Genomic DNA, 324760 nt, shown 5'->3' with positions numbered 1-324760 from the left:
TCTGTCCTGCAGGCAGCGTTACGGAAGCGTTGCGGTCTGACCAACTGCTGATGGATGCACCTGCAGGGAGCGTGCCGCTCCACAGGCCGGTACCCACGGTAGGGTTGGCGGCGGCGAGGGAGAACTGATCATCGTCACAATGTTCCTGGTTATTGCCTGCGTCAGCGGTAGAGGGATCTTCGTACACGTTCACGGTTACGGTAGCACATACGGTGTTACCGCAAGGGCCGCTGCTCACTGCTTTTACATAGTAAGTAGTGGTAACGGTGGGCGTAACGGATATAGAGGCCCCTCTGTCTACTTCAGTGCCATTGCAACCGCCGGTGTACCATACCCACTCAGCCCCGGTACCGAGGGTACCTGATACGGTGAGGGTAGCGGAGTTGCCTGCGCAGATGTCGATGCTGGGCACGGCAATGGTGGGGGGAGTAGATGGTTCGGCAATGGTCAGCTCAAACGTAGTTTCCGCATCACAAATACCGGTGGTACCCGCATTCTTCCTTACAACAGCACGGAAGGTATAAGTACCGGCAGGAGCAGATGCGCTGTAAGGTATAGAGAAGCTGGAGCCGCTCAGGGTAACGTTCATGACATCCGTGAAGCCCGGCAGCGGGTCTTCTGCTATCAGATCGTACCTGGCGGGTGTGCCGGAAGTGGTGAACGGTATGCTGAACGTGAGATTGGACGGGTCTATACAACGGCTGGCGTCTGATACGGCAATGGTAACAGGCGGCAGTACATTGAGCGTTACGTTCACATATTTTGGCGGACAGGTACCGGTGCCGGTAGGGCCGCTCACCGTCCACCGCACGGTGGCGGTAGTAATGCCATTGAGCAGGCTGATGGGCGCGGCAGGGTTGTTCACCTCTGCCGGGTCTATATACACGTTGGCATTGGCGGGCGTTACCGTCCACCTGCCTGTATGGCCGAGAGACGCGTCTGGCGTATTGGCGTCCATCACAAAGTCCGGGGAACACTGTGTGATGTTATTAGCTGCCACAGTAGCCACCGGGTTGGTATTGAGCCTGAACACCCTTTCCGCGGTGGTAGAGCAGGTGGTGCCGTCTGCCGTTACCGTCAGCCGTATTGTTACATCCGTATTCAGCGGCATGTTGGTCAATGTCGGCATATTGGGATTGGTACCGTTCGGCGTAATGGTAGCGCCGTGCGGATCGCCCACAATTTCCCAGGTAGCGGAGTAGCCGGTTTGCAGGGAAGCGGTGAGCGTAAAGTTCTTGGTTACGTCAGAACATTGTATGGGCGATGTAGTGGTAATAACGGCCGGGATGGTCCTGGCAGACGTTATATCAATATCATCAGTGATCACGCAGACGCCGTTGGTAACGGTTACCGCGTAATTCTGTGTAGCATTGCCTGTAGCCGGCGATGTAATGTCAATGGTCTGTGTGGTCTGGTTGCCGGGCGTCCAGCGGATGGAGTAGGCGGCGTTGTCTGCACCGGCATCGAGCGTAACGGGCGTGTTCACGCACACTCTCATATCCGGGCCAAGTTCTACTACCGGCCTTTCGTCTACAATAATTTCAGCGCTGGTAGTTCTGTAACAAATACGGGGAGTATGCGTGGTAGGCTCATTACCGTATTGTACTGAACCGGTTACCGTATAGGTACTAGTCACGCTGGGGCGTACGTAGATCTCGTTGGCCGGTTGCGGTGTACCTTCCGGCCATGGCGTTACTATGTCAGGCCCCGTGAAAACGAATGTTTCATACCCGTCTTGCGAAGGCGTTTTCAGGTAGTTGGCCGTCAGCTTCGTCATATCGCCCTGGCATATTCTGCCTGCCGCGGTAAGGCTGGGCATTTCCAGGATGCGCAGTGTTACGAAGTTGGACGGTGTATAACAGCTCCGCCCGCTGCCCTCGTTGCCGGCTTCAATTACCATTAGCCTGTAGAGGTATGTGTTCTTTTCCGGAAGTGTACCGGTAAGGATGCTCAGCGTAGGCGTGGTGGCACCGGTATAACCGGGATCTGATGGCGATATCAACTGCCAGTCGTTACCATCCTGTTTGTTGATCTCCCAGGAGTATACGGGGTTGGTGAAATAGTCAGCAGGTGTAATGACAGAAGTAAGGGTCAGCGCCGCACCGGGACAAACAAGGTTGTCTGTTACAAACTCGCCATCAATATAGGAGTGGATCCTGGGGCCGCAATATTTAAACTCGATGTCATCTATCGCAATGTCGTTACCGCAACCACCTGGGTTGTTATTCGCGATCTCCACCCACACTGATTCCTGGCCGCCGGCCAGTTCCACGGTACCGCCAAACTGTTGCCAGCCCGCCAGCCGCTGCTCTTCTGCAGAGAGATCGGGCCGGGAGAGGTCCATAGACACGTCGTTGGTGTTGAACTGTTTGATGATGGCATTGGTGACAGCGTTCCTGATAATGAAAGTAACCCCTGCATAGCGGTAGGGGTTGGCGTCAGTGTTTTGGCAGACATTGTCCAATACTTCTCTGGAGTTCAGGTTAATGAACCAGGCGGAGAAATTATACTTTGCTCCCGGGCAAAGGTCGGTTACCAATCTTTTATAGAATGTTTTTTTCTCGTAAGACGAGTTGGCGATCAGCATACCGCCGCGGCCGTTCCGCGTGTGGTCTTCCACATAGTCCCATTGTGTTTTACCGCCGTCCTGCGAGTTCCAGTGAATGCTGTACCAGTTGTCAGCCAGGTCCGGGCCTTCTTCATCAAACTCGTATTCAATAGTAGCTACCGCGGGGTCTACGCGCCTCCTTGCATTATCCCCGATAGGGAATTGACCGAAGGTTTCCTTAAAGTCCGAAGAAGGTGAGAAATCGCCCTGACAAACTTCCATGGTACAATCTTCCACTTCGATCTCTGCTGTTTCCTCATAGTAGGAGCTGCTATTTCTATACACACGGGCCCTGAGCGAATATACGCCCGTCTGCATGAGGTTAATGGTCATGGACTGCCCTTTGGAGCCTATATACCGGAACAGTGGTGCATTGGCCGCCGAAGGGGTATTATTGGATGTCTGGTTAACGATTGAACCATCAGGCAGCGTGATCTGCCAACGCACATGGTCTACGGTGCCTTTATCGGACCGGAAAGCGCGAACGCTGGCGTAGGCATCCAGGCACACTTTTCTGGGGTAGGTTATATATGCGCTTTGCGCATCCGCCGTTAGTGTGCCTGTTAATATAAATAATAGGAATAGGAGTAAAAATCTTCTCATTGTCGCAACAATTAGGTGAAACATTAGCCTTGTAAGGGAAAAATACAGGGCAGGTCACAGCCGGAAGGGCAGGAGGTGTCTGTTGATGTAAATTGTTTGGAACAATGAGGGGCGTTGGATGAATGGCCCCATTTCACAGGTGTAAAGAATCGATTTCATAGGCTTCGGTTATTCGGTACTTCAATAGGTATATGGATCAAATTTGAATTTATCTGAAATTAAAATTAATGATAATATAGGAATAACAAAAATAGGAATTTCCCGCAAGATGCTAAAAAAGCATGTTATTGCTGTTTATAAAGTATGAGGCGATTTGAGAGTCAAGCCTTTAATCAGGTGGAAAAAATGTTAACTTTTTTTTGGGCAGGGAGGAAATAAATGAATTTTTTTGCCTGGCGTGCGACTTTTATCAAATAATTAGCTACCTTTGCAGACCAAATTCGTAGTATAATGCCTAAAGTAAAGACTCATAGCCGTGCGAAGAAGACGTTTACGGTGACCGGCAGCGGGGCGATCAAACGCCCGAAGGCTTACAAAAGTCACTTGTTGACTAAAAAGTCCAACAAAAGAAAACGTTCACTGAGAGGGAGCACCCTGGTGGCTGATGCAAATCTGAACCTGGTGAAGCGTATGCTCGTACTTCGCTAATCTCATTTTATTCACTAAACAAGTTTTAAAAAGCATAACATGCCTCGTTCAGTAAACGCAGTTGCGTCCAGAGCCAGAAGGAAAAAGATCCTGAAACAAGCGAAAGGCTTCTACGGTAAACGTAAAAACGTCTATACCGTTGCCAAGAACGTTCTGGAGAAAGGCCTCACTTATAGCTATGTTGGTCGCAAACTGAAGAAAAGAGAATACCGTACTCTCTGGATTGCCCGTATCAACGCTGCAGCCAGGGCTGAAGGTCTGACTTACTCTCAGCTTATTCACAGATTGACAGAAAAACACATCGGCCTGAACAGGAAAGTACTGGCTGATCTGGCAATGAATGAGCCTGAAACTTTCAAAGGCCTCGTAGCCTCCGTGAAATAGGACTTTTACATTCAAGTATACAAGAGCCGGTAACTAGCGTTTCCGGCTTTTTTGTTTTATGCATCCCCCCGGCCGGCGGGGCAAGGGTACGCGGTATCACATCCTGAATACCCTGTAATGCGCTTCCCACCGCATTTCCGGTATCCCGTTCTTCGGAAAAATCCCCACCACGGCAGAACCGCTGCCGCTCATAGTGGCAAATACGGCCCCATGGCGGTACATCTTTTCCTTAATGCCCCCAATCACGGGGTAAGCGGCAAATACCGGCGTTTCAAAATCGTTCACCAGCTGTTCCTTCCAGGCGGTTACGTTGGCCCAGTCTACCTTTTCAAGCGGCAGAGCAGGGGCGCCGGGCGTCAGCTGCCCAAAGGCCCAGCCCGTATTAACGTGGATACAGGGGTGTACCAGTAAAAAAGACCATTGGCTCAGGTCCAGCGGCAGGGGCGTTATCAGCTCCCCGCGGCCACGGGCCATGCAGGGCGTATTCCTGATAAAAAAGGGGCAGTCGCTTCCCAACCGGGCCGCATAGGCTTCCAGTTGCGCTACAGACAGGCCCAGATTGTACCGGGTATTGAGAATGCGAAGGGTAAAAGCCCCGTCTGCCGAGCCGCCGCCCAACCCGGCCCCGATGGGAATGTTTTTGTGAAGGTGCATGTGTACCGCCGGCAGTTGGGGAAAGTTCTGCTTCAGGAGATCATAGGCTTGCCGGCAAAGGTTGTTGCCTTCATCTCCGGGAATTTCTATGCCGCTATGGGAAAAAATGGGCTCTTCGGCCGTTACGATCTCGAGGGCATCGTACAGGGGCAGGGGGTAGAAGACGGTTTCCAGGTCGTGAAAACCATCGGCCCGCTTTTGCAGCACGTGTAAACCCAGGTTGATCTTGCAATTGGGAAAAAGGACCACAGCGTTATTTACTTTTTCGGCTATTGATCTCGTCTCGGATGGCAATGGCCCTGATATAGTCTTCCTGCTCCAGCACCTCCTGCAGCAGGGTGTTCAGCTCGTCCAGGTTCAGGGCTTTGAGATCGTCTTCCGCACCTTTCTCATGTTCGGAAATGGCAGGGCTGCCGGCCGGTTTGGCTGCTTTCTTGCCCGCAGGGTCGTCCAGCAGAATGCCGGCGCTGTTGAGGATGTTCTCGTACGTATAAATGGGGCAGCCAAAGCGCACCGCCAGCGCCAGGGCGTCTGAGGTGCGGGAGTCTATCTCGATGGTATCATCATTATTGGAACAGATCAGCTTGGAATAAAAGATCCCCTCCTGTAAATTGCTGATTATAACTTCATGTAATTCAATATTGAATGCATTCATGAAGTTTTTCATTAAATCGTGCGTCAGGGGCCTGCTCGGCTGCATTTTTTCCAGCGCTACCGCAATGGCTTGTGCCTCAAACCCGCCAATTACTATCGGCAAACGTCTTAATCCGTTCACTTCTCCAAGCACCACGGCGTAAGAGTGGGTTTGTGTAATACTATGCGACAAAGCAACTATTTCCAATTCTATTTTTCTCATACTGTCATTACGCGTTAGCGCTCACGTTTATTTCGGAGTAAGACGTGAAGTTAGAAAAATAATCGATATCTAAAAAGCGCTGGCCGTAGACAATTGGCAGCCAATCCATTTTCAGGCGCCCTGAACGCCCGGCAGACCGGCGGCCCATCTTCCACGGCCAACGAGACATAATTAATTTCCTTTATATTTCTTGACGGCCTCGGTCAATTTGGGCACTATCTCAAACGCGTCGCCCACTATACCGTAGTCTGCCGCCTTGAAGAAGGGGGCCTCGGGGTCTTTATTGATCACCACTATCACCTTGCTGCCGTTAACCCCTGCCAGGTGCTGTATGGCGCCTGAAATACCAATAGCCACGTACAGGTTGGGCCGTACGGTAAAGCCCGTCTGCCCAACGTGCTCATGGTGCGGCCTCCAGCCGGAGTCAGCCACGGGCCGGCTGCAGGCGGTGGCGGCGCCCAGGGCATGGGCCAGGTCTTCTACCATCCCCCAATTTTCGGGCCCTTTCAGGCCTCTGCCGCCGCTTACTACTATTTCAGCCTCGGTCAGGGGCACTTCCCCGCTCACGGTTTCCGATTTCACCACTTTTACCCTGAAATCCGCGTCATTTACGGCGGGGCTGAAAGCCTCCACGGCCGCGGTGCCGCTGCCGGCTTCCAGGCTGAACGTGTTGGGCAGTACGGATATGATCTTCTTTTCGGAGGTAATATTCACATTGGCAAAGGCCTTGCCGGAAAACACGTTCTTCTTCACCACAAAACCGCTGGCCGTATCGGGCAGGGAAATGGCGCCGGCCACCAGGCCCGCTTTCAGCCGCGCCGAGAGCTGCGGCGCTATGGCGCGGCCGGAAAAGTTATGAGAAAAAACAACAATGCCGGCATTTTCTTTGGCTACCGCCTCGGCCAGCACCTTGGTGACCACCCCGGCTTCCGGTTCGTTCAGCCGGGCATCGGCCGCATGCAGCACCTTTGCGGCGCCATATTGGCCCAGCAAGGCCAGTTCTTCAGCGGCCACTTCACCCAGTACTACGGCCGTGGCGGCGGTACCGGTCTGCTGCGCTACTTTGGCGCCGTACTGCACGGCTTCCAGGGCTGATTTCTTGATCTTTCCTTCAAACTGATCGGCAAATATGATAACAGACATCTGATTAGGTTTAATAAGTAAAAAATAGCAACAACCGGCCTTGTCTAGATCACCTTGGCCTCTTCGTGCAGCAGTTTCACCAGCTCTTCCACGTTATCCGCGGGTATCATCTTTACGCCGGCCTTGGCGGGCGGCAGCTCAAAAGATACAATGGCGGTAAGGCTTTCGGCAGCCACAGGCTCAATTACTTTCAGCGGTTTTGTACGGGCGGCCATAATGCCGCGCATGTTGGGAATGCGGGCTTCCGCCATTCCTTTCTGGCAGGATACCACTACGGGCAGGCTCACTTCACACACTTCTTCACCGCCTTCTATTTCGCGGCGCAGCGTGGCGGTTTGCCCGCTAAGGTCAAATTTCGAAGCAATGGAAACATAGGGCAGGCCCGTCAGTTCGGCCACCATGCCGCCAATGCCGGAGCCGTTGTAGTCAATGGTTTCCTTGCCGGTGAAGATAATATCGTAACCCTCCTGTTTGGCATGGGCCGCAATCTGGGAGGCTATATAAAAACTGTCAGCACTGTCTGCGTTTACACGGAAGGCCTCGTCTCCGCCCAGCGCCAGCGCTTTGCGGATCACGGGCTCTGTGTCTGCGCCGCCTACCGTTATCAGGTGTACCGTTGCGCCCTGCGTTTCCTTCAATTCCAGCGCCCGTACCAATGCGTACCACTCGTCATACGGATTGATGATGAACTGCACGCCGGCCTCACTGAATTTCGTGTTGTTGTCTGTGAAAGCTATTTTTGCAGTCGTGTCGGGCGTTTTACTGATACATACTAATATCTTCATAACCGTAAACTGTTTTGTTTAAAAATGCAGTGTAGGCAAATATATGGGATTTAGGTATTCAGCCCGTCCGCTTTTAAAATTAGCATGTACATGGACAGAATAGCACAACTGAAAGCATTTTTGGAAGGCAGTCCGGGAGACAGCTTCCTGCAGCACGCACTGGCGCTGGAATACATCAAGCTCAAAGATGATGCCGCCGCCCGTGGCGTTTTTGAGGCCCTCCTGGAAAAAGAGCCCGGCTATGTTGGTTCCTACTACCACCTGGGCCGCCTGCTGGAGCGAACGGGGGAGCGCAATGCGGCCATTGCCGTGTACGAGAAGGGCATGAGCGTAGCCCGTGAAGCGCGTGATATGCATGCCTACAACGAACTGCAGGCGGCCTATGAAGATTTGACGGACGAATAATGCCCAACCGGATGACAGAACAGTTTACACATTACATAGCCACGGAGCGGCTTTTTGACCCCGCCACACCGCTGCTGCTGGCCGTAAGCGGCGGGCTGGATTCCGTAGTGCTCACGCACCTCTGCGTACAGGCAGGCCTGCGTGTGGAAGTGGCGCATTGCAACTTCGGGCTGCGCGGCGCGGAGTCTGACCGTGACGAAGCCTTTGTTCGGCAACTGGCAGCTGCCAGCGGTTTGCCTGTTCATGTGAAACACTTTGATACCACAGCTTATGCCGCCTCACGGCAATGCTCCATACAGGTGGCCGCGCGGGAACTGCGCTACGCCTGGCTGGAAGAGCTGCGGCAGCAGCGGGGAATGGCCTTTATTGCTACCGCCCATCACATGCAGGACAATGTGGAAACCTTCTGGATGAATATCTCCAAGGGCACCGGCATGGCGGGCATGCACGGCATACTGCCGCGGCAGGGCTGCCTGGTGAGGCCGCTGCTTTTTGCCACGCGGGAGGAGATTGCCGCGTATGCGGCGGCAAACGGGCTGCAACATGTGGAAGACAGCTCCAATGCAACGGACAAGTATACGCGAAACTATTTCCGCCACCAGGTATTGCCGAAACTGGAAGCTGTTTTTCCCGAAGTAGTGAAAAACACCGGCGCTACCATACTGCGTATGCGGGAGGCTGAAACCCTTTACCGGCAAGCCATTGAGGTACACCGTAAAAAACTGGTGGAGCAGCGGGGCGCGGAGCATTTCATACCTGTGCTCAAACTGCAGAAAGCCGTGCCGCTGGCCTCCATCTTGTATGAACTGCTGAAACCCTTTCATTTCAGCCCCTCACAGGTGCAGCAGGTGCAAGACATGCTCGGCAGCGGGCCGGGCAAATGGATAGCTTCTCCCACGCACCGCCTGGTGCGGGACAGGAGCTGGCTGATCATTACCCCGCTGGAAGCGGCCAGCTCGGCGCATTTTGTCATAGAAGAAGGGCAGGAGGTATTATTGCTGCCGGAAGAAGCGGAAATCAGGATGCAGGTATTGCCGGCGGAAAATACCGCGCTGCCCGCATCGGCAAACATAGCCAGCCTGGACAAAAGCCGGCTGGAATTTCCGCTGCTGCTGCGCAGATGGAAACAGGGGGATTATTTTTACCCGCTGGGCATGGAGAAAAAGAAAAAGCTCAGCCGCTTCTTTATTGATCAGAAACTCTCACTGCCGGAAAAGGAAAAAATATGGGTACTGGAATCCCGGCACCGCATTGTATGGGTGGCCGGCATGCGTATAGACAACCGTTTCAAAGTAACTCCTTCCACAAAAGAGATCTACCGGCTGCAGCTAAAAAGAGGGGCTCATTAATTTGGCGATGAATATCTTGAACAGCTCTGGTTTGAGCACAATGGGGAATACCAGGCCCAGCACGGCGCCCCAAAAGTGAACATCGTGACCGATATTGTCCATGCCGCGTTTGGACATGTACCAGGAGTAACCCAGGTACAGTACCGCAAAGATCACGGCCGGAATGGGGATCAGCCCAAAGGGATAAATGGTGTACCACGGCTCAAATATCACAATAGAGAACAATACGGCGGAAACGGCGCCGGAAGCGCCAATGGCCCGGTAGCCGAAGTTTTCCCGGTTCCTGAAATAAGTAGATACCTGCGGCAGCACCAGGCCCAGCACATACAGCAGCAGAAAATAAATTTTGCTGCCAAAAACAACGGCATAGATCTGCTCCATGGCCTGCCCGAAAAACCAGAGGGTGAGCATGTTGAAGATAAGATGCATATAGTCGTTATGCACAAAGCCTCCTGTCAGAAAGCGGTACCACTGGTTACGCTCGTGAATCATGTAAGGCCAGAAGCTCAGTTTGTCTATCTGGTCAGGCCTGCCAAAGGAAGTGATAGATATCAGCGCCGTAAAAATAATAATGATGAGCGTTATGGAAAGGGTCATAATTTTTCAGTTAAGCTGTAAAAATAATCATTGATGATGATATTTCTCGTTGTTGAGCACAGTATAAGCCCGGTAAAGCTGCTCGGTAACGATGAGGCGCACCAGCTGGTGGGGAAAAGTGAGGGCCGAAAGTGAAAGTTTGGTTTGCGCGCGCTCCAGCACGGCGGTATCAATGCCAAAAGCGCCGCCGATGAGTATGATAAGCTGGCGCGTACCGGCATTGGCGCGCTGTTGCAGGAAGTCTGACAGCTGCAGGGTGGTCATGGTTTTACCCCTTTCATCGAGGGCCAGTAAATAGTCTTGCGGCTGCAGCATATCCAGTATCATTTTCCCTTCCTGTTTTTTTAGTTCCGGAACAGAAAGGCTGCCCGCCTGTTTCACGGTAGGGATCAATTTGATATCGAAATCTGTGTAATGCTGTAATCTCTTCTGGAAAATTTTGATGCCTTCGTTAATGTAGGCATCGTTTTCCTTGCCAATGCTCCAAAGCTGTATTTTCACGGGTTTCAGCGTTTTAGATGTTACGCCAAAAGTAAATGGAAAAAGTAAAAGGGGAAGATTTTTTGAAAAAAGATTTGCAGAAATAAAAAATCTCCCTACATTTGCATCCCGTTCAACACAATACGAATGGCTCCGTAGCTCAACTGAATAGAGCATTTGACTACGGATCAAAAGGTTTCAGGTTTGAATCCTGACGGAGTCACAAAGAACGGCAAACCCGGTAAATGAAAGTTTACCGGGTTTTTTCTTTTGGTGATAACAGCAATTTCTTTAATCGTTCATCAAGCTGCTCCGGGGCACCGCCGGAATTTTTAATACTACCCGCAAAACAGCTATTCCGCCGGAATACCTAAATTTGACAAAGCGGCGCAGGGAATGACCGGCAGGGCAGTGACCGCTTTTAAAACCGTATGATGTATGACGAGGTACTACCTGTTGTGTTTGCTGTCTGTTCCATGCTTCTTTTCCTGCGGCACCACCAAAACCATTTCCAAAGTGCAGTTGCAGGCGCAAGCTGTAAGCTGCGCGCCCACTACGCCACGCAATTATGTATGGCAGACGCCTGATCTGCACCGGCCGCTTACGCCGGCCATGCTGGCGCGCTTCTCCAAAAAAAGCTGGCAGCTGGCCAGCTTGCTGGGTATTGAAGGTGAGCTGCTGCAGCTCATGCAACTGGAAGAAAAAGGGAAAGCGGCTTTCACCACGGAGGACCGGCTGCAATGGCTGGAGCTGAAGCAGCATGTGGCGGAGCGGGTAGACCTGGCCTCGCTGGAAATATCTGCCACGGCGGCGGAGCTGGATTGTGAAGAAGAGCGGGCAGACCAATACAAGGAGCTGCTGCGGGAAAAAGTGAGCAAGGCGGAGCGGAAGATCACGGTGGCGGCCATCATTACCGGTGCGGCCACGGGGTTGCTGGTAGGGGTAATGAACCTGTCTAACAACGGCAACGAAAACCTGTCTGAAGAAATAGCCATCACCGGTGGTATTGCAGAAGCCACACTGGGCATCCTGTCACTTAAAATAGACCGCAACATTGTGTTCAGTCATGGCAGGAACCATTTGCAAGACATCTGGTTCGGCGCGGATTCTACCAACAATTTTCCGCCGCTCATCTGGTATTACCTCAACCTGCCTTTTAACGCAGGCGCTCCTTCCTTGCGGGAATCACTGAAGGCGCAATGGCTGTCTATGGACCAGCTGTCTCTGAAAGACCGCGGCAGCCTGTATTTCGGGGAGGGCGGAAAATATTCGGCGGATGAGCTGGATGACCGTTCTGCCATGCTGGACCAGTTGGAGGCAAGGATATCTCTCATGAAAAAAGACCTGCAGCTGATCACCAAGGAGCTGATCGAGGGCAAGCCCGGCACGGCAGATTGAATATACAGGGGCTGACCAAATGGAATGGCCAGCCCCTGTTTGTTTGGTGTAAAACCGTTTACACGGCTTCTTCCATCAGGTAATGGTCCCTCACTTTCCGTACGCGTACATGCTCATCGTACTCGTATTTGTAGCGGGAAGTTTCATAGTCGCTCCAATCTATGTTGGCGCGCATGATGTTCTTTAACCCCGCCACGTACCGCAGCAGTTCCTGTTTCATCACCGGCCCTTCGTCCGGCAGGTTGCGGGTGAGGGCAATGAACTGCGCTACCTGCTCGTCGTGAATTTTGCAGGCTTTTTGAATGGCCGTTTCTATGGGTACATTCATTTCGTGGCCCAGCAGCACTACCAGGTTGTGATAGTCGCCATGCCCCTGTTCCTTGCTGAGCGAAAAGAGGTCGTTGGCCCAGCATACCGTGTTGCGGCACAGTTTGGTCAGCTCTACCACTACCGGGTGGCTGTAGAGGCGTGCCGGCAGCCTGATGTTGTCTGCCACGGCAATGGTATCTGTGGCAATGTTGGCCGCGCCGAGGTATTGCCGCCGTTCCATGTAGTCCCGCAGTGAGGGCCAGCGGCGGACCTTTACATTTTCATGCTGCCAGATGGCGGCGTTGAAAATGTCTTCAATGCTGGCAATGAACTGGCGCTGCCAGCCCTGGGTGCTCATGTTCTTCATACGGTGCCACAGCTCGGAAAGCGCCATGAGCACGGGGTTGCCCGACTCCTGGCCAAATTCCGGTTTCCGAAGGGTGTAAATGAACCCTTCAATAATGCTGCGTACGGAATGGTCTCGGCCCTCGGAGGCAGCTTCTTCTTCCTGGTGGTCAAGATAGTCGTCCAGCAGGAACAGGAGGGTGTTCAGGTCGGTAAAGGCGCAAAGGGCCTCATAATCCGCATTCGGGAACATTCTGGCTACCATCCATGCAAAGCCTTGCTGGCGATAATGTTTCAGGTGTTCGGGAGAGCGCACCAGGTTGAAGCGCATCAGCCAGTTGGCGGTGTGTTGGTCCGCGTTGGCTACATTGCAATTGATAAGGGAGGGAAACGGGCAATAGAGCCGCCCGGGAAGGATGACTTGTGGCATAACATGCATCTTTTAAAAGGTTTACTGTAATATGAGTGTCTATGAATATAAATATATTCAAGATACGTCATGCCTGATAAGATGCACTACCGTTATATTGAAATATCAGTTGCCAACGAGTGACAGGGCCCCGGAAATGATGGCCCTTACTTTGGGGAAATAGACGGGTTTGGTCAAAAAACCGGCGGCGCCCTGTTGCATGGCTGCTTCCTGGTCTTCTGCAAACGCGCTGCCGCTTACAAAGATCACCGGGATGTGCCGCAGCACAGGCTGGGCCTTGAAACGGGCCAGCAGCTCCATGCCGGGCTGATCGGGCAATTCCATGTCCAGCAGCACCAGTTCCGGTTTTTCCGATACGGCTAGTTGGTAGCCTTCTTCCCCGGTGGCAGCCGTAATAGGGCGGATGCCGATGGAAGAAAGGTATTTGCACAACAGTTCTGTGCTCATCCTGTCATCGTCGATCACTAATACGGAAACTCCTTCGGGTATGGGGAAATGGGCGGGCCCGGGCTCGTTGATGGCGGGCGCCGGGTCTTCCAGGTAGGGCAGCGTTACCCTGAACACGGTGCCGTTGCCGGGCTCGCTTTCCACTGCAATTTGCCCTTTCAGCATATTGGCCAGGTTTTGCGCAATATGCAGCCCCAGGCCGGTGCCATAGGCGTTAGACTGGCGGGTGGTGAAAAAGGGATCGAAAATATGTTTCACCTGCTCCTGATCCATGCCCATGCCCTGGTCCCGCACAGACAACATCCAGCCGCCCGCCGCGCCGGATATATGAACGGTCACTTTGCCGAGCGGAAAAGAGAACTTGATGGCATTGTTCAGCAGGTTATTCAGTATCTGCGTTACTTTCACCGGGTCAAAGTTGATCTGCTCCGGCACATCGTCATCTACCGTGGCCAGCACGTCTACCTGTTTGAACGCGGCGTGCTGGGCAAAAATTTCGGTGGCGTTGTGCAGCCATTCCCGGATGTTGATCTTTCTTACTACCAGCGCATGCACCTTGCCGCTTTCAATACTGGCCAGCTCCAGCACGTTGTTGATGATCTCCAGCGCCAGGTGGGAGGAGTGGTACAGGCTGCGGTGGTACCTGGGGAGGTCTGCCGGCACATACTCGCCGTTATGGAGAAACTGGCTCACGCTGTGAATGGCGTTGAGCGGCGCCCGCAGCTCGTGGGTGGTTTCCCGCACGTATACGCTTTTAGACGCGCTTACTTTCTCCAGGTCTTTATTGGAGCGCTGTACCTGTTGCAGCAGGCTGCGGCTGTTCCTTTCGTAGTAGAACAGCACAATGCCGTTCAGGAACAGGATGACAGCTATGGAGAGGCTGCGGAACAGTACCTGCAGGCTGGTATTGATGGGAATGGGCTCCACTACATGGTAGTGGGCGTTCAGTTCCAGCAGCACCATGGTAATGCAGCTGAAGAGGATACACAATATGCGGATGTTGCGCTCGCGGAAAAGCAGCAGTGGCGTACCTACCAGGAACACGGCCATGAGCTGCGCATCAACAATGCGGCCCAGCAATACCCCAAAGCAGATGGTGGCCATACATTGCGTGATATGGCTGAACAACCCGGCCATGAAGTATTGCCGGAGGTAGTTCAGCAGAATGACCGTGCCAAACAGGGCCGTTTCTACCAGTGCCGGGTACAGGATAAGCCGGCTGCCGGAGAGTACGAACAGGAAAATGCCTATGAAAAATGAGAGTGAGCCGGTAAGTACGCTGATCACATTGGTGGTGTGCACCCTTTTGTTGAGCTCTTTGTTCTGTGTATCTGCCCCGGCATGCAATAATTTGGCGAGTGCGGGAAATTTGTCAAGGGAAAGCATGGATATTCAGTTAGGGTGCATATCGATTAACCTACCTAATATACGGAATTTTCGTATACACGGTTCATACGGTTAGCGGCCGGTGGCGTTATAGGATTTAAGAAACTGCTGCGAAGGTAGTTAAATGATGTGGATTTTTAATATACATGCTGTTCAGGCGGTCAGCGTTTTCTTCCCGGTAAAAAATAAAGCAGCCCGCAACACGCCAGAAAGAGGAAAAAAGAGGCGATCAGTGCGGGAATGGCAACATCCTGGTTATGTTCCAGCGTATTGTTGAGGCCGCTGTACAGCAGCCAGATCTGCAGGGTGATCAATAGTATCTGCACTACAATGATGGCCAGTGTGAGCGTGCTGACCTTGTTGGGATGCGCCTGGTCCTGCGCTCTTCTGAAATTACTCATGGCAATTATTTTTAGCCGGCTGTTCAGGCCGGGCCGTTAACATATACCTGGCCGCTTTCCACCACTACTTCCAAAGCGGGCAATGGTCTTGGCGGCGGGCCTTGCACCACCTCGCCGGTGTTGGCGTCAAACCAGCCGTTGTGGCAAGGGCATTCTATTTTGCCGGTGCCGGCTTTATAGAATACGGCGCAGGAGAGGTGGGTGCATTTCTGTTCATATGCTTTGAACTGACCGTTTTCAAGGTGGATGAGGATGTAGGGCGTATTGCTGCCCGGGAGCAGGAACGAGCGGGTGCCGCCAGCGGGCAGCTCGCTCACGCCGCAAACCGGGAACCGGCCCGCCGGCTCGCTTTTCCCTTTCCAGAAAGACCGGATGGCCACGTACCCGCTGCCGGTGACCATGGCGGCGGATATGAGGCAGAGCATGCGTGAAAATTCCCGGCGGGTCACCAGACGGGCTTCTTCCTGCCGGTACGGGAAATCCCGTTGCCAGTCTGGCGGCTGCGGGTATTGTTTCGTTTCCATCTCTTTATTATTCATGTACATTCAATACGGTGGCGCCTTTCGGCATCATAATATTTACTTTGGTGTTCACCATTTCATGGCCGAAGCGGAAATGGTTCACCGGGTCGCTTTGCGGGCGCATGTGGCGCATCTCTTCACGGGTGCCATAATACAGCGCGCCGCTGGGGCATACGGTGGCGCACATCGGTTTTTTACCGGCGCTGGTGCGGTCGTAGCAAAGGTTGCACTTCATCATCAGGTCATACTTTTCCTGCTTGAACGGCACGCCGAAGGGGCAGGCCATTACGCAGTTGGAACAGCCGATGCAGCGGGCGGTATTGGCGGTGTGTACTACGCCAAATTCGTCCTTGCTGATGGCGTCTGCCGGACAAACACGCGCGCACACCGGGTCTTCGCAATGCATGCAGACCTGTACGGTGGTTTGAATGGTATGCGCACGGTCTACATAGTTGACGTGTATCATGGATTCCTGTCCGTTGGTCTCACATTCCGCACAGGCCACCACACAGGCCTGGCAGCCGATGCAGCGCTGCATGTCTATGAAAAATTCCATCTCTGACTTGAAATAATTGGCCGTTTCCATATGCTCGTTTTAAATGCTGTCAAATGCGGTTTCTGATCCGGGTTGTGATATTTGCCCGCTCGGCTCCAGCCTGCAGGCGCATACCTTGAACTCCGGTATTTTAGACACGGGGTCAAGCGTACCGGGTGTCAGCTGGTTGGCAGATTTTCTGCCGGGCCAGTGGTAGGGGATGAACACGGTATCTTTCCGGATGGTGTCTACAATATTGGCGGGAAATTCCGCTTCCCCGCGCCGTGTTACCACCTTCACCTTTTCCCGCTGGCGGATGCCGTAACGGGCGGCCAGTTCCGGGTGTATTTCCAGCAGCGGTTCGGGGAACTGGTCTACCAGCTTGCCGATGCGCCGCGTTTGCGTGCCGCTCAGGTATTGAGACACTACGCGGCCCGTGGTAAGCGTTACGGGGTAGTCCGCATCCGTTACCTCTCCCGGCGGGCGGTAGCTCACGGGGTTGAAATGCGCCTTGCCATCAGGCGTGGCAAACTTCCGGTCTTCCCAGAGCCGCGGTGTTCCCGGGTGGTCAAGCGTGGGACATGGCCAGAAAATGCCCATGTTCTGTTCTATTTTCTCGTAGGTAATGCCGTAATAGTCTGCCGTGCCGCCTTTGGACGCCACGCGCAATTCATTAAAGATATCTTCGCTGCTGTTGTAGCTGAACTTGTCTGCCGCGCCCAGCCGCGCGGCCAGCTCCAGTATAATAGATGTATCTGTGCGGGCGTTGGCGGGCGGTGTAACGGCTTGCCTGATGCGGGTTACACGGCCTTCCGCGGTGGTAACGGTGCCATCTTCCTCTTCATGAAGGGAACCGGCCAGCACCACATCTGCATACCGCGCCGTTTCATTCAGGAAAAAATCAATAGACACGAAGAACTCCAGTTTTTCCAGCGCTTCGCGCACGTAGTTGTTGTTGGGCAGCGATACCAGCGGGTTAAAACAGATAGACAACAGGCCTTTCACTTCGCCGCGGTGAATGGCTTCTATCAGTTCGTAGGCGGTATAGCCTTGGCCGGGCAGTTCTTTTTCATCAATGCCCCATACGCCGGCAATATACTGGCGGTGCTCGGGGTTGTTGATATCCCGGTTGCCAGGCAACTGGTCACATTTATGCCCGTGCTCGCGCCCGCCCTGGCCGTTGCCCTGGCCGGTGATGGTAGCGTAACCGCAATAAGGTTTGCCGATGCGGCCGGTAGCCAGTACGAGGTTGATGCAGCTGAGCACATTCTCTACGCCCTTGGAGTGATGCTCAATGCCGCGGGCGTGCAGCAAAAAGCTGGTTTTGGCCTTTCCCCACCATTCCGCCGCCTGCTGTATCTTTTCTTTGCTTACGCCGGTAACGGTTTCCGCCCATTCCAGCGTGTAGTCTTTCACGGCTGCAATGGTATTTTCAAAGCCGGAGGTATGCTCGTTAATGAAATCATGGTCCAGCAGGTCGTTATCCACCAGGTACTTCAGCATGGCGCCGTAGAGGGCGGAGTCTGTGCCGGGCCTTACGTCCAGGTGGAGGTCCGCGGTGCGGGCCAGGGGTATGAGGCGCGGGTCTGCCACTATCAGTTTGGCGCCATGGTCACGCGCCTGCCACAGCCAGTAGGTGAGCGTGGGGAAGGTTTCGCTGACGTTGGCGCCGCAGATGAAGATCACTTCCGCGCCTTTGAGATCTGAATAGTTGTTGGAACCACGGTCAAGCCCAAACGCTTTTTTATTGCCGGCGCCGGCGCTGACCATGCAGAGGCGGCCGTTATAGTCGAGGTTCTTTGTTTTTAATGCTACGCGGGCAAATTTGCCCATCAGGTAAGATTTTTCATTGGTGAGGGAAACGCCGGAAAGCACGGCAAACGCGTCTTTGCCGTATTGTCCCTGTATACGGTGCATGGCGTTAACGGTGGTGCTCATGGCGGCATCCCAGCTCACGGGCTCAAAACCTTTGCCTTCTACCCGCCGGAGCGGGGAGAGCAGCCTGTCCGGATGATTGTCCTGCAAATACCGCTGTACCCCTTTGGGGCAAAGGCGGCCTTCGTTAAAAGGAAATTCCATCCAGGGCTCAAAACCTACCACGCGGTTGTCTTTCACCAATAATTTGATACCGCATTGCATGCCGCAAAAGCAGCAGTGGGTGGGTACGGACTTGTCCGGCTCATCGCGGCCGGCATAGCCCTCCCTGGGCGTGTAATTGAGATGGGGCCCGAAGTCTGCCACCAGCTTCTCCGGGTCTACGGGTAGTTTTGCCATACGGTTTTCAATGCGTTCGTGATGTTAGCCGAAATAACGGCCGCTTTCCTGCCGGGCTTTCAGATGCGCCTGGGCAATAAGGGACCTTTTGCCTTCCGGGCTATAGTCCAGGTGCGATCTTTGGCCGTCTATATTAAAATCAATGCCTAATTCCTGTGTAAGTTCCTTGAGATCGTCTACATGTTGCTGCGGCGTGTATTCCTTGCCGGTATGAAGGCATTTGGCCATGCCTTTGCGCCGCCCTTCCGCCTGGTAGAGGTATACGCCTATTTGCGCGGGCCGCTGGATGATGTGGAAGAATTTCCCGAACGGTATCCACACCAGGAAGATGATAACGGTTACGGCGTGGGTAACGGCCATGAACTCGTAGGTGATACCTTTAAGGAACACATAGTCATACGTAAGGCCCAGCCCCGTTACGGAAATGGCGGCCAGCAGCACCAGGGGCAGCCAGTCCCCGCCAAAGCTCTGTGTGGCAATGAGGCCGCCGTTGGTGAAACGACGGTACATGAACAGCCCTACGCCAATGATCACGAGCCAGGAGCTGATGCTGAGCACGTTGAAGATCAGGAAGGCGATGAGGGAGCCCAGCCTGAACTCGAACAGCTTGAAGCCGAACACATGCGCCTCGTAGAGGTTGGTGCTTTCAGGATGTATGCTGGTAGCAGGGTTCATGGTAAAGTGGATCCAGCCCAGCGTGAGGGGGATGGTAACGGCAAAGGCCAGCATGCAGCCGGTGGCCATGAGGAAGTGGCCCCACCAGCGTTTGCCGCCGCGCGGGCGGATGAAGTACTGGAACCCGATGTTGCGTACGGATTTGCGGACAAACAACCATGCATACGGGAGAAAACGCCCGCTGAACAATATCTGCCACGTGCGTTTGAAATACAGCCAGGTAGGCGGGCGCTGCAGCCATACGGTGTAACGGTACACAATGCCGAACGTGGCGAACACCGTACCGAAGAGGTAGGCAATAAGGGCGGCGTCAAAATTCTGCAATTTACGGGAGCCGGCAAATACGAGCGCTATCAGCAACAGTGTGGCGGCGGTTGCCACCCAAAAGGCTTTTTTATTGAGGTGGTAACTGAACATTTTTATTCCTTTCGCGTTGACCTCTTAATCTAACACAGGTTCACTCAAATAGTTTATGTAATTTAAGAAATAAATTGCATGTATGGAGCAACAATATCCTACCGGTGCCGCCTACCGCGTGCTCTTTTTTAATACGCTGGCTTTTACCGTATGTTTCGCAGGCTGGGTGCTGAACGGCGTATTGGTCACTTTCTTAATGGACAATGGTATTGTAGACTGGACATTGGTGCAGGCCGGCTGGCTGCTGGGCATACCGGTGCTCACCGGTTCGGTGATGCGCCTGCCGCTGGGCCTGCTTACAGACAAGATAGGCGGGCGATGGGTATTTGGCGGATTGATGCTTTTCTGCGCCGTTCCGTTGTTCCTGCTCTCTACCACCACCAACTATTCCCTCTTCCTGGTATTAAGTTTTTTATTCGGCCTGCTCGGCGCCAGCTTTGCAGTAGGCGTGGGCTTTACGTCTGTCTGGTTTCCCCAGCAGTGGCAGGGGAGAGCGCTCGGTATTTTCGGAGTGGGCAACATCGGTTCCGCCATCACCACCATGGTAGCTCCTTCGCTGCTCATCAAACTGACCGGCAACGGCGCGGAACCTGACGGCTGGAAAACGCTGCCGCTGATCTACGCCGGTGCGCTGGTAGTAATGGCCATCCTGTTCATGCTTTTCACCAGCAACAAAAAACCGGAAGGGGCGGGCAAAACATTGAAGACCGCCCTGAAGCCGCTGAAGAGCCTGCGGGTATGGCGTTTCGGATTGTATTACTTCCTGGTGTTCGGCTGTTTTGTAACGTTTTCCCAATGGCTGGTATCTTACTTCCTCAACGTATACAACACCGGCCTGGTAATGGCTGGCATGCTGGCATCCTGTTTCAGTTTACCGGCAGGCTTGTTCCGCGCGGTGGGCGGCTGGCTGTCTGACAAGTTCGGGGCCCGCAAGGTGATGTACGGGGTGCTGGGCGCTTCGCTGGTGATCAGCTTCCTGCTGCTTGTTCCCCGCATGGAAATATTTTCTCCCGGCGCCGGTATTATGGCCACACAGGCCGGCACCGTTACCGCCGTAAACCCCAATGGCATTACCGTAGGTGATAAATTGTACCCGCTGCAGGCGCGTGCCGCTCACCCGGAAGACAGCAGCCGCAAGCAACTGGTGTTCCCTACCAAAGAAAGCTGGCAGGAAGCGGCCGTACACCCCGGAGACCAGGTGTCTAAAAAACAGATACTGGCCACAGGTGTTACGCGCATTTATTTCCAGGCCAACATTTGGGTGTTTGTAGGCCTCATCGTATTAATGGGTATGGCCTGGGGGATAGGCACCGCCGCGGTATTCAAACATATCCCTGAATACTTCCCGAAAGAAGTAGGCATTGTAGGCGGCATGGTGGGCATGATAGGCGGCCTTGGCGGCTTTGTAGGCCCCATCCTGTTCGGTTACCTGCTCAACCTTACCGGGCTGTGGACCAGCTCCTGGTTGTTCATCTGCCTGCTGTCCGCTACCTGCCTGGTGTGGATGCATGCCGTGATCACCCGCATGATGAAGAAAGGCGCGCCGCATCTGGCAGATAAATTCGAGTTGCCGCATCAGTAATTAAATATATTTTTGCAGCGTAAATAGCCGGCAAAATATGCTTTCCAAATCCGCTGAATACGCGCTTAGAGCCACCATATACATAGCTTTGAAAGGTACTGAAGAAAAGAAGCTGGGCATTGAAGAAATAGCCCGGGCCATTGATTCGCCCCGTTCTTTCACCGCCAAAGTGATGCAACTGCTGACAAAGAACAATCGTGTGGTCAGCTCCGTGCGTGGCCCTAACGGTGGCTTTTACCTGACGGACGCGGCGCGGAAACTGCCCGTGAGGGCGGTGCTGGAAGCAGTGGGAGAGTACGAGGTGTTCACCAAATGTGTACTGGGCCTGAAAGAGTGTTCGGAAAGCAGGCCCTGCCCCATGCATGAGCAGTACCGTTCCATCAGGGCGCAGCTGCGCCAGATGTTTGAGAAAACCACCATCCAGTACCTTGCGGAAGAATTTGACAGCGGCAGGCTGGTGATCGGCAACCGCCCGCCCAAGGCCCGTTAAAGGTCTTTTTTCCTGAATACTTTCACCCCCAGCAACAACGGAATCAATACCCAGCATACCAGGCTTGCGGCAGCATATATACTGCCCGCGGGCGTGCCGAGGAACTTCTTGAACAGCGCCCCGGAGTATCCCATCAATACCGCGGCGTCCAGTTGCAGCAACATCAGCACCCGCGCAAGGTCTACCGGGTTAAAGGTCATCAGCGCTATCAGCGCCTTGTCTACCGGGTAATCACTGAACGCATAGATCAGCATCATCAGCAGCCCGTCAAAAAGAAGGGTGAAAAACAGCGCTACTACAATGGCGGCGCCAATGCCTCTTGTTTTATCTTTTGTCAGCACAAATACCAGCAGGGCAATAGCACTAAAAATGCAACTGAGCACTACGCCGGTAAAAATGAGGATGAGCGAAGGCAATGCCGGGGCCAGTAATAGTAAAGGCAGGCCTACGCCGGCCACAAACGCCACCGAGAGGGAAAATGCCATGCCGGTGTAAACGGCCAGCAGCACGCGTGTTCTTTTTACGGGCTGGGAGAGCAGCAGCTCAATAAATTCCAGGGAATTGAAGAAGTAGATGGTGGCAAACAGCGTGGTAATGACCGGCACAAACAGCAGGGTGATGTTGAGCAGGCTGAGCAGCGCCTTGCCGCTGCCGCCTTCCAGGCTCAGGAGGCTGACGGACAACAGGGCCAGCACCAGTGTGTACACGGCCACAGACCGGTTTCTCAGCAGATCTATCAATACATATCGGGTAATGGTCAGCATGGCAGGAGTTTTGGCGCCTGCATAATAGCGGCAATGATCTTGTTCAGTTTATTTTCTCCGGTTACGGTCTCCAGGTATTCCACACTTTCATGAAACACCAGCCGCCCGTCTTGCAGGTAAATGACGTGGCTGGTGAGCCCGTCCAGGTCACTGAGCACGTGCGAGGTGATCAGCACCAGTTTGCCGCGTGCGCTTTCAGCGGCCATCTTTTCTTTCAGCAGCTCGCTTGATACGGGGTCCAGGCCAGCGGTAGGCTCATCCAGTATGTAGATATCCGGTTTGAAAAGAAAAGCCAGGCAGGCGCTTACCTTTTGGCGGGTACCGCCGGAAAGGGTGCGCATTTTTTTGTGCCGGATGGCGTGCAGGCCAAAACCGGTATAGAGCGTGTCATCATAGTCCGCCTGCTCTTTCCGCACGTCCTTGATCATGTGAATGACCTGTTCTATGCTCATGTTATCAGGGTAGCGGCCTATTTGCGGCATGTAACCGATACCGGCGCGGTACCGCACGTCTTTTCCAACCGGTTTGCCGTGAATGGTAATCTGTCCTTTCTCTGGTATGGTAAGCCCGAGAATGGATTTGATCAAGGTGGTCTTTCCAGAGCCGTTGGGCCCAAGGAGCGACACCACCTGGCCTTTCTCCAGCTGCAGGCTGATATTGTCCAGCGCCTTGAAGCGGCCGAACGTTTTGGTGAGTTTTTCTATTCCGATCATAAGTTCCATTTTCTGGTGCGGGGCATGTTGTCCCGCAACTGGTCCGGTATAATGGCCGGCACCATTTTTTCGGCCTGGTCCATGATGTTGGTCAGAAAGCTCCGGTACAGCAGCATGGTGGCCGGTATCCTTTCCGAGAGAACGGCGTAGACGCTTACCGGGTGGTACGGCACGTCGCCGTTGCCATCCCGGTCAAGGTCATAGCCGTCGTATTTATCCCAGTAATTGAAGGTGTAACTGTTCAGCATGAGGGTGCCGTTGGTGGCCACGTCAAAAGAATTGCCCAGGAAGTTGTTCATCCTGATCTTGTTATTGTCACAATTGGCCTGTACGCGCATGGCCCAGCCATTAGCCTGAAATTCGTTGCCGGCAATGTCTATGCGGCTGGTGCCGTCCATAAATATGCCGATGGTGTTCTTGTGGAACCTGTTCAGGATGATGCGGCTGTCTGTGATGTCTTTCAGCAGCATGCCGTACGCGGCATCGCCCCAGTTATGGTAGAAGTTGTTCTTGTACATCACCACGCCCCGGGTATACATCACGGCTACGCCGGCGCCGTTTGCGCGGAACGTATTGTGGCTGTAAACATCGTTGTGGGAGAACATGAAGTGCAGGCCGTACCGGATGTTGTTGGAGGACAGGTTATGATGCACCCCGGAAGCGGTAACAAACTCGAAGTAGATACCATCCCGGTGGCCGCTGATGGTGTTGTCCCGTATCTGCAGGTGGCTGCATTTCCAGGCATGTATGCCGTTGCCGGATTGCAGCTCGTCTCCGGCGGCGGCGCTGATCTGGTTGCCGGACACGGTGCAGTGCGTGCTGTTTTGCAGGTACACCGCATACGTGGTGTTGATGAACCGGCAGTTGCGCACCTGTGCCTGGCTGACCTGCTGGAGGCGTATGCCCGCCATGTCTGTAAGGCTGCTGCGGCCGGTGTGTTGCAGGGTAATGCCCGCTATCACCGTACCGTTTGCTGTTACGGTCAGCAACTGGTATTTGTTCTCACCATCCAGCACGGGGTAGTTGTCCCCGATGAGGGTGAGGGATTTGCGGATAACAATATCGTGCTGACGGTACAGCCCGGGAGCCAGTATTATGGTATCACCGGGTTGCGCCCTGTCCAGCACATCCTGCAGCGGTGCGGAAGGGCCGGTCCTGATCACGGTGGCACTGGCGGCGGTGGTGAACAGCAGGCAGCATGCAATGGTCCTGATCAGCATTATGGCAATGTTTCCCAGTTGAGTAATTCTAGTTGAAGACTGTCTTGCAGCGGCTTGGCCTTGTCTGGTCTGCTAAATGCGGCCAGGTTGCCGTTCATGGGGCTGCCGAAAGATTCGTGATGGAGGTACACGGCCGTGGCGGCATTGAGCGGAGCGGCCTTGCCCGCGGTGTAATCGTTCACGAACAACATGCTGCCCGGCAGCTCGGTGGTGAGGGCGCGCATGCAGCTGATGTCGTCAAACTTGTACACTTTCCCTTTGGGGGTAACTATCTCCGCGGCAAAACGTGCGTCCATGATCGTCATTTTACAATGCGCGCAGGCGTCTTTCCCATAATCTATCGGTTCATACGCGGGCGTGCAACCCGGCGCCAGGCAGGCGGCGGCCAGCAGCGCGGCCATTACATATTTCATCATATCATTTTTTTAGCGCGTTTCCATTCGTACACAGAAACAGCGGTGAGCAATACAACGGCCGCAATAAAAAACCACCCGCCGGCATCCGGCTGTGACAATGCTTCAAAATTGAGCATCTTCTTGTACCCGATCAGCGGCGGCTGGTAAGCCATGCCCGGTACTTTGATAGGCGCTGAAGGGTCGAGGTTGTGGCCGTAATCATACTCCCACTTCCAGAAGTCGTACATGGAAAGGGCGGCCATGGCGAGCAGCAGGGCCGTCCATATATAAAAGGCCCGGCGCCGGTTGCGCAGCAGCACCACCAGGCCCAGCACACAAAATATGCCGAGGGCGGCAGGCAGGTACACAAATTCCCGGAAGTCTTCCTTGTGGATGGTTTTCATGCCAATGTAGTGATTGAGGCCGTTGATGATGTCCACATCGCCCTTGATATCATTGATCCATATCTGCATGAAGATGCCTTCGGGGTATTGCGGCGCGGCCAGGTCTATGCGCCACATGGGCACAAACCAGAGCGTGGCAATACAACCGATGGCTATAAAAATGCTGACTTTGGCAACTATGCTTAACTTGTTCATGAGTTGTTTACAAGGGGCAGCGCTTTTGTTGCGCTGCCCGTTTTTAAAAATCATCTGGATGCTACTTCCTCAACAGGTGCTTCCGTACCTGTGCCCCATTTCAGGGGAACGTTGCTGCCCTTGGGGGATACCCTGAGGTAGCCCTGCATTTCCTGGTGAAGCGCCGAGCAGAAGTCTGTACAGTAGAAAGGATACACGCCGGGTTTAATTGGAGAGAACTTGAGCGTGGCCGTTTCGCCTGGCATAACCAGCAGTTCGGCGTTGGGAGCATGTTTGATGGCAAAGCCATGAGGAATGTCCCAGTCCTGTTCAAGGTTGGTTACATGGAAATATACTTCGTCACCCACCTGAACACCTTCAATGTTATCTGGCGTGAGGTGAGACCTGATGGCCGTCATGTACACATGCACCACATTGCCTTCCCGCACCACCTTGGTGGCTTTTTCACCGGCGGAGAGGTAGGGGTGCTTGTTTTTGGTGATGTCAAAGAACTTCACGCTTTTTGCCTGGATCTTTTCAGCCGGGATAGCCTGGGCGTAGTGCGGTTCGCCAATGGTGGGGAAGTCCAGCAGCAGCTGCATTTTTTCTCCCTCAATGGAATAAAGCTGCGCGCTTTGCGCCAGTTCAGGGCCGGTGGGCAGGTAACGATCTTTGGTGATCTTGTTATAAGCCACTACGTATTTGCCGTACGGTTTTTTGGTATCTCCCCCTGGTACCATCAGGTGACCAATGGAGTAGTAGGTGGGCACCCGGTCAAGCACCTGCAGGTCTTTCAGGCTCCACTTCACTATTTCAGAAGAAACGAAGAAGGAAGTATACGCGTTGCCGTTAGCATCAAATTCTGTATGCAGGGGGCCGAGGCCGGGTTTCTGCACTTCGCCGTGGAGCGCGGCCTCATATTTAATAACGGGTATGCCGTTGTATTCTCCTTCAAATGCCTTGTCTGCAATGGCTTTGGTAAATTTCTGGTAAGAGAACACCGGTATGAGGGCGGCCAGTTTCCCGCTGCCTACAATGTACTCGCCGGAAGGGTCTACGTCGCAGCCGTGGGGAGATTTAGGGCAGGGGATGAGGTAAACAAGGCCATCCAGCTCTTCGGGGTCAAGCGTCAGCACTTCTTTGACAACGGAAGAAGACGCGGAATGCGTTTCCTCATTGAAAGTATTGTGATAATACTCGGTGGCCATCTTTTTGGCCTTCCCGGCTTTGACATATTCTTCCGCTTTTTTCCAGTTAACGGCTACAATAAAGTCTTTGTCTTTTTGCGAAGCATTCACTTCCAGCAGGGTGCTGGCCTGTTCCGTGTTGTAGGTGGAGAAGAAGAACCAGCCGTGAGACGGGCCTTTGCCGGCGCGGCTCAGGTCAAGGTCCATACCCGGGAGAATGATCTGGAAGCTCACGTTCATCTGGCCGGTATTTTTATCTATGCCAATGAAAGACGCGGTGCTTTTGAAGTTCTTTTTGTAAGAAGCATTGTCCAGCGCAGACTCCTGGTTGCCTACCGGCACGGCAAAGCGGGTGCCCGCAATCACGTACTCAGTGTTTTCGGTGAGGAAGGGAGAAGAGTGGTTGCCGCCGCTGTTGGGCAGTTCAATGATCTCCATGGTCTTGAAGGTGGTCAGGTCAATGCGGGCTACCCGGGGCGTGTTGTTGGCATTGGCGAAGAGCCAGCGCCCGTCATGCTCGCCGTTTGTCTGGGAGAGGGCCAGGTGGTGCTGATCGTCCCAGGGTACAAACCCGAAAGAGGTTTGCAGCATTGGTTTGCTTTCTTCACTGAAGCCGTAACCGTTCTCGGGGTGAACGGAAAATACCGGTATCAGTTTCAGCAGGCGGCCGGAGGGCAGCCCGTATACAGATACCTGGCCATTAAAGCCGCCTGACACAAAATTGTACAGTTCATCGTATTTGCCCGGCGCTACATAGGTGCGCGCGGCCGCATCGCCGGTTACAGCAGAAGAAGTGGTTTTCATCTTGCAGCTTTGCATGGCAACGGCGCCCGCCAGGGTGAGTAATAAAAGTGATCGTTTCATATAACAGGATATTAGATTAGGAGATCAGTTCTTGCCGTCGTTCTTCCGCAGAAATTCCAGTACGGCCCTTGCGTCTTCGTCAGAGAGGTTCTGGTTAGGCATCCTCACCATACATGTTTCCAGCATGGCCTGGGCCTCCGCGTCTTTATCCAGCATCTCGTCCACATTGGTGATGAAGTTCATGATCCACTCCGGTGTTCTTCTGTCTGTAACGCCTTTCCAGCCCGGGCCTACCAGTTTTTCCCCGGTGAGGCGGTGGCACGAGGTGCATTTGAGGTCCGCTACGGCCTTGCCTTGCTGTACCATTCCTTCGTTGAGCGGGTGGGTCAGGGGCACATCGCGGAACTTGCCGATGCCTTTAGGGTCTGCCGCGGCAGGTTTGTCTTCTACCATGCTGTTATCCGCGGCGGGCGGCGCCGGCTGTGAGGCCGGCGGCTTTTGGCTGCCGCCGCAGGCGGTCAATATGAGGGCGGTTGTGAGTACAGGAAGCAGTTGTTTGAGAAGCATAAAAAAGGTTTGATAAAGTGATAGCGTATTTTTTGTAAAGATTGCCGTAAAGCAGGCAGTGAGCAATGATGGCCGTCACCGTCGGTGCTGATTGATGCTATCTGCGTTCAACACTGTAACTTTCTCCGGCGCCGCGCATGGATTCTTCCATGATCACCGCCTTCGGGAACAGGATGTTGTTTTCCAGGTGAATGTGCAGGTGCAGATCGTCCCGAAATTCTTTCAGCAGCCCGTAGGTAACCCGGTAGGTGTTGCAGGCGTCTTCCGGCGGTGTAAAATCATCGCTGAGCGCCGTCATTCTTGCAAAACGTTCGCCTTCCTGGTTATGCTCGTGCATCATGACCGCTATAGGGCTGATAACGCTGCCGAATACAGGGGGTTGGCATGCGGAGCCTTCGAGTTTGGCGGCGGCCATCTGGCGGATGTACGGGAACAGCATCAATTCTTCTTTCTTCATGTGCATGGTCAGTTCCGCCGCCGTTTCGGCAAACAGCTTGTTGATCTCGTACAGCTCGGGGTGCCTGGAACCGTGTACGCTGCATAGTTTATGCAGGAAGGGCTTGATGACCGGTATCTGCATGTCAACATAGGCATGGTGCGTTTGCCAGATGTGGCTGGCCAGCACGTCCAGTCCCCAGCTGTTGTAATCTACCATGGCGCCTGGCCCGGCTGTGCGTACGCCGGCCAGCTCCGCGGTAACCAGGGAAGGGGATATGTTCTTCTGGCGGCAGGCTTCGCCCACACTGATATTGCCTTTGCAGCAGAAGTCAATATTGAATTTTTTAAAGATGGCCGCTGTGTGGTAGTTATCTGCCACCAGTTGCCCGATGATGGCTTGTTCAAGATTCTCCATGATTGCTTGTTTTAAGAAATCCATATTAAGGATGTGTTTATCTTTAATTATGACGATCCAAAGCTAGTCTAAATTCGTTATTAAAGGATGCTATTGTCTTTAATAGGAGGGAAGGCTGACGGCGGCTACCGGTAAGGGGGCGGGAGCATGGCCGGGAAAACACAGGAGGGCCTTCGCTCTTGAAAAAAGCCATAATTTCCGTCATTCCGGCGGTTGACAAGAATCATGAAGGGAGGGTGCGGGGCTGGTACAATTGTCGTAAAATGAGGTACAAAATACCCGTCTGACCGCCGTGGAAAGGCATGGGAAGGAGCGGGGCTTTAAAAAAACAAGAAAAAGCCGTACCTTTGCACCATGAAAGTATCAACTATTTCACGTCCCGGTATGCAATTTACGCCGGAACATGAGTGGATGGATGTGAACGGGACGGTCGGGTTTGTGGGTATTTCTGCCTGGAAGCTCAAAGGCATAAAAGAAATTGATGATATAAAGTGGCGTCACCTCCGGGGGCAGATCAAAAAAGGCACTTTAATTGCGGAAATCCACGCGGGGAAAAAGATCATTCCCATACACGCACCTGTTAACTGCAACTACCTGGGGCAAAACCAGCAACTTAACGGCAACCTGAACCTCGTGCTTGAAAGCCCGCAGGACAGGGGTTGGTTGTTCTTCATCAGCCCTTCCAAGTTTTTCAACAATTCTCCGCTGCTCAGTCCTGAAGAATACAAGGAACTGGTGCGTACCCAAAAAAACTAGTGCGTGGAGAGAACACTGTCAAAACGGGGGTATTTCGCCAATGATGCGGCCTTTGACTGGCTGTACCCGCAAAAGGTCCGCGAGTTGTCCAAGCGCCATTGGACGCCTCTTTCCATAGCAGAACAGGCAGCAGCGTTCCTGGCAGACGGGCCGGGAAAAAAGATACTCGACGTAGGCAGCGGGGTGGGCAAATTCTGCCTGGCCGCAGGCCATTTCCAGCCGCAGGCCACCTTTTACGGCGTGGAGCAGCGTTACGGCCTGCACCAGCACGCACTGGCGGCCAAAGATGTAGCACAGGTGAACAACGTGGAGTTTATACACGAGAACTTCATCCATATCGATCTCTCTTCTTACGATAATTTTTACTTCTATAATTCCTTCTTCGAAAACCTGGACGATAATGACAGGATAGACGAGGAGGTTGCATATTCCACCAATTTTTACATTCAATATTGCCGGTATCTCTACCGGGCACTGGAACGTAAGCCTGCCGGCACGCGGCTGGTAACTTTCCATAGCCTGCAGGACGAGGTGCCGCCCGCTTTCCAGGTGGTGTATGTTTCTGACGACTTGCAGTTAAAAATGTGGATCAAAAGATAAAACCATGACAACAGATCAATTCGTGTTGCAAACCATTGAGCAGATCAAAATGGCCGACACCAATGAGCAGGTAAGGCCCATCATCACCAGCTTCCAACAATCCGCTACCACAGATAAAGTGAGCACCCTGCTCACCGCCATTGAAAACATATCCCCGCTGGAGTGCACCAGTGAGCAGTGGAGCCGCCTGCGTTATGCGCTGATGCTGCTCTACAAGCCGGGCGTACCGCAGGTAGCCTGAACTGCATTGCGGGTTATGCTTTCAGTAGGTATACAAAGGGGAGCGGCAGGCCTTCCTGGCCCTGCTGTACCGCTTCTCCTTTTCTGAAACCAAGTTTTTCAAAATGACCGGCCAGCGGGCTTTCCGCATATACCGCCAGCCACATGGCCGCATAGCGCCCGCCCAGTTCAACAAGTTTTTGCGGCAATTGCGGCTCTTTACTGAATGCCTGTAACATACCGTAATGCGTAATGCCTATGCTGCGTACATCCTGTATGGCAGCCGGTTTTTTCCCTTTGGTACCAAGGCAGGCAAAACCTACGGCTTCCTCGCCCGCATAGGTCATCAGCCACTGGTTTGAAAAGTTATTGATACTGTCTGTAAGCGCTTTTTCATGATAGCGGGCGGCAATGTACTGCTCCAGCACTTCCGGCCTCACTAGCCCCGCATATTGCTCCATGCTCACGGCGCGGCCCAGGCGGCAAAGGTCTGCAATGGTGTTCTCCGCGGCTACAACAAATTTTGTGACGAGCTTTTCCATGCCTGCAAAGATAGGCCCTGTAACGGCGGGCCGCTGATACAGTTGGCGCACAACTCAGCGGTACAGTTGCGCCGCCGCCTGTATGGCGGCCTTGCGGGCGGGCGTGTAAGGTTCTGCAAACACCAGGCGGAAGCAATGGCGGAAGGCGGCTGTAGTAGTAAAATTGTAGCCGGGCGTGAATTTTACATGATGGGTGGCGCAGTGGTCGTAGAAGCGCTGCATGTCTGTTCCGGCGGGCATTTGCACCCACATGCTGTAACCGCCGGCCGGCTTTGAGCACACGGTGCCTTCCGGGAAATGTGCGGCCAGCAGTTGCTGTGTGTAGGCCGCATTTTTGGCCAGTTTTGTTCTGAACGCCCGCACGTGCCGCTGGTAACTGCCGGTGGTCAGCAGCTTGTGTACCATGGCCTGGTAAACCGGGGAAACGGCGCTGCCGAGTGAAAACCGCACCTGCTCCGCTTCTTTGTAGTAGCGGCCGGGCGCCAGCCAGCCCAGTCTGATGCCGGGCGCCAGCGTTTTGGAGAAGGAAGAAAAGGTCAGCACAAGACCCTGGCGGTCAAAGGTCTTGAGATTGGAAGGGCGCTGCCCGGAAAAATGAAGATCTCCATACACATCGTTCTCGATCACCGGCACATCGTACTTTTCCGCAACAGCCAGCAGTTGCTGTTTGGCCGCGTCAGGCAGCAATTCTCCGGTGGGGTTATGGAAGTTGGGCGTTACGATCACCGCCTTTGCATGGAGTGTGCCGCAAGCCTTTTCCAACGCGCCTGGCGTAAAAGGCGTTGGTATTTCCAGCACCTGCAGGCGCATCACCTGTAACACTTCCAGCACGGAAAAAATGCAGGGGCTTTCTACGGCCACCACATCGCCCGGGCGGCAAACAGCGGCCAGCGCAATATAAAGGGCCTGCAGCGCGCCGTCTGTGATAACAAGCTCGGCTGCATGCACCATGGTATGGTGCTGCGCAAGATGCTGGCTGATGCTTTGGCGCAGGGGAGCGTTCCCCGTAGGCGCGCCGTACCGGAGCAGGGAAGCGCCTTCTTCCCGCACCACCTGCTGCATGGTGCGCAGCAGCAGTTTTTGCGGTATCAGCAGGTCTCCGGGCGCAGCTACGTTAAACTCGGCCAAAGAGCGGCGGCCCGCATGCCCGGAAGTGATGAGGGAAAGTTTATGAAGATAGGCCGCATCGCGCTGCACCAGGGGTGGCGGAACGCTGATCACCGGCTGTGTGGCGCTCACGTAATACCCTGACCTGGGAATACTTTCCACCATGCCGCTGATCACCAGGTACTCATACCCGCTTTGCACGGCGGCCGCGCTAAGCCCGTATTGCGCCATAATGTCCCGCACGGAAGGGAGCCGGTACCCGGGAGGGTATGCGCCGCTGTTGATCTTTTGTTCAATGGTTGCCGTAAAAGCATGATGGCGGGGCTGCTTCATGTATCAAATGTAGCGTAAATTCAATTGCGGCCTGCCTGCTTGCCGTGGCGGCGGTGATAGCTGTTAGTGCGCCGCCATGGCCATTTCTATTTCTTCCAGCGTTTTGTTGCCGGTTTCAGGCACATACCTTTTAAGTATCAGGAAATACACAAAACAGATGCCTGCAAACAGGAAGAACGTTTCATGCGGGCTGAGCGCGGCAATGAGCACCGGGAAACCGTACGCCAGCGCAAAGCAGGCGGCCCAGAGGGCGGCGGTTGCCACGGCCATGGCCATGCCTCTCACCTTGGTGGGGAATATTTCGGAAATGAGCACCCAGGTTACGGGGGCCAGGGTAGTGGCGTAGGTGGCAATAAAGGCCATTACGAAGCCGGTGAGCCAAACGCCGGAGAAGAAGTTGAAATAATAACAGAGACCTATTACCAGCAGCCAGCCGGCCATGAGCAAAGACCCGCCCTGCATCAGTTTTTTGCGGCCCCAGCGGTCTACCAGCCGCATGGCTACCAGGGTGAACACCAGGTTGGTGGCCCCGATGAGTATCTGCTGGAACAACTGGTCGTTCACGTCCATACCGGCTTTTTCAAAGATGATGGGGGCGTAGAAAAATACGGCGTTGGCGCCGGAGATCTGCTGAAACACGGCAATGACTATGCCGAGTATCACTACAAAACGTACGCCTTTTTTCCAGAGGTCGCGGAAGCTGCCTTTTTCCGTGTTCAGCGTTTTGTCTATCTGCTGTACTTCCTGTGCCGCTTCTTCCTGGCCTGATATGCGGGTAAGCACCGCCAGGCCTTCCTGCCGGCGGCCTTTGGAGAAGAGCCAGCGGGGGCTTTCCGGTACAAAGAACACGCAGATAAAGAAGAGGGTGGCGGGTATGGCGCCTGACGTGAACATCCAGCGCCAGTTGTCTTCCATACCGGCCAGCAGGTAGTTGCTGAGGTAGGCCAGCAAGATGCCTATTACAATGGTGAGCTGGTTGACAGACACCATGCGGCCCCTGATGGCGGCCGGGCTCACTTCCGCTATATATAAAGGAGAAAGGATAGAGGCCCCGCCTACGGCTACGCCCGCCAAAATGCGCCAGGCAATCAGGCTTTCGTAAGAGGAGGCCCAGCCCATCATGATGCTGGAGGCGGAGAAGATGAATGCCGCGGCGATCAATGGCGGTTTACGCCCGAAACGGTCTGTCAGCACACCGGTTACCAGGGAGCCGATGAAGCACCCTACATAGAGGGAACTGCCGGTCCAGCCCAGCTGCGCGCTGCTGAGATCGTAATACGGTTGTATAAATGGGATAGTGCCGGAAAACACGGCAATGTCGAATCCAAAAAGGAGGCCGCCAAACGCGGCTACAAGGCTGATAAGCAGGATGTGAAACTGTTTTTTCATAACTGGCTCCAAGATAAACCGAAGCGCATGTTGGCTGTTTGCAATATTGCCTGAAATAGATGGACTTTTTTACGATGGCCTGATCTCTTTCTTGTTGCGGTACTCTCTCGGAGAGAGGCCCATCAGTGAATGGAACAACCGTGAAAAATAGTACTGGTCCTCTATGCCTACCGCCTGGCCTATCTCGCTCACTCTCAGCGTGGTGAACTGTAATAACTGACAGGCTTTCTGCATTTTAAGATGATTGAAATACTCCATGGGGGAGAAGCCGGTCTTTTTCCTGAAAATGCTGGAGAAATGGGAGGTGGAAAGGTTTACCGCCGCCGCCACTTCCTGCAGGCTCAGGGAGTTGGAAATATTCTCCCGGAGAAACTCGATGGCGTCTTCCGCGGGGTCTGAACCGGCTTCCTGCTTGAGCAGGCTGAACTTGTCAGGGTACAGGAAGGAAGAAAGGAAATAATGCAGGCTGAGGCTGCAGAAGGAAAGGTTATCTATACTGTACCCGCTTTGCAGGTGGCGGTACATATTATGGAAAATACCCACCTGGTCTTCGTTGTACTTCACATAATTCTGCCCGCTCTGCATCCGTTCATGCAGCATGGTGGCCAGCTGGTTGCCCATAGGCCCCTTGAAGTGCAGCCAGTAAATAGACCATGGAGAATTTTCTGATGCCCAGTAACTATGGATGGCGCCGGAGGGTACCAGCAGGTAGTTGAAGGGGTTGATGGCATACTCTTCCCCGTTGATGGTACAGCCGCCGCTGCCGTCTACACAATAGATAAGAATATGCTGCTCGCTGCCCTGGCGCCGCTCCCGGTAATGGAACTTTGCACGGGGGTAATAGCCGATGTCCGTAATGAACAGGGAACGCAGCAGCGGATGCTCCAGGCAGCCGGCAATTACCTTGCGCGGCAGTACAATGGCCTCCTGTCCTTCAAAGCCTTCTTTTTTTTTCATTAGTGCACGTTTGTCTTTTCAGCGGACTAATGGAACTTCGTTTCATTAGTACACGTTTGTCTTTTCAATGGGCTAATGGAACGTTGTTTCATTAGTACACGTTTGTCTTTTCAAGGGACTAATGGAACGTTGTTTCATTAGTACACGTTTGTCTTTTCAATGGGCTAATGGAACTTCGTTTCATTAGTACACGTTTGTCTTTTCAAGGGACTAATGGAACGTTGTTTCATTAGTACATGTTTGTCTTTTGAATGGGCTAATGGAACTTCGTTTCATCAGTACACGTTTGTCTTTTCAATCAGCTAATGGAACGCCTTTTCATTAGCCACGCGTTGGGTGGTCAATGAAACCGTTCCCGGTTTCAGGCCCCTAAGTTCCATAAAATAATCCATCTTTTCCAATAGTTCCTCCATTGTATGCGCCTGTGGCTGGTAATAAATTTGAACATATAATCAAGCCCGAAATTTTATGGAGGTAAAAGCCTGGAAAGAAACAGTTATGTTGCCCACTTACGGTACCGGACAGCCGGAAAAGAACCCGATGTTCCTGGAGAAAAGAGTGTACCAGGGCAGCAGCGGAGTGGTATACCCCAATCCCGTTATTGAAAAGATACTGGACGTGAAGGAAGACCGCCCGTACAATGCCGTGTTCCTGGAAAATGAGTACCTGAAGATTATGCTCCTGCCGGAATTGGGAGGCAGGGTGCATATGGCCTGGGACAAAGTGAGGGAACGGCATTTTGTGTATTACAATCAGGTGATCAAGCCCGCGCTGGTGGGCCTCACTGGTCCCTGGATATCTGGTGGCATAGAGTTCAACTGGCCACAACATCACCGCCCCAGCACCTTCGAGGCGGTAGACTGTACGATCCGCGAGAACGCGGACGGCAGTAAAACGGCCCTGATGAACGAAGTGGAGCTGATGTTCCGCACCAAAGGCCTCGTAGCGTTTACGCTCTACCCCGGCAAGGCGTACCTGGAGATCAAAGGACACCTGTACAACCGCACGGCGCTGCCCCAGACCTTTTTGTGGTGGGCCAACCCCGCGGTGAAGGTGAATGATCACTACCAGTCTGTATTTCCGCCAGATGTGCATGCCGTATTTGATCATGGCAAACGTGACGTGTCTGATTTCCCCATTGCCACCGGCACTTATTATAAAGTAGATTATTCGCCGGGAACAGATATTTCCCGCTACAAGAACATACCCGTGCCCACGTCTTACATGGCCATGCACTCTGACTTCGACTTCATTGGCGGTTATGAGCACGATACCGGCGCGGGCGTACTGCACGTAGCCAATCACCACATTTCCCCCGGCAAAAAACAATGGACCTGGGGCAACGGTGACTTTGGCAAGGCCTGGGACCGTAACCTCACAGATGAAGACGGCCCTTACATAGAGATCATGACCGGGGTGTATACAGACAACCAGCCTGATTTCTCCTGGCTGCAACCCAACGAAGAGAAGCAGTTCACGCAATACTTCATGCCCTATGCCAACACCGGCCTGGTTAAAAACGCCACCAAAGAGGCCATGGTGAACCTGGAAGAAGACAAGGGCCAAACGGTGATCAAGGCATACGCCACGGCCCGCTACAACGCGGCGAAGATCATGCTGCGGTCTGGCGATCAAACGGTATTCGAGACCGTAACCGACCTGGCGCCCGAAACGCCGTTTGAAACGAGGGTGAACGTTACCGGCAAAGACCTGATGCTGGAAGTGCAGGAGGCGGGCGGCAAAACGCTGGTACGTTACAATACCGTACGGGAGCCCTCTACCTTTGAGGCCAAACCGGCCACGCCTGCGCCGGCGCCGCAGGAGGTGGAAAGCATTGAGCTGCTGTACCTGCATGGCCTGCATATTGAGCAGTACCGCCATGCCACCTATTCCGCCAAAGACTATTACGAAGAGGCGCTGCGCCGCGATGAGGGAGATGCCCGCTGCAATAATGCCATGGGTCTCTGGTACCTGCGCCGCGGTCAGTTTGCCAAAGCCGAACCGTATTTTAACCGCGCCATAGCGCGTGTAACGCTGCGCAACCCCAACCCGGCAGACGGGGAGGCATATTACCACCTGGGTAACTGCCTGATGCTGATGGACCGGCTGGAGGAGGCCATTGCCGCCCTGTATAAGGCCGCATGGAACGGCGCCTGGCAATCCGCCGCATTTTTTATGCTGGCGCGCATACACGCCCGGCAACACCGGTACGCTGAAGCGCTGGAGCTGGCTGAACAGTCGCTCCTGGGCAACTACCACGGCCACAGTGTGCGCCACCTGAAAACAGTGCTGCTGCGCCACCTGGGGCAAACCGCCGCCGCCGTGGAATTTGCAAAGCAGTCGGTAGCCATAGACCCGTTCAACTACGGCTGTCATTTTGAGCTGCAGTTGCTCACCAACACCACCGCGCCGCAACCCGCCCGTGTACACACCTATTTTGAGTACGCGCTGGACTATGCCGCCGCGGGTTGTTATACAGAAGCCGCCGCCCTGCTGCAGGTGCCAGACACTACGCACCCGCTGCGCAGTTACTATGCTGGCTGGTGTTACGCCCGGCTGGGAGACGGCGCCAATGCTGACGCCTGGTTCAAAAAAGCTGCGGCCGCCCCGGCAGACGGGTGTTTCCCGCACCGCCTGGAAGAGATCGGCATTTTGCAGGAAGCCCTGCGCCGCAACCCGGCCGACGCCAGGGCCTGGTACTACCTGGGTAACCTCTGGTACGATAAACGGCAATACAACGAGGCCATGGACGCCTGGGAGCGCTCCGCGGCCGCAGACGATACTTTCCCCACCGTATTCCGCAACCTGTCACTGGCATGGTTCAACAAACGGGACAATGCCGCCAAGGCGCTGGAATGCCTGCGCAAGGCCTTTGAGCTGGATGTAACGGACGCGCGCGTTTGCATGGAGCTGGACCAGCTGTACCGCATCTGCAACATTCCCCGTGAGGAAAGAGTGGCCCTGCTGGACAAATATCCGGCAGCGGTAGCCTCCCGCGATGACCTGTACCTGGAAAGGATTGCCCTGCACAACCAGCAAGCCGCCTTTGAGACCGCCCGCCGCATGCTGGCCGGCCGCAAGTTTCACCCCTGGGAAGGCGGTGAAGGCAAGGTGGTACGGCAGTTCATGACCTGCCATATAGGGCTGGCGCAAGACGCCCTGGTGAATGGGCGGTACAATGAGGCGTTAGACATCATGGAGCAATGCGCTGAATACCCGGAGAACCTCGGAGAAGGCAAGCTGTACGGCGCGCAGGAAAACGACCGCCATTACCTGCTGGGGCTGGCCCTGCAGGGCGCCGGGCGGCAAACGGAGGCGCAGCAAGCCTTCAGGCTGGCCACAGAAGGGATCAGCGAGCCCGTACAGGCTATCTTCTACAACGATCCCCAGCCTGACAAAATATTCTACCAGGGCCTGGCATGGCTGCAACTGGAAGAAGCAGACAAGGCCAACGCCATTTTTGAAAGGCTGATCAATTTCGGCAATGCCCACCTGGATGACCACATCAGGATTGACTATTTTGCCGTTTCACTGCCGGACCTGCTGGTGTTTGACCAGGAGCTTGACAAACGGAACCGCGTGCATTGCCTGTATCTGAAGGCCCTGGGGTACCTGGGGCTGGGGCAATACCCTGAAGCGAACCGCTTTTTCAATGAAGGCCTGGCGCTGGATGCCTATCACGAAGGCATCCTCTCTCACCAGCGAATGATACCGTTTATGAAACATCAGCAAAAAACAGTAACGCCATGAAGTTGAAACAAGTCACGCTATGTTTGTCTTTATTGTTAGCACTATACATTCCGGCGGCCGCGCAATTCCTGTCCCTGCAAGGGGAATGGGAATACCGGCCTGACCCGGAGAACAAAGGCCTGCAGGAAGCCTGGTACCGCCAGGCTTTCAGCGGCCGCCTGCAGCTGCCCGGCACACTGGACGATGCGGGCTACGGCAACCCCGTAGTACCGCCCACCGCCAAGGACACGCTGCTGCACCTTACCCGTAAACACCGCTACGTAGGCGCCGCCTGGTACCGGAAGGAAGTGACCATACCCGCCGGCTACAGCGAACTGCTGCTGGAGCGCGTGATCTGGCACACCACGGTATGGGTAGACGGTAAAATGATGGGCGCCGCCGAAAGCCTTTCCACCCCGCACCGCTTCACCGGCCTCAAACCCGGTAAGCATGTAATTGTGCTGCGTATAGACAACTCCCGGCGGTACGACATCAGCCACAAACTGATGGCCCACGCCTATACAGACGAAACACAGATTATCTGGAACGGCGCCATTGGCCGCATCGGCCTGCAAAAGCCGGCGCCGCAGGTACAGATCTACCCGGAGCCTTCCCAAAAACGGGTGCGCGTAACCGCTTCATCTTCCGCGGAACTGCGGTTGTTGCGTAACGGCCAACTGCTGGCCGCCAAAAAGGTGAGGGCAGGAGAGAGCTACCTGCCGCTGAACAGCGAACCGGCGTATTGGGACGAATTTAATCCCAACCTGTATACACTGGAAGTGAACGGTCAGCCGGTACAGTTCGGTATCAGGGATATCAGCCACAAGAACGGGCTGCTCTATGTTAACGGCCGCCGCGTGTTTTTACGCGGTACGCTTGACTGCAACATATCTCCGCTCACCGGCCATCCGCCCATGACCAAAGAAGAGTGGATCAGGGAGTTTTCCGTAGTGCGCAGCTATGGCCTCAACCATGTGCGTTTCCACTCCTGGTGCCCGCCGGAAGCGGCCTTCCAGGTGGCGGATTCTATGGGCGTTTACCTGCAGGTGGAGCTGCCCCTCTGGGTGCTCAATGTAGGAGAAGATACGGCCGCCCTGCGCTTTCTGAAAGATGAAGCGCAGCGCATCATGGCCAGCTACGGCAACCACCCCTCTTTCTGCCTCTGGTCTATGGGCAACGAGCTGCAGGGAGATTTCAAATGGCTGCAGCAGCTGACGGACGATCTGAAGAAACAGGATAACCGGCGGCTCTACGCCACCACCACTTTCACGTTCCAGAAAGGGTACGGCGGCTGGCCCCTGAAAGAAGACGACTTTTTTGTAACGCAATGGACCAACAAAGGATGGGTGCGCGGACAGGGCATTTTCAACACCAAAACGCCTGACTTCCTGAAAGATTATTCCGCTCCCATAGACAGTATGCCCGTTCCCGTCATATCGCATGAAATAGGCCAGTACTCCGTGTACCCGGATATGCGTGAGATTGACAAATACACCGGCGTGCTGGACCCGCTCAATATGAAGCTGGTACGCCAGCACCTGCAGCAGCGCAACCTGCTGCACCAGGCCGCGGATTTCACAAAAGCCAGCGGTAAACTGGCCGTGCTGCTCTATAAGGAAGAGATTGAAAGAGCGCTGAAAACGCCCGGTTTTAGCGGCTTCCAGCTGCTCGACCTGCATGATTTTCCCGGGCAGGGCACGGCGTTGGTAGGCCTGCTCAACGCTTTCTGGGAAAGCAAGGGGCTGGTAACGCCGGAGGCCTTCCGCGAGTTCTGCTCGCCCGTTGTGCCCCTGCTGCGTTTTGCAAAAGCTACTTACACCGCTGCGGAAACCTTTGAAGCAAAGGCGGAAGTGGCCAACTTCAGCGGTACTGCCTACAATGCCGGCCAGCTCCGCTGGGCCATCAGCGATGACAATGGCAAACAGCTGGCTACCGGCACCGGCAATATCAAGCACCCGCTGGGCTATGTAACCGCCGCTATGCGGCTGACCGTGCGGCTGTACCTGGAAGGCACGCCCTACACCAACCAGTGGAGCATCTGGGTATATCCCGCCAGGGTTGATCTGGCCGCACCGGGCATTGTGTTCACCCGCTCGGCAGACAGTGCGCTGGCCGCGCTCAACGCCGGCAAAACGGTATTGCTGAACCCTGATACGGCCGCCATAAAAGGCATTCCCGGCCGCTTCACTTCCGTATTCTGGAGCCCGGTGCATTTCCCTGACCAGCCCGGTACCATGGGCCTGCTGGCGGATACAACGCATCCCGCGCTGGCCGCGTTCCCCACGGAATTTCATACCAACTGGCAGTGGTGGGACCTCGTAACGCATTCCAAGGCACTGGTGTATGATGCCATGCCCACGTGGAAACCCGTGGTGCAGGTGATAGACAATTTTGTGAAGAACCGCCGGCTGGGCATGCTGTTTGAGGCTCGCGTGGGCAAAGGCCGCCTGGTACTGTGTACCGCGGATATCAGCGCACAGCTTGAAAAGAGAATTGTAGCCCGGCAGTTGCGTTACAGCCTGCAGCAATATATGCAGTCTGCCGCGTTCAACCCGGCCGCTACCATTACCGCCAATGATCTGACCGCCCTGTTGAAAGGGAATCGATAAAGATGACATTTTGATCAGTATATCCCGGGGAATACGTGGAACTATGATAACCCGGGATATTTTTTTTTTCTCATGCCGGATGTAAGTGACCTGGCCACGCAACAGATGTCACAAAACCCCCTCATTTTGACGAAAATCCCCACCGGGGATCTGCCCCGCCATGCAGACATTTGTAGGGTAAAACCTACTGCTATGGATATCATCAAACATACCTTTGAAGCAGACATCCCCACCGTATTTGTGCCGGCAGCCAGCTTCCCGGATGGCATCAAACCAGCCTTCAACGAGCTTTGCGGGAAGTTGAAAATGCAGGGCAGAACATTGTATGGTGTTACGGAACGGGTAAACGGGAAGTGGGTATACCGTGCTTGCGCCTCTGACCGGGGAGACACGCCAGACATGCCGCATTACAGCATTCCCGCCGGTACCTACCTGGCCTATGTGCTGCCGGACTGGGAACAACACCTGCCCATGATAGGCCAGTACTTTGAATGGCTGCTGGACCATAAAGACGCTAAAAAAGACACCATTGCGCTGGAATACTACAAAACCATGGACGAAGTATGGCTCATGGTGCAGCATAAATAGCGGGAAACAGTGAATCCGGGAGGGCGGGCATGCACGCCCCCTTTTGTGCTACTGTTCATACTCCAGCAATTCCACCCGGTTCCCGAACGGATCGCGGAAGAACAGCCTGGAGCGGCCGGTAATAACGGAGGAATAGGCTATTTCAATGCCTTTGCGGGTGAGATATGCCTTGGCGGCCTCCAGATCTGCCACCTCAAACGCCGGGTGCCGGCCTGATATTTTTGTATCGCCGTCTTCTTCCACCAGGTGCAGCTGCACATCCGCAATTCCGTACCAGATGGCGCCGCGGGGATGGTTGCCGGGTATTTCCACCAACTGCAGGGTGTTACCGTAAAATTGTCTTGCTTCTTCTTTTTTGCCTGTGGGGATCATGATGGCTACATGGTCCAGCCGCTTAAACCTGATCATTGCTTCAGTGCTGTTTAATTCACCCCGCAAATATCGGGAAAAAGGGCGTATCGAAAAGCTCGATACGCCCTAAGCGTCCATTTCAGCAACCCGTTGTTATAATGAATGCTATTTACAAGCAGCGGGGCGTTTACCAGGACGGCTTTTTATATGGCGGTAGTATTTTCTACTCCTGGGGAATGGCGCTTTCGTCCATAAACCCTATTTCCCACATATGCCCGTTGATGTCTGCAAAACTGCGCTGGTACATCCAGCCCATGTCTTGCGGCTCATTGTTCTTGGTGGCGCCGGCGGCCAGCGCTTTATCTACCAGCTCATCTACTTTCTGCCGGCTGTCTGCAGACAGGAAGGTGATCACTTCCGTGCTTTTGGTGGCATCTGCCACCGGTTTGGAAGTGAACGTCTGGAAATATTTTTCCACCAGCAGCATTACAAATATGTTTTCGTCTACGATCATGCAGGTAGCATTCTCGTCAGTGAACTGTGCGTTGAACGTAAAACCAAGCGCCGTAAAAAATTCCACTGTTTTTTTCAGATCTTTTACCGGGAGGTTTATAAAGATTTTTGTAGCCATGCTTTTTTGTTTTTGTTGATACAAATGTACCGGGCTTTCTTTATCCTGACGCTGTGTGATACCGACAAAACGGGGGCAAATTGCGACTTTTGTATTCCGCGCCGTGATCGATACCTTTATCTTACCAAAAACTGCTTGTATGAAGGGCCGCAAAACTTTCACATTCACCAGAACGCTGGTAAACGGGTTGTTTTTTATAGCTGCCGTGGCAACGGTGGCGGTATTTATGATGATGACATACAACAGGCTGATACGGCAGGAAGGCAAAACAGCTTTGCCGGCCGCCGTGCTGCATGTCAGCATGGGCAGTACCGAGCCTACGCCGCTTGACCTGGCCTATTACCTGCGGAACGATGTGGTGAGCGTGCAGCGGGTTGACCGGTTTGATGTATACGCCAGCGCGCATACGGCCCTTTCCTATTATTGTTACATGGTGAACGTGCTGCTGCTGGCCGCTTTCTTTTACGGTGCGGTAACGTTGCGCCGCATTTTCAATACGGCCTTTCCCGGCCGCAATGCGCAGCGCCTTGGCGTGATCGGCTGGTTGTTTATTGGTACAGACGTGCTGAAGCTGGCGGGTTACTACCTGTATACGGCCATTGCGCAGCATTACCCGGCACTGGCGGGTACGCAGCTGGAATCAGGCGGCGGCAAGGGCCTGCTGGCGGGAATGGTGATGCTGGCCGTTTCCGTGGCCTGGAAGCAGGGCCTGGAACAGCACAGTGCCCGGCCGGCCGCTTAAGATGCCTTCATGGCCGCCCGCAGCATTTCCACGCTCTTGCGCACTCCTGTTTCAGCGGCTTCTTTTCCTTCAAATTCAATAGCAATGTAACCGTTGTAATTAACCTTGCGCAGTATGTTGATGATGCGCTTGTAATCCAGGTCAAGCGTATACCATTCTCCGCCGCCGTAGTAGGTTTTGGCCTGTACAAAACTGGCGTGCGGCGCTACCTTTTCCAGCTTGCTGTACGGGTTTTCAAGAAAATTGCCGGTGTCCATCAATATGCCCAGCCAGGGAGAGTCAATGGCCTGGCGGATGCGCAGCAGCCCTTCCGGTGTGGAGGTAAGCCCCCAATGGTTTTCCAGCGCCAGCAGCACGCCGCATTCGGCGGCTTTGGGGAGGCATTGCGCTATGCTGTCTATGCACCATTTGAACGCATCGTCTTCCGTGTAGCCGGGTATGGGGCTTTCCACGCCCCGGTTGGCCATCAGCGCGTCAAAGGACTTAATGGTGCCCCAGCGGCCGGAATTGAGCCGGATGGCCGGAATGCCCATTTTATACGCCAGCTCTATGCAACGGATGGTGTGGTCTATGTCTTTCTGCCGCACGGCCGGGTCCGGGTCTACAAAATCCTGGTGAATGGAGAGCGATATCAGGCTGACCCCGTTGAGAAATGCATGCCGCTTCAGCTTTTGAAGGTAGGCATTGTCTTCCCCGTCCATCTGCCGGTGCAGTACGTCCACTCCTTCTACCTGCAGGCGGCTGGCCTCGTCTATCACTTTTTCAATGGGCACCTTGGGTGTTCTGAAATGCCAGTAGGAATAGGAGGAGAGGGCCAGCTTGAAATCTGCCGGTGGCGGCAGCTGCGCCGGCAGGGCCGCGGCGGGCAGTGCGGCGGGCAGGCCCAGCAATGCGGCGCTGCCAAGGGTGTGCTTCATAAAGGAACGACGGTTCAGGCTCATAGGCTTGCAATGTTTATTGTTACAGGAAAATACGGCTTTTTTTTATGATGGGGGGATATTTGCGCAAACATGTTTGTGTCTTGCCTGGCGGGGGTTTCATCGGGAATATAGTTGTATATTTACTTTGATCATACACCGCTTAGTGCATTGAAAGCTCCAACATCATACGCCGTTATCCTTGTCCTTGTTTTGCTGACCCTGCGGGCCGCGGCCATTCCCACCATACGCCTTACCGCCGCCGAGCCGTACCAGAAAATAGGGCAGCAGATCCGCTGGTTTGTAGACAGCGGCGCGCAGCTCAGCCTGGCGCAGGTGCAGCAGGCCGGTTACCAGTACCGCTTCCGGCAGGGCACGCAGGAAATAGGCGCCTTCGGCCTCAGCAACGGCGCGGTATGGGCACATGGCAGTTTCTCGTCTTCCGCGCCGGGCAAAGTATACCTGCTCATTGAATTTGCCAATGTAGACAGCATTACGCTATATTATTATGACGGCCCGGAGCTGAAGACCATTACCTCCGGCAGCCGCCTGCGCAACAAAAACAAGGTATGGAACCTTCCGGGTTTCAATTTTGAGCTGCCTGCGCTGGGAGACCGGCAGCAGGAGTTCTGGCTGCGCATGCGCACCGGCAACGCGGTCATACTGCCCGTTACCCTGGCCGCGGAAAAGGGCGTGCCCCGTGCGTTGTTCGGCATGTACGTGGTGGAGCTGGTGTATTTGGGTATTGTGATCGCCCTGTTCTTTTACAACCTTTCCCTGTTTGCCTGGATCAGGGACCGCAATTACGCCTTGTACCTGGGCTACCTTTTTTTCCTGGCATCGTTTGTTTTACTGTACCTGCGCGGGTTTCACGTGGTACTGGCGGAGCCGCTCTCCGCCTTTGTGAATATGTACGGGATGAGTTTTGTAGGCGTCAGCTACCTGTTTGCCATTCCGTTCTCCATTTCGTTCCTGCACGGCCGTAGTTACGCGCCCCGGATGTGCAGGGTGCTGCGGGCCTTCAACATAGTGGCCGTAGCGGCCATTGCCTTCAATATTGCCGGCATGCGGCATGTCACCATTATCCTGCAGGAGGTGGTCAGCATAGCAGTGCCCATCCTGTTTGTATGGCTGGCGGTTACCGCCTGGCGCAAGGGGTATGAACCGGCTTTGTATTTCCTGGTGGCCTGGTCGCTGCTGCTCTGCGCCATTGTTCTGTTCACCATTATCAACGCGGGGCTGCTGCCGCTCAAGAACTGGTACTTCCATATTTTACCGGTAGGCTCCGCCGTGGAAGTGATCTTGCTGTCACTGGCGCTGGGGCACCGTTATGCGGTGCTGAAAAAGGAAAAGATCGAGATGCATGAGGAGCAGATCAGGTTCGTGAATGAGCAGAACGCTTTGCTGGAGCGGAGGGTGGCGGAGCGCACGCAAGACCTGAAGGCCAGCAACCAGGTAAAAGACAAGCTGCTGGGCATTATTTCACATGACCTGCGCACGCCGCTGAACAACCTCTCGGGCCTGCTGGAGCTGTCTGAGCAAAAAGCGCTCTCCGCCGGAGAAATACAGCATTTTTCTCAAACCGTGCGGCACAACATCAAGTACATTGCCGGCACCATCCAGAACGTGCTGGACTGGTCTCTCACCCAGATGGAGCGTATTGAGACCAGGCCGCGGGATGTACCGCTTTCCCCGCTGGTGTACCAGGTGATAGATACCTACCGCTTTGCCGCGGACCAGAAGGCCATTTTATTCAGGAAGATAGTGCCGGAAGAAGTGGTGGTCATCGCAGACCATCACCAGCTGGAGCTGGTGATCCGCAACCTGGTAGACAATGCCATCAAATTCACGCTGCAGGGCGGTATCATTACCATTGGCTGCCGGCCGCAGGCAGAGCGGGTGGAAATATTTGTAGCGGACACCGGCCAGGGCATGACGGCGGAGCAGGCGCAGCGGCTGCTGCGTGGCAGCAGCCTGTATACCACAGCAGGTACGGATGAAGAAAGAGGTACCGGCCTGGGCCTGCAGTTATGCAAGGAGTTTGTGGCCAACAATGGCGGCGTGCTGCAGATCAAAAGCGAGCCGGGGAAGGGAACAGAATTTTATTTCAGCCTTCCCCGGCAGCAATAAGATATGTTCTTTATTGTTCAGACAGTTCCTTCACAATGGCCAGCGCTTTAGGGAACATGTCACCGAAGATGTCGCTATGCTCAGCTGTAACGTCCAGGTCTACTTTCAATGTTGTTTGCCCGTTTGCCGTGCTGAGCGTATAGTTTTCTTCCGCCCCGGCCCATGCCTTCACTTCCGGGCTTTCAGTATCTGTTTTACCGTTCATGATATAGCCCCGGTGCTGAAAGGAGAGATATTCCGGCTCCCGTTTAACAGCAATAACAGACAGCATGCCGTTGCCATCGGCGTCTATGAACTTTACGTCGCTGCCTTCCTGCCAGTCTGTTTCAACATCGCTGCCTTCATTGAAGGGCCTGGTCCATTTCGGGTAGCTGGTCTTGCCCCAGAGAATGTCCCATACTTTTTCTCGGGGCGCGTTGATGGTAGTGTTGAAATGTAACTTTTTCATGCGTTGCGGGTTTGTGTTCCTTACAAAGGTGATGATCTTTCCTGTTCCGCAGGCGGTGCAAATACGACAAAATAAGGGTGGATCGGGCCAGTTGCGGCGGATGTTGTAAATTTGTGCGAAACGGAATATTATGGCCACATTTTCGGAAACCATCAACAGCAATAAACCCGTGCTGGTTGATTTTTTTGCCACCTGGTGCGGCCCCTGCAAAATGATGGAGCCTATCCTCAAAAACCTGAAAGACCAGGTGGGGAACGATGCTACCATTATCAAGATAGATGTAGACAAGAACCCCGCAGCCGCGGCCGCCTACCAGGTACAGGGCGTGCCTACGCTCATACTGTTCAAGGAAGGTAAAATATTATGGCGCCAGGCCGGCGTGGTGCAGGCCAAACAACTGGAGCAACTGATCAAACAGCACATGTAACATGGATATTGAACTGGCAGCAATAACCCCGGCAGACGTACAGGCGTTGCGGCAACTGGCGCTGCAAACATTTTCAGATGCATTTTCAGGCGCCAACACTTCGGGCAACATGCAGGCTTACAGCAACGAAGCATTTTCTATAGCCCGGTTAACGGAAGAACTGCGCAACCCCGCCTCCCGGTTTTACTTTGTGAAGGCCGGCGGCAAGCCCGCAGGGTATCTCAAGGTGAACTTCGCGGCGGCGCAAACAGACCTGCAAGATCCGGCGGGGCTGGAAATTGAGCGCATCTATGTGCTGAAGGAATTTCACGGCCAGCAGGTAGGGCAGGCCCTGCTTGACAAGGCGCTGGAAATTGCGGCGGCGGCCGGCGCAGCATATGTCTGGCTGGGCGTATGGGAAAAGAACCTCCGCGCCATCCGTTTCTATGAGAAAAACGGTTTTGCTCCTTTCGGCACGCACCTGTTCAGGCTGGGAGAAGATGAGCAGACAGACGTGCTGATGAAGCGCGCGCTGCGGAATTTTTCTGACAGGTAACCTATGCGGGGTTTCCAATTAATTCACTATTTTACTACCATGAAAAACACGAACAGACGAAAATTCCTCCGCACCGCCGCCGCGCTGACAGGCGCCGGCACCCTGGCTTCGGCCATGCCCCTTTCCGCCGCTCAAAAGAAATACCCGGTAGCGCACCATGTCTTTTTCTGGCTGAAGAACCCTGACTCAAAAGAAGACCGGAACAAACTGATTGCCGGCGTTAAAAGCCTGGCCAAAATAGAAACGGTCAAAGACCTGCGGGTAGGCATTGTAGCCCGTACAGAACAAAGAGACGTGGTAGATAACAGCTGGGCCGTTTCCGAGCTGATCTTTTTTAATGACCTTGCAGGGGAGGAGACCTATCAGAGCCACCCCATTCACCAGGAATTTATCAAAAACTGCAGCCACCTCTGGAGCAAGGTAATTGTGTACGATGCCGTGGAAGTTTAACGATCTTGAAATACATATTTGGAATTAACAGAAAATGATGTAAATTTATCCTGTTATAACACGTTATCGACAGAACAGAAAGAAATCTACTTCGAGTACCACCTGACATCAATCGCTTCTTATCAATCATTTTATTCCTGCATCAAGCTCGCGGTGGCGGCCACGTAACCCGCTCCAATAGCTTATTGCGACGTATTTTTTGTACGGCTGTGCCGGTTGCGGGTAACTGTGGCCGCGGCAGCATACGATGATTGGTATGGCATGTTTAACCCGTGAATGTGCTCTGCCTGCATCTACATTCTATTTTTAAACTAAAACTGTTATGAAAGCCGTCTGCAGTACCAAAATCAACATCAGTAAGCGCAGTGTTCAATTGATTGTATAATTTTTTTCTCCGCCATTCTGATACAACAATGACATAACGGGCCCTGTGGCGTTTTTATTGAACTGTCCGCCAGGTATGGCGCCTGCGGTGCGGGGAGGGGTTTGCCCGGCATAAAAGGAACATCAACCAAATCGATATAAAAAACACACTTCCTTAATCCTTAAAACAATCCATGTTATGACAAGAATAGAAACTTAACAATAACGAAACCGGCAATACGGGAATATTGCCGGCTAAAAACTGGAGTTAGCTTCCAGTCTATTACAGTTCAAAATACTTGGTGAACCATAACTCTTCAAAAATATGAAAAAAAAGAGGAATATTGCTTTTTTATCGAAAGCGATAAGAGGTACCTTTTTACCAGCGTTTACGCTGATCTCCACACTATCTTTCACGTATGCCACTCCCGCCGCCGCCGCCCCGGCGCCGTATTTTCAACAAGAAACCACCGTTAAGGGCAAGGTGATCGGAGACGACGGCCTCCCTGTACCGGGCGCCGTGATCCAGATCAAGGGGCAAACAAGGGGCACGGTGACAAACGATGCCGGCGAGTTTACCCTCCGCGCCAAAACCGGCGAAACACTGGTGGTGAGCAACATCGGTTTTGCCACACAGGAACTGGCCGTAGAGGCCGGCAAAACCTATAACATCACCCTGGCCCCGTCTAACAGCACGCTGGACGAGGTGGTGGTAACAGGTTATTCCAGCCAGCGCGTGAAAGACCTTACCGGCTCTGTGGCCGTGGTAAACATCAACCAGTTGAAATCCCAACCGGTGGCCAGCCCCGTTGAAGCCCTGCAGGGCAAGGCCACGGGCGTACAGGTAATCAGCGATGGCGCCCCCGGCGCCACCCCGCAGATCAGGATCAGGGGTTTCAGTACCATCAACAACAACGACCCGCTGTTCGTAATTGACGGGGTGCCGTACGAAGGCAAGCTGAGCTGGCTCAGCCAGAACGATATAGAGAGCATGCAGGTGCTGAAAGACGCGTCTGCCGCATCTATTTACGGCGCCCGCGCCAACAACGGCGTAGTGATCATCACCACCAAAAAAGGGATCAAAGGGCCGCCCCGCATTTCGCTGGACATGTACTACGGCCAGCAGTCACCCCGCAGGGGAGACTTCCCGGAAATGATGACGCCCATGCAATACGCGGAATTTCTGTTCGAGGCCTTCCGCAACAATAACCAGACGCCGGGCACGCCGGAAACAACCGGCAGCAACTACGGCCCCGGGCCTAACCCGAGCCTGCCGGAATACCTGCTGGCGGGCGCCGCCACCGGCCATAATGTAACGCCGGCGGACACGGACCCGTCCAAATATAACTACAGCCGTGACGGCAGCACGTTCTACCAGATCACCAAAGCCAACCAGGCCGGTACCAAATGGTTTGATGAGATCACCCAGAACGCGCCCATGAAAAGCGTACAGCTGGGCGTTACCGGCGGCGGTGAAGATGCCACCTATGCTATAGGCGCCGGTTACCTGGGGCAAAAAGGTATTGTGCGCTATACGGGGTACGAACGTTTCAACGTAAGGGCCAATACTACCTTCTCCGCTTTCAACAACCACTTCCGCTTCGGGGAGAACATGCAATACAGCTACGAAGAGTTTGTGGGCGTTGGGGTAAACCCCAATATCTCTGGTGAGTACCAGGGAGAAGGCAGCGCCTTCGGTTTTGCTTACCGCATGCCCGCCATCATCCCGGTGTACGATGTGATGGGCAACTTTGCCGGCAGCCGCGGAGACAAGCTGGGCAACGCGCAAAACCCCATGGCGTTGCTCTACCGCGCAAAAGACAACATCAACAAACGGAACTTCTTCTTCGGCAACATCTTTGGCGAGGTAGACATCGTTAAAGGCCTGGTGGCCCGCACCTCCTACGGTATCCGTTACGAGAACTACAACGGCGTGAGCGTTGGTTATCCCAACCTGGAGTTCTCCGAAGGCGGCAATGCCAACAGCCTGAGCGAGTACCAGGGTTATAACACGGACTGGACGTGGACAAACACCCTCACCTACAAGCTGAACGTGCAGAACCGCCATGCCTTGACGGTACTGGCGGGCACAGAAGCCTTCAACGCCCGCAACCGCACGCTGAATGGCGGCAGGAACGAGTTCTTCCTGCTGGGCAATATGGACTACTACTACCTGTCCCGCGGTTCCGCCAACATCAGCAACAACAGCACCGGCGGCGTAGGCTCCCTGTTCTCCATCTTCGGCAGGGCGGATTACTCCTATAACGACCGTTACCTGTTAAGCCTCACGGTGCGCCGCGACGGTTCTTCCAACTTCGGTACGGAAAACAAATACGGTACCTTCCCCGCGGGCAGCGTTGCCTGGCGTTTGTCTGAAGAAGGTTTTGTGAAAGACGCGGGATGGGTCACTGACCTGAAGCTCCGCGCCGGTTACGGTATCACCGGTAACCAGCGCATCCCCGGCTTCCAGTACCTGCGCCGCTTTGAAAGCTCGCTTACCACGTCTGCCTACGCCATCAACGGCGGCAACGGCGTAATAACAGGGGTTTGGCAGAAAGATTATGACAACCCGGCCGTAAAATGGGAAGAGCTTCGCTCGCTGAACATAGGGCTGGACTTCACCTTCCTGGACGGCGCGCTGGACGGTACCTTTGACTGGTACAACCGTAAAACCGTAGACATGCTGTACCCCGTGCCGCTCCCGGCTACCGCGGTAGGGCAGGGCAACTCGCCCTTTGTGAACATTGGCGATATGCAGAACAAGGGCTTTGAAATAGCGCTCGGCTACCATTATGGCCAGCGCGGCAACAAACCCTTTCAGCTGGACGTAACCGCCAACTTCTCCCGCAACGTGAACGAGGTACTGTCTCTGGCGCCCACCGTGAAAGAGCAGCTGTACGGCACCTTCCGCAGCCTGCAAACCACCATCCTGCGCCCCGGCGCACCCTTCGGTTCGTTCTACGGGTATGAGGTGGCCGGCATCTACCAGGATGACGCAGACGTGGCCAACAGCCCCTCTTACAGCGGCGCGCGCCCCGGCAGCTTGAAGTACAGGGATATTTCCGGCCCCAATGGCAAGGCAGACGGTGTTATTGATCCGTTTGACCGTACCATTATCGGCAACCCGCATCCTGATTTCCTGTATTCACTGGCCATCAACGCCAAGTACCGGAACTTTGACATCATGATGTTCTTCAACGGTTCCCAGGGTAACGATCTGTATGAGGCCACCCGCTATTTTACAGACTTCTTCACCTTTGACGGCACCGCCAGCACCCGCATGCTCAACCGCTGGAGCCCTACCAACAAAGGGTCAGACATACCCTCTCCCAAGCGGCAGGCCTCTGACTTTGAATATGCTTCTTCCAGCTATTACGTGCAGGACGGCAGCTTTTTCCGTATGAAGAACCTGCAGATAGGTTACACCTTCCCCACGGAAGGATGGTTTGGCGGCCGCCTCCGCAGCCTGCGGGCCTATGTAGGTGCTACCAATCTTTTCACCATCACGAAGTATACCGGTCTTGACCCCGAGGTGAGCCAGACCAACAGCACCTTCTCCGCATTGGGTGTTGACTTTGGCATCTACCCCGTAGGCAGGCAGTATCTCTTTGGCATCAGTGCAGGTTTCTAACTTAAAAGCTCTAACAATGAAAAGAATTAACAGCATCATACTTTTATGCATCGCCGCATTTTTTGCGGCCTGCAACAGCGACTTCCTGGAAAAAACGCCGCAAGGGGAGCTGACCATTCCCCAACTGGAAACCGTAGATGGCGTGGAAGGCGCGCTCGTAGGCGCTTACGGCTTGCTGAACGGCAATGTGAACGGCACCTGGGGCAACTATTCTTCCGCGCCCAGCCAGTGGCTCTTCGGGGAAGTAGGGGCAGACAATGCCCATAAAGGCAGCGTGAACGGAGACCAGCCCAACATGAACCAGGTAGAGCTGTACGATGTGTCTGTCACCAACGACAACACTGAAATTATGTGGAACCGGTATTATGAAGGCATAGCCCGCTGCAACAATACCCTGCGGCTGCTGAAAGCCGTACAGGCCGGAGACGGCACCAAGTTCAGCGATGCCAGGGCCGTTGAAATTGAAGCAGAGGCCAGAATGCTGCGCGCGCACTATTATTTCTACCTGGTAAGAACGTTCAAGAACATTCCTTACGTAGATGAAACAATAGCCACCGCAGACGCCATCACCATTCCGAACACCGAACCGGTATGGCCCAAAATTGAGGACGACCTCAAGTTTGCCGTGCAGAGCCTCACGCCCGCCAAGCCCAAGAACGAAGTAGGCCGGGTGGACAAAATAGCCGCGCAAGCCTACCTCGGCAAGGTATACCTGTACCAGAAAAAGTACGGGGAAGCGCTGGTGTTGTTCAAGGATGTGATGACGGCCAAGGGCAACCTGGTAGACATGCCATTTGAGAACAACTTTGACGTAACCAAAGAGAACGGCCCGGAATCCATTTTTGAAGTGCAGCACAACATTAACCCCGATGGTAGCGGCGATAACGCCAACGTTGGAGACATGCTCGGCGGTTTCTACGGCAGCGCGCCAGTGAACTGCTGCGGTTTTTACCAGCCCACTTTTGACCTGGTGAACTCCTTCAGGGTAACAGCACAGGGGCTGCCCATGCTGGACAACAGCTACCGCACTAACCCGTACAAATCAGATTTTGGCCTCACCGGCAATGCCAAAACCAACTACCAGCTAGACAAGACCATTGCCTTTGACCCCCGGCTTGACTATACCGTGGGCAGAAGAGGCGTGCCTTACCGCGACTGGGGCATTATGGCCGGCGATGCCTGGATCAGGGACCCCGCCTATGCAGGGCCTTTCGTAGGCGTGAAACACATGGTGGAAGAAGCGCAGTTCTCCGGCCAGACCGTATCCGGCGGCCGCTACATTACCGGCCTCAACGTACACCTCATCCGCCTGGCAGACGTGTACCTGATGGCGGCGGAATGTGAAGTGGAAGCAGGAACGCTCGGAGAGGCCATGCGCCTGGTGAACGCCGTAAGGGCCCGCGCGGCCAAGCTGCCGGGCAAGGTGGTAGACGGCGGCCCCGCGGCAGCCTACAACGTGGGGCAGTACGCCGCTTTCCCCAGCCCGGAATACGCGCGTAACGCCATCCATTTTGAAAGGCGGCTGGAGCTGGCCATGGAAGGCCACCGCTTCTATGACCTGGTGCGCTGGGGCGTAGCCAAGCAGGTGCTGGAAAGCTACTCCGCGTTTGAAGGCAGCATACTTTCCGCGTTCAAAGACCTGGTGTTTGACGCCAAGGATGAGTACTTCCCCATTCCGCAGCAGCAAATAGACAGGAGCCAGGGCGCCCTTACACAGAATTAGAAAACCCGCATACTGATCTTACAACAAAAGCAGGAGCGTTTACCCGTGGTGGTAAACGCTCTTTGTTTTTTTGTCTGCACATTTTCCCCGCTCGTCTATTCTCTCCGCCCCGGGCAGGGTTTTAGGGCCATAACAGTTATCTTTACCCTATTGAATGGCCCATGAAACTGACCGTACAACCCAAATACATCAGCATAGCCCTGCACGCGCTCATATGGAGCGTTCTGCTGTTATTGCCTTACTTCGTTTCCGGCCCGGAAAATAATTTCAGGATAGGCATTATCCCCGGCGTGTTCTTTACCCTGGCGGGGCTGGTACACATGGGCGTTTTTTACGGCAACGCGTTCTTTCTCTATCCAAGGCTGTACAACCGGCGGTACTGGTGGCTTTACATACTGGCCAGCATAGCGCTGATAATGGCGGCATCGGGGCTGAAAGGGCTGATGGTGAAGGCCTGGTTTCCCGGCGTGCTGGAAAACCACATGGCCGGCCGCTTTGTATTCGGCTCTACCATGCCGTTCTATCTCATCAGCATCATATACCGCAGGATCATTGATAAAATGCGGCACGAGCGGGAGCTGCGGGAACGGCAGGCCACGCAGCTGCTGACGGAACTAAAGTTCCTCCGCTCCCAGATCAGCCCCCACTTCCTGTTCAACGTGCTCACCAACATGGTGTCCCTGGCCCGGAAAAAAAGCGACCAGTTGGAGCCGGCCCTCATTACCCTGGCAGATCTGATGCGCTACATGCTGTACGATACGCAGGGAAAAAAGGTGCCGCTGCAAAAAGAAATAGCGTACCTCAACAGCTACATTGCCCTGCAAAAGCTGCGCTTTGGCAGCGATGTGGACGTGGCCCTCCATATTGCGGCAGATACGGACAACCTGCTGATAGAGCCGATGCTGCTGATCCCTTTTGTGGAAAATGCCTTCAAGCACGGCACAGGCCAGCAGGGGCCTAATACCATGAACGTGGCGCTGGCGGTGAACAACGGGGTAATGACGTATGAGGTGAGCAATCCGTATACAGACGAGCCGGATGCCAGCAAAGATGACAGCTCGGGCATAGGGCTGGCCAATGTGCAAACAAGGCTGGAGCTGCTGTACAAGCACAAGTACACGCTTAACGTCAGGAAAGATAATAACCTGTTCCATATCACCTTAACTTTGAAACTGGCATGATACGCTGCATGGTAGTAGACGATGAACAACTGGTGCGGGAGCTGCTGGAAGACAATATCCGGCAGGTGCCTTTCCTGCGGCTGGTACGCAGCTGCAAAAACGCTATGGAAGCGGCCGCCGCACTACAGGAAGAACAGGTAGACCTCGTTTTCCTGGATATACAGATGCCGCGCCTCAGCGGGCTGCAATTTCTCCGCACGCTCAGCCATCCGCCGCTGGCCATACTGGTCACCGCCTATGAAAAATATGCGCTGGAAGGGTATGAGCTGCAGGTAGCGGATTACCTGCTGAAGCCGTTCAGCTTTGAACGTTTTCTGAAAGCCTGCCACCACGCCCGGGAACTGCTCCGCCAGCAAGCCGCGCCGGCCGCGGCCGGGGTGAAAGACTTTTTTGTGCATGTGGAATATACACAGGTAAAAATTGCGGCAGACGATGTGGAATATGTGGAAGGATTGAAAGACTATATCAAGATACACCTGGCCTCACAGCCCCGCCCCGTGCTCACCCGCATGACCATGAAGGCCATTGAAGAAAAACTTCCGGCCCCGGCCTTCATCCGTACACATAAATCTTACCTGGTGGCCGTTTCAAAGATCACCGCCGTAAAGCGGGAACTGGTATGCATCGGCAACCGGGAAATTCCCGTGGGGGATGCTTATAAAGAAAATGTGACCCGCATGCTGAATAGCTGAGCCTTCCGGCTGATGTCCCGAAACCTTTCGGCAGCGCTATGATGGAATGGCATTGGCCAACTGCCTAACTCCCGGCCCTATTTGCTGACATCCCGAAACCTTTTGTCGGCACACCTTCCCCGTACGTCTATTCCGCTCCGCGCGCCTTCTTCATTGCGGTAATTTTACAGCAGGTGAAAGAGATACGCCATTCTTGTCACCGTATTGTTCACTTAAAATCTTACGATCATGGCATTTGGAGCTATTATTCTCATACGGGTATTGTTTATTGCCTGTATGGTATTCATTATCGGGTATGTTTTCGGCGGCTTTGCAAAAAGGCCCGCCCTGACCGTTATCACCAAAGTAGCCGCTATTTTGATGATAGTGCTGTTCTTTGCCGCCAACGCGGTGGTGATGCGCGGCCGGTTCGCAGACAGGGGCCACTGGCGTCACCATGGCTGTGACAGTGTGCAGGTGGAAGAAAGGTACCCGCGGTAGGTTGGCGCCCGCAACTTCAACCGGCTGTAAATGGCCGCGCTGTTTTTACTGCTAGTGGCCGCCGCCGTTGAAAAGCGGTTCTGCTCCCGCCTGCCAAACAAAAGTACCGCAACCCTGCCTGCCGCTGGAAAAAATGGGGCGGGCTTCGGTAAAACCTGGGGCGGGCACCGAAGAAAGCTGGGGTGAATGGAACAGCAAGGCCGGAGAAATGTCTTTCCCCGGCCTTTAGTTTTACATAGGGTATGGGCAGGCATTACCCGCTAAACCCTTCGGTGATCCTTCGGTGATGCTTCGGTCAACCTTCGGTTAAACACCCTCAAACCCGTACTGCTACCGAACACCACCGAAGGATCACCGAAGGATTGTCAGTAGCCTGTCAGCAGGCCGCCGGAAATTTTAACCCGCTAATCCACTGATTTTACGTTGTTTCCGTAATTTCAAGGCATGGAACCGCTCAAGGAAATGTTCAATCACCGTTTTTATACGGGATTTGCCGAAGCATTCGGCCAGGCAGACAGGCATTTTAACGTGGAAGGCTTTATGAAAGATGTTACGCGGGGGTTGGACGGTTTGTCGCTCAACCAACGGCTGCACAATACATCGGTGGTGCTGCAAAAGCACCTTCCCGCAGATTTCCGGAAAGCCCTGAACATTTTGTACAAGGTGGCGGGCAAGGTGCAAACGGGATACACGGCGCTGGTGTTCCCGGGTTTTGTGGCCCTGTACGGAAAGGAGCATTTTGATGCGTCTATGGAGGCGCTGCAGTTTTTTACACCCTTTGGGTCATCAGAATTTGCCGTGCGGGAGTTCCTGAAAACGGATTTTGACCGGGCGCTTACAGTGATGAAGAGATGGGCGGCAGACAGCAATCACCATGTACGCCGCTTGGCCTCCGAAGGCAGCCGCCCCCGGCTGCCGTGGTCGTTCAAACTGGATGCCGTTATCCGGGACCCCGTGCTCACCAGGGACATCCTGGAACAACTGAAAACAGATACGGAGCTGTATGTACGAAAATCTGTGGCCAATCATCTTAACGATATTTCCAAAGATCACCCCGCCTACATGATCAGCCTGGTGAAAAGCTGGAACGCTTCCAACACCCACACCGCCTGGATCATCAAACACGCCAGCCGCTCCCTGATCAAACAGGGTCATCAGGATTCCCTGGCCGTGTTCAATTTTGAAAAACATGTAAAGGTGCGGCTGGAAAAGCTGCGCCTTCAGCCCTCGCGCATCAGCCTCGGTGAAGCGCTGCAGTTCTCTTTTGACATAGTGTCTGAAAAGAAAACGCCGCAGAAGCTGGTGGTTGATTATGCGCTGCATTACCGCAAGGCCGGCGGCGGCCTTTCCCGCAAGGTATTCAAGCTGAAAGAAGCGGAATTGCTCCCCGGCGCCACGCTGCATTTTTCCAAAAAACAGGTGCTCAGGGATTTCACCACCCGCAAACATTACCCCGGCCGCCATTTGCTGGAGATCATGGTGAACGGCAAAACAATGGGGGAGAAGGCTTTTGACCTGCGGATACCGTGATGGCGGTGAAAAAGTAGTGGCCTTAATGCCGGAACAGGTAACCGGCGCTGATACCGAAGGTATGATGCTTCCCGGTGAAATTGCCGGCTGGCGTAACGTCAGACAGCCCCAGGCTGTAATGCAGGCTGATTAGCCACCCGGCAGGCAGCTCGTACCCCGGCAGTTAACATTGGCGTAATACACGGATTTGCGTATTTTCAGGGAACTATATTACATACCGTTTATGAAACCATTGACCTTCCTTGCCGCTTTACTGCTGCCGCTTGCCGCCCTGGCGCAGACCACCACCATCCTGGTCACCAACAGCTCCGGCCGGTATAATGCCAGGATCACCGCCGTTCCTTGTGAAGGCAACGAATGCAAGGGCGAAGCCAAAGTGCAGTTGCTGGAAAAGGAGCGGAACAGGGCCGTGCAAACGTTCACTACGGAACACATGATCGTACGGCTGGACAGTAACCGTCAAAAAGGAGAGAAGCAGGCCGCACCCGCGGAAGGGCAGTACCCCCTCATTTTTGACGACTTCAATTTTGACGGCGAGGAAGACGTGGCCATCCGTAACGGCAACAACGGCAGCTACGGCGGCCTATCCTACGATGTATACGTTTACAACAAGGCCCGCAAAACTTTTACGCGGGACAAGTGGCTGACCACGCTGGCCTCCGAAAACCTCGGCATGTTTGAAACAGACCGGCGGCGCCGGCAGCTGACCGTTCGCCAGAAAGACGGCTGCTGCTGGCATGCCACTATTGTTTACGGCATGAACGCCAACCAGAAAATGGTGAAAGTGGAAGAGATAACGGAAGATGCCAGGGACGGGGGAGACATGGTAACCGTTACCACCAGCCGGCTGGAGAACGGGAAGATGAAAAAAACGGTAAAGCAATATAAGACCAGCGAATATTATAAGGAGAACCGGTAGGGCCGGGAGCATTCCTTTTTTTGATATGCTGTTGCTTTTCAGCCTGTACCTACGTGACCTTACCCCAACAATATTTTGTTTTTCTCCTCCAAAAATCTATAAATTTGTTTCACTACCCGGGGTCAACCACCGGGCTTTCTCTGGTACTGCCACGTTGTTCATATTCAGTTAATATTGGTTATAGATATTGCAGATTAGACCAATCAATCTATATGTTGGATCCGGTTACGAAAAACTTTATTGATCTGATTGCCGATAAAAAGGACAACGAGGCCTGCCAGCTGCTGTATGCGCACTATCATGCCACCCTGCTGGACTTTTCGGCGGCCTACCTCAAATCCCGCGAGCCTGCGGAAGAAATTGTGAATGACGTGCTGTACAAGGTATGGCTCATGAAAGAGAACATTGTGGAGATCAGCAACCTGCGGGCCTACCTCTTTACCGCGGTGAGAAATGCCAGCCTCAACCTGCTGGCCAGGCTGAAAAAGGAGCAGCACCTGCTCTCCGGCCTTCCCTTCAGTGATTGCTCCGGGGAAGACCCGGAAAGCCTGGTTATTTCCATGGAACTGTATGATTGCATCCGCAACGCCATTAATGCCCTGCCGCCGCGCTGCCGGCAGATCTATGAAATGGTACGGGTAGATGGTATGCGGAATAAGGACGTAGCGGAAAAACTGCAAATCTCCGTCAACACCATTGACGTACAGCTGGCCATTGCCCTGAAAAAACTGGTGCAGGCCGTGGGGGCCTTCAACCGGGAGAAAAAGATCTCCAACAAGATATAGCCCGGGCGGCCGTTTCCCCGTTAATTATTTTTTTATTGCCAGCTTAGTAGAATGCGCCTGTTCCATTGTCTTATCATAAACTGGTACATACTATGAGCTGTTTCCACCGGCATTCCCACAGGTTTAAAGTCTTATATTTTCATCCATGAAACATTCCAACAGGATCTGGTTCCTGATGGGCAAACAATTGTCCCATTCCATTACTCCCGCAGAAGACCAGGAGCTGAAAACGCTTTTGACGCAAGACCCCGAGCTGTGGTATTCCTACGAACTGATACAGGCCGTCAACAACCTTGACGATGTTACCAATGAATTTATAGACGAGATCAAGCTGCTGCTGGACAACCGCGCCCCGGAGCAGCTCAACGGGGCGCTGCTGCGACGGCTGGAAGGTACGCAGGAGCCGGAAGCGCCCCGCCCGCGCAAACACGTGCCGTTCCTGAAAATAGCGGCCGCCGCGGTGGGGATGGCGGTACTGGCCTGGGGCGGATTTGCCCTGCTGAAACCGGGCACGGGAAGCACTACCGCCGCCATCAACGAAATAACAGCGCCCAAAGGCTCTAAAACACAGATCACGCTGGCAGACGGTACGGAAATATGGCTCAACGCCGGCAGCCGGCTCACCTATCCGAAAAACTTCAGCCTGGAAAACAGGGTGGTAACGCTGACCGGCGAGGCCTACTTCAAGGTGGTGCATCACGACAAATATGCTTTTGTTGTACATACCCCCCAGGCAGACATCAGGGACCTGGGCACCACCTTCAATGTAAAAGCCTATGAGGGCGGCGCCACCACGGAGACCACCCTCATAGAGGGCGCGCTGGAAGTATTGCTCAAACGGGGCGGAGGGCGCAAGGTACTGCTCTCGCCCAATGAAAAGGTGGTAGTGTACCACAAGGCCCTGGCCGCTGGCGAACTACAGGAAGAAGCCATGGAAACGCAAAAGGTAGTGCCTTTCCAGGCCACGAACGATATTGTGGAAACCGCCTGGATAGACAATAAGCTCATTTTCCGCAACGAACGGTTTGACAACCTGGCGGCCATGATGGAGCGGCGGTACAATGCGTCTATCATGATTAAGAACGAAGACATCAGGGCCTGGCAGCTAACGGGCATATTCAAGAACGAAAGCCTGGAAGAAGCACTCAAAGTGCTGCAGGTAATTGCTCCATTCAAATTTACCATAGATCATGACACAGTGACCATTACCAGATAAAAAAGAAAGAGAGATGCGTCAACATCCCCCTTTCGCGTAATTACCGGATTTAATTTGGAAGATCGTTGTGAAGAGCGGCTTCCAAAAAACCAATAAAAGCTAAAAGTATGAAAAAAAATCTACTTAATGGATGGCTATGCCATGTCATTAACGTCAGGCAAATTGAAAGAACTATGCGACTTACGCTATTGGCTGTTTTTCTGTTTTGCATGCAATTGTCTGCAAAAGTGTATTCGCAGAAAGACATAAAGCTATCACTCAATGTGAAAGATGTCAAACTTTCAAGCGCCCTGGAAAAAATAGAGACCGCCACCGGCTGCCGCTTCTTCTACAACGCAAAAGAAATAGCCCCGTATAGAAACATCACCTTTTCCACCAACGGCCAGCAGAAGCTGGGAGACATCCTGAACAGCCTGCTAAGCCCCGCCAACCTCAATTACCAGGTACTGTCAGACAGCGTGATCGCCATTACGGCTTCCCGGCATGCGCAGTTCCTGATGGTGAAAGGCATTGTGAGAGACAGCAAGGGCACCGCCTTGCCCGGCGTGTCTATCAAAATAAAAGGCACCAGCATGGGCACGGTCACCAATGCCGATGGCCGCTTCGAAGTAGACGCTCCGGCAGATGCCACGCTGATCGTGTCTTATATCGGTTTCCAGACAAAAGAGGTACCGGTAAACGGCGCCACCGCGCTGGACATTACCCTGCCGGAGGAGCTGCAGGGCCTCAATGAAGTGATAGTAGTAGGGTACGGCACGCAGAAAAAGGCCTCTACCACAGCCGCCGTATCCACGCTGAAAGGAGACGTGATCACCAAAAATCCCGTAGCCAACATCAACAACAGCCTGGCCGGCCGCATATCCGGCGTGCTGGCCTTCCAGGGCAGCGGTGAGCCGGGCGCGGACGCGGCTACCCTGCGCGTAAGGGGGGTAGGCACCACCGGCTCCCGCAACGGCGCGCTCACCATTGTAGACGGCGTGCCCCGCAACTTTTCACAGATCAACCCGAACGAAATTGAAAGCATTACGGTACTGAAAGACGCGGCCGCCATTGCGCCCTACGGCCTGGCAGGCGCCAACGGCGTAGTGCTCATTACCACCAAAAGAGGCAAGGAAGGAAAAGTGGAAATGAGCTTTGATACCTGGTACGGCATGCAACGCCCCACCCAGTACCCCAAATACCTCAATGCCTACGGCTTTGCCTCCACCCTGAACGCGGCCAACAAAAACGCGGGGCTGGCGCCGGCCTATACGGATGAACAACTGGAGAAATACCGCACGCATGCCGACCCGGACCATTATCCTGACCACGACTGGCTGCGGGAAGTGATAGATTTCAACGCCCCCATGACCAGCCAGAACCTGACCTTTTCCGGCGGTTCTGAAAAGGTCCGTTTCTTCAGCTCGCTGGGCCATCTTTACCAGCAAGGCTCTGTGAAAGTGATCAATTACCGCCGTTACAACCTGGCCACCAACGTAGACGTGAACGCCACCAAAACTACCACCGTATCGCTCGATGTAAAGGGAAGCCTGGAAATAACCCAGAACCCCGGCTCGCAGAGCGGTACCGGCATCTATACTTCCGTTACCAAAAACCCGCCGCTGCTCAACCAGCAGCTGCGTTTCTCCAACGGCCTGCCGGGCAATACGCTGCTGCCTTCCATTTATGAAAGCGGTTACAACCGGGATAACAAGAACACGCTGTACACCCAGCTGTCCATTGAGCAGCAGATAGCGGCTATTCCCGGCCTGGCGCTGAAAGCTGTGGGCGCCTATGACAAGAACTATGCTACCGGCAAACAATGGCAGCTGCCGTACAACATCTACTCCCTGAACGCGGCAGATGAATTTGTACCTACCAGGTCCGGCGTGGCGGCCCCCAGCCTGAACCAGGGTTTTGAAGAAGCGGTGAACACCACGCTGCAAGGCTACCTTACCTATAAAAATACTTTTGGCAAACACAGCATCAACCTGCTGGGCGTAGCGGAGCTGCGGCAAGGCAACAACAACCAGTTTGGCGCCTCCCGGCTCAACTACCAGGTGAACCTGGATGAACTGTCACTGGGCAGCCCTTCCAAAAACGACCTGGACAACAGCGGCTCCTCCGGCTCCTACAAACAAATGGGGTTTGTATACCGCGTTGGGTATGACTATGCGCAGAAATACCTGGTGGAACTTTCCGGCCGGTACGACGGGCATTATTTCTTCGCCCCCGGCAAACGTTTTGCCTTCTTCCCGGCCTTTTCCCTCGGGTGGCGGCTGTCTGAAGAGCACTTTATCAAAGACAACTACAGCTGGATAGACAACCTGAAACTCCGCGCGTCTTACGGTATTTCCGGCAACCTGGCCGGTTCCGCCTTCCAGTACCTGAGCAGCTACGGCATCAACAGCAGCTACATCTTTGGCGGCACGCAGTTCACACAGGTGCAGGGCGCTTTTGAACGGAACGAGCCGAACCCCGGCATTACATGGGAAACGGCCAGGAAAACGGATATAGGCCTGGAAGGGATGCTCTTCGGCGGAAAGCTGGGCTTTGAGCTGGACTTCTTTAAAGAAAGACGCTCGGATATGCTGGTAAGCCCCAACGCCGTGGTACCGGTAGAATACGGCATCGGCATTTCGCAGGTGAACGCGGGGGTGATGGACAACAAAGGGTTTGATTTCTCGCTCAATACCTCGCATGTTTTCAACAACGGCATCAATTTCAGCGGCGGGCTTAACTTTTCCTACGCCAAAAACAAGCTGGTACAAACCTTTGAAAATGCGGCCACGCTCAACAATCCCAACCGCAGCCGCACCGGCCGCCCGCTGGATACCCAGTTCGGCCTCCAGGCCATCGGGCTTTTCCAGTCGCAGGAAGAGATCAACGCCGCGCCTAAACAGTTCGGCACCCTGCGCCCGGGAGATATCAGGTATGCAGACATCAACGGGGATAAAAAGATCACGGACGATGACCAGGTGGTGATCGGCCACCCGGCCTTTCCGCAGGTGATATTCGGCCTCACCCTCAACGCCGGCTGGCATGGGGTAGACCTGGGCATGCTCTGGCAGGGCGCTACGCAAAGCAGCTTCCAGCTCACCAATGAAGCGGCGCTGCCGTACTTCAACGGCGCCAAGATATTTGAAGAGCAGCTGGACTACTGGACGCCCGAGAACAGGAATGCCAAATACCCCGTCATCCTGCCGTCTCCCAGCACCAACAGCCAGCAGGTATCTTCTTTCTGGCAGCGGGACGGCTCGTACCTGCGCCTGAAGAACATAGAGCTGGGTTACACCCTGCCAAAGTCTTTGATGAACAGGCTCAAGATTTCATCCATCCGCATATACACGGCCGCGCAGAACCTGCTGACCTTCTCCGCGGAAAAATACCTGGACCCGGAAATAGGGGTGAGCAGCGCCAGTAAAAGGGCCCGTTACTATTTCCAGCAAAAGGTGTTCTCTTTCGGCCTGAACGCCAATTTCTAACAACCGTTAATTGCTATCAATAATGAAATACTTACACCTCATATACATCGTTGCGGGAGCATGTTTTATCACTGCCTGCGACAAAAATCTCAACATAGACCCAACAGACCAGTTGACAGACGCGGCCATCTGGAGCTCGCCGGCCAATGCCGGCCTGTTCCTGAATGATATTTACAACAACGTGAATCCCGGCCCGCAGTCTACCGTGTTTACCAACTACCCGTCTGAGATCAGCAATGACCCGTTAGACAATTTTTCGGATAACAGCATCAGCGGCCCGCTGTCCGGCATACCCTCTTACGAGAACTTTGCGCAAGGCTCTTACGGCCCCTCCGCGCCCATCTTCACGCCGCACTGGAAGAACATGTACGCCAACATCCGCAAGTGCAACCTGTTCATCAAGAACGTAACGCCCGCGGAGTTTGACGATGCCCAGAAAAAACCGTTGCTGGCCCAGGCCCGTTTCCTGCGCGCGTATTTCTATAAATCGCTGATGGATATTTACGGCGGCGTGCCCCTTATCACTATTCCTTTAAACCAGGCAGAGCAGGGCGATGATATTTTCTATGCCCGCAACACCTACGAGGAATGTGTGGCCTTTATCCAGAAAGAATGCGAAGAAGCAGCCGCTGACCTGCCTTTGAAAGTAAAGCCGCAGGAAGCCGGCAGGGCCACCAAAGGCGCGGCCTGGGCTTTGAAAGGAGAGCTGGAGCTGTATGCGGGAAAATGGCAGGACGCTGCCGCTACCAATCTGAAGATCATGACGGCTGACGCCGGGTACGATCTGTTCCCGGATTACGAAGCCCTGTTCCTCCCGGCCAATGAAAATAATGTGGAAGTGATCTTTGACGTGCAATATGCCGCCAACATCCGCGGCCACATCCGGGAAAAATACTGGAACCCCGTGCGGGTATCAGACGGTACCGGCTGGGGCGCCGTAAACCCCACGCAAGACCTGGTAGACGATTACGAGTTCCTGGACGGCAAAACCGAAGCGGAAGGCTCCGCCGCCTTTGACCCCGCCAATCCATACGCCAACCGGGACAAGCGCTTTGCCGCCTCCATCATCTACGACGGCGCCAAATGGAAGAACGGCACCATCTTCACCCGCCTGGGCGTGCCCAATAACAACAACGAACTGGATGCCTCCGGCGCAGGCGGCAAAGGCCGCACCGGCTACTTCATGAAAAAAATGCTGGACCCCGCCCAGGTACCCGGCATCAGCAGCGGCGCCAACGCCATTGTATGGCGCTATGCGGAAGTGCTGCTCAACTATGCCGAAGCGCAGAACGAAGCAGCGGGGCCGGATATTACCGTGTACAACGCCATGAACAAGATCAGGAAAAGAGCCGGTCTGCCGGACCTGCCCGCCGGTCTCGACCAGGCAGGCATGCGCGCCAGGATACGGCGGGAGCGCAGGGTAGAGCTGGCTTTTGAAGGCAAGCGCCTCTTTGACCTCTGGCGGTGGAGAACAGCAGAACAGGTATTCAGCAAACCGCTGCGCGCTATGAAGATCACATCCGTAGCAGGCCAGCTGGTATATGAAAAAGTAAATGCAGGCGGCGGCAAAATTGCGTTTGACCCGGCCAAAAATTACCTGATGCCCATTCCGCAAAGCGTAATAGCACAAAATGACAAGATCGTTCAAAACCCGAATTATTAACCCGCATATGAAACCACTATTTAAATAACCTCCAAAATTTAGTTATGAAAAACACTTTCATACTGCTTGCAATCAGCATTGCAATAGGGCAGGGTATTGCCTGCAAAAAAATGAGCGGCAAGCTCGAAAAAGGCGTACTGAGCGGAGAACGCTCCGCCGCGGGCGGCGCCGGCATTGCGTCTGTAGTGCCTTACAACTGGAACAACGTGGCCATTGGCGGTGGCGGCTATGTAACCGGCATTGCCATTCACCCCACCCAGGGCAACCGCATGTACGTGCGTACGGACGTGGGCGGCGCTTACAAATGGGATGGCACCAACCAGCGCTGGATACCCATGCTGGACGGTATTAGCACCATCCGCGTAGACGGCATGGCGCTGGATGCCAACGCGCCGGACAGGATCTACCTGGCCCTCAACGACGGTGTGTACCGCTCTAACGACAGGGGCGTTAACTGGAGCAAGGTATTCTCCACCACTTACGACGGTAACGGAGACCTGCGCTGGGCAGGAGAATGCCTGGCAGTAGACTCGCTCACCAGCACCGTGGTGTATGCCGGCACCCGTACAGACGGCCTGTACCGCAGCACCAACACCGGCAGCACGTGGACAAAGATCACCACCGTGCCCAACGGCGCCAAAGGCGTGCGCAGCGTGGCCATAGACCCCGCTACCAGCACCAGCGGCCGCTCTGCCACAGTGTACGCGGGCATTCCCGGCACCGGCGTTTACCGCAGTACCGATGGCGGTACTACCTTCTCCGCCATGAGCGGCGCGCCCGCCTCGCCCAACCGCATGGTAGTGGCAGGCGGCAAGCTCTACGTAGCGCACACTACCGGCGTTAGCGTATGGAACGGCAGCAGCTGGAGTGACATTACGCCCGCCGGCGGCGCCAACAAAAACTATTGCGGCCTGGCGGTAGAAGCCTATGATTACCAGAAAATAGCCGTATGCCAGCGTTATTCCACTTTCAACAACCCCTTGTACCGCTCTTCAGACGGCGGCGCTACCTGGCAGCAGATGAACACCACCGCGCTGCCCATCACCAAAACACTGGAAGCCCCCTGGTGGCCCAACAGCTGGTTCTCCAGCGCCACCTCCGCGCTGGCCTTTGACCCGCTGCACCATGGAGACCTGTACTATACAGACTGGTTCGGCGTATGGTTCACCTCCAATGCATGGGCCGCCGGCTCTGTAGCATGGACCACCCGCATCAAGGGAGATGAAGAAACCGTGGTGCTCACCCTGACCGCGCCGCCGGGCACCGTGTCTCTCTACTCCGGGCTGGCAGACGTGTTCGGCTTCCGGCATGATGATGTGACGGTGTACCCCGCCGCGCGGCTTTACAATATCAACGAAGGCTTCAGCATTGCCTATTGCGAAACCACGCCGGCCAACATTGCCATCCTGGGCGCCTCCGGCAACGACGGTACCGGCACCATACTGGCCACTTCCAGCAACAGCGGCACTTCCTGGACCACGCGCACCCTGCCCGCCGGCGTGAAGCTGGGCCGTATTGCCATTTCCGCCACCAACCCGGATAAGATGGTGTACATAGCCGGCGGCAGCAGCGGCGCGGTGTATTACAGCACCAACCGCGGCAACTCCTGGTCTGCCGCCACCGGTGCGCCTACCGGGGCGGTGAACGCCATCGATGTCTGGAGTAAAGACTTTTCGCTGGCGGCGGATGCTGTAAACGGGAATACGTTCTATATTTATAAGACCGGCTACCTCTACGCGTCAACAGACGGCGGTGCTACCTGGATACAAAAGAACGCTACGGCCATACCCAATAAAAACGCTTACCTGTTTGTAGCGGCAAGGCCCGGCGCCAATGGAGAAGTATGGGTCAGCCTGGACAACAACGGGCTTTACAAGACCACCAACGGCGGCACTACCTTTACCAAGGTAACCGCGCTCACCACCGCCACCGCGTTTGCATGGGGCGCGCCGGCCTCCGGCAGCACCACGCCCACGCTGTTTTGCTACGGCACCGTGTCTGGGCTGAAGGGCATGTACCGGTCTACAGACCTGGGCGCTACCTGGGACCAGATAGACAACGGCACGCAGAAATTCCCGGCCGGCGTGAAAGGGCTGGCGGGAGACAGGCAGGTATTCGGCCGCGTTTACGTAGGTACCGGCGGCCGTGGAGTCATGTATGGACAACCATAGATCATATCATGCGCATATTTATTCTTTTTGTATTGCTGGCCGTGGGCATACCCGGCAAACCGCAGCAGGCGCCAAAGCCTAACATCATACTTATACTGGCGGACGATATGGGCTACGGAGACCTGGGCTGCTACGGCCAGCAGCAAATACAAACGCCGCATATAGACGCCCTGGCGAAGAACGGGCTGCGCTTTACCGGGTACTACGCCGGCAGCACCGTTTGCGCGCCCTCGCGCGAAGCGCTGCTGACCGGCAGGCACACCGGCCATACCGCCATACGGGGCAACTTCCTGACTGACAGCCAGGAAGACCCCGCTATGCCGGGTAATAAAGTAACCATAGCGGAACTGCTGCAAAAAGCCGGTTACCGCACCGGGCTCATCGGCAAATGGGGATTGGGCGGCGAAGGTCATGGCCCCGATACGCAGGGCTTTGATTACAGCTACGGCTATCTTGACCAGATACAGGCCCACAACTATTTCCCGCCATTCCTCTACGAGAACGGCAAAAAGGTGATGCTGCCGCAAAACGGGAACGGCGCTACCGGCGCCTACAGCCATCACCTGTTCGTGGAAAAGACCATGCGGTTCCTGGAAGAAAGCACACCGCGGCAGCCCTTTTTCCTCTACCTGCCTTACACCATCCCGCACGGCAAACATGTGATCCCGGATAACTCGCAATACGCCGGGAAAGACTGGCCGGAGCAGTTCAGGAACTACGCCGCCATGATATCCCTGCTGGACGCGGACGTGGGCCGCATCCTGCAGCTGCTGCGGCAAAAAGGGCTGGATAAGAACACCCTGGTGCTGTTTACCAGCGATAATGGGGCCAACCCCGGCTTTGCTAAATTCTTTCACAGCAACGGCCACTTCCGCGGGCATAAGACCACGCTGTACGAAGGCGGTATACGGGCGCCGCTCATTGCATGGTGGCCCGGCGTGATAAAGCCCGGCCAAACCACGGGCCATATGGCCGCCGCGTGGGACCTGCTGCCCACGCTTTGCACGGTGGCGGGCATCGCAACGCCGGCCGGTACAGACGGCATTTCCCTGTACCCGTTGCTCGCCGGCAAAGGGCGGCAAGCCGTTCATGACCACCTGTACTGGGAGTTTTACGTGTACAATTATAACTGGAACAAGCCCGGCGCCACAACACCGCGTAACTGGCTGGATGCGCGGGCCATCCGCTACCGCAACTGGAAGGCCGTGATCAAAAACACGCCCGGCGGGCAGGAGGAAGCAATGGAGCTGTACAACCTGGACGCTGACGCCGGCGAAAAGAACAATGTAGCCGCGGCCCACCCCGCGGTAGTCAAAAAAATGCGCGCACTGCTTGCCACCGCATCCCGGGCGGACGCACCGTATTTTCCGTATAAACCTTAATTCATCAGTAATGAAAATCAAGATCCTTTTAGTCTTTTTGATATGCGCCATGGCCTGTGCTTTTAACCGGCCCGCCGCGCCACGCCTGCACACCATTCAAACCGGCAGCGCGCAGGCGCTGAAAGCCTTCCTGCAATACTCGCCAGACCGGCTTCCTTTTATCTGCGCGCACCGCGGCGGCCCGAGGAAGGGGTTTCCTGAGAACTGCATCGCCACGTTTGAGAACACGCTGGCGCATAACCCGGCCATGCTGGAAATAGACCCGCGATATACCAAAGACGGCCACATTGTGCTGATGCATGACGCTACGCTTGACCGTACCACCAACGGCCAGGGCAAGGTAGCAGACCACACGCTGGCAGCGCTGCGCAAGCTGCGGCTGAAAGATACGGAAGGCCATCTCACCGGTTACACCATTCCCACGCTGGATGAAGCGCTGGAATGGGCAAAGGGGAAAACGGTGCTGGTGATAGACGCCAAGGACGTGCCTGTTGAAGTGCGCGCCCAAAAGATACTGGAACACAACGCCCAGGCCAACGCCATTGTGATAGCCTACTCGCTGAACGATATCAAAAAATGTTACCAGCTCAGCCCGGACATTATGATGGAAGTGATGACGGGCAAAATGGAACAGGTAAAGCAGCTGGATGAAAGCGGCGTGCCCTGGGAAAACATCATCGGTTTTGTAAGCCACGAGCTGCCGCGCGATTCCGCTATTTTCCATGAAGTTCACCAGCGCGGCGCCATGTGCATTTTAGGCAGCTCGCGCAACTATGACCGGCAGTTCACCAGCGGCCAGATAGACGCCGCGGCGCTCGAAAAAGGGTACCTTAACCTGATTGGCCATGGCGCGGACGTGATAGAAGCAGACCTCGGCGTTGAAAGCGGCGCGGCGCTCAAGCCGCTGCAAACCGCGCCTTCTTCCAAGGCCCGCTTTTTCCGCTATTAACGGCGAAAAAAAATAGCTATCTTAAACTATGATGAAAAACAGCAAAAATACCATCAGCCGCCGGCAGTTTGTCAGCAATGCCGCGGCGCTTTCCGCGTTTTTGATACTGCCCCGGCATGTGCTGGGCGGCAGGGGATATACCGCTCCCAGCGACCAGGTGAGCCTGGGCTTTATTGGCGCCGGGCGGCAGGGGCTGTCCCTGCAAAAATCTTTTCTCCCGCAGGAGCAGGCTAAAATTGTGGCCGCCTGTGATGTATACGATTCCAAAACAGCCCACTTCTGCAAGCAGGTGGATGCTTACTACGCGGCCAGATCAGGGCAGAGCGCTTACAAAGCCTGTGCGCCCTTTCATCATTTTACGGAACTGCTGGACCGTAAAGATATAGATGCCGTGGTAATTGCCACGCCTGACCACTGGCATGCCGCCATGGTGGTACGCGCGGCGGCGGCGGGAAAGGACATTTACTGCGAGAAACCGCTTTCCCTCACCATAGCCGAAGGCCGCGCCATGGTGAATGCCGTTGCCAAACATAAACGCGTACTGCAAACCGGCAGCATGCAGCGCTCCCGGCCGGAGTTCAGGCAAACGGCGGAACTGGTGAGGAACGGGCTGATAGGCGATATCAAAAACATCAAAGTGAGCATAGGCGGCCCTCCGGTGCCTTACAACCTGCCGGAAGAAACCGTGCCCGCTGACCTGGACTGGCCGCTCTGGCTGGGGCCGAATGACTATGTGCACTACAACCATCAGCTCAACCCGGTGATAGGAGACAGCATCTGGGGCCGCTGGCGGGATTTCAAGGGCCTGGGTGGCGGAGACATTACAGACTGGGGCGCGCACATGTTCGATATAGTGCAGTGGGCGCTGGATATGGACCATAGCGGCCCGGTGGAGATCACCCCGCCCAATGGCAAAGACGTTCAGCACCTCACCATGCGCTACGCCAACGGGGTGGTCATGACGCACGAAGACTTCGGGAAAAAACACGCCATCCAGTTCAACGGCACGGCGGGCACTATTGAAGTGCAGCGGGGAAAGCTGGTAACACAACCGGAAAACCTCATAGCCCAGTTGAGCGGCAACCTCCCTAAACGTGTTTATCACAGCGATCATCATCACGCAGACTTCCTGCAGGCCGTTAAAAAACGCAGCAAGCCGGTAGCCGATGTGGAAACGGGCCACCGCAGCGCCACGGTGGGCAACCTGGCCAATATTGCTTTTGAACTGGGCACGCCCCTGCGCTGGGACCCTGAAAAAGAACGTTTCGAAAATAACAACGCCGCCAACGGGTTGCTGTCACGCAAAATGAAGGCGGACTGGGCGGTTTGACCAATGTTTTGCCCATTGCCCGGGAGGTGTTACAATAAACACCTCCCGGGCTTTTTTATGCTCCCGCCTGCCGGGTCTTTTGATAATATGTAGTCAACTACGTATCTTTGTACATATTTTTACAGACCATGACACAGGCATTCAACATTCAAACACTGAACAACACCTATTCCGCGCAGGTGGTTGAGCTGATATTACCCATCCAGCAGGTGGAGCATAATATTCCCGTAACGCTCGAGGACCAGCCGGACCTGCTGAACATAGAAGGTTTTTACCAGCAGGGCGGCGGCCAGTTCTGGGGCGCGTTTAAAGACAGGGAGCTGCTGGGCACCGTTGCGCTTATCAACATAGGCCACCACGCCGGCGCCATCCGTAAAATGTTCGTTAAAAAAGAATACCGGGGCAAGGAACTGGCGGTGGCGCAGCGGCTGCTGGAAACCCTGCTGGACTATTGCCGCCGGCAGGGGATCACAGACATTTACCTGGGTACGGTAGAAGTATTGAAAGCCGCCCAGCGTTTTTATGAAAGGAACGGTTTTACCCGGGTAGCCAAAACGGAACTGCCGCCGTATTTCCCGCTGGTACATGTAGACACCTTGTTTTTTCACCTTCACCTGGCAGCATCATGAATATTATTGACGAGGCCGGTATACTGGCCATTTCCACAAGGCTGCAGCGCCTCAGCGACCAGTTGCGGAAAGACGGCCTGTTGATCTACCAGGCCTGCGGCATAGACTTTGAGCCCAAATGGTTCCCGGTGATCTGGGCCCTTACCGCCAAACCCTTGCTGAGCGTGGTAGAAATTGCGGAAGAGATCGGGTATACCCATCCCTCCACCATCAGTTTGCTGAAAGAGCTGGAAAAGATCAGGCTGGTACGTTCCAGGAAAGACAAGGCAGACGAAAGGAAACGGCTGATAGCGCTCACGCCCAAAGGCCGCGAGCTGGTGGAGAAAATGAGGCCGGTATGGCATGTGATGGCCCGCTCGCTGGCGGAACTGACCGATACGCCGAACAACCTGCTGCGCGCTGTAGAAGAAGTAGAAGCAAAATTGAAAGAACGGTCTTTTTTGGAATGTGCTAAAAAGATTTGGAAGACCGGAAAGGATGATGTAAGTTTGTAACTGAAATTTAGTTGCTATGTCAAATGCCCGTATGGAGATTGTTATCAAAAAGAAGACAAACTCAAATTCATATGAGCAGACAGGAAAAATTGTTAACCCGGATGTTGTCGTTCCCCCGGGATTTTACTTGGGACGAGCTGGTAAGGTTGCTGATGATGTATGGATATGTGGAGCTTCGCAATGGAAAAACGGGCGGTTCAAGGCGGAAGTTTGCAGACATGTACAGGAATGTAATTGTGTTGCATAAGCCTCACCCGGAAAACACCATTAAGGAGTATATACTCAAACAGGTAATTGTACACCTAACAGAAAAAGGCCATTTAAAATATGAATGACGTGTTACAATACAAAGATTATCGGGCTTCCGTTCATTACAGCGCAGAAGATGACGTGTTTTTTGGCAAGGTGCTGGGCATAGATGACCTGGTGAGTTTTGAGGGGTCTTCCGTCAGGGAGCTGAAAAAGTCTTTCCGCGAAGCTGTGGAAGATTATATAGAGACCTGCCGGCAGCTTGGCAAGGAGCCGGGCAAAACCTACAAGGGCTCTTTCAATGTACGTATTCCCACAGACCTGCACAAGGAGGCCGCCCTGTTTGCGGCGGTCAACAACATCTCTTTAAATGACTTTGTAAAAAAAGCCATTGACTTTGCGCTTTCCCATAAAAATGAAATGAACAGGGAACTGCAGGCCCATGCCTGAGAGGAGCGGCAGCACTACTTCATGCTGCCGCTGAATATGTTGTTTTAAATGCCCAGGAACTTGAAGGGCTGCGCAGTTACAAATGATTTAACGGCGTTGCCCGCGTACACCTCACCTTTAGTCAATCCCAGCTTTTTTACAGGCGCCCCGGCGGTAAAATTAACGTCTTTTAGATCTACCCAGAATATGTTGGGCATGAGCGTGGTCTCAAAATAATATACCAGGTTTTTATGGTCAGACACAGACCGCCAGAGCGTAGATGAAATATTAGGCTGGTCGGGGGTTGAGATACCTAAGGGTACGGAACAGTTACGGATCACACTGAAAGCGCAGGCTACTGCCACATGCGTGTTGTCTGTTTTTGGAATAGCGCTGGCATAGAAAGATGCTCTTGCAAACCTGTCTGCCGCCCGGTTGGTGCCCGGCAACATTACGGTGCCGCCTATTTCCTTCCAGTATTCATTCAATGCCAGCTGCTTGTCAAATACGGGTGAATTGGTCATTACATTGTAGGATGGGTCATGATGTATCACCAGTTTACCGTCAATGTATTCAAAAATGGCGTTATCACCTGTTGGGTCGGAAATAGACAAATGCAGGGTGGCATCCCTGTCCTGCCCGGGCACCTTGTCTGTCACGATCACGAATTTCTCCTGCTGAAGGGCGTCTACAGCCTCTTTTACAGTAGCAAAATTGTCCAGCACATATTGCACCCATGCTGAAATGGAGAGCCCCGGCTTTTGGTGGTCCCATGCCGGGTATTTGGATTCCGCCAGCCATAGGAGGTTGGCCACAAGGCCTTTTTCATTCATCCCGTCCGTACTGGAAATTTCATACGCGGACGCCACTACGCTGCCGTACTTCGATGTCCATTTGATGGATTGCGGGCCGGTTTCCCCTGTCCGCGCCATGCCTCTCGGAAATAACCAGAGGTTGGTCTTGAGGTCTTCCTTCCAGTCCATAGAACGGGCGGTGATATAGAGGTTGTTCAGACCTTTGTAGACCACCCTGGTACAGGCCGTGGTTGTCTGCGCAGGGAACAGGAACAAAGCAATGGCAGCCGCCAGCACAGTCTTGAGCAATAGGTTCATAGCAGTTAAATTTACTGTATAACACGACCGCGCCGGAAGTGTTCAGCAAAAAAGGGCCGCTGCGTGTGTTTTGGCCCGCAACGGCCCGTTCCTTATAACTGCAATGCTGCTGTAACGCCCGTTTCCTGCAGAAAACCGGCATCGTGAGAGACGATCACCAGCGCCCCCCGGTAAGTGGCAAAAACTTTCCCCAGCATTTCGATATTGCCCAGGTCCAGGTTGTTGGTGGGCTCATCCAGGAAGATAATATCCGGCGCTTTATGCTGCAGCACCATGCAGCAGAGGGCCAGGCGCAGCATTTCCCCGCCGCTGAGCACGGCGCAGGGTTTCTCCCAGTCTGCCGGCCCAAACAGGAAACCCGCCAGCAGCGTGTGTACCATGGCGGCTTCGAGCCTGGCTTCATTAAAGCTGTCTGCCTGTTGCAGCACGGTCTTTTTCCGGTCAATGAGGCTGTAATCCTGGTCCAGCAGCAGCGCCCTGCAGCTTGCGGCCGCAACGCTGCCCTGGCCGGGCGCTACCCGGCGCTGCAATATGTTCAGCAGGGTGGTTTTGCCGCTGCCGTTATTGCCCGAAATTGCCAGCCTGCTGCCGCTGCGGATGGTGAGCGTAACAGGCGCCGGCCATAACCACTGCCCGTTGTCAAAAGCATGATTGACCCCGGTGGCCTGTATCAATACTTTGCTGGCGGGCAGGGCGGAAGCGCCGAAATACCCCTTCATGATACGCTGTACCTGCGCCATGGCGGCCACTTCTTCCAGGTCTGCCCGCAGTTCGCTTACTTTATCCGCATGTACGTGTTTGAGCTTTGCCGTACTGGCTTCCGCTGCATTCCGGCGGCCGTTCAGAAAACCTTTCGGTTCGCTGGAGCCGGCGTACCGCTTGCGTGCCTGCGCATCCGCATGCTGTTTTCTTTCCAGCGCCTGCTGCTGCTTCTGGCGGGCCTCTTTAAGCGTTTTTTCATGATGCGCCAGCTGGTGTTCCATGGCGGCCGTTTCCGCATCTTTCTGCGCCGCGTACAGGTCATAGTTACCGCCGTACACTTTGATGCCGCCGGCATTCAGCTCCCAGATGGGATTGCAAAGGCGGAGCAGCTGGCGGTCGTGGCTGGTGAGCAGCAAGGTGCAGCCGGTAGTTTCCATCCACTCATAAAGCTGGGCGCGGGCGGGTTTGTCCAGGTGATTGGTAGGCTCATCCAGCAGCACAATGGCGGGCTTGAAAATATCAATGCCGGAGAGGAACAGCCTTGTTTTCATGCCGCCGCTCAGCTGGTGCAGCGGCTGCTCCAGGGCAATGCCCCGCAGGCCCCACCTGGCAAAGGCTTCTTCACAACGGGCGGAGATGTCCCAGTTGTGTTCCAGCAGGTCATAATACCGCTGGTCTACCGCGCCGCCTTCCACGGCGCGGAGGGCTTCCAGCAGGGGCGCAATACCCAGCGCCGCTGCTACAGTAAGCTGATTGAAGTGGCCATAGTGTTGCGGGATGTAATAGAGGTTGCCGGGCACCTGCAGCTGACCGGTGTAATTTTTTTCCAGTCCTGCAATGATCTTCAGCAGGGTGGTTTTGCCGGCGCCGTTGTTGCCGGCAATGGCGGCTTTATCTCCTTTCCGGAGACTGAAACTAATATTGCGGAAAAGCGGTTCCCGGTTGGGCGTATGATAACTGATATGTTGCGCGTTGATAAGCATGTAGTGATGTTGTGGAGTGAGGAACAGGCTTCCACGGGCGGGAAGCAATACAGTAGGCAGCCCGTTGGCAGGATGTAATTTTCATGACAAGATGTTTTGTACGGTAAATAAAATGATGAATGAAGATGATGAAGCCGGAGCGGCTTGCAGATGCACCTGTGAGATGCGGTGTATGGGTGGATTATAACTTCATGATGGCGCAAAGGTACAAAAAAACCGGTTGTTTGCAAACAACCGGTCTATAGTACGTAAAATTGTTCGGTCTGTGCCGGCTCATGTTCCGGCTCGGGCAGGGGCACATCGTCCAGCATCTGCAGCAGGTCATGCTCTATGCGGCGGGCAATGGCGGTCATAGGCGTATCAGTAGGTTTATTTTCAAAAGGGTCTTGCAGGTTCACGGCCATTTTCTCTATCAGGAGGAAGGAAGCGGATATGGCGGCAACCAGCGGCACCTCCATCATGCCCAGCGAGTCAATGAGCGCAAAGGGCAGCAGCATTATAAAGAAGATAACGGCAAAGTGGGTGTAGAGGCTGTAGGTAGCCGGAAACACCGTGTTCTTGATACGTTCGCATTTACCCATGGCGTCGCAGAGGCGGGTGAGCGTTTTATCGATCTCCACCTGCTGGTAGGCATTGAACCATTCGTGACGCAGGGCGTATTTGAGGTCCCGGCTGTGCATTTGCAGAATGCCGGCGGGCAACCAGCAATTGCTGGAGCTGGAGCTGGCGCTGGCCAACATTGTGAGCAATGCCGTGAAATATTCCAGCAACCAGCCGGTATCCATGGCGCTGGCCGCTACAGACACCCGCAATATCATTATCGTGAAAGACCGTGGCATCGGCATCCCGCCGGAAGATCTCCCGTATATCTTTTCTCCATTTTTCAGGGCGTCCAATACAGAGCGCTTTGAAGGGTATGGCATTGGCCTGCCACTGACCAATAACATCATCCGTATGCACAAGGGAGAAATATCGGTGAGCAGCCGTATGAATGAAGGCACAGAAATAAAAGTGGTGCTGCCTTCCTCGGCGAGAGAGCAGGGAAGGCGATGATGGGTAGCCGGGAACGCGCCTGTTTATCCCTGTATGCAAAAGGGCTGGCCGATCACGGCCAACCCTTTATGTTATTGTCAGGCTACTCCCAGGAGTCATTATATGCGTTGTTGGCAATAACAGACAGTTCGCGCCGTGTACCGTCCCACGAGTTCACCGAGAGGGCCAGTTCCACTTTGTTGGGATACTTTACCACCAGGGTTTGCAGGCCGCGTTCTCCCCAATAGAGCAAGCCGCCTTTGCCGTAAGAAGGGCCGGCTATGGTCATCCAGGAATCATCAGGGTCCCAGCCCAGCAATTCATCGTCCATTAATTTCTTTTGAGCATTGCTCAGCATTTTTTCCGTGTATACCAGGTACGCCATTACCCGGGCCATTTCCATGGTGGAGAGGTGGATGCCGCCACCGGCGCAGTCTTCCGTCCAGTCGCCAAAATCAACATAACTCAGTTTGGCACCTTCGTTAAATGCCTGGGCCGTAACGGGGCCGGGTTTACAAAGCACTTCGTTGAGGCCGATGGGCGTAAATACATTTTCCTGCATGTATTTGATGTATTGTTTGGCCATGAACAATTCAAAAGCAGCCGTATTGCCCGGTACCAGAGACGCTTCAATTTGCAGGGCGGCCGTTCTGTTGATGAGGTAAGGGATGATGACGCGGAACAATGCGTAGTTCATATTGGCATAGGCATAGCCTTTGGAAGGCTTGGCCAGCGGTTCTTTTACGATCTCCTTCATCACCACGTACTCATGAGAGCCGGAAGTGATGCCTGACTTGTGGGTTAGCAACTGCCGGAAGGTGATGGCTTTCACTGCATCTGTGGCATTAAAATAGACCGGCAGGTATTTGCCGATGCTGCTGTCTAGGTGTACGTTCTGCTTCTGCAACAATTGCAGTACGGCAATGGCCGTGAGCGGCTTGGTGACACTGGCAATGTTGATCTCCAGGTCAGGCCGCATGGGGCTTACCCGGTCTCCCTTGATGTAGCCGTAACCGTAGTAGCAGGTGTCTGCTACCTGCCCGTTCTGGTTGATCACAAAAGAGAATCCCCGGGGCAGGGTGGGTTTGACTTTCATGATGCCGTCTTTCAGGAGCGCTTTGAACTTGGCTACATTGAACACCCTGGTGGGCATGGGCGCCTTGTCCTTGACGCAGGAAGAAGCCGTTACAGCTACGGCCAGGGCTAACAGCCAACTTTTGAATAACGTTTTCATTTGAAGTTCTTTTTGGGGTGAAAAAATTGATGCGGCAAAGTTGCAATGAGAAGGGCTGTGTTGAATGCGGAGATTAACGGATGGGAAGTTTGGGTTTACAGATGGCGGTTGTAAAATAACAAGCCCCGGGGTACTTACCCGGGGCTGCCAATTACCTGTTGCAACAGCTGTTTACCAGTACATCCTGGGCATGGGCGGTGCAGCAGCAAAGCAGCGCTACAAACAAGGTTATCATTTTCATAAGTCACATTTTTGATCTGTTGATATAACAGACGGGAAGCCGTCAATGTTACAGCACTGTCAGGGAACAGCTATTGGTGGCCGTACAGGAAAGGTGTTCATTTGCCATGTTGCGCTACCGCTTTGGGGAACTTGTCTGCGATCAGGTTCAGGTCAATACCATGTTCCAGGTAAGCCTTCAGGCCATCCAGCACAGTGGTGAAGCCTCCGGTGGAGTCCCTGATGATACCCAGCAGTTCGTCTCCCGTTTGTTTGAAATCATATTCCCGGATGACCACATACGTACTGCCGTCTTGCAGGGACTGAAAATTGAAATCCACAGCGGTAACCGGGTCACTCCAGTTGATGGCAATTTTCACATCCGGTATGATCTCTTTTACCACCACCTTGGTGGATACATTGTACATTTCCCATTCCCAGGTAACGGTTTTGCCTGCTTCCAGCTTGCCGCTGCTTTTGGTGAACCAGAAGTGGCAGGTAACAGCAGGGTCAATGAACGCCTCAAAGACCCTTGCGGCGGGTTTCCTGATGAGCATCTGCGCTTCTACGTAAGCATTGTTGTTTTCCATGATATTCCGGTGTTGAGGAGGTGGTAATGGAACCGTCTGGTTGCAAAAATAAAGGGAAGCGACTTGCCGGGCAAGTTTTTTAGCGGAAAGGGCTGCCTTCCATTCCTCCAACTTTGCAATAGCAGCCGTATACACTATCTTTACGGCCTCAAAAGTTGCACATGCGCTCACTATACCTACTTATTGCTGTTTTAAGCGTGTCTTTAACCGCCGTTGCCCAGTCACGGCCCGCCGTCCGTACACAAAAGGCCAGCGCGGCTGCCAAACCCGTCAATGAATACGCCGCCACAGACGCAAAGGCACTGCAGGTGCCGGAGGAGGCAACGGCCACCACGGCCGGTATTGCCGCCTATATCAACGCCAGCTTTACCCGCCCGGCAGATAAAGTGAGGGCCGCCTTCATTTGGACGGCCTCCAGTCTTCAGTACGATCTTGATAATATGTTCGCCCTCAACTTTCATGAAAAAAGAGAGGAAAAGATTGCCCGCTCGCTGAAAACCAGGAAGGGCATCTGTGAAAACTATGCGGCCATTTTTAACGACATCTGCAATAAAGCCGGCATCAAGGCATTCATAGTGGAAGGCTATACCAAACAGAACGGGTTTACAGACTATATTCCCCACGCATGGTGCGCCGCTTATGTGGATACTGCCTGGTTCCTGTTTGATCCCACCTGGGGCTCCGGTTATGTAACCAACGGGAAGTTTGTTAAAAAGATCAATAACGAATATTTCCTGGTGGCGCCCCGGCAGCTCATCAAATCCCATATGCCGTTTGACTACCTGTGGCAGCTGCTGTATTACCCGGTTACTACCGGAGAATTTTACGAAGGCAAAACACAGGAGCATACATCCAGGGCGTTCTTTAATTATACAGACTCTATTGCAGCATTTGAAAAACAAGACGAGGTGGATTATTACGCGGCAGCGGCGTCCAGGATGGAAAGGAACGGTGTCAGGAACTCGCTGACGTTTGACAGGCTTCAACAAATGCGCAGGGCTATTGATATAGAAATGCAGGACCGCGTGGTGCATCTTTATAACACCGCACTGGCTAACTACAACAACAGCGTCAATTCCTTCAATACGTTCATAGACTACCGCAATAAACAATTCAAACCTGAAAAGACCGACCCCCAAATTCAGGCTATGCTGGATGAGTCCGCCAGTGAATTGAAAAGCGCCACCCGCAAACTGGCCCAGATCAAAAACCCGGATGCCAATACCGCATCGCTCATTACCGGCTTCAACAAACAGATGGGCGACCTCACCGCACGCATTGATGAGCAGCAGGAATGGCTGAAAAAGTACTTTTCCAAAGGGAAGGCCGGCCGCAGGTCTATGTTTACGAAATACTCCTGGTTCGGTATCCCGCTGAACTAGGTGAGTGGCGAAGTTGTCGTATCTGCCCCTGTCTTTGTCTGATTTCGCCCCCTCATGGGGTACAATATTCTTTTACTTTTACCGTAAAATGAATCTACTATGAGCAGAAAGATCATACTGTCCGTACACGTTTCGTTAGACGGGTTTGTTGGCGGCCCAAAGGGCGAAATGGACTGGATAAAGATAGACGATGAGATGTTCAACTTTGTAGGCACTTTTACTGACGCCGCGGATGGCGTTATTTATGGCAGAAAGACCTACGAAATGATGCAGGCCTATTGGCCCACGGCAGACCAGCAGCCCAACGCCACCAAACACGACCTGCAGCACTCGGAATGGTACCGGCGGGTTGACAAGCTGGTGATCTCCCGCACCATGCAAAACGAGCAGCGGGAAAAAACACAGTTCGCAGGGGATCATATCCCGGAAAAGGTCAGGGCGTTCAAGCAGCAACCGGGCAAGAACATACTGATCTTCGGCAGCCCTTCCGCTGCTCACTTGCTGATGGAACACGGGCTGATAGATGAATACTGGCTATTTTATTATCCGGTGGCCATTGGCGGCGGTATTCCGCTGTTCAGGCAGGATGGAACGCGGCAGCAATTGCAATTGCTGGAATGTAAAAAGTTCCCTACCGGGATGGTGGGGATGCATTATCACGCCCCCACGCCCGCCGGCGCCCTCAGTTTGTAGCCCGCCATCAGCAGCACGCCCAGTATCAGCAGGCTGAACACAAAATAACCTGCGGCCAGCGACTGTTGGCCGGAAATGGTGATGAACCCCAGCACCGCCGAGCTGCCTACGGAAGTAACCAGGTAGGAGCCGCCGCTGGTAATGCCGCTGGCCACCCCTGCGTTTTGAGGGAAACGGGTGAGGCAATACGTCAGGAACACGTTGTACACAAAGCCCCCGATGCCATGTACCAATACTACAAACACCATCATCACCTGCAGGCTGCCGGAGAAAGTACCCGTGGTGAACATCAATATAACTATTGCGGCTTGTATAATACCGGCCGTTATCAGCTTTCCGTACAGCGATCCGGTTTTTATTGACTTGCCCAATATGCCGCCTACAAACAACGCCAGGCCTGAGAAGAGTGCGCAGTACCCGGTGGTAACGGCGGAGAGGTGAAAGGTATGCTCCACAATGAACGGGGCGGCCATGGAAAACACCATTACCATAGAATAGCTGGCGCCCAACACCAGTACGCCGGCACTGAAATCGGGCGTGGAAATGAGGCGGCGATATACCTTCAGTACAGCAGGCAGCTGAAAAGGCTGCGCCGTGTTGAGAGATTCCCCGCTGAACGTCCATTCCAACAGGAACATAACCAGCCCGTAGATGCCAAGCAGGTAGAAGCTGGCCGTCCAGCCAAAGCTGTTTTGCAGGAAACCGCCTACAAAAGGCGCTACAATGGGAGCCGTGGCCCAGATGATGGAGAGCATGCTGGTGTAGTGCTTTCGTTGTTCTCCGGTGTATACATCTACCAGCAAGGCGCGCTTGCCTACTATGATGAACGCCGTACAGATGCCCTGTATAACGCGCATCAGGTATACAACGTGAATATCCTTTGTTGCAATAATTACAAAGTTGCTGGCTGTAAAGATGAACAACGCCATCAGGTTCAGCCGGTAGCGGCCAAAGCTGTCTATGATGCTGCCTACAAAGAACTGGGATATGCCGTAGCTTACCAGGAACAGTACCATGGTTTGCTGAATGCCGGCTTCCGTAGTGTTGAACGCTGCCGCCATATCCGGGAAAGAGGGCAGGTATACGTCTGTGGCCAGGCCGGATAAGGGTACCAGTATAAAAGAAAGAATGGTGCTGATCCGCCTGTTGTGTTCATTAATTCGTCTCATGGCTCTTATGATCGGTTACAGGCGCAAAATTATTTCAACCCGCTACGGCAAAAAATAAGCGATTCAAACTATTTGTTATACAAATCAAAGATTTTAGAGCAGGGCCTGCCGGTAGGATTTCGGGCTTTTGCCGGTTTGTTTTTTGAAGAAGGCATTGAAGTATTGCGGGTAGTCGAAGCCCAGGCCGGCGCCTATTTCCGCAATGGTCCATTCTGTATTTTTCAGCAGGGCCATGGCTTCAGCGGTCCTTTTGCCGGCAATCAGCTCGCTGGTGGTTTTGCCGGTGGCCACTTTGATGGTATGGTTGAGGTGGTTAACGTGGGTGTTGAGGTGGCCGGCAAAGTCTGCCGGTGTTTTCATACGGATGGGGTTGCGGGGAGAGTCTATAGGGAACTGCGCGTCCAGCGCGTCCAGGAAGCGGTTTACGAGCAGGCCCTGCCGTTCCGCTTTGGCGGAGGGATGGGTGGCAAGGTGGATTTTCATGGCGGTGAAGATGATCAGCTTCAGGAGGCTTTGTATCACTTCATCCTTATATTCAAAACGGCCGGTGTACTCGTCTGCCATGAGCCGGAAGTATTGATGGAACAGATCGTATTCCTCGTCACTGAGCGTGACCAGGGGATAGATCTCGTTCTCGAACAGCCGCCCGAGCTTTTTCAGTTCCCGTTTCAGCTCAGCGCTTACGTACAGCTCGTTGAAAAGGCAAACATACCCTTCCTGGTCACGGGAAATATTGCGCCAGCCGAACTTGATAACAGGGTTGGAAAAGAACAGGGTAGGGCGGGTTACGGCTACTTCTCCTTTTTCCGTATACAGCACCGCCTGCCCACGGCTGAGGCAGATCTTGTAGTAGTCCCGGCGGCCAAAGGGTATGGTGAGCATGCAGTTCTTGCGCAGGAGAACGTTGAAATGACGGGTATGGCCGGCGGCACGCTGCAGTTCTTCCGGCACCTGCCGGCGGGTGATCTCGTAATATTGCTGTAAGGTTTCCGGAGTGTCCATACAGGGGCAAAGTTAAGAAATTCAAAGAAATGTTGCACAGGGCAGGAGGAAGATCAAAACGCGGAGAATTGCCCATCATATAAAAAGATCCAACTTTTGGAGCCATTTTTGCGTTGCTCTGCTCGTATCAAATCCTTCATTATGAAAAATAGCCGTATCCTGGCCGCTGCAGGTTTGCTGACACTGGCAGCCTGCAGCAAAAATAACCCCAAGCCTGACATCATCTGGAGCATCCCGCTCAGCACCAAGCTGGAAAACCCCACACCCGCCGGTCGTACGGAAACGGGGCTCCTGACCATGCAACTCTACAACAAGACATTAAAATATTCTTTCAGGGTGGAAAACCTGGCCGCTGATGACCAGCTGACCATGGCGCATTTTCACACAGGAGACCCGGTTACCAACGGCCCCATCATCCTGCCTTTCCCTGCTTTCAGCGGCACTTCCGCTTCCGGCGAGATCACCCTGCGCCAGTCGCTCGCGGACAGCCTGAAAAGCACCCAGAACGATATCTATTTCAACGTACATTCCACCCAGTTCCCGGCCGGCCTGGTGAGGGGTACGGTGAACAGTGACATCATTATGGCGGCGGATGTGGAAATGAACGGGCTGTATGAAGTGCCGCCGGTGGTCACGCTGGCTACCGGCAGGGCGCTGGTGCGCCTCACCATAGACCGCAAGCTGTATTCCCGGGTAACGGTTGAAGGGCTGCCGGACGGTGAAACGCTGACCGCGGCGCATATACACCATGGCAATGCGGGCGCCAACGGGGCCGTGCTGGTGGGGCTTTGCGCCAACGCGGCAGATTTCGGCATCTCAAAAATGATACCAGTAGACGAGGCTACGGCCAGCGCGCTGAGAACAGAATCGTTATACACCAATGTACATACCAATGCCCACCCGGATGGGGTTATCAGGGGGCAGGTCCGTTAAACGTATTTTACAACAGACGGCAAAAGGCCTGCACCCGGTGCGGGCCTTTTGCATATAAGCAGCGCTAACGTTGCCGGTTATTTGCTGCGTAAAATATTTCTGCCTACTTTTGTGCTAACCATGAGAATGACACCAACACTTTAAGCACCCTCCATCAATGCCGTTCCGGCAGGGCGTCTGTTTCAGGCGCCTGTATGCTATTTCCCCGATCCGATTTTTTATTACCGTACAAACCGGTTGCTGCCTCAGCATCTGGCTGGTACCCAATACACAAACATCATGGCAGATATTTTTTCAGCGCAACAAACAACACAATTTATAGAAGAAGGTTTCCTCCGCATAGACAGCGCATTCCCAGCCGAGCTGGCGGAAGAGGCCCGGAACATGCTCTGGGGCAACATGCCCGAAGACCCGCATAACCCGGCTACCTGGACGCGCCCGGTAGTGCGGCTGGGCATGTTCACAGCAGGGCCGTTTGTGAAAGCGGCCAACACCCCTTTGCTTCACCAGGCTTTTGACGAACTGGCAGGGCCGGGGAAATGGCTGCCCTGCATGGCCATGGGCACTTTCCCGGTCCGTTTCCCTTCTCCGGAAGATCCCGGGGATGCCGGCTGGCATGTAGACGCCAGCTTTCCGGGTCAGCACCCCGATAACTTTGTGGACTGGCGTGTGAACGTGCGCTCAAAAAACAGGGCATTGCTGATGCTTTTCCTGTTTTCGGACGTAGGGGAGCAGGATGCCCCCACCCGTATCCGCAAGGGCTCCCATCTTGATGTGGCTAAATTGCTGCAACCGGCGGGAGAGCAGGGGCTTTCCTTTATGGAAATAGCCTCCCGGCTGGATGCGCTGCCTGCAAGGGAAGAAGTGCTGGCCACCGGCAAAGCGGGTACCGTGTATCTTTGCCACCCGTTCATTGCGCATGCGGCGCAGCCTCATAGAGGCAAAGAGCCGAGGTTTCTGGCTCAACCGCCGCTGCTGCTAAAAAAAGAGCTGGATATCGAGAAGCCGGCAACACCGGTGGAAATGGCTATCCATTTGGGATTGACAAGATGATGATCAGCGCAGGTGTCTGATAGCGCGGCGTGGGAGCCATGGCTGCCATGCCGCGCCAGTCACCAACCATGGTACGGCGTAAAAATATTATCCCTAACTTGAGGGTCTGAACTGAACAACCATTGTATGAAAATAGCCACCTATAATGTTAACGGCATCAACAGCCGCCTGCCGGTGCTGCTCCGCTGGCTGGAAGAGTGCGCGCCGGATGTAGTATGCCTGCAGGAGCTGAAAGCCCCGCAGGAAAAGTTTCCCGAGCTGGCCATCCGCGCCGCGGGTTATGATGTGAACTGGCATGGCCAGAAAAGCTGGAATGGCGTAGCTATTCTCTCCAGGGTAGGCGAGATACAGGAACTGCGCCGCGCATTGCCCGGTGACGCGGACGATGTGAACAGCCGCTACATAGAAACCGTGGTAGGCGGCGTACTCATTGGCTGCCTGTACCTGCCCAATGGCAACCCGGCGCCCGGCCCCAAATTCGATTACAAGCTCAGCTGGTTCAAACGCCTGCAGGCACATGCCAAAGAGCTGCTGGCGCAGGAATTGCCGGTAGTGCTAACGGGAGACTTCAACGTGATGCCTACCGAAAAAGACGTCTACAAGCCTGAACGTTGGGTAGACGATGCGCTCTTCCGCCCTGAAACACGCGCCGCCTTCCAGGAACTGATGATGCAGGGCTGGACGGATGCGGTACGCCATCTTCATCCCGATGAGACCATTTACACCTTCTGGGACTATTTCCGTAATGCCTTTGGCCGCAATGCCGGCCTCCGCATAGATCACTTCCTGCTCAGCCCCCAGCTGGTACCGCGGCTGCAAAAAGCGGCGGTAGATACGTATGTGCGCGGCTGGGAAAAGTCGAGCGATCATGCGCCGGTATGGATCGAATTGCAATAACAGGCAGGTACCATGAAAGCAAAAAACAGCGGACAAGCGTCCTTATTGCTCAGAAACCTCGTGTTTACCATTTTGCAGCCCGGCGTAGTGGCCGGGTTGATACCTTACCTGATTATGCGCGGCCGTGCCATACCGGTTGCGCCCTGGCTTCACTACACCGGCATTGCCGTGTTTGCCGCCGGCGTAATAATCGTACTCGCCTGCATTGTGCAGTTTGCCTTGCAGGGCGCCGGTACCCTGTCTCCAGCAGACCCTACGCAAAAGCTGGTAGTAGCCGGGTTGTACCGGTATTCCCGCAATCCCATGTATATTGGCGTGATGCTGACGTTGCTGGGAGAAGCCCTGGCCTGGGGGAACGTGTACCTATGGCTGTATGCCGCTGTGATCTTCCTTTGCTTTTACCTGTTTGTACGGTACCGTGAGGAACCCCGGCTGCACAGGGATTTTGGCAAGGAATATGATGACTACCGGAAGAGAGTGAGGCGGTGGTTGTGAAATACGTTAACAGCAATACTTCAGTATAAGCAGGCAAATTTTTCCGCCGTTAATCGCCCGCCCTGATGGACAAGGCATGATGAAACACGTTCAGCGGGTCCCAATTGCGTTTTACCTGTTGCAGCCGGGCGTAATTCTCCTTATAGTATAGCGTATGCCATGGCACGCCTGACTGGTTCCACGCCGGATCTGCGAGGTCTGTATCAGGGTGGTTGATCATACAGCCGTCTGCCTGTTCATTGGGTACAGGCACGCCGCCGGGTCTGACACAAAGCCTTCCAGGCAATGCCCGCCGCTGCGCACTACCAACCGCCGCCCGCTGCTCACAGCGTCCTGCACGGCTTCCACTACTTCCGGTGTAGAAACGGGCAAGCAGATGTATTCGGGCTTTCCCGAAAAGCGCTTGTTGAACCTTTTGCCCACAAGATCGGGATGGCGTGGGGCCTGTTCAATATCCCAACCAGTAATTCACCATCGCCTTTTGCTAAAAAAGTATAACCACACCTGGCGCTTTCGTAATATCTTGAACGGAAATCCATCAGTATGCAACGCCACCACGTCATGTTACTCTTTATCGTATTGTTTGCCGCAAACAAGCTCCATGCCCAGCAAAACAAGCCCCGCAACATACTTGTGCTCCTTACAGACGACCAGCGGTTCAATACCATCCGTTCCCTCGGCAACCCGGACGTTCATACCCCGAATATGGACAAACTGGTACAAAGCGGCACCACTTTTACACAGGCCCACATTATGGGGTCTCTGGGAGGGGCGGTATGCGCGCCCAGCAGGGCCATGCTGATGACCTCCCGCACCGTGTTCAAGGTACACCGGGATGGTGGCGTGATCCCGCCTTCAGAGAAAACGTTCCCCGAAGTGTTCCGCGGGCATGGGTATATGACCTTTTCCACCGGGAAGTGGCATAGCGACAAGGCTTCCTTCAACCGTTCCTTTTCTGCGGGAGACAATATCTTCTTCGGCGGCATGCATACCGAAATGGCCGGGGGCCACTGGAAACCCCAGCTGCATCACTACGATACTGCCGGCCTGTATAAGAATGTTTTTACGGGAGAGAGTTTTTCATCTGTTTGTTATGCAGACGCGGCTATCCGCTTCCTGCAGCAAACCCCGCAGCAGCCTTTCCTGATGTATGTGGCCTTTACGGCCCCGCATGACCCGCGTACGCCGCCCGCGGAATACATGTCGCTTTACGATACCGCCCGCATTTCGCTGCCGCCTAACTATCTTCCTGTGCATCCGTTTGACAATGGCGAGCTGAAGGTACGTGACGAACAGTTGCTGCCCACGCCGCGTACGCCTGGCAGCGTAAAGCAGGAGATTGCAAAGTATTACGCTATGATCAGTGAAGTAGATCATGAAATAGGCAGGGTGCTGGATGCATTGCGCCAGAGCGGCCAGTATGAGAATACCATTATTGTACTGGCGGGAGACAATGGCCTGGCCGTTGGCCAGCATGGCCTGCTGGGCAAGCAGAACCTTTATGATCATTCCATGCGCGTGCCGCTGGTGTTCAGCGGGCCGGGCATCCCCGCCAACCGCCGGTCAGCCGCTTATTGTTACCTCAATGATGTTTTCCCCACCTTGTGTGAAATGACCGGCCTTGCCGCACCGCCCACCGTTGCCGGCCGCTCGCTGCAAAGCGCGTTCCGGCAGCGGCGTTTTAAAGGGCGTGAGCAGCTTTTCCTTACTTATTCCAACCTGCAGCGGGCATTGGTGAAAGACAGCATGAAGCTCGTGCTGTATAACGTCAATGGCCAACACCCTGTGCAGTTATTCGACCTGGCCAAAGATCCCTTTGAAAAGGAGAACCTGGCAAACAGGAAAGAATATCAGCCCAAAGTGCTGGCCATGCGTAATTTACTCTACGCAGAGATGCGCGCTTATGGCGACTTTTGTGATCCGGCGAAAAAAGATTGGGGTTATCCCGGTAAACTAAAATGGGAAGATGCCTTGCGCATCAATCCATAATCTTACCTGCTGCAGTCGGCGCTCCATGAACGGCCGTCTCTGGAAAAAACTATTACCAGGAGCCGCAACAACAATATCAGCGCGGACTGTAGCGGAACGTCAGCGGCGCGGATGATGGAGCTTTTTGCCATTTGAAGGAGGGATACCTGGTGATGCGGGTGATGAAAGGGAAATATCATATGTCCTACATAATTGAATACTACAACTTCGGCTTCAAAAAAGAACTACGGTAATTATGTTTATCTTTAAAAGGTCACCATAAGGCCTTCCCGCGCATGAAAAAAATGTTACTGCCCATCCTGCTTGGCGGTGTGCTATCCGCCACCGCCGCAGACACTACCATCACCATTACGAAACGTTACCTCAACCTGCCGGTGTCCCAACAACAGCAGCGTGCTTACATGGAGTACCAGGCAAACGGCGGGGAGGTGCGGCGTTTTCTCATCAGGCTAAGTCCTGACCCTGAATACTGGGTGTTTTCAGACATGAGCGCCTACCAGGGTAAAAAGGTAAAGATCACGTACGAAGGGGATGGCGCGGGCCTGCGGCATATCTATCAGGACGACCGCATTGCCGGCCAGGATTCGCTCTACCATGAGCAGCGCCGGCCGCAATACCATTTCTCCACCCGCCGCGGCTGGATCAATGACCCGAACGGCCTGGTGTTTCATGAAGGGGAGTATCATCTTTTCTACCAGCACAATCCCTTTGAGCGGGAATGGGAAAACATGTCCTGGGGCCATGCCGTCAGCAAAGACCTCATTCACTGGGAAGAGCTGCCGGTAGCGTTGCATCCAGACAAGACCGGCACCATGTTTTCCGGCTCCGCCGTGATCGATCATAACAATACCTCCGGTTTCGGCAAGCCGGGGCAGCCCGTCATGGTAGCGCTGTATACGGCAGACAGCCCGGAGAAACAGGTGCAGTGCGTAGCTTACAGTCTTGACAAAGGCCGCACCTGGGCCAAGTACGGCAACAACCCGGTAATAGACTCCAAAGCCAAATGGAACAGCAAGGATACGCGTGACCCGCGGGTGTTCTGGTACCAGCCCGGCCAGCACTGGGTAATGGTACTGAACGAGCGGGACGGGCATTCTATCTATACCTCCGCCAACCTGAAAGAATGGACGTTCCAGAGCCACGTTACCGGCTTCTGGGAATGCCCTGACCTGTTTGAGCTGCCGGTGGAAGGCATGCCCGGGCAGAAAAAATGGGTGATGTACGGCGCGTCCAACACCTATATGCTGGGATCTTTTGACGGCAGAACCTTCACGCCGGAAAGCGGCAAGTATTATTTTTCCGCCGGCTCCATTTACGCCGCGCAAACCTTCAACAACATACCCGCGTCAGACGGCCGCAGGATACAGATAGGATGGGGGCGCATCCCGCAACGCGGCATGCCGTTCAATAACATGATGCTGCTCCCCACCGTGCTGACCCTGCGCAACACCAAAGACGGCATACGGCTCTTCAGCGTGCCGGTAAAGGAAGCGGAGCAACTGTTCGCCCCCGCCGGTAAATGGACGGCATTGACCGCCGGTGCCGCCAACCGCCACCTGGCCGCCTTTAATGATGCGGACCGGCTGCGTATCAGGGCCACCATCCGCCTGTCTCACGCTACAGACGCCGCCCTGAGCCTGTTTGGCCAGCGCCTGGTAGCGTACGATCTCAATTTCAACATGCTGAACGGCATGTTCTATTCACCGCAAAACCCTGCCAGTATGGAGCTGACCGCGGATATTTACATAGACCGTTCTTCTGTGGAAGTATTCTTTGACGGCGGCGCCTTCTCCACCTCCATGGAGCGGCGGGCGGAGCCCGGCAACCGGGACGGTTTCAGGTTCAGCGGCAACAACATCACCGTTACTTCACTGGAAGTGTTCCGGGTAAAGTCCATATGGCCCGGTGTCAAATAAAGCAGGTGAAATTTTCAGAACTATCTGTTATTTTAGTACTTATTTACATGGCAGGAGCCGGGCAACGGAACCGGCCCGTATATACATTCACGTTATGAAACCAAAAGCTACCCTTTTTATGCGCCTGATGCTGGTGCCGTTTTTTCTGTTGCTGTCTGCCGGCCTCATGGCCTATGACCACCCTGGCGGCATGCACCCTAAAGCGCAGATAGATTTTGTAAAGGAACAGGTACGGCAGCAACGGGAGCCTTATTACGGGGCTTATCTTCAGTTGCTGCACAAGGCGGATTCCATTTTGCAGGTGCAGCACCACGCACTGGCAGATTTCAGCGTTCCCGGTTATTACGTCAAACCCAAAGAGCACCGTGCCAATTCACAGGCCATTCAGCAAGACGGCTTCAGCGCCTATGCCTGCGCGCTGGCCTGGCAGCTCAGCGGGAAATCAGCGTATGCCAAAAAGGCCCTGTACTTCCTGAACGCATGGGCGTCTATCAACAAAAAATATTCCGACTTCGACGGGCCGCTGGTGATGAGTTATTCCGGCACGTCCATGATGATGGCGGCGGAGCTGATACGGCCCTACAAAAAGTGGAAGAAGGCAGACCGGCAGCTGTTTTCCGTATGGGTGGAAAATGTGTACCGCAAGGCCGCCAACTCCATCCGCAACCGCAAGAACAACTGGGCGGACTGGGGCCGCATGGGCTCGTTGCTGGCCGCTTATTACCTGGATGATGCGGCAGATGTTGCGGAGAACGCAAGGCTGATCAGATCAGACCTGTTCCACAAAATAGCGGCAGACGGCAGCATGCCCGAAGAGACCCGCCGGGAAAAGAACGGCATCTGGTATACCTATTTTTCCCTGGCGCCTATCACCGCTTCCTGCTGGATCGTATATAACGCAACAGGAGAAGACCTTTTTACGTATACCAGGGAGCAGCGCTCCATCAAACATGCGCTGGATTACCTGCTGTATTACAACCAGCATCCCAACGAATGGAAATGGTTCAAAGACCCGAATACCGGCAAGCCCGGCGCCATCGGTTTTTGGCCGGCCAACCTTTTTGTGGCCATGTACGGCATTTATGGAGATGACGCATATAAGGCCTACACCCGCCCGCATGAACCTATCATCTACGAGCAGCATCATTTTGCGTGGACGTTCCCAACGCTGATGCCCGTCTCGCTGAAGGGGTACCGCTAAAAAGCGGCGCGCGCTCCTGTCCGCATGCGAACGGAATTTGTCCGATATCGGACAGTTTTGGCAGGGCCTCCCTGCTGAAACCCTTGTCCCGACTGCCTAAGGCAAATGGCAAGATGCTTGTGGCAAGCAGGTATATCTTTTCCTTATGGTCAGCAACTATATCAAGATAGCTTTCCGCAACCTCTGGAAGCACAAAATATTTTCCGCTATCAACATCGCGGGGCTCGCTGCGGGGCTTACAGCCTGCTTTTTTATTCTTTCCTACGTACATTTCGAGCTGAGTTATGATGATTTTCATAGCAAGGCGGACCGCATTGTACGGCTGTCTGACGATGTGATCACGCCCACGGAGACCATCGCCAACGGTATTTCTGTTTTCCCGGCAGGCCCCGCCATTGCGCAGGAATTTCCGGAGGTGGAAACATTTGCCCGTACTGCGGTTACGGAGCTGATCCTGACGCATGAGGATAAAAAATTCATAGTGCCCAACTGCTTGCTGGCAGATTCCGCTTTTTTCAGCATGTTCGATTTCAGGCTGCTGCAGGGCAACGCCGCGTCCGTGCTGGCGCGGCCTTACACCGCCGTGCTGTCTGTGGCAACGGCCCGGAAACTGTTCGGCCATGCAGACCCCATGGGCAAAGCGTTCAAGGTGCCGCTGGAAGATACCACCGCGCTGGTAACGGTAACCGGGGTGATGGATGCATTTCCTGAAAACTCGCAGCTGAAGGCGGACGTGGTGGTTTCCATGTCTACCATGAGCGCCCTGTATGCCAATAGTATGACCAACTGGACCAATCACTCGCCATATACCTACCTGCTGCTGAAGCCCGGCACAGACTATAAAACGCTCGAAGCCAAATTCCCTGCTTTCCTGGAAAGACGCATCGGCGAAATGATGGATAAGTACCAGATGCATTATACGTACCGCCTGATGCCGCTGAAAGACGTTTATCTCAACTGGGGCTACCGCGCCTATGCCGGCATTACCGGCAACAAGGGCAACGTTCGCATTTTTACCGTGGTGGCCCTGATGATCCTGCTTATTGCCTGTTTCAATTTCATCAACCTTTCTACGGCCCGCGCCGCAGAACGTGCCCGGGAGGTAGGTGTGCGCAAGGTAGCGGGCGCCGGGCAGCGCCAGCTGGTGATGCAGTACCTTGGCGAGTCTGTGATGTTGTGCCTGTTTGCGTTTGTATTGTCTGTAGTGTTGTGCATGCTGTTGTCCCCGCTCTTCAACCAGTTGGCGGGCAAAACCATTTTTCACCGGTCGCTGCTGGGAAATATGGCGTTGCTGTACCTGTTCCTGGGCGCGGTAGTTACCGGCTTGCTGGCGGGCACTTACCCGGCATGGGTATTGTCTTCCTTCCGGCCGGTGAAGGTGCTGAAAGGCCGGTTCACAACGGGGAAAAGCGGCGTTTCCATGCGCAAGGGGCTGGTAGTGGCGCAGTTCACCATTTCGCTGGCGCTTATTATTGCCACCATTGTGGTCTATAAACAGATGCGTTTCATGCAGCAGCAAGACCTGGGCTTTCAGCCAGACCAGACCATTGTGGTTACAACAGGTGTAATACCGGGCGCGGAATCTTTCCGGCATGCCGTTAGGGAGCTGCCGGGCGTGCTGTCTGCCACCCGCTCCTCCAGCGCGCCGGGGCGTGACCATACCAGCGCCTATTCGGAAATGGAGAACGTGCATGGAGATTTCCAGCAATCCAATATAGACCTCTATTTTGTAGACTTCGATTTCATTCCGCAATACCAGTTGAAGCTGGCGGCCGGCAGGGCTTTCTCCACGGCGTTTTCCACAGATTCCACGCAGGCCATGATGCTGAACGAGGCCGCCGTAAAAATGCTCGGGTATGCCTCTCCGGAAGCGGCCATCGGCAGGCGGTTCAAGCAGTGGGGGAGAGAAGGCAAAGTGATAGGGGTGCTGAAAGATTTCCATTACCATTCCCTGCAGCAGCAGATACAACCGCTTACCATGCGCATAGAGCCGGGCAGTTGGGCGCTGCTATCTGTAAAAGTGGAAGCGGCCAGGTTTGCTGAAACGCTGGCCGCCGTTGAACAAACCTGGAACCGGCAGATTGCCGGCCGGCCGTTTGACTACCGCCTGCTGGATGAAGGCTTTAACCGCCAGTACCAGCAAGATGAACGTTTTGGCAGCCTCTTCTTCTATTTTTCCATACTGGCCATCTTTATTTCCTGCCTCGGTTTGCTGGGCCTGGTAGCGTACAGCACGCTCCGCCGCGCTAAAGAGATCGGCATCCGCAAAGTGCTCGGCGCGTCCGCTTCCAGCGTGATGCTGCTGCTTTCCCGGGAGTTTATTGTACTGATCGGCATTGCGGCGGTAATTGCCATTCCGCTGGTGTGGTACGGTATGCAGCAGTGGCTGAACGGGTACGCTTACCGTACCAGTCTTTCCTGGTGGGTATTTGCGCTGGCGGGCGTCTTTACACTGGTGGTGGCGCTGGCTACCGTGAGCTTCCATTCACTGAAAGCGGCATTTACCAATCCCGTGAGGTCATTGCAGACTGAGTAGCGGCCTATGCGTGTTTCAGTTTCTCTTCTTCCAGGTCTATCTGATGCAGGAACTTCCTGACAATCTCTTCGTCGATCCGCTGCTCTAGCCGGTTCTTGCGGAGCAGTAACTGGCGCTGGTTGTCCAGAAGGTTTTTATAGATGGATTTGATGTTTGCGGGAACATGTACAGTTTCATCAGATTCCAGCTGGTTGCGCCACTGGTTAGCCAGCTTTTGCAGTACAAAACTATGTTCCAGTTCCGCGGCATGATGCTGTTTTAAATAACCCAACGATTCCCTGGCCAGCTCTTCCCGGATCAGGTTTTCTGTTTCCTCTTCCGGCAGGTGGTCGTTATAATCAGGCAGTTGCACTTTCCTGATCAGCGCCGGCAGGGTCAGCCCCTGCAACACCAGTGTGACCAGTATCACAATGAAGGTGATGTACAGCACCAGGTCACGGTGGGGGAAAGGCGTGCCATTTTCCAACGCCACGGGAATAGACAAGGCCGCTGCCAGGGAAACCACGCCCCGCATGCCCGTCCACCCCATTACCAGCGGCGCTTTGGTGCCGGGGTTGCGATCTGCCACCGTAATGAAATAGCTGGCAATTTTTGTGACGATGAGGGCGCCGAAGGCCGCTATCATTCTGCCCAGTATCAGCACCGCCGTTATCAGCAGGCCGTATGCCGTGGCTTCATAAAAACCGATGCCTTCATCTTTCAGGCCAGCGGTGATCTCCGGCAGGTCCAGCCCTATCAGCATAAATACCAGCCCGTTCAGCAAAAACACAAAACTCTGCCATACGTTCTCGCCTTTCAGCCGGGAAGAGCTGCTCAGGAACACATGCCGGTGGTAAGATAAAAACAGCCCGCCGCTCACTACCGCCAGCACGCCGGAGGCATGCACCTCTTCTGCCGCTATGTACATGGCGTAGGGCGTTACGAGGCTGAAAATGATGTCCATGTTCACGTCTGTTGGCAGCCACTTGTGCGCTTTCAGGAAAATGAGGCCTATCAGCAGGCCGATGCCTACGCCGCCTATCACCATCCACACAAAGCTCAGCGCCGCCTCATACCAGATGAACTGCCCGGTGCCCACCGCTATCATGGCAAAGCGGAAAATGATGAGCGAAGATGCATCGTTCAGCAGGCTTTCCCCTTCCAATATGGATGCCATTCTTTTCGGCACCTTTACAAATTTCAGGATGGCCGCGGCGCTCACCGCATCAGGCGGGGACACAATACCGCCCAGCACAAAACCCAGCGCCAGGGAAAAGCCGGGGATGAACGAGTTGGCTACCAGCGCTACGGATACCGCCGTCAGGAACACTACTATAAACGCAAAGCTGCCAATGATCCTCCGCCAATGCCATAGCTCTTTCCAGGAATTGGCCCAGGCCGCTTCATACAGCAGGGGCGGGAGAAAGATGATGAAAATAAGTTCCGGGTCTATTTTCAGCGGCGGAGTGCCGGGTATGAGGCATACGCCCAGGCCGGCCAGCACCAGCAATACAGGGTAGGCTACCTTGATCTTGTTGGCCAGCATGATCAGCAATACAATGAGTACGATCAGCGCCAGGTAAAAAGGAAAGTGCTCCAGCATGGTAAACGTGGTGGTTTTGTGTTACAGTACAATATTGTTCCGCGGTGTGATGGGCTCAGGCAGCGAGGGCTCGTCCAACATATCCCGCATATCTATTTCTATGGTGCGGCTGATCTGTGTGATGGGTATGTCATTGGCGCTGCCTTCAAACGGGTTCACCGCGCTTTCGCCCACCGTGTCCAGCACATGGAAGGCCCAGGCGGCAATGGCGGAAAAGGGGATGTTGAACCAGACGGTGTAGCCTTGCAGAAAGGTGCCGTCTCCCAGCCTGCTGTATTCCCTCAGCAGCCCGAAGGGCAACAAGATGATAAAGATAAAAAGGAGGTAGGTGGTGATAGAAGCAAAGTTGCGCGGGTAGGGGAAATTCTTGATGCGCTCCGCTTTGCCCTGGCCATCTGTAAAGGCGGCGATGCCGCGCTGCAGCGCCGTCCACTGGAAGTCGTTGATCTCACCATCCCGCCGCAGGGCGGCCAGCGTTTCAGACTGCAGGGCTACCAGTTGCGTGGCCCTGTTCTTTTTGGAGAGAATATACCGCCACTCTTCTTCCGGTAAGTATTCTTTCAGCTCATCGTCCAGCTTGCCGTTCCATTCCGGAACGGTGTAATGGCCCACCCGGAAATCCTGGTTGCTGTGCCGCTGCATGTTTTCCCAGGAGCGCGGTTCCCTTAGCTGGAAGCGGAGCGCGGTGAGCCAGGCAAAGTGGCGGTAAAACATTCTTTTGACCGTTTCCGCGTGTTTACCGCCCAATGTATCCCGCAAGGTGTAGGCAAAGCTCCGGCTGTCATTGATAATACCGCCGTATATCTGGCGCGCCTCCCATATTCTGCCATAGCTGGCGTTGTTCTTGAAACCTACTATAAAGGCCAGCGCGGTACCCAGTATGGCAACGGGCTGCCAGGGCAGGGCCACAAAAGAAAGCCCGCAGGCATATAGCACTGTGGGCACGGTAGCGATCAGCAATAACCAAAGTGTATCCCGCAATGTCCATCTGAAAAACTCATAAGGGGTGTATCTTCTTCCGGTGTGCATATGGCTGACAGGTTATGCAACAAATCTACTAAATAACAGTAATTCAATGATATGCCCCCGGAGAAAAGAGAAAGCGGCCTGTTTTACCAGGCCCTCTGCAATTATCTCGTTACGCGCATTTCCGGGGTAACATGAAACATTTTACGGATTTGCGGAGTTATATGTTAAAAGGCCTTACATGAAAATAGTGCGCTACCTGCTACCCGTATTGCTGCTGGGCTGCCAAAGCGGAAAAGACAAGAACGCGGCCGATGTCATTTATGCCGGCGGTCCCGTCCTGACCATGGAGAACGCTGCTCCAACGGTAGAGGCCGTGGCTGTCAAAGACGGCATTATAATTTTTGCGGGCAACAGGGCAGCGGCGGAAGAATACCTGGGAGATTCCACCATCCAGTACGATCTGAAAGGCCATACTTTATTGCCGGGCTTTATAGACGCCCACGGCCACATTACCTCAAGGGCGGGCATGATGCAGGCCGTAGACCTTGCACCCGGGCCATACGGCGCGGTAAATTCCATTGCAGACCTGCAGCAGGTACTAAAGACTTATATCGCTGAACATAAGATAGGGGCCCATCAGCCCGTTATCGGCAACGGGTATGACGATGCTATTATGACCGGTCACCGCCACCCCACACGGGCGGAGCTGGATGCCGTGAGCACCGTGCATCCCATCATCGTGATCCATGCATCGGGCCATGCCAGCGTGGCCAACTCGGCCATGCTGCAGCTGCTGGGTATCAGTGAAACAACAGCAGACCCGGCGGGTGGCCACCTGGGCCGGGATAAAAAGACCGGCAAGCTCAACGGGAAACTGGAAGAGAACGCTAGTTTCAGCGCGCTGATCGCCCTGACGGAGAAAATGTCCCATACGCCCGCGCAAGCGCTGGAAGACCTGCTGAAAGCGCAGGACGAATGGCTGCGCTACGGGCAAACCACCATTTGCGACGGGAGAACGATGGGCGCCAGTGTTGACCTTCTCAGGGAAGCCGCAAACAAGCAATTGCTGAAGGCAGACGTTGTTTATTTCCCGGATTATGAATATTTCAAGGCCAAACTGGACAGTTTCCGGCCGCAATACATGCAATACCATCATCACCTGAAACTGGGCGGTTTCAAGTTTTCTGACGATGGTTCCCCGCAGGGGAAAACCGCCTGGCTTACCCAACCCTACCTTGTTCCGCCTGAAGGGCAGGGGCCTGGCTATAAAGGCTTCCCCATTTTTACTGATTCCACGCTGTATGCCGATCTTAAGACCCTGTTTCAAAACAAGATCACGGCACAACTGCATGTCAACGGCGATGCGGCCATAGATCAGGCCCTCCGTGTTATACAGCGGTTGAAGAACGAAGGGATTTATGACACCGCGCTGCGGGCAACGCTGATCCATGTCCAGAACAGCCGGCCAGACCATATACCGGCCATCAAGGCGGCCGGCGTGATCCCCTCTTATTTTTCCACGCATGTGTATTTGTGGGGAGACTGGCATTATTCCAGCGTTTTTGGGCCGGAAAGGGCCGCTTTTATCAGTCCTGCCCATTCCGCTTTAAAAGCCGGTATCACCTTCACCATTCATCACGATGCCCCCGTTACCCCGCCAGACCTGATTACCGCCGTATATGCCGCGGTTAACAGGAAAACAAGATCTGGCAGGATACTGGGCCCGGATGAGTGGATAACGCCACTGGACGCGCTGAAGGCCATCACCATTCACGCGGCCTGGCAGTATCACGAAGAAGACAGGAAAGGCTCTATCAAAGCCGGGAAACTGGCGGACCTGGTGATACTCGATGACAACCCGCTCACCGTTGCACCGGAGAAAATAAAGGATATCAAAGTGGTGGAAACCATCAAGGAAGGACAGGTAGTGTACAGATCAGATAAATAGATTTTACCTATTCTGTTATTGAATTAATAGATTATGATTATATCGTTAAAGTGCTACTTTTACCCAACTGCACACATGCAAGGTGCAAGCAAGTATCTATTCAATACCATAAACTTATAAACAATGGGAGAATCAAACGACATCAGTAAATGCCCGTTCCACAATGGGAGCTTGAAGCACAACGTTGGCGGCGGCGGTACCCGCAACCTGGACTGGTGGCCCAACCATCTGAAGGTAAACATCCTTCGCCAGCACTCGTCCAAATCCAACCCCATGGAGGAAGGTTTCAACTACGCCGAGGCTTTTAAAAAGCTCGATCTGGAAGCTGTGAAAAAAGACCTCCATGTGTTGATGACGGACTCGCAGAGCTGGTGGCCGGCAGACTTCGGCCACTACGGCCCCTTGTTCATTCGTATGGCGTGGCATAGTGCGGGCACCTACCGCGTATTTGACGGCCGCGGCGGCGCCGGTTCAGGCCAGCAGCGTTTTGCGCCGTTGAACAGCTGGCCGGACAATGTGAGCCTTGACAAGGCTCGCCGCCTGCTCTGGCCTATCAAACAGAAATATGGCCGCAACCTTTCCTGGGCAGACCTGCTGATCCTCACCGGCAACATAGCGCTGGAATCTATGGGCTTCAAGACCTTCGGTTTTGCCGGCGGGCGTGAAGATGCCTGGGAGCCTGATGAAGATGTATACTGGGGCTCGGAAACCACCTGGCTGGGCGGAGATATTCGTTATGCCGGCGGCTCTCCCGGCGTTCCGAAGGAGCATGGCGTAGTGTCTTCAGATGACAATGCGGACGGCCACATCCACGCACGCAACCTGGAAAAACCACTGGCCGCCGTGCAGATGGGGCTGATCTACGTAAACCCCGAAGGGCCAGATGGCAACCCTGACCCCATTGCCGCCGCTAAAGACATCCGCGATACCTTTGGCCGCATGGCCATGAACGATGAAGAGACCGTGGCCCTCATTGCCGGCGGTCACAGCTTCGGAAAGACCCACGGCGCCGCCCCGGCTACCCACGTAGGCAAAGAGCCTGAAGCGGCAGACCTGGCGCAGCAGGGCCTGGGCTGGGCCAACAGCTACGGCTCCGGCAAAGGCGCAGACACCATTACCAGCGGCCTGGAAGTGATATGGACAAAAACACCCACCCAATGGAGCAATAACTTTTTCGAGAACCTGTTCGGCTTTGAATGGGAGCTGACTAAAAGCCCGGCGGGCGCGCATCAGTGGGTAGCCAAAAATGCGGACGATATTATTCCCGATGCATTTGACGGCGCCAAAAAGCACCGCCCTACCATGCTGACCACAGACCTCTCTTTAAGGTTCGATCCCATCTACGAAAAAATATCCCGGCGCTTCCTCGAAAACCCGGATGCCTTTGCCGATGCTTTTGCACGCGCATGGTTTAAACTCACTCACCGCGATATGGGTCCCCGCGCCCGCTACCTTGGCGCCGATGCGCCGGAGGAAGTGTTGCTCTGGCAAGACCCCGTTCCCGATGTTGATCACAAGCTGGTAGACGATCAGGATGTGGCCGCCCTGAAGGCCAAAGTGCTGGCCACCGGCCTCAGCGTGTCAGAACTGGTTACCACTGCATGGGCTTCCGCATCTACCTTCCGCGGGTCAGACAAGCGCGGTGGCGCCAACGGCGCCCGCATCCGCCTGGCGCCGCAGAAGTTCTGGGTAGCAAACAACCCGCCGCAGCTGCAAAAAGTATTGAGCGCGCTGGAAGGTGTTCAAAAAGAGTTCAACGCCGCGCAAAAAGGCGGTAAAAAAATATCGCTGGCAGACCTCATTGTTCTGGCTGGTTGCGCCGGTGTGGAAAAGGCCGCTAAAGACGCGGGCCACGCCGTTACCGTTCCCTTCACGCCCGGCCGTACAGATGCTTCTCAGGAAGAAACCGATGTGGAATCAATCGGTTACCTGGAACCGTTCGCTGACGGCTTCCGCAACTACCGCAAATCAAAGCTGCCGGTGCCCACCGAAGCACTGCTGATAGATAAAGCGCATCTGCTCACGCTGACAGCGCCGGAGTTAACGGTGCTGATAGGCGGCCTGCGCGTGCTGAACACCAACTATGACGGTTCCAAACACGGCGTTTTCACCAGCAAGCCTGGTCAGCTCACCAACGATTTCTTTGTGAACCTGCTGGACATGCGCACCGCCTGGAAGGCAGCGGGTGAAGACAGGGAGCTGTATGAAGGCAGCGACCGTGACACCGGCGCCGTAAAATGGACGGCTACCCGCGCAGACCTGGTGTTCGGCTCCAACGCTGAACTGAGAGCGGTAGCCGAAGTATACGGCGCCGCGGACGCACAGGAGAAATTTGTGAAAGATTTTGTGGCGGCCTGGGATAAGGTGATGAACCTGGATAGGTTTGATCTGAAGTGAGGATAATACCTGATAATAAAAGCAAAGCCTCCGGTAAACGGGGGCTTTGCTTTTTCCCTCCCGCACAAATAATTTCCCGATCCGACACTCCCCGCATTCCGCAAATAGTAACTTTGCGGAAATTTTCAATAATAGATGTTAAATAAATTTATAATCCTTAGCTGCGCCTGTGCTTTGCTCGTGATCACCGCCGCCGCACAGCAAATCACCGTCAAAGGCGTGGTACGTTCGGCGCAGGGGCCGCTCCGGTATAGTGTTGTACAGATCAAAGGCTCGTCTGACGCCGCATATACAGATAAAGAAGGGCGCTACTCCCTGGAAACGGCGCGCCAGGGTACGGCGGAGATCGTGGTATCCCTGCTGGGCTATGCGCCTCAGACCAGGACCATTGAACTGGGGCGGGAAAATCTGACGGCAGACTGGCTGCTGGAGCCCGCCTCCCGCGAGCTGGACGAAGTGATCGTATCCGCCAGCCGCAAGCCGGAAACGCTGTCTAACGTGCCGTCTTCCGTAACCGTTATTACCCGCAAGGCGCTGGAAGATAACATGGCCGTTACCACAGATCTTACCCAGATACTGGCCAACGAGGTGCCGGGGCTGGCGCCGTCTGCCCAAACCAACAGCAACGTGGGGCAGTCTCTCCGCGGGCGTTCCGTGCTGGTGATGATTGACGGCATTCCCCAGTCTACCCCCTTACGCAATGGCGAAGTAGACATGCGCTCTATAGACCCTTCCGTGCTGGAACGGGTAGACGTGGTGAAAGGCGCTACCGCCATTTACGGGAACGGCGCGGCCGGTGGGTTGATCAACTACATCACGCTTTCCCCGAAAGAAGATGCCCCCATAGCCGGGCGTACCACCGTGAACCTTACCGGCTCGCTTGCCGGGCTGAAAAACAGCACCGGCGGCCGCCTCGGCCAGCAGCTGCATGGCAGGCTCGGGAAATTCGACTATGTAGTGAGCGGCATGTACGAGCGCACGGGCGAGTGGAAAGATGCCAAAGGCCAGCTGGTGGGCACCAACTACAGCCTTGGGGAAACGGACAGTTACAACGCCTTTGCCAAAGTGGGCTACACGCCCAACAGCCGCCATCGCATCCAGCTGATGTACAACTATTATAACAGCCGCCAGTATTCCAATTATACGCTCGTGAACGGCAACTTCCTCACCGGCCAGCCCGCTACGGGCGTGCTGGGGAAACAAGACGGCCAGCCCACAGGCATTAACGGCAACCATAACGTGCAGCTTTCCTGGCAGGCAGACAGCCTGATAGGCGGTACTTCCCTGCATGCGGATGCCTATTACGCCTCCCGCGACGATGTGTTTTACGTATCGCTGGGCCGCTTTGAAGGGGGAGACGGGCAATCTCACACCCTGGCACAGAAAAAAGGGTTCCGCTTCATGTTCAGCTCGCCCCTGGGTGGGCATGGCAGTTTGTCTTACGGCGCGGACCTCATCCACGACGTTACCTCGCAACCGCTGGTAGACGGGCGTGTATGGGTGCCGGAAATGAAAATGTTCAACATAGCGCCTTTCGCGGAAACGCAATGGGCCTTCTTCAACCACCTGGTGGTGAAAGGCGGCCTGCGCATCGAAAAAGTGAAGATAGGGGTGAATGACTATACAACGCTCCGGATCACCAACGCAAGCGGTGGTACCGTTACGCCCAGCTTTGCCGTTGCCGGCGGCGACCTGGAATACACGGCCACACTCTTCAATGCAGGTGTGCGCTTTAATAAATATCCCGCTTTTCAGCCGTATGCCAGCTTTTCGCAAGGCTTCTCCGTAGCAGACGTAGGCCTGGCCCTTCGTGACGCAAAGGTGGACAATATCAGCAAGATCAATACAGAGGCCGTACTGGTGAATAATTACGAACTGGGCTTTGTCAGCAAAGCGAATAAAGTACGCTTCGAGCTGACGGGTTTTGTGAGCACCTCCGCGCTGGGAGCTGAAATGGTGTATGACGCCGCTACAGACCTGTTCAACGTGAGCCGCACACCTGAAAGGACCTATGGCTTTGAGGCCACGGCGCAATACAGCCCGGTGGCCAACCTGGACCTCCATGCATTTTTCAGTTATGTGGAAGGCAAGTCAGATACCGGCCGTACCGGTGATTACAATATGTACCTCAACGGCCGCCGGATAGCAACCCCAAAAACCGGCGGCAGCGTTCATTACAGGCCGTTGAACACGCTGGAACTGCAACTGCAATACACCGGCGTGCTGGAGCGGGACCGGTTCAGCAAGCTGCCCAGCGGATTGTACAAAGGCAACGAAGGTATTGTAAAGGCATACCACCTCTTCAACCTGAACGCCAGCTACCGCGTAACGCGCAGCACCATGCTCACTCTGGGCATTGAGAACCTCTTCAATGCAGATTATTTCCCGGCGCGTTCGCAATGGTTCATGATCCCCGGGTTTTATTCAAAGGGGAGGGGCGCCGCGTTTAATATCGGGATGACGGTGAAATATTAATTTATACGAAGTACAGGATTCAAAAAAGCCGCATCAACGATGAGATTGACGCGGCTTTTTTCATGTAGCCATCAAAATATTTATTTGGTCAGTATGCCGTTATACAACATGCCATCTCCCGCGGGCATGTTCAACTGCAGCAGGTGGTTGATCAGCGGCGCAATGTCTGTCAGCCCCATTTGCGGTATAACGCCGCCTCTGCGGATGCCGCGGCCAAACGCCACAAAACCCGTGCGTGCCGCCCTTTGACGCACGTATAAAATTGCCCGTAGCGGCAGGGCTGAAGGTAAAGCCTTGTTGTGCGGCCAGGCCGAAAGCAGCGGTGGCGTACGGTATTCAACAGGGCATTGCTGCTATGTAAAATATGAATTTTGGGTTAAGATTTGACCTAACGTCATGGCCGTTGCTGCCGCGCGGCAGCAGTATAGGCATGCTCTTTTGCCTTGTGTGCAATTATCCCCCGGGGAACAGCATTACCAGCGCTTCCAGTATCTTCCCTTTCATTTCTTCCCGCGTGTTCTGCTTCTGAATAAAATGAAATATGTTCAGAAATTCGGCGTAGGCAATGTCCCGCCGGAGGTTGGCGGTAGACATCATGACAATGGGTATCTTCAGGGAGGGGAAATTATCGTGCAGGGCCAGCGCAAACTGGAAACTATCCATAACGGGCATATTTACGTCGGAGAATATTATTTCCGGCGTTTTTTCCTGCAGTAGCAGGAGGCCTTCCGCGCCATGCCTGGCTATAGCAACATCAATCGGTGTATCCGGGCTTATTTCTTTAATAATATCAAGAAACAGGTCCTGATCGTCTGGGTCATCTTCCAGCAACAAAATAGACGAATAGGTAATCACATTACATTAAATGTAATGTACAAGATACTACAAACTAGGAAATAATCAAGGGGAGGGGAGATTAAAACTTTTCGGATATTTGGCCTGCCGGAGAACACCGGCGGTAAAAAATGCACCTGGAAGCCGTTACATATGAGGTTGCGCCGCCCTGCAAAGCGCTGGAGGGTTTTGTCAGCCATTTCTGGTGCAGCCGGTGGCATGCGGGCGTGCAGCAGCACTTCAGCTACCATGCAACGGCCTGCACCACTACGGAGCTGGCTTTTGCCTTTGCTCCCGGCTGGAACAGGCATAGACCCAACACCGTATTCTCTTCGGTACAAGGCCATACAGAAAACCATAGCCGCATAGATACCGGCGGCTTTTCAGACATGTTCGGCGTGTCATTGCATTCTTATGCCGTTCCTTTCTTTTTCAACATCCCGGCATCCCGCCTGACCAACCAGTTGATAGACCTTGACGAACTGATCCCAGGCGGTGCGGCTATCCTGGCTGACAGTTTGGCCCGGGGGCGTACCTTTCCCGACCGGGTGGAGATCATGACGCAATACCTGAAAGCAAAATGGCAACAGGTAGCGCAGGCAGACCCCGCCATCATGCACGCCATCCGCAGAATGAGGGGCATGAAAGGATCGGTCAGCATCCGCGATCTGGCTGGTGAGTGCTCCTTATCCCAAAAACAGTTCGAAAGAAGGTTCAGGGCGTTTTCCAGCTTTACCCCCAAACTGTACGCAAGGATACTCCGCTTTGAATCTTCCCTGGGGTCTTATAAAAAACTGGATAGTTTAACAGACGTGGCGCACCACCTCGGTTATTACGACCAGGCCCATTTTATCAACGATTTCAAAAAGTTTTCCGGTTTCAGCCCTCGCAAGTATATGGCGGTAATGCCCTATTGAAAATGTCTGTTTTTTACAATTCCGGGAAAATGGCGGCAGCTACCTTTGTAGGCTATGGCAACAACACAAAACAACACGGGCGCCCGGGAAAAGGTGATCCCCATTATGCCGTGCCCGGATATCAGGGTACAGGTAGCATTTTACAGGGAGCTGGGTTTTGAGGTACTGGGCGTATATACCTCTCCCAATCCTTACGCCGCGCTGCAACGGGGAAACATTGAGCTGCATTTCTACGGCAGCCGCAAAGCGGCGCCTCATGAAAACCCCACCATGTGTTTCCTGATGGTGCAGGATGTTGATGAAGTGAACCGGGTATTCACCGCCGCGTTGAAACAGCACTACGGCAAAATACCGCGCACCGGTTTCCCGAAGATCACGAAGGTGCGCAACCTGGTTGGAGACCGCCGGTTTACGCTGACAGATCCGGGCGGTAATACGTTGTTCATAGGAGAGAAATCTACCGAAGCAGACCGTTTTTTCCGCACGCTGAAAGCGCCCGCACATGCAAAGGCCTTTGCGGTGCTGTATGATGTTGTATACTCCAAAGAAGACCCACTGCTGGCGGAAAGCATGCTGCCCAAGTATACCGCCATGGGAGAGAGCCTTACGGGACTGGACAAAGCAAAATACCTGCTGCTGCTGGCAGACCTGCAGAAATACCTGGGCCGCAAGGTAGAGGACGCGGCCCTGCGGCAGCTCCTCCAACAATACGGGGAAGATACGCCGGACTGGCGGCAGGTGCGCAGCAAGCATCTTGCCATATTGGAAGAAGACGAGTAGGCTACAACACCAGCGGGTTCAGCTCAGATGCGGCCGGCCCGCCCACTGGCAGGTCCATCAGCCAGGTGGCATGGTCATTCCGCTGCCATTTGTGTTTGGGCGCGGTGATCTTTGCGTTGTCTGCCATATAGATCACCGTCATCACCTCCCGCATCCGGGACGAGTGATTGCCCGGCGCGCTGTGAATGGTATAGCCGTAATGCCAGGTGGCGTCTCCGGCATTCATGGTGGAAGCGCGGGTAACGGGAAATTGCCGTTCGCTGACGTATTGATTGAACGCACCCTCAGATTCGTCAGATATTTCATAATCAAACACCACCCCGTTTTTGTGAGACCCGGAGGCAAATGTGAGCATGCCCATGTCTACATCAATATCTACCAATGGCATCCACATGGTAATGGTGTTATGCGTATCAATAGGCCAGTAATACTGGTCCTGGTGCCAGGGAGTAGGGCCGCCGCCGGGTTCCTTGAAGAGGGCCTGGTCATGATAGATGCGCACGTTCTGCACCCCCATCAGGTCTGCGGCCATTTTTGCAAAGCGCCTGGCCAGCACAAATTTCTTCACTTGTTCATCTACCCGCCACAAGTTCATGATCTGAAGAAAGGCCTTGCCGTAGGTATCCCGGTCTTCCATTTTCCGTTTTTCTGTATTGTACCGGTTGGCGGCGTCACCGATCACGTTGCGGTATGCGGCGGCTTCGCCGGGGTCCAGCACATTGCTGATTAGAATATGCCCGTCTTTCCGGAAGGCTTCCGCCTGCGCGGGCGTGATAACCCCTTCATTGTTGAGATCGGGCAGGGTGGAGGTGGCTGTATGCATAAGTGGCAAGTTTTGGTAGCACGAAATAAGACATCCCCGGGCGGGTAAACAATGCTGAAATTGGTCATTTATTGGGGAATATTATCCATTTATGCCGGATATACCTATTTTGCAATAAAAAAGGCCATGCTGAAAGCATCTTACGAAGTGCTGCAGCCCGCGGGCAACCACTCCTTCCTGGTCAGAACGTTCGGGAAAACAGGCTTTGCCGCGCCATATCATTTTCATCCGGAATATGAACTGACCTGGATCGTGCAGGGAAGCGGCAAACGCTATGCAGGCAGCAACATGGCAGATTTTTCGGCCGGAGACCTGGTGCTGCTGGGCCCGCATGTACCGCATTGCTGGAAGCTGCAGCCGGGCTTAAAGAACGGGCCTGCCGCGCGTTCCATCGTGATCCAGTTCACGCCAGACTTCCTGGGAGGCGATTTTTTCTCCAAAGCCGAGCTGGCCAATATCCGCCAACTGTTTCAGCGGAGCGGCAGCGGCATCCAGTTCCTCAACAACACGCAAAAGCAGGTGCAGGCGCAGGTTAGAGAGCTGGCAGCGGAAAAGAACAACTTCAAAAAACTGGTGCGCCTGCTGGAAATATTGCAACAACTGGCGGTTTCGAAAGAATATCTACTGCTTGACCAGCAGCGGCTGATAGCGGAGCTTTCACCCGCCAATCAAACCCGGATCAGCCCCATCTTCGCTTACCTGGTAGAAAATTTCCGCAAAGAGGTATCACTCAACCAGGCCGCCGCCATTGCCGGCATGACGCCGAACGCGTTCTGTAAATACTTCAAGCGCATCACCCGCAAAACCTTTATGGAAACGGTCATTGAATACCGGATCAACTATGCCGCCCAGCAGCTTATACAGTCAGACAAAAGCATTTCGGATATTTGCTACGACAGCGGGTTTGGGGATGTGTCTCATTTTTACAAGATGTTCAAGACGCGGATGGAGATAAGCCCGTTGCATTACCGGCAGGAGTTTGGGGCGTTGTAAGAGCGGCCCAAATCCCCCCGTCAATTGTCGCGTTCAGCCCCGTATAAATATGTTTCCGGAGTTTACCTTTGGTTTGTATGATAGCTACGTACCTGCCACCGGCTCCCCGCATTGCGGAATACGTTCAGGAAGTACTCGTTATAGAGCACTTCCGGGTAACCACACCTTTTGTACTGCCGCTCTTCGCCAATGGCATGCCCACCTTGCTGTTCCAGACGGCCAGGGGAAAAATCGGGAACGCTACCAACAACCTCACGCTGTTCGGGCAAACGGTATTCCCCGATACGCTCACCATTACGGAAAATTTTACCCTGATCGCCTATTTCTTCAAACCTTACGCGTTGAATGCATTGTTCGGCGTTTCCGCCCAGGAGCTGACAGACAGCCCCATTGACCTGAACCTGTTACCCCCGTCCATAAGGGCGGGCCTCCAGGAGCAGTTGCTCAACGCGGCCGGCGCCGGAGAAATGATGGCGCTGCTGGATAACTACATCTTCAGCCTTACTACCAGGATCAACACAGACATGCGCATGATACAATATGCCGTGGAGCAGATTGCCGGTGCGCCCGCTCAAAAGAACCTGGCAACAGTGCAGCAGGAGCTTTATATGACCGGACGTACCTTTCAGCGGTTCTTCGAGAAGAACATCGGCATTATCCCCACCCGGTTCAGGCGCATCAGCCAGTTCAACGCCGCTTTCCGGCAGTTGAACAAACGCCGGTTCAAAAGCCTCACAGATATTGCTTTCAGCCACGGCTACGCAGACCAGAGCCACTTTATCCGCGCTTTCAGGGAATTTACCGCCCTCACGCCCGGGGAATACCTGGCTTACGGATCTTCTGCCGGAACGTGATTTTGTCACTTTTGTTCTATTCCGCCGCTCCGGCCCGGTATAACTTTGTGCTATAAAAACAAAAAAAAGCAACATGAAAAACAACATCTATCCCTGCCTCTGGTTTGACGGTCAGGCCCAGGCAGCAGCAAAATTCTACTGCGGTATTTTCAAGAACTCAAAGATCAGGGCAGACAACCAGATGGTAGTAGAATTTGAACTGGACGGCAAAAAGTTCATCGGGCTTAACGGCGGTCCGCATTTCAAGTTCAACGAAGCCGTTTCATTTGTAATAGACTGCGAAACCCAGGAGGAAATAGACTACTACTGGGAAAAATTGACGGCAGACGGCGGCATAGAAAGCAACTGCGGCTGGCTGAAGGATAAATTCGGCGTATCCTGGCAGGTAGTGCCTACCGTTTTACCCAAACTGCTCGGCAACCCGGAAAGGTCGCAACAGGTCATGGAGGTCTTTATGAAAATGAAGAAGTTCGATATCAAGGCGCTGGAGAATGCGTAAAAGCCATCACTGATGTGGAGAAACCTTCAGGTCTTATGATTTGAAGGCTTTCTACATTTCCTTTTCCTCCACCATCTCATAAAAAGACAGCGGGTTCCCAAAGGGATCTGAAAAATCAAAATACCGGATAACGCCGGGTACCAGCGTAATCTCCTCCACGTTACTGCCTATGGTTGTGGCCAGGTGGTGGCTGGCCGCTATATTCCCTGATTCGAAACGGACCATAACGGGTTTGGCGCTGGTGCCGTTATGCGGGAAAAGCTGCAACCATCCTCCGGGTATAACCTCAAACTCCCATACATCCGGCGCCGGGTTCAGCTCCATAACACCAGGGAACAGTTGCCGGTACCATGCAACAGCTTTGTCCAGGTCTGTTACCGGTAACCCTATGCACATGCTTTTGATCCCGGCGGTAGGTTTGTTGTTGTTCATCACTTTAAGTTTTATCACCCAAAATTAGCCGGCTTCCCTGCCGGGGAATAGGAAAAAAACGACATTTTCATGCTACGTCCAATGAGGTACCGTATAGAGCCATTCTTTGGGAGACAGTCCGGAAAATTCCCTGAAGTCCGCAATGAAGTGAGACTGGTCAAAATAGCCGTAGTGATGGGCCATTTGCGAGAGGGTAAGCGGGCTGCCCGCGGCCTCTTCCGTTAAGGCGTAGAAGCGGGCAATCCGGGCAAACTTTTTGGGGGTGAACCCGGCATGTTCCTTGAAATTCCGTTCAAATTGCCGGAGAGAGGAGTGGCATTGCAGTGCCAGTTGAGGGATATTTACACGCCCCTTCTTTTTTAGAATAAAGTTCACCGCCTTCCTGATCTCCGGCCGTTTGAACGGCTGCAGGCGTTTTTCCAGGAAGGCGGTGATGATAGCCACCCGTTCAGTATTGTCTGCCGCGCAGAGCATCCGCTCTGTAAGGCCGTTCTCCTGTTTCCCTAACAGCACAGAAAGCTCCGGCCGCTGGTCTGTGAAGCCAATGGCGGGAATGCCGAACAATGTGCTCAATGCCTGTGGATAGAGGTATACGCCAAACATCCCGAATGGCTTGCTGACAATAAACTGCCGGAAGTGTTTTGTTTGTGCATGAAGCCCGGTCTCAAAAATACTGCTTAGCCGGCTGTTGGCAGACAGCTCACTGAAAGCGCCCTGATAATGAAAAACCAGTTCCGGGCACACATTGGCCAATGTTCTGTGAAAATAGGGAGCAGCCGTTGAGCCGGCGCCTTCAAAAACCCAGAAGAACCCCACATAGTCCGTTAAATGTGCCGGTGGTGGTATGGTGTAATATTTCATGAGACCTCAACTCGAATTTACTGAAGTTTAGCCACTTCGGCACGCAGTACAACGTTAGTTGCCCCCCGCATATTGCGGGTTGCGCTGCCGGGGAATGGGGGCCTTAGCGGCCTGTTGCCATTGTTCCAGCATACCTTTCAGCTTTGCCAGCATTTGCGGTTGCGAAGCGGCCAGGTTATGCTGTTCGCCGGGGTCTGTTTGCAGGTTGTACAGCTCAAGGTCATTGTCCTCAAAGTACTGCAGCAGCTTCCAGTGGCCATACCGTACGCAACTGCCCGGCCGGGTGCGGAACAATGGGTCGCGGGCTTCATCTTCCTGCCGGTTGTACGCCTCCAGGTAAACGGGGAAGTGCCAGAACAGGGGCCTTGCGGCCATGGTTCCACCCTGGAGCACCGGCAGAATGCTTTGCCCGTCCAGCTCCGGGGCGTTGGTGTTGATGGAAAGCAGGTTGAGCAGGGTGGGGAAAAAGTCCATATTCGTGACCGGCACCGCTGAAGTGCCCGGTTGGATATGCCCCGGCCAGCGAAAGACCAGCGGTACCCTGATACCGCCTTCGTAATAGGAGCCTTTGCCCGCCCGCAGCGGAGATTGGTGAGAGGTAGCCCTGATGCCGCCATTATCTGATGTAAAGATCACCAGCGTGTTGCTGTCCAGGCCCAGTGCTTGCAGCTTCGTTAACAGGCGCCCGATGTTCATGTCCATGTTCTCTACCATGGCGGCATACACGGGATTGGCCTGTCCCGGTACTTTGGGCTTGCGCTCATATTTTTCTACCAGCGCAGCAGGGGCCTGCAAAGGCGTGTGTACAGCGTAATAGGGAAGATAGAGAAAGAAAGCCTTTTTCCTGTTCTCCTCCAGGAAGCTGACCGCTTCACTGGTAAGCCGGTCTGTCAGGTATTCACCCGGCGCGCCGTCTGTGAGGGTAGGAATTTTGTAAGGCGAAAAGTAAGACGGCGGATGCCCCTGGTGCGTACCGCCCCTGTTATAGTCAAAGCCGTGGAGCAGCGGGTTGCTGCTCAGGTGCCATTTGCCGATGATGGCGGTATGGTAGCCGGCCTGTTGCAGCATGGCGGGCAGGGTGGGAAAGCGGTGGTCCAGCACAGTTGTATTGGGCGTGGGAATGATCTTTCTCGTTTTGGCGTTGCCGCGGTCAGATTTGCCAACGGTATAGATGCCGTGGCGCGGCGTGTTAAGCCCCGTCAACATGCAGGCCCTGCTGGGGGCGCAGTTAGCGGCCGCGGCATAGCCGTTGGTGAATACCAGGCTTTGTTTGGCCAGCTTATCCAGTTGAGGGGTTTCATAGAAGTGGCTGCCCATAAAACCCAGGTCTCTCCAGCCCAGGTCATCCGCCACTATCAGGATGATGTTGGGGCGCTGCGCCGCGGCCGTGCCGGCAAGAAGGGTAAGGGCGGCCAGCAGGAGCATGCGCCCAGAGCGGAAGGCAGCCCGTAGTACAGCACGGCTGAAAAGGAGAACGGTTTGCATCCCTGTAAGATAGAATAATTTGCGGGGCGGCAATGGTGTTTCTGCTGCATTTATCGCCATTTTTTTATAAATTTCACAAATCGAATAAGCCGGTATCATGCGTACGAGTAAAGATGACAGGGTAGTGCCCGTTATAGGCCTTCATGGGTACAGGGAGGGCCAGGAGGCCGGGCGGGAGGAGTTGTTGTTCAACTACCTGCACGGAGAAAAGCATATAGACGAGCCTCATCAGCACGATTTTTTTATCATCATCCTGTTTGACCGGGCGCGGGGCGTACATACCATAGATTCTACAGACTACCGCATCGGCAACCGGCAGGTACATGTATTGTTTCCCGGTCAGGTACATACATGGCACATTGAGAGCGGCTCCGCAGGTTATCAGCTGATGATAGAAAAAGCATTCCTGGAACAGTTTGCGCCCTTCTTCCGTTTTTCGTTCACCAACTACCAGAACCACCCGGTCATCCAGCTGACAGACAGCGCTTTCAGGCTGTTGCATTATGAATTTAATGCCATCAGGGATGAGCTGAAAGCAGACAATTCCCTCCGGCACCTGATCAGCGCACGCGCGGCCGTTATTGCGGCCATTGTGAGCAGGGAAGCGGAAAGCAACTTCACCGAGTTTAAAGTATACCAGTCAAATCCCAGGCTGGCAAAGTTCAATATGCTCATAGACGAGTTTTTCAGGGAGCAGAAGTTTGTTGCCTTCTATGCTGAAAAGCTGCACATCTCCGCCAATTACCTCAATATCCTCTGCAAGAAAAACCTGAAGGTATCCGCCACGCAGTGCATACAGCAGCGCGTATGCACAGAGGCCAAAAGATTGCTCCAGGGTACCAGCCTTTCCATTAAGGAAATCGCTTTCGAACTGGGCTTTGCCGACCAGGCATATTTTTCCAACTTCTTCAGGGGCCAAACAGGGCTGACCCCTACCGGTTTCCGGGAAAAGTGATAAATTTTACAAAGAATCGCAGTAATCGCCCACGGGCCGCAACCGCCGGGCGGCGTACCTTTGTATGATCGTATCAAAAGCAATAACATGGTATCGCGTAAAGACTTTATCAGGAACTCCGCATTAGGTTTTGCCGGGCTGGCATTTGTTCCCGGAACGTTGAAGGAGGTTAATGGGACTACAAGCGAAAGCGCGCAAACAAGCGGCAGCTATATACTGAAAAACGTTCGGCTGGAAACTGGTTTTGCGTATGAAAATGATGAGGTTATTGCTACCCATACCGCGCTTTTTGCTGTTGAAATAGAAAACGGGGTAATCAAAAAGATCAGCCCCAACCAGCCCGGTGCAAAGAACGCGGTGGATGCCGGGGGCATGTTAATGCTTCCTGCGTTCAGGGACATGCACATCCACCTGGACAAAACCTTTTACGGCGGCCCCTGGCAGGCCGTGAGGAGGAGAACGGGCGGTGTAAAAGGGATGATTGCGCTGGAGCAGAAGATCTTGCCGGACATGCTGAAGAACTCCACCTATAAAGCGGAGCAGTTAATTGAATTGCTGCAATCAAAGGGAACATCCTTTGCACGCAGCCACGTGAACATTGAGCCTACCTCCCGGCTGGATTCCCTTAAAAACCTGCAAAAGGCGCTGGAGAACAAAAAGAAGGTGTTCGGCGCTGAACTGGTAGCCTTCCCGCAACACGGCGTGTTTTATACAGATACCGCCCTTTACCTGAAAGAAGCCGCTCAGGCGGGCATAGACTTCATTGGCGGAGTAGACCCCTATACAATAGACGGGGCTATAGAAAAAACGATGGACTTCACCATACAGCTGGCCCTGGACCATGGCAAAGGCATCGACATTCACCTGCATGAATCTGGCGAATCCGGGCTCAAAACTGTAGAATACCTCATTAACAAGGTAAATGAAAACCCCGCCCTGAAAGGGAAAACATACCTGAGCCACTGTTTTGTGCTGGGCAGGCTGGACAGGCCACAACAGGAAGCAATTGCGGAAAAGCTCGGCGCCGCGCAAATAGGCATCGTTTCCACCATCCCCTTCGGCGGACTGATCATGCCTATTCCCACACTGCTGAAACACAACGTAACGGTCATGACGGGGAATGACAGCATCATTGACCACTGGAATACGTTCGGCTCCGGAAGCGTTTTGCAGAAAGCGAACCTGGCCGCGCAACTGTACGGGAATACCACGGAATTTGGCCTGTCAAGAACTTTAAAGCTGGCAACAGCAGGCTTGCTGCCGCTGGATGACAAGGGTGTGCAACAATGGCCGAAGGCTGGTGACCAGGCCGATATGGTTTTTGTTGATGCCAGCTGTTCTGCTGAAGCCGTTTCACGGATATCGCCCGTTACATCGCTGATATACAAAGGCAATATCGTTTTTTAACCATCCAGCTCACTACATATCATGGAAACTGCTTACCATATCCTTGCCGGAAATAGCTATACTTTAAAGAATGTAAGGCTGGAAACGGCTTTTGTTTTTGACGAGGACGGTGTAACCGCCACCCGAACCGGCCTGTTCTGCATAACCGTCAGCAACGGGAAAATAACCAGGGTATTCCCGAATGATGCACCACTCCCGCACGCCATTGATGCCAAAGGTTACCTGATGCTGCCGGCGTTCAAAGACATGCACGTTCACCTGGACAAAACCCTGTACGGCCTGCCCTGGCAGGCGCTCTCCCCCAGGCGGAGAACAGTGCGGGATATGATCGCCTACGAGCAGGAGATCATCCCCACCTTGCTGAAAACATCTACCGCAAGAGCGGAGCAGCTCATCAGCCTTTTACAAAGCTATGGCACCTCCTTTGCCAGAACACATTTTAACGTAGATACCACCTCCGGCCTCCGCTCGCTCGAAAACCTGCAAAAAGCGCTTGACAACAAGCAAGACAGTTTCAAAGCGGAGCTGGTAGCTTTTCCGCAGCACGGGCTTTATTATACAGATTCAGCCCCGCTGATGAAAGAAGCCGCGCAGCTGGAGAACGTGGATTTCATTGGCGGGCTGGACCCTTTCAGCATAGATAACGGCATTCAGAAAGCCATTGATCTTACGGTACAGCTGGCCATAGATCATAACAAAGGCATAGACATCCACCTGCACGACGGGGGGAAGGAAGGCCTGCGCACCATAACGTACCTGGCGGAACAGGTGCTTCAAAACCCGCAGCTAAAGGGGCGTACCTTTGTCAGCCATGCGTTTGTGCTGGCGCAACTTCAGTCAAAAGAAACGGAAGCCGTTGCAGAAAAGCTGGCGGCGGCCGGCATGGGGATCGTGTCTGCCATCCCGTTCCGCGGGGCGGCCATGCCCATTCCAGCCTTGCTGAAACATGGGGTGGAAGTATTGATGGGCAATGACAACGTGCAGGATTACTGGAGCACGTTCGGTACCGGTAACATGTTGCAGAAAGCCCACCTGATGGCGGAGCTGTATGGCTGGGTAACAGAATTTGAGCTTTCCAGAACATTGCGTTTTGCTACCCGTAATATACTGCCCCTGAATAATGAAGGCCATATGCAATGGCCCAAAGCCGGAGACAAGGCCGCCCTGGTGCTGGTCAATGCCAGTTGCTCGGCGGAGGCTGTTTCCAGGATGTCTGCTACCGTGGCTTTTGCGCATGATGAAGGGAGCCTGTATTGGAAAAGCTGAAGATCTTTTTCGCCATGCTGCCGGCGGCAATCACCGCCACAGCCTATACCAGGTCAAAAGCAATGGCAAAACGAAGCAATTCCGCAAAGGATTTGCATTCTATCTTCCGGAAGATGTTCTTTCTATGTGTGGATACCGTATGTGCGGAAATAAACAGTTGCCCGGCCATCTCGTTGGTAGATTTACCGTTGGCCAGCAGGGTGATGATCTCTTTTTCCCGGCTGGTCAATGCGGCAAACCGCCGGTAATTTGCCCGGATGTACGTATCCTGGTCAAGCGTTCTGTTGACCCGGGCAATCAGCGCGTCCATGCCAATAACGGGAGAGGAAAGTAAAATGATCTTGTTTTCCGGCCCTGCAGCGGCCTTTACCTGCACTACCTTGCAAACGGTATAGAACCAGCTGTAGTCAGTCTCGCCATATAACCTGACCCGCTGAAAGAAATTATACTGTTTATCAAAGTCTCCCAGTTCCAGGTAATTGTTCATTCCCTGGAATATGGCAAAAGATTCCTCTTTCACAAAATACTTTTCATAGTACGCCTCGCCAAGCTCATTCACTTCATTTGCGGAAGAGCCCAGGTGCTCGCAGCCCCAATTGTTCATATAGCTGCATCCAACGGGCTGCAGGCCGTCCAGGTCATGCAGCATCAACGCGGCCGGCACAATATCCCCGATATCCGGAACACTGAAATCACCAGACCGAAGCCCTTTTGATATACCGTATAATTCTTTGTCTAAAGGTCTCATCATTTTCATAGCCAGGGAATATTGCAACTAAAATAGCCAATAAATACAGTTATCGCAATAACTGCAGCCATAAATACCTAGGGTAGGGTATTTACCTCGGTATCTGCCTGTTCTACCTTTGCCGGCAGCAACTTAATCCAGATGGGAACATGAAAATAATAACAAAGACCATTGCAGGCATTTTCGGGATCATGTGCCTCCTGGCGGGTATGCCCACACAGGCCCAGCCCCGCAAGTTCACTGAATTGTACAATTGCGGCAGCTATAAGAGCTTTTCCCTCCGGCTGGTCAATTTCAATGAAAAAGGCGAAAAGCATTTCATTGCCAATGATGACGATATGGAGATCAGCTTTATGCATAACGGAGAAAAAGTCACTATCCCGGGCAAAGGAGAATCCAGGGCGTTCAATGGAAAGGCAAACACTGTTTTTGATAACTGCGTCATCTACCTGGATGGCTTTCCCGTGGAGAACTACAACCGGTATATTACTTTTTACAATGAATATAACGGTAAACTTTCGCAGCTGGAAAAAAGCCATGACTTTAGCCAGGGCATGTATGGCATGCCAAATACCCGTGACCCCGAAAACCTGGCCAAAGGAGTTCAGATAGCCAAAAGGCTGCTGGTGCAGTTCGGGGAAATTGAGAAGGAGATACAAAGCCAGTTGAACAGGAAAAACGTATCAGGCAACTTTGATCACTGGAACTACCTGGAAAAATTAAAGGCCAGGTGTGCAAGTGATATCAAAACGTGCCAGCGTGTTATCAATGATAATGAGACCGCTATCAATAACTCCAAAAGAGAAACCGGGGAAAACAGGAAGCAGGAAGCGGCCTCAGCCGCGCCGGTGACGCAAAACAATATCAATATTACAGGCAATGGCGCCAGTAGCCCGGGCCGGGAGGAAGGAGACCGCCTTCAACCGGCTTCACAGTTTTCAGGAGGGCTGAACGATGTAAAAGAAGGAGAATATTTCAGGGACGATAAAGGCAACTACTATCAAAAAGTGAGGGATGGCGCCCGGCAGGTAGATAAAGTAACGTATGACAGGCAGGCGGCTAACAAAATTTATGCAAACATGCAACGCCAGGAAGCATTGCGGCAGCAGCGCGATGCGGAGTTCAAGCAAAAATGGGAGCAGGTCAGCACCAGCTTTTATGCCATGTCTGCCGCTCGGCACAATATGCGGGATGCTGCTGATCTGGACGGACATTTTGAAACCGTGGAAGAGCTGAACGCTGTTTTTGCGCAGAAAATGCGTGAAGTATCAAGCCTGGCAAGCGAGATGCAGCAGTCGTCTGCGCAGGCTGCCCGGGCTTACTCCCAAGCTATTGGCACAAGCGCTTCAGGGTACGATTATTCAGGTATGACAAGCGCCATTGGCGGCCTGGCCTCGGCCATTGCGTCCTCCAAAGCGGAAAAAGATGCCCGGGCGGAACTACAGCGGCAGCGCGCGGCCCAGGAAGCGGCTATCAAAGACCGGCAGCTAAAGGCGCTAGTTACCATCCGGCGGGAAGTAAACAAAATATTTGCCGATGGCGGTATGCCGCTTAGCTCACACAAGGTAACAGCGCCTGTATTATACCTGTTTGCCTACAGCAGCAATAAGGCAGACTGGAACAAAAACCAGCAGGTGGCCCTGAGCGTAAGCAATGTAATTCCCGTATACCGCTACAGTGATGGTACTTACCCTTATACCTCCACCGTAAAGCGGACCTTTGAGCAGGCTGGCCTCCGCAACCCCGTCATTATCGGCTACTTTACCGGCAGGCCCGAAGCGGAGCAATACCGTAATTCTTTATTGGGAGTAGCCCCCGGCGCCAGGTTTGTTTTGAAAGACATCACCATAACGGTAAAGGAACCGGCCGCCAACGCCAATGCGGCCGTGTCGCCGGGGCCGGATTTCTGGGGAACGAACAACACCGGCAGTCAAACGGGAACCGACTTTTGGGCCGTTCCGGCAAAAGAGAACAACATTAACGGAACAAAGACGGAACCGGATTTCTGGAATAAAAAATAGCACACATATCTCAAATTGCATGAAACAACTCTTACACCTCACTGTTTTTTTATGCATGGCAATGGTTGCACATGCACAGAACGCTATGGAAGCCAAAATGGCCTACCAGATGGCGGAAGAAAAATTTGATGCCAAACAGTATGGCGAAGCGCTCGGTTTTCTGAAAAAGGCGGAAACCGCTTTTGGCGGCGTGAACCCGCCAATGGCCTATTTAAGGGTAATGATAACAGACCAGGTTGCTGCTATCAGTGAAAAGGGAACAATAGGCAAGGAATCCCTGGGAGAGCAGCAAGAGGCCCTTGCAAACCTGGCTGCCGCACTGGCCGCTTTTGAAAATACCCAAGGAAAAGACGGACTCGGCGAGGCAAAGCTGATGGAAGTATACCGGCTCAAGGTAGACCTGGATAAAAGAAAAGAAGCCTATGATGCACGGGTAGCCTATTTAGTGAACCGGAACAGGCAGTTCCTGGATATGGTGAAACGCCTTGCCGCCGGGTTTCCAAAAACCGGTACTACTTTAGGCAGTTTTCTGGAACATCCCATAGCGTATAACGTACCGCTTTTCTATGCCAAAAAAGCCGTGACCGAAAAAATGACCAATAAGTTCATTAAAGACGCCGGTTTTGACCTGGACAAGAGCAGCACGTATTTTTTCAGGTATATGAAGAAAGACAAACTGAGCATTTTTGATGTTAAGACCAAGGGAAAAGGCGTAGACAAAGTTGCAAGCTATGGCGTTGCACAGGTAAAAAGCGATGGTTATAAAAAGACGGCCAGACATACGTTGAACCCCGGGCAAATTGCGGAGTTGCTACATATCTCCGGCGAATTGTGGACGGCGATAACGTCCGGCAACGAACCGCTGGTTGGATCAGATGATAAATGGTACGACATTAATTTCAGGAGCGATGAAAAGACACCGGACGGAGAATATAAACGCCTCTCAATGTCCATCAATAAAAAAATGCTCAACTACACCTACGGGAAAACCACGTATGAACTGATATGGGTGATTGTACGGGAGAACACACTGTAACATCTCAAAACAATTCGTACATGGAAAATTCAAGCCTCCATGCCGTACAAAACAGCGGTTTCACAGACAAGATAGACGTAGTTTGTCCACGCTGTGAAAGGAAAGCGCTGGTAATTGGAGCGGGCCTTCACGAGCCTGTGACCAGGCAGGAAGAGAAGGTCCGCTTTTCCTGTGCGCAGTGCAGGTACGCCATCAGATATGCCAATACCCCTAAGCTGAAGGTATATGTCAATAGCCGGGGCAAGCCGAAATATAGCCGCACGTTGCATCTCAATACCTCCATTGATCCCTTTTTCGGCTTTACACTATGGTACCGCATCCAGACCAACGAGGGATTGTTATGGGCCTACAACCTGGAGCATCTTGCCGTGATAGAAGCCTGTATTGCAGATGATCTGCACGGGCGGAACCGTGCATACCTGCTGCGGTTGATTGACAGGCTCAGGAAAAGGGAGGATATGGTTTGAGGTTTCATGCCGTTCCGGTTCATATTGCAAATAACCGGCAGTTCTCATCGGTATCCGGGGAGCAACACCCGCTCATACACGCGTCTACGCCGGACTGCAGCAATTCCTTCAGGTTCTCCAGCTCCTGTATCCTGGCATTGATGGTCTGTATTTTCCCGCTGGCGGCCTCACTGACCCTGTTGCACGTTGCCAGGTTCTCCTCCATGAGCGCTATGATCCCCGCGCTTTCGTTCAGCGTAAACCCATAACTTTTTATTTTCCTGAGCAGCAGCAATTGCCGGAGTATGTCTTCAGAATATTCCTTGTAATTATTTTCCCGTCTTTCCCGGCGCCCAACCCTGATCAGGCCCTGTTTTTCATAAAACCGGATCGTATCGCGGGAAAAACCGCTTCTTTTTGACAGTTCACCAATAAGCATATCCACTGTATTATTTACACAAATATACACCATGGACTATGCTCCACGGTTTATCTTTGTGCGTAAAAATATTTTATGCCTGTTTTGAAATCCATACTGATATTTATCCTGGCTGGCCTTTGTGAAATTGGCGGCGGATACCTGGTCTGGCAATGGCTGAAAGAAGGGAAGCCGCTCTGGATAGGTTTGACGGGATGTTTCATCCTGGTTTTTTACGCCGTTGTGGCCACCTGGCAACCGGCCGGGTTTGGGCGGGTATACGCTGCCTACGGCGGTATTTTCATCATTCTGGCGGTGTTGTGGGGCTGGAAGGTTGACAAGGTGAAGCCCGATATGTATGAGATCATTGGGTCGGTCATTTGCCTCATCGGTGCTTACATTATTTTCTTTGCCCCCAGAAAATAACCGGCCACTGTTGATTATACTCCAGGGGTTATCTTTGCTGTATGAAAACAACAAGGGAATTGAGCTGCAAATTGACAAGCCCCGCATTGCGGGAGCGGAAGGCTACTGTGCTGGCCTCCCTCAAAAAGAAAATACTATCCCGGCAGGAGCTGGATAGCGGTTACCGGTACAACTTCCAGGGGCACGATGAGGTGCTGGACGAACTGGTGTCGTTCATCAAGTCGGAAAGGCAGTGCTGTGATTTTTTTGAGTTCCGGCTGGCGGTTGCGGGGGATGGGAGCGAGGCCTCTCTGGAGATTACAGGGCCGGATGGTGCGAAGGCGTTTATTGAGACGGAATTGGGATTGTAGGTAGTATAACCGTTCCTATTCGTATTTTTATTGTTTATATGAAAACGTACTTACTGATATTTTTCATCACGATCACGTGTACACTTGGCTTTGGATGTGAGGATAAAACATTCGATGTTGACAGCCTGATATTGTACAATACCATTTCTGAAGATAGGGATATTGATAGTTATGATCTAGAGGATATGGGAAAGTATCATAAACAGGCTTACAATGACCAAAAGGTACTGGCCCTGATTAAGTCAGCAAAACCTTCTAATGATATTTTTCTGTGGAAGGGACATATAATTGGCGCATTTGCCTATAAGCATAAAGACACCGTTTTAATAAAGATCAGCAGGTACGGTGGGTTCTTTAGCATTGGCAGCAAAGTTTACAAGTTTGGTGAAAAGGAGAGAAGGGGAGAGTGGGCCGTGTTGATCAATGATTTTGTGGACAAGCACACACGAGAGACCTCCCAATAGTCTTTTCCGGACTTGCCCCTGGTTTAAAGTAGCAGTCTGTCAACCCTTGCAAGTTCTCCATTCTTCCTTACCTTTGCGGTATGTTTTACCGGCGAAAAGTAATATTGGCACTCTTGCAAGGCTTTGGTGGAAGTCTTGGCAAAACTCATTTGCAAAAGCTGCTATTATTGTTCGCCCAAAAACAGGATAAGCCAGATTATCATTTTGTGCCTTACAAGTACGGCTGCTACTCCTTTCAGGCTGCCGCAGATATATTCACCATGCAAAAATACGGACAGGTGCAAGTCTCCAATAAAGGTGTAGAAAAAACTGATCCGGTTGATTATATGAACTTGCTAAGGGAAGGGGACCGCGCTATCCTGAAGCAGCTGTATTTGCTTCATGGAAACAAGAAGTATAAAGACCTCATACGCTATACTTATACTTACTATCCATATTTTGCAATTAATAGTGAGATCGCTGACAGATACCTGAATACGGCCGAATTGAAAAAAGTTACTGCATGCAAACCGGTTACTTCCGCAACAGCCCTTTATACAATAGGCTATGAAGGAATTTCACTTGAACAGTATTTGAACCGCCTCATCGAAAATGATGTGCAGGTACTGGTGGATGTCAGGAACAACCCAATGAGTATGAAGTATGGCTTTACGAAAAGCCAGCTACTGAACGCATGCACCAGCGTGGGAATACAATATATCCATTTCCCGGAAGTAGGTGTTGTCTCTGAACAAAGGCAAGCGTTAACCTGCCAGGCTGACTACGATAGATTGTTTGAAAAATACCGAAAAGAAACGTTATCTTGCACTACTTCCACGCAAGAAAAAATCCTCCAGTTAGTTAAAGACAAAAAGCGCGTTGCCCTCACCTGCTTTGAAGCTAATGTGTGCCAATGCCATCGCAAGCACCTGGCTGAAGCTATCGTTCAACTACCAGAATGGAGTTACGAGTTAATCCATCTTTAAATGCCAATACTGAAAGTATTACTTACTGTTACAACTTACCCTTTACCATCCAGAAGTTATGACGAGTTGGTTTGTACCGCAGGAGTGCTGGAAAATGGAAACTGGATTAGAATTTACCCAATTCCTTTAAGTTTTTTGATTGACCTGAAACAATCAGGGTAAAGTCCGTAATGTCAAATACACCTGGGTAGAGCTGGAACTAATTAAAAGACCTGACGATTTCAGACCGGAGAGCTATTCTCCCCGTCACTACGATTTCCGGGATATTATTATTCATGAACCCCGGCTAAATACTGATGGCAACTGGTTGAAACGAAAGGAGTATTGTCTGAAGAACGTATATACGAATTTCGACAGATTAATAGAAGATTCCCAAAAGCCCCTGAACGTATCGCTTGCTACATTCAAGCCTACAGCTATAACAGCGTTTGAATGGGAAGAATGTGAGCGGGAATGGAAGGATGAATGGGTGGAAATACGGAAGCAGACCGACCTGTTTGCCGCAGGGAGTATTGATCCTCAAAAACTCATACCGAAAGTACCGTTTAAGTTCTTTTACAAGTTTACCGATGAAACCGGTAAACAACGCCGGTTGATGATTGAAGATTGGGAAATTGGGCAGCTATACTGGAATTGCCTCAAAGAGGCCACAAAACTTGCGGCGCATGATGAAAAGGCGGCCGAAATAACAGCATTGAAAAAAGTTAAGGAAAAATACTATGATGATTTTTTAAAGAGTAAAGATATATACCTGTTTGTTGGAACTACAAAAGAATGGCATATGAGGAGAGCATCAAACCCGTTTGTAATTATTGGGGTGTTCTACCCAATGAAAGAAACGCAGGGGTTGCTCTTCTAACCCGCATGCCGCACCACCACCACCACGTTCCCCTTCTTATGCTGCCGCTCCACATACGCATGCGCCTCCACAATCTCGCTGAGCGCATAACGCCGGTCAATAACAGCCTTTATATACCCCGCTTCTATCAGCCCTTTCAGGAAGGTTAGATATTCAGCCTGCAGCTTCACCGTTCCCCTGGCAACGGAAACGTACGTTCCCCCGGGCGCCAGGGCCCTTTTGGAGGCGGGTGCCGGTTTCTTCCCCACCGCATCGAAAACAACATCATATTTATCACCTTGCCGGGCAAAATCTTCTTTGGTATAGTCTATTACTTTATCAGCCCCCAATGATTGTACCAGGTTTATATTGGCGGTGCTGCAAACCGCAGTAACGGTTGCCCCGAAATATTTTGCGATCTGCACGGCAAAAGTACCCACACTGCCGGAGGCGCCATAGATCAGTACCTTTTGCCCGGGCTGGATATGCGCCTTGTCACGGAGGAAATACAGGGCGGTAATACCGCCAACCGGTACTGCTGCCGCCTCTTCGTAGCTCATGTTGGCCGGTTTTAAGGCCAGCGCCGCCTTTTCCCGCATGCATGTATACTCGCTGTAGCCGCCAAAGGCAAAGCCGGGCGTGGCAAATACCTGGTCTCCTTTGCTGAATAATTGCACGGCTTTACCGGTTTCTTCCACTTCCCCGGCCAGTTCAAAACCCAGCACCCTGACCCTGGAGGGTTTTAAAAGGCCATTGAAGAACCGCGCCAGGAAAGGGTCCGCTTTCCGCATGCGCCAGTCTCCCGCAGTAACGGTAGTGGCGTAGACTTTTATCAGTACTTCATCATCTTTGGGAACGGGCTTTTCTATTTCTTTCAGTTGCAATACACCAGGCGGGCCATATTTTTGGTATACAACGGCTTTCATGTTCGGGAATGATTTGATAAAAGTAAAATAAGGCGAATCATCAAGCATTAAACTTTTTTGTTCTTTAAAAAGGTGTTAACTTTTAACAGGGTGCATAATACCTTCCGTTTAATTGGACCACCATGAAAATCAAAGCCTACGGCGTTAAAAAGAAAGGCGGGAACCCTGCGCCTTTCTACTATGACAGGGAGCTGGGAAGGCATGAGGTGCTTGTCAGGATCACCCATTGCAGTATTACCCGGGGTGATATCCAGCTGATGAATGATGATTGGGGAGATACTGCCTTCCCTATGGTACCGGGTCATGAAATAATCGGGATCATAGTAGATACCGGCCCAATGGCCATTGGTATGAATGCCGGCGACCGCGTGGGCATCGGTTACCAGCAGGCGGCCTGTTTTGAATGCGAGTTTTGCCGGGCGGGGAACGAGCAGTTTTGTCCGCATCAGCGGGTGATATCTGTACACTGTTACGGCGGTTTGGCGGAACATATTATCACAGACTACCGGTTCGTATTTAAACTCCCCAAAAGCCTTGATTCCGCCAGGGCCGCGCCGCTGATGTCTTCCGGGTTAACGGTGTATTCAGCTATCAGGAGGGCAAAGTTGAAGGGCCATGCTGTTACAGGCGTGCTGGGCGCGGGAGGACTTGGGCTGCTGGCCATGCGGTTCCTGGAGAGAATGGGGCACCGGGTGTCTGCATTTTCACATTCCCCGGAGAAGAAGGAAATAATTGAAGGGGCCGGGGCTGAATACGTGGACAGCGCCAATTTATCCGGCCGGGACAGGCAATTTGATTTTATCCTTTCTACGGTCAACGCAGGTTTTGACATAGACGCCTACCTGAAGCTATTAAAGCCCCGGGGAAAACTTTGCCTGGTGGCATCTCCCTTGCTGCGGCAACCCGTTAGCCTTGGCCTCTTGTATGATTATGCACAGCGCACTATTTACGGAAATTATGTGGGCAGCCGCAAAAACATGAAAGACATGCTGGCTTTTGCGGCAAAGCATCATATTGAAAGCATGGTGGAGGTGATGCCGTTCGCTGAAATGAACAGGGCCATTGAAATGCTCAGGAACGGGAATACGCCGGTGAGGCTGGTATTGGAAAGTTAAAAATAAATCTATCGGGTTTGCCACAGAAAAGAAAGCAACAGCAGGAAAAAGTGGTCCACTGCTACAACCAGGTAGCGGAAAGTTATGCGGCGGCGCGGCATGACGAGCTTGCCGGGAAGCCGTTCGAACGGCTGTTGCTGGCGGCATTCGCAGTGGCCAGGCAGCACAGTGGCCCCATGGCCGACTTCGGCTGCGGGCCTGGACAAACAACCGGGTTCTTGTACCATCATGGCATACAGAACATTACAGGCATAGATATTTCTCCGGCCATGGTGGAAGCGGCCGGAAAGCTCCACCCGCAGATCACATTTGAGACCGGCAACCTGCTGGACCTCTCCTGGCCGGCACATTCTTTTGGCAGTGCGCTGGCGTTCTATGCCATTGTGCATTTCACCCGGGAAGAGATCAAAAAGGCTTTCAGTGAAGTACGCCGTGTGCTGAAAGACGGTGGACAGTTCCTGTTCTCTTTTCATGTAGGGGACGATACCGTGCACTATGACAAAGCGCACAATAAAGACGTGGATGTTAACCTGTATTACTTTCAGCCGGAAATGCTCATCCAGTTGCTTCACAGCACCGGATTCCGGGTAATTGACGCCCTGGAGCGGTATCCTTATAAAGACGAATATCAAAGCAAACGGGGGTATATCTGGGCAGAGACGGCGTGAAGCCTAAAACAAAATGCAAGATGAATAAAGTACTACTGGCCGGTTCAACAGGATACTTGGGAGGGTTCATACTTAAAGAACTGGTGAATAGAGGTTTTGATGTGAAAACAATTGTAAGAAGTGTAAATAAACTGCCGCCATCATTAATTGGGAATAATAAGTTGGAAATTGTCCACGGCGAACTGACCGACCCGAAATCAATTGAAAACTGTTGCCGGAACATAGATGTGGTCATATCCACTGTTGGCATAACAAAACAGAAAGACGGACTGACTTATATGGATGTTGACTACCAGGCAAACCTCAATTTGCTGGATGAGGCAAAACGGAACGGCGTAAAGAAATTCATGTACGTTTCCGTTTTAGACGGAGACAAATTAACACATCTTAAAATATGCGAAGCCAAAGAAAGGTTTGTTTTCGCTTTAAAAAACTCGGGACTGGATTATTGTGTCATTCGTCCAAGCGGCTATTTCTCAGATATGGGCGAATTTTACGAGATGGCACAAAAGGGCCGTGTTTATTTATTCGGGGATGGAAATTATAAAATGAATCCCATTCATGGAGAAGACCTGGCCATCATTTGCGTAGACGCTATGCAAACAAAGGACAAGGAAATTCCTGTTGGCGGGCCGCAGACTTTAACGTACAACCAGATTGCAGAAATGGCCTTTGCCGTGTCTGGAAGGCCACCAAAAATTACACATATCCCACTTTTCATTACGAAAGCGGTTTTGTTGCTGTTAAGAACATTTACCAGCGTCAAATTCTATGGCCCTATTGAATTTTTTATGACCGTTTTAACAATGGACCTGGTTGCAGATGAGCGCGGAACGTGTACCTTGAAAGCATATTTTGAAGAACTGAAGACGGCGTAAGCGTAAAATATCCTGAATTTCAATTTAAAAAACATCAAAAACATGAACAGGCAAAAATCGGGACTTGCAGAATTGACAAAAGAAAGTGCCCTGGCATTCGGGAAAAGGTTTGAAGAACTTTTTAATGAAGGAAAGTATAGGGAAATGGCGGCTTATTACACGGAAGACGCTGACCTTATTGGTATAAAATTACCCGTCTATAAGGGCGCTGAAGGCATTGAAGGTTTCTGGAAAAAAACCTGTGAAGCCGGCAGGAAAATAAGATTAAAGAGAACTATAGATGTTCTGGACGTTAAAACTGAAAATAACCTTGGTTATATCAGCGGGGTTGTTAGGGTAGAAATAAAGATCCTGTTCTTAAAAATTGAAAAAGTGTTCCGCTATGTAACAATATGGAAAAAGAACATTGAATTGTGGCAGTTGGCGATTGATATTTCAACGCAGGTTAAAACAACCAGGCGCCATTAAACCATCGTAACCGGCAAAGCCGGCCGGTTTTAATGCCGGCGCCTTTCATGTTTGGGCGTGACGGGGCTGAAACAAGCCCGGCCTGAAACAATAGGAGACTACTGTCAACCCAATGCAAACAAGCAAAAAGATAATTTTAGCAAACTCGTCTCCTACAATAAGGTGTGAGCAGAGCGCACCTAAAAACAAGATCATGGTACCCGCATATGCCCATTCCTTCACCAGTTTTAATCCGGGCAGCCCTATGCCTATTGCTGCCATAATTTTGCATGTTCCCAACATTAACGGCAGGTAGGAGGGGTAGCCGAGATGTGATAGCACGGCCGTTGCAAACCCTTTGTTAAGCCAATTAAAATCCCAGGTGGCCCCATATAGCAACTCAAATAGTAGCAGGCCGGTGGAAACCCAGTAGGTGATCTTTCTCGCCCTGGTTGGCGTTTCGCTTTGATTGTTGCTGTTCATGTTTGTAGGTTTAATGGTTATTTATTCAATTCGATTTACCCAAATGGGTAATATAAATAGAAAAAAAATTACCTCCTCAGGGACATTTTAATAAAGGATTTGATCGCTTCCCTTCGCTCGTGCATGAGCAACTGAAATTCCTTATTGTCAAGCCCTATGATCACCTGTATCATAGGCCTTCCTATAAAAGGGAAAATAGTCATGGACACCATGTTCATAAAAAGATGCCTGGAGTTGATCGGGCGAATGTTGCCGGCGGCAATTTCTTTATTGACCGAGGCGTCAAAACTGGTAAAGATCGAGCTGGCGCTGCCATGAATATGCCTGGCTATGAACCGGTCCGCATCCTTATTCAGCTCGTTGATCACAAACCGCGGCAGGGCAGAGTTTTTAAGCAAAATGTTCATATACCCATCCACCACCAGGTCCATCTTTTCTTCCAGGGACAGCTCCATGGCCAGGATGGAATGAATATTGGCCACCATGCGCTTCAGCGCCATGCTGAAAATAGCGTCAAACAGGGCGTCTTTGGTTTTGAAGTAATAATGCAGCAGGCCTTTATTGATACCCGCTTTGTCAGCGATCTCCTGCATTCTGGCCCCGTCATATCCTTTCTCATGGAAGACATTTTCAGCGGCGGAAAGGATCTTTTCTTCGGTGTTAGTGTTGTTTTCTGCGTTCATCTAAAACAAATGTAAACTATTTACCCAAACGGGTAATTTTTAAATTTATATTTATCTTTACTGAAAAGTATGCCCACCAAGCACCTCCACAGGCTCCTGGCCTTCCATGCAATTGTTACCCTGGCGGCCGGGCTGGTGTTGATAATGGCCCCTGCCGCCATTCCGGGAACGGTTGATATCCAATTACAGCCGGGCCAGTTCCTCCTCTGTTACTTTCTGGCAGCAGCGGAGTTTGCCCTGGCCTACCTGTCCTTCTATAGCAGAAAGTTGACTGATCCTGTCATGTTACGCCTGGTTGCGGTTACGATGATCATCTTTCATGGGGTAACATTGCTGCTGGAGCTGTATGCGCTGGGAGACGGCCTGAGCCCCAGGATCATGGCCAATATAGTTGCCCGGGCAGTTATTATTGGGTTGTTCTTCTATTATGGGATGGTCAAATTGCCAAAATCTGCTGTGAATAAGCCGGAGCAGGGTATTTAAAGAGATGCGCGGCTGTTGACTCCTGGTGACACCTCTTATGATTGAAATAAAAAACATATATGTTGCCTTCCCTGGAAGCCGGTAACAAGCCGATAAGAAGGCGACTAGAAGCCGACTAGAACGGCTTTTAAGCCGACAAGAAGGCAATTAGCGGGCCGGCGGCGCCCGATGTCTTATACTGAAAAAACTTTACAGGGGTTAGGTGTTAGTTACAGGTTTCGCTTGACAGCATTGTCGTTAAACACGTTTTTCGCTTTACAGGTAACTGGATTACCACGAATATCGCTTTACGATGGTGGCCTGCCAGTTCTTTTTTCAGTACTTCATGCAGGGCGCCCAAGCCCGCACCGGGCTGCGTCTGGCGGATACGGAGCACGTTTTCAACAATGAAGTGATCGGTTACCTGCTGATTATCCTGCCGCCAGATCTGGTCATAGTAGGCTTGCCGGGTTTTTCCAAACAGTCCACAAAGCTTTTCTACGCTTCGGGAACAATCATACTCCCTCATTTGTCGGACGGTTTGGTGCCAAGCTTTTTTACCAGGTCAACTCCCAGCTCCTTCCCGGCATTGGCGATCAACAATTCCAGCGCCTGTATCTTTAATCGGGCGTCTTCCAGTTCTTTATCTTTCTGCCTGAGTTGCGACAGCTCTGCTGCACTCAGCAACGGTGGCGGTGCCTCTGATGGCAATGGAGGGGAACTAAGCCCGACTGTCCCATGATGCTTTTTGTACCACCGTACAATCGACTCTACCACGGCATTACCGGTGATGCCATACTTGGCCGCGATCTCTGATTGGCTCAGTGCCGAACTTAAATAGTCCTGCGCGATCGCTATGCGCTCCGAATCTGAATACTGGCTTTTTCTTCCTTGCGGCTTCTTCATATACGAAATTTAATTTAAACGTTATTAAATCCCTAATCTGTAAAGCCTTTTCTGAAATAAGACAAACAACGGAATGCCCTTCAGGCTTCCTTTTTTAATAATTGTGTATCTACAAAATGCCTGCAATACTCCCGGATGATCTCCCGTACCTCACGGAACTGCTGCATGATCTCCTCCTCAGTACCGGTTGCCTTTGCCGGGTCGGGGAAATTTTCGTGGAGCTTTTCAGCGCGGGACGGGAATACCGGGCACTGTTCCCTGGCGTTGTCGCAAACGGTGATTACATAGTCAAAGTCAATGCCGGCATATTCCGTTACATGGTTGGACGTGTGGCCGGAAATATCGATCCCAGCCTCTGCCATGGTGGCAATGGCGCGGGGATTTACGCCGTGCGTTTCAACACCCGCGCTGTAGATCCCGGCAACGCCGCCCGCAAAGTGGCGCAGGAAGCCTTCTGCGATCTGGCTGCGGCAGCTGTTGCCGGTACATAAAACAAGAATTTTCTTCATTTGGATGGTGTTGTTTGGTTATGCAACAGGGTGGTATCATGTTGAGTTCCGTACCAGCGCTTGCGCAGCCAGAAGGCCACGTTCACCAGGGCAATCAGTGCGGGCACTTCTACCAGCGGGCCTATCACGCCCGCAAAAGCCTGGCCGCTGTTGATGCCGAATACGCCGATAGCCACGGCAATAGCCAGCTCAAAGTTATTGCCTGCCGCGGTGAACGCAATGGAGGTGTTTTTCGAGTAATCTGCGCCAAGGGCCTTCCCCGCCAGGAAGCTGACCAGGAACATGATCACGAAATAGATGGCCAGCGGGATGGCAATGCGTACCACGTCTATCGGGATCTGTACGATCAATTCGCCTTTCAGGCTGAACATCACCACAATGGTGAACAGCAGCGCGATCAGGGTCATTGGCGAGATCGCCGGGATGAACTTCTCCCGGAACCACGCTTCGCCCTTCCAACGGGTCAGCACGTAACGGCTTACAATACCGGCGGTGAAGGGGATGCCGAGGTAGATGGCCACGCTTTCAGCGATCTGGCCAATGGTCACGTTCACTTCCAGCCCTTCCATACCGAACACCGGCGGCAATACGGTGATGAAAAACCAGGCATACACGCTGTACAGCAGCACCTGGAACAGGCTGTTCAAAGCCACCAGCCCGGCGGCGTACTCACGGTTGCCTTCGGCCAGCTCGTTCCACACCATCACCATGGCAATGCAGCGGGCAAGGCCTATCAGGATCAGGCCGGTCATGTACTCCGGGTAGCCATGCAGGAAAAGTACGGCAAGGCCGAACATGAGCACAGGGCCGATCACCCAGTTAAGCAGCAGGGACGCGCCAAGGACCTTGGTGTTACGGAACACTTCGCCCATTTTGCCGTAGTTTACTTTGGCCAGCGGCGGGTACATCATCAGGATCAGGCCAATGGCCAGCGGAATGTTGGTGGCGCCTGCTGAAAAGGAGTTGATGACCTCCGCGCTGGAGGGCACAAAATAGCCCAGGCCTACGCCGGCCAGCATGGCCAGGAAGATCCAGCCTGTCAGGTATTTGTCGAGAAATCCCAGGCGTTTCCGCCGGGCGGGATTACATGGCTGCATATGCTGTTGCGTGTTAAATATTAATGACTCCCTTACTGGCAACATTCCGGCCCGCAGCATGCGGCGGCGGGAGCGGGCTTTTCAGCGTAAACGGTAATGCTCAGTATGCCGGCCTGTGCGGACTGGAAGGTTTCTATCTCCGCGGGGGTGAGGTACTGGCTGAGAATGTCTCCGGGAATGACGATGGCCTTTTCCTTCTGGATGGTGATGTGCTGGAAGCCATTTGCGGCAATCAGCGCCAGGTATTCGTCCTTCTGGCTGGCGCCTGCTACGCAGCCCGCATACATTTCGGCGGCTTCCCGCAGGCTGGGGGGGAGGGCGCCGGTAAGCACCACGTCTGAAATGCTGAAATGTCCGCCGGGCTTCAGTACGCGGAAGATCTCGGCAAAAACGCCGTTCTTATTGGGCACCAGGTTCAGTACGCAGTTGCTCACGATCACGTCTGCCACGTTGTTGCTGACGGGCATTTGCTCAATGTCGCCCTGGCGGAACTCCACGTTGTGAAAGCCGCGGGCTTCCGCGTTACGACGTGCCTTTTCTATCATGGCGCCGGTGAAGTCGATGCCGATCACCTTGCCGGCGTCTCCCGTTTCAGCACGGGCAATAAAGGCATCGTTGCCGGCGCCGGAGCCGAGGTCTATTACTACGTTGCCCGGCTGGATGTTGGCAAACTGCGTGGGCAGGCCGCAGCCCAGGCCAAGGTCGGCATCGGCATTGTAGCCAGCCAGTTGGGTGTAATCTTCGCTCATGATGTTGTAGACATCGGTAGAGCAGCAGCTGGCGCCGCAGCAGGAAGCGGCGTTGGTATCTTTATCCTGCAGGGCAATATTCCCGTATTTCTCACGTACGAGGTCTTTCAGTTCCTGATCTGTAGGCATTGCTGGTAGTTGTTCGTATAATTGCAATATTGCGATACATGAGGGCAAAAAAAATCAGCAGCAGTTACCCTCAGACACGCTGCTGCCAAAGAATTTGTCAAAAAACTGGCGGTATTGTTTCCAGTTTTTGGGGTTGATGCAGTAGCAGATGGAGGTACCCTCTACGGTGCCCTGTATCAGCCCAACGGCTTTCAGTTCTTTGAGATGCTGGGAGATCGTAGCCTGCGCAAGCCCCAGCTCTTCCACCAGGTCCCCGCAGATGCAGGTGTTGATCTTCACGAGATGCTGCAATATGGCAATGCGGGCGGGGTGCGCCAGCGCCTTGGCCATGTTGGCGATGTCGTTCTGTTGCCGGGTGAATAAATCGGTTTTGGTAGCTCCCATAATTGCAATATTACGATGAACGGTTAAATCGGCCAAAAGAATTTATATAGTCTTTCTTAACTTCCCGAAATTAGCGGGTAAGTTATACTGTTAAACAGGGAAGAAAATGAAAAACACTGAATTGCTGCACTACCTTTCGAAATTCCCGGCCATCAGCCCGGAAGAAAGGGAAACCATTGCCGGGCTGATCCCTGTACATACCTTCCGGAAAGGCAGCATCCTGCTCAGGGCGGGAGAAGTATGCACCGCCTGCTATTTTATCCTGAAAGGGTGCATAAGGGAATACATGCTGGTAGACGATGAAGAAAAAACAACGGCATTCTTTACAGAAGAACAGGCTGTGGTGGTTTTCAGCAGTTACAATGATCAGGTGCCTTCTGACCGTTTTTTATCCTGCGTGGAAGATTCTACCGTTATGGTGGGGGAGTTCAGCCGGGAGCAGGCCATGTACCAACAGTTCCCCGCGCTGGAGGCCATCACGCGCAAGATCGTAGAACAGGATTATGACAAGACCCGGGAGAGCTTTGCGGCGTTCATTACTTCTTCACCGGAAGAACGGTACCTGCACCTGCTGAAAACCCGGCCGGAACTGGCGCAGCGTGTGCCGCAGCATCAGCTGGCAAGCTACCTGGGCATTACACCTGAATCTCTGAGCCGCATCAGGAAGAGAATAGCTACAAAACGGTACGCCCCCTGACCAATAGCCAGATACCCAATCCTATTTCCGCGGCCGCCATCGGCACGCTCAGCAAGGTCTCCACGGTTTTTATACTGGCTGCATACTTGGGGAAAAGCAGCTCCGCAGTATGTACCCCCAGGTAGCTCAAGCCCGCTATGGCCAGTAAAACACTCCATATAACAGGGATATAACCTGATCTGAAAGCCAGGTAGGCGAGCAGCAAAAGGTGCAGCCCGAAAAGGAGCAGCGCGGCAGACCATGCGGTTTGAAACTGCCGGATAAATAGCATAACCTGCGCTTCGGTGTTTTGCGCAGCGGCGCTGTCCAGCAGCAGGGGGATAGCGTTCAGGTTCAGTATGGCACTGCCCAGCATAACGGCATATACCAGCCTGGCCCAGGCCATTAGCAGGGAAAGAGGCCTGTTAACCTGTTCCAGTAAATAATAAAGCGCCCAGGCCGCCAGCACATCACATGCCAGTACCATCATCCAGGCCAGTATACTGCTGCGAAACAGCAGGCTGGATGCCTTTATGTGCTGAACGGTAGCTGCCGCGTCACCTGGTACCACCAGGCTGTTGAACACAAAGCCATAGGCATAACCCGCCAGCGCCGCCATGGCCAGTATAACTGATCCGGCAACCACAGCCGCCTTTTGCCGGGGCATGGCCCCGCTAGATATCATCATATTCATACAGGGTACAAAGCTACCCTATGCCGCATGTTATTTCCGTTGACTTTGGTTAAGAAATGAAGCGCGCCGCACCGTTGGCGGGAACCGTCATCCGGCATATATCATTATAAAAAGTTGCCGTATCTTTGGCTTTGTAAACCACACCGCATTATGAAAACGATCACCTTCCTCAAAACCTTGCTGCTCTTCCTGGTCATCTCTTCCGCCGTACATGCGCAGGTTACAACGGCAGACATGCTCCAAAACTGGGAAAGGGCCAAAGCGTATACCAAAGCCTACCTGGACGCCATGCCGGAATCCGGCTATAGCTTGAAGCCCACACCGGAGATGCGGTCATTTGCGGAACAAATGCTGCACCTGACAGACGCCAACATCGGTTTCGGCGCTGCCGCAACAAATGCAAAACCAAACACGGAAGGGTCTTTGGAAAAGTCTGCGGACAAAACGAAAGCCGCCGTTACCAAACAGGTGCTCGACGGGTACGACTTTGTTATCAATAACCTCAAGAAAATGACGGACAACCAGCTCCAGGAAAAAATAAAGCTCTTCGGCCGTTTTGAGCTGTCGCGGCAGCAGGCCCTGGAAAAAGCGTTTGAGCATCAAACGCACCATCGTGGCCAAACAACCGTATACCTCCGCCTGGCCAAGGTGACGCCGCCCGCTGAACAGTTATTTTAAGGCACAGGCAGCCTATACCAAAAGAAGTTTGCCCCGGCTTACAACATGCATTGCCGGGGCCTGAACCACGTTTGTGCATCGTTTATTATTGAATTAATCATTATCATGTTATCATCTAAAATGAAGCTGGCCAGCGCCATCTTGTTGTTTCTCTGGCCGGTGGCTGTTTGTGCCCAGTCCGGCGCCCCCGTTTTGCAGGCAGGCACTGCCACTATAAGCGGGCAGGTAACTATCCCGGTATCTATTAAGAAAGACAGTACATGGTTATTTTTGAGAATACCCCAGCCATTTACCGGCGCATTCAAGACATATAAAACACTGCTCGATTTTGCCGGGCAGTTTGAACTGACGGTAGATACAGAAACAGATGTGAGCAGATGTGTTGTAAGCACGGATATAGATATCACCAACATGGTGACCGTGCTGTTAAAAAACGGGCAGAACAATAAAATATCCCTCAATTATAACAATGACGGCGCTATTGACAGGGCAGAGGTGAGCGATACTTACGGGTTTACGGAAGAAGAACTGCTCCATAGCCCGGTCAAATTCACCGAATTGACCATTTACAGGACCGGTAAACCTTTGGTGCCCTTGTATAACAAGCCGTTCAGTGTTTATATAGATCACATCAATGATATCCTGCGGAGGAAACGGATCATTCTGGCTAAACCGCCCGTTTTATCTGAAAAAATGAACAGGATCATCTTTTCAGACTATTTTCTGGCAGTATACTATATGTACGCATTACGCTATCACGATGAAATGGTACTCAACTACAGGCAGACGAATGACAGCAAGATGCCGGATAGTTCGGAGATAAGGAAACCTGTCCGGAAAGACTATACGTTCCTTAAAGACCTTCACCTGAATGACCCCGTATATCTGTACAGCTTTTCTTACCCGCTCTTTACACAGGAGCTGCTGCAAGATAATGTGTTGAACATTCCCCGTATTAAAGATACGCCCATCCCTGAATGGACAAACAGTGTAAAGGGCATTTTGAGAGATCTGACCGGATTGGACAAAGGCCTGTTCTATGATATGCTGGTCAGCAACGCATATGCCATGCAATTTGAAATTGAGCTGAAACCATTAACAGCAAGGCAGGTTGAGAATATTAAGACCCATTACAAGGGAGGCGATATGGAGAAGATCTTGCTGCGGAAGAACCAGGAAATAGTGCAGCAGGCCGCAGCAAAAGGAGCGGTGGTGATCAACAATACGCCCAATGTATCTCCTGAAGAATTAATGAGCGCCATTGTTTCCAGGTATAAAGGGAAAACCGTTGTTGTTGACTTTTGGGCAACATGGTGCGCACCCTGCCTTGAGGCCTTTAAAGAATCCAGGGACTTGAAAAAACACCTGGTTGATAAAGACGCTGTATTTGTTTACATCAGCAGCCCGTCATCACCCCGGCAGCTATGGGAAAAACTGATACAGGGCATCGGGGGAGAACAGTATTACCTGACTACCAAGCAGTGGAGGTATCTGCAGGACAGTTTCAGTTTCAGCGGCATACCCAGCTACCTGGTATTTGACAAACAAGGCGTACTGAAAGGGCAATTCACCGGATACCCCGGCAACGAGGAAATGCAAAAGCGGATAGAAGCGGCATTGTGAGGCTGCGCTATATTTTATTTTTTGTATTTGAATTTCGACATCAGCAACCTATATTTGCAACATTATTGCATTTTTAAGGGCTGATGAGAGATAAAAGACAAATATGGTGCAGAAATATCCTGGCAGGGTTGTTCTTTCTCTTGCTAGCTGCTCCTGCTATCTTAAAGCACCTCCATCATCACGATCACGAGATCCATTATGCAGATAAAGAAGGGTGCGGGATAACGGCCGTATGCCCCGTTTGTGAAGCGCCCTACGTTCACGTCTCTTTGGCATTGCCTGTTCCCGTTGGCGAATCAATTGTACCCCACTTCTTTGAAATAATTTTACGGCATTCCCGCACGGTCTCCTGGCCGGAGCGGGTCTTTCTTTCCTATAGTCCCGGGAGAGCGCCGCCCTTTACTGTTTAACCCGTTCCCCATTATCCGCGGTATTTCATTCCGCGTGTCATTTTCCTTTTTTCTAAAAAAGTGGATATTGAAAAATATTTACACGGGCTTCGTTTGGAAGCTGGTCAGCTGGCATGCCCTTGCTGTATCAGTTTGCATATGCGCGGCATTGCCTTCAAAAGCTCAACGATCTTATATTATCAGCGGGTGCGTCAGGAGTGAAACAACCAAAGCTCCATTGGCGGGTGTGCGGATAGATGTTCTTCCCATAGAACAGTTTACGGTTTCCGGCGTTGACGGGTCTTTTATAATAAAAGATGTTCCGGCAGGAAAGTATAGACTTGGCATTACCGCGCCGGGCTATGCGCCGGTATTGATGGATGTTACCGTTCCCGGCCCTTTCCGGGGGGATATTACCCTCAGCGCGCGCATTATGGGACTTAAGGAAATATCTGTTACCGCGCGGCCAAGGATATTAGGATCATCGTCCATCATTGATAAATCCGCCATCATTCATACCCAACCAGTAAGCCTGGCTGATGTGTTACAACTTATACCGGGGCAGCTTGCAACAAACCCCGGTCTTGGCGCTGCCCAGCAAACCATGTTGCGGCAGGCATCCGCTACCACAGACGCATCCAGGGCCAGCGCGCTCGGCACGCAAGTGGTAATGGACGGCGTGCCTGTTTCAAACAACGCCAACCTGCAAAACGATGTAACCATACTTAATTCGGCTCCCGGGGCGTTGCCGCCGTTCTCGTCCGTTGCCGGGAGAGGGAATGACCTGCGGCAAATACCTGCCGACAATATTGAGCGCATTGAGGTTATCCGGGGTATTCCCGGAGCACGGTTCGGAGATCTTACGTCCGGGCTGATACTCGTGCAATCGAGAATAGGTGTGATGCCACCGGAGCTGCGCACCAGGGTGAACCCTGACCTGGTACAGCTGGCATTCCTGTGGGGCGTTCAGGGGAAGAACAAAAACAGCACGTTCAACCTGGGCGGCGACCTGGCGCGGTCCCGCGCGGATGTACGGGACCGGCTCAACCAGTATAGCCGTTTCCAGGGGCAGCTGTCATGGCAGCAAGCATGGGGAAAGGCAAAACGGTTTTCCACCACCAACATCCTGTCAGCGTACAAAACGCTGGACAAGCTGAAACAATCGCCCGACGACACCCGCTATCAGAACACCAATTACGCTGATGACTATGGTGTGAAGGTCAGCGCCGAAGGTAAATGGGAGGCAAGCCGCCCCTGGTTGGCCCATCTCCAATACACGGCGGCATTGACCGCCAGCCGGCAATCAGCTTTTTATCAAACGCTGATAACCCGCGATGTTTTCCCGTTTTCCAACGCTACCACAGATACAACACAGCAAGGGTTCTTCGGGAAGAGCGAATATCTCAACCAAACCACGGTAGATGGCCGCCCGGTTAACGGGTACGCCCGGCTGGAGGCCTCCGCGGTAAAAAGTACGGCCGGGCTCCTGCACCGGCTGTTGGCAGGTGCGGAATGGCGGATGGACGTAAACTTTGGTGAGGGGAGACAGTTTGACCCGCTGTACCCGCCCAGGCAGAACTATAGCATGGGAGACCGCCCCCGGAGTTATGCCGCCGTTCCGGCATTGCACCAGGTTGCCTATTACGTGGAAGACAGGATGTCCGCATCCCTGGGAGACCGCAAGCTGATGGGGCAGCTGGGCGTACGCCTGGATAATGTGGCGCCTGAGGGCGTTTTCCGCAGCAGGTATAAAACCATTGTGGCGCCAAGAATAAACCTGGCCGCCGAGATGGTGCGCAATGTGTGGTTGCGCGGCGGGTACGGGATAGCGGCAAAAGCTCCTCCGCTCAGCTATCTCTACCCGGGCAACCGTTATTTCGACCTGGTGAACTTTAACTATTTCGCGGAAAACCCCGCGGAACGCCTGGCGGTCATTACCACACGGGAGATCCGGCTGGACGGGCTGCAGCTGGACCCGTATACTGCCGAAAAGTGGGAACTGGGATTAGACCTGGAACAGCCATTCTTCTCTGCCAACGTTTCATTCTTTAACGAAACAACCCGGAATGCCATTGCCACCAACCGCGAGCTGAAAGCCTTTGCGTACGACAAGTTCATGGCTGTTGAAAAACCCGCTGGTGCTCCGCCGGTGCTTGGCTACGAAAGAACGGACACCTTCTTCGCCCCTTATGATGTGCCGGTAAATAACAGGAAGATCATGAACCGCGGCGTTGAATATGCCATTGACATTCCGGAGGTCCGTCATATCCGTACATCGTTTAACATTACGGGCGCCTACATCCGCACAGAAACCTATGACAACGGCCCGTTCATAGATGCGGCAAAGGCTTACCAGGGCACTACCGTGCCGGAACTGATCGGTATCTACCGCTCATCCGGGCGGATCGTGTCTTCCCGGATGAATACGAGCGTGCGGTTCATTCACCGGTTCCCGCGGCTGAACATGATCTTCTCCGCTTTATGGCAAACGGTGTGGGTCAGCAGGAACAGCCCGGTGCGGCTCAGCATATACCCGGAAGCCGTATTGAACAGGAGGGGAGAAGTGATCCTCTTATCGCCCGAACAGGCAAAACTGCCGGCATATGCATCATTGATAAGGGTGCAGTCAGACCTCCAGGCAACCGCCTATCCGCCTTTACACCTCTTCAATCTGCGGCTCACCAAAGAATGGAAAAACGGGGCGGGTTTTTCTTTTTACGCCAACAATTTCCTGAACTACCGCCCCCTGCATTACGATGCAAACCTGGATGGGCTGATCAGGCGCAATGAACCGCTTTTTTTCGGGGCCGAGTTCAATTTCAGACTAGCGAAAAAACAAACCAATAAATAATCATCAAAAAATATGAAAAAGATTACCACTCTCGTTCTGTTGACAGGCATGCTGTTTTCAGCCTGCAAAAATAACCGTTCAGGCGATCTCAGAACGGCCGGCGTTACCGTAAAAGTGAATTACCCCGCCACGTACAGCCAGCAAAGCGCTTCACAGGCAAGCGTTACCATCACCAGCATTGCCGACGGGTCAACAAAAACCGCTGCTGCAGGCAATGACGGGCAGGCCGTTTTTTCCGGCGTACTGCCCGGCAGCTATCATCTCAGTGCTACCCGCAACCTGACGGCACAGGAGGCCCTGACGCTTACGGGCGTAGGCCAGGAGCTGACGCTGAACGCGGCATCCAATAATGTAACGGTAAGCGGTACGGAAGACGTAACGTTCACGCTGGAGCTGCAAGGTACCGTGGCCGGGAGCCTGCTGATAAAAGAAGTATACTATACCGGCAGTAAAACGGTTGCCGGCGGTACCTACTTCAGCGATCAGTTCGTGGAGATCTATAACAATTCAACGGACACGCTGTACCTGGACAGCCTCTGTATTGGCGATGCCTACGGCAACTCCGGCCTCATCAACCCCAACTCGCTGCCCACACCGTTTAATACAGACAACCAGCATGTATACCTCAGTAACGTATGGCGCATCCCCGGCACCGGAAAAGACCGGAAACTGGCGCCGGGCCGGAGCATTATCATTGCACAGGATGGCGTTAATCATAAAGATGCGTTGTTGAACCCCGCCAGCCCCGTTGATCTTTCAAAGGCTGATTGGGAAGCATACAATGAACGGCCAGACGGGAGGGATGCAGACGCTCCCGCGGTACCCAACCTTGAGCGGGTTTATTTCACAGGAGGCTTTGACTGGTTGCTGACGGTATTCGGGCCTGGCGTGGTGATCTTCCGGGCCAACTTTGAATCCCTGGAAAAAGTGGCCATCCCCGGCAGCACCCTTGACCCCAGGATAAAGGTGCCTAATTCAGCCGTGATCGATGCCTTTGAAGGGCTTAAAGATGCCGGCAGTGTTGCCTACAAACGTATCCCAACAGCCCTGGATGCCGGTTTTGTGTATGCTGATGATACTTACAACATGCAGAGCTTCCGCCGCAAGACCGCTACTACTATCAATGGCCGGAAAGTATTGCAGGATACGAACAACAGCAGCACGGATTTCGAAAAACTGGCCGCACCCACGCCGAAAGTATTCCAGTAATGCAAAAGTTGAGTTTGTTCCTGACCGTTCTTGCAAGCCTGTGCTGTACATCCGCTGTACACGCACAGGCCTCCGGCCGGGACACATTGAACGCTTACGAAGATGGCCGCCTTCCGGAGATGCCCCAACTTACCCGGAACCCCGCTTCCTTATGGCAGTCTGACCGGCCCAATTACACCCGGGTGGCCGGCGGGTGGGAATATGCAGGCGGAGACCTGCGCAGGCCAATGGCCGGCGCGGCCTCCAATACCTTCGGTGTAGCAGCCGCCGGGTATGCAAAGGCTGGTGGCTGGACGTACCAGGGGGCCGTGGCCTACAACAAGCAGCTGGAGCAGGATGTTGCATGGAGCGGTGTGTACAACCCATATGAAGGCAACCCGTTCTTATGGACAGACAGCAGCAGCGGTGAATGGGAGCGGGACCACCTCAGGGTTTCGGCCACCGTTAACACCCCCGCATTCGCGCGCCGCTGGCATGCAGGCCTGAACATTGCCTACCACGTTGGCTCCGGCGCGCGTAAGAGCGATCCCAAACCGTTCTACCGTTACAGGAATATTTCACTCGCGCCCGGCCTCACCTGGCAGGCCGGGAAACATACAGGCATTGGCGCGTATGGAAAAGTACGGTCTGTGCAGGAAGATAATGAGCTGGGATTTTATAACACCGGTACCGGCAACGTGCTCCTGTACAGGCTGCGTGGTTATGGCACCTATACACGCGCGCCATTTGTAAATGCAGAAAGACAGCGCCGCGGCCTGTTATATGAAGCAGGCGGGTACTATAGCTACAAAAAAGACCAGCTCTCCATGCTGATCAGCATCTACGGGGCGGTCAATGAGGAAACGGTGTACGAGGGCGTGATCAAGCGGCAGGCATTTGGTTATTACCACGAAAACAGGTTGGGCGGAGCGGTTTCATTTTTCGCCGGAGGCATAGACAGGGGGCACTTTGCGGCCATTTCTTTCGATGCCGTAAGTGGCCATGCCGATGATGTAGTGTACAATGCCCGAACGGCCTATTCCACACGGCGGCAGCTATCGGCAAAAGCCGGGTACTGGAAGGGAAGCACCCAATTGGAACTGTGCCCGTTCCTGCAGTATGACGAATTTACAGACGTGGCGGCTACCACCGGTTTTAATACTGCCAGCGCCGGCGGGCTGCTGGTACTCAACTGGAGAAAACGGCTCTCCCCTCAAACCTGCCTGCAATTAAAACCGGCTGCAGGGTACCGGCATGTGTTGCATGATAACTGGCAGCAAGGCGCCAACAATGTTATAGTAAGGGAATTGATATTTCCCGACTACCGGTATTTTACCAGTTCCCGTATCATAGCATCCGTTACCTGTGCTTACATCCTCCATCTGTCCCCCCACATCGCGCACGGGATCGAAGCATACGCAGGAGGGGAGCTGGGGCCGGATGCAGCCAACAAAACGATCCGTTTACAATATTCAATCCTTTTTTAATGAAATATCTACTCTTTTCCCTGGCGTTGATAATGGCGGCATCTTGCCAGGTAACACGGCCGCTGGCAACACTGCAGGCTGATGACCGCAGCCTGGCAGACAGCATGCTGGCTTATGCGTTAGACCATGAGGCCATCTACACATTGCTGGATACGATCAAACCGGTCAGCAGCGTAAAATTCCTCCGGCTCCCCGTGGCAAAACCGGCGGCCGTAAAGGATGGGGACCAGGCAGTGACCCCGGCAGACAGCCTGCCCGCGCTGGCCAGCAAGTATGCAAAGATCTGCGCCGCACTCAGCAAGGGAGACCACCAGTTTGTGATGACGCCCTTTGCCCGTGCTGAGGGGCATGTACGGTATATGGAGATATATGTTGTGCGCAAAAGCAGGTTTGCCTCCCTGATGGCGCAGCACGCCGCTTTCTTCGGCCAATGGGGCTTTACGCCAGAGAGCGACCCTGCCGTAGTGCTGCCCGTGATCGAATACGAAAGCCGGCACGACCGGAACCGCGGGTACGGGCTGCTGTTCGGCTATCCGCTATACGCGGTAGACTTCTTTGTGGCCGCCAACCGGCAAACTGAGCGGGATACCACCATCAAGCTGGTACCCAGGGATTTCTTTGCCATACCGGTATATGCGGGTAATAAAGGATATTTTACCTATGCCATGCCTAAAGGGCATACTCCCTCCGAAACCGACTCCAGTATTTACCGCCGCGCCGTCAACACCCTTGAGCAATATAAAGTACAAAGGCAGCGGTATGTTACACCCGGCGGATTGAAGGCGCTGGACCTGTGGAATAACTGGAAAAACAGGCCATAAGCGTGACAAAATTCAGGCATGCGCCATATGTTGTGCTGGTGGCCATAGGTTTGATCTGGGGCAGTACGTGGATGGTGGCAAGGGAGGCATTGGAGCGTATGCCGGTGATATTGCTCATGGGCACCAGGTATTTGTTTGCCGGTGCGTTGCTGACAGGGTGCTATCTATGCAAAGGCCGGCCCGTACCGTCTGCCGGCACCATGTGGCGGCTGCTGCCCGGCTCGTTGCTGATGTTTACGCTCAACGGCTGCCTGAGTTACTGGAGCATTCTTTTTATCCCTTCTCATATGGCGGCCATCATCGGCAGCCTTGCCCCGCTGTTTATATTCCTTCCCGGTATAACCACGGGGAAAACAGACTTCAGGCTGCCAGCAGCCATGCTGTTATGCGTGGCAGGGGTGGTGCTGCTGGTTGCCCAGCATTCCGGGCAAATACAGATGGCCCATCTCTGGGGATATCTATTGTCTCTCGCAGCTGTTTTGTGCTGGAGCGCCGGCGTACTATTGATGCGCCGCATCAGGCTGAACGTAGATGTTTACTACGGACTGGGCTGGCAGATGTTATTCAGCGGCATGTTGTTGTTTATGGCTGCATGGGCGGCAGGGGAGATGAGGCAATTCCCGGAAGTTGATCTGCCCTTGCTGGGCGCGCTGGTATACCTGGTAGTGCCGGGATCGGTTTTCGCATTTTGGGCGGTAGGGTACGTGTATGACCATCTGCCGGTGGGCGTTGCGTCTTCCTATGAGTATATCAGCATACTGGTAGCATCCGCGCTGGGATATCTGTGCCTTGAAGAGAAGATCACCGCATACACAATTATAGGCGCGTTGATCACGCTGACCGGCATCCGGCTGATCCGGAAGTACAGTGGTGGCTAACATCGTATTATTCCGCCTGTTGCTCTTTCAGCAATTCATTGCCCGCCTGCCTGTTCTTCAGCAGCCGGATGTAGTTCAGCGCAAGGCGGTTGTTATATTCCTCATAGGCTTTCTGTGACCATTTGATGGCCAGGTCCAGCTCCCCGTTAATTTCGCAGATGATAGCCATATTATAGCAGGCCCTGCCGGCCACGGTGCTGTTAGGGTTGTTGGTCTCTTTCTTCCATAGCTCGGCCGCGCCGTCCCAATTGCCGGTTTGCGCTTTACGCCGGGCCGTTCTGAAATTGTCTGTGCCTTTCACGTAATAATCCCTGGTAACCCTTGTGCGGTAGGGGATGATCCGCATGGCGTAGCGGCGCCCCGCCTGCGTGCTCACTTCCTTTACCGCCTCTTTGCGGTTCATCAGTGCGCCGGCGGCGGCAGCCGGGTTGATGCCCCTGCCGGAAAAGGTAAGGTCCCGGGCCAGGGGAAATTCATCCAGGATGTTCCTGCCGGCGGGATCATAAATGCGCCATCCCGTTTTTACAGTGGTCAGCATGCTGGCGCGGTGTTCTATACCCGGTACATTGCCCAGCGGTGTTTTCAGGGTAACGGGTGCAGTGGCATAGCTGACCTTTGAATCGGTATCAAAAAGCTCCAGGGAGAAGAGGGCGTCTACATGATGTTCCCGGCATATTTTGTCTACGGTTTCCCAGGAGAGCGGTGCAGAGAAAAGCCCGGGGGCATTGATGGTCAGGTCCAGCTCGCCCAGCGCTTTTACATCGCTGAACCGGTTGTTCTTCAGCAGTTCGTCCGTAAGCCCCCGCACGCTGCTTTCCGCCCCTTCCTTGTCAAGCTGCACCCCTTCCAGGCTGAATAGCTTGTCAACGGCGTCTACCACCTTGTGCTGCCGGGTAACAGTAGTCCTGTTCACCACACCGGGACTTTTAACATAGGCCGGTATAGTTACGGGCGCCGGTTTCAATACATTGATGTGGACCAGCTCGGTAGATTTGCAGGACATGCAGGTAACAGCTGCCAGGGCAATGAAAAGCAGGTTTTTCAGGACTGTTTTTACAGGCATAGGATAGTGATTGTGCTCGTCCTAAAGTTATATATAATAAAATTAATATGCAACTAATGCTGGCGTAAACCTACTTCCCGATCCTGCTCCTCATTTCCTCATTCGCGGCATTTTTGTTTTTATTCAGCTTCAGCTGGTTGTTGCCGAAGGCGTACCGGAGACTCAGGGAAACCGTGCGCGTGTAATACCGCTCTTCCTGGTAATGATAAGCATACGCGGGGTTGGGGTGGTACCGCATGAGCGACTTTCCATTGGTATTGAAAATATCCGCCAGGTACAGCGTGGCGCTGAAGTTGCTGATAGTTTTCCGAATACCCGCGTCCGCGGAAAATAGGGCGTTCTCCCTTTGGCACGCCATATTTTTGAAGGCACTGTAATATTTGAAAAGCGCAAATGCCAGCCAGTTCCCTTTCCCGGAGATATGCAGGGTATTGTTCCACACCAGGTTGTAGTGGAGGTTGGCAAGGCGCCCGGTATGCCGGCTGATGTACCGGGTGTAGTTCACGTTGGCCGAGAGGCTGGCGTTCCAGATCTTTTTAACAAGGTACTGCTGGCTGAAGAACGAAAAGTAGGTATTGTTCGCATTGCCGTAATTGAGATAGGTTTTCTTCAGCAGTGTTGTATTGTTTTCTATGAGCGGGATGATGAACTGGCTGAACTGGTTCTTGTGAATGGTGTGCCCGGCGGAAAAGTAGTATTTGTTTTGCAAGGCATACATGATTTCCGAGTTATACGTGTTAACGGGTTGCAGAAAGGGATTGTTTTCCTGGATGTAATCCTGGTTCAGGTACGTTCTCCCGGGAAAGAGCTGCCTGATATTGGGGCGGCTTATTTTTTTGGAGAGCGAGATGGAAATATTGCTTTGCTTGCTGATAACATAAGACAGGGAAAGATGGGGGAACAGCCCCAGGTAGTTGGTGTCTGACCGGATGCCGTCTTTAGCGCTTTCGGAGGAATAGTTGATCTGTTCCGCCCGCAGGCCCAAAACACCATTGATCTTCTCCAGGAACGATCCCGAAAAGCTGGCGTACGCCGCAACATACGTTTCCCGGTATTTATAATTGTTGGTGAGTTGCTGGTTGAGCAGGAATTTGGAGGAGCCGTAATCCCAGTTGTAGTATGCCAGGTGATGGGCGAGCCGCGTATTGCTGAATTGTACGCCTGCATTGATCTTGCTTTTGTTCTTGAGTTGTACGCTGTAATCCGCCCGCTGGGAAAGGTTGAAGAATTGCTGGGGCAGATCGTTCCTGTAACGGGCAATTTCTCCGGCGTTCATGGCGGTAAAGCGGCCATCGGTCTTATTGCCCTGGTAGAATTGGTTGTAGTCTATGTTGAGGGTAAACGTGCGTTTGCCCATTGAATCAAATGCGTGTTGATAGTAGACGTTCCCGAAATTATAGGTATAGCGGTCTTTCCCGGCTACCGGAGAAAAATAAAGAGACCCGGGCGATGCGGTTTTGCTGGTGCTGCTGCTTTTCCCGTTCACGGTGGAGTAAAACCCGTTGAAACTTAGCAGGTCGTTCTTCCCGATGTCGTAATCGAGGCCCAGTCCACCGCCGGCCACCCTGTACCGGCGATGCGATGCCGAGGAGATGTGTTCCTGCCCGGCGCTTTTAACGATCCTGCTCTCTTTGGTGCTGTAGTTGAAACTGTTATTGAGGAAGGGAGACACGCGGATGCCGGTTTTTCCTTTCCTGTAATTGACCGCGCCATTCAGCATAGTGGTATTGAACCTGGACTGGTCGCTGCCGGCCACCAGGTTGCCTGACCAGCCTTCATTGAACATTTTCGAAAAGTTGATATTGATCACCCCGCCAGCGGCGTTTGCGGGGTATTCGCTGCCGGGGTTGGTGATGATCTCGATACTTCTGATGTTGGCAGCGGGGGTAGAACGGAGCATAGCCATGATCATTTCCCCGGGAAGGCTGGATTTCCGGTTGTTGATGTAGACCACCGTTCCCGGTTTATTGATGATGGAAAAGAGGGCGGTCTTTTCATCGTACTGCACCAGCGGCGCAAATTTCAGTACTTCCAGGGCAGTGGCGCCCGCAGACAGCGCTTTGCCCGGCGTAAAAACGAAACGGTCTGCCAGTTTTTGAACAATGGGGGTTACGGAGGCCACGGTCACTTCCTGTAAAAGCGTTTCCGTTATCTTGATCGTTAGCGTATACAGGCTGTCCGGGCGGGTAACGGCTACCGTGTCTGACCGGTGGTGCAGGTAGGAAGCGAAAATAAAGTATTGGGAATTACCTGCTATGGGCATGTTGAACCGGCCCAGGCTGTCAGACAATACGGTTTGGGCAATGGCTTTTTCCTTGCCGTTAACCAGGTATACCGATGCATGGGGGATAGGGGAGCCGTTCGCGTTTTTAACGTTTCCTGGCGCCGTACGTTGCGGGAATAGGAAGAGCGGCGTTAGCAGTAATGCTAACACGGTCATAGCGTGTTTCATCATGTAAATGGATTGGGTTATTTCATGCCGATGGCCTGTTTTACCTTTTCTTTGCTGTTGCGGGAAATGGGTATCTCATGGCCTTCTTCCATCAGCAGCCGGTCACCATCCACCCGTATCCAGCTTTTGATAAAGGCGGTGTTTACCAGGTAAGACTGATGGCACCTGATGAAGCCATGCGTGTTCAACAGCTCCTCATACTCAAAAATGGGTTTCGAGGACATGATTTTCTGGTTGTTTTGCAGGTAAATAATGGTGTAATTATTATCCGATTTGCAAAACAGGATCGTTTCCGGGCTAATGAACAGCGTTTCCTTATTGCCCGGAACGGCAATCTTCACCTGGTTTTTGTTGCTGATGGCATACACCAGGTTTTGCAGGCGTTCATTTTGTTTTTCCTTCTCAATATTGGCAATGGCCCTGTTTACGGCATTCACCAGTTCGGTGGTATTGATGGGCTTTAACAGGTAATCAATGGCCGAGAATTTGATGGCCTGAATGGCATATTGATCAAATGCGGTAACGAAGATTACTTCAAAATCTGGTGCTTCAATGCTTTTAAGCAGCTCAAAACCCCCCTTGTCCGGCATCTGGATGTCCAGGAACAAAATGGCAGGGTTGGTTTCCATAATGACCTGCAAGCCCTGGTCTACGCTGGTGGCGGTGCCTGCTACGGCAATTTTGGGGCAATACTTCCGGAGCATCGTTGCCAGATTCTCAATATTGCTGATCTCATCATCTATTATAACTGCCTGAAACATTTATAACCAGTTTTTGAATGATAAAATAATGGTGGTCCCTTCGTTTGTGCTGTTCAGTTGCAGCCCTATCAGTTCTTCTCCATATTCCCGGTTTTGCAGGCTGATCCTTTTCCTGGAGAGGCTCAGGCCGTACCCTTCCTGCAAGGTGGCGGCGTTGAACCCGGGGCCGTTGTCGGCTATTTTCACCAGCATGTCATTTTCGTGTTGCTGTATGCCTATTTTCAATACGCCCTGCCCGTTCATTTTGGAAAAGCCGTGCTTGATGGCATTTTCAACGAAGGGCTGCAGCAGGAAGGGCGGTATAACGGCGGCGAAAACATCCAGCTCCGCATCCACCGCAAGATCATAGGTAAAGTTATAGCGCAGTTGTTCCAGGCTGATGTAAAGTTGCAGGTTTTCCAGTTCTTTGGTAAGGGGGATATGCTCCGTCTTGCTTTCTTTGAGCGTTTCCCGCAGCAGCGCTCCAAAAGAAGACAGGTACGTGCTGGCGGCGTCTATTGCCCCTTTATTGACAAGCCCCTGGATGGAGCTGAGGGCGTTGAACGTAAAATGCGGGTTTAAAAGCGCGTGGATATTTTGCAGGGCTTCCATAGACTGTTCGGCTTTTTTATTTGCCAGCACCGACTCCCTTTTTTGTTTACGGTATTTGGCCAGGAAGTACCAGCAGGCGGCCGTTACGGCCAGAAAGAACAGGATGGCGGCGTAAAAGCCGGTTGTTCTGTACCAGGCGGCGGCCAGGGAGAACCGCAGCGTGCTGACGCTCTCCGGCTGCCGGGTAAACCGGGTGAGGAGCCGGTAGTTGCCGGGAGCGAGGTTTTGCAGCAGGATGTAGCTATTGGCCTGCTCATTGGCCGCCCATTTCCTTATTTCGGTATTTTCCTTGTACAAGGCGTATTCCAGTGCTTCCTTCCTGTAGATCTTTGCCTGTATCTGCACCAATACATTGTTTTCGTTATGGGCCAGCTGCAGCCTGGCGGCATCCCCGGCCAGGCGGCTGGTGTACTGGCGGTGCCACCCCATGTCCTGCCGGGCATCCGAAAAATGATCTTCATGCTTCACCAGGTTGGCAAAGGCCCGGGCATTGTCTGCCGTACTGAGCAACTGTATTTCCGGGGCGTTCCGCTTAAAGTAGATCACCCTGGAGGAAATGATATGCCCGGCCCTGTTCCTGAGGTGCGCTACCAGGTATTGCCCTATGCCGGCGCGGTAACTCCCGCTGAAACCGCTGCCTGCCTCCATGCTGCCGATAGATGCTTCGGTGAAGCGGTCTACCTGTCCCCAGGGGGTAATGACCGATCTGTTATTCAGTAAAACGGTAAATTCATAATCCCGTGCATTTTTTTTATTCACGTTCGGCAGCAGAAAGTAGACGCCGGCGGTGTCATAAACAAAAAAGAGCGGGGTCCGGGCATCGAGCGCGGTGTCAATACCTAGTTTGTTACCGGCATTCCAGTGGACAATGCCCACCACATTCCTGTCAAAATTGTGATAATTGCCGTTGTAGGGGATGGCAATGCCCATTGCAGGTTTCCCTTGCGTATTTTCAATGGAAGTGGAATAGTTAGACCAGTCAAGCTGCGAGTAAGCCCTGGTTGATATAATGAGTGCCGATATAAGTAGTAGCTTTTTCATGCTGTAAAAATACTTCCGTTGAATCCGGGTGAAAGGAGGCATTGTGTGAGGGGTATGAAATACTGTGAATCCTGCGGCTATGGCCGGAATTTGGCAGCAATTGCAGGGAAAATGACAGCCGTGTCTTAATATTGATTTTCATCCGATCCTACTTTTTGCTTCACAGGAATCAATATACATCAAACTTGCAATAGAATTTTAGCGGCAAAAACCGATTAAAAAGACTACCTTTGCCCAGATCAACAACAGGCTTCTGCCCAGCTTCTTCTGAATTAGTCGGAATTGTTTCTTCTCTTCCTCAGTCTATGCTCTTCCTGCGGCAGTATAGCCTTGGTCATCGTTTATTGATATTTATTACTGCAATTTTGCGCATCACTAAAACAACAAAATATGGCGGAATCTTTTTCAAAAAAGGAAAAGAGAAATAAAAAAGCAAAGTTAAAAGAGGAAAAGGCCCAGAAAATGAGGGACCGGAAGCTGAATAACGACAAGGGAAAAAGTCTTGAAGACATGCTGGCCTTTGTTGATGAAAATGGGAACCTTACCCCCGTACCGCCCAAAAGCGCCAATGAAGGCGCGGGTTTACATGAGCTGGCCACGGTAGCAAGAAACAGGGCCACTCCTCACGCTCCTCCGGCAGAACCTGCCAGAACCGGTGTTATCTCCTTCTTTAATACTTCCAAAGGCTTCGGATTCATCGCGGACGATAATGCAAAGGAAAGTGTATTCTTCCATGCCAACCAGTTATTGGGGCCTGTGAAGGAAAAGGATAAAGTCTCTTTTGAGCGGGAAAGAACATCACGCGGGTACAACGCGCGTAATGTGAAACCTGTTGAGTAGCGCCTATCAGGCATCAAAAAATTCAAAAGCCACGTAGATCATGCCATCTGCGTGGCTTTTTATATACGCGATTTGCGTAAATTGGGATATTGTTTGCCATTGCAGCCGCAAATGGAAGCAGCTGTCAATGGATATGTTTTTATACCTTAAACCTGACTAACCATGAAGTTGAAACTAGTTGTATCGGTTTTGCTTTTAACCGCATGTTTTGTTGTATATGGCCAGGAGAAGCCAGCTGAAAAAGGCTTGATCAAGATATCCGTTATGTACCCGTATGCCGAAGGCAAAACCTTCAATATGGAATACTATGAAACCAGGCACATGCCTATGGTAGCGGGCTTTCTAGGCTCCAACCTGGTGAAATATACCATTGAAAAAGGGCTTTCCAGCGGTATCCCTAACCAGCCCTTGCCCTATATGGCCATCGGTACCTTTTATGTAAAAAGCCTGAGCGATTACCAGGCGGCCATTGCGCCGAACAGGGAGGCTATCCGGGCTGATTTTGCAAACTATACCAATGCGGCCCCTGTTATTCTGGTGAGCGAAGTGGTGAAGTGATTCGATAACTTCCATCCCTTCATACCGGTATAATTCCCATTTGCGTAAATCAATTTCCCGATCCGCATACCAGCTTCCTGTGCAATGAGGCAATTTTGCAGCGAAATTTTTCAACCAAAATTCGCCTCTCATGCAATTGAAGTTCCTATTCCTCAGCATCAGCATATTCCTGCTAACCGCTTTTGCCGCCCTTGGGCAGCAAAAACGCGGCGTGGTCAAGAATGAAGCCGGCCAGCCTGTGCCGCACGCTTCCATTTCTATTAATAACCAAACCGTGGTTTCCGGCGAAAATGGCGAATACACCCTTTCCACACTACCGCCGGGTACCTACCGGGTAAGGGTTTCATCCGTTGGTTACCGTACGCTGGATATGACCGTTACCATTGGCGCGGAAAATACGGAGTTACCCGCCCTTACGCTGCAGCCGGCCGTTGGCGAGCTGCAAACCGTGGAAATTACCGGCCGGCGTGATGAAGGCTATAAGGCCAACTATTCCTTTGCCGCCACCAAAGTGGCCATCCCGGTAACGGAAATTCCCAGCACGGTATCTACCATCACCCAACAACTCATCCGTGACAGGCAGGCCGTACGTTTTGAAGATGTGGCCCGCAATACCAACGTACGCGTTACCAACAACGGCCGCTCGGTGGTCATCCGCGGCTTTGTGAGCACCAACCGCCTGATAAACGGCCTGCGCACCCTTACGGATAACTACCGTTTTTCCGCCATATCTCCCGTAGTGGAAAGCTATGAAGTGATCAAAGGCCCTTCTTCCTCCATGTTCGGCAATATGAGCCCGGGCGGCGTTATCAATATAGTTACCAAAAAGCCGCTGGCGCAAAAAAAGCAGTCCATGTCTTTCAGCCTGGGCAGCTTCAACACCGTGCGGGCAGATATGGATTTTACCGGGAAAGTGAACGAAGAAGGCACGGTGCTTTACCGTTTAAATGCCTTTGGCCAGCTGAGCGATACCTGGTATGAGAACATGAAAGACAACGCCGTGACCATTGCGCCTTCGTTTTCCTTCCTGCCCAGGGAAGGCACCCGCATCAATGTAGACCTGAACCATATGCGCCTGACCACGCTGGAAAACGATGGTTTGTTTCCCTTCAAAGGCAAAACCATTGATCAGACCCCCATCAACCTTACGGTGTTCCAGCCGGGCGACCGGAACATAACCACCACTACTTCCATCAACTTGTCGCTCAGCCAGCGTATTACGAAGAATATCAACTTCAACGTATCCTACCTGAAAGATTTCCTCACCTGGGACGATAGAAGGCATGCCGCAGAAATTTACCTGGGCGATGCCGCCTGGAGCAGTGGAGACAGCGCCGTTAGCGTGTACTATTGGGAATGGGAATCCAGGATGGATGCGGATAACATTACCGGCTACCTGACCGCCGATTTCAACACCGGCAAAATCGGCCACAAAGCGCTCATCGGGTACGACTATAACGTATCGCTGTTCAACTGGGGCACATACCGGTACAATGGATCGCCCATTGGCAGTGTAAACGTGTACGACCGTACCAAAAGCTCCAACCTGGATGGCGCTGTGTACGACCTTGCTACTATCAATTACTCCCTTACCAACCAGACCAGGGATTTTGCGCACGGCATCTACTTCCAGGACCAGGTGAGCATTGCCAAACGGCTAAAAGTACTGCTGGGATTGCGTTACGAAGATTACACCTTCCGCCTTGCCTACAAAACGCCCACAGAAAACAAGGTGGCGCAGGAGGCCTGGCTGCCTAAAATAGGGGTTACTTACAACCTGCCTTCCAACACGCACGTATATGCCTCTTACATTACAGGCTTTCAGCCGGTGGCTTCCGGCCAGTTGCTGTATGGCAGCGTAGAAGGCGGTGGTGAGCTGAAGCCCGAATACAGCAACCAGTTCGAAGTTGGCGCCAAACAGGAGTTATTCAACAGCAACCTGCTGGTAACGGCAGCGTTGTATCAGATCAAAAAGATAAACGTAACGCAATTAACAAACCCTACCGTAACCGATCCCAATGACCGTATTTACCGCCAGCTGGGAGAAGTGACCTCCAAGGGTGTTGAACTGGAGTTCAACGGGCAGATCGGCCGGTCGTTTTCCGTAAACGGCGCGTACAACTATAACGACGCGCGCATTTCCAAAGACCTCAATCCCGCAAAGGTGCATGAAAGACTGGGGCTTTCGCCCTATCACCAGGGCAACCTCTGGGCCAAGTATGAAATTGCCGGTGGTAAAGCTGACGGGCTCGGCTTTGGCGCCGGGGTGAACCTTTCATCTGAAACCCCCATGCTGCAGGCGCCCAATGTTACAACACCGGGCTATGCGGTGGCCGATGCGGCTGTTTTTTACAAGATCAACCGCGTATCGATCAACCTGAACGTAAATAATATTTTCAACAAGCGGTACTACACCGGCGCCGTTCGGGAGCGTGAAAGGTATTACACCGGTGCGCCCCGCAACGTAATGTTGCGCGTAGGGTACGCGTTGTAAACTTTATTATCAGGCATCTTATGGCATTGGCCCGCATTTGCAAAGTGCGGGTCAACTGCATTTACAGTATAAACCAGGTAAGTTGAAAATCAAGAAAATAGTTGGGAAATTACACCTGTGGCTGGGGCTGGCATCCGGCCTGGTTGTCTTCATTGTGAGCCTTACGGGCTGTTTAATTGTTTTTGAGGAGGAGATCTGCACGTTGTTCCAGGTGGGCGTATTTCAGAAAGTGGAAGTACAGGCAGCGCCGTATGAGCAACCCTCAACAATTTTCAGCGTGGCAGACAGCGTGCTGGCCGGCAAGAAAATAGCCCGTACCTACTATACGGCGTATATGCACAAACCCGCGGTAACGGCCCTATGGGCGCTGGATTCAACCCGGCAGTACCATGCCGTGCTGCAAAACCCGTATACAGCGGCGGTAGTAGAAACATACCCTTACAAGGTTTCCTTTTTCGCTATCATGACCCATATCCATACCTCACTGGCCATGGGTAAAACGGGCACTTATATTGTGGGGTCTGCCACACTTATTTTTGTGGTATTGATGATAACCGGCATTATACTCTGGAAACCGGCCAGCAAAAAGGGGTACAAGCAGCGGTTCACCATCAAATGGAATGCCAGCGGCAAACGGCTGAATTATGACCTCCATAATGTTTTAGGGTTTTACATGGCATGGGTGGCTATATTCATTGCCATCACGGGGTTGATATGGTCGTTTGAATGGGTGAACAGCGCAGCGAAGTGGGTGGCAAATGGCGGTTCTTCCGGGGCTGCTGCCCCAAGACAATATTTTTCCGATACCTCCGCCGTGCGGCCGTTCAACTACCGGCTTGCTGACAGCATTTACGCGGTACATGCATCAGACATTGAAAAGATAGATGCCATAAGGGTGTACAAACCATCGTCCTATAAGGACGTATTGCGATTCACCATCGAAACCAGGGAAGGCTCCACCTACGCGCGCGCCGATGAATATTTATATGACCAGTACAGCGGGAAACTGATCTCCTACCAGCCTTTTGCCGATCTAAGCAACGGGGATAAGCTGCAGCGCATGAACTATTACATCCATATGGGGTCTATAGGCGGCCTGACCGGCAAGATGCTGGCATTTTTCGCAAGTTTGATCGCCACCTCTTTGCCCGTAACAGGTTTCCTGGTCTGGCGGGGGCGGAGGAGGAGGAAAAAGCAGGTTGTTCTGCCGGGGGTATTGAACCGGCCTTCCAACTTGCCGCAGGGTTAGCCGGCATTTTATTGCTGGCCCGGCAACATCCCTATCCTCACTTATTGGTTGAAGGCCGGTCTGAATTTAAACCCTATCTTTGTTTGCTACACCACTCAATTGGCTTATGAAACGAACCGCATGCTTCTTTCTGGCTTTTTTTGCCTGCCAGTATTCTTTTTCTCAATCTGCCAAAGATTCCGCGAGTGTAACAAAAAAAGCAGCCGCATTATTTGCTCAATGGCACCGTTCAGATGGACCTGGACTTTCAGTAGCTGTTTTAAAGAAGGAACAGGTTTTATTCAAAAGGAGTTATGGGATGGCAAACCTTGAGTACGGCGTTCCCATGAAGAGCAATACGGTGATGAATGTTGCCTCCCTGTCAAAGCAGTTTACCGCTTTTTCTATTGCCTTGTTGGCCAGTAACGGTACTATTTCTCTTTCGGACGATGTGCATACATACATCCCTGAGCTTCCAGACTACGGGCATAAAATTTCTATCCTACACCTCGTTACGCATACAGCAGGGCTGAAAGACCAATACGATCTGCTCTACCTGGCCGGATGGGGCCCGGATGATGTGATTACCAACCAGGACGCGCTCCGGTTGATCCTCCAGCAAAAAACCTTGAATTTCACTCCCGGTAAACAATTTTTGTACTGCAATTCCGGGTATTCATTATTGGCGCTTATCGTAGAACGGGCTACGGGGCAGTCTTTTCCGCAGTGGACAAAACAACATATTTTTCTTCCGCTTGGAATGAACAACACCTTTTTCCTGGAGGATTACCAGCAGATCATTCCCGGTCTCGCTGAATCCTACAATATAACTGAGACCGGCTATAAGAAAAGTATTATTCATTCCACTACCAGGGGTGCAAACGGTTTGCATACAACGGTGGATGACCTGATAAAATGGGTATCCAATTATTCCAGGAAAATTGCAGGTAATGACAGCGTAATCCGCATGGTGGAAAACTTGCCAGGCAATGCCGGCCAGGGGCCGGAACTGAAGTATGGGTTCGGACAGGCCATCACCAGCTACCGCGGGCAAAAACTGATCTGGCATGATGGCTATGACGCCGGCTACCGCTCATACATCGGCCGGTTTCCAGACCAGGAACTGTCTATCATCATTTCAGGGAACATGGAATTGCTGGACCCTAAGAACATAGCCATGCAACTGGCTGATATTTACCTGGAAAGCTCCTTTAGTAAGGGTACGTCTCCCTCCACGGCCCCACAAACGAAAAACATTGCACCTGAAACAGTTGAGAAAGCAATAGAGGGCTATTACAGGTTTTCAAAAGACAGCCTGCTCTACATCTACGTAGTTGACCATAACATCTATGGCAAATTTGCCAATGAATCCGGGCGGTTTGACATTTATAGGGTATCAGGCAACAAGTTTGCCGGCAAGGATAAACCGTTTCAATTCGCCTATCAAAAAGCGCGGCAGGGCAGGGCGGATACAATGTTGTTTACTGTTGGGAGCAAAACCTGTCCGCTCGCCAAATTGCCGGATGTTGACCTGAGCGCCTACCGGGAGTATACTGGAAATTACTATTGTGAAGAGTTATCCGTCGGCTATAAAATTCAGTTAAATGACGATAAAATAGTGGTTGTGCAGCCCCGGAACAGGGTTGTTACGATAAAACCCATAGACACAGACCACTTTGGGGGAGAACACTGGTGGCTGCGCGACCTTATTTTCCAGAGAGACGCCAACAAGTCGGTTGCCGGTTTTGAGATCAATAACGGGCGTGCCAAGCATATACGGTTTAAGAAGTTATGATCTCAGGGGGCTACGGTGCAACACTGCCACTTTGTTAAATTTTGCTGAAGACACTTAAATTTATCTAATATTTGAAAGGAACACTCCATGGAAACGACATCAAAGAGTCAAAAAGCACACGATGCTATAGTCTTGTGCATCAAGGCATTGAACAGCGAGGCGCATGTGCAGGATATTGACAAAAAGGTACTGGAAACCGTACACGAACTGATGAAGCTGCCTTATGAAGGCCGGGGTTTAGGTATTGGAGCCTTTGGCTACAAAGACTATCGAAGCAATTGGGAAGATTTCAGCAAGCGCATCGGCACAAGTATTACAGATCCGCTGTCATGGTTAAACGTCATGTTGCTACTTTATGACTTGTCCAACTTTGACGAGCAAGAGATGCTGGAATCCGCCCAAAGGATCACCGGCGATGATATAATTTTCAATCACATTCTGAAACACATTATTACAAACTGCGTCAAGCTTGACAATATCAAGGCCGCGGAACAATTCATTCCCCATTTCCGGAAAACCAGAATTTTCAAGGAAGAGGACAATTTTGACCGCGGTTATCTCATTATCCTGAAATATTATGCCCTGCAGGGCGACCCTGATAACTTTTTCGGGTATTTTAAACAAAGCAGGCCCGCCATCAATAAATCGGAGGTGAACGAAGCAAAAGAAATACTGGTTGAACGTTATACCATTAAAAATGGCATAGAGGCCGCCTTATCTTTATGCGCCCATAAAAACCTGGGTGAAAAATATTGTTTCAATGCACTGCAGGCTATTGCGGATAGTGGCGGCTACACGGAGCTTAAAGGCATATTTGACAAGTTTCCGGGGTTAAAACAGCCGGAAACGGAAACAGAATTAAGGATATTGACACAAGCCTGGTCAAAAGCCAAACAGCAGCATGTGCCGGTTGATGATGATTACGACTCGTTATTTGAACGTATCAAAAATATAGACAAGAAATTACGTTGGGGAGATTTCAGGCTGCAAGACGGGCTGTTCCTTGATCTTGGCATGGCAAGCAACGATAATCCGGTCCGCGTGAAACAATGTAAAAAGGCCATAAAAAATGCCAGCTTGAAAAAAGAGTTAGCGTAATAACCGGCTGCATGTTGCAAAATTTCAAACTCGAACAAACCAAAATATTGGCATGAAACTCTCTTCAAAGGCAGCAACCATTCTGGATCAGATCAATACCAAAACTAACCTTGGAGACCTGAGGAAAATTGCTAAAGATATCAAAACGGATCACGGCCTGGCCATGGAATTATGGTCAACCGGCAAGTTCCTCCCCAGGCTATTGGCGATCTTGATGATGGATCATAAGCAAGTTTCGCAAGACCTGGTTAATACGCTTGACAAGGATATGCATACCCATCCGTTTGACGAGCGGAATCAGTTAATGGACTGGTTCATGGCCAACCAGCTCACGAAAAACAAAAAAGCAGTTGCACTGATTGAATCATGGGAAAATAGTAGTTCCGCTCTGCAAAGACGGGTATACTGGTATTACCAGGCCCGTTTAAGGTGGACAGGACAAACACCGCCCGCCAATACACCGGAATTATTAGCAAAGATAGAGGCTCATATTGCCAAAGAAGAACCGGAAGTTCAATGGGCCATGAATTTCACGGCGGGCTGGATTGGCGTTTATGAAAAGCAGTACCGAAACCGGTGTGTTGCGCTTGGAGAGAAAACAGGCCTTTATAAAGGTGACAAAGTGTCAAAGGGGTGTACGCCTGATTATTTGCCGGAGTTTATTACCATTGAGAGTAACAAACGAAATTTATAATGTCGAGGTACCAGCAACATGAAAATCCTAAATAATATAGAAAATCTTTCCGAAAAATAACTTCAATGACTACAATTGAAAAGCAGATAACAGAGACCTGGTTCATCAATCACCGAACTAATTTAATGCTCATCAATTCCCTGACAGAAGACGCATTAAATTATACTACTTCAAAGCGTGGCGGTGGAACTATCGGACACCAGCTTGCCCACATTTACAATGTAAGATTTTGGAAACTGGAGAAATATGATAAATCATTGATTGCCGACCTTACAACAATTACGGAAAAGGACCCCAAAACAATTTCAATGCTTAAAGACTGCCATCAAGTTTCAGCAGAACTTATTGGTAAAATTTTAGAGGACGGCGTTAAAAAGAATGGAGAAATAAAAGGTTTTAAACGGGGTGTTGTTCCCTTGCTTGGTTATTTTATTTCCCACGAAGGACATCATAGGGGCAATATTTTATTGACATTAAAAAATTGCGGTTTTAAAATACCCAACGAACTTAAATATGGGATTTGGGAATGGAATAAAATATAAAAGCACTCGCCGCTAATATGAGGTTTGCGATAGTGGGGTTCCGTGCTCTCCTTAAGAGCCTGAAGCCAATAAGAAAGTAGTTTGTACAGGAACTACTGGGCGGACTGCCGGTTTGTGAAAGGCCAAGGAAGGACAGTCCCGATTTCTGTCTTTCAAAACGCCATTTTTCGATAACTTCCATCCTTGCGGGCTTTCCTCTTCGTCAATATCTAATCCCAACCTAGTTGCTCTTGGAAAATTGCTAACGCCCATCGTCCGCCTGTTAGAATCTATTGAATGCCCCTCACCGCCCGGCGCTGCCAAATCCCTTACATTCAATAAAAAACATGTTATGGCAACGCAAGCAAGTTTGTTAAAATTTACCGGGAAGGTGGGGAACCTCATCGGTTACCGGGTGGGCAAGAAGTATTACCTGCGCAGCGCGCCGGAGGAAGTAAGGCAAAGTCCGCACAGCAAGGTGAGCAGCCGTCATTTCGGGAAGGCCAGCCGCCTGGGCGCTACCATGCGCCACGCTCTGCACGGGCTGCTGCACGTAAAGTCGGAAAATAAGATGATCAACAGGCTGAACAGCAGCCTGCTGGGCGTATTGCGGCAAGATGACCTGCACCGGCAGAAACGTTTTATACCGCGGTACTTCCGTGGCCTGGAGCGTTTCTGTTTTACTACGCATGCAGACCTTGGAAAGGTATTGGCTGTGCAGGCCGCTGCTGTGCGCAATGCGGACGGTAGCATTGAAGTATCCGTTCCCGCTATCCGGAAGCATCTGGCTAACCCCAGAGCCACGCATGTGGGCTTCAGGGCGGTGGCTGTATGTTTGGAGCGGGGTTTCGCTACGGCCAAAGCTGCGGCGTCAGAGATGGTGATGCTGAAGGCGGATGAGCCTTCTGCGGCGTTTTCGCTGACGGTACCGGCTGACCGGAACACGGTGACCTGCGTGATATTGGAGGTGACCTGCTGGCAGGTGGAGCATGGCCGCCGGTATTTGATGGGCAACCAGAAGTTTATGGCGGCGCAGATCATTGCCGTGCTGCAGCCGGAGGCTGCGGTGGAGGTACGGGAAGAGCAGGTTCCTTACAACTCTCAGCGGCAACCGCGCATGGAGCTGCCAGTAATGTCAGGATTGGTGATTCACCATCCGCAACGGGAATAGCGATTGTTTTGCATCTCTTTTTTTCGCCCTTTACCGTCTTCATAGCCCCGCTGAACGCCCCTCTATGCCCTCACCTCACTTTTTCGCCCTTAAAACGCCCTGAAAGCACTGTTCCAAGCAGTTTTTTGTCTTACCCGTGATATGTTGAACGTATCCAGGCACCCATTTTTTGCTGGTGTTAGCCCAGAACGGCATCCCCAGATCATCGCTGCACCAAATGCAGGGCATTTCCGCATCAAGTCCACCTACCGTTCGCTTTCCCTTCGCTTACCCTTCGCTATTCCCTTTATGTTGACTCGGTGATGCAATTGTCTAGTATAGGTACGATAGGCCTCAAGTATAGGTCTGCCTACTTTTGATCGTATTGGCTGTATCGAAATAGTTGTCTCAAAAGTAAATCCTGTTCAGGACAGTCATTTCTGTTCCATTTCCCATACCAGTGTGGTCCGGTAATGACCAGCCGGCCACTTTAACCATCGGCTTCCAGTTCGGGGGTACTTTTTAGCGAGATAGTTTCTTTGTCATTCTCAAAAAAAACTTAAATTCGGCCTACTTCCGATTCAGCTATATCACCCATTACTCACAAACAAATTTGCATTCCGTGAATCCCCAGAAACAAGATTTTGATATGCTATTTTCCGGCTTGGAGCGCCTTGGGCAGCAGTTGTCGGATGACGTTATGAAAGAGATCAAATCCGCTGCGCAGCTATGCACATTCAAGAAAGGCAACCCTGTGCTGGCATATGACGATGCCCCTGAGAAAGTGTATTATATCACACAAGGCATGGTAGTCATAAAGTATAGGGTGGATGAAAGGGAATCAGTACGCCATTTCATGCTGGAGGGCGATATATTTGTCTCCGGCAGACAACTATTCCGCCTGCTTAAAAAAGCGCACAACATTATAGCGCTGGAAAATACACGCTGCCTGACTATGGACAGAGCCATGCTGATAGAGATGAGCGGCCTTCACCCGTCACTGGAAACAGTGCGCAGGCTCTATATGGAACGTTACTGTGTACACTATGACGATAAACAATATATCGTCACTATGTCTCCCAAAAAACGCCGTGAGTATATGTTAGCCCAGTATCCGCAGATATTTCACCGGGCGGATGATCATCACCTGGCATTATATCTCGAGATGAAGGAAAATACTTTGAAGCTGATCAGGGAAGAGATGCTTCGAAAAACGCAGTAGCGGGGCTCAAACAAAGCTGTATTCACGTGTGTTGACCCTGGTGGAAGTTTGGTTGGCAATGCGGTAGACCTCTTTCACGAGGTTTTGTAGCAGCTCCACATGGAACATCATGCCGGCTCTTTCTTCCTTGCTCCATACATCCGCGTGAGAACTGCCCATGGCGGCGAGCAAAAGTTCCCAGGAGCGTAGGTTTGCTTCATCGGGGGATGCGTAGGAGGAGAGGAGTTCCTGCACCGCGGGGGTGTTTAAAAAATCGTTAGTTTTAGGGTTAGCATTAAACATATGGTTGGTGTTTTTGAGTACTGTATGAAGGTACTAAATTATTTAGTATTATGAATTGATCGGTTAACTTTTTTTATCCATTTTTTGATAGCATGATGAAAAGTAATGAAGACTTCCTGAAAGAGCTTGGCGAGCGGGTGAAGCTGGCAAGGAAAAAGAAGGGTATCACTATTGCGGAGCTTGAAAACCTTACTGGTATTCGCGGTACGGTGATCTCTAAAATTGAGAACGGGAAGAAGAATATCTGGATTACTACGTTGGTGCGGCTGGCGGAGGGGTTGGAGGTGAAGGTGGGGAAGTTGGTGGGATAGAGATATTTTTACTTCAAATGCGCGGCGATATTTTTAGTTTGGTCATTAATACAATAGCATAAAATGCTATTGTTTACGGTGTTGACAAGATATGATTTCGCCGAGAGGGAATGACTAGTGTGACATACCCGCATAGTTAGCCACGCAAAATCTTATTGCATCCTCATATATTATAGTTTATTACGTATATTTGAGGGAACTGCCATCTGATCCACACCTCACTAATATTAGAGATTAAAATTTGCTAACACTGATATTTTTTAGAAAATTTGATTACTCAATTTTTTTTGCCATGACTCCTCAAGAATACAAACGTAAAATTGACGAATATAATAGAAAGGCAAAACAGCATAATGACCAAGTCAGAAGAAATGTTGATCGGTATAATCGTGACGTAAAAAGACACAATGACCAAGTTAATAGAAATATTGACCAATATAATCGTGATGTTAAAAAGGCTTATGAGGACGAGAAAAGAAGAATTCAGAATTACAATAGCCGAGTACAGCAGTTTAATAACACTCAACGGCAGAACTTAGCAAAGGCAATTCAGAAATTTAATCAATCAGGGCTCATTACAACACATACGACAACATATGTTTATCGAACTTCTGTTCAAAATTTAGAAAACCGATATGTAGAATTAGATAATTATAATAATTCACAGAATGTTGAAAATTCACATTTATTAGTTGATTATCCAATTCAGGAAACTAATAACAGTGTTCAACTCTACAACTCTCTTTCAGGAACAGACCAAGGCGATTATTTGGAACCTCAAACTTTACAGCTTACTGAAGTTGAACAAAAATTATATAATCTATCGACCGAGCTTGGCAAAAGATGGGAAGGTGCTATTTATTCCTTAAATCCTAAAAACCCAGACGCAGCTAGACACTTTTGTACAAGCGTAAGAGAGGTATTTATTCAACTTTTAAATATAAAAGCCCCCGACGAAAAAGTGCTACAATCGTTTCCGAATTGTACAATGCATGAAGGAAGACCTTCAAGAAGAGAAAAAATAAAATATATATTATCGGCTCAATCAATAGCTAGCCAGCCGATGGTTGCATTTGTTGATGCGGACATTGACGACATCTTAACTTTATTTAGAACCTTAAATGATGGAACCCACGGGAGTGCGGGAACTTTTACAGTTCAACAATTACTAAAGCTTAAAAAGAGAGCGGAGGATTCAATTTTGTTCATAACGGCTCTAAATGTGAATTGACAAAAGAAGGCAGCTAGCAAGAGGTTTGCCGCAAGGTTTGCTGACGGATAACAATCAGCTTGCGAACGAGCGAAAGTGGTAGAAAATTTATTACATTGTAGCCCAAACATTGGCGATACAATATCTGCGGTAGGAATAGGGCGAACAGTTAATATTGTATGGAAAATGTGGCAGGCCGTTCGGCTTCAGTTTCGGCCGACAAATAATACCGATCTATAGAATAAACAATAACCTTTTTGTGTCTTTAGTCAGCAGCGGTTACAGGTGTACGGAACAAAGGATATCGCCACCTCGCCAATGCTTCAACCTTAGTCGAAATTGTAACTAACTACAATGAGAATAGCATATTACGGACTTTCCTCGCCTATTTTTTATGATTATAAGATCCAAGTTGACAAAACCCATAATGATACATCGGACTCACCAAATCCTATTTTAGATAGCGGCTTCGGAACAATTCTACTCTTTGACGAAATCTGGTTTTTTTGTAGAAGCCTTTGCCCGCAGAACATGCGAAATCTTCCTTACGTTAAATTTCTTGACGATTTTCTTGATGATTCTTTTGACCTAACAAAACTCGATGCAATCAATATTGACAGAATCTGGAATGAGTTAGGGGGAGAAATTGGCACCGAGACACGAGAATTTAACTTGCACGAAAATTTCAGAATTTACCGAGATGTTGTTTCAAGAGTTGGAATTCACTGGGAAGCAGCGCCCGACAATCACACGCATTCTCTCCAAGTGGGGGGAAAGCACTACTCCGGAAATTCAATGATCCCCCACAATATTTTATTTGATTTAGCCACAGTAGAAATTTTGAAAACGCAATACAAAAGAAAAGACATAGAACTAATAACCAATTCATTCACTCAAACATATCTTGACAGTCCAAGCTCGATATTATCTCAGTCTAGGCTAACTGAGTTACTCGTTATTGAAAATATTCCTGGCTATTTGACTAATTTTGGGCCATATCATGGGTGCGTGGAGCAAGTTCGAGAAAATAGTTACCTCAAGAGTTATAGGGAGTGGGTGTCTGGTTTAAAGCTAAATCATGACCCAAAGGAATTACGTGATACGAAAAATGAGGTTGAAAATGTTTTAGCAGAAGCCCAAAAAAGATATTTTCTAAAATATCTTGATCCTAAATCAACTTTCAAGAGTATAACGAAGACAATAATCGGTGCCGCAGCAGATGTGATTATACCATACATCTCTACAGTAAAAGGAGTTATCGATGACTTGAAAGAAAGAAAACAGAGAAAGAAAATTATGTGGCAGGGGTTTATAATGACAGCGAGAGACCAAGTAAAGTAACTTCTGCCAGGGAGTACCATGAATACCAGCTCTACCTGGCCTTGGAAGACATAGATTACAGCAAGACCAAAGCGAGAAGCCTTCAGACCAACGGAATTTTCGAGCGGTTTAACCGGACTGTTCAGGATGAGTTTTATGCCATTGCCTTCCGGAAGAAAATCTACTATACCCTGGAAGATATGCAGCAAGACCTTGACGTCTGGCTTTATGACTATAACCATAACCGGACACACAGATAAATACTGCTTCCGCAGAACGCCTTTCCAGACTTTTGAGGAAACCTTATTTTGGGCAAAGGAAAATCAACTGGAAAATATACCGCTGGCTACTCAATATTTCGACCCGACTGTTAGATCAAATCGGAACACTATCACAACCTAACTAAATCAACCCCATTTCCCTCGCCTTCTCAATCAGATTTATCGTTTTATTCACATTGAATTTAGCCAGCAGGTTTTTCCGATGGGTCTCAACCGTCCGGGAGGATATGAACAGGTTTTCGGCAATCTGCTGCGTACTTAATCCATCTTTTAGACAGCGCAGTATGTCTTTTTCCCGGCGGGTTACAAGAGGCTGCTCCCCCCGCAGAGTATCACCGAGTACAGAGGCAACCAATTGCTGCATTTCCCGGCTGTAATACGTGCCGCCGCTGTAAACCAGGTTGATGGCCCGCTCAATCTCATCTACCGAAGCGTTTTTTAGCAGGTAACCAGAAGCTCCGTTGCTGACCATTCTAACCAGGGTGCTCCGGTCGTCCCGTGAGCTGATGGCCAATACTTTTATTAACGGGAACTGTCTCTTGATGGCGGCGCAGACATCTGATCCGTCCCCATCCGGCAGGTTCACATCCAGCAACACAATATCCGCATCCTGCTTTTCCAATTGAGCAAATAGTTCCGAGATGTTCTGCGCGGCACCTACAATTGCCATGTTGTCTATATTGGCAATCATCTTCTGCAATCCTTCGTTGATCAACGGATGGTCGTCACAGACCATTATTTTTATGGCTTCCATGGCTATAACATGATTTCAATATTAACAACGGTGCCTTTACCTTCGGTGGAGTCGATCTGTATGCTGCCGTTCAGCATTTTTATACGGCTCCGGATATTATACAGGCCAATTCCTTCTTTTTTTATTGCCGGGTCAAAGCCAACGCCATCGTCCTCGATGGTCAGTAGCAACAGCCGGTCTTCCTGGATGCAGTTGATCAGAATATTACTGGCCTTTGCATGTTTTACGGCGTTTGTTATCAGCTCCTGCAGCACCCTAAAAATAACCAGCTCCTTTTCTTCAATGTTTAGCCCGTGCAGCCCTTTAAAGTAAAAATGGAAATTGACACCCGATGCCTGGAGCGAGTGACAAAAGTCCCTCAGGTTATTCTCCAGTCCATTGTGCTTGAGGTGTTCCGGCACCAGCCGGTGCGTGGTGTGGCGAAATTCCCTGATGGCGTCATCCAGCAACCCTACGGTGCCGTTGATCCCGGATATATCCTGCCGCTTTATGGCATTTTCCAGGTTGAGCTTGATGCCTGCAAAAGTGCCCCCCAGGCCGTCATGCAGCTCCCTTGCCAGCCGCTTGCGTTCCTGTTCCTCCCCGTAGATCAGGGCGCTCTTTACCTCCACCTCTCTTTCGGAAGCCATGAGCTGTAACTGCTGGCGGACCTGCTTCTTCCGGTTGCGGAGCGTGACGATGAATATCCCCCCGGTTAACAAGGCGGCCACTACCGCAAGGGCAATGATGAACAGTTTTCTCCGGTTGGCATTCTCCAGTTTCAGTATCTTGTTTTCTTGCTCTGCGTTTCCATACCTGGCGGTGATCTCGGCAATCTTCGCTTTTTCCTGCACCGTCCGGATGCTATCAGACAATACCTGCCAGCTTTTCAGGGAATGGTAGGCGGACACAAAATCTCCCAGGCGGGCCTCCACCTCCGCCCGGAGCTTTAGGGTATTGGCCCGGTTGACGCGTGAAAAATCATCGCTGCTCTGCGCAAGAAGGGTGTTTAGAACCGTCCTGCTTTCTTTGTATTTTCCAAGCTGCAGCAGGGAATTTGCCTTTTCATAGTTGAGCTTTATAACGGAAATAGTGGTGGTGGGGCTCTTTGCAGCATAGGCCAACCCCTGGTTGAACTGTTCCACGGCAGCGCTGTGGTTATTTTTCATTCTATAATACTTGCCAAGGTTAAGGTAGTAATCAGCATGGTAGGCCGGATCGCCAACCTGGCCAAGGTGCTGCTTTCCAAGGTCCAGGTAGTGATACACTTCATTGGGGGATTTATCCAGGTAGATCAGGCAGCCGGCACTGGAGATATAGGCATCGGCAAGGATCATAGACCTTTTGACGGATGGCTGAACAGGTTCAGCGGCTTGAATACCCTGGCTGAAATAGGTGAGGGCGGCCTGGTAGTCTTCCTTGTTGCTATATACGGTTCCGATGGCATTGTATGCGGATGCCACGCTGCTCATATCCTCTATTTTCCTTGCAAGGGGGATCACTTTATTAAGCAGGATTTCCGTGTATTCATCCTGTTTGCCGTCTATCTGCAGAAAGATGCCATAGTTGTGCCAGGCCCTGGCGGTGGTCTGTAATGCCCTGTACGTATCATAGGGGCCAAGGAGCGTGATGGAGCGCTGATAAAGACTTTTGGTGCGCGCACTGTCTGCCGTCCATATAATTTGTCCCTCAAAAAACGGGTCAAACGCCCGTAGATATCTGTTTCCGCCGGTCAGTTCCCTGGCTTCCCTGAGGGTGGCATATGCCAATGCCGTGTCCAGCTCTGATTGCAGGTTGACTATGTCATACAGGAGGAACACCTTGTTTTCGACGTTCCGTTCTTTTTCCGCCAGTTGCCGCAGACTGTCTATAGCAGGTGTCTGCGCCATCACCGGCAGGTAAAAAGTCAGGCACACAGCCAACAGTAACCCCCTAAGATCCATCCGAATTAATTTTCTTCAAAATTTGCAAATATTTTCAGTTATGGAACCCCTGGATATAAATATACCGTTTTCACGGTATGAAATATACCGTTTTCGCTGTATGGTCTTGCGTACCACTCCGCGATAACTTTGCTGAAAATGTATTTCAATGATGAGAAAGCAAAATGTAAAAAGAGTATTCCCTTTGGCGCTCACTGCGCTCCTTATGGTTGCGGGTCTTATGGGATGCAGCAAGAAAAATGATCCAGGCCCCGGATCTGGCAATGGATTCAAAATTACGGATATCCAGATTTCGAATATCGTTGCGGAACAGGAGCGTGCCGGTAGCCAGGTGCATGTAGCATACGACGTGAAAAATGTTTCGGGGAAAGATATGGTTGATTATAGTCCTTTTGACATCCTCTGGACTGTCAAGACAACAGACGGTACACTCTATCAGCAAGAACGGAGTATTTCCGCATTAAAGAAAGATGCCGTTAGCCCAGACGACGTATGGATCGGCGTTTCTGCGGGTAAGGTGGCGGACTTGTCAACCTTGAAATATGAGGTGCTTTTGGATGAATAGTTTTTTTTAAATGCAGTATAGATAAGCCTTTCAGAAGAAGAAGGTTACACTAAACCGGCAATTTTTAGTGGACCCTTAAATGTTACCATTCACCTGGGTTTTGATAGGATCAACTTTATATCCAGAAAACAGAAAAGCCGCGCCAATCATGCGATTTGCGCGGCTTTATGCTGTCTGTTCGTTCACCGATCCAGTCAGCGATCAAAATAATATCCTGCAATCACATCTGCAATTTCTCCAGGAGCGCAGCCACTTAGGTTAGTCAACAGGATGACAGTAAGATCATCTTCGGGATAGACTACTATCGCGGCCCGCCCGCCACCTACAGCGGCTACAGCTGGATGTACTTTCCGCTCCATCACTGACCATCCTAACGCATAACCGGTAGACGTTCCCCCGAACCCTTCTGTTTTCCCATTATTTAGCTGTACCGGTGTCCATAGGGTACGGAGACTTTCAGGCTGCTTTAACAGGCGGCCACTCTTCAGGGCCTTTATCCAGGTGGCCAGCTCTTGTGCCGTACTAAAGGCACCTGCATCGGTACGCATCATACGGGGGAAATCTTCATGGAGTTGACGCAGTTGGTCCCCTTTGACGTATTCACCTCTCACGGGATCGTGGAAATAATAGGAGTAGCTGGGCGCCTTATTATCCACTACTTCATCCGAGTTAGCAAAAAATGTCTGCCGTATATCCGCAACCAAAAACTGCTCTTGCCGCACCCATGCCTCGTAAGGCATGAGGCTATACTTTTCGAGTATTTTCTGAATCAATAAGTAATTGGTGGCATTGTAGTTGAACGTTTCCCCTGGTTTAGCCAGGAGTGGCAAGCGCTGTACCAGCCGCCATGCGCTATCTTCACCATGTCCGCCGACTAACCCATCTGTGCGGTCATCTTCCACATCGGGTAAGCCCGACACATGCCCCATTAACTGCCTTAGCGTTATGCCTTGCCAGCTTGGGGGAAGGTTGTTGAGATGGCGCCCTACCGGATCATCAAGGTGAACCTTATCAGCTTCTGCCAGCTGCAACAATCCTACTCCGGCAAATATTTTCGCGGCGGAATTAACAGAAAAAATGGTACTGTCGCTAACGGGAATATGAAAGGCCACATCGGCCAACCCTTTGGATGTGAAGAAAATCACACGATCCCCCTTCATCACTGTAAGTTGCAAACCAGGAATCTGCCGGTCCCTCATTTGTGTTGCTAAGTAACGGTCAGTCTTTTCATTGGGCGTTTGGGCAAAACAGGCTACGCATAACAATATTTGAACAATGCATATAGTAAGCGTTTTTTTCATATTCTAAAAATAGTGAATTTTGGATTTTTATTGTCTGACGAGAGGCAATCTAATTTTTTTGCTCGAATTGACAAATATTAACTGATTATTTGTTAAATTTGTATATGTCTACACCGGTTTCAAATAATAGAAGAGTGATCGTAGTGTATTGGAAAAATCAAGCCGAATGTCCGTTTGAGGTCTTTTCAAACCTGAAAAACTTCTGCCTGAGCTATCCGGAATACAACTACAATACGCTCAATAATTACTTAAGCAAGGGGAAAGTTCCCTTTGAAAACAAGGATGTGCGGGTGGAACGGAAGAATGTATTTAGTCAACCGAAACAAGCTGTCTCTTTGGCCCATACTGGCCGTATGATTGTGCCGGTTGTCCGGAAAGTTGCACTGAAAGATGCAAATGATACTTCCCGCGATTGGGAATATTGGCTGAATCAATCCCCTTCCAAAAGGCTGGAAGCTTTAACCTTCATCATCGCCCAATCCCTGGGGAAAAATGCGCGTTTGGATAAAACAGCAGTAAGCCGTAAAATATTGAAATCATGATACTGGCGAAAGATTTTGAAGATTTCGTGAAATTACTTAATGAGCACAAGGTAGATTACATGGTGGTAGGAGGTTATGCCCTTGCTTTTCATGGCAAACCCCGCCATACAGGAGATCTGGATATCTGGATCAATGTTTCTCCGGCAAACGCCGAACGAATGCTCAAGGTAATTGCCGATTTTGGCATGGCTTCTCTTGGTTTCGAAAAGGCGGATTTCTTGAAGGAAGGGTTCATTAATCAAATTGGGCAGCCTCCGCTGCGGATTGACATCCTGAATAGCATCGATGGTGTTGAGTTTTCAGAAGCGAAGAAAAACCGGCAGCAAATTACACTCGATGACGGCCTGGAATTGTCATTCATAGGGTTACAAGATCTGCTCAAAAACAAACAGGCTGCTGGCCGGAATCAGGATCTTGCCGACATTAAAGAGATCAAAAAGATTCTGCCCAAAAAACAACCTGGCAAAGGTAGCCGCCCGAAGCGATAAAGTTAATTACAATCACAATTCAATACAAGGCGCTCTAAAATTTAGTGTAACCTTTTTTGCTACCTTTTACCTTGATATAACATCGATTACAATCACACCCCCAAAAACACAAAAGCCGCATAAACACTACGTTTTATGCGGCTTTAATTTTATTTGCTTTCGCTGCTGTGATCCCGCTGGGACTCGAACCCAGGGCCCATACATTAAAAGTGTATTGCTCTACCAACTGAGCTACGGAATCAATCACCCGTTCGTTTTGGGATTGCAAAGATAGGAATTATACATTTCATTCCAAATAAATTTAAAAAATATTGACATCCAGCACAAACACCACCCCAAAATCGTACACAAAAAACCGCCCTTACAGTAAAATTTGCTCAGAGAATTAAATAGCTTTACCCCCGGCATATAACTTTGCAGAAATCCAAAATCGCCTATGCAGCACCCTGAAGACGATGGCTTGATGAAACCCACCGCGCAGGTATTCCATGAATACTATTCCGCGCTGGTAGGCTATGCCTGCAAGTTTGTGGACCTCCACACCGCGGAAGACCTGGTGCAGGACGTGTTCATCCAGGCCCACGGCAAGCTGCCCATCAACCCCCGCGGCTACCTCTTCCGTAGCGTGCATAATAAATGTATGGACTATTTCAAACACCAGCAGGTACACCGCCGCTTTGTGCAGGATGCTCTGCTCACCCAGCAGGAGCTGGCGTACTTCCACCCGGAAACCGGCCATAAAAGCCTGCTGGAAGCGTCAGACGAGCGCAGCGTATGGGAAGCCATTGAGCAGTTGCCCCCCAAATGCCGGGAGATCATCAGGCTCCGGTACCTGGAAGGCCTCAAAACGGCCGAAATATCCGATGCCATGGGCATTTCTTCCCGCACCGTGGAAACGCAATTATATAAGGCTATCAAACAGCTCCGCAGCATGTTCGGGAAGATCAACCTGCTTTTTTTAAATTTTTTCTGATTTCACGTACGTAGTTTTAATTCCTTCATCGTCTATACTCTTGAAATGGCACTTTTACCCGACAATAGCGAAATAGATTACAACCTCCTGGTGAGCGTACTGAGCGGCACGGCCAGCCCTGAAGAAGTGGCTCTCGTGACCGCCTGGGCAAAACAGTCCACCGCCAACAGGGAGCTGTATTTCAGGGTAAAAGATCTCCTTGACCTGGAAAGGGCGGGGGAGCGCCAGCTGGATGTGGAAGCACGCTGGCAGGAAGTGGCCGCCCAGTTGCCCCGCCGCCGCGCCAATTGGCTGAAGTACGCGGCCATGGTGGCGGTATTGCTGCTGGCGGGCGGCACGGCCTTCTACTTCGGCACCCGCGGCCAGGAGCAGGAAGTACACATAGCGGTGGGCGGCAGCTCCACCGTGCAACTCAAAGTGCTGCCGGATGGTACAAAGGTGTGGCTGAAAGGTGGAAGCTCCCTGCGGTACAAGCCCTCCTTCGGGAAAACAGACCGGGAAATACACATCACCGGAACGGCTTACCTGGACGTGGAAAAAAGCGCCCTGCCGTTTGTGGCGCATACGGGGCAGATAGACGTAACGGTGCTGGGCACGGCGTTCACGCTGCATGAAAGCGCGGTGATCGTTACCCAGGGCAAGGTGAGAACACAGGCAGGGGAGCGGGCCATAACGGTGCGGCCCAATGAAAGGGCGCGGCTCATGCCGGGCGGCGTGCTGGAAAAAGACCAGGTGAACGCGCAGCTGTTCGGCGCCTGGAGAGACGGGGATTACAAATTTGACAATACCACATTAGCTGAAATAAAAGACGTGCTGACAAGCAATTACGGGTACCAAGTAGAGATACACCGGCCCGAGGCTTTTGAAGGCGCCACAATTAGCGGGCGTATTGCCATGGAAAACGAACAAACAGTGAAGGAAGTGCTGGCGGCCATGCTGCAGGCACATATTGAAAAAACCGGGAATAAATTCATCATTCAACCAAAGTAAGAACACAGCACCAGAATCCGAGTAATTCCATTTTACATTTTCATCTGACCTAACCAAAATTTACGTTATGAAATTTGGACGTCTACGGCTATGCCTGAGCGTAGCCACTGCCTTGCTATGCCTGCAGGCAATCTCCACCGTTGTGCTCGCCCAGCGGCCTTTTGCGAGCGCAAGCCCCCTGGCGCAGCAGAGAAGCAGTGGAGAAACACGCACCATTCCCCTCAAAGACGCACTGGAAACAATTTTCCAGAAGTACAAGCTCCGCGTGGCGCACAACGAAAAGTTCACAAAAGATGTGCGCGTACCGGAACAGCTGACCAAAGAGCCGGCTGCCCGCATCATTCCTGCTATGCAGCAGGCATTGAAGCCCTACCACCTGATGCTCAACCGCATTGCTGACTCCCAGTTCATTATTACCCCGGCAGAAGAAACCCCGGCTACAAACGTACCGGCAAAACAGGCGGCCAAAATACGGGTGTCCGGCACGGTGAAAGACGAGCTGGGTGGTATTATCATCGGCGTAACGGTACGCGTGGCGGGCACTACCCAGGGCACGGTAACCAACCAGGAGGGGTACTACTCCATGGAGGTGGAGCCTACAGATACCCTGGAGTTCTCTTTTGTAGGCTACGAAACGCAGAAGCTCAGCGTGCGCAACCGCATGGACCTGCACGTGGTGCTGGAAGCTAAGGAAGGCGGCCTCAATGAAGTGGTGGTGGTGGGCTTTGGCGCGCAGAAAAAGGTGAGCCTGGTAGGCGCCCAGTCTACCGTACGCCCGCAGGAGCTGAAGCTGCCCGCCCGCAGCCTCATGAATGCGCTGGGCGGCAGGCTGGCGGGTATTGTGTCTGTTCAGCGGAGCGGGGAGCCGGGGTACGATGGGGCGGATATTTACATCCGCGGCATTTCCACTTTCAGTTCCAGCCCGCAGGGGCCGCTGGTGATCGTAGATGGCGTGCCGGACCGTTCCATTACAGATATAGACCCGGAAGATATCGAGACCTTCACCATCCTGAAAGATGCCTCTGCCACGGCGGTGTACGGTACCCGCGGCGCCAACGGCGTTATCATCGTGAACACCAAAACAGGCCGCGCGGGCAAACCGCAGATCAATGCGGAGGTGAGCCAGGCCATGACGCGCTTTACCCAGCTGCCTGACTATGTAGACGCGCCCACCTTCATGCGCCTCTATAATGAAGGGCTGGAAGCGCGCGGCAGAACGCCTATTTATGCGGAAGACCAGGTACAGAAACACATCACGGGAGAAGATCCTGACCTGTACCCCAATGTAGACTGGTTCAAACAGATATTCAACGAATGGGGGCTGAACCGCAAGGCAGGCCTCAATGTACGCGGCGGCTCCGAGTTTGCCACCTATTACATCAGCGCCAACTATTATTCTGAAACGGGCATGATGAAGCGTGACAAGCAGCAGTCTTACAACAACAACATCAAGCTGGACCGTTTTACCTTTGCCACCAACGTAGATGCCAGCATGACCAAAACCACCAAGCTGGAGCTGGGCGTGAACGGCTATATCATCAACAGCAACTACCCGGGCATTGGCACGGGAGACCTCTTTAACCTGGCCTCCAAGGTGCCGCCCCACATCATACCGCCGCAGTACTCCAACGGCATGTGGCCCAAGATCCCCAGCGGCGGTTTCTACAGCCCCTACCGCGATCTTACGCAGCGCGGCTATGCCACGGAGTACCGCAACAACATCCGCACCAACCTGCGGGTACGCCAGAACCTGGACTTTCTGCTGAAAGGCCTCTCGCTCACCTCCATGTTCGCGTTCGACTCCTATAACTGGAATAACCTCAACCGTAAACGCAACGTGCAAACCTACATTGCGGAAGGCCGGGACGCGGACGGTGAGCTGATCATGCGGCTGGTGGAGGCGGGCTCGGACGTGCTGGGCTACGAAGGTTCCCGCGGCGGCAACCGCCGGTTCTATACGGAAACGGCGCTGAACTACGCCAACAGCTTTGGCAAGCATGATGTGTCCGGCCTGCTGCTCTTCAACCAGTCTGACTACATCAACGGCGATGCGGGAGACCTGGTGGAGTCTATTCCCTTCCGCATACGCGGGCTGAGCGGCAGGGTCACTTACGGGTACGATAACCGGTATTTCACCGAGCTGAACTTCGGTTACAACGGCTCCGAGAACTTCACGCCTAAAAAACGTTACGGTTTTTTCCCGTCTTTCGGCGTGGGCTGGGTAGTGTCTAACGAAAGGTTCTTTGAGCCCATGAAAGAGGCCATCCCGCACCTGAAATTCAGGTACACCTACGGCATCTCCGGCAACAGCAACACCAATTCCCGCTTCCTGTTCATGACGCGCATCAACAGCGGCACGGGCGGCTACCAGTTTGGCGTACCGGGCAGCACGCAAAACTACGGCTCAGGGTATGAAGAAGGGCAGGTAGGTTCTGATGTAAGCTGGGAAACGGCGGAACGGCAAAACCTCGGCTTCGAGATCAAGCTGTTCAAAAACCGCCTTTCTCTCATTGCGGACCTGTTCAAAGAGTACCGCACGGGCATTCTGCTGCGCCAAACAGACATTCCGTACGCCTCCGGCTTCACCACCGGCAACATTCCATACGGCAACGTGGGCATTACCCGCAACAAGGGCATAGACCTTACGCTGGAATATAACCATGCCTTTAATGAAGATTATTATGTAGGCTTCCGCGGCAACTTCACGTTCAACAAGAACGAGAACGTGGCAGACGGCTTGCCGCCGTGGCAATACCCCTGGCTGAACCGCACGGGCCACCCCATCAGCCAGCGTTTTGGCTACGTGGCCACGGGCCTCTTCCTGGACTCCGCGGAGATTACCCGCTCTCCCCGCCAGGCGGGTGATGTACGGCCGGGTGATATCAAATACAAAGACCTGAACGAAGACGGCATCATCAACAGTTTTGACCAGCAGGCCATTGGCTACGGCGCCATACCGAGGATCATTTACGGCCTCAACCTGAGCGCGGGCATCGGGCGGTTTGACCTGTTCATGTTCTGGCAGGGCGCGGCCATGGTAGACTTTATGTATTCCAGCGGCCACAGCACCAATCCTTTTTACGAAGGCCCCACCATCGGCAACCTGTACACCAACGCCACAGACCGGTGGACCCCGGAAAACCCCAACCCGAACGCCTTTTATCCAAGATTGTCTACCCGCTCTGACGTGACCACCAACTACTACACCAGCACCTGGTGGATGAAACGGGCGGATTACATCCGCCTGAAAGAGATACAGGCCGGTTACAACTTCGGCATGAGAAGCCTGCGCCGCTACGGGGTGAAGAACATGCGCTTCTACGTGCAGGCCACCAACCTGCTCACCTTTTCTCCCTGGAAGATATGGGACCCCGAGCTGGGAGACGGGCGCGGCACGGTGTACCCGCAGCTATCTGTGTTTAATGCAGGCTTACGTGTAAACTTCCAATAAAACTGACACATCATGATGAACGCTCTATATAAAAAGATCATACCCCTGGCGCTGCTCGTATCGCTGCTGGCGCCATCTTGCCGGAAAGGCTTCCTGGATACGGTGCCGGACAACATTACCACGTTGAAAGACATCTTTACCAACAAGGCCATGACGGAACAATGGCTGGCACGGTGCTACTCTATCATGCCCAGTATGTGGGACCAGCCCTATAACAACGTCTGGAGTGGCCAGTCTGACGAGGTGGATTACGCCTGGGTGCAGCCTGGCATCAACTCCGGCGCCATTACGCCAGATAATGCCAGCCCCAACAACTGGAACCCTTATTACCAGACTATCCGCCAGTGCGCCATTTTCATCCGGGATGCGGGGCAGAACAAGGAGATCCAGGAGCAGCCCAACGGGCAGCAGCTCCTGAAACAGTACATTGCGGAAGCCCGCTTCCTGCGCGCGTACTATTACTGGCTGATGATGAAGCAGTACGGCCCGGTGGTGCTGATGGGAGAGGAACCGAAAGCGCCTGACGCGGACTTCCAGATACCGCGCAGCTCCTGGGACGAGTGTGTGGATTACGTGCTGTCTGAAATGGACAAGGCCTTCCCGGACGTGCCGGTGGTGCATGTGAACGCCGGCAGCGGGGAGATAGACAAAACGCAGATAGGGCGCATCACCCAGCCGGTGATTGCCGCGGTAAGGTCTCAGGTGCTGCTTTTCCATGCCAGTCCCTTGTTCAACGGCAACACAGAGCTGGCCAATTTCAAGAACCTGGACGGCAAGCAGCTCTTTAACCAGACTTACGACAAGGAACGGTGGAAACGCGCCGCGGACGCCGCGCTGGCCGTGATCAACCTGAACCGGTACGAACTGTTCAGGGAAACCAATGCAGACCCCTTCCAGGCGGCCTTTCTCTCTTACCGCAACCTCTTCTTTGACGGCTATACGAAAGAAGCCATCTGGATACGCTCCGCCAGCGCGGACGGTCATTGGGAACGCCATGTAAGCCCCCGCGCCTCCAACGGCAACGCCTGGAACGGTGTGGCCGTTACGCAGGAAATGGTAGACGCCTTCCGCATGGCAGATGGCAAAGCCATTACAGACCCCGCCGGCGGCTATTCCGAAACAGGTTTCACCAACACCGCCACCAACTTTTATGTAGCCGGTACCTACAACATGTACGTGGGCCGCGAGCCGCGTTTTTATGTGAACGTTACTTTCAACGGGGCTACCATACCGGTGGTACCGGACGCCCAATACTCCCGCGTGGAGTTTTTCTTTACCGGCAACAGCGGCAAGAACGGCGCCCCGAGAGACTGGCCCAGCACGGGTTACACGGCGCGCAAGAACGTTCACCCCACCACAGATTTCCGGAACAACAAATATGTAGCGCGCCCCACCATGATGATACGCCTGGCGGAGATCTACCTCAACTACGCGGAAGCGTTGAACGAGTATGAACCCGGCCATGCGGACGTGCTGAAATATCTTAACGAAGTGAGGGACCGCGCAGGCCTGCCTTCGCTCACCGGCGGCAGCCAGGAGGAACTGCGGAAGGAGATACGCCTGGAAAGGCAGCTGGAACTGATGTTTGAAGGGCACCGCTACTGGGACGTTAGGCGCTGGAAAATACCCGGCCTGCCGGAGTCCCACCAGGGCGGCCAGTTTCACGGTATGAACATAGAGAAAGGTACTTCCTTGTCTGATCCTGAATTTCACAAACGCACCGTAGTGTTTACACGCGCGGCATGGCACCCCAGGTTCTACTTCTATCCGGTACCCCAAAGCGAGATAGACAGGAACAAGGTGCTGGTACAGTTTCCCGGTTACTAGCTGCTTTGTTGCTGAAGTAGATGAACGGGCGTATCCCCCTTGCGGGTGCGCCCGTTTTTTTAACGGCCTTTTCTTTTTACGTTGAATGCCACTATTTCGCTGATGAGCTGGGCGCGGCCTTCTTCAGGCCGGCTGAGGAAAACATGGTGCGTAGCCTCGGGCAGCACCACAAATTTTTTCTTGGGGGCGTTTACAAGGTGTTCTTCCAGCGCTTTCATATCTTCCGGGCGGCTCCAGGTGTCCCGCTCGGCGCGAATGCAGAGAATGGGCACGCGGATGTCCCTGGCGTGCCAGAGGCCTTTGCCCTGGGCGGTGTAGAAGGCTTCCACGCGGTAACCGCCGGGTACTTCCAGCAGGCTGTCTGGATAAAAACCTACCGCGGTTTCCGCGTAAGCCTTGGCAATGGTGGGGTCGTAAAAGCTGTCTTTTTTCCAGGAGGCCAGCAAAGACGCTTTGGTGGCCCTGCGCATGGAAGAAATGGTGGTGTAGTCGAACTGCGTGGTGTCCATCCAGCTGCGGTACATATTGGTGTACATCCAGGGGGCGTTTACGCCGTAGAGGGAGTTGAGCAGAATGAGGGAGGAGATCTTGTCAGGGTACATGCAGGCGTAATAGCCGATCCATTGCGCGCCGGTAGACCAGCCGAAGAGGCATACCTGCTTTTTGCCGCTGCGCTCTATGATGTAATCCACAACGGCGTCTATGTCATGAGACACTTCCCTGGAGCTGCCGGCAATGATCCAGCGGCGGGTGGTGTCATAATCCGGCCGGGTGCTTTTTTCCCAGCCGCGGGCATCCATGATGTATACGTCCATGCCTTCCTGCGCCAGGTCTTGCGCCAGGGAGCCGCCGGGCACGGGCAGGTCAAAAGAGGCCAGTCCGCCAGGGCCGCCGCCGTGTACCAGTAAAATGGGCGGCTTGCGGCTCCGCTTGCGCGCTTTCACCTCCCGTACAAAGATGCGCACACCAGGGTCGCTGGCTATCATGGCATCTTGCCGGGTTACGCTCTTCTGCGCGGCAGCGGGTCGGGAAAAAAACAATATGGGAAGCAGTAAAAAGGTTTTCCACATAAGTGATTTGACTGGTGGCCCCAAAAATAATGCAAAATGTGCAACCAGCCATGGAAACAACCATAAGAACAGGCGAAAAAAATACAATGAATAGCTAAAAAGCAGGCAATGCCATCGCCCTTAAACCGTAATTTGTGCAAACGGTTGCATAAAGCGCCGGGCATGTAAAATTCCATGAAATAAAAGCGCTTTCCGCGAAAGCCGCACAAAAACTGACAAATGAAAAAGATCTCCGCATTGCTGGCTTGCCTGCTGCTGGTACAGTGCCTCCAGGCGCAAAATTCCGCTAACGATCAAAGAATGAAATGGTGGCGCGAGGCGCGCTTCGGTATGTTCATACACTGGGGCGTGTACGCCGTGCCCGCCGGCATGTACAAAGGGTACCCCATGGCCAGGGGCGGCGGGGAATGGATCATGAACCGCAGCAAGATACCCGTGGCGGAATACCAGGGCTACGCCAGGCAATTCAACCCCGTAAAATACAACGCGGAGCAATGGGTGCTGATGGCCAAAAATGCGGGCATGAAATATATTGTGATCACCGCCAAGCACCACGACGGTTTTGCGCTCTTCAACTCCAAAGCCAGCCAATGGGACATTGCAGACGCCACACCTTATGGCAAAGACCTGTTGAAACCGCTGGCGGAAGCCTGTAAGAAACACGGCATCAAGCTGGGTTTTTATTACTCCCAGGCGCAAGACTGGAACAACCCCGGCGGCTCCGCGGCCCGCAAAGACATGCGGGAAGGCTGGCCCAACCCTGATTCCGCAAAGGTAGACGCCTACACCAAAGCTCACCACGGCCATTGGGACCCCGCGCAGGAAACGCAGACCTTTGACCAGTATATCAACAACGTGGCCGTACCGCAGGTAAAAGAGCTGCTTACCAATTACGGCGAAGTAGCGGTACTCTGGTGGGATACGCCTACCAATATGACAGATGATGCGGCTAAAAAACTGCAGGCGCAGCTGGCCCTGCAGCCCAATATCATCACGAACGACCGGTTGAAACGCCCCAACTTTCCCGGGGACTACAAAACGCCGGAGCAGAAGATACCCAACCTCAGCGAGCTGGATGGCCGGGACTGGGAAACCTGCATGACCATGAACGGCACCTGGGGTTTCAAAAGCTACGATCATAAATGGAAATCTGTGGAAACCATGGTGCGCAACCTGGTAGATATTGCCTCCAAAGGCGGCAATTACCTGCTGAACGTAGGGCCTACGGCGGAAGGGGAATTTCCGGCAGAAAGCATCAAAAGCCTGCAAGGCATAGGGGAGTGGATGAAGGTAAACGGCGAAGCTGTTTACAGCACAAAGAAAAGCCCGCTGGAGCCGCAACCCTGGGGCCGCATTACCTGCAAAAACAATACGCTGTACCTGTCCGTGTTTGAATGGCCGGCCAATGGCAAGCTGGAAGTAGCCGGGTTGAAGAACAAGGTAAAACGCGCCACGCTGCTGGGCAGCAAACAGGGGGTGAAGGCAAACGCGGCGGGCAATAATACGAGCTTCAGCCTGCCGGCGGCCGCGCCCAACGCTATTGCATCCGTTATTAAAGTGGAACTGGAAGGGAGCCTGTAGCCCCTTCCTGCCTAGTTAACCGCTGCGGCAGGGTCTTGCTGGAACATTTTGGAAAGAATGGCATACAGCTCCGGGTGATGCTCCTGCATGCGCCCGGGGTTTTCAAAAAAATACTCAGACACCACGGCCAGGAACTCGCTTTCGTTCATAGCGGCATAGGGGTTGATATCTGACTGGCCGGTCTCTATCCTTTTGATCTCTTCATGCATTACCTGCAGCCAGGGCATGCTATAGCGGTGCTGCAGCAGGCTTTGGGGCATACCGTCTACCGTGCCGTCCGTTTTGTCTACCAGGTGAACAAATTCATGGATGGCGGTATTGCTCTTGTCTGTATATTCGGAAAAGCCGTGGCGGAGGGCGTTTTTGCTCAGCAGCATCTGCCCGTTGAGCGGGCCGCTGCCCACCATGCCCAGTATGGAACGGCGGTCTCCCTCAAACTGGTACTTTTCATCGAAAGTATCAGGGTAGAGGATCACGTTGGTGAGGTTGCGGTACTTCCAGCCGGGGAACGCAAAAATGGGGATCACCGCGCTGGCGGCTATCAGCACCCTGTCCAGCTCCTCCACGGAGGTGCCCACGCCTTCTACTGTTACATGCCCCATAAACTCCGTTACTTCGGCCGCGAATCTTTTTTTCTCCGCACTATCCAGCTGGCGGTAATATTTTACGTGCTGCTCCAGCAGCGCTGTTACGCCGGGGTCGGCCTTCACGCGCGGTTTACGCCAGAACCACCAAAACAGGAAAAGAACGATTGCTATTGGTATCAATACTGCTGTCATCAGCTCAAATATCGTATTCCGCCGGCAACCCGGCAACATTTTTGCCGGATATTGGTTATATTCAGCAACACTAACTATAGATTCATGCAGCGTTGGGTCCGTATTTCTCTCATTTCAGCGGGTGGCCTTCTGGCACTGGTTATTGTTTTATGGCTCATTCTGGCGCTGGTAGTGCGCAGCCGCAAACAAGCCATTCTTTCCCAGATCACCGAACAGCTTAGCAGCCGCATAGATGGAGACCTGGTGATACGTGACATGGAGCCTTCACTGCTGCGGGGTTTCCCCAATATTTCCGTTACGCTCAAAGACGTGTCTCTCAAAGACAGCCTGTATAGCCGCCACGGCCACACGCTGCTGGACGTAAAGGAGCTGTTCGTGAAAGTGAACACTTTTGCCCTGCTGCGCAGGGAGGTAGACATCCGGCAGATCATCCTGGAAAACGGTACCATCTACTTCTATACAGACAGCACCGGCTATTCCAACACCTACCTGTTCGGCGGCAAAAAGAAAAAGCAGCCCGCCAAAACCAAGGAGCCTACCATACAAGACATCCGCCTGCGCAACATTGTGTTCACCTTCGAGAACCACCAGAAGTTCAAGCTCTACCAGCTGGACATCAAAAATCTCCGCGCGGAAATGGATTACAAGGCAGACGGGTGGGTTTGCCATGTGAGAAAAGAGATACTCATCCGCAGCCTGGCCTTTAATACCACCAAAGGCAGCTATGCCAAAGACAAAACGCTGACGGCAGATATTGACCTGAACTGGACCGCCGCCAATAAAACGCTCACCATCCCGGAGCAGGCGTTCCGGTTTGACGGGCAGCCGGTGAAGATAGGCGCGCAGTTCAATTTCAGCGTCAAACCCGCGCATTTTAACCTGCGTGTTGCCGCCGAAAATATCGGCTTCCGCATGGCCGCTTCCATGGTAACGCCCAATATTTCTTCCAAGCTGGACAGTCTTGATTTCGGGCAACCCCTCAACGTATATGCGGACGTGCGCGGCCACATGCAGTTCAGGGATACGCCCTATGTGAACGTGACCTGGAACACGGCCAACAATACCATGACGGGCAAGAACATCACGCTGGAGCGGGTGGGCTTCAAAGGCGCTTTCCTGAACGAAGTGGAGCCCAACAAGGGGCACAACAATGCCAACTCACGCCTGAGCATATACGATTTTACGGCGGAGTATGACAGCATACCCGTTACCGCGGATACCATCCGCGTGCTGAACCTGCAAAAGCCGCTGCTCACGGGGCGCTTCCGGTCACAGTTCCCGCTGCAGCGCCTCACACACCCTATAGGAGCGCATCTTTTCAACTTCACCAAAGGGGAGGGGCTGGTAGATATTGAATACGCCGGCGGCTGGGACCCGAAAGACACAGTGGCCGGCTACCTGCGCGGCACCATACAGGTGAAGAACGGCGCCTTTGTGTACGTTCCCCGCAACCAGGCGGTGCAGGAATGTGAGGCCACGCTCAACTTTGAGGGGCAAGACCTTTACTTCCGCGGGGTGCGCCTGCGCAGCGGCAGCAGCACCATGGAGCTGGAAGGCAGCGTGAAGAACATGCTGAACTTCTACTTTGCCGCGCCGGAAAAGATACAGATGCAATGGACGCTCAACAGCCCGCTGGTAAACCTGAACGAGTTCCAGTCTTTCTTCATCAAACGGCACCGCAAGGCGGCAGCCGCCCCCGCCCGCAAAAACAACCGCCACCGCCACGCCCGCGTCATGAAACAGCTGGATGTGGTGCTGGAAGAATGCAGCGTGAACATGCGGCTGAACATCGGCAAAGTGCGCTACCGCCAGTTCCAGGCGGCGGATGTACGGGCGGGGCTTGAACTGTCCAAGGAACAGCTGCGCGTGTTTGAAGTGGCCCTGCAAACCGCCGGCGGCTCCATGGTGGTGAACGGCAACATTAACCACGGCACCAACGGGAACGACAAGTTCAGCCTGGACGCGCGCATCAGGCAGGTGCAGGTAGACCAGCTCTTCCGCCAGTTCGAGAACTTCGGGCAAAACGGCATTGAGGCCAAGAACCTGAAAGGCGTGTTTTCCGCCACCGCCAACATCAGGGGCGGCATGCAGGAAGATGCCACGGTAAAGCCCCATTCCATGTTCGGCACGGTGACCTTTGACCTCAACAAGGGTGCCCTGGTACATTACGAGCCGCTGGAAAACCTGGGCAAGTTCATTTTCCGGAAACGGGACATGTCTAACGTCACCTTTGAACGCATCAGCAACCAGCTGGACATACGCGGCAACCGGATCATCATACACCCCATGCTGATTGCCTCCAGCGTGCTCAACATACAGGTGGAGGGCGTGTACGGCATGCCAAAAGGCACAGACATTAAACTGCAGGTGCCCCTGCGCAACCCCAAAAAGGACGAGCTGATCTCCGACGCGGAAGAACTGCGCAAACGCCGCAAAAGCGGTATTGTGCTCAACCTGCGCGCCGTAGACGGGGAAGACGGGAAGGTGAAACTGAAACTGGGCAAAGGGAAAGATGATACCGCAAATGAGTAAATAAATCCCCACTTGATATTGGATATCCCTTATCTGCCGCGGATTTGCAGGCAGGAACCTTTTTTGCTGCACCGCTCCCGGTCCAGCGGCGTTCATCAGTTAGGTCAAGCCCGCAACAGGGAGGCTACAAAGTGGCCTCCCTGTTTTTTTGTTCTTGCAGGATTGTGTAATTTTATACACACGGCTGTTTTGGTAACGGCCTGTTTTTCACCCCATAATGTTTTAGCAGGATTTTCGCTGTATAACACGCAAAACCTTTTGTATGGACCAGGAACATGAATTGGACAAGCCGCATGCAGGCTTTTTGTATGACTCCACTACTGTGATCAACGTATCCAGAACCGGCCGCATTATTTCAGCCGCCGCGGGCGCCGCATTGGTATACGCCGGCCTGCACGATGTGGGCAAAAAGCCGCTGGCCAGCCTGGGCCGCCTGCTGGCAGGAGGCTACCTGCTGTACCGCGGTATCTCCGGCAACTGCCCCCTGCAGGCCATTGTGGAAGACAAGCTGCATACCCGCCACGCCCGCGCCGTTAACATCCGCACCTCCATGGTGGTGAACGCCCCCATTGCTGATGTGTACGCCTACTGGCGGCAGCTGGATAACCTCCCGTCTTTTATGGGCCACCTGCATGATGTGGAAATACTGGACGATAAACATTCTCACTGGATGGTGAAGCTGATAGGGGACCTGGCCCTGGAATGGGACGCGGAAATTGTGGACGAAAGGGAGAACGACTTTTTTGGCTGGCGCTCCCTCAACGGGTCTACCGTGTCTAACGCCGGTAAAGTGCGCTTCAGGGAAACCCCGGAGGGCGGTACCGAAGTATTTGTGACCATTTCCTACCGGCCGCCGGCCGGTTATGCCGGGGCAGGACTGGTACGGCTGTTGAACCCCGCATTTGCCAAACTGGTACGGGACGATGTGAAGAACTTCAAACAACATATGGAGGCCTTGTATTAACTAACATACTATAATACCTGGAAGAAAAACCCCGGAACCGTTTCCGGGGTTTTTCTTTTCACAACCAACATCCTGTATGCTATGGCCTGAAAGTTTGAAACGTATCTGGTTTCGGAAGGTTGGACGTATCCCTGTTCTTTTTGTCTTTTTTCTTCTTTTTCTTGGTAGTATCCTGCGGAACGGTATCCTGTGCATTCCAGCTGATACCATCCGCTGTGGTAGCTGCTATGGCCGGCTGGCCGGAGAAGCCGCGGCTTCCCATCACTACTACAATAAACATGGCAATAATACCAATGGGTGCGAGTTTTCCTTTCATGATCAAAATTTTTATGTTGACAATTGCATGAGACGCTGACCGGAAAATTATTTCGTGTAAAAAAGGCCAAAAACCTTACCACTATTAACAGCAGGGAATTTTTAATGTAACAGCAGGAGCCGTGTGTATTTTTTTGCCCAACAGCCGTTCCCGGCAGTAATTGTTTTCCACGCAATGCGTCCGGCGCCTGGGTAATGAGCCGGTGCCGGGCCTCGCCCCCGCACCGCGCAAATACCTTGCGTACCAATCCGTATATTTGCTGCATGTACGCCATTGTAGACATTGAAACAACGGGAGGGCACGCCAGTGCCGGCTGCATCACGGAAATTGCCATTTTTGTGCACGACGGGCAGGAGATAGTGGAGCATTTTGAGACCCTGGTAAACCCGGGGCGGCCCATTCCGCGCTATATACAGGCGCTCACAGGCATTACGGACGATATGGTGGCCGATGCGCCGCCTTTTGAAGAGGTGGCGGCCCGGGTGTTTGAACTGCTGCAGGGCCAGATCTTTATTGCCCACAACGTTAATTTCGATTATTCTTTCCTCCGGCACCACCTGGACGGCTGCGGGTATACCCTGCAGGCCAAAAAGCTCTGCACGGTGCGCCTGAGCCGCAAAGTGTTTCCCGGTTTCCCTTCTTACAGCCTGGGCAACCTCTGCCGGCAGTTGAACATCAACATACAGCAGCGCCACCGCGCCAGCGGGGACGCACTGGCCACCGTACAGCTGTTTGAACGGCTGATGGCGGCAGACAGCCAGGGCGCCATTGCGCAGGCCCTGCACGGCCGCTCCCGGGAAAAATGGCTGCCGTTGCACCTCCCGCAGGAGCAGGTGGCGGAATTGCCTTCCTGCCCGGGCGTATATTATTTCCACAATGTGAAAGGCAAGGTGGTATACGTAGGCAAGGCGAGAGACATCAAAAAAAGGGTTACCAGCCACTTCACCGGCAACAGCGCCGGCCGCCAGCGGCAGGAGTTCATCCGCAACATTCACCGTATTACCTACGAGAAAACAGGCACGGAGCTGATGGCTTTCATACTGGAATCTATAGAGATACGCCGCCTCTGGCCGCAATACAACAATGCGCAGAAACGCATAGAGTTCAGGTACGGCATTTACATGTTTGAAGACCAGCAGGGTTACCTGCGCCTGGCCATTGAAAAACGCCGGAAATACACCCACCCCGTATTTACCTTCAACCTGCTGGCAGACGGCCACCAGCTGATGCGCGAGCTGATCCGGGAGTTCAGGCTGTGCCCCAAGCTCTGCTTCCTGCAAACAGACCAGGATGCCTGCACCGGCATAGCCGAAAAAACCTGCAAAGGCGCCTGCGAAAAGAAAGAAAAGCCCGTGCGGTACAATAAACGGGTGCTGACCGCCCTGGAAAGCCTGCAGGCCCGCCAGCCTTCTTTTGCCATCCTCGACGCGGGCCGCATGGCCACGGAGCAGAGCTGCATACTCATGGAAAAAGGGAAGTTCTATGGCATGGGTTACGTACCGAGAGACGTTGCCGTGTCTGACGGCGCCATGCTGAAAAACTGGCTGATCCAATACCCCGAGAACGAATTTATCCGCAATCTTCTACGGCAGTATACCGCTTCCAAAACGGCCAGGCTGGTCAGCTTCCAGTAAGCCGGAACGCAAAAGGCCAGCAGGGAAGTCCCCGCCGGCCCGTTGCGTCGATTTTTTCTATGCCCTACGGTACTACCGTAATGTCCAGTTGTTTCAGCACCTGCTTGTTGTCATGAATGTTTGAATTGGCAGCAAGGAAGGTGGCTTTATACGTGCCCGGCTGCGCATACGTATGAGTATACTCTTCCAGCCGCGAGTTGGCATAGCCTTTTACGGCAATGCTGCGGTCTGGCCCCATGTCTACACTGCCGGCCTGTACCGCCTGTGAAATACACCAGTCTTCCGTATACGCCGTTGTATTCTGGGCATTGGCCCGCATGGTAATGGTGCTGGCGGTAATGGAGGAGCGGGTCTCTTCCTTGGGCCCTTCATACACCAGCAGCCATCCGGCGCTCACATGGTCTGCCAGCACCTGCGTGCCGATGGAAGTGTTGCTCTTCAGCGAAAAGTTCTGCACCCGCCATGTTTTACCCACGCCCAGGGTGGCTACGGGCTGGTTCATCACGTATTTGAACGCAATGAAAATCGGCTGGCCGTCTACCACAATATCGTTCAGGCTCACGGAGCCTGAATTGGTGTAAGTGGTAGAGTTGGCAATGGTGAAGCGGTCTGTGATGTCTACCCAGGTGGCGGCCTTCACGTCCCCAATGTTATACTTGGCGTTGAAGTCCGTAGAGGCCCATACAGAGAACTGGTTGGCCTGGGTGCCGTATTGCGTGTTGGTGTTGAAAGACATGAACACCTCACCGGCTTCTACCACGCGGCCGTCTTTAAAAGCATAATCGTTCCCCACTTCCCCGGAATAGAAAGAGATGAGGCCCGGGTCTCCCGTGAAGGCGAATTTAACGGCTTCACCGGCCTTTACGGTAAGGGATTCTGCCGTTACATCAAATACGGGATCGTCCACATTTTCTTTCTGGCAGGCAGTGGCCATCCAGAGGCAGCCCAGCAGCAAATAATATATCGGTTTCATCATTGCAGAGTTTTAAAGTTAGAGGAAACGCTTACCAGCCCGGGTTTTGCGTGAGGGCCTTGTTTAATCCTATTTCCCGGGAGGGGATGGGCCACAGCTCATCTCTTGCGCTGGCATTGTTGTAAGAGCGGGCGGCATATTTGAAGGCGCTGGGGGCTTCACCATCTATCAGGTTGGCCACGGCCTTCATAACCGGCAGGAAGATGTTCCAGCGTACCAGGTCCCGTTTGCGCAGGCATTCAAAACACAGTTCTCTTGACCTTTCATCCTGCAGGTACTGGCGGAAGCTCTCCTGGTCCAGCCCGGTAACGTCTGCCGCGGGGTCTGGCGTATTGGCCGGTTTGCCGTAAGCCCTTCTCCTGACCTGGTTCAGCGCTTCGTAGGCATCCCCGGTGGGGCCGTTCACTTCGTTTTCCGCTTCGGCAAACATGAGCAACACGTCTGCATAGCGCAGCAGGGGGAAGTTGATGGCGCCGCCGTTCTTGTCTTTGGGCATCACCACTTCAAATTCCCGGCGCCATTTGCCGCTGTTCCTTTCGTAGATCTGGCTGGCCGTCCAGTTGGTTTTTACGGCCGGGTTGCCGGAGGTACGGTAGGTGGCTATGCTCCAGTCACGCCGCAGATCTCCTGCCTCAAACAGGCGGAACAGCTTGCCGGTGGGGTTGAGAAAACCATAGCTGTAGGCAAATTTCGGATCTGGCGGATCTGTAGAATAGGCAATGCCGTTGTTGCTGCCTACACGGCCGGTTTCGCGGTAAGCGCCCTGCGTGTTGCCCCAGAACTCCACTTCCCAGATGCTTTCCTTGATGTCATATTTATCCTCGCAATAGTTCATGAACACGCCTTCAAAAGAGGGGTTCAGCGCGTGCTGGAAACCGTCTTCCTGCGGCTGCATGACCTTGAGCGCCCACTCGCGCGCTTCCGCGTACTTGCTGGCATCATTAATAGGGTGGCCGGCCATGTAAAGGCAAACACGGGCCAGTATGCCGCGCACCGCGGATTTGCTCACACGGCCGCCATGGCCTGCTTCAGCGGCGGTCAGTACCAGCCCCTCCGCCGTTTTCATATCCGTTACTATCTGGTCATATACTTCCCTGGCGGTAGCGCGGGGAAAGTTAACGGAGTTGGCGGAACCTACCGGCTCCAGTATCAGCGGCACGCCGCCGAAGTTGCTCACCAGCATCAGGTAATAATAGCTCCGCAGGAACAGCGCCTCGCCTTTAATGGCGTTGCGTTTCTTTTCTTCCATGCTGGGTTTGTCTATGTTGGCCAGCAACAGGTTGGCACGGTTGATGGCTTCGTATAACCAGCGCCAGTGAGTGGAAACGATGGGGTCGGAAGCGGATACTTCGTAAACAGATACACCGGTCAGCTCTCCCGAGCGGGAATAAAAACCTTCATCCGCGTCAAGCCCCATTCTACCCAACATCCTGTCTCCATATAGTTCAGACTTGCCAAGGTGGCTGTATACGCCGGCCAGGGCAAAAGTGATCTGTTCTTCATTGCTGTAATAATTCACCGGCGACAAAAAATCCTGCGGCCTGGTGCCCAGGAATTTTTTACAGCCGCCTATACCTACGCAACAGCAGGCTACCAGCAAAATGTGTATGTATTTCATATGCATCATTTGTTGAGTATGGTTTAGAAGGAAGTATTGAGACCAAAAACAATGGTGCGCGCCCTGGGATAGGCAGACCAGTCAAAACCCGGGGTGAGCGTGCTGTTGCGCGTAGATACCTCGGGGTCCATACCGCTGTAGTTGGTCCACGTGTAGAGGTTCTGCACGGAAGAGAACACGTTCAGGCTGCGGATATGCGCCCGCTTCAGCCAGGCGGAAGGCAGTGCATAGCTCAGTGAAATGGTTTTCAGGCGAAGGAAAGAACCGTCTTCCAGCACCCTTGAAGAATAAGCGCCGCCAGGGCCCTGGCCGCCGGCGCGGTGAAGGGTGTTGCTGGGGTTCTCGGGCGTCCAGCGGTTGGCGTAGTTGGCAAACTGGTTGATGCTGCCGCTGCCTTTGCCGTTGCCTTCAAACAACAGGCGGTTGGCGTTGTAGATCTGGTTGCCGTAAGCCCATTGGAAAAATATATGCAGGCTGAGGCCGCGGTAGGTGAAGTTGTTGGAGAAACCGCCGAAGTGCGTGGGCATGGTATTGCCGATCACCGTCTGGTCGTAGCTGTCTACCACACCGTCCCCGTTCAGGTCGCGGTAGCGGATGTCTCCTGGTTTGATGTTGGCGCGGGCGCTGCCGTTGGTAGATCGGTCAGGTTTCAGGATGTACTGGCCGGAAGGGGTCTGGTCGAAATCTTCGAGCTGGTATACGCCATCCCAGATATAACCGAAGAACTGCGCCGCCGGGCGGCCAATTTCCGCTACATAGAGGAAGGAGTTGTTAAACGCGGTTTCCCAGGATACGAGAGACAGCATTCTTGTTTCGTCATCACTCAACGCCAGCACCTTGCTGTTGTTAAAGCTGATGTTGAAGTTGCTTTCCCAGCTGAAATTCTTGTTCCGTACGTTTACGGTGGTGAGCGTCAGCTCCAGGCCCTGGTTCTGCATTTTACCGATGTTCTTGAACGCGCTGGCATAGCCCGTTACATAAGGCATGTTGGCGCGCAGCAACATATCGTGCGTGGTTTTGCGGTAGAGGTCTACGTTCAGCTCCACACGGTCGCGGAAGAGGCCTAGGTCGTACCCGAGGTCTATCTGCTGCGTGGTTTCCCAACGGAGGTTGGCATTGCCCAGGTTGTCTGCATGCACGCCTTTGGAAGGCGTTTCATTCCCCCAGGAGTAGTTGTCTGCCGCGGGGAAGGTGAGGGAGGGGAGGTAGGAGAAATCTCCTACGCGGTTATTGCCCGTTACCCCAAAGCTGCCTCTCAGTTTGGCATTGGAGATGAAGCGGAGGCCTTTCATGAACTTTTCATCGCTCATGCGCCAGGCCGCGGCGCCCGAGGGGAAGTAGGCCCACTGGTTGCCGGGGGCGAATTTGGAAGACCCGTCTGCCCGGAAAGAGAACGTGAGCAGGTACTTTGACTTGTAGTTATAGTTTACCCTGCCCAGGAAAGAGGCCAGGTTGGAACCGGTATACAAAGAGCTGGAAGAAACGGGGATGCCTTCATCCATGCCGCTGAGGCCCAGCTCGGGGTTGGGTATCTGTACCATGGCATACCCTTTCTGCTCACGGGTGAAGCCTTGCATGGTGAAACCGCCCACTACGTCCAGCGCATGCTTGCCGAAACGTTTTTTATAGGTGAGCGTGTTCTCGTTCATCCAGTCACGGCGGCTATCATTAGCGGTGTTGGCCTGCACGCCGCGGGAGCTGGGCAGCAGGGGCGTACCACGGGAAGTGTTTTCATTGTAGAACTCGTCCCGCTGGTCTACCCGGTTGTTGATGCCGGCGGTTACCTTAAGGGTCAGCTCCGGCGTAATGGCGTAAGTAGCGTAGGCATTGGCCATGAGGTTGGTGCTGCGCCGCTGGCGAAGCTCATTTTTGGCGGATACGATGGGGTTCACCCGGTAGTCGTTGGCATGGTCTATCTCGGGGTCCATCAGCTCATCTTCCAGCGGGTTATCATCATTGATATCCGATTCTCCGCCTGTTACCGGCCGGTAAGCCCAAACGGCATACATGAGGGTGCTGGTGGCGGAACCGGCCACGCTGGCGGGAGAGGCCAGCTGCCCGAAACTCTTGATCTGGCTGTAGTTGATATTGACGCCCGTCTTCAGTTTCTTGTTGATGGTCTGGTCTAGCGATATTCTGCCCTGGTAACGCTCCTGGCCGGAGTTGACCACAATGCCGTCTGCATTGTTGATGGAGCCGGAAATGGAATAACGCGTTTGGTCGTTACCGCCTCTTATGGAGAGGTTGTGAATTTGCGTGCTGCCCGTGCGGAAAAGCTGGTCTTGCCAGTTGATGCCGGGCACGCTCTTGTAGGAATCGAGCGTTTTGCCGTCTTTGAGGTAAGTGGCCGTGGCGGCGGTCAGGTTCCTTTCCAGCATGTAGCGTACAAACTCGTAGGGGCTCATCATCTCCATTCTTTTAGTAACCTGGTTGATACCGAGAGAACCATTGTAGCCGATCACCGGTTTGCCGGTTTTGCCGCGTTTGGTTTCTATCACCACTACGCCGTTGGCGCCCCTGGCACCGTAAATAGCGGTGGCGGAGGCATCTTTCAGGATGCTGATGGAAGCAATGTCGTCAGGGTTGAGGGCGGCATTTTCCGGGTCCTCAATAGGGAAGCCGTCAATTACGTAGAGGGGGGAATTGCTTTGGGTAAGGGAGTTGGCGCCCCTGATCACGATGTTAATGCCTTCGGCGCCGGGCTGCCCGTCGTTAGAAGACACCTGCACGCCCGCAATGCGGCCGGCCAGCGCCTGGTCAAAAGACTGTACGGGCGCTTTGGCAATGTCTTCCATATTTACGAGGCCTACGGAACCGGTGAGGTCTTTTTTCCGTACGGCGCCATAACCTACCTCCACTTCGTTGAGGGTGGTGGTGCTTTGAGAGAGCCGCACCTGGAGGGTAGTGCTATTGCCCACCCTCAGCTCGCGGCGGGTGTAGCCTACAATGGTGAACACCAGCGTATCCGAGGCGGCGGCCTGGATGTTGAAGCGGCCGCTGGCATCGGCGGAGCCACCAGTGTTGGTGTGTTTTACGCGGATGCTTACACCCGGTACAGGCTCGCCGGTTTGCGCATCGGTCACCGTGCCGCTGATTCGTTTACGGTCCTGCGCCTGCCCGCGGTAAAGAACGCCTAACAGCAGCAACAGGAGGAAAGGGATTCCCATTCGGCAACTATGCCGTTTACACGTAAGGTTCATACGGTATGTTTTTAATGAATTAAAATAATCAGCATCGTGCTTTTACTGCTCATAAGCAGGGCGGGGGAGGTTTTTCTCCCTTTGCAAACGTTTTCATACACGCAGATGCCTCATGCCCGTGTACGTACCCGTATTTTGTCAGTAAAAGTGCGATCTGTTTTACAGCAATTGCGTTTTTGTGATTCTTAAATGATTGTGAAAACCTGTCCGTTGTTGCTGAGCGCGTTGGCCTGTTCGTGAAATCAACATTTAACAGCAACCATCTTACATTTTGGTCAATAAGTGCGGGAATAATAAACGATGGACGAAAACGGGTACGTACACGAAAATAGGAAACAAGTTCAAAAAATGAAACTTTTTCACTTATTAATTTTTCTGAAGAACTGGGAAACGGGATTTTTTGGCAAAAAAACCGGCGCACCAGGGTAGTGCGCCGGTTTTTGAACATTTCCGGCCTAGAACAATTCCGGTTCTCCGCCCGTCTCCCGCCAGCCGGCGGCCTTTTTTTCTGCTACCAGCCGGTCTTTTTCCCGGCAGGCGTCCGCCGCATCCATACAGGTTTGCACCTGTATCTGCCCTTTTGTGCCGGTTTTGCCCTGCCGTATAAATAGCCGGGCGCCGCTGACGGCCGCTTCCCAGAACTTTTCGTTCCGGCCTTCTCCCAACAGCAGGCGGGTGGTGCCTTCCGGCACGGTTGGCTGCGGCAGCAGGCTGTTGAGCGGAGCCGCGCCGGGCGCCTTGCCCAGGTGCCTGAGCAGGTCTTCCATGACGCGCTGCGGCTGCAGCAGCCAGTCTTTCGCGTACACCGTAACGGTTTTCCAGCCAAAGTTCTCCAGGATGGCGGGGCGCTGGTAATATTGTTCCAGTACATTGGGGTGCTGGTAGTACTGGTCATCGTCTATGATAATGCTGAGCGCATAGGCATCGTCTTCCGGCTGCCGTTTTACGGCCAGGGAACACCTGAAACCGGACTGGCCCACCTGCTCGCTTACCGTAAAACCCTGCTGCTCCAGCTGCGCGCGCACCTCCTGCAATATAACGGTGCCGGCCGTACGGGAACGGGCGGCATGGCGGCCAGAGGAAAGCCCGTCCAGTATACCCGCCGCCGCGCTCATATTGCCCGCGCTCACCATTTCCGCATATTGCAGGAAACGGCGCAGGTAGTTAGCGCCGGCGTTGTACACGTTGGTGATCTGGTGATGGCGGATACTGCTCACCACGGCCATGTGTTTTTTAGCGCGGCTGAAGATCACGTTCAGGCGTTTTTCGCCGCCTTTTTTATTGATGGGGCCAAAGTTCATGGACATTTTGCCGCGGTGGTCAGGCGCGTAACACACGCTCATAATAATGATGTCCCTTTCATCTCCCTGCACGTTTTCCAGGTTCTTTACAAAGAGGCCGGTGAACTGCCCGTCTTCCGTCCGTTCCGTAGCGTCTTCCAGCAGTTCCTCAAACTTTTTGTCGTTCACGGCCAGCGCCTCCAGGGCGGTATTGATGGCATGCTGCTGCTCCTGGCTGAACGCCACAATGCCAATGCTTTCCGGCATTTTTTTGAACAGCAGCTCGCGCACCAGGTGGGCAATATAAGTTGCTTCGGCGGTGTTGCCCCGTTTGAGGTAAGTGCCGCCGGGCAGGTGGTGAAAGCTGATGCTCCGGTCTTGCAGCGCGGCGGCGTTAAACAGCGCGTCTGACGGTTCATTTACGCTGATGGCGGGTTTAGGCGCATCGTGAATGCTGCGGTCAGGAATAGTGAGCAGGGCCGCATCATAAAACGCGTGGTTGCTGAAGCTGATGAGCGTTTCAAAATGGCTGCGGTAGTGCCAGCCCAGCATGTAGCTGTTCATTTTGCGGGCGCCCTGCACCAGCAGGCTGTCTGCATCGGCGCTCAGTATTTCGTCTTCTTCATCTTCCCGCTCCAGGTCGTCCGGGTCACCGCTTTTGGCGGAGAAAAAGTCTGTGGGCGGCATTTGCCTGTCATCTCCCACAATAATGGTTTGCGGCGCGCGGTAGAGGGAGGGAACACCTTCTTCCAGCGTGATCTGGCTGGCCTCATCAAATATCACGGCGTCAAAGAAGGGCTGGTCAAGCGCCAGGGAATCGCTCACGCTGAGGGGGCTCATGAGCCATACGGGTTTCAGGTCTTTGAGCACCAGGCCGCTGCTGCGGCTGGTCAGCTCGCGGATGCTTTTGTACCGCATGCTTTTGGCAAATTCGTTTTCCAGTATTCTGCGGCCTTCCGCATAAGCGCGGGCATATTCCTGCTGCGTTTCTTCTATCTGCGAGGCGGCTTTTCCGCTGAGCTGCACGTGTTCTTTAAAGCGGCCGCGCACCTGTGCACGGATGTATTCCGCATTCAGGTCCAGCAGGGTATGGTAGCAATGCCGTACCTGTTCCACTGCGGTTTCCAGCGTTTGGCCGGTGGTATTGGCAAAGCCCTTGTTGTGGCGGTAAAAATGCCGCAAGGTTTTATGCGCCATGCCCGCTTCCATTTCTTGCGGCTCCCAGGGCAGGGAGCGCAGCGCCTGTTTGAGGGCGCCGGGCATGCCCAGGTAATTGCCCAGCGCCGGCAGCAGCTCCTCCAGCGCGGGCGCATTGAGGCGGATGCTTTCCAGCATGTCTGCCAGCGTGCGCAGGTTTTGCGGGGGCGCGTCCTGCAGTACCTGTTGCAGGTTTTGTTCCAGTTGGTGCAGCGCATCGTGCAGGCGTGCCAGTTGTATGACCGTTGCTTCCGCGCGCGGATGTTGCAGCAGGTATTGCAGTGCGGGCTCTTCCAGGTGCGCCCGCAGCCGTTCTATGGAAAGCCAGGTAAGGTCGAGGTTGTCTATACGGTACTGCTGCTGCGTGTTGCGGCGGGTATCTGCCGCCAGGCGGGTAGCGTCATATTCTTCTTTCAGCAGCAGCAAAAGCTGGCTGTAAACGGGCGGTACGCTGTGGCGCTGCAGATCGTACTGCGCGTGCAGGCGTTTTTTGAGCCCTCGCCAGTTGCCGGAAAGGAAACGCCAGAAAGAGCCTTCGTGCCGTTGCGCAATGGCCAGCGCCTGCAAGGTATCCTGCTCGCTGAATTTTTGCAGCCAGCCGGTATTTTTTGCGGCGGCTTGCTCCGCGGCCTGTTGCAACGCCCGGCATTGCTGCACGGCCTGCGCAAATTGCCTCGCTTCCGGGGTTTTCGGGTCTACCAGTAAAAGATTGCCGCTTTCCGCCAGGGGCAGCAACAGGGTGGCGTGGCGCACCAGCTGCCGCAGGGTATGCAGGTCTTCCGCTGTTATGGCGGCCGCCTGCAGCGTTTCCATGATACCTTCCAGCAGCCCGGTGCCGCGCGTTACCAGTGTTTGCAGCAGCGTGATGGGTTGTTCAGCGGCAAACACCTGCTCATTTACTTTACTGAGCGGGTGCGTGGCAAACACCGGCGCGGCGCCGCTTTCTTCCAGCGCTTCTCCCAGCAGCTCCACCATATTGCCGTATTGCAGCCATTGTTTGTAGTGCGGCACGGTTTCTTCTTCCGCCGCTTCTATAGCCCGCAGCTGCGGCCGGAGGGCCAGCAGCCTTTCCATCAACGCCCTGATGCCCAGGCCCGCATGTTCCTGCTCCTGCGCGTGGGTATCGTGAAAGTGCTGGAGCAGCTGCAGTTGTTGCTGCAGGTTATGCAACAAGGCGTTGCGTTTGAGGGTAATGCTGTGCCCGTCCGGGCCGGGTTTGACAAAGGCCTCATACGTATGTTTCAGGTCTTTGATAAAAGTGCGTTTATCTCCCTGGCTGTCATGAATGTAACAGCACAGCTCATCCAGCCCCTGCTGTTTCAGGCGGTGATACACCACGTCCAGCGCCGCGCGTTTTTCGCATACGAACAGCACCTGTTTGCCGCGCGCTACAAAATCCGCGATGAGGTTGGTGATGGTCTGGCTTTTACCGGTACCCGGCGGGCCCTGGATGATATAACTTTCGCCGTTGCGGGCTTGCGTAATGGCCTGCGTTTGCGTAGGGTCCGCCTGTATCACGTGAAACCATTCTTCCGGCAGGGCGGTAGCGGCGGCCTCTTCACGCAGGGGGCGGGGCTGTGCGTTGAAGAGCTGCTCAAACACCGGGTGCTGCTGCGGCTGGTCCAGCACAGCATTATAATCCTGCACCAGGCTCATTTTTTTATAGTTGAAATTGCCCAGTACCACATGGCAGGTATCAAACTCCCAGCGGTAGGGGTTGTGTTGCCCTTCCGCCATTTCAAACAGCTCGTGCTCCGCGGCGGGAACGGGCTGCGGGTCTTCTTTCCGGAGTTTCTGATGGTATTGCTGCAGCGTTTCCCGCGCTTCTTTGTAGATCAGCCGTATCCTCGGCTTCTGCATGTATGGCAACACGATGCCGCGGTTGGCGCCTTCTACCTGTACCTGCAGCTGGCGGTGGAACTGCTCCACGCTCATTTCCTCAAGGTCAACCATATCCGGCAGCACAATGCCGTACAGCTCCCGCAACTGGTTGGCCAGCACGGGGTTCACCTCCGCGTTGTTGTCTGTAACGCTCAGCACGTACTGGTCTCCGGCGGCCTGTTTTTTCTTTTTCAGTTCAACCGGTATCAACAGCAGGGGGCTCAGGATGCTTTCTTCCGGTTCTTCCGGCAGGTTGTACCATTTCAGGAAAGCCACTACCAGCTTGAGCTGGCTGAAGCCATATTCCTGCACATCGCGCCGGGCTTCCAGCCGTATCTTATTGAGCACGGCGGGCAGGTAGGGATGGTCTTCGAAACGGAGATATTTGTTGAGAGACAGCTCCTGCATGCCCGTTACTTTTTCCGCCACTTCCTCGTTCCAGGTAAACAGCAGCTCCGGGCGGATGCTCTGATGATGCAGCACCATGGGCACGCTGCTGAGGGTAAGGTTGGCAAAGCGCGCATTGGGCTTGTAGTAGAGCAGGCGGTTGCGGCGGCTGGTATCGAACAGGCGGTTGCGGAGCTTGTTCAGGATGAACGCCTGCCGTTCTTTCCGTTCATGATGCACCCAGCCGGCCAGCTCGCTGAGATCTGTCTGTTTTTCCGGGTCAAAGTCGCGGTAATTCTCCAGGCGGTGAATGGCCTCCTGCAGGTCTTGCGTACGCTGCGCCCGGTCCAGCTCCGTCATTTCGGTGATCAGGGTGCCTATAGCGGGGTGCAAATGCTGATGGCGCAGCGGGTGCAGGCGTTGCTGCGCCAGTTCGTCCAGCTGCTCCGGGTCATACAGGTTGAGACCCAGGGCCATACCGGCCATCACCTGACCCAGGCAGAAAATATCCGTTTGCGCATCGTGATGGCCCAGCAGTATTTCGTAGCTGCTGTAGCCGGGTATGTAGGCCGCATGCCGGACCGGCTGCTGCGGGTCTTTCTGTATCAGCAGGTTGACGGCCTTCTCACTGTCTGCCGCCAGCTTCACTTTGTCTACCACTTCCAGGTGCGGGTTGTGCGCGCTGAAAAGGGCGGCTACACGTTCTGGCGCGTCTTGCGGAGGGCGGGCCAGCAATTCGTCCGTTTGTATGGCGCGGTGGCTGACCAGCAGCGCGTCCTGGTCAAAGGCCGCTACCAGGCCGGCTTCATGGATGCGTTGTACCTGTCTGAAAAGGGGGAGTACGGCTGCAATTACATCGTCCGTTGTATAGTTCCCGTGTTGAAAGGCAGTGGTGAGGAACTGCCGGAATAAGATCGTCGTCAAAGTAAAATATTATGCTGAAAAGAGTAAGCCGGCATAGCTGACAGCCTGCTCAAAATTACCGATTTCCGTTTAGCGGGCACAAGGCAGGGAGATACATTTTTCCGGTTTGTTGCGGGATTTGCCCCACTCGTCGCATTCCGGCCGCAAGTACTTGTGCAGCAAGATATTTTGCACAAAAAACAGCGGATATGAAAACCTTCTGCATCTTTTTTCTGCTCGCCATTACGGCTTCTTATAACGCCTTTTCGCAACAGATTATTGGCAGGGTGACAGATAAAAACGGTCACCCGCTGGAAGGGGCCGGTGTGGCCATTGCCGGCACAGTAGACGGCGCCACTACAGACTCCACGGGCGCCTTCCGGTTCCAGACCCGCGCCGGCGGCGCGCTCCGCCTGCAGGTGAGCTACCTTGGCTACAAAACCCGGGAAATGCCGATACAGGCGGGCATACCCGTAACGGTAAAACTGGAAAGAGACCCCGCCACCCTGGAGCCGGTGGTGGTATCTGCCGGCAGCTTTATGGCGGGAGACAAAAGTAAAGGCGCGGTGATGACCGCCATGGACGTAGTGTCTGTTGCCGGCAACGGCGGGGATGTTGCCAATGCCGTGCGTACCCTGCCCGGCGCGCAGCAAATAGGCGAAAGGGAAGGGCTTTTTGTGAGAGGCGGCACCGGTCTTGAAACCCGGCAATTTATAGACGGCACGCTGGTGCCGCAACCCTATTTTGCTTCGCTGCCCGGTTTGCCGCAATTCAACCGTATCTCTTCTCCTTTTTTGTTTGACGGCATTGTGTTCAGCAGCGGCGGTTATTCAGCGCTCTATGGCCAGGGCCTCAGCGGGGCGCTGGTGCTGGAAACGCAAGACCTGCCGGACAAATCGTCCGCCGTTATCGGCATTTCACCCATGGTAGCCGTTGCCGGCGTACAGCGCCTTGCCCCAAACAAACGCAGCAGCTTCAGCCTCAACACCCGTTATATGACCTGGGAGTATTATGCGCGCCTTGTACCGCAAAACCCGGAGTATGCGGAAGGGCCGGCCTATTCCATTACGGAAGCCAACCTCAGGGCCAAAACCGGGAAAACGGGCCTGCTGAAAGTATACGCCAATTTCGGCTATCACCATGCCGGCCTGTACCGCAAAGATGTGGACAGCACGGCGCTGCGCAACGGCTTTATGTCTGAAGACCGCAACCTGTACGTGAACATCAGCCACCGCAGCACGCCGGGAAAACACTTGCGGCTTGACCTGGCTGGCGCCTTCAACCATAACGCAACGGATATACGAAAAACAGTAACAGACGCCTTCAAGCACCCCGTACACATCCCGCATGCGCCATACCTCCGGAAAGAAGGGGACAGCAGCGTAACGGATAACTTTGCCCAGGCGCGCGCCGTGCTCAGCCGCTATTTTCCCGGCAACCAGGTATTGCGCGCGGGCGGCGAAGTACAACTGGGCTGGCATGATGAGCTGTACGCGGCCTTTGCGGAGATGGAATGGACGCTGACCACTTCGCTGGCGCTGCGCACCGGCTTGCGGTTTGAGCACTCCCGCCTGCTGCGGGACGCGGTGCTGGCCCCGCGGCTCAGCCTCGCCTACCGCCTGGGCAACGGCTCACAACTGAACGCGGCCTACGGCGTCTTTTACCAGAAAGCGGACAACCCTTACCTGCTGGCCCACCCGGAGATGCCGCAGGCCAGGGCTACGCACTACATCCTGAATTACCTGCGCCACGGCAATAACCGCCTCTTCAGGGCGGAGCTGTTTTACAAACAATACGACCGCCTGCTGAAAACAACAGGCCAGCCCGCCATGAACGGCAGCGGCCACGCAGAGGGGTTTGAATTTTTCTGGCGCGATAAAAAAAGTATTCCCCTGCTGGACTACTGGGTGAGCTATTCTTACCTGCATACCAAAAGGGAGCACCTCAACTACCCGGGCATGCTGGCGCCCTCCTTTGCCGCTCCGCATACGCTGTCTGTAGTGGCCAAACGTTTTTTTGAGCCCATCCGCACCAGCGTGAACCTCTCTTATGCCTATGCGGCAGGCCGCCCGTACTACGACATTTCAGCAACCGGCCAGTTACGGGACAAGGGTACCACCAAGGCATACAGCGTATTGAACCTCAGCCTTGCCCACATGCTGTCCCTGTTCCCGCAATGGAAGGAAAAAGATTTTACAGTGATCGCGTTCGGCGTAAACAACGTGCTGGGTACCAAGCAGGTATTTGGTTACGAATACAGTTTCAACGGGGCCAACAAAGTACCGCTAACACTCCCGGCTACACGCAATTTCTTCATTGGCATCTTTATGAGCCTGGGAATAGACAGAACGGAAGACTACCTCAACGAAAATTTATAATAAAACCACATAACATGAAAAAGATCATTGTATTCATCATGATGTTGCTGCCCGTAGCGGCATCCGCCCAGGAACCCGCAGCACAGCAGCTTGCCACCGCCGTAGCCCGGCTCAATACCGCGCAAACCGGCGCGGAGTACCAGCAACTGGCCAACCAGTTCCAGCGGCTGGCGGCGGCCTCACCGGAGCAATGGCTGCCTGTTTATTATGCGGCCGTTGCCAACATGCGGCTGGCTTTCCTGAACAAGGAGAAAGCCATGCTCTTCAGCGCCCAGGCCGAAGCGCAGATCAAACAAGCGCTCGGTCTCGTTAAAAAAGCCGGCGGCAACCCGAAAGACGCGTCTGAAGTGTACACCGTATACAGTTTTATTGAACGCAGCAGGGTAGAAGCAGACCCTATGGTGAACGGCCGCAAGTATGGCCCCAAAGCCGGCCAGTACCTTGCACAGGCCCGCCAGCTGGACCCGCAGAACCCGCGCGCGCTTTACCTGGACGGTCTCATTAAATTCCAGACCCCGGCCATGTGGGGCGGAGACAAACAGAAGGCCAAAGAATTGCTGGCAGCCGCCCTGCAGCAGTTTGAAGCAGCCCCGGCTTCGGCTGAAGCGCCGCAATGGGGGAAAACCGACTGCAAGAACATGCTGGAACAGGCAAAATAATATTCGTGTTAAATATGCTTTAAAGCTGTTCACTATTTACAATACTGTGGAAATAAAATGATTAGCCGTGAATGAAAAGATACAGGATCAGTGCAGTGCTACCAGCGGCACAGGAGGATGGCGAACAGGCCTTCAATATTTGCGTTTTGACCACACAAATAACGGTTTGTTCGCTTTTGCCCCTGCGCGGGCCTTGTTTTCCACTAAAACTAACGTGATATGAAAGCATCTACAGAAAGGAAGATCATCCGCTGGCTGCACATCATCCTGAGCATACCGGTGATAGGATATATCTACGGGCCGGTGGCCACTATACCGAACGCCGCTTCGGCGGTGCGGTGGGCATTTTTTCCGCTGATCGTGCTCTCGGGCCTGTGGCTCTGGAAAGGGCCGTGGCTGAAAAAGCGGTGGCAGGGAAAGGCGGTGCGGCGGTGAGCCTGTTATGCGGTGAACTGCAGCTCGCTCAATCCTTTGTACAGGCCTTCTTCCTTGCCCATCAGCTCTTCGTGCGTGCCGGCCTCTACTACGCGGCCTTTGTCAAGCACCAGTATCATGTCTGCGCGGCGTACGGTGGAGAGGCGGTGGGCGATCACTACGGAGGTACGGCCGTGCATGAGCTTGTCCAGCGCGTCCTGCACCAGCCTTTCAGATTCGGAGTCCAGCGCGGAGGTGGCCTCATCCAGGATGAGGATGCGCGGGTCTTTCAGCACCGCGCGGGCAATGGCAATACGCTGGCGCTGGCCGCCGGAGAGCTGAATGCCGCGTTCGCCCACAATGGTATTGAGGCCTTCGGGAAATTGCAGGATGAACTCCCAGGCGTTGGCCTGCCGCGCGGCGTGTACAATTTCTTCTTCTGTGGCGGCGGGGTTACCGTAGGCGATGTTTTCGCGGATGGTGCCGCCAAACAGGAACACGTCTTGCGGCACTACGGCCATCTGGTTGCGCAGTGTGGAAAGGTCATATTGCTGCGCATCTTTTCCATCAACGAGGATGCGGCCCTGCACGGGGTCATAGAACCGGAGCAACAGGTTAACGATAGTGCTTTTGCCCGCACCGCTGGGGCCTACAAGGGCCACTTGCCAGCCGGGCGCCACGTGAAAGCTCACATCCTGCAGTACGGGAATGTCTTTGCGGGAGGGGTAGTGGAAGCCGGTGTGCTCAAACCGGATATCTCCGGCAATAGCGGGGGCCCTTTCCGCCGGGGGAAGCGGGCGAATGTCCTCAACCGGTTCATCATGTATTTCCAGCAGGTTCTCAGACGCGCCCAACGCGCGTTGCAGGCGGGTGTAGATCTCCGCCAGCCCGCTGATGGAGCCGCCAATGAAACCGGAATATAAAATGAAAGAAAAGAGCTGGCCCACTTCAATATCTCCCGAGGCCATGAGCATGGCGCCTTTCCAGATAACGGCCGTCATGGCGCCAAAGAGGCCCAGTATCAGGAAGGAGACGAACGCGCCCTGGTAGGCGCCCGCTTTTACACCGGTGGCGGCGGCCTCGTCCGTTTTCTTTTTATAGCGGCCTATTTCAAAAAACTCGCTGGCAAAGGCTTTGACGTTGAAAATGCCTTGCAGCGTTTCTTCCACAATGGTGTTCGATTCCGCCACCTGTGCCTGCACCTGTTTGGAAAACTTCCGGATAAACTTGCCGAACACCACGGCCAGCACGCAAATAACGGGCACAACGGCCAGCATGAACAGCGTGAGCTTCCAGGAGGTAACGGCCAGCAGGGCTATGCCGCCGGTAATGATGATCAGCTGCCGGAGAAACTCCGCCAGGGTGGTGGTAAACATGTCCTGCAACTGGGAAATGTCTGAGGAAATACGGCTGTTCAGCTCACCCACCCGGCGCTCCGCAAAAAATTTCATGGGCAGCCTGATAAGGTGGTTATAGGTGGCCTGCCGCAGGGCGGCGAGCGTTTTTTCTGTAACGGACACAAAAATACGGATGCGGAAGTAGGAGAAAAGGGACTGGAGAATGAGCACGGCGGCCAGCAGCAGCCCAATGCGGTCCAGTTGCTCCAGCAACTGCCCTTTATGGCCGGCGTCTACCAGGTCTCCCAGCAGTTTGGGAAAAGCCAGGCTGGCGCCGCTGGAAAGCAGCAACATCAACAGGCCCACGGCAAATTGCCAGCGGTAAGGTTTGGCGTATTCATAGAGGCGTAGGGCCTTTCGTATCCCGGTCAGCGAAATTCTTGCACGTTTCTGCGGTTGCTCCATAGTCGAAATTAAGGTATTCCTTATGGAGTAGACGAGCGGCGGCGGGAAATATTGTATACGGTCATCAAAAGAAAAACTACTGTTTCACCTGCCAGTATACACACATACCGGAGGGAGCTGTGCCAGAACTCGCCCGTCATCCAGAAATAAAAGGCCACCGGCAGGGTAACCGCCAGGCCCAGGAAAGCCAGCAGGAACTTGGTGTTCACCGCAAACGAATAGCCGGCAAAACCGCCTTTGGCGGGGCGTTGCCGCATTTTTTGCAGGCAGTAAATATTCTCGTATACATCCGCCGCCCAGGCTATGCCCTGCAAGGCGGCCACCATCCAGAAAAAATACTCGCCATTGCCGGTTTTGGCGCCGATAATGATACAAAGCAGGGCCGTGGCAGGGTAGAGGCCCAGCATAAACAGGAAATCTACCCAAAGATGGGTTTTCAGCGCCCGGCGGGCTATTGGCTGCAGGCGGCCAATGAGGGTGTCCATTTCCGCTTCGGAGGCGGGGAACTGCAGGTCAAAAATGGAGAACGGCTGTTCTTCCCCGCTGCCGGTACGGCGGTGAAACTTCCGGGCCAGCCGGTTGAGCCAGAGGGCAGCGGCCAGCATCAGGCCAAAACAAAGCACAAAATAGAAACGCGGGTCTGTCATCTTATTTCTTTTTCTTGCTTTTGGTTAAAATATTGGATACCCCGCGCATGTCTTTGCCGGAGGTGTTAACGGCCTGGTGTACCACAATGCGGGCGGTTTTGTATTCTTCCCAGTTAAAGTCTTCCAGCAAGAACTTGCCGGCCGCCTGCGCGCCGAGCACAAACAGCTCGCGCTGCTTGTCTGACGGGATATTGAAGTCCAGCCAGTTGTATGCATGCACATCGATGACGCCAATGCCTTTGCGGAACAGGCTGTTCTTGAGCAGGAAATCCTTGTCGTAGTAATACCGCACGGTATTGAACAGCTTGCCCAGGTAATCGGCCAGGCCCAGGTTGTCTGCCTGGTTCAGCGTATTGTCCGCCGGCGTGGCGTCGTTCAGCTCAATGCCGAGGGTAGGCAGGCGGGGAATGGTCACTTCCGGGTTATAGAGGATGTTGATGGGGAAGTTGGACAGTACGCCGCCGTCAACAAAACGCACGGCGGTGGGAATGTCTTCCGGTTCCATCAGCAGGTGGTTGCGCCAGTGCGTCTGGACAATGGGCAGCTCCCGGGGAATGTTGCGGATAATGTGAGACTCGAAAAAGATGGGGATGCTCATGGAGGCGCGCACAAACTCCGCCGGGTGCAGCTCCTGCTGGTTCTCGCGGAAGAGGTTCCACATTTTCGGGAACTCTATCTTGTTCTGGGTAATGATGTCTGAGGTGATGAGGGTGATGTCTGGCCGCAGGCCCCTGGTGGGGTCATCTCCCAGGCTGCGGTCTGTTTCTACGTTGCGGATGTGGAGGCCTTCCGGCATTTTGCCGGATACGCGCTCCAGGTCTTCGATGGTCTGCACGCCGTTTTCGGCCATGATCATCTTGATCCAGTCCGTAAAGTTCTTGCCGGGGTTGATGCCGAAGCCGCGGTTCTTGAGGCGGGAAATGAGGTAGCTGCCATAACCCGCTGCCAGCGCAAGGCCCAACAGCATCATACCTGTAAGGATATAAGACACCAGCGCAATACCGTTAAACACGGGGTAATGATGGCGCAGGCCGGTGCTTACCACATCCGTCAGCAGCAGGGCGGCCAGTGCAATGCCCACGCGGCGGGCGCCCTTTTTGATGCGCCGGGCAAAATGTTCTGTTTTGATCACCCATTTGATGAGCTTCTTCGCAAAGGGGTGGCCGTCTACAAAATCAAAAAAAGGTTTGTTGCAGAGATACTGGAGGATGCGCTCGGATTTGGTGAGGCCGGCGGCTTTGTCTTCCCGCACCACGGCCAGCAGCGTGGTGTTGATGGCTCCCGCGCTGGTACCTGCCAGCCGCATGAAGCGGATGCCTGCTTTTTCAAGAATGTAGGTATACCCAACCAGCGCTACGCCCAGCACACCGCCGCCTTCCTGTACCAGGTGCACATACTGGCGCCCGTCTTTATCAAGAGTGTCTGATATGACCAGTTGCTCGAAACGCTCTCCGAACCGGTTTTTCAGTGCATCGAGTACCGCGGTCACTTCCGGCGCCTGGGTGAAGTATTCAGGCCCCGGTTTTTGAGTGAAAGACATGGCAGATAGTTTTTGGGGGTGTTAACAGATATTCACCAAATTACGGCATAACGGGGATAATAACAAGCGGGATAACACACGGCGAAGGGCGGCTGTATCAAGCTGAAATATCAATCCACCTGTAGCTGGTTTGCGGCAGAAAAAACGGCAGGGGAAAATATTGCCGTAAACGGCCCTGCTTATTCAAATGCCCTGAAACCTTTATGCTGCGCCAGCGCCAGCATTTCCTTGTCTCCACTGCTGTCTCCGTAAGCGTAAATGGCATGGAAAGTGGTGAGGTGAACGGCTTCCCTGATCCTGCATACTTTTTCATCGCCGTTGCAGTTGCGGCCGGTGAGCAGCCCGGTGAGCAGCCCGTTCTTCACCTCCAGCACGGAGCCCAGGCAGGGGATGCCCAGCGTATTGCTCCAGGGCGCCACCCAGTTTTCAGCAGAAGCGGTAACAATGTACACTACGTGGCCCTCGGCCTTATGCCAGGCCAGCGCGTTCAGCGCCTTGGGCCGCAGTATGGCGGGCAGGCGTTTTTCGCAAAAAGCGTTGCAGGCCTGCTGGAACTGCGTAGCGGGCATATTGCGGAAAAAGTATTTCAGCACTATTTCTTTCATCCGCTGGTTGGAGATCATCTTCATTTTGAACATCACCAGCAGCGGGCTGAGCACGGCCATGCCGGCATAAAACGCTGCATCGCCTTTCTGGAAACGGATGATCTCGAACAGCGTGTCTTTGCTGGTGATGGTACCGTCAAAATCAAAAAATGCGATCACGTTCTTCACAGCTTGAGTTTTTTGAAGATAAACTCCGGGATGCTTTTGATAATGAGCATGATGTAGCGCCAGAACCACCGGGTATAGATCACGTTCTTTTTACGGGCGGCGGCCTTGAACACATCTTCCGCTACCTGCTCCGGTTTGGCGGTAAGCAGGGGAGGAAGGGTGAGGTTTTCCGTCATGCGGGTGTACACAAAACCCGGTTGCACGCTCATAACGTGTACGCCTGCATGAAACAGCCGGTTGCGCAGGCCTGACAGGTAGGCGGTAAAGCCCGCCTTGGCGCTGCCGTACAGGTAATTGCTCATTCTGCCCCGCTCTCCGGCTACAGAGCTGATGCCGATGATGGCGCCGGTTTTGCGGGCGGCCATGTCTTCCGCCACAATATTGAGTATGGATACGGCGCCGGTGTAATTGGTATGTAAAATGCGGGCGGCTTCTTCCCAGTGCTGCTGCCCTTTTTCCTGGTCTCCCAGGTAGCCGAACACGCAGATCACCACATCGGGCCTGGCGGGCAGGGATTGATAAAAAGCGGCGTGGCTGTCAAAATCCAGCGCGTCAAAACTGTGGGCGGTAGCCGCCACGTTGTGCCTGATCTGGAAGTCCTGCTGCAGGGTATGCAGCTCTTCCGGCCGGCGGGCCGCCAGCTGTACCGCGTATTGCGCCTGTGCGTATCTGCGGGCTATTGCCACAGCCATATCTGAGCCTGCGCCGAGTATTAGTACCGTAGGTGTCATCTATTCAAAAAATACTTTGTTAGTAGGCAAATAAATAATTACATAAAAACTCAGTATCCACAGGAGAATGGTCAATTGAATGAAGCGGTCTTTGTACAGGATTTTGGTGGGGGAGCCCGTATTGTTGTCTACGTAGGCGATCTGCAAATATCGCATTAATCCGGCAATTACAAAAATGCTGGTGTAGTACAGGCGGTAGGTATTAAAACGTTCCATGGTGGCGGGCGCCATGGTATACATGATATAAGCTACTATGATAACGGCAGATACCAGGGCCAGGGACGTGTTGAGAAAATCCATGTTGTACCCTTTGGAGGCTTTGCGCAGGTCTTTGCCGGAAGCCATTTTGAGCACAATATCGTCCCGCCGCTTGGCCAGCGCCATAAAGAGGGCCAGCAGGAAGATCATGAGCATCAGCCATTCAGACACGGCCACGTCAGACGCAACGCCACCGGCTTTGATGCGCAGCACAAAACCGATAGACACAATAAACACGTCCAGGATGGAAATATTCTTCAGCCCGAAAGAGTAGGCCAGGTTGAGCAGGAAATAAATGGACAGTACAAACGCGAACTTGGGGCTGATCATCCACGCCCCGCCGAAACCCACAACTACCAGTACGGCAAAAATGGCGAGGGCCGCATTTTTAGATACAGCGCCGGAAGCAAGGGGGCGCTTTGATTTTTCAGGATGGGCCCGGTCTGCTTCAATATCCCGGTAATCATTAATAATGTAAATGCTGCTGGCCAGGAGACTGAAGCAGGCAAAAGCACCGACGAGCACCAATACTTTATCGAAATCGAACATCTGGCCGGCAAAAAACAGCGGAATAAACAGGAAGAGATTTTTGGCCCAGTGTTTCGGCCTCAACAATTTTAAGTATTGCACGGGGATTAAACTTTATTGCGCAGCAAGTTACAATGAATTTGAGGATTTGTAGCTATTTTTGCACTCTTTAATATTATAATATCATTATTTGTAAACTGCCCCCGCATGAATGGTCCCTTTTTGACACAGCGCAGAGCCACCATTATTGAATGTATTTTAATTATCGGCCTCGCCCTTGTACCGTTATTTGCCACTTTCCCTTACCGTGTAAACATCTTTTTATCGTGGGAGGGCGCTTACCGCCTGTCTGAAGGACAGATGCCTTACCGCGATTTCGGTACGCCGCTGGGTGTTGGTTTCTGGCTGATGCCGGCGCTTTTTTTCAAATTGTTCGGGCCTTACCTGGTATCGCTTGTGAAAGCGCAGGTGCTGCTTAATATCATCGGCGGTTTTTCATTCCGTTCCATCCTGAAAAGTGTAGGCGTACCCGTTGGCGTGCGCGTACTGGCCGTGCTGGTGTTCGTGCTGTCTTATTCTTTCCCCAACTTCTGGCCGTGGTATAACAACACCGTGATCATTTACCAGTTGGCGGGCCTCGCTTTGTTGCTGAAAGGCCTGAACGGCGGTAAATGGCGCTGGGCAGCCATTTTCGGCGCTGCTTTTTTCACCTTCCTGAGCTTTTTCACCAAGCAGGACGGCGGCGGGCTGGCCATGCTGCTGTGCCTGGCCCTGCTGGGTTACCATAGCCTCCGCCACAAACGCTGGCAGGAGCTGGCGGCATTTCTCGGCAGTTACGCAGTGGTGGCGCTGGCCTTCATTTTACCGTTTGTTCCACACGGTTTCGGGTACTGGTTCAACCATGGGCAGCCGCCGCACAACTCCCGCCTGTCTGTCAAGGATATCATAGACGAGTTCCTGGTGGCCTCCCAATGGCTGAAGTTTTACCTGGTGCTGGTGATATTGCTGATAGCGCCCGCGCTGCGGGATGTGAAGGCGCTGTGGGCAGACAGCCGTAAAATGATGTTCATCCTCCTTACCATCGGCATTATTGCGGAGGCCAGCCTCTTCCAGGTAACCAGCTATACGCCGCCAGACAACAACATCTTTTTCCATGCATTCGCTTTTGCTTTCATTTTCACCCAGCTCAGCCAGCTGTTGCAGCTTAAAACGGACAGTTTCAGGCCCTTCCTGGCCGGCGCCGTGCTGGTGGGGCTCTGGTGGTCCGGAGCTTTCTACAAGTACGTAGACCGCATCCTGAGCCGTATTCTGCCCGCGCCGGTGACCGCTGTGGCAGGCGGGGAAAACGTGATCTCCCGCAACAATTTCATGCTGCATGAAGATACTACGGACGTGCCCACCTCCGAATGGATCTTTTCCAGCCTGCCCGAGTTCAAAAAGATCTATATGCCGCCCTCCACGGTGCAAGGTATGGACAGGCTGATGAACTTACCGGAAGTGAAAACCAAAGGCAAGGAACTGAACATATTGAACCTCACTGAATTAACTCCACTGAAACATAGTATCGGTTACAAGGAGGAAATTGGCCATGATATTCCCCTCTGGCACCACCTGGGCGTGGGCATGTTCAACCGGCAGCTGGCGGCGTACCAGGAAAGGATCGCGCGGAAGGAGTATGACATTGTGCTGTATGAATATGCCCCCACGCTGAACAACTTCTTCCCGTTTGCCCTGCGAGACGACCTGAAGCGGCACTACCGGCAGGTAGACAGTTTTCTGGCGCCCCGCCGGCCCACGAACGCAACTATTGAAGTGTATATAAAATAAAAAGCGCTTACCTTGCGGCTCTTTTCCTGAATAACCGCAAGCCGAAACCATGCAGCGCAGCAGCAACAAGTCTACTTTGATACTGGCTCTGGGCCTGGTGTACATCCTTTGGGGGTCTACCTTCCTGGGCATGAAAATAGGCGCTGAAATATTACCGCCCTTCCTGCTGACCACCCTGCGCTTTATATTGGCCGGCAGCATTATGCTGGCGTTCGGGCTGTGGAAGGAAAAAGAGCGGCCCAGCGCCCGGCAGTGGGCCAATGCCGCTATTGTTGGCGTATTGCTGATAGGCATCGGCAACTCCAGTGTAGCGCTGGCCGTTACGGTAATGCCCTCCGGCATGGTGGCCCTGTTCATTGCGGCGCTGCCGGCGTGGTTCATTTCGCTCGACTGGGCTTTTTTCAGCAGAAAGAGACCGCAACCGCTCACGTTGTGGGGGCTTTTTCTCGGCTTTACAGGCCTCTTCTATATTTTCGACCCTTTCCATCTTTTCACCGCCGGCCCCACGGCCAGCCGCAGCATTCCGCTCTGGCCCATACCGCTGCTCACGCTTGGCTCCCTGGCCTGGGCGCTGGGTTCCCTGCTGTCTCCCCGCATGAACATGCCCAAACAGATGACCGCTTCCGGCATACAAATGCTGGCGGGCATGCTGGTGGGGCTGCTGCTGAGCGTATGCCTGGAATTGCAGAACTGGCACAAATTCGGGGAAATGACGGTCCGCACCTGGAGCGCGGTAGCGTACCTGGTGGTGTTCGGCTCCCTGGTGGGCTTTACGGCCTATAGCTGGCTGGTGAACAACGCCCCGCCGCAGCTGACGGCTACCTATGCTTATGTAAACCCGGTGGTGGCCATCTTCCTGGGGTGGCTGATACTGGACGAGCAATTGTCTGCCCAATCGCTCACCGGCTCTGCTATTGTAATTGCGGGGGTGGTGCTGATGACGTTGAAGAAGAAATAGAACGGCTTATTTGGCCAGTTCCACGTCAAACTGTGTAATGGCGCCCTGCTGCAGCAGGCTGTTGTTCAGCAGTTCCATTTTGGGCATGGTGCCCGTCACTTCATATTTACCTTCGAGCATGCCCGTTCCCACCCGGGTGGTGGATATCTTTTTTACAATACTGCAATAGCGGGTAAATAACGCTTCCAGCTCAGCCGTGCTCATGGCGGCCTCCTGGTATTGGATGGCGTAATATTTCCTGTCCCGGCGGCGGTTAATGACATTCTCCACATAAGAGAGCCCCCACAGCACAAAAAGCGTGATCGCTACAGCCGTTCCCGCCAATGCGTACGCCCCGATGCCAATGGCCATGCCAATGGCGGCGGAGATCCAGATGGTGGCGGCCGTAGTAATACCGTCTACGGTAAACCCGCCCCTGAAAATAACGCCCGCCCCAATAAAGCCTACGCCGGTGAGAATGTTGGAGGCCACCCGGTCTCCCGTAGTGCCCGGCATATGGCTGCCAACAATGGTAAATAGGGCGGAGCTGACGCAAATCAGCGCAATGGTGCGGATACCGGCCGCCTTGCGCTGCACCTCCCGCTCGAAACCCAGTAAAAAACCCGCTACCATGGCAGCCAGCAGGCGGATGAACATTTCTTCGCTCAGGAACATGTAAAAAAGATTTAATCAACAAACACCGGGCACAGGAATGCCGTTCACAGACAGCAGGCTGTCCAGCCGCAATACCAGGCCATTATCCAGCTGCAAAAATTCTGCCTTGTTCAGCGTGTAGAGGTTGCGGATGCGGGCGGTCACTTCCTGCTGCTGGCCCTGGCCGTCGGTAAAGGCTATAACGCAGAGGGTCTGCATGGTGGCCCAGGCCTCCAGGCGGTCATAATAGTTGCAGTCAATAGGCTGGTATGGCATTTCCGGTGTTCCCATAAATTGGTTTTCAAAATTACGCTGTGGTGGACTATTTTTGCAGCACTGAAAAAATAAAAAATATTCCGGCATGTTAGAGTCTACATTTAAATTTCCCCATCAAACCGCTTTTTATAAAGGCAAGGTACGGGATGTATACACCATTGAAGATAAATGGATGGTGATGTTCGTAAGCGACCGCATATCCGCATTTGACGTGGTTTTGCCCCGCCCCATTCCTTACAAGGGGCAGGTATTGAACCAGATTGCGGCCATTATGCTGGATGCCACCAAAGATATTGTGCCCAACTGGGTAAAGTCCGTTCCGCTGCCTAACGCCACTGTAGGGTTGAAATGTGACACATTTCCGGTAGAAATGGTGGTGCGCGGCAACCTGACCGGGCATGCCTGGCGCACGTACAAGAGCGGCAAACGCGAGCTGTGCGGCGTGGCGCTGCCGGAAGGGCTGAAGGAGAACGACTATTTCCCGTCACCCATAATTACCCCCACCACCAAAGCGCATGAAGGGCACGATGAGGATATTTCCCGTGAGGAGATCATTGCCCAGGGCCTGGTAAGCAAGGAAGACTACGAAAAACTGGAAAAATACACCCTGGCGCTGTTTGAACGCGGGCGCGAGCTGGCGGCCAAACGCGGCCTCATACTGGTAGATACCAAATATGAGTTTGGTAAAATAGGCGATACCATTTACCTGATAGACGAGATCCACACGCCAGACTCCAGCCGTTACTTTTACGCGGAAGGGTACGAGGCAAAACAAAAGGCCGGCGAGCCGCAGAAGCAGCTGAGCAAGGAGTTTGTGCGCGAGTGGCTGATGGAAAACGGCTTCCAGGGTAAAGAAGGGCAGCAGGTACCGGAAATGACAGACGCGTTCATTGACAGCGTAAGCAACCGGTATATTGAGCTGTTCGAGAATATCACGGGGCAGCAGTTCAAGAAAGAAGATGTGTCTCCGGCGGATGCGGAGCAAAAGATACTGGATACGCTGAAGAGCTTGTAATACGGAAGGAGCGGGGTGACCCGCTCCTTTTTATCTTCACCCTCAATACAAATTTATCTCCACCCCTCAATACAAAATAAACCCCTTCAATTTCTTCTCCTTTTCGATCCGGATATCCTTGCCGGATACCGCCACGATCCCTTCCTGCCCCCATTCGTTCAGCACTTTGAAAAGCGTTTCGTAGGTAGTGCCCGCGTAGGAGGCAATATCCTGTTTGGTGAGCAGGTTATTGATGTTCCCGCCCGCGTCCGTGCCAAAAACCTGGCGGATGGTAAGCAGTGCTTCCGCAATGCGGCCTTTCACGTCCATATGCACCATGTTGCGCATTTTGTGTTCCGCTTCCTGCAGCTCCCCGGCATACAGCATCATCATGCTGATAGCCAGGCCGTTATTCACTTTCAGGCTGGACAGGAAAAATTCCGTGGAGATGCGGCAGGCGCTGCCGGCTTCCAGGGCGGTGGCGGTAACGGGGAAATGCTGTTCCTTGCCCATGCCGCGGTGGCCCAGCACATCGCCGGGCGCGGCAAATTTGATAATGAGGTCTTTGGCCGCTCCCCATTGTTTATGCACCTTGATGGTGCCGCCGTGCAGAAAATAAAAGTGCGAGGCTGGCTCTCCTTCTGTAAAAAGCACCTGGCCTCTTTTGAAAGCAACTATTTCCGAACGCGCCGCAATGGCATCGTACCATTCCGGGAGGCTATGTTTGCACAGGAAACAGTGAGGATGATCAGAAATCATTGTTTAGGCAATATATTTTAAGGTTATTTTTCAAATTTAAGCGCAAAAATATTGCATAAGACATACTTTTGCAAAATGAAAGACGAATCGATTGCTATTTCCCCTTCCCTGGAGACCGAATTTGACCAGCCGGCGGAGCCTTCCGGCTCGCCGGTTTCCATCCGGGTATTTTTTCTCAGCGTACAGGTAGTGTTGAATGCCATCATCATCGGGTTCATAGCCCGCGGGCTGGTGGCGTTGATCAACCTGATCACGAATATATCTTTTTATGGCCAGTTCTCTTTTGCGGAGCATGGGCCGGCGGGCAACCAGCTGGGCGCCTGGGTGATAGCGGTGCCGGTATTGGGCGGCATTATCATCGGCCTCATGGCGCGTACCGGCTCAGCCGCCATACGCGGCCACGGCATCCCTGAAGCCATGGAGCAGGTGCTGACCAACGAAAGCCGCATCAAACCCATCATTACCTGGCTCAAACCCTTGTCTGCCGCCATTTCTATTGGTACGGGCGGGCCGTTTGGGGCAGAAGGGCCTATTATTGCCACCGGCGGGGCGTTCGGCTCCCTGGCAGGGCAGATCATGCGCATCACCCCGCAGGAAAGAAAAGTGATGCTCACCGCGGGCGCTACGGCCGGTATGGCCGCTATTTTCGGCACGCCGGTAGCGGCGGTGCTGCTGGCCATTGAGCTGCTGCTGTTCGAATTTTCGCCCCGTTCCATCATACCCGTAGCCCTGGCCTGCGCTACCGGCGCGGCCATGCATTACCTGCTGTTCGGCTCCGGACCGGTGTTCCCCATGGCGGAAGTACCCGCGCCGGGTTACCGCCAGATGCTCTGGTACGTAGGCCTGGGCGCCATCATGGGCGTTCTGGCGGCACTGGTATCCAAAAGCGTTTATTTTATTGAAGACCTGTTTGAAAAACTGCCCATCCACTGGATGTGGTGGCCGGCCCTGGGCGCTGTTGGCGTTGGGATAACCGGTTATTTTGCGCCTTACACCCTTGGTGTGGGGTACAATAACATTACCGAGCTGCTGACAGGTTCCGTGCCTTTGCAACTGGTGCTGGGCCTCTGTTTCATGAAGTTCATTTCCTGGGCCGTTTCACTGGGCAGCGGTACCTCCGGCGGAACGCTGGCGCCACTGCTCACCATCGGCGGCGCCTGCGGTACCATGCTGGGCATGCTGGTACTGCATTATTTCCCGCAAAGCGGGTTGCACCTGCCCACCTGCGCCCTGATAGGCATGGCGGCCATGTTTGCCGGCGCGGCGCGGGCGTTGCTCACGGCCATTGTATTTGCCTTTGAATGCACCATGCAGCCGCACGGGCTGCTGCCGCTGCTGGGCGCCTGCACCGGTTCTTATTTTATTTCCTTCTTCCTCATGAAAAATACTATCATGACGGAAAAGATACACCGCCGCGGCATTCACACACCAGATGCTTATGAGCCTGACGTATTGCAGCACATGACGGTAGAGGAAGTGATGCAGAAGCTGGACAAAGCGCAGCCGCGCGGTTTCCAGACCCTTTATGTTTACCCGGGCAGCCCGCTTACGCTGGCCATGCAGCTCATGAGCCGCTACGGCCTGAGCGCCCTGCCGGTAGTGAACAAAGAGAACAAGGAAGAAATGCTGGGCAGCATTACAGCGCCGATGATCTTTGCAGCTTATAGCCGCCATAAATCCGCCGGTCATCAGTACCAGCGCGCCATTTCCATGAAAAGAAGAGGTTTCCGTTTATTCCTGCGCGGAAAGGGTTTGCTGAAAGATGCCCGAAATGCATAGCAATCCCTACATTTGTGTAGCATTTTGAGACCGCGCTTGTATGCGGTCTCATTTGACCATTGCTAAGATCCGGATTACAAATGAAACACCTCGCAGCTTTAAACAAGTACTTCGTAAAATATAAATGGCGTTTTTTACTGGGCATGCTGTTCACGGCCGTATCTATTGTGTTCAGCGTTTTTCAGCCCATTATGGTGCGGCAGATCTTTGACCTGCTGGAAGCCAACCTGAAAAACTACCAGATGATCAGCGATACCGGCCTGAAAACACTTTTCAGGAGCGGCTTCACCAAAACGCTGGCTTTCTACGGCCTGTCCATATTGGGCCTGGCGCTGCTGAGCGGTTTCTTCATGTTCCTGCAAAGGCAGACCCTCATTGTGATGAGCCGGTACATTGAGTACGACCTGAAGAACGAAATATTCCAGCAGTACCAGCGGCTGGACCTCACCTTTTTCAAGATGAACCGCACGGGAGACATGATGAGCCGCATTACGGAAGATGTTTCCCGTGTACGCATGTACGTGGGGCCGGCGCTGATGTACGCCACCCGTACGGTGATCATGATGGTGATGATCATCTGGCTGATGTGGAGCGTGAACCCCACGCTGACGCTGTACACCTTGTCTCCGCTGCCGTTGCTGGCGCTCACCATTTATTTTGTGAACGCTGTGATCCACAAAAAAAGCGAGCGCATCCAGGCGCAGCTGTCTAACATCACCTCCATAGCGCAGGAGAACTACTCCGGCATCAGGGTGATCAAATCTTATGTACAGGAAGCCCCCAGCGCGCAGCATTTTGAGGAGGCCAGCGAGGCATATAAACACAGCTCTATCAGCCTGGCCAAAACGGACGCCATGTATCAGCCGGCCATGGCGCTGATGATAGGGCTGAGCGTGATACTCACCATTTTCATTGGCGGCATGCAGGTCATCAACGGCAATATCACCATCGGCAACCTGGCGGAGTTTGTGCTGTATGTGAACATGCTCACCTTCCCGTTCTTTTCCATTGGCTGGGTGGCCTCCATGATACAGCGTGCCGCGGCCTCGCAGCAGCGCATCAACGAGTTCCTGGACGAAAAGCCGCAGATCGCGGATGCGCCGGACGCGCAGGCGCCCGTGCTGAAAGGGGATATCCGCTTTTCCCACGTATCTTTTACGTATTCCCACACCGGTATACAGGCTTTGCGCAATTTTGACCTGCATATCAAACCGGGCCAGAAAGTGGCCGTTATTGGCAGAACAGGCTCCGGCAAAACCACCCTGGCGCAACTGCTGATACGGATGTTTGACCCGCAGGAGGGGAGTATATTGATAGACGGTACGGACATCCGGCAGATGAAGCTGTCCAGCCTCCGCAACCAGATCAGCTATGTGCCGCAAGACGTGTTCCTGTTTTCAGATACCATCAGCAACAACATCCGCTTCGGTGAGCCGGGCGCGGATGAAGAAGCCGTACACGCGGCCGCGCGGCAGGCATCTGTGGAAAAGGACATACAGCAGTTCCCCGAAGGTTTTTCTACCGTAGTAGGGGAACGGGGCGTAACGCTCAGCGGCGGCCAGAAACAACGGGTATCCATTGCCCGCGCGCTTATCCGCAACCCGAACATCATGGTGTTCGATGATTGCCTTTCAGCCGTAGACGCCCGCACGGAAAAAGAGATCATCGGCAACCTGTATGCCTACCTGGAAAATAAAACGGCCATCATCATCACGCACCGTATTTTTTCACTCTTCTCTTTTGACAAGATCATTGTGCTGGACGAAGGCGGCGTGGCAGAAAGCGGTACACATGAAGAATTATTATCAAGGAATGGTTATTACGCAGAGCTGTACGCACGTCAGCAAACAGGGGAGGAGGAAAACATAAACGGGTAATTTTCATAGCGTTGTAACTCGCTTCCATCAAGGATTCCGCGAAATATAAGATGATTTTTCAAAATCATTTAAAATTATTTTGATATTTGTAAAACAATAGTATATTTGTTGATTATTGATCATTCAAACAGGATTTGATTCGTTAACACTTAAATCTATCAACTGTGGCGTACGAAAACAACAATCAACAGGAAAGAAACAACGACAGCATCTTTTCCAAGAGATTGAAAGCGGGCAAAAGAAGAACTTATTTCTTTGATGTAAAAACTACCCGGGGGAACGATTACTTTTTGACTATCACCGAAAGTAAAAAACGTTTCAACGATAACGGTTACGACAGGCACAAAGTATTCCTGTACAAAGAAGACTTTAACAAGTTCCTGAATGCTTTAACCGAAACTATCAATTATGTAAAAACAGAATTGATGCCCGATTTCGACTTTGATGCGTACAACCATGACTACTCTGAAAACCGTGACGACGAGCAGGACGGTGAAAGCTTCAGCGTAGAAGCATCTGCCCCCCGCGAGCAGGTAGCTGCAGAAGCTGAAGCCGAAGCAGAAGCGCCCGCTCCCTCCGGTGAGGATGTAGACAAATGGTAAATCTTCTCCCTGTCAACGATAAGATTTTTAAAACCTCCGGCAGCACCGGAGGTTTTTTATTGCATTGGCTCCGCGCACCCAAAGCGCATTTCCAGACATGCGGGAGGGTTTTAACGGCAGGAACTTTACCAGACAAAAAACGGGAAACCATCTGCCAGATAGTTTCCCGCCATCAGCCGCATACAGCGGCCGGGTATTATTTTCTCAGTTGTTTATAAGCATTGATAAGCCCGTTGGTAGACGCATCGTGAGCGCTAACGGGCGTATTATCCGCCAGCTCCGGCAAAATGCGGTTGGCCAGTTGTTTCCCCAGCTCCACGCCCCACTGGTCAAAACTGTAAATATTCCAGATCACGCCCTGCACAAATATCTTGTGCTCATACAGGGCAATAAGCGCGCCCAGCGTATGCGGCGTTACCTCTTTCAGCAGAAAGGAGTTGGTGGGCCTGTTGCCGGTAAATACCTTGAAGGGCACCAGTTCCTCCGGTGTGCCTTCGGCCCGCACTTCATCCGCCGTTTTACCGTTCATGAGCGCTTCCGTTTGCGCAAAAAAGTTAGACAGCAGTTTGGGATGATGATCGCCAATGGGGTTATGGCTGATAGCAGGCGCAATAAAATCACAGGGGATCAGTTTGGTGCCCTGGTGTATCAGCTGGTAAAACGCATGCTGGCCGTTGGTGCCCGGCTCTCCCCAAACAATGGGGCCGGTCTGGTAGCTCACGGGCTGCCCCGTTCTGTCTGTATACTTGCCGTTGCTTTCCATATTGCCCTGCTGGAAATAGGCGGCAAAGCGGTGCATGTACTGGTCGTACGGCAGAATGGCCTCCGAGTCCGCGTCAAAGAAATTGCCGTACCAGAGGCCTATGAGCGCCATAATAACGGGGATGTTCTCCTGGAAGGGCGTTTCCCTGAAATGCACGTCTGTGGCATGCGCGCCGGCCAGCAAAGCCTCAAAATTTTTATACCCGATGGTAAGGGCAATAGACAGGCCAATGGCAGACCAGAGGGAGTAGCGGCCGCCCACCCAATCCCAGAAGGCGAACATGTTTTTGGGATCGATGCCAAATGCCGTCACTGCTTTTTCGTTGGTAGACAGGGCGGCAAAATGCAGGGCTATATCTTTTTCTTTACCGCCGTTCTCCAGGAACCAGCTGCGCGCGGTGTGCGCGTTGGTCATGGTCTCCTGCGTGGTAAAGGTTTTGGAGGCAATGAGGAACAGCGTTTCGTCTGGCGTTACTTTTTTCAGCGTTTCGGCAATATGGGTGCCGTCTACGTTAGACACAAAGTAGGTCTGGATGCCTTCTACCCAGTAGGGGCGGAGGGCTTCCGTTACCATCACCGGCCCCAGGTCTGAACCGCCGATGCCGATGTTGACAATATAACGGATACGCTTACCCGAAAATCCTTTCCATTCACCCTTGTGGATGCGGGCGCAGCAGTCTTCCATCTGGCGCAGCACGGCGTTCACTTCCGGCATCACGTCTTTCCCGTCAAGCATCACCGGCTGGCCGGAGCGGTTGCGCAGCGCGGTATGCAGTACGGCGCGGTGCTCGGTGGCGTTGATCTTTTCAGCGCCGAACATGGCCTTTATGGCCTCATCAACCCCGCATTCTTCCGCCAGGCCCAGCAAGAGCCGCATGGTGTCTGCATTGATGATGTTTTTGGAATAATCGAAGAGAATATTTTCAAACTGGAGGGAAAAAGACGCAAAGCGTTTAGGGTCTGCCGCAAAGAGCGTGCGCATGTGCGTTTTTTTCATGTCTGCCGCATGGGCTTGTAACTGTTGCCAGGCTTTGGTAGCAGTTGGTTGTACTGAAGGGAGCATACGATCTGATTATGTAATTGACGGTAAAAATACACAGTAATGCGGGATATTCAACCCACCGGTTTGCGCCTGCGCAGTATTTGCAGGAGCAGCGCCAGTGCCAGCAGGGCAATAATGATGGTGGCCGCGGCCACTATGGGCGCTGATTCCCGGCCGCCTTCCGCTTCCCTTTTGAGCACAATGCCGTAAAAGGCCCAGAGGTTGGCCAATCCGAAATAGATATTATTGAAGCGGAAGATCATGAGCAGGGCTACCAGCGTGCCAATGGTCATCATGGCCAGCGCCCAGGCAACGGGGGAGACGCGGCTCCAGCCGGCCGCCGCCACCCACGCTGAAATGTTGGCCAGGGTAGCTACGCTGATCCACCCGAAATAGAGGCCGAAAGGAAAGTGGATAAACAGTTTTTCCAGGAAGCCCGCGCCGGGGTGGGCAATGCGGAAATTGCGGTGAATGATCACCAGGGTGTAGAGCACAAACAACATCAGCAGTACAGACAGCCATATGGCGTGGTAATGCCAGGCAAAAAGCCAGGAAGCGTTACCCAGGCAGTTAAGCAGGAACCAGCCTTTCATGCGCGCGTGGAAAGCCTCCAGTTCCGCCAGGTGGCCCGCGGAAAAGGCCAGCCATAACTGGTAAGCCGCAAAGCCCAGCAGCCCCAGGTAAATAACGCCCCAAATGGAAAAAGTAACACCGGCAGGCGTGAAGAGGTTGGGGTACAGTGCGGAAATTTCACCGGTGGTACGGTCATTCAACGCGCCGGTGCTGGCCATAACGTTCACACCAAGCACTATCAGCAGGCCTATCAGGTTGAAAGAAGCCTGCTGCCGGTAATGGGGAATGCTTCTCCGGGTTTCCATGTGGTTATTTTATTTGCATTTCATTAACAAAAACCTTTCCAAACTGTCCGCCACCTACAATTTACGTATTAAAAATGAGGGCATTAGCAGGCATAAACGCGTTTCATAATTCGTTAATAAAGGTTTATCTTTGCGCACTTATGACAATAGAGCAACTGAAAGATATAAGGGACCGTTTGTATGTCCTGGGAGGTTTTCTTTAACGTCCGGGACCGTATAGACAAGATCGAAAACGACCGGCAGATGACCCTTGCGCCCGGCTTCTGGGATGACAATGAAAGGGCTACCGCCATTCTCAAGGAAATCAAGGTAAACAAGTTCTGGGTAGACCTTTACGAACAGGTACGCACGGCTATTGAAGACAGCGCCGTGCTGCTGGAGTTCCAGAAAGAAGGAGAAGCCACGGAAGAAGAAGTGAACGCGGCCTATCAGCATGCGCTGGACGAGCTGGACGGGCTGGAATTTAAAAGCACCCTGAACCAGCCGGAAGACGAGATGCCGGCGGTGCTCACCATCAACTCCGGCGCAGGCGGCACCGAAAGCCAGGACTGGGCGGAGATGCTGCTGCGCATGTACCGCATGTACGGGGAGAAGCAGGGCTGGAAAGTGAGCGAGCTGGATGTGCAGTACGGAGACGGCGCGGGCATCAAATCAGCCACGCTGGAGTTTGACGGCGGGTTTGCTTATGGCTTGCTGAAAGCGGAAAGCGGGGTACACCGGCTGGTACGCATTTCTCCGTTTGATTCCAACGCGCGCAGGCACACGTCCTTTGCTTCCGTATTTGTATACCCGCTGATAGATGATACCATTGAGGTAGAAGTAAACCCGGCAGACCTGGAATGGGAATTTTACCGTTCCGGCGGCAAGGGCGGGCAGAACGTGAACAAGGTAGAGACCGCGGTGCGCCTGAAACACATTCCCTCCGGCATCATCATTGAATGCCAGCAGGCCCGCACCCAGGGAGAGAACAGAACAAAGGCCCTGGCCATGCTGAAAAGCCGCCTGTATGAGGAAGAGCTGCGCAAGCGCGAAGAGCTGAAGAACGCCAGCAATGCGAACAAACGCAAAATTGAATGGGGCTCGCAGATCCGTTCTTACGTGTTCCATCCTTACAAAATGATCAAAGACCACCGCACGGAATATGAAGTAGGCAACGTACAGCCCGTTATGGACGGAGAGCTGGACGGCTTCATCAAGGCTTACCTGATGATGCAGAAAGAAGAAGAAAAAAGCTGAGCACCAACCATCAGCCGCAAGAACCATATTGAATCACGAAACAACAACGATCTAAGCCATGCACAATGCTTATTTTGACTTTGCAGCACCAGGCAATGAACCGGTTATGAGCTTTGCCCCCGGCTCTCCCGAAAGGGCGGCGCTCAAAAAACAGCTGGCTGCTTTCAAGGCGCAGGAAATGGACATCCCCATGTACATCGGCGGCAAGGAAGTACGTACCGGCAAAACCGTAGACATTCGCCCCCCGCACGAGATCAAACACAAGCTGGGCCACTTTCACCAGGGTGAGGCCAGCCACGTAACAGCCGCTATCAACGCCGCGCTGGCGGCACGGCAGCAATGGGCAGACACCCCCTGGGAGCAACGGGCCGCCGTTTTCCTGAAAGCCGCGGAACTGCTGGCCACCAAATACCGCGCGCATACCAATGCCGCCACCATGCTGGGGCAGAGCAAAAATGCCTTCCAGGCGGAAATAGACAGCGCCTGCGAACTGATCGATTTCCTCCGTTTCAACGTACATTACCTCACAGAAATTTACCGGCAGCAGCCTGCCAGCTCTCCCGGCGTACACAACCGCCTGGAGTACCGCCCGCTGGAAGGTTTTGTACTGGCCGTTACGCCTTTCAACTTTTCCGCCATTGGCGGCAACCTGCCCACCTCCGCCGCCATGTGCGGCAACGTAGTGGTCTGGAAACCGGCCAACACACAGGTATACCATGCCAGCTTCTTCATGAAAGTGCTCATGGAAGCCGGCCTGCCAGACGGGGTGATCAACCTCGTATATGCAGACGGACCCCTGATCGGAGACGTTTGTTTTACTCACCCGGACTTTGCCGGCATCCATTTTACCGGCTCCACCGGCGTGTTCCAGACCATGTGGAAGACCATTGGCGGCAACATTGCCAAATACAAAACGTATCCCCGCATTGTTGGGGAAACAGGCGGTAAAGACTTTGTAATGGTACACCGTTCCGCGGATGCAGATACGGTGGTAACCGCCCTTGCCCGCGGCGCCTTCGAGTTCCAGGGCCAGAAATGCTCCGCCGCTTCCCGCGCGTACCTGCCGGATAATATGGCAGATGAGATCAAAAGTAAGCTGGCAGCCACGCTGAAAACCATGAAGATGGGCACCACGGAAGATTTCTCCAACTTCATCAACGCGGTGATAGACGAGCGCTCTTTCGACAAAATTGCGAAGTACATAGACAACGCGAAGAAAGACCCCGCCGCTGAGATCGTTGCGGGCGGCCACTACGATAAATCCGCCGGCTATTTCATAGAACCTACGGTGATAGCCACCACAGACCCGAACTACGTAACCATGTGCGAGGAGATCTTTGGGCCGGTGCTGACCGTTTACACGTATGATGCGGAAAAATATGAAGAGACCCTGGAGCTGGTAGACCGTACCAGCACCTACGCCCTCACCGGTTCCATTATTGCGCAAGACCGTTATGCCATTGAGCTGGCTACGCGCAAGCTGGTGAACGCGGCCGGCAACTTCTATATTAACGACAAGCCCACCGGCGCGGTGGTAGGGCAGCAGCCTTTCGGCGGCGCCCGCGCATCCGGCACCAATGACAAGGCCGGTTCACAGCTGAACCTTTACCGCTGGCTGAGCGCCAGAACAGTGAAGGAAACGCTGGTACCGCCTACGGATTACCGTTACCCGTTCTTACAGGAAGCGTAAAGGATATACATCAACAACAAAGCCGGCCTCGCAAGAGACCGGCTTTGTTATTTTTCCGAAGGCGGTATGGCCGGTTACATCTTTTTGATAGCCGCCATGGCTTCTTCCACGTGCTGCGTAGCCTGGGTGAGGGAGTTGAACTGGTGCACAATGACACCGTTCTTGTCCAGCACATAGGTAACGCGGCCCGGCAACATCATGGTTTTAGGCACGCCAAAGAGCTTGCGCACTTTATTGTCCGTATCCGCCAGCAGGGTGAAAGGCAGCTTGTATTTCTCCGCAAACTTTTTATGGGAGGCTACATCGTCCCCGCTGATACCCACTACCTGCGCGCCCGCGCTTGTAAAGGCCTCAAAAGAGTCCCTGAAAGAGCAGGCTTCCTTGGTGCAGCCGGGCGTATCGTCTTTCGGGTAAAAGTACACCACCACAGGGCCTTTGGCCAGTGCGGAAGATAACCGGAAGTTATGCCCGTCCTGGTCTTTCAGTTCAAAATCAGGCACTTTGGAGCCGGTAGCAAGTTGTCCCTTGGCGGTAGCGCCAAAACCGAATATGGCCAGTGTGAGCAGCATGGTATGAAACGTTTTCATGGTCCGTAAAATATGATCTGTATCAAAGCTACAAAAGCTGTACCACATCAAAATGTTAAAAGAGGAAATTGACCCCGATGGTGAGGTTATCGAAATCGAACGTGTTGCTGATACCTACGTTGTGCATGGTACTTTTTGTTTCCGGCATGTTTGATGCGGACAATACCTGCTGTCTGTGTTCGGAATAGCTGTAACTAAGCAGGGGTCCGAGGGAGGCCAGCAAATTGATGTTATGCCTCAGCCTGCACTGCAGGCCCGGCCTGTAGGCTATCTCCGCCCTTCGCGTTTTTGAAAGATAATAGTGGCTGGGGCCTGAAACGTAATTCTTTCCACCGCCATAGGAGATCACAGCGTCATTAAAAATTTCAAGCGGCGTTTTCCATAAGGGAATAATGTAGCGGGCAAACGGGCCGGCGCTCCAGTTCAGGTAAGGCTTGTCTTCTTCAAAAAGAGACGAATTGTAGTAACTGGCTTCCACGCCAATGGCAAAATTGGGCCGCAGGAACCAGCCGAACTGCGGGGAAATGCCCCAGCTGCTGGTTCGGCTTTCTGTAACGCCGGTGGGCACTCCGTTGCCATCCAGCATAAAGCGCTGGGTGGTGTGGCTCGAATAATTGAACCCGCTGCCAACAAAGAACTTTTTTTCTTTCGGCGCGTCCTGGGCCAGGAGAGGAGCAGTGCAAAGGGTAAGCATGGTTGCCGTAAGGGCAAGGGTCACGTAACTTTTTTTCATAAAACGAATGTTTTAGTTAACCTGCTGGAATGCGCAATTTCGGTACCGCCATTCCTTAATATTATGTTAATGACATATACGTGTTACAACGTCCCCTCCATCTTTCCTTTTTTATTCTGCCCCTTTAATCGTTATTTTTGAGCATCTAAAACCCAGTTTGTTTTGAAATCTATTTTGACGGATCGGCAATTAGCAATTACCATCGACAGGTTGAGCCACCAGTTGATCGAGAACCACCCGCAGTTCACCAACACCGTACTGATCGGCCTGCAACCGAGGGGCATTTATTTGTCAGACAGGATCTATCATCAGCTCCAGACGCTGCTGCCCGGCGTACAGGTACCTTACGGAAAGCTGGACATTACTTTTTACCGGGACGATTACAAGAGCGGCAAAGGCTTCCATACGCCCAACGAAACGGATATTGATTTTTCCATAGAGAACAAACATGTGGTGCTGGTAGACGATGTGCTGTACACCGGCCGCACCATCCGCTCCGCCATGGACGCCATGCTTGATTTTGGCCGGCCCGCTACCGTAGAGCTGCTGGTGCTGATAGACCGGCGCTTCAGCCGCGAGCTGCCCATTCAGCCTACTTACACCGGCCGCACCATAGACGCTATCATCACGGAAAAGGTGAAAGTGCTCTGGAAGGAGCGGGACGGGAAAGACGAAGTTGTATTGATTGCCTAATTCATTTATATTTGCATCCTAGAATGTCACTGTCTGCTAAACATCTGTTAGGTATACGCGATCTGAAGCGTTCGGATATAGAGCTAATTTTCAAAACAGCCGATCAATTTAAGGACGTTTTACAAAGGCCCATCAAGAAGGTCCCCTCGCTGCGGGATACCACCATCGTTAACGTATTTTTTGAGAACTCCACCCGCACCCGCATTTCGTTCGAACTGGCGGAGAAACGGCTGGGCGCCGATGTGGTGAACTTTTCCGCGTCCGGCTCTTCCGTATCCAAAGGGGAAACGCTGATAGACACGGTCAACAATATCCTTTCCATGAAGGTAGACCTGGTGGTGATGCGGCACTCCGCTACAGGCGCGCCGCATTTTCTCAGCAAACACATCAATGTGCCCATTGTGAACGCGGGAGACGGTATCAATGAACACCCCACGCAGGCTTTGCTGGACGCTTATTCCATCCGTGAAAGGCTGGGCAGCGTGGAGGGCAAAAAAGTAGCCATCTGCGGTGATATCATGCACTCGCGGGTAGCGCTCTCCAACATTTACTGCCTCAAGAAGCTGGGCGCGGAAGTGACGGTAGCCGGCCCGCCCACGCTCATCCCGAAATATATTGCAGAGGCCCTTGGCGTGAACGTAACATACAATATACGCGAAGCGCTCAACTGGTGCGATGTGGCCAACGTGCTGCGCATACAGCTGGAAAGGCAGAACATGCCGCTGTTCTCTTCCCTGCGGGAATATTCACTGGCTTACGGGGTAAACCGGCAGTTGCTGGACAGCCTGCAGAAAGAAATTGTGATCATGCACCCGGGGCCTATTAACCGCGGTGTGGAACTAAGCTCCGATGTGGCGGACTCCGGCCAGTCCATCATCCTTGACCAGGTAGAGAACGGTGTGGCTACCCGCATGGCGGTGCTGTACCTGCTGGCCAGGAAAGAAGATTAAGGCACTACTACGAATAACGATACAGAAAGGCGCTGCCGGTAACGGCGGCGCTTTTTTTTGTGCCCGGCGCAAATGCAGAAAGGCGCTACCGGGAACGGCAGCGTCTTTTTTTATGCACCCGGCGCAAATGCACGGGAAAAGCGCCCCGGCATGCCGGCGGCGCCTTTCATTATACATGGGAGAGACTAGTCGTTTTTCAAACTTTCTACCGGGTTGGCGTTGGCTGCCCGCCAGGTTTGGGAAACAATGGTGAGCATGGCAATGGCCAGCAAAACGCCGAAACACGCCAGTATGCTGCCCAGGCCAAAATCTACCCGCAGGGCAAAGTTCTGGAGAAAGAGGCGGCCGGCCAGGTAACCGATGGGCAGCGCAATACAGCCGGAGATAACAACGAGCGACAGGAACCCTCTTGACAGCAGCAGCACCAGGCTTTTTACATCCGCCCCCATCACCTTGCGCACGCCAATTTCCTTTTTGCGCAGCCAGTTGGTGTATATCACCAGCGCCAGCAGCCCCATGGCGGCAATCACAATGGTCATGGCCGCCAGGTACCCAAGGAAAGAAATATCTCCCCAATGCATCTGGTCTTCATACAGCGATTCCTTCAGCCAGCTTGCTTTTACGGGCGCGCCGGGGTACAGCTTTTGCCAGGCGGCGGCCACCTGCCGCATGAATTGCGCGCGGTTGCCCGTGCTCACCTGCAGGTTCACCAGGCCGTAGCCTTCGCCCGTTGAGCGGAACACCAGCGGCGCTATGCGAACGCCCATATTTTCGTAATGAAAGTCTTTCAGCACGCCGCGTATGGGCGCCTGTACAGAATCGTTGAGCCATACCATGCGCCCCACGGCGTCCGGCGCCGACTTGAAGCCCAGCGCCAGGGCGGCCGCTTCGTTCAGCAGCAACTGCGCTGAGTGCTGCTGCGGCAGAAAGTTTTCTCCCGCCGCCAGTTGCAGGCCCAGCATGGGTATGAACGCGGCATCCGCATCATAGTAACTGAACTGCTGGGGTTTATCTGCGCGGCTGGCGGCCAGTGCCATGCGGCTGCCCCTGAACCGGCCAAAGTTGCCGGATGTGGCCGCGGCGGCCTGCACGCCGGAGAGCGCCGTCAGCTCCTGTTTGAGGAGGTTGGGCGGATGGCCCTGCAGGTCTATGGTCAGAATGTTGTCTGCCCTGAAACCAGGGTCTGCCGTGGCCATAAAGGCAAACTGGCGGTACATGGTAAACAGCGTAATGGTGATCAGCAGGGAAAGGGACAACTGGAAAATGATCAACCCCTTGCGCAGGTTCATTCTGCCGAACAGGCGGTAAGAAGGCATGCTTTTCAGCACCTGGGCGGGCTTGAAGGCGGAGAGTATCCAGGCGGGGAGGCTGCCCGCCAGCAGGCCTGTAAAAAGGCTGAAAGCCAGCAACAGGAGCCCCATCTGCCAGAGCGAAACAGGCGGCGGATAACTGTCTGCCTCCTGGTTAAAAAGATTTGCCTGGCGGATGAGCCGCAGCAGCACAACAGCCACGCCCAGGGCCAGCATGGAGGTGAGCACCGCTTCCAGTATGTACTGGCGGAACACCTGTAGGCGCGTGGCGCCGGATACTTTCCGGATGCCCACTTCCCGCGCGCGGGTGAGGGAACGGGCTATGGAAAGATTGGTATAATTGAAACAGGCGGATATCAGCACAATGAGGCCCACGCCAATGGCCGCCATCATTTTTCCCCAGGTGGCGCCGCTGCCGAGGTTGTTATACGTATCGTCCCACGAAGGGGTAATGCTCCCCAGTTCCTGCAGGGGAAAGCTGATGGTGCCCTGCGAGGGGTCTTTATACAGGCCGCGGGCCACCTGCGCCAGGAATGCTTCCAGCACGGCGGGTTTTACCTGCGGCTGCAGCAGCACGTACGTATAGGCGTCCATGTAAGAGCCCCATTGCTGCAATGCCTCTTTCAGCACGTTCGATTTTTCCAGCTGCGCAATGGTGGCGTCTGAAGCATAGGCATCAAAATCTATGTGGGAACGGTGTACGCGGGGGCTGAGCACGCCGGTGACCTGGTAGTTGCCCAGCGCGCCCATAGACAGCACTTTGCCCACAGGGTTGGCGCTGCCGAAAAAACGCTGCGCCATTTCGTGGCTCAGTATCACGCTGTTGGGCTGCTGAAGGGCCGTAGCGGCGTTGCCCCGGGCCAGGGTGAACCCGAACACCCGGAAGAAAGCAGGGGAGGTAAAAGCCCCGTTCACATACAGCTCCTTTTCGTTGACGGCGGCTTTGCCCTTCAACGCCGGGTAAATGCGCGCCACGGCTGCCGCAATATTGTTTTCCGCGGCCACTGCCTGCTCCAGCGGCAGGGGAGAGCTGGCCATCCGGAAACGGTCGCCCTGCGGGTTGCGCAGCTCCGTGAGCATACGGTAGGTGCGCTCCGGATGCGGGTGGAAGTGATCGTAGCTGAGGTCTTTCACCGTGCTGTTGATCACCATCATACACACCGTCATGCTGAGGGCAAGGCCGAATATATTGATGAAGGTGAACAGCTTGTGCTTGACAATGTTACGGTAAGCGATCAAAAGGTAATTACGCAGCATGCGGACAATTTAGGCAAGCATTTTTCAAAGGCAATGCCAGGATCAGGGAACCTGTCATTCAGTGGAAAACAAATTACATATAATTAATTGGTGTTCAAAACCGGTCATTTTTTGTCCGTAACAGAACAATACCCAAAATTCATTAGTTTAGGGGCATGCGAACAATTTTCCTGTTGTTGGTATCCAACATTTTTATGACCTATGCCTGGTACGGGCATTTAAGAAATACCAATGTGCCGCTGTGGAAGGTGATCCTGCTGAGCTGGGGCGTTGCATTTTTTGAATATTGTTTTATGGTGCCTGCCAACCGTTTTGGTTATCTGGACGGGTTCAACGGCTTCCAGCTCAAAATGATACAGGAGGTGATCACCCTCACCATCTTCTGCGTGTTTGCCGTGATGTTCCTCAAGGAGCCGTTGCGGTGGAATTATCTGATCTCATTTTCGCTGCTGCTGGGCGCGGTGTACTTTATGTTCAAAAAATGAGGGCATGGCGGCGCCAAGCCGCTGCGGATGCTGTTTCCCGCGTTGCGGCCGCCCGTCATTCAATGTTCATCCCTACAAATCCATCAGCGGTAACCGTTTGCCGCTTTAAATGCCTATTTTTGACAACTTGACAAAAACCGGTAACTATTTCATGTTGAACACCCGATCTACAGGTTGGCTGATAGCCGCACTATTCCTCTCTTTCAGCCAGCTACAGGCGCAAACTGCCGCGCCGCTGCATGCCGCTGAGATCAAGCTGCAGCTGAAGAAGCTGAACACGCTGGGCAGCGTGCTGTACATAGCTGCTCACCCTGACGATGAAAATACACGCCTGCTGGGCTTTCTGGCTAAAGAAAGCCTTTACCGCACCGGCTACCTCTCTCTGACCCGTGGAGACGGCGGGCAGAACCTCATTGGCAACGAACAGGCGGAACAACTGGGGCTTATCCGCACCCAGGAGCTGCTGGCCGCCCGCCGCATAGACGGGGCGGAACAGTTTTTTACCCGCGCCAATGACTTCGGCTTCTCCAAAAATCCTGAAGAAACGTTTACCATCTGGGACCGTAAAAAAATACTGGGCGATGTGGTGCGGGTGATCCGCACCTTTCAGCCCGATGTGATCATTTGCCGGTTCCCGGCAGACAGCCGCGCCGGCCACGGCCACCACACCGCCTCCGCCATGCTGGCCGCGGAAGCGTTTGACGCGGCGGCAGACCCGCGGCAGTTCCCCGAGCAGCTGGCCACCGTACAACCCTGGCAGGCCAAACGCATACTCTGGAACACCTTCAACTTTGGCGGCAACAACACTACGTCTGAAGACCAGTTCAAAATGGACGTGGGCGCCTACAACGCGCTGCTGGGCAGGGGTTTTGGCGAAATAGCCGCGGAAAGCCGCTCCCAGCATAAAAGCCAGGGCTTCGGCGTACCTTCTTCCCGCGGCACTTCCATGGAATATTTCATCACCATCAAAGGCGGCGCGCCGCAAACCGGGTTGCTGGACGGTATCACCACCACCTGGCAGCGCGTACCCGGCGGCAACGCCATTGGCGCGGCCATCGGCAAAGCGCTGGAGCAATACAACGTGGAAGACCCGTCTGCCTCGGTACCCGCGTTGCTGGCCATCCGCCAGCAGATCACCGCGTTGCCGGAAGGGTACTGGAAAAACCTGAAGCTGCATGAAACAGACCAGCTCATACTGGCCTGCGCCGGCGTGTGGGCGGAAGCATTCAGCGATATGGCGGAAGTAGTGCCCGGGGAAACCATGCGCAGCAAGCTGCAGCTCATTAACCGCAGCAAAGTGCCCGTACGCCTGCAGAAGATCAGCATCAACGGCACAGAGAACACAACGGCCGCGCGGGACCTGCCTTTCAACAACTTCATCAACATACCGCAGGAGGTGCCAGTACCGGAAAACACCGGCATTTCGCAACCATACTGGCTGCAAACCCCGCACCCCACCGGCATGTACAATATTGCGGACCCCGCCTGGACGGGCCGCCCGGAAAACGTGCCGGCGCTGACCGCCACTTTTTACCTGCAGCTGGGCAACCAGGTGATACCCGTTACCCGGCCCTTTATCTACAAGTATACAGACCCGGTAAAAGGCGAGGTGTACCGCCCGCTGGTGATTGCGCCCCCCGCCGTGGCCTCCCTGAACAACCAGGTATTCATCTATACCCAGGCCGCGCCGCAAACAGTGCCGGTAAAGGTGCGCGCCATGAAAGACAATGTGAAGGGCAGCGTAAAACTGTTGCTGCCCGCGGGTTTCAAGGCAGACAAGAGCGCCATTCCCTACACGCTGGCCGGCAAGGGGGATGAAACGGAAGTGAGCTTCCTGGTGCAGCCGGTGAAAATGAACGGGCGCAATATTACAGATACCATGACGGTAGCGGTGGAAGCTAACGGGAAAGTGTACACGAACAGCATGACCACCATCCAGTACGACCATATTCCTGCCATCACCATTTTTCCGCCCGCTTCCGCGCGGCTGGTAACGGTACACCTGCAGTACAACGGCCGCCGGCTGGGGTACATTCCCGGCGCGGGAGACAAAGTGCCCGAAGCGCTGCGGCAGGTAGGCTATACGGTAACCATGCTGGATGAAAAGGAGATCATGAACGGCTCGCTGGAGCAGTACGATGCCATCATTACCGGCGTACGAGCCTACAACACCCAGCCCCGCCTCCGCTACTGGCAGCCCCGCCTGCTGGAGTACGTGAAGAACGGCGGCGTGCTGGTAGTACAATACAATACCAACGGCGGCCTGGTAACGGACCAGCTGGGGCCTTATCCCTTCAGTCTTTCGAGAGACAGGGTAACGGACGAGACGGCGCCCGTAAAGCTCCTGCTGCCGCCAAACAGCCTGTTCAGCTATCCCAACAACATCACCGCCGCGGACTTTGACGGCTGGGTGCAGGAGCGCGGCCTTTATTTCCCCGGCAATACGGACGCCGCTTATAAAAAGCCCTTCGAAATGAACGACCCTCGGGAACGCGCGCTTAACAGCTCAACAATTATTGCGCCTTACGGCAAAGGAAAATACGTATATACAGGCCTCGCTTTCTTCCGGCAGTTGCCGGCAGGCGTACCCGGGGCCTACCGGTTATTTGTAAACCTGATATCAAAACCGGCTGCGGGTGGAGGGCAGTGAGACGCAGAACGCTCGTCTTCTGCCCAACCGGTTCGTAACCGTTAATGCTGAATATGTCTGACAGAAATAAAAGAATCAACATTTCCGCCGGCCTCTGTATCATACTGGGGCTGATCATCGGGTTCATGATCAAGCGCGTGCACATTGGCCTGCTGATTGGGCTGGCGCTGGGCCTGCTGAGCGGGGGACTGTTGTCCAAAAGAAACTGATATGGAAAATTCACCACAGGAAAAACCGCCGCTGTTTTCCCGCTGGGCCGCCTGGTATTGGGTGGTAGGGGGATTTCTGGCAGCGCTGATCGTTTTTTTCTATTTGTTCACTAAACACTATTCATGAGCCTTCAGGACTGGATCGTACTCATTTTCACGTTACTCGCAATTATCCTGTACGGTGTATGGAAAAGCCGCGGACAAAAAGACCTGGACAGTTACTTCCTGGGTAACCGCGCCATGCCCTGGTACATCATCCTGCTGTCTATCATCGGCACGCAGGCCAGCGCCATCACCTTTTTATCCGCCCCCGGGCAGGCCTATGCAGACGGCATGCGGTTCGTGCAGTACTATTTTGGCCTGCCGCTGGCCATGATCGTGATCTGTATTGCCTTTGTGCCCATCTTTCACCGGCTGAAGGTATATACGGCCTACGAATACCTGGAGCAGCGGTTCGACCTGAAAACCAGAACGCTCACGTCGTTCCTCTTCCTGATACAGCGCGGGCTTTCCACGGGTATCAGCATCTATGCGCCGTCTATCATCCTGTCTTCCCTGCTGGGCTGGAACATTTATTACACCAATATTTTCATGGGCGGCCTGCTCATTATCTATACCATGTACGGCGGCACCAAAGCCGTGTCTTACACGCAGTCCCTGCAGCTGGCCATCATATTCTCAGGCATGTTCCTGGCGGGCTGGATGGTGATGCACCTGCTGCCGGCAGACATCGGTTTTTCCGAAGCGCTGCACGTGGCCGGTAAAATGGGCAAGCTGAACGTGATCGTGACGGATTTTAGCTGGACGGACCGGTACAACATCTGGAGCGGGGTCATCGGCGGTTTCTTCCTGGCCTTGTCTTACTTTGGTACGGACCAAAGCCAGGTGGGGCGCTACCTGACCGCCAAAACCCTTACAGAAAGCCGCATGGGCCTGCTCATGAACGGGCTGGTGAAAGTGCCCATGCAGTTCTTCATTATGCTCATTGGTGCGCTGGTATTTGTATTCTACCTGTATTTCAGGGCGCCCATCAACTTTAACCAGGGCCTGCTGAACCAGGTACACAACTCCGCTTACGCGCCGCAGATGCAGGCGCTGGAAAACCGGTTCGATTCCCTGGCGCTGGTGAAGCAGGGCCATGTAAAGGCGCTGGCGGCGGCGCTGCAAACAGAAGATCAGCAGATCATCGGCGCGGCGCAGCGGCAGCTGAAAAATACGGAAGGGGAGGCCGACCTGGTGCGGGACTCCGCCAACGTGCTCATTAAACAGGTGGCGCCCGGCGCGGAAACCAATGATACCAACTACGTGTTCCTCCATTTTGTGGTGAACAACCTGCCCAAGGGGTTGGTGGGCCTGCTCATTGCCATCATTTTCCTGGCCTCCTGGGGCAGCATTGCCGCCGCCCTCAACTCGCTGGCCTCTACCACCATGGTAGACGTTTACAAACGCATGGTGAACCCCGATGCCTCGGAAGCGCAATATCTGCGCATGTCTAAGATATGGACGCTGATATGGGGCGTGTTCAGCATTGCCGTGGCCCAGTTTGCCACCGGCATGGGCAGCCTCATTGAAGCGGTGAACATCCTCGGCTCCCTGTTTTACGGTACCATACTGGGTATTTTTGTGGTGGCGTTCACCATGAAAAAGGTCAAAGGCAGCGCCACCTTCTGGGGGGCCGTGCTGGCGGAAATACTCGTGATCGTCATTTACCTGCTCAATATCGTTTCCTTCCTCTGGCTCAATGTGATCGGGTGTTTGCTGGTAATGGTGCTGGCCTGGATATACCAGCAGGCGGAAAGGCTCAACGGAAAGGTAAAGGCATAATATCAAACAAAACAGGCTGACCGGTCTCAACACCGGCCAGCCTGTTCCTTATACTGCAAATCCGCTTACAGCGTAGCGATCAGTTTCTCGTTCAATGCCACATAATCCGCGTTCTTGGCCTCTTTGGCCAGCGCAATAGACTGCTCGGCGGTGGCTTTGGCGCCGGCCTTGTCACCCGCTTTGGCCTGTATTTTGGCTTTCAGGTGATAGATCCAGAAGGCTTTGGGATTTTCTTTGGTAGCGGCGTCTGCCCAACCCAGCGCGGTTTTCAGATCGCGGTTGGTCTCAAGGTAATACGCGGCCGCCTGGAAGTACGGTTTTTTGTCCGTTTTCATGGCGTCGTCTATCTGGGCCATTACCTTGCCGTCTATATCCGCCGTCACTTCAATGGGCACAAGGGTTTTGTCCCACATCAGCATCATGGTCATGGCGCTGGGGCGCACGTCTTCGAACAGGATCATGAAAGACTGGATGGGGAAGGGCAGCTCCTGTACGTCAGCTTTGAAGCGGGCTACGTCTTCTTCCTGCTTATACCCGTCAATACCCCAGTTTTTCAGGCCTTTGTTGATCACAATGTCCCAGCCGCCCTGGTTGGGGATGGTGTACAATACGTACTCGCCCTGGGGAATGGCGGTGCCGTTCAGCTTCACGTCTTCCCCGAACTTGATGCGGGTAGCCGCATTGGCGCCGGTGCGCCACAGCTTGCCATACGGCACCAGGTCTCCCATAATGGTGCGGTCTTTCATGGCGGGGCGGGAGTAGGTCACCTCTACGGCAGAGAGGGCAAAGTCTTGCTTGATAGTTTGCGTAGGGCTGGGAGCCGGCATCTTGATACCCTGGGCAAAGGCAGGGGCGGCGGCCAGCATGCAAATAGCAGCGGTAGACAATAACGCAGATAGTTTTTTCATCGGTTTAAAATTTTGATGTAAGAAAAGTTGTGGGCAAAAATAAGGAAAGTTGCTACTCGATCAGCCCGTTCCGGAACGCGTACAGCACCAGGCCTACGGTATTCTTCACGTTCAGCTTCTCCAGCAGCTTCTGGCGCAGGCCTTCCACGGTGCGGGGGCTGAGGAAGATCTTTTCGGAAATTTCCTGGGTGGTGCATTCGTTGCAGATCAGCTTCAGCACTTCCAGCTCACGGTCTGTGAGCTGTACCTCGTTCTTGAAAGTGGGCTTGAACTGCTGCTTGTTTTTGTGGAGCACTTTCTTGAGCAGGGCCAGGTTGACGTTCTCGTTGAAATAGAAGCCTTTCTCAAAAGTGGTGCAGATGGCCTCGTAGATCTCTTCCGGTTCACTGTTCTTGAGCAGGTAGGCGTTGGCGCCGTTCTCTACCAGGTGTACAATAAAGTTATCATCTTCGTACATGGTGAGGATGATGACCTTTACCTGGGGGTATTTTTCCTTTACCTTGATGGTGGCCTGTATACCGTCCATACGGGGCATCTTCAGGTCCATCAGTATCACGTCAGGCTGCTGTTCCTGCATGATCTGGAGCAGGTGCTCTCCGTCTTCCGCCTCAAATACCACGTTGATATTGGCATAGGGCGTGAGCGTATTGATCACTCCACTACGGAATATCTTATGGTCGTCAGCAATTGCGACTTTAATAGGCGGCAGCATAGCAGAAACAAATTTAGCTTAAACAACAGGCTGATAGTTCTCCACCCTGATCTCGGCCACTGTACCGGCGGGCGAATTTTTTACAAAGGTGATATTTCCCCCGATAATATTCAAACGGCTTTCAATATTTTTTAGGCCTAAATGGCCGGTTTTTTTGCGGGATTCCCCGTATTGGTCTACCAGCTTGCCGTTGCCGTCGTCTTCCACGCGGATGGTGAGGAGGCCTGGCGTGCTCTGATAGGTGATGAACACATGCTGGGCGTCAGCGTGTTTGAGCACGTTGTTCATCACCTCCTGCACCACCCGGTACACGTTCAGGGCCTTTTCCCGGTCTACCGGGTAGGTGGTGCCGTCTGTTTTAAAGGAGATGGCGATCTGCTTGTTTTTGTTCATCAGGCTGCAGAAAGAGTCCAGCGCATGGCTGAGGCCGAGGTTTTCCAGGGTAGTGGGGTGCAGGCTCTGGGAAATAAAGCGCAGCTGCTGGATGATGGTGTCCGTAAACTCCTTGGTTTCCTTGATCCGTTCCTTTTCCCCGTTGCCGGCCAGCTGCTGCAGGTGGTTCAGGTTCAGCTTGAGTACAGACAGCTGGGCGCCCACCTCGTCATGCAGGTCTTCCGCTATCCGTTTCCGTTCGGTTTCCTGCCCCTGCAGTACGGCCACCAGCCGCTCTTTCTGTATCTGGAGGTCTTTGTCTTTCAGCTTCAGTTTATATTGAACTACCTGCTTTTGCTGCAGTACCACCATCACCACCACAAAAATACCCAGGCTCAGCATAACGATAGTGCCTATTAGTATAAGTTGTAATGTGTTCATGCCCGCGCTCTTTTAATTTTTGAGAGCCCAATATAAAAAAGAATTGCCTGAATTATACCGGCGCTCCAGGTTAGGCCGGCGGTAATCTGGTAAATGGAGCGCATGACCTCGTCCGGCCCGCCCTGCTGGATAAAGTTGAAGGTGAGGGAGAGCAGGAAGGAGCAGCAGAAATTCACGAACAGGCCGGCATTGAACCAGAAAACGGGGAGGGAGTTGATATAGATGGATTGTTCAATGAGGCTTTCGTCCTTCATCAATTGGAGGAAGAATATTACGCCATAAACGATCAGCAAAAAGGTACGGAAGGAAACAAATATGGAATTGAACCGCAGCACGCCTTCAATGAACAGCATATCCGCGGCAAACAATACGCAGGCCGCCACCAGGAAAATCCTGATGATCTTGTGGAGGTGCCTGGTGTTTTTCAGCACATGGAGGTAGAAGAATGTGAGGATAACGAACTGGACCAGCATCATGGCGGAAACAAAGGCCATGTTATTACCGTAGGCGCGGGCGAGGAGGTCTGATCCGATTCCGTAAACTGCGCAGGTGACCAGGTAATAGTAGATGAGGCGTTGTTCCTTGTTGAAGGACCGGTAATTTAAAGAGAAGGGGATCAAAAGTAGAATTTCGATCCCCACCATAGCATAAAAAATATAATGATGAAGCGGCACTTATAAATCTTTATCCGTTATCTGAATTTAGAGGATTGGCCTTCGGACAATCATAAGGGCACCACAAGTCTGTGCTCAGAATATCTTCAGCCGATGCATCTTTAGCAAGGCCTTTCTCAAGCGATGGGAGAATGTCATTGCCGTCTTTATCTGTGGCAACCAGTACAAATTGTTTGTCTCTTTTGCCGTCACCATCAATATCCAGGCCGTAGTAGATCCGCAGGCCGGTAGCGCCTTCCTTGCTCAGCAGGGACTGGATCTTGTTCATACCGAAGAAGCCGGAGAGAATGGGTGATTTGTGTTTTTTGCGCTCCACCTGGTCTACCCGGTAAGCCATGGTCTTTTTTGCACCTGTAACGAGGGAAATGAAATTGCCTACGTCTTTGTTGAACTTTGACATGTTTAGAGTTTTTAGGGAGTTAGTACTAAATATCGCGGTAAAATTATTACAAAATATCACTTTTCAAAGTTGAAAAAGAGGGGGGTGGGAACCCGCAAACTGGTTTGAGAATCAATGCAGGACCGCCAGGGCAGGGCATTCAGTGTTCCCGGAGCCACTGCGGCAGGGGTACAGTTTGCGTGTTTTCCCCCTCAAAATGCGTAGAACTACGCATTTCTGAATTATGGGGTCTTAACGCTTGACTGCCAGTACATTCTTCCCAAACTTTGTAGCATGGAAAGTGAAGAGGACAGGAGGGTTATAGAAACCGTGTTAATTCCAAAAGTTTACACGCACTCGGGCCTTTCTACCATAGTTTGTTGCGTTAGGTATGCAGAGGGTGGCCGGTTACCCCAGAAGCCGGTAAGATGAATAACAGAAACAGTTACCCCCAAAATTGTAAAAGAACCAAAAGTGATCGCTATGAGTTACCTATTAATCGGAAACATCTCTGCGCTGATCTGTGAAGAGAACATCGAACCCCTTGCGAACGCGCGTATCAGGATCTACCTGCCATCCCAGAATTACGGGGTGGAAGAGCTGGCACGCGGAATTTTTAAGGACCTCCGGCGGCTGTCTGAAAGAGACGTGCAAGCCAAAGCAGATCACCTGTTGGCCGAGTCCATGCTGGACGAGCGGGGGAATTTCAGCATTGCCTGGGAAGACCTCCACTTGTTTACCGAACCGCTGGAAATGGACATCTGTCTGAACAGCGTTCCGGGCAAGCATGCCGGCCAACAGGAATGGGTCCAGTTTCATCTCAGTACGTTTGTGCCCCACTGGAAACGGTCTAAAGACAAATACCTGGGCGCATTTGCATATGTGGTGCCGGCAGACAAATGGGCCGGCATCCGCCGCGAGTTTGGCGCCTGGGTAATTGCCGGGTCTGTCAAACATGCGGATACCCTGCACGGCCTCAGCAGCCTGCGGGTGGAAGCCTATAATGCGCTGAACGACAAGTTGCTGGCCGCCTGCCAAACCACGGAGGCGGGCCGCTACCGCCTGTATTTTTCAAGGAAAGACATCAGCGGCAGCCTGCTGCATGTGCTGAAAAACGGGAACGATATTTTCAGCGATGGCCCTGATGTATACTTCAGGGTACTGGATGGCAACCGCCTCATCTGGCAGGAAGACAAAGACACTGCCCTCCAGCCGGAAAGGCAGCAACTGAAGCATTGCACCAAACTCAACCTGTTCATTCAGCCGGCGCCGGTAGAAAAAAAACCGGTCAGGCTGTCAGGGTGGTTGAATGATCTTATTCAAAACAGCCGCTCCAAACCACATTATAAAGACCGGTACGTAGTGTACTAGTCCTCCCAATGTTGGAAAGCCCCAATTTCTACAACAGCTACCCTGCCTCAGCCAAGCCTCCAAAAGGGTAGCTGTTCTTTTCCTTTCTTTTTTCAGAAGCCCGGATGGTACTGCTGCAGCATGTCTCGCAGGTACTCCCTGTTCAGGTGGGTATAAATTTCTGTAGTGGTAATGCTTTCGTGGCCCAGCATTTCCTGCACGGCCACCAGGTCCGCGCCGCCTTCTACCAGGTGTGTGGCAAAAGAATGGCGGAAGGTATGAGGGGAGATGGATTTGGTGATCTGGGCCTTTACGGCCAGTTCCTTGATCAGCAGAAAGATCATGACACGGCTCAGCTGGCTGCCCCGGCGGTTGAGGAACAGGATGTCTTCATGCCCCTTTTTAATGACCATATGGCGCCGGGTAGTATCGTTATACAGCCCGATGTATTTGACGGCGGAAGAGCCGATAGGTACCAGGCGCTCCTTGTCTCCCTTGCCGGTAACGCGGATGAAGCCTTCATCCAGGTAAAGCTGTGAGATCTTCAGCGAGATGGCCTCGCTCACCCGCAGCCCGCAGCTGTACATGGTCTCAATAATGGCCTTGTTGCGGTGGCCCTCCGGTTTGCTCAGGTCTACCTGGGCGATCAGCTGTTCTATTTCCTCAAAGCTCAGAAAGTCAGGCAGCTTGCGCCGGGGTTTGGGCGCTTCCAGCAGTTGGGAGGGGTCTGACGGCAGCAGCTGCTGCGTGAGCAGGAAGCGGAAAAAAGCCTTGATGCCGGAAATAATGCGGGCCTGGGAGGTACCTGTCATGCCCAGGGACGCCACCCATTCCGCGCAGCCCTGCAGGTCTTTCAGCGTTACCTCCTGCGGGGCCAGCGGCCGGTCTGTGGCCGCAAGGTATTGCGTGAGCGTTTTAACATCCCGCACATACGCCTCTATGGTGTTGGGCGAAAGTGATCGTTCTATTTTCAGGTGAATGATGAAACGGTTGATGCTGGATTCCCACATACCGTAAAAGTACAGCAATCGGGCTAAAAAAAAATGAAAATGGAAGCACTCTCCATCCGGGAAATTTCAAGCAGCCCCCTGGTATATCTGCCTGTTAGGTAATTGTCTCCATTCATACGCTTCAGTAAGTGCTTCCATCCCCTGGTTTTGTCATAGGGGGTCCGGTTGTGATATGCTTCTAAAAAAATAAGAGAGGGATAGTAAGCTAAATCTCTCTGTTCATGGTCCTATGAAAATGATGTTATTCGTAACACAAAGATGCGGTAAACCGCGGTGGGAAAGTACTCACAGCGATTGCCTGTTTGCTCACAGCGGCTCAACATGGTTTCACGTCCCGCTGCCTGCGCGTGGGCGTTACCTTCGGGATGCAGTCTTTCGGCAGCTTGCCATAGTACCTGCTGAACGCCCGCGAAAAGTGGCCCAGGTTCTGGTATGAAATTTCATTGGCCACCTGCGCCACCGCGTAGCGGCCGGTGCGCAGCAGCGTCATGGCCTTTTGCATGCGGCATTCCGTGTAATACTGGTACACGTTCTTTTCGTATATCTTTTTGAAAAGCGTGTTGAACTTGGACTTGCTCATGAAGATGTCTGACGCCAGCTTTTCCACGGCCGGCAACGGCCTTGAAAGATCTGCCAGTATCCCGTTCATGAAGCGGATGATCTTTTCCCGGTCTACAATGCTGATCTCTTCCTCATCATCATACTGCCCCAGTATCTTGTTCCACGAAACAGACAGCAGGTGCATCACAATACCTTTGCTGGCCGCCGCCCGCAGCTCCGGCAATACGGAGGAGAGGCTGGCCAGCTGTTTGGCGATGCCGTAGATCTGCATGTCTATGTTCTCGTAAAAGAAAAAATCCGTGCCGGCGTCCGTTACCAGCCGTTGCCCGCCGGGCAGCTGCAGCTCCCCGATGTGGGTGATCATCCATTCATTGGAAATGGCCAGTACAATGTAGTTGAGGCAGGAGCCCTTTCTTCCCTTGAACATCACTTTTACGCCGGCCTCGCATACCAGCAGGGAACGGAGGTTGCTGCCGTTGGTTTCCCGCACAAAGTTCTTCACCACTTCCTGGCTCCGGTAGCTGCCCATGTTGTAGCAGAAGTAACAGGCCTTGTAACGGTGACGGTTCACATATTCCAGCGTCAGTTCACTATTGGGCGAAAAATCAACAAAACACATGAAGAGACCAGGCTCTATTTCGTTCAGTTCAATAAATCCATTGGCAACGGCTTCGGGGAAAACATATTTGTTGCCTTTGGTGCGGTGGGGCGTTCCTGTCATTTGTCTTATCGCTGCAACAACATCATGGAGACCTCCCGACCCGGCATAGGGATCAATTTGCAGGTGTATCGGTTTCATTGGCTAGGCTAATTATAAATATAGTCAAAGATGAATGGAATAGCGGCATGCATAATACTCCTGCAGCACTCTATTTTGCTCTTTGAGCGCTCAATGTAATATTATACTGGCCGCCGGTAACGCTTGTCACACAAACATGTAACATTAATTATATGTGCTAAACAGCCGTTTTTTTATATGAAACCGCAAACGGGTTCCATCCGGATTGAAAAAAATTCATCAAAAGGCGGCATTTTTTAGAAATAGCCAAATAAAAAACCTGATTCTTTTACTACTTTTACGCCCGCTGAGTTTTAGCAATAATGTTATATTGAAGCATATTCAACCACTGTTATGTCGGAATCATCCTTAAAAAAGATCCAGAAGCTGTTGGTGGCTAACCGGGGCGAAATTGCGGTGCGTATCCTGAGGGCCGCATCGGAATTGCGCATCAGAACGGTGGCCATTTTTACGTACGAAGACCGTTATTCCCTTCACCGGTACAAGGCAGACGAAGCCTACCAGGTAGGGAAAGATGACGAGCCGCTGAAACCTTACCTTGATATTGAAGGCATTATACACCTGGCCAAGCTGCAGCAGGTAGACGCCATTCACCCCGGGTACGGTTTTCTCAGCGAGAACGTGCGGTTTGCGCGCCGCTGCCAGGAAGAAGGGATCATTTTTGTAGGCCCCGACGCCGAAGTAATGGCGCAGCTGGGAGACAAGGTGGCCGCCAAAACGCTGGCCCGCAGGGTAGGAGTGCCGCTGATAGAAGACAGCCAGGTGAAGCTGGAAGACATGGCCACCGTACAACGGGAAGCGGAACGCATTGGTTACCCCGTTATACTCAAGGCCGCCTCCGGCGGCGGCGGGCGCGGCATGCGCGTAGTGCGCGCTTCAGACCAGCTGGAGCGGTCTTTTACCGAGGCCCGCAGCGAAGCCGGCAAAGCGTTTGGCGATGATACCATTTTTATCGAGAAGTTCATTGAAGAACCCAAGCACATTGAAGTGCAGTTGATGGGAGACAACCACGGGCATATTGTACACCTGTACGAGCGGGACTGCTCCGTGCAGCGCCGCTTCCAGAAAGTGGTGGAAATAGCGCCGTCTCCCAACCTGCCGGTTGAGACCCGCAACGAGATCTACGGGTACGCGCTGGCGCTGGCCCATGAGGTGAAATATAATAACGTGGGCACCGTAGAGTTCCTGGTAGACCGCCAGAACAAGGTGTACTTCATAGAAGTGAACCCGCGCATACAGGTAGAGCATACGGTCACCGAAGAAGTAACGGGCATAGACATTGTACGCTCGCAGATACTGATCGCAAAAGGCCACCGCCTCTCTGACCCGGAAATATTCCTGAAAAGCCAGGAAGACGTGCGGCTGAACGGCTTTGCCATACAATGCCGCGTTACAACGGAAGACCCGGAAAACAACTTCACGCCAGACTACGGCACCGTTATCGCTTACCGCAACGCCGGCGGCTTCGGCATCCGGCTGGATGAAGGCAGCGCCTACTCCGGCGTTAAAATATCCCCCTTCTTTGACTCCATGCTGGTGAAGGTCACTGCTTCCGGCCGCACCCTTTCCGGCGCGGCGGGCCGCCTGCACCGCACCTTGAAAGAGTTCAGGATACGCGGGGTGAAAACCAACATCCGCTTCCTCGAGAACGTGATCACACACGATACCTTCCGCAAAGGCAATTGTACCGTGGGTTTCATAGACCAGCACCCGGAGCTGTTCAAACTGTCTCCCATCCGGGACCGCGCCACCAAAACGCTCATGTACCTGGCAGACGTAACGGTGAACGGCCACCCCGACGTAAAAGGCAAGCCTGACGGGCGGAAGTTCCGCCTCCCGCATGTACCGTATTTTGACCCGCTGCGGCCCGTGCCCCCGGGCAGCCGCAACCGGCTGCAGGAAATGGGCAGGGACGCATTTGCCCAATGGCTGCGGAACGAAACGCCCGTGTATTTTACAGACACCACCTACCGCGATGCGCACCAGAGCCTGCTGGCCACCCGCGTACGCTCAAAAGATATTATGGCCGTGGCAGAAGGGTATGCCCGCAACAACCCGCAGGTATTTTCCATGGAAGTGTGGGGCGGCGCTACCTTTGACGTGGCCATGCGCTTCCTGCACGAGTGCCCCTGGCGCAGGCTGCAGCAAATACGGGAGGCCATGCCCAACGTGCTGCTGCAAATGCTTTTCCGCGGCTCCAACGCCGTGGGCTATTCCGCATATCCCGAAAACCTCATTGCCCGGTTCATTGAAAAAGCGGCGGAAAACGGCATAGACATTTTCCGCATATTCGATTCGCTCAATGACATTGAGGCCATGAAACCGAGCATCGGTTTTGTACGCAACAACACCAGCTCCCTGGCGCAGGCCGCCATCAGCTACACCGGCGATGTGCTGAAGAAAGACAATGCCAAATACACCCTGCAGTATTACACAGACATGGCCAAACGCCTGGAAGACGCGGGCGCGCACATGCTCTGCATCAAGGACATGGCCGGCCTGCTGAAGCCGCAAGCCGCCACCGTGCTGGTAACCGCCCTCAGGGAAGCGGTGCAGCTGCCCATAGTGCTGCACACGCACGATACGGCCTCCGTACAGTCAGCCACCTACCTCAAGGCCATAGAGGCCGGCGTGAACGTGGTAGACTGCGCCATTGCCTCCCTCAGCGGCCTCACGTCGCAGCCCAGCCTCAACGCCATGGCCGCCATACTGGAAGGCCACGAGCGCAGCCAGCCCATGGACCTGGCTTCCCTGAACGCCTACAGCAACTATTGGGAAGATGTAAGGGAATACTATTACCCCTTTGAATCAGACATGAAAGCCGGCACCGCGCAGGTGTATGAAAATGAGATACCCGGCGGCCAGTACTCCAACCTGCGCCAGCAGGCGGAATCACTCGGGCTGGGAGACAAGCTGGAAACCATCAAGCATAACTACGCGGTGGTGAACCGCCTGTTTGGCGATATTGTGAAAGTAACGCCCAGCTCAAAGGTGGTGGGAGACATGGCCCTGTTCATGACGGCCAACAACCTGACGGCCGAAGATGTGCTGGACGAGACCCGCAACCTGGCTTTCCCCGCTTCCGTTACCGGTTTCTTTAAAGGTGAAATAGGCTTCCCCTACGGCGGCTTCCCCGAAAAACTGCAGCGCATTGTGCTGAAAGGACAGGCGCCGCTCACCGGCAAACCCAATGAGCACCTGCCGCCGGTAGACTTTGACGCGGACTTTGCGGCCTTCCAGCTGAAATACCCGCTGGCGGAGTTCCTGGATTACCTGAGCTACCACATGTTCCCCAAGGTGTTTGACGAATATTACCAGCATGCCCAAGTATACGGTAACGTGGAAGCCATTCCCACCCCCGCGTTCTTTTACGGCCTGCACCTGGGAGAAGAAATACTCATCACCCTCGGCAAAGGCAAAACCATTATTGTAAAGCTGCTCTTCATACTGCCCGCGGACGAGAGCGGCATGCGCACCGTGGTATTTGAGCTGAACGGCTACGCGCGCCGGGTACAGGTGAGAGACCGCGCGGTAAAAAGCGAAGTGCCTGTCAACAAGAAGGTAAGCAACCCGGAGCTGGAAGTGGGCGCGCCGCTGCAGGGCAAGCTGAGCAAGCTGCTGGTGAAATCAGGAGACAGCATAGCTGCCAACACGCCGCTGTTCATTATTGAGGCCATGAAAATGGAAACAACGGTAACGGCTACACGGGATACAAAGGTTAAGGCGGTACACCTGCCCGAAGGTACCATGGTACAGCAGGATGACCTGGTGATAGAGATGGAGTAGCGGGGCCGTAATGATATTTTGCGCCGCATTGCCTGTGGGTGATGCGGCGTTTTTTTGTGCGGGCGATGCAGGTGGTCATTCCTCTGCCGTAACCTTGGCCTGTGGGTGATGCGGTGTTTTTTGCGCGGGCGATGCAGCAGCTGTTGTAGCGGTACAGGGGGGAAGGCGCCGCCCGGGGCGCCGGATGCCTGTTATTTTACCCCCCCCGTGGGATGCCCATGGATACTGGAAACAGGGGGCATAAACGGCCGGAAACACACTGGTAACAGAAGGATCACTATAGGGTACGTGGACTTGATACGGAAATGACGTGGAGATAGTGTGGGGATGAGGTGGTATTGAAGTGGTTTCACATAACAGATATATAATATTTATGATGCATTTCCGCATGGGCGTATTGAAAATAGTATCAGTTTCATGGGTCAGGGCACAAAAAAAGCGGCCCCGGGGGGAGGGCCGCTTCCGGTATGCACAGCAAATATGTTTAGAATTTCTCCAGCCCGCTGAAAAAGAAATTGCCTTCAATAGCGGCGTTTTCATCAGAGTCTGAACCGTGAACAGCGTTGCGGCCAATGGATTCAGCATAGATCTTGCGGATGGTGCCTTCTTCCGCCTGGGCAGGGTTGGTGGCGCCTATCAGCTTGCGGAAATCTTCCACGGCGTTGTCCTTTTCCAGGATGGCGGCTACAATATGGCCGCTGCTCATAAATTCCACCAGCTCGCCATAAAAGGGCCTTTCTTTGTGAACAGCGTAAAACTCACCGGCTTTTTCGGCGGAGAGTTTTGTCAGTTTCATGGCTACAATGCGGAAACCTGCGGCGCAGATCTTGTCCAGTATGCCTCCGATATGCCCGTTCTGCACAGCGTCGGGCTTGATCATGGTAAATGTTCTGTTACTCATATAGTGAATTAGTCGTTTTACGCCTGGTTGTTCTCCTGTTGCCGTTACCGGCGGGAGGCAGGAGCGGCAAAAGTAATGAGTTTTTGTTTAGCAGTAAAAAATTTTGAAATTCTGACCCAAATGAAGAACTTCGCACTTCCTTTGCTTAAACGAAGGCGGGGTACCTTTACAACTGATTGTCACTTATATATTTATATAGTTTTTAGGAATGAAGCCAATTGAGGACATCAAACCATTACTGGACAGCCCCAAAAAAGTGGTGGTAACCATGCATCAGAAACCTGATGCAGACGCTATGGGTTCTTCCCTGGCCATGTACCATTACCTCCGGCGCAAAGGGCACGATGTAACCGTTATTTCCCCTACCAATTTCCCGGATTTTCTGAAATGGATGCCCGGCAGTGAACAGGTACTCGATTTTGAGTCCGGCCAGGAAAAGGCGCTCAAAACACTGGAAGACGTGGAACTGCTGTTTTGCCTGGACTTTAACCATATGGGCCGCACAAAGAACATGCAGCCCCATCTGGAAAAACTGCAGTGCATCAAAATACTGGTAGACCACCACCTGGAGCCGCAGCCCGATTTCGACTACGGCATCAGCGACACCACCGCCGCTTCCACGGCCCAACTGGTGTACGAGATCATCTACCGCCTGGGTGATGAACATTATATTGATAACGACATTGCCCAGTGCATCTACGCCGGCACCATGACGGATACCGGCTCCTTCCGCTTTGCTTCCACCTCGGCCCGCGTACACCGCATGGTGGCGGACCTGCTGGAGAGAGGGCTGGAACATGAGTATATTCACCAGGCCATTTATGATAACTTCCTCGAGAACCGCCTCCGCTTTATCGGCCACAGCCTGCTGAACCGGATGGAGGTGTTTTACGAGGCCAATACGGCCATTATGGCCATCCCTTACAGTGACCTGAAACGTTTTGACCTGCAAACAGGCGATACGGAAGGGCTTGTAAATTTCCTTTTGTCCATTCAAGGCATTAAATTAGCGGCGTTGATCATTGACCGGAATTCAGAAGTAAAACTCTCTTTTCGTTCCAAAGGCAATTTTGACGTAAACACATTTGCACGCAAGTACTTTGATGGCGGCGGGCACTTTAACGCCTCCGGAGGCCGCAGTACGGACTCCCTGGAGAAAACAGTGCAGCGTTTCCTGAAAGCCATGCATGAAAATGAAGATATTTTGCAATAACATTCATCATAACGACACTAATACAGACAAATGAAGTCTTAAGACTTCATAGATACCATAAAGAATAAATTACCTGGTGAAAGTCTTAAGACTCCATCAGACCCGTAAAAAATCAAAATAAACTGATGAGGTCACAAGACCCCATCAGACCCGTAAAAAATCAAACTGAACTGATGAAGTCACAAGACTCCATCAGACCCGTAAAAAATCAAAATAAACTGATGAAAAAGAACAATCTGTTACTTGTTGCATCACTGGGCTTGCTGGTTGCAAGCTGCGGTAAAACCGGTCCGAGAAAAACCCCCAGTGGTATTGAATACACTGTGGAAAAAGCGGGTAAAGGCGAGAAGCTGAAAGAAGGCGATACCATCATGGTATACTTCGCTTCTTACCTGAACGATTCCCTGCTGATAGACACCCGCAAGGAGCAAGGCGTAGCATTGCCCATGGTGATCCAGAAATCAAGGGATAAATTTGACCTGATGGACGGGTTTGCCCAACTGAGCGAGGGAGACAGCGCTATCTTCATCCTGCCGCTGGACTCCATGCAGAACAAACCGCCGATGGCCAAACCGGGCGATAAAATGAAAGTGCATTTCGTGATTGAAAGCAAATATTCCATTGCCAAACAAAACGAAAAAGAAGAAAAAGAGATCAAGGAATATATCGACAAAAACAAGCTGAGCACCACCAAATCCCCCAAAGGCGTTTACATTGCTGTAACCCAGGAAGGTAGCGGCGCCCAGCCTAAGAACGGCGATATCGTTTCCGTGAACTACACCGGCAAACTGCTGGACGGTACCGTGTTCGATTCCAACACAGACTCTACCGTTCGCCCCGGCATGCCGCTGCAGCCCCTGGAGTTCCCCGTTGGCGAAGGCCGCGTAATTCCGGGATGGGACGAAGGCATTGCCCAGCTGAAAAAAGGCACCAAAGCTACGCTGGTAATTCCTTCCGCACTGGCTTACGGCCTGCAGGGCGGTGGCCCCACCATCAAACCGAACAGCATCCTCGTGTTCAACGTGGAACTGCTGGACGTGAAACCCGCGCCCGCCGCGCCTGCTGATCAGGCGGCCCCGGCCAAATAAGCTGCAATAAGTAGATCTATATAATGAAGCCCGGCTATTTGGCCGGGCTTTTTTTTGTTACCAATAAAAAAAGCCGTCCCAATGTACCAGGACGGCTTTCTATTTATCCCTGTTCAACAGGATCAGTGAATCCCCGTATAGTTATGCGGTGTGATCGCTTTCAGTTCTTTCTTCAGCGCCGCGCCGATCTTCAAACCGTCAATGAACTTGTGCATGGTTTTCTGCGTGATCTGCTCGCCGCCGCGGGTCAGCTCTTTCAGGGCCTCGTACGGCTGGGGGTAGTTTTCGCGCCGCAGCACCGTCTGGATGGCTTCCGCCACCACGGCCCAGTTCTGCTCCAGGTCCTGTTCCAGTTTGGCATTATTGAGAATGAGCTTGCCCAGCCCTTTCTCCAGTGACTTGAAGGCCAGCAGGGTATGCGCAAAAGGCACGCCCACGTTGCGGAGCACGGTAGAGTCCGTCAGGTCCCGCTGCAGGCGGGAAATGGGGAGCTTGGCGCTCAGGTGCTCAAACAGCGCATTGGCAATGCCCAGGTTGCCTTCGGCATTTTCGAAATCAATGGGATTGACCTTATGCGGCATGGCGGAAGAGCCCACCTCGTTCTTTTTGATCTTCTGCTTGAAATAGTCCATGGAAATGTACGTCCACACATCACGGGCAAAATCCGTCAGGATGTTGTTCACCCGTTTGAGCGTATCAAACTGGGCGGCCAGGTTGTCGTAATGCTCTATCTGCGTGGTGAACTGCATGCGTTGCAGGCCCAGCGTACCGTTCACGAACTTGTTCCCGAACTTTTCCCAGTTAATGGCGGGGAACGCCACGTTGTGCGCATTGAAGTTGCCGGTAGCCCCGCCGAATTTGGCGGCAAAGGGGATCTGGCCCAGCAGGCGCACCTGGCCTTCCAGCCTTTCCACAAACACCAGCACCTCTTTGCCCAGGCGGGTAGGGGATGCGGGCTGGCCGTGCGTTCTGGCCAGCATGGGCACCGCTTTCCAGTCTTTGGCCAGCATTTTCAGGTGCAGTATGAAATTGCTGACGGCCGGCAGGTATATGTGCTCCACCGCTTCTTTCCACAGCAGGGGGGTGGCGGTGTTATTCACGTCTTGAGACGTGAGGCCGAAGTGTACCCACTCCAGCTTGTCTTCCAGGCCCAGGTTCTTCAGTTCATTTTTCAGGAAATACTCCACGGCCTTCACGTCGTGGTTGGTGATTTTTTCCGTATCCTTTACCAGTTGCGCGTTCTCGATGGTGAACGACTGGTAAATGTTGCGCAGGGCGGGTATCTTTGCTTTGGGCAGGGTGAACAGCTGCTGTTCTGCCAGGGCAATAAAATATTCCACTTCCACCTGTACACGGTAACGTATCAACGCAAATTCCGAAAAATAGGGAGCCAGTTCTTCCAGTTGCCCCCTGTAACGCCCGTCTACCGGGGAAATAGCGGTTAAAGCTTGTAATTGCATCATGTATTGATTATCCAGTCAAAATATTGCCCCCGGCCATCCAAAAAACAGGTATGTTCGGGAATTACGTTATTTTAGCAGGCTCAAAATTACAGAAATTGGAACGGAAAGTAAAAGTAGCGGCTGTCAGTTATTTGAATACGAAGCCTTTGTTGTATGGTTTCAGGGACCACAAGGTGATGCGCTCCATGGAGCTTACGCTGGATTACCCGGCCAAAATAGCCCGCCAGCTGATAGATGGCGAGGTAGACCTGGCCCTGGTGCCGGTGGCCATCATTCCCAAATTAAAAGAATATCATATTGTATCAGACTTCTGCATAGGGGCGGAAAGCCCGGTGGCCTCCGTATGCCTTTTCAGCGACGTGCCCCTGCAAAACATTCACCGCATTTACCTGGACTACCAGAGCCGCACCTCCGTGGCCCTGCTGAAGCTGCTGGTGCGTGACCACTGGAAGCTGAACGTGGAGTTCATTGAGACCGCGGAAGACTACCAGCACCTCATCCGCGGCAACGACGCCGGCCTGGTGATAGGAGACCGCGCGCTGGCGCAGCGGGAAGTATCTCCCCTGGTATTTGACCTGGCCGAGGCCTGGATCCGCTTCACCAGCCTGCCGTTCGTATTTGCGGCCTGGATCAGCAACAAACCGCTGCCGGTAGCGTTCATCCAGCAATTTAACGACGCCAACAGCATAGGCCTCAACAACCTGCCGGCCGTGGTGGCGGAAAACAGCAGCCCCGGCATAGACCTCACGGCCTATTATACCAAAAACATCAGCTACCCCCTTACGCCGTCCAAGCGGCAGGGCATGCAGCGTTTTTTGAGCTACTTGCAATAATTTGCTGATAATCAGCTAATTTTTGCGTAACTTAGGAAACAAACCGTCTTTATGAAAGTAGGCATTCTTGGCTCTGGCGTTGCTGGCACAACGCTGGGGCACGGGCTTATTCGTTTAGGCCATACTGTTATGATCGGAACAGGTCATCCGCAGAAAGACGGGCTGCGGCAATGGTTATTCGAAAACAGCCAGGGAGGCCAGGTGGGTGCCTTCTCCGCCGCGGCTGCCTATGGTGACATCATTATCCTCTGCACAAGCTGGCCGGGCACCAGGCCAGCCATAGAAGCCGCCGGCATCTGGAATTTCAAGAAAAAAATAGTGGTAGACGTGACCAACCCGCTTGACGGGCGCGGCCCCGATGAAGCGGGCCGCCTGCAGCTCTCGCCGGGCAACAACCCCTCCGGCGGAGAACAGGTGCAGGCCTGGCTGCAGGAGGCCCATGTGGTAAAAACCCTCAACAGCACCGGCAGCGCCTTTATGATAGCTCCCCATTTTGAAGAAGGGCCGCCCACCATGTTCATGGCCGGTAATGACGACCTGGCCAAACGGGCCATCAAAGACCTGCTGTCCCAGATGGGCTGGCAGGATGTGGTGGACGCCGGCAATATAGAAATGAGCCGTTACCTGGAAGGGCTGTACGTGATCTGGTATGCCTACGGCTTCCGTACGGGCAACTGGCGGCACGCCTTCCGGCTGCTGCGGAAATGAGGCGGCCAGCCCCGGAGCTTCCAGGCGTTTCCCGGAAAGCGTACTAAAGGAAAAAGCTGCCCCGCCGCGTCATTATCCGGTTGATGGGGCAACCGGCATTGCGCCTACCGCCCCACCGTTTTCCGGAAAGACCGGATGGCCAGCGCCGCCGCGCCCGCCGTGAGCAGCGCGCTCATATAGAACGGCGCGCCGGGGAAGAGGAACGGCCGGTCGTCTTTCGTAAAATAATGGAAAAGCCCCGTCATGATCAGGGGGCCTACAATGTTGGTGAGGCTGATCAGGCTCGTCATGGCGCCCTGCAGCTCTCCCTGCTCCGTGGGCGGCACCTGGTTGCTCATCACCCCCTGCAGCGAAGGCCCGAAAATACCGCCCAGCCCATACAGCACCAGTACGGCAAACATCATCCAGCCGGCATTGGCCAGTCCGAAGAGCAGGAAGCTCACCATATAAATGATCATGCCCACGTACACGGCGCGGTGGTAGCCCAGCCTGGGCAGCACCACCCTGATGAGGCCGCCCTGCACAATAGCCGTCATCACCCCGGAAAGGGAGAGGGAATACCCCACAATGTCCATGCTCCAGTCAAATTTGAACATGGTATAGTACGTCCAGGTGCTCATAATGGCATGGGCAGCGGTATAGATGAGGGCAATGGCGCCCATGAGGGAATATACCTGCGGGTATTTTTTGATCTGCTTCAGCGCGCCCACCGGGTTGGCGCGTTTCCAGCTGAAGGGGCGGCGGTTCTCCCGCGCCAGTGACTCCGGCAAAATGAAAAAACCGTACAGCCAGTTCAGTAAAGACATGCCCGCGGTAAGCAGGAAAGGAGCGCGGATGCCGCCCCAGTGGCCCACCCAGCCGCCTATTACCGGCCCCAGCACAAAGCCGATGCCGAAGGCCATGCCCAGCAGCCCGAAGTTCTGGGCGCGTTTTTCCGGCGTGCTCACGTCTGCAATGTAGGCGGAGGCGGCCGTCATGCTGGCGCCGGTAATGCCGATGATGATGCGGCCCACAAACAGCCATACAATATTGGGCGCAAAGGCGAGGAACAGGTAATCCACCCCCATGCCGAACATGGAGATCAACAGCACCGGCCGCCGCCCGTACCGGTCGCTCAGGCCGCCAAGAACGGGCGCGCACACAAACTGCACCACGGCATAGGCAAAGGTGAGCCAGCCGCCGTAAATGGACGCGTCGCTGATGTTCCCGCCGATCAGCTCTTCAATCAGCTTGGGAATAACGGGGATGATGATGCCAAAACCGATAAAGTCAATAAGAAGGGTAATAAAAATGAACGTAAGCGCCCCGTTTTTCCTGCCGGACATATAAAAAATTTGCGCAAAAATAGGGGAATTAGGAAGCGGCGGCGGGTCTAAATGACAAACAGCGTTTGTCTTTGTGGAATGATAATTGTAAAACCCTATACATAAATGAATTGTTTAACCTTAAAACCTCTCACTATGTTACGCTGGGCACTGATTTTTTTCATTGTCGCCATTGTGGCGGCTATTTTCGGATTTAGCGGCATTGCGGCCGGCGCGGCAGGCATCGCCAAGATCCTGTTCTACATCTTTATTGTGATATTCCTGATCTCGCTCATCATGGGGCTGGTCAGGAAGTGATCAGGCGCCTTCTTCCTGCATGGAGATCAGCTGCAGCACGCCGGGGTCCGCTGCAAAGGCTTGCTGCAGCCGGTCTCCATGCGTATCTGTAATGAACACCTGCCCGTAACCGGGCCCCTGTACCAGGGCTATCAGCCGGGAAACCCTTTCCTGGTCCAGCTTCTCAAACACATCATCCAGCAACAGCACCGGCGGGAACTGCTTGTGCGCCCGGATGGCCTCAAACTGCGCCAGCTTGAGGGCAAAGAGGAAACTCTTGCGCTGCCCCTGGGAAGCGCTGGTTTTCATGGGGTGCTCGTCCAGGAGAAAAAGCAGGTCATCCCGGTGAATGCCCTGCGTGGTGCGCTGCATCTGTTTGTCCCGCAGGCGGTGCTCCTGCAGCAGTTTTTCCAGGCTATGCTCATGCAACTGGCTCTGGTAGCGGAAAGCCACCGTTTCGTGGCGGCCGGCCAGGTAATCGTACCGTTCCTGCACCTGCTCAATGAACCCGCTGAGGAACGCCCGCCGCGCTTCAAATACCGGCGCCCCATGTTGTACCAGTTGTTCATCAAACACATCCAGCAGCGGGTCAGGGGAGTGGTTCATGTTCACGAGCGATTTCAGCAGGCTGTTGCGCTGCTGCAATATTTTATGATAGGCAATGAGATGGTCCAGGTACCCCGGCTGCAGCTGGGAAAGCAGCGCATCCAGCCAGCGGCGGCGGTCTTCGCTGCCGCCCAGGATGATCTCCGCGTCGTCTGGCGCTATCATCACGGCGGGGAACTGGCCAATGTGCCGGGAGAACCTTTCGTACGGCTCATCGTTCAGCGATATCTCCTTTTTCCCGTCCTTTACCGTACACACCACCTTTTCTTCCTTTTCACCGCGCAGAAAATACCCTTCCAGCCGGAAGCCGTTGGTATGGTACTGCACGTTCTGACTTTCGGCGGCGTGAAAATAGCTTTTGGTGAAACAGAGGTAATAGATGGCGTCCAGCAGGTTGGTCTTGCCGGAACCGTTGCGCCCCGTAATGCCCACGATCCGGCGGGAGAAGTGAAAAGCCCTGTGTGTATAGTTCTTGAACTGGGTGAGCGATATTTTAACAACAGATAACAAGCGTTCCGGGAATAATTAATATAATCAGGTAAATATTTTTAACGCATAGACATGCAATATTTTGCATTGCCCGGCGGCGGTTCTGCAAAATTGCTTGAATTTGCAGATTTTCCTGTTATATTTGCGAACAAATTTGAAAATAGTGCAAACTTTAACAGACGTGAAGACGAAATTCACCAAAGAGACTTATCTATACTGGTACGAATTGATGCTGTTACTGCGCCGCTTCGAGGAAAAGGCGGGCCAACTGTACGGTATGCAAAAGATCCGTGGTTTCTGCCACCTCTATATTGGCCAGGAGGCTATTGCCGCCGGCGCCATGACGGCCACCAAACCCGGTGACAAATTCATTACCGCTTATCGTGATCACGCTTTGGCCATTGCCAAAGGCATTTCCGCGAAAGCATGTATGGCTGAGCTGTATGGTAAGGCAACCGGCTGCTCCAAAGGAAAGGGCGGCTCCATGCACTTTTTCAACAAGGAACTCGGTTTCTTCGGCGGCCACGGTATTGTGGGCGCACAGATAGGCACCGGCGCAGGGCTGGCTTTTGCAGAGCAATACCTGGGTACGGACAACGCCGTACTGTGTTTCTTCGGAGACGGCGCCGCCCGCCAGGGTATGCTGCATGAAACCTTCAACATGGCCATGCTGTGGAAACTGCCGGTGGTGTTCATCTGCGAAAACAACCACTACGCCATGGGTACCTCCGTTTCCCGTACTTCCAATGTACTGGATATCTATAAACTGGCAGACGCGTACGAAATGCCGGGCGATTCCATAGACGGTATGAGCTGCGAAGCGGTACACGAAGGCATTGAAAGAGCTATGGTCCGCGCCCGTGAAGGCGGCGGCCCCACCTTGCTCGAGATCAAGACCTACCGTTACCGCGGCCACTCTATGAGCGACCCCGCCAAATACCGCACCAAGGAAGAGGTAGAAGAATATAAAGAAAAAGACCCGCTCACCCAGGTGCTGAAAACCCTGGTAGACAACAAGTGGATCAACGACGCGGAAATTGAAGCCATCAACGAACGCGTGAAAGCTGAAGTGGAAGAGTCCGTTAAATTCGCCGAAGAAAGCCCCTGGCCTTCAGACGACGAGCTGCTGAAAGATGTATACATGCAGCAGGATTATCCGTTCATTGTAGACTAACGGCTCACTGTTACCACTTTAAAATCATTAACCATCACAACAACAATGGCAGTTAACAAACCACACACCAAAGAACCGGCAACCGCCGGTAAAAACGAGGACTTTGACCTGCAGGCTACGGCAGACAGGGCGCAGGACTTTTATGCCAGAAACAAGAACGTTATCAATATTGGCCTGCTGGCCGTTATCGTGATCATTGCCGGCTTTTTCGGTTACAACCGTTTTGTAAAAGCCCCCAATGAAAAGAAAGCGCAGGAAGCCATTTTCCAGGCACAGAACTACTTTGCGGTAGACTCCTTCAAACTGGCCCTCAACGGGGACGGTAACAACTACGGCTTTTTGCAGGTGACAGAGAAATTTGGCGGCACCAAAGCCGGCAACCTTGCCAGGTACAGCGCAGGCGTATGTTATGTAAAACTGGGAGATTACCAGAAAGGTATTGACATGCTGAAATCTTTTTCCAGCAACGACCTCGTGATACAATCGCTCGCCAGCGGGCTGATCGGCGATGCTTACATGGAGCTGAACAAGGCAGACGATGCCGTGTCTTACTACAAAAAAGCCGGCGCCGGAGACAATGAGCTGACTTCCCCCATCTACCTGCTGCGTGCAGGGCTGGCGCTGGAAAAAGCCAACAAACCCAATGAGGCCATTGCGGTTTACCAGGAAATCAAGCAAAAATATCCGCAAACCAACGAAGGCCGCGAAATGGAGAAATACCTGGCCAGGCTGGGAGTGGTGAAATAATTTCGGGAAATGTCTATACACAATCAGACCTTACTCAACAACGCTGGCATTCTTCAAATGGAGGGTGCCAGTGTTGTTATTGTTTATACGGAATGGAACGATTTTGTGGTGAGCGAACTGGCGGCCGGCTGCGAACGGGTGCTGGACGAACATAAGGTAAGCCATACCAAACTGCGGGTACCCGGTTCCTTTGAGCTGCCCTTTGCCTGCAAACAGATATGGGAGCAAACCAAGGGCACCGGCGCGCAACCCTCCGCCATCATAGCTTTTGGCTGTGTGATCAGGGGAGAAACACCACACTTCGATTATGTTTGCAATGCCGTTACAGACGGCATTTTGCAATTGAACCTGGAGCTGCCGGTACCGGTTATTTTCGGCGTGCTGACCGTTAACACCGCGGAGCAGGCTACAGACCGGCTGGGCGGCGCCCACGGCCACAAAGGAGAGGAGGCCGCGCTAACGGCCCTTAAAATGATCAGCTTCCAGCGGCAGTTATTAAAAAGCGTCAAGTAAAAATGAAGATATGCGGAGGATCAGGTAAAATCCTTCTTGTATGAAACCCTGTTGTACCTTAGTTTTAAGTTTTTACAGACCCAAACAACGACTCAATGAACGTACAGCTTTTTATACCCTGCTTTGTAGACCAGCTCTTCCCTGAAACCGCTTTCAACATGGTGAAAGTGCTCGAGAAACTGGGATGCAACGTTAGCTATAATACCGAACAGACCTGCTGCGGCCAGCCCGCCTTCAACGCAGGCTACCAGGAAGAATGCCGCTCCGTGGCCACCAAATTCCTGAAAGATTTTCATACGTACGATTATATTGTGGCGCCCAGCGGCTCCTGTACCGGTTTTGTGAGGAACTACTACGGCAAGCTGTTTGACAACTCCGCCGCCCATAACGATGTAAAGCTGCTCAGGAAAAACCTTTACGAGTTCACCGAATTTCTGACAGACGTGCTGCACGTTACCAACGTAGGCGCCACGCTGGAAGGCGTAGGCACCTATCACGACGCCTGCGGCGCCCTGCGCGAATGCGGCATCAAAGACGGCCCGCGCAAGCTGCTGGCCAATGTGAAAGGGCTGGAGCTGCGCGAAATGAATGACAGTGAAGTATGCTGCGGCTTTGGCGGTACCTTTGCCGTAAAGTTCAAACCCATTTCCCTGGGCATGGGCGAGCAAAAAGTACACAACGCGGCAGACAGCGGGGCGGATTACCTTATTTCTACAGACCTCAGCTGCCTCATGCACCTGGACGGGTACATCCGCAAACATGGGCAGCAGATCAAGATCATGCACATTGCCGACGTACTGGCCAGCGGCTGGTAAATCATATAAAACCCTCTAAAAGTTTTTGACCATGCAATACTGGTTAGTGAAATCAGAACCTTTCAAATACTCCTGGGACCAATTTGTAAAAGACAAAAAAACTTTCTGGGACGGGGTACGCAACTACGCCGCCCGCAACAACCTCAAAGCCATGAAAAAGGGCGACCAGGTGTTCTGGTACCACAGCAATGAAGGGCTCGAAATTGTAGGCATCGCCAAAGTGGTGAAAGAACATTACCAGGACCCTACCACGCCAGACCCGGCCTGGGTGGCGGTAGACCTGGCCCCCGTCAAAAAGCTCAAAAAACCGGTCACGCTGGCGCAGATGAAGGCGGAAAAAAGCCTGGCCAATATGGACCTCATCCGCCTGGGCCGCCTCAGCGTAGGCGCCGTAAAACCGGAAGAGTTCGAAAAGATCATGGAAATGGCCGGCATGTGATCCTTGAAAAAATATACGGATGAAACCAAAGATGATCGTGCTCACAGGCGCAGGCATCAGCGCCGAAAGCGGCCTCCGCACTTTCCGTGACAGTGACGGCCTCTGGGAAGGATATGACGTGTATGAAGTGGCATCGCCCACCGGCTGGGAGAAAAACCCGGCCCTGGTGCAGGATTTCTACAACCTGCGCCGAAAGGACGTGCTGGGCGCACAGCCCAATGCCGCCCACACCGGCCTGGCACAGCTGGAAGAGCTGTTTGATGTACGCATCATCACCCAGAACATAGACGATCTGCACGAACGCGCCGGCTCTACCAAAGTACTGCACCTGCATGGCGAAATACTGAAAATGCGCAGCGAGCTGGACGAAACAAAGCTGTACACCGTGAACGGGGACATCCGCATGGGAGACCTGGCGCCAGACGGCGGCCAGTTCCGCCCGCACGTAGTGTGGTTCGGCGAAGCCGTTACCATGATAGAGCCCGCCATCCTGGAAATTGTACAGGCAGACGTGTTTGTGCTGATCGGTACTTCCCTCAACGTTTACCCCGCCGCGGGCCTCATTGATTACCTGCGCCCCGATGTACCCAAATACATTATAGACAAAAAGATCCCGCCCGTGAAAGGGAACGGCTTCCACCTCATTGAAAAACCGGCCACGGAAGGAGTGGCGGAGCTGCTGCGGCTGCTGAAAGCGGAGCAGGAGAACTGACCTGCCGCAAATGTGCCGCTGCTGAAAGCGGTTCCTTGTAATCAGCAACGGCCGCCTCTTACAGCGCAGGCCACAAAAAAGCCGCCTCTTTAAAAGGCGGCCCGTTCATTCCACATGATCCAATCTCATTTACAAAATGGAGTTTGTCACAGGAAAAATATTGTGCTACTCGAAACTTTCTTCAAAACGGATATCGTATTCTTCCAGCTCACGCAACACCGGGTTGTACACTTCCGGCATTACCGGCACCTGCAGGCCTGTTAGCTGCAAACTGCCGGAGAGCAGCAGTTTGGCCATGATGCCCAGCGGCAGGCCTACTGTTTTGGCCATGGCGGTACGGAGGTTATCTTCTCCCTGAACGATCATGTAACTGTGCAGGCGGGTAGACATGTTCCTCCGTTCAAACTCTATCTCATGCAGCATCACGATCATGTCTTTATCCGCCGCTTCCATTTTCAACCGGTCTTCCAGCACATGCTGCAATACAGTGGCGTTAGACTGCTCCCCTAAGTTAATCAATTCTCCATTGAGAATGCCCAGATATTTCAACTGCCGTACCAGCTTGCTCTTGCTGCTCACGCCCAGGAACTGCGCCACGTTCTCCTCGTTGGTCAGCTGTTTGTCTACCTTGATGTTCTGAGACGCCCATTTGAAAAAGGTCACGTTATCCGTGGGGTGCTTTTTACTATCATCCGTCAGGCCCAGCTTCACCAGCGCGTTCCAGCCCTCGCAGAAGTCGGGGTACCGCAGGGTGGCCCGCATGAAGGTGGGGATGTTGCCCAGGTTGTATACGTCTATGTAGTTCAGCGAGTCCCGGTTAGGGTAGTAGGCCAGCTTGCCCAGGCCCGGTACCTGTACGGTTTTGGACTGGTCAAACAACTGCTGGTACTCCACCTCTTTCGTTTTGCCTTTTTCTTTGTAAGTGGCGCCGGAAGTGCCCGCCAATACTATATTCCGGGCGTTCCATGAAATTTTGTATTGCCAGGGGTTGTCATTGCTCCCGGGAGAAACGAGGCCGCCGCAGTAAGATTTGAAAGAATAGATCTGCCCGCCCTTTTTCTCGATGGAGTGGATGAGCTTCATGGCAGACATGTGGTCTATGCCCGGGTCAAGCCCCATTTCATACATAAAAAGCAGGCCCGCTTTCTGGATGTCTTTCTGGAGTTTCCGGATCTCCGGGTCTATGTAAGAGGCGGTCAGCAGGTTTTTGGAGAAATGAAGGCAATCTTTTGCAATGGTAATGTGCAGCGCGGGGGGCAGCAGGGAGATCACCAGGTCCGTTTCCTGTATGAGCTGCTGGCGGATGGCCTGGTCTTTCACATCAAAGGCCGCCGGCGTAGCGTAATAAGACTTGCCGATCTTGGATTTGATCAGCATCAGGTCATTGTCCGCCACGGTAATATGCCACTTCTGCCTCGGGGCATTGGCCAGTAAATAATCGATCAGGAAAGTAGCAGATTTGCCGGCGCCAAACAACAGAATATTCTTCATATGTTTTTGGAAAATGGTTAAAACTACTGGGAGTAAACAATAAAATCCCGCGGAATGTTCAGGTAAGCCAGTGAGGCCCGGCTTGCAGGTAAATTATTTACTTCCTAATTACGCTTTGATTTTCATAGGGTTATAAACAAATAGCTTGCCAATTTGTATTCGGCAGTTATATATCTAATTTAAGATATATAGAACATTTACCGGAGATGACGCGAATGTACAACAAGGACTTCAAGCCGCAAAATTCCGGCCGGCGCGTACCGGCCTGTAATTTATACACATTCCACCCCCAAACCCGCTATATACGAGGGGAAAACGTTATATTTGCTCTTTATTAAAAGGCACTCAAAAACCTGTAAACCAGTAACATAATGATAGAGAATACGGACAATCAGGACAATCAAAAGGAAGGTAGAATTGTTCAGATCAACATTGAGGAGCAAATGAAAACGGCCTACATCGATTATTCGATGTCAGTGATCGTTGGCCGTGCGCTGCCGGATGTAAGAGACGGTTTCAAACCGGTACACCGGCGCGTGCTGTTCGGGATGAATGAACTGGGAAACACCCACAACAAACCCTACAAAAAATCCGCCCGTGTGGTGGGAGACGTAATGGGTAAATACCACCCGCATGGAGACGCCTCCGTTTACGACACCATGGTACGTATGGCGCAGCCCTGGTCTTTGCGCTACATGCTGATAGACGGGCAGGGTAACTTCGGCTCCATAGACGGAGACATGCCGGCCGCCATGCGTTACACGGAAGTGCGGCTGCAGAAGATCGCCGAAGCCATGCTGGAAGACCTCGATAAAGATACGGTTGACTTCACCCTCAACTTTGACGATACCCTGGAAGAGCCGGTAGTACTGCCTACCCGTATTCCGAACCTGCTGGCCAACGGCGCCTCCGGCATTGCCGTGGGCATGGCCACCAACATCATGCCCCACAACCTCTCCGAACTGGTAGACGGGCTGGTGGCCATGGTAGACAATAAAGACATTACCATAGACGAGCTGATCAAACACGTTAAAGCGCCAGACTTCCCCACAGGCGGTATCATTTACGGCTTTGAAGGCGTGAAGCAGGGCTTTGAGACCGGCCGCGGCAGGGTAGTGGTAAGAGGCAAGATCACTTCCGAGACCAGCAAATCCGGCAAGGAAAAACTCGTTATTTACGAACTGCCTTACCAGGTGAACAAGGCCATACTGCACCAGAAAATCGCCCAGCTCGTGAACGATAAGGTGATCGAAGGCATTTCTGATGTGCGGGACGAGTCTGACCGGGACGGCATGCGCCTGGTGATAGACCTGAAGCGGGAGGCCATCCCCAACGTGATCATCAACCAGCTGTACAAATACTCCGAGCTGCAGACCTCCTACGGCATCAACAACGTAGTGCTGGTGAAAGGGCGGCCCAGGGTGATGAACCTGAAAGACCTGCTGGCCGAGTTCATCGAGTTCCGGCACGAAGTGGTGACCCGCCGTACGCAGTACGAACTGCGCGAAGCGGAAAAGAAAGCCCACATCCTGGCCGGTTACCTGATCGCGCTGGACCATCTGGACGAAGTGATCTCCCTCATCCGCAACTCCGCCACACCCGAAATAGCGCGCGAAGGGCTGATGACCAACTTCGAGCTGAGCGAAATACAGGCCAAGGCCATACTGGAACTGCGTTTGCAACGGTTAACAGGCATGGAGCGGGACAAGATCCGCGAGGAATACGAAGACATCATGAAACTCATTGCCCGCCTGAAAGAGATACTGGCAGACGAAGGGCTGCGCATGCAGATCATCAAGGACGAACTGCAGGACGTGAAGAAGAAATTTGGTGACGAACGCAAAACCGAGATCCAGTACCTGGCCGCAGAAATGCGCATAGAAGATATCATTGCCGAAGAAGATGTGGTGATCACCATTTCACACCTCGGCTATATCAAACGCACTTCCGCGTACGATTTCCGCCAGCAGAAACGCGGCGGCCGCGGCGCTATTGGCGGCAAAACGAGAGACGAAGACTTTATAGAACACCTCTTTGTGGCCAGCACCCACCATACCATGCTGTTCTTCACAGAAAAAGGGCGCCTGTACTGGATGAAGGTGTACGAGATACCGGAAGGCGAAAAGTCCGGCAAGGGCCGCGCCATCCAGAACCTGATCACCCTGCCGTCTGACGACAAGATCAGGGCGATCATAGACATCAAGGACCTGGGAGACGAAGACTTTATCAATAACCACTACATTGTGCTTTGCACCCGCAACGGCATTATCAAGAAAACGCTGCTGGAAGAGTTCAGCCGCCCGCGCGCCAACGGTGTGAACGCTATTACCATCAACGAAGGCGACCAGCTGCTGGAAGCCAGGCTCACCAACGGTAACAGCCAGATCATGATGGCCGTCCGCAGCGGCCGGGCCATCCGTTTCCCGGAAAATACCGTGCGCGACACCGGCCGTGGCGCCATTGGTGTGAGGGGTATTGAGGTGGATAATGAGAAAGATGAAGTGGTTGGTATGATTTGTGTTGATAAGGAAGATAAAACCCGAACAGTACTGGTAGTATCCGAAAAAGGCTTCGGCAAACGGACCGACATTGAGGAATACCGCATCACCAACAGGGGAGGAAAGGGGGTAAAAACCATCAGCATCACTGAAAAGACCGGGTCCCTGATAGGCATCCTGGACGTTACAGAGTCTAACGACCTGATGATCACCTGCAAATCAGGCATTACCATCCGCATGGCCGTGGCAGACATCCGCGAAGCAGGCCGCGCCACACAGGGCGTACGCCTCATCCGCATGGACGATTCTGACCAGATAGCCGCCGTAGCCCACCTGGACGAACAGGAGGAAGAAGCGGCCGCTACAGAGGTGAACCTGGAAGACGGTGCCGAAAACACGGAAAATGAGAACGGGGATGCCCCCGCCACCGGCAATAACGGGAACGAAGAAAATACGGAAGCATAGCTTTTTCGAACCATAAACAATTAACGATAATTTTTCAAAAATTTGAGCCACATGAAAAAACTATTTGTATCTCTTCTCTTTTGCGGCGCCAGTATGGCCGTAATGGCGCAAAAGGCAAAAGTGAGCAGTGCGGATGACAATCTGAAGAGCGACAAGCTGGATGCCGCCAAAACGGACATTGAGGCAGCCTTATCTCATGAAAAAACCAAAGACGACGCCAGGACCTGGTATGTGAAAGGCAAGATCTATGAAGCCCTGGCCACCAAAAACAAAAGTGCGGCAGACGCACTGGTGGCTTACGAGTCTTTCAAGAAAGCCCTGGAGATCAATCCCAAGCTGCCGGAAGCATTGCTGGAACTGAACAACCGCATGTTCAACGTGTACGCAACAGTGGGTAACGCCGGTTACGCCAACCTCAACGAGCAGAAATGGGATTCTTCCTACTCGTATTTCAAACAGGCGTCTGAGATCCGCGAATTTTACAACGGCAAAAACCTCGGTGGCTCTATTCCTACAGATACGGCAATGGTTTTCTATTCCGGTTACGCTGCCCAGCAGGCTGGCAAAAAAGAAGAGGCCTTCGAAAGCCTGAAAGAAGCCGCCAAGCTGAAGTTCAAAGGCGAACCCGCCCTGTACGTAGTACTGGCACAACAGTATGAAGAACGTGGAGACAATGCCAACTGGATTGCCACCATCGATACCGCCAAGGCATATTTCCCGAACGATAAGCGCTTTAACGACATGGAAATGCTCTACTATTCCAAAACAGGAAAAACCAATGAGCTGATCTCCATGATGGAAAAGAAAGTGAACGAAAACCCGAACGATTTCCCGCTGGCACTGGACTACGCCATCCGCCTGGATAACGTGGCCAACCCCCGCGATGAAAAAGGCAACGACCTGCCCAAGCCCGCCAACTATGACGAGCTGATGGACAAAGCCGAAGCCGCCTATAAAAAAGCACTGGCCCTGAAAGGTGAAGACGCTACCGCCAACTTCCAGCTGGGCGCTTTGTATTTCAACCGCGCCGTTGCCTTCAACAAGGAACTGAATGGCATGGACAGCAAACAGCAAAGCTCTCCCAAAGCAAAAGAACTGCAGGGTAAAGTGCAAAGCCTGATGGACCAGTCACTGCCTTTCTTCGAGAAAGCAGACGCCGGCTTCTCCGCGCAAGGCAAGCTGGAACCCAGTGACAAGCGCACTTTCGAAAGCTGCCTCTATGCATTGCAGAAGATCTATGCTATCAAGAGCCAGCCCGAAAAAGTAGAGGCTACCAAGAAAAAACTGGAGAACCTGCAATAATCAAAACAGGTTTGACATAAAAAAGGCAAGGGGCGATCCTTGCCTTTTTTGTTGCCCCATACTGCCTAAATAATTCCACACTGCTGTTTATCGCACTGTTTTCCCCACGCTACGGCTGTTGCAATACTGTTATCGCTTTCAATGGATTATACATATGCCGCAAAATTATAGAGTAGGGGTAGCGGCCTTGGCATGGTAATTACCCTTTGTTCAGCAGCAACTTATTCAATTAACCATATCAAATCCTTAAAATTATGGGCACACCAATTAAAACAACGGAAAGAGAGGCGCCACAGTATCGCCAGAGAGACGACCGCAGTACGGCGCCAGGCCATACCCGTGAAGCCGATGACATGGATGAATTTGATGATGACCGTAACCAGCAGCTGGAAGGCTATGATGAAAACGAATTAGATGCAGCAGACCACCGCGGGCGCAGGGAAGCACAAGAAGCCGATGGCGATAGTGCGGCCCATGAACGCCGGGAAGTAAGAACGCCCAGCCGCAGGGGGTTTGCCGCTATGGATAAAGAAAAACAAAGAATGATTGCCAGCAAGGGAGGCAAAGCCTCACACGGTGGCGGCAGAAAACCTAGTAAAAACAGGTAGACGGAATCCGCGTTTTACTCATCTGAATGGTTGGATGTTGCTCCCGCAGCATCCAACCATTTTATTATGTAGATTTAGCATATGAAAGCAGTAGCCGTTACTTCCTTTAAAGCCATTCCCCAACTGATGGACCTCCCTGAGCCCCAGGTAAAAGAAGGTCAGGTGCTCATTCAACTGGCGGCAGCCGGCCTCAACCCGTTTGACTGGAAAATGATAGACGGCATCCTGGAAGACCATATGCCCCATGTGTTCCCGCTTATAGTGGGGGTAGACGGCGCGGGCATTGTAGCAGCCACCGGGCCGGGCGTTACCCGTTTTAAAAAAGGGGACCGCGTATACGGCCAGATGCTGCATGCGCCCGTGGGAGAGGGCTCCTATGCGGAATTTGTAGCAGTGCCGGAAAAAGCGGCCATAGCCATAGCGCCTGAAACGCTTTCGCTGGCAGATGCCGCCGCCGCGCCCACCGCCGGCATGACGGCGCTGCAATTGCTGGACAAGCTCGGCCTTACCGCCGGCCAAACGCTGCTGCTGATCGGTGCTACCGGCGGCGTAGGCGCTTTTGTGATACAACTGGCCAAAGCAAGAGGGCTGCGCGTAGTGGCGTCCGTATCCAGCAGCGCTGGCGCGGAAAGAGTAAAAGCGCTGGGAGCGGAAAGCACGGTGAACTATAAGGAAAATGAAGCGTACCCCGGTCATGTAGACGGCCTGGTAGACCTTGTAGACCAGGCAGCGGCCTTTGCGGAAAAAATAACGTTGGTAAAACCCGGCGGCATCGTGTTGACCACACAGTTTGTAGCAGACAAGGCCGCGTTGCAGGCGCAGCAATTACGCGGCGGCAATTTTGAAACCAAAGGCACGCCCGCTTCGCTGGACGCATTGCGGCAAGCCATAGACAGGGGAGACATCAAAATACCGGTAGACCGTAGGGTAAGCCTGTCGCAAGCGCCCGCCGCCATTGCCGAAAGCCGCGAGCTGAAAAGCAAGGGCAAGACCATTATTGTTATTAATGACCAGCTTTAGCGGGCAGTGTTACCAATGAGTAGCCTTTGGAAACGGGGTTGTTGTCAATGACAGCTTTAGCGGCCAGTGTTACCAATGAGTAGCCTTTGGAAAAGGGGTTGTTGTCAATGACAGCTTTAGTGGCCAGTGTTACCAATGAGTAGCCTTTGGAAAAGGGGTTGTTGTCAATGACAGCTTTAGCGGCCCGGTTATTCTTTAGCAAATTTGCCGCCCCAGCCTTGCGGCCCGCTTTTCCTGGCCACTCTAAAACCCCAGTTCTTCGCGTACCTTCTTGGGCAGCCCCTTCACCACCAGGTCATAGGAGTTTTTAGTCCATTCCAGCAACAGCTTGTCAGGAACAGAACCGTCAAACAGCACCGTGTTCCAGTGCTTTTTGTTCATATGATAACCCGGCAGCACCGCCTCATAACGCTCCCGCAGTTCCACCGCCTCATCAGGGTCGCACTTCAGGTTAACGCTCTCAAATTCAGTAACGTCTGTAAGGGCGAACACTTTCCCTTTCACGTAGAACACCAGCGTGTTTTCGTCAAAAGGAAAACCCTCCGTAGTACCGGGCAGAGACAGGCAATAGGTGTGAAATTTTTCAAGGTTCATAGTACCTGCAAAAATAGGGAATCGCCAACTTTGCCATTGCTTGCTAAAAAAATAATCTCTATTTTAGCTACTTATCGACTAAAACGCCCAGGACAGCGCCGCTGCCGTTAACCTGTAATTTCCGGGCGCAGTTTTCATTCTTTCCGGTTACGTGCCCGTGCCTGTGTGCTGCCAGAAATACCGGCCAGGTATTAATCTATTAAATGCAACACTGATGAACAAAAACACCGAAACAACAGACCGCCGGTCATTCCTGAAAACATCGGGGATGGCCGTATTGGGCACCACCTTGGCGTATCAGAGCGGATTTGCCACTACCTTGTTATCTGGCGCACCGCCGGTATTGAAAGTAGGCCTGATAGGCTGCGGCGGCAGGGGCACCGGCGCTGCCGCGCAAGCCCTGCAGGCAGACCCCGGCGTGGTGATCACAGCGCTGGGAGATGTGTTTGAAGACCGGCTGGAAGAAGCCTATACCGCGTTACAGGCCATTGACGGCAAAAGGGTGAAAGTAGCGCAGAAAAACAAGTTCATCGGTTTTGACGCCTACCAGCGCGTGCTGGATTCCGGCGTAGACGTAGTGTTGCTGGCCACGCCGCCCAATTTCAGGCCAGACCATCTGACCGCGGCCGTCAATGCCGGGAAACATATCTTCTGCGAAAAACCCGTGGCGGTAGACGCACCCGGCGTGCGCAAGGTACTGGCCGCGGTAAAAACCGCCAAGGAGAAAAACCTCTCCATTGTTTCGGGCTTCTGTTTCCGGTACGATGCCTCCAACAGGGCCGTGTTCGGCAAAGTATTGCAGGGTGATGTGGGCGAGATCAGGAGCGTATCTACCTTCCGGAACGGTGGCGGCCTCTGGTCAAAGCCGCGCCAGCCCGGCTGGACGGATATGACCTACCAGCTGCGCAACTGGTATTATTACAACTGGCTGTCTGGCGACTTCATAGTAGAACAGGCCGTACACAGCATAGACATGATGCAATGGGTCATGGGAGACAGGTTACCCGTTAAAGCCACCGGCACCGGCGGCAGGCAGGCGCGTATAGACCCCATTTACGGGAATGTGTACGATCATTTTGCCATAGAGTTCGAATACGCGGACGGCGCCAAGGGCTATCATTTCTGCCGGCAGCAGGAGGCCACGGCCGGCCGCAATACGGTAGACGTGATGGGAACAGACGGCAACGCCATTGTTACCATTGGCAGCCGCCAGGAAATAACCGGCAAAAACAAATGGAAATACAGCGGGGAAAAGAACAACATGTACCAAACGCAGCATAATGAACTGTTTACCTCCATCCGCAACGGCAAACCCGTTAACGACGGGGAGTGGATGGCCAACAGCACCATGCTGGCCATCCTGGGCCGCATGGTGGGGTACAGCGGCCAGGTCATTACCTGGGAGCAGGCATTTAATTCCGGCAGGGAGCTGGGGCCCAAAATAGACGCCTACAACTGGGACCTCGCATGGGAAGTACCGCCCGTGGCCATTCCCGGCGTTACCAAAGTGATCTGACAGCTAAAAAAATGACCATGAAATTAATCCTGAAAGCAGCCCTGGCGGTATTGCTTGTACAAACCTCGTACGCCCAGTCAACACCCATTACATTCGGCAGCGAGCTGCATATAGACCAGGTAAAAGCCGGGGCCAGGCTCAAAGCCGCGCCCATACAATGGACCAACGTCAATACCGCGCCAGATACTTGGCGGAAAGACAAAGACCTGCTGATCTGCACCGGCCATCCCATAGGCGTGATGCGGTCTGAAAAACGGTACCGGAATTTCATTCTGCATGTGGAATGGCGGCATATGGAAGCGGGCGGCAACTCTGGCGTATTTGTCTGGAGCGATGCCAAACCGGATTCCAGCAGCCGGCTGCCCGGCGGTGTGGAGGTGCAGATGCTGGAGCTGGACTGGGTGAACCTGAACCTGCGCAACGGGGAAAAACCGCCAATTGCATATGTACACGGAGAATTGTTTGGCGTGGGCGGCGTAAAAACGATCCCTGACAATCCGCGGGGCGAACGCAGCAAATCTGTAGAGAACCGTTGCAAAGGCAAAGGCGAATGGAATACGTATGAAGTGGTATGCGTAGATGGCACCATCAAACTTTCTGTGAACGGCAAATTTGTGAACGGCATCAGCCAGTCAACCGCCAGAGAGGGGTATCTGTGCCTGGAATCTGAAGGGGCGGAAATCCATTTCAGGAATCTGCGGATCGTGGAATTACCATAGAACGGGGGAGATTTCCCCTTTCTTTTATTTAACATAATGTAAATTATAACCAATAAAGTAAGTCGTAGTTCCGCTTAAGTAATTGATTCATATTTGGTTGTAATTTCGGGGTGTCTAAAACGTCATGGGCATATTTGAGACGTTTGCCCGGTTTTATGGACGGCTATTATTCATCTGAAAGAACGTAGCCTCTTGGAGCACTTGCACAAAGACGTAGCCCCTTTGGAACGCTTGCGCGGCATACCGGGCACCTCATCAGTAACCTGGATCTGAAAAGCATAGCCCCGTATGCGGGACGCGTTCACTATACCCGGCATTTTATTTTTACATTGCAGAAAAAAAGCCATGCTTACAGCCATCCATCCAAAACTGCCCATGCGCAACAAGCCGGCAACCAGGGCCTTCTACCTCAACCAGTTAGGTTTTAAGGAGTTTGGGAACGCTGACTATGACGGCTACCTGATGCTGGAGAAAGACAACATACAGATCCATTTTTTCGAGTTTAAAGACCTTGATCCCAAAGAAAACTACGGACAGGTCTACATCCGGACAAATGACATTGATGGCCTGTATAAGGCCCTTCTGGACAATAACGCGGCCATTCACCCCAACGGGCAGCTGGCCATCAAACCCTGGGGACAAAAAGAGTTCTCGATGCTTGACCCGGATAGTAATTTGCTGACTTTTGGGCAAAGCGTGTGAGTAATGGAACCAATTTTAATAGATAATAATTAACTGATTTTCAGTTATTTATAGGCACATTCCTTTTATTTCACTAGTACCGGCGGACAAACAGCTGCACCTAGTCGCCACCCTGCTGTTTTGAAGGAAGCAAATATGGCGTTGAAACCCGGTCAGGAAACAGACCTTAAATTGAAGATATCCATCATAACTAATTGCATATCAATCAAAAACAGGTCAATTATAGTGGCGCTTCACGCAGAATAGACCTAATTCTCTACTAATCAATCAATAAGAGAGAAACTGCTCCAATAAAACATCCGGTTTTCCCCTCTCAGATACCCCAATAAAAAAAGCAACTGAACATTCATCCAGTTGCTTCTATACAAAGAGTTTATAATTTTACTTTAGGCTGCTTGCTTCTTCTGCGCCGCTATCTTGGCGGTAGCCGTCTGCCGGAGGCGGATGATCCCCATCCAGTGCATCGCTTTCATGACCGGGTAAGTAGGGTCAAACTCGTACCATTTCTTGGCAAAGTTGGCGCTGTCTTTATGCATGTGGTGATTGTTCTGGAACAGTTCGCCCAGCAGCAAAATACCCCAGGGCTCGGAGTTACGGGAATGGTCACCATTGTCGTAGTTACTGTAGCCGTACTTGTGGCCGCACCAGTTCACGACCGCACCCTGTACAGGCCCGATCAGGAAATGGATAGGCAGCAGCAGGAACCACCAGAAGCTGGGGGCGAACACCGCATAAAATGCAATATAAATGCCCATCCAGATAACACGGGTAACCCGGTGGTCGCCGAATTTGTCCATCGCGTCCCAGGTAGGCAGCGGGTCTTTGGTGAACTCCGCCTCGGGCATCTGCGTGCCGGTTACAAAGCTGGCGTAGATCTTCCGGGTATGGATCATCATCTGCCAAACGTCTTTGAAAAAGTGCGGGGAATGCGGGTCTTTCTCTGTATCGCTGTACTCATGGTGCATGCGGTGCATTACGCCGTAAGCACGGGGTATCAGGTAAGAGGAGCCCTGGAAGAACCAGGTGCAGAAATAGAATACCCGCTCCCAGCCCTTGCTGGTGTCATACATCTGGTGAGAAGCATAACGGTGCAGGAAAAAAGTATGGAAAAAGAGAGATAAGAACCAGTGTGAGAAAAAGAATATCAGGATCGCTGTCATGTAAATACCACTTCGTTAATAGATAGAATTAAGAAAACAAGGTGCGAAGATAGGCCTAAATACCGAGTTTTTTTAGCATTTAACAAGATGCTAATGAATTTATTAAATAAACATATAAATAATCTTCCCTATTCGATGCGCACCCGCCGCAACTCCAGCAGGTTGAGCCCGTTGCTGGCCAGGCCGCTCACATTGGGCTGGCGGAAACGGGCAGACATGTCGTAAAATAACGGCACTACAGGGGCGTCATTGATCACCAGCTGGTCCATTTGCTGGTACAGGCTGTAGCGTACGGAGTCGTTGATCTCCTGGATGGCCCTTTCATACAGCCGGTCAAACGCGGGGTTATTGTAACGGGTGTAGTTCGGCGGAGACGGGTTTTTGCTGTAGAACATGGCGAGGTAGCTTTCGGCATCGGGGTAATCCGCTATCCAGCTGCCGCGGAAAAAAGGCACGGCGGATTTGGCCACCTGGTCCATCAGGGTGCCTTTCTGCACAATTTCCACCTGTATGGGAATGCCCACTTCCTGCAACTGGTGGGCTACATAGTCTGCCAGGTCCGCATAAATGGGAATGGACACCAGCCTGATCACCGGCAGCCCCCTCCCGCCGGGGTAACCGGCTGCCTTCAGTAGCTCCCGGGCTTTGCGGGGATTGTACGTATATCCTTTCACATGAACGGAGTCGAAAGAAGGCAGGCCCGCCGGTATAAAACCGGACGTGGCGGCGTGGCCGATACTGTTGCGCAGGTAGGTCATCATTTTTATACGGTCAAAACCGTAATTGATGGCCTGCCTGATCTGGAGTTGCCGCAAGGGCGAGGCGGCTACGCCTGGTTTGGTAGCATCCATCACAATGCCGAAATATTCCGTGTTCAGGTACGGCGCTTTGACCAGCACTATTTTTCCTTCCCACTCCTTTTTCAGGGCGCCCTGCTTGGTCAGCACTTCATCTTTAAAGGAGGCCTCAATGTCATTGATGAAATCAAGCTGGCCCTGCCGGAACAGCAGGAACTCCGTGCCCTTGCTGTCTACAAAGCTCACCTTTACCGCGTCCAGGTAAGGCAGGCGGGCGCCGGCCGCGTCCCGCTCAAAGTAAACCGGGTTTTTGTGCAGGATGAGCGCCTGCCCTTCGTCCCAGTAATGAAAAACGAACGGCCCGGTGCCGCAGGGATGCTTGCGAAAGTCTTTTCCGTATTTTTCCACTACCTCATGCGGCACTACAGAACAATATTGCATGCTGAGAATGCCCATGATGGGATGGAACGGGCGCAGCAGCGTAAGCACGAAGGTGCTGTCATCTTTAGCGGTGAAACCGGTGGCGGGGTCCACCTTGTCGTTAAATATCCATGAGCCTGGCGATGCGGTAGCCGGGTCAATGATGCGTTTCAGGCTGTACACCACATCATGCGCCGTCATTCTCCGGCCCTTGCCGCCGGGGAACACTGCATGGTCATGAAAGTACACATCTGTTCTGAGGTGGAAGGTGTACACCCGCCGGTCTGCAGACACCTCCCAGCTCCTGGCCAGCGAGGGCACAATGTTCAGCAGGCTGTCTGGCTCCACCAGCGTGTTGTATAACTGGCGCACGGCCCAGACAATGGCCTGGTTTTTAGCGAAGGCCGGATCTAGCGAAGGGATGCCTTCCGGCTGGTTGTAACGGAACACCTTTTTCCCGTTGTGCGACACCTGGCCGCAGGAAAACAAGAGAACGGCGAGAATAAGCAGCAGATATCTCATATAAAAACGGCTTTAAGGTAGCCAGAAAATGAGTGAAAGCCAAGAAAAACTACGCCCGTCTCCCCCATTTAAAATATATTGCCGTTTAAATCGAACCTCTGAATGAGAAGCCTTTTATTTCTCCTGGCCAGCCTTGCCATGCTGCAAAACGTTACCGCGCAGCAAACGGTTCCTTTTACCCGGCAAGACACGCTGCGCGGCACGCTCACGGCAGACCGCAACTGGTGGGACGTTACCTTTTATGACCTCTCCGTAAACATTCGCCCGGAAACAAAAAGCATAGAAGGCCGCAACGTGATCCACTACCGCGTACTGCGCCCCGCCAAAAGAATGCAGGTAGACCTGCAGGAACCGCTGGCCATCAGCAGTATAGAGCAGAACGGCCAGGCGCTCCGCTTCACGCGCGAGGGCAACGCCTGGTTCGTAGACCTGCAGGCGCCGCAGCCCCCAGGGAAAATAATGCAGCTTGCTATTACCTACGCGGGCAAACCTAAAGAGGCCAAAAACGCCCCGTGGGACGGCGGCGTGGTATGGGGCAAAGATTCCTTGCAACGCCCCTGGATAGCCACCGCCTGCCAGGGCCTGGGCGCCAGTGTATGGTGGCCTAATAAAGACCACCAGTCAGAGGAGCCGGACAGTATGCGCATAACCGTTACCGTGCCCACCGGGCTTACCAACGTAAGCAACGGCCGCCTGCGGGATTCGGTGAGCAACCCCAACGGCGCCACCACCTTCACCTGGTTTGTTGGCAACCCTATCAACAACTATGACGTGGCGCTCAACATTGCCCACTACAGCCATTTCTCAGAACGCTATAAAGGCGCCGCCGGCAACCTTGACCTGGACTATTGGGTGCTGGACTACAACCTTGCCCGTGCCAAAACGCATTTTGCCGTGGTACAGCCCATGATGAAATGTTTCGAACACTGGTTCGGCCCCTACCCTTTTTACAAAGACGGCTACAAGCTGGTAGAAACGCCTCACCTCGGCATGGAACATCAGAGCGCCGTGGCCTATGGCAACCAGTACAAAATGGGCTACCGCGGCGCAGACCTCTCCGGCTCCGGCTGGGGTAAAAAGTGGGACTTTATCATCATTCACGAAAGCGGGCATGAATGGTTCGGCAACAACATCACCACCAAAGACATTGCAGACATGTGGGTACACGAATCTTTCACCAACTATTCCGAAACCCTCTTCACGGAGTGCCAATATGGGAAAAACGCCGGCAATGCCTACGTGCAGGGCCTCCGCAGCAAAATTGCCAATGACGTTCCCATCACCGGCCCTTACGGCGTAAACCGGGAAGGCTCCGGGGATATGTACTGCAAGGGCTCCAACATGCTGCACACCATCCGCCAGCTCATCAACAACGATGAGACCTTCCGGAAAATACTGCGCGGCCTCAACAAGACCTTTTATCACCAGACGGTTACCGGCCGCCAGGTGGAGCAGTACATCAACAAGACCAGCGGCAAAAATTTCGACAAGGTATTTGAGCAATACCTGCGCCGCACCCGGCCGCCGGTTTTTGAGTACAGCCTGGTAGACAATATACTCCGCTACCGCTGGGTGGCAGATGTAAAAGGCTTTGACATGCCGCTCAGGGTAACCGTGGCAAACGGGAGGTTTGGGTTCATCTACCCTACGGCAGAATGGAAAACAACACGCCTGAAACTGAGTACTGCTGATCAATTCAGGGTAGACCCCAACTTCTACGTAAAAGTAAAAGAGAACTGAGGAATGAACGTACCCTGCCTATGGCTGTTTTAAACCATATAGGCCTAACATAACGGCGGGTCGTACCCTGCCTGTAGCTGTTTCAAACAGGTTGCTGTTGCAAACCGGTCTGAAGTTTGCCGGCTATTCAAAAACCATGTTGTATGATGAAGAAACTGCAGGCCTTTTTTGCCGCGTACGAACAGCGTTTCAATGATGTACTGGCCAGCGGCGCCACAGATGTGGAAGCTACCGCCGGCGCTTTTGCGGACTATTTTGTAGAATCAAGCCCCAGGGGCGTAATGGGCGGAAAGAATGATGAAAAGTTCAGGGAAATGATACCCAAAGGCAACGAGTTCTACAGGAACATCGGCACACTGTCCATGAAGATCGGCAGCCTTGACATCACCCAGCTGGACAATTTGCATGCCGTGGCCAAAACGCACTGGAAGGCCGGTTACAAGAACAATATCAACATTGCGTTCGACGTATTTTATATGGTCACCCTGGCCGGCGGCGAGCCGAAAATTTTTGCGTACGTAACCGGCGACGAGCAAAAAGTTTTACAGGAACATGGCCTCGTACCCAAACAATAAATCACTACCTTTGACGCATGGGTTACAAAGTTGTCAGTATGGGCGATGCACTGAAGGAATACCTTAACAAAAGCCGGTTCAAGCCCAGGCTGATGGAGGTGCGTATACAGGAAAACTGGGAACAGGTAGTGGGTAAGACCATTGCCCGGTATACGGAAAGCGTGCAGCTCTTTGACGGCAAGCTGGTGATCACTACTACGGTAGCCCCGCTGAAGCAGGAACTGAATTATTCCAAAGACCGCATCATCCGGCTGGTAAATGATATGCTGGGCGAGGAAATTGTGAAAGAGGTAATGATCAGGTAACCCGATAAGAACATATTCCCGACATTGGTACCGGTACGTTGAACGCCGGGTTCCGGGACAGCAACGCCTGCAAACGGCGGCTCACTGCTGCGCCACCATGCCGCTCCCCTTCGCCACCGCTTCCCTTTCTTTTTCCCGGTTCTGGATGCCGTTGATGATCCGGCTCACGTCACTCACGGTGAGTTTGGTACGCAGGTGCGCCATCACCATTTCGGAATCTTCCTGCACCAGCACCACCAGGTTATCCAGCCGGTCATCCCCTTTCCCGTCTGTAAGCAGGTATACGTTGGCGCCTTTGTGGCGCACCTCTACCAGCGGTTCAAAATCCTGCGCTTTTTTCAGCTCTGACCGCAAGAGGTCTACAGACTCCCGTGGAATGGCCTGGCCGTTAGGCATGTGGATGGTGTAGAGCTTCACGCTTTTCACTTTTTTGAGCGCCCATTTGATCTCCGCCGCTTCCCCGTCAAAGGCGGATTTAGGAACGAACCAGCTGGCAATGCGCAGGGGAATGAAGCTGAGGCCAATGCGGAAGGTGGCGCCGTCTGCCGAAAAATCGTTGGTGAACTCCCGTAGTTGCTTGCGCTGGGCGGAAGCGGAAGAAAGCAGGAAAAAGGCTGCGAGGATAAGGAGTGTCTGTTTCATAACAAAAGGGGGAAACGGTGATCGAATTACTTTTTTCCTTTGCTGCCCTTGCCCAGTTTGCCGAGGTTCTCAAAGCCGTCTATCTTCATATCGCCGGCAATGGAGGCAAGGTCTGAAAGACTGATATCTCCGAAAATGGAAAGCGCCACAAACTCGCTGGTGCTCCCTACCAGCATCACCAGTTCGGCAATATTGCCGTTGGGATGTTCTTTCACCATGAACTTCACGTCTGCTTCCTTGTCCCGCACGGTCATCAATTCTTCCAGGCCGGCGCCCAGGAAGGAAACCGCTTCCTTGAACAGCCGCTGGCCGTCTTTGGCGTCTTCTTTCACCAGTATGCGCATGCCCTTGAGCCGGGAGGCCACGTTCACGATCTTTTTGGCGTCCGGATCGTCCATAGACAGTTTGGAGAACATGCTGAACATTTTGGGGGTGATGTTGATCACCGTAAAGTCAGGATGGTCCTGGTACTTCAGGAAGAACTTGTCTATGGTGCTCTGTGCGGCGGCCAGGTGGCCGGTGCAGAGTACTATCATTAACAGGAAAGCTATCCTTTTCATTTGCTGATATTTATTTCCAAAGCTCCGGGCGGCCGGCGCCATGAAGTTTTTTTAGAATGGCGTTTAATTTCGGTCGGTTTCCAGTATTTCAGTGGCTTCACTGAAATAGCTGAGTTTTTCCATTTGTGTTTTGCCCCTGTTCAGGTTCCGGGAAAGTATCTGCAGTGCTTTCTGCGTTTCCTGGTAAGCCAGTTTGGGATCGTTATACGTATCGCGCATGGCGTACCTGTCTGCGGTCATGTCCCTTTTATGAAGGAACTGGTTCACTGCGTACCCCATGCCTATACCTACCAGCAGTATAGCGGCGTACTTCATCCAGCCGTGCCAGAACGGGCGGATGACCGTGGCAGTTTCCCAGGGGGCCTTTACGTCCGTAAACAGCTCGGGCATGGCATGGCCCTCTCCTTCTGCATGGAAATAGCAGAACAGCGGCGCCGCTTCCTGCAGGTCTGGCGGTAATGTGCCCTCATGAGCGGCATAGAACGCGCGCAGCTGCAATTCTTCATCGGCTGTGGTCTCGCAGGCCCAATACTTTTCCAGCAGGGCGCTGATGTTACTGTATTCCATATACATGCAAATTTTGCAATTGTTCCCGCACCTGTTTTCTGGCCCGGTGCAGGTTTACTTTTACTTCACTCATGTCGATGCCGAGCGTATCTGCAATTTCCTGGTAGCTCAACCCCTCAATATCTCTCAATTGCAGAATGGTCCGGTATTTTTCGGGCAAACGGTAGATCAGTCCGTGTACCCGTTTCATCAGGTCGCTCCGTTCCGTGCTTTGGTGCGGGTTGTGCTGGTGCGCGGCCGGCACTTCCTGCGCACGTTCCAGATCGTCCGTGATCCGGTACTTTTTGCTCTTCAGCTTGTCCAGCGCCAGGTTGCGGGTGATGCGCATACACCACGCTTCCAGGTTCTGCAGTTCGCCCATCTTCTCCCTGTTGTGCCACACTTTCACGAATGCGTCCTGGATAATGTCTTTCGCATCCTCCTCATTGCCCAGCAGCCGCAACGCAAAGCGGAACAGCTTTTGCTTGATGGGCATAATTTGAGCAAGGAATACTTCAGACGACATTTTCAGGTTTTTAATTTGGCGGAAGGAGGCATTCCTTCTAGTGTGTTACAATAAGAAGACGACCCTCCGGAAGGTTTGTTACAAAATAAGAGAAAAAAATTTGAGTTGCCTGTAAATCAGCTACTTAAACGGATGCGGGGATCTATCATGCTGTAGAGCAGGTCTGCCAGCAGGTTAATCAGCACAAATATGCCAGCCGTGAAGAGCACGGCGCCCATCACTACGGGGAAGTCGAATTTTTCCAGTGCGTCTACCGTTACCTTGCCTATCCCCTTCCAGCCAAAAATATACTCCACAAAAAAGGCCCCGGCCAGCAGTTCCGCAAACCAGCCGGTAATGGCCGTGATCACCGGGTTCATGGCGTTGCGCAAGGCATGCCTGTAGAGGATGGTGCGGCCGGAAAGGCCTTTTGCGTAGGCGGTGCGGATATAATCCTGCCCCAGCACGTCCAGCATGGCGCTGCGGGTAAGCTGTACAATAATGGCCAGCGGCCGTATGCCCAGCGTGAGGGCGGGCAGTACCAGGTTGCCCAGGTTGAGCACACGCCCGTTGAAGGGGTCAATATCGTAGAGGCTGCCCGTCATGTGCAGCCCGGTATAGTCTGTCAGCACAAACCCGAACAGGTAGGCCAGCACAATGCCGGTAAAGAACGATGGCGCGGAAATGCCGATCACGCTGGCAAACACAGCGCTGGTATCCATCCAGGTGTTTTGTTTCACGGCGGAGAGCACGCCCAGGGCTATGCCCAATACCGTGGCCAGCAGCATGGCCGCCAAAGCCAATACCAGCGTACCGGGCAGGGCTTCCGTGAGAATTTCCCACACGTCTTTTTTCCCCTGGTAGCTTCTGCGCAGGTACGGCGTTTTGAGCACCAGCGCCTTTTCCCCGCCAACGGAGAACAGGGCCACCCCGTTGAGGGATTCCCGCAGCTCCTGCCGGGTGTGTATGCCTATGGGAGACAGATCGTTCAGGTACAGCAGGAACTGCACGCTCTTGGGTTTGTCCAGGTGCAGCTCCTTGCGCACGTTCTCCAGCGAGGTCACATCTGCCCGCTGCCCCAGCGTGAGCCGCGCGGGGTCTGCCGGCAGCACGTTGAACAGCAGGAAAATAATGATCACTACGCCCAGCAGGACGAGGATGCCGTAGCCCAGTTTTTTAAGGAAGAAGCGCAGCATTTATGATGTTACGGAATATCGTTGTAATGCCATTTGCCCCTGATAACGGCTTTGTCCAGCAGCAGCAGGCAGGGCGTGCTGCGGCCGGCGGTCTTGATGGCGGTGCCGTCCATTTGCAGGAAAGGCATGTCTACGCCCCGGTCTGCCTTGAAGCGGTCTACCGCCGCCTGGTTGGAACTGGTGATGCCGAACACTACGATCTTTCCTTCCTGCTGCTGTTTCAGCAGGGCCTTCACCTTACCTTCCCAGCCCCGGCCGGCCTGGTCCACGTCCCGCACCAGCAGCAGGTAAACGGGGCGCGTTTCTTTCAGCACCGCATCGTTCTGGTTATTGCCGTCAAAGTCTGTGAGTATGAAATCCTTGATGGCCGGTTCCGCATTGCCTTTCCGGAGCAGCTTGTCTTTCCGGTCTACGTACTGCCAGGTAGAGTCCTGCCAGGGATAGTTGTCTGCGGTGAACTCCTGCTGTTTGCCGTCTTTCTCATAGATCAGCACGGTCTCGTACACATCAGGCGTGGAACCGGGCGGCGCTTTCATTTTTTCTTCTATATTGTTGCCCACTTTATAGGGCAGGCAGTCTACAATAGGCAGGTGAGACAGGGTGTACCATTGCAGGGCAACCGGGAACAGTACGGCTAGCACCATAATGGTAATGGTAACAGGTTTGGAAAAAAGCGGTTGTATATGGTTGCGGCAAATGAAGATGACCACTATCATCACCAGCAGTATCACGTCTTTCCAGAAAGACTGTTCCGCCGTGAGCTTGATACAGTCCCCAAAGCAGCCGCATTCCCTGATGAGGCCGCTGAAGAGGGCAAAACCGGTCAGGAAGGTAAAGAACACGATGAGCAGCAACAGCAGCAGCGAAAAAATGCGCATCCGGTAACCCAGCAGCACGGCAAACCCTGCAATGATCTCGAAGGCGTTCATCACCAGGGAGAAAGCGAGGGACAGCGGTACCAGGAAAGGCAGGTGCAGCACTTCAAAAAACTCGTCCATTTTATAGCTCAGGCCCAGCGGATCGTTGGCTTTAATGAGGCCGGAAAAAATGAAAAGTACGCCTACTACCAGGCGGAACAGCATCAGGATTGGTTTCATCATTTGTCTTTTAGCAGTCAGAACGAAACTTGCGCTTCATCCACAATCATTTGTCTTTCCGGCAAAGCTGACGGAGCATGCGTTCTATCAACAATCGTACCTGCGTTCCATCGGCGTTGCAGGCTTCATCCATGTAAAATCGGTAAAAATTACTTTTCGTCCAACAGGACCAGTGCAAAAACCGCATAGTTGACAATATCTACATAGTTGGCGTCTATTCCTTCTGAAATGAGGGTTTGCCCGTTGTTGCGCAAGATCTGTTTGATACGGAGCAGTTTGGTGAGGATGAGGTCTGTGAAAGATTCCCGGCTCAGGTCTCTCCAGGCCTCCCCATAGTCGTGGTTCTTGCTTTCCATCACCTCCTGCACAAAAGCGGCCTTTTCCCGGTAAAGGCGGTCTGCCTCCGCTACCGGCAGGTCCGCATACGGGTTGTCTGCCGGCAGGCCCATCTGTATCAGGGCAATAATGCCATAGTTGATGATGGCGCGGAACTCGCCCGCAATATCATCTTCTACCTTCTGCTGTTTCAGTTCCTGTATGGTGCGGATGCGCTGGGCCTTGATAAACACCTGGTCTGCAATAGACACCGGGCGCAGCACACGCCAGGAGGTACCGTAATCTTTGGTCTTCTTAATAAAAATATCCCTGCATTTTTCGATCACTGCCTGGTATTGTTCCAGTGTTCTGCTCATAATTTGTATTAAATTGCCGGTTCTAGTAGGCAAACCGAATGAAATTCAAAAATACATTATTACATAAAGATTTCACTATCTGTTGCCGCGGAAAGTTGACAGACCTTTCCACGCCCGCTGTGATGGGGATCATCAATATTACGGACGACTCTTTTTATGCCGGCAGCCGCACCCGCGCGCTGCACCAGGTGGTAGAACGCGCCGGGGCCTTGCTGGAGCAGGGCGCCGCTTTCCTGGACATTGGCGCCCAGAGCACCCGGCCCGGTGCGGCCATGGTGGGCGCCGCCGAAGAGGCGGAACGCCTGCTGCCCGCCATCCACGCCATTCTGCACCACTACCCGGAGGCCCTCCTGTCTATAGATACTTTTTACGCCGCCGTGGCGGAAAAATGCGTGCATGCCGGCGCCGCTATTATTAATGATATCAGCGCCGGTGAAATGGATGCCGCCATGCTGGCCACCGCCGCCGCCCTGCAGGTGCCCTACATTGCCATGCACATGCAGGGCACGCCGGCCACCATGCAGCAAAACCCGCAGTACGAAGATGTTACGCGGGAGGTGCTGGACTATTTCATCCACAAGGTGCGGCAATGCCGCGAGGCCGGTATTCATGACGTGATCATAGACCCCGGTTTCGGTTTCGGTAAAACGCTGGCGCACAACCATATGCTCCTGCAGCAGCTGAACATGCTTCACATAGCCGGCGCCCCCGTGCTGGCCGGCGTGTCCCGCAAGTCCATGATATACAAGCTGCTGGGCAATACTCCCGCCGATGCGCTGAACGGCACTACCGTACTGCATACTATGGCCCTGCTGAAAGGCGCGGCCATTCTGCGGGCGCACGATGTGAAAGAGGCCGTGGAATGCGTGCGCATCGTTTCTTATCAGCGTTCTTTACAGCTCTAAGCAATTATTTCTATTTTTACCATATGAAGGATGTATATCAATTTTACGGATTTGAGTTTCGCTGGCTGAACGTAATTGACCTGTTGATCGTAATTTTCCTGGTGATCCAGTTATACCGGCTGCTGAAGGGCAGCCTTGCTTTCAATATCTTTATCGGGCTGCTGATGGTCTACGCGGCGTACTTTGCCGTACGTTCCCTGCAAATGCCCATCCTCACCAATATCCTGGAAAATTTTATTAATGTAGGCCTCATTGCCATCATCATCATTTTTCAGCCTGAGATCAGGAAGTTCCTGCTGGTGCTGGGCAAAAAAACGCCCCTCAGCAAAGACAGCTTTTTCACCAAGCTCTTTTTGCCGGACCGGTTCAAAAGCTACAAGGAGGAAGAGAACATTATCAACGAGCTGATCATTGCCGTCAGCCACATGTCTGCTTCCCAGACCGGCGCGCTCATCGTGATCGCCACCACGTACCGGGTGAAGTTCGACACCGCGTCCAGCATTGCCATAGACGGCAATGTGAGCGCCAAGCTCATAGAAAGCATTTTTGAGAAAAGCAGCCCGCTGCACGACGGGGCGCTGATCATTGTCAGCAACAAGATACTGGCCGCCAAGGTGATACTGCCCGTATCCGAGAACCCCAACCTGCCCACCCGCATCGGCATGCGCCACCGCTCCGCCGTAGGCATTACGGAACATAGCGACAACCTGGCCATCATCGTTTCGGAAGAACGGGGCAGTGTGTCTTACGCCAAAGACGGGCAGCTGGTGCAGAACGTATCGCTCGAAGAGCTGAAGGTGAAGATGTACGAAGTGCTGGTAGACGGGTATTGATGGCGGCTGCATATTGGCAGCGCCCGGTTTTGCCGGACAAATGACGCTCACCGCCATTTGTGGCTGGCGGTACCAGGTTCCTAAAATACAAAGTCCTCCCGTTAGTACGGGAGGATCTATGTTTGGGGGGATGACTCTATTAAAATGACGTTATTCCAGATGAATATCAAGCCGCCGCGCTCCTACCTGCAACACATATGCGCCTGGCGGCAGCGTTCTCACCTGCAGGGTATAAATGCCTTTGCTGTGGCCGCCTTGCAGGGGGATCATTCTCACCGGTTCAAACCCGCTATTGTAAATGGTACATTGCACTACGCTCTTTTCCTGCTCCATTGCCGGAATCCTTATACAGACCTCCCCTTCCTGGGAAGGCAATTGTTGCATGGCAACAGTAACCGGATTCAAAAACAATATAAAACTCCAGATATACATAAGAACCACCTTTTACAGGGACTATTCGCTTTTTGGTTCTTACAGGAAATGATCAAAAGATTGGACACCTCAAATATACAAAAGTATTCAAATCTGATATCCTCAAATTTGTTAACTCGATGTTAACCAGTCAGAAAGCATCTTCAAAATGTGTAACCTCTTCTATGCCAGGGGCCAGGGTAATGGAAATGATATCGAACCGGATATGTTCCGGGCGGAGGGCATGGCGGAGCAGGTACTGGTCTGCCGCGCGCAGCAGCAGTTCCTGCTTCCGGGCATTGACCGCTTCTTCCGGCATGCCGAAGAACTGGGTGCTGCGGGTCTTCACTTCCACGAACACGATGGTGTTGCCCTGGCGGGCAATGATGTCTATTTCCTTTTTACCGGAAGTCCAGTTGGTGTGCAATAATTCGTACTGTTTCCGCTGCAGGTAGGCGGCGGCCATTTGCTCGCCCTTTTTGCCCAGGTCGTGATGAGATGCCATCTGATTTGTCTATTTTTACGGCTTAACAATGGAAAAGATGCAACGCTCAAAGGTATTTTATCTCAAAGGAAAGGTACAACATTATGCCTGGGGAGGATATTCCTACATCCCGGAAATGCTGGGGCAGCCGGTAACAGACCAGCCGGCCGCGGAATACTGGATGGGCGCCCACCAGAGCGCTCCCTCCGAGCTGGAAACGCCGCAGGCGCCGGTTTTGCTGAATGATTATATTGCCGCCGCCCCCGCGGAGATACTGGGGCCCGCGGCCGCCGCGCGGTTCGGGGAGCTGCCCTACCTGTTCAAGATACTGGATGTTAAAGACATGTTGTCCATACAGGTACACCCCACCAAGGCCGAAGCAGAGAAAGGTTTTGCCCGGGAGAACGAGGCCGGCATTCCCCTGAACGCCCCCTACCGCAATTATAAAGATGCCAACCACAAGCCCGAGATCATGGTAGCGCTCAGCGAGTTCTGGCTGCTGCACGGTTTTTTGCCGGAAGAACAGCTCACGGCCGTACTGCAGCAGGTGCCGGAGCTGCGCTCACTGGCAGGCATCTACGAAAAAGAAGGCTACTTCGGATTATACAAGACCGTGATGGAAATGCCGCAGGAGCAGGTAAATGCCACGCTGCGCCCGCTGGCAGACAGGATATTGCCAGACTACCGGGCAGGCCGGCTGGAAAAAAGGGAGCCCGCCTTCTGGGCCGCCCGCGCCATAGACAATGACCCGGCCGGGCTGGAGCGGCTGGACAGGGGTATTTTCTCTATTTACTTTTTCAACATCGTATACGCGGCCCCCGGAGAAGCCATTTTCCAGGACGCGGGCATCCCCCACGCCTACCTGGAAGGCCAGAACGCGGAGCTGATGGCCAATTCAGACAACGTATTGCGTGGCGGCCTCACGCCCAAGCATGTAGACGTGCCGGAGTTGCTGAAGCACACCCGTTTTGAGGCCGTGCGTCCCCACATCCTGAAAGGCGAGCCCGTTCACAACGGGCAGGAGCACCTTTACCCCACGCCCGCCCCTGACTTTGTGATCAGCACCATTCTGCTGCAGCCCGGCCAGGTGTACGAGCATACCGCCACCGCGCCTGAAACGTGGATAGTGCAGAGCGGAGAAGGCATGGTGAACGGCCTGGCCCTGCGCCGCGGCATCTCCATATTTGTAGCTTGCGGCGAAAGCTACAGCATCACCGCCGGCGCAGAGCTGGTAATCTTTAAAGCGTCTATCCCTTAATTGATTATATTTGTACTGTTAAATGCAGCATCTGTTATGAAGAAAGAAACATTATCGAACATTACGCTCATTGCAGCGCTCATCTTCCTGACCACCTTGTGCCGCCTCCTCACCAACCAGATGGCCATCTACAATTTTACGGCCATTGGCGCGGGCGCCCTGTTTGCAGGCGTGGTGCTGAAGGATAAGAAATACGCGTACATTGTGCCGCTGGCGGCGCTGATACTGAGCGATGTGTTCTTCCAGTTGTTTACGGACATCCCGGGTTTCTACGGCGGCGAAATGCTTTTCGTATACGGCGGCTTTGTGCTGATCACCTTCATGGGCACCCGCATCCGGAAACCGAAAGCCGGCAACATTTTCCTGGCTTCCATTGCTTCCGGCCTGGTATTTTACCTGATGTCCAACCTGGGCACCTTCCTGTTCCGGGACATGTACCCCCACACTTTCAGCGGCCTGCTGGCCTGCTACTGGGCGGCTGTTCCGTTCTACAAGAACGAACTGTTCGGCAGCTTTTTCCTGAACACCATTATGGGCAACGTGTTTTACACCGCCCTGCTGTTCGGCGCCTATGCCGTGCTGAAACCGGTGTTCGTGAAACAACATGCCGCTGAACGGCAGCTGGCCTGATCCAAATAAAATCGTTAAATTAAAAGGCTGCCGGTTGGCAGCCTTTTTTCATTCATCCTTTACCGCTATGAAACATTATTTTATCCTTCTTTCCTCCCTCCTGCTGTTCACCGCGGCCACGGCCCAGGAACGGCAGCAACCCGTGTTCGTCGGCAAGGACAGGCAATTTGAAAAATTTGCCAACAATCACTTCAGAGTGCCGCCACAGCTGACGGAAACCATGGGTCAAACCTGCGATACGCTCAGGCTGTTATTTTCTTTTGTGGTGAATAAAGACGGCCGTGCAGACAGCCTGTTTTTCCATGAGTGTACATCTCACCACCTGGAAAATGAAGTACGGCGTTTTATGGCCAGGCAGGAAAACACATGGCAGCCTTCTCTGGAGAACGGCCAGCCAGTTAGCTCAGCCCCTCTTTACATGGGACTGTTTGTGATAAGCGACGAATGTGAAACGAACAAACGGGGGTCGGCGGCCCTGAACAGGAACTACTTCTGGAACTACCCCCATAAAAAACTGCCCAACTGGCGGGAAGGCAGCATAGTATTTAAAACGATGGAATCGATATTTTACGGCGCCATTCCCCGCAGCATTACGGCAGCTCCCACCCCGTCAAAGCCCGTACCCAGATAGTTCCACCAGCTTCTTAATATCAAGGATAATGATCTTCCTCCCCTTTGTGGCCAGGATGCCTTCCGTTTTGAACTCTTTCAGGAAACGCACCACGTTCTCGTTGCCCGTGCCCACCATGTTGGCCAGGTCGTGACGGGAAACGTTCACCACCACCTCCCCTGCCGCGGCGCCTTCTTCCTTGAACTTTTCCCGGAGCACTATCAGCGCAATGGCCAGCCGCTCCTTTACAGACCGGGTGGCAAACACGGAAATGCTGTTGGTCAGCACTGTAAATTCATGGCTGAGGGTTTTGAGCAGCCGCTGGGGCAGCACCGCCGATCTTTCCAGCACATGTAAAAAGTCTTCTTTCGAAATAAAGGAGATCACGCTTTTTTCCAGCGTGGCCGCGGAATCCGGGTAGCGTTCCCCGGCCAGCACGGCATGGTAGCCGATCAGCTCTCCCGAGTTGGCCACGTAAATGATCTGCTCCTTCCCGTCCCGCCCCATCTTGTATTTTTTCACTTTCCCCTGCCTGATGAAGAGGATGCCGCCCGGCAGCGTGCCTTCGCGGAACAATACTTCCCCCTTCCCGTACTCCTGCTCGTACATATGCGCACAAAGCTCCTCATACTCTTCTGGCGGAAGGTTGTTCAGAACAGACTGTGATGTAAAGTTCCACTTGTCAATCGGGAACAGGCCGGATAAACTCATATCGTAACAATGTGACTGTCAAAAATTGACATTTTGCAGTTTTTAACCTGCAATAGTGCAGTTTTTTACGCTGTTCCCAAAGGTACTTTTGTACCGCGAAACAATCAACAATTTCACCGCGTATTCATTTATGGACCTTTCTTCCCTGAAGCCGGCCTTATTCACGAACAACACCGCATTTGACTGGCTCTACCCGGAAAGGGTGCAGCAATTGTCCAGGCGGCACTGGACGCCCATCAGCATAGCCCGGCAGGCAGCGCGTTTCCTGGCAGACGCTCCCGGCAAACGGGTGCTTGACATTGGCAGCGGCGTGGGCAAATTTTGCCTGGTAGGCGCCCACTACTGCCCCGAGGCCGTTTTTTACGGCGTGGAGCAACGGCCGGAGCTGTACCACTACGCCCAGGCCGCCAAGCTGGCCGTTCAGAAAAACAACGCCCACTTCATTCATGCCAACTTCACCGAGCTGAGCTTTGACGATTTTGACAGCTTCTATTTTTATAATGCCTTCTTCGAGAACCTGGACGATGACGACCGCATAGATCACCAGATCGAATACTCCGTCAGCCTGTACACCTACTACACCCGGTACCTGTACAAGATGCTGGACAGCAGGCCCTCCGGCACGCGCCTCGTCACCTTTCACAGCTTTGAAGAAGAAGTGCCGCCCAGCTACCAGACCGTACAAATATCCGATGACCTGATGCTAAAAATGTGGATCAAAAGATGAGCAATACAAAACCAGCTTGCAAGCAAAGAAAAAGCAGCTTCCTGGCCAGCCTGCTGCTGAACAAATGCCCCCGCTGCCGCAAGGGAGAGCTGTTCAGCAACAAAAACCCTTACCGGCTGGGCAAGGTGTTCGACATGCACAAAAAATGCCCCTGCTGCGGCCAGCCTACTGAACTGGAGCCCGGTTTCTGGTACGGCACCGGCTACGTCAGTTACGTGCTCTGCGTGGCCATTTCCGTTTTTAACCTGGCCTGGTACTGGCTGTTCATCGGTTTAAGCTGGAAAGACAACAGCATTTTTTACTGGCTCGGGATCAATACGTTCTTCCTGACAGTGGCCATGCCGGTGCTCATCCGTTTATCCCGCACCCTCTACCTGAGCTTCTTTGTTTACTACGATGAAGAAACTGAAAAATTATAAGGCCCTGCAGCTTTCCGGCCACCTGCTGGAGCCGTACAAGGGCTACACGCAGGCGCAGTTCCTGAGGGACCTGCTGGCCGGGCTCATTGTAGGCGTAGTGGCCCTGCCGCTGGCCATTGCGTTTGCCATTGCCTCCGGCGTATCTCCCGAAAAGGGGCTGTACACCGCTATCATCGGCGGTTTTATTATTTCCGCCTTCGGCGGCAGCCGCGTGCAGATAGGCGGGCCTACCGGCGCTTTCATTGTAATAGTATATGGCATTGTGCAGGAAAGCGGCGTGAGCGGGCTGATCATTGCCACGTTTATTGCCGGCATTTTGCTGATAGCCATGGGCGTGGCAAAGCTGGGCAGCGTGATCAAGTATATTCCCCATCCGCTGGTGGTGGGGTTCACCACGGGCATTGCCGTTATTATCTTTTCCTCGCAGCTCAAAGACTTTTTCGGGCTGCAGGTAGCGCAGGTACCGGCAGACTTTTTCGGCAAATGGGAAGCGTACGCCGGCAGCTTTCACACCATCAGCCTGCCCGCCACCGCGCTGGCCGCGGGCACCATACTCATTATGCTGTTCTTCCCCCGCATTACGCGGGCGGTGCCCGGTTCCCTGGTGGCCATAGTGGTGACCACGCTGGCGGTACATTTGCTGGACCTGCGGGTGGAGACCATTGGCAGCCGCTTCGGCAACATCCCTTCCACCTTCCCCGCCCCTTCCTTTCCGCATATAGACTGGCAAACCATCAGGAACACCATTCAGCCCGCCGTGGCCATTGCGTTGCTGGGCGGCATAGAGTCCCTGCTATCCGCGGTAGTGGCAGACGGGATGACGGGCGGCAACCATAAAAGCAACAAGGAACTGATCGCCCAGGGCGCGGCCAACGTCACCTCCGCGCTGTTTGGCGGCATCCCCGCCACGGGCGCCATTGCCCGCACCGCCACCAATATCAAGAGCGGCGGGCGCACCCCCGTTGCCGGGATCGTACACGCCCTTACGCTGCTGGTGATCATGCTGGTAGCGGGCCAATGGGCCACCCTCATTCCCATGAGCTGCCTGGCCGGCATACTGGTCATAGTGGCCTACAACATGAGCGAGATGGATACCTTCATTCATATTGCCCGCGGCCCCCGGGGCGATGCGGCGGTACTGCTCACCACCTTTCTGCTCACCGTAGCCTTTGACCTCATCATTGCCATTGAAGTGGGCATGGTGCTGGCCACCTTTCTCTTCATGCGCAGCATGATACAGATCAGCGATGTGAGCCTGCTGCTGAAAGGCCGGCAGGACAATGGCGCCGCCACCCACGCCAGCGTGCCCGCCGGCGTGGAAATATTCGAGCTGAACGGCCCGCTTTTTTTCGGCGCCGCCTACAAGTTCAAAGATTCTATCAGGCTGGTGGAGAAGAAACCGAAAGTGCTGATCGTCAAAATGCAGAAAGTACCGATCATAGATGCTACCGGCCTGCAAACCATCAAAGACCTGGTGCGCACCTGTTACCGGGACAACATCCGGCTGGTGGTGTCCGGGCTACAGCCGCAGGTGTACGATACTTTGAAGAAAAGCCGCCTGCTGTTCCGCATCGGCAAGCGGTATATAGTGCCAGACCTGCCGGCCGCCCTGGTGCTGGCGGAGCGGGTGCTGGAAGAGGAGGGATAAGCAGGTTATACTTCCATTTGCAGGAACCAGTAATTCCGGAGCGGGTGTTGGAAGAGGAAGGATAAGACAGGTTATACTTCCATTTGCAGGAACCAGTAATTCCGGAGCGGGTGCTGGAAGAGGAAGGATAAGACAGGTTACGCCCCCATCTGCAAAAACCAGTAATTTTCGTGCTTTATTTTTGTAAATGCCGGTACGCTAACAGGCTCCGCAAATAGCGGGCAATCTGTTACCATGGTGTGGAACTCGCCGTTTTCGCCGCATACGTCCACTCCTTTCTCTTCCAGTTCGGCTATCAGCGCATCGTCCATCATTCTTCCCAGGAAACTTTCGCCAAGGTGGCTGTTGCAGGAAACGATCATGCACCGGATGCCTTCCTGCAGCATGCGGTACACCAGCGCCTTCCGCTCCTGTTGCCAGAGCGGCAGCAGGGCTTTGAGACCGGCCGCGGCGCAAACTTTTTCCTCCCAGGTGCGGTGCGCCTGCAGGTCTATATCCCCAAACACTACTACCTGCGCCGCGTGGGCGGCGGCAGCGCTTTGCAGGGCGTTGATGAAGTTTTGTTCATAATGTTCCCAGCTGCTGGCAACGGTATGCAGCGGCAGGTCCATGGCGCGGGCCTGTTGTTGCAGTAGCCATTCGGGGAGGCCGTGAGAGCGGGATATGCGGCCGTTCTCATTGAGCACGTTCAGCAGCGCCACAGGGCTGTGGCCTTGCTGAATGGCCTGCATGAGGGCAAAACAGCTGTCTTTCCCCCCGCTCCAGGAGGCGATCATATTAATCATCGAGTTTCAATACGGCGAGGAAGGCTTCCTGCGGTACTTCTACGTTGCCGATCTGGCGCATGCGTTTTTTCCCTTCCTTCTGTTTTTCCAGCAGCTTGCGTTTACGGGAAATATCGCCGCCGTAACATTTGGCGGTAACATCTTTACGCATGGCGCTGATGTTTTCCCGCGCCACAATTTTAGCGCCGATGGCGGCCTGTATGGCAATGAGGAATTGCTGGCGGGGCAGCAGTTCTTTCAGCTTTTCGCACAGCTTGCGGCCAAAGTCGGACGCGCGGCCGCGGTGAATAAGGGCGCTGAGGGCGTCTACCTTTTCACTGTTCAGCAGGATGTCCATCTTCACAATATCACTGTCGCGGAAGCCGATGGGGGTATAGTCGAAAGACGCGTAGCCGCGCGTCTGGCTTTTCAGTTTGTCGTAGAAGTCGAACACGATTTCCGTGAGCGGCAGCTCGAACATCAGCTCCACGCGGGTGGTGGTAAGGTAGCTCTGGTTGAGCAGGATGCCGCGTTTGCCCAGGCAAAGCGTCATGATGTTGCCGATGTATTCTGGCTTGGTGATGATCTGCGCGCGGATGAACGGCTCCTCAATGCGCTCCAGCTTGGTGGGGTCCGGCATTTCGGAGGGGTTGTTCACCTGTATCACTTTGTCTTTTGTGTCATACGCAATAAAACCCACGTTGGGCACGGTGGTGATCACCGTCTGGTTGAACTCCCTTTCCAGCCGCTCCTGGATGATCTCCATGTGCAGCATGCCCAGGAAGCCGCAGCGGAAACCGAAGCCCAGCGCCTGGGAGGTTTCCAGCTCGTAGGTGAGCGAAGCATCGTTCAGTTGCAGCTTGTCCATACAGTCCCGCAGCTCCTCAAAGTCTTCCGTTACCACCGGGAAGATACCGGCAAATACCATGGGCTTCACTTCCTCAAAACCCTGGATGGCCTCTTTGCAGGGGTTGTTGGCCAGGGTGATGGTATCCCCTACTTTCACTTCCTTGGCATTTTTGATGCCGGTAATGATGTAGCCCACATCTCCCGCAAATACCTGGTTCTTCGGTTCCAGCCCCAGTTTGAGAATGCCCACTTCCGCCGCTTCATATTCTTCCCCGGTATTCACAAAACGGATCTTGTCACCCTTGCGGATGGAGCCGTTGTATATCCTGAAATAGGCAATGATGCCGCGGAAGGAATTGAACACGCTGTCAAAGATGAGCGCTTGCAGCGGCTCGTCCACATTGCCTTTGGGGGCGGGTATGCGGGTTACGATGGCTTCCAGTATTTCTTCAATGCCGATGCCGGACTTGCCGGACGCCAGCAGGATGTCTTCGTCTTTTACCCCTATCAGCTCAATGATCTGGTCTTTTACCTCCTCGATCATGGCGCCGGCCATATCTATCTTATTGATAACGGGGATGATCTCCAGGTCGTTGTCAAGCGCCAGGTACAGGTTGGAAATGGTCTGCGCCTGTATGCCCTGGGCGGCGTCTACCAGCAGCAGGGCGCCTTCACAGGCGGCCAGCGCGCGGGACACTTCGTAAGAGAAATCTACGTGGCCGGGGGTGTCTATGAGGTTAAAAGTATACTCCTGCCCGTCTTTGGCTTTATAGTTCATCTGGATGGCGTGGCTCTTGATGGTGATGCCTTTTTCCCTTTCCAGGTCCATATCGTCCAGCACCTGGGCTTGCATGTCCCGGTCTGAAATGGTTTTGGTGAACTCCAAGAGACGGTCTGCCAGGGTACTTTTACCGTGGTCAATGTGTGCAATGATGCAAAAATTCCGGATATTCTTCATATATAAACTCCTAAGGTTCCTGCGTTCCTAGGCTCCGGGCGCTTTGCATACCGTTTCCATCGCAGAGCAGGCTCTGTTCAAGGCGCAAAGGTATTAAATTTTGTTCTTCTTTCATGTGTACCACCGTTCAATTGGCTGTATTTCTTTACTTTTAAAGCAAAAATACCACATGGCACTGCAACAACAATTTGAAGAGGCCGTAGCCGCCAGCAAAACACTCAGCAGCAAACCGGATAACGACGTGCTGCTGCAACTCTATTCGCTGTACAAACAAGCTACGGAGGGCGATATCAACATTGAGCCCCCGGCCAATATGTTCGATTTTGTAGGCAAGGCCAAGTACGACGCCTGGAACAACCTGAAAGGCAAGGGCAAGGAAGAGGCCATGCAGCAGTATGTAGACCTGGTGAATAAATTAAAAGGATAAAAGGCGGATTGCCTAACTTTGGGGGATATGGTACCGAATTATACGATCAGCGAGAAGACACAGCATTTCCTGGAACTGGAAGAACAGCATGGCGCGCACAACTACCACCCCCTGCCGGTGGTGCTGGAGCGCGGTGAAGGCGTGTACGTATGGGATGTGGACGGGAAAAGATATTACGATTTTTTATCCGGCTACTCCGCCGTTAACCAGGGCCATTGCCACCCCGCTATTATTGCGGCGCTGGTGGAGCAGGCCGGCAAGCTCACGCTGACCTCCCGCGCGTTCCACAGCAGCCTGCTGGCGGAATATGCCGCTTACGTGACCCGTTATTTCGGTTATGACAAGGTGCTGCCCATGAACACCGGCGTGGAAGCGGTAGAAACGGCCCTGAAGCTATGCCGCCGCTGGGGTTACGTGGTAAAGGGCATCCCGGAGAACAAGGCAAAGATCATTGTTTGCGCGGACAACTTTCACGGGCGCACCCTCAACGTGGTGTCTTTCAGCACAGACCCCACCGCGCGCAAAAACTTCGGCCCCTACATGCCGGGATACGAAGTGATCCCCTTCAACAACCTGCCCGCGCTGGAAAAGGCGCTGCAAGACCCGAACGTGGCCGGCTTTATGCTGGAGCCTATACAGGGTGAAGCTGGCGTAGTGCTGCCAGACGAAGGGTATCTCTCCAAAGTACGCCAGTACTGTACCGATGCAGGCATTCTGATGATAGCGGACGAGATACAGACCGGCCTCAGCCGCACCGGCCGCCTGCTGGCGTGCGACCATGAAGCCATACGGCCCGATGTGCTGATACTGGGCAAAGCCCTTTCCGGCGGTACCGTGCCCGTATCTGCCGTGCTGGCCGATAACGACATCATGCTCACCATTCAGCCCGGCGAGCACGGCTCCACCTACGGCGGCAACCCGCTGGCCTGCAAGGTGGCCATGGCCGCGCTCGAAGTGCTGCGCAACGAGCGCATGGCGGACAACGCTGAAAAGATGGGCCATTTGCTGCGGGAAGGCATTAAAAACATACAGTCTCCCTTTATCAATATAGTAAGAGGCAAAGGCCTGCTGAACGCTATTGTAATAGACCACCCGCATAAAGATGCGGCCTGGGAACTGTGCCTGGCGCTGAAAGAGAACGGCCTGCTGGCCAAACCCACGCATGGCGACAAGATCCGGTTTGCCCCCCCGCTGACCATCAACGCGGCGCAGATCACGGAATGCGTAGAGATCATCCGCCACAGTTTACAGGCATTAAACCACTGATACGCATGAGCACAAGCACCAAAGCCATCAGAAGCTCCGGCTGGAGAACAGACCTGTTGATCGGTTTCCCTGACGGGCTGCTGCTGCTGCTGTTCACCACGCAGATACTCTATGCCAAAAGCCTGCCGGTAGACTCGTTCTATATCATTCACCTGCTCATACTGGGCGTTGGCACCCTGCTGATGACCATTGCCGTGTTCCGCGCCAACCGGGGAGACGATGATGACGGTAAAATGTCTCCCGAAGAACGGGCCAAACTACAGGGCCTGGATATTTCCCGCCCAACCATAGAACACATTGCGGAAGAAATGGAACGAGACCAGCAGATATGGGAAAAAACGCTGGAAGAAGAACACGTAGAGCTGAAAACCTTCGGCCTGGGCCATGCCATTAAAAGCGCGCTGATCACCGGCCTGTTTTTCCTGCTGGGCGGCGCCATTGCCTTCATCCCCTACCTGGCCAGCGAAGATTTCCCGTTTGCCGCCAGGGTAAGCCTGAGCATCAGCCTCATTGCGCTGCTGCTTTTTTCCTACCTCAAATCACGCATCACCGGCCAGCGCCCCATGCGCCTGTCTATGCGCTACCTGGTAACGGGCGGACTGGTGATACTGGCCTCCTACCTGATAGGCATGGCTATCTAGCGGATTAGCAGCATTGGCCCTTATCCAGTCCGACGGTTATTTAGTGAACTGCCGGCGGTGCGCCAGCACGCAGACAAAAGCCGCCAAAGCGCCGAGCAGGGAAAGATACAACCCTATTTTCTGATCAGGACAAATACCCATTTCGCAACGGGAGTAGATCAGCATGTTCCTGAAAGCCCACGCCGCCAGAAAGGCGGACGTAAAGAGATTGACGCGGGGCGCCCAAGCCTTCGGGATCAAAAAAAGCACCAACACCATTACCGCAACCGCTATGCTCAGCTTGCCCGGCTCGCCAAAAGAAGAGCCTTCGCTCTGCAACCCGGTGAACACCAGCGCCTGGCCGTTAACCGGCACGCTGATCCACGGAAGAAAAGCACTGATAATAACAAGTACGGCCGCAATGGCGCCTATGATGCTCGTTTTGGTCATGGGATGGAATTGAACGGCAAAGTAAGGGAGAATTTGCGGGAAAGAGAAATAGTTTGCCGTATAACATCACCGCTGCCAGCAATAGAAAATACAAGCCCTTTTTCTGTTACAAAGTAAGAGCAGTCCCGATTTCTGCTTTTCAAAACGTTATTTTTAGATAACTTCCATCCTTGCAGGCTCTCCTCTTCGTCAATATCTAACTCCAATCTAGTTGCTCTTGGAAAATTGCTAACGCCAATCGTTGGCATTTTAGAATCTATTGAATCCCCCTTGCCGCCCTGCCCCGCCAAATGCCTTACATTCAATAAAAAACATGTTATGGCAACGCAAACAAGTTTGTTAAAATTCACCGGGAAGGTGGGGAACCTCATCGGCTACCGGGTGGGCAAAAAGTACTACCTGCGCAGCGCGCCGGAGCAAGTACGGCAAAGCCCGCACAGCAAGGTGAGCAGCCGCCACTTCGGCAAGGCCAGCCGCCTGGGGGCTACCGTGCGCCACGCCCTGCACGGCCTCTTGTACGTAAAGCAGGAAATGACGCTGATCAATAGGCTGAACAAAAGCCTGCTGCACGTATTGCGGCAAGATGACCTGCACCGGCAGAAACGTTTTATACCGCGGTACTTCCGTGACCTGGAGCGTTTCTGTTTCACTACGCATGCAGACCTTTCCAGGGTATTGCCCGTACAGGCCGCCGCTGTGCGAAATGCGGACGGCAGCATTGTGGTAACCGTTCCCGCCATCCGGCAGCATTTGTGCAACCCCAGGGCCACGCATGTGGGCTTCAGGGCGGTGGCCGTATGCCTGGAGCGCGGTTTTGCCACGGCAAAGGCCGCCGCGTCTGACATGGTGATGCTGAAGGCGGACGAGCCTTCCGCGGCGTTTTCGCTGACGGTGCCGGCTGACGGCAACACGGTCACCTGCGTGATACTGGAGGTGACCTGCTGGCAGGTGGAACATGGCCGCCCGTACCTGCTGGCCAACCGGAAGTTTATGGCGGCGCAGATCATTGCCGTGCTGCAGCCGGAGGTGGCGGTGGTGGTGCGGGAGGAACCTGTTCCGTATGGTACGCAGCGGCAGCCGCGGGTGCAGCCGCCGGTTGTGCCGGGTCTGGTGATCCATCATCCGCAACGGGAATAGCGTACGCAACGCCTGGAGGGCCGAAATCGGTCATTCATCACCCGCAACGGGAATAGCGTACGCAACGCCTGGAGGGCCGAAATCGGTGATCCATCATCCGCAACAGGAATAACCTCCGCTTCGCAGATCTTTTTATACCCTTTACCGCCTCCCCAGCCCCGCTGAACGCCCCCTCATGCCCCAGCCTCACTTTTTCTTCCTTAAAACGCCCTGAAAACACTGTTCCCCGCTGCTTTTTGCCTTGCGCGTGATATCCTGAACGTATTTCCGCGCTCTTTTTTTGCCGGTGTTAGCTCAAAACGGCATCGCCAGATCATCCCTACACCATTTGCAGGGCATTTCCGCATCAAGTCCACCTACCGTTCGCTTTCCCTTCGCTAACCCTTCGGTATTCCCTTTATGTTGACTCGGTGATGCCGGCGTCTAACCTAGGTACGATAGGCCTCACTTATAGGTCTGCCTATGTTTCAACTGCCAGTTTCAGATGCCCCATATTATCAAACTTTGAAGGGTCAGCTTTATAGGCTCCCAGCTTTTTTGTATGAATGGCAATTTGCTTTTCAAGTGAACTGATTGGACAGGCCGTGCGCAACGAGACCGCTTTTCCGCTCCTTGCATAAAGGACACGCTGCTGCTGTACAGGAAAATCCTTTGCATCTATCCCTGCATAAAAAATACGCCCTGGATCACCAGAGCGCATTATCAATGATTCTTAGGATTCATTCGTGTATGCCGCACACGCACGATACGGATTTCTCTGCCTGTATAACGGTATGATACCCGCAAACGATGTAATTCAAAAGCCCGGAAGCTACCATCATTATTTAATTTGTATTTATCCGGGGCACATTGTTCTGGATGCGTTAACAAACTATCGATTTTCTCCAAAAGTCCCGGCTTACCTTCGCTGCATTAGCAGGTGAGTCTTTTTCAATATGGTTGATCAGGGTTGCAAACTCGCTTAGCGCATGGCGACTCCATTTGATATGTAATGCCATGTCTATCGTTTTATACCATAACGTTTCATTACTTCTTCGTGACTTACAAAATCTCCCCCCTTTATCGCTGCGTCCCCATCCTCTAATTCTCGGTTATAATCTTCCAGCGTTTGCGGCAATACTTGCTCTTTACGCCCCTTTAAAAACGTTTTCAGCATCTGGATCACGGACTTCTTTTCCGCTTCACTAAGACGCATAAAATAATCATGCATCTCCTGGTCTAAAGCCTTGCCCATATAATTCATTTTCTACAAATTTAAGATTTATTGTTACCTAATGGATGATTATACCATTCATTACAGGAAGCAGTGAACAATACACTCATAAATAAACTACCAAAACAAATAAAATGGATTTTCTTTTGCATACAGACAGATAATATAAATATCATACTACCGTCCGAAGACATTTCCCCAAATCATTCCTCACTCCTTCTTCACCAATTTCCTGGACATCGCCTGCTCTATCAGCAACCCTGAAAAGAAACCGAATATGCTGGACACGATGAACATGATCACTTCCTCAAAAATAGCGTTGGAGGTGTCGGTAAAATTAAAAAGTATCCCGCTGTCGTCCGCATGCATTTCAAAGTCATAATTCAGGAGGTTACGGAACGGCAAAACTCTTTCCGGAGAAGGAATAGATGAATTTAACACAACATCTACCGGCGTATTCAAAGCAATGGCCACTGTTTTATTCTTGGCTCCCTTGCCCGGCATGGGGAGGTAGAACAATGCCAGCGATTTGCTGGTAAAGCTATGGTGGATGATGGACTTTGTGAGGTCAAAGGTAAGCCGGGTATTGTAGGCTTCCGCTCCAAATGCTTGCTGCAGCACTTTGGTCAATGTTGCGCGGTTTATATTTAACTGAACAGTACCAACGTCGTATTCTTTAAAAAGATAGTCTTCTGACGGCTGCAACACCTGCGGCTTCCCCGCATTTTCAAGATGCACGTTCTTTGTACCCATGGGGAAGGTCACATTCAGTACCTGCCAGGCCGAGTCGCGCAATGGCGCCAGGTCAATAGCCACTTTTACCTTGAAGTTCTTTTCCACTGTAACATACAGCGGAAGCGGCTGATCTATCTGGTGAACAATAGTCAGAACGGGCAGGTATTCAGGCTTCCCTCCCGGTGACCTGAACCACCATATGATCAGGGGGCCCAGCAAGGTAAAGGCGATAATGACCGCCCATTTTCTGACCTGGGGCAAACGGGCGGCCAGTTGCTTGATCAATGATCTTTTTTTCATATTGGGGTTGTATAAGGATCATAAAGCTACAGATCTTTCCTGTCCCCTCACTTCGCCCCCGCCTCACAATACTGATTCATAAACCGCTTGTACATCGCCGCCAGGTGCGCAGAGGTTCCCTCCCCTTCGTTGATGCTATGCGTGCGGTTGGGGTAAGGCATGAACTGGAACACCTTTTTATGTTTAATCAGCTCGTTCACCAGCATCTCCGCGTTCTGGTAATGCACATTGTCATCTCCCGTGCCATGCACGTACAGCAAGTTGCCCTGCAGGTTTTTGGCGTATGTGAGCGGGGAGCCTTTCACAAAGTCTTCCCGGTTTTCCTGGGGGAGGCCCATGTAACGTTCCTGGTAAATATTGTCGTACGTGAGCTGGTTGGTAACGGCGGCAATGGCTACGCCGGTTTTATAGATCTCCGGGTACTGGAACATGAGGTTGAGCGTCATGGAGCCGCCGCCGCTCCAGCCCCATACCGCTACCCTCTCCGCGTCTATGAAAGACCATTTGAGTATCTCTTTGGCGGCCATGGCCTGGTCATGCGCGTTGAGGATGCCTACCTTGCGGTAAATGCTCTTGCGCCAGGTGCGGCCTTTGGGCGCGGGCGTGCCGCGGTTGTCTAGCGAGATGCAGATGTAGCCGTCTTGCGTGGCGTTGCCGTACAGGAAGTTGATGCCGGCGCCGTAGGTGTCTGTTACGGTGCAGGAGGCGGGCTCTCCGTATACGTAAAAAAGCACGGGGTATTTTTTGGTGGAATCGAAGTTCTCCGGCCGCGCCATCCAGCCGTCCATGGTAACGCCGTCTGCCGTGGTCACCTGGAAAAAGGTGGTCCTGCTTTGGGCGAGGGCCGGCATGGTAACGGCGTTGGTGGCGGTGTTCTTATGGTCCGGCAGGGTCACAAATTCGTTCATGGGTTTTACCACATGGCTCTGGTACAGGTGCAGGGCGTAGTTGCCCGCGGGCGATATGTTGTAGCTGTGCGTGCCGGGCTGGCTTTCCGGCGTGATGCGTACGGCTTTGCCGCCGGCCAGCGGTACTTCGTAGAGGTATTGCTGCGTGGCGTTGTGCGGCGAGGCCAGCAGGTATATCTTGCCGTTCTGCTCGTCTATGCGCACAATGCGTATCACGTCGTAATTGCCGGGGGTGAGCAGCTTTTCTTCCTTGCCGTTGCCGGACACGCGGTAAAGGTGGCGCCAGCCGTCTTTTTCGCTGACCCATATAAAAGCGCGGCCCTGTTCCACCCAGTCCCAGCCTTTGATCTCGTCATCGTCCCAGCGTGATTTCACGTCTACCCACGCATCGTCCTGCTCGGTGTAAATGGTGCGTACCTGCCCGCCGGCGGCTTCGGCCAGCATGAGGCGGGAGGTGTTCTGTTTCCGGTTGAGCTGCTGCAGGATCAGTTCCTGCTTGCCGGGCACCCATTCCATACGGGGAATATAATGCTGCTGCGGGTCTCCGGGTACCTGCAGCCAGGTGGTTTTGCGGGTTTGCAGGTTGACTACGCCCACTTTGCAGGCGGACGGGCTTTCCCCGGCTTTGGGGTACTCTACGGGAATGGTGTATGAATAGATAGAGTCTGTATTGTCTATCATGAGGAAGTCCCGGATCTTGCGGGCGTCTATCTGCCAGTAGGCAATGCTTTTGCCGTCCGGGCTCCAGCGGAAACCGTCGCGGCAGCCAAATTCCTCTTCATAGGCCCAGTCAAACGTGCCGTTGATGAGGCGGCGGGAGCCGTCTTGCGTCAGTTGTTCGGTTTTGCCGCTGGCCAGGTCTTCCACGTAGAGGTTATGCCCGCTCACATAAGCGGCCTTGGTACCGTCTGGCGAGAGTTTGGCAAACATCAGGGAGGCCTCCGGGAGGTTTTTGCCCAGCTGCCGCAATGTTCCGGTGCCGCGGTCCAGCAGCCAGTAATCCCCACGGGTGTGGTACCGCCATACTTTACGGGTATTGGTGAATATCAGCACTTTCCGCTCATCCGGCGAAAAGGTGAAGCCTGCCACGGCCAGCGGTGCTTTGGCGCCGGCGGGGGTCAGTGCCTGGGCGGTGATCTTGTCTGCCGGCTGCAGGTCTTTTACCCGGTAGGCGGTAATATCCTCTTCCCCCTCCTGCCAAACGGCCTCCCCGTTGCGGGTCCACTGAACGTGCTGGGCAATGGCGGAAGAAACATAAAGGGCTGTGAAACAGAGCAGGAGAAGAAAACGCTGTATTTGCATATAAAGACGGAAAATAATGGTGAATGAGTAAAATAAGGGAAATTAAACCAATCCCCGAAAAGGAAAATGTTAAGTGGCGGGGCGGCGGCAATCTGGCCCATAGTTTGATCTGTAAAGGGCGGAACGGGATTATTACAAAAGCTGAATTACGTATTTAGAGGTCTTTAAATAATTTATTCATAATAAATTTTGACAATTTATAAAAATGCGTATTTTTATGGGCGTATAGAAGTCCTATTGAAAAACTAAAAAAATGGTACAAGTATCCTATTCTTACAAAAACCGGGAGTTCTTCCATCTGGAAGATACCATCATGAACCAGATTGCTGAAAGTGGAAAACGAATGCTTTTTGCCCTCCTGGAACCTATTCACGACGTTTTGATGCATGAGAACGGCAGGATACGGATCTGCCTGGACGAGCAGCCCAACATTGAGCTGCATGGTTTCAGCGCGCCCGTGAAACGCCAGATCGAATGCACTCTGAGGGGCGAAGACCTCGAAAATTAACCGGATACACTACACCTACTGATATTGCGGCGCCCTTCCCTGCGCCGCATTTTTTTATGAACAGGCTTTCTCCAATGACCACTAAGACCCGTACCTTCAAGACCCGCGGCAGCAAAACGCCGCTGGGCAGATTCTTCCGTGTTCCCGGCCTTATCATATCTTTCCCCCTGCTGGCGGCGGGCATTGCCATGCGCCTCACCTGGCTGATGGTACTGGCCGCCGCCCTGCTGTGCTGCACCCTGGCCATCCGGCTGGTGCGCAACCGCACGGTGGTAAGCCTTGACGAAAAGGGCATCCGTTATTCCAGCCCTTTCCGGCAGCTGCAGTTTGAATGGCACGAGATACAGGCCGCCGGGGTGTATTATGTAAAAAACGGGGAGGTATTTGAAGAATATGCCGCCGGGGGCGAACTGCCGGAGCAGCACTGCCAGGGCCGCACCATTTTTGTGTCTACCCGCAGCGCCTACTCCCCCGCCCGGCACCGCCGGCTGGTGAACCGTACAGACCTGCACTTCCGCTGGAACCGGGAGGCCTGGAAGGTGATTGCGGCCCGGTGCGATGCGGCCACGTTGCAGCCGGGGCCACACGCGGGTGGAGAACAGCAGCCCGGACAGGGATAAAACGCTTCTCTCACAGCCAACAGGAACGGTGTGCCCGCATTATGGCAGCACCACTTTCGCTCCAAAAACAGCCAGCAGGAACGGTGTGCCCGCATCATGGCAGCACCGCTTTCACTCCAAAAAAAAGCCCGGCGGCAGGGCCACCGGGACTTCATTGCATCAAGTAAATATGTACTAGCGGTTGCTGTTGATCTTGGACAGCAGGCGCAGAATTTCGAGGTAGAGCCATATCAGCGTTACCAGCAGGGCAAAAGAAGCGTACCACTCAAAGTATTTGGGCGCGCCTTGCGTAATGCCGTTCTCGATCATGTCAAAATCAATGATCAGCATCAGCGCGGCAATGGCGGTTACCACCACGGAAAAGCCGATGCCTATGAGGCTGCCTTCGTGCAGGAAGGGAATGCTGATATTGAAGAAGCCCAGTACAAAGGCGATCAGGTAAAAGATGGCAATACCCGCCACCGCGGCAAACATCACGGATTTGAACCTTTCAGTAGCGCGGATGATGCGGGCGCGGTATAGTACCAGCATGCCAATGAAAGTGGCAATGGTGAGGCCCACGGCCTGCAGCACAATACCATCCCAACGGCTGGCGTAATAAGCGGAAATAGCACCCAGCAAAAGGCCTTTTGCCAGGGCGTAGGCGGGCGCCAGGTAAGCGGCCCATTCTTTTTTGAAGGAAATAACCAGCGCCAGCACCAGGCCGCCAATTGCACCACCTATCATGTAGGGCATCACGTTCTCGCCTCTTGCAAAAGCGCCCCAGGAATATACCGCGGAGGCCAGTACCAATGCCAGCAGGAACGCCATTTTACCAACAGTTCCATTCAGCGTCATGGCCTCACTGTATTGCATGCGGGACGCTTCCTGGAATGTTTTTTCACTCAGTACAGGGTTTTTCGATTCAATTAATGCCATATTTCGTTCTGTTTTGTTGATTCTTTCAAATATACATTATTTTCCCCAAAGGGCCGTCTATTCATCCTTTCCGCCCTTTTCGCCTGTAAACCAGTGCTCTTTTTCGCGGAACAATACGTTGAAGGTAGTGAGGGAGCCGTAGATGCGGGTGATGTACTGCTGCATGTTCACCTTGTCTTCGTCACTCAGCAGCTTGTGGGCGTTGATCTGCTGCTCCAGCACCCGGAGGCGGTCACGCACCATTACTATTTTATGGAAAAAAACTTCTACCGGCACTTCCTTGGCCTTGAGGGAAGGGTCTTTGGGCTGCATCAACAGGGTACCGCCCGCCCAGCGCTCTCCCAGGGGCACTACTTCGGTAATGCCGCCCCAGAGGCGCAGTATTTTCAGCAGGGAGGTTTCCACGGCAGACACGGTCTCTACTTCCACCGTTTCGTTCTCCGCGTACAAAATCTCAAAGAGGGGATCTGTTTTATCTACTTCCACCACGCCCTGGTTAATAAAAGTGATCACATACTGGGCGTACTTTACGCCAATGATTACGCCCGGGCCGTAACGCGCGTGCTGCACACGGGAGCCTACGCCTGCTGTCAGTTCTTCCATGTTTTTTTTGGGCGGTAATATAATACAAGATGTTGAGATCAGGCATCGTTTTCAGCGGCATTTACCTCGCGCCCTGAAAAAGAGAGGATGGTGTTGATCAGCATACGGCGCATGCGGCGCTCGGTTTCCTTGTCTGGCCGGGGTATGAGGAACTGCACCTTGTAGTGCACCAGGTCTTTTTTGATCTCGAGTATTTTAAGGGAAAAGCTGTTCTCCGTGATGTTGCCGGCAAAGGGGCGCAACACGCTTTTCAGCTCCTGCTCCAGCTGGTCAGGGGAAGACTGGTACTTAAGGTCCAGCTCAAACTCTATGGTCAGCTTCTTGATGTTCTGCTTGCTCTGGTTCAGCACCATGGTGGAGAAGATCACGGAGTTGGGTATCAGCACAATATCATCATCATCGTTCTGCAGCACCACGTTAACCAGCGTAATGTCCAGCACCTTGCCGCGGTACTCTCCCACCCTGATCTGGTCACCCAGGGAAAGCTGGTCTGAGAACATGATGATGAGGCCGTTGATCATGTTGGCGATGTATTCTTTGGACAGCAGGGCAAAGGCCGCCGCGGCAATGCTGAGGCTGAAAAAGAGGTCTTTGATGTTGGCGCCGAAGAGCGTGAGCAGGGCCACCAGGAACATCACCGTGTTCAGCACGGAAGAGATACGGTTGATGCCCAGCACAAAATTATCCCGCGTGAGGCGCTGCAGCCGGTGTTTGCTGAGGTACCAGGAGATCATCACGATCCAGCCGATGGAAATAAGCAGGTTGGCCCCCAGGAAGAGAGACAGCGCGTTGGTGGCGCGGCCCAGCCATTTGTACTTTTCGAACCAGTCATGACTTGAAAAGTTGAACATCAATACGGCCAGGTACACCACCAGTTTGACCACAAACACCAGTATTTCCTTCCGGAACTTCTTTTTATTGTATGTAGCCTGATCTATTACCATGGGTTTTCGCGTTTTAGCCTTTCGCGCAAAAATAGGCAATTATGGGGCATGTAAAAACAGGATGCCGGAAAAGTACCGGGCATCCTGTTTTTTACCAGATATGGCGCTGCCACGGTGGCGCCTGCCGTGTGCCCTCCATACACCGGCCCCGGCAGTTAACCGGGAACCGTTGGCCAACATAACGCCGTAAACGCCCGGTCTATTTAATATGCAGGTCCATTGCGCCGGATACCTCCGTGGAGATCTCGCCCAGCATGCGGTTGGGATTGTCCGGGTCGGCGCCGGGGTCTCCGTTGCTGTTCTGCCCGGTGTATACCTTCACAAAATCGATGTAGGCCAGGGTTACCCGTTTCCCTTCCCCGTCTACCGCCCAGTCCAGGTCAAACTTGTTATACCCGCGGCCTGCTTCCTCCCGCGCCTGCAGGAAGATGGCGGAACCATTGTCCGCATACCCCCATTCCATCGGTTTGTTGGTAATGAGGCCAATGCCGTAAACAGGGTCATAGGCCTGCATCAGGGTATTGACGAGCAGGGTGCCTTCAAACACCAGCGAGTCCTGGTTGGCGGCCCAGGCGGGGTAATAGGACTGGTTGTGGAACATATTGCGGAGCACATAGCCGGTTTGGCCCTGGTTGTCCGTCCAGCGCACATCATCTGTCAGGTTCTTCGGGTTATGATAAACGATGCGGTATTTTTTGACGGTTGCTGCCTTGGGGTATTCGCTGCCCGCCAGCTCGTACCAGGCGTCATCATCCGGCAGGCCGTTGCCGTTGAGGTCTTGCATCACCATTACGATGCCCGGTTCTGACCATTCCTGGTCTTTGTTCACCAGCGGGTTGCCGTAAATGCCGAGGTCGTGGCCGGCCTTGTTCTCAATGGAATGGTCAAAGCCGAATACCACATTGCCGCCGTAACCGCCCAGGGACAGCAAGGCGCTGTTCCCGCCCACCAGCGCCTGCGCGCCCGCCGGGGTGCCGGTGCCGCCGCTGTTCACGAACTGGCCCGGCGCGGGCAGGTAGTCAAATACTTTGGCAATGAATGGTTTGCTGGTGTCTGTGGCCGGACGGAAATAGTCCGGCTGCGGAGCGGGGCCGTCTTTTTTGGAGCAGGCATACAACCCTGTTGCCAGGGCAAGGGCCAGCATGCGCTGCTGCATGGTACGTGTTGTCATATCTTAATTGTTTTTCAGAAATACAAAATGGGCAGGTATGTCCCCGGTCAAAACAGACCATTTGCGTGTACCTGTTTTATCATAGCAATGCAGGGTACCGGGCGTTACATAGTCTTTCGCGTCGGTCACATATACATCGTCCGTATCAGGGTCTACGGCAATGCCGTAGGGTATCTTGATCTGCTTTTCCGTGCCGTCCGCAATAAAATTCCGGTCCAGCTTCGTTTCGTCCTTCACATTCAGCAAGGTATAGCTGATGGTATTGCTGCCGGTGAGGTAGCTCCACTCCACGCTGTAGATGTAAGCCAGGTCTTTGTGAATGAAGAGGTTGCTGGCCGCTATGTTCAGCGTTTGTTTCACCACGTCCGTTCGGGTGTCAATTACGTATATGCGTGACGGTATGGTGTAATAATCCCCGCGGGAGGTCACGTACAGGTCGCCATACGCGTCCAGCGCCATGCGGTGCAGGTTGATGCCGGCCTCTATGCGTTTGATCTCCTGCTCCGTACGCAGGTCAATGACAGAAACGGTTTTTTCATAGTTCGGTGGACTGTACCCGCCTGAATTGGCTACATACAGCTTGTCTCCCGCCACCACCAGCTGTTCCGGGTTGCGCCCCGTTCTTATCCGGTTCACAATATCCAGCGTTGCCGTATCCACTACGGCCACAAAACCATCGTTAGAGGTGATGTAGGCTTTATTTTTATAGAAGTCCACATAGCGGCACTGGTTCACGTTCAGCTGTTTGATGCGGCGGCAGGTAGCGGCGTCTACCACTTCTACCTTGTTGGAGTTGTTGACCACGATGTACATTAGCGAGCCGTAAATGGCTATATAGTTCCCTACATCTCCCAGCCCCTTTGTTACTTCCGGGTTATAGGCGGTAAACACGCGGCGGTTGTAGCGGCCGGTCTGCAGGTCGAGGTAATCCAGCGAGGCCTTGTTCATGTTCATATTCCCTTCGTTCAGCAGGTACAGGCCGGCAGTGGCGGCTCCCGGCGGGGCGGCGCGCTGAAAGCCGGGTATCATTTCCGCTTCCACCCGGGGAATCACAATGCCTTTTCTGCAGGCGGCCAACAGGCACATCGCTATCAATACTCTGTACATCATATCAAAAACTGTAGTTGAACGAAAAACGGTAGTTCCTTCCCGGCATGGGGAAGTTGAGTACCACATCGTAATACTGGTTGAGCAGGTTATTCACTTCAGCAGAAACGCCGAACGCCTTGTATTTGTAGTGCAGGGATACATCGCTGGTATACCAGGGTTCTATATAATTCACGGGAATGTTGGTTTTCTGCGAGTACCGCTCTCCAGTGTAAATAAAACTGTAATGCAGGTCCCAGCTCCTGTACGTAATGCCCGTGGTGAAAGAGCCGCTATGCCAGGGCGTGTAAGGGATCTGGTGGCCGTAGTTGTAACCGTTGGGTGTCAGGTCTTGCGCCTGCTGCCAGGTATAGTTGATACCGAAATTCCAGTAAACAGCCGTAAAGAGCTGCCAGCCAGCGCGGATGTTGGCGTCTATACCGTGAACGCCTACACGGTCCAGGTTCATCATCGTCCACCGGAAGAGATTGGCCGCCGGTACGGCCACAATTTTATCTTTCACGGCATTGTAATAGGCATCTGCCTGAGCGGCAACATATGCCAGCGGGCCAGCGAAGTTTTTGCTGTAACTGAGGCCGATATTATACTGGTGCGTGTACTCCGGCCGCAGGTTGGTATTGCCGATGAAAGTGTAGTACAGGTCATTAAAAGTAGGCATGCGGAAGATGTTCTTGTAGAACGCCCGCAGCCGGAAGTTTTCCCGGGCAAAGGGCTGCCAGGAGGCAGACACGGAAGGCGTCAGTTCCCGTTTGCTGCCGGCGCCGGTGAAGAACTTTACCGTTTCATCCACCATGGTGCCCAGGGCGCTGGCCTGCAGCTCAAGGCGGGAAAAGTGGATGCGGGTGGCCAGCGCGGCCAGGCCGGTATACCGGGTAGGGTACGCAAAGCGGTAGATGTTGGCATCCAGGGTATTGAGGACCACGTCTGCACTCAGCACGGCCTCCCACCAGGGTTTGAGATGGTACTGGTGCGCCAGCGAAAGGTATCCCTCCTGCTGGGTGTAGCGGTTGTCCAGGAAGCCCGCTTCGTTGTTGTACTCCGGGTCCTGGTAACGGGTGAAGAGATGGGTGTACTTGGCGCGCAGGGCAAGGGAATAGCGGGAGGAGAAACGTTTGTTCCAGGAGGTTTGCAGGAACATGTCCCGGTCTTGCAAACGCTGGCTGTACTCGAAGTGATTGGCTACAATAGCGCCGGGCAGGCCCCGGGCGGAGCGGTAGGCATAGGCTTTCACCGCCCACTGGCTGCTGTCCTTAAAGCGGCCATGGAGCGCTGCTTCCAGCCGCCAGGCCTGTACATCGGCATTCTTGCGGGTAGCGGTGGTATCATATACGCCATTGGTATAACGGTACCTGTAGCGGCCGTGCGCATGCGTCAGCTCACCGCTTACGCTGGCGCTTACGCGTTCGGAAATTTTTTGCTGCCATAAAATGGCGGGGTTGATCAAACCGAAAGAACCTGTTTTGACGCTTACCTTGCCATGCGTACGCTCCCCTTCCGCAAAGCGGGGGCGGCGGCTTTCTATGTAGAGCGAGCTGGCGGACGCAAAGCCCCGGGCCGGCTGAAAGATATTGTTGTGCTGGCCGCTGTAGAGGCTGAGGGTGTCTATATTGTCCAGCGAGAACTTGCCCAGGTCTACCTGCCCGTTCTGCGCGTTGCCCAGCTGCAGCCCGTCGTAAAACACGGCGGTGTGATGAGTGCCCATGCTGCGCACGTTGATGGTTTTAAGGCCGCCGATGCCGCCATAGTCTTTCAGCTGCACGCCGGAGAAAAAGCGCAGCGCATCGGCCACGGAGAGGCTGTTCAGCTTTTGCAGCTCCTCTCCCGCCAGCACCTGCACGGGGTGTGAAGTATTGATGACCAGCGGGGCCTTCATTGAAATGACCGTTACTTCCCGCAGGGTGTCCCCGTTGTTCTTGTGCTGCGCCGCGGCGCTGCCTGCAAGCAGCAGGCAGGCCGTCAGGCAGCGGTTGAGTTTGTTCAGCGGCATGGTCTATTGATGAAAAACTGTCATGGCGGGGAAATACCAGCCTTCATACACCACGGTCTTGTTCAGGGCGCCGGTAGCGGCATTGTAGAACAGTACCCTGTTCACACTGCCTGAATACGGGCCGTTGATAGTAGTGATCACCAGCTCGTTGGTACGGGCGTCATAGGCTACGCCTGCTCCGTAGAAATACTGCCCATCCGGCAGGGTGATGAAAGGTTCGTTAAGGGAAGCGGCATTGCCCACGGCATAACGGTACAGTTTGGTGCCGTAAGACCAGTTCTTGCCCGGTTCTATGATATAAACGTTGTCCTCTTTGGCAGAGGCCGCCATAGACACGCTCCGCCAGGCGCCCCACGGCGCCGCGGCCTTGAATGGCATCTTCACGGAATCCAGCTTGAGGGTGGCCGGGTTGATGCTCATCAGCATGGAATCTTTTGCGGCATATACATCGCCGTTTTTGGCCTGTACAAAACCGATGGTGGCTTTGGTAGGAACCTGCACCACGCCGAAGGTAACAGCGTCCAGCACTACCATGCCATCTTTGGCGGAGTGTACGAACACATAATCTCCCGCTTTGAGCATGTTGCCTACCGTGCCGGTAATGCCGCCCAGTTTGGCGCCCAGCCCGAGCGTGTTGAGGTTGAGGGGGTAGATGCCGTCTCCGGCGCTGAGGAGGCCGCGGGTATTGTCTATCCCAACAAAGGTCATGGCATCGCCGCCGGCGGGCTTGTCAATGCGCCCGGTTTCCTTCAGCGTCAGGGCGTCTGCCACCACCAGCGGGCCGCCGGCTTTGACCACCATGTACAGCTTGCCGTTGTACACAGCGCCGTATTGCAGCGTGTTCATTACGCCGCCCAATGTTTTACCGGGGTTTTCGTGTTTGTACACCCATGTTCTGACGGTGTCCGTACCATACTCATAAAAGTGTACGCTGCCGGTTTCCGTACCGAACCAGCCTTCGTTCAACACAAAAAAGCCGTTCTCGTACCGGCCCCATACCTTGATGTTGTAGGTCAGCGAGTCTATGCCGGCGGCATTGCTCATACGGAAGGTAATGCGGTAGCTGCCGCTTTCCTTTGCTTCAAAGGTGTACACGGAATCCGTTCCTACCGGCGCGCCGTTCACGCTCCATTGAAAAGCGGCGCCCAGCGGCTGGCTAAGCTGCGGGCTGAGCCGCAGCGTTTGCCCGATGCGGAGGGAGTCTGTGGTTTTGGCCGCGGAAATGACCGGGCGCTGGAAAACCGGCCCGTTGTTCCTGCTACAGGCGGCCATAAAGGCGAGCAGCGCCAGGCCCGCCAACAGGCGTAAATGTTTCTTCATATGCTTGCTGTTTGTACAATGACAACTTCATAGCATGCATGTGCGGCAACCTTGGCTTTTCAGCACATGGCGTATGCACATGGCATACCCAACGCGCATAAAAGGGGGATCAGTAAAATGAGAATATAACGCCCGTAAAGGCTTTACATTCCTGGCTTTTCACCCGAAAGCGTTGAATGGTAATACAATTGGCAGGTCTTCTGGCTCTCCTGCTTTTCCGGCGGGCCTTCCCTTCCGTAGTGGAAAGTGGCTTGGAGATGACTCCGGAAAAACGTCCCGGTTTTTGACCAGGGCAGGATTACAGCTACGGGGATAGCTCCGGCATTGCACCGGATTCCCTTTTAATACATACCCGTTTAACGGGGCACTGTAACCAAATGTGGCGCAAACCTACGGTTATGTGTGGAATTATCCAAATCAGGGGGGATGACAGTGGTCATCGGCCACCGAACCAGGCGGGGATACAACCGGCTTAACATGAAAGCGAACAGCCTACGCGCCCTTCCCCAGAACCGTGCGTAGCATACAACCAGGTTGGTGCGAGAATAAATGGCAAGCCTAGGCGCCCTCCACCAGGTATAACGCTTCCAGCAGCATGATGCCGCTCATCTGGATGGAAGCATCCTGCCCGGGCGTGGCAGGCGCTTTGCGCCAGCGGGTGTCAAAGATGTACTGCGGGCGGAGGGTGCCGTTTTCCAGCAGGCTGCGGCCATTGTTGCGCAGCCAGGAGATGAAGCGGGCTTTCACAGGGGCTTCCAGGTTACCGTGTAATATGAGCTGCGTGAAGTAGCGGATGAAAATGCCTTTGAACAGGCCGCCGTCACCATTGTTCTCCCCTTTCAGTATGCCGCCCGGCGAGAACCGCACCGTATCTTCCATCACATACGTTGCAGTGCGCAGTGCATCTGCCAGGTAAACGGGCTCCCGCGTAATGGTGTACAGCTCCAGCGCGCCGCCCAGCCAGGTGCCCTGGTTGTAGGTAAATACCATACCGGGGCGGGTATTGGTCTGCGGCACGCCGTTCTTCACTTCAATATTGTCCCACACGGTGCCGTTGGCCGGGTTAACGAGGTGTTGCTTTTGCCAGGCATAGATCTGTTTGGCGAAGGCCAGGTCTTCCGGCTGCTGGAAGAGCTTGTAGCGCCGCGCGGCAATGATCATGGCCGGCCCGTTGGAGCAGGCGTTCTTGGAATGCGGCGTGGTCTTCATCCACATAATGCCGCCGCCGGCCACGGGCGTCCAGCCTTTTTTGATGTCTGTCCACAGCGTATCCGCCACCGCGGCGTAACGCTTGTTGCCGGTGGCCTCATAAGCCCGCAACAGCGCCAGCACCAGCCATTGCTCATCGTCATAATACTCGTTCAGCCACTGGCCGCCGTTCTTCCGGCGCATACCGTCCAGCAACAGGTTAAGCTGCTGCAGATAGCTTTGGCGGCTGGTACGCAGGTAACCGTCTACCAGTATATCCGCCGCATGGGCGTTCCACCAGTAATCAAATGCATCGTTACCGGTGTTGTTATGTTTGTAATAATGTTGCGAATCTGACCAGTAGCAGGTATTGAGAGCATGGTAACCGCTGTCTGCCGCATTGCCCCAGTGTTGGGCGCGGGCGCTGATGCAGCCCAGCAGGGCGGTGAGTAAAAGTAAACTGCGCATGCGGCAAAATAGTAAATTCAGGGAATACTTCCGGCCTTCCCGTTATTTCAGCCGCACCGGCTCTATGCGGAAACCGTTTTGCCGGAGAGACAGCAGCAGGCTGCTTTCATATTGCAGATGCGCCAGACCTACCGCCACAAAACACCTTTTCTCTTTCAGGGCCTTCAGCAGGCGCGGCACCCAATAGCGGTTCCTTTCTATGAGCAAATGATAGTCGTCACTGCCGGGAGCTGCCGGTGCAGGCTTTTTGAACATGTAATCAATGTCCATTCTGCCATACTCCCCGTCTGCCAACATCTTGCTGTAGGTTTTGGCGGTTGTCAGGTCTTTTACCAGGCCGGTGATGATGCCCGCCCATTCTTCCTCACTACCGTCATGCGCCCGCGCGCTGTCCCGCATGGCAAAGCCGCTGTCCAGCCGTACTACCGGTACGCCCATTCCTTCCCCTGCTTTCACCACATAGGTATCCACAGAGCCATCCGGCCCCTGGTAGGTACCGCCGCCTTCCGCCTGCTCCATGGCCATAACGGCCTCCATCAGCATAAACACCGGCAAACCGGCGCTGTCCATCATACTGAACAGCCCCTCCTGCCGGGCGGAAAAATACGCGTCTACCACCTGGTAATCCGCGGGGGGGAACAGTTCCTTAAAAGACTTTTTCCGGACGCCCAGCGCGGCCAGGCCGGCCTTGCTCAGCCCTTCCTTTCCCTCCACCACCATACATTCCGCTTCATGAACGAGTTTGGAAACATACTGCATGGTGTCAATGAAAGTGCCCGGGTAGGCATGGTTGGTGCCCAGCACGTAGGAGCTGCCCGGCAGGCTGCGGTGGCTTACCTTCCATAAAATGGTCTGCGGACGGTCTGGCAGGGAACGCTGGGCAACGGCTAATACAGGAAAAAGTAACAGGGAAAAGAGGATGCGCTTCATGGAACAGCGGGAATTTCATACAATGTATAACTTTCCGGGAAACAGTTCAAGCCACTATTTCCCGGAAAGTGACAGCCGGCTCAAAGCGTGGCCATGTCTATCACGAAGCGGTAACGAACGTCTCCTTTCAACATTCTTTCATACGCGGTGTTGACGTCTTTGATATCGATCACTTCCACATCAGACACAATGTTGTGCTCCGCGCAGTAATCCAGCATTTCCTGCGTTTCCGGGATGCCGCCGATCATGGAACCGGCAATGCTGCGGCGTTTGCCGATGAGGTTGAAGCCCAGCAGCTCTGTAGGCGTAGGCGGCACGCCCACGCAGATCTGCACGCCGTCTGTTTTCAGCATGGACAGTACCCTGTTGTAATCATGCGGAGCGGATACCGTGTCAATAATAAAATCGAAATAATTGCGCACGCTTTTGGCCTGCGCGGCATCGGAGGTGAGCACAAATTTGTGGGCACCCAGTTTTTTAGCGTCCGCTTCCTTGGATGCGGAAGTACTGAGCATGGTCACTTCCGCGCCAAAGGAGGCGGCAAACTTCACGGCCATATGCCCGAGGCCACCCAGGCCCATAATGCCCACTTTGTGCCCCTTCCCTACCTTCCAGTGCCGCAGCGGGGAGTACGTAGTAATGCCGGCGCAGAGCAGCGGCGCCACGTTGGCCAGGGGCAGCTTGTCAGACACCTTCAGCACAAAGGCCTCGTCTGTTACTATCATGCTGGAATAGCCGCCGTAGGTAGGCGTTTTTTTGTCTTGCTCCAGGGAATTATAGGTGCCGGAGGAGCCGTTCTCACAATATTGTTCCAACCCTTTCTCACAGCTTTCGCAATGGCGGCAGCTGTCTACCAGGCAACCAACGGCCGCCAGGTCTCCCACCTTGAAGCGGGCTACCTTATTGCCCACTTTGGTAACGCGGCCCACTATTTCGTGGCCGGGCACCATGGGGAAAATAGCGCCGCCCCATTCATCACGGACCTGGTGCAGGTCACTGTGGCAAACGCCGCAATAAAGGATATCAAACTGCACATCGTGCGGGCCGGGCTGGCGACGGGCAAACGTCCAGGGGGCCAGCGGCGTGGCGGCATTCTGTGCTGCATAAGCTCTTACTTCAGACATTGTTTCGTTTTTATGGTATTAAGATACGAAGTCAATGCATAAACAACAATGCCGCGCTATTTTAGTTTGATGGAGAGGCTGCCCGGCGTGTTCTTCACTTCAAAAGCCGCTTCTTCGTAAGTGGCGGGCCGCATGGCGGGCATCACGTTGTTGGAGAAACCGTATTTCTCTTTGGGGATGCCCACCAGGTTGGTATCCAGGTCTTCATTCCCGTTCTCGTCCAGGAAAACGGAAATGGCGTACCGCCCCGCGGGCACCTGGTCAAACACCACTACCACCTCGCTTTTAGCCTGTACCGGCACTACCCTGGCCAGCGCCGTTTTTTTCGGTTTCATAAAAGCATCTTCACTGCCGTACCAGCCAATGTAGAGCTGTCCCTTTTTGTTCTCCAGGTTAGTGATCTTTACCTGGTACCTGGTTTGCGCGTTGGCGGAGAAGCTGCTGACCAGGGCGGCCACAATACCGGCAGCAATGTAACGTATGCCCATAAAGCTGTTTTAAAGAGGATGGAAAATACTGTGCCAGAGCAGATGGCGCATTATTTGATGCTGATGCTAATGTAAACAACTTTTATTATACCCATTAAAAGCAAGATCATGGCAAAGTATTCAAAAAAAGCGGGCGACAAGGTGGAACGGGCCATGCATGAAATGCATGAGGGTAAATTGAAGAGCGGGCGCAGCGGCAAGAAGGTTACCAGCCGCAAGCAAGCCATTGCCATAGGCCTTTCCGAAGCACGGGAGGAAGGCGCCAAAGTACCGAAGAAAGCGGCCAGCCCGAAAAGCGGTACCCGCAAGGCGGCGGCAAAGAAGGCGACGCCTAAAAAGGCCGCCACCCGGAAGGCGGCTGCAGGAAAAGCCACGGCCAGGAAAACAGCCCCGAAGAAGGCGGCGGCTAAAAAGGCCACCACCCGGAAGGCCGCCGGTAAAAAAGCAGCAGCTATGCGTAAACGCAATGCCGCCAAAAAGAGCAGCACCAGCAAGGCCACCGCATAAGATCAAGGCCGGTCCCGCAACAGGGCCGGCTTTTTTTGTAGAAATTCATCCACAGATAGCACCCGTCAAACATAAAAGCCCGGCATAAGCCGGGCTTCGTTCACGTAGGTGTAGAGAAAAACAATCAATTCGTAAGCCGCATGGTAGCACAAGCGTCTGCAGTAACGGTAACCGTACCCTGCCACGACTTGCTGCTGCATTTGGCGGTGAATGCATATTTGCCTGGGGCCAATGAAAAAGTGGCCGCGGAAGAAGCACCGCAAGACGGCGTGCCGCCGGAGTAATAACCGGTGATGCTCTTGGTGGAGCCGCCGCAGGTTACGCTGATAGCGCCGCATTTAAGGTCTGCCGCCGTCCAGAACATGGCGGTGCCGTTCCTGGCCGTGCCGCTGTTGCCGGTGAGCGTTACCAGGTTGCAGCCGTTGGCGTTCACGGTGATGCTGCCGTTCCAGGTGCGGCTGGCGCCTACGGCCGTATAGCTGTAGGTACCCACCGGCAGCTCAAAGTTAGCCGCATTGGAGCCGGTGCCACAGGGCGGCAGTTGCGGATACCAATACCCGCCATTGGTGCTTTTTGTTTGCCCGTTAACGGTAACCGTGATATTGCCCATTTTGGAATCGTTGGTGTAGAAAGTATACTTTCCGGTTTTGGGCTGCGTGGTGCCACCACCGCCGGTGCCGCCGCCACTGCCGCTGCAGCCCCAGTTGCTGACTTTTTTGTAAGGCGTGGCATTATGCGTTTCCAGGTATTGGTTGGGAACGCCCACCATCAGGGTGCTGCCATCCAGTTTCAGCGGTATTTTAAGGGTGTTGCCGCTGATCACGAAAGTCATAGACGGCTCGGAGGCGTTGAAGGTGCCGGTAGTGACCGTGCCGTTGCTACAGGTTTGCGCTACGTTGCCGTTGAGGTACAGGTAGGTGGTTGCCTGCCCGTCGTTCCGCTGCCAGTAGCCGCCGTAGCTGCCGGAAGAAGTGCCGCCTCCGCCGGTGCCGCCACCGGTACCACCCGTACCACCGGTGCCAGTACCACCAGTACCACCAGTGCCACCAGTTCCGCCGCTACCGCCGGAATTTTCAATGTCATCGCCTTCGTCAGTAATTTTTTCGCAGGAGTTAAACAAAACGAACATCAGGCCCAGCAATGCCCAGGCTCTAAGGGGAATGGAATACATATATTGTACATTTGGTGATTGTGGTGCTTCGGCAGGTCGTTCAAGTAAAGGGCTGGTCAAAACCATTTGCTGGCAACAAAAGTAGACTGCGGGGGCGTAGCGGGAAATACTTAAAAATAGGTATTTTTCAAAGGGGCGTCCGGGGGCGTAAAAAAAGCTGTTCCGGTCTTTTTCCTATGTGCTGTTTTTGTTACCCCTGCAGCAAGGCGGTAAACCGGCGTGCTTTACGGGGGCTGATCCGCCAAAAGTAGCGCACAATAGATGATGAGGCGGCAGCCAGCTTCATCCGCATTTCTGAAAAATAGTATCACTATTCTATAAAAATTAAGTGGCGGCGGAATTATCCGCAAAATACCTTTGGATAAAACACCAAAGGCATGCATACAGCAATAATTAAAGAAACGTTCCAACGGGATGGTTATGTGCTGATCCCTGCATTTCTGGATAGTGACGAAGTGAACGAGATCATTAAAAATTTCGAACGGGTTATTGAGCAGGTCACTCCCAACATGCCCGCAGAAAAAATGTTTTTCGAAGATAAAGATGACCCCTCAACACTCAAGCAACTGATCGACATACACCAGTATGATCAATTCTTCGACAACGTATTAAACAAAGGCAAATTTAAAGATATCGCCGCATTGCTGTTGAACGACAACGTTGTGGGCAAAACGCTGGAATATTTTAACAAGCCCCCGCGTATCGGGAAACCTACCCCTCCTCACCAGGATGGTTATTACTTTATGTTGAAACCCTCCGTTGCGGTAACCATGTGGATGGCGCTTGAACCGGCAGATGAGGAGAACGGATGCGTGAGATATATCAAGGGCTCACACCTTACCGGCATGCGGCCGCACGGGAGAACACAAACATTAGGCTTCTCGCAGCAGATCCTTGACTACGGGCCCGAAGACATCAATAAAGAGATCAGCATCACGGCAAAACCGGGAGATTTGCTGATTCACCATTCACTGACCATTCATACAGCAGGAGGCAACAAGAGCGCAACGCGTTCCAGAAAAGCGTTGGGATTAATCTACTTCGGCCTGTCTGCCCGGGAAGATACGGAAGCCAAGGCAGCCTATCAGAAAAAACTGCAGGCAGAACGAATGGGAAAACCCTGACTTCAGGGTGCATCACAACGGGAACAATAATAACCGCCCCGTTCATGCAAAATGCCCGGCCAGTATCTTCAGTTTTTCAGGGTCTACGATATTGCTGATCTGCAGGATACGCCCGTTTTCCGGAGATACGGCAAACACCTGGCATACATACAGCCGGTCTTCGACATAATATAGAAATGCGGGTTGGTGGTTGATGGTAGCGAACCTGACGCTGGAGCCCGTCTGGTAGGTGTGGTAAACATGAATGAGCAGCTCCGCCACATCCGGCACGCCGGTGCAGATGCGTTTCACCACATTCAGCTTGCCGCCGTCTGCGTAGAAGGCAATATCTTCCGCCAGCAGGCTTTCCAGCTTTTCCATATTGCGGCCGCGGATGGCCGCAATGTAATTTTCCAGCAGCGCGCTGGTTTGCGCGGAGCGGATGCCCGTAGCCGCCGGTTCTCCCGGCTTGAACAGCTTGGCTTTGGCGCGGCTCAGCAGCTTGCGGCTATGCTCCTCGGTGGTACCCAGGATGTCTGCAATCTCGTGGTGGGCATAATCAAAGCTCTCTTTCAGTATGAAAGCCGCCCGCTCCCGGGCGTTCAGCTTTTCCAGCAGCACCAGCAGCGAGTAAGACAAAATATCTTTCAGATAAACATTGGTGTCCGCCGCCTCAGTAGCCACCGGCTCCGGCAGCCATACCTCCGGTTGTACCGTGCGTTTTTTCCTGTTTTTGGCGTTGATGGCGTGGTTGATGACGCTTTTGACCAGGTAGGCCTTTTCGTTCTCAATACCCTCCCGCGGGGCGGCATAATAAGCCGTGAGCACGTCCTGCACAATATCCCGCGCATCTTCCGCGCTGCCGGCAATATTATAAGCGTATGGGAACAGCTGTTTCTGATAGTCTTTCATGACGATGCTTTTACAAGTTCTTTCCGGAGTAGGTGCAGGTTCATGATCACGATGGAAACAATGATCAGCACAATGCCTAACCATTGCCAGCCGTTCACCCGCTCATGCAGGAGCAGCCAGGCCATACTCACGGAAACCGGTATTTCAATAGCGATAATAATAGCCCCCAGCCCAATGCCCGTTTTGGGGAACCCGACGTTGAAGAGCAGCGGCGGTACAATGGTGCCGAACAACGCCAGCAACAGCCCCCATTTCCAGAAAATGGAAAAATGGAACTGCGCCGGCATGTTCAGCAAGCCCACGGCCAGTACCATGGCCGTGCCGCCTAATAATATAAAGAAGCCCTTCTTTTGGGGAGACATGCCGGTGGCCACGCTGTTAGACACATACAGGGATACCGTATAGGTCACCGCCGCCGCCAGGCCCCAGAGCAGCCCCTGCAGGTGGAGGCTGCCGCGGGCAGACAGCACGTTGGTAGCCAATACGGTACCCAGCAGCACAATAACCATGGCAATGATCTTGCTGATACCCGGCCAGCGGGTGGCCAGCAGGCTTTCCAGCACCACGCCCATCCAGATGGTTTGCATCAGCAATATCACGCAGATAGACACAGGCAGGTATTGCACGGAGAGGTAATAGAAAAAGCCCGTGAGCCCGTAGCAGGTGCCGCCGGCTATGAGCTTCCACGCATCGCGGCGGCTTTCTGGCGTACGGCTGTTTTCCGGCGTTTTTCGGTTTTCTGATGTACCGCCGTTTCCCGACGCTTTGCGGGGCGTTTTTTCCCTGAACAGCCACAGGCAGCCCATCACTACAAGCCCCGGCAGGTATTGCGCAAACGTTACTTCCGTGGTGGAATAGCCCTCGTTATAGGCCAGCCGCACAATGGTAGCCAATACCCCGTAGCTGGCCGCACCAATGCCTACGTATAGAATGCCTTTCAATAAATTCCTGTCCATGCTGCCTGTTTTCTACTGCAATGATACGTTTACTTTGTAATTCCCCGCTACCGTTCTGAACGCTTTGTTCAGGCGGTTCCAGGTATTGATGGTGGCGATGGCCAGGGTGAGGTTGGCGATATCCTCCCTGGAGAAATGAGCTGTGAGGGCTTCATACACTTCATCGTCCGCATCACAGTGAATGGTCAGCGCGTCCGCGTAGGCGAGCGCAGCCCTTTCCGCTTCTGTGTAATACGGCGTTTCCCGCCAGGCGGCCAGGCCGTGCAGGCGCTGTTCGGATTCCCCGCGGTGGATGGCGTCCTTATAATGCATGTCAATGCAGAAAGCGCAACCGTTGATCTGGGATACGCGGTAGTAGACCAGCTCCTGTAGTTGGGCGTTGAGGCCGGAGCTGCGTACGAAGCTGCCGGTTTTGAGGAGGCCGTCCATAAAGCCTTTGGGTGTGTCCTGATAAGAGATCCTTGGTTCCATTTTGTTTAAATTTTTGAAGGTTCTCTAATAAGACACAATTGGGGGGAGGAACGTGACGGGGGAAGGGGGATTTTTTTGAAAACATTTTTGGGGACGACGTAAAATGGCTTTAGATGGGAAACGACGGTTACCCATGATAAGTTATAGAAAATTAATTCTTATGGCAAGAAGCCCTGGTTTACCATTTCCTTTACATTCTGGATTCTTGCCCTTAGAGAGCATAAGTTCATGGTTGGTCAGAAGATATATACTAAAGCAGCATAAACAATAATAAACTACTTTAGCATCATCATCTTTAATGAAAAAAATTTCTGGGTCTTTCAGACCATATGTAATGGTAACCCTCGTCCCCCTTTTGTAAGATGTTTTAAAAGCACAGAAATCTCTAGCACCCAAAAGCCTGCTGCATAGAAAGCTATTGGGAAACCTTGTATTGATAGTCATACTTCTTCAGAATCTTGCCATCATGATCACGGATCAGCGTTAGCCGCCCAAGGCTGTCATACTCATAAAAAATAGTTCTTCCAGACGGATCGGTCTCCGACGTCATGCCCGTCAATGGTGCATAAGTATACGTTGTAACCAGTGCATTGGGGAGATTGATACGAAGTTTGTTCAATTCAGCCCTCATCTGCGAATCAGTATATGTTCCGTTTACATTATCAAGCAAAGCCTGGTTGACATGAGCTTTGGCCGTATTATAGTTGCTTCCTATTATTTTTGCAACAGGATATAGAGAATTGTAACCCCAGAAATAAACTTCTTTTACATCTTCTATTTTCTGTTGTTCCAAAATATTACCGTGAAGATCATATTCATTGAATTGGAACCTGGGTTGATAGTGCGAATCAAAAGAAACAGCGCCATTGATGTTCTTTGATTGTGTAAAATTGAGAATAGGACCCGGTGCCTCTGTCACCATCAATCTATCAGCAAGGGGCTTATCTGTCCTATATACTTGAAATAACCCATCAATCAATTTGTCTGTAGTAGCAGTCCGTATCTTTATTTTTTCAATCCATGGATTTAGAACGTGAACATCCTGGAGTGCCTTTATTCCAGCGGAAACATTATCCGTTGCTGTTATCGCACCATAATCAGCCGGATAGGTCATCTTCATCGTCGTCATTGTGCCATCGCTATTCCAGTTTTCTTCCTTTGAAAGTTGGAAATCTGCGTTATAATAATAACTGGTCTTCTGATGAAGCACTTGACTTCCGTTATAGACCTTTGTTGTTTTCTCAGAAAGCACTTTATTGGCAGTGGATATACGATAACTCTCAAAATCAAAAATGGAATTTATGCCACAGGCATAAAAATCGCCGCTATTATAACTTGCGTTGGATGGCGCCAGAAAACGGCGAACTTTAAGTCCATAAAGGTTTACTTCCCCTACAACATCATAGGTACATGAATCCTTCAAAACTAATTTGTAGCTACCGCTACTGGATTTGTAAACCGATCTTGTTTTCAGAACAGGAGTGTTCCACGATTCATAGCTTGATATGTAATAATTGGGGTAGGCAATATAGTTAGTCTGCAATGCTTGATTACATTGCGCTGGAGAATTGCCAGGATTAACGTTCTTGAAACCGGTATACTGACTATTGGTGGTATACTGGTACCAGTTTCCGTCAGAAGGAACATCATAAATATATTCTATTTTCCCACCATTTGTAATTTCTACTACTTTATCATATTGAACCGGAGCACCTAAAAACCCGCCAGAAGCAAGTTCTTCATTGGGCCGGGTACTGAATAATATTTCCTGAGCTACATATACCGGAGCACTGGCATTAGGGGTATATATGCAAACATAAGCCGGCCGATCTGTCATAAAATACGATTTGTCGGCCAGGTCAATATGTACCTTTCCGATACCATCCCCATTATTACCATAGAAATATTGCTTCACCAACGTTCCGTTATTTACCTGATCGTTCGATGAAATTCGCTTTATTCTTATTCCAGCATATTTCGTCGCAATCATCCCATCTTTGATCCCCGTGTATGCGTTAGGCTCATATTCGTAGGTTGTAGTACCTCCCGTTGGGTAAGTGATTTTACTCAGCGTAAAACATGCTGCATCATTTCCTGATGATGCAGCACGGTCGTTACCGGTTAGCCCGTAAAAGCTTAGTGTTTGCGGAACTCCCGAGCTATTGCAATAAGAATAAACACCGAAGTCAGGAAATTTATACGTATTTGAAGGCTGCCGCTTATAATACCCCCAATAATCTGGGGTAAAGTTGCCCAAGTCCCCCTGGTCCCTGTCATAATAATCAAACTTATATGTTTGGCTAGCTGCAGTTTCGCTACCAGATATTTTAACCTCATCCAGAAAATGATGCAACGTACTGGAATAGGTAAATTCTATATTCCTAATTATTTCGTTTTGTTTATTCTTAATAACTATACTAGTGAGAAAACCAACAGACGTGGTCCTGTTAAAAGTTACCGTCAATTCATTTGATACTATTTCACTTATGCGTTTAATATTGTAGTGGGAAGGCGGAGTATAGGATATGCTAGCAAACCCATCTTGACTGCAGGGCTCGATAGCAGATCCGGAATGAGCCACAAAACTTACATTTGGTTCAAATGTTGATTCAACATATGAATTATAACTAAATCTGACATAGTTGCCAAACAGATCATCAATATCAGATATTACCCAGGCGGTAGGCGGTATGGGGAAATATCCTCCAGCATTACCATTATTTTCGGTGGGGCCTGTTTTGTACTTAATTCCATTCCCGTCTTTCAATTCAAAATAATTAATTGATAAGTCGGGGTTTTGAACGTAGTTAACAGAAAGATTGGAACGGGATATTTGCCTGATTGTTTTCGCCTGCCTGTCTTCTATCACAAATGTTCCGCTCTGTGACGGCAAAGAATACGTAAATAGGTCAAATTCGCCATCAGACAATTGGGTCGGCAACGGAATATCCGGTTCCTCCAATCTGATAAACTGCGCCAGATAAGTATCTCTTGACTTATTGGTGCTAAAGTTGGATGGAACATCCAGACCAGAGATTTCAGGCTTGGGAAATAACTCGTCAGGTCTTCCGTTTATGGTCCTGGAAATCCTGCAGCCAGGTTCTAGTACCCAACCAACTCCGACTTCGCCATCAGCCTGCCCATATTTAATACCAGAAGCGTGATAGTTTAAACTAATTGGCACTGATATACTCCCTATTTTTATTTCATATAATGGTATTGATATCTGCGGCACGCCATTATACAAACTTACCTGATAGTTAATGTATTTGTCATATTCCCTGCTAGATGGTGAAGGCGGAATAATCTGAGCTAGGTTTCCTGATTGGGCAAACGAGTCTGTAGCAGTATATAGAACAAAATTAAAGATTACCAGGGTAACCAATTTTGCAATATTGAATCGTAAAGTGGATTGGGTTATCATATATTAGGTATAGGTATTGAACAATAATAAGCACATTTTTTTTATTTTCATATAAAGCACGCAAGGCATACGCTTAAAACACAAGCCCGCGCGGATCGCGCGGGCTTTGCTTAATAATAATGCATTAAAATTTAACAGGCCAAAACATCCTTACTGGAACTTTTCGCCCTTTACAACTCCCTGCTTTCCACTTGGGCATAATAGATAATACTCGTAATGCTTCTTTGTCTACTAATGTTAACTCCGTCTCTGATTTTTTATAAATATGACCATCTGTTACCCGTCCAGTAGCATCAATAATAAACACTAAGTTGATCGAACCTTGAAAATGGTCCTGATTCTCCGGATATCGAAAATTATTCCTGAAAAATTCCAAAAGGCTAACTTCTCCCTTCTCAAATTCAGGCATCTTATCCACGTTAGTGTATACCCGGCGTTGCAAAATTGAATCATATTCTTGGCTACAATCTTGTGCTGTTGTACTATTAACCCTATGCTGCGCATCACAACTCCATAACATACAGAGCTGTAGCAACGATATTAATATAACCTTATTCATTCTGCTTCTTTTTAACTTCTTCTCCTGGTGTATTGATCCAATAATTCAAATAACCCGAACTTCCCGGCACACCAGCACCATTATTCTGCAATTTAATTTCGTTTAGCAACATTTTAATTTGGTCTTTAGTCAAATAAGAAGGTGACTGACCCGTGCTTTTCCATAAATCGCCAGACTTCTTCCCGTCTATATTGATCATGGGGTAATTCATTATATTGAATGGGATTTTAGAATCTGTGGCAGGTGTAGTTGAATAATTATTTCCACCCTCACTAACAAGTTTCGTATCTGCACCTTGCGTCTTTTCAAAGGGATGCTCGAACCTAACTGTGTGTAAAAGCTCATGAACTGCATCATTAGCCACCATTTCAGGAGAACGTAAATTTCCTTTCTTGTCAAAAATATTTACACTTGAAGCAGAAAATATAGTTTGCCCTCCCACTATACTTGCATCACCATAAAGGCTCAAACTCGGAACAACCACCCCTAACGCTTTTGAATCACCACCATTATATGTTACACTGCCTGACATCGTCCCATCTGAGGACAATTGCATTGTGCTGTTTAACTGGCTACTAATAGCAGATTGATACGCAGCTATTTGCTCCGGCGAAAGTTTCAGGTTCTTATCCACGCTAAAATTTACATTAACACTTACATTAGTCGCCCCGGAACCGTCTATCTTGGAAACCCATTCCAGCCCCTCCAAATCAATCCCTGTAGTTACTTTATTCTCAGCATAAGCATAGGTACTATTATGAACATAGCTGCTTGCCAAAGGATCGACTTGCAAAAAGCGCCCTATCTGCGGATCCATTGTACGCCATTTCATCTGGTAAGTGTTCCACCCTAGATCATCGTCTAGTAGCTGACCGGTGAACTTATATTTATTCTCCAGCTTTCCTGGTGCTTTGGTACTGATCCCCGCCATCGTCAACCCAAACGGATAATAATGCGTCTCCTCCAACACCGCCCCCGGGCTGTTCATCACCACCAGGTTATCAAAGAACACATCCTGCGGCGTCTCATTGCTCGTATACACATACAGGAACCCGCCCTTCTTGATCACCATCTTGTCCTGCGCCAGCGTCTGCAACTGGTCCGGCTCCGCCTTCACCTGCCGCACGCCGCTGTTCTCTTCCACTAAGTTAAACGCATCGTCGAATAACGCAAAATTAAGGTATGCTTTTGGACGGTTGGCCTGGGCAGGGTCGGCCGGCTCCTTCTGCTTCATCCGCTCGTAGCCGTCATTTAAGAACTGTTCATTCAACGGGCTGCGGGCCATGTTCTCCCCGGCCGTTTCCTTATCCCCGCCACCCGGCTGCCCGCCGCCGAACGCCCGCAGCAGCGAGGTGGCCATGTCTGCCACCGGCACCAGCGATTTATCCTGCTTGCGCCCGATGGACTTGTAAAAGGCCTTGGCCCCGATGGAGATCGTATCTCCCGCCATCACCTTCAGCACCAGCGAGGGGCCCACCCGCTTGTCAGGGTGCTGACCGTTCAGTTTGGCCACCTGGCTGTTCTGGTTGCCCGCGCTGGCGTCCTGCGGGTAACCCGCCGGTTTGGCGCTGCGGCTGGACTCTATATTGCTGAACAGGGCGTTTTCCGTAGCAGAGCGCTCTGTTTCCATGCTCGCCAGGTACAGCTGCTGCTGGCTGCCTTCCGTCAGCACCATCCGCACGTTGCCCAGGTGGTCTTTGATAAAATAGTCATAAGTATACTCCACCGGCTGCACCTCACTGTTCACCCGGATGCGGCCTTCTTCATGGCTGATCAGCCGCAGGCTGTCATTCTCATAGACCAGCCCGCCGCTGTAGGCAGTAACAGTGGTCTTGCTTTGGGGGCCGGTCTGGTCTGTTACCGTTTTGCGGTGTTTGACGCCAGCAGCGTCATAGACGTACCGGATGCTGCCCTTGCCCGTGATCGTGACCAGCTCCGGAAGGTTCAGGTGGTTGTAAGTGATGGCGGAGATACCCTTGTTGTTATCCCGGGTCAGGTTGCCGTTAGGGTCCTGGTCATAGTCCAGGTCACCAGCGCTGCCGGTGGTGATCTCCTTAAAGTCGCCCAGCGTACTGGAGGGATTATTCTGGGCGTCATACACACCCTGCAGCCGGTTGCCGGTGGTGGCGCTGTTTTTCGTATAGTTGTAATAAAGGTTGTCGATGAGGCCGCTGGTGGTGGGGCCCGTCTTGCCCTCCTGCTGCATTTGAAGGATATTGCCGTTGGCGTCATAGGCACTGGTGGGGGTGACCCCATCCCCCATCTTCACATTAAACTTCGTGGCCGGGTTCTCCGCCCACGTATGCGCGGTACCGGGGCTTTCCCTGAAGTCCGCCTTCAGCAGCCGGTTGGCCGCATCATAGCTGTAACCATAGGCA

General features: G+C 53.1%; 304 protein-coding genes, 2 tRNA genes, 2 pseudogenes and 1 riboswitch. Of the genes and pseudogenes, 167 read left to right on the top strand and 141 right to left on the bottom strand.

Annotated elements, in window-relative coordinates:
• The coding region (locus D3A97_RS23505) for an immunoglobulin domain-containing protein (RefSeq protein ID WP_157986727.1) at window positions 1-3211 on the bottom strand (3211 nt) is incomplete at its 3' end.
• A gap of 450 nt (window positions 3212-3661) precedes the next feature.
• Between D3A97_RS23505 and rpmI the strand changes: the two genes are divergently transcribed.
• A complete protein-coding gene (gene rpmI, locus D3A97_RS23500) occupies window positions 3662-3859 on the top strand; it encodes a 50S ribosomal protein L35 (RefSeq protein WP_119081001.1) in 198 nt (65 codons plus the stop codon).
• Between the two features lie 39 nt (window positions 3860-3898).
• Window positions 3899-4243: a 50S ribosomal protein L20 gene (rplT, locus tag D3A97_RS23495; RefSeq protein ID WP_119081000.1), complete on the top strand. Its 345-nt coding sequence runs from the start codon at window positions 3899-3901 to the stop codon at window positions 4241-4243.
• A gap of 96 nt (window positions 4244-4339) precedes the next feature.
• Here rplT and ispE read toward each other — a convergent pair whose 3' ends face one another.
• The 4 genes from ispE to D3A97_RS23475 all read right to left on the bottom strand — a co-directional run bounded on the left by ispE (window position 4340) and on the right by D3A97_RS23475 (window position 7681).
• Complete coding sequence (ispE, locus tag D3A97_RS23490) at window positions 4340-5146, bottom strand: 4-(cytidine 5'-diphospho)-2-C-methyl-D-erythritol kinase (protein WP_119080999.1); 807 nt, start codon at window positions 5144-5146, stop codon at window positions 4340-4342.
• 4 nt (window positions 5147-5150) lie between these two features.
• A complete protein-coding gene (locus D3A97_RS23485) occupies window positions 5151-5753 on the bottom strand; it encodes a bifunctional nuclease family protein (protein WP_119080998.1) in 603 nt (200 codons plus the stop codon).
• 171 nt (window positions 5754-5924) lie between these two features.
• Window positions 5925-6896 carry an electron transfer flavoprotein subunit alpha/FixB family protein gene (locus D3A97_RS23480; RefSeq protein WP_119080997.1) on the bottom strand — a complete coding sequence of 324 codons (972 nt, stop codon included), beginning with the start codon at window positions 6894-6896 and terminating at the stop codon, window positions 5925-5927.
• A 44-nt stretch (window positions 6897-6940) separates the two neighbouring features.
• The gene (locus tag D3A97_RS23475) at window positions 6941-7681 is read right to left on the bottom strand and encodes an electron transfer flavoprotein subunit beta/FixA family protein (RefSeq protein WP_119080996.1); all 741 of its coding nucleotides are present in this window, start codon (window positions 7679-7681) and stop codon (window positions 6941-6943) included.
• Between the two features lie 90 nt (window positions 7682-7771).
• Between D3A97_RS23475 and D3A97_RS23470 the strand changes: the two genes are divergently transcribed.
• Both D3A97_RS23470 and tilS read left to right on the top strand, forming a co-directional pair.
• Window positions 7772-8086: a tetratricopeptide repeat protein gene (locus tag D3A97_RS23470; protein ID WP_119081024.1), complete on the top strand. Its 315-nt coding sequence runs from the start codon at window positions 7772-7774 to the stop codon at window positions 8084-8086.
• Window positions 8087-8097: 11 nt separating this feature from the next.
• Window positions 8098-9435: a tRNA lysidine(34) synthetase TilS gene (gene tilS / locus D3A97_RS23465; RefSeq protein WP_119081023.1), complete on the top strand. Its 1338-nt coding sequence runs from the start codon at window positions 8098-8100 to the stop codon at window positions 9433-9435.
• Here the strand turns inward: tilS and D3A97_RS23460 are convergent.
• Together D3A97_RS23460 and D3A97_RS23455 are read right to left on the bottom strand one after the other, a co-directional pair.
• The gene (locus D3A97_RS23460; RefSeq protein ID WP_119080995.1) at window positions 9415-10032 is read right to left on the bottom strand and encodes a rhomboid family intramembrane serine protease; all 618 of its coding nucleotides are present in this window, start codon (window positions 10030-10032) and stop codon (window positions 9415-9417) included. The genes tilS and D3A97_RS23460 overlap by 21 nt on opposite strands.
• Before the next feature lie 27 nt (window positions 10033-10059).
• Entirely contained in the window at window positions 10060-10533 is a 474-nt protein-coding gene (locus D3A97_RS23455) for a 23S rRNA (pseudouridine(1915)-N(3))-methyltransferase RlmH (RefSeq protein ID WP_119080994.1), read from the bottom strand.
• A gap of 128 nt (window positions 10534-10661) precedes the next feature.
• Here D3A97_RS23455 and D3A97_RS23450 point away from each other — a divergent pair.
• A tRNA-Arg gene (locus D3A97_RS23450) sits at window positions 10662-10735 on the top strand.
• Window positions 10736-10950: 215 nt separating this feature from the next.
• The gene (locus tag D3A97_RS23445; protein ID WP_157986726.1) at window positions 10951-11910 is read left to right on the top strand and encodes a hypothetical protein; all 960 of its coding nucleotides are present in this window, start codon (window positions 10951-10953) and stop codon (window positions 11908-11910) included.
• Between the two features lie 58 nt (window positions 11911-11968).
• Here D3A97_RS23445 and D3A97_RS23440 read toward each other — a convergent pair whose 3' ends face one another.
• From D3A97_RS23440 to D3A97_RS23410, 7 genes are all read right to left on the bottom strand, one after another.
• Window positions 11969-12994 carry a terpene synthase family protein gene (locus tag D3A97_RS23440; protein WP_119080992.1) on the bottom strand — a complete coding sequence of 342 codons (1026 nt, stop codon included), beginning with the start codon at window positions 12992-12994 and terminating at the stop codon, window positions 11969-11971.
• A 105-nt stretch (window positions 12995-13099) separates the two neighbouring features.
• Window positions 13100-14827, bottom strand: a complete 1728-nt coding sequence (locus tag D3A97_RS23435) for an ATP-binding response regulator (protein ID WP_119080991.1) — start codon at window positions 14825-14827, stop codon at window positions 13100-13102.
• A gap of 161 nt (window positions 14828-14988) precedes the next feature.
• Entirely contained in the window at window positions 14989-15228 is a 240-nt protein-coding gene (locus D3A97_RS23430) for a DUF6755 family protein (protein WP_119080990.1), read from the bottom strand.
• A gap of 23 nt (window positions 15229-15251) precedes the next feature.
• Window positions 15252-15752, bottom strand: coding sequence for a Rieske (2Fe-2S) protein (locus tag D3A97_RS23425; protein ID WP_119081022.1), 501 nt, complete (start codon window positions 15750-15752; stop codon window positions 15252-15254).
• A 7-nt stretch (window positions 15753-15759) separates the two neighbouring features.
• Window positions 15760-16335, bottom strand: coding sequence for a 4Fe-4S dicluster domain-containing protein (locus D3A97_RS23420; protein ID WP_119080989.1), 576 nt, complete (start codon window positions 16333-16335; stop codon window positions 15760-15762).
• A 9-nt stretch (window positions 16336-16344) separates the two neighbouring features.
• Window positions 16345-18558 (bottom strand): molybdopterin oxidoreductase family protein, encoded by a 2214-nt coding sequence (locus D3A97_RS23415; RefSeq protein WP_119080988.1) that lies wholly within the window; start codon window positions 18556-18558, stop codon window positions 16345-16347.
• Between the two features lie 24 nt (window positions 18559-18582).
• Window positions 18583-19650 (bottom strand): MFS transporter, encoded by a 1068-nt coding sequence (locus D3A97_RS23410; protein ID WP_119080987.1) that lies wholly within the window; start codon window positions 19648-19650, stop codon window positions 18583-18585.
• A gap of 82 nt (window positions 19651-19732) precedes the next feature.
• On the opposite strand from D3A97_RS23410, the gene D3A97_RS23405 reads away from it, so the two are divergent.
• Together D3A97_RS23405 and D3A97_RS23400 are read left to right on the top strand one after the other, a co-directional pair.
• Complete coding sequence (locus tag D3A97_RS23405) at window positions 19733-21232, top strand: MFS transporter (protein ID WP_119080986.1); 1500 nt, start codon at window positions 19733-19735, stop codon at window positions 21230-21232.
• Between the two features lie 37 nt (window positions 21233-21269).
• Window positions 21270-21722, top strand: a complete 453-nt coding sequence (locus tag D3A97_RS23400; RefSeq protein ID WP_119080985.1) for an RrF2 family transcriptional regulator — start codon at window positions 21270-21272, stop codon at window positions 21720-21722.
• On the opposite strand, the gene D3A97_RS23395 is transcribed toward D3A97_RS23400, so the two are convergent.
• The 8 genes from D3A97_RS23395 to ric form a co-directional block, all read right to left on the bottom strand.
• Window positions 21719-22486: an ABC transporter permease gene (locus D3A97_RS23395; RefSeq protein ID WP_119080984.1), complete on the bottom strand. Its 768-nt coding sequence runs from the start codon at window positions 22484-22486 to the stop codon at window positions 21719-21721. The genes D3A97_RS23400 and D3A97_RS23395 overlap by 4 nt on opposite strands.
• Window positions 22480-23199, bottom strand: a complete 720-nt coding sequence (locus D3A97_RS23390) for an ABC transporter ATP-binding protein (RefSeq protein ID WP_119080983.1) — start codon at window positions 23197-23199, stop codon at window positions 22480-22482. The genes D3A97_RS23395 and D3A97_RS23390 overlap by 7 nt, the downstream gene beginning before the upstream one ends.
• Window positions 23196-24419 carry a nitrous oxide reductase family maturation protein NosD gene (gene nosD, locus D3A97_RS23385; RefSeq protein WP_119080982.1) on the bottom strand — a complete coding sequence of 408 codons (1224 nt, stop codon included), beginning with the start codon at window positions 24417-24419 and terminating at the stop codon, window positions 23196-23198. The genes D3A97_RS23390 and nosD overlap by 4 nt, the downstream gene beginning before the upstream one ends.
• A complete protein-coding gene (locus D3A97_RS23380; protein WP_119080981.1) occupies window positions 24419-24835 on the bottom strand; it encodes a nitrous oxide reductase accessory protein NosL in 417 nt (138 codons plus the stop codon). The genes nosD and D3A97_RS23380 overlap by 1 nt, the downstream gene beginning before the upstream one ends.
• Entirely contained in the window at window positions 24832-25413 is a 582-nt protein-coding gene (locus tag D3A97_RS23375) for a hypothetical protein (RefSeq protein WP_119081021.1), read from the bottom strand. The genes D3A97_RS23380 and D3A97_RS23375 overlap by 4 nt, the downstream gene beginning before the upstream one ends.
• A gap of 50 nt (window positions 25414-25463) precedes the next feature.
• Window positions 25464-27443, bottom strand: a complete 1980-nt coding sequence (nosZ, locus tag D3A97_RS23370) for a Sec-dependent nitrous-oxide reductase (RefSeq protein WP_119080980.1) — start codon at window positions 27441-27443, stop codon at window positions 25464-25466.
• Between the two features lie 24 nt (window positions 27444-27467).
• A complete protein-coding gene (locus D3A97_RS23365) occupies window positions 27468-27950 on the bottom strand; it encodes a c-type cytochrome (RefSeq protein ID WP_119080979.1) in 483 nt (160 codons plus the stop codon).
• Window positions 27951-28047: 97 nt separating this feature from the next.
• Window positions 28048-28803 carry an iron-sulfur cluster repair di-iron protein gene (gene ric, locus D3A97_RS23360; protein WP_119081020.1) on the bottom strand — a complete coding sequence of 252 codons (756 nt, stop codon included), beginning with the start codon at window positions 28801-28803 and terminating at the stop codon, window positions 28048-28050.
• Window positions 28804-29157: 354 nt separating this feature from the next.
• On the opposite strand from ric, the gene D3A97_RS23355 reads away from it, so the two are divergent.
• Genes D3A97_RS23355 through D3A97_RS23345 form a run of 3 tightly spaced genes read left to right on the top strand, consistent with a single transcriptional unit; the run spans window position 29158 to window position 30400 of the window.
• Entirely contained in the window at window positions 29158-29559 is a 402-nt protein-coding gene (locus D3A97_RS23355; RefSeq protein WP_119080978.1) for a biotin/lipoyl attachment domain-containing protein, read from the top strand.
• 3 nt (window positions 29560-29562) lie between these two features.
• Complete coding sequence (locus tag D3A97_RS23350; RefSeq protein WP_119080977.1) at window positions 29563-30159, top strand: class I SAM-dependent methyltransferase; 597 nt, start codon at window positions 29563-29565, stop codon at window positions 30157-30159.
• A gap of 4 nt (window positions 30160-30163) precedes the next feature.
• Complete coding sequence (locus tag D3A97_RS23345; RefSeq protein WP_119080976.1) at window positions 30164-30400, top strand: hypothetical protein; 237 nt, start codon at window positions 30164-30166, stop codon at window positions 30398-30400.
• A gap of 13 nt (window positions 30401-30413) precedes the next feature.
• Here the strand turns inward: D3A97_RS23345 and D3A97_RS23340 are convergent, their stop codons facing one another.
• The 4 genes from D3A97_RS23340 to D3A97_RS23325 all read right to left on the bottom strand — a co-directional run bounded on the left by D3A97_RS23340 (window position 30414) and on the right by D3A97_RS23325 (window position 34706).
• A complete protein-coding gene (locus tag D3A97_RS23340; protein ID WP_119080975.1) occupies window positions 30414-30920 on the bottom strand; it encodes a hypothetical protein in 507 nt (168 codons plus the stop codon).
• A 54-nt stretch (window positions 30921-30974) separates the two neighbouring features.
• Window positions 30975-32360, bottom strand: coding sequence for an aminotransferase-like domain-containing protein (locus D3A97_RS23335; protein WP_119080974.1), 1386 nt, complete (start codon window positions 32358-32360; stop codon window positions 30975-30977).
• Between the two features lie 63 nt (window positions 32361-32423).
• Complete coding sequence (locus D3A97_RS23330) at window positions 32424-33761, bottom strand: sugar porter family MFS transporter (RefSeq protein WP_262697067.1); 1338 nt, start codon at window positions 33759-33761, stop codon at window positions 32424-32426.
• Between the two features lie 57 nt (window positions 33762-33818).
• Complete coding sequence (locus D3A97_RS23325) at window positions 33819-34706, bottom strand: AraC family transcriptional regulator (protein ID WP_119080972.1); 888 nt, start codon at window positions 34704-34706, stop codon at window positions 33819-33821.
• A gap of 468 nt (window positions 34707-35174) precedes the next feature.
• On the opposite strand from D3A97_RS23325, the gene D3A97_RS23320 reads away from it, so the two are divergent.
• The 3 genes from D3A97_RS23320 (at window position 35175) to D3A97_RS23310 (ending at window position 41632) form a co-directional block, all read left to right on the top strand.
• Window positions 35175-38456: a DUF5107 domain-containing protein gene (locus tag D3A97_RS23320; protein WP_119080971.1), complete on the top strand. Its 3282-nt coding sequence runs from the start codon at window positions 35175-35177 to the stop codon at window positions 38454-38456.
• Complete coding sequence (locus D3A97_RS23315; protein WP_119080970.1) at window positions 38453-41044, top strand: DUF8487 domain-containing protein; 2592 nt, start codon at window positions 38453-38455, stop codon at window positions 41042-41044. Before D3A97_RS23320 ends, D3A97_RS23315 begins: the two co-directional genes overlap by 4 nt.
• A gap of 192 nt (window positions 41045-41236) precedes the next feature.
• Complete coding sequence (locus tag D3A97_RS23310; protein WP_157986725.1) at window positions 41237-41632, top strand: hypothetical protein; 396 nt, start codon at window positions 41237-41239, stop codon at window positions 41630-41632.
• 48 nt (window positions 41633-41680) lie between these two features.
• On the opposite strand, the gene D3A97_RS23305 is transcribed toward D3A97_RS23310, so the two are convergent.
• Both D3A97_RS23305 and D3A97_RS23300 read right to left on the bottom strand, forming a co-directional pair.
• A complete protein-coding gene (locus tag D3A97_RS23305) occupies window positions 41681-42040 on the bottom strand; it encodes a VOC family protein (RefSeq protein WP_119080968.1) in 360 nt (119 codons plus the stop codon).
• 166 nt (window positions 42041-42206) lie between these two features.
• Window positions 42207-42614 (bottom strand): VOC family protein, encoded by a 408-nt coding sequence (locus D3A97_RS23300; RefSeq protein ID WP_119080967.1) that lies wholly within the window; start codon window positions 42612-42614, stop codon window positions 42207-42209.
• 139 nt (window positions 42615-42753) lie between these two features.
• On the opposite strand from D3A97_RS23300, the gene D3A97_RS23295 reads away from it, so the two are divergent.
• Window positions 42754-43356: a hypothetical protein gene (locus tag D3A97_RS23295; protein ID WP_119080966.1), complete on the top strand. Its 603-nt coding sequence runs from the start codon at window positions 42754-42756 to the stop codon at window positions 43354-43356.
• On the opposite strand, the gene D3A97_RS23290 is transcribed toward D3A97_RS23295, so the two are convergent.
• Complete coding sequence (locus D3A97_RS23290) at window positions 43353-44297, bottom strand: sugar phosphate isomerase/epimerase family protein (RefSeq protein ID WP_119080965.1); 945 nt, start codon at window positions 44295-44297, stop codon at window positions 43353-43355. The genes D3A97_RS23295 and D3A97_RS23290 overlap by 4 nt on opposite strands.
• A 111-nt stretch (window positions 44298-44408) precedes the next feature.
• Here D3A97_RS23290 and D3A97_RS25450 point away from each other — a divergent pair.
• Together D3A97_RS25450 and D3A97_RS23285 are read left to right on the top strand one after the other, a co-directional pair.
• Window positions 44409-44939: pseudogene (locus D3A97_RS25450) on the top strand (7TMR-DISMED2 domain-containing protein); the annotation flags it as partial.
• Window positions 44913-46403, top strand: coding sequence for a sensor histidine kinase (locus tag D3A97_RS23285; protein ID WP_438830700.1), 1491 nt, complete (start codon window positions 44913-44915; stop codon window positions 46401-46403). The pseudogene D3A97_RS25450 and the gene D3A97_RS23285, both read left to right, overlap by 27 nt.
• A gap of 10 nt (window positions 46404-46413) precedes the next feature.
• Here the strand turns inward: D3A97_RS23285 and D3A97_RS23280 are convergent, their stop codons facing one another.
• Window positions 46414-46851 carry an SRPBCC family protein gene (locus tag D3A97_RS23280; protein WP_119080963.1) on the bottom strand — a complete coding sequence of 146 codons (438 nt, stop codon included), beginning with the start codon at window positions 46849-46851 and terminating at the stop codon, window positions 46414-46416.
• A 130-nt stretch (window positions 46852-46981) separates the two neighbouring features.
• Here D3A97_RS23280 and trxA point away from each other — a divergent pair, with 130 nt between their 5' ends.
• The 22 genes from trxA to D3A97_RS23175 all read left to right on the top strand — a co-directional run bounded on the left by trxA (window position 46982) and on the right by D3A97_RS23175 (window position 73564).
• Window positions 46982-47278, top strand: a complete 297-nt coding sequence (trxA, locus tag D3A97_RS23275; protein WP_119080962.1) for a thioredoxin — start codon at window positions 46982-46984, stop codon at window positions 47276-47278.
• 1 nt (window position 47279) lies between these two features.
• The gene (locus D3A97_RS23270) at window positions 47280-47813 is read left to right on the top strand and encodes a GNAT family N-acetyltransferase (protein ID WP_119080961.1); all 534 of its coding nucleotides are present in this window, start codon (window positions 47280-47282) and stop codon (window positions 47811-47813) included.
• A 39-nt stretch (window positions 47814-47852) separates the two neighbouring features.
• A complete protein-coding gene (locus D3A97_RS23265) occupies window positions 47853-48263 on the top strand; it encodes a Dabb family protein (RefSeq protein WP_119080960.1) in 411 nt (136 codons plus the stop codon).
• A gap of 688 nt (window positions 48264-48951) precedes the next feature.
• The gene (locus D3A97_RS23260) at window positions 48952-52257 is read left to right on the top strand and encodes a SusC/RagA family TonB-linked outer membrane protein (protein ID WP_119080959.1); all 3306 of its coding nucleotides are present in this window, start codon (window positions 48952-48954) and stop codon (window positions 52255-52257) included.
• 16 nt (window positions 52258-52273) lie between these two features.
• Window positions 52274-53980: a RagB/SusD family nutrient uptake outer membrane protein gene (locus D3A97_RS23255; RefSeq protein WP_119080958.1), complete on the top strand. Its 1707-nt coding sequence runs from the start codon at window positions 52274-52276 to the stop codon at window positions 53978-53980.
• Window positions 53981-54141: 161 nt separating this feature from the next.
• The gene (locus D3A97_RS23250) at window positions 54142-55161 is read left to right on the top strand and encodes a sensor histidine kinase (protein ID WP_119080957.1); all 1020 of its coding nucleotides are present in this window, start codon (window positions 54142-54144) and stop codon (window positions 55159-55161) included.
• On the top strand, window positions 55158-55853 hold the full coding sequence (locus D3A97_RS23245; RefSeq protein WP_119080956.1) for a LytR/AlgR family response regulator transcription factor: 696 nt from the start codon (window positions 55158-55160) through the stop codon (window positions 55851-55853). The genes D3A97_RS23250 and D3A97_RS23245 overlap by 4 nt, the downstream gene beginning before the upstream one ends.
• Before the next feature lie 228 nt (window positions 55854-56081).
• Window positions 56082-56333, top strand: a complete 252-nt coding sequence (locus tag D3A97_RS23240) for a hypothetical protein (RefSeq protein WP_119080955.1) — start codon at window positions 56082-56084, stop codon at window positions 56331-56333.
• Window positions 56334-56777: 444 nt separating this feature from the next.
• Window positions 56778-57863, top strand: a complete 1086-nt coding sequence (locus tag D3A97_RS23235) for a DNA alkylation repair protein (RefSeq protein WP_119080954.1) — start codon at window positions 56778-56780, stop codon at window positions 57861-57863.
• 223 nt (window positions 57864-58086) lie between these two features.
• Window positions 58087-58782, top strand: coding sequence for an XAC2610-related protein (locus D3A97_RS23230; RefSeq protein WP_157986724.1), 696 nt, complete (start codon window positions 58087-58089; stop codon window positions 58780-58782).
• Window positions 58783-58994: 212 nt separating this feature from the next.
• Complete coding sequence (locus tag D3A97_RS23225; RefSeq protein ID WP_119080952.1) at window positions 58995-59567, top strand: RNA polymerase sigma-70 factor; 573 nt, start codon at window positions 58995-58997, stop codon at window positions 59565-59567.
• A 145-nt stretch (window positions 59568-59712) separates the two neighbouring features.
• Window positions 59713-60783 (top strand): FecR family protein, encoded by a 1071-nt coding sequence (locus D3A97_RS23220; RefSeq protein WP_119080951.1) that lies wholly within the window; start codon window positions 59713-59715, stop codon window positions 60781-60783.
• A gap of 263 nt (window positions 60784-61046) precedes the next feature.
• Window positions 61047-64247, top strand: coding sequence for a SusC/RagA family TonB-linked outer membrane protein (locus D3A97_RS23215; RefSeq protein ID WP_157986723.1), 3201 nt, complete (start codon window positions 61047-61049; stop codon window positions 64245-64247).
• Between the two features lie 22 nt (window positions 64248-64269).
• Window positions 64270-65910 carry a RagB/SusD family nutrient uptake outer membrane protein gene (locus D3A97_RS23210; protein WP_119080949.1) on the top strand — a complete coding sequence of 547 codons (1641 nt, stop codon included), beginning with the start codon at window positions 64270-64272 and terminating at the stop codon, window positions 65908-65910.
• Between the two features lie 44 nt (window positions 65911-65954).
• On the top strand, window positions 65955-68081 hold the full coding sequence (locus tag D3A97_RS24955; protein ID WP_157986722.1) for a WD40/YVTN/BNR-like repeat-containing protein: 2127 nt from the start codon (window positions 65955-65957) through the stop codon (window positions 68079-68081).
• Between the two features lie 8 nt (window positions 68082-68089).
• Window positions 68090-69463 (top strand): arylsulfatase, encoded by a 1374-nt coding sequence (locus D3A97_RS23205; protein WP_157986721.1) that lies wholly within the window; start codon window positions 68090-68092, stop codon window positions 69461-69463.
• A gap of 10 nt (window positions 69464-69473) precedes the next feature.
• Complete coding sequence (locus tag D3A97_RS23200) at window positions 69474-70412, top strand: glycerophosphodiester phosphodiesterase family protein (RefSeq protein WP_119080947.1); 939 nt, start codon at window positions 69474-69476, stop codon at window positions 70410-70412.
• A 28-nt stretch (window positions 70413-70440) separates the two neighbouring features.
• Window positions 70441-71742 (top strand): Gfo/Idh/MocA family protein, encoded by a 1302-nt coding sequence (locus D3A97_RS23195; protein ID WP_232826059.1) that lies wholly within the window; start codon window positions 70441-70443, stop codon window positions 71740-71742.
• Between the two features lie 128 nt (window positions 71743-71870).
• On the top strand, window positions 71871-72371 hold the full coding sequence (locus tag D3A97_RS23190) for a GNAT family N-acetyltransferase (RefSeq protein ID WP_119080946.1): 501 nt from the start codon (window positions 71871-71873) through the stop codon (window positions 72369-72371).
• Window positions 72368-72865, top strand: a complete 498-nt coding sequence (locus D3A97_RS23185) for a MarR family winged helix-turn-helix transcriptional regulator (RefSeq protein WP_119080945.1) — start codon at window positions 72368-72370, stop codon at window positions 72863-72865. Before D3A97_RS23190 ends, D3A97_RS23185 begins: the two co-directional genes overlap by 4 nt.
• Window positions 72866-72888: 23 nt before the next feature.
• Entirely contained in the window at window positions 72889-73200 is a 312-nt protein-coding gene (locus D3A97_RS25400) for a type II toxin-antitoxin system HicA family toxin (protein WP_369073544.1), read from the top strand.
• Window positions 73193-73564, top strand: a complete 372-nt coding sequence (locus tag D3A97_RS23175; protein ID WP_119080943.1) for a type II toxin-antitoxin system HicB family antitoxin — start codon at window positions 73193-73195, stop codon at window positions 73562-73564. Before D3A97_RS25400 ends, D3A97_RS23175 begins: the two co-directional genes overlap by 8 nt.
• Before the next feature lie 44 nt (window positions 73565-73608).
• Here the strand turns inward: D3A97_RS23175 and D3A97_RS23170 are convergent, their stop codons facing one another.
• From D3A97_RS23170 to D3A97_RS23160, 3 genes are all read right to left on the bottom strand, one after another.
• Window positions 73609-74655, bottom strand: a complete 1047-nt coding sequence (locus tag D3A97_RS23170) for a linear amide C-N hydrolase (RefSeq protein ID WP_119080942.1) — start codon at window positions 74653-74655, stop codon at window positions 73609-73611.
• Between the two features lie 92 nt (window positions 74656-74747).
• Window positions 74748-76340 carry an ABC-F family ATP-binding cassette domain-containing protein gene (locus D3A97_RS23165; RefSeq protein WP_119080941.1) on the bottom strand — a complete coding sequence of 531 codons (1593 nt, stop codon included), beginning with the start codon at window positions 76338-76340 and terminating at the stop codon, window positions 74748-74750.
• 239 nt (window positions 76341-76579) lie between these two features.
• Window positions 76580-77020, bottom strand: a complete 441-nt coding sequence (locus D3A97_RS23160; protein ID WP_369073543.1) for a bestrophin family protein — start codon at window positions 77018-77020, stop codon at window positions 76580-76582.
• A gap of 7 nt (window positions 77021-77027) precedes the next feature.
• Here D3A97_RS23160 and D3A97_RS25205 point away from each other — a divergent pair, with 7 nt between their 5' ends.
• A complete protein-coding gene (locus tag D3A97_RS25205; RefSeq protein WP_232826058.1) occupies window positions 77028-77393 on the top strand; it encodes a sensor histidine kinase in 366 nt (121 codons plus the stop codon).
• Window positions 77394-77475: 82 nt separating this feature from the next.
• On the opposite strand, the gene D3A97_RS23155 is transcribed toward D3A97_RS25205, so the two are convergent.
• Both D3A97_RS23155 and D3A97_RS23150 read right to left on the bottom strand, forming a co-directional pair.
• Window positions 77476-78606, bottom strand: coding sequence for a serine hydrolase domain-containing protein (locus D3A97_RS23155; protein WP_119080939.1), 1131 nt, complete (start codon window positions 78604-78606; stop codon window positions 77476-77478).
• A gap of 338 nt (window positions 78607-78944) precedes the next feature.
• Window positions 78945-79415 (bottom strand): SRPBCC family protein, encoded by a 471-nt coding sequence (locus D3A97_RS23150; protein WP_198674149.1) that lies wholly within the window; start codon window positions 79413-79415, stop codon window positions 78945-78947.
• Between the two features lie 161 nt (window positions 79416-79576).
• On the opposite strand from D3A97_RS23150, the gene D3A97_RS23145 reads away from it, so the two are divergent.
• A complete protein-coding gene (locus D3A97_RS23145; RefSeq protein WP_119080938.1) occupies window positions 79577-80797 on the top strand; it encodes a transglutaminase domain-containing protein in 1221 nt (406 codons plus the stop codon).
• A 99-nt stretch (window positions 80798-80896) separates the two neighbouring features.
• Window positions 80897-81490 (top strand): dihydrofolate reductase family protein, encoded by a 594-nt coding sequence (locus tag D3A97_RS23140; protein WP_119080937.1) that lies wholly within the window; start codon window positions 80897-80899, stop codon window positions 81488-81490.
• Here D3A97_RS23140 and D3A97_RS23135 read toward each other — a convergent pair.
• Both D3A97_RS23135 and D3A97_RS23130 read right to left on the bottom strand, forming a co-directional pair.
• Entirely contained in the window at window positions 81454-82659 is a 1206-nt protein-coding gene (locus D3A97_RS23135) for an MFS transporter (protein ID WP_119080936.1), read from the bottom strand. The genes D3A97_RS23140 and D3A97_RS23135 overlap by 37 nt on opposite strands.
• A gap of 93 nt (window positions 82660-82752) precedes the next feature.
• Window positions 82753-83661 (bottom strand): helix-turn-helix domain-containing protein, encoded by a 909-nt coding sequence (locus D3A97_RS23130; RefSeq protein ID WP_119080935.1) that lies wholly within the window; start codon window positions 83659-83661, stop codon window positions 82753-82755.
• A 141-nt stretch (window positions 83662-83802) separates the two neighbouring features.
• Between D3A97_RS23130 and D3A97_RS23125 the strand changes: the two genes are divergently transcribed.
• The 4 genes from D3A97_RS23125 to D3A97_RS23110 all read left to right on the top strand — a co-directional run bounded on the left by D3A97_RS23125 (window position 83803) and on the right by D3A97_RS23110 (window position 87039).
• On the top strand, window positions 83803-84594 hold the full coding sequence (locus D3A97_RS23125) for a CHRD domain-containing protein (RefSeq protein WP_119080934.1): 792 nt from the start codon (window positions 83803-83805) through the stop codon (window positions 84592-84594).
• Window positions 84595-84873: 279 nt separating this feature from the next.
• Window positions 84874-85647, top strand: coding sequence for a phytanoyl-CoA dioxygenase family protein (locus D3A97_RS23120; RefSeq protein ID WP_119081017.1), 774 nt, complete (start codon window positions 84874-84876; stop codon window positions 85645-85647).
• A gap of 126 nt (window positions 85648-85773) precedes the next feature.
• Complete coding sequence (gene xth / locus D3A97_RS23115; RefSeq protein ID WP_119080933.1) at window positions 85774-86544, top strand: exodeoxyribonuclease III; 771 nt, start codon at window positions 85774-85776, stop codon at window positions 86542-86544.
• Between the two features lie 12 nt (window positions 86545-86556).
• Window positions 86557-87039, top strand: coding sequence for a methyltransferase family protein (locus D3A97_RS23110; RefSeq protein WP_119080932.1), 483 nt, complete (start codon window positions 86557-86559; stop codon window positions 87037-87039).
• A gap of 49 nt (window positions 87040-87088) precedes the next feature.
• Here the strand turns inward: D3A97_RS23110 and D3A97_RS23105 are convergent, their stop codons facing one another.
• A complete protein-coding gene (locus tag D3A97_RS23105; protein ID WP_119080931.1) occupies window positions 87089-87259 on the bottom strand; it encodes a BBE domain-containing protein in 171 nt (56 codons plus the stop codon).
• Window positions 87256-87411, bottom strand: coding sequence for a hypothetical protein (locus tag D3A97_RS23100; RefSeq protein WP_157986720.1), 156 nt, complete (start codon window positions 87409-87411; stop codon window positions 87256-87258). Before D3A97_RS23100 ends, D3A97_RS23105 begins: the two co-directional genes overlap by 4 nt.
• Before the next feature lie 189 nt (window positions 87412-87600).
• Here D3A97_RS23100 and D3A97_RS23095 point away from each other — a divergent pair, with 189 nt between their 5' ends.
• The 4 genes from D3A97_RS23095 to D3A97_RS23080 all read left to right on the top strand — a co-directional run bounded on the left by D3A97_RS23095 (window position 87601) and on the right by D3A97_RS23080 (window position 94681).
• Window positions 87601-89028, top strand: coding sequence for a sulfatase family protein (locus D3A97_RS23095; RefSeq protein WP_119080929.1), 1428 nt, complete (start codon window positions 87601-87603; stop codon window positions 89026-89028).
• 275 nt (window positions 89029-89303) lie between these two features.
• Entirely contained in the window at window positions 89304-90944 is a 1641-nt protein-coding gene (locus tag D3A97_RS23090; protein WP_119080928.1) for a glycoside hydrolase family 32 protein, read from the top strand.
• Between the two features lie 94 nt (window positions 90945-91038).
• Complete coding sequence (locus D3A97_RS23085; protein ID WP_198674148.1) at window positions 91039-92145, top strand: alginate lyase family protein; 1107 nt, start codon at window positions 91039-91041, stop codon at window positions 92143-92145.
• Between the two features lie 145 nt (window positions 92146-92290).
• The gene (locus D3A97_RS23080) at window positions 92291-94681 is read left to right on the top strand and encodes an ABC transporter permease (RefSeq protein ID WP_119080927.1); all 2391 of its coding nucleotides are present in this window, start codon (window positions 92291-92293) and stop codon (window positions 94679-94681) included.
• Between the two features lie 4 nt (window positions 94682-94685).
• Here D3A97_RS23080 and D3A97_RS23075 read toward each other — a convergent pair whose 3' ends face one another.
• Window positions 94686-96263 (bottom strand): Na+/H+ antiporter, encoded by a 1578-nt coding sequence (locus D3A97_RS23075; RefSeq protein ID WP_119080926.1) that lies wholly within the window; start codon window positions 96261-96263, stop codon window positions 94686-94688.
• Between the two features lie 21 nt (window positions 96264-96284).
• The gene (locus D3A97_RS23070; protein ID WP_119080925.1) at window positions 96285-97292 is read right to left on the bottom strand and encodes a bestrophin family protein; all 1008 of its coding nucleotides are present in this window, start codon (window positions 97290-97292) and stop codon (window positions 96285-96287) included.
• Window positions 97293-97470: 178 nt separating this feature from the next.
• Here D3A97_RS23070 and D3A97_RS23065 point away from each other — a divergent pair, with 178 nt between their 5' ends.
• From D3A97_RS23065 to D3A97_RS23055, 3 genes are all read left to right on the top strand, one after another.
• Window positions 97471-99180, top strand: coding sequence for an amidohydrolase (locus D3A97_RS23065; RefSeq protein WP_119080924.1), 1710 nt, complete (start codon window positions 97471-97473; stop codon window positions 99178-99180).
• Between the two features lie 123 nt (window positions 99181-99303).
• On the top strand, window positions 99304-101577 hold the full coding sequence (katG, locus tag D3A97_RS23060; RefSeq protein WP_119080923.1) for a catalase/peroxidase HPI: 2274 nt from the start codon (window positions 99304-99306) through the stop codon (window positions 101575-101577).
• Between the two features lie 180 nt (window positions 101578-101757).
• Window positions 101758-104052, top strand: a complete 2295-nt coding sequence (locus D3A97_RS23055) for a TonB-dependent receptor (protein ID WP_232826061.1) — start codon at window positions 101758-101760, stop codon at window positions 104050-104052.
• A gap of 80 nt (window positions 104053-104132) precedes the next feature.
• Here D3A97_RS23055 and D3A97_RS24950 read toward each other — a convergent pair whose 3' ends face one another.
• Together D3A97_RS24950 and D3A97_RS23050 are read right to left on the bottom strand one after the other, a co-directional pair.
• The gene (locus D3A97_RS24950; RefSeq protein ID WP_157986719.1) at window positions 104133-104306 is read right to left on the bottom strand and encodes a hypothetical protein; all 174 of its coding nucleotides are present in this window, start codon (window positions 104304-104306) and stop codon (window positions 104133-104135) included.
• 199 nt (window positions 104307-104505) lie between these two features.
• Window positions 104506-104907, bottom strand: a complete 402-nt coding sequence (locus D3A97_RS23050) for a response regulator (protein ID WP_119080921.1) — start codon at window positions 104905-104907, stop codon at window positions 104506-104508.
• 110 nt (window positions 104908-105017) lie between these two features.
• On the opposite strand from D3A97_RS23050, the gene D3A97_RS23045 reads away from it, so the two are divergent.
• A complete protein-coding gene (locus D3A97_RS23045; RefSeq protein ID WP_119080920.1) occupies window positions 105018-105803 on the top strand; it encodes a helix-turn-helix domain-containing protein in 786 nt (261 codons plus the stop codon).
• 54 nt (window positions 105804-105857) lie between these two features.
• Entirely contained in the window at window positions 105858-106583 is a 726-nt protein-coding gene (locus D3A97_RS23040) for a DUF8817 family protein (protein WP_119080919.1), read from the top strand.
• A gap of 1 nt (window position 106584) precedes the next feature.
• Here the strand turns inward: D3A97_RS23040 and D3A97_RS23035 are convergent, their stop codons facing one another.
• Window positions 106585-107406 carry a phytanoyl-CoA dioxygenase family protein gene (locus D3A97_RS23035; protein ID WP_119080918.1) on the bottom strand — a complete coding sequence of 274 codons (822 nt, stop codon included), beginning with the start codon at window positions 107404-107406 and terminating at the stop codon, window positions 106585-106587.
• Window positions 107407-107532: 126 nt separating this feature from the next.
• Between D3A97_RS23035 and D3A97_RS23030 the strand changes: the two genes are divergently transcribed.
• From D3A97_RS23030 to D3A97_RS23020, 3 genes are all read left to right on the top strand, one after another.
• Window positions 107533-108399, top strand: a complete 867-nt coding sequence (locus D3A97_RS23030) for an AraC family transcriptional regulator (protein ID WP_198674146.1) — start codon at window positions 107533-107535, stop codon at window positions 108397-108399.
• A gap of 77 nt (window positions 108400-108476) precedes the next feature.
• A complete protein-coding gene (locus tag D3A97_RS23025) occupies window positions 108477-109253 on the top strand; it encodes a helix-turn-helix domain-containing protein (RefSeq protein WP_119080916.1) in 777 nt (258 codons plus the stop codon).
• A 73-nt stretch (window positions 109254-109326) separates the two neighbouring features.
• Window positions 109327-109752, top strand: coding sequence for a VOC family protein (locus D3A97_RS23020; RefSeq protein ID WP_119080915.1), 426 nt, complete (start codon window positions 109327-109329; stop codon window positions 109750-109752).
• A gap of 51 nt (window positions 109753-109803) precedes the next feature.
• Here D3A97_RS23020 and D3A97_RS23015 read toward each other — a convergent pair whose 3' ends face one another.
• From D3A97_RS23015 to D3A97_RS23005, 3 genes are all read right to left on the bottom strand, one after another.
• Window positions 109804-110184 carry a VOC family protein gene (locus D3A97_RS23015; RefSeq protein WP_119080914.1) on the bottom strand — a complete coding sequence of 127 codons (381 nt, stop codon included), beginning with the start codon at window positions 110182-110184 and terminating at the stop codon, window positions 109804-109806.
• Between the two features lie 72 nt (window positions 110185-110256).
• Window positions 110257-111045, bottom strand: coding sequence for a DUF6597 domain-containing transcriptional factor (locus tag D3A97_RS23010; RefSeq protein ID WP_119080913.1), 789 nt, complete (start codon window positions 111043-111045; stop codon window positions 110257-110259).
• A gap of 54 nt (window positions 111046-111099) precedes the next feature.
• Window positions 111100-112530, bottom strand: coding sequence for a sulfatase (locus tag D3A97_RS23005; protein WP_198674145.1), 1431 nt, complete (start codon window positions 112528-112530; stop codon window positions 111100-111102).
• A 97-nt stretch (window positions 112531-112627) separates the two neighbouring features.
• Here D3A97_RS23005 and D3A97_RS23000 point away from each other — a divergent pair, with 97 nt between their 5' ends.
• The 3 genes from D3A97_RS23000 to D3A97_RS22990 all read left to right on the top strand — a co-directional run bounded on the left by D3A97_RS23000 (window position 112628) and on the right by D3A97_RS22990 (window position 116158).
• A complete protein-coding gene (locus tag D3A97_RS23000; protein WP_119080912.1) occupies window positions 112628-113485 on the top strand; it encodes an AraC family transcriptional regulator in 858 nt (285 codons plus the stop codon).
• 87 nt (window positions 113486-113572) lie between these two features.
• A complete protein-coding gene (locus D3A97_RS22995) occupies window positions 113573-114892 on the top strand; it encodes an amidohydrolase (protein WP_119080911.1) in 1320 nt (439 codons plus the stop codon).
• A gap of 21 nt (window positions 114893-114913) precedes the next feature.
• Window positions 114914-116158, top strand: coding sequence for an amidohydrolase (locus D3A97_RS22990; protein WP_119080910.1), 1245 nt, complete (start codon window positions 114914-114916; stop codon window positions 116156-116158).
• Window positions 116159-116201: 43 nt separating this feature from the next.
• Here D3A97_RS22990 and D3A97_RS22985 read toward each other — a convergent pair whose 3' ends face one another.
• Entirely contained in the window at window positions 116202-116915 is a 714-nt protein-coding gene (locus D3A97_RS22985) for a LuxR C-terminal-related transcriptional regulator (RefSeq protein ID WP_119080909.1), read from the bottom strand.
• Between the two features lie 140 nt (window positions 116916-117055).
• On the opposite strand from D3A97_RS22985, the gene D3A97_RS22980 reads away from it, so the two are divergent.
• From D3A97_RS22980 to D3A97_RS22970, 3 genes are read left to right on the top strand one after another with little or no spacing between them, the layout of a single operon-like run.
• A complete protein-coding gene (locus D3A97_RS22980) occupies window positions 117056-118927 on the top strand; it encodes a hypothetical protein (RefSeq protein ID WP_119080908.1) in 1872 nt (623 codons plus the stop codon).
• A 19-nt stretch (window positions 118928-118946) separates the two neighbouring features.
• Window positions 118947-119963: a hypothetical protein gene (locus D3A97_RS22975; protein WP_157986718.1), complete on the top strand. Its 1017-nt coding sequence runs from the start codon at window positions 118947-118949 to the stop codon at window positions 119961-119963.
• 20 nt (window positions 119964-119983) lie between these two features.
• Entirely contained in the window at window positions 119984-120430 is a 447-nt protein-coding gene (locus D3A97_RS22970) for a hypothetical protein (RefSeq protein WP_119080906.1), read from the top strand.
• A 19-nt stretch (window positions 120431-120449) separates the two neighbouring features.
• Here the strand turns inward: D3A97_RS22970 and D3A97_RS22965 are convergent, their stop codons facing one another.
• Window positions 120450-120848 carry a MerR family transcriptional regulator gene (locus D3A97_RS22965; protein WP_157986717.1) on the bottom strand — a complete coding sequence of 133 codons (399 nt, stop codon included), beginning with the start codon at window positions 120846-120848 and terminating at the stop codon, window positions 120450-120452.
• Between the two features lie 75 nt (window positions 120849-120923).
• Here D3A97_RS22965 and D3A97_RS22960 point away from each other — a divergent pair, with 75 nt between their 5' ends.
• From D3A97_RS22960 to D3A97_RS25065, 7 genes and pseudogenes are all read left to right on the top strand, one after another.
• Window positions 120924-121253 carry a YnfA family protein gene (locus D3A97_RS22960; RefSeq protein ID WP_119080904.1) on the top strand — a complete coding sequence of 110 codons (330 nt, stop codon included), beginning with the start codon at window positions 120924-120926 and terminating at the stop codon, window positions 121251-121253.
• Window positions 121254-121294: 41 nt separating this feature from the next.
• Complete coding sequence (locus D3A97_RS22955) at window positions 121295-121603, top strand: Zn-dependent oxidoreductase (RefSeq protein ID WP_119080903.1); 309 nt, start codon at window positions 121295-121297, stop codon at window positions 121601-121603.
• Between the two features lie 38 nt (window positions 121604-121641).
• Complete coding sequence (locus D3A97_RS22950; RefSeq protein WP_119080902.1) at window positions 121642-122067, top strand: hypothetical protein; 426 nt, start codon at window positions 121642-121644, stop codon at window positions 122065-122067.
• A gap of 80 nt (window positions 122068-122147) precedes the next feature.
• Complete coding sequence (locus tag D3A97_RS22945) at window positions 122148-123032, top strand: DUF488 domain-containing protein (RefSeq protein ID WP_119080901.1); 885 nt, start codon at window positions 122148-122150, stop codon at window positions 123030-123032.
• Complete coding sequence (locus tag D3A97_RS25465; RefSeq protein WP_498365911.1) at window positions 123033-123194, top strand: DUF8758 domain-containing protein; 162 nt, start codon at window positions 123033-123035, stop codon at window positions 123192-123194.
• 22 nt (window positions 123195-123216) lie between these two features.
• Window positions 123217-123351 (top strand): annotated as a pseudogene (locus D3A97_RS25460) (hypothetical protein); the annotation flags it as partial.
• Window positions 123340-123891, top strand: a complete 552-nt coding sequence (locus D3A97_RS25065; protein WP_198674144.1) for a DUF8757 domain-containing protein — start codon at window positions 123340-123342, stop codon at window positions 123889-123891. The pseudogene D3A97_RS25460 and the gene D3A97_RS25065, both read left to right, overlap by 12 nt.
• On the opposite strand, the gene D3A97_RS22935 is transcribed toward D3A97_RS25065, so the two are convergent.
• On the bottom strand, window positions 123888-124796 hold the full coding sequence (locus D3A97_RS22935; RefSeq protein ID WP_119081014.1) for an NAD(P)-dependent alcohol dehydrogenase: 909 nt from the start codon (window positions 124794-124796) through the stop codon (window positions 123888-123890). The genes D3A97_RS25065 and D3A97_RS22935 overlap by 4 nt on opposite strands.
• A gap of 122 nt (window positions 124797-124918) precedes the next feature.
• Here D3A97_RS22935 and D3A97_RS22930 point away from each other — a divergent pair, with 122 nt between their 5' ends.
• The 4 genes from D3A97_RS22930 to D3A97_RS22915 are packed head-to-tail and all read left to right on the top strand — an operon-like array spanning window position 124919 to window position 127925.
• Complete coding sequence (locus D3A97_RS22930) at window positions 124919-125911, top strand: NAD(P)-dependent alcohol dehydrogenase (protein ID WP_119080900.1); 993 nt, start codon at window positions 124919-124921, stop codon at window positions 125909-125911.
• 17 nt (window positions 125912-125928) lie between these two features.
• The gene (locus D3A97_RS22925) at window positions 125929-126579 is read left to right on the top strand and encodes a class I SAM-dependent methyltransferase (RefSeq protein ID WP_157986716.1); all 651 of its coding nucleotides are present in this window, start codon (window positions 125929-125931) and stop codon (window positions 126577-126579) included.
• A gap of 20 nt (window positions 126580-126599) precedes the next feature.
• Complete coding sequence (locus D3A97_RS22920) at window positions 126600-127457, top strand: SDR family oxidoreductase (protein ID WP_119080898.1); 858 nt, start codon at window positions 126600-126602, stop codon at window positions 127455-127457.
• Between the two features lie 42 nt (window positions 127458-127499).
• Window positions 127500-127925 (top strand): YybH family protein, encoded by a 426-nt coding sequence (locus D3A97_RS22915; protein WP_119080897.1) that lies wholly within the window; start codon window positions 127500-127502, stop codon window positions 127923-127925.
• Window positions 127926-127970: 45 nt separating this feature from the next.
• On the opposite strand, the gene D3A97_RS22910 is transcribed toward D3A97_RS22915, so the two are convergent.
• Together D3A97_RS22910 and D3A97_RS22905 are read right to left on the bottom strand one after the other, a co-directional pair.
• Window positions 127971-128387, bottom strand: coding sequence for a DoxX family protein (locus D3A97_RS22910; protein ID WP_119080896.1), 417 nt, complete (start codon window positions 128385-128387; stop codon window positions 127971-127973).
• Between the two features lie 68 nt (window positions 128388-128455).
• Window positions 128456-129070 carry a TetR/AcrR family transcriptional regulator gene (locus D3A97_RS22905; protein WP_119080895.1) on the bottom strand — a complete coding sequence of 205 codons (615 nt, stop codon included), beginning with the start codon at window positions 129068-129070 and terminating at the stop codon, window positions 128456-128458.
• Between the two features lie 69 nt (window positions 129071-129139).
• Here D3A97_RS22905 and D3A97_RS22900 point away from each other — a divergent pair, with 69 nt between their 5' ends.
• Window positions 129140-129553: a hypothetical protein gene (locus D3A97_RS22900; protein WP_119080894.1), complete on the top strand. Its 414-nt coding sequence runs from the start codon at window positions 129140-129142 to the stop codon at window positions 129551-129553.
• Between the two features lie 205 nt (window positions 129554-129758).
• Here the strand turns inward: D3A97_RS22900 and D3A97_RS24945 are convergent, their stop codons facing one another.
• From D3A97_RS24945 to D3A97_RS22875, 6 genes are all read right to left on the bottom strand, one after another.
• Window positions 129759-130061 carry a hypothetical protein gene (locus D3A97_RS24945; protein ID WP_157986715.1) on the bottom strand — a complete coding sequence of 101 codons (303 nt, stop codon included), beginning with the start codon at window positions 130059-130061 and terminating at the stop codon, window positions 129759-129761.
• Window positions 130058-130438 carry a transposase gene (locus tag D3A97_RS22895; protein WP_119080893.1) on the bottom strand — a complete coding sequence of 127 codons (381 nt, stop codon included), beginning with the start codon at window positions 130436-130438 and terminating at the stop codon, window positions 130058-130060. The genes D3A97_RS24945 and D3A97_RS22895 overlap by 4 nt, the downstream gene beginning before the upstream one ends.
• Window positions 130439-130518: 80 nt before the next feature.
• A complete protein-coding gene (locus D3A97_RS22890; protein ID WP_119080892.1) occupies window positions 130519-130947 on the bottom strand; it encodes an arsenate reductase ArsC in 429 nt (142 codons plus the stop codon).
• Window positions 130944-132044 carry an ACR3 family arsenite efflux transporter gene (gene arsB / locus D3A97_RS22885; RefSeq protein ID WP_119080891.1) on the bottom strand — a complete coding sequence of 367 codons (1101 nt, stop codon included), beginning with the start codon at window positions 132042-132044 and terminating at the stop codon, window positions 130944-130946. Before arsB ends, D3A97_RS22890 begins: the two co-directional genes overlap by 4 nt.
• A gap of 32 nt (window positions 132045-132076) precedes the next feature.
• Entirely contained in the window at window positions 132077-132922 is an 846-nt protein-coding gene (locus D3A97_RS22880) for an arsenite methyltransferase (RefSeq protein WP_119080890.1), read from the bottom strand.
• A gap of 54 nt (window positions 132923-132976) precedes the next feature.
• Complete coding sequence (locus D3A97_RS22875) at window positions 132977-133306, bottom strand: ArsR/SmtB family transcription factor (RefSeq protein WP_119080889.1); 330 nt, start codon at window positions 133304-133306, stop codon at window positions 132977-132979.
• Window positions 133307-133412: 106 nt separating this feature from the next.
• Between D3A97_RS22875 and D3A97_RS22870 the strand changes: the two genes are divergently transcribed.
• Complete coding sequence (locus tag D3A97_RS22870; RefSeq protein ID WP_119080888.1) at window positions 133413-134003, top strand: Crp/Fnr family transcriptional regulator; 591 nt, start codon at window positions 133413-133415, stop codon at window positions 134001-134003.
• On the opposite strand, the gene D3A97_RS22865 is transcribed toward D3A97_RS22870, so the two are convergent.
• Window positions 133981-134670 carry a DUF4386 domain-containing protein gene (locus tag D3A97_RS22865; protein ID WP_198674143.1) on the bottom strand — a complete coding sequence of 230 codons (690 nt, stop codon included), beginning with the start codon at window positions 134668-134670 and terminating at the stop codon, window positions 133981-133983. The genes D3A97_RS22870 and D3A97_RS22865 overlap by 23 nt on opposite strands.
• A 156-nt stretch (window positions 134671-134826) precedes the next feature.
• Here D3A97_RS22865 and D3A97_RS22860 point away from each other — a divergent pair, with 156 nt between their 5' ends.
• The 7 genes from D3A97_RS22860 (at window position 134827) to D3A97_RS22830 (ending at window position 144591) form a co-directional block, all read left to right on the top strand.
• A complete protein-coding gene (locus tag D3A97_RS22860) occupies window positions 134827-135354 on the top strand; it encodes a DinB family protein (protein WP_119080886.1) in 528 nt (175 codons plus the stop codon).
• 105 nt (window positions 135355-135459) lie between these two features.
• Window positions 135460-136977, top strand: a complete 1518-nt coding sequence (locus tag D3A97_RS22855) for a TlpA family protein disulfide reductase (RefSeq protein WP_157986713.1) — start codon at window positions 135460-135462, stop codon at window positions 136975-136977.
• A gap of 444 nt (window positions 136978-137421) precedes the next feature.
• Window positions 137422-140217 (top strand): TonB-dependent receptor, encoded by a 2796-nt coding sequence (locus D3A97_RS22850; protein ID WP_119080884.1) that lies wholly within the window; start codon window positions 137422-137424, stop codon window positions 140215-140217.
• Between the two features lie 12 nt (window positions 140218-140229).
• Window positions 140230-141426: a DUF4876 domain-containing protein gene (locus tag D3A97_RS22845; RefSeq protein ID WP_119080883.1), complete on the top strand. Its 1197-nt coding sequence runs from the start codon at window positions 140230-140232 to the stop codon at window positions 141424-141426.
• Entirely contained in the window at window positions 141426-142892 is a 1467-nt protein-coding gene (locus D3A97_RS22840; protein WP_119080882.1) for a DUF6850 family outer membrane beta-barrel protein, read from the top strand. Before D3A97_RS22845 ends, D3A97_RS22840 begins: the two co-directional genes overlap by 1 nt.
• The gene (locus tag D3A97_RS22835; protein WP_157986711.1) at window positions 142892-143713 is read left to right on the top strand and encodes a hypothetical protein; all 822 of its coding nucleotides are present in this window, start codon (window positions 142892-142894) and stop codon (window positions 143711-143713) included. The genes D3A97_RS22840 and D3A97_RS22835 overlap by 1 nt, the downstream gene beginning before the upstream one ends.
• 2 nt (window positions 143714-143715) lie before the next feature.
• Entirely contained in the window at window positions 143716-144591 is an 876-nt protein-coding gene (locus tag D3A97_RS22830; RefSeq protein ID WP_157986710.1) for a DMT family transporter, read from the top strand.
• 7 nt (window positions 144592-144598) lie between these two features.
• Here D3A97_RS22830 and D3A97_RS22825 read toward each other — a convergent pair whose 3' ends face one another.
• From D3A97_RS22825 to D3A97_RS22810, 4 genes are all read right to left on the bottom strand, one after another.
• Window positions 144599-145654 (bottom strand): DUF6340 family protein, encoded by a 1056-nt coding sequence (locus D3A97_RS22825; protein WP_232826056.1) that lies wholly within the window; start codon window positions 145652-145654, stop codon window positions 144599-144601.
• A 70-nt stretch (window positions 145655-145724) separates the two neighbouring features.
• Window positions 145725-148109 (bottom strand): outer membrane beta-barrel family protein, encoded by a 2385-nt coding sequence (locus D3A97_RS22820; protein ID WP_119080879.1) that lies wholly within the window; start codon window positions 148107-148109, stop codon window positions 145725-145727.
• Between the two features lie 14 nt (window positions 148110-148123).
• Entirely contained in the window at window positions 148124-148867 is a 744-nt protein-coding gene (locus D3A97_RS22815) for a LytR/AlgR family response regulator transcription factor (protein ID WP_119080878.1), read from the bottom strand.
• Window positions 148868-150499 (bottom strand): sensor histidine kinase, encoded by a 1632-nt coding sequence (locus tag D3A97_RS22810; RefSeq protein ID WP_157986709.1) that lies wholly within the window; start codon window positions 150497-150499, stop codon window positions 148868-148870. It lies immediately after the preceding gene.
• Between the two features lie 230 nt (window positions 150500-150729).
• On the opposite strand from D3A97_RS22810, the gene D3A97_RS25060 reads away from it, so the two are divergent.
• The 11 genes from D3A97_RS25060 to D3A97_RS22760 all read left to right on the top strand — a co-directional run bounded on the left by D3A97_RS25060 (window position 150730) and on the right by D3A97_RS22760 (window position 162099).
• Window positions 150730-150927 (top strand): hypothetical protein, encoded by a 198-nt coding sequence (locus tag D3A97_RS25060; RefSeq protein WP_198674141.1) that lies wholly within the window; start codon window positions 150730-150732, stop codon window positions 150925-150927.
• 34 nt (window positions 150928-150961) lie between these two features.
• Entirely contained in the window at window positions 150962-151339 is a 378-nt protein-coding gene (locus tag D3A97_RS22805) for a cold-shock protein (RefSeq protein ID WP_232826055.1), read from the top strand.
• 162 nt (window positions 151340-151501) lie between these two features.
• Entirely contained in the window at window positions 151502-151897 is a 396-nt protein-coding gene (locus D3A97_RS22800) for an EthD family reductase (protein ID WP_119080875.1), read from the top strand.
• Window positions 151898-152027: 130 nt separating this feature from the next.
• On the top strand, window positions 152028-154391 hold the full coding sequence (locus D3A97_RS22795) for a TonB-dependent receptor (protein ID WP_119080874.1): 2364 nt from the start codon (window positions 152028-152030) through the stop codon (window positions 154389-154391).
• Between the two features lie 82 nt (window positions 154392-154473).
• Complete coding sequence (locus tag D3A97_RS22790) at window positions 154474-155640, top strand: PepSY-associated TM helix domain-containing protein (RefSeq protein WP_157986708.1); 1167 nt, start codon at window positions 154474-154476, stop codon at window positions 155638-155640.
• Between the two features lie 106 nt (window positions 155641-155746).
• Window positions 155747-157414 (top strand): serine hydrolase domain-containing protein, encoded by a 1668-nt coding sequence (locus D3A97_RS22785; RefSeq protein ID WP_119080872.1) that lies wholly within the window; start codon window positions 155747-155749, stop codon window positions 157412-157414.
• An 87-nt stretch (window positions 157415-157501) separates the two neighbouring features.
• Window positions 157502-158512 carry a hypothetical protein gene (locus D3A97_RS22780; protein ID WP_157986707.1) on the top strand — a complete coding sequence of 337 codons (1011 nt, stop codon included), beginning with the start codon at window positions 157502-157504 and terminating at the stop codon, window positions 158510-158512.
• A gap of 52 nt (window positions 158513-158564) precedes the next feature.
• Complete coding sequence (locus D3A97_RS22775) at window positions 158565-159206, top strand: DNA alkylation repair protein (RefSeq protein WP_119080870.1); 642 nt, start codon at window positions 158565-158567, stop codon at window positions 159204-159206.
• A gap of 65 nt (window positions 159207-159271) precedes the next feature.
• Window positions 159272-159748: a DinB family protein gene (locus D3A97_RS22770; RefSeq protein WP_119080869.1), complete on the top strand. Its 477-nt coding sequence runs from the start codon at window positions 159272-159274 to the stop codon at window positions 159746-159748.
• A gap of 331 nt (window positions 159749-160079) precedes the next feature.
• Window positions 160080-160898, top strand: coding sequence for a hypothetical protein (locus D3A97_RS22765; protein WP_157986706.1), 819 nt, complete (start codon window positions 160080-160082; stop codon window positions 160896-160898).
• Window positions 160899-161499: 601 nt separating this feature from the next.
• Complete coding sequence (locus D3A97_RS22760; protein WP_157986705.1) at window positions 161500-162099, top strand: Crp/Fnr family transcriptional regulator; 600 nt, start codon at window positions 161500-161502, stop codon at window positions 162097-162099.
• 6 nt (window positions 162100-162105) lie between these two features.
• On the opposite strand, the gene D3A97_RS22755 is transcribed toward D3A97_RS22760, so the two are convergent.
• Window positions 162106-162381 (bottom strand): hypothetical protein, encoded by a 276-nt coding sequence (locus tag D3A97_RS22755; RefSeq protein WP_119080866.1) that lies wholly within the window; start codon window positions 162379-162381, stop codon window positions 162106-162108.
• Between the two features lie 92 nt (window positions 162382-162473).
• Here D3A97_RS22755 and D3A97_RS22750 point away from each other — a divergent pair, with 92 nt between their 5' ends.
• The 4 genes from D3A97_RS22750 to D3A97_RS22735 all read left to right on the top strand — a co-directional run bounded on the left by D3A97_RS22750 (window position 162474) and on the right by D3A97_RS22735 (window position 165482).
• On the top strand, window positions 162474-162692 hold the full coding sequence (locus D3A97_RS22750; protein ID WP_119080865.1) for a helix-turn-helix domain-containing protein: 219 nt from the start codon (window positions 162474-162476) through the stop codon (window positions 162690-162692).
• 292 nt (window positions 162693-162984) lie between these two features.
• Window positions 162985-163923 carry a pPIWI-associating nuclease domain-containing protein gene (locus tag D3A97_RS22745; protein WP_119080864.1) on the top strand — a complete coding sequence of 313 codons (939 nt, stop codon included), beginning with the start codon at window positions 162985-162987 and terminating at the stop codon, window positions 163921-163923.
• A 333-nt stretch (window positions 163924-164256) separates the two neighbouring features.
• Window positions 164257-165243, top strand: a complete 987-nt coding sequence (locus D3A97_RS22740) for a hypothetical protein (RefSeq protein ID WP_119080863.1) — start codon at window positions 164257-164259, stop codon at window positions 165241-165243.
• Window positions 165201-165482 (top strand): integrase core domain-containing protein, encoded by a 282-nt coding sequence (locus tag D3A97_RS22735; protein ID WP_119080862.1) that lies wholly within the window; start codon window positions 165201-165203, stop codon window positions 165480-165482. Before D3A97_RS22740 ends, D3A97_RS22735 begins: the two co-directional genes overlap by 43 nt.
• 142 nt (window positions 165483-165624) lie before the next feature.
• Here D3A97_RS22735 and D3A97_RS22730 read toward each other — a convergent pair whose 3' ends face one another.
• Window positions 165625-166257, bottom strand: a complete 633-nt coding sequence (locus D3A97_RS22730; protein ID WP_119080861.1) for a response regulator — start codon at window positions 166255-166257, stop codon at window positions 165625-165627.
• 2 nt (window positions 166258-166259) lie between these two features.
• Window positions 166260-168125, bottom strand: coding sequence for a tetratricopeptide repeat-containing sensor histidine kinase (locus tag D3A97_RS22725; RefSeq protein ID WP_198674140.1), 1866 nt, complete (start codon window positions 168123-168125; stop codon window positions 166260-166262).
• 202 nt (window positions 168126-168327) lie between these two features.
• Here D3A97_RS22725 and D3A97_RS22720 point away from each other — a divergent pair, with 202 nt between their 5' ends.
• The gene (locus D3A97_RS22720; protein WP_119080859.1) at window positions 168328-168744 is read left to right on the top strand and encodes a hypothetical protein; all 417 of its coding nucleotides are present in this window, start codon (window positions 168328-168330) and stop codon (window positions 168742-168744) included.
• Window positions 168745-168938: 194 nt separating this feature from the next.
• On the opposite strand, the gene D3A97_RS22715 is transcribed toward D3A97_RS22720, so the two are convergent.
• Window positions 168939-170045, bottom strand: a complete 1107-nt coding sequence (locus D3A97_RS22715) for a serine hydrolase domain-containing protein (protein ID WP_119080858.1) — start codon at window positions 170043-170045, stop codon at window positions 168939-168941.
• Between the two features lie 104 nt (window positions 170046-170149).
• On the opposite strand from D3A97_RS22715, the gene D3A97_RS22710 reads away from it, so the two are divergent.
• Both D3A97_RS22710 and D3A97_RS22705 read left to right on the top strand, forming a co-directional pair.
• Complete coding sequence (locus D3A97_RS22710; protein ID WP_157986703.1) at window positions 170150-170587, top strand: hypothetical protein; 438 nt, start codon at window positions 170150-170152, stop codon at window positions 170585-170587.
• Complete coding sequence (locus D3A97_RS22705; protein WP_119080856.1) at window positions 170584-171075, top strand: nucleotidyltransferase; 492 nt, start codon at window positions 170584-170586, stop codon at window positions 171073-171075. Before D3A97_RS22710 ends, D3A97_RS22705 begins: the two co-directional genes overlap by 4 nt.
• A gap of 168 nt (window positions 171076-171243) precedes the next feature.
• Here the strand turns inward: D3A97_RS22705 and D3A97_RS22700 are convergent.
• Window positions 171244-171316 (bottom strand) — tRNA-Lys (locus tag D3A97_RS22700).
• 195 nt (window positions 171317-171511) lie between these two features.
• Here D3A97_RS22700 and D3A97_RS22695 point away from each other — a divergent pair.
• The 4 genes from D3A97_RS22695 to D3A97_RS22680 all read left to right on the top strand — a co-directional run bounded on the left by D3A97_RS22695 (window position 171512) and on the right by D3A97_RS22680 (window position 178316).
• Window positions 171512-172048 (top strand): RNA polymerase sigma-70 factor, encoded by a 537-nt coding sequence (locus D3A97_RS22695; protein WP_119080855.1) that lies wholly within the window; start codon window positions 171512-171514, stop codon window positions 172046-172048.
• A 45-nt stretch (window positions 172049-172093) separates the two neighbouring features.
• Window positions 172094-173038 (top strand): FecR family protein, encoded by a 945-nt coding sequence (locus D3A97_RS22690; protein WP_119080854.1) that lies wholly within the window; start codon window positions 172094-172096, stop codon window positions 173036-173038.
• Window positions 173039-173105: 67 nt separating this feature from the next.
• The gene (locus tag D3A97_RS22685; protein WP_119080853.1) at window positions 173106-176489 is read left to right on the top strand and encodes a SusC/RagA family TonB-linked outer membrane protein; all 3384 of its coding nucleotides are present in this window, start codon (window positions 173106-173108) and stop codon (window positions 176487-176489) included.
• Between the two features lie 12 nt (window positions 176490-176501).
• A complete protein-coding gene (locus D3A97_RS22680) occupies window positions 176502-178316 on the top strand; it encodes a RagB/SusD family nutrient uptake outer membrane protein (RefSeq protein WP_119080852.1) in 1815 nt (604 codons plus the stop codon).
• 59 nt (window positions 178317-178375) lie between these two features.
• Here D3A97_RS22680 and D3A97_RS22675 read toward each other — a convergent pair whose 3' ends face one another.
• Complete coding sequence (locus D3A97_RS22675; protein WP_157986702.1) at window positions 178376-179356, bottom strand: alpha/beta hydrolase; 981 nt, start codon at window positions 179354-179356, stop codon at window positions 178376-178378.
• 249 nt (window positions 179357-179605) lie between these two features.
• On the opposite strand from D3A97_RS22675, the gene D3A97_RS22670 reads away from it, so the two are divergent.
• Window positions 179606-180967: an alpha-L-fucosidase gene (locus D3A97_RS22670; RefSeq protein WP_119080850.1), complete on the top strand. Its 1362-nt coding sequence runs from the start codon at window positions 179606-179608 to the stop codon at window positions 180965-180967.
• A gap of 11 nt (window positions 180968-180978) precedes the next feature.
• Here D3A97_RS22670 and D3A97_RS22665 read toward each other — a convergent pair whose 3' ends face one another.
• A complete protein-coding gene (locus D3A97_RS22665; RefSeq protein ID WP_119080849.1) occupies window positions 180979-181746 on the bottom strand; it encodes a M90 family metallopeptidase in 768 nt (255 codons plus the stop codon).
• Between the two features lie 84 nt (window positions 181747-181830).
• Between D3A97_RS22665 and D3A97_RS22660 the strand changes: the two genes are divergently transcribed.
• Both D3A97_RS22660 and D3A97_RS22655 read left to right on the top strand, forming a co-directional pair.
• On the top strand, window positions 181831-184278 hold the full coding sequence (locus tag D3A97_RS22660; protein WP_119080848.1) for an AsmA family protein: 2448 nt from the start codon (window positions 181831-181833) through the stop codon (window positions 184276-184278).
• Between the two features lie 262 nt (window positions 184279-184540).
• Window positions 184541-185242, top strand: a complete 702-nt coding sequence (locus D3A97_RS22655; protein WP_119080847.1) for an SRPBCC family protein — start codon at window positions 184541-184543, stop codon at window positions 185240-185242.
• A gap of 79 nt (window positions 185243-185321) precedes the next feature.
• On the opposite strand, the gene D3A97_RS22650 is transcribed toward D3A97_RS22655, so the two are convergent.
• Window positions 185322-185558 carry a hypothetical protein gene (locus D3A97_RS22650; RefSeq protein ID WP_119080846.1) on the bottom strand — a complete coding sequence of 79 codons (237 nt, stop codon included), beginning with the start codon at window positions 185556-185558 and terminating at the stop codon, window positions 185322-185324.
• Window positions 185559-185821: 263 nt separating this feature from the next.
• Here D3A97_RS22650 and D3A97_RS22645 point away from each other — a divergent pair, with 263 nt between their 5' ends.
• A complete protein-coding gene (locus tag D3A97_RS22645) occupies window positions 185822-187192 on the top strand; it encodes an exonuclease domain-containing protein (RefSeq protein ID WP_119080845.1) in 1371 nt (456 codons plus the stop codon).
• Between the two features lie 64 nt (window positions 187193-187256).
• On the opposite strand, the gene D3A97_RS22640 is transcribed toward D3A97_RS22645, so the two are convergent.
• The 4 genes from D3A97_RS22640 to D3A97_RS22625 form a co-directional block, all read right to left on the bottom strand.
• Window positions 187257-188168, bottom strand: coding sequence for a DUF5017 domain-containing protein (locus D3A97_RS22640; RefSeq protein ID WP_119080844.1), 912 nt, complete (start codon window positions 188166-188168; stop codon window positions 187257-187259).
• A 28-nt stretch (window positions 188169-188196) separates the two neighbouring features.
• Window positions 188197-189783, bottom strand: coding sequence for a RagB/SusD family nutrient uptake outer membrane protein (locus tag D3A97_RS22635; protein WP_198674139.1), 1587 nt, complete (start codon window positions 189781-189783; stop codon window positions 188197-188199).
• Between the two features lie 23 nt (window positions 189784-189806).
• Complete coding sequence (locus D3A97_RS22630; protein ID WP_198674138.1) at window positions 189807-192950, bottom strand: SusC/RagA family TonB-linked outer membrane protein; 3144 nt, start codon at window positions 192948-192950, stop codon at window positions 189807-189809.
• Between the two features lie 488 nt (window positions 192951-193438).
• On the bottom strand, window positions 193439-198652 hold the full coding sequence (locus tag D3A97_RS22625) for an AAA domain-containing protein (RefSeq protein WP_119080841.1): 5214 nt from the start codon (window positions 198650-198652) through the stop codon (window positions 193439-193441).
• Window positions 198653-198840: 188 nt separating this feature from the next.
• Between D3A97_RS22625 and D3A97_RS22620 the strand changes: the two genes are divergently transcribed.
• The 3 genes from D3A97_RS22620 to D3A97_RS22610 all read left to right on the top strand — a co-directional run bounded on the left by D3A97_RS22620 (window position 198841) and on the right by D3A97_RS22610 (window position 202103).
• Entirely contained in the window at window positions 198841-201009 is a 2169-nt protein-coding gene (locus tag D3A97_RS22620; RefSeq protein ID WP_119080840.1) for a TonB-dependent receptor, read from the top strand.
• 14 nt (window positions 201010-201023) lie between these two features.
• Window positions 201024-201668, top strand: a complete 645-nt coding sequence (locus tag D3A97_RS22615) for a hypothetical protein (RefSeq protein WP_119080839.1) — start codon at window positions 201024-201026, stop codon at window positions 201666-201668.
• A gap of 219 nt (window positions 201669-201887) precedes the next feature.
• The gene (locus D3A97_RS22610) at window positions 201888-202103 is read left to right on the top strand and encodes a hypothetical protein (protein ID WP_119080838.1); all 216 of its coding nucleotides are present in this window, start codon (window positions 201888-201890) and stop codon (window positions 202101-202103) included.
• A 5-nt stretch (window positions 202104-202108) separates the two neighbouring features.
• Here the strand turns inward: D3A97_RS22610 and D3A97_RS22605 are convergent, their stop codons facing one another.
• From D3A97_RS22605 to D3A97_RS22580, 6 genes are all read right to left on the bottom strand, one after another.
• On the bottom strand, window positions 202109-203884 hold the full coding sequence (locus tag D3A97_RS22605; RefSeq protein WP_119080837.1) for an ABC transporter ATP-binding protein: 1776 nt from the start codon (window positions 203882-203884) through the stop codon (window positions 202109-202111).
• A gap of 20 nt (window positions 203885-203904) precedes the next feature.
• Complete coding sequence (locus D3A97_RS22600; protein WP_119080836.1) at window positions 203905-204531, bottom strand: hypothetical protein; 627 nt, start codon at window positions 204529-204531, stop codon at window positions 203905-203907.
• Between the two features lies 1 nt (window position 204532).
• Window positions 204533-206071, bottom strand: coding sequence for a patatin-like phospholipase family protein (locus tag D3A97_RS22595; RefSeq protein WP_119080835.1), 1539 nt, complete (start codon window positions 206069-206071; stop codon window positions 204533-204535).
• Between the two features lie 179 nt (window positions 206072-206250).
• Window positions 206251-206844: an HAD family hydrolase gene (locus tag D3A97_RS22590; protein WP_198674137.1), complete on the bottom strand. Its 594-nt coding sequence runs from the start codon at window positions 206842-206844 to the stop codon at window positions 206251-206253.
• Entirely contained in the window at window positions 206841-207575 is a 735-nt protein-coding gene (locus tag D3A97_RS22585) for an SDR family oxidoreductase (RefSeq protein WP_119080834.1), read from the bottom strand. The genes D3A97_RS22590 and D3A97_RS22585 overlap by 4 nt, the downstream gene beginning before the upstream one ends.
• Entirely contained in the window at window positions 207576-208463 is an 888-nt protein-coding gene (locus tag D3A97_RS22580; RefSeq protein ID WP_119080833.1) for a decaprenyl-phosphate phosphoribosyltransferase, read from the bottom strand.
• 120 nt (window positions 208464-208583) lie between these two features.
• Here D3A97_RS22580 and D3A97_RS22575 point away from each other — a divergent pair, with 120 nt between their 5' ends.
• Both D3A97_RS22575 and D3A97_RS22570 read left to right on the top strand, forming a co-directional pair.
• Complete coding sequence (locus tag D3A97_RS22575) at window positions 208584-210188, top strand: hypothetical protein (protein ID WP_119080832.1); 1605 nt, start codon at window positions 208584-208586, stop codon at window positions 210186-210188.
• 49 nt (window positions 210189-210237) lie between these two features.
• On the top strand, window positions 210238-211146 hold the full coding sequence (locus D3A97_RS22570) for an EamA family transporter (RefSeq protein ID WP_119080831.1): 909 nt from the start codon (window positions 210238-210240) through the stop codon (window positions 211144-211146).
• A gap of 6 nt (window positions 211147-211152) precedes the next feature.
• On the opposite strand, the gene D3A97_RS22565 is transcribed toward D3A97_RS22570, so the two are convergent.
• Both D3A97_RS22565 and D3A97_RS22560 read right to left on the bottom strand, forming a co-directional pair.
• Window positions 211153-211800, bottom strand: coding sequence for an MgtC/SapB family protein (locus tag D3A97_RS22565; RefSeq protein WP_119080830.1), 648 nt, complete (start codon window positions 211798-211800; stop codon window positions 211153-211155).
• A gap of 15 nt (window positions 211801-211815) precedes the next feature.
• Window positions 211816-212070, bottom strand: coding sequence for a hypothetical protein (locus D3A97_RS22560; protein ID WP_119080829.1), 255 nt, complete (start codon window positions 212068-212070; stop codon window positions 211816-211818).
• Between the two features lie 70 nt (window positions 212071-212140).
• On the opposite strand from D3A97_RS22560, the gene D3A97_RS22555 reads away from it, so the two are divergent.
• Window positions 212141-213070 carry a phosphoribosylaminoimidazolesuccinocarboxamide synthase gene (locus D3A97_RS22555; protein ID WP_119080828.1) on the top strand — a complete coding sequence of 310 codons (930 nt, stop codon included), beginning with the start codon at window positions 212141-212143 and terminating at the stop codon, window positions 213068-213070.
• Window positions 213071-213136: 66 nt separating this feature from the next.
• On the opposite strand, the gene D3A97_RS22550 is transcribed toward D3A97_RS22555, so the two are convergent.
• Window positions 213137-213808, bottom strand: a complete 672-nt coding sequence (locus tag D3A97_RS22550; protein WP_119080827.1) for a Crp/Fnr family transcriptional regulator — start codon at window positions 213806-213808, stop codon at window positions 213137-213139.
• Between the two features lie 75 nt (window positions 213809-213883).
• On the opposite strand from D3A97_RS22550, the gene D3A97_RS22545 reads away from it, so the two are divergent.
• The 3 genes from D3A97_RS22545 (at window position 213884) to D3A97_RS22535 (ending at window position 218066) form a co-directional block, all read left to right on the top strand.
• The gene (locus D3A97_RS22545) at window positions 213884-215587 is read left to right on the top strand and encodes a chloride channel protein (protein WP_119080826.1); all 1704 of its coding nucleotides are present in this window, start codon (window positions 213884-213886) and stop codon (window positions 215585-215587) included.
• 80 nt (window positions 215588-215667) lie between these two features.
• Window positions 215668-217464 (top strand): ABC transporter ATP-binding protein, encoded by a 1797-nt coding sequence (locus tag D3A97_RS22540; protein ID WP_119080825.1) that lies wholly within the window; start codon window positions 215668-215670, stop codon window positions 217462-217464.
• A 164-nt stretch (window positions 217465-217628) separates the two neighbouring features.
• Complete coding sequence (locus D3A97_RS22535; protein ID WP_119080824.1) at window positions 217629-218066, top strand: DUF3276 family protein; 438 nt, start codon at window positions 217629-217631, stop codon at window positions 218064-218066.
• 196 nt (window positions 218067-218262) lie between these two features.
• Here D3A97_RS22535 and pgi read toward each other — a convergent pair whose 3' ends face one another.
• Window positions 218263-219891 (bottom strand): glucose-6-phosphate isomerase, encoded by a 1629-nt coding sequence (gene pgi, locus D3A97_RS22530; protein WP_119080823.1) that lies wholly within the window; start codon window positions 219889-219891, stop codon window positions 218263-218265.
• Between the two features lie 50 nt (window positions 219892-219941).
• Window positions 219942-220748, bottom strand: coding sequence for a TspO/MBR family protein (locus tag D3A97_RS22525; protein WP_119080822.1), 807 nt, complete (start codon window positions 220746-220748; stop codon window positions 219942-219944).
• A 140-nt stretch (window positions 220749-220888) separates the two neighbouring features.
• On the opposite strand from D3A97_RS22525, the gene prfB reads away from it, so the two are divergent.
• Together prfB and pruA are read left to right on the top strand one after the other, a co-directional pair.
• Window positions 220889-221984, top strand: a protein-coding gene (gene prfB, locus D3A97_RS22520) for a peptide chain release factor 2 (RefSeq protein WP_119080821.1) whose coding sequence is annotated in 2 segments (ribosomal slippage) — window positions 220889-220948 and window positions 220950-221984 — 1095 coding nt in all. Because the reading frame shifts where the segments join, the coding sequence is not laid out codon by codon here.
• Between the two features lie 58 nt (window positions 221985-222042).
• Window positions 222043-223674, top strand: coding sequence for an L-glutamate gamma-semialdehyde dehydrogenase (gene pruA / locus D3A97_RS22515; protein WP_119080820.1), 1632 nt, complete (start codon window positions 222043-222045; stop codon window positions 223672-223674).
• 74 nt (window positions 223675-223748) lie between these two features.
• Here the strand turns inward: pruA and D3A97_RS22510 are convergent, their stop codons facing one another.
• Together D3A97_RS22510 and D3A97_RS22505 are read right to left on the bottom strand one after the other, a co-directional pair.
• On the bottom strand, window positions 223749-224261 hold the full coding sequence (locus tag D3A97_RS22510; RefSeq protein WP_232826051.1) for a peroxiredoxin: 513 nt from the start codon (window positions 224259-224261) through the stop codon (window positions 223749-223751).
• A gap of 55 nt (window positions 224262-224316) precedes the next feature.
• The gene (locus D3A97_RS22505; RefSeq protein WP_119080819.1) at window positions 224317-224994 is read right to left on the bottom strand and encodes a hypothetical protein; all 678 of its coding nucleotides are present in this window, start codon (window positions 224992-224994) and stop codon (window positions 224317-224319) included.
• Window positions 224995-225156: 162 nt separating this feature from the next.
• Here D3A97_RS22505 and pyrR point away from each other — a divergent pair, with 162 nt between their 5' ends.
• Together pyrR and D3A97_RS22495 are read left to right on the top strand one after the other, a co-directional pair.
• Window positions 225157-225687, top strand: a complete 531-nt coding sequence (pyrR, locus tag D3A97_RS22500; protein ID WP_119080818.1) for a bifunctional pyr operon transcriptional regulator/uracil phosphoribosyltransferase PyrR — start codon at window positions 225157-225159, stop codon at window positions 225685-225687.
• A 23-nt stretch (window positions 225688-225710) separates the two neighbouring features.
• Complete coding sequence (locus tag D3A97_RS22495; RefSeq protein ID WP_119080817.1) at window positions 225711-226637, top strand: aspartate carbamoyltransferase catalytic subunit; 927 nt, start codon at window positions 225711-225713, stop codon at window positions 226635-226637.
• Window positions 226638-226822: 185 nt separating this feature from the next.
• Here D3A97_RS22495 and D3A97_RS22490 read toward each other — a convergent pair whose 3' ends face one another.
• Window positions 226823-229204 (bottom strand): ABC transporter permease, encoded by a 2382-nt coding sequence (locus D3A97_RS22490; protein ID WP_119080816.1) that lies wholly within the window; start codon window positions 229202-229204, stop codon window positions 226823-226825.
• 155 nt (window positions 229205-229359) lie between these two features.
• Here D3A97_RS22490 and D3A97_RS22485 point away from each other — a divergent pair, with 155 nt between their 5' ends.
• The 5 genes from D3A97_RS22485 (at window position 229360) to D3A97_RS22475 (ending at window position 234372) form a co-directional block, all read left to right on the top strand.
• Complete coding sequence (locus D3A97_RS22485) at window positions 229360-229689, top strand: DMT family protein (RefSeq protein ID WP_119080815.1); 330 nt, start codon at window positions 229360-229362, stop codon at window positions 229687-229689.
• A gap of 151 nt (window positions 229690-229840) precedes the next feature.
• Window positions 229841-232339, top strand: a complete 2499-nt coding sequence (locus tag D3A97_RS22480) for a PIG-L family deacetylase (RefSeq protein WP_119081010.1) — start codon at window positions 229841-229843, stop codon at window positions 232337-232339.
• A gap of 53 nt (window positions 232340-232392) precedes the next feature.
• Complete coding sequence (locus D3A97_RS25055; RefSeq protein ID WP_198674136.1) at window positions 232393-232548, top strand: hypothetical protein; 156 nt, start codon at window positions 232393-232395, stop codon at window positions 232546-232548.
• Window position 232549: 1 nt separating this feature from the next.
• Window positions 232550-232675 carry a hypothetical protein gene (locus D3A97_RS25270; RefSeq protein WP_262697066.1) on the top strand — a complete coding sequence of 42 codons (126 nt, stop codon included), beginning with the start codon at window positions 232550-232552 and terminating at the stop codon, window positions 232673-232675.
• On the top strand, window positions 232672-234372 hold the full coding sequence (locus D3A97_RS22475) for a sodium:solute symporter family protein (RefSeq protein WP_119080814.1): 1701 nt from the start codon (window positions 232672-232674) through the stop codon (window positions 234370-234372). The genes D3A97_RS25270 and D3A97_RS22475 overlap by 4 nt, the downstream gene beginning before the upstream one ends.
• A 65-nt stretch (window positions 234373-234437) precedes the next feature.
• Here D3A97_RS22475 and D3A97_RS22470 read toward each other — a convergent pair whose 3' ends face one another.
• Genes D3A97_RS22470 through D3A97_RS22450 form a run of 5 tightly spaced genes read right to left on the bottom strand, consistent with a single transcriptional unit; the run spans window position 234438 to window position 237879 of the window.
• The gene (locus D3A97_RS22470) at window positions 234438-235280 is read right to left on the bottom strand and encodes a DUF2911 domain-containing protein (protein WP_119080813.1); all 843 of its coding nucleotides are present in this window, start codon (window positions 235278-235280) and stop codon (window positions 234438-234440) included.
• Between the two features lie 52 nt (window positions 235281-235332).
• Complete coding sequence (locus tag D3A97_RS22465) at window positions 235333-235992, bottom strand: response regulator transcription factor (RefSeq protein WP_119080812.1); 660 nt, start codon at window positions 235990-235992, stop codon at window positions 235333-235335.
• Window positions 235993-236010: 18 nt separating this feature from the next.
• Window positions 236011-236805 carry a sensor histidine kinase gene (locus D3A97_RS22460; RefSeq protein WP_119080811.1) on the bottom strand — a complete coding sequence of 265 codons (795 nt, stop codon included), beginning with the start codon at window positions 236803-236805 and terminating at the stop codon, window positions 236011-236013.
• Window positions 236802-237449, bottom strand: a complete 648-nt coding sequence (locus D3A97_RS22455; RefSeq protein ID WP_157986701.1) for a hypothetical protein — start codon at window positions 237447-237449, stop codon at window positions 236802-236804. Before D3A97_RS22455 ends, D3A97_RS22460 begins: the two co-directional genes overlap by 4 nt.
• A 40-nt stretch (window positions 237450-237489) precedes the next feature.
• The gene (locus tag D3A97_RS22450) at window positions 237490-237879 is read right to left on the bottom strand and encodes a hypothetical protein (protein WP_119080809.1); all 390 of its coding nucleotides are present in this window, start codon (window positions 237877-237879) and stop codon (window positions 237490-237492) included.
• Window positions 237880-238341: 462 nt separating this feature from the next.
• On the opposite strand from D3A97_RS22450, the gene D3A97_RS22445 reads away from it, so the two are divergent.
• Window positions 238342-239229: a hypothetical protein gene (locus tag D3A97_RS22445; protein ID WP_119080808.1), complete on the top strand. Its 888-nt coding sequence runs from the start codon at window positions 238342-238344 to the stop codon at window positions 239227-239229.
• A 92-nt stretch (window positions 239230-239321) separates the two neighbouring features.
• On the opposite strand, the gene xerD is transcribed toward D3A97_RS22445, so the two are convergent.
• Both xerD and D3A97_RS22435 read right to left on the bottom strand, forming a co-directional pair.
• A complete protein-coding gene (gene xerD, locus D3A97_RS22440) occupies window positions 239322-240218 on the bottom strand; it encodes a site-specific tyrosine recombinase XerD (protein ID WP_119081009.1) in 897 nt (298 codons plus the stop codon).
• Window positions 240219-240534: 316 nt separating this feature from the next.
• On the bottom strand, window positions 240535-241578 hold the full coding sequence (locus D3A97_RS22435) for a helix-turn-helix transcriptional regulator (protein WP_119080807.1): 1044 nt from the start codon (window positions 241576-241578) through the stop codon (window positions 240535-240537).
• A 333-nt stretch (window positions 241579-241911) separates the two neighbouring features.
• Here D3A97_RS22435 and D3A97_RS22430 point away from each other — a divergent pair, with 333 nt between their 5' ends.
• The gene (locus tag D3A97_RS22430) at window positions 241912-245364 is read left to right on the top strand and encodes a pyruvate carboxylase (protein ID WP_119080806.1); all 3453 of its coding nucleotides are present in this window, start codon (window positions 241912-241914) and stop codon (window positions 245362-245364) included.
• 484 nt (window positions 245365-245848) lie between these two features.
• On the opposite strand, the gene D3A97_RS22425 is transcribed toward D3A97_RS22430, so the two are convergent.
• Entirely contained in the window at window positions 245849-246265 is a 417-nt protein-coding gene (locus tag D3A97_RS22425; RefSeq protein ID WP_119080805.1) for a nucleoside-diphosphate kinase, read from the bottom strand.
• A gap of 208 nt (window positions 246266-246473) precedes the next feature.
• Here D3A97_RS22425 and D3A97_RS22420 point away from each other — a divergent pair, with 208 nt between their 5' ends.
• Both D3A97_RS22420 and D3A97_RS22415 read left to right on the top strand, forming a co-directional pair.
• A complete protein-coding gene (locus D3A97_RS22420) occupies window positions 246474-247478 on the top strand; it encodes a DHH family phosphoesterase (protein ID WP_119080804.1) in 1005 nt (334 codons plus the stop codon).
• Window positions 247479-247699: 221 nt separating this feature from the next.
• Window positions 247700-248566, top strand: coding sequence for an FKBP-type peptidyl-prolyl cis-trans isomerase (locus tag D3A97_RS22415; RefSeq protein ID WP_157986700.1), 867 nt, complete (start codon window positions 247700-247702; stop codon window positions 248564-248566).
• Between the two features lie 122 nt (window positions 248567-248688).
• On the opposite strand, the gene purB is transcribed toward D3A97_RS22415, so the two are convergent.
• Complete coding sequence (purB, locus tag D3A97_RS22410) at window positions 248689-250029, bottom strand: adenylosuccinate lyase (RefSeq protein WP_232826050.1); 1341 nt, start codon at window positions 250027-250029, stop codon at window positions 248689-248691.
• Between the two features lie 95 nt (window positions 250030-250124).
• Between purB and D3A97_RS22405 the strand changes: the two genes are divergently transcribed.
• Together D3A97_RS22405 and D3A97_RS22400 are read left to right on the top strand one after the other, a co-directional pair.
• A complete protein-coding gene (locus D3A97_RS22405) occupies window positions 250125-250862 on the top strand; it encodes a menaquinone biosynthetic enzyme MqnA/MqnD family protein (protein WP_119080802.1) in 738 nt (245 codons plus the stop codon).
• 51 nt (window positions 250863-250913) lie between these two features.
• Complete coding sequence (locus tag D3A97_RS22400; protein WP_119080801.1) at window positions 250914-251570, top strand: NADPH-dependent F420 reductase; 657 nt, start codon at window positions 250914-250916, stop codon at window positions 251568-251570.
• 104 nt (window positions 251571-251674) lie between these two features.
• Here the strand turns inward: D3A97_RS22400 and D3A97_RS22395 are convergent, their stop codons facing one another.
• On the bottom strand, window positions 251675-252895 hold the full coding sequence (locus D3A97_RS22395) for a TCR/Tet family MFS transporter (RefSeq protein ID WP_119080800.1): 1221 nt from the start codon (window positions 252893-252895) through the stop codon (window positions 251675-251677).
• 135 nt (window positions 252896-253030) lie between these two features.
• Between D3A97_RS22395 and D3A97_RS22390 the strand changes: the two genes are divergently transcribed.
• On the top strand, window positions 253031-253192 hold the full coding sequence (locus D3A97_RS22390) for a DUF1328 domain-containing protein (protein WP_119080799.1): 162 nt from the start codon (window positions 253031-253033) through the stop codon (window positions 253190-253192).
• Here D3A97_RS22390 and recF read toward each other — a convergent pair whose 3' ends face one another.
• Window positions 253193-254287: a DNA replication/repair protein RecF gene (gene recF / locus D3A97_RS22385; protein WP_119080798.1), complete on the bottom strand. Its 1095-nt coding sequence runs from the start codon at window positions 254285-254287 to the stop codon at window positions 253193-253195.
• A gap of 160 nt (window positions 254288-254447) precedes the next feature.
• Between recF and pdhA the strand changes: the two genes are divergently transcribed.
• From pdhA to D3A97_RS22355, 6 genes are all read left to right on the top strand, one after another.
• Window positions 254448-255440: a pyruvate dehydrogenase (acetyl-transferring) E1 component subunit alpha gene (pdhA, locus tag D3A97_RS22380; RefSeq protein ID WP_119081007.1), complete on the top strand. Its 993-nt coding sequence runs from the start codon at window positions 254448-254450 to the stop codon at window positions 255438-255440.
• 45 nt (window positions 255441-255485) lie between these two features.
• Window positions 255486-256187, top strand: coding sequence for a tetratricopeptide repeat protein (locus tag D3A97_RS22375; protein ID WP_119080797.1), 702 nt, complete (start codon window positions 255486-255488; stop codon window positions 256185-256187).
• Window positions 256188-256196: 9 nt separating this feature from the next.
• The gene (ribH, locus tag D3A97_RS22370; protein WP_119080796.1) at window positions 256197-256700 is read left to right on the top strand and encodes a 6,7-dimethyl-8-ribityllumazine synthase; all 504 of its coding nucleotides are present in this window, start codon (window positions 256197-256199) and stop codon (window positions 256698-256700) included.
• A gap of 95 nt (window positions 256701-256795) precedes the next feature.
• Window positions 256796-257515, top strand: coding sequence for a (Fe-S)-binding protein (locus D3A97_RS22365; RefSeq protein WP_119080795.1), 720 nt, complete (start codon window positions 256796-256798; stop codon window positions 257513-257515).
• A 31-nt stretch (window positions 257516-257546) separates the two neighbouring features.
• Window positions 257547-257954 (top strand): EVE domain-containing protein, encoded by a 408-nt coding sequence (locus tag D3A97_RS22360; protein ID WP_119080794.1) that lies wholly within the window; start codon window positions 257547-257549, stop codon window positions 257952-257954.
• A gap of 19 nt (window positions 257955-257973) precedes the next feature.
• Window positions 257974-258666 carry an SIR2 family NAD-dependent protein deacylase gene (locus D3A97_RS22355; RefSeq protein WP_119080793.1) on the top strand — a complete coding sequence of 231 codons (693 nt, stop codon included), beginning with the start codon at window positions 257974-257976 and terminating at the stop codon, window positions 258664-258666.
• A gap of 165 nt (window positions 258667-258831) precedes the next feature.
• Here D3A97_RS22355 and D3A97_RS22350 read toward each other — a convergent pair whose 3' ends face one another.
• Window positions 258832-260157, bottom strand: coding sequence for a saccharopine dehydrogenase C-terminal domain-containing protein (locus D3A97_RS22350; RefSeq protein ID WP_119080792.1), 1326 nt, complete (start codon window positions 260155-260157; stop codon window positions 258832-258834).
• A 371-nt stretch (window positions 260158-260528) separates the two neighbouring features.
• On the opposite strand from D3A97_RS22350, the gene gyrA reads away from it, so the two are divergent.
• From gyrA to D3A97_RS22330, 4 genes are all read left to right on the top strand, one after another.
• Complete coding sequence (gene gyrA, locus D3A97_RS22345) at window positions 260529-263120, top strand: DNA gyrase subunit A (RefSeq protein WP_119080791.1); 2592 nt, start codon at window positions 260529-260531, stop codon at window positions 263118-263120.
• 51 nt (window positions 263121-263171) lie between these two features.
• Window positions 263172-264422, top strand: a complete 1251-nt coding sequence (locus D3A97_RS22340) for a tetratricopeptide repeat protein (protein WP_157986699.1) — start codon at window positions 263172-263174, stop codon at window positions 264420-264422.
• A 254-nt stretch (window positions 264423-264676) separates the two neighbouring features.
• Window positions 264677-265030: a KGG domain-containing protein gene (locus D3A97_RS22335; RefSeq protein ID WP_198674135.1), complete on the top strand. Its 354-nt coding sequence runs from the start codon at window positions 264677-264679 to the stop codon at window positions 265028-265030.
• A gap of 81 nt (window positions 265031-265111) precedes the next feature.
• A complete protein-coding gene (locus D3A97_RS22330) occupies window positions 265112-266050 on the top strand; it encodes an NADP-dependent oxidoreductase (RefSeq protein ID WP_119080789.1) in 939 nt (312 codons plus the stop codon).
• Between the two features lie 243 nt (window positions 266051-266293).
• Here D3A97_RS22330 and D3A97_RS22325 read toward each other — a convergent pair whose 3' ends face one another.
• Entirely contained in the window at window positions 266294-266644 is a 351-nt protein-coding gene (locus D3A97_RS22325; RefSeq protein WP_119080788.1) for an MmcQ/YjbR family DNA-binding protein, read from the bottom strand.
• Between the two features lie 214 nt (window positions 266645-266858).
• Here D3A97_RS22325 and D3A97_RS22320 point away from each other — a divergent pair, with 214 nt between their 5' ends.
• The 3 genes from D3A97_RS22320 (at window position 266859) to D3A97_RS22310 (ending at window position 269581) form a co-directional block, all read left to right on the top strand.
• Window positions 266859-268160: a Gfo/Idh/MocA family protein gene (locus tag D3A97_RS22320; protein ID WP_119080787.1), complete on the top strand. Its 1302-nt coding sequence runs from the start codon at window positions 266859-266861 to the stop codon at window positions 268158-268160.
• A gap of 17 nt (window positions 268161-268177) precedes the next feature.
• Window positions 268178-268879 carry a 3-keto-disaccharide hydrolase gene (locus D3A97_RS22315; protein WP_119081005.1) on the top strand — a complete coding sequence of 234 codons (702 nt, stop codon included), beginning with the start codon at window positions 268178-268180 and terminating at the stop codon, window positions 268877-268879.
• A gap of 345 nt (window positions 268880-269224) precedes the next feature.
• A complete protein-coding gene (locus tag D3A97_RS22310; protein WP_119080786.1) occupies window positions 269225-269581 on the top strand; it encodes a bleomycin resistance protein in 357 nt (118 codons plus the stop codon).
• Between the two features lie 386 nt (window positions 269582-269967).
• Here D3A97_RS22310 and D3A97_RS22305 read toward each other — a convergent pair whose 3' ends face one another.
• Both D3A97_RS22305 and D3A97_RS22300 read right to left on the bottom strand, forming a co-directional pair.
• Window positions 269968-270741 (bottom strand): acyl-CoA desaturase, encoded by a 774-nt coding sequence (locus D3A97_RS22305; RefSeq protein ID WP_119080785.1) that lies wholly within the window; start codon window positions 270739-270741, stop codon window positions 269968-269970.
• A 128-nt stretch (window positions 270742-270869) separates the two neighbouring features.
• Complete coding sequence (locus D3A97_RS22300; protein WP_119080784.1) at window positions 270870-272480, bottom strand: ABC transporter substrate-binding protein; 1611 nt, start codon at window positions 272478-272480, stop codon at window positions 270870-270872.
• Between the two features lie 102 nt (window positions 272481-272582).
• Here D3A97_RS22300 and D3A97_RS22295 point away from each other — a divergent pair, with 102 nt between their 5' ends.
• The 3 genes from D3A97_RS22295 (at window position 272583) to D3A97_RS22285 (ending at window position 275100) form a co-directional block, all read left to right on the top strand.
• Window positions 272583-274220 carry a M1 family metallopeptidase gene (locus D3A97_RS22295; RefSeq protein WP_119080783.1) on the top strand — a complete coding sequence of 546 codons (1638 nt, stop codon included), beginning with the start codon at window positions 272583-272585 and terminating at the stop codon, window positions 274218-274220.
• Window positions 274221-274363: 143 nt separating this feature from the next.
• Window positions 274364-274795, top strand: coding sequence for a DUF6841 family protein (locus D3A97_RS22290; protein WP_119080782.1), 432 nt, complete (start codon window positions 274364-274366; stop codon window positions 274793-274795).
• Window positions 274796-274812: 17 nt separating this feature from the next.
• The gene (locus D3A97_RS22285; RefSeq protein ID WP_119080781.1) at window positions 274813-275100 is read left to right on the top strand and encodes a DciA family protein; all 288 of its coding nucleotides are present in this window, start codon (window positions 274813-274815) and stop codon (window positions 275098-275100) included.
• Window positions 275101-275181: 81 nt separating this feature from the next.
• Here D3A97_RS22285 and D3A97_RS22280 read toward each other — a convergent pair whose 3' ends face one another.
• The 7 genes from D3A97_RS22280 to D3A97_RS22250 form a co-directional block, all read right to left on the bottom strand.
• Complete coding sequence (locus tag D3A97_RS22280; protein WP_119080780.1) at window positions 275182-275742, bottom strand: DUF4252 domain-containing protein; 561 nt, start codon at window positions 275740-275742, stop codon at window positions 275182-275184.
• A 26-nt stretch (window positions 275743-275768) separates the two neighbouring features.
• Window positions 275769-276302: a DUF4252 domain-containing protein gene (locus D3A97_RS22275; protein ID WP_157986698.1), complete on the bottom strand. Its 534-nt coding sequence runs from the start codon at window positions 276300-276302 to the stop codon at window positions 275769-275771.
• Between the two features lie 63 nt (window positions 276303-276365).
• Window positions 276366-276869 (bottom strand): PG0215 family putative anti-sigma factor, encoded by a 504-nt coding sequence (locus tag D3A97_RS22270; RefSeq protein WP_119080778.1) that lies wholly within the window; start codon window positions 276867-276869, stop codon window positions 276366-276368.
• A complete protein-coding gene (locus D3A97_RS22265; RefSeq protein WP_232826049.1) occupies window positions 276856-277344 on the bottom strand; it encodes a GFO_1088 family ECF-type sigma factor in 489 nt (162 codons plus the stop codon). The genes D3A97_RS22270 and D3A97_RS22265 overlap by 14 nt, the downstream gene beginning before the upstream one ends.
• A 146-nt stretch (window positions 277345-277490) precedes the next feature.
• On the bottom strand, window positions 277491-278549 hold the full coding sequence (locus tag D3A97_RS22260; RefSeq protein WP_119080776.1) for an ABC transporter permease: 1059 nt from the start codon (window positions 278547-278549) through the stop codon (window positions 277491-277493).
• An 8-nt stretch (window positions 278550-278557) separates the two neighbouring features.
• On the bottom strand, window positions 278558-279646 hold the full coding sequence (locus D3A97_RS22255) for a BT_3928 family protein (RefSeq protein ID WP_119081004.1): 1089 nt from the start codon (window positions 279644-279646) through the stop codon (window positions 278558-278560).
• A 149-nt stretch (window positions 279647-279795) separates the two neighbouring features.
• On the bottom strand, window positions 279796-280338 hold the full coding sequence (locus D3A97_RS22250; protein ID WP_119080775.1) for a DUF1599 domain-containing protein: 543 nt from the start codon (window positions 280336-280338) through the stop codon (window positions 279796-279798).
• A 38-nt stretch (window positions 280339-280376) separates the two neighbouring features.
• Between D3A97_RS22250 and folP the strand changes: the two genes are divergently transcribed.
• Both folP and D3A97_RS22240 read left to right on the top strand, forming a co-directional pair.
• Window positions 280377-281243, top strand: a complete 867-nt coding sequence (gene folP / locus D3A97_RS22245; protein ID WP_119080774.1) for a dihydropteroate synthase — start codon at window positions 280377-280379, stop codon at window positions 281241-281243.
• Window positions 281244-281266: 23 nt separating this feature from the next.
• Window positions 281267-282076, top strand: coding sequence for a diadenylate cyclase (locus D3A97_RS22240; protein ID WP_157986697.1), 810 nt, complete (start codon window positions 281267-281269; stop codon window positions 282074-282076).
• A 150-nt stretch (window positions 282077-282226) separates the two neighbouring features.
• On the opposite strand, the gene D3A97_RS22235 is transcribed toward D3A97_RS22240, so the two are convergent.
• Window positions 282227-282409: a hypothetical protein gene (locus tag D3A97_RS22235; RefSeq protein ID WP_157986696.1), complete on the bottom strand. Its 183-nt coding sequence runs from the start codon at window positions 282407-282409 to the stop codon at window positions 282227-282229.
• Window positions 282410-282638: 229 nt separating this feature from the next.
• Window positions 282639-282992: a YraN family protein gene (locus tag D3A97_RS22230; RefSeq protein ID WP_119080771.1), complete on the bottom strand. Its 354-nt coding sequence runs from the start codon at window positions 282990-282992 to the stop codon at window positions 282639-282641.
• 37 nt (window positions 282993-283029) lie between these two features.
• Here D3A97_RS22230 and manA point away from each other — a divergent pair, with 37 nt between their 5' ends.
• The 3 genes from manA (at window position 283030) to D3A97_RS22215 (ending at window position 285490) form a co-directional block, all read left to right on the top strand.
• Window positions 283030-284229, top strand: coding sequence for a mannose-6-phosphate isomerase, class I (manA, locus tag D3A97_RS22225; protein ID WP_119081003.1), 1200 nt, complete (start codon window positions 283030-283032; stop codon window positions 284227-284229).
• Window positions 284230-284265: 36 nt separating this feature from the next.
• A complete protein-coding gene (locus tag D3A97_RS22220; protein ID WP_119080770.1) occupies window positions 284266-284859 on the top strand; it encodes a DUF6580 family putative transport protein in 594 nt (197 codons plus the stop codon).
• Window positions 284860-284926: 67 nt separating this feature from the next.
• Window positions 284927-285490 (top strand): hypothetical protein, encoded by a 564-nt coding sequence (locus tag D3A97_RS22215; protein WP_119080769.1) that lies wholly within the window; start codon window positions 284927-284929, stop codon window positions 285488-285490.
• Here the strand turns inward: D3A97_RS22215 and D3A97_RS22210 are convergent.
• Window positions 285470-286180 (bottom strand): Crp/Fnr family transcriptional regulator, encoded by a 711-nt coding sequence (locus D3A97_RS22210; protein ID WP_119080768.1) that lies wholly within the window; start codon window positions 286178-286180, stop codon window positions 285470-285472. The two genes, D3A97_RS22215 and D3A97_RS22210, sit on opposite strands and share 21 nt — an antisense overlap.
• An 88-nt stretch (window positions 286181-286268) precedes the next feature.
• On the opposite strand from D3A97_RS22210, the gene D3A97_RS22205 reads away from it, so the two are divergent.
• From D3A97_RS22205 to D3A97_RS22195, 3 genes are read left to right on the top strand one after another with little or no spacing between them, the layout of a single operon-like run.
• The gene (locus tag D3A97_RS22205) at window positions 286269-286907 is read left to right on the top strand and encodes a class I SAM-dependent methyltransferase (RefSeq protein WP_157986695.1); all 639 of its coding nucleotides are present in this window, start codon (window positions 286269-286271) and stop codon (window positions 286905-286907) included.
• Window positions 286904-287326 carry a DUF983 domain-containing protein gene (locus tag D3A97_RS22200; RefSeq protein WP_119080766.1) on the top strand — a complete coding sequence of 141 codons (423 nt, stop codon included), beginning with the start codon at window positions 286904-286906 and terminating at the stop codon, window positions 287324-287326. The genes D3A97_RS22205 and D3A97_RS22200 overlap by 4 nt, the downstream gene beginning before the upstream one ends.
• A complete protein-coding gene (locus tag D3A97_RS22195; RefSeq protein WP_119080765.1) occupies window positions 287304-288974 on the top strand; it encodes a SulP family inorganic anion transporter in 1671 nt (556 codons plus the stop codon). Before D3A97_RS22200 ends, D3A97_RS22195 begins: the two co-directional genes overlap by 23 nt.
• A 137-nt stretch (window positions 288975-289111) precedes the next feature.
• Here D3A97_RS22195 and D3A97_RS22190 read toward each other — a convergent pair whose 3' ends face one another.
• Together D3A97_RS22190 and lepA are read right to left on the bottom strand one after the other, a co-directional pair.
• Window positions 289112-289750 carry a Dph6-related ATP pyrophosphatase gene (locus D3A97_RS22190; protein WP_198674133.1) on the bottom strand — a complete coding sequence of 213 codons (639 nt, stop codon included), beginning with the start codon at window positions 289748-289750 and terminating at the stop codon, window positions 289112-289114.
• 1 nt (window position 289751) lies between these two features.
• Entirely contained in the window at window positions 289752-291545 is a 1794-nt protein-coding gene (gene lepA, locus D3A97_RS22185) for a translation elongation factor 4 (RefSeq protein WP_119080763.1), read from the bottom strand.
• A gap of 169 nt (window positions 291546-291714) precedes the next feature.
• Here lepA and D3A97_RS22180 point away from each other — a divergent pair, with 169 nt between their 5' ends.
• Genes D3A97_RS22180 through D3A97_RS22170 form a run of 3 tightly spaced genes read left to right on the top strand, consistent with a single transcriptional unit; the run spans window position 291715 to window position 293879 of the window.
• Window positions 291715-291972: an acyl-CoA-binding protein gene (locus D3A97_RS22180; protein ID WP_119080762.1), complete on the top strand. Its 258-nt coding sequence runs from the start codon at window positions 291715-291717 to the stop codon at window positions 291970-291972.
• A 27-nt stretch (window positions 291973-291999) separates the two neighbouring features.
• Entirely contained in the window at window positions 292000-293238 is a 1239-nt protein-coding gene (gene rocD / locus D3A97_RS22175) for an ornithine--oxo-acid transaminase (protein ID WP_119080761.1), read from the top strand.
• Between the two features lie 5 nt (window positions 293239-293243).
• On the top strand, window positions 293244-293879 hold the full coding sequence (locus D3A97_RS22170; RefSeq protein WP_157986694.1) for a VIT1/CCC1 transporter family protein: 636 nt from the start codon (window positions 293244-293246) through the stop codon (window positions 293877-293879).
• Window positions 293880-293915: 36 nt separating this feature from the next.
• Here D3A97_RS22170 and D3A97_RS22165 read toward each other — a convergent pair whose 3' ends face one another.
• Together D3A97_RS22165 and D3A97_RS24940 are read right to left on the bottom strand one after the other, a co-directional pair.
• A complete protein-coding gene (locus tag D3A97_RS22165) occupies window positions 293916-294308 on the bottom strand; it encodes a hypothetical protein (RefSeq protein ID WP_119080759.1) in 393 nt (130 codons plus the stop codon).
• On the bottom strand, window positions 294305-294613 hold the full coding sequence (locus D3A97_RS24940; protein ID WP_157986693.1) for a hypothetical protein: 309 nt from the start codon (window positions 294611-294613) through the stop codon (window positions 294305-294307). The genes D3A97_RS22165 and D3A97_RS24940 overlap by 4 nt, the downstream gene beginning before the upstream one ends.
• 13 nt (window positions 294614-294626) lie before the next feature.
• On the opposite strand from D3A97_RS24940, the gene D3A97_RS22160 reads away from it, so the two are divergent.
• On the top strand, window positions 294627-295445 hold the full coding sequence (locus tag D3A97_RS22160; RefSeq protein WP_157986692.1) for a hypothetical protein: 819 nt from the start codon (window positions 294627-294629) through the stop codon (window positions 295443-295445).
• Window positions 295446-295905: 460 nt separating this feature from the next.
• Here D3A97_RS22160 and D3A97_RS22155 read toward each other — a convergent pair whose 3' ends face one another.
• The 5 genes from D3A97_RS22155 to D3A97_RS22135 all read right to left on the bottom strand — a co-directional run bounded on the left by D3A97_RS22155 (window position 295906) and on the right by D3A97_RS22135 (window position 299903).
• Window positions 295906-296145 carry a hypothetical protein gene (locus D3A97_RS22155; RefSeq protein ID WP_119080757.1) on the bottom strand — a complete coding sequence of 80 codons (240 nt, stop codon included), beginning with the start codon at window positions 296143-296145 and terminating at the stop codon, window positions 295906-295908.
• A gap of 2 nt (window positions 296146-296147) precedes the next feature.
• Entirely contained in the window at window positions 296148-296333 is a 186-nt protein-coding gene (locus D3A97_RS25395; protein WP_119080756.1) for a type II toxin-antitoxin system RelE/ParE family toxin, read from the bottom strand.
• A 112-nt stretch (window positions 296334-296445) separates the two neighbouring features.
• Window positions 296446-296679 carry a hypothetical protein gene (locus tag D3A97_RS22145; RefSeq protein ID WP_157986691.1) on the bottom strand — a complete coding sequence of 78 codons (234 nt, stop codon included), beginning with the start codon at window positions 296677-296679 and terminating at the stop codon, window positions 296446-296448.
• Window positions 296680-296868: 189 nt separating this feature from the next.
• A complete protein-coding gene (locus tag D3A97_RS22140) occupies window positions 296869-297693 on the bottom strand; it encodes a hypothetical protein (protein WP_119080754.1) in 825 nt (274 codons plus the stop codon).
• A gap of 47 nt (window positions 297694-297740) precedes the next feature.
• Window positions 297741-299903: a S9 family peptidase gene (locus D3A97_RS22135; RefSeq protein WP_119080753.1), complete on the bottom strand. Its 2163-nt coding sequence runs from the start codon at window positions 299901-299903 to the stop codon at window positions 297741-297743.
• 253 nt (window positions 299904-300156) lie between these two features.
• Between D3A97_RS22135 and D3A97_RS22130 the strand changes: the two genes are divergently transcribed.
• Together D3A97_RS22130 and D3A97_RS22125 are read left to right on the top strand one after the other, a co-directional pair.
• On the top strand, window positions 300157-300411 hold the full coding sequence (locus tag D3A97_RS22130) for a hypothetical protein (RefSeq protein WP_119080752.1): 255 nt from the start codon (window positions 300157-300159) through the stop codon (window positions 300409-300411).
• A 74-nt stretch (window positions 300412-300485) separates the two neighbouring features.
• Window positions 300486-301031 carry a hypothetical protein gene (locus D3A97_RS22125; protein ID WP_119080751.1) on the top strand — a complete coding sequence of 182 codons (546 nt, stop codon included), beginning with the start codon at window positions 300486-300488 and terminating at the stop codon, window positions 301029-301031.
• A gap of 174 nt (window positions 301032-301205) precedes the next feature.
• Here D3A97_RS22125 and D3A97_RS22120 read toward each other — a convergent pair whose 3' ends face one another.
• The 11 genes from D3A97_RS22120 to D3A97_RS22070 all read right to left on the bottom strand — a co-directional run bounded on the left by D3A97_RS22120 (window position 301206) and on the right by D3A97_RS22070 (window position 313279).
• Complete coding sequence (locus D3A97_RS22120) at window positions 301206-301949, bottom strand: Bax inhibitor-1/YccA family protein (protein ID WP_198674132.1); 744 nt, start codon at window positions 301947-301949, stop codon at window positions 301206-301208.
• Window positions 301950-302006: 57 nt separating this feature from the next.
• Window positions 302007-302552, bottom strand: a complete 546-nt coding sequence (locus D3A97_RS22115) for a DUF8685 domain-containing protein (RefSeq protein ID WP_119080750.1) — start codon at window positions 302550-302552, stop codon at window positions 302007-302009.
• 38 nt (window positions 302553-302590) lie between these two features.
• Complete coding sequence (locus tag D3A97_RS22110) at window positions 302591-303496, bottom strand: mechanosensitive ion channel family protein (protein ID WP_119080749.1); 906 nt, start codon at window positions 303494-303496, stop codon at window positions 302591-302593.
• Between the two features lie 199 nt (window positions 303497-303695).
• The gene (locus D3A97_RS22105; RefSeq protein ID WP_119080748.1) at window positions 303696-304667 is read right to left on the bottom strand and encodes a PKD domain-containing protein; all 972 of its coding nucleotides are present in this window, start codon (window positions 304665-304667) and stop codon (window positions 303696-303698) included.
• 3 nt (window positions 304668-304670) lie between these two features.
• Window positions 304671-305777, bottom strand: coding sequence for a YncE family protein (locus tag D3A97_RS22100; protein WP_119080747.1), 1107 nt, complete (start codon window positions 305775-305777; stop codon window positions 304671-304673).
• A gap of 1 nt (window position 305778) precedes the next feature.
• Entirely contained in the window at window positions 305779-307761 is a 1983-nt protein-coding gene (locus tag D3A97_RS22095; RefSeq protein WP_119080746.1) for a TonB-dependent receptor plug domain-containing protein, read from the bottom strand.
• 3 nt (window positions 307762-307764) lie between these two features.
• Window positions 307765-309081 carry a DUF5074 domain-containing protein gene (locus D3A97_RS22090; RefSeq protein ID WP_119080745.1) on the bottom strand — a complete coding sequence of 439 codons (1317 nt, stop codon included), beginning with the start codon at window positions 309079-309081 and terminating at the stop codon, window positions 307765-307767.
• Window positions 309082-309254: 173 nt separating this feature from the next.
• A riboswitch (cobalamin riboswitch) is annotated at window positions 309255-309474 on the bottom strand.
• A gap of 165 nt (window positions 309475-309639) precedes the next feature.
• Window positions 309640-310737: a glycoside hydrolase family 76 protein gene (locus D3A97_RS22085; RefSeq protein WP_119080744.1), complete on the bottom strand. Its 1098-nt coding sequence runs from the start codon at window positions 310735-310737 to the stop codon at window positions 309640-309642.
• 42 nt (window positions 310738-310779) lie between these two features.
• The gene (locus D3A97_RS22080; protein WP_119080743.1) at window positions 310780-311667 is read right to left on the bottom strand and encodes a TraB/GumN family protein; all 888 of its coding nucleotides are present in this window, start codon (window positions 311665-311667) and stop codon (window positions 310780-310782) included.
• Window positions 311668-311747: 80 nt separating this feature from the next.
• Complete coding sequence (locus tag D3A97_RS22075; protein WP_119080742.1) at window positions 311748-312791, bottom strand: NAD(P)-dependent alcohol dehydrogenase; 1044 nt, start codon at window positions 312789-312791, stop codon at window positions 311748-311750.
• 56 nt (window positions 312792-312847) lie between these two features.
• Complete coding sequence (locus D3A97_RS22070; RefSeq protein ID WP_119080741.1) at window positions 312848-313279, bottom strand: DUF2141 domain-containing protein; 432 nt, start codon at window positions 313277-313279, stop codon at window positions 312848-312850.
• A 108-nt stretch (window positions 313280-313387) separates the two neighbouring features.
• On the opposite strand from D3A97_RS22070, the gene D3A97_RS22065 reads away from it, so the two are divergent.
• A complete protein-coding gene (locus D3A97_RS22065; RefSeq protein ID WP_119080740.1) occupies window positions 313388-313786 on the top strand; it encodes a DUF6496 domain-containing protein in 399 nt (132 codons plus the stop codon).
• A 124-nt stretch (window positions 313787-313910) separates the two neighbouring features.
• Here the strand turns inward: D3A97_RS22065 and D3A97_RS22060 are convergent, their stop codons facing one another.
• On the bottom strand, window positions 313911-314957 hold the full coding sequence (locus tag D3A97_RS22060; protein WP_157986690.1) for a hypothetical protein: 1047 nt from the start codon (window positions 314955-314957) through the stop codon (window positions 313911-313913).
• Window positions 314958-315334: 377 nt separating this feature from the next.
• On the opposite strand from D3A97_RS22060, the gene D3A97_RS22050 reads away from it, so the two are divergent.
• Entirely contained in the window at window positions 315335-316081 is a 747-nt protein-coding gene (locus D3A97_RS22050) for a phytanoyl-CoA dioxygenase family protein (protein WP_119080738.1), read from the top strand.
• A gap of 42 nt (window positions 316082-316123) precedes the next feature.
• Here D3A97_RS22050 and D3A97_RS22045 read toward each other — a convergent pair whose 3' ends face one another.
• The 6 genes from D3A97_RS22045 to D3A97_RS22020 all read right to left on the bottom strand — a co-directional run.
• The gene (locus D3A97_RS22045) at window positions 316124-316972 is read right to left on the bottom strand and encodes a sigma-70 family RNA polymerase sigma factor (protein ID WP_119080737.1); all 849 of its coding nucleotides are present in this window, start codon (window positions 316970-316972) and stop codon (window positions 316124-316126) included.
• On the bottom strand, window positions 316969-317928 hold the full coding sequence (locus D3A97_RS22040) for a DMT family transporter (RefSeq protein WP_119080736.1): 960 nt from the start codon (window positions 317926-317928) through the stop codon (window positions 316969-316971). Before D3A97_RS22040 ends, D3A97_RS22045 begins: the two co-directional genes overlap by 4 nt.
• A 12-nt stretch (window positions 317929-317940) precedes the next feature.
• Complete coding sequence (locus D3A97_RS22035) at window positions 317941-318399, bottom strand: carboxymuconolactone decarboxylase family protein (protein ID WP_119080735.1); 459 nt, start codon at window positions 318397-318399, stop codon at window positions 317941-317943.
• A gap of 415 nt (window positions 318400-318814) precedes the next feature.
• Complete coding sequence (locus tag D3A97_RS22030; RefSeq protein WP_119080734.1) at window positions 318815-321823, bottom strand: RHS repeat domain-containing protein; 3009 nt, start codon at window positions 321821-321823, stop codon at window positions 318815-318817.
• A gap of 124 nt (window positions 321824-321947) precedes the next feature.
• Window positions 321948-322382, bottom strand: a complete 435-nt coding sequence (locus D3A97_RS22025; RefSeq protein WP_119080733.1) for an energy transducer TonB — start codon at window positions 322380-322382, stop codon at window positions 321948-321950.
• On the bottom strand, window positions 322375-324760 hold a 2386-nt coding region (locus D3A97_RS22020), incomplete at its 5' end, for an RHS repeat-associated core domain-containing protein (protein ID WP_198674130.1). The genes D3A97_RS22025 and D3A97_RS22020, both read right to left, overlap by 8 nt.

It is taken from the genome of Chitinophaga alhagiae, from assembly GCF_003568665.1.
Lineage (GTDB): Bacteria > Bacteroidota > Bacteroidia > Chitinophagales > Chitinophagaceae > Chitinophaga > Chitinophaga alhagiae.
This window is presented reverse-complemented; position numbering and strand designations above follow the sequence as displayed.

Bases quoted from the DNA above. Each gene is read 5' to 3' on its own strand.
- D3A97_RS23040 (WP_119080919.1), top strand. From the start codon at position 105,858: ATGGCAACAACACAAAACAACACGGGCGCCCGGGAAAAGGTGATCCCC.
- D3A97_RS22780 (WP_157986707.1), top strand. From the start codon at position 157,502: ATGGAAACGACATCAAAGAGTCAAAAAGCACACGATGCTATAGTCTTG.
- D3A97_RS22365 (WP_119080795.1), top strand. From the start codon at position 256,796: ATGAACGTACAGCTTTTTATACCCTGCTTTGTAGACCAGCTCTTCCCT.
- D3A97_RS22860 (WP_119080886.1), top strand. From the start codon at position 134,827: ATGAAAACGATCACCTTCCTCAAAACCTTGCTGCTCTTCCTGGTCATC.
- D3A97_RS23345 (WP_119080976.1), top strand. From the start codon at position 30,164: ATGACAACAGATCAATTCGTGTTGCAAACCATTGAGCAGATCAAAATG.
- D3A97_RS22690 (WP_119080854.1), top strand. From the start codon at position 172,094: ATGGCACTTTTACCCGACAATAGCGAAATAGATTACAACCTCCTGGTG.
- D3A97_RS23145 (WP_119080938.1), top strand. From the start codon at position 79,577: ATGCGCTCACTATACCTACTTATTGCTGTTTTAAGCGTGTCTTTAACC.
- D3A97_RS22745 (WP_119080864.1), top strand. From the start codon at position 162,985: ATGACTCCTCAAGAATACAAACGTAAAATTGACGAATATAATAGAAAG.
- D3A97_RS23315 (WP_119080970.1), top strand. From the start codon at position 38,453: ATGAAGTTGAAACAAGTCACGCTATGTTTGTCTTTATTGTTAGCACTA.
- D3A97_RS22795 (WP_119080874.1), top strand. From the start codon at position 152,028: ATGCAATTGAAGTTCCTATTCCTCAGCATCAGCATATTCCTGCTAACC.
- D3A97_RS22480 (WP_119081010.1), top strand. From the start codon at position 229,841: ATGTTGAACACCCGATCTACAGGTTGGCTGATAGCCGCACTATTCCTC.
- D3A97_RS22640 (WP_119080844.1), bottom strand. From the start codon at position 188,168: ATGATGAAACCGATATATTATTTGCTGCTGGGCTGCCTCTGGATGGCC.
- D3A97_RS22605 (WP_119080837.1), bottom strand. From the start codon at position 203,884: ATGGAGCAACCGCAGAAACGTGCAAGAATTTCGCTGACCGGGATACGA.
- D3A97_RS22080 (WP_119080743.1), bottom strand. From the start codon at position 311,667: ATGAAGCGCATCCTCTTTTCCCTGTTACTTTTTCCTGTATTAGCCGTT.
- D3A97_RS22595 (WP_119080835.1), bottom strand. From the start codon at position 206,071: ATGTCTTTCACTCAAAAACCGGGGCCTGAATACTTCACCCAGGCGCCG.
- D3A97_RS22815 (WP_119080878.1), bottom strand. From the start codon at position 148,867: ATGTTTCAGGCAGTTATAATAGATGATGAGATCAGCAATATTGAGAAT.
- D3A97_RS22545 (WP_119080826.1), top strand. From the start codon at position 213,884: ATGAAAGACGAATCGATTGCTATTTCCCCTTCCCTGGAGACCGAATTT.
- D3A97_RS22630 (WP_198674138.1), bottom strand. From the start codon at position 192,950: ATGGGAATCCCTTTCCTCCTGTTGCTGCTGTTAGGCGTTCTTTACCGC.
- D3A97_RS22215 (WP_119080769.1), top strand. From the start codon at position 284,927: ATGAAACATTATTTTATCCTTCTTTCCTCCCTCCTGCTGTTCACCGCG.
- D3A97_RS22525 (WP_119080822.1), bottom strand. From the start codon at position 220,748: ATGGAAACCCGGAGAAGCATTCCCCATTACCGGCAGCAGGCTTCTTTC.
- D3A97_RS23240 (WP_119080955.1), top strand. From the start codon at position 56,082: ATGGCATTTGGAGCTATTATTCTCATACGGGTATTGTTTATTGCCTGT.
- D3A97_RS24955 (WP_157986722.1), top strand. From the start codon at position 65,955: ATGAAAAACACTTTCATACTGCTTGCAATCAGCATTGCAATAGGGCAG.
- D3A97_RS22950 (WP_119080902.1), top strand. From the start codon at position 121,642: ATGAAAACGTACTTACTGATATTTTTCATCACGATCACGTGTACACTT.
- D3A97_RS22105 (WP_119080748.1), bottom strand. From the start codon at position 304,667: ATGACAACACGTACCATGCAGCAGCGCATGCTGGCCCTTGCCCTGGCA.
- tilS (WP_119081023.1), top strand. From the start codon at position 8,098: ATGACAGAACAGTTTACACATTACATAGCCACGGAGCGGCTTTTTGAC.
- D3A97_RS22730 (WP_119080861.1), bottom strand. From the start codon at position 166,257: ATGGAAGCCATAAAAATAATGGTCTGTGACGACCATCCGTTGATCAAC.
- D3A97_RS22910 (WP_119080896.1), bottom strand. From the start codon at position 128,387: ATGAACAGCAACAATCAAAGCGAAACGCCAACCAGGGCGAGAAAGATC.
- D3A97_RS22200 (WP_119080766.1), top strand. From the start codon at position 286,904: ATGAGCAATACAAAACCAGCTTGCAAGCAAAGAAAAAGCAGCTTCCTG.
- D3A97_RS22375 (WP_119080797.1), top strand. From the start codon at position 255,486: ATGGCAGTTAACAAACCACACACCAAAGAACCGGCAACCGCCGGTAAA.
- D3A97_RS22265 (WP_232826049.1), bottom strand. From the start codon at position 277,344: ATGCCCATCAAGCAAAAGCTGTTCCGCTTTGCGTTGCGGCTGCTGGGC.
- D3A97_RS23305 (WP_119080968.1), bottom strand. From the start codon at position 42,040: ATGATCAGGTTTAAGCGGCTGGACCATGTAGCCATCATGATCCCCACA.
- D3A97_RS22325 (WP_119080788.1), bottom strand. From the start codon at position 266,644: ATGAACCTTGAAAAATTTCACACCTATTGCCTGTCTCTGCCCGGTACT.
- D3A97_RS22355 (WP_119080793.1), top strand. From the start codon at position 257,974: ATGAAACCAAAGATGATCGTGCTCACAGGCGCAGGCATCAGCGCCGAA.
- D3A97_RS22775 (WP_119080870.1), top strand. From the start codon at position 158,565: ATGAAACTCTCTTCAAAGGCAGCAACCATTCTGGATCAGATCAATACC.
- D3A97_RS23400 (WP_119080985.1), top strand. From the start codon at position 21,270: ATGCTTTCCAAATCCGCTGAATACGCGCTTAGAGCCACCATATACATA.
- D3A97_RS23250 (WP_119080957.1), top strand. From the start codon at position 54,142: ATGAAACTGACCGTACAACCCAAATACATCAGCATAGCCCTGCACGCG.
- D3A97_RS22650 (WP_119080846.1), bottom strand. From the start codon at position 185,558: ATGAAAGGAAAACTCGCACCCATTGGTATTATTGCCATGTTTATTGTA.
- D3A97_RS23405 (WP_119080986.1), top strand. From the start codon at position 19,733: ATGGAGCAACAATATCCTACCGGTGCCGCCTACCGCGTGCTCTTTTTT.
- D3A97_RS22350 (WP_119080792.1), bottom strand. From the start codon at position 260,157: ATGAAGAATATTCTGTTGTTTGGCGCCGGCAAATCTGCTACTTTCCTG.
- D3A97_RS22510 (WP_232826051.1), bottom strand. From the start codon at position 224,261: ATGAAAACGTTTCATACCATGCTGCTCACACTGGCCATATTCGGTTTT.
- D3A97_RS23030 (WP_198674146.1), top strand. From the start codon at position 107,533: ATGCTGAAAGCATCTTACGAAGTGCTGCAGCCCGCGGGCAACCACTCC.
- D3A97_RS22720 (WP_119080859.1), top strand. From the start codon at position 168,328: ATGATGAGAAAGCAAAATGTAAAAAGAGTATTCCCTTTGGCGCTCACT.
- D3A97_RS22290 (WP_119080782.1), top strand. From the start codon at position 274,364: ATGATGAAGAAACTGCAGGCCTTTTTTGCCGCGTACGAACAGCGTTTC.
- D3A97_RS23320 (WP_119080971.1), top strand. From the start codon at position 35,175: ATGGAGGTAAAAGCCTGGAAAGAAACAGTTATGTTGCCCACTTACGGT.
- D3A97_RS22085 (WP_119080744.1), bottom strand. From the start codon at position 310,737: ATGCGCAGTTTACTTTTACTCACCGCCCTGCTGGGCTGCATCAGCGCC.
- D3A97_RS22130 (WP_119080752.1), top strand. From the start codon at position 300,157: ATGGTACAAGTATCCTATTCTTACAAAAACCGGGAGTTCTTCCATCTG.
- rpmI (WP_119081001.1), top strand. From the start codon at position 3,662: ATGCCTAAAGTAAAGACTCATAGCCGTGCGAAGAAGACGTTTACGGTG.
- D3A97_RS23445 (WP_157986726.1), top strand. From the start codon at position 10,951: ATGACGAGGTACTACCTGTTGTGTTTGCTGTCTGTTCCATGCTTCTTT.
- D3A97_RS23255 (WP_119080958.1), top strand. From the start codon at position 52,274: ATGAAAAGAATTAACAGCATCATACTTTTATGCATCGCCGCATTTTTT.
- D3A97_RS22415 (WP_157986700.1), top strand. From the start codon at position 247,700: ATGAAAAAGAACAATCTGTTACTTGTTGCATCACTGGGCTTGCTGGTT.
- D3A97_RS22305 (WP_119080785.1), bottom strand. From the start codon at position 270,741: ATGACAGCGATCCTGATATTCTTTTTCTCACACTGGTTCTTATCTCTC.
- D3A97_RS22845 (WP_119080883.1), top strand. From the start codon at position 140,230: ATGAAAAAGATTACCACTCTCGTTCTGTTGACAGGCATGCTGTTTTCA.
- D3A97_RS22870 (WP_119080888.1), top strand. From the start codon at position 133,413: ATGAAAAACACTGAATTGCTGCACTACCTTTCGAAATTCCCGGCCATC.
- D3A97_RS22145 (WP_157986691.1), bottom strand. From the start codon at position 296,679: ATGGGCAAGGCTTTAGACCAGGAGATGCATGATTATTTTATGCGTCTT.
- D3A97_RS25055 (WP_198674136.1), top strand. From the start codon at position 232,393: ATGTCTGACAGAAATAAAAGAATCAACATTTCCGCCGGCCTCTGTATC.
- D3A97_RS23125 (WP_119080934.1), top strand. From the start codon at position 83,803: ATGAAAAATAGCCGTATCCTGGCCGCTGCAGGTTTGCTGACACTGGCA.
- D3A97_RS23475 (WP_119080996.1), bottom strand. From the start codon at position 7,681: ATGAAGATATTAGTATGTATCAGTAAAACGCCCGACACGACTGCAAAA.
- D3A97_RS23065 (WP_119080924.1), top strand. From the start codon at position 97,471: ATGAAAATAGTGCGCTACCTGCTACCCGTATTGCTGCTGGGCTGCCAA.
- D3A97_RS23210 (WP_119080949.1), top strand. From the start codon at position 64,270: ATGAAATACTTACACCTCATATACATCGTTGCGGGAGCATGTTTTATC.
- D3A97_RS23225 (WP_119080952.1), top strand. From the start codon at position 58,995: ATGTTGGATCCGGTTACGAAAAACTTTATTGATCTGATTGCCGATAAA.
- D3A97_RS22495 (WP_119080817.1), top strand. From the start codon at position 225,711: ATGTCACTGTCTGCTAAACATCTGTTAGGTATACGCGATCTGAAGCGT.
- D3A97_RS22140 (WP_119080754.1), bottom strand. From the start codon at position 297,693: ATGAAAAAAAGATCATTGATCAAGCAACTGGCCGCCCGTTTGCCCCAG.
- D3A97_RS22455 (WP_157986701.1), bottom strand. From the start codon at position 237,449: ATGGTGGGGATCGAAATTCTACTTTTGATCCCCTTCTCTTTAAATTAC.
- D3A97_RS22610 (WP_119080838.1), top strand. From the start codon at position 201,888: ATGAAAGCATCTACAGAAAGGAAGATCATCCGCTGGCTGCACATCATC.
- D3A97_RS23425 (WP_119081022.1), bottom strand. From the start codon at position 15,752: ATGGAAACGAAACAATACCCGCAGCCGCCAGACTGGCAACGGGATTTC.
- D3A97_RS22095 (WP_119080746.1), bottom strand. From the start codon at position 307,761: ATGCCGCTGAACAAACTCAACCGCTGCCTGACGGCCTGCCTGCTGCTT.
- D3A97_RS22765 (WP_157986706.1), top strand. From the start codon at position 160,080: ATGGCAACGCAAGCAAGTTTGTTAAAATTTACCGGGAAGGTGGGGAAC.
- D3A97_RS22050 (WP_119080738.1), top strand. From the start codon at position 315,335: ATGCATACAGCAATAATTAAAGAAACGTTCCAACGGGATGGTTATGTG.
- D3A97_RS23230 (WP_157986724.1), top strand. From the start codon at position 58,087: ATGAAACCATTGACCTTCCTTGCCGCTTTACTGCTGCCGCTTGCCGCC.
- D3A97_RS22315 (WP_119081005.1), top strand. From the start codon at position 268,178: ATGAAATTAATCCTGAAAGCAGCCCTGGCGGTATTGCTTGTACAAACC.
- D3A97_RS23460 (WP_119080995.1), bottom strand. From the start codon at position 10,032: ATGACCCTTTCCATAACGCTCATCATTATTATTTTTACGGCGCTGATA.
- D3A97_RS22960 (WP_119080904.1), top strand. From the start codon at position 120,924: ATGCCTGTTTTGAAATCCATACTGATATTTATCCTGGCTGGCCTTTGT.
- D3A97_RS23295 (WP_119080966.1), top strand. From the start codon at position 42,754: ATGAAGGGCCGCAAAACTTTCACATTCACCAGAACGCTGGTAAACGGG.
- D3A97_RS23485 (WP_119080998.1), bottom strand. From the start codon at position 5,753: ATGAGAAAAATAGAATTGGAAATAGTTGCTTTGTCGCATAGTATTACA.
- D3A97_RS22570 (WP_119080831.1), top strand. From the start codon at position 210,238: ATGCAGCGCAGCAGCAACAAGTCTACTTTGATACTGGCTCTGGGCCTG.
- D3A97_RS23270 (WP_119080961.1), top strand. From the start codon at position 47,280: ATGGATATTGAACTGGCAGCAATAACCCCGGCAGACGTACAGGCGTTG.
- D3A97_RS23300 (WP_119080967.1), bottom strand. From the start codon at position 42,614: ATGGCTACAAAAATCTTTATAAACCTCCCGGTAAAAGATCTGAAAAAA.
- D3A97_RS23410 (WP_119080987.1), bottom strand. From the start codon at position 19,650: ATGTTCAGTTACCACCTCAATAAAAAAGCCTTTTGGGTGGCAACCGCC.
- D3A97_RS23310 (WP_157986725.1), top strand. From the start codon at position 41,237: ATGGATATCATCAAACATACCTTTGAAGCAGACATCCCCACCGTATTT.
- rocD (WP_119080761.1), top strand. From the start codon at position 292,000: ATGGTACCGAATTATACGATCAGCGAGAAGACACAGCATTTCCTGGAA.
- D3A97_RS22900 (WP_119080894.1), top strand. From the start codon at position 129,140: ATGCCCACCAAGCACCTCCACAGGCTCCTGGCCTTCCATGCAATTGTT.
- D3A97_RS22890 (WP_119080892.1), bottom strand. From the start codon at position 130,947: ATGAAGAAAATTCTTGTTTTATGTACCGGCAACAGCTGCCGCAGCCAG.
- D3A97_RS23355 (WP_119080978.1), top strand. From the start codon at position 29,158: ATGAAAGTATCAACTATTTCACGTCCCGGTATGCAATTTACGCCGGAA.
- D3A97_RS22340 (WP_157986699.1), top strand. From the start codon at position 263,172: ATGAAAAAACTATTTGTATCTCTTCTCTTTTGCGGCGCCAGTATGGCC.
- D3A97_RS22970 (WP_119080906.1), top strand. From the start codon at position 119,984: ATGGAAAATTCAAGCCTCCATGCCGTACAAAACAGCGGTTTCACAGAC.
- D3A97_RS22725 (WP_198674140.1), bottom strand. From the start codon at position 168,125: ATGGCGCAGACACCTGCTATAGACAGTCTGCGGCAACTGGCGGAAAAA.
- D3A97_RS23175 (WP_119080943.1), top strand. From the start codon at position 73,193: ATGAATGACGTGTTACAATACAAAGATTATCGGGCTTCCGTTCATTAC.
- D3A97_RS23160 (WP_369073543.1), bottom strand. From the start codon at position 77,020: ATGCACAGCCGGGACCTCAAATACGCCCTGCGTCACGAATGGTTCAAT.
- pgi (WP_119080823.1), bottom strand. From the start codon at position 219,891: ATGCTCCCTTCAGTACAACCAACTGCTACCAAAGCCTGGCAACAGTTA.
- D3A97_RS22695 (WP_119080855.1), top strand. From the start codon at position 171,512: ATGCAGCACCCTGAAGACGATGGCTTGATGAAACCCACCGCGCAGGTA.
- nosZ (WP_119080980.1), bottom strand. From the start codon at position 27,443: ATGAAACGATCACTTTTATTACTCACCCTGGCGGGCGCCGTTGCCATG.
- D3A97_RS23420 (WP_119080989.1), bottom strand. From the start codon at position 16,335: ATGGAAACGGCCAATTATTTCAAGTCAGAGATGGAATTTTTCATAGAC.
- D3A97_RS22295 (WP_119080783.1), top strand. From the start codon at position 272,583: ATGAGAAGCCTTTTATTTCTCCTGGCCAGCCTTGCCATGCTGCAAAAC.
- D3A97_RS22685 (WP_119080853.1), top strand. From the start codon at position 173,106: ATGAAATTTGGACGTCTACGGCTATGCCTGAGCGTAGCCACTGCCTTG.
- D3A97_RS22280 (WP_119080780.1), bottom strand. From the start codon at position 275,742: ATGAAACAGACACTCCTTATCCTCGCAGCCTTTTTCCTGCTTTCTTCC.
- D3A97_RS23095 (WP_119080929.1), top strand. From the start codon at position 87,601: ATGTTACTCTTTATCGTATTGTTTGCCGCAAACAAGCTCCATGCCCAG.
- D3A97_RS22915 (WP_119080897.1), top strand. From the start codon at position 127,500: ATGAACAGGCAAAAATCGGGACTTGCAGAATTGACAAAAGAAAGTGCC.
- D3A97_RS23015 (WP_119080914.1), bottom strand. From the start codon at position 110,184: ATGAACAACAACAAACCTACCGCCGGGATCAAAAGCATGTGCATAGGG.
- D3A97_RS22490 (WP_119080816.1), bottom strand. From the start codon at position 229,204: ATGCTGCGTAATTACCTTTTGATCGCTTACCGTAACATTGTCAAGCAC.
- D3A97_RS23025 (WP_119080916.1), top strand. From the start codon at position 108,477: ATGATAGCTACGTACCTGCCACCGGCTCCCCGCATTGCGGAATACGTT.
- D3A97_RS22420 (WP_119080804.1), top strand. From the start codon at position 246,474: ATGAAGCCAATTGAGGACATCAAACCATTACTGGACAGCCCCAAAAAA.
- D3A97_RS23150 (WP_198674149.1), bottom strand. From the start codon at position 79,415: ATGGAAAACAACAATGCTTACGTAGAAGCGCAGATGCTCATCAGGAAA.
- rplT (WP_119081000.1), top strand. From the start codon at position 3,899: ATGCCTCGTTCAGTAAACGCAGTTGCGTCCAGAGCCAGAAGGAAAAAG.
- D3A97_RS22070 (WP_119080741.1), bottom strand. From the start codon at position 313,279: ATGGGCATACGTTACATTGCTGCCGGTATTGTGGCCGCCCTGGTCAGC.
- D3A97_RS22040 (WP_119080736.1), bottom strand. From the start codon at position 317,928: ATGGACAGGAATTTATTGAAAGGCATTCTATACGTAGGCATTGGTGCG.
- D3A97_RS22110 (WP_119080749.1), bottom strand. From the start codon at position 303,496: ATGGTAATAGATCAGGCTACATACAATAAAAAGAAGTTCCGGAAGGAA.
- D3A97_RS22430 (WP_119080806.1), top strand. From the start codon at position 241,912: ATGTCGGAATCATCCTTAAAAAAGATCCAGAAGCTGTTGGTGGCTAAC.
- D3A97_RS22230 (WP_119080771.1), bottom strand. From the start codon at position 282,992: ATGGCATCTCATCACGACCTGGGCAAAAAGGGCGAGCAAATGGCCGCC.
- D3A97_RS22310 (WP_119080786.1), top strand. From the start codon at position 269,225: ATGCTTACAGCCATCCATCCAAAACTGCCCATGCGCAACAAGCCGGCA.
- D3A97_RS22025 (WP_119080733.1), bottom strand. From the start codon at position 322,382: ATGAATAAGGTTATATTAATATCGTTGCTACAGCTCTGTATGTTATGG.
- D3A97_RS23325 (WP_119080972.1), bottom strand. From the start codon at position 34,706: ATGAAAAAAAAAGAAGGCTTTGAAGGACAGGAGGCCATTGTACTGCCG.
- D3A97_RS23245 (WP_119080956.1), top strand. From the start codon at position 55,158: ATGATACGCTGCATGGTAGTAGACGATGAACAACTGGTGCGGGAGCTG.
- D3A97_RS22260 (WP_119080776.1), bottom strand. From the start codon at position 278,549: ATGCTGCGCTTCTTCCTTAAAAAACTGGGCTACGGCATCCTCGTCCTG.
- ric (WP_119081020.1), bottom strand. From the start codon at position 28,803: ATGGAGAATCTTGAACAAGCCATCATCGGGCAACTGGTGGCAGATAAC.
- D3A97_RS23435 (WP_119080991.1), bottom strand. From the start codon at position 14,827: ATGCTTTCCCTTGACAAATTTCCCGCACTCGCCAAATTATTGCATGCC.
- D3A97_RS22680 (WP_119080852.1), top strand. From the start codon at position 176,502: ATGATGAACGCTCTATATAAAAAGATCATACCCCTGGCGCTGCTCGTA.
- D3A97_RS22120 (WP_198674132.1), bottom strand. From the start codon at position 301,949: ATGGCATTAATTGAATCGAAAAACCCTGTACTGAGTGAAAAAACATTC.
- D3A97_RS23120 (WP_119081017.1), top strand. From the start codon at position 84,874: ATGGCAGATATTTTTTCAGCGCAACAAACAACACAATTTATAGAAGAA.
- D3A97_RS22555 (WP_119080828.1), top strand. From the start codon at position 212,141: ATGTTAGAGTCTACATTTAAATTTCCCCATCAAACCGCTTTTTATAAA.
- D3A97_RS22980 (WP_119080908.1), top strand. From the start codon at position 117,056: ATGAAAATAATAACAAAGACCATTGCAGGCATTTTCGGGATCATGTGC.
- D3A97_RS23020 (WP_119080915.1), top strand. From the start codon at position 109,327: ATGAAAAACAACATCTATCCCTGCCTCTGGTTTGACGGTCAGGCCCAG.
- D3A97_RS23080 (WP_119080927.1), top strand. From the start codon at position 92,291: ATGGTCAGCAACTATATCAAGATAGCTTTCCGCAACCTCTGGAAGCAC.
- D3A97_RS22660 (WP_119080848.1), top strand. From the start codon at position 181,831: ATGCAGCGTTGGGTCCGTATTTCTCTCATTTCAGCGGGTGGCCTTCTG.
- D3A97_RS22800 (WP_119080875.1), top strand. From the start codon at position 151,502: ATGAAGTTGAAACTAGTTGTATCGGTTTTGCTTTTAACCGCATGTTTT.
- D3A97_RS22465 (WP_119080812.1), bottom strand. From the start codon at position 235,992: ATGCTGCCGCCTATTAAAGTCGCAATTGCTGACGACCATAAGATATTC.
- gyrA (WP_119080791.1), top strand. From the start codon at position 260,529: ATGATAGAGAATACGGACAATCAGGACAATCAAAAGGAAGGTAGAATT.
- D3A97_RS23110 (WP_119080932.1), top strand. From the start codon at position 86,557: ATGAAAGCAAAAAACAGCGGACAAGCGTCCTTATTGCTCAGAAACCTC.
- D3A97_RS22560 (WP_119080829.1), bottom strand. From the start codon at position 212,070: ATGGGAACACCGGAAATGCCATACCAGCCTATTGACTGCAACTATTAT.
- D3A97_RS22160 (WP_157986692.1), top strand. From the start codon at position 294,627: ATGGCAACGCAAACAAGTTTGTTAAAATTCACCGGGAAGGTGGGGAAC.
- D3A97_RS22635 (WP_198674139.1), bottom strand. From the start codon at position 189,783: ATGAAATACATACACATTTTGCTGGTAGCCTGCTGTTGCGTAGGTATA.
- D3A97_RS22195 (WP_119080765.1), top strand. From the start codon at position 287,304: ATGAAGAAACTGAAAAATTATAAGGCCCTGCAGCTTTCCGGCCACCTG.
- D3A97_RS22565 (WP_119080830.1), bottom strand. From the start codon at position 211,800: ATGTTCCTGAGCGAAGAAATGTTCATCCGCCTGCTGGCTGCCATGGTA.
- D3A97_RS22875 (WP_119080889.1), bottom strand. From the start codon at position 133,306: ATGGGAGCTACCAAAACCGATTTATTCACCCGGCAACAGAACGACATC.
- ribH (WP_119080796.1), top strand. From the start codon at position 256,197: ATGTCTATACACAATCAGACCTTACTCAACAACGCTGGCATTCTTCAA.
- D3A97_RS22810 (WP_157986709.1), bottom strand. From the start codon at position 150,499: ATGAAAAAGCTACTACTTATATCGGCACTCATTATATCAACCAGGGCT.
- D3A97_RS24945 (WP_157986715.1), bottom strand. From the start codon at position 130,061: ATGAGGGAGTATGATTGTTCCCGAAGCGTAGAAAAGCTTTGTGGACTG.
- D3A97_RS25270 (WP_262697066.1), top strand. From the start codon at position 232,550: ATGGAAAATTCACCACAGGAAAAACCGCCGCTGTTTTCCCGCTGGGCC.
- D3A97_RS22880 (WP_119080890.1), bottom strand. From the start codon at position 132,922: ATGCCTACAGATCAGGAACTGAAAGACCTCGTACGTGAGAAATACGGG.
- D3A97_RS22655 (WP_119080847.1), top strand. From the start codon at position 184,541: ATGGACCAGGAACATGAATTGGACAAGCCGCATGCAGGCTTTTTGTAT.
- D3A97_RS23170 (WP_119080942.1), bottom strand. From the start codon at position 74,655: ATGAACCTATTGCTCAAGACTGTGCTGGCGGCTGCCATTGCTTTGTTC.
- D3A97_RS22450 (WP_119080809.1), bottom strand. From the start codon at position 237,879: ATGTCAAAGTTCAACAAAGACGTAGGCAATTTCATTTCCCTCGTTACA.
- D3A97_RS22670 (WP_119080850.1), top strand. From the start codon at position 179,606: ATGAAAAAGATCTCCGCATTGCTGGCTTGCCTGCTGCTGGTACAGTGC.
- D3A97_RS23140 (WP_119080937.1), top strand. From the start codon at position 80,897: ATGAGCAGAAAGATCATACTGTCCGTACACGTTTCGTTAGACGGGTTT.
- D3A97_RS22540 (WP_119080825.1), top strand. From the start codon at position 215,668: ATGAAACACCTCGCAGCTTTAAACAAGTACTTCGTAAAATATAAATGG.
- D3A97_RS22755 (WP_119080866.1), bottom strand. From the start codon at position 162,381: ATGTTTAATGCTAACCCTAAAACTAACGATTTTTTAAACACCCCCGCG.
- D3A97_RS22750 (WP_119080865.1), top strand. From the start codon at position 162,474: ATGATGAAAAGTAATGAAGACTTCCTGAAAGAGCTTGGCGAGCGGGTG.
- D3A97_RS23130 (WP_119080935.1), bottom strand. From the start codon at position 83,661: ATGGACACTCCGGAAACCTTACAGCAATATTACGAGATCACCCGCCGG.
- D3A97_RS22920 (WP_119080898.1), top strand. From the start codon at position 126,600: ATGAATAAAGTACTACTGGCCGGTTCAACAGGATACTTGGGAGGGTTC.
- D3A97_RS22235 (WP_157986696.1), bottom strand. From the start codon at position 282,409: ATGGAGCAGGAAAAGAGCGTAGTGCAATGTACCATTTACAATAGCGGG.
- D3A97_RS23195 (WP_232826059.1), top strand. From the start codon at position 70,441: ATGATGAAAAACAGCAAAAATACCATCAGCCGCCGGCAGTTTGTCAGC.
- D3A97_RS22395 (WP_119080800.1), bottom strand. From the start codon at position 252,895: ATGTCCGGCAGGAAAAACGGGGCGCTTACGTTCATTTTTATTACCCTT.
- D3A97_RS22100 (WP_119080747.1), bottom strand. From the start codon at position 305,777: ATGATGTACAGAGTATTGATAGCGATGTGCCTGTTGGCCGCCTGCAGA.
- D3A97_RS22740 (WP_119080863.1), top strand. From the start codon at position 164,257: ATGAGAATAGCATATTACGGACTTTCCTCGCCTATTTTTTATGATTAT.
- D3A97_RS22180 (WP_119080762.1), top strand. From the start codon at position 291,715: ATGGCACTGCAACAACAATTTGAAGAGGCCGTAGCCGCCAGCAAAACA.
- D3A97_RS23390 (WP_119080983.1), bottom strand. From the start codon at position 23,199: ATGATCGGAATAGAAAAACTCACCAAAACGTTCGGCCGCTTCAAGGCG.
- D3A97_RS22045 (WP_119080737.1), bottom strand. From the start codon at position 316,972: ATGAAAGACTATCAGAAACAGCTGTTCCCATACGCTTATAATATTGCC.
- D3A97_RS22585 (WP_119080834.1), bottom strand. From the start codon at position 207,575: ATGACACCTACGGTACTAATACTCGGCGCAGGCTCAGATATGGCTGTG.
- D3A97_RS23480 (WP_119080997.1), bottom strand. From the start codon at position 6,896: ATGTCTGTTATCATATTTGCCGATCAGTTTGAAGGAAAGATCAAGAAA.
- D3A97_RS22505 (WP_119080819.1), bottom strand. From the start codon at position 224,994: ATGAAAAAAAGTTACGTGACCCTTGCCCTTACGGCAACCATGCTTACC.
- D3A97_RS22270 (WP_119080778.1), bottom strand. From the start codon at position 276,869: ATGGAATACAGTAACATCAGCGCCCTGCTGGAAAAGTATTGGGCCTGC.
- arsB (WP_119080891.1), bottom strand. From the start codon at position 132,044: ATGCAGCCATGTAATCCCGCCCGGCGGAAACGCCTGGGATTTCTCGAC.
- D3A97_RS23135 (WP_119080936.1), bottom strand. From the start codon at position 82,659: ATGAGACGAATTAATGAACACAACAGGCGGATCAGCACCATTCTTTCT.
- nosD (WP_119080982.1), bottom strand. From the start codon at position 24,419: ATGCTGATCAGGACCATTGCATGCTGCCTGCTGTTCACCACCGCCGCC.
- D3A97_RS23395 (WP_119080984.1), bottom strand. From the start codon at position 22,486: ATGCTGACCATTACCCGATATGTATTGATAGATCTGCTGAGAAACCGG.
- D3A97_RS22060 (WP_157986690.1), bottom strand. From the start codon at position 314,957: ATGTATTCCATTCCCCTTAGAGCCTGGGCATTGCTGGGCCTGATGTTC.
- D3A97_RS23440 (WP_119080992.1), bottom strand. From the start codon at position 12,994: ATGCCACAAGTCATCCTTCCCGGGCGGCTCTATTGCCCGTTTCCCTCC.
- D3A97_RS23285 (WP_438830700.1), top strand. From the start codon at position 44,913: ATGCGCACCGGCAACGCGGTCATACTGCCCGTTACCCTGGCCGCGGAA.
- D3A97_RS23010 (WP_119080913.1), bottom strand. From the start codon at position 111,045: ATGAAATATTACACCATACCACCACCGGCACATTTAACGGACTATGTG.
- D3A97_RS22330 (WP_119080789.1), top strand. From the start codon at position 265,112: ATGAAAGCAGTAGCCGTTACTTCCTTTAAAGCCATTCCCCAACTGATG.
- D3A97_RS23165 (WP_119080941.1), bottom strand. From the start codon at position 76,340: ATGCTTATCAACGCGCAACATATCAGTTATCATACGCCCAACCGGGAA.
- D3A97_RS22210 (WP_119080768.1), bottom strand. From the start codon at position 286,180: ATGAGTTTATCCGGCCTGTTCCCGATTGACAAGTGGAACTTTACATCA.
- D3A97_RS22165 (WP_119080759.1), bottom strand. From the start codon at position 294,308: ATGACCAAAACGAGCATCATAGGCGCCATTGCGGCCGTACTTGTTATT.
- D3A97_RS22300 (WP_119080784.1), bottom strand. From the start codon at position 272,480: ATGAGATATCTGCTGCTTATTCTCGCCGTTCTCTTGTTTTCCTGCGGC.
- manA (WP_119081003.1), top strand. From the start codon at position 283,030: ATGCAACGCTCAAAGGTATTTTATCTCAAAGGAAAGGTACAACATTAT.
- D3A97_RS22220 (WP_119080770.1), top strand. From the start codon at position 284,266: ATGAAGAAAGAAACATTATCGAACATTACGCTCATTGCAGCGCTCATC.
- D3A97_RS22930 (WP_119080900.1), top strand. From the start codon at position 124,919: ATGAAAATCAAAGCCTACGGCGTTAAAAAGAAAGGCGGGAACCCTGCG.
- D3A97_RS22135 (WP_119080753.1), bottom strand. From the start codon at position 299,903: ATGCAAATACAGCGTTTTCTTCTCCTGCTCTGTTTCACAGCCCTTTAT.
- D3A97_RS23365 (WP_119080979.1), bottom strand. From the start codon at position 27,950: ATGCTTCTCAAACAACTGCTTCCTGTACTCACAACCGCCCTCATATTG.
- D3A97_RS23470 (WP_119081024.1), top strand. From the start codon at position 7,772: ATGGACAGAATAGCACAACTGAAAGCATTTTTGGAAGGCAGTCCGGGA.
- D3A97_RS23235 (WP_119080954.1), top strand. From the start codon at position 56,778: ATGGAACCGCTCAAGGAAATGTTCAATCACCGTTTTTATACGGGATTT.
- D3A97_RS22475 (WP_119080814.1), top strand. From the start codon at position 232,672: ATGAGCCTTCAGGACTGGATCGTACTCATTTTCACGTTACTCGCAATT.
- D3A97_RS23380 (WP_119080981.1), bottom strand. From the start codon at position 24,835: ATGATGAAATATGTAATGGCCGCGCTGCTGGCCGCCGCCTGCCTGGCG.
- trxA (WP_119080962.1), top strand. From the start codon at position 46,982: ATGGCCACATTTTCGGAAACCATCAACAGCAATAAACCCGTGCTGGTT.
- D3A97_RS23290 (WP_119080965.1), bottom strand. From the start codon at position 44,297: ATGAGCCTGAACCGTCGTTCCTTTATGAAGCACACCCTTGGCAGCGCC.
- D3A97_RS22665 (WP_119080849.1), bottom strand. From the start codon at position 181,746: ATGACAGCAGTATTGATACCAATAGCAATCGTTCTTTTCCTGTTTTGG.
- D3A97_RS25205 (WP_232826058.1), top strand. From the start codon at position 77,028: ATGCCGGCGGGCAACCAGCAATTGCTGGAGCTGGAGCTGGCGCTGGCC.
- D3A97_RS23155 (WP_119080939.1), bottom strand. From the start codon at position 78,606: ATGAAAACGTTATTCAAAAGTTGGCTGTTAGCCCTGGCCGTAGCTGTA.
- folP (WP_119080774.1), top strand. From the start codon at position 280,377: ATGAAATTCAAAAATACATTATTACATAAAGATTTCACTATCTGTTGC.
- D3A97_RS22275 (WP_157986698.1), bottom strand. From the start codon at position 276,302: ATGAAAAGGATAGCTTTCCTGTTAATGATAGTACTCTGCACCGGCCAC.
- D3A97_RS23340 (WP_119080975.1), bottom strand. From the start codon at position 30,920: ATGGAAAAGCTCGTCACAAAATTTGTTGTAGCCGCGGAGAACACCATT.
- D3A97_RS23075 (WP_119080926.1), bottom strand. From the start codon at position 96,263: ATGCTGGAGCACTTTCCTTTTTACCTGGCGCTGATCGTACTCATTGTA.
- D3A97_RS22470 (WP_119080813.1), bottom strand. From the start codon at position 235,280: ATGAAAAAACTATCTGCGTTATTGTCTACCGCTGCTATTTGCATGCTG.
- D3A97_RS22425 (WP_119080805.1), bottom strand. From the start codon at position 246,265: ATGAGTAACAGAACATTTACCATGATCAAGCCCGACGCTGTGCAGAAC.
- D3A97_RS23035 (WP_119080918.1), bottom strand. From the start codon at position 107,406: ATGCATACAGCCACCTCCACCCTGCCCGATCTCAACAATGAAGGGGTT.
- D3A97_RS22865 (WP_198674143.1), bottom strand. From the start codon at position 134,670: ATGATGATATCTAGCGGGGCCATGCCCCGGCAAAAGGCGGCTGTGGTT.
- D3A97_RS22600 (WP_119080836.1), bottom strand. From the start codon at position 204,531: ATGACAGACCCGCGTTTCTATTTTGTGCTTTGTTTTGGCCTGATGCTG.
- D3A97_RS23280 (WP_119080963.1), bottom strand. From the start codon at position 46,851: ATGAAAAAGTTACATTTCAACACTACCATCAACGCGCCCCGAGAAAAA.
- D3A97_RS22250 (WP_119080775.1), bottom strand. From the start codon at position 280,338: ATGAGCAGAACACTGGAACAATACCAGGCAGTGATCGAAAAATGCAGG.
- D3A97_RS22985 (WP_119080909.1), bottom strand. From the start codon at position 116,915: ATGAAAATGATGAGACCTTTAGACAAAGAATTATACGGTATATCAAAA.
- D3A97_RS22285 (WP_119080781.1), top strand. From the start codon at position 274,813: ATGGGTTACAAAGTTGTCAGTATGGGCGATGCACTGAAGGAATACCTT.
- D3A97_RS22360 (WP_119080794.1), top strand. From the start codon at position 257,547: ATGCAATACTGGTTAGTGAAATCAGAACCTTTCAAATACTCCTGGGAC.
- D3A97_RS23085 (WP_198674148.1), top strand. From the start codon at position 91,039: ATGAAACCAAAAGCTACCCTTTTTATGCGCCTGATGCTGGTGCCGTTT.
- D3A97_RS22435 (WP_119080807.1), bottom strand. From the start codon at position 241,578: ATGAAACCGATACACCTGCAAATTGATCCCTATGCCGGGTCGGGAGGT.
- D3A97_RS22715 (WP_119080858.1), bottom strand. From the start codon at position 170,045: ATGAAAAAAACGCTTACTATATGCATTGTTCAAATATTGTTATGCGTA.
- D3A97_RS22895 (WP_119080893.1), bottom strand. From the start codon at position 130,438: ATGAAGAAGCCGCAAGGAAGAAAAAGCCAGTATTCAGATTCGGAGCGC.
- D3A97_RS22805 (WP_232826055.1), top strand. From the start codon at position 150,962: ATGAGGGACCGGAAGCTGAATAACGACAAGGGAAAAAGTCTTGAAGAC.
- D3A97_RS23190 (WP_119080946.1), top strand. From the start codon at position 71,871: ATGACACAGGCATTCAACATTCAAACACTGAACAACACCTATTCCGCG.
- D3A97_RS23070 (WP_119080925.1), bottom strand. From the start codon at position 97,292: ATGCACACCGGAAGAAGATACACCCCTTATGAGTTTTTCAGATGGACA.
- D3A97_RS23335 (WP_119080974.1), bottom strand. From the start codon at position 32,360: ATGAAGCAGCCCCGCCATCATGCTTTTACGGCAACCATTGAACAAAAG.
- D3A97_RS23005 (WP_198674145.1), bottom strand. From the start codon at position 112,530: ATGCAAACCGTTCTCCTTTTCAGCCGTGCTGTACTACGGGCTGCCTTC.
- D3A97_RS22710 (WP_157986703.1), top strand. From the start codon at position 170,150: ATGTCTACACCGGTTTCAAATAATAGAAGAGTGATCGTAGTGTATTGG.
- D3A97_RS22770 (WP_119080869.1), top strand. From the start codon at position 159,272: ATGACTACAATTGAAAAGCAGATAACAGAGACCTGGTTCATCAATCAC.
- D3A97_RS22320 (WP_119080787.1), top strand. From the start codon at position 266,859: ATGAACAAAAACACCGAAACAACAGACCGCCGGTCATTCCTGAAAACA.
- D3A97_RS22075 (WP_119080742.1), bottom strand. From the start codon at position 312,791: ATGTCTGAAGTAAGAGCTTATGCAGCACAGAATGCCGCCACGCCGCTG.
- D3A97_RS22460 (WP_119080811.1), bottom strand. From the start codon at position 236,805: ATGAACACATTACAACTTATACTAATAGGCACTATCGTTATGCTGAGC.
- D3A97_RS22030 (WP_119080734.1), bottom strand. From the start codon at position 321,823: ATGATAACCCAATCCACTTTACGATTCAATATTGCAAAATTGGTTACC.
- D3A97_RS22400 (WP_119080801.1), top strand. From the start codon at position 250,914: ATGAAAGTAGGCATTCTTGGCTCTGGCGTTGCTGGCACAACGCTGGGG.
- D3A97_RS22090 (WP_119080745.1), bottom strand. From the start codon at position 309,081: ATGAAGAAACATTTACGCCTGTTGGCGGGCCTGGCGCTGCTCGCCTTT.
- D3A97_RS22125 (WP_119080751.1), top strand. From the start codon at position 300,486: ATGACCACTAAGACCCGTACCTTCAAGACCCGCGGCAGCAAAACGCCG.
- purB (WP_232826050.1), bottom strand. From the start codon at position 250,029: ATGATGCAATTACAAGCTTTAACCGCTATTTCCCCGGTAGACGGGCGT.
- D3A97_RS22485 (WP_119080815.1), top strand. From the start codon at position 229,360: ATGCGAACAATTTTCCTGTTGTTGGTATCCAACATTTTTATGACCTAT.
- D3A97_RS22445 (WP_119080808.1), top strand. From the start codon at position 238,342: ATGAGTTACCTATTAATCGGAAACATCTCTGCGCTGATCTGTGAAGAG.
- D3A97_RS23090 (WP_119080928.1), top strand. From the start codon at position 89,304: ATGAAAAAAATGTTACTGCCCATCCTGCTTGGCGGTGTGCTATCCGCC.
- D3A97_RS22645 (WP_119080845.1), top strand. From the start codon at position 185,822: ATGTACGCCATTGTAGACATTGAAACAACGGGAGGGCACGCCAGTGCC.
- D3A97_RS23415 (WP_119080988.1), bottom strand. From the start codon at position 18,558: ATGGCAAAACTACCCGTAGACCCGGAGAAGCTGGTGGCAGACTTCGGG.
- D3A97_RS22935 (WP_119081014.1), bottom strand. From the start codon at position 124,796: ATGAAAGCCGTTGTATACCAAAAATATGGCCCGCCTGGTGTATTGCAA.
- D3A97_RS22820 (WP_119080879.1), bottom strand. From the start codon at position 148,109: ATGATGAAACACGCTATGACCGTGTTAGCATTACTGCTAACGCCGCTC.
- D3A97_RS22705 (WP_119080856.1), top strand. From the start codon at position 170,584: ATGATACTGGCGAAAGATTTTGAAGATTTCGTGAAATTACTTAATGAG.
- D3A97_RS22190 (WP_198674133.1), bottom strand. From the start codon at position 289,750: ATGATCGCCTCCTGGAGCGGGGGGAAAGACAGCTGTTTTGCCCTCATG.
- D3A97_RS22550 (WP_119080827.1), bottom strand. From the start codon at position 213,808: ATGATTTCTGATCATCCTCACTGTTTCCTGTGCAAACATAGCCTCCCG.
- D3A97_RS22785 (WP_119080872.1), top strand. From the start codon at position 155,747: ATGAAACGAACCGCATGCTTCTTTCTGGCTTTTTTTGCCTGCCAGTAT.
- D3A97_RS23265 (WP_119080960.1), top strand. From the start codon at position 47,853: ATGAAAAACACGAACAGACGAAAATTCCTCCGCACCGCCGCCGCGCTG.
- D3A97_RS22835 (WP_157986711.1), top strand. From the start codon at position 142,892: ATGAAATATCTACTCTTTTCCCTGGCGTTGATAATGGCGGCATCTTGC.
- D3A97_RS22825 (WP_232826056.1), bottom strand. From the start codon at position 145,654: ATGCCTGTAAAAACAGTCCTGAAAAACCTGCTTTTCATTGCCCTGGCA.
- D3A97_RS22995 (WP_119080911.1), top strand. From the start codon at position 113,573: ATGGTATCGCGTAAAGACTTTATCAGGAACTCCGCATTAGGTTTTGCC.
- D3A97_RS22955 (WP_119080903.1), top strand. From the start codon at position 121,295: ATGAAAACAACAAGGGAATTGAGCTGCAAATTGACAAGCCCCGCATTG.
- D3A97_RS22620 (WP_119080840.1), top strand. From the start codon at position 198,841: ATGAAAACCTTCTGCATCTTTTTTCTGCTCGCCATTACGGCTTCTTAT.
- D3A97_RS23200 (WP_119080947.1), top strand. From the start codon at position 69,474: ATGAAAATCAAGATCCTTTTAGTCTTTTTGATATGCGCCATGGCCTGT.
- D3A97_RS23045 (WP_119080920.1), top strand. From the start codon at position 105,018: ATGCACCTGGAAGCCGTTACATATGAGGTTGCGCCGCCCTGCAAAGCG.
- D3A97_RS25465 (WP_498365911.1), top strand. From the start codon at position 123,033: ATGCCAATACTGAAAGTATTACTTACTGTTACAACTTACCCTTTACCA.
- D3A97_RS22035 (WP_119080735.1), bottom strand. From the start codon at position 318,399: ATGGAACCAAGGATCTCTTATCAGGACACACCCAAAGGCTTTATGGAC.
- D3A97_RS23185 (WP_119080945.1), top strand. From the start codon at position 72,368: ATGAATATTATTGACGAGGCCGGTATACTGGCCATTTCCACAAGGCTG.
- D3A97_RS22965 (WP_157986717.1), bottom strand. From the start codon at position 120,848: ATGCTTATTGGTGAACTGTCAAAAAGAAGCGGTTTTTCCCGCGATACG.
- D3A97_RS22390 (WP_119080799.1), top strand. From the start codon at position 253,031: ATGTTACGCTGGGCACTGATTTTTTTCATTGTCGCCATTGTGGCGGCT.
- D3A97_RS22855 (WP_157986713.1), top strand. From the start codon at position 135,460: ATGTTATCATCTAAAATGAAGCTGGCCAGCGCCATCTTGTTGTTTCTC.
- D3A97_RS23430 (WP_119080990.1), bottom strand. From the start codon at position 15,228: ATGAGTAATTTCAGAAGAGCGCAGGACCAGGCGCATCCCAACAAGGTC.
- lepA (WP_119080763.1), bottom strand. From the start codon at position 291,545: ATGAAGAATATCCGGAATTTTTGCATCATTGCACACATTGACCACGGT.
- D3A97_RS22255 (WP_119081004.1), bottom strand. From the start codon at position 279,646: ATGAAACCAATCCTGATGCTGTTCCGCCTGGTAGTAGGCGTACTTTTC.
- D3A97_RS23260 (WP_119080959.1), top strand. From the start codon at position 48,952: ATGAAAAAAAAGAGGAATATTGCTTTTTTATCGAAAGCGATAAGAGGT.
- D3A97_RS22240 (WP_157986697.1), top strand. From the start codon at position 281,267: ATGAAGGATGTATATCAATTTTACGGATTTGAGTTTCGCTGGCTGAAC.
- xerD (WP_119081009.1), bottom strand. From the start codon at position 240,218: ATGTGGGAATCCAGCATCAACCGTTTCATCATTCACCTGAAAATAGAA.
- D3A97_RS22945 (WP_119080901.1), top strand. From the start codon at position 122,148: ATGTTTTACCGGCGAAAAGTAATATTGGCACTCTTGCAAGGCTTTGGT.
- D3A97_RS22990 (WP_119080910.1), top strand. From the start codon at position 114,914: ATGGAAACTGCTTACCATATCCTTGCCGGAAATAGCTATACTTTAAAG.
- D3A97_RS23220 (WP_119080951.1), top strand. From the start codon at position 59,713: ATGAAACATTCCAACAGGATCTGGTTCCTGATGGGCAAACAATTGTCC.
- D3A97_RS22975 (WP_157986718.1), top strand. From the start codon at position 118,947: ATGAAACAACTCTTACACCTCACTGTTTTTTTATGCATGGCAATGGTT.
- D3A97_RS23105 (WP_119080931.1), bottom strand. From the start codon at position 87,259: ATGATCAACCACCCTGATACAGACCTCGCAGATCCGGCGTGGAACCAG.
- D3A97_RS22065 (WP_119080740.1), top strand. From the start codon at position 313,388: ATGGCAAAGTATTCAAAAAAAGCGGGCGACAAGGTGGAACGGGCCATG.
- D3A97_RS25400 (WP_369073544.1), top strand. From the start codon at position 72,889: ATGCCCGTATGGAGATTGTTATCAAAAAGAAGACAAACTCAAATTCAT.
- D3A97_RS22115 (WP_119080750.1), bottom strand. From the start codon at position 302,552: ATGGAAGAACTGACAGCAGGCGTAGGCTCCCGTGTGCAGCACGCGCGT.
- D3A97_RS23205 (WP_157986721.1), top strand. From the start codon at position 68,090: ATGCGCATATTTATTCTTTTTGTATTGCTGGCCGTGGGCATACCCGGC.
- katG (WP_119080923.1), top strand. From the start codon at position 99,304: ATGGGAGAATCAAACGACATCAGTAAATGCCCGTTCCACAATGGGAGC.
- D3A97_RS22615 (WP_119080839.1), top strand. From the start codon at position 201,024: ATGAAAAAGATCATTGTATTCATCATGATGTTGCTGCCCGTAGCGGCA.
- pruA (WP_119080820.1), top strand. From the start codon at position 222,043: ATGCACAATGCTTATTTTGACTTTGCAGCACCAGGCAATGAACCGGTT.
- D3A97_RS23000 (WP_119080912.1), top strand. From the start codon at position 112,628: ATGCGTACGAGTAAAGATGACAGGGTAGTGCCCGTTATAGGCCTTCAT.
- D3A97_RS22155 (WP_119080757.1), bottom strand. From the start codon at position 296,145: ATGCGCTCTGGTGATCCAGGGCGTATTTTTTATGCAGGGATAGATGCA.
- D3A97_RS22905 (WP_119080895.1), bottom strand. From the start codon at position 129,070: ATGAACGCAGAAAACAACACTAACACCGAAGAAAAGATCCTTTCCGCC.
- D3A97_RS22840 (WP_119080882.1), top strand. From the start codon at position 141,426: ATGCAAAAGTTGAGTTTGTTCCTGACCGTTCTTGCAAGCCTGTGCTGT.
- xth (WP_119080933.1), top strand. From the start codon at position 85,774: ATGAAAATAGCCACCTATAATGTTAACGGCATCAACAGCCGCCTGCCG.
- D3A97_RS22335 (WP_198674135.1), top strand. From the start codon at position 264,677: ATGGGCACACCAATTAAAACAACGGAAAGAGAGGCGCCACAGTATCGC.
- D3A97_RS22170 (WP_157986694.1), top strand. From the start codon at position 293,244: ATGAGCACAAGCACCAAAGCCATCAGAAGCTCCGGCTGGAGAACAGAC.
- D3A97_RS23375 (WP_119081021.1), bottom strand. From the start codon at position 25,413: ATGAACAAGTTAAGCATAGTTGCCAAAGTCAGCATTTTTATAGCCATC.